Genomic DNA, 461373 nt, shown 5'->3' on the forward strand with positions numbered 1-461373 from the left:
CTTGACAGATTTCCAGCCAAATATCCATTTTTGTTAAAAGCTATTGAGTTTCATGAAAACAGTTCGAGGGATTTTGAAATAGTGTACGTACCGGAATTTGTCAATAAGGATAACAAGTTTGGTATCTTATTGGAAATCAACAAACCTGGAATTAAATTGAAAGTTTCTGGGGACGAGGAAATAGAACCTTTGACCACGGAAAAGCATTTCGAAGAGATGGGATTGCATACAATAACTTTCGCTGCTAAAAATCCTTCCATTAAACAAAAAATCGCGATTTCAGATGGGTCCAATGTAGTATTTGAAACTGTAGGGCAGATTATTAACAAGGAACCCGATAGTATCTACATTTCAACTGGGGATGATATTTATATTACTAGAACCAAGGAACAGTGGTCAAAATATCTCAAATGGCATATGCGTGAAGGCATTGGGAATATGTATTGTTGGAGGCCTTCACATCAATGGAGTGGGGCGATAGGTTGGGATCCCGAATTCTATAACTGGGCAGTAAACATATTACAAGATTTGCAAATGCCTTATGCTCTGATGACAGAAGGTAGAACTTTGCCAGGCAGGGACATAAATCCATCTACAGAGGTAATGGATAGCCCATTTTTTCTTGGAAGGCAGTCTCATGAAGATGATGGCAGTTTTTATTATTGGGATCAATTTGTTTGGGAAGGCCTATATTCTGATTTAGCTGCAAAGTTCAGACCTTATGGCGGGATTTTTGCCAAAACCAGGCCAATTAAGAATGATAACGGAATATTCATTTTCTATGATCCATATGGTGCGGATAACATGGCTAAGGGCGCTCAGCAATTTGTCAATAATTTAAGCAAATCAAGAGGAGAAAGTACAAGGCATACAGGTCCGTCCACGATGTTCCGTTACTTTTTCCAAGCTGGATACGAATGGGTAGGTGCAGAACAAATGTATGGTCCTGAAGAACTAATTATGTCATCAATGCGCGGAGCCAGTAAAGCATATGGCAAAAATAGTTTTGGAACTCATTTAGCAACACAATGGGGTACACAGCCTTTTAATGATACAGATCATGCCACAAGGTTTTTTCTCTCGCTGGCCATATCGTACATACATGGGGCAACAAACATAAATACAGAGGAAGGGGTTTGGAATATGGAAGAGGGGATTGATAGGTTTACAAAAGCTGGCAGAGCTCACATAAAAAGACAAAGAGACCTATTGCACTTCATAGAAACACATGAGCGTAGGGGCAAACCAGTGGCCCCCGTTGGAATAATCCAAGGGCGTAACGATGGGTGGAAGAGTTTTGATTTCAGAGTCAAGTCCAACACCTGGGGCCAACGCGGAGAGCAATGGAAATATGGTGCGCCGGAAGAAAGTTTTGAACTAATCAAAACCTTTTATCCAGAAAACGAACTAGGAGAAATCACGCTCCGAGCACATGAACCTAGATTGCCAAAAGGTTTTTATACTTCCACGCCATATGGATTGGTCGACCTATTCCCCATTGAGGCACCTCAGAATGTTATTGATGATTATCAATTTATTGCTTTTTTGGGATGGAATACATACCAGCAAGATGATTTTGAGAAATTGCTGTCTTTTGTTGTAGATGGAGGAACATTACTTATGTCCGCGGTACATGCCAACACCGAATTAAGACGAAATCAGTCTGTAACTTATCCAGCTAAAGATGATGTGTTGAAAGCTTTGTTGGGAGAAGATTATAAAGACAGAAATGAAAAATATGAACGAAAGGTTGGGAAAGGAAAAGTTATTTTTTACCCTCAAAAGTTATATCCATCCGAGCCGTTAATTAAAGAGGAGTACCAAGCTGATCTAAAAAAGCTCTTGGATGATTCCATACTTGACCAGATAGAGAACGGATGGATTGAGGGTGCTGATAACATAGAATTTGCCGCTTGGGATTGGGATGATAATAAAACAAGAACAATCTATTTGTTGAATATTGATTGGTGGAGTATAGACACTTCCCATGCAGCTCGATTACGGATAGGAGATTCTTCGTTTGACATCGAGGTGAGACGCGATGTTTTGGAAGCAATAACAGTCTCTGGGGATGTGGCTGTTAAGCCCTCAACCATGACCACCGATGTTTTGGATATTTCAAAGAACAACTCTGGATATCAAATTACTGTCCAAACCGCTTCGATGGATACACTTGATATTTACCACATTAATAAGGGAGTTGAAACCCACAAAATTATGGGTCCAGGTATACATACCATAACGATTAATGACATGTAAAAAATTTAAAATGAAACAGTTACAATTAATGGTTGTGCAGCTTGTAATTGCAATACATATGTTATCATGTAGTACTGATGATTTAGGTGGGGCTAATGAAGAACCTGTGGTATTGGCGGACGAAATTGAAATTTATGAGGAAAGTAAATTGGAAAACAATAGTCTCGTGCTAGCTATTGAAAATGCTGGTAAAGCGGCCTATTTACTAACTAAACAAGGACAAAGGGCCTATGAATGGGAATTTAATGCCAATCTTGGAAATGATTTGGAATTATTACCTAATGGTAAGCTTCTCGGTATGTTCAAAGTAGAGGACCCTCAATTTTCATTTGGAGGGTACGGTGGGATTATTAAAATAATGGACACTAACGCCGAAGAGGAGTGGGAATATAACTATAGCTCTGAAGATTTTTTGGCCCACCACGATGCTGAAATGCTTCCTAATGGAAACGTATTGTTCCTAGTTTGGGAACGAACATCGGTATCAGAGGCTCAGGCATTGGGTATCAATGCTCATTTTGACACTTTTACAGAAGCATTGATTGAAGTAAACCCAGTAAGCAATGAAATAGTTTGGGAATGGCATAGCTTGGATCATTTGGTTCAGGATGTAGATTCCAATCTCCCTAATTTTGGAATAATCAACGAAAATCCACAATTAATCGATCATAACTACAACATCTTGGTGGATGAATATGGAGGTGATATTATGCATGCCAATGGCATTGACTATGATGAGGACAATGATTTGATATTTGTAAGTGTAAATTTCTACGGAGAGGTTTGGGTAATCGATCATAGTACAACTTCAACGGAGGCGGGTACCCATACAGGTGGAAATTATGGAAAAGGAGGAGATTTGATTTATAGGTTTGGGAATCCAGAAGCCTATAATCATGATTATGGTACCCAACTTTTCCACAAAGTACATTTTCCAAATCTTTTGGAAAATAATGTGCCAGGCCAAGGTAATATGCTTGTTTTTGTGAATGGTTCGGAACAACAGTCCACAGTTTACGAATTAAGATTGCCAGAAACATACGAGCTAAAATTGGATCAGAGCAATGAACCAGAAGTAGTTTGGAGCTTTAGCCACCCCGATTTGTATGCGGCAATCATTTCTGGCGCGGTTAGACTTGAAAACGGAAACACCCTGATTTGCGAAGGGGATTTTGGCTTTTGGGAAGTCACCCAAGATAAGGAAGTTGTTTGGAAATACAACGGAGGAGGCGAACAGAGATATTGGAGAGCGTACAATTATAAGTTGGATGACCCAGCTCTAACCCAACTCGGACTATAATAGGGTAACAGATACCATTTTAAGTATCATTAGAAAGTAAATACAAAGCATGTTCAACCTTGACACATTATGCATATTACTATTATTTGTAATCGTTATTATTCCTGCAAAAGCTCAAGAATACCCCCTGTTATATGAAAATGATTTTGAAGCGGAGCAGGGGGCTCTTGATTTTGAATTCACAGATCCAGGTGTTTGGAAAATAAATGACAGTCTTGGTAATAAGTCATTGGACCTAATAGGACTCAGCAATTACAAATTACCAGTCAGTTCCCCATATAACATAGCTATTCTGAAGAAAGTCAAAGTTTCGAATTTTATACTTGAAGCAAGGATTAAACAGACCGGAAGGGAATATCCGCATCGTGACTTATGTATATTTTTTGCAATTAAAGACCCAAGCAATTATTACTATTTGCATATTGCATCCGAAGCAGATCCAAATTCACACAACATTTTTCTTGTCAATGATGAGCCTCAAAAAGCAATTGCCTCAAAAACTAACTCAGGCATTATCTGGGGAGATGACTGGCATCAAGTCCGAATTGAGCACCTAGTGAAAACAGGAAGCATAAAAGTATACTTTGATGACATGGAGAATCCGATTATGGAAGCAAAAGATGATCACTTCAGTTTTGGGTATGTAGGATTCGGTTCTTTTGATGATGTTGGGAAATTTGACAATATTAAGATATGGGGTGATTCTTTTAACGATTCTCCACACTTTTTCCGTTAATAATCTATTCGCCATGAAGCTTTACCCCGATACAATAAATACCATGCAATCCTCATTTAAAAAATTTAGCGGGTTGAGTACTAAATTAAAGGCATCCTAATGGACAAACAGGAATTTCTAAAATTGCCAAATACAATTAAGTCATTAATGAAATTCGTGTTAATAGCGGGATCACAAGTCATAATTGCTCAAGGAGAATCAAACATAAAGTGGTGGAATCCGATAGACAGTAATTACCGGGTTGTCTCAGGGCAAGGATGGCCAGGGGAGGTAGAATCAATTTATCATCGATTACCCAGTAGGGCTAAGTCCAAAGTCAGAAAAGAGGTTTGGAGTTTATCTAAACATTCTGCAGGACTGTCAATTAAGTTCAGGACCAATGCAGATACAATTAAAATCAGATATCACTTGAATGGTGAACTCAATTATGACTTAATTCCTAGTAGTGGAGTAAGCGGACTAGATTTATATACTAAAACTCCTAATGGTGAATGGGCGAGATGTTGGGGTGATTATATTATAGATTCTATTTCCACATTTAGTTTTGAAATCGATTCCCGTTCAATTAAAGAAAATGAACGCGGGCAAGAATATCAGCTGTTATTACCCACGTTCAACGAAATTGATTTACTAAAAATTGGTGTCAACCAAAAGTACTTTTTTCGACCACTCCCGTTGAGTTCTAAAAAACCAATTGTTACCTACGGAACTTCTATTTGCCAGGGGGCTAATGCTTCACGTCCAGGAATGACGTGGGCAAATATGCTTGAAAGACGTTTAGAAAGACCCCTTATCAACCTTGGATTTTCTGGAAATGGGAAATTGGAGCCTGAGCTTATAGAATTGTTGACCGAAATTGATGCTAAACTATATGTTCTTGACTGTCTTCCAAATTTAACACCGGATAAAGACAATGTACTTGGATTGATTACAAAATCAGTAAAAAAAATAAGATCCATAAGAAAAGATGTGCCTATTATTTTAACTGCACATCCAGGTTTTGCTAATGAGGAGACAAGCATTAAGAATAGAGTCCATTCCGCAAGACTTAATGAAGAACTGTATCTCGCTTATCAAACTTTAAAGCGTGAAGGGTATGTAAATCTATATCTCATAAAGAAAAAGAAACTAAAGTTCACTATTGATTCCTACGCGGATTATGGGCATCCCAATGACCATGGAATGGTTCAATACGCAACAGCTTACGAGAAGTTAATAAAGAAGGTATTGTCTAAATACAGCGAAAATTAGGATTCAAATTTCACGTCCAGTGATTGAATGGAACAGTAGAAATATCAAATACATTTCCGACTTATTTCCGACTATTGTTAACTTTTATGATTATAAGTATTTAAAAAACAGGTAGTTGTGTTTGGTATATTTCTGCCTTCTAAGCAGACGGTCGAAGGTTCGAATCCTTCCGCGATCACGAATAAATGAAAGAAGTTCCATGACAAACCAAGCTTGCTTGAATTTGTAAATGGGACTTTTTTATTTTCACCTAGGAGCGGTGAAGGAAGGGCATAGCCAATCCTTCCGCAATCACTTAGAAAATTCAAATAAAACCAAAGCCTTGCATATGTTATTGATTTTCAAGACTTTGATGTTTTTGGACCTTTATTTGAATTGGTTTGACTTGGTATGCTTTAGGACGTTTACAGCGCGAAACATGGTTTCGCTCGCTTTAACATCGCTAGTTAAAGTGCCTGTAAATTTTACAAAGGTGGCTTTATGCAGTATTTAAATAGTAGAATGAGTCTTCTTGATCAATTTTTGGCCAAGTAGAGATATCCTTGATATTCTTTGCCAAGATCGTGCATTGATACCAAATAAAAATAAACCCCCGAAGGTAAACCTTTGTCCCTATTGATTACCAAATCTCCTTCCGTTGCGTAACCATTAAATTCATCAACGTAATTGGCTCGTTTAAAAACAAGCACTCCGTAGCGGTCATAAATACGAACAAGGTTATTACGGGATTGTCCCAGTTCGGAAATTTCCAAAAAATCATTAATGCCATCATCATTGGGTGTTAGCAAATAATTGGGCAAATCCGCAATAAATTCCGGCTTATCGATAGCACCGAAAGTCAATATTTCATAGTCATCTGGGACAAAGCGATTTGAATTTACAAATCCCTGTGTTAAATCGCCAACGGCAGTACCTCCCAAACTATCCCATTGTTGGGTTGATTTGTTCCAGCCCACAAGAATGATATTTTCTGGATTGTTGGTGATGCGGTTCATAGAGCTCCTTGCATTCCAGGAAATCTGAACACTAGATGGAATGGCCCCTTGTAAATGCCAAAATTCAACAGTTGTGATATTTTGTATTTCAGATGCCTTGGAATTGGTATTGAAATTAGTTGCGAAAAACAGCGGATTGTTCGGGTCTCTAAAAAAATAGGCACATTTTGCCTCGGTATTTGCCCAATCAGAATGCAAAACCAAAGCACGTAGTTGTTCCGAATCACCCACAGGAAAGGCAAAGTCCTGTTGACCGTGAAGAGTTACGTATCCATCCACTTTTCTGATGTCCTCAGTTCCGGCGTAAAATGCAACGGATCGGAAAGTAAGTGCCGTGAAGGTATCCACTCTTGGAGTATTAATGTTTCCAAGGATGAAATTTTGATTGTTTTCAATAGAAATGGAAACTTCCAACAGAGGCTTTCTCTATGCGAATGGTAAGGTTAATGTGTTCAATATATACGTCATAAATCATAGCCCGTTAAAATTCAATGGAAAAGGGTAGCCAAAATTTGTAGTTCATCGGGTATAAGTACCACTTCATATAATTGCGTCAAACCTATATTCCAAATCGCTCAAAACCAAGTAGTTTTGCATCCGATTTTTAAAAAATAGTTTTGGGAAATACGGGAAATATGGCCCTGTTATCTTTATGCTTTGGCCTTTTGGTAACATCTTGCAGTACAACCGTTGAGGAAGAAGGATATCTGGGCATTCAAGCAAACACAAGTGAATTGGAACTGGAAGTATTTAATTTGGTAAACGAGCATAGAAGTTCTCTGGGTCTCAATACCCTAAAATTTAACTCCATCGCATACACCTACGCAACTACCCATACCAAATCAATGATCAATGACGGAACAATCAGCCACAAGGACTTTGATATCCGTTCCTCAAATTTAGCTGTGGAAACAAATGCCAATGATGTGTCAGAAAATGTGGGCAGCAATTTTAAATCAGCAGAGGGAATTGTACAGGCATGGATTAACAGTGAGACCCATAAAACAAATATGGAAGGGGATTATGAAGCTACAGCTGTCAGTGCAAAGGCAGATAAAAATGGGGTAATCTACTTTACGCAACTTTTTTTACGATGAATTTTCAACATTTTGGACAAATCGTAAGCTTTTAGTTCACTTTTTTATAAAAAAAAATCCCATTAAATTTAACGATGAGCACCAATTTTCGTGCCAACTCGTTGAAATGCTGTATTGACGCCACTTCCCAAAAATAGCAGCTAATGCATTAGCTGTCAATTAATTAATCAAATTTCTTTCTTTTGATGTAGTATTAATCTTACAATTTAAAATATTTAGCATATTGTTGAGTTTTATATAAGTAAACACGATTATTGATGAGAATAATTCAACAAATATGGAAAAATATTTACTATTTTCTATTTTCGTGATAGTATTCCAATCATCTATTATTGGACAAACATTCGCTACCACCGTCTCAAGTGAGGACGAAGTGGATTTTTCTTCAAATGCAGTTGACGGAAACTTGTCCACAAATGCAGACATAAGGGCAAGCACAGGAATTTTAGTTGGTGTAGGGGCGTATTCTGGCCATCTTGAACTTGAATTTCCCTCACTGTTGAATCAAAATACCACCTCTTATCTAAAGTTGAACACCGAAGATGATTTGCTGCCCTACCTTTTGGGTGGTAGTCTTGGAGAATTACTCTCTGACATTGCAGGGACTGTTCTTATAGGAAACCAGGAGTTTACCGTTACCGTAAAAAGTGATGACACTCCCGTTTTGGAGGAATCTTCAAACGATACCAACGCATTCAGTGATGATCTCTTAAGAGTGGTTACCGATGTCAACAATGATTATTTTCTGGCCATCGCTCCAGATTCACCCTATAATCGAGTACGGTTGACCAACCGGATAGGAGCACTTGTTGGCTTAAACAACGAAAGGGTTCTAGATGTTTATGGTGCCTTCCATAATCAAGGTCTCGCATCTTGTGGAACACCAACATACACCTCCTTTTCTGGATTGGGCCTTACCCTTGACCTTTTAGATATCGGAGGTGCCGGTGTCACCGATCCGCATTTGGCCATGGACAGTAACCAAACTAGCTTCTCCGAGGTTGGTCTTGGTATTTTGGGGGTTGCTGCCAGCATACAGCAAACCGTGTATTTTGATACGCCATCCGAGGCTGGGGATAATTATTACATCCGCTTGGCCATAGATCCATCCTTACTTCAAGCTGGAATTGCCAACAATGTTCAAATTTCGGCCCAAAGTGGATCCAACACACCAACATTCAGTGGAGACCTTTCCGGTCTTTTGAATCTGGATCTTTTGACCTTATTGCAAAGTGGACAGCCTGCGGTTATTGGTTTTGACCCCAGTGGTCCCGCAGATAGAATAACGGTTGAGCTATCATCCTTACTGAACGTTTCCTTAGATCAAAATTTACAGATTTTTGAAATATATCGCGCTCCTGCCGTTCCCTTAATCGATGCAGCATCACAGGATTTGAGTATCTGTTCAGGAAGTTCCGCCAATTTGGTGGCAACTACCACTGTAGGGAATGAGCTTAGATGGTACGATGCCGAAACCAATGGCACCTTACTGGACACGGTAAATTCAGGTGACCCCTATGCCACCCCGATCTTGACTTCGGACACCACATATTATGTGGCGGCAGTTGGGCCTGGTTGTCCCGAAGAATCCCCACGTGTGCCAGTGACCGTTACCGTAGTTGATATTCCAACCGCTTCAGACATTACTATTTCGGGGGATGAAAATCCAGTATGTTCCTCCAGCAATGTAACCTTGATTCCATCCAGTACCATTGTAGGAACCTATAGTTGGTTTTTTGATGCCGCCGCAACCAACGAGATTACAAATGGGCTTGTAGTGGGTTCTGTAACCTATTCCATTGCCACCAATGGAAACTTGACCATCAGTGGTTTAGACCAGGCTGGAAGTCCTTACACTTATTACGCTAGAATAACAGAGGAATCCGCGGGTTGCGAAAATGCAGCGGGCGATTTAGCTTCTGCCACGGTAACCGTTGTGGATTCTGGCAACAGTATTTCCATTACTTCCAACCCCATACTTACATTGGACAACCTTCTTGATTTTTTCACCGGTTCACCCAACTATATGGTCACAGGCTCTGTTACAGGTGACGCTAGCAGTGGAGATTCCGTGACCCTTGTCATTAATGGGCAGACGTATAATGGGGTACTGGATACCAATTTGGATTTTAGCATTGCAGTAGACGGAACAGATTTGGCACTTGATGTGGATGGTATTATCGATGCCTTTGTCAGTGGAACCATTTGTACGGTCACTGATGAAATCCTATTGGACCTTCCAGAGCTGATCATTGATGATTTGGTTCAGGTCTTCTGTGCCTCTGACAACCCAACCCTCCTGGATCTCGAAGTTACGGGTAGTAACATTTCATTCTTTGACAGTTTGGACGCTACCACTGCGTTGGACATCAATACCCCCTTGGTAGATGGCAATGTTTACTTTGCCGGTATCTTAGGAATCCCCACATCAGTGCTCCCCAGAGTTGGTATTACTGTAAATCTGACCCAATTGGCTACGCCAACCACAATTTCTGTGAGTCAAACTTTTTGCATTGATTTGGATGCCACCTTGGCCGATATTCTAATTAACGAAACCAATGTGGTTTTCTATGCGGAGTCATCAGGTGGGACCGAGCTGGATATTTCAACCCCGCTCGTTAATGGTGAAAGTTATTTTGTGGCGCTCCAAGATATTGATGGATGTGAGAGTACAGTCCGGTTGGAAATTACCATAAACATTGAAGGGGAAACACCAACCACCAACTCCAGTACGCAAACGTTTTGTGTGCTTAACGACCCAACTGTTGGCGACCTTCAAGTGAACGAATCCAATGTGGTGTTTTATGATAGTCCATCCAACGGACAGGAATTGGACCCCTCCACTCCTCTGGAAGATGAAAGCAATTATTACGCAGCGATAAGGGAAACCAGTGGATGTGAGAGTGCAAATCGTTTGCAGATCACTGCCATTGTGGAAGACGAAGACCCCATCACCTTGACAGGTCAAATAGAAGAGGCCTGTTGGAATGAGCAATACACCTACTCCACGGAAACTGGAAAACAGAATTACACATGGACCATAATGGGAGGAACCATAGTGAATGGCGGGACCACTACAGATGATTTTGTCACCATCACTTGGAACAATCTTCAAGACACTTCAGTAAGTGTATTGTACGAGGACAGTACAGGTTGTACCCCAAGCCAGGAAACCCAGATGGACGTGGAAGTGGTGGACTGTGGTAATATCATGGGAGAAGAGTTCTGTTTGGAAGTTTTCAACGAATTCACTCCAAACAACGACGGATTTAACGACTTTTTTGAGGTGCGATGTATAGAGGCCTATTCCAATACCATTGAAATCTTCAGTAGAAATGGGAATAAAGTGTATGAATCCATCAATTATCAAAACGATTGGGACGGCATTGCCAATGTTGGGGGTATCCTGAATAAGGGCGACCATCTCCCTTCAGGAACGTATTACTATGTCATAAACATCCCAGAATTGAACCGAAACCTTGTGGGTTGGCTTCAATTGGCCAGATAATCAAACCAAACCTAAGCATTCAAAACCAATTGCAATGATAAAACTTGAGCATAATCTAGGATTACTTGTGTGTCTCATCTTCATTATACAATTCACCGAAGTAAAAGCGCAACAAATGCCCCAATACACTCAATATATGTACAATACCACCATTCTAAATCCAGGATATACTGGAACCTCTGGGAATCTTGAGGCAAATGTCCTGTACCGCTCACAGTGGGTAGGATTGGATGGGGCACCAGAGACCCAATCCTTTACCTTGCAGGGTAGACTAGGTAATAAAATAGGACTGGGGTTAACAGCCCTTAATGATAACATAGGGGCCGCCAACAATGTAAAGGTCAATGGGCATTTTGCTTATGAAATCCCTACGGGATATAATACCAAACTATCACTGGGTCTTAACGCAGGATTGGATGTACTGAGCGTGGATTGGTCCAAGGGAACTTATTCCAATGCCCAAGACCCTGTCTTCAGTGACAATCTTAACAAGACCAGGCCAATTTTTGGTATTGGCGCATTTTGGTATAGTGAAAAATGGTATTTGGGTGTTTCCACGGACAACTTTCTAAACTCAAAAATATATAATGACGATGAGCAAACGGTCACTGACCGAAAAAGCCAATACTATTTTATGGGTGGTTACGTCATGGATGTTTCCAATTCCATAAAATTTAAGCCAGCAGTTTTGACAAAGCATGTGGCGGGTGCCCCTTTGACTTTGGATATTTCGGCAAATTTCCTATTGCAAGAAAAGGTTAGTCTGGGAATCGCCTATAGGTATGATGATGCCATTAGCGCATTGGCCGGATTCTACCTTGCAAAAAAGTTTTTCATCGGCTATGCCTATGACTATACCGTAACCGGACTTGATAATTACAACAACGGTTCCCATGAGATAATCCTCAAGTACGCCGTGCTTGATGCCAACAAAAGAGCCCTGTCACCAAGATTTTTCTAAAAAAGAAATAGTATGAAGAGACTAGTATTACTTATAGCACTTTGCACATTGGGCAAAGGAATTTCCCAAAGTAAGTTGGAACGGGCAGACCAGTTTTTTGAGGACTTTAAGTTTGATAGGGCTCTTGACCTCTACAAAGATTTGGCTTCCGAAAAAAAGAGGCCATCACTGCACGTCATCCAAAGGTTGGCAGATGCATATTTTAACAAGAGTGAATATCAACAGGCAAAGGATTGGTATGCAAAAATCTATGCAATTGAAGGCAAAAGAATGGGAGAAAACAACTTGATTAAATTGGTGCAGTGCCTTAAGGCCAGTATGAAACCCAAGGAAGCGGATAAATTGTTGCGGGATTTCTATTCAGACCAAAAAATCCGACTCGATATGATTTTGGCCCAAAAACGGTATTTGGACAGCATTTTGCCAACAGAGCCAATATATAATCTCCAAAGGTTGCCATTTAACAGTAAAAAGTCGGATTTTGCACCCAGCATTTATGGGGATAAGTTGGTCTTTGCCTCGGCAAGGGACACGCTCAAATCTAGTGGGGAACTCTACCCCTGGAACAATCAACCGTATTTGGATTTGTACATTACCAACCCAAATGAATCATGGTTTGTCCCTGAAAAGTTTTTGGAAAATTTAGAGACTTCCTATCATGATTCCAATATGGCCTTTGACTCTGGGTCAAATACGATTTACTTTACCCGAAATTATTTGAAAAAGAATAAGTTGAGTGCTAATGGTGATGGATTATCCAACATGCAAATTCTAAAAGGCACTATTTACAATAATGAGCTCATCAACGTAACTTCAATGGCATTCAATAACAAGGAGTATTCCTGTGGACACCCTGCTCTCAGCGATGATGGAAACTATTTGTATTTTACCTCGAATATGCCGGGTGGCCAAGGGGAGAGCGATATTTATGTTGTGGAATTGGGTATCGATGGGGATGCGCTGACACCTCCAATGAATTTGGGGCCTACCATTAATACAAGAGGTAGGGAGATGTTCCCTTTTATAGATGGCAATAATCTGTATTTTTCTTCTGATGGACACTATGGGCTAGGAGGGCTGGATGTTTTTACTTCTCAAATCAGATCAAAATCAAACTATAGCTTGCCGCAAAACATGGGGGCTCCAATAAATGGTAATATGGACGACTTTTCAATGGTTTGGAGTACAAATCATAATAACGGTTATTTCGCTTCAAACCGATTTGGAGGATTCGGTGATGATGACATTTATCTACTGACCAAGGCAAAACCCACCGATTGTCTGGAATATTCAGGATATGTTCTGAATGAAAAAACAGAAGAGCCAATTCCTTTGGCCAGTGTAGAATTATATGATGTTGAAACAGGGCTTTTGAATGCCATTAAAACAGACGAAACAGGCTATTTTAATTTTATCTTACCCTGTAACAAAGAAAACAAAATGGTGTTCTTTAAACCCCGGTTTTCAAAAAAGGATCTATTCATCACCACAGGCGAGAATCCAGAAAACCCTTCCACCAGCAACCTTGTTTACCTCACCCCATTTGAAAGTTTGGTCGTAAAAGAAGGAAATGTGGAAAAAATCAGGGTAAACCCCATCTATTTCGAATATGACAAATCTGATATTACACCGCGCGCTGAAATAGAATTGGAAAAAGTCCTTTTTGTAATGCGTGAGTTCCCTGAAGTAAAAATAAAGATAGAATCGCATACCGATTCGAGAGGAACGGACCAATACAACTTTAGGCTGTCTGATGACCGGGCAAAATCCACCAAACGATATTTAATTGCCCAAGGCATTGATTCCGATAGAATCGTAAGTGCAAACGGTTATGGGGAATATCAGCTTAAAAACCAATGTGGAAATGGAGTCAAATGCACCGAGCAAGAGCATTTGGTCAATAGGAGGTCGGATTTTATAATTGTGAAAGAGAAATCAGGTCTTGTTAATGGAATTATAGACCCATAAACCATTTGCAATTATATCTAAAACCTTAAACCACAGCAAAATAGCTATTCGTGTTTTAAGGAACTGGTTTAAACCAGTCTGCTAATCTTTGAAAGGACGAAAGACAACACAGTCACAAAAGTTCTCTAATCGTCAACATTTTAAAACTAAAAGGTAGAAATCCAATAAAACTGGCGACTATGAGAAATTGTTTGTTTTTTGGTATAACTCACGTTAAGAGCAACAAAGAAAATTTTATGTATATAATTGAAACAATAATTAGGAATAAAAACCTTATTTCCCCTTTTGTTTAGGGATATCACGAGAGATTTACCAGTTTTTCCCTCAATATTAAATTATCCTTATGAATCGGTTACAATAATTGTCATTTTTCAATGATATTGACATTTTTTATACATTTATTGCATGAAAATTTCATTTAATCAAGTATTAGATTGAAATGTCAGGCACTAAAAGGAAAACTAACAAACTACTCTTAGCGGAATTCAAAAAAGGAAACAAAAAAGCTTATCGCAAGCTATTTGAACTTTTTTGGGAACCCATGTTTGTTAGTGCCAAATCCATAGTGCAAAATGAAGATGCAGCCAAGGATATTGTCCAGGAAGTATGGATCAATTTGTGGCAAAAAAGAACAAATTTGGACATCGTTCATTTTGAGGCGTACATCTTCCGGTCGGTCAAATATGGCTGTTTTAAATATTTGAGGGATAACAAACTCAATGCAGTACATCTACAAGTACTGGAATCCTTGGAACTGAGTCGCCCGGCAAAAGTGGAAAACCAGCATAACCTGGAGCAGACCCAGTTCATCATAGAAAAATCGTTGACGGAATTGTCCCCAAGGTGCCAACAAATTTTCCGACTTAGTAGAATGGAGGCAGCCTCCAATGAAGAAATTGCTAAAAAATTGGGCATTTCAAAAAGGTCTGTGGAAAATCAAATGTCCATAGCGCTTAAATCCATTCGCCAGAATCTGAGACTGGCACAATCCTCCCTTACCGCACTTATCATCTTGATCACGAATCTTTGATTTTTTAAGCCTTGGGTAGTGCTGGTTATTGCTACTTCAATATGTTAAAGAAATGTTAAAACACGATTTGTAATGTGAGTTGCAAGCCCTTTCTGGTTCATCATAGTATAGCGCACGAATTATGCAAGAGAACGAATTCAGAAAATTATTGGATAAATATTTGGATGGCACTATTTCCGATCAAGAAACGGAATTGCTGGAAAAATTCAAGGATGAGGTCAATCTAGCCAATTTAGAACCCCACTTTACATCCGAAGCACACAAAAAAGCCATAAAGGACGCTCTGTGGACTTCAATCCATTTGCGAACTCAAGATAATTCCAAGAAAAAATCTTCAATTTGGAAAGTATCTGCCATAGCGGCCACTTTCTTGGCTCTGCTTGCTACGGCTTATCTCCTTCTGCAGAATACTACCAAAGGAACAGATGGTATAATACCTGAAAACGCAATTACGCTGCAACTTGAAAATGGGGAGATTAAGGTAATCAGTGAGGATGGCGAAGTGGAAGTTCTTGATAAGGAAGGCAACGTTATAGGTAAACAAGATGGTAAAAGCTTAAAGTATTCGGAAGTTGGTTCCAAGAGGGAATTAGCCTACAACACCTTGACGGTTCCCCATGGAAAAACCTTTCAACTTCAACTCTCCGATGGTACAATTGCCCACCTTAATGCTGGATCTTCCATAAAATATCCTGTTCAATTCATGGAAGGCTCGCAGCGACAGATTTTTGTGGAAGGGGAAGCTTTTTTGGATGTTGCCAAGGATCCCAATCATCCATTTGTAGTGAATACCAATGGCCTGAATGTTCGGGTTTTGGGAACACAATTCAATGTTTCTGCCTATCCGGAGGATGAAACCACAGAGGTAGTCCTTGTGGAAGGAGCAGTAAGTCTATATACAGAAGATGATGGATACGGTTCGGATAAAAATGTAAAACTGGAGCCTGGGTTTAAAGGGAGTTTTGATAAAACCAACAACCATATCGACACCTCCAAGGTCATTACCAGTCTGTATACCTCCTGGGTAAATGGCAAATTGGTGTTCCGAAATATGACCTTTAGCAACATCATGAAGAAGTTGGAAAGACATTATGACGTAACCATTGTAAACAACAACAAGGATTTGACCCATGATCTGTTCAACGCCAATTTTGGTAAGGAGCCCATAGAAAATGTGCTTATGGAACTAAAGGCCAATTATGGTATTGATTATCAAATCCTGGATGAAAAAATAATCATAGAATAACTAACAAACAGCTAAACTTAAAACACAAAACTGCCTATGGGATAAAATTCAAAAAAGATGTAACCAATTACAAATGATTACTTCTTGTTATGGTCAAAAAAGGCCATAAAAAAATCGGAAAATGCTAGGAACATCTTCCGATTGGTCGGAGTGATTAAACTTAAAAGATTAACCACAATTAACACTATAAAAGTATGAAAAAACTTCTTACACCTAAAAGAAGCCTATTTCCAGTATTTAAATATGACCTAAAAATGAAACTCAGTACGTTGTTCATCTTGGCTGCCTTGTTTTCCATGCAGGCCAATGACGCCTACGGGCAGCGCACAAAAGTGACACTGGATTTGGACAACGTTTCCGTTGGACAATTAATAGATGAAATTGAAAGTAAAACCGAGTTTGAGTTTGTTTACAAGATCAAAGACGTAAACATAGACCGGATTGTATCGATCAAAGTGGATCGAGAGCGAATAAGCAAAGTGCTTAACCAGATTTTTCAAAATACCAATACCACCTTCAACCTTAATGACCGGCGGATTTACTTGGTAAAACGTTCCGAACCGGAACCAACTTCCCAACAGCAAGAGTCCAATGTACAACCTAACCTGCAGTTTTCTGTGAGCGGAACGGTTACTGATGTTGACGGGCAACCCCTACCGGGAGCCAGTATCATAGAGCAAGGAACAACCAATGGGGTCAGTTCTGATTTTGATGGTAACTACACTATTGAAGTATCCACTTCAGATGCTGTTTTGGAGGTCTCCTATCTAGGATTTTCCACCCAACAAATTGCGGTTAGTGGACAATCCACGGTGAATGTGCAATTGCAACCCGATGCAGGGAAACTGGCGGAGGTGGTAATTATAGGTTATGGTTCCACTACCAAGGAGAAATTTAATGGAGCGGTCTCCAAAGTAGATAGCGAAGCGTTGAACAATTTCTCCACAGCCAATTTTGAGCAGGCTTTGGCAGGGAACGTTTCGGGGATACAAATTCTGGGAAATGGAAAAAACCCAGGGGAGAATTCCGTGGTTCAAATTAGGGGTCTCAACACCCTTACCGCTGGAACAAACCCCTTGATTGTGATAGATGGGAACCCATTGTCAGAAGGTTCTTCCTTTAGTTCCATCAATACCCAGGACATTGAATCCGTGAACATTCTGAAGGATGCAGCATCGGCCGCCATTTATGGATCTAGAGCGTCCAATGGCGTTATTTTGATTACCACCAAAAAAGGAAAAAAGGGAAGCTTAAAAGTTACTTATGACACCTACTATGGATTCCAAGACCGGATTGATAATTTTGAACTGGTAGATGCCTATGATGCGGCTCTGTTTGATTCAGATTCCAGAAATTTTGGATATGTTTCGGGAGGTCCAGGACGAAGTGTTTCTGATGATAATGCCACCCGTGATGCCAATGGAGGAGGAAAACGGAGTAGGATTCCGGGATATCTTCAGGGCTACCTGGATGGACAAGCTGGACTGACCAATACCAATTGGACGGATGCCGTTTTTCGTACGGCTTCCCAACAAAACCATTATCTAAATCTAAGTGGTGGTTCCGAAAAAACGGATTACTCCATATCCTTTGGCTACCTGGATCAGGAAAACATTATCATGGATTCTGATTACAAGCGCTACACGGCAAACGTGCAACTTAATTCACAGATTAGTGATCGCATTCGCTTTGGGGTTACATCCAATGTCTCTTTAGTGAATTCCAATCCTACGGGTGAGGCAGGTTGGTCAAACTATGGATTAGGGAATAGGGCACAACCAGACCCCAGTTTTTCCATCATTTTGATGCAGCCCTATTATCCCATCCGCAACCAAGATGGAACCTTTGCCATCGCAAACCAATTACATGACAACAATGACAATTGGGATGGGCCCATTTCGGAAAATACCGTGGCCCAAACTGCATTGACCGACTTTTTTGAAAGAAGGCTTCGGGTATTTGGAAACGCTTACCTTGAAGTGGAGCCCTTAGCAGGATTGAAGTTTAAAACTTCCTTGGGAGGTGACTACAATTCCATTTTTACCGAGTTTTTTGCCCCATCCAACATTGGGAATTACAGAACCCCGGTGGTCAACAACCGTACCCAGGCAATGGAGAACAATGCAAGAAGGGAAAACTTCATCACAGAGAACCTCCTGACGTACACCAAAACCTTGGATAAACACAATTTTGATGTTCTGTTGGGTTTCAGTTATCAAGAAGAGAATTTTTTCAACACCAGATTGGAGAGCAACAACTTTGCGGACGATAACCTTCGCAATATCTCGGGAGCAACCAATCCTTCAGCTGAGGTTGGAAGAAGCAAATGGGCACTTGAATCCTATTTTACCCGTTTGCAATACGATTATGACGGCAGGTATGCCCTCTCAGGTTCCTTCAGAAGAGACGGTTCATCCCGTTTTGGAGCCAATACCAAATACGGAAATTTTGCTTCTGTCTCCGCCGGATGGACACTGAGCAATGAAGCATTTTTCCCAGAAGATGCATTGGTGAGTTTTGCCAAATTACGGGCAAGTTGGGGGCAAACGGGAAATAACCAGATAGGGGATTTTGGTTCCATTGCCTTGATCGAACCGGATAATTATGTGGTTGATGGGCAGTTGGTTCCTGGATCGTATACCGCAACGTCGCCTAACCCAGATTTGTCCTGGGAAACCAACACTGCGCTGAACGTTGGATTGGACCTAGGTATCTTGGACAACAAACTGCTGTTTACAGCGGAATATTACAAATCCAATACCACGGATCTCTTATTGGAGGTACCTGTACCACAGCAATCAGGATTCTCTGAATCGTTACAAAATATTGGTGAATTGGAGAATAGGGGATTTGAATTCGAAATCCGCGGAAATAACTTTGAGATTGGCGAGTTGGGACTCTCGTTCAACGCCAATATTACCAGTAGTCAAAACGAAGTTTTGGCCTTGGGAGAAGGGCAGGAACAGATTATCCAGAGCAATGGAGGTATGGGCTTTCTTACCAAAGTGGGCGGAAGCATAGCAGAATTTTATGCGTACGATATCCAGGGCGTATTCAGGACCCAAGCGGAGATTGATGCTGCTACCATTACGCCATTGGCCGGTACCGAGGTTGGGGATTATATCGTGAGGGATGCCGATGGGGATGGGCAAATAACCCCAGATGATAGGGTGACCCTAGGGGATTACAATCCTGACTTCACTTATGGTTTTGGATTTAATCTGAATTATAAGAGCTTTGACTTTACCGCCCAGTTTGCAGGAGTTGAGGGAAGGAAGGTCTCCGACCGTATGGTCTATTATGCTGAAAGTGGGGAAGGTTTTTTTGTGCCGTCCCAATATTATTTTGATAACTACTATTCGGATCGAAATCCCAATGGTTTCTTTAGAAGACCGGATTTCTCCAGTTTTTCATCTGCAGGTAGGTTGACTCGGTCCTCCAGTCTTTCGGTATATGACGCGGATTACTTCCGTTTAAGAAGCATGCAACTGGGATACAACTTCCCAGAAAGTACCACAAAGTATTTGGGCATCGATTTCCTTCGACTTTACTTGACTGGAAACAACATTTTCAACAGTACCAAATTCAGGGGATATAACCCTGATGCCCTGGATACTAGGGACACCAATAACCAACAGACCTTGACCAGGGGCTGGATCCAGTCTGCAAGTCCGTTGACACGCTTTATAGCGCTTGGATTAAACGTTAAATTTTAAACCAAAAACTTAAGACAAATGAATTTCAATAAATATATATTTCTAATGGTCGGTGTCTTGGTAGGGTTGACATCCTGCGAAAAGGAATTGGACATCGTACCCATTACGGAAAAGGCTTCCAACAATTTTTACACCAACGAACAGGAGTTGGAAAGTGCTGTGGCGGGGGTTTATGCCCAGCTTCAGAACGGAGGGCTTTACGGACTTGATTTAATTGGTGTTGGCGAGATTTCTGGAGAAGACTCCTTTGAAGAAATTGCCGCCAACGATGGTGGTCGTTTTGGACAATTGGACGACTTTTCCACCAATGCAGGAAATGACTTGGTAGGGGATATTTGGAGAGAATCTTACCGAGGAATCCAACGGGCCAATACGGTTTTGAATCGAATCACGGATATCGAGTATGAATCCAGTGCCTTAAAAACCAACAGGATAGGGGAGATGAAGTTTGTTCGCGCCCTATTGTACTTCAACTTGGTGCGTTTGTATGGGGATGTTCCCTTGGTTCTGATAGAAACCGAAAGTCCTTTTGATTTCTTTGGCCAGGGCCGTACAGCCTCCTCCGAGGTATATGCCCAAATTCAGGCAGATCTCAACGATGCCATCCAAGATTTGCCTGTAGAGAAATCCTCTGGAAAACCAGCTAGGGGAGCGGCTCAAGCCCTTTTGGGCGATGTGCTTTTGACCCAAGGGAATTTCAGTGGGGCACTGACCAATTTTGAAGCCGTTGTTAACTCAGGGGTTTACGATTTGGCACCAACCACAGCCGATATTTTTGGAGTGGCTAACGAAGGGAATTCCGAAATTTTGTTTGAAGTACAGTTTGCAAGCGGATTTTTGGTAGATGGAGAATTCGAGGGTAGTCCCGCTGGATCCCAGTTTCGCCCATCTGGAACCACGGCAAACGCTAAAGGCCATAATTTGCCCACACAGGCTTTTATAGATTCCTTTGAGGCGGGGGACACCAGACTTAACGACTATGTGGCAGTTGACGCAGGTGCCAACCCCTTTTACTTTTCCACAAAGTACGAGGTATCTGATACTGGTGCTGACGATGGCGGCAGTGATCATCTCATTATTCGGTATGCCGACGTCATCCTTAAGTATGCGGAAGCTTTGAACGAAAACGGTCAAACCGCAGAAGCCATAGTGCAGTTGGATGCCATACGCGCCAGAGCTGGACTGGCTGGTACAACGGCAACCACACAAGCAGACGTTAGGAATGCCATTAAGCAAGAAAGGCGTTTCGAGTTTATCGGGGAAGGACATCGCTGGCTGGATCTTAAGCGGTACGGCAATGCGGTGGAGGTCATGAATGCTTTCTTTAGCAGTACGGGAGCCAATGTTACCATTGACGCCACTAAGTTAATCCTTCCCATACCGCAAAGTCAATTGGATACCGACGCATCCATTACACAAAACCCGGGATATTGATCTAAGGGCTAAACACACACAAGATGAATTCTTGTAACTAGTAGAGAGATAGTTAGTTTGAGTTAGTTTTTTTAATTCAATTGGGGGGACTATGTCCCCCCTTTACTTCTTTTTACTTTCTAAATAACGAAGCACACAGTATGAAACGATTATATTTTTTGACCGCTCTCCTCATATGGGTCGGTTGCAAGGAACAAAAGGATATCAAGGAGCACACAAGTGCTGAAGTAAGACCGAATGTAACCTCCATTGCCGATAAAATTGCCAATCTAAAGGATTCGAAAAACAAGGAAGTGATGGTAGTGGCCCATCGTGGCGATTGGCGAAATGCCCCGGAAAACTCCATACAAGCCATTCAAAATTGCATAGATATGGGGGTAGACATGGTTGAGATTGACATAAGGGAAACCAAGGATGGACATTTGGTGCTTATGCACGATGAAACCATCGATCGCACAACCACGGGAAAAGGTGCAGTGAAGGAATGGACTTTGGATTCCCTGAGAACCTTGAGGCTGAAAGACGGTTTGGGCGTTCCCACTCCCCATGGAATACCAACCTTGGAGGAAGCCCTTAGAACGACCAAGGACAAAATTTTGGTCAATTTGGATAAGAGCTACCCCATTTTTGATAAATGTTTTCAAATTGTAAAGATGACAGGAACCTTGGATCAGGTCATCATAAAGGGAACCAAGACCAGGGCCGAAGTGGAACAAGAATTTGGAGCGTATCTAGATCAAGTTTACTTCATGCCCGTAATTCGGTTAAAAAATGGGAGCGACCAAATTGTATCTGATTATATAAAGCATCGGAAACCTGTTGCATTTGAATTTATTGTTACCAAGGATACCCTTGGCTTGGATTCCTATTTCAACCAAATTCGGAAAGAAGGCTCTGGGGTTTGGGTCAATTCCCTATGGCCACGTTTAAGCGCGGGACATGATGATGAAAAAGCCGCAATGGATATCAATACCTATCAATGGTATATTGACAATAATATAGATATCATCCAAACAGATAGACCAAAGTTGCTGTTGGAATTTTTAAGAAATAAAAACCTTCATAATTGAGAGCGAGCAATGAATCTTAGAGTAAAAATAGCGTTCACGCTTATATCCTTTTTTTTTCAACTAGGTTGCTTTCCCATGGTCAAAAGTCAAAGTACGAAACAACCAAGGGAGCAATTGGACAGTTTGCAAGGAAAGTTAGCTTTATGGGAAGAAGGCTATTTGGACATCCATCATATTAATACAGGAAGCGGCAACACTACCTTTTTTGTGCTGCCTGACGGCACCACCATGCTATTTGATGCTGGAAGCATGGACAAGGAAGGGTTTGAGAAAAAGTACGCCCCTTTAAAGGCAACTTCGCCAGTACCTGATGATAGTAAACCCGCTTGGGAGTGGATTTCCAACTATATAAGGCAGGTTACCCCCATGGCACATCAAGATTCCATTGACTATGCACTGGTTTCCCATTTTCATTCCGACCACTATGGAAGTTTGGTGGAATTGGGCAAGGAAATTCCCTTTGGGAAAATTATAGATCGGGATTCCCCATCCCTAAGTTTTCCCGTTGATCTTGCAAGCTATCTGAAGGAGGATCAAATTTTTCAGGATTACTTGTCTTTTGTTTCCGAAGAAAACGTGCCGACGGAAGCCCTGAAAGTTGGTAGCGAATCCCAGATTCACTTAAGAAATAAGCGGGCTAAATATCCTGATTTTTCCATTAGAAACATCAAAAGCAATGCAACGCTTTGGACAGGAAATCAAGAAGAAACCCGCGAACTTTTTACTGCTGAGGACATGACTGCTTTTTACAACGGGGGGTATAATGAGAATCCACTGAGTCTGGCCATTAAAATATCCTACGGCCCCTTTGATTATTTCACCGGAGGTGACAATACAGGGCTTCGGGGGTATGGCCTACCACCATGGTTTGATGTGGAGACCCCTATGGCTGAAGTGGTGGGACCTATGGAAGTCACTACTCTTAACCATCATGGTAATCGGGATGCCACGAATGCATTTTTTGTGGAAACTCTTGATCCCCAAGTTGTGGTTCAGCAATTGTGGTGCTCAGACCATCCCGGACAGGAAGTTTACCAACGGCTTATTTACCATGATGACAAAACAAGTTCCAGACATATATTCTCCACCAATATGCACCCGGAGACCTTGGTTACTTATGGCCCATGGTTTAAGGACAATTACAAAAGCCTGCAAGGACACATTGTTGTTCGGGTAGCCCCCAATGGTTTAACCTATCAAGTCTATATTTTGGACGAATCCACGCTCAAGATTAAAGAAGAACATGGCCCTTATCAAAGCAAATAAAATGAAGATTGGAATTTACGTATTAATTATACTTTGTACACAATTGGCTCTAGCACAGCAGGAAGCCAAACCTAAACTGGTTGTTGGAATTGTGGTTGACCAAATGCGAGCCGAATATTTGTATCGCTTTCAGGAAAACTATGGGGAGGATGGTTTTAAAAGATTGACGCGGGAAGGCTTTAATGTCAAAAACATGCACTACAACTATGTGCCAACGGCCACAGGTCCTGGACATGCATCAATCTATACCGGCACTACGCCGGCAAACCACGGAATAGTTGCCAATGACTGGTACGACAAAACTGCGGAAAGAAATAGGTATTGTGCCCAGGATGAGCGTGTTTTTTTAACGGACGGAAACTCCAATGCAAAAAAGGAAATCAGCAGATACTCCCGGTCGCCAAAAAATCTCTTGGCCTCTACTATAACAGATGAATTGAAACTGTTTACCAATGGTCGTTCCAAAGTGATAGGGATATCCCTAAAAGACAGAGGAGCCATTTTTCCTGCAGGACATTTAGCCAATCATGCCTTTTGGTATCATGAGCAGACCGGCAAATTTATAACTAGCTCATACTATTCAGAGGAACTTCCCCATTGGTTGATGGAATTCAACAAACGGCAAATAGCGGATTCATTGCTCAATCTTACTTGGAATCTGTTGAAACCATCTGTGATGTATCAAAATAGTGGACCAGATGCTGCTTCCAAGGAAAAGGTGTTCAAAGGAAGGACGGATGCCACCTTTCCATATGGTTTAAAACGGCTTCATAAAGCCAACGGGAACTTTACCATGATGCCTTATGTTCCCTATGGGAATTCGCTATTGACAGCACTGGCTAAAACAGCTGTGAAAGGAGAAAGTCTAGGACAACGAAATGAAACCGATTTTTTAACCGTAAGTTATTCCAGTACCGATTATATAGGGCATAGTTATGGCATTAGATCCAAGGAATTGGAGGATACCTACATTCGAATGGATGGGGAAATAGCCAATCTGTTGTCCTTTTTGGATTCCAAGGTGGGAAAAGGCAATTATCTTGTGTTTCTTACCGCGGACCATGCCGCCAGCGATCATCCAGATTTTCTTAAAACCTCAAAGTTACCGGGAAACTACTTTGGAGTGGAATCCATCAAACAACAATTGAATGAGGAACTGTCCAAGCTTTTTGGAGAGGAAAATTATGTTGCGTATATGGACAAAACGCAGATTTATCTCAATCGGGTAAAAACACCAAAAAAAGAAATACTCAAAGCAGCCGTGGATTTTTTAAGCAAGATGAAAGGAATTAACGAACTGTATGTTCCTGAATTCCATTCCAACAGAAATCGGGACATGGATTCGGTTTTTAGAAAAAGTTTCCACTCGGATAATTCAGGCGACATTTTGTTGCATTTCAAATCCGGCTGGATGCCAAAACGGGTGGCGGGAACCACCCACGGTGCTTTCTACAATAATGACAAACACGTACCCTGTCTATGGTTTGGATGGAACATCCCAACAGGGGAGACGGTAAGCCCCAAAGGTATTGACCAAATTGCGCCAACCCTTTCCATGTTACTGAATATTCCCCTCCCTTCCCATGCTTCCAATAAGCCGATCGGGGAGTTGTTCCGTTAAAAGATAACTCTGGTGACATGCAAATCGATGCTTTGGCAAGCGAGTTTAACTTCCATTGCACAGGTTAAAGATTCCATCTTTGATTGCGAGTATTTTTGGGGACTTTGACTATCTTAGGGGTCATTTCTTGCAATTGTTTGTATAAGTTGTACTTCTGGAATCCATAAGACTGGGTTTCCATACCAAACCACCAGAACAAAATTTTAATGGGTTTAACGTAAAAAAGAATGCTCACTGCTTACCGAATCATTGTTGTCCTTTTCTTTTGCACGATTTCCATTCACTCGCAAAACTTACTGCCCCCTATTTATAACTATAAGCTGTCAGAGTATAAAGGGGCAAGTAAAAACTGGGGGGTAGCGGTCAACCCGGATGGTGAACTTTTTGCAGCCAACAACAAAGGATTGTTGCACTACAATGGGGAAAAATGGGTTTTGTACAAACTCCCAAACAACACCATTGTTCGGTCGGTTGCTGTTATCGGAGATAAAATTTTTACGGGATCCTATAAGGAGTTTGGGTACTGGTTAAAGGATGATTTAGGCTCGTTACAATATACCTCCCTTACCCATCTTATTAAAGACCATGTATTCACCAGCGAGGAGTTCTGGGAGATTCGATCCGTGAAGGACCAAGTGGTATTTAGGTCTTTTTCTGCCATATATACCTATAATGGTGATACAATTACGGTCTTGGATCCGACCCAGGTTATTTCAGATATTCTGGTGCATGATGGCAAACTGATTGTTGGCGGCAGCTCGGAAGGTCTATTTGAATTGGGACAAGATGAACTGGTTCCATTGGAAAATCAGGAAATTTTGTTGGGTAAGTCGGTAATAGATATGATTCCTTTTAAAGAGGGTATTTTAGTTGGAACCAAGTTGAATGGTTGCTACGTCTTGAATGAAAATGGGATAAAACCCTGGGAAGCGGCATTGAACCAGGAACTCAAGCAACACCAGCTGAACAAAATCCTCAAGTTTGATGGCGAACAGATTGCGTTTGGGACCATTAAAAATGGAATTTATCTGTACAATCAAAATACTGAAAAGTCCAAGGTGTTGAACCGGGAAACGGGTCTTCAAAACAATACAGTCTTGTCCATGGCCCAGTTTCGGGATCAATTATGGCTGGGGTTGGATAATGGAATTGCTAGAGCTGAACTTCACAACCCCATTACCTACTACACGGATTTTTCGGGAACCTTGGGAATGGTCTATGATATGGCCCTTCACAACAATACACTGTATTTGGGCAGTAATACCGGGGTGTTTTATTTTGATGAAAACGAACTTAAGTTCGTAGAGGGTTCACAGGGACATGTCTGGGATTTGGAAGTTGTGGAAGGGGATTTACTGTGCGGTCATAATACAGGTACCTATAAAGTGGGACCTGATAAATTTGAGCAAATTTCTTCTTTTTCTGGAGGTTATGGTCTAGTAAAAATACCGGAACGCCGTTCGGGTTATATACAAGGCTTCTATAATGGTTTGGTCAAATACGAAAAAGATGGGGCAGGAGACTGGGAGGTTTCCAAAATTCAGGGCATTAACGTACCCATTAAATACTTGTGTTTTGAAACACCCCAGGTGCTATGGGCGGCCCATTCTTATAAAGGGTTTTACAGAATCCAACTGGATGATACCTATTCAAAAGTGGTGGAGTTAAAAGAATACCTAGGGTCACAGACGCTCAGTACCTACAACATCAAAATCTATCAAATCAAAAACCAAATTGTCTTTCGGGGAGAGAAATCTTGGTACAAATACGACCCCATTCTCGACCGTATTAGTGTATTTGAGGAATTTCAAAAGTTCAATGATCAAGAATTGTTGTTCTATGACGAAGATCAATTTTGGTTTGTCAACAGGGATGGCAAAAAGGAAATAATACATACGGATTTAAAGCAGGACAGTCTGGCCATATCGGATTTCTCGCTGAATGAGCGTTTGGCGCCTGATTCCCAAAACTTGATCAAGGTTAACGATTCTACTTCTTACATCACCCTTAGCGATGGGTTTGCGATGATTCAAGAAAACACCTTAAAGGATTGGTTACATGGATTAAGTCTTCCCACTCCCCATATAAATCTTGTTCGGGATGAACGTTCCGCGTATTCCAGCACGCAAGCCCCTGTTCGTGTACCATATAAAAGCTCACAGATATTGACTTTTGAGGTTTCTTCGCCAGAACTCTTGCAGTCCAGATATCATTATGAACTTCTGGGGCCAAAAAGTTATGCTGAGTTTGTGCAAAGTGGAACCATTCAATTCCAAAATTTACCCCACGGAGAATACCTTTTCAAAGTTTCCAATGTGGGCCATGACAATAAAATTTCTGAGGCCCGAACCTTTGCTTTCGAAATAGCTCCGCCTTGGTTTTTGTCAGGAGTAAGTATGGCACTCTATGCACTATTGGGGATTGCTACGGTATTTGTAGTTCGCTATTATAACAGACGAAAGTTAAGGAGAAAGCAAAAGGAACTAGAGTTGCAAATGAAGAAGGAACAGGAAGAGCAGATGGCGGCCATGGAAAAGGAAAAGCTGGCCAGGGAGATTAAGCTCAAACAGAATGAATTGGCCAGTACAACGCTCAACATAGCCAAAAAGAACGAAATGATTCTTGAACTTAAGAACATGTTGTTGGTCAATAAAGACAAATTTTCCAATTCGCAACGCTACCGTTCATTTATTAAAAAGCTGAACAGTTCCATACAGGATACGGATGACTGGAAACGTTTTGAGGTCAATTTTAAGGAGCTTCATGAGGACTTTTTTGAGCGTTTGCTCAAAGCCTATCCCAAACTCACCCCAAAAGATCTTAAACTATGTGCCTATCTTAAAATGAATTTGTCCACCAAGGAAATTGCTCCTCTAATGGCCATTTCGGTAAGGGGTGTGGAAATACATCGGTACAGATTACGGAAAAAGTTGGAAATCGACAGCTCTAAAAGTTTATCTAACTTTTTAATAACCTTCTAAGAACCTTAGAAAACTGAAGTTTTCCTACAGTTCGCTATAAAATAGCAATACATCATTACTACATCATTATTAAAAAAGCCTTTCTCATTTGAACAAATTTACTACTGCAAAGCCTATGAAAATAGTGCTTTCCAGACGGTTCCAAAGTGATGTATTTTTTATGTACTCCTTTTAACTATGGAGGGTGGATTCCATTGTTAAATTAGCAAAAACATAACTCAACTATTAAATAATTATGAAATTTGGAAACGTATTATTGGTAATATCACTTTTGTGCTGCCAAATTGTTGCATTTGGGCAAAATGATATTACGGTTTCAGGAACCGTGAATGATGAGCTGGGAGAACCTTTGCCCGGAGCTTCAGTAATCTTACAAGGTACTACAATTGGGGTACAGACTGATTTTGATGGAAATTACTCCATTTCCAGCATTGACCCAAACGGCACCTTGGTGTTTAGCTATATTGGCTATAGTACCCAAAAAATAGCTGTAAATGGTCAAACCACTATAAATGTGACGCTACAGGAAGACACCCAATTCCTGGATGAGGTAGTCGTAGTAGGTTATGGTGAATTAAAGGTAAAGGATCTTACATCTGCCATAACCACGGTTGATTCGGAGGTTCTGGACTTAGCCCCAGTAGGTCAACCCATGCAGGCTTTACAAGGACGGGTGGCAGGACTCCAAATTGTAAACAACGGGGGTCCGGGACAATCTCCTACCGTAAGGGTTAGGGGTATAGGATCGTATGACACCGATGCTTCAGGTCCCTTGTTTGTGGTTGATGGTGCCTTCTTCAACGACATCGCTTTTTTAAACCCAACTGATATTGAATCGGTTTCTATATTAAAGGATGCCTCAGCTGCTGCCATTTATGGGGTTCGGGCCGCCAATGGTGTTGTTCTTATAGAAACCAAATCCGGGAAATTCAACCAAAAACCACAAATCACTTATAACGGTTATTCAGGTTACCAAGTACCACAGAATGTGCTCAAGATGGCCAATGCCGAACAGTTTACAAATTTGGCTTTGGAATCAGGCTCTGATCCTGATGCAGAATTTATTCTAAATGCCATGCAACGATATGGACGCAGCAGAATTAACCCCAACGTTCCTGATGTGAACACGGATTGGTACGATGAGGTGATGCGTTTGGCCTTGATTCAAAATCACAGTATTGGAATTTCTGGGGGTAATGAAGATGCCACTTATGCCATTGGAGCCAATTATTTTGAACAAGGAGGTATCCTTAAAATGAAGAACGAATATGAACGATTTAACCTAAGAAGTAAGATCGATTACAAGGCCAATGACTGGCTTAAGGTGGGCGGAAGTGTGGTTTTTAGTAATTCAACACGGTTTGATGCGGAAAATTCTGCCTGGAGAAGAGCTTATTTTGCAGTGCCCATTCTTCCTGTTTTTGATCCACTTTTGGCAGAGAATCCCAATGTTTTTCCAACCCCTTATGCCAACGCCCAGGATTTGGGTTACCGCGGTGGACAAAATCCATTTCCAATTATGGATTTCAGCGAGAACCGTTCCAAAATCAGAAACATTGTGGCCAACTTCTACGCAGAGGTTGACGTAGTTCCAGAGAAACTGAAGTTTAGAACAGCATATAACCACAACTTTGAGAGCGTAAACAGGCGTGAGGTAAGATTACCTTATTTTATTGGGGACAATTTCCAAAGGGCGGATGCATCTCTTTTAAAACGAACAGTAACCACTTCCAACCAAATTTGGGATAATACGCTGACCTTCACGGATAGTTTTGGAAAACACAATCTTACCGTCTTGGCAGGGACATCTTTCAGGGATGAGGCTTTGGATTTAATTCAAGCTAGAGGACTTAACTTTCCTTTATCCGGAGAAGAAGCTTACTTTATTGATCTTGCCCAAACCATTGTAGAAGAAGATACCTTTGATGGGGGTGCTAGGGAATTTGGATTTTCCTATTTCGGAAGGGTATCCTACAACTTTGACAACCGCTACCTGTTATACGGAACCTTCCGTGCGGATGGCACCAATAAGTACCAGGAAAAATGGGGTTATTTCCCCACTGTTGGTGCAGGTTGGGTAGTATCAGAAGAGAGCTTTTTCCCAGAAAACAATACACTTAATTACCTAAAGCTCAGAGGTAGCTGGGGAGAATTGGGGAACGACAGGGTCCCTTCCAGCGAGGGTTCCATTACTTCGGAAGTAGTGACTACCGCACTCGGCGACATTCTTTTTAGTGGGTTAAATACCAGTAGCGATTTCACTGCCCTTAAATGGGAAGTAACCGAGGAAATCAACGCTGGGCTTTCGGCAAGAATGTTCAACGACAATCTTTCCATTGAAGCCGACTATTATATCAGGGATACCAAGGATGCTGTTATTCCGGTGCTACGCCCCCTAATTCCTGGTTCCACTAGACAAAATGTAGGTGAAATCAGAAATAGTGGGCTGGAAATCGCCCTGAACTGGGACAAAAGAGTCTCTGATGACTTCAGCTATTCCATAGGAGCCAACTTTGCTTCCTTGGATAACGAGGTGCTGGGTCTAGGCGGAGCTGAATTTTTGGATGCTGGTACAGCGGAATTCCGTCAGCGGTCCATTGTAGGTGAATCCATATTTGCCTTCTATGGCAGGGAGATTGTCGGAGTGTATCAAAATGAAGCCCAAATACAAGCAGATCCGGTGGCGGTTGCCAATGATTTGGAACCTGGGGACTTTATTTACAGGGATATAAATGGCGACGGCGATATCAATGATGACGACCGGACCGTTTTAGGATCTTTTCTTCCGTCCTATACCTATGGATTTAACATTGGATTCAATTATAAAAATTGGGACTTCAGCACTAGCGCCATTGGTCAAGGAGGGAACTCCATTCTCAACCGAAAGCGTGGTGAGGTCATCTTTACAAACGATACCAACTGGGACCGTGACTTTGCTGTAAACAGATGGCATGGTGAAGGTACGTCGAACAGCTATCCCTCCTCGGCAGGAATTAGAAAGGGATGGAACCAAAGGCTGAACGACTTTTTTATTGAAGACGGCGATTTCTTTAGAATTCAAAACATAACCCTGGGATATACCATCAATAAAGATGGAAGTCAACAAGGAATACCACAGGTAAGAATCTACGCTACTGCCGAAAAACCATTGACCTTGTTCAATTACAACGGATTCAATCCTGAAGTGGCAAATGGTGTTGATAACGAAACCTATCCAATACCTGCAGTTTATACCATTGGAGTAAACGTAAAAATTTAAAAAAAAAGAAAATGAAGCTAATCAAGAAAATCAAGAACATAACCCTAACGGCACTCCTTCTTTTTGCCGCAGTAGGTTGCTCGGACAAACTGGATGAGCCACAGTTGAATAACAATTTTGCTGGGGGTACGGACTTTACAAATACCGATGACATGATACTCTCCATCATTGGGGTGTATGAAGCCTTTCAATCCCGAGGATGGGAACAACCACTACTTATAGCCGTACGCGGAGATGACGTAAATGCCGGTGGATTGGGGGATCAACAAGATTTTGCGGAAACAGACCTTTTCAACTATAACAAAGATTATTGGATGTATAATTCCCTATGGGAAAACATCTATGTGGATGTGATTACGGCCCACACAGGTATGGAGCAAATAGCCAGGTACCAAGAAGTGGCAGATGCCGCGGGGCAGGCTTTGGGAGATCAATACATTGCAGAGGCCAAAGTGTTGAGAGCCATAATGCTATTTCATATTTCACAAGTTTGGGGGGACGTATTTATTCCTACCTCTTCAGAAACATCTGAACTTTTCGATGTGGAGGCCGTGCCAACCCAAGCCGAGGTTATGCAGCACATTTCGGACCAAATGGATGAGGCCTTACCATTTTTGCCCGATGTGCGTCCCAACGAGAGACAGGACCTTCCAGGTGGGGTAACCGAATATACGGCCCTGGCCATTAAGGCGTTAGCCAACCAAGAATTGGGAAATTATCAAGTGGTAGCGGATGCTTGCTCGGAGATAATCAACTCCAACAAGTTTAGTTTGTTCCCAGATTTCTATGAGTTATTTAAAACCCCTGGAAAATTAAGTGATGAGAGTATTCTAGATATGCAATACTCTGATTTTGGACAAGGCGAAGGAGATCGCGAGGGGCACTTGTACGCACCTTACGGACCACAGGGATGGACACCAGCTGTGGATGGGGCTTCTAGCGGTTGGGGCTTTTTTGAGCCCAGTATGAAATTCATCAAGTTTATGTTGGATCGCGGAGAAACCGTTCGCTTGGAAACCAGTGTATTGTTTACGGATAGGGGGATTGCGGAACTCCAAACCGATCCCAATTATGCCACATTACCTGCTTTCGTAAGCAACACTACAAGAGATGGGGATGTTATTGAAGATTATGCACGGGCCCTGTTTGCAAGTGGAAAACACTATTTGCCTTCCAATCAACTGATATCTGGAAGAACAGCATATGGGAGCAATAAAAACTTTAACATTATAAGGTATGCTGAGATTTTGCTCATGTATGCGGAAGCTTTGGCCCAAGGTGCAACCGCTTCGGGAATGTCTGCGGACCAAGCCGTGAACTTGGTAAGGGCCAGAGCCAATATGCCCGCTGTTTCAGGTGCTACCTTAGATCAAATCCTGGATGAAAAGTTCGCCGAGTTGGGAATGGAATGGGGAAAGAGATATTACGACATGGTCCGACTCAATAGAACCAGTGAACTAAGTTATGACGGGAGAACCTTTAGTGCAGACAAGGCATTCTTGCCCTATCCACAGGCACAAGTAGATCAGTTTCCAATCCTGGACAACTAACAGAAATAACCGAAAAGAACTAAACGATGAAAAAAACATATAAAATACTCGCAGCCTTAATTGCAGTGGCATTTTTACCGCGTGTGATCAAGGTATAGACCCTATAACCGAAGTCGGTGCCGGGGCAGATGAATCTGCCCCACAGGTGACCATCAATTACCCTACTGAAGGAACAGAAATCAAGGTTTTTGAGGATGAGACCACTTTGGATATCGACATTAGGGTTACAGATGACATTGAGGTCAAGGATATCAAGGTACTTTTGGATGGAAACCAAATAGCGTCCTTCAATACCTTTAAGGACTACAGAATTGTTTTGGAAGAATTCACCTATGATGGACTGAAGGATGGTGACCACAAACTAACGGTCACGGCTTCGGACATAGAGGGAAAAACAACAACGGAAGAGGTGAATTTCGCCAAAGCCCCTCCCTATGTTTCCATGTTTGATGGGGAAGTGTTCTACATGCCATTTGATGGTGACTATAGGGATTTGATTGGATTTCAACAAGCAACGGAAGTTGGAGCACCGGGCTTTGCCGGCGGTGGCTTTGCTGGATCCGATGCCTACAGAGGCACCACAGATGCCTATCTGGAATTTCCGATGGACAACTTGAAGAGCAATGAATTTAGTGCGGCCTTTTGGTACAAAGTTAATTCCACCCCAGATCGCGCAGGTATTTTGGTGGTTGGCGATGATGCCGATGACCGCCATCAAGGATTTAGATTGTTTAGGGAAGGAAGTGCGGATGAACAACGGATTAAACTCAACGTGGGTACAGGAGATGGCGAAAGTTGGAACGATGGAGGCGTTATAGATGTTAATGCCGGAGAGTGGGTGCACATTGCCATTTCTATTTCAGGAACAAAAAGCACCATCTACTTCAACGGAATGGAAACGCTTTCAGCCGATTTGGCGGCACCCATTGATTGGACCAATTGTGAGGTGATGACCATTGGCGCAGGGGGTCCTACATTCGACTATTGGAATCACAAATCCGACTCCAGTGACATGGATGAGCTGCGCATTTTTAACAAGGCACTTTCACAAACTGATATCCAAATCATGTTGAATGCGGTGAATCCGTACATCCCTAAATTCCCTGGTGAGTCTTTGTACATGCCGTTTGAAGGGGATTACATTGATTTGGTGGGAAGCAAAGTGGCCCAACAAGTGGGGTCAACCGGATTTACCAACGATAGCAAAGAAGGGGACCAAGCCTTTATGGGTGCCACGGATTCCTACATCAACTACCCTGCAGATGGACTACTGACCAACGAGTTTAGTGGTGCATTTTGGTACAAGGTCAATGCAGATCCAGATCGAGCGGGAATCATTGTAATCGGAGACGATACGGATGACCGCTTCCAAGGGTTTAGGTTGTTCAGGGAAGGTAGTGCCGACGAGCAGCGTATCAAACTAAATGTAGGAACTGGTGCTGGCGAAAGTTGGAACGATGGTGACGTGATTGATGTAGCTGCAGGAGAATGGGTTCATATTACCTTTACCATAGCGAACGATAAGAACACCATCTATTTTAATGGGGTGGAAGCCCGCTCTTCGGATATGTCGGCACCTATTGATTGGACAGGTTGCGAGACCTTTAATATAGGTTCGGGAGGCCCTACCTTTGATTATTGGAACCATTTGTCCGACCTAAGTGCCATGGATGAGCTTCGTTTCTTCAACAAAGCATTGAGTTTTGAGGAAGTACAGGATGTTTATGGTGGAGGATACCAACCCTTGGACGGTGAAACTTTGTACTTACCGTTTAATGGTAACAATACCGATTTGGTGAGTGGTGCTGATGCCACTACGGTAGGAACACCTGGAACTGCTGGCGAAGGAGTCAGTGGCGATGAGGCCTATGCAGGCGCAACAGATTCCTATTTAACCTTCCCAACTACAAACCTAACAGGTGATGACTTTAGTGCTGCTATGTGGTACAAGATTAACGCTGACCCGGATAGGGCAGGAATCTTGGTCATGGGACCACCAGATACCGGAAATGCCGAATATCCCGATGTACAGAATTTGAGAACCAATGGTTTCCGTTTCTTTAGGGAAGCAGGGGGAGATGGACAGGTGTTCAAACTCAATGTGGGCAATGGTACGGCAGATAGCTGGTTTGATGGTGGAGCAACAGCATCCATACCTAGTGATACGACAGATTGGGTTCATTTGGCCTTCACCATTTCTGGAACGGAATGTACGGTTTATATAAATGGAGAAGTGGTGTCGCAAGGTGCATTTGATGGTGTTGATTGGTCAGGATGTGATGTATTGTCCATCGGGTCCGGAGCTCCAAGATTTACCCAATGGAACCACAAATCGGACCTGAGCTATATAGATGAGTTGAGATTGTTCAACAAGGCTCTGACCCAAACCGAGATTCAAGATATTATAAATTAATAGCAATTATTAGAGTTAGTTTCAATGAGGTTATTTTTAATTTCAGTTCTTTTGGTCGTTGCATCCGCAGTAACAGGATGCAATGGCCGAGGGACTAACCAAAAAGCTATAGCGCAAAATACATCGACCAAGACGTATTCGGATGAAGATTTGTTGAACTTGGTTCAAGAGCAAACCTTCAATTACTTTTGGGATGGGGCCGAACCAGTTTCTGGCCTTGCACGTGAGCGAATCCATTTGGACGATATTTACCCCACGCATGACAAGGATATAATCACTATTGGAGGTTCTGGCTTTGGACTAATGGCCATTCTGGTTGGTGTGGAGCGTGATTTTATCAACAGGCAACAAGCCCTGAAACGGTTTGAAAAAGCGGTATCGTTTTTGGAAAAGGCAGACCGTTTTCATGGAGCTTGGCCCCATTGGTTGCTCCCTAGTGGCAAGACCGCACCATTTAGTGCAAAGGATAATGGAGGAGATCTCGTTGAATCAGCTTTTCTCGTTCAAGGCCTACTCACCGTTAAGGAATATTTCAAAAACGGAAATGAGAGAGAACAGAAGCTATGCCAGCGTATTCAAAAACTTTGGGAAGGTGTTGAGTGGGATTGGTACACCAAAAATGGCGAGGATGTCCTTTACTGGCACTGGAGTCCAAATTACCAATGGGAAATGAACTTTCCGGTAGGCGGATATAATGAAGCTTTGATTATGTACATTTTGGCCGCCAGTTCCCCAACACACCCAATTGAAAAAAGTGTTTATGACAAAGGCTGGGCAAAAAGCGGCGGAATTACCAAAGACACTTTATACTATGGCTTGGAAACGGAACTGAATCACTATGAACACGATAGTTCCCCGGTGGGACCCTTATTTTGGGCACATTACTCCTATTTGGGTTTAAACCCCAAAGGGTTGAAGGATGCTTATGCCGATTATTGGAAATTGAATGTTAACCATGCCCTTATCCATTACAACCACAGCTTGGAAAACCCAAAAGGGTACAAAGGCTATGGGGAAAAATGTTGGGGTTTAACCTCAAGTTATTCTCCAAAAGGATATGCGGGTCATAGACCCGACCGGGACATTGGTGTTATTTCGCCCACGGCGGCACTTTCGTCCATGCCATACACCCCGAAAGAAAGTATGGATTTCCTCCGTTTTATGTATGTGGAACAAGATAGTTTGGTAGGCAAATATGGTCCGTATGATGCTTTTAGCTTGGACAAAAACTGGTATTTGCCTAGATATTTGGCCATTGATCAGGGCCCCATTCCGGTAATGATTGAAAATTACCGAAGCGGATTGTTTTGGAAACTGTTTATGTCCAACCAAGATGTGCAAAAAGGCCTTGGCAAATTAGGTTTTCAATATCCTAAAACCGAAGAGTAATGGGTAAAGTCCCTTGTTTTTTTCTCTGTTTATGCTGTCTTTTTTGCTCTTGTGGAGAAGATGATTATACCTATACCCCAATTGCATTTCCAGATGATGACGAACCGGTGGTCCCAGAACCCTCAATTAGTGATGAAGAACTTTTGGATTTGACCCAAAGAGAAACCTTCAAATATTTCTGGGACTTTGCCGAATCCAACTCGGGAGGGGCCAAAGAACGGTATCACCCCAACGATCCAGACAGGGACTCGCATGTGGTCACTTCTGGAGGGACTGGCTTTGGACTTATGGCCATTTTGGTGGGCATAGAAAGGGGGTATGTTACCAGGGAGCAAGGAGTTCAACGGCTTTCACAACTATTGGCCTTTTTGGAAGATGCAGATAGGTTCCATGGGGCTTGGTCCCATTGGATTAACGGAGGCACAGGAAATGTAATCCCATTCAGCCCTATGGACAATGGTGGGGATTTGGTGGAAACCGCATTTCTGGTCCAGGGATTGATTTGTGTAAAAGAGTATTTTAAGAATGGGACGGATACTGAAAAAGAGCTTGCTGGTACTGCAGACACCCTTTGGAAAGGGGTGGAATGGAATTGGTACACCCAGGAAGAAAACGTGCTCTATTGGCATTGGAGTCCCAATTTTGGGTTCGATATCAATTTGGAACTCAAAGGATACAATGAGGTTTTAATAACCTATGTTTTGGCAGCCGCATCCCCAGACCATGGTATTTCCAAGGAGATTTATGACAACGGCTGGGCATCCAATGGAGGGATAAAATCCTCCAACACCCAATACGGCATTCCTTTAATTGTGAGGCACCCAGGGGCCCAACAGTTTGGTGGACCCTTATTTTGGGCGCATTATTCCTACTTGGGATTGAACCCAAAAGGGCTTACGGATGAATTCGCAAACTATTGGAGCGTAAATCTTAACCATACCAACATCAACTACAACTATTGCGTTGAAAATCCCAAAAATTTTGAGGATTATGGACCCGATTGTTGGGGTCTTACTGCTAGTTATACCCGAAACAGTGATGGAAACCTGGGCTATAATGCCCATCATCCCGCCAACGATACAGGGGTGATTTCACCCACTGCTGCAATTTCTTCAATTCCCTATGCTCCTGAAAAATCGTTGGAGGCCATACATTATTTCTATAACAACAAGGATAAGTTGTTGGGCCCGGCTGGATTTTATGATGCCTTTAGCCCTGAAAATGATTTTTGGGTTGCAGAAGCTTATTTGGCCATTGACCAAGGACCACAAATTATCATGATAGAAAATTACAGGACGGGATTACTTTGGAATCTCTTTATGCAAAATGAAGACGTACAGACAGGGCTAGAAAAATTAGGATTTTCATATCAAACACCACAATAATGCCAATTTTATACAGCAATAATTCTACTAGTCTTGACCGACTAACCATTTTCTTTCTGATATCGTTATGTTTCGGTAGTGGGGTTGTTCTTAATGCACAGCAAACTACCTATTGTAACCCTGTTAACATAGATTATGGTTACACTCCCTTTGAAAGATTTTCGAAATCGGGAAAGCATCGTGCCACCGCAGATCCCGTTATTGTCAATTTTCAGGAAAAATACTTCCTTTTTTCTACCAATCAGGAAGGGTATTGGTGGAGTGATGATATGCTCAACTGGAAATTTGTTTACCGAAAGTTTCTACGTGATGACAAGTATAAACATGACTTGAACGCCCCTGCCGCATGGGCAATGAAGGACACCTTATATGTTTACGGCTCTACTTGGGATTCTGATTTTCCTATTTACAAAAGTACGAATCCAACAAAGGATGATTGGCAAATTGCGGTTGACACCCTAAAAGTTGGCGCATGGGACCCCGCCTTTCATTATGATGAGGATGATGACCGGCTTTTTCTATACTATGGTTCTAGCAACACACATCCAATGTTGGCTACGGAAATTAATACCAAGACCCTACAGTCTGAAGGCTATACCGTGGCACTACCAGGTCTGAATCCGGAAGACCACGGCTGGGAACGTTTTGGTGAATACAATGACAATGTATTTTTACAGCCATTCATTGAAGGGGCTTGGGTGACCAAGCACAATGATAAATATTATTTACAATATGCCGCTCCGGGCACTGAGTTCAGTGGATATGCAGATGGCGTATATGTCAGTGACCACCCCTTACGAGTCTTTAGATATCAAAAGCACAATCCGTTTTCATATAAACCTGGCGGTTTTGCAAGGGGTGCTGGTCATGGAGCTACTTTTCAAGATAATTATGGGAGTTACTGGCATGTATCCACCATTTTTATCTCAGTAAAAAATAATTTTGAACGGCGTATTGGCATCTGGCCTGCGGGTTTTGACCAAGATGGGGTTATGTTCAGTAATACGGCCTATGGAGACTACCCCACACTGTTGCCCGAGTTTGCAAAGGGAAAGGACTTTACCAAAGGGTTGTTCTCGGGTTGGATGTTGCTCAACTATAACAAACCAGTATTGGTTTCGTCAACCCTGGGAGGTTTACAGCCTAATTTTGCCGTAGATGAAGATATAAAGACCTTTTGGAGCGCTGAAACGGGTGAAAAAGGGGAATGGTTTCAGACAGATCTGGGACAACTATCCACCGTTAGGGCAGTACAGCTAAATTATGCGGATCAGGATGTAGAGTTCTTGGGCAAAACCCTAGGCAATTATCATCGATATAAAATTTATGCATCTGAGAATGGGAAGTCTTGGAAAACCATTGTAGATAAAAGCAAAAACACTACAGATGTTCCCCACGACTATATTGAGTTGCCCAGTCCTGTAAAAGCAAGATACCTTAAAATGGAAAACTTGCATATGCCCACCGGTAAGTTTGCTCTAAGTGGTTTTAGGGTTTTTGGTGAAGGGTCAGGACCAAAACCTGATACCGTCAAAAATTTTGTGGCTTTAAGGGCCAATGCAGAGAAGTACGGGGAACGGCGAAGCATTTGGTTCAAATGGCAATTGAATCCTTTGGCAGACGGATATGTAATTTATTGGGGCAAATCCCCAGATAAGCTATACGGCAGTATAATGGTTTACGGGGCCAATGAATACTACTTCACCGGAGCAGACCGTACAGATAGCTATTATTTTCAAATTGAGGCGTTTAACGCCAATGGAATATCAGAAAGAACCCCGATTGTTTCGGCCAAATAAATGAAGATTCATGAAGAAATTACTATTTAAAAGCACTTTTCTTTGCTGCCTATGGTTTTTTTTGCCACTAAGTGGACAAGAGCGTATTCCAGAGGTTGAAACACTTCTGGAAAAAATGTCGCTTGAAGAAAAAATTGGCCAACTAAACTTGGTTACACCAGGAGGCGGTGTGGCAACGGGCGCAGTGGTGAGCAAAAATGTAGAAGCGAAAATCAAAGCGGGTCAGGTTGGGGGACTTTTTGGGGTTTCCGGTCCGGACAAAGTCCGAATGGCGCAAGAAATGGCAATAAACCATACCCGACTTAAAATTCCATTGCTCATAGGAGCAGATGTCATTCACGGATACCAAACCACCTATCCCATTCCCCTGGGACTTTCGTGCAGTTGGGATATGACATTGCTGGAAGAGGCTGCGCAGATGGCTGCAAAAGAAGCCACAGCAGACGGTATTATGTGGAATTTTTCTCCTATGGTGGACATTGCCCGCGATCCCAGATGGGGACGAATAGCAGAAGGAGCAGGCGAGGATCCCTTTTTGGGCTCGGCCATTGCCAGGGCTATGGTCAAAGGATATCAGGGACAGGATTTAATGGCTTCAAACACGATGTTGGCCTGTGTAAAGCACCTGGCACTTTACGGAGCTTCAGAGGCTGGAAGGGACTATCATTCTGTGGATATGAGCAAGGTCAAGATGTTCAATCAGTACTTGCCTCCGTACAAAGCTGCTGTGGATGCGGGTGTTGCCAGCGTGATGAGTTCCTTTAATGACATAGATGGGATTCCTGCATCAGGCAATAAGTGGTTGCTGACAGAATTGTTGCGAGAACGTTGGGGGTTCAATGGATTTGCGGTTTCGGATTACACATCGGTCAATGAAATGGTGGCACATGGTCTAGGCGATTTGCAAGCCGTTAGCAGTTTGGCCTTAAAGGCCGGTTTGGACATGGATATGGTGGGAGAAGGATTTCTGACGACCTTGAAAAAATCTGTAGACGAAGGCAAAGTGACCGAAGCTGATATTACGCAAGCTTGCAGAAGAGTTTTGGAGGCTAAATACAAAGCAGGTCTGTTTGATGACCCCTTCAGGTATCTTGACCCAAATCGCCCCAAACAGGATATACTGACTGCTGAAAATAGGGCTTTGGCCAGAAAACTGGCAACCCGTTCTTTTGTTCTTCTCAAAAATCATGATCAAATCCTACCGCTGAATAAAAAAGCTAAAATTGCCTTGATCGGGCCATTAGCTGACAGCAGAAACAACATGTTGGGCACTTGGGCTCCCACGGGAAATCCAGATTTAGCGGTTACCATCTTGGAAGGGTTTAAACATGTAGCTCCAGGTGCAGATATCCAATATGCTAAAGGCGCCAATATTTCCAATGATAAGGATTTTGCCAAAAAAGTCAATGTATTTGGCCCTCGGATTCAAATTGATAAAAGGCCTGCAAACCTGTTGCTTACAGAAGCCATGGAAATTGCGAAAAAGGCGGATGTCGTGGTTGTAGTAGTAGGTGAAGCCACAGAAATGAGTGGGGAAGCCGCAAGTCGCACCGATATTTCAATCCCTAAAAACCAAAGGGAACTGATTCAGGCTTTGGTGGATACTGGGCAACCCGTGGCCGTGGTTTTAATGAGCGGAAGACCTTTGACCATTCCGGAAGAATTTGATTTGCCGATTGCCTTGTTGCAGGTTTGGCATCCTGGAGTTGAGGCAGGAAATGCCGTTGCGGATGTTGTCTTCGGGGATTACAATCCATCTGGTAAGCTCACTGCAACCTGGCCAAGAAATGTAGGACAGATTCCCATTTATCACAGTGTAAAAAATACGGGAAGACCGGCTCCGGACGAAAAATTTCAAAAGTTCACCTCCAACTATTTGGATGCTCCCAATACACCGCTGTTTCCTTTTGGCTATGGATTGAGTTATACCACTTTTGAATACTCTAACTTAAAATTGGACAAACAGGAAATTCATCAGAATAAATCATTGGAGATACAGGTAGATGTTGAGAATACTGGGAACTTTGATGGGGAAGAGGTGGTTCAGCTCTACCTACGCGATGTGGTCCGCTCCATTACCCCACCCAAGAGGGAACTAAAGGGGTTCAAAAAGGTCTTTATCAAAAAAGGTGAACGCAAAACGGTTCACCTGACATTGCAGCCTGATGATTTGAAATTTTACAATGGGAACTTGGAATTTCTTGCTGAACCTGGTGCCTTTGAAGTTTTTGTAGGGACGGATTCCAATGCCGCTCTGAGCACAACTTTTACCTTAAAATAGAACCCACATAAGAGACGGATATGCAAAAAATGATTATATACATAGGTGTTTTCCTGCTTTTGGCTTGTAAAGGTCAGAAGGAAGAGACCGAAGCTGCACCACCCAATATTGTTTTCATCATGGCTGATGACCATGCTTTTCAGGCAATTAGCGCGTATGGTCATGAGCTGTCCCAACTGGCACCTACACCCAACATTGACCGCATTGCCACAAATGGAGCAATTTTTCAGAACAGTTTTTGCACCAATTCCATTTGTGGCCCAAGCAGGGCTGTAATTCTTACGGGAAAACACAGTCATGTCAATGGTTTTAGGATGAATGGGGAACGGTTTAACAACCATCAAGCTACCTTGCCCAAATACCTTCAAAAAATGGACTATCAAACCGTAGTCATTGGAAAATGGCACCTTCATGGAGAACCAACAGGATTTGATCATTGGGAAATTTTGAATGATCAGGGGAACTACTATAATCCAGAGTTTATCCAAGGAAAGGATACTACCATTGTTGAGGGATATGCTACGGATATTGTTACCCATAAAAGCTTGGATTGGCTACAGAATAAAAGGGATGGTAAGAAACCTTTTTTTATGATGGTTCACCACAAAGCCCCCCATAGAAATTGGATGCCAGCTTTGAGGCATGCAAACAAGTACGATTCCGTTACTTTTCCGTTGCCTGATACTTATTTCAACAAGCATAAAGGCCAATTGGCAGCCCAACAGCAGCAGCAGACCATTTATACGGATATGTATGAAGGCCATGACTTAAAAATGACCACATCTCTTGGGGACGCTACATTGGCACATAATCCGTGGACCAAGGACTTTGATAGGATGACACCGGAACAGCGCCGCGAATGGGATGCCGCCTATAAGGCCAAAAATGATGCGTTCCACAAGGCAGAACTGTCTGGCAAGGAATTGGCCATTTGGAAAGGGCAGAGGTATTTACAGGAGTACTTGGCTACCGTTGCAGCTGTGGATGAAGGGGTAGGGGAAATTTTGGATTATCTGGAGGAAACAGGATTGAATGAAAACACTTTGGTGGTGTACACTTCGGACCAAGGATTTTATTTGGGAGAGAAAGGATGGTTTGACAAACGTTTTATGTACGAAGAATCCCTGAGAATGCCCTTGTTGATGCAACTTCCTGGGGTGATTGAGCCTGGTTCTTCTGTGGATGCGATGGTACAGAATCTGGATTTTGCGGCGACCTTTTTGGACTTGGCGGGCGGAAGCCAACATGCTTCAGAGATGCAGGGTGAATCTTTTAAAGAAGTTTTGGAGGGTTCCCAAGCGGATTTTAAAACGTCCATTTATTACCATTATTACGATTACCCGGCCTTCCATATGGTCAAAAAACAATATGGCATACGAACCAAACGGTACAAGCTCATTCATTTCTATGATGACATTGATACATGGGAGTTTTATGACCTGAAAGAAGATCCCAGTGAGCTACACAACGCAATCAATGACTCCCGATATGGCCAACAGATTGAAGAGATGCATAAAAAATTGGATAGCCTACAAACTTTTTATGGGGTAACCCAAAAGGAGTTCGAAAAGGCATCGCAACAGGATGTGGACAAAGCCTTCGCTCAATTTAAAAAACTGAGAGGCACCGATTAATCCGCAAGCATCCAATGATTTAGAGGTTACATCACAATGTCATTGATCCATTGATAAGGTTCCGGGATATCCGTATCATCAATAAGTTGGCGGATATCTATTTCTATGCCACGACTTAGATCCGTAATGGGAACGTCATTGGGTCCCCCTTCAAACGGATTTTCCGTGTTCTCCCCAATAGCTTCCATGGTATGGAATACCCAGGAGATAAGCGCACTGAATGGAATGGAAAACCAAACAAAGTGTTTTCCAATAAAAAGTTGAAGGTTTTGGGTGATTTCAAAGTAGGCTGGATTTTCATTAAGGTCACTGATAATTCTATCTCCTATAACCTCAAATCCCTCCATGATTCCAAAGGGCACCAATAAAATAAATACCCAAACAAAAACATAATTCAGGGTTGCAAATTGTCGGGGATAAGGGAAGTTTTTGATACGTTCGCTTTTGCCCTGAAGGGTATAAAGCTCAGTGAGCATTGCCATCATTTCCATATGGCGGAAATCCTCAATCAAGCCTTGATCCATAAGATCTCCCAACCTTTTGGATTGAATTCCCAACAGTTGGGACGCTTGATTTCCTTTTTTGAAAATGGTATCAAATTCCGCTTTGGAAATATAGGGAGCGATGACCTCTTCTATGGGAACGGTATCTTCCAATACGGTATAATGGGATTCGCGAAATTCCTTATTGGACTTCTGATTTTTAAGATGTGATTCCCAAGGCTTATCCTTCCTTAATTGATATCGCAGAGCAGTAAGCCAGGCAACATGTCGGTGTACCAATTCTCGTTTTATAGTTTTGAGTTCTTCATCAGCTATGGGATTGTTGGCGTGTTTGTTCGTAATAAAATCCTTGACCATGATGGTCCAGGATCTGGAGGTGTTGACGATTCCTCCCCAAATCTTTCGGGCTTCCCAGAGTCTATCGTAGGAGGCATTATTTTTAAAACTAACGATAAAGGCCACGGCCGTCCCCAGTACTCCAAGGGGCAACCACGGCACATGAAGCCATTTCCATCGTAAAACATCAAAAAGAAAAACAGGAATGGAGGCCAAAAGAAGGAAAAGAAAAATATGCCTTCTTGTCCACATGATAACGCCCTTTACGGGAAAAATTTTTCTGGTATACATGGGAGAAAGTAATCAATTGGTTGAACTACAAAATAGCCATTTTTTGCAATTCTAAAATTATTGGGAGCTGACCAAATCATGTAAACATGATAAATATCATGTGTCCAGCTAAGACACCTATCTATTTTTACACAATAAAGGATAAAATAGTCTTTTATTATCGAATACTAATCAATTTACCATGTTATCAAAAAAACAAGCACGTACTTTTTTTCTTGGAGGGACGGTGGTGACATTTCTTGTCTTTATCGGACTTACGATTTATTCCTTTAGCAAGGAACAGGATCAATCCAACTATGAGAACATTACCGAGCAGGTTGTTCGGGGAAAACAATTGTGGGAAGCCAACAATTGTATGGGGTGTCACACCATTCTAGGTGAAGGCGCCTATTATGCGCCAGAACTCACCAAGGTTATAGACCGAAGGGGGGAAGGATACATCAAGGCGGTACTTACCACTCCAAATGCCTGGGCCCCCAATGGAAGAAAAATGGTGGCCTATGGATTTTCGGACGAGGAGGCGGCAGATTTAATCGCCTTTTTTGATTGGATAGATGACATTGACCTCAATGGCTTTGATACCGTGGTATCTCCATTGGCCAAGGATAAAACCAACAACTAAACCCAACGTTATGAAATACAAATCACAAAAAGTAGCCTATTGGTTTTTTGCACTTTCCATGCTGCTATTAGTTTTACAACTGACCTACGGCTTTATCATGGGCTTTGCCCGTGTGGGGCTGGATGGACTCCATGATTTTATACCCTTTAATACAGCAAGGGCGGTACACACCAATTTGTTGGTGGTCTGGCTGCTTTCCGGTTTCATGGGCGCTGCCTATTATATTATCCCGGAGGAAGCGCAACGCGAACTGGTTAATGTAAAATTGGCCTATGTACAATTGATTTCACTTGCTTTGGTAGGTGTTGCAGCCATAGTGGGTTATCATTTTAACTGGTGGGAAGGACGAAAATTCCTGGAAATTCCAAGACAATTGGACTTTTTGGTAGTAGCTAATGTACTCTTGTTTTTAGGTTTGATTTTGGTCACCCTGTTCAAAGGAAAGCGAAGGACCACAACGGCCTTGGTACTGTCAATGGGACTTTTGTTTGCGGCACTCCTCTATTTACCGGGAATGTTGCCCTTTGACAGCCAGGTGATGGACTCTTTCTTCCGTTGGTGGGTAGTCCACCTATGGGTTGAAGGTGTTTGGGAACTGATTATGGGAGGTATCCTTTCCTTTTTGCTGATCAAACTTACGGGAGTGGATCGGGAAGTCATAGAAAAATGGCTTTACGTTATTGTAGGACTTACGTTTCTTTCAGGTGTATTGGGGACAGGCCACCATTACTATTATATAGGCGTGAACAAGATTTGGTTGGTTGTTGGAGGGATATTTTCCGCCTTGGAACCCTTGGCTTTCTTGGCCATGGCCTTGTTCGCGGTGAACATGTACCGCAAAGGAGAAAAAAGACACCCCAACAAGTTGGCATTGTTCTGGACCTTGGGTGCGGCCATCGTGTCATTTTTGGGAGCAGGATTACTGGGTTTTGCACATACGCTGCCACAAACCAATCTATATACTCACGGAACCTTGGTCACAGCCATGCATGGACATTTAGCGTTTTGGGGCGCATATGCGATGATTGTACTTGCAATCATAAGCTATAGTATGCCCAACATGACCGGAAGAAAACTGTATCTAAGTGCGAGGGGTAGAGCCGCATTTTGGCTTTCAAATATTGGTATGATTGGAATGACCGTGGCCTTTGGAGTTGCAGGTGTTGCCCAGGTGTACCTGGAACGAAAGTTTAAAATGGAGTTTATGGCCGTACAGAATGAAATTAGCATACACTTTTGGGTGCTACTGATCTGTGCAACCATATTAACCTTGGGAATTGCCTTGTACATTATCGATTTTGTCAAACACGGTAAACCAACTGATCAGGCTTTGGAACTACAAAGGTGAATCCAAGAGCGAACAGAATAACAAGGCTGAAAAGGGGATTTTCCATCGGTGATACCCATAATTCATGACGGATCAAGAAGATGGGAAATCCGAGGAAAAATCTTGGAACAGTCAATAAACAGGTCTATCAAGCAATCGTAGCCAGTGGTGAAGCATTCAATTTACTCATACCTAACTCTTCAAGGATTGCTTCAATCATGATTGCTTTTTAGACCTTAATTTATAAACAATGATCAATTCAGTGGAAACAAAAAGTACCCAAACGGAAATCAATTCCAAGTCCAGGCCTTATTACAAATCGGTAGGAAAGGAGGTAGACATTTTTAAGCATGCCTATAGTAGCAGGATTCCATTTTTATTAAAGGGTCCCACAGGTACTGGCAAGTCCCGATTTATCGAATACATGGCCCATGAATTGGACCAACATTTGATTACGGTAAGTTGTCATGAGGAAACTTCGTCCACGGATTTGATCGGACGATATATTATCAAAGGAACCGAAACGGTTTGGATGGATGGCCCCCTGACCATGGCGGTTAAAACCGGGGCCGTATTGTATCTGGATGAGATTGCCGAGGCTAGGCCAGATGTGATTGTGGCCATACATTCGCTGACCGATCACCGTAGGGAGTTGTTCATCGATAAATTGGGAACTACGGTAAAAGCGCATCCCAATTTTATGTTGGTTGCTTCCTTTAACCCTGGTTATCAAAGAGGATTTAAAGAATTAAAACCTTCAACCCGGCAACGTTTTGTCGCTATTTCCTTTAACTACCCGGAAGCCAAAGCTGAGGCGGAAATTTTGGTACAAGAAACCAACATTTTGGAGGCTGATGCCAAGAAACTGGTCAACATTGCAAATAAAATTAGAAATCTAACGGAGTTGGGACTTACGGAAACCGTCTCTACAAGATTATTGGTGGATGCCGCTAAATTGATTCGATCAGGTTTGCCCAAAAGATTGGCGGTACATGCCGCTGTGGTGGAACCACTCACAGATGATTTGGAGGTTATTAGCGCGCTGAACGATCTATGTGATTTAATGATCTGAAGACGAGTCTTGAGTCTTGGGTCTTGAATCTTGGGTCTTAAAACTTAAGAGTCTCACTACTAAAAGCTAAAAGCATGTTTGAGTTTGAGCCGGATGAATACATCTTTACCAAGTTTGCCCACTATTTCAAAAAACGAAAAAAGAATAGAGAGGCCAATTTGTCGCATGCGGTTCATCTTTCCGATATAAAACCCCGACTCACCATTTTTGCCCGTGCGGTTACGGGACTGCCTATCGAACTCTATGCAGCCGAAAGAGAAGGGGGCTATAAAAACGGCAATTTTTTTCTGCCTCCAAAATATGCCCAATTTGCTACTGTCAAGGAAAACCTCTCTTTTTATCTGTTCAGAATCCTATACTTATCCGTTCAAAAAAACTTGTGCCTAAACTGGAAGGAAGGTAACGCACATGAGTTGAAAGCTTCCCGGGAACAAGCCCAAAGAACATCGCCATTGGTGCTGGACCAATTGTTCAAAGAATTTCCTGTAACCCAAGAGTATTATCAAAGATTGATATCCCACTATTCCGTTCAGTCAAAACCAAAAGCAGACCCAGATTTCTCATTTATATATGGCAAATGGATGCGGGACACTGCTGAGGAAGAAACAGGGGACACTTTGGAAAATTTTTCGCAGAAAGTAAAAAAGACAAGCCCAAGCAAGCCCAAAACAACCTTAAAAGCCAATGCTGTAGAAGAAATTGTTTCCGTTCAAGTAGATGAAAAACAAGTAGAGGATGCGGTATTGCAACACCAGTTTGAAAAAGTGGAAACTGCCGATGAATTTGGAGGGAATTTCAGGAACATGGATGGAGAGGATGACTTGCAAGACCATGCCAATGCCTTGGAGGATCTGAACATGAAGTTTACCGTTAGGGTTGACGATACGGCGCATTCCGTTTACCAAGCAGATTTTGTGGAGAACACCACCATTGCAGAAAGTGAGGATAGGGACAGCAACGGCTATTTTGTCCGCTACGATGAATGGGACCAATCCAAGCGCAGCTACAAAGAAGATTTTTGCAAGGTGTACCCCAAAACCATTGAAAGGATCAATCCGGATTATTATAAGGAGGCAATTGCCAAAAACAGGTCTACGTTATTGGGACTGCGAAAAATGTTGACAACGGTAAACAATAAATATCAGCAGCAGCGAAGACAGACCCAAGGGGAGGAGTTTGATTTGGATGCCATAACAGACCTTTTTGTCAATGTAAACACGGGTCATACCCCTTCTGAAAAAGTATACTTGTCCAAACGCAAGAAGGAAAAGGATCTTTCCATCCTTTTACTGTTGGATAGCAGCTTGTCCAGCGATGGTTATGCTGCTGGGAACAGGGTGATAGATGTTGAAAAGCAAGTATCCATTCTTTTTGGTGAAATATTGGAGGAATTCAATATCGATTTCTCCATCAATAGTTTTTATTCGAAGACCAGGAATCACTCTTCCTATATCACCATGAAGGGCTTTGATGAGGATTGGAATCGGGCCAAATTTAAAATCGGGGCAATAGAACCCAGCGGTTATACGAGAATTGGCCCTGCTCTACGACATTCGGGAGCCTTGCTGGATAAGAGGGATAGCAAGAACAAATGGGTCATTCTTATTTCTGACGGTAAGCCCAACGACTATGATAGGTACGAAGGAAAATATGGAATAAATGATATCAAGCAAGCCTTACGGGAACTCAACGAACGCCAAATAAATTCCTATGCCTTGGCTATTGAGGCCCAAGCTAAATATTATCTGCCCCAAATGTTCGGACAAAACCACTATCAAATTTTGACCACGCCTGCGGAGTTATTGCAATCGCTGGTAAAACTTTATGAAAGAATTAAACATCAGTCCTAATTCTCTTGGACGGCTTCAAAGTCCTTTAATGATATAAACCTGCCCTTTTGTCTAATTTCAGTTACAAATTCCTTAATGGTTTTGTCTTTAAAATCGGCATAAATTTTTTTCCTGAATGGAACTACGGTATAATGAACAGGACACGGATTTTCATCACCACATGATGGCAAGCCCAAAAAACACTGCTCAAATTTAGAAGTACCATCAATACACTTGATGATATCCCAAATGGAGTTCTCTACATTATCCTTATTCAGATAAAAGCCCCCTGTGGGCCCTTTATGGGAAGAGACCAGCTTGTTTTTGGCTAGCTGTTGCAACAATTTGGCCAAAAAAGGTTGGGGAGTTTCTAAGGCTTCGGCAATTTTCTTAACCCCAACTTTTTCATCTTCCTTGACGTACATTGCCAAATAAAGAATGGATCGGATAGCATATTTGCATGCGTTGGATAACATAAACTTTTGCTTTGTTCAAATGTATAGAAAGATGATTTAGTCCAAAATAGGATCTTTGGAATTCTTATGGGAACTATTAAATAAGTGGAGGTTTTTGCTAGTGTTCAAAATGCGATAGCTCAAGCGTCTTTTCGCCTTAATTGAAGAACGAAAATATTACCGATGGAAAATACCAGAATACCAGTAGCCAATACCAAGAGCCATGGATAATACCTAATCACAGGTGCTTTAAACCAAACCATTGTGCCTTTGTAAAAGATAAGTCCTTCTGTAAGTATAAACCCTAGAAGGTATAATATTATGGACCTTGATGTAATCCGAATCAATTTGGAATGGGATAAAAAAGAAAGGACCGCCACGCTAACTAGGCCTAAAAAAATCCAATGCAAATACCCAATGACCAGATCAATGTTGCTAGAAATACTGGAAGCGAAATAGGGAATTGAACCCAATAGTTGTAATAGCAATTTGACCAAAAAGAAGATAGCTGCAATTTTTAGTGAAAGATAGAATAGCTTGGAATCCATCCGTTTGACCTCATTTTGGAAAGGCAATACATGTTTGATCAAAATAAAGAAAGCAAACAGCTGCAATACGGATCCTAATGCGGAAATGACATAGATGGAGTTGCTAGGATTCATCCACAACAAAGAGATGCAAAAGGTTGTCACGATCCCAAGATTCATGGTCCAAAAGAATTGCGCGAAAGCATCACGGGGCAATTCTATTTCTTTTTGTTCCAGAAAATACAGTAACAGCCCAAGGAGTGCCATTATAAACCATCCATTGTATTGAAAATGCAAATAGAAATAAATGGCATTCCGGTACAAATCTGAACCGCTTCCGGCAGTATTCATAATTGCTCCCAATGCCCATGGACCCAAACTGGATAGCACCATGTACCAGAGGGAGACATAAATGCATTTATAGGCCGGGGTCTTTTTTTGCTCCTTTGAAGTATGTTTCACAAAAAACCACATAAACACATAGGAGGCAAAAAGGAAAAGCGTTGAAAAAATGATTGAAAACAGCGCATATCCCGTAAAGGGAAAGGTCAACAACATTCCGATAATGGTTACTTGGGTACCCCAAAACAAGACGCTATACTTTCTTTCCATGGATGCTTTGCTCAAGAATGCCAAATAGATAAGGGTGGTCAATGCAGTGTAGGTCCAGCCCAACAAAGCCACATGGGAATGGGTGTGCACCATATAACGGTAGTTAAAGGAAAGCTCAACAACTGGGAATAACCGCAGTGCAAGACCTAAAAGAGCAATCAATAGAAAATACCCCAAGGCAAGAACGCTGTGTTTTTTGAGTGAGTGCACTAAACCAATTTACGTTCTAAAAGTACAGTTTAAAGTGATTTCTACCCTACAAGCAAAAGATATAAGATGAACTTCTGGGATGAATCCAAAACCTCATGGCCAAGCTAAATACCTAGCCCATTTGCTTCTCCAATGCAATGGCCTTTGGATGCAGGATGTTATTTTCCAAATGAATGTGAAGATGTAAATCCTGTGCAAATTCTTACAATGTTGAAGAAACTTGTTAAACTTTATAGAGCTTGAAAGCGTAGAAATAGTTTTAAGGTATATTATTTTTGCTATGTAGTCTTGATTGTAGCTATTTGGTTTGAAACGGAATTGATTAGGTTGAACTGGGGTTTGTATCATTACCTTTAATCTTTACCATCTTGGCTAAAACGGCAATCAAAATTGAAACAGGAAAACTTCGGTACAAAAAGAAAAGTTCCGAATAGGGATGAAAAAATAGTGTAAAATCTTTGAGTAAACCATGAAAATTAGAATTAAAGGCAATTCGGTTCGATATAGATTGACCAAGACAGAGGTAGAAACCTTTTGCAAGACGGGTTATTTTGAGGAAAGAACCGCATTCAATACCAAGACTTTGACCTATGCATTGAAAGTGGTGGATGCGGATAACTTGGGAGCCGAGTTTGAGGAGGACACCATAACCTTGTTGGTGCCCAAAAAATTCAGTGCAAACTGGTTTGAAAACGACAAGGTCGGCTTTGAAAACACGATGCTATTGGACAACAAAAGCGAGCTTTTCCTTCTATTGGAAAAGGATTTTGCCTGTTTGGACAATACCACCGAGGATCAATCCGATAATTACCCCAATCCTAAAGCCTGTTAACCCAAATAGGATTATAGCAGTTCAAACAACTTCGGCAGCCAAAGGCTTAATTGTGGGAAATAGGTAATCAGGAACAATGCAATAATCATGGCCACAAAGAGTGGGAGTAAGGGCTTTACAACCTTTTCTATGGTAGTTTTGGCAATACCCACACCAACAAACAGCACAGAACCCACTGGAGGGGTGCATAATCCAATACAAAGATTCAAAATCATGATAATTCCAAAATGAACCGGATCAATTCCAAGTTTGGTCACTATCGGAAGAAATATGGGAGTGAAAATCAGTACGGCTGGTGTCATATCCATGAAAATCCCAACGAACAGCAACAACAAATTAATGATGATCAAGACCATGATTTTATTGTCGCTTAAGGCCAACAAAGCGGTGCTTATGTCCTGTGGGATATTTTCATAGGACAAAGCCCATGACATACTCATGGATGCCCCGATAAGTAGCATCACTACGGCTGTGGTTGCAGAGGAATCCAACAGAATTCGCGGAAGTTTTTTAAGGCTGATTTCTTTATAGATGAACCCCAGAACAAGGCTGTAGAGGACCGCAATTGCTGATGCTTCAGTAGCGGTAAAGATTCCAGACACAATCCCTCCAATTACAACAATCAACATAAACAAGCTAGGTAGTGCAGTGAAAAAAGTTTTTACAACTTCCTTTAAGGAACTTCTATTTCCAAGTTTATAACCTTTTCTTTTGGCCCAGATGGATGCCACAATCATTAAGAAAGCACCAGTTAAAATTCCTGGAATATATCCAGCTAGGAACAAAGCCGCAATGGATGCACCACCACTGGCCAAGGAATACACAATGAGAATGTTGCTTGGAGGAATTAGCAGACCTGTAGTTGCTGAGGTGATGTTTACGGCCGCGCCAAATTCTTTGGAGTACCCATCTTTTTCCATTTCGGGCCCCAGAATGCTCCCCATAGCAGAGGCGGATGCCATGGCAGAACCGGCAATGGCTCCCATGAGCATGGCGGATACAATGTTGATCAAGGCCAAACCGCCTGGAAGTGCTCCCACCAATGTTTTGGCAAATGCTATCAACCGATGCGCAATACCTCCTTTGTTCATTAACTCACCCGATAAAACAAAGAATGGAATGGCCAAAAGCGCAAAGCTGTCAAGTCCTGCGCCAATGCGTTGTGATACTGCGGTAAAAGCTGGCAAAGCAGGAATACTCACTAACATGGTCAACAATGATGAAATGGCAATACTCCATGCTACTGGCGTACCCATGCCCAAAAGCACTATAAAACTCAATACCAAGGTTAGGATAGGAATGTAGTCCATGTTTATAATTTTTTAAGATCAAGGAGTTTGTAATAGATAATGAGGACACCGCTTATGGGCAAAATCAAATAAACTATTGCCAAAGGCAGCTGTAGGGCAGGGGAGTATTGTTCCAAAACATAGGTAATGTATACCAGTCTGGACCCCCCAATAACCAATGCCGCCAAACTGAACAGGATGATCAGGATGCCCACAACCCTCTTGAATTGCTTTTGTGCTTTGCCACTCAATTTGGATGGGACAAGATCAATGGCAACATGCCCATTCTTTCCAGAAACATAAGCAGCACCCAAAACACCAAGCCAAATCATTAGGTACCGTGCCAGTTCATCCGTAAAGGAACTGGGCGAGCTTAAGATGTATCGACTAAAAACTTGCCATAATACGTTGATGACCATGATTGCCATTATGACAATCAAAGCTTTACCTACTATTAGGTCTACTTTGGTGCGTAATTCCATAATTATTTGGTTTCCTGTATTGCTTTAATTAAATCGTAAAATGCTTTATCCTCTTTGTATTTATCCAAATTGGATTTGAGCTTCTCCGCAAAAAGTGTTTTATCCGGTCTAATGATTTCAACACCGGCTTCCTGAACTGCATCCAATGCCTCTTGTTCGGATATCGCCCAAAGCTTTCTCTGATGTACCACGGAAAGGTCCACAGCTTGTTTTAACCATTGTCGCTCCTGTTCGTTTAGTTTCTTCCAAGTATGTGTGCTGGAGAGAACCACATCGGGCAAAACCGTATGTTCATCCAGGGAATAATATTTGCAGACTTCATAGTGCCGGGATAGGTAAAAGCTCGGAGGGTTATTCTCTGCACCGTCCACCACTCCTTGTTGCAAGGAAGTATACAGTTCGCCCCAAGAAATGGGCGTAGCCGCGCCACCAAGTCCGTTCACCATATCCATGGCGGTAACACTCTCCATAACTCTGATTTTAAGGCCATCCAGATCTTCGGGTTTGTGAACAGGTCGGTCTTTGGTATAAAAGCTTCGAGATCCCGCATCATAGTATCCCAATCCTTTTAACCAGTATTTTTCTCCCTCATCCAATAGATGTTGACCAATAGGCCCATCCAGAACTTGGAAGGAATGTTCCCGGTCCCGGAAGACAAAGGGAAGACCCAAAACTTTCATTTTTGGAGCAAAGTTTTCCAATACACCAACAGATACTTTGGTCATATCCAGGGCACCTAGTTGCAAAAGCTCCAGGCATTGTCGTTCTGTACCCAATTGTTGGTTCGGATAAATTTCCAATTGCATTTGACCCTTGGAAATACTGTCCAAATCCTTACTCATTTGCACCATAGCTAAATGTACAGAGTGCTTTACATCCAGTCCATGGGCTAATTTTAAAGTTCGTATGCCACCCGTAGTATTACAACCTAGAAATACGATTATTACTAAGACCGGGAAGATATGCTGTGTGATATTTTTATGGAATCGAATGAACTGCGCCATGTGGTTAAAATTGTTGTTTGTACCGGGTCAAGGCCTCTATATAGTAATAATCTGCATAGTTTAAAGGCACATCTATTTCTGCCCCATGGGGAATACTGCCCACGGAATGGTCTAGAACAAATCCTTTGTTTTCTCCAACAGCAGCGGTGTAGGTTTCAGATGCTAGCGATGAGAGTATCTTATCAATGACGGGTCGATAGGAGGTGCTACTGAAACCATCCAATTCTATTAGGGCAGACACTACTATGGCGGCCGCAGAAACATCCCGAGGCTCTTCGGGGATGTTGGGAGCGTTAAAATCCCAATAGGGGATCAGGTCCGCAGGAAGGTTTTCATGCTGGAGATAAAAACTGGCTATATCCTCGGCAATCTTCAAATATTCTGGTTTTTGGGTGTAGCGGTAACAGAAGGTATATCCGTACAACCCCCATGCTTGTCCTCGGGCCCAAGAACTTTCATGGGCATACCCTTGGGCGGTTTCCTTGCTACGGACTTCTCCGGTTTCTGGATCGTAATCCACTACATGATAGGAACTATGGTCAGGTCGAAAATGATTTTGAAGCGTGGTATTGGCATGGGCAATGGCGATATTGGCATATTTTGGATTTTTGGTCAGTTTTGAAACCTCGAATAGCAGTTCCAAGTTCATCATATTGTCCACAATCACGGGGAATTTCCATCCCCTTTGCGCTTGCCATCCTTTATCCACATTCCAACTCTGTATACAGCCAACTGTGGGGTTGAATCGCGTGATCAGTGAATCCGCAGCTGTCACCATCACTTCTTTGAAGGCTGGGTTTTGGGTAATCCTGTACCCGTTTCCATAGGAACAGTTGAAGATGAAGCCTAAATCATGATTGTCAATGTTGTATTTGTGGGATTCATAAGGAGCTTGAAACTTTTCTGCGGCCTTTCTCCATTTTTCATCACCTGTATGTTCATATAGGTACCAGCAGCTTCCGGGAAAAAATCCTTCCGTCCAATCAAACCCCTTATTGATCCAATGGATTTCCCGTTCGGCGTTTAAAGTTCTGGGAATGTCGTTGGCTTTTTCGGCTTCCAGTAGTAAATTGTTCAATTGTGTTTCAGCCTTTCCCAATAATTGCTCGGCATTTGGGACTGTCTCTTTTTTGGTGCAAAAAAACAGCACCATGCATAACAGGGATAATGTAATAAGTTTGAAATACTTCATGTCTTTGGATGTTTGGTTGTTTTTTTTTGGGTGGAATCCCGTTGGATCAAAGTAGGTTCCAGGATTATGGTCTCAGGGTCAAGGAGGTTGGGTTTTGCATTGATTTGCCTGATCAGCAATTCCGTGGCCAATCTTCCCATTTTTTTACCGGATTGATCTACCGTTGTCAAAGACGGATCAATAACAGAGGAAGTAGGACCATTACTAAAACCTACAATGGCTATTTCTTCAGGGATTTTGATGTTCTTTCCCTTTAGGAACTGCATGGCGCCCACAGCAGCCACATCATTGGCAGAAAAAATGCCATCCACTTGTGGCATTGTCTCCCATATTTTTTGGGCTGCATTTGCCCCATCTTCTTCCATCAAATTGGAATCGATGACCAAATCGGGTTGAAATGGAAGGCCATTTTTTTCCAAAGCTTCCTTGTATCCATTGAACCGGTTTTGATAGAGTTTCAAGTCCCTGGGCCCGGCAAGATGTGCAATATTTCTGCATCCTTGTGAAACAAGATGGTCGGTGGCATCAAAACTGCCCTGGTAATCGTTTAATAACACATTGTTGTTTCCAGGGATATCGCAATGTCTATCAAAAAAGACCGTCGGAATGCCATTCTTTCGAGCCAATTCCATATGTTCATAGTCCAGCGTTTCCATGGAAATGGATACAATCATGCCATCTACTCTGTTGGCGACCAAGGTTTGTACCAGATTGGTTTCCCGTTCCAACTTTTCCAAGGATTGGCACATGATCACATTGTACCCATGTTCAAAAGCTGTTTCCTCAATACCTTCAATGGCAGAAGAGAAGAAAAACCTAGAAATCCTGGGAATGATTACTCCAATCGTATTGGTTTTGTTCTTGCGAAGATTGGAAGCCAAAACATTCCGTTGATAGCCCATTTCTTCCGCCTTGGCCCAGATACGTTGCTTAGTCTTTTGAGTGACCCTAGGACTGTTGTTCAGGGCACGGGATACTGTGGAACTATCAATCTTGAGCGCAGCAGCTATATCGTGTATGGTAACATTATTGGCATGCATAGGTGTAGTGTAATCAACACTGAGGTCTAAATATATGAAAATAATACAATCGATTGTATTTTATTTTTTTGTATAACTTTGTTGCATTGATTTCCACGAAATATAACAGTATGAATACCCAATATGAAAGCCGATACGCCTCCAATCCAGAGACTGTAAAGCAATATGATACCACCAAGCTCAGGGCGGAATTTCTCGTAGACAACCTGATGCAAAAAGATAAGATTGTCATGACCTATTCCCATTATGATCGCTACATTGTAGGTTCTGCAGTTCCGGGAAATGATCTTAGCTTGGAACCCATAGCACCGTTGAAGGCGGATTATTTTTTGGAACGCAGGGAATTGGGAATCATTAATGTTGGAGGGGCAGGAACGGTTGAGGTGGATGGTGCCCCTTACCAGTTGGCTCACAAGGACGCGCTTTACATAGGGCAGGGAAAGAAGCAAATTGTGTTTAAGAGCGATGCCCCTGGGCAACCAGCCATGTTTTATTTCAATTCGGCACCAGCACATACTTCATATCCAACTAAAAAAGTAAGCTTGCCAGAGGCCAATGCAATGGAGCTTGGAACTTTGGAAACGGCCAACCATAGAATAGTACATCAGATGATTATAGGAGGGGCAGTGGATACCTGTCAGTTGCAAATGGGGATGACCACCTTAAAATCTGGAAGCGTTTGGAATACGATGCCGGCCCATGTGCACGATAGGCGCATGGAAATCTATTTTTATCTGGATGTTCCCGAGGGTCAGGCCGTATGTCATTTTATGGGCCAACCACAAGAAACAAGACATATCTGGGTGCATAATCATCAAGCGGTAATATCTCCACCTTGGTCCATACATTGCGGCTCGGGCACTTCCAACTACTCTTTTATCTGGGGTATGGCCGGAGAAAATCTGAACTATTCCGATATGGATGTGGCTCCAATCACCGAACTTCGTTAAATCAATCTGTTGGCCATGAATAAAATTTTCATTTCCCTTTTAAGTGTAGCTTTTCTAAATGCTTGTGTTCCTGAAGATGCTGGTTTCACCTTTGTTGTGGTAAATGAGTTGGATGTGGATAGAGCCTTCGAAACTGTTGAACTTGCTGGCACCTTTTTAGGGGTTGACAACTTGAACAACTACGGCATCCAGGATTTTGAAACAAAAGAAGTTTTGGTTTCCCAGGGAGTTGATACGGATAAAGATCAGTATGCCGATATGCTTTTGTTCCAGCCCAATATGGAGGCAAATTCCAAGAGAAAATTTGAATTGATTGAAATCCATCATTCGGAAAGACCCAAGTCTAAATCGGTATGTTTTTCGCGTTTTGTTCCTGAACGGATGGACGATTATGCTTGGGAAAACGACAAGGTTGCCTTTCGAGTTTTTGGTCCGAAGGCCCAGAAAATGGCAGAAGAGGGTTTGGAAGGGGGAACGCTGTCCAGCGGAGTGGATGCATGGTTAAAAAGGGTGGAACGTCCCATCATCAACAAATGGTACCGAAAGGAATTGAACAGCGAAGGAAGCTATCATGAGGATGATGGGGAGGGATTGGATAATTTTCATGTAGGCCCAAGCAGAGGGGTAGGTGGACTCGCTATAAAAAGAGACAGCACATATCATTTTTCCAAGAATTTTAGCAACTGGAAACACATTGCATCCGGACCCATTAGAACCAGTTTTTATTTGGAGTACGAGGATTGGGATGCGGACGGTGTTTTAATCAAGGAATCCAAGATTATTAGCTTGGATAAGGGAAGCAATCTATCCAAATTTGAGGTCAGCCTTGAGGGAGCGGAATATATCGCTGCTGGGATTACCTTGCATGAAAAGGATGGGGTGGTCAACGGGAACAAAGCGCAAGGTTGGTTAAGTTATTGGCAACCTCATGGTGATTCTGAGTTGGGTACGGCGATTGTTGCACCTACTTCTGTTTTTAAGGATATGGAATCGTATGAAACAGACCAAATGGATTTGAGCAACGCCTATGCGCTTCTGCAAATGGAAAATGGCAAGGTAATTTACTATGCCGGTTTTGGGTGGAAAAAAAGTGGTCAGTTCCAATCCCAAAAAGAATGGGAGGACTATTTGTCCCAATTCGCCTTAAAACTTTCCAAGCCGTTGAAAGTTCAATAATCAATTGATGATGGGAGGCTTAAAATGTCCGAAAAGCTTTCAATGTATTTATAACAAATAAATGGCTCAAGGTTATTGATTCCTATGCCTATGATGAAGTATATTGTTTGCTCAAATTGAAAGAGAATTATTTCAGTTAAAAAAAGCAAATCCAGAAATCCAATTAAACAATCACCCATGAACTCTATTAAACCAATCTCATCATTTGCTTTATGCACCATACTACTCTTAGCTTTTGGTAGCTGCAAACAGCAAAAGCAAGCTCCGAAAGAACAAACTGGGCAGAAACCCAACATCATTGTTATTTACTTGGATGATTTGGGATATGGAGACGTGGGATTCAACGGGTCTACTGAATTGCAAACACCAAATATGGACAAGTTGGCTTCTGGAGGTTTGGTGTTTACCAATGGATATGCCTCCTCGGCGACTTGTACACCAAGTAGGTATGCGCTGCTAACCGGGGTCTACCCTTGGCGTGAGAAGAATGCAAAAATTTTACCCGGCACCGCTCCCTTGATTATAGGAACTGAGCAGATGACCTTGCCCAAAATGCTCAAGGGTGTTGGATATCGCACTGGAATTGTTGGAAAATGGCACTTAGGTTTGGGAAGTGGACAAGTAGATTGGAACACTACAGTGTCCCCTGGGCCCAATGAGGTCGGCTTTGATCACTCCTATATAATGGCAGCAACCCAAGACCGGGTTCCAACCGTTTATATTGAGAATGGTACCGTGGAAGGCCTTGATCCTGATGACCCCATCGAAATTAATTATGCGGAAAATTTTGAAGGGGAACCCACTGGATTGGACAATCCGGAAGAGCTAAAAATGAGATGGCATCACGGTCACAACAATAGCGTGGTCAACGGAATTCCTAGAATTGGGTTCATGAAAGGTGGTAAAAAGGCGCAGTGGCGCGATGAGGATATGGCCGATGTATTTTTAAAAGAAGCCCAAGATTACATCAAAGCACAGAAGGATGCTCCCTTTTTCCTGTACTATGCGCTACAGCAGCCCCACGTGCCCAGAACCCCTCATGAACGTTTTGTAGGGAAAACGGGATTGGGTCCTAGAGGTGATGTCATTTTTGAAGCCGATTGGTGTATTGGGGAGTTGGTGAAAACCCTGGAAGCAGAAGGGATTTTAGAAAACACCTTAATTGTTTTTACCAGTGACAATGGACCTGTACTTAACGACGGATACTATGATGATGCGGTAGAAAAAAATGGGGACCACACGCCATGGGGACCCTTTAGAGGAGGGAAGTACAGCTTGTTTGAGGCGGGTACGCACGTGCCATTTTTCACGTATTGGAAAGGAACCATTGAGCCAGGAACCTCAAGTGCGTTGGTCTGTCAAATGGATTTGCTCTCTTCGTTAGCCACACTTGTGGGTAGTGATGTTAAACTGGAAGATAGTGAGGATTTGTTGGCTGCATTTTTGGGAGAGAGCTCACAAGGTAGGGAGGAGCTAGTCATTGAAGCTTCAACAAGAACCGCCCTCCGTAAAGGAGATTGGGTCTTGATTCCACCCTATGGAGGACAAAAAGTGAGCCCCAATGTACAAATAGAATTGGGAAACTCGGATGAATTCCAATTGTACAACTTGAAGGAAGATATTGGGGAAACCCAAAATTTAGCGGAATCCAATCCTGAGAAACTTCAAGAATTGATTACGGTATTCGAAAGGATTAGAGGAGAAAACATAAACATTGAACCGCTAGAGCTCAAATAGGATTTGTTCTCAGAGCTCTTTAAAATCTTGCTCCCATCGGATTGAGAGTTATAGCTATTTTCCTGAAAATGAGGAATCCAATTCCGTTTTCTTTTGTGTTTCATGAAAATTTACGAAAAGGTTTTCGAAAAAGTTTCGTAAAAACCCCATAACCATAATTGATTCATAATCAATGATTTATTAGCATTATTTCATTTAGAATAAAGCTTGACTTGTATTCAAATGGAACCATTTTCCGCAAAAACACCTCCATTTACCCATGGCAATTTCTACATTTGGTTAAACCCAAGCCACTTGTTACATGTATTATTTAGGAATTGATTTAGGAAGTTCTTCCGTCAAGGTTGCCTTAGTGGATAGCTCCAAGGGAAGGAGCGTTGGCGTGGTTCAACAACCCGAAGAAGAGATGTCCATGCATGCTGCCCAAAAGGGATGGGCAGAACAGAAACCTGAGGACTGGTGGTTTCATGTGTGTGAGGGCATTCGTCGCATAAAGAAAAACCATAATGTTTCCAAAAAGGAGATAATAGGCATTGGTATATCGTATCAGATGCATGGCTTGGTAGTGTTGGATAAGGAAGGCGTGCCGCTGAGGAAGTCCATTATTTGGTGCGATAGTAGGGCTGTTGAAATTGGCAACCAAACCTATGAAGCCATTGGAAGGGAAAAGTGTGATACGCATCTGCTGAATTCCCCTGCAAATTTTACCGCTTCCAAATTGCGATGGGTTCAGGACAACGAGAAAGCAATCTATGATAACATCGACAAGTTCATGTTGCCAGGAGATTATTTGGCCTATCGGTTTTCCAACCAGATAAATACAACCATTTCCGGATTGTCCGAAGGTATTTTTTGGGATTTCAAACAAGATGAAATCTCGCACGACATTTTGAATTACCATAACTTTTCCCAAGCCCTTGTCCCAGAAATAGTGGAAACTTTTGGTGTTCAAAGCAAAGTATCTGCAACCGGGGCCGAGGAAAGCGGGCTATTGGAGGGAACTCCTATCATGTACAGAGCCGGTGATCAGCCCAACAATGCCCTGTCCTTAAATGTGTTTCACCCCGGAGAGGTGGCGGCCACAGGTGGCACTTCTGGTGTGGTGTATGCGGTAACGGACAATCTTTCCGTAAAAGAAAGCTCAAGAGTCAACAACTTTGCCCATGTGAATTACAAAAAAGGTGAAGTCCAAAATATAGGCAAACTACTTTGCATCAACGGAGCTGGAATCCAATACCGTTGGTTGCTCAACAACTTGGCGGTTTCATCCTATGAGGAAATGAACAATTTGGCAGCGGGGGTAGAAATAGGTTCAGATGGACTTTGTATTGTTCCTTTTGGCAATGGAGCCGAACGCATGCTGATGAACCAAGATGTGGGAACCCGTATCCTAAACTTAGATCTCAATCGGCACACCAAAGCACATATGTGTCGAGCGGCCTTGGAAGGAATAGCCTTTTCCTTTGTGTATGGAATGGAAATCATGAAATCCGATGGCATTGACCCCAAGGTTATCAAAGCAGGGAACGACAACCTTTTCCGATCGGATATCTTTTCCAATACCATTGCAACATTAATTCAACAAGAAATAGAAATATACAATACCACAGGAGCCATTGGGGCGGCCAGGGCCTGTGCGATTGCAGAACAAGGGTATGATGGTTTTTCGGCCTTTATGCGGAACGATCATGTAATGACCTATATGCCCTTCGAGGATACGGAATCGTATCAAACCGCATATCATAACTGGAAAAAAGAATTGGAACTAATCATTAAAAAATAAGATAAAATGGCACTAATAGGAGACAAAGAATATTTTAAGGGAATTGGAGAGATCAAGTATGAAGGAAAGGAATCGGACAACCCTTTGGCCTTCAAATTTTATAATCCGGAGCATGTAGTTGCAGGAAAAACCATGCGGGAACATTTTAAGTTCGCCATGGCGTATTGGCATACCCTCTGTGGAACGGGCGGCGACCCATTTGGTCCAGGTACCAAACAGTTTCCATGGGCCACAAGTTCAGATGCTGTGCAAGCTGCACAGGAAAAAGCTGATGCCGCATTTGAGTTTATAACCAAAATGGGCTTTGATTACTACTGCTTTCATGATTTTGATTTGGTGGATGAGGCTTCTACTTTGGCTGAATCAGAAAAGAGGATTCAAGCAATTGTGGAGTACTTAAAGCAAAAGCAGGATGCCTCGGGTGCCAAGCTCTTGTGGGGAACTTCTAACTGTTTTTCCAATCCAAGATATATGAACGGTGCAGCCTCCAATCCCAATTTTGATGTGGTGGCCAGGGCAGGTGCCCAAGTAAAGATTGCCTTGGATGCCACCATGGCGTTGGATGGTGAAAATTATGTGTTCTGGGGAGGCAGGGAAGGTTATATGTCCTTGTTGAATACCAATATGAAGTTGGAACAGGATAACATTGGGCGGTTCTTGAACATGGCCAAGGATTATGCACGAAGCCAAGGGTTCAAAGGAACCTTTTTCATTGAGCCTAAGCCTATGGAACCGACCAAACATCAATATGACTTTGACGCCGCAACCTCCATCAACACCATACGGGAATATGGGCTGGAGCACGATTTTAAATTGAACATTGAGGTGAACCACGCTACCTTGGCACAGCATACCTTTCAACACGAGTTGCAAGTGGCGGCCAATGCTGGAATGTTGGGAAGCATAGATGCCAATCGCGGTGATTATCAGAATGGATGGGATACCGACCAATTTCCTAACAACGTCCTGGAAACCACAGAGGCCATGCTGGTCTTCCTAAAATCTGGTGGACTGCAAGGAGGAGGAATTAACTTTGATGCCAAGACCCGAAGAAACTCCACGGATCTGGAAGACATCTTCCTGGCACATATTGGTGGTGCGGACACCTTTGCCAGAGCTTTGTTGTTGGCGGATGAAGTACTACAAAAATCTCCTTATGAATCCTTGTTGGATAAGCGATACAGCTCTTTCCAATCGGGCAAGGGTGCAGATTATGTGGCAGGAAAACTTTCCCTGACGGATCTATATGATTATGCCGGTACCATAGGCGAACCTGAGCAAATCAGCGGCAAGCAGGAATTATATGAAAACATTTTGAACCAATACAGCTAAAAAACCAACTATGGAATCAATATTGGAAACAGCGGACTGGTGGGTCCTTGGAGGATATTTGGCGGCCTTGATCGCAGTGGCCGTTTGGGTCGTACTTCAAAAGAACAAAAACACTGAGGATTACTTTCTGGCTGGTAGAAATGTGGGCTGGTTTGTGATTGGGGCCTCAATTTTTGCATCCAATATTGGTTCTGAACATGTTGTGGGTTTGGCGGGAACAGGAGCTGAATCCGGGATGCCCATGGCTCATTATGAGCTGCATGCATGGATTGTGTTGTTATTGGGTTGGCTTTTCCTTCCGTTCTATTTTAGAAGCCGGGCCTTTACCATGCCTGAGTTTCTCGAAAAGCGGTTTGATAGCCGCTCCCGCTGGTTTTTATCCGTTTTTTCCCTGGTGGGATACGTGATTACCAAGGTGTCGGTAACTATTTATGCCGGGGGAATAGTGGTTTCCGAATTATTGGGAATCCCATTTTGGTACGGAGCCATTGGCATTGTGATTTTTACGGGAGCTTATACCATTATTGGTGGAATGAAGGCCGTAATCTATACGGAAACCTTGCAAACGGTTATTTTGATTGCAGGTTCTTTGATCATCACTTATTTGGGACTTCAACAAGTTGGAGGATGGGAACAACTGCGCGAAGCAGCGGGTAGTCAACATTTTAATATGTGGCGACCAATTTCTGACCCCGATTTTCCCTGGACCGGAATGCTGATTGGGGGAACCATTGTTGGGGTATGGTATTGGTGTACGGATCAATACATTGTTCAACGTACCCTGGCGGCCAACAATATTAAAATTGGGCGACGGGGGGCCATCTTTGGAGCCTATTTGAAGCTACTTCCCATTTTCATTTTCTTGATTCCGGGCATTATAGCCTTTGCTTTGGCACAGCAGGGTGTATTGACCTATGAAAAAAGTGATGAGGTATTTCCGGTACTGGTCAAGACTTTATTACCCGTTGGCCTGAAAGGTTTGGTAGCGGGAGGCCTTATGGCGGCTTTGATGAGTTCACTGGCATCCGTTTTTAACTCTTGCTCTACCATATTCACTATAGATATCTATAAAAAACTAAAACCTCTGACCGAGGAGAAAAAGCTTCTTCGTATTGGGAAAATAGCAACATCCATTGTGGTGATCTTGGGGATTATTTGGATTCCCATTATGGACAAAATAGGAGGAGGTGTTTTATATCAGTATCTTCAAAGTGTACAGTCCTATATAGCGCCACCCATAACAGCGGTTTTCCTATTGGGGATTATTTGGAAAAGGGTGAATTCGCAAGCGGCCATTGTTACCCTGTTCAGTGGGTTGGTCATAGCGGCCTTGCGTATCATGGCAGAAATCTATCAAGCTGACTTATCTGGAGCTTTGCTCACCTTTGCCACCATAAACTTTGCCCACATGGCCATTTTTATGTTCATTTTTTCCGTGGTAGTCTGTATTGCTGTTAGCCTCGGGACCAATCCGCCCAATTATGCAACCATTAGTGGACTATCGTTGGGAACTTTAACAGAGGAGGACAGAAGACTGAACAAGGAAAGTATTTCTACTGTAGACATCGTACTTTCGGTACTTTTGCTCGTTGTGGTGATAAGCGTTTTGTCCTATTTTGTGGGTTAGATGATATAACCCTTGCTTGTTGGGGATTAATTCGATTTTTGAGGATACGGTTTATCATTTTGGAATGAGCCTATGAAAAAAATAACCTTAAAAGATATAGCAGCCCGTTTTGGGGTTTCCGTTTCCACGGTTTCCAAGGCTATTAATGACAGCCATGAAATAAGCAACGACCTTAAACAAAGAATCCAGGAATTTGCCAAGGAACACCATTACAGACCCAACCATGTAGCATTGAGCCTTTTGAAAAAGAGTACCAAGACCATCGGGGTCATTGTTCCCAATATTTTGAATTATTTTTTCACCCAGGTTTTTTACGGTATTGAACAAACGGCCAATGCCCGCGGGTATGGTATCATTAGTTGTATTTCAGATGAATCGTACTTAAAGGAATGTCAGACAGTGGATTTACTAAGTTCCGGAACCGCAGATGGTATCATTATGTCACTTTCTGAAGAAACGCAGGCAAAAGGCAATGTGGAACATCTTCAAGACCTCATTGAAAATCAAATACCCATGGTCATGTTCGATAGGGTTTCAGATGACCTGGATTGTGACAAGATCGTAGTTGACGATTTTGAAGCGGGGTACAAGACAACCCAACATTTACTGAGGACGGGGTGCCAAAAAATAGCCATTATCTCATCCATTTATAATTCCAGTGTTGGGAAGTTGCGGGTGGAAGGTTATAAAAAGGCGCTTCAGGAAAATGGAAAGGACTTCGATGAAAAACGTGTAGTAAAAGTGGGAAGGAACGATGATTTGGAGCTTCTCATTTCCCTGCTCATTGCGGATAAGGAAATTGATGGCATCATAGCCTTGGATGAAATGACCGCGGTGGACACCTTGAATATTCTTAAAATGAAAGGTGTGGATGTGCCCAATCAAATATCCATTGTTGGGTTTACCAATGGACGTTTGTCCAAATACGTTTCCCCTGCCCTTAGTATGGTGAGTCAACATGGTAAATACATAGGTGAATTGGCTGCCAACATCTTAATTGACAGAATTGAATATGAGGGGGAAATGCCATTTACTATAAAGCTTGTGAAGACTACCCTTATTGAGCGGGAGTCCACTAAAAAGCTGGGAGCCGAGTCTAGTACAGTTGGGATGGACCATCCCTGATCATAAAAGGTCTGATCAGGAACTTTGGGATGTGTTTGGGTTAAATAATCATTATAAAGCCCAAATCTATTTGTAAGCTGCCCATTTTTTATTTCCTTCGGGACTAATTTAATTGAGATGACGCTTTTTGTTGATATGGATGAGGTGTTGGCCGACACCTATTTGGCCCATTTGGAATTGTACGAACAGGATTATGGAATAAAACTAACCCCCGAAGATTATCAAGGTAAGGAGGCTTGGGAGAGTGTTCCAAAGGAACATGCCGCATACATGAAAGGCCATGCCTGGGAAAAGGGCTTTTTCAGGGATTTGAAGCTCATCACGGGAAGCCAGGAAGTCATGTCCGAACTGGATAAAAAATACGAGCTCTATATAGCTTCCGCAGCCATGCAATTTCCAGAATCCTTAAAAGAGAAGTCGGATTGGTTGGATGAGTTCTTCCCCTTTATCCCATGGCAACGTAGAATATTGTGCGGACACAAGTACATCCTAAAGGGAGACATACTCATTGATGACAGGGCCTATAATTTGGAAAACTTTGAAGGACGTTCCATAATGTTCAGCTCTCCCCATAATATAAATACCAATGGTTTTGAAAGAGCGAACAATTGGGAGGAAATCGCAGCCAAACTTTTGTAACTTGGGGCATGCAAATGCCTAGACTTTGGTGCAAGCTTCTTGCTATGTGCAGTTTCTTTCTGCTTCAAGCCTGTGCTGCGCAGACACAGATTATTGAGGATAAAGTGGAAACGGTTACTCGGGAAAACCTTAGATACTATCTGTACTATCCCCAAGATTATAAAACCGATGGTGATAAAAGCTTCGGTTTATTGCTGTTTTTACATGGGGGAGGGGAAGCAGGAGGCGATTTGGAGGAAATCAAGGAAAATGGTCCTCCCAAACTTTTGGTTGAGGGCAAACAATTTCCGTTTTTGGTCTTGGCTCCCCAAAATCCACATAAAAGGAAGTGGTGGAATGCTGAAGCTGTTAAACAACTTTTGGATTCCGTAGTGTCCACCAACAATGTGGATGTGAACAAAATCTACCTAACAGGTCTGAGTCGTGGTGGAAGCGCAGCATGGGAATTGGCAACCCAATACCCCAACACCTTTGCCGCCATGGCGGTGGTCTGTGGAATGACCCCATTGCCCTACGCGCATTGGATTGATAAAAACATGCCCATTTGGGTGTTTCATGGCGAAGATGACCAAGTAATTGCCGTGGAGGAATCCGATAAAATGGTGGAAAAGCTGCGCAAGATGAATTACAAGGTGAGATATACCCGATATGGGAACGTTGGACACAATTCCTGGGAACGGGCCTATACCACAGATTCCTTATATACTTGGTTTGCCAATCAAAAACGAATAAGATGAAAAAACTTTTGTTCATAACCCTGGTTTTGCTCACCGCCTGTAAAGAGGTCAAAGAAAAACCAGAAGAAGTTAACGTCACTCAGGAACAAACAGTACAACAGGAAGTAAAGGACACAATAGATCAGGCTCCAAAACGTGTTTTTAAATCTTTTGAGGGGTTGGCAGACACCACCTTTGTAAGATTGGCCGATTTTAGTGATGATTTCGCATATGACATGAGGTATGCCACCGAAAACAACTTTTTAAAGGCCAAAGTGTACGACTGTGCGGAATGCTATACCCGGGTTAAAACAGCAAAAGCCCTGATTGAAGTAAACAAGGAGTTTATTTCCAAAGGGTTTAGAATCAAGTTTTTTGATTGCTACCGTCCCAATAGTGTCCAGTATAAAATGTGGGAAATTGTGCCCAATCCGCAATATGTTGCCGATCCGGTGAAAGGATCTATTCATAATAAAGGAGGTGCGGTGGATATCACACTTGTGGATATGCAAGGCAAAGAACTGGATATGGGAACGGACTTCGATTTTTTTGGGAAACGCGCTTACCACGATAATATGGATTTGCCCCAAAACATCTTAGACAATAGGAAATTGTTAAAGGAAACCATGGAAGCCCATGGTTTTTGGTCCATCCGAACAGAGTGGTGGCACTACAACCTATCTGCGGGTTCAAACGATAAAGTAGCTAACTTTAAATGGGATTGTGATTAAAACCAAAATGAATATGAATAGATACTACCTCTTTCTTGTTTTCATGCTACTGTTCATGCATAGCCTATTTGGGCAAGATACCATTATGAACCTGTGGCCTAAAAGCGTACCCAATCAAATAGACATCGGAGAAAAGGAGGTGGATACTTTGGAAAATATTCGTTGGGTGCGCAATGTGCAACGGCCATCTATAGAAGTGTATCTCCCAAGTGTTCCAAACAATACTAGGAAAGCCATTTTGTTATTTCCCGGTGGAGGCTATCAAGGATTGGCGTACAATTGGGAAGGAGTGGATTTTGCCAAAGCTTTCAATGCGCAAGGAATAGCAGGAATTGTAGTCAAGTATCGTTTACCTAATTCTAAATCCATCGTAAAAAACCGGCACGAAGTGCCGTTACAGGATGCCCAACGGGCCATACGGTTGGTTCGGAGCAAAGCCAAAGAATGGAACATTGACCCAGAGAAAATTGGAATAATGGGTTTTTCGGCCGGAGGGCATTTGGCGTCAAGCTTGGGTGTTCATTATAATGATAAAGTCTATGACAAACAGGATGAGGCCGACGAGCTAGGGGCCAGACCTAATTTTATGGCATTGATTTACCCTGTGATCACAATGGACGATACGTTTACCCATCAGGGGTCTAGAGAAGCATTATTGGGCAATCAAAAATCAGATGCGCTTAAAAGGCGTTTTTCCAACGAGCTGCATGTAAATGCCGATACTCCGCCAACATTTTTATTGCATGCCACGGACGATGAAGCTGTAGTGGTTGAAAACAGTCTTAGGTTTTACAGCTCCCTCAAGAACCATAAGGTACAGGCAACAATGCATATTTATCCTTCAGGCGGACATGGTTTTGCACTGGGGTTGAACCATACTTTATTGAACGGTTGGCTCAATAGATTTTTTGATTGGTTGGCATTTATCGACCCGTAGTATAAGATAAATCCTACAAAAAATAGAAGTTACACAACTTCACAAATTAAGTTGCCAACAATATTTTCTAGGTTTTATAAAAAGAACTTTCATTTGATGTAAGAAAAAACTTATATCAAAACCAGTGAAAAAAAATCACCCTACCAAAAACCATGTGCTACGATGCTTTACGCTTCTATGCACAGCTCTCATCACGCTAAATTTAAGCGCACAAAACTCCGAAATCGTTATTATCGACGAAAACTTCCCGAACAAGAATGGACTTATAGCCTCCTTGCCGGTTGATGTTAAACTAATTGAAGCCAATTCCCAATCCTCTCTGCAGCAAACCCTGGAGACGGCTGTGAAGGCGGGAACGTCCATTCAAAACATTCATCTGTTTTGCAATACCGATAACAGCATAATTACTCTGGGGAATCAGCAGTATTCAACAGATAACATTGTTTCAAATTTGGATAAAATGGCATTTTCGGGACATACACCCAAAAACCTTTTGGTCTACTCCTGTACCCTTGCCAAACATGCCGAAGGGATAGCTCTTTTGGAAGCTATAGCAGATGAAACCAACCTTAATGTAGCTTCTTGTTTTAGTTGCGAAACCATAGATGAGGAACTTGAATTTAATTTTTCTACCTCTCCTACCTTAATCACAAGTTCCCTATTTAAATAAGACCAATCATGACCAATACTAAATTTTTATTGGTCAATCTCGCAGTTTTACTTTGCGGATTGACCTACCAGTCCTTGTTTGCCCAAACGGTAAATATGGAAGTACAACAAGGACCCAATATAGATGTGGTTTTGACGGTGGGAATCACCGGCCAAAACATAGATACTTTTGAAGAAGACCTTGGTGCTGCCTTGGAAAGCAAGGGTATCCCTGCGGACAAACTTTACGTCCAGGGTTTTGAACGCACCACCATTTCTTCCAACTCGGAAGATGCTGCGGACATTTTCAACAATTGGATCAGATGGGGTTATAATCCCGAAACTTGGGAATTTGTTGATGCCGATAAGGTAATCCGCCGGATCAATAACGATTATCTAGCGGGCTTTTATGATCCTGTTTTTGACTCATCCAATTATACCCTGGAAGCAGACATGACCACATCTGGTGGTGATAATGATGACATGGGGATTACCTTCGGAATGGGCAATGGTCCTGTGGGCTCCTATTTGTTTAATCTTTCCGGAGCGGTAAGAACGCTGTCCAATAGCGAATTCATGCCCGGTCATGGCTTTGCCTCCGGGCTTTATGAAATTACTCGGGATGACGGGAATGCCAATCCACGGCATTATCTGCAGGGACTGCAAGGGGCAGAAAGTACAATTTTTGACCCTACATCCAACACCACGTGGTATCATGTTAAGTTGGAAGTGAGTGGTAAGAATGTCAAGATTTGGATAGATGATGTGCAGGTAATCGATTATACCGCTACCGAAGATATTGGAGGGAGCTATGGCTTCTTTTCCAATAGCCAGCCTTATGCAACTTTTAAAAACATTGAGGTCACTAGCCTCACCCTGAAAAAATTCAAGGATGTACTTCGCGAACCCCAATGGAGGAACAGTGCCATGCGCTTCAACGTTAACTTGGATGATCAAGAGGTTGATGATTTTAACAACGATGACGATTTGGCCGAAATTTTAATGCGTACCATCAATGAAGATATCCATTACATCGGTTGGGGCTTGGATGCCAACAAAACCCAGTTTGAACGATTCGTGGAGCAAAACAACGACAAAGGAACTTTTGTGAATCGGGACACAGGGAGTTGGTCCAGTTGGATGGACGATATGGCCCAGTACATTTACGAGCAGTACCTGTTTGAAACGGTAACTGCAGGGGACTACTTCATAGCTGGCACTTCTGTTGAGATTGCCGTGGATCCCACAGAAATGAAAACCAATACGGCCAATGCCAGTTATCCCAGCGGTCGCTGGAAAATTACCCATGATGAAACTTTTTTCCCCAACAACGAGGGGAGAGTTTCTTGGAACGATTTGTATTTGGAAGATGTTCCAGAGTTTTATGAAAAACCAGGTAAATACTCTTTCACCTTTGAAGATTTACCTACTTCACCTACCACTTTGTTCTTCCATAGAAAACCGATAGCGAGCTTTACCTATAGTTCGGCCACCGGTGTTTTTAATGATACATCCTATGATCTGGATGGCGGTGCCAACAATGGTATAGCCCAGACCGAATGGAAATGGAAATCTGTAGATGCTGCAACGGCCAATGATTGGACCATTGGAGTATTTGACAAGAATTCAGTTCCGGATGGAGAGTATTTGGTAATGCTTTCGGTACAGGATCACCAAGGAGTTTGGAGTAGCCCTACAAGTGCCTACATTTTAGTGGACAGTAGCAGTTCTTCAGGCAGTGAAGATCTCCCGGTTGCGCAATTCAACATTCAACCGGATGAGCTTTTCACCTATTCAGGATCCATGACCATTGGTATTGAGAACAATTCCATTGATCCCTATGGAAGGAATTTATCAACTGAAGAATGGATTGTAACTCAGCGGGTTTATGACGAAGAGGGTAACCCAACAGATACAGAAATCCATAATACCACAACTGAAATGACGGACTTTTCCGCCTATAACAATTTAAGCGCAGAATACATTATCAGCTTAAGGGTACAAACAGATACTGGAGTATGGTCCGAGCCTTTTTACCGTACATTGACCATTACCCACGATACCACAAACCCCACTTTGGAGGCAAATCCCGAAAATGGAACAATGGATACTGGGGTGGATGTTTTGTTGACTTTTCAGGATGAGAATGCGGGAAGTGGTTTTGATGTGCAGCGCTATGTGTTGCTTCAGGATTCAAATCCTCCAGCGTCAGATGCTTCCAGTTGGTCATCTTGGAGCAACAGTCAATCCAAAAATGTTTCCTTCCAATCAGGAGGAAGCGGCTGGTATATCCATGCAGAAGCCAAAGATAATGCTGGCAATACTGGAACCGCTTCTTTTGGTCCCTATGACATTACCTTGGTGGTTGGAGCAGATGACGACCTTGCCGTGTTGGACGAAGATTCCGTATCGGATCCTATAGATGTATTATACAATGATGTTTACGATACCGGAAACACGCCTACTGTCACGATTACCGTACAAGGTTCCAAAGGAACCGCTACGGTCAATGGAAGTAATCAAGTGATTTACACACCGAACCCAAATGAGAACGGTAGCGACTCGGTCACTTATGAACTGGATGATGCAGGAACCAAGGTAACGGCAAAAATTACTTTGTCCATAGTTCCTGTGGATGATTTGCCGGTTTTCACCGCTCCAACTGCTGCTTACAATGTTTCTTCAGCAGTTTATTCCGGGAATTCTACCAACGTATCTTCCCAGCTCAGCAGTCCTTACGGTATTACCTTTAACAACGACGGGACCAAGATGTTTGTGAGCGGTATTTTTTCAAGTGAAATTGCCGAGTACACATTGTCTACCCCATATGATGTTTCTACAGCCAATTACGTTGATTCATTGACGGGAATGTCTGGAAGAACCACGGGAATTAATTTTAACAACGATGGTACTAAAATTTACTATGCGAGTGCCAATTCGGGCAACAACATAACGGAATATTCTCTTTCAACTCCTTATGATATATCCACCGCAACCTTTTCCCAAGCCTATAGTGTATCTGAGGGACCATCTTACGATGATGTCACCTTTAATGGGACTGGAAGCAAGATGTATTTATTGGCCTACAGTACCGATTACATCTATGAATATACCTTAAGTACACCATTTGATATATCAACCGCGGTCTATACCAACAATTCCTATGAGATTACAGAAGATGGCAGTCCTATGGAGCTTGATTTTAATGGAGATGGTAGTCGGTTGTTCGTTATTACCATTGGGGGAGAACTTTTGGCCTATGATTTGTCCGTCCCATATGACCTATCTAGCATAAGTTATTCAGGACTGGCCTTTGATACCGATGATCAGGAAGGGAATCCCTATGGTTTGGCCTTTAATTCAAACGGCTCAAAATTCTATACCGTCGGATTCACAAAAAGAGTTCATGAATATCATCTACTGCCCATTCTGGAGTTTGAAGAAAATGGTACAGGAACGGTTGCCAATGCCGATGCCAATGATGGAGATGGGGGTGCAAATGATGTTGGCATAAACTATGCCTTGGCTGTTGGTGGGGACAACGACCTGTTCGCAATCGATGGTTCAACAGGGGAGCTTACTTTTTTGACTCCACCAGATTTTGAAGACCCGGATGATGCCGATGGAGATAATGAATATCAAATCACGATCAGGGCTACAGATACAGGCGCCACAATTAACCAGGCCGTGACGGTAAAAGTCACGGATGTAGACGACGCGCCGCCGGCAGGGTATACCGTGTCAATAGATCAAAGTGATATTGATGCCACCAATGAAGATGCTATAAGTTTCACTTTTGCCAACGCTGAAATTGGAGCCACTTTTAATTATACTTTCAGTAGTGATGGAGGAGGTACCAATGTGACTGGTACTGGCACGATAGTTACCGCCACAGATCAGATTGCAGGAATCGATTTAAGTGGACTTGGAGATGGTACGATTACCCTATCCGTTACCCTAACGGATACGAACAGTAATGAAGGAGATCCAGCAACGGATACCAAAACCAAGGAGACTGATGTGGATAATGACGGAATAAAGGATACAGACGATAATTGTTTGAACACAGCCAATGCCGATCAATTGGATACGAACAACGATGGAGAAGGTGATGCTTGTGATGATGACGATGATGGAGATGGTACATTGGACGGCGACGATGCCTTCCCACTGGACCCGACCGAGGATACGGATTCTGATGGTGATGGTACAGGTGACAATGCCGATACCGATGACGATAATGACGGCACAGAGGATGGCGACGATGCCTTTCCTTTTGACCCGACAGAGGATACCGATACGGACGGTGATGGTACGGGTGACAATGCGGACACCGATGACGACAACGACGGTACATTGGACGGCGACGATGCCTTCCCACTGGACCCGACAGAGGATACGGATTCTGATGGTGATGGTACGGGCGACAATGCCGATACCGATGACGATAACGACGGCACAGAGGATGGTGATGACGCCTTTCCTTTTGACCCGACAGAGGATACCGACACTGACGGTGATGGTACGGGTGACAATGCGGACACCGATGACGACAACGACGGTACATTGGACGGCGACGATGCCTTCCCACTGGATCCTGCCGAGGATACGGATTCTGATGGTGATGGTACGGGTGACAATGCCGATACCGATGACGATAATGACGGCACAGAGGATGGCGACGATGCCTTTCCTTTTGATCCAACAGAGGATACCGACACGGACGGCGATGGTACGGGAGACAATGCCGACACTGATGACGACAACGATGGGGTTCCAGATACAGAGGACGATCAGCCATTGGATGGAACTGATACCGATGGAGATGGTATTCCCGACTCGATGGACCCAGACGATGACAATGATGGCACGGACGATATAGATGATGTATTTCCGTTGGACCCTGATGAGGATACCGACACCGATTGGGACGGAATTGGAAACAACGCTGACAATGACGACGACGACGATGGAACTCCAGATGTGAGCGATGCCTTTCCATTAGATCCCACAGAAGACTCGGATGCGGACAATGATGGCATTGGAGATAATACAGACGATGATGATGATAATGACGGGGTTCCAGATGGAGATGATGATTTTCCCAACAATTCCGAGCCTTTGATTACCCCAGCGCAGGCATTTACCCCAAACGGTGACGGAATGAACGAAGCTTGGGTTATACCCGGAATAGACAATTACCCAAATAACACCGTAAAAGTGTTTAACCGATGGGGACATGTGGTATTTGCCACAAAAAGTTATAAGAACAACTGGGAAGGTTTCTATAAAGACCATAGGGAAAAACTTCCTTCCGGTTCCTATATGTATGTGATTGACCTTGGAGATGGATCGGCACCCGTGCAAGGTTGGATTTATATCAACTATTAAAAAAAATAAAAACAATGAAGAATTTAATATTGGTTCTAACGCTGATCTTGGCCTTGTGCCCAATGTCAATCAATGCACAGCAAGATCCCCATTATACCTTTTATAGATACAATATGAACCTTATAAACCCTGCCTATGCGGGATCCTCAGAAGGTGCAGAATTGACCCTCGGACTAAGGAGTCAATGGGCCGGAGTGGAAGGTGCTCCTGAAAGTCAAAGTGCGCTTTTCTCCATGCCAGTTGGATCCAATGTGGGTCTTGGAGTGTCCATATTGAACGATCAAACCTTTATTGAAAACCAGACATGGGTTGGTGTTGATTTTTCATACGAGTTAAAGTTGAATAACAAATACACGCTCTTTTTCGGACTAAAGGCCAGTGGAAACTCCTATAGTGCCAACACCGCTGGTTTGATAACCTATAGCATGGGCCAGGATGGTACGCTCATGGATTTTGAGAACCGATTCACTCCCAATGTAGGTGCCGGGGTCTATCTAAAACATGAACGTTTCTTTATCTCGTTGTCAGCACCAAAACTCATGACTCCCGATCGTTTGGAGGAACGGGATGGAAGTGCCTATTTGAGCACGGACAAAAGACATGTATATCTGGCTGGAGGGTATGATTTTGCCCTAGGTAAAAACTTAAAGTTACAAACCAGCAGCATGCTTCGTTATGTAGAGGCTTCTCCCATATCTTGGGACCTTACGTCCATTTTGGATTTTGGCCAACGGTTCAAGTTTGGAACTTCATACCGATTGAACGAAGCCTTGAGCGGAATGTTCATGTTTGATGTAAGTTCTGGGTTTCACATAGGCTACGCCTATGAAGCAGCCTTGGAAAACGCTATCAACGATGTGGACAACAGCTCCCACGAACTTTTTATGCGATTGACTATGTAGATTCGTCTCGATTTTAGTTTTAGTACATAGGAAGTGCAGCTTTGATTTTCAGGATCAGCTGCACTTTTTTGCCACTATGACCCTAAGTTCGTCATTTATGTCAGTAGTGAAAAAAAGAAAAGTTTCCCCTCCATCTTTGATCTTATGTTTTTTGCGTATTTCGGCCACGGATAGGGGAAAGTTTCGGGTACTTACGTTGGCTTTGGAGTTTGACACAGATTTCATGCCTTTTTTGGAATATGGTAGCACTTCCTCTATTTTAAAAGTCCTGCCTGGAAAACTCAAAAGTTTTTCTGAAGTGTAAAGATGTGAATGCTGATGCAGTTTCAGAGCCCCAATGGATTTACCTATAGATTTGAATCCACCCGATTTTAATATGGCCACATTGGGTTCATAAAGATAGTTTGCGGGTTTCCCTAATTGGACGCTTGTCCTTTGCTCGTCATGAAGGTTGAAATTGAAACCTATTTGTTGGTCTTTAAACAGGTTGACCGTTTTTATCTCAACTTCTCCAGTATATCCGTGTTCCAAAACGTATAGCAGTTCCTTTACCTCATTTTGGACCGCAACCACGTGGATTTCTTTTACGAATTTAAGTTCTTGGATGCTCTGTTTTATATCCAGAAGGGGGGAGGTCTTGATTAAGATACGGGATGCTTTTTCAAAAACTGATGGAAGATGTTTTGGTAAGTTGGGCAAACAATCCTCAAGTAAAAACACCTTTCCTTTTTTATCATTCCTTCTTGAGGGATCTACAAAAATCCAATCAAATTTTTCATTGGTGCTTTTCAGAAATTCCAATCCATCACCTGGAATACAGATGACGTTTTTTCTATCCAAAACCTTAAAATTATGTGCCGCAATTTGGCTCAAATCTGAGTCCATTTCACAATGCAAAACAGATTCAAAATGGGATGAAAAAAAGTAGCTGTCCACACCAAACCCTCCAGTTAGATCTAACAACTTTTCTCCCTGGATCAAGCTTGCTTTGTAGCCTGCGGTTTGCTCCGAACTAGTTTGTTCAATATGTAGTTTGGGAGGGTAGAAAATGTTTGGTGTTTGGAACCAGGTTGGTAGTTTTTCCCTGCACTTTTTCTTGGCTTCCAGCTGAATTGCGAGCTCTTTTTGTGTAATGCCCTCAAAAAGCGGTTTCTGAAGCAAAACTGACAGGATGTCAGTACTCCAATTATTTTCTATAAAACTTTGAACACCAGTATTTAATATCAATTTATTCAAACTGACACTATAAGTCTTTTGTAAGCTTTTTCACCACCTCGTTTTCCGCTAAAAACTCCTTCAAAATCACCTTAATTGCCGTATATCCCGGTACGGCAACTACCATTCCAACCACTCCAAAAAGCAAGCCGGCAATGATGATCACCAAGAAGATTTCCAAGGGATGGGACTTCACGCTTGTGGAAAAAATAAAGGGTTGGGAAAAGAAATTATCGATCAATTGCCCGATCACCAAACCAATCAAAACGTACATAGCTTTGGGAAGAATTACAGTACTGAAATCTGCACCCAAAAAACTGGTCATGGTCAGGGTGAGCATGATGGCCCCACCAATGATTGGACCTATGTAAGGAATGATGTTAAAAAGGGCACATAGGAATGCAATCACGATGGCATTTTCCACACCCACAATTAAAAGGGCTATGGTATAAATTACAAAAAGTATGAACAATTGTAACAAGATTCCCGCGAAGTATCGGGACAACAAATTGTTGATTTTGTCAACAGACTTCACCAAGTTGTTTTCCTTGTCATCGGGAACAAAAGTGAGCATCCCATTTTGAAAAAGTTTGCTGTCCTTCAAAAAGAAGAAGGAGATGAAAAGCACTGAGAAAAGACCAATACTGAAATTGCTCAGGGCATTCATGAAGGAGTTAAGAAAGTTGGGAATAAATCCAAGATTCAATCCTTCCAGAACATTCTTCTCCAAATCGGAGTCTTCTATCAAATGGCTTACACTGTCGGTAGTTGCCCCGAAATATTCCAAAATCTGAAGGTATAGGGTATTGACGTCAGCTTTTAATGATTCTATATCTAAAAGGGAAAGGTTTCTACTTTGCTCGTTGATCAATGGGATGAACAAAGCCAGAATTCCCAAAAAAATGGCCAACATAAATATCATGGTTGCAATTACAGCCAGGGTATTCGGGAATTTTAGTTTTCTTCTGAGGAACAGAACAATGGGTCTTCCCAACAAGGCAATAACTGCGGCTATGGCCAAGTACGCCAGAACAGATTGGATCTTATACAGCAAATAGCCAATAAGCACTACACCTACGATGATGGCTACCGCCCTTAAAATTCCGTTGGCAATGGTTTTGGATCTCATGGTTTAACTTTTAAATGCGTATTCCACAATATTGGCTCCCATTTGCAGGGCTTTCAATCTAACTTCTTCTGGATCATTATGCACAGAGGGATCTTCCCATCCATCTCCTAAATCACTTTCAAAAGTAAATAGCAGGATCAATCGACCCTGGTCAAAGATTCCCAACGCCTGTGGTCTTTTGCCATCGTGCTCATGAATCTTGGGCAAGCCATTGGGAAATTTGTATTGTTGATTGAAAATGGGATGGTCCGCTCCCAATTCCTCCAATTGTTTTTCTGGAAAGACTTTTTCCAATTGACCTACCAAATAGGGTTCCATGCCATAATTGTCATCCACATGAAGGAAACCTCCCGAAAGCAGATAGGTTCTTAGGTTTAACGCTTCTTCCTCGGTAAAAAATACATTTCCGTGACCGGTCATGTGCAAATACGGGTATCTAAATATGGATATGCTACCCGCCTCAGCGGTCTGCGGTTTTGGATTGATTTTGGTTCCGATATTGGCATTGCAAAATGCGATAAGATTGGGAAGTGCGGTGGGGTTGGAGTACCAATCCCCTCCACCTCCATATTTGAGTACGGCTACGTCTTGCCCATGACCTATGGTCATCACAAAAAAAGTTAAAAAGAGCAAGTGCTTCGTAAGTAGTTTCATGAACCTCCGATTAACCAATGAATCAAATGTACAGTATTCATGATTAAAAAAATCATAATTTCTTCCATGGCCCTTTTTGGTATGTCCTTGGCCACCTTATACAAGGCAGGTAGCATAGAAGGTTTGTCCAGTCCACTGGTGGAGGTTGAAATCATGGCCAATGAGCCCATTGTGGTCTTGGAACTCTTTACCTCCCAAGGTTGTTCCAGTTGTCCTCCTGCTGATCGGCTTTTGGACAAGGTGAAAAACCAATTCCCTGATGAGGTTTTTGCGCTTTCGTATCATGTGGACTATTGGAATTACATTGGTTGGAAAGACCCTTTTAGTAAATCGGGATACAGCAAAAAACAGGGAGCATATAATGTAAAGTTCAAAAACCGCAGCAACTATACTCCACAGCTTGTGGTTAATGGAAAGGAGCACTTTGTGGGATCTAATTCCTCAAAATTATATGCCAGTATAAACACCTATAGTGCAGAAAAACCAAGAAATACAATTCAACTTAACAATATTCAGCATACGTCTTCCGAAGTAAAATTTGATTATACTTTATCTGGGAATTTGAAAGGGAGACAAATTAGAGTCGTTTTGGTCTTGGATGAGCGCATCACCCAAGTCAAAAGGGGAGAAAACCGAAACCGGTCACTCAAGAACAGTAATATTGTGGTTGCCGAAAAGTACATCATTTCACCTGAGAGAAATGGGCGCGCTTACCTACCCATCCCAAGTTTGGTTTCGCCAACCGATAAGATTACAGTGATGGCCTTGGTGGAAACTGATAATTTAGATATTGTTGGGGCGACCAAAAAGGCCTTGCACTAGCTGTTGATCATAACAACGGTGGTGCAGGCGACAATGGCCGCTGTCTCCGTTCGTAACCTATTGTTCCCCAGAGAAACTGGAACAAAACCTTTTTCCTTTGCCAATTGAATTTCGGATGTTGAAAAATCCCCTTCGGGACCAATTAGAATGGTCACATCTTTATCTGCAGCTGCCCTTCTCTTCAACTCCATTTTTTCACCATTCTCACAATGGGCAATAAATTTTAAACCCTCCACTTGTTGCTCCATAAACTGTTTGTATGAAGTAGCAGGGTTTAGTTTTGGTAAAAAAGTCTGCAAAGACTGTTTCATAGCCGATTGCAGCACCCGCTCCATCCGTTCTTGTTTAATGACCTTGCGCTCGGACCGTTCGCAAATGATTGGAGTAATCTCGTCCACCCCAATTTCTGTGGCTTTTTCCAAAAACCATTCATAGCGATCGTTCATTTTAGTTGGGGCCACGACCAAATGCAAATGATAGCGCTTGGGAATGCTCTTCTTTTCCGATACGATCTGCGCTTTGCACTTTCTGGGATCTGCAATCAAGATTTCAGCCTCGAACAAATAACCCATCCCATTGGTGATATAAAGAATATCTCCCTCTTTCTTCCGAAGTACTTTGGCGATGTGCTTGCTCTCTTCTGAGTTAAAAGAGAATTGTTTAAAACTATTGTCCAACGAAGGATTGTAGAAGAGCTGCATAAATTACAATTTACTTTTGGCGTGTTCCAATCCCAATTCGATCCAACCTTGAAGTTGTTCCTCTGTCCTGAACCCTTCTGGGGACACAAAGATAAATTCCTTCATGGGTTTACCCGTAAAGTCCATGGGTCTTACAAAATCTTGCTGCAATACCGCCTCCATTTTTTCGGAGATTACCCTGACCATCAAATCATCCTTAACAGGCCCAACGGTCATTTTTCCCTCATATAAAAATGCAATACCGCCAAACATTTTCTTTTCGGTAAAGGGTTCTGGAAACAATTTTACTGCTGCTCTGATCCGCTCAGCAAGTTCTTCATTATAAGCCATGGGTTAAAGTTACAAGTTGCGAATAGAAAGTTAAGGGTTAAAAGTTAAGCGTTAAAGGTTAATGGTTAAATGTTGAATTGTTTTCCCATTCCCATTAAAAATTTAAAATTGAACATTGTTCAATCCCAAGTTCAAGCTCAAACACAAAAATTCTGACTTCTCATTTCTGATATCCTGTTTTTAGAATCTGACATCTAGCATCCCGCATCTGGCATTCAACATTGTCCATTTCCAAACTCAAGTTCAAATCTCAACATCCAGCATCCAGCATCCAACATCCTAAATTGAACATTGATTATTGCCAATTGCCAATTGCCAATTGAAAATCAACTACCGATTGCGTAACGCGCCTTGGCTGCCACACTTTGGTCGGTAAAGTCATCTTCCAAGAATTTAAGATAGCCCACAATCCCGATCATGGCGGCATTGTCCGTACAGTAGGCAAATTTTGGGATGTAGGTTTTCCATCCCAGGGTTTCTTCAGCTTCCTTCAATCTAGTTCTAATACCAGAATTGGCCGCAACCCCACCTCCAATAGCAACCTGCTTTATCCCGGTTTGTTTTACAGCCAGTTTTAGTTTGTCCATCAATATTTCCAAGATGGTATGCTGAACGGATGCGCAAATGTCCTTTATGTTTTCCTGGACAAAGTCTGGATTTTTCTGTGTTTCCCGTTGCAAGAAGTAGAGAATACTCGTTTTTAATCCACTAAAGCTGAAATTGAGACCGTCCACCTTGGGTTTTGGGAAGGGATATGCCATAGGGTTTCCTTCCCGGGCATATTTATCCACTAATGGTCCACCGGGGTAGGGCAGTTCCATGAGCTTGGCACTTTTGTCAAAAGCCTCCCCTACGGCATCATCCAAGGTTTCGCCCAAAACTTTCATATTAAAATAATCGTTGACTTGTACAATTTGGGTATGTCCACCGCTAATGGTCATCCCCAAAAAAGGAAATTCTGGTCTCTGGGTGTCCTCATCGTCAATAAAATGGGCCAAAATATGGGCTTCCATGTGGTTGACTTCAATCAAAGGAATATCTAGTCCCAAAGCCAAGGATTTGGCAAAGGAAGTGCCCACCAGCAAGGATCCCATAAGTCCCGGTCCGCGGGTAAATGCTATGGCGGATAGTTGTTTTTTGTCGATATTTGCTTTGGCCAAGGCCTGATGGACCACGGGAACAATATTTTGCTGATGTGCCCTAGAAGCCAATTCTGGGACAACACCTCCGTATTGCCTGTGGATTTCCTGCGTTGCCACCACATTACTGAGCACTTTGGTGTTGCAGAGTACAGCGGCCGAAGTATCGTCACAAGAAGATTCAATGGCAAGGATGTAAATTTTTTCTGGAGCCATGGATTTTGGAACAAAAATTGGTCGAGCAAAGGTAAAACATAAAGCCCTATCAAAAAATTAAGGAAAATACTGTTGCGCTTGGTATTGGCAATTCTGCTGATCATGGTCTTGGGCTCCTTAATTTTGTCCATTCCCGCTGTCCAGACCCGCATGGCCAAATACGCTACAGAATCGCTCAACGCTGAGTTCGGTACCAATATCAGCATTGATAGGGTAAGCCTTTCACTTTTTAGTCTGAACACAGGTATTAAGGGAATCTATGTGGAAGATTACAAAAAGGACACTTTAGCCTATATTGAAAAGCTCACCACCTCCATTTTGAACCTGAAGAATATGGCAAATGGAAGAATGGAATTTGGTGACATAGCAATTGATGGACTGTTCTTCAATTTGAAGACTTACGAAGGAGAGCGGGATACCAATCTGGATGTTTTTGTGGCCAAATTGGATGATGGAAAACCTAGGGCACCAGGGACACCACCATTTTTCATGGCTTCGGATGAAATTGAAATTGCCGAGGGGAAATTCAGGTTGACCGATGAAAACGTGGAAAAACAGATAATCTTGGATTTTGTTGATTTAGAGGTCAAGGCCAAGGACTTTCAAATCCTAGGGCCGGATGTGACCTTGGATATTGAAGCGTTATCCTTACTTAGTAAAAGAGGGGTGCGCTTGGAAAATTTGGCAACCGAATTTACCTATACCAAGGAATATATGCGGTTTGAGTCGCTTAACATTAGTACCAAGGAGTCAGAATTGAAAGGGCAGTTGGTTTTTGAATACAACCGGGAAGATTTTAAGGAATTCTTGGACAAAGTCAACATAAAAGCTCAGTTTACAGAATCTACTGTATCGTTGAATGATGTCAATAGCTTTTACAACGAGTTTGGGAAAGATAGGTCTGTTACGTTTTCTGGCGATTTTGGCGGTGTGTTGAATGCCCTATCCGTGAGCAATCTCTTTCTGGAATCTGGTCGGACAGGAATCCGGGGTGATTTCCAATTCAACAATATGTTCAGCAAGGATGCGCCCTTTGTGATGCAGGCGGAGATGAAAAATTTGACCTCCAGTTACTATCAATTGAGGGCTATCTTACCCAATATTTTGGGAAAGACCATACCTCCACCCTTGCGAAAATTGGGTCAATTTACCATTCGGGGAGATGCTGAGGTCACCGAAACCTCCTTGGATGTTCAGGTGAATCTGAATACGGCCATAGGGAGCAGTTATGCCGACCTTCAAATGACCAACATACAGACCAATGAAAATGCATCCTATATTGGGTTTATTTCCTTGATTGATTTTGATCTGGGCAATTTTGTGGAAGAAGAGCAATTGGGCTTGACTTCCATGGACGTAAATGTGGAGGGTAAAGGCTTGATTTCCGAATACCTGAATACAGAAATTATTGGGCAGGTCTACAAGTTGGAATACAACGATTATATGTACACCAACATTAGGGTGTCCGGAATATTGAAGGAACAGCTTTTTGATGGATCACTGGTCAGCAATGACCAAAATGTAAAATTCACCTTTGAGGGATTGGCAGACTTTGCAGAAGATGAAAACCAGTTCAACTTCATAGCCTCAGTAGATCATGCAGACCTCAAGAAAATGAATTTTATTCAAGACAGCGTGTCTGTATTTAAGGGAGATCTTAACATGAACGTTGCCGGAAGTACATTGGACAATATTGTGGGGCAAGTGCGTTTCTCCAACACGGTATATCAGAATAAGAATGAAACCTACTATTTTGACGATTTTGCCGTCACCTCTTCTTTTGATGCAGATACCATACGCACGGTGGAAATTAATTCCCCAGACATCATTACAGGCTATGTGAAAGGGAAATTTAAGGTTGAGGAACTGGGTAGATTGGTGCAGAATTCCATTGGAAGCATTTATACCAACTATAAACCCTTTGAGATCTCAGAAGGACAACATCTCAGTTTTAATTTCAAGATCTATAATAAGATTGTGGATGTCTTTTTCCCTGAAGTGGCCTTTGACCCCAATACTTTTATACGTGGCAATATAGTTTCCGATGAAGGGGATTTCAAGCTCACATTTAAATCCCCCAGTATAAAAGCCTATGGTAACGAACTGGATAACATTGAACTGAAGATAGATAATAAGAACCCCTTGTTCAATACGTTTGTTTCTGTCGCTGACATGTCTACGATTTATTATGATGTCAAGGATTTTAACCTGATCAACACCACCCTGAAGGATACCTTATTCTTTAGAACCGAGTTCAAGGGGGGAAGGGGTTATGATGACAGTTACAAGCTCAACTTTTACCACACCTTTAATCAGCAGAACAAATCCGTTATCGGATTAAAGACATCGGATATCAACTTTAAGGGCAATACATGGGTGTTAAACAAGGACGGGGACAACAAGAATAAGGTCATCCTGAATAAAACCCTGGACAGTATTCGGATTGAGGATGTGGTGATGGACAATAACAACAGGGAACAGATCAGATTAAGGGGTGAGCTGGCAGATTCTACCTATAAAGACCTGGATCTTCAGTTTAAAATTGTTTCCCTGAACAAGATTACCCCGGATATTGATAGTTTAAAGTTGGATGGCTCCGTTGATGGATTCCTGAATATACTTCAGAAAGATGGGAACTATTTACCCACTTCCAGTCTTAATGTGAGAGATTTTAGCGTGAACAATATGAGGATGGGGGACTTGGAGATAGGCATTTTTGGCAATAATGACCTTACCCAGTTTGGGGTGAACTCCTGGCTGATTGATAAGGGCAAGGAAGTGATGAGCGTAAACGGTAAGGTGTTCAATCGTAACAACCAACAAGAGCTTAACTTATTTGCAAATTTCACAGGTTTTCAATTGGAACCCTTTAGTCCATTGGGAGATGGGGTTATTTCCAATATTCGGGGAAGATTGGATGGCAATACCAGAATTGTGGGTAATTTGGACAATCCATCCATTAATGGAATCCTTAGTTTGAATGATGCAGGCATGGGGATACCCTATCTGAACGTGGATTACAATTTTGCACCCTATTCACGGGTTCGCCTTTTTGACCAGACCTTTTATTTTGAACAAGTAGGGGTTTCAGACGTGGTGGAAGGCACCGAAGCTACTTTGGACGGCACTATAAACCATACTGCTTTTGGGGATTGGTCCTTGGATTTGGATGTGGATACCAACAATGATCGCTTTATGATCCTGAATACGGATTTTGATGAAGAGGCACTTTACTATGGTACCGGTTTTATAAACGGAACAGGAAGTATTTATGGTTCCACGGATGCGTTGACCATTGCGGTGGATGCTTCCACGGCAAAGGGAACTTCCCTAAAAATTCCCTTGAGTGATGTGACAACGGTAGGGGATTACTCCTTTATCAACTTTGTAGAAAAGGGTAGCGCAGAGGCTTTTAAGGAAGAAAGGATACTTGAAGACTATCAAGGCTTGGAAATGGCGTTTGACCTGGCTGTGACCCCGGATGCGGAGGTAGAGATTGTGGTGGACCAAAACACGGGTAGCTCGCTTAAAGGAACGGGGGAAGGAATTCTGTTGATTGAAATCAACACCAACGGTAAGTTCAATATGTATGGGGAATTTGTGGCGGTTACCGGAGAATACAACTTTAAGTACGGAGGGGTCATTGATAAAAAATTCCAGGTGAGACCGGGAGGAACCATTCTATGGGAGCGAGATCCCTTGGAAGCGCAACTGGATTTGGAAGCAGTTTACCGGCTCAATGCAAACCCTGCTCCCTTACTGGATGGACAGGCATACCAGTCTCGAATTCCCACTGAGGTGGTGGTACGGTTGGACGGGGAACTGGAGAGTCCGAACATCGCTTTTGACATTGATTTTCCAGGAACCAATTCTGTGGTGCAATCCGAGCTGGAATACAGACTCCAAGACCCTACGGTAAAAGAACGAAATGCATTTTTCCTTTTGGCCCAAGGAACCTTTGTTGATGAGGAAGCCGGAATCAGTCAGCAAGCGGTAACAGGAAACCTAATTCAGACGGCATCCGGATTACTCAATCAACTTCTTGGAGGGGAAAATGATAAGTTCAATTTAGGACTTTCCTATGAGCAAGGGCAGTTCAATACCGAAGCAGATATTCGGACAGAGAATAGAATTGGCGTTACCGTTTCTACCCAGATATCGGACCGAATCTTGGTCAATGGAAGGGTAGGGGTTCCTGTTGGCGGTGCTGGAGTATCGGAATCTGTTGTTGCAGGTGATGTGGAAGTACAAGTACTTTTGAATGAGGAGGGTACGCTGAGTGCCAAGATTTTCAATAGGGAAAATCAAATTAGGCAATGGGCCGAACGTCAAGGATATACACAAGGAGTGGGGCTATCTTATCAAGTGGATTTCAACAGTTTCAAAGAGCTGATGCAGCGAATTTTCAAGAAACAGGAAGAACAACCTGTCCCTACCACACAACCAGAGCAATCCACAGAAATTATGGGCAAGGATAGTTTGATTCGCTTTACCCCAAAAAACCGCGTTACCAAAAAGTCATTCAAATAGGGCTATTTTTTTTGATTATTCAATAAAATTTTCACGAAAACGTTTGAGAATTTTACTGAAATCAAATTAGTTAATATGTCATTCGTAAATTAAATAAAGTTTCCTAGTTTTGGCTTTTTAAATCATTTAATGGCTTCAGAAATTAAGAAAATAGGCGTATTCACGTCGGGAGGTGATTCTCCGGGAATGAATGCCGCCATTCGTTCCGTTGTGCGAACTTGTGCATATTTGGAAATTGAATGTGTGGCTATTTACCGAGGATATCAGGGAATGATTGAAGGTGATTTTAAAACTTTGGACGCCCGTAGTGTCAACAACATAATCAACAAAGGGGGAACCATTCTTAAATCTGCTCGTTGTGAGGAGTTCCGTACCCCAGAAGGACGTAAGAAGGCCCACGATCAATTGGTCAAGGAAGGCATTGACGCATTTGTGGTCATTGGAGGTAATGGAAGTTTTAGCGGAGCACTGATTTTCAACGAGGAGTTCAACTTTCCGGTAATGGGAATTCCAGGTACCATAGACAATGATATTTTAGGTTCTACATATACTATCGGCTTTGATACCGCTATCAATACGGTAGTGGAGGCCATAGATAAGATTCGAGATACGGCAAGTTCGCATAACCGCCTGTTTTTTGTGGAAGTAATGGGACGTGATGTGGGGCATATTGCCTTGAACGCGGGTGTTGGTGCTGGAGCCGAGGAAATTTTGATTCCGGAACAAAACTTGGGACTGGAACGCTTGGTGGAATCCCTGAAACGAAGTAAGAAATCAGGAAAATCTTCCAGTATTGTTATTGTCGCCGAAGGCGATAAAATTGGAAAGAACGTTTTCGAGCTTAAAGAATATGTGGAGGAACATCTTCCGATATACGATGTGCGGGTCTCCGTTTTGGGACATATGCAACGTGGCGGAAATCCCACTTGTTTTGATAGGGTACTGGCTAGTAGAATGGGAGTAAAGGCCGTGGAAAGCCTCTTGGAAGGTAAATCCAACTACATGGTGGGAATACGGGACAACAACCTGATTTTGACCCCGATTGCTGAAGCAATCAAAGCACATACGGACATTGATGAAGAACTCATCCGTGTCTCCGATATAATGACTACATAATTAAAACCAAATAAAGTAAAAATGTCAAATTTGAAAATAGGAATCAACGGATTCGGGAGAATTGGAAGATTGGTCTTTAGGGCTACTGTGAAAAGGGACAACGTTGATGTTGTGGCCATTAATGATTTGCTGGATGTAGAGCATCTTGCATATTTATTGGAGTACGATTCTGTACATGGTAGGTTCGATGGAACTGTGGAAGTAAAGGATGGAAACTTGGTTGTAAATGGAAAAACAATCAGGATTACTGCAGAAAGAGATCCAAAAAACTTGAAGTGGGATGAGGTTGGTGCCGACATCGTTGCTGAATGTACAGGTATCTTTACTACTTTGGAAACTGCCCAATACCATATTGATGGTGGTACCAAAAAAGTAGTTATTTCTGCTCCTTCAAAGGATGCGCCTATGTTTGTGATGGGAGTGAACCACCAAGATGTGAAGGCTTCCGACACCATTGTATCCAATGCTTCCTGTACTACCAACTGTTTGGCTCCTTTGGCCAAGGTATTGAACGACAAGTTTGGTATTGTTGAAGGTTTGATGACAACCGTTCATGCGACCACAGCTACCCAAATGACTGTTGATGGTCCTTCTAGAAAAGACTACAGAGGCGGAAGAAGTGCTTTATTGAACATTATTCCAGCATCTACAGGGGCAGCCAAAGCCGTAACCAAGGTTATTCCTGAACTTTTGGGGAAACTTACGGGAATGGCATTCCGTGTTCCCACTGCTGATGTTTCTGTAGTGGATTTGACCGTGAAGTTGGAGAAAGAGACTTCGTACGATGAGATTAAAAAGGCGTTCAAGGAAGCTTCGGAAGGCGACTTGGCCGGAATTTTAGGTTATACCGAGGAAGCTGTTGTATCCCAGGACTTTGTGGGAGATGTAAGAACAAGCATCTTTGATGCAGGTGCAGGAATTGAATTGAACTCTACCTTTTTCAAGGTAGTTTCCTGGTACGATAATGAAACTGGATATTCCAACAAATTGGTGGATTTGGCCGAGCACGTGGCAAGTCTATAATTTACTATCTTAATATAGAATTTCGGGAAGTGGTCACCTGCTTCCCGAAATCGAACTAAAAACCAACCTATGATATTGATTGTTGACAGTGGAGCGACCAAATCGGATTGGATTGCCTTGGATGAGAAAGGGGAGCAATTGTTTATGACCCAAACCTTGGGACTTAGTCCAGAGGTACTCACCCGTGAGGTAATCGAGGATCGATTGGCCAACAATTTTGAATTGTCCAAAAACAAGGATGTCGTAAGTCAGTTATACTTCTACGGTGCAGGTTGCGGAACCGATAGAATGAAGAATTTCCTCAAGGAGATCTTTAAGGATTTTTTCCCCAATGCCAAAGCAGAAGTGCGGGAAGATACCTTTGCAGCCATCTATTCCACAACCAAGATTGGGCATCAAGGAATAGTTTGTATTCTGGGCACTGGATCCAATTGTAGTTATTACGATGGTCACCAACTCTTTCAAAAAGTGACTTCCTTGGGATACATTCTTATGGATGATGGTAGCGGGAATTTTTTCGGTAGAAAGTTGCTTCGGGATTACTATTTCCATAAAATGCCGCAAGATTTGGGCATCAAGTTTAGCAAGGAATACAACTTGGAAGCCGATGCCATTAAGGAAAATCTCTATAAACAGCCCAATCCAAATACCTATTTGGCAACATTTGCCCGTTTTATCATTGAAAACAAGGAACACCCTTACTGCCGTGGTGTTATTGACAAAGGATTGCAGCAGTTTGTGAACAACTACATCATGCAGTTCGAATTGGCCACCAAGGTACCCATCAACTTTGTGGGCAGCATTGCGCATTTCCTCAAAGATGAATTGGCCACCGTATTGGAGCGCAACGATTTGATTTTAGGAGTAATTAGGCGTAGACCTATAGAAGGCCTTATGGAATTCCACAAGGAAACTATTTAACGGCAATCATAGAAATTTCCACATTCACAAACTTTGGAAGGTTGGCTACTTCTACAGTTTCTCTTGCCGGTGCGGTATCTGCATCAAAATAGGAACCATACACCTCATTGATTTGTGCAAATTGGTGCATATCCTTTATAAAGATGGAGGTTTTAATAACATGCTCAAAAGTCATTCCTGCTTCTTGTAGAATGGCCTTTAAATTCTCCATGGACTGTTTGGTCTCCTTTTGAATATCTCCTTCCACCAAATTGCCCGTTTTGGGATCAATGGGAATTTGCCCAGAAATATATAGGGTGTCTTTGATCAATACGGCCTGGTTATAGGGACCTATTGGGGCTGGGGCATGGGGAGTGTTGATTATTTTTTTCATGGGGATGTGATTTTAGTAGAGCTAATGCTAACAAGTTAGCGAATTTACCTTACGCTTCTAAAAGGTTGACTTCGGTTTTCCCATTTCAAGTCACTCAAAATATTGGCCTTTATACCAATGAAAAAGTACCAACGCTCAAAGCGCCCGAAAGGGGTCCAATCAAAGCTCAACCTAAAACTGTCCAAATCCCGTTTAAATGCAAATCGGGTATCGGCAAATCCTTTGTTCTTAATATCGTAACCAGAAGTGACACCAACCTCCCATTTTGGGGTTAGCTTCACATTTCCATTGAACATGATGGAATGGTTGGTAATTTCCTTTTGTCGGTTGCTGTTATTATAGGTAGCCACATAGGTAATCCGCATATCCCAGGGAATTTCATTGGCATACAATGGATTATTTACATCATCGTCGGTTTCCTGTTCATCCCGGTCAAACTGGAATTCCCCATCCCTGGCTCCCTTTAATTCAAATGGGTTAGCACTGTAATCAGGGTCTCTATCCTTGGAATCATCCTCACTTTTCTTTCCTCCTTTCTTGAACATTTCGCTGTCCAGCCTAAAACCGGTGTTCAATCTTGCCGAGGTTAATCTAAAGAGGCCACCCCCATTTTTAATATTAAAGGTGTTGATACGTCGCCCGTTATTATCGATTGCATAGGGATCCAAGGTAGCCGAGAAGTTGATAGGGACATTTTTGATAATTTGGGTGGCCCCACTAACGTTAACCGGACTTAACTTAAGCGAATCCGCTTCAAAATTATAATTGGTAGAGAAGCTTAGGTTGCTCAATATCTGCACCTTCCTAGGTTCCAGAACCGTGGAATCTTTATCCCGTACCTTGGCCTCCAAGGTATTCTGAATGGCAAAGCCAATGGAGTTCCCTCTACTTAGGGAAGGTCTACCATAAATACTCGTTTCAAAAGGAGTGTATTGCACTTCGTTATTATCGCCATCCGTATAAGTCTCATAGAATTTTTCAAAGGAGGGCGAGTAGTTATAGCTTATGGAAGGTCTGATGGTATGTCTTATGGCCTGGATTTTCTTGTCTTCCCCACGGTTAAAGGTTCCGTAGAGCACGGTTCCAATACTGGCCCCCATGCTATAGCGATTAAAGCGGTCAAAGCCTGCTATGGTATCGGTAACCACGGTTTGTTCTTCTGCATCAAACCTACGGTTAATGGTCTCCAATGTCCAGACATCCTCATAATTTCCATTCAAGCTAACACTAAGGTATTTGGCCACCTTAAAGTTGGTCCCGATAGGGATTCGGTGTCTGGCCCCAACACGGGCATCCTCAAACATCTTACTGGTAAAAAAGTCCTCCTCGGTAGTCGTTATGCTGTTTTGCGCATTAACGTCATACTGAAAGTTGATATTTTGAAGGATTCCTTTTTTAATTCCATCTCGTTTGGCCAAAGGAAAAATACGTTCCATACTGGCCTGAAATGTCGGTAAGGACATGCTTATGGCCTGGGTCCTGGAGTTTTGAGAGTGCGTCAAGGTCAAACTAGTGTTGACGGAAGGATAGGCCGGAAACGTCTTGGAATAACTAATGGACGATGCAAAAGTGTTGGTCTGTGTATTGGATCTATTGATCTGATTCAGCGAGTTGGTAAAGAACTGGCTACTACCCAAGTTCACCGATGCCGAGAATCGCGAGTACGGACTTGCCTTGGGATCCTGGGTATGCTGTATTCGGATGTTGTAGTTGCTGGTACGACTAAAGTCATCAAATCCTTTCTGGCTTCTGATCAGGTTTTCATAACTTATATTGATTCCCCCGTTGAACTTATACCTTTTACGATAACGGGTTGCCGAACGGAAACCGTAACTTCCGTTGGTGTAATAGTCCCCCGTAATAGCTATGTCTGCAACATCGCCAATAGGGATATAATACCCTCCGTTTTGAATAAAATATCCCCGCTGTGGGTCATTTCCAAATGTTGGAAAAATGAGCCCCCCTTCCCGTCCTTGGCTTAATGGGAAATACGCGAAGGGAAGTGCTATCGGGGTTGGGACATCAACAATATAAATATTACTGTACCCAGCTATGATCTTCTGTTTGGGAACAAACTTGGCTTTTCGAATTCTGATGTAGTAGTCAGGATCAACCGTATCCTTGGACGTTGTCAATTTTCCTTCACTTAAGAAGTAAACGGAATCGTTTTCCTTTTTGGTCACTTCCGCATAGACCTTCATGGCATCACTCCCCAGTTTTCCCAAACCAGCTTGCTGCTCCGAACGGGAATTCCAGATGAGCGCCTTTTGTGTATCAAAATTAAAGCGAATGGAATCCGGTCTTACTTCATTGGTTCCTTGTTTAAAAAAAGGCAGTTGGGAGTAGGTGCCAGTGGAGTCTTTTAAGCGTCCCGCATACACTTCGTTTTTAACGTAGTCCATTACGATGACCCCGGCCTTTAGTTCTGTGTCTTGATAATAAATTTCAGCCTCGTCGTATAAGTAAATTTTATTATCTTTCTGGCTCAACTTCACGTAGTCCTTGGCTTTATACTTGATTTTGTCCAAGAGCAAAGGTTTTTTGCCTCGAACACTATCAGTGGCCACGGAATCAACGGTAATGGAATCATTCAGTATGTTGGCGGGCATTAAAGGAGCCGTTATACTATCCTGCAATGGCTTAATGGGCAAAGGGATAATAGGATCTTCCTGAGCTCTTAGGATGAGTAAGTTACCGAGAAGAACAAATAGGAAAACTAGAAAATGTTTATTTGATTGCAACGCTATAAATCCTATTTTTGTGCTAGTTTGGCTCAGTTTTTGGGATCAAACTTACATATATTTTTTGTTCTGTTGATTGGGGATTACAATATTTTTAACCTTAGCGGAACACCTTTATTGTATAGTTCTTATGAATAATAGTTGGTTATTTTTTCTTATAGTCCTTTTAATTGTTCTCCCCCTGACTTCGTTCACCAATAATGATACCGAAGTACCTCCTAAAGATAAGTTTGTGGTTGTTTTGGATGCTGGTCACGGCGGACATGACCCTGGTAATTTGGGTAATGGGTACCTCGAAAAAAACATTGCATTGGGTATTGTGCTGAAAGCTGGAGCGGAGTTGGAAAAACACGCAGATATTAAGGTGGTGTATACCCGTAAGGATGACAGTTTCGTAGATCTTTTTGTTCGCGGGGAAGTAGCCAATCAGGCCAATGCCGATTTATTTGTGTCCGTGCATTGCGATTCCCATAATTCGGATGCTTATGGAGCAGGTACGTTCGTTCTTGGACTTCATGCCAATCGTCAAAATTTTGAAGTGGCCAAAAAGGAAAACTCCGTGATTTATTTAGAGGACAACTATGAGCAACGTTATGCCGAATATGATATCAATTCTCCGGAATCCGTGATAGGATTGACCATCATGCAGGAGGAGTTTTTGGAGCAAAGCATAATGTTGGGTAAGAAATTACAGGATAACTTCACCAAACGATTAAAGCGGAAAGATCGCAAGGTGAAGCAAGCTGGATTCATTGTATTACACCAAACCTTTATGCCCAGTGTATTGGTAGAGGCAGGATTCCTTACCAATAAGAGTGAAGGGGGGTATCTAAATTCGGCCAAAGGCCAAGCAGAAATGGGAAAGGCCATAGCTGATGCCATTTTGGGCTACAAGAACGACATATCAACCGTAACGAATACTTCTTCCGCCCCAGTGGTCATAGAAGATTCATCAGGGGCTGTGCATATGACCACACAAGACGAGGGACAGGCCAAGCAAGAGGTTGTTGGTACAAATACAAATACTTCGAAGGAAAAAGAAGCGGTCACGGTTAAAAAGGAGGAAATAAAGACAGTGCCTAAAAGTGATGTGGTTTTTAAAGTACAATTAATGGCCAGTGGTAAGAACATTCCCTTGAGAGGAGAGAACTTTAGGGGATTGGATATACTTTCCAAAGAACCTTTTAAGAACTTGTACCGATATATGTACGGGGAGGCTACAACATTTGATCAGGCCAAAAAACTCAAGTCCCAAGCGGACGCCAAAGGATATACCACATCCTACATTGTGGCCTACAAAAATGGGGTTAGGGTACCCATTAAGACAGTGTTATAAGAGGTGATTAAAACCGTGGTAGCTTTGTCAAAATTATTCCTAATTTTGTTTAGAACCGTAAACCGAACCTTGTGAAGCTATCCAGGGAAATTAAAACTGGGATTATTGTACTTACTGGAATCCTGGCATTCATTTTTGGCCTTAGTTATCTTAAATCCTCCTCCTTATTTGAAGACAGCAAAACCCTGTATGCCATCTACGACCATGTTGGAGGGTTACAGCCCGGCACCCAAGTAACCATTAATGGCTTGGCTGTAGGAAATGTGAACAGCATCAAATTCAAGGACGGATCGGGAAAATTATTGGTCACTTTTTCCATCAATAACGATTTTGAGTTTTCCAAAAACAGCAAAGCTGAGCTGTATGATACGGGAATTATTGGAGGGAAAGGCATTCAAATTAATCCAGTGTTTGATGGGGCACCCAGTGCCAAATCTGGAGATACCCTGATTACCAATACCAAACCGGGCTTGACCGAGTTGGTTCAGCAAAAATTGACCCCCTTACAAATGAAGGTCGAGGGTGCTGTGTCTCACGCGGACACCTTATTGATGAATGTAAATAAGGTGCTTGATGACCAAACCCGAATGGAATTAAGACAGAGCATTGCAGGCCTCAATGAGCTTATAGGCTCTTTTAAAGTAAGCGCAGACAAGTTTAGTGCTTTGCTGGAGAACAACAAGGAGCAACTGGACAATTCCTTGAAGAATGTGGATAAAATAACTACCAACTTCTCTAAACTATCAGATTCCTTGGCCAACGCAGGATTGGCAGGAACGGTATCGAATTTTAAGACCACTGTTGAAAAATTGAACGCCGTTCTGGAAAAGATAGAAAAAGGGGAGGGGTCATTGGGTAAATTGGCCCAAGACGACAAATTATATGACAACTTAGCGGCCGCTTCCAGGGAACTCGATTTATTGCTGCAGGATTTCCGATTGAATCCAAAGCGTTATGTCAATGTTTCCGTATTTGGTAAAAAACAGAAGGACTACGAACTTCCGGAAAACGATCCCGCAGCTCAAAAACAGGAATAATAGATGGAATACATACCCAATATTTTATTCACCTTAGCCCTGGTTTTTGGAATCGGATTTTTTATCAAAAATGTAAAAAAGCTTACCAGGAACATCAACTTGGGAAAGGATGTGGACGTAAGCGACCACAAGCCCCAACGTTGGAAAAACATGCTTCGTATTGCCTTGGGTCAAACCAAAATGGTGGTTAGGCCTATAGCTGGACTCTTACATATTATTGTGTATGCAGGTTTCTTGATCATCAATATTGAGGTGCTGGAAATTATCTTGGATGGCATCTTGGGAACCCATCGCATATTAGCGCCAATGGGAGCTGTTTATGACTTCCTGATTGGTTCTTTTGAGATTTTGGCCGTATTGGTCATTGTTTCGGTTGTAATTTTTTGGATCCGAAGAAACACCATTAAATTACAGCGCTTTATCAAGCCGGAAATGGAAGGTTGGCCCAAAAAGGATGGTAATATGATCCTTTATATAGAAATGGTACTCATGTGCCTGTTTCTTACCATGAATGCAGCTGATTTTCAATTACAGCAGCTGGATGCTCCACATTATGTTAAAGCTGGAGCTTTTCCGGTTAGCCAATACATAGCGGGCCTGTTCCAGGATGTTTCCATTTCCAATTTGATTTTGATTGAACGTAGTGCCTGGTGGATTCATATTTTGGGAATCCTTGCTTTTTTAAATTATCTCTATTACTCCAAGCATCTCCATATTATTTTGGCCTTTCCCAATACGTTCTATGGAAAGTTGAAGCCCCAAGGGCAATTCAATAATTTGGAAGCGGTGACCAATGAAGTTAAGTTGATGATGGATCCGTCAGCGGATCCGTATGCCGCTCCTGCGGATGATGCCCCCGAACCCGAGAAATTTGGAGCTTCGGATGTTATGGATTTGAGCTGGGTACAGTTGATGAATGCATACACCTGTACGGAATGTGGTAGATGTACTTCGGAATGTCCGGCCAACCAAACCGGAAAAAAGCTTTCACCCAGAAAGATTATGATGGATACCCGTGACCGATTGGAGGAAGTGGGCAAGATTATGGATGCCAATAAAGGGGAGTTTGTATCGGATGGAAAGCAACTGTTGGATGATTACATCAGTCGGGAGGAACTTTGGGCCTGTACCACATGCAATGCCTGTGTGGAGGCCTGTCCCGTTAGCATAGATCCACTTTCGATAATTGTAGAGATGAGAAGGTATTTGGTCATGGAGCAATCCGCCGCGCCAACCGAATTGAACAATATGATGTCCAACATTGAGAATAATGGGGCGCCTTGGCCTTACAATCAAATGGATCGTTTGAACTGGGTTAACGAATAAATGTAGTCCTATGAGTGAAGCACTTACGGTGAAGACCATGGAAGAGTTTATGACTGAGGGCAAACAGCCCGAAATATTGTTTTGGGTGGGTTCTGCCGGCAGTTATGATGATAGGGCCAAAAAGATTTCTAAGGCTTTTGTGAAAATATTGAACAAAGCCAATGTGGACTTTGCGGTTTTAGGGCCCGAGGAAAGTTGTACTGGAGATGTCGCCAAGCGTGCCGGTAACGAATTTCTGTTCCAAATGCAGGCCATGATGAACATTGAAATTTTAAATGGCTACGAAATAAAGCGAATTGTAACCTGTGACCCCCATTCCTTCAATACCCTTAAAAACGAATACCCTGGTCTGGGAGGGAACTACGAAGTAGTCCATCATACACAGTATATCAAGGAATTATTGGATGATGGACGCCTGTCTTTGGAAGGTCAAGTCTACAACGAAAAACGCATCACCTTTCACGACCCTTGCTATTTGGGAAGGGCCAACTCGGTCTATGAGGCGCCAAGGGAGGTACTCAAGAAAACCAATGCGGATATAGTGGAAATGAAGCGCCATAAGAAAACCGCACTGTGCTGCGGTGCAGGTGGGGCACAGATGTTCAAGGAGCCGGAAAAAGGAGATATGGATATTAATGTAATGCGAACCAAGGACGCCTTGGATACCAAGCCCCATATCATTGCCACAGGCTGCCCGTATTGCAATACCATGATGACTGACGGAATTAAGGCCCATGAAAAAGAAGACAGCGTTACTGTTTTGGATGTGGCCGAACTTATTGCAAATTCTATTTAACATGCTAATTGATTTTGAGTCCCTTGCGGATAATTCAAGAATATGGATTTATCAGTCCAACCGAAGCTTTACAGAGGAGGAACTAAAGGAAATTGAAGCTGGACTATCCAGTTTCTTACAGGAATGGACTGCTCATGGAAGCGATTTACAAGCGGGTTTTGAGATACGATATAAACGTTTTATCATTATTGGTTTGGATCAGTCCCAATCAAGTGCTTCAGGTTGTTCCATTGATGCCTCCGTCCATTTTATACAAAGTTTGGAGCAAAAATATGGTGTGGAACTTATGGACCGAATGAATGTCTCTTTCAAGCAAGGGGAGTTCATTGCATATAAGTCTCTGAAGGATTTCAAAAAAATGGCAAAAGCCAAGTCCATTTCCAAAAACACTACGGTTTTTAATAACCTTGTGGCCAATAAATTGGAGTATCTGGAACATTGGGAAGTTCCTGCCGGAGAAAGCTGGCATTCCCGTTTTTTATAGATGATATCTGTAAATTATCCCAATTTCAGTGCATTGTTCGATGAAATGCAATATTTTTATCAGCAATAAGTATATGCCCTAGAATGTTACTTATGCGGATAAATTTTTACTTTCCCCTCTTTTTATTTGTTCTAATTAGTATGCAGGCCCAACAAAATCCGTTGGTGGCCAACGATACTTTGGCGCAACAGAACTGGGTAGATGCCCATTACAATGCCATGACGTTGGAAGAGCGGATTGGGCAGTTGTTTATGGTCATGGCCACATCCAACCAGAATAGGGAAGCCAGCGACAAAATCAAGCAACTGATTACGGAACATCATATTGGCGGGGTGGTCTTTTCAAGGGGAGGTCCTGTTCGTCAGGCTAAACTAACCAATGAATTTCAGGAAGTTTCCAAAACACCTTTGTTGGTAGGCCTGGATGCCGAATGGGGACTTGCCATGCGTTTGGACTCCACCCATGCATTTCCTTGGAACATGACTCTGGGGGCCATCAAGGACAGCTGTATTATTGAAAAAATAGGGTTTCAAATTGGGAAACACGCCAAAAGACTAGGAGTTCACATCAATTTTGCGCCGGATATTGACGTAAACAACAACCCGCAGAATCCAATCATAGGGAATCGTTCCTTTGGGGAAGATCCCAAAAGTGTTGCCCAGAAAGGTATTGCCTTTATGGACGGTATGGAAAGAGCAGGGGTTTTATCCTGTGGGAAACACTTTCCCGGTCATGGCGATACGGCAACGGACTCCCACAAATCCCTTCCTATAATCGAGTCGACCAAGCAGCGGTTGGATACCGTGGAACTGCTCCCATTCAAATCATTGATCGATAATGGGCTTAGTTCTGTTATGGTGGCGCATTTGGAGGTGCCACAAGTGGAATTTTTGAGGGCTGGGCTACCTTCTTCACTTTCCGATCAGGTTATTACGGAGCTTTTACAAAATGAATTGGGATTTAAAGGTTTGATAATTACCGACGCCCTCAATATGAACGCAGTTTCTGAATTTGCGCCAGAGGGGGAAGTGGAACTCAATGCCTTTCTTGCTGGGAATGATATGCTCTTGATGCCCAAAGATGTGCTTCAGGCCAAGGATAAACTTGTGGAAGCCTACAATAAGGGGATTGTTACTGAATTGAGATTATCAACGTCCGTCAAAAAGATTTTGATGGCCAAGTACAAGGTCGGTCTTCATGCATACAGATCCATTAAACTGGATGGGCTTTACGAAGATTTAAATACTGTGGACAATGATGCCCTTCACGAAGAGGCCATGGAAAATGCGATAACGGTAGCTAAAAACAATTTTTCCTTGCTACCTATCAAAAAATTGGAGAACAAAAAAATCGCCTATGTCCATTTTGGTGATGATTCAGGTGAGACCTTTCTCCAAACCTTGAATCAATATGCAGAGGTAACAGAGATAAAGGCCAAGGATGCAGCGGGCTATCGAAATCAGTTGACCCCATTTAATTTGGTGATCATAGGTTTTCATAAAAACAATTCGAGCCCATGGAAATCCTATAAATTCACCAAAAACGAATTGTTCTGGCTTCAGGAAATTTCAAGATTGCGAACCAGCAATACCATTTTGGCACTTTTTGCAAAGCCGTACGCACTATTGGACGTAGCCAAATTTGATACCATCGATGCCTTGGTGGTAGGGTATCAAAATAGCAAGATTGCCCAGGAAAGTGTCGCGGAGGTCATCTTTGGGGCTATCGGAGCCAATGGAAGGCTACCGGTATCGGCACATCCAGATTTTCCGGTAAATACAGGGATTCAACTCAAACCGCTGCAACGATTGGGATACACCATCCCGGAAAGGGTAGGAATGAGTTCTGGAAAATTAGCCGCTGTGGACAGTTTGGTAAGGCAAGGACTGGATTCTTTGATGTACCCCGGCGCCCAGGTGTTGATCGCAAAAAAAGGAAAGGTAGTTTATCATAAGAACTTCGGAAAACCTACCTACAACTCGGAAGAGATTATCGAAGAATCCCATATCTATGATTTAGCTTCCTTAACAAAAATCCTATCCACTTTGCCCATGATCATGAAGATGGAGGAGGAAGGAAAAATAGCATTGAACAATACCTTTAAGGAATTGGTGCCAGAGTATGGGGAAACCGAATTAAAGGATGTAACCGTTCTAAAAGCCTTGTCGCATTACGGTCGACTACCGGCTTGGATTGCTTTTTATATCCAGACTTTGACCAAAAACAGGAGACCTTCCCCTGATTTTTACAGAAACACGCCTACGGAAGGATTTTCGTATAAAGTGGCTGACAACCTCTATTTAACCGATGCCTACAAGGATTCCATATATAACCGGATTGGGAGACAAGAACTAAAATCCAACAGATACCGCTACAGCGATGTTGCTTACTATGTGTTTAAAAAATACATCGAAGAAACCTATGGGGAATCCATAGATAAGTTGGTCAATGACTTTTTGTATGTTCCCATGGGATTGCAAAGAACTACGTTTAATCCTCTGGATAGGTTTTCCAAAGAGGAAATAGTTCCCTCAGAAGAGGACAACTACTACCGTCACCAGACCATTCAAGGTTATGTACATGATATGGGAGCGGCCATGCAAGGGGGTGTTGGGGGCCATGCAGGTTTGTTCAGCAATGCCAATGATGTGGCCAAGATCATGCAAATGTACCTTCAGGGCGGGGTCTATGGTGGGGTTCGTTTCTTGAATGAGCGTACCATTAAAAAATTCAACACCTGCTACTTCTGTCATAAGGATGTTAGAAGGGGGGTAGGTTTTGATAAACCCCAACTGAAAGAAAAAGGACCAACCTGTGGTTGTGTGTCCAGAAAAAGCTTCGGACATAGTGGATTCACGGGGACCTATACCTGGGCAGACCCGGATGAGGAGCTGGTTTATGTGTTTTTATCCAATAGAACATACCCTTCGGCATCCAACACCTTGTTGGTAAAATCTGGATTACGCACCCGAATTCAGCAAGCTATTTATGATTCCATTATACATTAGAATGTAAATATTGCTTTAGATTTGTTCCTATGAAAATTGCAATAGTTTGTTATCCCACTTTTGGAGGTAGTGGTGTTGTAGCTACCGAATTGGGAATTGCCCTGGCCGAACGCGGACACGAGATACATTTTATAACCTATAAACAGCCGGTTCGTCTGGAGTTGTTGGGTAACAACATCCATTTTCATGAAGTGCATGTGCCGGAATATCCCTTATTTCATTATCAACCCTATGAATTGGCTTTGTCCAGCAAGTTGGTGGATACAGTTAAATTCTACGGCATAGAACTTTTGCATGTGCATTACGCCATTCCGCATGCCTACGCTGGTTTTATGGCTAAAAAGATGCTGCAAGAGGAAGGGATTTTTATCCCTATGATCACTACTCTGCACGGTACAGATATTACCCTGGTGGGGAAACATCCTTTTTACAAACCGGCGGTTACCTTTAGCATTAACAAATCTGATGTTGTCACTTCCGTTTCCGAAGCATTGAAGCAGAATACTTTGGACACCTTTGCCATTGAAAAGGAAATAGAGGTCATCCCTAACTTTATAGACAGCTCCAAATACAGTCAGGATTACACAGATTGCCAACGGTCGCTAATGGCTAATGATGATGAGCGGATCATCACACACATCAGTAATTTTAGAAAGGTAAAACGCATCCCGGATGTCATCAACATCTTTTATAAGGTGCAAAAGGAAATTCCGGCCAAACTGATTATGGTTGGCGAAGGACCGGAAAAGGAATACGCTGAACAACAGTGCGACGATTTGGGAATCAAGGAAAAAGTGGTTTTCCTGGGGAATAGCACAGAAATTGATAGGATTCTCTGTTTTAGTGATTTGTTTTTATTGCCTTCGGAATCAGAAAGCTTTGGTTTGGCAGCCTTGGAAGCCATGATCAATAGGGTAGCGGTCGTATCCAGTAACACTGGAGGTATTCCAGAGGTGAACAAAGAAGGAATATCAGGTTATTTGGCAGATATTGGGGATGTGGACACCATGGCAGCAAAAGCATTGGAAATCCTTCGTGATGATGAAGTTTTGGACAAGTTCAAGGAAAATGCCTTCAAGGTGGCCTCCAAGTTCGATATTTTGAATATTTTGCCCTTGTATGAAGAGGTTTACGAAAAAGCCTATAAGTACAGATTCAAGAACACCTATTGATGTATGAAGTACGCGCTGTTGATCATACTGGTTTGCATGGCTTCCTGTAAGGCACAGAAAGAGGGTCGGTCCCAAGGCGACCCAGACATTGTACTGATAGCCCAGGATGGTTTTAGCGGCATACAGGAATATGAAGCAGATGCCATAAAGGATGCCAAGTCCCTTAACAAGTTCTACTCCCGAATCAACAGAACGAGAAAACCTGGTCTTCCCGTACCTGAGGTGGATTTTTCCCGGGAAATGGTTATTGTGGTTTGTTTGGGCGATTATCAAGGTCAACCAAAACCAGCAATTTCACGGGTTGCCGAAACGGATACGGACATGTCTTTGGCACTGAAATTGGGCAGTGCTTCCAAAGAAGAAATTCAAACCACCGTAATTTCAAATCCCTTCTACGTATTTAAGATGCCTCTGACTACCAAAAAGGTAGATATTCAGAAAGTTGCGAGGTAGCTTATCGATACTTTTTGCCTTTCATCTTATTATCGAAAAATTGAGGTACTTGAAAGTACAAAACTGGTAAATTGCCCCCTTTAATTTAGTTTTGTCATAGATAACCTCAAATCACAGCTATGAAAACTTTGACAACGCCGCTCGTTTTAGCTATGTGCTTGATTTCTCTTCATTTGAATGCACAGGAACGGCCAGAATTGACTGCAAAGGACAGTATCGTAAAAAGTTCTTGGATTTTTACCGTGGGAACCAATTTCGTTGACGATTCCGGTGACGAATTTGGAAGCCTGTTTGATATTGAGGACAGCTGGAATGCTGTTCCTTACCCATCTCGGATCAGCATAGGGAGGTATCTTAAAAACGGAATTGGTTTGGAAGCAATTGCCACTTATAACAAGTACAAAGAGGGCAAGGTGGTGGACAATCAAATCAACACAGAGGACATAGACTATCTTGGGCTGGATTTTAGAATCAGCTATGATTTAAATATGATCTTGGGGGAAACTGGTTTCTTTGACCCGTATGTGGGCGTTGGAGCGGGTTATACGGACGCCAATAATCAAGGCAGGGGAACATATAATGCCATTTTGGGCTTTAGAACCTGGTTTTCGGAGCATTGGGGACTGGATTTTAGCTCCACAGGTAAATGGACCATGAATACCGAAAACTCCTCCAATCACATTCAGCATGCTGTTGGGTTGGCTTATCGTTTTGTAACCGAAAAAGGACTTTCCAGAAAAGGTGAAGAAAAGAAGGCATTGTTGGACGAAATAGAAAAAGAGCAACAGCGCATCCAAGATTCCATAGCGGAACAGCAAAGAACAGAGGAAGAAGCGCGCCTGCTGGCAGAACGTTTGAAAAGAGAACAAGAGGCAGCTGACTTGGCAGCCGCTGAGAAAGCCAAAAAAGAAGCCCAAGAAGCCCGTCGAGCCAAGATAAGAAGTGATATTGAGAGCCTTGGTAATGTATTCTTTAGTTTGAACTCTTCCTATCTGACCCGAAAGGATAAGCAAGTACTGGACCAGCTTGCCCAGATTTTAACAGAAAATCCATCTTTGATAATTAAAATTGAAGGACATACGGATTCTAGGGGAAGCGACCAGTACAACCAATGGTTATCGGAACGAAGGGCCAAACGTACATGGGAGTATATAGTGAGCAAGGGAGTATCTGAAGACAAGGTACTGAATGAAGGGTTTGGAGAAAGCAAATTGATAAATGAATGTGATGACAATACACCTTGTTCAGAGGAAAAGCATTCTAAAAATAGAAGGTCAGAGTTTGTTATCCAAGCATTGGATTAATGGGAATCCTGATCGTGGTTTGAAGCAAAGGGATTTTGTTCAGACCTCCAAGATAAAAGCTAAAAGTTAAAGAAGATTGCAACTTAAAATATGTGAAGAATCTTTAAAAAAAAGAAGCTAAATTAGAAGGTTGCCGATGGAATGATTGCAATGGGTATTTTCACCCCATTTGGTTGGCCTACAAGAACACTAATTAAGACATGAAAAAGAAAGTATTTGGTAAATTTTTACTGCTACTTACCTTTATTATCTCATCATCGGTCTTTGGCCAATATGACAAGGTTGTTATCATTGGTGCCTCTATTGTTGAACAGACTTTTGGACGGGACCTAAACAATCCCAATGCTACCAGAACATCAGAATGGCAGGCCAATGGAGTGAATGTCGATGTATATGGCTACGGTTTTAGTGGTTATGAAATCAATGATATAATTACTGAGGTGCAAACGGCCATGAGCACGTACACGACCAATACCTTGTTCATGATTCATATTGGGGGCAACAATGTAAGTACTACAAGACCTTACAGTACGGCCACCCCTGCAGAGCTTCAAAGTATTAGCGATGATTACGATGCGCTGATTACCGCAATAGGGCAAACACGAAAAGAGGATGTAATCCTTATGCCCATTACTTTTAGGACTTATGATATTGAAGATGATATCCATACCAACGAGGAATTGGGAAGTTTACCTTACAACCAGGAAATTTTGATTCCAAAAATACTGGCCAATACCCCTTCACAGATTAATATTGATGGCAATCCCATTGTCGACCTATACAATTTCACCCATCAAAATTATACCACCTATTTTGATATAGGAGGACCTGGTTTTGATGGTATTCATCCTTCTGTGCCCGGACGCACACTTCTATCTGATTTTATGAGTGGAAGGGCATCATATTGGGTCAATGGTGGAGCAGTGCCAGACCCCTTAACTTCAAATATTGCGGTAACAGGGGTAAGTCTTTCTTCAAACGCAGAAAGCCTGACCACTGGAGAATCCGTAACCTTGGTTGCGACCGTAATTCCAAATAACGCTACCACTCAAACGGTAACATGGAGCAGTGATAATTTAGCCGTTGCAACGGTAACCAATGGGGAGGTAAACACCCAGTCGTCAGGTACAGCAACAATTACCGTAACTACGGATGATGGAGGCTACACCGATACTGCAATTATTACGGTGAACGATGATACAGACGGTGATGGCATAACGGACAATCTTGAGGCTAGTCCGGCAGAGGCGCTTGATCCTTGCCTCCCAGTTCAGGCAGCTGGATACACGGGATATAATGCATCCAATGGCACCTGGAGCGCAGCAGATTGCGATGGCGATGGGGTGAGCAATGGGAACGAGGATTCCAACGGTACCGACCCCTATCAGGTTTCGGGTGATACCGATGGCGACGGTGTTGATAATGATAACGAGACCAATGATGGAACGGATTTGAACAATCCCTGTGATCCCGTGCAGAGTGCCGGATACACAGGTTACAATGCTTCCAATGGTATTTGGAGTGCTGCGGACTGTGACGGTGATGGGGTGAGCAATGGGGACGAGGATTCCAACGGGACCGACCCCTATCAGGTTTCGGGTGATACCGATGGCGACGGTGTTGATGATGATAACGAGACCAATGATGGAACAGATTTGAACAATCCCTGTGATCCCGTGCAGAGTGCGGGATACACAGGTTACAATACTTCCAATGGTATCTGGAGTGCTGCGGACTGTGACGGTGATGGGGTGAGCAATGGGGACGAGGATTCCAACGGGACCGACCCCTATCAGATTTCGGGTGATACCGATGGCGATGGCATTGATGATGATAACGAGACCAACGATGGAACGGATTTGAACAATCCCTGTGATCCCGTGCAAAGTGCCGGATACATGGGTTACAATGCTTCAAACGGTATATGGAGTGCCGCGGACTGTGACGGAGACGGATCGAGCAACGGAGATGAAGTCACTAACGGAACTGATCCCTATGATTTTTCTTCGAATAATGATATGGACAATGATGGAATTGCCAATGAAGATGATAATTGCCCCGAAACTCCCAATCCAGGGCAAGAAGATTTTGATCAGGATGGAATAGGGGATAGTTGTGATGATGATATGGACAACGATGGGATACCAAATTTGGAAGATGACTGTGATGACACCGCCCCTGGTGCTGTAGTAGATGAAGATGGATGTACCATTCCCTTGGATGCCGATAATTTCGAGGTCATGGTAACTGGTGAGTCCTGTATAGGAAGCGGAAATGGGAGTATTTCGGTAAGTGCCAAAGCCATTTTAAATTATACTGCGGTACTAACAAATGATGCGGGAACGGAGCTTGAAAGCGAGCAGTTCACACAAAATTTGGAGTTTGGGAACCTCCCCTCGGGAACTTATGGATTGTGTATTACCATAGCAGGTGCTTTCAATTTTGAACAGTGTTATACCCTTCAAGTGCAAGGCATTGAACCATTAAGTGTGGATCTCAGTGCAGTCACGGCAGAGAATCAGGTGGAATTGAAACTTTCCGGATCGAACTTGTATACGGTGGAACTCAATGGTGAAATCTTTAAAACGTCCGAGAGTGATATCACATTGAACCTGAACAAGAATGAGAACGAAGTAAGAATAAGTACCGAGGAAGAGTGCCAAGGTACTTATGAAAAGTTGATCATTCTTGGATTAAAAGGTTATGTATATCCCAATCCCATAGATGAATCTGATTTGAATGTGTATGTGGGGATTGAAGGTTTTGAAAAAGTGCAATTAAGCATTTTTGACACCAACGGGGCTTTGGTTGCCGTTGACACACAGGAAACAGATGTAAACGGATTTGTTAAAACGAATATCTCGTCACTGTCCCAAGGAGTTTACTTTTTGACAGTGACCACCATAAATTCACTGACCCATTATAAGGTCATTAAAAAGTGAAAAGGACACACAATAAGAACTAACGAAAAAATGATAAATAAATAACCAGATGATTCATTCAATTTTAAAAGGGAAAGGGATTACTTTATTGACCTTTCTAATGTTTTTGATAAGCTCAGCTGCTTTAGCCCAAACGGCAGACAATGAGGATTTTGACGGGGATGGAGTCCTGAACGGTGCGGATTTTGATGATGACAATGACGGGATTCTGGATGTTGATGAGTACGATTGCCCTGTTGGGGGTTCGGCTTTGGTATGGGGCACTCCTCCTGTATGGACGGGTGGCGACCCCGAAGATGACTTTTCCTCCGTTGCCAGCACGACCATTGATGGCACCGTGGTCACAGCCGACAATTCGAATACAGATTTTGTCACAGTGGCAAACTACAATGCCAACACTCAGGCTTTCAATGGTACCGATGGTCTGTTACTCCAGTCTCAGATTGGACAGTTGGATGATAGTCCGATAGTTTATGAGATAAGGTTTGATCGTCCAGTCACGGGACTTTCCTTTAGTGCTGTGGACATCGACAAACGTACAACTTTAGAGGCCCCAGCCGGTAATCCATACACTGAACGACTGACTGTCAGTATTTTCAAGGAGGGGGCTGCCCTTGCATTGGATCCTACCGAGTATACATTTGGAAGTGCCGTAGACGACCTGGGTGGTGGGGTTTTTGAAGGTAACTCTCTAGTTGCTGGGAACACCGATATTGGTGATGTCAATTTCACATTGGGCAAGGCGGTCGACCGGGTGGTATTTACCTTTTTGACCACAGAAGTGAGCACCAGTGCCCAATTTATGGCATTCCTGATTTCAGACATGACCTGGGACTGTGCCTATAGGGATTTTGACAGTGATACGGTTGCGGATCATTTTGATACAGATAGTGATAACGATACTTGTGTGGATGCATTGGAAGGAGATGGTGGCTTTACTTTGGCTGATGTGGATGCAGACGATAGTTTAGGGGACACAGTGGATGCCAATGGTATTCCAACCATTGCGGGAGCTGGACAAGCGGATGTAAGCAGTACCAATGCCGCCGTTACTTCGGATGAATGTGATGACGATGGAGATGGAGTGAATAATGTCACGGATGGTGCAAACTCCCTAAACCCTTGCCTTCCTGTCCAGGCAGCTGGCTACACTGGTTATGATGCCACCAATGCCATATGGGCTGCGGGGGACTGTGATGGCGATACTATTTTGAATAGCGATGAGGACACCAATGGCACCGATCCCTATAATGTGGATACAGACGGTGACGGTACCACTGATGACACTGAGGCTTCTCCTGCTGAAGCAGTTGATCCTTGTCTTCCGGTCCAAGCGGCAGGTTATACGGGTTACGATGCTACCAATGCCATTTGGGCTGCTGGCGACTGTGATGGTGATACGGTTTTGAATGGGGATGAGGACACCAACGGTACCGACCCATATGATGCTGATACAGATGGAGATGGTACGGGAGATGGCGCTGAGGCTACACCAGCTGAAGCTCTGGACCCTTGTTTACCTGTCAGGGCAGCAGGCTACGCTGGTTACGATGCCGCCAATGCCATTTGGGCAGCGGCTGATTGTGATGGCGACACCATATTAAATGGAGACGAGGATACGAACGGTACTGATCCTTATAATACCGATACAGATGGTGATGGTACCACCGACGATGCCGAAGCTACTCCTGCTGAAGCAGTTGATCCTTGCCTTCCTGTCCAAGCAGCTGGCTATACCGGCTATGATGCCACCAATGCCTTATGGGCTGCCGGGGATTGTGATGGTGACACCGTGCTCAATGGTGATGAGGACACTAACGGAACTGATCCATACAACGCGGATACAGATGGTGACGGTATTGGAGATGGCACCGAGGCAACACCTGCTGAAGCCTTAGATCCTTGTTTACCAGTTCAAGCCGCAGGATATACAGGATATGATGCCTCCAACGCCATTTGGGCGGCCGCAGACTGTGACAGTGATGGCTTGGTGAACAGCTTGGAAGTTACCAACGGCACAGATCCCTATCAGATGATTGATACGGATGGTGACGGAATAGATGATGATAACGAAGTTAATGATGGAACGGATGCTGCAGATCCTTGCGATCCGGTTCAAGCTCCAGGTTATACAGGATATGATGCTGCTAACGCAACTTGGGCGGCCGCAGACTGCGATGGTGATGGCGTAACCAATGGGGACGAGGTGACCAACGGTACTGACCCCTATGAGGCATCCAACGATACCGATGGAGATGGAATTCTTGACGATACAGAGGTAAATGATGGCACTGATCCCAATGATCCTTGCGATCCAGCCCAAGCTCAAGGCTATACTGGATATGATTCCGCAAATGCTATTTGGGCTGCAGCTGATTGTGATGGTGATGGTCTAGCCAATAGTGAGGAACTTACCCTTGGAACCGAAGTTTACAATGCCGACACGGATGGTGATACCATCAATGACGGTCAAGAGGTTACTGATGGAACCAACCCTTTTGATGATTGTGACTCTATAGGAGGTACTCCACTACCGGATACCTTCTGTGATAGGGATAATGACGGACTAAGCGACGATGACGAAGTTACTTTGGGAACTGACCCTGATAATCCTGATACCGATGGCGATACCATTGAAGATGGTCAGGAAGTATCTGATGAGACCGATCCATTGGACCCATGTGATTCGGAAGGTGGGACACCACCCCAAGGAACTATCTGTGGTGTTGAAATCGGGAATTCCATTTTGACTCCCGATGGAGATGGTATCAACGATGTATTCAGAATTGAGAACATTGAATTGTATGCCAACAATAGTGTGGAAATCGTTAACCGATGGGGAGCCACGGTTTTCAGAACGGATAATTACGACAACAGTTCCAATGCTTTTGCAGGAATTGCGAATACTGGAGCTTCGCTTAACAAAGGAAATGTACTACCCGCCGGAGTGTACTTCTATATAATCAATTATGTAGATGAAGGACGATCTAGAAATGCCTCTGGGTACTTGTACATTAACCAATAAAAAACTTAAGAAAAACTTACAATGAAAAAGTCCATTATAATTACGTTAATCGCAGCTTTGGGAATTGTCAATATGGCCAATGCCCAGCAGGATCCCCAGTATACGCAATATATGCTGAACACCATTGTGGTTAATCCAGCCTTTGCGGGTGCAGGAAACGTCCTAAGTGTTACGGCATTGCACAGGTCACAGTGGATTGGCCTGGATGGAGCGCCAAAAACACAAACAGTGAGCATAGAAAGCCCTTTATCTGAAAGATTGGGTGGAGGACTGACCGTAATCAATGACAACATTGGGGATGGAACCGTGCAGCAGACCGATTTCAATTTCGCATTTTCCTATACCATTCCAGCTTCCCGAGAAGGTAGTTTGGCCTTTGGTCTGAATGTTGGTGGGGAACTGCTGAATGTGGATTTCACCCAACTTGTAAACTATGGTGTAGAACCCAATCTACCCAATATCGATAGCAAGTTCTCGCCAAACGTGGGATTAGGGGTGTATTACTATCAGGAAAAATTCTTTGCCGGTGTTTCTGTGCCAAGTTTGTTGGAAACGGAGCATTTTGATAATTCCTCCGATGGAACTTCCTTCCTGGCCAAGGATAGAATGACCTATTACTTGATTTCTGGATACAGATATGAAATTAATCCTAGCCTTGTGCTGCAACCGGGATTTTTGGTTAGAGCTGTAAGTGGAGGTCCTGTTCAGGTGGATTTGACCGCCAATATGACCTTTAACGACAAGTTCTCTGTAGGAGCGGCATATCGTTTGGATTCCGCAGTAAGCGCCCTTTTTGGTGTTAAGTTTGCCGAAAAGTTCCTAGTAGGGCTTGCCTATGACGTGGAAACATCTACTTTGGGAAGTACACAATTCAATGATGGGTCATTCGAAGTTTTTCTGAGATATGACTTTATCAATAGAATCAATAGAAGAAACGTAAGCGGCCGTTTTTATTAGAAACGGCCCCTTTTTGTTGGGGGAAAACAACTCCCAACAAGGCCCTTTCTTTTACCGCTTGATAATGAATTTGACCGTTGCGAATTAGAGATGACCTATATTGGAATCTAATACGCTTTGGTCTTTATTTATTGTGCAAACTTGATTAGATTCCTTTTTAATCCATTTTTATTACCAAAAGCTTAATGTACCTTTTGGAAGTTTGAAGGGAGCGTTTAAGGATTCCATCATACCGCTACTCGCAATCTTGGGCTCTGTCCAAGGTTTTAAAATATTCCGAAACAACCTTGGCGATCAAGTCCCTCCCGTGATTGTTCCAATGTCGATCATAAATCAGCGTAACCGGTTCTTCAGAAAGCTCAAAGGTAGGTGCAAAATCGATGTACTTAAAATTGTTTTCCTTGCAATACCTTAAAAACGAATCGCTGGTTTTTCTGGAGTCCAGCAAAAGGGTAGTCTTGCATTTATCATAACCATAAAGCGCTACGAGACTTTTAAAGTTGTCCAAAAACTCCTTTTGGGTTTCCGGGGTTTCTTGATGCTCCAGTTTCTCCAAGTGCTCCTGGAATCGTTGGTTGGGGTTGTCATCCAGAGATCTTCCGGTCAACAGGTTCTTAATGGGGTCAATGACTCCAATTTTGGAACTATAGGAAAGCAGCTTAATGTTGTCCCTTACCTTAAAAATGGTGGAGGACAACTTTTTGATTCGTCCCACATTGGGTTCATACGAACCACGGTATAGATCACTTTGATAGTTGAGATACAGGATAATTTCATCAGTCAGGTCAAACTGCGCTTTATAGGCATGGATGAGATGCATTTGGTTGGCCAGATCATAACCTGCATAGCCATATTGATAAACTTCGGTATCATCCAGTTGCGCTTCTATCTTAACGGCTATGGAGTTGTCAAAATCCTGGTGGAATCCTTCTATAAAGGAATCCCCAATCAATGCAATTTCATATTTATCCTTGGAGGGGGTAAATTCCCTGTGCGAGTTAAACCCAGCCTTGTTGATGTTGAACTCGGAAAAATTTTGATTGCGATTTCCGGTTACCGAATAGCCCCGATATCCAGGCACACGCTTTTCCACACCCAAATCATCTATAAATCGTGGGGGGTCTTCGGCATACAAATGAAAGGCTCTTACCATAATCTCCAATAACAGAAGAATCAGAAATATGTATAACAATAATTTTAACACTAACTTCTTCATACCGCTAGAATTGGAAATAGATAAATGAACGGTTCACTCCATCATCATAAAATAGGAGCATGGCCAGGACAATGATGGTGTACATTAAAAACCGCACCGTCCTGGATTTGAATTTGAACGGACTGCGTTCGTCTTTTCGAATCAGATATTCATAAATTACAAAAAATGCCAGCAACACATAGTAGTCCACCATCCTATACCCCATGGGATTAACGTAGGATTCATAGGTAAAGTTGTTGATGATTTGGTTTATGTATTGAAAGGAATCCGTCAAGGTGGGCGATCTAAAGAAAATTCGGGAAAAAGTGACCAATGCAAAGGTCAAAAGCACCTGAAAAATTTCAAATGGGGTAGGGAAGAGCCTATTTTCACCTACCACATTATGCGCATACATTCGGTTTCGGCCCATTAAGAAAACGGGAATGTAGAATACGGCATGCAGCGCTCCCCAAAAGATAAAGGTCCAGTTGGCTCCATGCCAAAAACCACTGATCACAAAAATGACGATGATGTTCCTTACGGACTTGAGCTTACTAACGCGTGACCCACCCATGGGTATATACAGATAATGCCTGAACCAAGTGGATAGCGAGACATGCCATCGTTGCCAATACTCTGCCACATTTCTGGAGAAATTGGGAAACTTAAAGTTGGACATGAGCTCAATCCCGAAGAGCTTGGCGGTTCCGATCGCGATATCTGAGTATCCGCTAAAATCCCCATAAACCTGAAAACTAAAAAAACAGACCCCCATAACCAGGGTGGAGGCAGGGTAAGTACTGTAATTGGCAAAAATATCATCCACAAGTGGGGCCAAAGAGTCGGCTATGACCATTTTCTTGAAAAGGCCCCATAAAATAAGCTTTAAACCACTACTGGCCTGGGCATAATTAAAAACCCGACTATTCGCTATTTGAGACAATAGATTGGAAGCCCTTTCAATTGGTCCGGCAACCAATTGCGGAAAGAAAGACACGAAGGCCGTAAACGCAATAAAGTTTTTGGTCGGGGTTAGTTTTTTATAGTAAATGTCAAAGGAGTAGGACATGGTTTGGAAGGTATAGAAGGAGATACCTACCGGTAGAATAACTTGGAGCGTCCATGTGCTCTTTATGTCATAACCCAAGGTGTGGAAGAGGTCAATAAAGGAATCCACAAAGAAGTTACTGTACTTAAAAAAACCTAGCATGCCAATGTTAAAGGCCATACTAACCCATAACCAATACCTGGCCTTCCTTTTAACATCGATATTCTGGTAAATCTTTTGTCCAACAAAAAAGTCCACAACCGTGCTGAGGAAAATCAACAACAGAAACCGCCAATCCCACCAACCATAAAAGAGGTAACTGGCACCAATGAGGAAAATATTCTGTACAACAACATTTTTTTTGAACACAAACCAATACAGGAAAAAAACTGCAGGGAGGAATAGCAGATACTCAATGGAATTAAATAACATGTATTAGTGGTTTGTTGGATTGAATAGGATTGATTTTGTTTTTGTTTGGCCTTTTAAAATATAGTGGTCCTTGTTAGCCGAATAATAGAGAGACACATGATCCGAATGTTCCTGGGTTGCAAAAAGAAAATCGTTAATCACTTTTTTGCTAAAAGGTAACTGTTCATGATGCATCTTTATTTCGTCCAATGCCCTTGTTTTAGAGGAATCCACATCCATAAACCTGTACTGCGGACCCAAATGGGGTTTCATAGGTTGTCCCTTCAATTTTCTCTTGATTTTGTTCACCTGGGTATTGACTCCCTTAGCTATTAGAAACGCCAAAATCCTAGATCTGTTGCCCTTGAATTGGGCATGTAAAAATCCCTTTATGGAGTACTTTGGGTAATAAAAATGATGATTAAAGCGGTAGCTGGTATTGCACCACCACTTTTTATAATCCAAATCGCCCCAGCCCATATCATATTGGATAAATTCATTATCCATGCACCATTCCAACAATTTATAGATTACGATTTGACCAAGACTAAACTTGCCGTAATCCAAATCATAGGAAGAAATGTACCCAAACAACAGCCGATCATAGATGTAATTAAAGGAAAAGGCTATGGGCAAATCCTTGTCATATACCACAAACAATGAGGCCTTTCCCTGATTTATAAGATCAAAGGAGGTGGCATATACTTTATCCCAGATGGCCAAGGTGCTACTTTTCTGTCCACGCTGCTCAAATCTTTGGACTATCATGGATCTCAAGCGCTCCATTAAAAATTCGTAATCCGTTTCCTCTATTTGGTGATGGAACAGCTTGTATTGTATATCAAAACAGCTTTCCAGTCTACGGCGCGCGCGGTTAATGTTTTCGCGTTGTTTTTTATTTTGATGGCGCAAATAAGCGTCAGCACTGGAATAACCTTCCAATCGGATTGCATGACCCTTCACCGTGGGGAACATTCTTTCCGTCATACCTTCTGAATCAAAAACCTTGATTTTAAGATGATCGGGTACATGCGAAAAGGAATAGATTTTTTTGTCTTTAACCGGGGTGTTTGAATGATGAATAAGGTTGTTGTCTTGCCTGTCCGAGAGCCCAATATGGGAATACACTTGGGAAATAGACCCTTGTTTTATATATAGGTCAGTAAATAGCGATACACTTTCTTTTTTCATAAAACAGTTGGTTACGCTTCTAGGGTTGACCTTTGGACTTTGATACCTTTATTTTTTCCCAACACAAGGTATGTATTTGGAAGATTGGCCAACTCCCTTACCCTGATGTCCGTGGAATGATCTCGATATTGATATTGAAAATTAAAAACCAGGGGCTTAAGCCAAAAATAAGTGGACGTATGAATGCTAACCTCTTTATAGGGTTCGCTCAGGGTTGTGTTATTTTTGTTCTGTAGGTCTATTTCCTGAATTTCAGGTCTTTCCGTAGGATTGGCTGTGTTGGCCGTTCGGTTTCGAGCTGCTTTTTTTTGCTTTTCAACCTTTTTAGCCTCCTTGTAATCCTTAAATCGATAGGTCAAAACCCTTATTGGAACAATCAACCGATGTATTATTGATTTGGGATTATAGTAAATATGATGACCCAAATAGGTTATGTTGTTGCACCAATCATATTTATAGGGCTGGTCTCCCCACATAAAATCAAGAATGCCATAGTTGTGTTCCAGACACCATTCCACATGCTTGGTGATGTCTATATGTCCCAGTCCAAATTTGGCGTAATCAATATCGTAGGATCTAATGGCACCATTTAGTATGTCCTGAAAATGAAAATTCAGGCAGATGTCAATGGGTCGGGAGTCCGCATAGATGACATGAAAAGAAGCTTTTTTATCCAAGATCAAGTCAAAACCTCTTTTTTTAAGGGCTTTTAATTTTCCAGCTTGATTGAATTCCCTACCTATCTGATCAAACCGACGCTTAATAAGTTCCTGCATGTGGTGGAACAACTCCTCATACCTGTCTTTTTCTATCTCTCCAAAGTATACCTCGTAGCGGATATCAAAGCAGGACTCAAGCCTTTTCATCCTACTTTTTAATCGACTTCGTTGCTTGGAGCCCATTTTGGAGTTCATATAGTCCGTTACGCATGAAAATCCAGTAAGATCAATATGAAAACCTTTTATTCTGCCGATTTTTAATTCTTTAAGGCGATTATCAAGGGTGTGTGGTACAGGTTTTAGATACTCGGGAATGCATCGTATTTCCGTAATTCTGGATAACCAAGCCTTTGAGGGGGTGGATTCGGGGTTTACATAATTTTTCCCCGTTCGGGTGTTGCGAATCTTTTGGTAAATAGGTGGAACATGCTGTTCTTTAAACAGGCAAAAGGTAAAATTGTAACTGGAGATTTTGACAATTCCCATACCTTTTTACTACACGTTTAGTTTTACACCCATTTTCTTGTCTTGGCCAACCAAAAGGAAGGACTCGTTCGTTTCATCCATCTTAAATACATTCAGATTTTCCAAATGTTCTTGATGGAGATATAGAAACTCATAGCAAATCCCTTTTAGCGAACTATGTTCCGATAAACTAAGATCCAAAGGTGCCAATTCTTTTTGGGTATGCCTATCGTCCACCTCCAAAAATTGGTAATCCAAACTTTCCTTTTTCTTGTTTTTCAAAGCATAGGTAAATCGGTGCAAGGTTTCATTGAGTTTTTTCTCCCTTAAGTATTGTTTCAAGGAAAACAAACTTTTAAGGGTATAGGCCAAAACTCGAGATTTAAAAGAGCTTTTATCGTATACAATGTGATAGTGGAAATGGAACTTTTTGTTGGACCAGCGTGTTTTATAATCGAAATAACCCTTGGAGAAATCAAGGATATCCCAACCATTTTTGGTGCACCAGTCTATTAAGTTCATGATTTTGATGCTTCCCAAATGAAACTTTGCATAATCTATGTCAAAAACCGTAATGGCATCAAATATTCTCTTGTCCGATAGGTAGCCCAAGGTTACGCTAATAGGCTCGTTGTTGTTGTATAGGACGAAGAGCACAGCCTTTTTCTCCAAAATCATGGGATAGGCCACGTCTTTGTAAAAGTTCCATTCTTCGGGATCTAGGTTATTGTTGGATATTTGTTTTTCTCCGAAGCGTTTCTCCAAAAGGTTTCGGAAACTATCAAAAATAGCATCATACTCCTCTTTTGACATTTCACCACAATGGGCTTTGAAAGAAATATGGAAAGACTCCTCAAGCCTTTTTTTGTACTTACGCAGCTTATAGCGGCTACTTTTTTTGAAGGTCTTGGACATATAGTCATCCAAGGAGCTGAAGTTACCCAGTTCTATCAGGAATCCGGGATATTGTTTCACCGAATATAGGCCCAAAGGACTATTTTTGATATTCTCCTTTGACGCGGCAAAATCAATTACATCGTAAATAAGAAAGGTTTTGCCCTTTTCTTCTTTTCCGCAATTCGGGTTGAATTCGTAGTGTACTCCCTTGGTCAAATTTTTACCAGCATTGATGTGCAGACCGGGAATCTTGGACTCGTAAAATGAAAGGTTTTTGGCAAAACTGAAAGTGTTGGCCTTCTTGTCCCCCAAGAAATGCTTGGACCAGAAAGACAGAAAAGTGGTTGAATTGAACGGGTTGGTATTGATCATTTTATAGTATTGCGCTGCACATCATTTTAGAAATAATGTGCGGTACACCTTTTTTGTTATTTCTTTTCTCCATTGATTGCACGTAACCCTAGGTTATTTAACCAGGTACCAAACATGGCAGTTGTACTTGTCTTTGGGGAAAATGACTTTATGTAACTAACAAAAGGTAACTACCAAAATCAATATATGGGGGCCATCCGCCACAACCACTGGATTACATCATCTATCCATGCAATTTTCCACTGGGAAAGGCTTTTTGGGCCAAGTGGATTTGCGACCTCTTCCTCATAGCTGAAACAGGATCACATTTTGCTTTCTATCAGCTCTTTTAACCCAGAAACAGTACCTGAGCCTTCAATTTCTTCGGCAGATAATGGCACACTATATTCTGAATCACAAAAGGCAATAATGGACAAAACGGTCAATGAGTCCCAAGCTTCAAAAGATTGAAGTTCATCGCTTAGACCTACAGCCTCTTCTTCCAGCAATTCAGCAATTGAAGTTTCAAAATTTTCCATTCGTTGTTATTTATAGTCAATCATTTCACAAAAATCGAGCTTTTCCAATTTCAATAGCAGGGAAGCCCAGCTCAAACCGGCACCAAATCCTGCGATGCAAACCAAAAACGACTCTGTCAATAGTTTATCGGCTAAATTGAAAGTAATGGCGGTAGGAACACTAACGCCGCTGGCATTTCCAAAGTTTTCAACCACGTTGTGCGGCATTTTATCATGTGGCACTCCCATTTTGTCGGCAAGCTTCTTTAGCATAAACTTATTGGGCTGATGGAATAGGTAATAGTCCACATCCTCTTTGTCGCAATTCGCTTTTGATAGTAAGTTATCGATCATGGGAGGAACTTGTTTTTGCACAAAATTAAAAACGTCATCGCCCTTCATGACCAAATGGTCCAAAGCTCTGGAATTTCCATTCTTATCCGTGTGTAGTTCAGCTGTCTCAGGTGTAGATGGCATTTTGAATCCACCTGCAGGTATGATCAACGACTCTGCACCTGTTCCATCCACGTTTATGGTACCGTAAATGGTACTGTCATTGGAATCTTTTTCTACGATGGTAATGGAAGCTGCATCGCCTGTCAACGGACGGCTACCCCTATCTTTGGCAGAAACCTTGCAACTCATCATATCGGCATTCAGGAGGACTACTTTGTTTACCTCTTCCTGGTCCAACAGCATAAAGGCCTGGTTAAGACCAACGGGATATCCAGAACACGCCTGGTTAATGTCCAACAACATCATATCCTGTTTTAAACCAAGCTTTCCTTGAATAATATGACTGGTAGCTGGAACAAAATGGTCCGGGGATTGGGTTACCAATACGATACCATCCACGTCTTCCTTCTTTAAAAGACCTTTGTCAAAAAGGTAATTCATGCCATAAATGCATAAATCGGATACTGCGGTACCCTCTTTTACGACCCTACGCTTTCCATAACCCATGATCAGTTTAAGCTTCATGGATTGCGCCCGCGAGAAGTCATAGTTGTCAATTTCATCATCAAAATTGACCTCATTCTCAGGCAAAACCGTAAGAATCCCAGTGATTTTCTTATTTCGAAATTTTAGGTTCATTCCGTAACTCCGTTTTTGTTAAGCAATTGAATAATACCTTCCACACTTGAAAAGTTTTCAGGTAAAATTTCAGTACCGTCAATGGATATTCCGAATTCCTCATCCAAGGAAGCAACCAAACTCACTATATCAAATGAGTCCAACATGCCTTCTTCAATGAAGTTACTGCTTTCAGAAAAATCAAATTCTGGTCTGATCTCCGTCAAGAATGTTAAAATTTTATCTTTCAAATTGAACCGTATTGTTAGTTATGGGCATCTTTTAGGATACCCTATATATTATTAATTTGTTTATTTAACAAGGCCCTGTCAATTTTTCCTGTGGTTGACTTGGGCAATACATCCATCTTAATGTACTTGGTAGGTATCATATGCTTGGACAATACCTCCCTTAGCTTTATCCTGAAATCCTTTACAGGTATTTCGGTTTCCGATTCGTATACCAACACGATCTCCTCATTCGCCTTATCAAAAAACACGCCGGCGTTGATGGTATCGAAAACACTTAAAATATAATGTTCTATTTCCCCTAGATCGATCCTATATCCGGAAAGCTTGATTTGAAAATCCTTTCTTCCGATATAGATATATTCTCCTTTTTCGTTTAAAAAGACAATATCACCAGTCCTGTAGATTCTTTCAGGTACTGACTTATTTAACGGATTTTGGACAAAAACCGTATTGGTTTTCTCAAAATTATTCCAATAGCCCAGGGCCAGGGACGATCCCCTAACACATAATTCCCCTTGTTCACCTACCTCGCAAAGCTCGTCCTTATCGTTCAATACAAGGATATCTGTATTTCTACAGGGTATGCCAATAGGCAAGGACTCGTCCTCATTAAAGGAATCATCTACAATATGATAGACACAGGTTCCCGTTATTTCCGTTGGGCCGTACATATTGCCATAAACAATTTCCCTTTCCAAGCTTTTGATCCAATAGTTCAAGTGCTTGGGAGGCATTACCTCCCCACCAAACAATACCTTTTGCACGGTAGGGATCTTGTTTGAATCCAGGAGTTTAAGATTGGCAATATTGACCAAGACCGCCGGCACCCAGAAGATGAAATTGATTTCATGTTCGTTGATGTAATCCAACAAGGTGGCGGGGAAAATAAATTTTTGTTCGGGAATGATATAAAGTGTTGCCCCTCTGAATATCATGAGATAAATATCCAAGGTGGACATATCAAAGATAAATGGGGTCTGATTCCCTATTTTTTCGTTTTCGGTTATGTCAAAAGTGTCAGCGACCCAGTTGATATAATCGATTATGGATAGATGTGAGATAACGACACCTTTAGGTACCCCTGTAGATCCCGAGGTATGTAGAATATAGGCAGGATCGGTATCCACACATTTTTTGTAATTGAAACTTTCGTCTACCTTCTCATTGCCATCGAGTTCATCCAAATTGATGATGTCAACGTCCAGATCACATTTCTGAAGGTTGGCCAAGAATTTGTTGTTTGTAATGATGCATGAGGGCTTTAAAGCTTTTAGTATGGCCTCAATTCTCGGAACTGGATTTTTTGTGTCCAACGGGGTATAGCAGTTACCACTGTACATGGTACCCAAAAATGAAGCGATGGCATCATTGGTTTTTGGCAAATAGATGGCAACAGGGCTGTTAATGGCATCACTTTTCTTAGCTATTTGGGTGGCTATAAGTTTTGCGCTTTGGGTTAACTCCTTGAAAGTTAATTGGGAAGTACCATCTACAACCGCTAATTTATCCGGGAATTGAGCAACGGTACTTTCGAAATATTCAATTAGGTTAATTTTTATCATAATGGTACGCTAAACACATAAAAAGGTTGAAATCTGTGGCGACAAGAAAACCATTCCATAGCTGAATACAATTGTTAGGGGGATGATCTTTGTGCTTGTTGCCGAACTCAGTTGAAATCCGATTGCTTACTTTTCTGCTGATTAACAAATTTGGGGGTGACAAAATGTATTTGGAAACTTGACCATTCAAAGACACCGAAGCGGTGCCTTTGAACAGCTAGTTAAAACAGTCAGTAATCGAGCTTTAGAACTTCAAGTACCTTTCTGGAATTGGGAATTCTGGAGTAGCTCTTTGCCAATACATACTTAGAATCCACCATCTTTCCTGATAGTAGGCCAACTGAATGCTGTGTACGTTTCTCACATAAGACTTACCGGCGGCCATGTCCTCTTTGCTGTGGAAAGACTCGCAAGTACTCACTACGTGCGCAATGTTACCGTAGGTTTCTTCTACCCGTCCAATTTCTCTTTCATAAAAACCGGTTTTTCTAGTGGTTTCCATCCACTTCCCAATTCTCTCAATATATTCATTACAAGACAAGAACTGAGGTCTCATATTACCGTTTGAATCGTTTTCATAACTGATCAATTTGCCCTCAGGATGGAATAGGAACCTATAGAAATCCCAATCTCTGGGCTCTCCTGGCTCCCCGCCTATGCATGCGTAGGAGGTTTTTATGATGTCATCCATCGTCTGTACACTTTTCAGATATTCTTCTTTCATAATAGAAATGTTGTTTTGGGTTATATAATATTTATTTTAAAAATTAAACAGCTAGAACGATTTGCCTACAACTATTATTGTTATTTCATTGTTCTTACAAACCAGTCATGTTTTTGTAAACCTTGATGGGTCTGCTTGTAGGAATTTATTCAGAGGACTTAAACAAACGATTTTCATTTTTTTGCTTTTGAAATCACATTTTAGGGTCCTTGATTTGGTTCCCAAACCATTACAAAAAAAATACATCTTCCTGACAACCGAATTTTTTTCAGTTGAAAGCCTTAAAAGTATCGACCATCCTCCCAAAATGGCAACAGCCCAAATTGTTTTTGAAATCCAACCGGAATGATGTGCATGTTTTGGAGTTGAAAAGAATCCCTTCATATTTGGGTTTTCAATAGGAATAACCTTTGTTTCATTGGATTACATCTGATAGAAATCGTATATGATCAATAGGTTTTTTGTTGAACCAAATCAACATCCAACTGAATTTAAGTAAAACCAACCCATGGAAATCCCGTTCCTGCATGTCAAGAAGCCAAGCTTAGTTCGGATAAATGAAACTAGACTCTGGTTTAAATCTAGCCCACCTTTGGTATGGCCATCACTTTTTCCTTAAAGCGATAGAAAACGGTGGTATCATCCTTTACATTTTTGTCCACGATCATACCCGCTTGGATCACATTGTTATTGCCCACCTCAATACCTGGAATAACCAAAGAGCGTAGTCCAAATTGATTGTTATTGCCCACTTTCACAGATCCGGCTACACCGGCAACTGAAAAGAAGTTATTGTCTCCCACCACACAATCATGGCTAATAAAACAATAGGAGGTAAGAAGATTGTAACTCCCTATGGTAGCATATTTTTCAAGGATACAGAACGGAAACACAATGTTTCCCTCTCCAATGGTCAATTCCTTTGCCATTACCACACTATGGTGGATAAAGCTTCCGATCTTGGCGTTCTTTTCTTTTAAAGCCTTGATCATTTTTTCCCTAAAGGGAATGCTCATCACGGCAATCAAAACTTCCTCATCTTCCTTGGGTTCATAGGAATCTATATCGCATAGGACCGGAGCGGAAAAGTTGTATTTTTCGTAATGGTCCTTTACGTGCTCCGCATAATCTATGTACCCCAGAATATTGATTTTTTCTTCTTCAGGGACTTTTGTATTGTGATCTTCTATGTAGAATGTGACTTCCGAGGCGCAACCCCCAGTTCCTAAAATGATAATGTTTCTCATTGTCTCCGTATTATTTGGTCAGACTAGACCTTTTGTATTTTTTTGATTTAAACGGGGGTGTTTTAATGCTCATAGCGAAATTATGTATTTTCTATGAATCAAATTTGCCCTATTTGTTTAATTTAATGTATTGATATAGTCATTTAAAAGATTCGCTTCGGCACTGTTTGTTCCCATTAAATCCTGCTTTTCAGTTTGAATTCCTTTTGATGCGGCGAAACTTTTACAGCAACATTATTTGTGCACTACGCTTGCCCTATATTGCGGGAAGAATCTCAGATCCAAATTATCGCAATACATAAGGCCGTTTTTTTGTTTTACCAATTCCTGATAGATTTCCTTGTTTACTGTATACTTCCAAACCCTAAAAGGGAACGTATCTTTTGAGAATCCCGATTTGAAATAGAACAAAGAATCTTCCTTACTGCCAACCCCGCCACCAAGATTAAAATAGCGATATTTTTCACGGGTTCCCCTGATTCTCATTTCGTCTATCAATAACTTCACAGGGTTGAGGTCAAGATATTGCTCACTGGTTCCTGAGAGATGGTACTGAATGTAGGCATCCTTCTTGGTGAAAAGTGCTCCACCAGCTATTTTGCCCGTTTTGTTCTGTATGGCCAATAGCAATTCCGTATCAAAGTGGGGGCTCTCCAATAGATCGAGAAAATATTTCTTGTCAAAAAGGTATTCTTTGTTGGCATTTACACGGACCATGTTTTCATGGTACAATGAGATAAAGGTGTCAATGTCCGAATCCGTTTCGGCATGCCTTATGGAATAAATAGACCTGGATTTGTTAATGTAGGTTCTTAATCTTTTAAAATAATTTCCCCACTGCTCTTCCAAGCTTTTGGTGAGATCAATGTAAACCACCCTTCCCAAAGTTTCCGTTTGTCCCAAATGGAACAAACAGTGTTCTTGATTAGGAATAAAGGAGTTTAGTCTGGAAAAAATGGAAACAATGTTTTGTTGTTCGAACAAATCCTGAATCTCTTTCCTAAAATTACTGAAATCACATTCCGAAGTTACATTTTTGGTGATCGGTCCAGGATACCCGTATACCGAGGTCGCATCTTTGAACAGGGAATATTCAATATCACGAAAGAGCAATGGCAAAAGAATGGTTCTGTCCTTATCATGATAATGAATCAAAACAGGTTCCTCTCCATTCACTTTGGATGCATGGTGGTAGTCATAGGTGTGATAAAAATCAGCGGAATCACATCCTTTTACAAGAGCATCCCATTTTTTCTTCTCCTTTACGATTTCAATCATCCTAAGAATTTGGTCTTTCGATTGGTATTAAGTTTGGTCCCTAATTAAGGTATTGGTTTGATATTCCATACAACCTTTGACAACAAAATTCATTAGTCCATGTTCCCATTTTATCAGCCGATTTTTTGAAGTCAAAGCCTAATTTCATGCATTCATATAGGGTATGTGGCAATTAACTTGCGTTTCCACCCCATGCGGCCCAAGCATCTTCTTGTTTTTCGGTATACACATCGTCAGATTGGAATACCTTCTGAACCGTTTTAAACAAAATTTTTACATCAGTGCCAAAACTAAGGTTGTCCACATACCACACATCATGCTCAAACTTTTCTTCCCATGACAACATGTTTCGGCCATTTACTTGTGCCCAACCTGTTATTCCAGGTTTTACCTGGTGTCTTCGTGCTTGTTCTTCATTATATAGGGGAAGATAAATGGTCAATAGGGGTCTTGGACCTACTATGGACATGTCTCCCTTCAATACGTTTACCAATTGCATCAATTCATCCAAAGAATGGTTTCGGACAAAAGCACCCACTTTCGTCACCCGATCTGCCTGATCTTCCAATTCGCTGTCCTTGTCCTTTGGGTCTCTTAACGTTTTGAACTTTATAATGGTAAATATTTTCTCGTCCTTGCCTGGTCTCTGCTGAAAGAAGAAAGGCTTGCCTTTATTTGCAAACATCAATAGAATAATTAAGATAATTATGACCGGCGAAAACACGATCAACGCCACAAGTGATATTGAAAAATCTAGTACTCTTTTAAAAAACTTCCTGTACATAATGAATGAATCTTTTTAGTAATATCTCTTTATAATACTTCCAAGATTTTGGATTTTTGGAATTTAAAGTCTTAAAAATTGGTTTTTTCAGGCACAAAGAAATAGTAAAAAAGTTGTTCCTGTACCAACCAAACCAAATATTAGCCAAAATGCTAAATCCTTTGGATGAACGAAGGCTTATTTCGAAAAATGACATTTTATTCGCTGTTGCCCATGGAATTTCTCCTAATCCCCTATTTATTTAACGCTGAAAATCTAATTTAGGTACAAATCCCATAGAATATTCATTTTCAGACACTTGTAAGCTAGAGCCAAATGCCTTCGGGAATAGGTTTCTCTTCAACCACCTCAATAAGCAATTGGTTTGGCCCCCGAACAAAGAAACTCTTAAGCCCGTGTACCTGATCGGTCTTAATTCCCTGTACTATTTCAACCTTGGAAGACTGCATTTGTTCAAAGACTGGTTCAATGTTTTCAAAAGAAAATGAAAGATGGTCAAGGGAGGTTCCATCTGTAAGCTTAAACTCTGACGGAAACCACGTTCTTTCCTCCACAGGCTTACCGTTCACGGTAATATTGATATTACCCACATACAGCCTATTCCATTGGAACAAACCGGTTGCCCAGGTTTGTGCACTTTCGTATTCCGGGGCCAGGCCCAAATGGGATTCAAACCAATGCATGGTTTCATCTACATCCGTAGCCAATAGATGAATATGTTCAAAAGTATGGTTTCTGTTGCCGGTAAACACCTCCACAACCTCCATGTCCGGACCAAAAAAGTACATCCAATGGCTATCGTTCAATGGATTTATGGGCGTATGCACTTCAATGCCCTCCTTGACGCGCCAATCAAACTCCGAAGGCCCGTCTACCCCAGACCACCCAATATGCCATAAACTGGATCCATCATGTGTTTCCGGGGCTTCATTGACTTCATCAAACAAGAGAAATGACTTTTCGGTAAACAAGGCATCCGATTTTCCTCTGTATCGAATCCTTTTGGCACCAAAATATTTCTCGTAGAATGCGATACTCTTATTTACATCCGTGACATTTAGATGGATATGGTGAAAATTTGCCTTATTCATGGTGGGTTCTATTAGAATTGGTTGGAAAAAGCCGTTTTCTGCTCATGGATGTCCATGGACATAGTAGTGGAACTTTTTAAGTTCATTTGGAATGCTTGGTCCGAATGTTTTCTGAAACTGAATTGACTACTTCGGCAAATTCTTTGCACAAAATAGATTTATCATATTTGGTTTCCGCCAAATTTCGGGCATTCAAACCCATGTTTTTGCAAACCTCTGGATTATCCTTTAAAAAGGTGATTTGGTTGGCCAAATCCTCTGGATTTTTTGGATCTACAAAAACCCCACACTCATATTTTTCCACCATGTCCTTGGTCCAACCGGGAGAGTTGACAATTATGGGCTTTCCAGCTGATAACGAATCAAAAAGTTTGTTTGGGGAATTGGTGGCCAAGATTGGAATATCTGCAAAGGTTACCATGGAAACATCACATAAATTCACAATTTCCGATAGTTCCTTTAAGCCAAATCCGCCAAGGAAATGTGCATTTCGGATTCCCAGTTTTTCACATTTTGCCTTGAGTATGGGTTCTGTAGCCCCTCCTCCCATAAAAACAAATTCTATCTCTGGATTGTCTTTTAAATGTTTGATTCCCTCAATAATAAAGTCCATGCCATTGGCCAATCCCATAGATCCGAAATAAACGGTTTTGAACGAATTTGGATTTAATCCCAGTTCTTTGCAAAAAGCATCGTTCTTTTCCCGATTCCAATAGACATCTATCTTGGACATATTGGGAATCATGGATACTTTTTCTGGAGCGATCCCTCTTTTTATAACTCCATCTTCCATGCCGGGAGAAAGGGCAACAACATGTTCTGCATTTACATAAATAGTCTTTTCGAACCACAATGCCAACTTGATCAGAAGTTTGTTGTTCAATCCACCCATTTGTATTGGAACTTCGGGCCACAAATCCCTTACCTCAAAAAGGAATGGGGTTTTTTTGAATTTTTTTACCACCAGTGCTGGAAAACCTATGGTTAGGGGAGTGGAGGTGGCAATGACCAAATCCACATTTTTTTCCTTCAGGGCCATTCTCGCCGATTTGAGCATAAAGCTCACAAAAGAGAGCAATCGTTTAAAAATGCTCATGTACTGGCTATAGGGTACCTTTAAATAGATGACATCTATTCCATCAATGTTGACCCTTTTGATTTTTGAATCTATTTTACTGGAGGTGGCCAACATGGTAACTTGGTGCCCCTCTTCTATAAGTTTACGACTTATCCAATATGAGCGGGTGCCTCCGGGTTCTTTTGGTGTTGCGAAGTATTGGTGTATGTAAAGTATTTTCATTAATGGTTATTCAATAATCGGATTGCACTTTTATGAGCATTTGGAAATTCTCTGGTTTAAAATAAAGACCAAATCTTTAACCTTAACGTTGCCAAGCATTACATATTACTTGCCGCAAGCTTAATTGCCACAAAAAAAATGAAGGCAAGCATGATATGGGTTGCTTGCTGGCCAGTACATTTATGTAAGACTTGGAGGAAAGCGCAAAAATAGGATTTTCAGGATAATCTGAGCGACCAATTACCGAGATTCAAAAATTTTGATCGCTCGACGGACAGTCTTAAAAATCCCCTTGTTTTTTTATTTGTTGGATGAATTCCAATGTGGTATTTGGAACATTGGATTCAATTATTCGATAAAACTAGTATTTTGACTAGTAAGTTGGTGCATCCACTCTTTTTTTAATTTAATTTGCCCTCAGATTTCAAAGTGTCTAAATGATAAGCTTATTAAATAGGATAAACGACTATTGTCTGTACCTTCTGGTGTTTTCCGTTACTTTTGAGAACTGGGATCCCTTTAATTTGGTAGGCTACTCGGTCACCTATTTTGCAACCATCATGTATTTGGGAACCTGGGTTCCGTTGATTGCCAGGAATTTTCAATTTACCCCCTTTAAAAAAATTGTGATACCCTTACTGCTCTTTATTGTAGTGGGGTTTATCTGTTCTGCCATACACTCGGAGTATGTACACGAATTGAAATTTGCATACCATTATAGAGCACTTCTTTTAATAGTGCTGATGACTTTTATCGCCTCCCATATATACTCCAAACCAAAAATGCTGCCCCTGGTTTTGAATTGCTATTTGGCCAGTGTGCTTTTGGCATTTTTGCTGATAACGGCAGGCAAAGGTGTTACTTATGAAAATGGCAGGCTATTGCTATTTGGGGAAAATCCGAATATTATAGGTGCCAAATCAGCCTTAGCTTTCTTAATTACCATTTCAAGGTTAATAAACAAGTTCACCATTAAAAGGGCTGTTGTTATCATTGCCATTTGTATCCCCTTTATAAGCATAATTGCAATGTCCGGTTCAAGGGGAGCCTTTGTGTCCATGTTTTTGGGGCTTACGGTACTGCTTCTGTATAGAAAGACGGATATTCTAAATAAAATGGCGCTCATCATTTTTGGAGTGCTAGCCTCCGCCATGCTGATTACCTATTTGTTGGAAACAAACCCTGTAATGGCAGAACGTTTTGCCGCCACTGTGGAAAGGGGGGATATTGGAAGAAATGTACTTTGGGCAGCTGCCATTGAAGTTATAAAGGACAATATTTTTATTGGTGCCGGTTTTGAAGGTGTAAAACCGCGCATGTACGAGCATTCGGGTGTTTTTATGAATCCCCACAACATTTTGCTCTATGTTTATATAGCCAGCGGCCTCCCTGGAATAATCTTGTTTGTTACTTTTTTGGTCCGCTTGGTTAAATTATTGTTTCTGCACTACAAAAGGTATGGAGATTCCTTGAACCTGGTTATGTTCGTGATCGTCGTGTTCAATATGTCCAAGCAAGGCGGTAGTATAGGAAAAACGCTGTTTTGGTTCTTTTTTGCGGTGTTGATGGGTTCCACTGCCCACGTCTTATCCAGGGTTAAACAAAAAAAGCTGGCTTAATGAAAATATTGGTAGTATCTAATAATTATCCATCGTTAGAATATCCAACAAGAGGTGTGTTCGTCTACAACCTGATACAGCAATTTTGCAAATTGGGACATGAGGTAACAGTAATTTCCCCAAAAAATATCTTGGCTTCACGCCGCAAAAAGGTTGAATCCTATGGGGAAGAGAACTGTACGGTTTACCGCCCTAAGTTTATCTCGGCGTCCGCTCGGAAAATTGGCCCGCTCTATACTTATATGATTACCAACTGGGGTCAGGTAAAAGCGGTTCAGAGGACAGTAAGAAAGCACAATTTGGAGTTTGATTTTGTTTACGCGCATTTTATGATGAATGGGATAATTGCCGTAAATGCGCTCAAAGAATACAATAAACCCGTATTCTGTGCCATAGGGGAAAGCAATCTCCTAGGTTTTACAAAATGGTACCCCAAGGATTATTTTAAAAAGAGCAGTCATGGAATTCAGGGTTATATAGCTGTTTCAAACAAATTAAAAGATCAGTTGGTGGATTTTGGGATTTCTCCCGATCGTATTTATATGAAACCCAATGCCGTGGACCTAACAAAATTCTATAAAAGGAACAAGGAAGAAATGCGGCAGAAATACAACCTGCCCACAGACCTTAAACTGGTAGCTTTTGTAGGCAGGTTTATGCACCATAAAGGACCATTACGGGTATTGGAAGCGGTTAAAAATTTAGCCAATGTTGGTGTGCTTTTCATGGGTAGTGGACCTCAAGAACCAGAAGGGGATTCCGTTGTCTTTAAAGGCAGTGTACCTTCCTATCAAATACCTGAGTTGCTTTCGGCCTCTGATCTCTTTGTACTGCCCACACAAAAAGAGGGATCGTGCAATGCTATTGCAGAAGCCCTCGCCTGTGGATTACCGGTTGTATCCTCAGATATTCCGGAAGTACGAGATCAATGCACCCCCTCTTTTTCCATTTTAGTGGATCCTTTGGATGTGGGAGGCCTGGAAAAAGGGATAGATGCTATTCTATCCAATGAAGAACGAAGGGTTGAAATGTCCAGGAACGCCTTGGAGTATGCCAAGAATTTTGAGATAGGGGAGAGGGCAAGTAGTATTTTGAATTTTATAAAGGGTAGGATAGAGGCATAGGATAAGTGGTCACTTCGCCAAGCAAAGTTTATGAAAGAAAAACAAACCATCATCTATATATTATCCAACCAACGATCGGGATCCACACTCATTGAGAACATTCTGTCGAAGTCTTCCCAAATGGTGTCCATTGGGGAGTCCTATCTTTTGGGCGGCCATATTCAGAAGACAGGCCCTGGCGGGGCTTGGGATTGGAATTGTTCCTGTGGTTCCAGTATGGAAACCTGCGAATTTTGGAACAAAGTATATCAAAAGCTTGGTGTTTCTGACCCCAAGCAAATAAAAAATACACAGATTGATGCTCCCAAGGGAAAGGAGGCGGCGCACCAAATAGAAATGAACGAGGAGGCGCGATCTTTGATGAATAAGGTGTACAAAGCTGTATTTGAGATTACCAATTGCGACGTGCTGGTGGATTCCTCGAAAGAGGCCTTTTATGGAACTTCCCTTTACCAAAAATCTCCTTTTAATTTTAAGTTTATCTATTTAAAAAGGGACTTACGTGCCGTATCCATTTCAAGGGATAAATGGCGAAAAAAATACAACAAAAAAGACATGAGTCTTCTCAAGTTGCTTGCATCCAACTACCTACACAGGTTAACGTGTAAATCCATGCTGAGGAACGTGAAGAAAGAAGATGTTTTTCATTTAAAATACGAGGAGTTTTTTAAAAACCCCCAGCAGACCTTGGACGAAATGTCGGATTTCTTCGGTTTCGATAGATACGAGGTCCCTGAATACATGGAACTTAATGATGATCATACCATTGCCGGTACCCCCAACCGTTTTAAAAAGACCAAAATTCAATATGATGACCGATGGCATAATGTAGCCAAAAGGCATCCACTTTTTAACGGGCTAGGGTATATACTTAATAAACTAGGATGAGCCTCACCAAAAAAATTAAGAAGGCTGGTAAATGGCAGTCATTGTCCGTTATCTCCTTGAACATTTTACAGTTGGCCTATATTGCCATAATGACCAGGCTACTGCTGAAAACAGATTATGGTTTAATGGCAGTGGTAAACGGAATTATAGGAATAGGCAACATTTTCATACAAGGAGGTATGGGTTCGGCCTTGATCCAGCGCCAGAACGTAAATAACAAACACATAAATGGAGCGCTGCAAACAAGCCTCCTAATAGGGTTTATCCTTTATGCCCTTTTCTATTTTACCGCCCCATTCATATCTTCGGTCTATAATGATGCCCGATTGGATGAACTGATCAAGGTAGCATCCTTAAACCTAATATTGCTTTCCCTGAGCAATATTTCAGGCAACCTATTATTAAAAAATTTCGATTTCAAGCATGTCTCCCTGGTCAACATAGTCTCCAACATCATTGGATATGGGCTAGGAGTCTATTTGGCATTTAATGGGTACGGTGTTTGGTCCCTTATCATTGCAACACTTCTTGCATCTTTCATTAGTACCATAGTGTTGTTTTACTTTGCCCCCATAAAAATCAGTTTTAAAATTCACTATAGGGAAGCCCGTGAATTGTTCGGCTTTGGCTCAGGGATGATGTTATTGTCCTTTAGTAACTTTTTGTCGAACAAGGGATTGAACCTGGTTTTTGGAAAGATTTTCACGCAAGATATTCTGGGTATTTATGAAAGGACCGCAAGGGTAAAGAATCTTCCAAGTCAATTTCTTGCCAATATTATCAATAAGGTAATGTTTCCGGTCATGTCGGAAATACAGGATGAAAATGAAAAACTGGTTAAAATTTACAAGTTTGGGCTGGGATTGAGTAATTCACTGATGATTCCTACCACCGTATTGTTGGTGTTTTTCTCTTCCGAAATTGTACAGATTCTCATGGGGTCCAATTGGACAGAGGCGGTACTGCCGTTACAAATTATGTTATTGGTCCTTACTTTTAGTAATTCTGGAAAAATGACTGATGCGGTCATTCGATCCAAAGGACTTATTTACAAAAATGTGACCCGTAAGTACATTTTTACGGCAATTATCATAGTCCTTTCCGGGACTTTGGGATATTTTTTTGGAATCAATGGTGCTGCCGTAGGAATTGTGATCAGCCATTTTATAAATTATTTAATGATGATCGTTCTCGTGAAAAACGTTTTCAAGGGAACATTTCGGGAGTACTTCTTTCAGCCCTTTATAGCAGGGTTGAGACTGGGACTGTACCTAGGAATGTTAATCGTTGGATATAAATTACTGTTCAATTTATGGGGAGAGACAGACGTTACCATGTTTATTGTATTTGTCGTGGGCTTACTGGCACTATCGGTAGGTATAGTAAGATTTAGACCCTCCCTGTTTGGATATTATCTAAAAGAAGCGATCAACAACACCATAAAAAGGATTTGAAAACGTTCATAGTGTTGAACGTGGCAAGCATATTTTGATTACTTAAAAAGATTATACATTTTAAATGTTACTTCAATTATGAAAAGTCAGGAACCAATCAACTTCTGGGGAATAGGGGCACAAAAAGCTGGGACCTCATGGTTATACTACAATCTATCCAAAACCCCTGGTTTTGCGATTCCTCCTGTAAAGGAATTCCACTATTTTGACCGGGATACCAAATATCCTTCGCCCAACTTCCTTTCCAAGACCAAGGTAAAGGATAGGATTGGGAGCGCCACGTATTTGAAAAAGGCTGCAAGGTCCATAGGCTCCTCACTCGTGAAAGGGAAAATGAAGCATGTGGCCTTCTCTTTCAAATGGTTCTTTTCGGATTACAGTGATGAGTGGTACAAGTCCATATTTGCTCCTTTTAAAGGACTAAAGGGCGAGATTACCCCCAGTTATTCCATGCTTGGCAAAGAGGATATTTCCAGAATGTATGCCATGGCCCCCAATGCTAAGTTGGTCCTGATGCTTAGAAACCCTATTGATCGGGCTTGGTCCCATTTTAGACATACCAAAAAACGTATTGAAGGTTTTACCCTTGACAATTTTGAGGAGAGCGAGATCTTGGCCTTTATGAAAAGTGAAGGACAGGTGCTACGATCCGATTATGTCCGTACCATCGAAAATTTTACCAGCATATTTCCGAAGGAACAACTGTTGATCGGATTCTTTGATGCCATTGTTGAAGCTCCCGAGCAATTACTGGAGGAGGTAATTCAATTTATCTCAACCAGCAATGATGCTGAGGAAGCCTTGAACAAATCGTGGAATGCAGACGAAGCCGCAACCAAAAAAGTGGTAAATAAATCCATAGAATTGGATTGCCCTCCAGCAGTTTTGGCTTTACTCAAGGATATGTACCACGACATGATTTTGGACCTGGCCAACCAATATGGAGGGTACTTCAATAAATGGTACTTGGAATCTTATGGTAAGCCTTCAGAAAACCAGGACGATAGATTGTTCTGTACTACCATGATAAAATAGAACCCTTTCAAAACCCATACCCATTGGTCAAAATTGAAACGGCAATGTGTATGGGAAGATGAGGTGGTTATTTGCTGATTTTCATCACGCAAAGGGCCCTTTTTCCAGTATGCACAGAATCAAAACAGATATACTCCCCGCTTGGATCCATTCTAGGGTGCAGGTCGCAGCACCAGTGCTTGAAGTTTTGGGATTGAAATCGCTTAAAAGAGTTCAATCGGGCCAAGAGCACAACTTCATTGGTGTTGCAGTCCACACGGTATAAATTGGCCATTCTGTATTTGTCAGGATAGGTATCCGTAACAAAGGAATCATCGGTAATAAAACTTTGATGCCCATCTGAATTCAATCTAGGGTAGGCCACCCTTTTGTGTTTTTGCAAAGTAGGCTCTTCAAAAAGTACATGGCTATCAATGTTTCCGGTTCTGCAATACGCGATAATTTGATTTTTATGGTTCCATACGTAATGCGAAACCATGTCATTGGTTGGCGCAACGTGACACTTTCTTGTTTCCAAATCAATGGTCAATAACCTGGAATGCCTTTTGTTGGTGTAGGACACATCGGCCCATCTATGCAAGAAGGAGATGTATCTGCCATCCGGAGAGAACAAGGTATGGGTTACAAAATGGTGGCAGTCCTCATATTCCGGGGTAAGCGTACCTATTTCCGTTAGTTCCTTTAGGCTAACCAGCATTTCCTTGGTATCCGTATTTACATCCCCAAGAAACAATCCCGTATTATCCGGGATTTTAACATCATTAAAACTGTCATCATCGTAAACAGCATAGCCGTAACCTGGCATTAATCGTTCCAACCTGCCATAACTGAAAGTAGCGGCATAGTTCCCACAAGCGGAAACCGAATCCATGGGAAAGGACAGGGATTTCTCGGTGTTGGTACTTAAATCATAAACTGTGGAGATGAGCTTGTCCCCACTTGCATTATTGTAAATGAGGCTGTTCTTCCCCAACCATTGCAAGCGACTTCCCTTATGGTAATTCCAAGCCTGGGTTTCACCAACTTTGACAAAATCCCCCATCTTGCCATCAAAGGTAAAATACCCAATTTCCAGTATATCACCACGTGTGGGCATATGCAAGGGAATCGTCAGTTTATTCGCCAACACTTTGGAACTATCATGGGAAAAAGGGGAAACATCGTGAAATCCAAAGAAATGACCTTCCTTGGCATCTATCTCATTAATAGAATAGTCTTTTTTATTGGGAAGGACATCAAAAAAAGATTGGTATAAGTTTCGGATGGCAATCTTGATTTTTGGATTGCTTTTTACGGTATCGTAAACTAGTTTTTCAATCTTGTTCATTGTGCTGGTACATTGTTTTGTAAAGATTTGCTATGCTGTTCCAATTAAAGGGTTTTACAATTTGGGTAAAATCCTTATAAGTTTCGTAGTTGCTAACTATCTGTGTTATTCCATTGCAGATTTCTTCCAGATTATCTGGATTTACCGATATGCCTACGTCTTTTCGTTCCAAGAACCCATCTATACCTTCGCCTTTGGCATATAGAACAGGTTTTCCTTGCGATAGGGCTTCTATATACACCAAGCCAAACAATTCTCCTTTGGCGGGCATGGCAAAAATGTCGGCATGTCGATAAGCTTGGAGAAGTTTTTCCTTGTCCTTGATTTTTCCTTTGTAATCAACCCAATCGTATGGTTTGATCTCGTTTAAAAAGCTGTTGTAAAATTCCTTTTCGTATTGGTTTTCTCCTCCAACAACGGTTAGGTGATACTCCTTGTCCGTGGTTTCATTTAATTTATGAAGGGCCTGAATCAAAGGGAGCACGTTTTTCCGTTGCATGATCTGTCCCACGTATAGTAAATGGACTCTTTTGTCCAATGATTTCCCAGATGGGTTTTGAAGATTTTCCAGCCAAAAATCATTGATTCCATTGGGCATGATTTTGACTTTGGGGGAAATCTTGGATATAAACGCTTCCGACATCATCTGGAAGAGTTTATCCCGATAGGTAGGTGAAATGAAAATAACCTGTTCCGCTTCTTCAAGCACTTTTTTTGCTTTGAACCTTCGGTGGTACATATATCTATATTGCAAGGCGATGTCCGTAGTGCGGACAGCCACAATATATTTTAGACCAAATTTCTTCTTTAGATTATAGGCCACCACACCATCCGTAAATAGATTATGTGCATGTATAAAGTCTACGTTCTGATGGGCTTTCTTTTGGATCAGCGCATTGGTGATCTCTTTTATCTTTCGGAAATAGTTGTACTTATGGTTGGGTTTTATGACCTTCTCAAAAATCAGCTCCCCATGATTTAAGTCCACTTCGTTTTCCGGTTTCCTGTCCGTCTTGATGGGAATATAGACCCGTTGTTCCAAATCAGCATCCAGAGTGGTATACAATTGGGAATAGAGGTGGTTATCTATATAATATGCATTGAGGTGGAGAATCTTCATGGAAAGATAGTCTTATGGAATGTGATTAATGTACAGGCTTGCATGAATTGAATAGTGAAGCGATCATTGATGTAGCTAAAATACAAGTTTAAGGATTAGCGAAGCCCATAGTCTAAAGATTTATTCTGAACGTTAAGAAGTAATAAATGTTGTTGTAACATAAAAGATTAAAATGAATAAATCCAGTTGTTGTTTTTGTATAAAATTTAGATGGCTAGGCAAACCGAAGCCCATATTTCGTTAGGGTAGTTCAGTGGTCATAAATTTCCTTCAAACGGTTGGGCCAATTTTGGAACAGCCTGAATTTCAACGATCCAAATCTTTATGAAATGTTAAATAAATATGTAGTTCATCGAATAAAAAATCGATGAACATCCAAACCCATGTAAAATCCCGTACTTTGAAAACGAATTGAAACCCAACATTGCATTTTAACCTAATTAATGGGCATTTCATCGAAAAAATTTAGCAGTAATCCATTTATAAACCCTGAATCGAATTACTCGACATTTACTTAACCTAATTATATTGCCATGCTGAACACTAATACCCCACTAAAAGTGTTTTCTCTACTAATTTACATTCTATTATTTAATCTCTCCTGCGCCAAGGACTCCGACTTGTTCTATGACGTTATCCAAGAGGAAACAGAAACGAACAAGGAAATTGAGGAAAGAAACAATGAAGATGAAGAAGCGTCTTCAGGTGAAGAGGATACTTCCGAAGAAGACAACACTTCCGAGGAAGATAATACAGATACCGGAGAAGACAATACCGATGACCAGTCCAAGGGACAGGGCTCCTTAATTTGGTATTCAGATTTTGAATCAGATCAATGGAATCTAAGTGGTTCCGGAGACAATACATGGGAGTACGAAGCAAGTAGGGGAGAACCACACACCACTTCGGACTCAAGAGCTGGTTCCAAGGCGGTCCATTTAGGTGATTACAATAATCACGTTACAAGAAATGAAATCCATAGGAATAGATTGTCCGATTGGGGCGAACATTGGATAGGCTTCTCAATGAAAGTAAAGCAAGCGGCCCAAAGCTCCAGGGTTTATGCCCAGTTTAGAAACATGAGGCCAGAAGGTGCTCCCGATCATGGAGGTATCAATCCGGTTACCTTAAGGCAAGGCTCCAATGGGAAAATGTTCTTCGCTACTTCAACGGACGAAAGAATGGTCAATATAATTCAAGACAGTGGTGCAAGTACAGGTACGGAAAACACACACTTCAACTATAATCTAGACGAATGGATTGATATTGTAATCCATTGGGAGCTTGATCCTGTTGATGGGTTTTTGGAAATATGGGTAAACGGCGACAAGATTGTTGACAAAAAAGGAACCACAACCTACCGACTCGCCAATGTAAGTGGAATTCCCTATACTGGTGAAATCAAACATACCATTGGAGTTTATTGGTCTTCAAAAAACTCCCCTCAAGGAGATGTCTACTTTGATGAATATAAGGTCTGGAAAGGCCCGGGGGCTTATGAAAATGTTAGTCCAGGAGGTCTTAGCCCCAACAATTAACCTCAATTTACGGCAGGTATACTTTTCTAATCTTAGACCCCATGGTCAAGTGGGTTAAGAGCGGGAATCCCTACAACCTTTACAGAAGCTGAGTATTGCTGTGAGCCGTCCTTTCTGTGACGGAGAAATAAGCACTTCTGCGACCTTTGGGAAAATTGGAATGTGATTTGGTAATTGAATTTAACCTACTTGTGGGCAGATCATATGAATCTGTAGCCGTAAATCAACATAAGAGGCCAACAGAAAATGCGGATAAGAACTTTGTAAAAAATGGGCATCGGGCGTTTCTTGCCTTTCTTGGTGCTGAAAACAAAGGTCTCGCTATTTCTTACGCCATTGCCCCCTATGGTATGACCAAAAGTTAAGGGGTGGCCATTGATCACGGCATCACGAACCTCACTAAGATCTATTTCCAAAAACTTGGAGAGCTTTTCGAAAATAACTTCTGGCTTTGCACCAAAATCTTCATATTTGACGAGCATCACCTTTTTTGGCCTTATTAATTTGATCAACCCTATCATGGTATTGCCTACCATCCAGGATATGGCTTCCACGGTCATGTACAAAGGGGCCAGTTTTGGATTGATATAGGTTTTTCGAAGAAACTTATAGCCTTTGCCCCTTCCAATAAACTTATATTTACTCGCTGCAACCCCATCTGGATGTTTGACCAAGTGTATGATTTTGGAGTCATCATAAAATTTGGCAAGCCATAAAGCCCGGTTTGGATTTTTTGAGGAATCAAGTATGGCTTTTTTTCCAGCGACCTCCAACAATCCTTGGGTAAATTGCTCTGTATCTTTCACCAATTCCCTATTGAATTTGGAATTGCCAAATAAGGTGTCCATAAATTCCTTGACATGTCCTGATTTCACCGTGTCTTTGGCAAACTTGTCCCAACTCTGCTCCGTCTTTGACTCGTAATTATGCCGAACACTGGTCCAATAGCCGCAATCATTCATTCCCTTTCCACAACTACACATAGCATTGAACCTTCCCAGTCCGGAAACCAATTCACCGACGCTTTCAATTGATTTGGAATTTCCAAGCATGGCATCAATTACGGTACTGCCACTGCGTCCTCGGCCTGTAATGTATATGTATTTCATCAAGAAATTAAAATTGGTTTTTCCGATTCAAAACTACTGAAAAAATAGTTGGATGATGTGCAAACACGTTTAAAGGAATAAATACTCGGGAAACTGAAAATGACTTAAAGTTTCCCATTTTTGGATGCCATTAAAACAGGTGAACTCTACAAGGTTTCCACGGTTGTTTTACCCCATTTCCAGTTATTTATTTATGCGGATTGAGCCCTTTATTTTTGCAAATGGTTGAGAACGTCTGAAATAATTGCCGCTTCAACAAATACTTTCCGGGTATTGGCGTTATGAGTTTTAAATTCAATAAATTGGCGTCTCAATTTTTGAACTAAACGGGAATAAAACATAGATATGATAGTAATTGCAAATGGTGCGTTCAAGTCAGGGTCTACCTGGCAGCGAAATTTGTTAAAAGGCCTGATGGATTTCCAGCCACTACCTGAAAATTTTCAAAGCAAGAAGCATGATAGCTTTGTTGGTATTGATCGTTTGGCAGATATTGTTAAATCCTCGGAGATTAAATCGAACAACTATTTGGCAAAAGGACATATCTACAAAAAAGACCATATAGAATTGCTGGCCAGCAATGAGGATGATGTAAAAATATTCATGATTCAGCGGGATATTCGGGACGCTATAGTTTCACATTATAACCACTTCATTAATGTGCGATCCTTTAAACCATCATTTAAGACCTATTATTGGTTGGTTGGACGCTACAAGGCCATACAGCTCGCAAAATACAATAAGAATTGGGAATCATTTCAAAACAATGTCTATCATTCAACCTTTGAATCCTTAAAAAAAGACACTCCCGGAGAATTGAAACGGTTTGCGGAATTTCTTGGCGTTACCCTAAACCAGAAGCAAATTGAGGACATTATTGAAGCCAACAGTATTAAGAAGGTACGGGAGAATTCTCCACGCAAATGGTTTTTTAGAAAAGGTGAAATTGGGGATTATAAGAATTACCTAACGGCTTCAATGGAAAAGGATTTGGAAAGAATCCAAAAAAAGAACAACCTGTTGGACAAACTAGGCTACTACCTCATTTTTGAACTAAGACGCAGTCTATCCTAACCGGTGGTAAGGGCGGTAAGAAAGCACCCATAAAAAATATAGAAAGATCGGTCTTTTCGGTTTAAGACTTGGATAAGACAAAAAAAGGGCTGGATTTAAAAAATCCAGCCCTTTTTACTTTCGATTTATACACTTATTTGAAGCGTGTCACTTTTTCCCAATTTGGAAATACTCAAAGCCAAGCTCTTCCAACGTTAGGTCATCGTACTGATTTCGTCCATCAAAAATAATGGGTTCGTTGAGCTGTTGTTTGAGTTCTTCAAAATCCGGTGCCCTAAACTCTTTCCATTCCGTAAGCAGAATCATGGCATCTGCCCCTTGTAAGGTTTCATATTTGGAATTACAATAGGAAACATTTGGAACGTCCTTGAGGTAAAACTCCTGCGCTTCACCCATTGCTTTTGGGTCATAAGCCTGGATACTGGCCCCTCTTTCAACCAAATCCTTGATAATATAGATTGCAGGTGCTTCCCGCATATCATCTGTTTGTGGCTTAAAGGCCAATCCCCAGACGGCAAAGGTTTTTCCTTTAAGGTCCTCTCCAAAACGGTTCACCACCTTTTTTGCTATTACAAACTTCTGGTCATCGTTAACATCTTCAACCGCACCAATAATTCTAGCGGAATACCCATGTTCCTGGGCTGTTTTTTTCAAGGCCTTGACATCTTTTGGAAAACAGGATCCCCCGTATCCACTTCCCGGGTAGATGAAACTATATCCAATTCTGCTATCCGAACCAATTCCTACGCGTACTTTGTTAACATCTGCACCTACCAATTCGCAAATGTTGGAGATTTCGTTCATAAACGAAATTTTGGTAGCCAACATGGCATTGGCCACGTATTTGGTCATTTCTGCAGAGCGAACGTCCATAGTGATCAAACGATTCGTACTACTTCTAAAAAACGGGCTGTACAGGTTGCGCATCTTTTTGGTGGATTCTTCATGATCGGAACCTACCACCACGCGATCAGGTTTCATGAAGTCATTGATGGCATCACCCTCCTTTAAAAACTCAGGGTTGGAAACCACGTGAAAGTCAATGTCCGCTTTTCTGGAATCCAGTTCCTTTTGAACCGTTTCCCTTACCTTATCTGCAGTACCTACGGGTACCGTTGATTTATCAACAATTACCAAGGAATGTTGCATGTGCTGTCCAATCTCTTTGGCCACTTGCAACACATACTTTAGATCGGCAGAACCGTCTTCACCCATAGGAGTACCTACGGCAATAAATGCGATATCGCATTTTTCAAGATTCTCAGCCAATTTGGTACTGAAATGTAGCGTTTTGTTTGCAATATTTCTTTCGACCATGGCCTCCAAGCCTGGCTCATATATTGGGATAATTCCGTTTTTAAGATTTGTGATTTTCTTTTCGTCCACATCAATACAGGTAACTCTGTTACCCATCTCAGCGAAACAAGTTCCACTCACAAGACCTACATATCCGGTACCAATTATTGTAAGATTCATTTTATGTTATTTTTTAAACAATGTAAATGTCATAATAATAATGACAGAACCATCAGATTATTATTTAATGAGAATAAATTTGTTTAGGGGATTTTGGTTTTTCATTTGAGCACATAACTAACACTACGTCTAGATGCTGACTTTTAATCTGCAGCGGACAATTTCCATCAAAATTAAATGGCGGTCATTGTCAAAAGCTGGCACATTTAAAAGCCAGGATTAAATAATCATACCCGCGGCAACTGTTTCGTTGGTGTTTTCGTCAATCAGAATTAAATTCCCTGTGCTTCTATTGTCCCTATAGGAATCTATCATTAAGGGTTTTGTTGAGCGAATACGTACTTTACATATATCATTCATACCGATTTCCTTGTCTTCCATATTTCGTCCAAGGGTCTCAATATCAATTTTGTACAGCACCTCTTTGATCATGGCCGTTTGCTCATTGCTTGTGTGCTTTAAGGTATATTTGGCCCTGGGCTTTGCAGGATCGTTATTCATCCAGCACAGCATCACCTCCAAATCCTGAGCAGGTTCCGGCTTGTTGTTGGATCTTACGATCATATCCCCACGCCCAATATCGATATCGTCCTCCAAAGTCATGGAAATTGACATGGGAGCGTAGGCCTCCTCAAGTTCACCATCTGGCCCTTCAATAGTTTTGATTTTTGAGGTAAAACCAGAAGGCATTACGGTAATTTCCTCACCTGGTCTGAAAATACCACTGGCTATTCTTCCGGCGTATCCACGATAGTCAATGAACCCTTCTCGTTGTGGACGCAATACGGTCTGTACTGGGAACCGTGCATCCACGCTGTTGAAATCACTACTGATATGAATGGTTTCAAGGGTGTGCAACAAGGGTGCGCCTTTGTACCAAGGCATATTTTCGGACCTGTTTACCACATTGTCACCCAACAGGGCACTAATTGGAATAAAGCGTACATCTTTCACCAATAATTTTGATGAAAAATCTTGAAACTGCTTTATAATGTCATTATATACTTCCTCCTTGAAATCCACAAGGTCCATTTTGTTGATACAAACCACCAAATGGGGAATTTGTAACAGGGAAGCAATAAAGGAGTGCCTCTTTGTTTGTTCAATAACACCATGTCTTGCATCAATCAGAATAATGGCAGCATTGGCGGTAGATGCACCTGTGACCATATTTCTGGTATACTGGATGTGTCCAGGAGTATCGGCTATAATGAATTTTCTCTTGGGAGTGGTGAAGTAACGGTAGGCCACGTCAATGGTAATACCTTGCTCACGCTCGTCTTTCAGACCATCGGTGAACAATGCCAAATCCAAGCCATCATGACCTTTTTTTAAGCTGGTATTTTCAATGGACTCCAATTGATCTTCAAAGATTGATTTAGAGTCATATAGAAGCCTTCCAATTAGTGTGCTTTTTCCGTCATCAACACTTCCGGCCGTAGTAAATCTTAATAGTTGACTATTGTTTAATTCCATATCCATTTTTCTAAAAATACCCTTGTCTTTTTCTGTCTTCCATTGCGCTTTCAGAGCGTTTGTCATCGGTTCTATTACCTCTTTCGGTCTGTCTCATACCAGAAACTTCCGCAGCAATTTTTTCCAATGTATCAGCATCTGATTCTATACCACCGGTGATGGTGATATCACCTAGTGTTCTAAACCGAACTTTCTTGGTTACGATTTCTTCTCCGTCCTCAAGCTTTAAGAACTCCGAATTGGGAATCCATGCATCACTTCTCCAAACTACTTCCCTTTCATGGGCATAGTACAGTGAAGGTATTTCGATTTGTTCGCGTTTGATGTAGTTCCAAACGTCCATTTCTGTCCAATTACTTATGGGGAACGCTCTAAAATGTTCTCCTTCAAAGTGTTTCCCGTTGAAAAGGTTCCATAACTCGGGACGCTGGTTTTTAGGGTCCCACTGACCAAAATCATCTCGGTGGGAAAAGAACCGTTCCTTTGCCCTTGCCTTTTCTTCATCTCGTCGTCCACCACCAATGGCACAGTCTACCTTGTGTTCCTCAATGGCGTCCAAAAGGGTGGTAATCTGCAGGGCATTACGGGTTGCACTTTTTCCTTTTTCTTCCGCAACTCTACCTTGGTCTATGGATTCCTGAACAGAACCTACAATAAGATTCACACCAAGCTGTTTTAGGATATTGTCCCTGAATTGGATGGTCTCCGGGAAATTATGACCCGTATCCACATGCATCAAGGAGAACGGAATTTTGGAAGGGAAGAATGCTTTTTTTGCCAAGTGGGTCACTACAATGGAATCCTTTCCTCCTGAAAAGAGGATAACAGGATTCTGAAATTGTGCCCAAACCTCCCGTAACACGAAGATGGCCTCGGACTCTAACTCGTCTAAATAGTTTAAATAGTACTTACTCATTTTTGAGTCTTATTTGGTTCTTTATCTTATTATATATAATGTCAACAGATTCATCTATGCCATATTCATTTGATACCTCCACATCCGGATTCTTAGGTGCTTCATATGGAGCTGAAATTCCGGTCATGTTTTTAATCTCGCCTTTACGTGCCTTTGCGTACAGCCCCTTAACATCCCTTTGCTCGCATACCTCCAAACTGGTGTTTACAAACACTTCAATATAGTTGTCGGGCCCTACGGTTTGCTTTATGAACTCCCTGTCTTTTTCATAGGGGGCAATAAAGGCTGCAAGGGTTACCACACCTGCATCAATAAAAAGTTTTGAGATTTCGGCAATACGCCTAAGGTTTTCCGATCGGTCCTCAGGTTTAAACGTGAGATTGCTGTTAATGCCCTTGCGAACATTATCACCATCCAGTACATATGTTTTAACGCCATTCTTATAGAATCGTTCTTCCAAGGCATTGGCCAAAGTAGATTTACCGGAACCGGAAAGCCCCGTGAAGAAAATAAGAAGTGAATTGTGTCCACTTTGTTTTCTCCTTTTTTCTACATCGATCTTATAGGAATGGGCAATTATATTCTTTTCCATGTTTTTGATCTAACTATTTTATCAAGTCCAAAGTTGATACGGTACCATGCCCTTTCATGGTAATAGTACAATATCATTTTGGTGATTACTTCCAGGGTTCCAATCTTCAATCCTGTAAGCGGGTTTCCAGAGATTATCCAAGAAATCACGATTGTATCAAGGGTGCCAATCACACGCCAAGAAACTGTTTTGAACAAATGTCGTTTTCTACTTTCGGGCATCTTGACTCTTACCCAAGCCCGTTCGTGGAGGTAATACAGAATCATTTTGGTAAAAACCTCCGAAAAACCGATTTTGAGTCCAGTGGCAGGGTTCCCTGTAATAATCCAGGACAACACCACGGTGTCCAGGGTTCCTACTAACCTCCAGGTGATGGTTTTGGCAATATGTCTCTTATGGGATATTTTACCCATAAATCCGGAGATCTTTCCCACAGCTTACTGACTTACTAAAAAATAGGGATTCAACAAATTTTCTTTATTATAGGGCAATTCCTCATTGGTCTGTTGGGAAATCACCTTTAGCCCAACGGCGTTGCAAATCGCATGGCCAGCCGCAGTATCCCACTCCATGGTAGGAGCAAATCTGGGATAAAAATCAGCCTTCCCTTCGGCGACCAGGCAGAATTTAAGCGAACTCCCTTTGGAAACAACTTCTATTTCATCAAAGTCATTTTCAATGGATGAGATAAAATCAAGTGTATCTTGGTTCATATGCGAGCGACTGCCTACAACGCGAGCCAACGCTTTACTTGTTTTACTCATAGAAATACGATCTTCTTCCGCAAATAGTTCATTTGTAAGATTGAGTTCTTCATCTAAGATGGTTTTATAGGCAATCTTTTTGGTAACATCTGCGTAATAAAGTTCGCGGCTAACAGGAACATAGATCACACCTAGAACAGGTCTTCCTTTCTCGCACAGTGCAATGTTCACAGTGAATTCACCATTTCGCTTGATAAATTCCTTGGTGCCATCCAGTGGATCTACAATCCAACATTTGTCCCAATGCTTTCTATCATCGTATTCCAGGTTTTTGTTCTCCTCGGAGATAATAGGAATGTCCGTTTCCACCAGATATTGATTGATAAGGGTGTTGGCCGCAGTATCCGCCTCAGTCAAAGGCGAACGGTCATCTTTTATTTCCAGTTCAAAATCGGGTTTTCCATAAATTTCCATAATAGCCGAACCACCAGAGATGGCAGCTTTGATGGCTATTTCAATAGGCTCGGTAAATGATTGTGTGTTGTTTTTCATATGATGACAAAATTCAAAAATACAGTCAGCAATAACAATTTTTGACCCGTTTTTACGGTGTACGTTTAAAAAAATCGATTATCATGAACAATTCTAAATTTTAAGGTTGCTTCAAGGGGGTGAGAGTGTCGGATGAAAGTAAAAAATCACAAATGAATGGCAATTTACGTCAGTAAAACTTTTAAACCTTATAATATTGTTTGTACCAGTTTATAAATTCTTGTACCCCATTTTCTATCTGAGTGTCAGGGTGGTAGTCATAATCTTTTATAAGCTCATCCACATTGGCCCAGGTTTTACTAACATCACCAGGTTGCATGGGCAGCATTTCTTTTTTGGCTTCAATCCCCAAGCTTTTTTCAATTGCTTTGATAAAAGCCATTAGCTTAACGGATTTGTTGTTGCCAATATTGTAAACCTTGTACAATTCCCCAGTGGACTTTCTTTCTGTGATATCCTTGGCCACAACACGCACTACACCTTCTACAATATCGTCTATATATGTGAAGTCCCTTTCCATTTCACCGCGGTTGAATACCTTTATAGGTTTGCCCTTTAACATGGCATCCGTAAACAGGAACATGGCCATGTCCGGTCGGCCCCATGGACCGTATACCGTAAAGAACCGAAGACCTGTTGTCAAGAAACCATATAAGTGGCTGTAGGTGTGTGCCATGAGCTCGTTGCTCTTTTTTGTGGCTGCATATAAACTGATAGGGTGGTCTACATTATCTGAAGTATTAAAAGGTATCTTTTTGTTTAAGCCGTACACACTTGAGCTACTGGCATACACAAGATGTTTTACCTTATTATGCCTACAGCCTTCCAATATGTTCAAGAAACCCACCACATTGCTATCCACATAAGCTTCGGGATTTTCAAGACTATAACGTACACCGGCTTGTGCGGCAAGATGGCATACCACATCAAATTTTTCGGTCTCGAACAATTTTGGCAATTCATTGCGATCTTCCAAATTCATTCTAACAAATTTGAACTGGGAAGAATGAATCGAGCTTTCTGAAACGGAATTGAATTTTTCAGCTTGGGAAGGGTCTATTCCCAGTTCTTTTAACCGAGCATATTTAAGACCAACATCGTAGTAACTATTAATGTTGTCAAGTCCTACTACTTGACAATTTTGCGCTATCAACTGGGCCACCGTATGAAATCCAATAAACCCAGCTGCCCCAGTTACCAATACCTTCATTCAATTCTGTTTTTTGAGGTTATACTATATAATGTATGGATGCGATTTTATTGAGCGGCCAAATTAAATAATTACGAGGAAAGTATACCTTATTTATAGTACGGTTAGTTGTAATACCCGATAAACGGATAAACGGTAATTCCCGGCCTTCTTTATTTGGAAATGATGTGGTCAACTAAATGGTAATGGCATTCAATCGATTTTTTTTACATGTTTGGCGAAATATCGCATGGTTTTGATCCTAACTCTATGTTAAGTTGGTAACTTTAGTTTTTAATGTGACTCTTGAGTTAATTTTCAACGAATTGCAGTCCCCTTAATTAAAAGTTTTTAGTACCTGATTTGATACAAATCTATTAGTTACAACTAAAGTAAAAACCACTGAACTTGGAAACCGAAATTCAATCTAAAATATGGCTGTCCTCGCCGCATATGGGAGGAACGGAACTTTCTTTTGTCCATGAGGCCTTTGATACCAATTGGGTAGCACCACTGGGGCCAAATGTTACTGGATTTGAGGAGGATATTGAAAACTATCTGGGACATGATGTACATGTTGCAGCTTTGAGTTCGGGAACCGGGGCCATACATTTAGGCCTTAAGTTGCTTGGTGTATCTGCTGGGGATGAGGTGCTTTGCCAAAGTTTTACGTTTTCGGCATCAGCAAACCCTATAACTTATCTTGGTGCCAGACCGGTCTTCATTGACAGTGAGGCTGAAACCTGGAACATGTCGCCCAAACTTCTTGAGGAAGCCATCATTCAAAGAATATCATCCGGAAATAAGCCGAAGGCTATTGTAACTGTGCATCTCTATGGGATGCCCTATAAGGTGGAAGAGATTCATGCCATAGCAAACGATTATGACATCCCTGTTTTGGAAGATAGCGCAGAAGCCCTGGGTAGCACTTATGGTTCAAGGCCGTGTGGTACTTTTGGCGATATAGCCATATTATCTTTCAACGGAAACAAGATTATAACAACTTCTGGGGGAGGTGCCTTGGTATCCAAAAGAAAAGAGTACAGGGACAAGGCAGTTTTTCTGGCAACCCAAGCTAGGGACAAAGCAGTTCACTATCAACATTCAGAGATTGGACATAACTATAGAATGAGTAATGTATTGGCCGGGATTGGAAGAGGTCAGATGCAAGTTTTGGATGATAGGATTGCGGCTAGAAGGAACAACCATAGGTTCTATACCGAACAACTTCATGAATTTGATGAAATAACCTTTCTGGAAGAGCCTTACGGGATGTTCAGTAATAGATGGTTGAGTTGTATTCTCACACCTTCCTATGAGGTAAGGGAAAAGATTCGTGTGGCCTTGGAGCATGAGAATATTGAATCCAGACCGCTCTGGAAGCCCATGCATATGCAACCCATTTATGAAAAAGAAATTAGCTTTTCCGATGGCACTTCGGAAGACCTCTTTAACAGAGGCCTGTGCTTACCAAGTGGTTCCAATCTATTGGAACAGGACTTGCAGCGCATTATTAAAACAATAAAAATTGCTCTTTCATGATACAGAACTACCTAACTAATACTGTAGAAAGATATGCCTCCAAATGGTTGGTGTTGGCAATTGACGTGGTCATTGTGGCATTTTCATTTGTACTGTCGTATTTTATACGTTTCAACCTGACATTCAATTTTGATGTAGATAAACTTTTCGTTCAACTGCCTTGGGTCTTGTTCATTGCCTTGATCTCCTTTTTAATGATAGGCTCTTACAAAGGCGTTGTGAGACATACAGGTATGCGGGATGTATACAACATCTTCAATGCTATTTGCTTGGCAAGTATCTTTACAATTTTCCTTGTACTTGCGAACAGAAAATTTGAATTAGCGGACAATTTTACCATTCCATTGTCCATCATTATCATAAACAGCCTCATTTCTTTTGTAACCCTGGTGGCGTCCAGGTACGTTTTTAAAACACTCTTTCATGGGTTTATAAAAGAGAATGGGTTCAACTCTGCCAAAAACGTGGTGATCTATGGTGCCGGTAATTCCGGGATTTTGACCCACGGAGCACTGACCAATCATTCCAAGAGCAATGTAAAGGTGGTGGGTTATGTTGATAAGGACAAGAAAAAGATTGGCAAGCTGATCAATGGTGTCAATGTTTATGGCCCAGAAATTCTGACCAAGGATTTCATTTCCAAAAAGAGAATTTCCGAGGTCATTTTTTGTATCCAGAACATCGATCATAAAAAACTCAACCAATTGGTTGAGGGCTTGGTTGATTTTCCCGTACAGGTTAAAATTATCCCTCCTGTTGAAGACTGGATCAATGGGGAATTGAAGGCATCACAAATTAAAACGGTTCAAATTGAGGATTTACTTAACCGCAAGCCTATTGCCATTACCAATTCCAGAATAAGTGAGGAAGTAAGGGATAAGGTGATCTTTGTTACTGGTGGTGCTGGATCAATCGGAAGTGAAATCGTACGACAAATATGCAGATACAATTTCCGTTCCCTTGTAATAATTGATCAGGCAGAATCGGCTTTGTACGATTTACAGCAGGAATTAAAGCAGAAGGGTTATCATAATTTTATTCCTAATAGTGGGAGACGTAAGGGATAAAAATAGGATGAATTATATCTTCCAGGAGCACAAACCGGATTTAGTTTTCCATGCAGCTGCTTACAAGCATGTACCCTTAATGGAGTATAATTCCTATGAAGCAATTAAAATAAATATTGCTGGTACAAAGACCATAGTAGATCTAGCCATACAGTACAATATCGACAAATTTGTTCTGGTATCCACAGACAAGGCGGTGAACCCGACCAACGTTATGGGGGCCAGTAAAAGAATTGCGGAAATCTATGTGAGTTGCAAACAGCAAGAAAGCAAGACCAAGTTTATCACTACCCGTTTTGGCAACGTATTGGGTTCCAATGGCTCTGTGATTCCCTTGTTCAGAAAGCAAATTGAACATGGAGGCCCTATTACTTTGACCCATAAAGAGATTACTCGTTACTTTATGACAATTCCCGAAGCTTCCCAATTGGTTTTGGAAGCCGGAGCCATGGGCAAAGGAGGGGAAATCTTTATTTTCGATATGGGTGAATCTGTGAAGATTTACGACTTGGCAAAGAACATGATCAAGCTGTCAGGCTTGAGTTACCCCGAGGACATTGATATTAAGGTAACCGGTTTAAGGCCGGGTGAAAAGTTGTATGAAGAACTGTTGGCAAATGGTGAAAATACACTACCAACCTACCACGAGAAAATAAAAATAAGTAAGACCAGAGACTTGGATTATGTAGACTTACGATCTAAAATTGATGAACTTTGCATTAGTAACTTGTTTTTCAGTGAAAACACCATTCAACTAATGAAAAGTATAGTTCCCGAATATATTTCGAAAAATTCAAAACTTTGCGAATTGGATAAAGATGAAAAGGTTAGTTTTGAAAAAAGTACCCTTGTAAAACCAACTAGTTCGTAATTTTTAAATTAAAATTAGATAATCAACATGTTTAGATTTAACAGCCGCCCGATCAAAAGTTATAGCTTTTGTTTATTGTTTCTAGTCCTCGCTTCATGTGCCTCAAGAAAAGATGTAGTCTACTTTCAGGATACAGGGGACTTCGAGACTTTGGTCAATAACAATACTTCCGTATCCAAATTTAAAGTGGATGACTTGGTTTCCATTCACGTATCTTCCTTAAACCCTGAAGCCAGTGCACCTTTCAATCTGTTCAGGGGAGCTTCGGAAAGTGGGTTTAGGCCGGAACAGGTAGACTATTTGGTGGATCAAGATGGAGAAATTGATTTTCCCGTTATAGGCAAGCTAAAAATCGAGGGCTTGTCCCCAGAAGAATTAAGGGCTGTTTTACGTGATCGATTATCAGATTATCTGAAAGACCCTATTATTAACATAAGACTCCGCAACTTTACCATTACGGTACTTGGAGCGGTAAACAGGCCGGGTACATACCCAGTAAATGGAGAGCAAATAACCATTTTGGAAGCACTTGGTCTTGCTGGAGATTTAACTATACGAGGTGTTAGGGAAAACGTTTTGGTGGTCAGGGATTTTAATGGGACAAAGGTATATACCCGTATAAATTTGACCTCTAAGGAAATGATAAAGTCCCCCGTTTATTATTTAACCCAAAATGATGTGGTATATGTGGAGCCCAACAAATCTGGTATTCAGGAAACTTCATTGGATGAAAGGGCATCTATCTATGTCTCTATTATCTCGTTGGTGATTACTTCCACAGTATTGATGATTACAAGAAGTTAAATTGGATTTTAATGAAAACTGAAAATTCGGAAGCTCTCCATAGTAACGAGACTACCAGCGACCTACTTAAGCCAATTTTAAAGAATTGGAAATGGTTTGTTGCATCCATTTTTGTAGCTATTCTACTTGCATTTTTATATATCCGCTATGCTGTGCCGGAATATGGCATACATGCAAAAATCAAGATTCTGGAGGATCAAAACTCGACTTCGGAGCTGGGAGCGTTCAGCGACCTTGGAGTTTTGGGTGGTGGTCGAAACAATGTACAGGACGAAATCGAATCCCTTAATTCCAGGATGAATTTGATGAAGGTGGTCGAGGAGTTGGGACTGAACACAAAGGTTATTGCTCTCGGTAGCATTAAAAACACCGTTTTGTATGACGACCAACCCTTTAACGTAAATTTCTTGGCCCCCGATTCCATAGTACAAAAAACGGAACACGAATTTTTTGTGACCTTGGACTCCCAAACCTCGTTTGATTTTGCCAACGAGGAGGATGCTCCTTTTACCAAAGAATCCTTTGGAACACCAATTGCCTCTTCTTTGGGAGATTTGATCATAACTCCAAAGAGTACTTTGGATATTGAGAAGCTAAAGGGGAAAAAATATAAGGTCAAAGTAAGTCCTATTGCAAATGTGGCGGAATATTATCAGAGGAATATTCTGATTACGGTTACCGACATGCTTTCCAATATTATTTCGATCAACCTGAATGATGCGGTACAAAAAAGAGGCAAGGATGTTATAAATACCCTGATTTCCATCTACAACCAAAATGCGGTTGATGACAAAAAGGCAATCGCTGATCGAACCTCTGATTTTATCAACGACCGAATAGCCGATATTTATGGGGATTTATCCAATGTGGACCAAAGTGCTGAGGATTTTAAATCCGGGAGGGGAATTACCGACATAGGTGCACAAACCAATGTAAACCTGAACATCGGTGCAACCAACCAACAAGAACTTCAAAACGCCTCCGTCCAATTGGATATAGCATCTAGTATGAAAGACCTCGTGGACGGACAGGATGGCTACGAGTTACTTCCTACCAACGTAGGACTTAACGACGAAACCATTGCGGGTACAACGGCTCGATATAATGAACTGGCTTTAGAGCGTAAACGACTCCTGGAAAGTTCCAATGAAAAAAACCCAATTATTGTAAACTTGGATAGGCAACTGGATGGTTTAAAGCGAAGCATGAAGTCCAGTTTAAATAGTGTGGAAAACAACCTGACACTTCAGGTAAATAGTCTTAGCAGTCAATTGTCAAGAATAAACTCACGTATCTATTCCGCGCCTAAAAATGAAAGGGCGCTCCGCGATATTACACGTCAACAACAAACCACGGAGTCTTTGTACCTGTATTTGTTGCAAAAACGGGAAGAATCTCAGATTACCTTTGCTTCTGCCTCCCCAAAATCGAAAATTATTGATTCCGCTTATCTGATGAGCAAAGACCCAGTTTCTCCAAAGAAACCGGTGATCTATTTGGCTTCATTCATTCTGGGTCTCTTGGTTCCTTTTGGTTTTTTCTATCTGAAGGATATGATGGACAATAAGGTGCACAATAAGATTGAGCTGGAAAAGGCAATTTTCAACAAGGCACCTGTTATTGCAGAATTACCTAAAATTGGCAAAAAGGCAAGCAAATTGATCAATGGAATGGATCGCTCCGTCTTGGGTGAATCCCTCCGTATATTGAGAACCAACCTGAACTATGTTCTTAAAAATAAGAATGGTCAGGAACGAGGCCACATGATTTTGGTTACCTCCAGTGTTCCAGGGGAGGGGAAAACTTTTATCTCTTCCAATTTGGCAATGGTATTTGCCAGCACAAAAAAGAGAGTGCTTTTGGTGGGAGCGGATATCAGAAACCCTAAACTGAAAAACTTCTATTCCGATTTAGGACTAAGGATGAACGGGGAATTGGGTGCCAATGGAAAATCCAAAAAGGGTTTAACAGAATTTCTGCACGATGACAATCTTCAGTTCAAGGATACAATTACCCCTGCTGTCATCAATGACAACAAGGTGGATATTGTGTTTTCCGGAAAGATTCCGCCAAATCCGGCTGAGTTGCTCATGAGTGGTAGACTAAAGGAATTTATGGATCAGGCCATTGAAAAATATGACTACGTGGTTGTGGATTCTGCCCCAATGCTTGTGGTTACGGACACCTTGTTGATCAGCGATTTTGCTCATCAGATTTTATATGTTACCAAAGCTGGTGTCACCGACCGTAAAGTATTGGAGTACCCTATTAAACTTGTGGATGAGAAAAAGGTCAAGAACCTGTCCTTTGTGGTAAATGGCGTTAAGGAAACCAATTTGGGGTATGGCCGAAACTATGGTTACGGTTATGGAAGAACCGTCAAGAAATGGTGGAACTTTAATTGATCAATAAAAAGTTTGAATCGTATTTTCGATAACAGGTAGGATTTTACCCAGCACTTTTTGGGATACATTGATTTCCTTTAAGGCAGTAATATGTCTTATATGATGGGCATCTGAAGCACAGTAGTCGTAAAGCTCGTCTTCCAACAGTTTAAGGGCTATCCTTTGTATTTCGGAACCGTAGTATCCAGAAACCGAGAGTAAGTTTAGCTGCAACTGAACCCCATTTGATTTAAGCTCCGAGTAAATTTGGGGTTGTTGATGGAAGTAGCTGTATCGCTCTGGATGCGCCAAAATGGGAAAGTATTTCTGCTCAAAGATTTTTTTGACAGCGTTGTCAAAGCCAAAGGCGGGCTGTAAATACGACATTTCTACTAGAAGATGCTCGGTTTTTAGTGGTACAACCCCATTGTTTTCCAACAAAGGCTCAAATTCGTCATCGATCATATGTTCCGCGGCATAATCAATTTTGACGTTTTGAAGGTCATGTTTCTCCAATTCACTTTGAAGTAGCTCAAACGAAGTTTTAATGGAGTCGGGAGTATTGGGATAGTAGTGATTCATGATATGCGGTGTAAACACAAAATTGGTCACTCCATAAGCCGCAAATGCGCTGATGAGTGATAAGGATTCATCCACCGTTTTTGCACCATCATCAATACCCGGTAGAATATGGTTGTGAATATCTACCAGCCCATGAAGATAATCAGCTAAAAAAACTTTTCTATTAAAAAAGTTGAACATGCATAAAATTTGGAATCCAAAGATAATGGATATCTGGACTACACAAAGATCTATTTTCCGATGCAGAAATTGGAAAAGATGTTACCCAAGAGATCATCGGTAGTGACGCTTCCTGTTATTTCGCCTAAATGATAGAGCGCTTGCCTAATGTCTATGGCCATGAGATCACTGGAGAGCCCCATGTCCATACCTTCTTTCACCTTTTGAATTTCCTCCAGGGCTTTTAGTAGGGCATCATAATGTCTGCTATTGGAAACAATAGTTGCATCCCCACTCAATGCCCCCGACACAACAAGTGACGACAGTTTTTGCTCCAACTCGGGAACCCCTGTCCTATCCTTGGCAGACAGGAACAACAAATCCGAAACGGAACGCTGTATTTGATCTTGTTCAGCTTGGGCCAATAAATCCACCTTATTGCATATGGGAAGTACCTCCTTATTGGGGTATTTGTTTTTAAGATCTTCCAACTCCTCTACGTCAAAATCCAGACCGTCGAAAAGGAACAAGATCAACTTGGCGTTTTCAATTTTGTCGAAAGTCTTTTCAATCCCAATCTTCTCTACCATATCCTGCGTTTCCCTGATTCCTGCAGTGTCAATAAACCGGAAATTGATTCCTCCCAGATTAATTTGGTCCTCAACTGTGTCACGGGTGGTTCCGGGAATATTGCTCACTATAGCTCTTTCCTCATTCAATAGGGCGTTGAGCAATGTAGATTTACCTACATTGGGTTTGCCAACAATGGCTATGGGAATCCCATTTTTAATGACGTTGCCAATGGCAAAGGAATCAATGAGTTTTTTTAGAACCTCACTTATTCGGTTGAGCAGCGCATTGAATTGGGTACGATCGGCAAACTCCACATCTTCTTGTGAAAAATCCAATTCCAGTTCAATCAAGGAGGCGAAGTTTAGAAGTTCCTCCCGTAATTTTTGAATTTCATTGCTGAACCCACCCCGCATTTGCTGGACAGCTATTTCATGCGAAGCCTCACTATCACTTGCAATCAAATCCGCAACTGCTTCGGCTTGGCTCAGGTCCATTTTACCATTTAAAAAGGCACGCAAGGTAAATTCGCCAGCAGTGGCCATGCGGCATCCCGTTCTCAGAAACAATTGAAGCAACTGTTGCTGAATATATGGAGATCCATGACAGGAAATTTCCACTACATTTTCACCCGTATAGGAATTTGGGCCCTTAAATATGGATATCAGTACTTTATCCAGTACTTTTTCCTGATGTACTATATGACCCAAATGGATCGTGTGACTCTTTTGCTTGGTGAGGTCTTTGGGTTTTATGGGTTCAAAATGTTCGGAAACCAAGGCAATGGCTTCAGGCCCGGAAATTCGGATAATAGCAATGGCTCCAGTACCTGGAGGCGTGGCCATGGCAACAATGTTATCGGAATATGACATGTGCGCAAAAGTACGAAATACCCAATAGGTGTAACATTTGGGCGCAAATCACCACTAATAAGGTACATCATTAAAATCAATCAAAAATGGAAGTCATTAATCAAAATGTATTAAGAAAGGACAACACGCTGTTGTCCGTAGCTCACCTAACCCAGTTGCTGCACTATGTTACCGGGTTTGGAGGATTTATTGTCCCTCTTGTTATTTGGCTGTCTTCAAGGAAGACCGTTGAGGGGATGAACGAACATGGAAAGGCCATCATTAACCTACAACTAAGTCTATTACTGTACATTATTGTCAGTATTCCGGCCATCCTTTTGGTAGGTTTGGGATTGGTAGGCCTTCTTGGTGTTGCCATACTGGGTTTTGTATTGCCCATAGTCAATGCAATAAAAGCGTCCAATGGGGAACCGCCATCTTACTTTTTAACAATTCCCTTTGTATAAAAAAGGCTGGAATTCAATTCCAGCCTTACTCTTCTATAAGTTGATTTCCTAGCTGTTGAGCATCACCGGCATCACCAGCATGGTGACGTGTTCTCCCTCATCCAATCCATCGATGGGAGTCAAGATACCCGCTCTGTTGGGCAAACTCATTTCCAAAGAAACATCTTCAGAGTTTAGATTGTTCAGCATTTCGAGCAAGAATCTGGAATTGAAACCAATTTGCATGTCATCCCCTTGATAGGAGCAGGATAAACGCTCTTCTGCCTTGTTGCTGTAGTCCACATCTTCTGCGGAAATATTTAATTCTGCACCTGCAATTTTCAAACGAATTTGATGTGTGGTCTTATTGGAGAAAATGGAAACCCTTCGAACCGAACTAAGAAACTGATTTCTTGAAATGGACAGTTTGTTGGGATTTTCCTTGGGAATTACCGCTTCATAATTGGGATACTTACCGTCAATGAGCCTACAAATCAATTCAGAGTTGTCAAATATGAACTTGGCATTACTGTCATTGTACTCTATGGTTACCTCGGATTCAGAGCCCGCCAAAATTCCTTTTAAAAGATTCAAAGGTTTTTTGGGCATGATGAACTCTGCAACTTGGGAAGCTGTTACATCCTGACGCTGGTACTTGACCAATTTATGAGCATCAGTAGCCACAAAAGTTAGATTTTCTGTGGAAAACTGAAAGAACACCCCGCTCATCACCGGTCTTAGGTCATCATTGCCTGCGGCAAAAATGGTTTTATTGATTGCGGTGGCCAGAATATCCCCCAAAAGTGTTGTGGTACTAGGGTTGGAAACTTCCACGGCTTTCGGAAACTCAGCTCCATCAGCATAGGCCAAGGCATACTTACCATGATTGGAACTGATTTCAACCGTATTGTTGTCCTCGACCACAAAGGTGAGGGGCTGCTCTGGAAAAGTCTTTAAGGTATCCAAAAGCAAACGTGCCGGAACCGCTATGGCTCCTTCTGCATCTGAATCCACTTCAAGTACAGAACTCATGGTGGTCTCCAAATCGGATGCCGATACGGTCAACTTGTTCTGTTTTAAGTCAAAAAGAAAGTTGTCCAAAATGGGCAAAGTGTTGCTGTTGTTGATGACACCACCCAAGACTTGCAATTGTTTTAATAAATATGTGCTGGATACAATAAACTTCATTCAAGAAATTCTTTAAACATGGTTTCCTGTTGGATTTGTTAAGTCAAACAGGCTTTTAAAATGGATAAAAACAAATATATCTTAAAAGGACATAGCAAAGAAACAAACTTATCAACAGCTAAACGGCAAATTTCCGCTTTCTGTAGAGTCCAAATAGGATTCCGAATACCAAGGTTAAAAGTACTGGGATTGCTATGTTTACGACCTGCCATTTGCTTTTTTGTGTTGCAATTTTCTCAACATCCAAAAGAGGAATGGAAACCCTTCTATTTCGAATGTTTATAAGTCCAGTATCGTCCAAAAGAAAATTAATGCAATTCACCAAAAATTCCTTGTTCCCATAGGAGCTATTGGTCCATTTATCATAACCCAATTCCAGCGGAACACCATTTCGAAGTTGGTTTTTGATGAGATCTCCATCAGAAATTACAATCATCTTGTTGGATGGCCCCTCTTCAATGGTGTTTTCCAATTCCACCGGCTTGATTCGGTTTTTGAACATGGAAACAAAGTCACCTTCAACAAGGACAGCCAAAGGTTGATTACCATTGGTGTATGACTCCCGATTAGGAGGTTGATTCAAAATGTCCAAACCAATGGGTTTAGGGGTTCCTTCTGTCTTGGACAAGGGAGAACTACGGAGCAATACGGCATGATCATAGTCGTTTTCCAATACTTCCATGGCGTTGGCAAATTGATAGCGGACAGCTTCGATATTGGTGTTGATAGGGTGGTTGTTCTGTGAAAATACCATAGGGTTGTAATACCAAGGTACAGGATTGTATTGGGAATCATTTCCATCTCCCGAAGCCAAAACAATCTGGGTGAAATACATATCGTTCACCAAAACGGGATTGATACGCACCCCAAATTTGAAGAAAAAGTCCTTCATGTTAAGCTCCCTGGGCAAGGCAATGGCATTACCACCTCCCGCAAAAATGCTGTCCAGTTCCATGGCCACTTGATCTATCAACCAGATAGATTTACCACCGTTCACCACAAACTGGTCCAGGACATATTTTTCTTCGTCCGTAAAAGCCTCCGTGGGTTTGGCTATTAAGGCCAGATCAAAACCCTTGAGTTGATCCAAAACCGATTGCGGGTTGGTAGCTACAGAATCCAGGGTAATTGCACCAATATTGTAGTAGTCCCGGATGGTAGTCAGGTAATCCGCAATATGGAGGTCGTCCAATTCCCCATTTCCTTTGATCACGGCCACTCGTTTTTTTTCAGATATACTCAGTTTGGTAAAGGCATCTGCAAAAGCATATTCCAACTGCTGAACAGAATTGTTGATGCGATCTTCCATGGTAGATCCCAATTTGTTCTTGAGCAAGGGTACTTTTACGGTCTGGTTTTGATAGTTGACCATGGCCCATGGAAAGACCAATTCCTGGGATACCTTTCCGTTTTCTTCCACGGTAACCCGGGCAGGTTCCAACCCGATACGTTGTAAATCGGAAATGGTCTGCTGGGTGTTGGTCTCGTCCTCTAAGGGATCTACCAGATTAAACTGTATGTTTTTGTTTTTAGAGGTGTAAGACTCCAACAACTGAATGGTCTCAACTTTTAATTTTGAAAATTCCGGAGGAATATTCCCATCCAAAAGAACATCCACCACTATTGGGGAATCAAATTTTTGGGCCACGGCAATAGCTGGTTTGGAAAGTGTGAACCGTTGGTCCTCAGTAAGATCAAAACGGACGTAAAAAAAACTTCCAATCAAATTAAGGATGACAACCACCGCCAAGGCCTTTCCCACTGAAATCAAAAACTTTCCACTCATTTGGCCAATTGTTTAAGACGTTGATGGGTTAGGAATAGAAATAGGAGGGTTATGGAAATAAAGTATACCAAATCCCTGGTATCCAATACCCCTTTGGAAATTCTGTTGAAATGAGCGTTGCCTCCAACACCTTGGACCCATTGTTGTGTTTCACCTGCGGAAAAAAGGGAGGACATCGCATCAAACCCATTAAAAAGGAAAAAGCACAGGACAATTCCCAGGATAAAAGCAATAATCTGACTCTCCGACAGGGTTGAGGTAAAAACGCCTATTGCGGTAAAAGCAGCAATCAAAAAGAGCAGTCCGAAGTAAGACCCCAAAACCACCCCAAAATCAAAATTACCTTCAATAATGCCCAGTTTAGAAATGGCGAAAACATAAACCAGTGTAGGTAAAATGGCTATAACGCAAAGGAAAAAAGCACCCCAAAACTTGCCCAGTACCAACTTCCAAATGGAAATAGGTTTGATAAGAAGAAGCTCCAACGTACCCGCCTTACGCTCTTCCGAGAAGCTCTTCATGGTTACGGCCGGAACCAAAAAAGTGAAAATCCAGGGTGCCAGCAGAAAGAAGTTGCCCAAATCGGCAAAACCATAATCAAAGATGTTGTACGCTCCTTTAAATACCCATAAGAAAAGCCCATTGAGCAATAAAAAGAGCCCAACGATCAAATAACCGATGGGGGAGGTAAAAAATGACTGGACTTCTCTTTTAAAAATGGCAAACATGCTGTTCAATTATCAATTAACAGTTGTCAATGTGCAATGGTTCTGCTACTGCAAGGTAATTTGACCTAGTTGGCTTTCTATTTCACTTTGCATTTTTCATTTTCCATTATCAATTTTTTCAACGCTCCACGCTTCCGGTTTGCTTGCAAACAGCAACTTTGTCTTTCCCCAAACCTCCTTGAAAAAATCCGATTCACGGTAATTTTCCAAATCAGACTCTTTGTTCCAATGACTGTAGGTGAAAAATACACATGGATTTTTGATGTCCTGATAGCCTTCAACCTTTAGACAACCTTCAAATTCCAGGATTTTGGATTGGGAGGCTTCAAAAATTCGCTCAAAACTAGGAATATTTTCGGGTTTAAAAGTGAGTTTTACAATGCGTACCAACATTTATAAAAAATTTATGGTTACGGTATCCCTATAGCCCAGACCAAGCAGACTAGAGGCACCACCAACCGTTTTCAAATCACTTTTATAAATGGCAAGCTCTACATACCCTGCTGAATTGAACAGGGCCAGCGCATCCCCCGGGCCCTTGCGCTGCCCACGATCCAACTGAAAATTGATAATACCGTTATAACTGTTGTGAATGGTCTTGATTTTATTTGTACGTGCAATCACTTCAAAATCGCGCCCATTCCTGTACGCCTCAAAGAGGCTTCGTTGGATATTGGTGATTACATTGCCGTAATTATCAATGTAAATAACATTGCCAACAATGCTTTTTCCTTCGTTGGTGATGCGGGGTTCAAACTCCCGTAGCTCCTTCAACGCCGAAAACGGCTTACCAATGACCTCCAATTTCCCACCCCTTGCAATATGACAGGCCACTTCCACAAAAACATTCAAGACCGGGAAGGAACTGGGGTTGAGATTCGGAATATCAATCTCCATGACCTTTTCAGGACTGGATTCTGACGTTATCAAGGAAATAACCCCGTTGTTGGCACTGATGATATATTGGTCCTCTACCTGAACCACTATGTGCTGGTTTTCCGGCGAAAGTTCGGAATCGACTCCCACAATATGAACCGTTCCCGGAGGGAAGGAACGATAGGCGTTTTTAAGGATATAGGCACATTCCTGGATATTGAACGGGCTTATGGCATGCGAAATATCAACAACATTAACATCCGGAAGGTTGTTGAGGATAGTCCCTTTTATGGCACCTACAAAGTGGTCTTTATATCCAAAATCTGTAGTTAAGGTTATGATTGCCATGCAATACTGTTGATATGTTTTTCGGTGCTCAAATTGATTTTTGGTTAAGTTTGTGGAGTAAAATTAACTAAAAAAGAAAGAATAAAATTTCTTCAAAAATAACCTTTAAACAGCCCACTTTTTTTGAACGAACTTATTATTGAACTGACGGAGATTAGCCCACAAGACTTTTTTGGGCAGAGGAATGAGAATATTGAACTGCTGAAGAAATATTTCCCAAAACTAAAGATTGTTGCGCGCGGAAGTAAAATAAAGGTATATGGCGATGAAGAACTCTTGGAAGAGTTTGACAAGCGCTTTGATATGCTGACCAACCACTTTGCCAAATACAACAAGCTGGATGAAAACATGATTGAGCGGGTGCTCACCAGTAATGGCCAAGAAGAACTTTCATCATCCAAAAGTAGTGGGGAAGTTTTGGTACATGGGGTAAGCGGTAGATTGATCAAGGCACAGACCGTGAACCAAAGAAAATTGGTGGATGCCTGTAAAAAGGATGACATGGTCTTTGCCATTGGTCCAGCTGGAACAGGTAAAACCTATACTGGGGTGGCATTGGCCGTAAAGGCCTTGAAGGAAAAACAAGTCCGAAGAATAATTCTCACCAGGCCTGCCGTGGAAGCAGGGGAGAACCTTGGATTTTTACCCGGCGACCTCAAAGAGAAGCTAGACCCCTACATGCAACCACTCTACGATGCACTTAGGGACATGATAGCCCCTGAAAAATTGGAAAAGTATATTGAGGACGGTACCATCCAAATAGCCCCTATGGCCTTTATGCGGGGGAGAACTTTGGACAATGCCTTTGTTATCTTGGATGAGGCCCAGAATACTACGCATGCCCAAATGAAAATGTTCCTGACCCGTATGGGTAAAAATGCCAAGTTCTTGTTGACTGGCGATCCTGGCCAGATAGACCTTCCACGAAGAGTGATATCAGGGCTCAAGGAAGCGCTCTTGATTCTTAAGAATGTGGAAGGAATCAGTATCATTTATCTGGACGATAAGGATGTTATCCGTCATAAACTGGTAAAAAAGGTCATTGACGCCTACAAGAATATTGAGCATCAAAATTAACCGCACATGTCCAATACCATAATGGAGACCAACTTCAGGTTTCCAAAACAAAAAAGCATTTACAAAGGAAAGGTTAGGGAAGTATACACTTTGGAAAACGATATTTTGGTGATGATTGCTACCGATCGCCTGTCCGCCTTTGATGTGGTAATGCCCAAAGGAATTCCCTACAAAGGTCAAATCCTGAACCAGATTGCCACCAAAATGATGAAAGCCACGGAGGATATTGTTCCCAATTGGCTAATGGCTACTCCAGACCCCAACGTGGCTGTGGGCAAGGCTTGCGAGCCTTTTAAGGTTGAAATGGTCATAAGGGGCTACCTGTCCGGCCATGCGGCCAGGGAATATAAGGCAGGTAAAAGGCTGTTGTGCGGGGTGCCTATGCCCGAGGGGATGAAGGAAAATGACAAATTTCCCGAACCCATAATCACTCCGGCTACCAAAGCGGAGCAAGGAGATCATGATGAGGATATTTCACGGAAGGAAATTTTGGAAAGAGGCATTGTTTCCCAAGAAGATTACGAGGTCTTGGAACAATATACCAAGGCTCTTTTCCAAAGAGGTACTGAGTTGGCTGCTGAGCGTGGACTGATTTTGGTGGATACCAAGTACGAATTCGGAAAAACCAAAGAAGGTCAAATTGTATTGATCGACGAGATCCATACCCCAGACTCTTCCCGCTATTTTTATGCGGAAGGGTATGAGGAACGCCAAGCCAAAGGAGAAGCACAAAAACAGTTATCCAAGGAATTTGTGCGCCAATGGCTGATCAGCAATGGTTTCCAAGGATTGGAAGGGCAAACCCTGCCAGAAATGAGTGATGCGTACATTGATTCTGTTTCGGAACGGTACATTGAACTGTATGAAAGCATTACCGGTGAAACTTTTGAAAGGGCGGATGTGACCAACATACAGGAGCGCATTGGTGGCAACGTATCAGACTTTTTGGGTCAGCATTCCTAGTTATCAAAATTTGATGGCTTTTTGTGAATATCTGTGAATAAAAGCAGGTAGTTTTTTGAGATTTCCTATATTTCAACAATAAACCAACCTGTTAATGGAAACATCACTTCGCAAAAAGTACTGGAAGGAAAATCTTCGGTACCTAACAATCCTTTTATTTATTTGGTTTCTGGTCTCCTACGGATTTGGGATTCTCCTAGTGGATGAATTGAACACAATTCGCCTGGGAGGATTCAAACTGGGATTCTGGTTTGCCCAGCAAGGTTCCATTTTCGTATTTGTGGTACTCATTTTTGTATATGTCCGCCTGATGAACAAGTTGGACAAAAAATATGGGGTAAACGAATAGGCTATGGGAATTCAGACTTGGACGTTTATCATCGTTGGACTCACTTTTGCACTTTATATCGGAATAGCCATTTGGTCACGGGCCGGTTCCACCAAGGAATTTTATGTGGCCGGAGGAGGTGTATCACCATTGGCCAATGGATTGGCCACGGCTGCAGATTGGATGTCCGCAGCATCCTTTTTGGGAATGGCAGGACTTATTGCTTTTTCAGGCTATGATGGTTCGGTGTATCTGATGGGTTGGACTGGCGGTTATGTTTTGTTGGCTCTTTTGTTGGCCCCTTATCTGAGAAAATTCGGCAAGTTTACCGTTCCAGATTTCATTGGAGATCGTTATTACAGCAACGTAGCAAGAACAGTAGCGGTCATAGCGGCTCTATTTGTATCCTTTACCTATGTGGCCGGACAAATGCGCGGGGTAGGTGTTGTATTTTCAAGATTTTTGGATGTTGAGGTGAATACAGGGGTCTATATTGGAATGACCGTTGTGTTGTTTTATGCCTTTTTAGGTGGGATGAAGGGGATTACCTATACCCAGGTGGCGCAATATTGTGTACTCATATTCGCCTTTATGGTTCCTGCTGTTTTTATTTCGATAATGGCTACGGGAAATCCAATTCCACAATTGGGATTGGGTTCTGCAGGGGAGGACGGGGTATATTTATTGGATAAATTGGATGGTTTAATGACCGATTTGGGTTTTACCGCCTATACGGACGGTACTAAATCCATGACGGATGTCTTTTTTATCACCGCGGCGTTGATGTTGGGAACTGCTGGACTACCGCACGTGATAATCCGATTTTTCACGGTTCCCAAGGTGAAGGACGCTAGAAAGTCGGCAGGATATGCCTTGTTATTCATTGCCATTTTATATACCACGGCACCAGCTATTGCAGTTTTTGCTAGAACCAATTTAATGGAAACAGTAGAGGATACACCTTATACGGAAATTCCGTCTTGGTTTACCAAATGGGAGGATACGGGACTGATTGCGTGGACCGATAAAAATGAAGACGGCAAGATTCAATATCTACCTGGAACGGCCATAGATGGCAAAAAACCACTATTTGTGGACGAAAGAGGCAATTCGGGTCAGCGTTTAATTTCCAATGCAAGCACATCACCCAACGAACTCTATGTAGATCGGGACATCACCGTACTGGCCAACCCTGAAATTGCGGGGCTTCCCAACTGGATCATTGCCCTTGTGGCTGCAGGAGGGTTGGCAGCTGCATTATCCACAGCTGCTGGATTGTTATTGGTAATATCCACTTCCATTTCCCATGATTTGATCAAAAAACAATTTGCAAAGGACATATCAGACAAAAAAGAGTTGCTCATCGCCCGACTTTCTGCCGTGTTGGCGGTTATTGTGGCAGGCTATTTCGGAATTAACCCACCCGGTTTTGTAGCTTCGGTGGTGGCGCTGGCCTTTGGGCTGGCGGCTTCTTCGTTTTTCCCAGCCATTGTCATGGGGATTTTTAGCAAAAGAATGAACCGTGAAGGAGCCATTGCAGGAATGGTGGCAGGATTGGGAATCACCACCTACTATATTGCTCGATTTAAATTGGGCTGGATTGGAAATCCGGAGACCAGCGGTGCGGATAATTGGTGGTTTGGGATTTCTCCCGAAGGATTCGGAACCATGGGTATGTTGGTCAATTTTGCCGTTGCCTTGTTGATTTCCAGATTTACAGCGGCACCGCCGGAAAATGTGCAGCAAATAGTGGAAGATATCAGAATACCAAGTGGAGCCGGAGAAGCTCTAGATCACTAGACTGGACAAAAGACTATTGAAATATTCAATCTATGAAATATGGTCAAAGTCGTTCGTCGAAGCTGAATGGTAACTGGAAGCGGTGTCCAACACCTACGTCGATTAATGCCAAATCTGAATTAAAAAGGTAGGTTTTTTACTAATTTTAAAGTTCACAAATTTTCAACTAACGCATGAGCAATTACCACATCAAACACCTAGAGGAGTATTTTCAGGTGTATCGAAAATCAGTCAGAAATCCTGAGGAATTTTGGGAAGAAGTAGCAGAGGAGCATTTTGTCTGGAGGAGGAAATGGGACTCCGTTTTGGATTGGGATTTCTCCAAGCCTGAGATTAAATGGTTTGATGGTGCGCAGCTCAATATCACAGAAAATTGTATTGACCGACACTTGCATATTAGGGGCAATAAAACAGCTATACTTTTTGAACCCAACGACCCTAAGGAGCCAGTAGAGCATATTACCTATAGGCAATTGCATGAACGCGTTTGCAAGTTTGCGAATGTGTTAAAGGACAATGGGGTTCAAAAAGGAGATCGTGTGGTCATCTATCTCCCCATGATTCCGGAATTGGCCATTTCCGTTCTGGCCTGTGCTCGAATTGGCGCTATTCACTCAGTAGTTTTTGCCGGTTTTTCCTCTACAGCTCTAGCTACGCGAATCAACGATTGCGAAGCCAAAATGGTTTTGACTTCTGATGGTTCTTATCGTGGTGCAAAGACCATTGATTTGAAAGGAATTGTGGATGAGGCTTTGGGGCAATGTCCAGGAGTAGAATCTGTATTGGTGGCCAAAAGAACTGGAGCCAAAATCCATATGAAAAAAGGTAGGGACCAGTGGCTGCAACCGTTGCTGGATAAAGCCTATTCGGATTACCCAGCGGAGATTATGGATGCTGAAGACCCCTTGTTCATTCTGTATACCTCGGGTTCTACGGGGAGACCTAAAGGAATGATGCACACCACCGCAGGTTATATGGTGTACACCGCATTTACTTTTAAGAATGTGTTCCAATACCGCGAGGAGGATGTGTACTGGTGTACCGCAGATGTTGGATGGATTACGGGGCATTCCTATATCGTTTATGGACCACTGGCCAATGGAGCAACCACGGTGATGTTCGAAGGGGTTCCTTCCTATCCGGATTTTGGTCGATTTTGGGAAATTGTACAAAAGCATAAAGTAACCCAATTCTATACGGCACCTACGGCAATTAGGGCTTTGGCCAAGGAGAATTTGGAATTTGTGGACAAATACGACCTATCAAGCCTTAAAGTACTGGGCACCGTTGGGGAGCCCATCAACGAAGAAGCTTGGCACTGGTACAATGATCATGTGGGGGAGAAAAAATGTCCCATCGTAGATACCTGGTGGCAGACCGAAACCGGGGGGATTCTGATTTCTCCTATTCCATTTTCCACACCGACCAAGCCCACTTACGCCACCTTGCCCATGCCTGGGGTGCAACCTGCACTAATGGATGAGAACGGAAAAGAAATTAAAGGAAACCAGGTAGACGGTCGACTTTGCATTAAGTTCCCGTGGCCATCCATTGCTCGAACCATCTGGGGTGATCACCAACGTTATAAGGACACCTATTTTTCCGCCTTCGAGGGTAAATATTTTACTGGAGATGGCGCTTTGCGCGATGAGGTTGGCTACTACCGGATTACAGGTAGGGTGGATGATGTGATCATTGTTTCGGGACATAATTTGGGTACAGCACCTATTGAAGATGCCATCAACGAACACCCAGCAGTGGCAGAGTCCGCTATTGTAGGCTTCCCACATGATATTAAAGGGAATGCGCTCTATGGGTATGTCATCCTAAAGGAAACAGGTGAATCTCGTGATCGTGATAACCTGAAAAAAGAAATCAACCAAATGATCACAGAACACATTGGGCCCATAGCCAAGCTGGATAAAATTCAGTTTGTACCAGGTTTGCCCAAAACCCGAAGTGGTAAGATCATGCGTAGGATATTGCGTAAAATTGCTTCAAAGGACACTAGTAATCTTGGCGATATTTCCACCTTATTGAACCCAGAAGTGGTTGAAAAAATCATAGAGGAAGCTTTGTAACCGATGTTGTTTTCCCACTTGTTGTTTCTTGAAAGTACTAAAGGAATCCTTTCTAAAGGCAAAATTTTGAGGACATTGGCACTTGCCGTTGTTTTTGTCCACAATGTTGGCCATATCCAAGCTCAAGAACCTATTTTTCAACTTGACTTTGACTCCCATGGATTTGAGGAGACCAGAATTTCCAAGGAAGATGCCGTTTATATGGTTGATCTATTGGAATCTGAGTTTGCTCAAGGAGTTTCAGGAAGAGCACTGGACCTTTCTGCCAATTCCGTTCTTAGAAGACCTGTTAAGTTGGAAAAAGAGACCTTTCCATATGCCCAGAAAAAATCATTTTCGGTCCAAGTTTGGGTAAAAACCCTACCCAATGCCATCATGGGTACCCCAATAATGGGAAATAAAAAGGCCAATGACCCAGATTCCAAGGGATGGCAGCTCTATACCCGGGAGAACGGCACATGGGCACTGACGTTGCACGATGGTAAAAATCGATTCGAATATAGGCCAACTGCCAAAAGGCAGCGAATCAATGATGGGGAATGGCATCAAATTACCTTTACGGTCAATCAGGACAAGGAAGAAGTTTGGATGTATCTGAATGGAAAAAATGTAGCCATCTACAACACTCCAGGTATTGGTGATTTTCAAACAGACCTGGCCACCGTTGTTGGGGGATCCGATGAAAAATGGGAATATGGATCCAATGCACAATGGAATTCCTTCAATGGTTTTGTGGATGAAGTAAAGATTTGGGACAGGGTGGTAAGTGCAGAAGAAATTCAGAAGCAGTATGTCAGATTTTATCCAAGCTCTGAGAAGGACATGAATCGGATTCAACCCCAACATCTCAAAGTTTTGGCCTGGAATATCTGGCATGGAGGCCACAGGTATGGTGAGGCTGTTGGTGTACAGCGGGTAATAGAAACCATAAAAGCAACGGATGCCGATATCATTGGTTTGATTGAGACCTATGGGTCGGGTGAAATAATAGCGGATGCCTTGGGATATCATTTTTATTTGATCAGTTCCAACCTGTCCATTATGAGCAGGTATCCAATAACCGAAACGATAACGGCATTTAAACCCTTTAACTTTGGTGGGGCAAAACTAAGTTTGGGAAAGGGCAAGGACCTCATATTTTTTGATACATGGCTGCATTACCTTCCAGACTATGGCCAAGGGGTGATCGAAGGAAAGAAATCGGCCAAGCAGTTGATTGAAGAGGAAGGGAAAACACGTCATGCAGAGGTGCAGGCTATACTTAAGGAAATAGCTCCTTATCTGAAAGAGTCCGAGGAAACGCCCATAATTATGTCTGGGGATTTTAACGTAGGCTCCCACCTGGATTGGATTGAGGAAACCAAGGAAATCCATCACAATAAAAAAATCAAATGGCCTGTAAGTTTGGAAATGGCCAATGTCGGATTTAAGGACAGCTATCGGGAACTACATATTGACCCATTGCTTGATCCTGGTTTTACATGGACTCCCAGAGCGGCAACTTCATCGAACAAATACGGATTGCGCGATAGAATCGACTATATCTTTTACCAAGGCAAAGATCTTAGTGCAATTGAATCCAAGGTAGTGGATTACCACCCCATCATGTTTCCTTCCGATCATGCTGGGGTATTGACCGTTTTCCGAATGGACTAAAATCTACAAGAGCAACTTAAATTTCAAAAGTTAACATATGGGTGTAAGGCAAGGCTATGGGATACAGACCAAGTATCACAAACCATCGCATCATGAAAAATATAATTTCCTGGATATTACGTTTAGCCGCAGCCCTAATTTTATTGCAAACCCTATTCTTTAAATTTACCGGTGCTCCCGAAAGCATCTATATTTTTGAGCAAGTGGGTATGGAGCCCTGGGGTCGGTATGGCAGTGGGGTAGTGGAGCTGATTGCCAGTGGCCTACTGCTTTGGCCAAGAACCGTAGGTTTGGGCGCCCTGATGGGGATTGGGGTGATTTCGGGCGCTATTTTCTTCCATTTGACCAGTTTGGGAATAGAAGTCCAGGGAGATGGTGGGATACTCTTCTATTTGGCGGTCATTGTTTTTCTGTGCTGTGCTATCCTGTTGAAAATGTACTGGGAGCAGTTAAAACGGATGCTTCCCTCGTTTCGGTAAATAGGTAGTTTTGAAAAAAAATATTGACCATCCTAAAACCTTAAAACGAGGTTAAATCCTTCATTTTCTTAAGCCAGCTTAATTAAAAATTCACCGCTGGGAAGTAATTTTGTTTTAGGTTTTATTAAAACAAGATTAGATTGACACATAAACATACGATTGTCATTGTTGGCGGGGGTTTTGCCGGTTTGGAATTCATCAAAAGCATGCAGGATTCGCCCGAGTTTAATATCATTTTGGTAGACGCAAACAATTACAATTTCTTTCCGCCCTTGATTTACCAGGTATCCACTGGATTTATGGAACCATCCGCCATAAGCTACCCTTTTAGAAAGATTTTGAGGCGAAGAAAAAACACACGATTTAGACTTGGGGAACTGAAAGAGGTGGTACCAGCGGAGAACAAGATTATCTTGGACAATGGGGAACTTTTTTACGACACCCTGATTATGGCTACGGGTACAGAAACCAATTTTTTCGGGAACAAAAACATTGAAAAGTACAGCCTTCCAATGAAGACGATAAGTGATGCCCTTTCGCTCCGAAATGTGATCTTCACGCGCTTGGATAAGGCCACCAGACTTACGGATGGTGCTGCACGCAAAAAGTTGCTCACTTTTGTGATTGCAGGGGCTGGTCCCACGGGAGTGGAACTTTCTGGGATTTTTGCTGAGATGCGGGATCACATATTGCAAAAGGACTATCCTGAATTGGACAAAAAAGATTTGGGAGATATCTATTTGCTGGACGGACAAGATGCGGTTTTGGCAGCCATGTCCGCCAAATCCCAGAGATATACCTACAAGAAATTAAAGGAACTGGGGGTGAAAATTATGCTCAATACCTTGGTTACCGATTTTGTGGAAGAAACTGTCCATTTGTCCAATGGAAATACCATTGATGCCAAAAATCTGATATGGGCAGCGGGCGTCTCAGCCCGAACCTTTAAAGGTTTTCAGGAATCCAGTTTTGGAAGGGGCAAAAGATTGAAGACCAATAGGCAGAATTTGGTGGAGGGTTTCGACAATATTTATGCCTTAGGTGACTGTGCTTTGATCTTGGGAGACAAAGAATATCCTGATGGGCATCCGCAGTTGGCGCAACCTGCGCTGCAGCAGGCTAAAAATTTGGCCACCAACCTTTTGGCCAAAAATGGCGAGTGGAAACCGTTTGCATATAAAAACAAAGGCTCTTTGGCCATCATTGGAAGAAATAAGGCTGTTTTGGACCCTCCAAAAGAACGCTTCTTTGTAAAGGGTTTTTTGGCCTGGCTCATCTGGATTTTTGTTCACATTATGGGCTTGGTAAACTTCAAGAACAAGGTACGCACCCTATATAACTGGATTGGTTATTATCTGTATAAGGACCAGTATTTTAGAATGATTATTAAACCTAGGGAGCGGGGATAGGGGCAATTACAAAGACATTTAAACTGTCAAAACGATATCCGTAATACCAAAGCACAAAAAAACCCCATTTCGTTAAAAATGGGGTTTAAAAGTAGCGAGAGGGGGACTTGAACCCCCGACCTCAGGGTTATGAATCCTGCGCTCTAACCACCTGAGCTACCTCGCCTTTTTGCGGTTTTGCGGGTGCAAATATAAAGTTTAATTTTCGCCGAATCAAAATTCATTTTAATTTATTATTTGATATTTATTTTTATATCTTCCCAGATTATACACTAATCTTGAAAAGGAAAAATAGAACACTAGAATGAGTGATAAGGTCAAATTTGAAATTGAGTTTGTAATACAGGCTTCACCGCAGTTGCTTTACCAATATATATCCACCCCTTCCGGGCTATCAGAATGGTATGCCGACAATGTTAATTCGCGGAGCGAATTGTTCACTTTTATATGGGATGGCGCTGAAGAAAATGCCAAAATGCTCAAAAGAAAAAGTGATGAGTTTGTGAAATTTGCCTGGGAAGAAAATGATGATGACAGCTATTTTGAAATGCGCATCATTGTAGATGAAATTACCAAAGATGTTTCTCTGTTCATTACAGATTTTGCAGAAGAAGATGAAGTGGACGAGGCCAGAATGCTATGGGAAAACCAAGTTTCGGATTTGAAACAAGTACTCGGTTCCAAGTAGAAGTATTCCTTGCTAAAACGTATCTTTGGTCCCGATTTTAATCGGGACTTTTTTTATGGTCAATTTCAACGGTGCTTTACTGTCCAAGGATTCTAATATTCTAACACATTCCAATCGCGGTCTTAAGTTTGGGGATGCCCTTTTTGAAACCGTCCGTTGTGTAAGCGGAACCATCTTTTTTTGGGAGGACCATTACTTCAGACTAATGTCTTCCATGCGAATACTTCGTATGGAAATTCCCATGGAGTTTACCTTGGAGTTTCTTGAGGGGGAGATTAAACGTACGGTGGAAAAAAATGGTTTGGAAGATAGCCCTGCCAGGGTGCGACTCACCGTTTTTAGAAATGACGGCGGATTGTACAGCCCTGAAACCCATGAAGTGTCCTATTTGATTGAAGTGTCACCCATGGAGTCTCCATTCTATTTGATTAACCATGGGCTCTATGAAGTTGAATTGTTCAAGGATTATTATGTGAACAAGGATATGCTTTCCAACCTAAAGACCACCAATAAAATATTGAATGTGGTGGCCAGCGTTTTTGCCCAGGAAAATGGATATGACAATTGTCTTCTGATCAATAGCGACAAACAGGTGGTTGAAGCCATCAATGGAAACCTATTTTTGGTAGTAGGTGACGCGATCAAAACTCCACCTTTGGCCGATGGCTGCCTGGATGGCATTATCCGAAAGAAACTCAATGAAATCATCACTGCAACGGAAGGAATGGAATTGATAGAGGATTCCATATCTCCCTTTGAACTTCAAAAAGCGGATGAATTGTTCCTGACCAATAGCATCCAAGGAATTGTATCCATAGGTAAGTACCGCAAAAAGGAATACGGAAATACTACCGCAAAATCGCTTTTGGGAAAATTAAATGCCAAGGCCAGGTTGGGATAATCTAATTTAAAGAGGGGTTTTCGGGAGAATTGGACCAGAGCAGATAATCACCGCCCAATTCCACCATCTTTTCCTTCCAAAAGGCATTGGAGGATTTCTCCAGGATGCTGCTTTCATATTCGTTTTGGACCACCACCCATGATTTGGAATCCAACTCATGATCCAATTGATGGGAACCCCAACCGGAATAACCCAGAAAGAACCGAATGTCTTGCTCCCCTATAGTTTCATTGTTGATGAGCTCTACGGTCTTTTCAAAGTTTCCTCCCCAGAAAATACCATCGGAGATTTCAATACTATCATCAATCAAATGGGGCACCTTGTGTATAAAATAGAGGTTGTCCTGTTCCACAGGTCCGCCATTGAATACCTTAAAGGGGATGGTGATTTCGGAAATAAGGTCACAGATACTGTAATCCAAGGGTTTGTTCAAGATAAAACCCACAGAACCTTCTTGATTGTGTTCCGCCAAAAGTACCACAGATCGGTTAAAGGAGACATCTCCTGTAAGAGCTGGTTCAGCAACCAGCAACCTTCCTTTTATGGGCTTTAGGCTTACCATTTTACTAGGTTCTCATAACTAAATGTAACATAATATCCGTTAAATACAAAAACCTTGGATAGGGACTTAAAACAAAAAAGCACTTCCGTGGGGAAGTGCTTCGTTATATTGTATAACCTATCTAATTAGTTTACAGAGCTGCTCAATTCTGCTCCAGCTTTGAACTTTACAACGTTCTTTGCTGCAATTTGGATAGTTTGTCCAGTTTGTGGATTTCTACCTTCTCTTGCATTTCTCTTGGATACAGACCAAGAACCGAAACCTACCAAAGAAACTCTGTTTCCTTTTTTAAGTGATCCCTCTACGTTCCCCAAGAAAGATTCCAATGCTTTTTTGGCTGCTGCCTTAGTGATGCCAGCATCGGCTGCCATAGCATCGATTAATTCTGTTTTGTTCATAATGGAATTAAATTAATTGTTGTTAAAATAATTTTAATGCTGAACAAATTTATATGGATTTGCCTCAAACGCAAGTAAAACCAAGGGAAAGTGGGCTTTTTGTTGATAACTTGAAACGTTTGTTGATAAAGTCGAATTAAAATTGGGACTTTTGTGAGCCTAGTGTTAATAAGGGTTTAGCGAAGGTGGGCATTTTCATCCAGATTTAGACCATTGAGCACTTCATCGATTTTCATCCGTCGTTTTCCAGGAAGTTGAACTTCCAAAAGATGAAGATAACCTCCTGATGCTGCCACTTTTAACGTTCTTTTTTCCAAAATCAACTTTCCGGTTGGATGGTCGTGGTTTACGACCTCCATATGGGTCTTGAAGATTTTGATGGGGTCTTCCTTGCCATGGTTCATCAAATAGCACCAAGCAGCGGGGTACGGACTAAGTCCTCGAATATGATTGTGAATATCCTGTAAGGAATGGTCCCAGTTGATTTGACAGGTATTCCGATGGATTTTATGTGCGGACTTGATATCCTTGGCATCTTTTTGGGGAATGCTGGTGACCGTTCCATCTTCAATTTGTTTACAGGTTTCCACAACCAAACCTGCGCCTAAATCCATTAATCGGTCGTGTAAAACCCCAGCATTATCTTCAGGATAAATCGGTGCTGTTTTTTGAAGGATGATACTTCCCGTGTCAATTTTATCATCAATAAAGAAGGTGGTCACCCCAGTTTCTGTTTCCCCATTGATGATGGCCCAATTGATGGGAGCTGCTCCACGATATTGGGGCAGGAGCGAAGCATGAAGGTTAAAGGTTCCATGTTCGGGCATGCGCCAAACAACTTCAGGCAACATTCGAAATGCAACCACAACCTGCAGGTTGGCTCGAAGCTCCTTGAGTTCTTGCAAGAACGTTTCACTTTTCAGGTTGGTCGGCTGTAGCACCTTAATATGGTGTGCTTTCGCAAATTGTTTCACAGTTGACTCCTGGATTTTCCTTCCCCTTCCTGCTGGCCTGTCCGGAGCGGTAATTGCTCCAACCACGTTAAAACCGGCATCCAATAAAGCTTTTAGGCTACCCACGGCAAAGTCAGGGGTGCCCATAAACACAATTCGCAATGAATTATTTTTCAATTTCGTACTCATTTCTTGCATTCAATCCAATCCGTTCGTCTTCCAGAAGCTCTTGTAAGGCTTTCAAAATCAGTTTTTCTTCAATGCCCAATACCTGTTCCAGTTGTCTGGATGTTTGTGGTGCGGTCATAAGGGTTTTAAGAATAGTTTTCTTTAATCCTTCGGATGGAACCGAATCTTTTTGGGTACAAATATCGCAAGTAGCACACTTTTCGCTAGTCTTTTCCCCAAAATAATTTAGGATGAAAACACTACGGCAAACCCTTGTATTTTGGATATAGTCCAGCATGGCGGCCATATTTTTCTGTTTAACTGCATTGAAATCCTTTATTTTTTTAGCGAAGGGGTTGATTGTTCTGTCATCTTCCCTGGGCACCAAAAACTGGATTTCCAAATCGCTGTTGGAGGTCTGGTATTCAGCAACACCATCGGCCTGTAGTTGCTTCAATACCTTTTTGATGGTTTTTTCACCTTCCCCTACTTTTTTTGAGAGCAAGTGAAGGTTTATCTTGGTTTCATGTTCTGTAATTCCCCCGTAGGTACGCAATACGGTTTGAATAATATGGGCAACCTTTGGATTGTCCTGTAGATATTGGAAAATCCCATTTCGGGAGGCCACAAATTTCAAAGTGGTCTTTTCCGTAAAATTCTCTGATAGGGAAATCACGGAATTTTGATCCAAAATACGCAGTGCATGATAAGCCATATTGGGTGGGAATGCATAACGCTTACAAAAGGTGTTGAATTTGAAGCTCAACGAATCCAACACCGATTCCCCATAGGAAATCTGAAAAAAATTGTTGAGTTGAACATAAAGTTGTTTTACAAAACCCACATCGGGCAAGGAGGACAAAAATTGTTGCTTTGCACGGTCAGCGTCCTCTTTAGAAGTCACTAGCAAAGCAAATGATGGTTTCCCATCCCGTCCAGCTCGTCCTGCTTCTTGAAAGTAGCTTTCCAAACTATCGGGGATTTGATAATGTATCACCCATCTCACGTCGGGTTTGTCCACGCCCATTCCAAAAGCATTGGTGGCCACGATACAGCTCACATTTCCGTTGAGCCATTGCTGCAATTTCCTTTCCTTGTCAACTTTGGAGATACCTCCATGAAAAAAGGTGGTTTCAACCCCATTTTTATTCAGGAATTCGGATAAGGAAACGGTCATTTTCCGCGAACGCACATACACAATGGAGCTTCCGCTAAATTGGGTCAGAATCTTTTTGAGTTGATAGTTCTTGTCTTCCGTATGCTTTACCCTAAAGCTGATATTGGAGCGGGAGAAAGAATCCTTGAATACCGTGGGCTTTTCCAATTGTAGATTCTCCAAGATATCCTGTACCACCTTTGGGGTTGCCGTTGCGGTCAAAGCAATGGTTGGTGCCTCCGGAGCCAATTCTTTCAATAGGGAACAGTCCAAATAGGCAGGCCTAAAATCGTTGCCCCATTGTGATATACAATGGGCTTCATCTATAGCGACAAGGTTCACGTTCATTTCCCGAATCCGCTCTTGAACCGTGGATTGCTGCAATCGCTCAGGGGAGAGATAAAGGAACTTGTAATTGCCATAAACACAATTGTCCAAAAGATCATTGAGTTCGGAAAAAGGGATTCCGCCTGTTAGCGCAATGGCTTTTATGCCTTTTTGCTTGAGTTGCCGGACTTGATCTTGGATTAGGGCCACCAAGGGCGATACCACTATGCAAATACCTTCCATGACCAATGCCGGTATTTGATAGCAAATGGACTTGCCACCTCCTGTAGGCATCAAGGCCAATACATCTTTTTTGGCCAGAATGCTCTCAATGATTTGGCTTTGGGAACCCCTAAAATCTTTGTGCCCCCAATATTCCCTTAAAACGGATTTCGCATCTTTTTGCACTAAGTGGATTTCAAGTTATCCAAGATAAAATCAACACGGGCATCAACGGGATCCTTTGGAACCAGAATGGGGTCATATCCAAATCTTGTATAGGTATCCATCAAGGCATCGTGGATTTTTTCAGCCTCCTCATAGGTTTCCAATCGCTCATTGTCCGAAACGTAAATTTCCTTCCATGGCGGAACTATAAAAATGGCATCGTAGAGGTGATTTTCGCAAGCATCTGTAAACTCTTTGTCATAGGACTGGTCAAAAAAGTCCATATAGGCCAGTACATCTGGAATCCCACGATCAAAAAAACTAATGGGGACTTTCAGGTCCAAAGAGTCAATATAGTGCTTGGTTCTTCCATAAAGTAAATCTTTGTTGAACTGCAGCGCATCGTCCACAAAAACCAAGGGGTTGGACACAAAGGAATCGGGTTCGCCTTCCATTTTGGCGCTGGAGGTCATGTCCCTGATGATTTCATGAAAACAGTGATGGCCTTGGTCTTCCAGGCCATTGATGATGGACGTTTTTCCAGTGCCGGGTGCTCCAGTAATAACAACTTTATGGTTCTTCAATCAGATAATTTTATCAACACAAAGTAATGAAATCGGACTAAGGAAAAAAAATTGCATACGAAGCCATATCTTTGTAAAAACTTGCAGCATGGAGAAGGAGAAATCCGAGGAGTTTTATTCACGTCTAAAGGAACAATTGTTGGAAAACAGCAGTTGGCCTTCCAAGTACCTCTATAAGTTTATTGTGCCAACGGACGAGGATAAAATAGAGCAGATCAATACCATATTTGATAATACAGGAGCGGTGATTGAATCCAAGAAATCCAAAAAAGGAACGTACACCAGTATCTCCGTTACGGTACAGTTGGAAAGTCCAGATGCCGTGATTGCCAAGTACAAGGAAGTTTCCCAAGTAGAGGGGGTAATATCGCTTTAAGCCACATTGCCATAATTTTTAGTATTTTGCGGACGTTATAGGATAGACTTCCCGTTAGTTAATTTCAATAAACCTATTAATTTGAATTCAGTAGACAACTTAGAATATAATACGGAGCGTCCAAAACTCCATATTCCCGAGTATGGCCGTCATTTTCAAAAAATGGTGGATCATGCCGTTTCCATTGAAGATCGCGAAGAGAGAAACAAAATTGCCAAAGCCATTATCAGTGTAATGGGCAATCTGCAACCCCATTTAAGGGATGTTCCCGATTTTCAACACAAACTTTGGGATCAGCTGTTTATCATGTCCGATTTTAAATTGGATGTGGACTCTCCGTTTCCGATTACCTCCAAGGAGACTTTGCAACAGCGACCAGAACCTCTGGAATACCCGCAGAACCATCCCAAGTATCGTTTTTACGGGAACAACATCAAACGTATGATTGATGTGGCCATCAAATGGGAAAAAGGAGATATGCGTTCAGGTTTGGAATATGCTATTGCCAACCACATGAAAAAATGTTACCTCAATTGGAACAAGGATACGGTGGAAGATCATGCCATCTTTGCACACTTAAAAGAATTGAGTGACGGCCAAATTGATTTGGCTCCACATGGTGAAAACCTTACCGATAGCGGTCAGTTCCTTAAAAATCGTTTGGCCAAGTCCAATAGGAATGGCGGTAGCAACAAAAAGGGACAAAGAAATAACAGAGGCAAAAAACGGTATTAATTCCTTAGGTATCCATGGGAACATTTCGAATAGAGGGTGGACACCAACTGCATGGTGAAATTACACCCCAAGGAGCAAAGAACGAAGCACTTCAGATTCTTTGTGCGGTCTTGCTTTCGCCAGAAAGAATTACTATCAATAACATTCCTGACATCGTAGATGTCAACAAGCTTATTGCCTTATTGGAAGACCTGGGTGTCAAAATCCAAAAAAAGGGCAAGGGTAGTTATACCTTTAAAGCAGACGATATCAATCTGGATTATCTACAAACGGACCAGTTTAAGCAAGATGGACGTGGACTCCGCGGCTCCATCATGTTGGTAGGGCCACTTTTGGCCCGTTTTGGAAAAGGGTATATCCCTAAGCCAGGCGGTGATAAGATAGGAAGAAGACGATTGGATACCCACTTTGAAGGTTTTATAAAGCTGGGGGCAAAGTTCCGATACAACCGCGAGGAGTATTTCTATGGGGTAGAGGCTGATAAGCTCCAAGGAACCTACATGCTCTTGGATGAAGCTTCCGTAACGGGAACCGCCAACATTGTTATGGCTGCAGTACTTGCAGAAGGAACAACCACCATATACAATGCCGCTTGTGAGCCGTATTTGCAGCAGTTGTGCAAGATGCTCAACCGTATGGGTGCCAAGATTTCTGGAATCGGCTCTAACCTTTTGACCATTAAAGGGGTTCAAGAATTGGGCGGAACCGAGCATACCATGCTTCCAGATATGATTGAGATCGGTAGCTGGATTGGTCTTGCTGCCATGACACGTAGCGAATTGACCATCAAGGATGTAAGTTGGGACGATTTAGGGCAGATTCCAAATGCTTTTCAAAAGTTGGGAATCCAGTTGGAGCGCAAAGGAGATGATATTTATATTCCCAAGCACGAAAACGGCTACCAAGTACAGAGTTATATTGATGGGTCAATTTTGACCATCGCGGATGCACCGTGGCCAGGATTGACACCTGACTTGTTAAGTATTTTATTGGTTGTGGCCATCCAAGCGAAAGGCGAAGTGGTCATCCATCAAAAAATGTTTGAAAGCCGTCTATTCTTCGTGGATAGGTTGTTGGATATGGGGGCCAAAATCATTCTTTGTGATCCGCATAGAGCTACAGTGATTGGGCATGACTTTAAATCTACCCTGAAGGCCACCAATATGGTTTCCCCTGATATTCGCGCAGGAGTTTCCCTCTTGATAGCCGCCTTGTCGGCCAAAGGCACATCTACCATCAACAATATTGAACAGATAGATCGCGGCTACGAAAACATCGACGAGCGATTGCGCGCCATAGGTGCCAAGATTGTCCGGGTTTAAGACTTTTCAATCTGCGCCCTGAATACCTTGGGCGACATTCCGGTGAACTTCTTAAAAGTGGTAGCAAAATATTGGGACGTGCTGAATCCCAAATTGTAGGCTACTTCTGTTATGGAATTGCTTTTTAGTAGTTCTTCTTTGGCCCGTTCAATTTTTAATCGGTTGATGTAGGCTTTGGGTGGAGCTCCAAAATGTTGTTTGAACCAGCTTTTAAAGTAGGCGGTGGAGAAATTTACCAATTCTGCCAACTCATCCACATAGATAATCCGATGCAAGTTTTTGGCTATAAAATCGTCAATAATCTTAATTCTTTCCGAAGGAACCACAATTTGTGCGGCCTGGGATAGTTCAAGAGTATCCAACAGCAATTGAACCAATAATTGGTTTGTGTTGAGTTCCGCCAATATGGTTTGTTCCGATTCCAGTTGGCCAACCAGTTTTTGCAATAGGGATTTAAGAACCAGCGCCCCTTTAAAAATGTACCCAGCCCGTTTTTGAAGTGCTGAAACAAGATATTCCGATTGCTCTTTGGGCAGATAGCAAAGTTGCCCTTTGGTATGATCTATATGGACCTGGAGCCAATACAACTCTCCAATATCTTCCGGATAAATCCCGGAACTATGGTTTTGATTGGGTGGCACAATAAGGATGTCATTACCTTGAAGTTTTAGTAAGTCCCCACCCAATTCATAGTACTGCTGCCCCCGAATGCAAAAACAAATTTCCATAACATCTTGGTGCTGGTGGGCCTCCAGTGTGGGTTCCACTTTACGATAGTGGTAATGTCCAAAATCCACAAACCTCGGATAGCCTAAGTTTGGCAGATGAAACACTTTACGCTGTTTTGTTTGATTTTGCATGTATTTGTACAAAAAAATAGGGTCATACGAATTTAGAAGACTTTTTTCAGAAATCCCATTTAATTTGAATCGTTAAGTATAAACCTAAATCCGATGAAGCAATTATTTTTAAAACGGGGCTATGCCAAACTGGATCGTTTGATTCCGAATTCAGAAGTGGAGAATCTTAGAGCTTTGTATGACCAATTACTACAGGATAAAGAGCGCACCATGGGATTGCGTAGCGATTTAGGAGGTGGTGAAGACGGTACAGTTGAAAAAATCACCCAGATTATGCGACCCAGTCTGGTCGAACCTAAATTGTCCGAGACGATTTCATATCAACTGGCTTTGGATCATGTTAAAGACATGTTGGGCGAGGATATGGAGCTCGATTTTGATATGCTCATCAACAAAGCCCCCCACACCAACACCCCAACACCGTGGCATCAGGACGCTGCTTATTGGATCAAACTGCCGGACAAACGATCGGCCAGTTGTTGGATAGCTTTGGATGAGGTCTACGAAGAAAATGGCTGTATGTGGTTCATTCCCAAAGATGGAGATACTATTTTACCCCATAAGCATTATACAGAAGGTGGTGCGCTGCATTGTGAGACAGATGCCCTAAATGCGGAATGTATTCCCTTAAAACCTGGGGGCTGTACCTTTCATGATGGCTTTACCCTCCATTTTAGCAAAGGCAACACCACAGATTCGCATAGGCGCGCATTAATTCTTAATTTCAGGCCCAAGGCGATGATTCAGTTGGAGCGGGAGCAAGGGGTGGATCATACCGGGGAACGTAAAGTGCGAAACAAATAACCTATGGAACTCAAATGGATATATCCAAGATGGGGAAGTGCCCACTTGGATTGGAAAGTGTTTTTGGGCAAAGTCAAGGAGCATGGCTATCACGGCGTGGAAATAGATTTGCCATTGGGTCAGGAAAAGAAAGAAATCGTAGCCATGTTAACCGATTTTGAGCTGGACTTTATAGGGCAGCATTGGCAGACCCAGGAAGTAGATCTTGAAAAACACAAAGAGGAGTACGAACGGCATTTGCGGAATTTGGCCGAGGAAAAGCCTTTGTTGATCAATTCCCATACCGGGCGGGATTTCTTTTCTTTTGAACAGAATTTGGAGCTGATCAAACTTGCACAAAGTATAGAGGACGAAACAGGCGTCCCTATCGCCCATGAAACGCATAGGTCTCGATTTCCCTTTGCAGCTCATGTTTGTAAACAATATTTACATGAAATTCCATCTTTAAAACTGACTTCAGACCTTTCGCACTGGTGCTGTGTGGCGGAAACCCTATTGGACAACCAGCAAGAAGCAGTGGATTTGGCCATAAAGCATACCTACCATATCCATGCTCGAGTGGGATCCTCCCAAAGTCCGCAGGTGATTGACCCAAGGGTTGATACCTATAAAGATGAATTGGCCCGATTCAAAAACTGGTGGAAGACCATGCTTGAAAATGCAAAATTGAAAGGCAGACCTTACATCACCATAACTCCTGAATATGGCCCGTTACCGTATGCCTTGCAGCATCCACAAACAGGTGAATTGTTGGGAGATCAATGGGAAATCAACCAGTTTATTCGAAAGGAAATCGAAAATTTATGGAATTAGGCGTGGCTCCAATTGTTGGGGTCATCGCTATCGTTGGGTGACAGTCCCAAGATATCCCCTTGGGTATCTACCCCCAAACCAACCACGCTTCGGTTAACGTAATTAAAATAGCTTACCACTTGATTGACTTCCAAGATCTCACCTTCGGTGAAGCCCACTTCTCGTAAGCCTTCAATATCTTCCTTGGTGATAGCTGTGTGGTTCAGGGTAAGCTTTTTGGCATACCTACTACCCACATAAAACTTGGTGGAAAAGAAGTCCGATAGCGTATTCCTTAGTACAGCTTCTTTAAAAGTGTCTGCTCTGGAATCATCTCCCAATAATCTTTTAAAACCTTCAAAATGGTGTTGAAAACAATAATCACACTGATTGAGATGGCTCACATAGGTACCTAAAGCTTCCAGATACCATTTGGGCAAGGTGTTGTTAGAATTATGGAGCACATTTTTATAAAGCGCCATGTGACCCACCAAAGTGTGCGGCCGTAAACTATGGATGAGCAATACGTTGTCCACATTGTTGTTAGGCCCTTTTACGCGATCATAAATTCGTTTGAGTTCCTTACTGGCCTCCTCGTAGCCTATAACTTTGATCCAGCTCATTAATACATGGTGTTGGGGTTGGCAGATTCTTTCGGGATTTGTTGGATGGCATCCCAGTGCTCACAGATTTTTCCATGTTCATCAAACCGAAAGAAGTCCATGGTCACGTACTGGTCATTGCCGGGCCAGGTTTGGTGAGTGTGCAAGGCCACCAAATTACCTTCGGCTATGCAGCGCACAAATTCAATGGATTTATCCGGATATTCGGTCTGCATTCGTTTAAAGTAGCTGATAAATCCCTGGGTACCATCGGCAACATCTGGATTGTGTTGGATGTATTCCTTTCCAACATATTGCTCAACCGCACCTTTTGGGTCGCCCATATAGGCGGTTTTGTAGAAAGCTATGGCGTTTTGTTTGTTTTGTTCCAGATTCATGTCTGTTATGTTTATTTCTAGTCAGTTTGAGTAACTATAGGTGAAATTCGTCAGTTCGAGTAGGTTTTCGATAGAAAACCATATCGAGAACTCATTTGGCCAAGCGCGTCAACCCGCCTGCCGGACGGGCAGGTTCGAGTTTTTCCAAAGGAAAAGTATCGAGAATGAGGGATTTGGCATATAAAATTCTTGTTTTCGATACAATTTTTTCAGCGATAGACTGAAAAAATCACTCAAACTGACGAATTTCAACAATTAAGCTGTCAAAGAGTATTTTTAATATCCGACCAATTGATCAATTGAATATCGTCCCTAGTGATTTGAGCCTTGGCAAAATCGCTGGTAAAGAAATCAAAATCTATCTGCCGCCATTCTGAACCAAAGTTGGGGTGGTTCACCGTAACCCCCTGCATTTCCTGTTCGTCAAAAGCTGGATGAATCAAGATGACATTGAAACCTTCCACCAATTCGTCAAATGTGCCAGCGTAATAGTCCCATAACCGACCTTTTTCAAAATACGAAATATCCCCAATATGGACTTTGTCCACCAGCAAATCATTAGCCTCAATCAAACTGTTACTTTCTAATCCCACCATATCCATCAATTGCGGACTTAGCTGCACGGGGAGCTTATAACGTTGTCCCAATTCCTTATAGACTTCAAACAAATCAGGGCGACTTCCCACACTGTACATGTGCGAATCCAAATGGGAAGGGGAGAGGCCGTAGGCGAGGAACTTTTCAATCTGGGCAGTGAGTTCCTTGCGGACATCTTCTACCGTGGCATGTTCCCGAACTTGTTCCCGTTTTTTATAGAAATGCCCATTGGCATCTACCAAAGAGGGAACTTCAGAAACGGGCAATACAGGGCCAAACTTATAGTTTTCCCATTCGCAAGTGAGGGTAAGGTGCACTCCACAATCATACTCTGGGTGTTGTTGGGTCCACTGCGCCATTTCGTAAAACCAAGGGCAGGGCACCATAATGCTATAAGAATTTACAATGCCATTTTGGAGCGATTGCATGGTGGCCATATTCTCCGAATGCGATAGTCCAGCATCATCCGCATGGACCATTAAAAGTTTGGTGTTGGCGGGGTAACCTAATTTTTGAGCTAGATTCATCTAGTTAATTATGAATGATGAATTTTGGATTTTGAATTATTTTTTGGACAACAATAACCAGAATGCAACATTTGGTTTTGTCCAATAAAAATACCAATTAAACCTCAGAGGGATCTAATTTTTATTTGGAGATTAAGATTTAGTTGAAACAAGTAGTTCCCGAATATCCACATCAAGGAATTTTGCAATCTGGTACAGATTTTCAACCGAAGGTTGTACATCATTGGTACACCAGCGAGATACGGTCTGCTCAGTTTTATCTAGGTGTTTCGCCAACGCTTTGGAAGTCACATCGTTCTCTGCAAGTACTGCTTTAATGCGATTGTAATTTATTTTATCCATAGAGGAAGTATACACTTGGGATTCTAAATATACATCCTCCTAAATTTTTGATTTTACAACATAATTAACATTTAGAATTCATAATTAAACATTAAAAGTTGTAAAATATGCATAAAAAGTTAATTAATTGCTATATTTAAAAAATATCTCAAATCAAATAACATGAGAAAAAGAATGACCAAGGCCGATTTGCAGGCCCTTGTTGAAGCACAACAGAAAAACCTAAGTATGCTACACGGGCTTTTTATGTCCCTAAGACATCAGAATGAAATTCTCTACCATACCAATGTAAAGTTACGGGAGGAGGTTTTGGAGTTGAAAGCAAAGCTAAAACTCTGAAATAGAACCCTAATTTTTGATAGTTAAAATAATTTAGTATTATTGTGATATCAAAATGATATCATATGAACACTGAGAAACAACTTAAGGCAACAAACGGATACCTCATGCTATTCGTTTTATTGGTGGTTATCGCTATTGTAATCGCCGGTGTGGCAGTTAAAAACCCATTATTTCTGATATTTCTACCCATTATGATACTATTGATAAGAGGTTTTTTTATAGTAAACCCCAATGGTTCCAAGGTAATGGTACTGTTCGGTGCTTATAAGGGTACGGTAAGGGAGAACGGATTCTTTTGGGCAAATCCATTTTTTACCAGACAAAAAATCTCGTTGAGGGCAAGGAATTTTGACAGTGAGCGGGTAAAGGTGAACGATAAGATTGGAAACCCGATCATGATCAACGTTATTTTGGTATGGCAGGTTGACAACACCTATAAAGCCGCCTTTGAGGTTGATAACTACGAAGAATTTGTACGAGTACAAACCGATGCGGCAGTACGAAAACTGGCGGGTTCTTATCCTTATGATAATTTTGATGACGAGGAGGCCGAGCTCACCTTGCGTTCTGGTATGGATGGGGTCAATGAGGCCTTGGAAAATGAAATCACCGAACGTTTGGCCATAGCTGGCATTAAGGTTATAGAGGCTAGAATTGGATACTTGGCCTATGCTCCTGAAATTGCCGGATCAATGCTTAAAAGACAGCAAGCGGTTGCCATTGTTGCCGCACGTAAAAAGATTGTTGAAGGTGCCGTGGGAATGGTGGAAGATGCCTTGCAAAAACTTTCGGAAGATGACATTATTGATTTTGATGACGATAAAAAAGCTTCAATGGTCAGTAATTTAATGGTAGTTTTATGTGGTGATAAGGAGGCGGTCCCGGTGTTAAACACGGGAACCTTAAATGCATAGTTTGTGAGCAAGAGAAAATCTTTCGTTCTTAGAATTGACCCAGAGACGTTTAAACAGATTGAAAAATGGGCTGAAGATGAATTTCGCAGCGTTAACGGGCAGATAGAATGGATGATTCACAAAGAGCTAAAGGATGCCAAACGACTACCCAAAAAACAATCACCTAAAAAAGAAGATTAAGAAGAAAGATTGAACAGAGAGTTTTGACTATTCTCTCTCCACCAAACTCCCATCTGGGTATTGCGCAAACCGCCCTTTATCCTGATCATGAACATTATCGGGGTAGGGCCAGGGCCAGCCACCAAACTGGGTTAGGCGGTATTCTTCCATAGCCTGTTGGATTTCCTCTTCGGTGTTCATCACAAAGGGGCCATACTTGGCCACGGGTTCATCTATAGGTTGCCCTTGCAGCATTAAGAAATGGGCTTTTTCGGAACCGATTTTAATGGTCACCTCTTGGAAAGGGTCTAATGCGATTCCAAAATTGGGATTCACCTTTCGGTCGCCAATATAAATTTCGGAACCTTCATAAAAATACAATGTCCGTGTGGCCAGGGAGCTTATTTTGGGCAAGGTATATTCGGTTTTAGCATCCACATGTATGTTCCAAATGGCCACTTCGTGATCGTTTTTGGCGGCCCATGAATTGGGCGCGGGGTCATTGGCTTGGGTGCCCTTGTAATTTCCCGCAATCACTTTTATCTGTGCATTGCCCTCGTCAATAACGGGAATATCCTCGTGCCAGAGCATTTTAAAATGAGGTTCCACAAACTTATCGGCCTTGGGCAGGTTCAACCAAATTTGGAACAGTTCCAAGGGATTGTCCTTATCGGTATTGAGCAAAGGGAACATTTCGGAATGTTGTACCCCACAACCTGCCGTCATCCACTGCACATCCCCTTGACCAAAGCGGCCTGCCGCACCCAGGGAGTCGGAATGATCACAGAAACCTTTGTTTACGATGGTGATGGTCTCGAAACCTCGGTGTGGGTGGTAGGGAAAACCTGGAATGGTCTGCCCGTGGTACATGCGCCATCCATCTTTAATGGTGAAATCGTTACCAATATTCCGACCTTCCAAGAGTTTGGAGTCCGGACCCAGTTCCCCGTTACCCTTTGGGTAATGGTCCAAGTGGTACACACAGAACAAAAACGGGTCTTGGGTCTGCCAAGGGAAGCCCAAGGGAAAGGTTTGTAATATAGGATCTGGCATAGCTTTTTTATTTGGTTCTCGCTGTCTTCTTGAGCGTTAGCGAAAGATTTCAGCGAGGATTAATCTTGTTTTGGTTCTGTGGCTTTTGCCGTTGTAAACTGGGTACTCAGGTATTTCTGTTTCCACTCGCCATTTTCGTAACTCCCCACAATAAAATTATAGGTGTGGTCGTCTATATATTCCCAATAATCGGTTACCAAAGATTCGCCATAAGCATAGGTATAAATGATGTCCTTGCCGTTGGCAATGACCGTTCCTTCGGTGACTCCGCCAAACACATCAAACTCCCAGAACTTAATCGTCTTTGAGGCTTCATCATATTGACGTATCCCATGGTTTCGAGGGCCATAGGTGGTCTGTTCCCTATTGGTATATCCGTTGGATTCTGCAATGACCAATTTTTTGTTCAGATCATAACGGAAGTTGATGTCTTGTTTAAATTTAGAACCATCGCCCCAATTGCCCTCGGCACTCCAGGTCTTGCCCATAAGGGGTTCAAAAACAGAAAGTGGTTCTTGGGCCTGAGCGTTGAGAAAGCCTGCGAGAAGCAGGCTCAGCACTAGTATTTTTTTCATTCGGATTTAGTTGTTTCCGATAGGGGGAGGGCCATCAATCATGGCCTCGTATTTTTCATCCCCTTTTCGGGTTTTGAATTCCTCTTTGACCTTGGTCACCAATTTTGGATTTTCGAACAAATCCGCCATGGTCATGGCCATGGCCTTGGTGGCATAGACCATTCCTTTATGTCCAATACTCATTCCACCACAGGCCACCACTGCCCAAGAATGCCAAGGCGTGTCTTTGGGAGCCACGGTAACACTTAGATTGATGTTGGGAACATTCCAGCTTACATCCCCCACATCGGTGGAACCACCGCCCGGAAACTCTTCTGTTTCCTTCAGGGGTTCAATTTTGCTGTCCATGCCCACTTCGGGTTTGCCCGTGGCCTTTTGGATTCCTTTGCCAAAGGCAATTTCTTCCTCGGTATAGGTGATAGGGCCCAGTAACTCCAAGTTTTTCTGCATGATTTCCCCTCCAGTGCGGTTCACAAGCATCTCGTAGATTCCCGAAACCAAGGAAATCTTGTAGTCTACATTGGCCATGATGGCAGCACCTTCGGCCATTTTTTTCACACGCTCATAGGTAGGGAGCATTACCTTTCTTTTGGGGTCGCGAACACGTACCCAAATCCTGGAATAATCAGGGACCACGTTTACTACCTGTCCACCATCCTGAATGTGGTAATGGATTCGGGATGTAGGTTTAATATGTTCCCTGTAGTAATTCATCCCTGTGGTGTAAAGCTCAAGCGCATCCGAGGCACTGCGTCCATTCCAAGGATCGGCCGAGGCGTGCGCTGCCTGCCCATAGAATTCCACAATAAAATCGATTAAGGATAGCCCACTTTGTACATCGGCTTCAATATTGGCCCCGGGGTGCCAGCTCACGTTTACGTCCACATCGTCCCAGAGTCCAGCTTCTACCATCCAAACCTTGGCAAAATATTTTTCTTCCGCAGGGGTACCCAAAAACTTAACGGTGCCTTGGAGTTTACCAGATTCAATTTGTTCTTTAATAGCGATGGCAGCACCCAAACTGGCCGCACCAAACATATTATGTCCACAGCCATGACCAGGAGCACCATCAATTCTTGGATCTTTGGTGGGAACCGTCTTTTGGGAAAGACCGGGTAGGGCATCAAACTCACCCAAAACACTAATGACAGGCCTACCTGAGCCATAGGTGGCCGTAAAGGCCGTTGGGATATCTGCCACTCCACGGGTGACTTTGAGTCCGTTTTTTTCGGCATAAGAGGCCAATACTTCAGCCGATTTGGATTCGTTAAATGCCGTTTCCGCATATTCCCAAATGGAATCACTAAGCTTGATAAGATTTTCCTTATGGTTTTCCACTGATGCGACAATTGCCTTCTTGGTGGAGTTCATTTTTTGGGCACCTAGGCTCATCGAAAATAAACCAAGGAGTAGGAGGGTTGAGAGTTGTTTCATTATCTAGATATTTGAATTAGTCTTTGACATGAGATTTCATCAACAGAAATAGTTTGGGACGAGGAAATGATTCTGCCAATAAAACGGAAACTAAAAATACTGAAAATGCGTCAACCCACCGCCGCTTTATACACTTTTAGACAACGCGCCCTCGCCATTTGATGATTCACCATTTCCGGGGGATAGCTAAGTTCCTGAAATTCAGGCACCCATTTGTTGATGTATTCCCCCTGGGCATCAAATTTTGCAAGCTGACTGGTAGGATTGAAAATGCGGAAGTAGGGAGCAGCATCAACCCCAGATCCGGCGGCCCATTGCCAATTGCCCACATTGCTGGCCAATTCATAATCCAATAGTTTGAGGGCAAAATAGGCCTCTCCCCAGCGCCAGTCAATCAAGAGATGCTTGCACAGAAAACTGGCCACCACCATCCGAACCCGATTGTGCATATATCCCGTGGCGTTTAGTTGTCGCATACCGGCATCAACCAGAACGAATCCCGTTTTTCCTGTTTTCCAAAGATTGAACTCGGCTTCGTTGTTTCGCCAGGAGATATTGTCATATTTGGGTTTAAAGGCTTGGGTGACAGTATGTGGAAAGTGCCATAAAATCTGCATAAAAAACTCACGCCAGATAAGTTCACTCAAAAAGGTCTTGTTTTCCGATTTTATGGCTTTTTGAACTACCTCTCGAATGGATATGGTTCCAAACCTAAGATGGGCCCCAAGTCTGGAAGTCCCTTTATCCAAGGCTGGAATGTTTCGGGTTTCTTCGTAGCGGTTAATTATACCTTCATCCAGATTAAAATCCGCTACTTGTATTTTGGAGCGTTCAAAACCAAGGGCGCCCAAATCAAGGAATGGAAGTCCTTCTGATTCATAAAACTTGTGGAAATTGCCCGAATCGTACTTTTTTAAATGTATGGATGGATTGAAAAGCGCCATCCAGCGTTTTTTATAAGGTGTATAAACTTTGTAGGGAAGTCCACCTCCATTAAGGATTTCATCCTTTTCAAAAATGACCTGGTCTTTGTAGGTTTTGAAGGTTACCTTATGCTGATCAAGTAAGTCCTTAATTTCTTGATCACGTTTCATGGCATATGGCTCGTAGTCGTGGTTGGTGAATACTGAGCGCACCGAATATTTTTTGAGTAGTTCGCTAAAAACTGCAATGGGTTTACCATGGTAAACTGCCATGGCACTGTTATGATGGTCATTCAACTCACTATTCAGTTGGCACAATTGGTCGTGTATGAAAGTCACCCGGGCGTCGGCCTTAGGCAGCATATCCAAGATTTCCGTATCAAAAATGAAAATGGGCAATACATGCAAACCGCTTTCAAGCGCATGACATAAGCCTGCGTTGTCTACAAGGCGTAAATCACGCCTAAACCAAAATACGGCAATGGATTCATTCATTTCTACGAATTAACAATTGGTTGGTTTAGCGATAAAACTTTCGGGCTAAAGTGCTAAACAGTTTTTAAAACCAAGAATTGGTCGTCGGTTTGGGGTTCACCGAATAATTTTTCCAGCTTTTGTTTACGATACTCAAAAATCTGGTTCAGTTGCCGTTTGATAAATAGGAAATGCAACAATTCACCAAAAGGCCCAAAAGGCAGGCCGTAATCCACAATATCTTCCATTAAAACACCATTCCCGTGCTCTTTGATAAAATGTTTGTGATGCCAAAATGCATAAGGCCCATGGCGTTGCTCATCCACAAAATAATGGCCCTGTTCCATATGGGTAATTTCAGTTATCCATTGCACTTTAAAAAAGGGAAAAGGCCTTACGGTATATGAAATAATTTGACCTGGAAACATGGGTCTGTCAGCACCTGAAAGAATCTTAAATTCCATATGTGCTGGGGTAATGGTACTAAGATTTTCAGGATTGGAAAGAAATTCCCAAGCTTCCATCAAGCTGATGGGTAGAAACTGTTTTGTGTGGAGTCTATGTAGTTGCATAATGTCAAAGATACTAAAAAATGTTTAATCATTATCAATAAATATTAAACAAAATTAATTGTATGACCATGAGAGAGCTAAATTTTGATTCTTCAGAACCCATTTTCTTTTATAGATTTCTTAACAAGTCCAACCTCCCTTAATATTTAGTTTTGTTATACTAACGAATCTAAAACACTATTTAAAAATGAAAAAATTAGCATTATTTGTATTTGTAGCACTCCTGACGGTTTCCATGGAAGCACAGATAGACACTCCTGCGCCAAGTCCAAGTTCTGTACTTGAGCAAAAAGTGGGTTTAACAGATGTTACTGTGGACTACTCCAGACCTTCCATGCGTGGCAGAACCGTTTTTGGTGATTTGGTGCCTTACAATAAATTGTGGAGAACAGGGGCCAACGCATATACCACGATCAGTTTTAGTACCGACGTAACCATTGCCGAGCAGGAAGTAAAGGCAGGGACCTATTCCATTTTCACAAAACCTCGTGCCGAAAACTGGGAGGTATTCTTTTATACTGATACCCAAGGGGGAGGTACTCCGCAAGATTGGGATGACAACAAGGTTGTGGCCAAAGCTACAGTTCCTGTTTATAAAATGCCCATGGCTGTTGAAACCTTTACCATCAGTATTGATGATCTAAAAACTACAAGTGCGAACCTTGGTTTTATTTGGGAAAACACGTATGTAGCGGTTCCTTTTGGAGTTCCTGCAGATGCCACCGTTATGAAGTCAATAGAGACAACTTTGGCCGGCCCAAGCGCTCGTGATTACTATATTTCTGCAGTGTACTACTATAGTGAGGGAAAAGATATCAACAAGGCCAAGGAGTGGATGGAAAAAGCTATATCCATGACCGACGAGCCAAGATTCTGGCAATTGCGTCAGCAGTCGTTGATTTATGCCAAGGCTGGGGATAAAAAAGCAGCTATTGAAACTGCCAAAAAATCATTGGCCAAGTCTGAAGAGGCAGGAAACGACGATTATATCAAAATGAACAAGGATTCCTTAAAGGAATGGGGAGCACTTTAGTAGTTTGCCCTTAAGATTTTGAACCCACGCTTGCGTGGGTTTTTTTATGTCCTGACTGGAGGTTTCCCCAATAAACCGTCAAAACTCTCTATGACCATGGCCAAGATAATGACCAGACCACAACCAAAGGCATTTAACCATAGGTAAGACATCCAGTCCATATACCAGCCGATAATTACAATGACTTGTGTTACAATAGCGGCAACAAAAACAGAATTACCCTTAACAAACTTTACAAAGAAGGCCAATAGGAATATGCCCAACACGTTCCCGTAGAAAATGGAACCGATAATATTTACCAATTGGATAAGATTATCAAAAAGGTTGGCCACACAGGCAATGATAATGGCCATTATCCCCCATAACAACGTGAATCCTTTGGTGGCCCAAACATAATGTTTGGCATCTTTTTCTTCCTTATTGTTCCGTTTATACAGGTCCAAAGCCGTGATGGTGCCCAATGCATTCAATTCGGAAGCAGTGGAGGACATAGCCGCTGAAAGAATTACTGCCAACAATAGCCCAATAAGCCCCGTGGGTAAATTATCCAGGATAAAATGGATAAAAACATAGTCCTTGTCGTTGGTTTCAACAGAATCATCGGCTTGCGCAATAAGGGTTTTGGCCGCATCGCGATTGGCTCGTTCCTGTTGGTTAATTTTTATAATATCCAACTCGGCCTGTTGAATGGCATTGTATTCCTTTAACGCCAGGGCCGAGGAGAAGCTTTCCTGGGCTCTTTTCTTTTCTTGTTCCAAGGCCAAATGTCCCTCTTCCAATAGCTCATAGTCAGCTGCATATTTTGATTCTTTCACCGCCTCTGTGGCCGCAGGATTGAAATTAAGAGGGGAAGCATTGTACTGATAAAAAACAAAAACCATGGCTCCTACGAGCAGGATAAAAAATTGCATTGGAATCTTGAAGATGCCGTTAAAAATCAATCCTAATTGGCTTTCCCGAACCGACTCTCCAGATAAGTAGCGCTGGACTTGGCTTTGATCCGTTCCAAAGTAAGCCAATGCCAGAAAGAATCCCCCGGTAATACCACTCCAGAAAGTGTATCTATTGTTGGTATCCAAACTAAAATCCAAGATTTGCAGCTTGTTATTGGCGCCAGCAATTTTCAAAGCCTCACCAAAGGACACTCCATTGGGGAGGGAACCTAAAATGAAAAAGAAAGCGAAAAACATGCCCACCATGATGATAAACATCTGTTGCTTCTGGGTAACGCTTACCGCTTTGGTTCCTCCCGTAACAGTATAGATAATTACCAGGATCCCAATAATGATGTTTAACGTCCTTAAGTCCCATCCCAAAACTGCGGACAAGATGATGGAAGGGGCAAAAATGGTAATTCCGGCTGCCAAACCTCTTTGCACCAAGAACAAAATGGCGGTCAAAGACCTGGTCTTTAAGTCAAATCGACCTTCCAGCATTTCGTAAGCGGTGTAGACCTTAAGTTTTCTATAGATGGGAATAAAGACCAAACAAATGACGATCATGGCCAAAGGCAATCCAAAATAGAACTGTACAAAGCCCATCCCGTCATGGAATGCTTGTCCCGGAGTGGATAAAAAGGTAATGGCACTGGCCTGGGTAGCCATAACGGACAGTCCTATGGTCCACCATTTGGCATCATTTCCGCCAAGAACATAGTCTTCCACATTTTTACTTCCACGGGTTTTCCATACACCGTAGACTACAATAAAAAGCAGCGTACTGCCCAGAACAATCCAATCTAATATCCCCATTAAGGTTTAGGTATTAAGGGTCATGATGAAGTAGAAAATCAAAATGTAAATGAAGTTGAGCAGCAATACAATGGAGTATTCCCGTTTCCAAACCCATTTGTTTTCCATGCTATCCTTTGACATTACTTTCTGTTTTGACTTCGCTCTTACCTATGGACAACATGTTGGCAAAAAGTTTGTAGGCACCAGAAACCCCTGCTGGGAGCTCCCGGAAAAAGCTCAAACCTGTGTATATGTAGTGGCCTTCTCCGTATGGTGCAACCAGGAGGCTTCCTTCTTTGGCCTCCTCGCCCTCGTCCGTCATGGAGAGCACGGGTGTAAACTCAGGACTCCACTCTTTTGGGAAGTAGAGACCTCTTTCCTGTACCCAGCCGTCAAAATCACTTTCCTTAATGGTATTTGGAAAATTGACCAAGGAATGATCATTGGCAATGATACTTACGGCGGCGTTTTCATCCGTAACCCGATCTCTCGAAAGGGTGAGGTCATAAGGGGCAATGTTTTCGAACTGCTTGCTCCATCTGCCTGCGGTGTTGTATTGAACAATCATGTTGCCGCCATTTTGGACATATTCAAACAAAACAGGCTGCTTAAATTTTAGGGATTCCACAACATTGTAGGCCCTAATCCCAACTACTATCGCATCGTATTTGTCCAACGACCCACTTTGAATGTCATTGGGGTTTATGGTATGGACTTGATAGCCAATTTGCTTTAAGCTTTCGGGTACCTTGTCACCAGCACCCATAATATATCCTATATGCTCCCCTGATTTCTGGATGTTCATACGGACCACTTTGGATTCTGCGGGAAGTAGGATGGATTGTTTAGGCACATGATCATAAGCGATTTCAACCAATTCTTTATCAAAGGTCTGCCCTTCAAGATGTGCCACTGCCTTGATCTTTCCTTCATGGTCATCAGCAGGTGGGGTAACTTTAAAAACAATGGCTTGTTCCTGTCCTTTTTGTTCTATGGAAAAGGAAGTATTTCTTGGAGAAACCACCCATCCATCAGGATGTTGAAGCTCCAAAGTTCCTGATACGTTGTTTTTTCCAGCCCGCACATGGACTAGGACATCTCTCGGTTGGGCGTCCGAGAAAATCAACACATCCTCCGAAATTTTGGAAGTTACTTGAGGAAGAACGGTAAAAGGTTCATACAATTCCCCTTTATCTGGTTTAGAATACCTATGGATAATCGGTTTTTTAAAATCGATGGTGGTTCCAGAGAAATCCAAGGCGAAGTTTGCCGTAAATGCACTTGGATTTTCAGCTTTACCAATCATATTTTGGTCAGAAACTTTGTACATGCCAAGGCTCCATGGAGTGGTTAACCAATAAGGGCTTGAATTTCCAAGATTGTTATCGACCAAAATATCCAAGCTCAAGGTTTCTTTTTTGTTGTTGGCCAAATCCAGATTGGGCTTCAATTTTTCCTTGGATTCCAAAACGGAAACTTCCTGAAGTTTGATTTGCTGGGTACTTCGGTTCACTATCTCTATGTTGAGCTTGGCTTGATCGCCGATGGTTGTTGAACCCGAATCAGCACTAACCTCCATGTATAATCCAGCACAGTCCAGGATGAGTTCCTGTAGTGCTTCGGATTTTAAGGTTTTCCAATGTTCATCTTCCACTGCTTGCAATAAGGTATAGGCTTGCACCAAGTCCGGAACATGAACCGAGGGATTGGAATAGTTGAAGTTTTCCTCCACCTTGTACAAAATATCCCCTATGGCCTTACCACCTTTAATCCTAGACCATGTGGTATTGATTCCGTCAAACAAATTGTTGGAAGCAGGAAGGTCGCCTTTCAACAGTTCCACGTATTCTTCTTGGGAACCCCTGGTGGTCAGCCTACCAAATCCCTGGCACAAATGCTGACTGCTAGCCATGGATGCTATTTCGTTGTTGGATAATCCCAACTCCGGATAGTATACCCCTATATCCAAGCTCAACATGTTGGACTTGTCTGCCTTTTCAAAACTTTCCCGACTCCCATAGAACCACCATGATGTATTGAAAAATACTCGTTTGGGCTGCCAAGCAGAAGTCAGTTTTAGCTGTTCAGGATACGCATTGGCATCATTGGCCAAATCAAAAGCCTCAACACTCAACATAGCTGAGGAGGTGTGGTGCCCGTGCGTGGTTCCTGGGGTTCTATGGTCAAATCGATTGATGATTACATCTGGCTTAATATTCCGAATGGCCCAGACCACATCACCCAACACTTTGTCTTTGTCCCAAATTCTATGGGTCTCTTTGGGGTGTTTGGAATATCCAAAATCATTGGCTCTGGTAAACCACTGTTCACCTCCATCAACCCGTCTGGCGGCCAACAATTCCTGGGTTCTAAGAACACCCAATAATTCACGAAGCTCGGAGCCAATAAGGTTTTGACCGCCATCGCCCCGAGTCAGGGACAAATAAACAGTGCGTGCCTTATCATGATTGGACAAATAGGAAATCAACCGTGTATTTTCATCATCAGGATGGGCCGCTACATAAAGGGCAGTTCCCAAAAAGTTCAGTTTCTGAAGTTTGTGATGAATTTCTGTTGAAGAAGGTTTGTCCGGAGCTTGGGAAAATAAAGCTGTGGAAAAGCAAATGAAGCTTAATAAGCCAACCCAATATTTTTGCATACCTGATTATTTTGGTGGTTGCGCCAAATATAGAAAGATTAGCCCCAGCCCAAATGCAATTTAGAACATCTTTAACAAGCAATAAACGGCATAAAAAGGGGAAATCTATAGCCCTAAACTATCCCTCAAGACCATGTCATCATTACTGTTTTGTCCCCAATAAGCTGTTTTGATGGATTTTAATTTGGTGGCCTTGGTGGTCATCTGCTTGGCCTTGGGACCAAAACCACTTTTAAAGGTTTCTGTCCAACTTTCAATGCTATGCGGAAACTCTGTGGTAAAGGTAATGGCCAAGCTACGTTCCAATTCCGGATAGTTAAGGGTATAGGTGCTCACGCCTTCACTATGTGTCATTTCCGCAGTGGCGTCATAGGCCTTTAAGGGTTTGTGACGCAGACGGGCAAATTCCAAGGAAGGGATGATTTTCAATTCACCAGTAGGTAAATCTTTGGGATTGATTCTGATCTTGTTCCAAATTTCGTTTTCCAAGATGTTTTTCTCCAAGTTGAGGTTTTGATCGGCCTCGGACTCAAAATAAGAGTGGGAGGTAAACTCAAAGTCATTCCTATTGTTGATTTGGGAATATACATGCCCACACCATTCCTGCATGGAAAGACTGGTCTTGATCGCATGCTGATTATCATGTACCGGATAAAAAGTGCTGCTCATCACCGAATAAGGATAGATTCCAGTGAGATAGTTTTTGGTGGCATTAAGCTTTAGAACAGATACATTACTTTGATTATTGCCATCTGCTTTAACTTGTTTTTCCGGTAAAAAGGGTTCGGTTACATAAATTAATACCGCTGTTCCGTCCCTAAGTTCCCCATAACGTGCCTGCTCTAGTTTGTACGAAGTTATTTCCGCAGTGCCAGCATACCAATAGGATTTAAAGTCTTCGGATAACTTCTTTTTAGGTTTTTTGGGGTTCACGATCGCTGTTTCCGCATTCACGGAACTTTCTTTATTGGACGCTTTGGTGGTGTCCACACAGGAATAGATGAATGTTGCACCCAAAATCCCCAAAACAACAAACTTGTACACGTTTTTCATGGCAGTAAATTTCTTTAAAGTTACGAATGTATGCTTAGGAAACCAGTTGCATTAACGTTTTGTAAACTAAATGGGTAGGTAGGCCCACAACATTGGTATAGGAACCCTTAATTTCCGAGATTCCAACCATCCCAATCCACTCCTGGATTCCATAAGCCCCGGCTTTGTCAAAGGGCTGGCATTGCTCTATGTAATATTGGAGCTCCTCATCGCTAAAATCCATGAACTTTACATGGGTGGTAGCACTAACCACTTTTTGTTGATTTGCCGTGGTAAAGCATACAGAAGTAATTACCTCATGCCAACCTCCAGACATGGTTTGCAACATGTGTAGGGCTTCTTCCTTGTTGGGTGCCTTGGCCAAGGACTTTTCCTTATGCCACACCACAGTGTCCGAAGTGATTACAATTTCATTGGGCTCCAAAGTCCCCTGAAAAGGCTCTGCTTTCAAAACGGCCAAAAATTCCGAAATCTGACGGCCTTGTAGTTCTTCTGGATAAATTTCCTCCACCGACTTGGGCCTTACCTCAAAGTCCAATCCCAAGTCTTCCAAGAATTTCCTGCGTCTTGGGGAACCTGAACCCAATATCAATCTATGACCTTTGAGTTTTTCTTTTAGCGGATTTTCAATCATTGCTAGCACTGTAATTGTCGTTCCAATCCCCACGAACTTTTAATACCTGTTCAATGATATCCCGAACACAGCCGTCGCCACCATTTTTATGGGACACATAATCGGATATGGCTTTGACCTCCACTACGGCATTTTGTGGGGAAGTAGCCAGGGCAACCATTTTCATGGGTGGGATATCCGGGAGATCGTCTCCCATATAAAGCACTGTATTTGGATCCATATCATAAATGTCCAGGAATTCTTCCAAAGGTTCTTGTTTGTGATGGGCTCCCATATAAATGTCGGTCACCCCCAAACCTTTGAGTCGTTCTTTAACGCCTGGATTGGTACCGCCAGAGATAACACATATCTTGTATCCCTTGGTCAATGCGGTCTTAAGGGCATAGCCATCCTTGACATTCATTTTTCTTAACATTTCTCCTTTGGAGGTCACGAGTACCGACCCATCCGTTAGAACTCCATCTACATCAAAAACAAAGGTGGAAATCTGATGGAGCAGTTCTTTATAGTTCTTTTTCATATGTGGTTTTTATGGCTTTGCTCAACAAGCGATAGATTTCTTGTTCTGTGCGGTCGCTCATCAAGCTTAAATGTTGGTTCATACTTTTTTCGTCCCCTCTACGCGCTGGGCCTGTTTGGGCTTCTTTGGGCGGCAGGGACATAATTTTATTTGACGTTTCCTGAATCAGTGGTTTTAGCAAATCAAAGGAGATCTTGTTCCTTTTACAAATAGCTTCTCCAATTCCATAGAGGTAATTGGTAAAATTATTGGTGAATACTGCGGCAAGATGAAGTTGCCTGCGTTGTTCCGTATTTATAAGATGGACTTTGGAAGATATGGCCTGAGCCAGGTCTTGTAAAACCCCCAAACTTTCTTCATTTTGAGCTTCCAGACAAATGGGAATGGAATCAAAATCCACAGTTTTATCTTTGGTAAAGGTTTGCAAGGGATAGAAAACACCACGATTTTCAGCAGATAATATGTTCATTGGGGTAGCTCCAGAAGTGTGGGCCACAATCCCTTTTTTATCCAGCAAGTGACCCGAAACTTCCTCAATGGCTTGATCGCTCACTGCAATGAGGTAAACATCTGCCTTCGCAATGTCTTTGGGTTCGGAACATAGTTCCGCATAGCTGAAAAACCACCGCAGATTACCTTGGTTCCTACCATAAACCTGAATTAATTGAATGGAATCGGTTTTGCTAAAAGTTTGGCACAAATGCTGGGCCATATTACCTGTTCCCAAAATCACAACGGAAATCATGGCACAAAAATAAGAATGTATTATATCGAAGCTGACAATAATCCAAATTTGTTAACATGTTCAGCGGATTTAGGGATTTCGATTTATGGGAATCTTGGGATATTTTGATTGGAAAATAGCTTAATTTTGCAAGCTAAAATCACGTCCTGTTAGATGATTGACCTCCTTAAAAAGACCCTCTTTTCCACTAAACTTATGGCTGTACTTTTTCTATTGTTTGCAGCAGCTATGGGCATTGGCACTTTTGTGGAAAGCTGGTACAGTACCGAAACCGCACGAATTTACATCTACAACGCCACCTGGTTTGAAGCCATTATGGTGTTCTTTATGATCAATTTTATTGGGAATATTTTTCGTTACCAACTCCTCCGATGGAAAAAATGGCCTGTCTTGATTTTGCACCTTTCGTGGATTCTAATCATTCTTGGGGCGTTCGTAACAAGATACATTAGTTATGAAGGGGTAATGCCCATACGGGAGGGAGCTACGGAAAATCGTTTTTTTTCGGACAAGACTTATCTGACTGCCTATGTAGATGGGGATATCAATGGGGAAACAAAGCGCAGGATTTTGGAAGATGACCTTTTGGTTACAGCAGAAGGTATGCGGTCAAGATTGCCGTGGAAATCAGATTTCAATGGGCAGCCATTTACCATTTCATATGTCGATTTCATTGATGGGGCCAAAGAAGGGCTGATTCCGGATGAGAATGGAAATCAATATTTGAAGCTTGTTGAGTCGGGAGATGGACAAAGGCATGAACACTATTTGGAAAGCGGTAAAGTGGCTAGTATACATAATGTGCTATTTGCTTTGAACAATCCAACAGATGGAGCTATTAACATTCATTCTGATGGGGAATCCTATCAGATAAAAGCTCCTTTTGAAGGTCGATTTATGCGCATGGCGGACCAATTCCAAGGCGAAGTAGCAAAGGATAGTTTGCAGCAATTGCAACTGCGGTCACTTTATACCATGGCAGGCATGCAATTTGTAATACCGGAACCTTTGGTCAGGGGAAGTTATGGTATTGTGGAGATGCCCAGGGAAGAGGTCACCAAGGAATCTTTGGATGCTTTGGTGGTTGCTATTACGGCCAATGGGGAAACGGTTGAAAAAACCCTATTGGGAGGCAAGGGGAGTTCCAATTTTTCAGATAAGATAAAAGTAGGGGGATTGGATTTTAGCCTTAGTTATGGATCCAAGGTCTATGAACTTCCATTTTCCATTAGGCTAAACGACTTTATTGCGGAAAAATATCCAGGAACCGAAACAGGATATGCCTCTTTTATGAGCAAGATTACCGTAAATGATCAGCGTTCCTTTGACTATGACGTGTATATGAATCACGTTCTGGATCATAAAGGATATCGTTTTTTCCAAGCCAGTTTCCATCCCGATGAGAAGGGAACCGTACTCTCGGTAAATCATGATTTTTGGGGTACTTGGATAACCTATATCGGGTACTTTCTTCTCTACGCAGGTCTAATGGGTATCATGTTCTTTGGTAAAACCCGATTTAGGGATTTAACGGCTTCTTTAAAAAAGGTATCGGAGAAAAAGAAATCACTAACTACCCTTGTTGCCATTCTTTGCACCCTCACTGCATTTTCCCAACAACATACCGCAAATGACGGCCATGATCATAGGACGATGCCTACACAAGCTCAGATCGATTCCATATTACAAAGTACTGTTGTTTCAGAGGAGCATGCAGAGGCTTTTGGAAAGTTGGTCATACAGGATGAGGGAGGACGGATGAAGCCTATCAATACGTTTTCTTCTGAGCTGCTAAGGAAATTGAGCCTAAAAGACAAGTTTGGAAATATGAATTCCGATCAGGTCTTTTTATCAATGATGCTCAATCCCCCTGCTTGGTACAATGCCGAGTTCATTGCAGTCGATAAAAAAGGAAAGAACGATAGTATCCGAAATGTACTGGGTATTCCCAAGGCTCAAAAATTTATCAAGGCAACCGACTTTTTTGATGACAGGGGTGTATACAAGTTAGGGCCGTTTTTGGATGAGGCAACCACGGCACTTAGTCCAAATAAATTTCAGCAGGATTTAAAAGACGCCAACATTCGCCTGAGTCTTTTGGATCAGGCGTTGAGTGGAAAAATCGTTAAGATATTTCCATTGTTGAATGATGAAAACAACAAATGGATCTCCGCGGTAGAGTATAGGGGAGGACAATATCATGTTTCGGATTCCTTGTATGCCAATTTCATTAAAAATTCAATGCCTTACTATTTGGGAACACTTAGAACGGCGATTGCCACGGGGGATTATTCCCAACCCGACAAACTATTGGAAGCCTTTAAACAAAATCAAAGAAATCATGGCTTAGAAGTGCTTCCGAGTGAAAAAAGGATAGAGACCGAAGTTGTCTACAACAAATTGGACATTTTTAATCGATTGTACAAGTATTATGGTATGATTGGACTGTTGCTGTTTGTTATTCTCATATGTCAAATTTTTAAGGATAGGGAGATTTGGAAGGCAACTGCTTATGCACTCAAGGGAGTCATAGTCATTTTATTTATTTGGCATACGGTGGGCTTGATTCTTAGGTGGTATATCTCGGGACATGCCCCATGGAGCGATGCCTATGAAAGCATGCTTTTTGTTGCCTGGGCTACCATGGGGATGGGAATGCTCTTCGTACGAAAAAGCATTTTAACCTTGTCCGCAGCAGCTTTTGTATGTGCAATGTTATTGTTTTTTGCGCATAGAAATTGGATAGACCCTACCATTGGTAATTTAGTTCCTGTTTTGGATAGTTATTGGTTAATGATTCATACCTCGGTAATTGTGGGTAGCTATGGTCCATTGACAGTAGGTATGATTTTAGGTGTTGTCTGTATGATATTGATTATTCTTACCACTAAAAAGAATAAACAGCGGATGGAGCTGAATTTGAAAGAACTGACGCTGATTAATGAAATTGTATTGACCGTAGGACTTGTAATGTTGACCATTGGAAACTTTTTGGGTGGTCAATGGGCCAACGAAAGTTGGGGACGCTATTGGGGCTGGGATCCCAAGGAGACCTGGGCCTTGGTTTCCATAATGGTCTATGCTTTTGTCCTCCATATGCGTTTGGTTCCTGGTTTAAGAGGCCGATGGACCTTTAATTTTGCAAGTATTGTTGCCTTTGCCAGTATTATGATGACCTATTTTGGAGTGAATTTTTATTTGGTGGGATTACATAGCTATGCCAGCGGAGAACAGGTTATTACCCCAAGTTTTATATGGTATACTGCACTTGGTGTGTTGATTTTGGGAGCTGTTAGCTTGTGGAGGTATAAAGTAAATTATGCCAAATAATTGGGGCATCCCTTTGTGCTTTCAAAAAAAATTGCATCTTTGCACCATCATGAAGTTATAAGAATTATGTACGCTATAGATGTCACAGAGGCCGCTAGGCCAAAAATGTAACCGAAAGTTTTCTTTCGGCTTAGTGACGTTTACCCTCTTTTTTTACTCATAATTCTTTTACAATGACTTATTCAAATAAATTATCACTTAAAAAATTTTTCAATTATTTCTGGATTGCAGTATCCGGAAAAGAAACTGAGTTTACTTCTGGAAGTATTCGCAAGGCCATCTTCATGCTTTCCATCCCTATGATTTTGGAAATGCTGATGGAGTCCATTTTTGCCATTGTGGATATCGCCTATGTGTCGCAGGTCAGCGTTAATGCAGTGGCTACCATTGGTTTAACGGAATCCGTAATTACCCTGATTTATGCCCTGGCCATTGGATTGAGCATGGCCGCAACAGCCGTGGTCGCCCGCAGGATTGGGGAAAAGGACGTTCAAGGCGCAAGGATTGCTGCTGTTCAGGCTATTGGTTTGGGTGTGCTGGTTTCCATTGTTTTGGGAATTGTGGGCATTTTATGGGCAGAGGAAATCCTACAGTTGATGGGAGGAGAGCCCGACCTTATTGCGGAAGGCAGCGGATACACCAGATTCTTGATAGGAGGGAACATCACCATCATGTTGTTGTTCTTGATCAATGCCATTTTTAGGGGAGCTGGGGATGCTTCCATTGCCATGTGGACACTGGTGTTGTCCAACGGACTCAACATTATCTTGGACCCCATTTTCATTTTTGGGATGGGACCAATTCCTGAATATGGAGTTATGGGAGCTGCGATTGCAACCAATATTGGAAGAGGTTCTGCCGTTTTGTTTCAACTGGGAATTCTGTTCTTCGGATGGGGCAAGATCAAATTGGCCATGAAAGATTTGGTGGTCAATATCCAAGTTATGATTAATCTGATCAAAGTATCACTGGGTGGGATTGCCCAATTCTTGATAGGGACATCCAGTTGGGTATTTCTCATGCGGATCATGTCCGAATTTGGAAGTGAAGTCTTGGCCGGATATACCATTGCCATCAGGGTCATCATGTTTACGTTGATGCCAGCTTGGGGTATGAGTAACGCAGCAGCCACTTTGGTTGGCCAGAATCTGGGAGCGCAACAACCAGATAGAGCGGAAGTTTCCGTTTGGAAAACAGGAAAGTACAATGCCTATTTCATGGGCTTGGTGTCCCTGGTGTACTTAATTTTTGCCAAGAACATTATTTCCCTGTTCAACGATACACCAAGTGTGGTGGAAAGCGGTGCCCTATGCCTACAGGTCATTGCCATTGGGTATGTGTTCTATGCCTATGGAATGGTGGTTACCCAAGCTTTTAATGGAGCAGGGGATACCAAGACACCTACAAAGATCAATTTCTTTTCCTTTTGGATGTTCCAATTGCCCATTGCCTACGTTACTGCCTTGGTATTGGACTGGGGCGCAGCTGGCGTTTTTGTGGCTATAACCGCGGCGGAAGTATTGCTGGCCGTAATGGCGGTAATCTGGTTCAAAAAAGGAAATTGGAAGAAGGTTCAAGTATGACCTGTTTCGTATCTTTAGCATAAACATTTGCAGATATGAATCCAGAAAAAAAGGGAATCAATACGATATGTACCCATGAGGGTGGCGTTGAGGATGTTTTGTTCAAAGGCGCCACCTCTCCAATTTACACAAGCACATCCTACGCCTTTGAGGATGTGGATGTAAAACGCTATCCGAGATATTTCAATACGCCAAATCAAGAAGCACTGGGCAAAAAACTGGCGGCCTTGGAACATGCGGAGCAAGCCATGATCTTTGGAAGCGGTATGGCAGCAATTAGCACTGCTTTATTGACATTTTTGCAAGCAGGGGATCATGTTGTTTTTCAGCAGACCTTGTATGGAGGAACCTATAATCTTGCCGTGACCCAGTTGGAAAGGTTCGGTATTTCCTACTCCTTTACAACAGGATGGCAAGTGGAAGACTTTGAACGGGAGCTTAGAGATAATACCAAGCTTATTTATATTGAGACCCCATCAAACCCTTTGTTGACCATCACGGATTTAGCTGGAGTGGCCAAGTTTGCCAAGTCCAAAGGTATCATGACCATGATTGACAATACCTTCGCAAGTCCCATCAACCAAAACCCTATTGATTTTGGTATTGATGTGGTGTGCCACAGTGCCACCAAATACATGGGTGGGCACTCAGATATCTGTGCGGGGGTTGTGGCCTCCTCCAAAGAAAAAATGGAAAAGGTATACCAAACCGCTATTTGTTTTGGAGGTAGTCTTAGCGACTATACCGTCTGGCTATTGGAGCGCAGTTTAAAGACCATGGGCCTAAGGGTAAAAGAGCAAAATGCCAATGCCGCTAAAATGGCCGCTTACCTTGTGGAAAATCCAGATATTGCACATGTGCATTATCCAGGGTTGGAGGATCATCCTGATCATTTGTTGGCAAAATCCCAGATGAAAGGTTTTGGGGGAATGCTCTCCTTTGAGTTAAGCGATGAGGTGGATGTTTCCCAATTCTTTAAGCAATTAAAACTGATCAAACCCTCCATGAGTCTGGCTGGATTGGAAAGTACGGTCTCGTCTCCAGTGACCACCTCCCACGCGCTCATGAGCCCGGAAGACCGACAAAAACAGGGAATTAAAGATTCTTTGGTTCGTTTTTCGTTAGGAATTGAGAATATTGAAGACCTAACTAGGGATATCGAACAAGCGATAAAGGAGGTAAAATCCATGCAGGTGCATGTATAGCAAACATTCATGAAATTAGATATTTTAGTTTTTGGCGCCCATCCTGATGATGCAGAGCTGGGGGCAGGAGGAACCATTGCCAAGGAAGTGGCAAGAGGTAAAAAAGTTGGAATCATTGACCTTACCCGAGGAGAACTTGGCACTAGGGGAACTGCTGAGATTAGGGATGAAGAGGCAGCCAAAGCTGCAGAGATTCTAGGAGTGGCCGTTAGGGAAAACATGCAATTTGCAGATGGTTTTTTTGTAAATGACAAGAATCATCAAATGGAAGTCATTAAAATGGTTCGCAAATATCGTCCAGATGTGGTGCTTTGCAATGCCGTTGATGACAGACATATTGATCATGCCAAGGGCAGCCAACTGGTAAGTGATGCCTGCTTTTTGAGCGGTTTGGTGAAAATAGACACCAAGATGGAAGGGGATGAGCAATGGCAGCAACCCTGGAGGCCAAGAGTGGTTTATCATTTTATCCAATGGAAAAACCTGGAACCTGATTTTGTAGTGGATGTATCGGGCTTTATTGAAAAAAAGAATGAAGCTATCTTAGCCTATAGCTCCCAATTTTTTGACCCCAAGAGCGACGAACCTGAAACACCAATCAGCAGTAAAAACTTCATTGATAGTGTAACTTACAGGGCAAGGGATATGGGACGCTTGGTGGGTGTTGAGTACGCCGAAGGATTTAATGTGGAACGCTTTGTTGCCGTGGACAATTTGGATGCGCTGCTCTAACTGGCTTTTTGATATTTATCCTGCGCTTTGGGAACTGTGAAGAAAAAAGTGGATCCTTTTCGCAGCACACTTTCCACCCATATTTCCCCCTTATTCTTTAAAATCATTTCCCTACAAAGCGATAGTCCTAGACCCGTTCCTTTTTCATTATTGGTACCGTAGGTGGTGATGTTGGTGGCATCCGTAAATATTTTTTTCTGGATTTCCTTGTTCATCCCGATACCGGTATCCCGGATCATAATCTGCCAATCATTTCTTTTTTCTTCGGCTTCAATGGTAATAAGCCCATTTTCAGGAGTAAATTTGATGGCATTGCTCAGCAAGTTTCGAATAACGATATCAATATGGTTTTGATCGGCCCAACCTACAGGATTTTCAGGTAATTGGTTAATGATTTTTATAGATTTACCCGAGGCAACTTCCGAGAGCAGCTGAATGTTGCTATTCACCAGTTTGTCCAAGGAAATCCTTTTGGGTTTGGTAGCCACTCCATTCAACTGGGTCTGTCCCCAAGACAGTAAATTGTTTAGGGTAAAGGAGATATTTTCAACATCGGATTTGAACTTGGGAATGAACGACATGAATTCATTCTTTCCTATTTCACCATCTGTAAATAGTTTCAACATTCCTTGAAGGGCTCCAATGGGTCCTCTTAAATCATGCCCAATAATGGAGAACAGTTTGGTCTTGGTCTTGTTGATTTCGTGAAGTTCAGCCTCCCGCTGGCTTACTACCTCCGATTTTTGTTGAAGTTCAACGTTTAACTTTTTCTGAATATGGGCGTTGCGCCTTACCATAAAGGTAACCACACTTAGAACCACGAGAATCATTATGGCAAAGTAGATATAACTCCTTTGCTTGGCCAAGGCCAATTTGTTCGATTTGATCAATTGTTCCTTTTCCTGTTCATACTGTAATTTGGTCTTTAACATGGAAAGGCTTTGTCTATTCTTGTCCCTAAATAGGGAATCGGAAAGTTGTTTAAAAGTCTCCAAATGTAGCAAAGCCGTCAGGGTGTTTTCTTTGTCCTTGTATAATTTGTACAGGGTTTCTGAGCAATCAATCTGACCTTGCAACGATTGTATTTTTTTGGAAAGAAATAGTCCTTCCTTGGCATAGATCATGGATAAACTGTCTTTCCCCAAACCATAATACACCTTTGCCATCCCATTTAACAACTGGATTTTTTCCCGGTCATCGTCCAACTCTTTGTGGAGTAAGCTACTTTGATCGTACCAGTACAGGGCCCATTGGTACTTTTTCTGCTCCAGATAAATACTTCCCTTAACCTGGTAGGCGTAAGCCAACCATTCGTAAACCCCATGTTCTTCAAAGCTGGCAATACTCTTGTTGATGTTAAACATGGCATGATCAAAGTTCTTAGCATCCTTGAAAAGTGAAGCCATATTGCTTTGGGTCTGCGCATGGAAAATTTCATCATCCAATTTTCGGTTTATGGCTTGCACCGTATCATAGTAGACAAGGGCGTTGGCAAAATCCTTTTGATCGGCATAAAGACTGGCAATATTTTCATTTAAAATGGACAACATCCTGTCACTTCCAACTTGTTTGGCCACATCAATCCCTTTCAAATAAAGATTAAGGGCCTCTGCTACGTTTCCTTCGTAATAGTATTCATTGGAAAGGGCATTGATGATGCTTAGCTCACACTCCTTGTCCCCTGTATTTTTTGATAATTGCCATGCTTTTTGAAGGATGGGCATGGACTTTTTTCGATTCCCCTGATCAGAGTAAAAACTCCCTAAATTCTCAAGTGCCCTAATTTCTCCATGGGTATACCCAATTGCCTTGCTATAATCCATGGCCCGGTTGTTAATAGAATAGAGGCTATCGTTATTGAAGAATCTATAGGAGTCTGCCAGATTAATAAGCAGTTTAATATGGGTGGTATCCTTTGGGTTAAACCTGTTTGTGATTTCCAAACGCTTTAATCGAAAAACTAGGCTATCCCGCTCACCACTTTGGGCGTAGGATGAAAATGCAATAATGGACATAAAGAGCCAAACGACTACTTTACCGGGTTTAAAAAGTTCCTGATAGCAATGCTTTTTTTGGGACATGGGGCCTTAAACTAAATGAGATTAAAAATACCCGCGCGAGGCCGCTTTCGAAACTAAATGTTGTGAACACGCAAAAATTGTGTGTTTTGTCTGACAAAATGCGCATTTCATCGATATTTTGATAGAATTAACTAGGCTGGGCAAGAGATTTTATCGGAGATGTAGTTGAGCTGAAATTGGCTTGTGGAGTTTTTACTTGGAACAAAAAGCTGGAAAAGAATACTGTTGAACAGCGCATTAAAAACTTTTTTGATTTTATTGGTTGTGAAAGATGAATTTCTTTTGATAGAAAAAATAAAAAGAAGTATTTTTGCCTCCGCTTTAAATGGTGGTTGTAGCTCAGCTGGTTAGAGCGCTGGATTGTGGTTCCAGAGGTCGCCGGTTCGAACCCGGTCTTCCACCCGAATGTCAAAGCCCTCCGCTAGGATGGGCTTTTTTTGTGCGGTACGATCAAGGAGGAACGGGCGAGAAGCCTGTCCTGAGCAATGCCGAAGGGAACCCGGTCTTCCACCCGAATGGCAAAGCCCTCCTCTAGGATGGGCTTTTTTTGTGCGGTCCGATCAAGGAGGAACGGATGAGAAGCCTGTCCTGAGCAATGCCGAAGGGAACCCGGTCTTCCACCCGAATGGCAAAGCCCTCCGTTAGGATGGGCTTTTTTGTGCGGTTGAGTTCTTACTTTGCCGACTTGTCCACAACTACCCTTTTTTCTCTATTCGCTACTTCCCAAGCGGTATAAAAAACAAGCCTGGTCCTATTCTCCAGAAGGTCATAGTTTATTTTGTCTGGAGTATCCCCGGGTCGGTGGTAATCTGCATGGGTGCCATTAAAATAGAAAATGATGGGGATATTATTCTTGGCAAAATTGTAGTGATCGCTGCGGTAATAAAACCGATTGGGATCATTCTCGTCATTGTATTTGTAATCAAACTCTATTTGAGTGTATTTGGCATTGATTTCTTCGGATAAATTGTGTAGTTCGGTACTTAACTTGTCCGAACCAATCAGATAGAGATAGTTTCTGTTCCCACCTCTTTTGGGATCTATCCGTCCTATCATATCAATGTTTAAATTGGCAACGGTTTGCTCCAAGGGAAAAATTGGGTCTACATCGGTATAATACTTGGAGCCCAACAGCCCTTTTTCTTCACCTGTTACATGAAGAAATACAATGGAACGTTTGGGACCTTCCCCTGCATCGGACGCTTTTTTGAATGCTTCTGCAATCTCCAACAAGGCCACACTGCCCGAACCATCATCATCGGCACCGTTATTGATTTGCCCATCCGCAGTAACACCAATATGATCTAAATGGGAGGAGATGATCAGATATTCATTGGGTTTTTCGGTTCCTTTAATAATAGCTGCCACGTTTTCAGAATCTACTTGTCCATTAGAGCTTTCTATGTTCAATTCAACAGTTGCAGTAAAGGCAGCAGGATTATGATCCGTTTCAATATCTGGCTTTAGTGCTTTTACCGACCCCTTGTTCAGAAGTATTAAGGCTTTGGCATCGGATTGATCCTTCAAGGTCATTTGACCACTCTTGTTATTTTTCATGAAGTCAAAATACCCTTTGAACCTGGGATAATTTGTGGTGTCATAATAAAGTACGGCTTTGGCTCCTTTTTCCATGGCCAGACCTGATTTTTTCCCCACACCTTCACTCATGTTGCTCCAAATGGATTTTTCCTTGGTTCCTGAAAGGGTATAAGTACCATCCTCATTTACAGGTTCCCCTGCTTTGATCAAGACCAGTTTTCCCGAAACATCCATATCTGAATAATCAGAATAGGAACCTTCCTCAATGCCATAACCAACGTACACCAGTTCTTCGTAACTTCCTTTCGCTTGCGAAAAACTAAGGATATCATCACCCAACTCAAAGGTGGAACCATTAAAGGAGGCCGTACCTTCAGGCACATGGGCAATTTCTAAAGGTACTTTTTGCAAATAATCACCATTGGCTTTGGCGGCAGGGATTCCCAAAGATTCATAATACGACTTAAGATATTCCACCGCTTTCTTTTGCCCGGGTTGTCCAGTTTCCCGACCCTCAAACTCATCCGAAGCATAGACATAAAGATGTTCCTTCAAATCTTCTTCCGTGATGGTCTGGGCATAGGTAACCGGATCTACTGTACTTGTGGATACGGCATTGGTGTCGACCGTTTTTTGTGAGGAATTGCAGGAAATTTGAAGACCGAGCAGTAAAAGAAGTATGAATCTCATTTTTAGGAATTTGTTCAATAATCTGCCAAAAGTAACAAACAATTTGTATCAAATCGTTAGTTTGCGCAATTAGCTTACTTCCTTCCTATATTTTGTGGGGTTGATTCCTTTAATATCCTTAAAAGTTTTGTTGAAATTGGATATGGAATTAAAGCCAGAGGCATGGGCAGCTTCCACCACGGACAGGTCTTTGTTTTGGTTTAATAATTGACAAACATGCTCAATGCGGATTTCACTCAAAAATTTGAAGAAGTTCTTATTGGTTCGCTGTTTAAAAAATCTACAAAAAGCATTTGGCGTCATGTGCGCCAGTCTTGCCACTGTTTCCAAATCCACTTTTTGATTAAAATTCCGCATCACAAAGTCAAAAACCACCCGTAATCTTTCTCCATGATTGTGTGAAATGTCTTTGGAGTGGACGAAGTTTGACAGCCGTTGCCCTTGGGAACTGCTTATCGTTTTTAGGAGTTCCAACAAGGTCAGGAATCGCGCAAAGTGGGCCTTGGTATGGATGCCCCTAATAGCTAGTGCTACTTTATCCTGTTGACTTTGTAATTTATATCCGGTTTCAGCATAGCTGAAAAAAGCTTGTAGTTCCTCCATTTCCCTTAGCTCGAAGAAAGAATCTCCAAAGGAATCCAGCGCAAAGAATATGGAAATCATCTGTACACGTTGGGTACTTTGATCACTTTTAAACAAATGGGGGATATGGCTACCGACAACAAAACAATCTCCGGAAGTAAAAGAGTGCACACTGTCACCCACAATTAACTTTCCGTTGCCTTGGACAATAAGGCTTATTTGTATTTCCTCGTGCTGATGAAGCTTGTCGTAGAACGCAGGGCCTTGATCCTTTTGAACAATGATGTTCTCGCCGGGCTTTTTGGGAATCTTAAAGGAATAAACCTTCATTCATTCAAAAATTACCTTAAAAAGAGTAAATATAATTAAATGAAGATAATATATCGTAATATTTGGCTAATTTTCAGGAATGGTATGCAAGGAACTCCCTTTACATTTGCGAAAACTAATCGAAAATGACAAACATAAGCTGGAAAGGGGTAATGCCTGCCGTTACCACCAAATTTACTCAAGATGACAAACTGGACCTTGAAATGTTCTCCGTGAACATTAATGCCCAATTGGAGGCCGGGGTCCATGGAATTATTTTAGGAGGAACACTGGGTGAGGCCAGTACCTTGGAAGATGAGGAAAAGAAGGTATTGGTGCAACACACTGTTGAATTGGTGGACGGCAAGGTTCCGGTTATTATGAACGTTGCGGAGCAATCTACGAGACAAGCCGTCAATGCTGCAGCTCTAGCCGAAGAGCAGGGGGCTTCGGGACTTATGATGTTGCCTCCCATGAGGTACAAATCTACCGATCACGAAACCGTGGAGTACTTTAAGGCCGTTGCTGAAAGTACTTCACTGCCCATAATGATCTACAACAATCCCGTGGATTACAAGATTGAGGTAACTTTGGACATGTTCGATGAACTTTTAAAGTACGATAATATCCAGGCTGTTAAAGAATCAACGAGAGATATTACCAATATTATCCGAATCCGAAACCGATTTGGAAAGAGATTGGGCATTTTATGCGGAGTGGATACCTTGGCCATGGAAAGCATGGTGATGGGAGCAGACGGTTGGGTGGCTGGTTTGGTCTGTGCCTTCCCAAAGGAAACGGTCGCTATTTATGAGTTGGTCAAAGCTGGGAGAATAGAGGAAGCTGCAAAGATTTATAGCTGGTTTATGCCCTTGTTGGAGTTGGATATCAGCCCGCAATTGGTACAGAACATTAAGCTGGCGGAAGTGGCCACTGGCATTGGGACCGAACAGGTTAGATTACCAAGGTTACCTTTGCATGGCGAAGAACGCCAGAGAGTTCTTGCCATTATAGAAGAAGGAGTAAAAACAAGACCCGAAATTCCAAATTTTTAATGCCGATACATACGTTTAAGTGCATTGATGCCCATACCTGCGGAAACCCTGTACGCCTTGTGGTAGAGGGAGGCCCCGAACTTCAGGGAAAGTCCATGGAGGAAAAGCGCCAACATTTCCTAAAAAATTACGATTGGATCAGAACAGGACTTATGTTCGAACCCAGAGGGCACGATATGATGAGTGGTAGCATTCTATATCCACCGCATGACCCCAAAAATGATGCGGCCATTCTCTTTATTGAGACCAGTGGTTGTTTGCCCATGTGTGGTCACGGAACCATTGGTTCTATGACCATTGCCTTGGAAGAAGGACTTATCCAACCCAAAGTTAAGGGAAAGGTGAACTTGGAAACGCCCGCGGGATTGGTTGAAATATCCTATTCACAACCTCAGGAGAAAGTGGAATGGGTAAGGATAACCAATGTGAAGAGTTATTTAGCTGTACAAAACTATACGGTTGAATCTTCCTTTCTCGGAGTATTGAAATTTGATGTTGCCTTTGGCGGGAATTTTTATGCGATTGTGGATCCGCAATCCAATTTTTCCGGGGTGCAGGATTTCTCTGCTGGGGAATTGATACAGTTTTCACAAGAACTTCGAAAACAAATCAACAAGAAACACCCCGATGCTTTTATCCATCCAGAGAACCCTGCCATCAATGGGGTTACCCATATATTGTGGACCGGGAACCCATTGAACGCAACTTCTTCCAGTAGAAATGCGGTGTTCTACGGGGATAAGGCTATTGATCGATCGCCCTGTGGTACAGGAACTTCTGCCCGTATGGCTCAATTGTTTACACAAGGAAAGTTAAAATTAGGGGAGGAATTCGTCCATGAAAGCTACATAGGTTCTACATTTGTAGGGAAAGTGGAGCGGGAAACTACCTTGGACAACAAAGTGGCCATAATCCCCAGTATTCAGGGATGGGCCAAGGTCTATGGCAGGAATACCATCACCATTGACACGGATGATGATCCCTATGCCCACGGATTTCAAGTAATTTGAAATGGGAAAAAATAAGAGTGTAATTGTAGTAGGTGGAGGTATCATTGGTCTTTCCACAGCCTATTTTTTACAGAAGGAAGGACATCAGGTAACGGTTTTGGATAAATCCAACATGGATTCCGGGGCGTCTTATGTCAACGCTGGTTATATCACCCCCAGCCATATTGTTCCCTTGGCTTCCCCGGGAATGATCTCCAAAGGAATCAAATACATGTTCAATTCCTCCAGTCCATTTTATATGAAACCCCGTTTAGATCCGGACTTTATTAAATGGGCCTGGTACTTCAAAAAATCTTCTACCACGGAGAAGGTCCAGAAGGCGATGCCCGTAATCATGGATATCAATCTTTTGAGCCGATCGCTATATGAGGAGATATGGAATTCTGGGGATTTGGGCGAGTTTCAATTAGAGCGCAAAGGGTTATTGATGATGTACCAGACCAAAAAGGAAAGGGATCATGAGCTTGAAGTTACCGAGCGTGCCAAGGAACTTGGTTTAACGGTTCACCATTTGGATTTGGACGGGTTACGAATACTGGAACCCCATGTAGAGCTGAATGCTAGGGGAGCTTTTCATTATGAATCGGATTGGCATACCACACCGCATCAGATTATGGAGCGCATGCTGGCCCACCTCCAAAAAAATGGCGTTGATATCAAGAAAAACGAGGAGGTTCAAGATGTGACCATAAGCTCAGACAAGGTTACAGGGGTTAAAACCAATCAGGCCAACTATCAGGCTGATGAGATTGTGTTTGCAGCTGGGTCATGGACTTACAAATTGTCAAAAAAATTAGGTATCAAATTACCCTTACAAGCAGGAAAGGGCTACAGAATCAATGTGGAAACCCCGACCAGCATTTCCATGCCGGCCATTTTGATGGAAGCTAAAATGGCTGTAACGCCGATGGATGGTTTTACCCGTTTTGCTGGAACCATGGAATTTTCCGGAATCAACAATAAGATTAGAAAAGAACGAGTGGAAGCCATTGCTAAGGGAGCAAGCCTATACTACAAAGGACTTCAAATACCGGAAGCGGACAAACAAAATGCCCAATGCGGCCTAAGACCGGTAACCCCTGACGGCTTACCTTATATTGGCACATCGAGTAAGCACAAAAACCTTCATTTGGCCACCGGTCATGCCATGATGGGGTGGAGCCTTGGACCGGCTACTGGAAAATTGATCACTGAATTGATTTCGGGGTCAAAACCTTCCATGGACATCAATCCATTTCAGCCTGAACGAAAGTTTTGATTTCCAGCTTTTAAGGATAATCGACAACTGGCATTCTTTTTGTTTCATAATTGTATCATTTCGAAGTAATTTTACAATATGATTAAAAAATACCTCATTGTTTTTATTCTTTTGACCGCACATTTTGGAATGTTTTCCCAAGACCTTCAAATGCTCAAGGTTCAGGACTTTGATTTAAGGGGGAAGGTTAAATCTTGTTTGGTAATTACAGATTATGGAGAGGAACTCTTTGAATTTAATGAAGATGGGTTCTTAATCCGAACGATTACCCAGTACAATGAAACGGATCAAGATATTACCCTGTACAAATATGAGGAAGGTCATTTAGTTGAAAAACGAATGGAGAGCTACAAAGACAATATATTGGATGCAGCTACCTCTATGGTCAATTTTTATACCAGGGATAGTTTGCAACCGGGAAAATTATTCGAGAGCATTGTTTCCTATGACAAGGAATTCTTGGAGCAGCAGGAGTATCTATTTGATGAGGAGGAACGACTTGTGAAGATCATTACTTCAAATGCCGAGGGCGTGGATGAATGCACTGTAGAATACATCCCTTATAAGAATGAACTTACTACGAGTTATTTTGGCAATGGGGTCTTGGAAAAATCAGTGAGAACATCAGAAAAGAAGTTAGGTAGTGGCACTCAAAAGATTGTACTGACCAAGGAGTTTATAGACGGAGAACCCAATAAGGCTACAGAAGAAGTTTTCAATGCTAACGGAAAGTTGGATTCCGAGGAGTTTTTTCAATTCAATGCTGTCCAAAAGAAATTTGAATCTGAAAGGAAACTTATCTACACATACGATGCGGAAGGTGTTTTGGAAAAGATAACTACACGTACCTCCAATTCAGAATCCGTAAAGGAATACATCCATCAATTTGACAGCAATCCGGATAAAAATTGGATCAAGCAGATTATTACCCCGGACAATACTTATTCTACTAGGAGGATAACCTATTTTTCCGCAGCGGAGGTTGGGGAAGAAGGGGAACCCAATTGATTATTTCAGTTCTAACAAATCCCACAGATTACCGTATAAGTCCTCAAAAACCACTACGGTTCCATAAGGCTCTTCCCGTGGTTCTTCTTTAAAAACCACTTCCTTGGATTGCATTTGTCTATAGGTGGCCCAAAAATCCGTGGTGTGGAGAAACATAAACACCCTACCACCGGTTTGGTTGCCAATGGCAGCTTCTTGTTCAGGTCCTACTGCTTTACCAAGCACCAATTGGCATTGTGAATTTTTGGGAGAGACCAAAACCCATCTTTTACCATCGCCCAAATCAATATCCTTGATCAAATCAAAATTCAGCTTGTCCGTGTAGTACAAAATGGCCTCGTCGTAATCCCGTACCACAAGGGTAACATGCGTCAAATGCTGTTTGGGGCTTGTCATAATTCTAAATCAATTGGTTCAGTAATTCCGGTTTTACCTCATGTCCTCCTTCAAAATGAATCACCTCTGCTTTTCCCAAAAAAAGCGTATTCATTTTTTCCTCTTCCTGCTTCCTACGTTCTGGAGTTAAATAATGGTCGTTACTGCCATATAACAGGGTGACTTTTGTGGACTTCCAATCCAAAAAATCAAAATCTGCAGGAACCAATTCTTTTGGAATACCGCCCGCATACATCACCAACGAATGGCATTGTATTTTTCTACGAACCATCCAACGCGTAACGATGGACACTCCTTGTGAAAAACCAAAAAGCACCAAGTTGAGGTGGGAGGGAACATGCTCTGCTTCAAAAACCGCATCAATATAGTTCAGCACATTTTCCGTTTCCAGTTGGGTATTCTCCTTGGTGAGCCAACTTGCACCTACATATTTGAACTCATCTTTGAGGTAGTATTTGGAAGGCGCTTGCGGGGCAATGATATAATTTTCCTCTGGATCCAACTTGGAAAAATATCGAATAAAAAATCGGCTTAAATAGCCCATACCGTGAAAGACCATCCAAACGTTTTTGGTCTTTTTGCCCATGGTGTTCAACGTCTCGTAACTATTTTGGGTTTGGTAAACCACCCTTTTTTCTGTCGGTTTCATAAACTGTCCAACTTAATATTTTAAAGCGATACCTTTGCGTAATTTTACAAAAATTAAGGGTATGGAAGAACACAAAGCCAAAATACTTGAGGTATGCAATAACATTTGCAAGAATACCTTAATGGAAACCTTGGACATTAGCTATGTGGATGTAGGTGAGAATTTTTTGATTGCCAAAATGCCCGTGTCCCCAAAGGTTCATCAACCCGATGGCGTTTTGCATGGAGGTGCCTCAGTGGCTTTAGCGGAAAGTGTGGGTAGTGCTGCATCCTACGTGTTCTTGGATGGGCAGGAGTTTTTTGTAAGGGGAATCGAGATTTCCGCGAATCATGTCAAATCCATAAAAGATGGTTTTGTTTATGCCAAAGCTTCCATCATCCATAAAGGACGCACCACCCAATTGTGGGAGATAAAGATTACCAATGAGGAGGGCGACCTAATTTCCAATTGTAAATTAACTACTATTGCCTTACCCAGAGAATAGAGATTTCCAGGAGTTGTTGGATGATTTGGCTTTTGCCCTTGCCAATAAACAGCCATTTGCGGTTTATCGCAAACCCAATGAAACTAGAGTAAAGGCGGTTTTTCAGGATAACAACGCATTCAACTTAGCCTTAGATTTTGACGAGAGGGGTTTTGTTTTTGCCCCTTTTGATTGGCAGGACAATGCGGTACTCATTCAGGCTGACAAAGTGGTGACATCTTCGTTTGAAGCAGCCAGTAGGCTTGTTAGGGAAGTTGATGAGCTTTCTGAAACAGGAAAACAACCCTTTTTGGAATTGGTTCAAAAAGGAGTGACCCAAATCAAGCAGGGAGATTTAAAGAAGGTGGTATTGTCCAGAAAGATTGACTTGGAATTCCATCAGTCCCCATTGGAGGTGTTTCACCGACTTCTTGAAAATTATGCCAAAGCTTTTTGTTATTTGTTTCATCATCCCAAGGTGGGAATTTGGTGTGGTGCCACTCCAGAAACATTGGTGCATATTGCCAAAGGGGAACTTAAGACCATGTCCTTGGCAGCAACCCTACCTTATTTGGAAGGTGCACAGCCCCAATGGGGTTCCAAGGAAATAGAGGAACAGGAAATGGTTTCGGGATACATATTAGAGCAGCTATCCGAAATTGCCAATGGTTTGGAGATGAAAGCTGTTAAGTCCTCCAAGGCGGGAAACCTTTGGCATTTGAAATCCGAGATCAGTGGCAAGCTACAGAGCAGTACTTCTATAAAAGATGTCGTCAAAGCCTTGCATCCAACCCCGGCGGTCTGTGGTATTCCCGCAAAAGAGGCGAAGGAGTTTATTCAACGCCATGAGGGCTATCCCCGTACTTTTTACACAGGATTTTTAGGGGAATTGAATCTGGAAGAAACCTTTTCCGCTTCGCTGTTCGTGAATCTGAGATGTATGGAAATCGAGGCTGGAAAAGCTTCCGTGTTTGTAGGCGGGGGAATCACCTCGGCATCTGATACTGAAAAGGAATGGACTGAGACCCAGAACAAAAGCAAAACCTTGCTCAACATCTTGCAATTTGTAAGCCATTAATTTTAGGCGGAGAACATTTTGGAGCTTATTTTTGTAATCCATGATGTATTCCAATATCCCCTCGGCCCAAACCTTGGTTCTTTATTTTCAATCTAGGGGAATCAAAAATATTGTGATTTCCCCGGGTTCCAGAAATGCTCCTTTGACCCTGAGTTTTACCAAGAATCCATTTTTTTCCTGTTTTAGCATTGTGGATGAGCGTTGCGCAGCTTTTTTTGCCTTGGGGATGGCCCAGCAGTTAAGGGAACCTGTGGGGGTTATATGTACGTCGGGGAGCGCAATGTTGAATTTCTATCCAGCAGTGGCTGAAGCCTTTTACAGCGATATCCCTTTGGTGGTTGTTTCGGCGGATAGACCCACGAATAAGATTGATATTGGGGATGGACAAACAATCCGACAAGAGGATATTTTTGAAAAACACATTGGGTATTCCGCTAACCTAAAGCAGGATAGTACCCATGGTTTTGAACAGGTCAAATCCAAAGACAAGCAGGAGACCATCCAGGCCTACAATGAATTGGAAATTGGCAAGGCGCTCGATATTGCATTTAAAACCTTTTCCCCGGTTCATATCAATATCCCCTTTGAAGAACCCTTGTATGATCTAATGGAAACTCCAATTGTTGAATTGTCAAAGGTTCAAACCATGGAAGATGCGGGCAAAGTGGAAACGGATTGGTCGCGTTTGTTCCCCATTTGGAATGCTAGTCCACGGAAAATGGTATTGATAGGGGTAAACCCTCCCGAGGACTTGGATGGAGCAATAGTGGAGTTATTGGCCAATGACGAGAGTGTATTCGTTTTTACCGAAACAACATCCAATGTACACCATCCCAATTTTTTCCCCAGCATTGACAGTATTATAGCGCCTATTGAAAAATCTTCAGATCGGGAAAGCCTCTTCCAGTCACTTCAACCGGATTTGTTGGTTACCCTTGGTGGGCTTATCGTATCAAAAAAGATAAAAGCCTTCCTGCGCAAGTACCAGCCAAAACATCATTGGCATATTGATTCGAAAAAGGCTTATGACACCTTTTATTGTTTGTCAGAACATATAACAACCCATCCCAACACCTTTTTTGGAAATGGATTGGGGAATTTTCAAAAAATTGAAAGCTCTTACAGAAATAGTTGGCTTCAAACCAAAAACAACTATGAACTGAAGAAACAGGCCTATCTGGAAAAAATTGGCTTTTCTGATTTCTCTGTCTTCCATCAAATCCAGGGCGAAATACCCAAGGATTATCAAGTACATTTGGCAAACAGCTCAACAGTAAGGTACAATCAACTGTTTCCTATGGATCCCTCATTGCATGTGTATTGTAATCGGGGAACCAGTGGGATTGACGGGAGTACGTCAACAGCAATTGGAGCGTCCGTTTTTTACGACAACCCCACCTTGCTGATCACAGGAGATTTGAGTTTTTTCTATGACAGCAACGGACTTTGGAACCAATACATACGACCGGATTTCAGAATTGTGTTGATCAATAATTCAGGAGGAGGAATCTTTAGGATTCTTCCGGGCTTTGAAGAAACGGAAGAGTTTTCCACTTTTTTTGAAACCAGTCATCAGCATAAGGCCGAACACTTGGCGCAAATGTTTCAATTTGAATATCTAAAAGCGGGGAACGAAAAAGAAGTTGGGCAGGCCCTGAAAAATTTCTATGAACCCTCTCAAAAGCCCAAGATTTTGGAAATCTTCACCCCCAGGGAAGCCAATAACAAAATTTTGCTCGACTACTTCGATTTCATATCTTAGAAGCTATTGATAATAACCATAAAAACCAATACTTTAACCATGAACAAAAGGGAGGAATTAATTGTGAAATACGTTGCCGATATCAAAGAAAAATTTGGTGAAAATCCAGATATGGATTTGCTGACCAAGGTAACGGTGGGCTTGGGGCCATCCATTTATAATTTGGATGCTTCCAGGGTTTCGGGGTCGGATGAAAAGGAACTGGACACTGTGAAAAACAATTACCTCATTAACAAACTTGGGCTAGCGGACAGTGACGAGCTTATGCAGGCTGTGAACGGTATCATTGATCAGTATGGTCGCGCGGACAAGAACAAGTATAGAGCCGTAATCTACTATATGCTCTGTAAGCACTTTGGAAAAGAGTCGGTTTATAACTAGACGCCAATAAAAAATATCATCTAGCTGGTTTCTTGGGAGGCCAGCTTTTTTATACCCGTAATTTCAATCTACCTTTGCCGTATGATAGCATTGGGAAATTATAACACGCTTAAAGTTTTACGTAGCACAAGAATAGGTCTTTTCTTGGGAGATGGGGAGGGGACGGAAGTTTTGTTGCCCAACAAATACGTTCCTGAAGATTTTGAGATTGACATGGAATTGAAGGTCTTCTGCTATCTGGACAGTTCGGAAAGGCCAATTGCCACCACTTTGGAACCTTACATTATCCGTGACAGATTTGCATATTTGAAAGTGGTCCAAGTGGGTTCATACGGAGCGTTTTTGGATTGGGGTCTGGAAAAACACCTACTCGTTCCATTTAGGGAACAGGTGGTTAGCATGGAGGAAGGGAAAAGCTATATCGTACATTGCTATTTGGATGAGGTTACCTTCCGTTTGACCGGCTCCAGCAGAATCAATAAATTTCTGTCCAATGAAGGTTTTGACCTCAAACCCAACACCGAAGTCAACCTGCTTGTGGGTAGAAAAACCCCTTTGGGCTGGGAGGTTGTTATTGAGGACAAATACAAAGGGCTTGTTTTTGAAAGTGATGTCTTTAAACCTATTGCCATTGGCGATAGGCTCAAGGGATATATCAAAACTATAAGGCCGGACAATAAGATAGATGTTTCCCTGCAACCACTGGGGGCCAGAATGTTGGAACCAACCGCCAACTTAATCCTGGATAAACTAAAGGAAAGCCAAGGATTTTTAGGGCTGCATGATAAGTCAAGCCCCGATGAGATCCAAACGCAATTGCACTTAAGTAAAAAGGCCTTTAAAAAGGCTATAGGCACCTTGTATAAGGAACGAAAGATTGCCATCAAGGACGATGGTATCTATTTACTGTAGGGCATATTCCTTGAAATAGTTTGGAAATTGTTAACGGATTTGATACCAATCCGTTTTTTTCTTTCCCCAAAAATTATACATTTGTATAAGTGTATATTAACTCCTTGACAGCTATCTGATTAGGGTACTGGCAGGAAAACTAGACTTACCTAATATGCCATTTATTGAAGAAAGTGATTTACTGGATCTGCATAAGGATATTGATAAAGCCCAGATTATCAACGAAAGACTTCTAGACCAAATAAAATATAAGAACAAAGATTTGCGCAAGATTAAACTGCAGCGCAATATACTTCTGGGATTCACTGCCCTTTTTATAGTGGGTACTTTGGCAATTACTTCTTTTACGGCTGGACTGAGCAGTAAAAATTCGTATGAGAATCAGAATAGCCTTTTAGTTTCCATAGATAGTTTGGATGTTATCAAGGCCCGAATTGACAACTTAAAACTTCAAAACGAAGAATTGAGTTTGGTGAGGGAGTTCTATTTGGCCAAGGCCTTTTTGGAAAAAGAGACCATCTATTCGGTGCAGGTGAAATCCTTTGTGGACAACAACGTAACTTTGGCGTCTGAAGCATTGACCAATACCCTATTCGTGAAGACCAATCCTTTCTATGCCTATTCCTTGGGTAACTTTGAAACTTTGGGCGAGGCACAATCCTTTAGGAAGCAGCTGGTCAATATGGGATTCAAGGATGCCTTTGTAGCTTCTTATCAAGACGGGAAGCGAGTTAAAATTGAAGATCCGTATTAATCTTGGGAAGTTTTAAGGCTTGGGTCCAAGCTGCTAGGTTACGTACATTGCCACTATCCTTATCAGGTATTATAGTTGGAACAGCATTGGCTGTATTCCAGGGACAATTCAATTCCACCATTTTTACGCTGGCCTTGCTAACTACCATAGGATTTCAAATCACGTCCAATTTTGCAAATGATTATGGGGATGGTGTTAAAGGCACCGATAATGAAGACCGCATTGGACCTGCGAGAGCACTACAGAGCGGAATCTTGTCGCGAAAGGCTTTGAAAAAAGGCATCATTATAGCGATTATCCTAAGTTTGCTATTGGCGCTGACCTTGGTCTACATTGCCTTTGGTAAAGAAAACCTCAAATATATCCTCATCTTTTCTGTATTGGGTATTTTAAGTATTTGGGCCGCAATCCGATATACCATGGGTGACAACCCTTATGGTTATATGGGCTTGGGAGATGTCTTTGTTTTCCTGTTCTTTGGCTTATTGGGTGTGTTGGGGAGCATGTTTTTGTATACCAAGTCTTTGGATTGGATTGCTATACTTCCTGCTATTTCCATTGGACTCTTATGTGTGGGAGTTCTTAATTTGAACAATTTAAGGGATATGGTTTCGGATAAAAAACACGGCAAAAACACCTTGGTGGTCAAAATGGGTTTTGAAAATGGCAAGCACTACCACATGTTCTTGATTGTGCTGTCCTTTTTCTGTTTTTTGACATATGCTATTTTAAGTATCCAGGAATTTCAATATTGGTTTTTCCTATTGGCCTTTATTCCCATTTTTGTTCACCTGGCCAAAGTGGTGCGTACCAAGGAGCCCGTATTGCTGGATGGAGAGCTCAAAAAACTGGCGCTAAGTACCTTTTTACTGTCTCTTTTGTTCTTCATGGCAGTTAAGTTTTTTTTGTAATTTTGATTAACAACCCACTAAACATTAGACAATTTGGAACACGCCATTAAAATATTGATTGTAGAGGACAACGTAATTATTGCAGATGATATGCAATCCATGCTGGAGGAAATCGGCTATGAGATTGTGGACAATGTAATAGTGTACGAACAGGCTGTGGAAGTGCTGAAGAACAACCATGTGGATTTGGTACTTATTGATATCATACTGGCTTCGGACAAAACAGGAATAGATCTTGGAAAACATATTAGGGATGTCTACAACATTCCTTTCATCTTTGTTACCTCCAACTCGGACAGGGCCACTGTTGAAAATGCAAAAACGGTTAAACCCGATGGCTACTTGGTAAAACCTTTTGAGCAGCAAGACCTGTATACTTCCATAGAAATTGCACTTTCCAATTTTGATTACGCAAGAAAGGAAAAGAGCAAGGAGATCGCTGGGAATGAAGGGGATACGTTTACTTCCAACTCTGTATTGAAGGATTCCATTTTTGTAAAAAAACAACACCTGTATTACAGAATTCAATTTAGCGATATCCAGTTCATCAAAGCTGACAATGTTTATTTGGAAGTAAATACGGTGGACAAGAAATTCTTGGTAAGATCACCCTTGAAGGATTATTTGGAAAAACTTCCAAAGAATAAATTCTATAGGGCACATAAATCCTACATAGTGAATGTGGATCATATAGACGCCATAAACTCCAAGGACATCATGATCAACAACAACCTCATTCCAATTTCAAAGGATTTCAAGGAGTTTATCATCTCTTCCATGAACAGTTAAGGAGATTGGTAGGATAAGAAAATTTAAGGGTGCCTTTGGGCACCTTTTTTTATATCACACACTCTAATGTAGGAATTACCACAAGATTTGGAAGGTTCACAACATTAGTTTCCCCATCTGACAGAACGCCCATACTTTAGCAGTGTTATTAATTCAGAAAAGTAATTTTTTCATTTTCATATAGTGTTCTCGTAAAAGGGTCTTGTCGTAATCGGCAGGACCTTTTTGGTTTTACAAAGGTTTTGGCGAGCTACAGTTCCATGAAATGCACAAAACACCGACAAAATACATTTTTGCATACAGCAGAGAGGGTTTCACAACAGAAATGGACACTTTCACAACAATACCCAATAAGTCTTTTCGAATGCATTTAATTTTGTTTCAAATCCTACGTTAAATTAAGGAGGACATCATTGAATTGGAAGCAGGAATGATGAGACACTGACCTAGGAAACAACAAAAAACAGAACGTACAAACTAAAATCTTCTTAAGCACTACCCGTAAGATTAATGATGCATAACCTCAAACCATTATTTTCAGTCCTATTTTTTGTACTGCTTTTGAATGCCTCTGCACAATCCGTTGAAAGTGAAGAAATCAGTGCTTTGACGGAATTCCAGAATACCAATGGTTCCCAGGACAGGTTTGATGTTTTTTTCAATGTCGTAAATCGATACAACGTTAATTCAGCCTATGATTGGTTGGATACCGTTAAGGTATATCTTTCCAATGCCCAAAAAATTAATGATAGTGTGGCCACGCAATTATATAAGGTAATGCAGGCGCAGTTGTACAATGATCTAGGGGAGTACGACAAGAGCGTAGCTCTGGCCATGGAACTATACGCCGCAAAAGATTCCATGGACGCGGGTTCCAGAAAGGTAGTACTGGATGTGCTGGACGACAACTATGCGAACCTTCAACTTTATGACAAGCAGATAGAAATCCGAAAGCAAAAACGGGAGTTTGGTTATACAGACAATGTAGCTTTCTATGATATCTACAGTAATCTTGGGCTACACCGAAAAGCTAGGAACCAATACATTATGGAGGTTAAGCCTACCATTGCCGATAATGATTCCTATGGGCTGGCCAAGTATCACAGCAAAGTGGGTAACTATCTCAGATTGGATAATTCGGCCCCAACGGCCCTCAGTGAGTTAAAAAAAGCAAAGGCCTATTTGGATGTATTCCTGAACGACATCTCCAAGGAAAAGACCGAGGAACAGCTTTTTGAAAGCGAATTGCTCAAGGCCGAAATTGAAGGTAATATAGGCAAATGCCATGTGCTCCTCAGTGAATACGAGGAAGCCATTCCGCTATTGGAAAACAGTATTGAGGTCTTAAACACTTCTTCTAGGAGCAATCATAAAAGCGAGGTAATAGAGAATACCCTGAACCTTGCCGATGCAAATTTACATTTGGATAGATACGTAGCCGCCAAGCGGAGTCTGGATATTCAATTTGAAAATATTAGCATACTACAAAGTGTTAAGCGTAACAGTTTGTTGGCCGCCTTTTATGACAAAGTGGAGAACTTCAGAAGCGCGGCTTTGTATTATAAACGCAACGAACGCATCAAGGATTCCCTGAACCAAAAACAATCGTCCATTATTAAACAACAATTGGTGACCATTGTGGCCAATGAGGATTTGGAAAACTCCCAACGCCTGATTGATGAGCAAAAGCGTATCAATGAATTGGCCCGAAGCGAAATGAAGGCCAAGGACGAGCGTATCAATTTGGTGTTTATCTCCTTGATTTTTACGCTGCTGGGTTTTGCTGGGTTGGTGTATGCTTACCTCAAAAGTATCAAGAATCAACGCCTGATTGCAGAACAAAAGCACATCATTGAAAATGCCTTGGTGGAGAAGGATTCCTTGTTGAAGGAAATTCACCATAGGGTAAAGAACAACCTTCAAATGGTTTCCAGCCTTTTAAGCCTTCAGACCAAAAACACCAGAAGCAAATCTGCTATTGAGGCCTTGGAAGAAGGTAAGAGTAGGGTAAAGGCCATGGCTCTGATCCATCAAAAACTCTATCAAAATGACGACCTTTCCGTCATTGAAATGCAGGGCTATATCGAAAGCTTGATCAATAGTGTACAGTCTGTTTATAAGAAAGGTGGTCATAACATTAGTATTACCATAGACGCGGAGGGCACCGAATTGGATATAGACAGGGCCATTCCATTTGGGTTAATCCTGAACGAGCTCGTTTCCAACTCCTTCAAATATGCCTTCCCAGAGAATGACGAAAACGGAAAAATCTACATCCATCTTCGAAAAAATGGAGACCAAGGCTATTTTGAATATACCGACAACGGAATAGGTCTACCAGAAGATGCGGATGAACGCGCCCATTCCTCCATGGGCATCCGTTTGATGAATAGATTGGTGAACCAACTCCAGTCCAAACTCAATATAGACAAGGCCACCGAGGGAGTCCGTTTTTGGTTCAACTTCAGCTAAACAATTTCCTTTCATTGCATCCTAAATTGGTTAAATTTGAAACCATCGGATGAAAGCGAGCTACTCAAAGTACATTCTACAATTTAAAACTCCCAGCGGAACATCCCGAGGGGTAATGACTGAAAAGGAAACCTGGTTTCTCTGTCTTCAGCAAGGAACTAAAAAGGGAATTGGGGAATGCGGAATCCTTAGAGGACTGAGTGTGGATGATGTGCCGCATTACGAGGAAAAATTGACTTGGGTATGTGCTAACATTCACCTGGGCAAGGAAACGTTGCTGGAAAAGTTGTTGGAATTCCCGTCCATCCAATTTGGATTGGAACAAGCCTATAAGTCATTGGAATCAAATCATCCAATGGAACTGTTTACCTCGGATTTTGTTCAGAAAGAATCTCCTATTCCCATCAATGGTTTAATTTGGATGGGCGATGAGAACTTCATGCTTTCCCAACTGGAGGAGAAATTGAGGTCTGGCTTTCATTGCATCAAAATGAAAATTGGAGCCATAGATTTTAAAAAGGAATTGACCATTTTAAAATCCATCAGAAAAGTTTTTGGCCCCGAAGAGATTGAACTTCGTGTAGATGCCAATGGCGCTTTTAAGGCGTCCGAAGCTTTGGAAAAACTAAAGCGTCTGTCTGAATATCAGCTACATTCCATTGAACAACCTATCAAGCCCAAGCATTGGGAAGCGATGGCGAAACTTTGTGAAACAACTCCAATATCCATTGCCTTGGATGAAGAACTGATAGGAGTTTTTGATGTAACGGAAAAGACAAAAATGCTACAAACAATTCAACCACAATACATAATTCTTAAACCCAGCTTAATGGGCGGTTTGGGAGGTGGGCAGGAATGGATAGATTTGGCGCAAAAACAAGAAATAGGTTGGTGGATTACCAGTGCCTTGGAAAGCAATATTGGACTAAATGCCATAGCGCAATGGACCTATACGCTGGGGACCAAAATGCCCCAAGGTTTGGGAACAGGTAGCTTGTTCACCAACAATATAGAGAGTCCACTGGAAGTTTCCGATGGAAAACTGTTTTACCGCTCGGACAAAAAATGGAATATGAACTTAATTGACAATTTATGTACATAGCACAAGGTTATAAAGGAGATATAGGACTTTGGAAGTACCTTTTTTTACCCCTAGGTTTTATTGGATTAATGGCAGTGAATTATGTGATGACCATTAATTCTCCCATCAGTGTGGAGGATGCCATGCAGCAAATGATTAACCAATGGGGCTCAAATTTGGTGTTGATCCTGGCCTTGGTTCCCTTGGCTGTGGGCTTTTTTGTAGTGTTGGGGTGGACCAAGTTGATACACCAGCAATCCATTACCTCCTTGACCACCTCTCGTAAAAAGATAGATTGGAAGCGTATCTTTTTTGCTTTCGGATTATGGGGTGGGGTAACAATCTTAATTACGGCCATTGACATTTATTTTTCTCCAGAGGATTATGTCCTGAATTTTGACATGGCAAAATTCCTCTCCCTGGCGGTAATTGCCATTTTACTGATTCCATTGCAGACGAGTTTTGAGGAGTTTTTATTCCGGGGACATATGATGCAGGGTTTGGGAATTGCAACGGGCAGACGTTGGATTCCTTTGTTGATTACCTCTGTGTTGTTTGGAGTGATGCATGCGGCCAATCCCGAAGTGGAAAAATTGGGAATGGGTATAATGGTGTATTACATTGGAACTGGGCTTTTCCTTGGTGTTTTAACCCTGATGGATGAAGGCTTGGAATTGGCCTTGGGGTTCCATGCCGCCAACAATTTGATTACCGCTCTTTTGGTAACTGCGGATTGGACGGCGTTCCAAACCAATTCCATATACAAAGATATTTCGGATCCCGTTATGGGATATGATGTGTTGGTTCCCATTTTTGTGGTCTTCCCATTACTGTTATGGTTCTTTGGCAAGAAATACAAATGGACCAATTGGAAGGATAAATTGTTTGGTCGTGTGTTGACCAAGGAAGAATTCGTAGCTTCGAATGATGCGGAATCCCTCATGGCATAAAATACATCCAAGTTTTAAGCTTAATGGCATTCATTATGCTTTTGATGAACTGCTGGAGGTAGGCTATAGTTTGATCAAGGAAGGTGCCCCATTTGAGAAATCAATAGGCGATTTTTTGGTGGAGTGGGCGATGGAAACCGCAACGGTGGTTGTTCAAACCTCTGGTTCCACAGGAATTCCCAAAGACATTGGATTGAAAAAGGAGCATATGGTCAACTCCGCTTTGGCTACGGGGTCGTATTTTAATCTTCTGCCTGGAAATACCGCTCTTTTATGTTTACCCTGTTCTAGTATTGCTGGCAAGATGATGTTGGTCAGGGCCATGGTGTTGGGGCTGGAACTGGATTATGTGGAACCCTCATCCACGCCTTTATCAGGAATCGGCAAGACCTATGATTTTTCGGCCATGGTGCCCTTACAGGTGGAAAAGTCCTTGGTTCACTTGAATCAAATCAAAACCTTAATCATTGGTGGTGCTCCTGTTTCCTTCGGATTAAAAGAGAAACTACAAACGGTTTCCACAATGTGCTATGAAACTTACGGGATGACGGAGACCATAACGCATGTTGCCGTGAGGGCAATTCAAAATGGAAAATGGAAAACGGAAAATTCCAAAGTGTCAGTTCGAGCGCAGTCGAGAACCAACCGCTCAGGTCAAAATCCAAATCTCAAAATCCAAGATTCCAACAATCCAACTGTCAGTTCGAGCGCAGTCGAGAACCAACAATCCAATTTCTCCGCCCTCCCCAACATCACCTTCTCCCAAGATAAACGCGGTTGTCTGGTTATTGATGCCCCCAAAATTTCCGATGAGCCGGTTGTTACCAATGACCTAGTGGAACTCATCAATGAAACCCAATTCTTATGGTTGGGACGATATGATTCCATCATCAACTCTGGAGGGGTAAAACTCATTCCTGAACAGATAGAGCAAAAATTGGCATCATTGATTGCCTCCCGTTTTTTTGTAGCTGGAATCCCTGATAAAACTTTGGGCCAGAAGCTCGTTTTGGTAATCGAAGGGGAAGAAACGGACAACTCCAAATTGCTTCAGGAAATCAAATCGTTAAAGGTTTTGGATAAATATGAGATACCTAAAGGCATCCACTATTTATCAAAGTTCATCGAAACGCCGAGTGGAAAGGTAGATAGACTCAAAACAAAAGGCGCTGTTTTCAGCTAGTCTAACCCAAATAAATGCTTCACTTATAATTTTGACCTACTGACTCATTCCCGATTTCCTTCTGTTGTAATTGACCCTAGGTTTGGTATAAATCCTAAAAACTGTGTCAATTATGAAAAATCAAATTACATTACTTTTAGTGGCCCTTGTAAGTAGCTGGGGAGTACAGTCCAAAACAATTACAGGAGTGGTTACAGATTCCCAAAAGCTGCCATTACCTGGTGCCATTGTGACCCTTGAGGGAACTTCTATAGGAACCCAAACCGATTTTGATGGAAATTATTCCATTGAAGCCCAGCAGGGTCAGACCTTGGTCTTTAGCTATATTGGTTTTGTAACCAAAAAAGTGAAAATTGATATAAGCAATCAGATTCATGTTAGTCTTGAGGAAGATGTAAGTAGACTGGAAGAAGTAATTGTTGTAGGGTATGGTTCACAAACTGTTCCTTACCGTCCACCTTCCCCAGCTCAAATTGTAAGGCAAAAAAGAAAAGACTATCACAGCTCCATTTCACAAGCTTTACAGGGAAAGACAGCTGGGGTACACGTGACCAAATCATCCGGAAAGTCCAAGAAAGAGCCAAAAATAGTTATAAGAGGAGTAAGTTCCCTGGGCAAAACCAAGAACCCGTTGTACATAGTTGACGGAGTTCCCATCAGAGAAGAGAATAATGCAGTTGTCTCCCAAATGAATCCAGCGGATATTGACAAGGTAAATGTGTACAATGGTGCCAAAGCAAGAAAACTCTTTGGTTCTTCAGCCAAAAATGGCTGTGTGGTCATCACTACCAAAAAAGGGAACTATCAAATTGAAAATGATGAAAAATATGCCCAGATCCATGAGAACCGATTTGAGCGGGTATCCTTAAGTCCTTTATCCACCTTCTCCATTGACGTGGATAAGGCTTCCTATAGTAATGTAAGACGGATGATCAACAATGGCCAACAAATTCCAGTGGATGCGGTCAAAGTAGAAGAAATGGTGAATTACTTCAATTATAGCTATCCCCAACCTAAAGAACACCCCTTTTCCATTACAACCGAGGTGGTAGGTACCCCTTGGAATCCTGATACCAAACTGGTTCGCATTGGGCTTCAAGGAAAGTCATATACGGATGAAGAATTGCCTCCGTCCAATCTTACCTTCTTGATTGATGTGTCAGGTTCCATGTCGAGCCAGAACAAATTACCCCTTCTAAAGTCCGCTTTCAAGCTGCTAGTGAATCAGCTAAGGGAAAAGGATAAGGTGTCCATCGTAGTCTATGCTGGTGCAGCTGGAGAAGTACTACCTCCAACAAGAGGTAGTCAAAAAGAAAAAATCGGAAACGCCATTGAGAACTTAGAAGCTGGAGGATCCACGGCTGGGGGAGCAGGAATTAAACTGGCCTACAAATTGGCCCAGAAAAATTTCATCAAGAATGGCAACAACCGAGTCATCTTGGCTACGGATGGAGATTTCAACGTAGGGCCTTCAAGCGACAAAGACATGGTGAAACTCATCGAAGAAAAGAGAAAAACAGGAGTGTTTTTGTCCGTATTGGGTTTTGGAATGGGCAATTACAAAGATTCTAAAATGGAAAAATTGGCCGACAAGGGGAACGGGAACCATGCTTATATTGATACCATGCAAGAAGCACAAAAAGTCTTTGGCAAAGAGTTTGGCGGAACTGTGTACACTATAGCGAAGGATGTAAAAATCCAGGTAGAATTTAATCCAGCACTTGTAAAAGCATATCGCCTCATTGGATACGAAAACAGATTGTTGGCGGATGAGGATTTCATTGACGATACCAAGGATGCCGGAGAGCTGGGAAGCGGGCATACGGTGACCGCTTTGTACGAAGTAATCCCGAGGGGTTCCAAAAGCAATTATCTAAAACCAGTGCATGACTTGAAGTATACCCAAAAGTCAGAGGTAACCGCTTCCAATGAACTGCTAACGGTCAAGTTCAGGTACAAAAAACCTGATGGCGATGTGAGTACCGAAATTACCCAAGTGTTGGAAAACAAGAACTCCGAAGTTTCTCCAGACTTTAATTTTGCCGCTTCCGTAGCCCTTTTTGGATTGCATTTGCGCAAATCGCAATTTACCAATGGCGCTTCCTTGGAAGATGTGGTCAGCTTGGCCAGAAAAGGAATGGTCAACGATTCGGAAGGGTATCGGGCTGAATTTATCCGATTGGTAAAATCGTATTCAGACAGTATGTAAGCAAAGTGCCTTCGGGTACTTTTTTTATGTTTTTGAAATGGTGTATTTTAAGGGAAATATTTCCAACATGCAAAAACTTGTCAGCCTTTTCTACCTTTTACCCCTTCTTCTTTTACCTTTCGCGCTAAATTCCCAACAAATCCTTCCTGAACAGGAAAGGGCGAGGGTAGTGGACGAAATTCTGGAAGAGCGTTTTAATACCTTGCTTCCCACCTTAATGGATCAAACAGGGCTGGATATGTGGATTCTCATTTCTCGCGAATACAATGAAGACCCTGTGCTCAAAACCATGCTGCCCGCCACTTGGCTCAATGCCAGAAGGAGAACCATCCTGCTATTTTATCGTGACAAGGCAAACGATACCATGGATAAACTTGCAGTGGCGCGGTACAATGTGGGTAAGAGCATCCAATCCGCTTGGGACAAGGAAAAGGAACCTAACCAGTGGAAGCGGTTGATTCAGCTCATTGAAGAACGCAATCCAAAAAGTATTGGGCTCAATTTTTCCAAGGATCACAATATAGCCGATGGATTGGACAAGACGGACTTTGATGAATTTATGGCCAATCTTCCCAAAAAGTATCATTCTCGGGTTAGATCCGCAGAACAGTTGGCGGTTCGTTGGATAGAGACACGAACTCCAAGGGAAATGGTCATCTACAACCAATTGGTGGATATTACGCACGATATTATTGCTGAGGCATTTTCCGAAAAAGTGATTACCCCCGGAATAACCACCACCACTGAGGTAGAGTGGTGGATGCGCCAAAAAGTGACTGATTTGGGCCTTGAAACTTGGTTTCATCCAACGGTGGATGTTCAGCGCACCAGCGAGGAATTGGTAAGCCACCTGTATTCCTTTTCGGGGCGACCTGACGATTTGGTCATCCAACCCGGGGATTTATTGCATTGCGATTTTGGGATTACCTATTTGCGCTTGAATACCGATTGCCAGGAACTGGCCTATGTACTCAAACCCAATGAGACTACGGCTCCTTCCTTCTTGGTGAATGCACTTTATGATGGAAACCGCGTACAAGATTTTCTCACGGAAAGCATGATCAAGGGTAGGACGGGCAACGAAATCTTGGCCAAAGCCTTAAGCGATGCCAAAGCTACAGGATTGCGCCCAGCAATTTATACCCATCCTCTTGGATCCTATGGACATTCTGCTGGGACCACTATTGGAATGTGGGATGCCCAAGGGGGGGTCATGAAGGATGATGGGGATAATTATCCCCTTAATCCCAATACGGTTTATGCCATTGAGTTAAATACCACCGTAAATATCCCCGAATGGAAAAGGGATATTCGGGTGATGCTGGAAGAAGCAGGGTTTTATGGAGAGGATGGATTCAGGTATGTAAATGGTAGGCAAACCGAGCTGCTCCTAATTCCCCGAGTAAAGGAACATCAGGGGAACTGAGTCGCAAATTAGCCGTTGGTGTAGGTCATTTATTGGTTCAACTGGCATCGAAGCAATAAAATTGCTAATTTGTATAGCGTCAATCATAAAGAACTGCAAAATGGTAAAATCAAAAATAGTTGTACTCGCAATTGGCCTGGTTTTCGCACAAGTATCCTTGGGGCAGGTAAAAAATGTTCAAGGCACCGTTACCGATGGTAAAGAACTTCTAGAAAATGTCACCGTAAGTGTTAAGGACACTGATATTGGTGTAAAAACGGATAGTCAGGGGAAATATCAGATTGAAGTGCAGGAAGGGGAAACCCTGACCTTTAGCTTTATGGGAAAGAAAACGGTTGAGATTGTTGTGGAAGATGTAACCGAGTTCTTGAATGTTTCACTTAAAAGTTGGGTTGAAGAACTTGACGAGGTGGTGGTGTCCAAGCGAAGAAAAAAATCGCAACAAGAACTTTTTCAGGAGTATAACACCAATAAGGATATTATAAAGACCTCTTTTGGGATATTGGACAAAGAGAGTTTGGGTCATTCCTTAAAAATTATTGATGGGGACGACCTTAGTCCTGCGGGTCAGGATTTTGTGGATGCCCTGGAATCTTGGATACCGGCTTCTGTAGTTTTTAGACCGAGTGCATTTCGTATTGCGGCCCAAGGATCTTTGACCCAATTACGAAAGCAGGGAAGGCCTACGGACCTTACAGCCCCGGTTTTGTATCTACCACGGGCGCTGAGGCATCCCAAACCCCTTCCTGCTCTATACGAAATAGATGGCGTGGTGACTACCGTTCCCCCTACTTTTTTGCATACTTCGGAAATAGAACGAATCGCAGTATTGGAATCCTTGACAGGTCTTGCAAAATATGGTACTATGGGAGCAGGAGGTGTGGTCATAATCAATACCAAAACGGGTAACTTTAGTCCTAACAGAACTCTTGAGAGAGAGCCTTTGAACCCAGCTTTACTTCGGGACAATTACTTTGAGGACAAGGATGTGGTGCTGGAATCCAGTCTGGAAACTCCTATTTATTTAGAGAAGATTGCCAAGGCCAAGAATCAAAAAGAGGCAAGGGACAGCTATGGGGACATGGAAAAAATGTATGCCAACTCTCCCTATTTTTATTTGGATTGTTTCACCTATTTTTCGGAGCAGATAGGTGATGAAAAGTTTGCACTTCGAATGGTAGAGACATTGGAGGAGCGTTTTGGTACAGACCCGACGGTGCTCAAGGCCCTGGCCTACAAGCTGGAAGCCCAGGGAATGCATCAAAAAGCCCATGAAATCTATATAAAGGTTTTTAAACTTCGACCGGGTTACGTGCAGTCTTATAAAAATTTGGCCTATAGCTTTAAAAGCATTGGCGAAGTGGAAAAATCGGCTGCATTATATGCTAGATACAACTACCTGATTGGAGAGGATATTTTGGGCGAATCCAAGGAATTTGAATCTGTCATGGACAAGGATTTCAGTAACCTTCTTGTTCTCAATGGATCAAAACTATCCAAGTTGGCCGGGAAGGGCATTGGAGACTCGGACGATTTTGATGGTACTCGATTGGTTTTTGAATGGAATGATGGGGAAGCGGAATTTGAAATTCAGTTTGTAGATCCCAACGGACAGTACTTTACCTGGGCCCATTCGCTGGATGCAGACCCAAATCGAATTACAAAGGAGAAACAAATAGGCTTTTCCAGTGAGGAATATCTCATTTACAAACCGCTTAACGGGACATGGAAAGTGAACATTAAATATTTGGGCAACAAACAACTTACCCCTGCGTATTTGAAAACTACTGTGTATCATAATTTCAATACGAAAAATCAAACCAAGGAAATCAAAGTTTTTAAGCTACGGGCAAGAGATGTTAATCAACAATTGTTTGCCCTTAATTAAATAAATGTGTTGATGAAAATATGCTTTATTGAACATTGTGTTTGTTGAAGGTAAGGTGTGGCTGGTCAAAAATATAGAGGAAATATCCAGTAATTTTTTCTGAAAATTAGTCGGCCTTTAGATTGATTAGGGAATAATTGATCAATTGAAAATAGTAATCCGTCAATCCAAAAGAGCCATTGATCAGATCAGATGACATTTAACTTGTCATAATGTTAACTTAGATACCATCAAATACTTCAGATAGAAATAGCATAACCCATGACACCAATTAAATTCAACCTCTCTATTATCATTTTAGTTTTTTATTCGGCGTTTACCGCAGCCCAAGAAGTTAAGAATGTGACCATCTGCTGGGATGTTTCGCATTCCATGCAGGACAGGGATTTGGAAAAAGAGTTCTACTTTTTGGATGCCTATTTCAAAACCGTTCAGGATGCAGCCGTTACCTTGTTACCTTTTAGCAATGAAATTGTTTCCAAAAATCAATATGCGGTCAAGAACGCAGACTGGTCGGCGGTAAAAGATAAGCTGCAAACTTTTCATTATGATGGAGCGACTTCATATGCCTCCTTGGGGGATTATGTGGGAAGTGGTGATGTCTTGTTATTTACAGATGGAAAGCAGAACCTAGATTCCTCTTCGCCCAGTTTTGAAGGGGAACTTTATATTATCAATAGCAAAAAGGATTTTGATAGGGCCAGTCTTAATCTGCTATCCATTGTAAACAATGGTAATCTGATCAATCTAACCGAAAAGAAGGCCAATACGGATACTGATGGGGATGAGGTAACTTATTCTGGAACCGTTTATGGTGGAACTGCAGGTTTGGCTGCTGTCGATGTGTACATTAAAGAAGAACCTGCTAATAAGGTTAGGACGGATGACCAAGGCTCATTTCAAATTAATGCACCAGAGGGAAGCACACTGGTCGTAGCTTATGGAAACCGAATCACCGAGCATGTTTTGGATGAAGTCAAAAACTTGAACTTTTCCATTAGCGATGGGGAAATTCAACTTCAGGAAGTGGTAGTGACCGAAGCGGCAGAGGAAGAACCGGAAGAGATAATCACAGCATATGGAAAAGAAAACAAAGATAAGGTAGGATATGCCGTTCAGACCATTGGCGAGGATAAAATTCCAGATGCCGCCACTACAGCCAATACCGCGGTACAGGGAAAATTCTCAGGAGTCAGTTTGGGTCAAAATGAAGATCTAAGTCAAACTAAAATGAGACCCAGTAATTCCATCTTGGGAAACAATTATAGCTTGATCGTTATTGACGGCGTGCCCATGGAACGATCCAATTCTTTTACTGGAGACATCGCCAGTACGGGCTTTATTGACCCACGGAATATTGCCAAGGTTACTGTTTTAAAGGGGTTGGCGGCAACCAATCGATATGGTAGTATGGGTGCCAACGGAGTACTCATGATCACTACCAAAACCGCAGTGGTGGATGGCCCAAGGGGGCAGAAAAAAGACTTGGCCCGATTGACCAACAACGTTTACGACGGAAAGTTAAAGGTGAACAAAAAAAGCTTGGTAACACCTTATCTTAAGGAATTAAAAAATGGCAAAAGCGTACAGGAAGCGTATGATTTATACCTAAATCAAAGAGCAAAATATTGGGACACCCCTGAATATCTTGTGGACGTGGCTTCCTTCTTTTATAGTTCGGACAAGGGCTTGGGTAACCGCATACTGTCCAACACTTTGGAAAAACAAACGTCCGGTTATGAGGAGTTAAGGGGCACCTATTTAAAATCCATGGAAATTGGCAACCATGAATTGGCCTTGGTGGCAGCCAACAAAATGATCACGGATTTCCCAAACAAGATTCAACCTTATCTGGATGTAGCCAAAGCGCAGGAAAAATTGGGGAACCATCAAATGGCCTCCAACCTTTACAATGCTATTTTGGATGGAAGTGCCAATCCCAAGGTAAACTTTTTAGGTTTGGAAAAACTGGTAGGTACAGATTTACGGAATTTGGTCAATCAGGAAGGCAAGCACCTGGACATATCCAAGGTATCCTCCTCATATCGAAACAATCTCACGTACAATGCCCGACTTGTACTGGAATGGAACAACACCGACGCTGAATTTGTGGTTCAATTTGTAAACCCACAAAAGCGCTTTTTTAACTGGGAACATACCGAGGCCGCAGATAAAAAACGAATCATGGATGAAATCCAACATGGTTTTAGTAGCGAACAATTTGAAATTGTAGGGCCCGAAACGGTGGGGGATTGGATTTTAAATGTCACCTACATGGGCAATAGAACTTCCAGCAACAAGATGCCAACCTTTTTAAAGTGTACCGTGCAATATAACTTTGGCAAGGCCAATCAGTATAGCGAGGAGTTCCTAGTACGACTTCAAGACAATGGCGATGAGCAGCAATTGGCCAAATTTGCTGTACAATAATTAGACCTGCAATACCCCCATATTAAATTTTTTATCCGAAGGGCTGTGATTGGCAGCCTCGATTCCCATTGAAATCCATTTTCTCGTGTCCAGGGGATCAATGATGGCGTCGGTCCACAACCTGGCCGCGGCATAGTAGGGTGATATTTGGTTGTCATAGCGTTTTTTAATGCTGTCGAACAACTCCTTTTCCTTTTTGGTATCCAAAGTTTCCCCACTTTTCTCCAAAGACGCCTTTTCTATCTGTAAAAGCACTTTGGCAGCAGAATTCCCGCTCATTACCGCCAGTTCTGCACTGGGCCATGCCACAATCAGTCTTGGGTCGTAGGCCTTGCCGCACATGGCATAATTTCCGGCTCCGTAGCTGTTGCCAATGACCACGGTAAATTTGGGAACCACCGAATTGCTAACCGCATTCACCATTTTTGCGCCATCCTTGATGATGCCGCCATGTTCACTTTTACTCCCTACCATAAATCCGGTGACATCTTGTAAAAAGACCAATGGGATTTTCTTTTGGTTGCAATTGGCAATGAATCGGGTGGCCTTATCAGCCGAATCTGAATAGATAACCCCACCAAATTGCATTTCGCCTTTTTTGGTCTTGACCACTTTCCGTTGGTTGGCCACAATGCCCACAGCCCAGCCATCTATGCGGGCATAGCCGGTTAGCAAGGTTTTACCATAGCCTTCCTTGTATTGCTCAAATTCTGAATTGTCCACCAAGCGCTTGATGATTTCCAGCATATCGTATTGATCACTTCGTGATTTGGGAAGGATGCCATAAATGTCCTCTTCTTTTTCTACGGGATTTTGAGCCTCAATCCGATTATAACCCGCTTTTTCAAACGCACCAATTTTGCCAACAATATTCCTGATCTTGTCCAGGGCATCCTTGTCATCCTTGGCTTTGTAATCCGTCACTCCACTGATTTCTGAATGGGTAGTGGCACCGCCTAAGGTCTCATTGTCGATACTTTCGCCAATTGCAGCCTTTACCAAATAGCTTCCAGCAAGGAAAATACTTCCTGTTTTGTCCACGATCATGGCTTCGTCGCTCATTATAGGCAAGTAGGCACCTCCCGCCACACAACTTCCCATAACGGCAGAGATTTGGGTAATTCCCATACTACTCATGACTGCGTTGTTTCTAAAAATCCGTCCAAAATGTTCCTTATCAGGGAATATCTCATCTTGCATGGGTAAATACACCCCGGCACTGTCCACCAAGTAAATGATAGGAAGTTTATTTTCAATGGAAATCTCTTGGGCCCTGAGATTTTTCTTTCCTGTTATAGGGAACCAAGCTCCCGCTTTTACCGTTGCATCGTTGGCCACCACCACGCATTGTTTTCCTTGGATATATCCAATCTTGACCACCACACCTGCACTGGGGCATCCACCGTGCTCCCTGTACATGCCTTCTCCTGCAAACGCTCCAATTTCCAACTGTTCGGAATTTACATCCAACAGATAATCAATGCGTTCCCGGGCTGTCATTTTTCCTTTGGCATGGTGCTTTTCAATTCTTTTTTTGCCACCACCAAGTTTTGTTTGGGCCAATTTGTTACGGAGTTCAGAAAGTTTAAGCTTATTGTGATCTTCGTTTTTATTGAAGTTTATATCCATAATTTCAATATGATTTCATCGTCCCGCTAAAGATAAGGAGTTATAATCATTACTTTTGATCTCTATGGATTCAAAGATAAAGTGGGGCATTATTGGCCCAGGGAACATTGCCAAAAAATTTGCATCGGATTTACTTTTGGTTGAAGATGCTGAGATAAGTGCGGTAGCATCGAGAAGGCGTGAAAAGGCAGAAAATTTTGCAAAAGAGTTTAATGTGGAACACGTCTTTGATAGTTACGAAGCACTATTTGCCTCCAAAACTGTGGACATTGTTTATATAGCCACGCCCCATAACTTCCACAAAGATTTGTCTATTCAAGCCATGCGTCATGGCTTGGCTGTGCTCTGCGAAAAGCCAGCTGGAATCAATCAAGGAGAGGTTCAGGAAATGATACAGGTGGCACAGGAGAACCAGGTATTTTTTATGGAAGGATTGTGGTCACGTTTTAACCCCTCCATCCAAAAGGTAAAACAACTGGTGGATGAGGGTAGTATTGGGGAACTGGGCTATCTGCATGCAGATTTTGCCTTTTACGGTTTGGATCGCGATGCTGATTCTAGGGTATTGAACCCAAACTTGGCATCCGGTTCCTTACTGGATATTGGAATTTATCCCATTTTTTTAGCCTATCTCCTCATGGGCAAACCTAATGAAATTCATGCTGTTTCCAATTTTCATCCGAATGGAACTGAAGTGCAGACCTCTATGATTTTTCAATATCCCAAAAGCCAAGCTGTGTTGTATAGTGGAATTAGTAGTAATTCCAAAATGGAGGCGGAGATATCGGGAAGTGAAGGAACCTTGTTTCTTAAGCCTAGGTGGCATGAGGCCTCTGCTTACACTATCGATAAAAAAGGAGTGCAGGAGACCGTAGAACTTCCTATCCAGGGCATCGGATTTGTTTATGAAATTGAGCACGTACATCATTGCTTGCGTAAACAGTTATTGGAGAGTCCTTTATGGTCTCACCAGCATAGTATGGACTTGGTGAAGCTTATGGATACCATCAGACAAAAAGCAGGGATCAAGTTTCCTTTTGAAGCTTAAACTTGACCCTTGTCATTTTGGGTTCTTACATTTTTTACGATATTTGATTTTCTACTGAACTAATGATATGGGAATGAACAAAAATACGGTGCTGGCCTGGGCCACATGGATTATGATCTTGGTAGGTTTGGGTATGATCGCACTTGGGGCTTTTAAATATGATGAGGTAGCAGGTTACGGATTTGCTTCCGTTGGTATAGGATTCTTTGCTATTGCATGGGTCTTTAACGCGCTCAAAGGCCGAGTTTAATTTCCTTTTTTACATAATTCTAATAACAACCTAATGTCAGACGATAAGAAGGTCATTTTTTCAATGTCCGGGGTGACCAAGACTTTTAAAACGGCCAATACCCCAGTTTTAAAGAATATATATCTCAGTTTTTTTTACGGCGCCAAGATTGGAATCTTAGGACTTAACGGTTCGGGAAAATCCACCTTGCTGAAAATCATAGCTGGGGTGGACAAGAACTACCAAGGCGATGTGGTTTTCTCTCCGGGTTATACAGTAGGGTACTTGGAACAAGAACCGCAACTGGATGAGGAAAAGACCGTTCTTGAAGTCGTGAAAGAGGGAGTGGCCGAAACGGTTGCCATATTGGACGAGTACAACAAGATCAACGATATGTTTGCGTTACCGGAAGTCTACGAAGATGCGGACAAGATGCAAAAGTTGATGGACAAACAGGCTGCCCTCCAAGATAAAATTGATGCTTCCAACGCTTGGGAACTGGACACCAAATTGGAAATAGCCATGGACGCCTTACGTACTCCGGAATCGGATAAAAAGATTGGGGTACTTTCTGGTGGGGAGCGCAGAAGGGTTGCCCTTTGCCGATTGTTGTTGCAAGAACCGGATGTATTGCTTTTGGATGAGCCTACCAACCACTTGGATGCTGAATCAGTCCATTGGTTGGAACACCATTTGGCCCAATACAAGGGAACCGTTATAGCGGTGACCCACGACCGTTATTTCTTGGACAATGTAGCAGGTTGGATTTTGGAATTGGATAGGGGAGAAGGCATCCCATGGAAAGGAAATTATTCCGGTTGGTTGGATCAAAAGGCCAAGCGTCTGGCCCAAGAGAGCAAGCAGGCATCCAAACGACAAAAAACCTTGGAGCGCGAGCTGGAGTGGGTGCGTCAAGGGGCCAAAGGAAGACAGACCAAACAAAAGGCCCGTCTAAAGAATTACGACAAGCTTTTAAGCCAAGATCAAAAACAACTGGAAGAAAAGTTAGAGATCTATATCCCCAATGGCCCCAGGTTGGGTACCAATGTAATTGAAGCAAAAGGGGTAAGCAAAGCTTACGGCGAGAAACTGCTATACGAAGATTTGAATTTCAATTTGCCCCAAGCTGGAATTGTAGGCATCATTGGCCCCAATGGGGCTGGTAAGACCACTATTTTTAGGATGATCATGGGCGAAGAAAATCCGGATAAGGGCGAATTTTCGGTGGGTGATACGGCCAAACTGGCCTATGTGGATCAAAGCCATTCCAATATTGATCCCGACAAAACCATTTGGGAAAATTTCAGTGATGGTCAAGAACTGGTGATGATGGGAGGAAAGCAGGTAAATTCTAGAGCCTATTTAAGCCGATTTAATTTTTCAGGTAGCGAACAGAACAAAAAAGTCAACATGCTTTCGGGTGGGGAGCGCAATAGACTTCATTTGGCAATGACCCTCAAGGAAGAAGGAAACGTATTGTTATTGGATGAGCCTACCAACGATTTGGACGTTAACACATTAAGGGCTTTGGAAGAAGGATTGGAAAATTTTGCTGGCTGTGCCGTGATTATTTCCCACGATAGATGGTTCCTGGATAGAATTTGTACGCATATCCTTGCTTTTGAAGGAGATTCCCAAGTGTATTTCTTTGAAGGTTCCTTCTCTGATTACGAGGAGAACAAAAAGAAACGCTTGGGCGCGGATATCATGCCCAAGCGTATCAAATACAAAAAGTTGATTCGATAGAATCAACCAACGGATTTACTGTTCTGATTCCAAGCTTTTAAGTGCCCGCTGGAGTAGATTTTTGACATCTTCCAAATAGGCTTTTTGATGGTGATCCAGACTATTGGGGTTGTTTTCCTTTTCAGGCGAACTTTGTTGGAAGCCATTGGTGAATTGAACCAAATCTGAAATTGCTTTTTCCGCTCTGGTCAATTTATCATTGGCATGTTTATCAAAAACCTTGAGCATTTCCTGCTCCATGGAATCCTTATCTTCTCCAGAATCGGCATAAGCTTCATGCTCCAAGGTGGTATCGGCACTATCCTCAACCACAGTATCGGGCACAACGCCCAGCGTGCATTCATCCAGAATGGTGATCAGCTCATTGATCAATCCCATGGATTTCTTGGAAAAAAAGCGTCCAGCATCCCAATCCACAGGTTCTATGGCCTTGTTGAGTGCTTCAATGGCATCCAATCTTTTATCCTCGGATTTAGCACAAGCGCATTCTGCCATAAAACTCTCAGATTTTTCCAAGGCAATCAAAGCTCTTTCGGCATAATACATTTGATGTTCAAAATTGGTTGCGCCCATGGCCTTTTTGGTATGGCTTAGTCCATAGGTGATTTTGGCATAAAAATTATCACACTGATTGGAAAAGGAAAAATGCACCATTAAAAGGCACACTAGGGCAAACAACGAGGAGTGTTTGTTGATCATGGTTAAGTACTGATTTGGGTTGGTACTCTAACCTTAACGAAATTTGGGCTTCAATATTTTATGGAATTAAAATTCATCATTGGGGTACCAGTCCAATTGCACTACCTCAATGTTTGGATTTCCGTTGTTGACAATGGTCTTAAACATTTTCACGTCGCTTACGTTGGGTCTGCCCCTGTAGTGATATGGATAGATCTCTTTAGGCTGAAACTCTAAAACAGCATCTGCCGCGCTGTAAACGTTCATGGTATATGGAAGGTTCATGCATACAAAGGCCTTATCAATATTTTTTAAAGCCCTCATTTCAGGGATATCTTCGGTATCCCCAGAAAAATAGAGCCGTTGCCCTTCCATGTCAAGCACATAGCCGTTGCCTCTACCTTTCGTATGAAATTTAAGGGCTTCTTGGCGAAGATTATACATGGGTATGGCCTCCACGGTAATTCCGTACCGTTCTTTGGAATCCCCATTGTGCAATACATCGATTTGGGGGGTAAATTCTTGGGGCATCTTATCAGCTACGGCTTGCGGTACCATAATCTTGGCTTTGTGCGTATCCAGTTCTTGTATGGTCTCCAAACTAAAATGGTCTCCATGGATATCTGTAATAAGAATGAGATCAGGGAGTTTTTGGCCTTCAAACGCTTTTTTGCCACCCACCGGATCAATATAAATTGTGATTTCGTTCCATTCCAAGACTGCCGTTGCATGTTCGATAGGAATTATTTTGACGTCCTCTGTTTTCGGTTTTTCCACAATCATAACACTTTGCCCAAATGATTCAGCGTCAATCAGGCTTAAAAAAAGGAAAAGTACGAAGGGTGTTAATAAATTTTTCATGAGACAAAATTTTAGAAAGCCCTTTAAAATTAGTACATCCAGACTATATGTCCATATTTTTTTAACATTGTTTAGATACAAATGATCCAAATCAAAAACTATAGCGTATATAACTCAGAACGCAATTGATCAAAACACTTAATAGCAAGAATCAATTAATTTAAAAGTTATGACTGAAACAAAAAGTAACAACGGATTAAAGGTAATCGCAGGTTTGTTGGCTGTGGTTCTTTTGGGAACCATTATCTATACGGTTAGCCTTTACCAGGATAAGAAAAAAACCACTACTGCTTTAACGCAGGAGAAGGAGTTGGTTGTAGAGGATTTGAACAACCTAAAATCTGAGTACGACAAAGCAATTTTGGAAAGCAACGCTACCAATGAGGAATTGGTTGCCGCTCGTGACAACATTGCTAAATACATTGATTCTGTACAAGGAATGAAAGCTGATATTGCTTCGCTTTCAAGATACAGAAGACAAGTAAGTGTACTTAAGGCTGAAAGAGAAAAATTATTGAAGCAAGTAGATTCTTTGACTACTTCCAACACCTTGTTGGCCATGCAAAGAGACAGCACTTTTGTAGAGTTGGAAAAGCAAACCGTATTTAACGATTCTTTGGTAGTACAGAACACTCAATTGGCCGATGCCGTTGAAAGAGGTTCTGCACTTAGCCTTTCTACTTTTACGGTTGACGCCGTAAGGGAAAGAAACAGCGGTAAATTGGTTTCTACTTCTAGAGCAAAGGCTACAGACAAGTTTAAAGTTTGTTTTACTGTTGCCGATAACGTAATTGCCGAAGCGGGTGACCGTGAGTTCTTTATTGAGGTATTGGATCCCCAAGGAAACGTATTGGGAGATAGCTTCTCCAAATCCAGCGAAGAAGGTGCTTCCATCACCTATAGCAAAGGAACCAACTTTTACTATGAGAACAGCTCTTTGGATGTATGCGATTACATCAATAAGCCAGCTTCCGATTTCCAAAAAGGAAACTACATGGTAAATGTATATGATAACAAGCTGAAGCTTTTGGGAACTTCCAAATTTGCTTTAAAATAGTATACACTATCCACATTTCACAAAAAAGCCCGATCTGTAATGGATCGGGCTTTTTTATTGGGTTGGCATAAGATTATTTCAAACTGCCAACCATATCTTCCGGTTTTACCCAAGCATCATATTCTTCTGGTGTAACGTATCCAAGGTTAATGGCTTCCTCCCTTAAAGTGGTGCCATTTTTATGAGCGGTGTTAGCAATTTCTGCCGCTTTATAATATCCAATTTTGGTGTTTAGTGCGGTAACCAACATCAATGAGTTGTTCAATAAAGTCTTAATGACTTCATGATTCGGCTCAATTCCAACTGCACAGTTCACGTCAAAACTTACACAGCCATCTCCAATGAGTTGGGCAGATTGCAAAATGTTTGCCGCCATCATGGGTTTAAAGACGTTCAGTTCATAATGCCCTTGCGTACCACCCACGGACACCGCAACATCATTACCCATTACTTGAGCGCAAACCATGGTCAGTGCCTCACATTGGGTAGGGTTAACCTTTCCGGGCATAATGGAGCTTCCCGGTTCATTGGCAGGAATAATAATTTCTCCAATACCCGATCTAGGTCCGGAAGCCATCATTCGGATATCATTGGCAATTTTGTTCAGGGAAACAGCCAACTGTTTCAAAGCGCCATGGCTCTCAACGATGGCATCGTGTGCAGCCAGGGCCTCAAACTTATTCTCGGCCGTTTTAAAAGGTTGTCCGGTAAATTCTGCTATGTATTTGGCTACCAAAACATCATACCCTTTGGGCGTATTCAATCCGGTTCCAACAGCGGTTCCTCCCAAAGCAAGCTCACTTAAATGTTCCAGTGTATTCTTTAAGGCCTTCAGCCCGTGGTCCAATTGCGAAACATAACCGGAAAATTCCTGTCCCAAGGTTAGGGGAGTGGCATCCATCAAGTGTGTACGTCCAATTTTGACCACATCCTTGAACTCCTTGGATTTTTTATCCAAAGTATTCCTTAATTGTTCTACCCCGGGGATGGTTACCTCTACGATTTTTTTATAAGCCGCAATATGCATTCCTGTAGGGAAGGTATCGTTGGAGGATTGACTTTTGTTGACATCATCATTGGGTTGAATGGTTTTTTCTCCTTCACCAATTTTCTTACCAGCAATCTCATGCGCCCTGTTCGCAATCACCTCGTTCACATTCATATTGCTTTGGGTTCCAGAACCGGTCTGCCAAATGACCAAGGGAAATTGCCCATCGTGTTGCCCAGCCAGGATTTCATCACAAACTTGGCCAATCAAATCCCTTTTGGATTCAGCGAGAACTCCCAATTCATGATTGGCATAGGCAGCGGCTTTTTTCAAATAGGCAAAGCCGTATACCACTTCCAAGGGCATGGAGGCAGGGGCACCAATTTTAAAATTATTACGGGAACGTTCCGTTTGGGCTCCCCAATATTTGTCAGACGGGACCTTGACTTCGCCCATCGTATCTTTTTCAATTCTGAAACTCATTTTTGCTTTTTTAAGGATATGCAAATTTAGGGGTTCAGTCATTTATTTTATATGACTTATGCCCAAATCAACATTTTTTGAATGCAGATTTGTTTTTTTTGACGAAATGAAGGTATCTTTGCCAAACAAAAGCAAACCACATGTTCGAATTTGACCAATATTTAGGATTTCTGGCATTTTTAACCATTTTGACCATCGGGTTTTGGTTAATGATTTTCTTGTTGACTTTTGTGGTGCCTTACTGGTTAATTGGCAATCTTAAGGAAATGTACCAGGAAAGGCGCGAGGCCAAAAAGGCCAAAGCCGATAAATAAGGTTCTCCCAGAAACGCCGTTGTCGTTTAGCCAAATTTTTTTAGAATTCGCCCTCATCCTCACCGTTGCTCCTTTGGTTGTTGCCCTGCCTTCGTTCTTTAGGTTGGTTAAAACGATAAATCAAGGAAAGATACAATTGACGTTTTCTCCATTGAAATTCGCTGTCCGAAGTAAAGAATGCAGTTTCGGTAAATGATTTTCTCCTTCTTGAATTGAACACATCACTGACATTGGCCGATATGGTGGCGTTGTCCTTAAAAAGATCTTTGCTCATGGCCAGGTTCATGGAATAAATACCCTTGGATTCTGTCTGGGCATTTTTTCGTGGTCCCATGTAAAATGAATTGACCTGTAGGTCTATTTTGGGAGGCAAAGTGAATTTTGAACTGAAACGGGCAAACCAGCTTGTGTTCTGTGCGCCATAGTCCACATTGTTAAAACGTCCTTCGGAATTGAACCTGAAAAAATTAAAACTGCTGTTCAACCGTAACCATTTGGCAGGATTGTAAATCGTTCCCGCCTCGGCACCCATCCGCTCATTGGTTGAAAGGTTTATCGGAATCGAACGAATAATCCGTATGCCGTCCGAGGTCACCTCCCCAGTTTCCTCTTGGACCCGATCAAAAGAATTGGTCTCCCTCTGGTAATAAATGGAAGATGTGAAAGTTAGCTTGCCCCAGCGTTTCAAGTAGCCAAGATCAAATGCATTGGAAAACGCAGGATCCAAATCAGGATTTCCCTGAAAGACGTTGGTTCGGCTGGAGCGTGAAGGAAATGGGTTGATGAACCAACCCCTGGGTCTGTTAATTCGTCGATTATATCCCAACGAAACATTCTCTGCCTCCGAAATTTCCAAAATCAGGTTGAGGGTTGGGAACAGTCCCAAATAATTCTTATCAAAATTAAGGTCCACATCCACACCGAGCATTTGCTCAAGGGCCTGGCTATCAATATCCGAATCCACCGATCCTTTCATTTGTGTATTCTCCAGCCGAAGTCCTAACAAAAAGGAGAACTTGCCAAATTTGTTGCCATATTGTGTGTAGAGGGCATTCACATTTTCATGATAGGTAAATGTGTTGGTCAGGTCGCGGTTGATTTCAAAGTTCCCTGTGTTTTGGTTGAGGGTGTCCAGTTGATAATCATTGGTTTCTTTTTCAAAATTTCCACGGTAGCCCGCTTCAAATTGGGCCTCGCCCATGGGGAGCACATAGTCTATCTGGGCCAGAACATCATCTTGGGTCTCTGATTCAATGATGTCTTCACGAGCCAGCAAGGCACTGGTGGGAACCACCCTGTCCTCGTTGATCTCGGTCAAAATGGATTCATCATCATAGGAGTACTGAAAATCCGCAGTTAATTTGTGTCCGTTCTTGTTTATGTTGTTGGTGTAGTTAAAAGAGACCTGGAAACTGTTGTCATCTTCTCCTTGATTTTCACTTCTAAAGGTTTGGCTTTCCATGTTGGAACCTGTAAAGCGTTGGTTATTGTTCTCTGTGAGGTCGTTTTCATCAGAAATACGATAGAAAAAACTGCCGGTCACTGAAGACTTTTGGTTAAGGAAATATTCCATTCCCAGATTGAGGTTAAAGCCATCGTCATTTCTGCTGATATCCCGATTTTCAATGATTCTATCATAAAGTCCTTCGGAATAGGTGTTGTCAAACAATCCGCCACCAGGAGATTCCCTATGGAAATAACCCAAGGTATTGAATATGTTGAACTTATCGGTTCTAAGATTGAAGTTGGTGGTTGCCCTGGCGTTGAACGGGTAACCTATGGTACCGTTGATTGATCCGTTCATCCCAAGTGTCTTCTCTTTTTTGAGGACAATGTTGAGTATTCCGGCAGTACCCTCAGCATCATAACGGGCCGAAGGACTTGTAATCACCTCTACTTTTTCAATAGCGTCTGCAGGAAGTTGCCTTAGCGCATCTGTAGAGCCAAACCCTGCTAGGGCAGAAGGTTTTCCGTTAATCAGGATCCTTACGTTATCGTTTCCCCTAAGACTAATGGCACCCTCTACATCCACAGCCACAGAGGGAATGTTATTGAGGGCATCACTTACATTTCCCCCACTTGTTGTAATATCTTTTCCAATGTTATAAACCTTCTTGTCCAGCCTGATCTCCACTGTGGTTTTTTCGCCAATAACTTCCACGTTTTCCAGTTGTGCAACGTCTGGTTCCAGGGCAATGGAACCCAAATCGGTGGGCGCATAATAACTTTGATTGTTTAAGGAGTAGGTGTTGAAGGAAATGAACTCGACCCGCACATTATATTTCCCAGGCATTACTTTGAGTTGAAAAGTGCCGTGATCGTCTGTAATTCCTCCGGTAACCTTACTGGGATCATCAACTTCTTGCATCACAAAGGTGGCATATTCCAGTGGCTGTCCGGAATCTTTGTCGATTACCTTTCCGGTAATTGCTATTAAAGCTTTCTCTTGTTTGGTTTGGGCCTTGATCGAAAAAATGGCCAACAAAAATAGTGGGAGGATAACCCTGTGCATTGCTAAATTTTAATGCAGCAAACTTGTTGGGAAAATATGGAAGAACAAAAATAAAATCTCCCAACAGCTCAAAAGGCCCCACCAATGACCTTAAAAATTTGTTAACTTTTTTTCTTTTTCCGTTTTGGTTTTTTCTTCTTTTTGGCCTTGAATTTATTTTTCTGCAGTTCTATATAGGCCAAGTACTTATCTTCCGGGAGGCCCGCCTTCATCTCCGAATCTTGGCGTTCCTTTATTTTTTCCACTTCTTCCCTCATTTTTTCAGGCTCCAGCTCTAAGATTTGAAGCTCAATTCGTTGCTGAACAGATTTGACCAATGTGGTTCTCACTACGGCAACTTCAAAAGGGTCCAATCCAAGTTCTTCGGTAATCTTGGGCATTTCAAGGTCCACAATTTCTTCTGCGGTAAGCGGGTCAGCCTTTTTGGGCGGTTCGGCCGCCTGCGGAATCGTACTGCGCTGTCTACCGTATCTACTACCGTAGCCATAGCCATAAGGACTTCCGTAGCCATATTGCGCTACCAAATCATTTACGCAGAACAAGCCCAATAACGTTGCCAATACATATAAGGTTCGTGTTTTTTTCATAATCAAAAACAGAATTGTTTATCGTTGTTTTTCAATGGATTACCCTAGCCCAACAAGATACTAATTTTATCTGCAGGTCTTCCTATGACCGCCTTGTTATCTTTTACAATAATAGGTCGCTCAATCAATTTTGGATATTGTACCATAGCATCAATGATTTCAGAATCCGTGAGATTTTTACCCTTGAATTGTTCTTTCCACACTGCTTCGTTTTTTCGGACCAATGCCTCTGGCGAAATACCCAAATAACCAATGAGGGTTTCCAATTCTTCTCTCGAGGGAACTTCTTCCAAATACCGTACCACTTCAAAGGATTCGCCGCTGTTTTCCAAAAACTCCAATCCTTCACGCGACTTTCTGCATCTAGGGTTGTGATATATTTTTATCATCTCTTTTTGCAATTAACAATTAACAATGTACAATTAGCAATTTGGTTTCTATGTTTCTAACATCTAACACTACTCCTCTTTCTGCCCCATCATCATTAAAAAGGCCTTCAAAAAAGGATTGATTTCCCCATCCATTACCGCATCTACATTTCCTGTTTCTTCGGAAGTACGTACATCCTTGACCAATTTATAGGGGTGCATCACATAATTTCGGATTTGTGATCCCCATTCAATCTTCATTTTGGATGATTCAATCTCCGCTCGGGCCTCCTGTTTTTTTCGAAGCTCAATTTCGTATAATTGGGATTTCAACATTTTCATGGCTGTGGCGCGGTTATCGTGTTGCGATCTGGAATCAGAACAGGAAATTTGAATTCCGGTTGGTTTGTGAACCAGTTGTACCTTGGTTTCCACCTTGTTCACATTTTGTCCACCAGCGCCGCTAGATCGTGCTGTTGTGATTTCAATATCTGCAGGGTTTACCTCAATTTCAATAGTGTCGTCCACAAGGGGGTACACATATACAGATGCGAAAGATGTATGTCTTTTGGCATTGCTATCGAATGGGGATATACGCACCAAACGATGCACCCCATTTTCGCCCTTCAACCATCCAAAAGCAAACTCCCCCTCAATTTGGAGTGTTACCGTTTTGATTCCGGCCACATCCCCTTCCTGATAGTTAAGTTCCTTGACCTTGTATCCATTTTTCTCACTCCACATTAAGTACATGCGCATCAGCATGGATGCCCAATCACAACTTTCTGTGCCGCCTGCGCCTGCCGTGATCTGAAGTACTGCGGTAAGCTCATCTCCTTCTTCGGAAAGCATGTTCTTGAACTCGAGGTTTTCTATGGATAACAGGGCTTGATTGTATTGTGAATTGACCTCCTCTTCTTCAACTTCCCCAGCTTGAAGAAACTCCATCAAAACTTCCAAATCACCCACCAAAGATGTAGCGGAATTGTAATCCTCCACCCATTTTTTCTTGGATTTCAAGGCTTGCATTTGTTGCTGTGCTTCTTGGGGATTGTCCCAGAATCCGGGAGCTGCGGTTTTCTCCTCTTCGTTTTCTATTTCGATGAGTTTGGCATCAATGTCAAAGATACCTCCTTAACGCGCCAAGGCGTTCAATAAGATCTTTTTGCTGATCTGTGGTAATCATAGAATTTATTTCAGGCAAAAATAAGGTTTCAATGCAGTCAGGCAACGAAATTTATATAATTTTAGCTAGAACTAACTCAGATATGAAAAATTACATTTTTGCTCTCCTCGCGATTGCCGTTTACTCCCAATTTTCAGTTGCCCAAAATTTTGAAAAAACCAGGGATTACCAAAAGTTCAATGGGTATTTCAATTTTTATTACGATGATGCTTCCGACAAGATTTTTCTTCAAGTGGACGAGCTTGAAAAGGAATTTCTGTATGTGTATTCCTTGAGCAGCGGAATAGGAAGTAATGATATAGGCCTGGACAGGGGACAACTGGGAAATGAACAAGTGGTCCTTTTCAAAAAAGCAGGAAACAAACTTTTGCTGATCCAACCCAATTTGACTTTTAGGGCCATTACAGAGAATGAACTGGAGCGCAAGTCCGTGGAACAGGCTTTTGCCAAATCCGTGCTGCATGGATTTAAAATAGAGGAAGAATCAAAAGGGAGTTATTTAATAGATATGACCGATTTTTTGATGCGAGATGCCCATGGGGTTTCTGGAAGATTGAAAAATACCAAACAAGGTTCTTATAGTTTGGATAAATCCAAAAGTGCCTTGGCCTTTGAGCGCACAAAGGCCTTTCCAAAAAATGTGGAATTCGATGTAACCCTAACATTTAAGGGAAATGCAGAAGGAGATTGGATTCGTTCAGTTGCCCCAAACCCTTCCCTGGTCACAGTGGCACAGCACCATTCCTTGATCGAATTGCCGGATGACAACTATCAGCAAAGGGTATTTGATCCCAGAAGTGGTTCTTATCCGTTTTCCTATTATGATTATGCCACTCCCGTGCAGGAGCCTATCTTAAAAAGGTTTGTGACCCGTCATCGATTAAAAAAGAAAAACCCCAATGCGGAGGTGAGCGAAGCCGTTGAACCCATTGTATATTATTTGGATAATGGTACCCCAGAACCGGTACGTTCTGCACTTTTGGATGGGGGTCGTTGGTGGAACCAAGCCTTTGAGGCCATAGGGTATAAGGATGCTTTTCAACTTAAAATTTTACCCGATGATGCGGACCCCATGGACGTAAGATATAATGTGATCCAGTGGGTACACCGATCCACACGGGGTTGGAGCTATGGTAGCAGTATTACCGACCCAAGGACGGGAGAGATCATTAAGGGGCATGTAAGCCTTGGCAGTTTACGGATTCGCCAAGACTTCTTAATAGCCCAAGCCCTGATGAACAAACCCTTTTCCGAAAGGGACGATAACTATCAGCCCATGCTGGAAATGGCGCTTGCAAGAATTCGTCAGTTATCTGCACATGAGATTGGACATACCTTGGGATTTGCGCATAATTTTGCCGCCAGTACCAACAACAGGGCGTCGGTAATGGACTACCCCCATCCCCAATTTGAGCTGAAGGATGGAACTATCGACTTTTCCAACGCCTACGATACTGGCATAGGAGAGTGGGACAAGGTAACCGTTGCCTACTCCTATACTGATTTCCCAAGTGGTACAGATGAACGCGAAGGACTTAATGCCATTTTGAAAAAGGCCCAAGATGATGGCCTACGGTATATATCCGATCAAGATGCCAGACCCAGGGGTGGATCACACGCCCTTGGACATCTTTGGGACAATGGCAAAAATGCCGCCCAAGAATTGGAGAAGGTAATGGAAATCAGGAAAACAGCGATTTCCAATTTTTCCATGGATAACATTCGAACCGGGGAACCCAATTCGGTTTTAGAGGACGTCTTTGCCCCCTTATATTTCTTTCATAGGTATCAAACGGAAGCTGTTTCCAAGCTGATTGGCGGGTTGGATTACAATTATGCCACCAAAGGAGACGGGCAACATACTGTTCGCACTATCAGCGCTGCCAGACAAGAGAATGCTTTGGAAACCATCCTTACTACCTTGAATGCCAAAAACATAGCCTTACCAAAAGATAAACTGGAATTATTTCCTCCCAGGGCCATTGGATATGGAAAGACCAGGGAGTCCTTTAAGGGTAGAAGTGGAGTTGCCTTTGATGCGCTATCCGCCGCCGAAACTGCTGCAGATATGACTTTGGGATTGCTCTTGCATCCTGAAAGGGCTTCGCGCCTCATCCAACAAAAAAGTCTTGATAAAGACCAATTAGGTTTGAATACTGTTTTGGAAAATACCATTCAAAAGACCTTTGATGAATCGCATCGTGACCCCTATTTGCATGAGGTACAGCAAACCATCAACTTTAGGGTATTATATCATATCATGAATTTGGCCGCCAGCAAGGAGGTGCATCCACAAGTAAATGCCATCGCCAATGAAGCGCTAAAGAGTTTAAGGTCCTCCCTGTTAAGCAAAGGAAAAGGCACTATTGCGGCTGAGACAGTGAGGCGTATTGATGCCTTTATGAACGCTCCGTCCAAGTTTAAACTGATTGCAGTACCCAAAATTCCTGATGGTTCTCCTATTGGAATGGATTGTTTTCATTAAATGGTTAAGAGTGAAAAGTTAAGAGTTAAGAGTTATGTAGATTGGATAGCTGATAGTGACACATAGAAAAATTACCTTTTAACCATTAACCATTAACCATTAACCATTAACCATTAACCATTAACACAAACCACTAGCAGTGAACAAATAATCATGCAAATAAATCTAATAAGTGACACCGTGACCAAACCCACTCCTGGGATGTTGGAGGCCATGATGACAGCCAAAGTAGGGGATGATGTGTTTAAAAATGACCCTAATGTGAACGCTTTGGAAGAAAAAGTCGCTGAGTATTTTGGAATGGAGGCTTCCCTTTTTTTTCCCAGCGGTTCCATGGCCAATCAAACAGCTATTAAATTGCATACCCATCCTGGGGAACAGCTCATATGTGACAAGTACGCCCATGTGTTTAATTATGAAGGCGGCGGGGCCAGTTTTAATAGTGGGGTGTCCTGCAGATTGGTAGATGGAAATCGGGGAATGATGACCGCCGGGCAGGTGGAAGAATCCATAAATCCACCAGATTTTTACCACAGTCCCTTATCCACCTTGGTATGTATTGAAAATACGACCAACAAAGGCGGTGGAGCCTGTTGGAATTTTGAAGAATTAAAGAAAATAAAGAAGGTTTGCGATCAAAACCAGTTGCATTACCATTTGGATGGGGCTCGACTTTGGAACGCCCTGGTGGCCAAAAATGAGAATCCCCAGGATTATGGCAACCTTTTCGAAACCATAAGCGTATGTTTTAGCAAGGGATTAGGATGCCCAGTGGGCTCAGTCTTGGTGGGTTCAAGGGAAGCTATGGACAAGGCCCTTCGCATCCGCAAGATTCTTGGAGGTGGAATGCGGCAATCGGGATTTTTGGCTGCTGCCGCCATTTATGCCATGGATCACCATATTGATCGCTTGTCCCAGGATCATGCAAAGGCCAAGGAAATTGGGGAGCTGCTCCAAAGCTTGGATTTTGTCCAGAAGGTAGAACCCATTGAAACCAACATAATTATTTTTGAATTGGATGAATCCAAAATGACCTCAGATACCTTTTTGGGAAAACTGACCGAAAACCAGATTTCCATCATAGGAATGGGGCAAGGAAAATTGCGGATAGTCACACATCTGGATTACACCCAGACAATGCACGATCATTTTTTAAAAATCCTAAAAACAATAGGTTGATTTCCTATTTAAAAAGGGAATCCATTCCAGGTATATTGGGCATACCCTCTTTGGCCACAGCGGCCAATTCCGTCTCATTGACCTTGGTGGCCTGTTCTATGGCTTTATTCAGTGTTAGTACCAAATAATCTTCCAGTTGCTCTTTATCTTTAAGTAGACTATCATCAATGGCAATTGATTTAAGTTCCCTATTGGCGGTGATGGTGATCTTTAGCAATCCGTCTGAGGATTCCTCGTCAATCAATACAGTATTCAAACGTTCTTTGGTTTGCTTAACCTTTTCTTGGGTCTCCTTGAGTTTACCCATCATTCCCATAAAATCTCCAAACATGATATAGTATAGTGTAAATTAAGGTCAAAAGTAATAATTTGGGCAAAATCTGTCGCGATGAAAGGATCACTTTATACTTACTTAGGTTGTTTGATATGCCTTATTTTTGCAGCCGCTTGTAAAAATAAAACTGAAGACCGCATGAGCATTACTCCGCCAATAGCTAAAAAACACCCCAAGAAGCTTGAAAAACACGGGGACCTTAGAATTGATGATTACTATTGGATGAATGATAGGGAAGATCAAGAGGTTTTGGATTATCTCAATGCTGAGAATGCCTACTATGCCGAAATGAGCAAGCATACCAAGGATTTTCAAGAGGAACTGTTCCATGAGATGAAATCCCGCATCAAGGAGGATGACAATTCGGTTCCCTATAAGTACAACGGCTATTGGTATATAACCCGTTATGAAAAGGGAGGGGAATATCCCATGTATTTTAGGAAGAAAGAGGAAATGGAAGCCCCAGATGAGCTCTTGTTCAATTGTAACGAAATGGCCAAAGAACACGAATTCTTCAATCTAAGAGGGATTTCCGTGAGTCCTGATAATACCTTGGCCTCATTTGCCACAGATACCGTTTCACGAAGACAATATACTATCCAAATCAAGGATTTAGAATCAGGACAAATTCTTGATGACAAGATTGAAAACACGACTGGAAGTTCTGTTTGGGCCAATGACGGAAAAACCTTGTTTTATACCAAAAAGGATCCGGTAACCCTTCGCGCCGACAAAATCTACAGACATGTTTTGGGCACATCAGTTTCAGAGGATGTGTTGGTCCACCACGAAAAGGATTCCACGTACAACACTTTTGTGTATAAGACCAAGTCCAGGAAATATTTGGTCATTGGGTCGGTAAGTACACTGACTTCGGAATATCAAATTTTGGATGCCAATGACCCAGCGGGAGAATTTGCCATATTTTCTCCTAGGGAACGGGGAGTGGAATACGGCATTTCGCATTACAACGGCAACTTTTTTATCTTGACCAATAAGGATGGAGCCACTAATTTTAAGCTGATGAAGACCATGGAAGCCAAAACTTCCTCAGAACACTGGCAGGAGTTCATTCCGCACAGAGAAGAGGTCTTGTTGGAAGATGTGGAGATATTCAAGGATTATTATGTGCTTTCGGAAAGGGAAAATGGTCTTAACCAGTTAAAGATTAACCGATGGGATGGTTCAGCATCCTACTATTTACCCTTTGATAGCGAGACTTATGTGGCGGGAGCTTCCATCAATGTAGAATTCGATTCCAAAATGTTCCGTTATTATTACAACGAAATGGGTTCACCCTATGCCATTATCGATTTTGATATGGAGACCCAATCCAAAACAGTTTTAAAGGAACAAGAGGTGTTGGGCGGCAAGTTTGACAAAGCCAACTATAGAACCAAACGGGTTTGGGCCACAGCTAGGGATGGAGTCCAAATCCCAATTTCCATGGTCTATCATAAAGATGTCGAATTTGACGGCAGTAGCCCACTGTTGCAATATGCCTACGGTTCCTACGGAAGTACTATAGACCCCTATTTTTCTTCCATTCGGTTAAGTTTATTGGACCGAGGGGTGGTCTATGCCATTGCCCACGTGAGGGGAGGCGAGTATTTGGGTCGAGGATGGTATGACAATGGAAAATTACTCCACAAGAAGAACACCTTTACCGATTTTATGGATTGTTCCAAATATTTGATTGCAAAAAATTATACCAGCCCTGAACATTTATATGCTAGCGGCGGCTCTGCAGGTGGACTTTTAATGGGAGCAGTTATCAATATGGCGCCGGAGTTGTATAATGGTGTTATAGCGGCGGTACCCTTCGTAGATGTGGTAACCACCATGCTGGATGATTCCATTCCATTGACCACTGGGGAATATGATGAATGGGGCAATCCCAATGAAAAGGAATACTATGACTATATGAAATCCTACTCTCCCTATGATAATGTAGAAGCCAAAAAGTACCCCAATCTCTATGTTTCTACGGGATTGCACGATTCTCAGGTTCAATATTGGGAACCGGCCAAATGGGTGGCCAAATTGCGGGAGTTGAAAACTGATGATAATCTTTTGTTCCTGGATACCAATATGGATGCAGGTCATGGTGGTGCTTCCGGTAGGTTTGAATCCTTAAAGGAAACCGCAAAGGAATACGCGTTTATCCTGGATTTGGAAGGAAAAACTGAATAGCCAACTTGCCCTAGCAGCGATTTGACAAAAGTGGTTTTGGATGATGGAATCCATCGTTGATTGCGTAATTTAGGGGCTACTTAATTGTAGCATATCTAAAACCAAAACCTCAAAATGAAAAACAATTTCATGGCGGTCTTGTGTCTTCTCGCAACCTGGACCGCACTCTCACAATCTCCCAACGATTGGGAAAATCCGTTGGTGACCAGTATTAACAAACTTCCTGCGCGCGCCACTTCCATTTCGTTTCCCGATGAAACCATGGCCCTGAAGGGAGACAGAAAAGCCAGCCCCCGTTATCAGAGCCTTAACGGTACTTGGAAGTTCAATTTTGCCCCGACAGTGGAGCAAGGAAAGGCCCATCAGGACTTCTACCAGCCAACATTTGATATATCTGCATGGAATGGTATTGCTGTTCCCGCCAATTGGGAACTTCACGGCTATGGAAGGGCCATTTACACCAATGTAACCTATCCGTTTGTGCCTGTGGATCCACCCTATGTCCCAAAAGATGATAGTCCCGTTGGATTCTATAGAACCAATTTTACAATTCCCGCTAATTGGGATAACAACATAGTAATTATCCATTTTGGAGGTGTCACTTCTGCATTTTATCTGTGGATCAATGGAAAAAAAGTAGGCTATAGCCAAGGGAGTCGATTGCCTGCGGAATTTGACATCACTGATTACTTGCAAGAAGGGGAGAACGTTCTGGCAGCCCAAGTTTTTAGATGGAGTGATGGCTCGTATTTGGAAGACCAAGACCATTGGCGTTTGAGTGGCATTCATAGGGACGTTTATCTGGAAGCTTTACCCAAGACGCATATCTATGATTTCTTTGTACGCGCCTCATTGGATGATACTTTTGAACACGGCAAACTCAGCGTTCGACCCAAGCTCCAACTGGAAAAGGGGGTAGATGTTTCCAATTGGGAACTATCCATGCAGTTATTTGATTCCAACAATGCTCCTGTTCTGGACAAGGCAGTGGTAAGACCTGTTTCCGAATTGCTGAAAGAAAGGTATCCGCAAAGAGGTACCGTTAATTTTGCATTTCTGGAATCAGAGATTGATAATCCCCTTAAATGGAGCGCCGAACATCCAAATTTGTACACCTTGGTTCTGTATTTAAAAGATGCTGAGGGAGCCATTGTAGAAGCAAGGAGCAGCAAGGTTGGGTTTAGGTCTATTGAAATCAGGGATGGGGAGTTTTTCGTGAATGGCCAACCTGTTCTCTTATACGGTGTTAACAGGCATGATCACAGTCAGCATACTGGTAAAGTGGTATCTGAAGAGATAATGAGGAAGGACGCGCTGCTCATGAAGCAGTTCAATTTTAATGCGGTAAGGACTTCGCACTATCCCAACAATCCATTTTGGTATGAACTATGTGACGAATATGGATTGTATGTTATAGATGAAACCAACCTTGAAACCCACGGAATAACAGGCATCTTGACCAACAACCCGGATTGGGCCCATGCCCATGTAGATCGAGCGAAACGGATGGTGGAAAGGGATAAAAACCACCCCTCCATCATTTTTTGGTCTTTGGGAAATGAGAGTGGAATGGGACCAAATCATGCCGCTATGTCGGGTTGGATCAAGGATTACGACCCTACCCGTTTTATTCATTACGAGGGAGCCCAATACCGAAGTTGGGATAGCGGGTTGACCGATCCAGCTTATGTGGATATCCGTAGTAGAATGTATAATTCCGTAGAGTACATGGTAGATCTTGCCAATGCCCCAAAAGACCCCCGTGCCGTAATATATTGTGAATACGCCCATGCTATGGGAAATTCCTTGGGGAATTTTACCAAATTCTGGGATGCCATCAAGGCCAATAAGAGGTTTATCGGTGCTTTTATCTGGGATTGGACGGATGGTTCGCTCATCAAAAAACTGGATAATGGTAAAGAGATGTGGGCTTATGGAGGCGACTATGGAGAAACCATTCACAGTGGAAATTTCAACAACAATGGGGTTATTAGTCCGGACCAAACCCCAAAACCGGCTACTTGGGAAGCCAAAAAGGTGCAACAACCTGTTGAAATCACTTCGGATGATTTGGTCAATGGTATATTCAAACTCAAAAACAGACATCATTTTACCTCATTGTCCCAATACGATGGTTTCTGGAAATTGGAAGCGGACGGGCAAACTGTACAAGAAGGCACATTTGAGGTACCTGATGTGGAAGCCCAAGCCATGGGAACGATTCAGATCAATTACAAACAACCCAAGGTGAAACCAGGAGTTGGCTATTATATTACCTTGAGCCTTAGACTGAACAGGGATTACAATTGGGCAAAGGCAGGTCATGAAACCTCCTGGCAACAGTTTGAATTGCCATTTTTTGAGGTGGCACCGGAACAAAAGTTAAAGGACGCACGGGATTTGTCGACCCAAGAAACAGAGGAGGCTGTGACTGTTGTTACCAAAACAGCCAAAATTCGATTCGACAGAAAGACTGGTGCACTCACTTCCATAGATTTACAGGGAACAGAATTGTTAAATGGAGCCATACAGCCCAACTTCTGGAGACCTCCAACTGACAATGATGTTGGATCTAACATGCCAGAGCGGCAAAAGTATTGGAAAAATGCAGCAAAAGACAGAACATTGCGTTCTTTTGAAGTTGTCCACCAAGGACCCAAAAGTATGATTTTGCAGGCGACTTATGATCTACCCAAGGTATCTTCCGAAGATGGTGGACAACATCCAACTTTGGTAGTCAGATATACCGTGTTTGGAGATGGTGAAATTGCTGTGGAAAGCAGTTTTGTTCCCGTTGAGGATCTTCCTAACCTACCTCGATTAGGTATGCAATTGACTTTGCATGACGATTTTGATGCCATGGAGTGGCTTGGGAAGGGCCCTCACGAAAATTATGTGGATAGAGCTACCTCTTCCGCTTATGGTCTGTATAACAAATCGGTTAAAAAAGACTTTTTCCATTATGTGCGGCCACAGGAAAGCAATAATTATACTGGGGTTGATTGGGCAAGGCTTACTAATAATTCAGGCAAAGGGCTTGAAATTTTGGGCAGTGTCCCGTTAAGTGTAAGTGCTTGGCCGTATACCATGGAGGATCTTTCGGACCCCAAGGGACATATTGTGGAATTACCGGAAAGGGATATTATAACCCTTAACGTGGATTACCGACAAATGGGCGTGGGAGGAGATGACAGCTGGACCATCAATGCTAGGCCACATGAAGAGTTTCGTTTACCGTCCAAAGAATACAATTATGGTTTTGTTATACGACCCATATTGTCAAAATCCAAAAGGATTGACCATAGTATGCCACCGATCAAGGAATCCAAGGAAAAACTGGATAAGACGTTACCATTGGACTAATTTGGAAAAATCGGCTGCAAGGGGCTAATTCTTGGATAAAATGCCGCTTAAAATAAAAAATACTATTTTTGTCCCGGATTAATTGTTGGCATGTTCGGCAATTGCCCCTTACCTAAACCCAGTTATGAAAAAACAGATAAGTGCGTGTAGCAGTATTCTTGATTTAATTGGAAATACCCCTCTTGTTAAGCTAAACAAAATCGCAGAACCCCTTACCGGTAGTTTTTATGCTAAGGTGGAGGCCTTTAATCCAGGCCATTCCTCCAAAGATAGAATTGCCGCCTATATTATTGAGGAGGCGGAGCGTAAAGGAATTTTAAAACCAGGAAGCACCATTATTGAAACTACCTCTGGTAATACGGGGTTTAGTTTGGCCATGGTGAGCATTGTTAAAGGCTATAAATGTGTATTGGCGGTTAGTTCCAAATCATCGCCTGATAAGATAGACATGTTGAGGTCCATGGGAGCTAAGGTATATGTGTGCCCTGCCCACGTTAGCGCGGATGACCCAAGATCATATTATGAGGTGGCCAAAAGATTGCACAGCGAGACCAAGAACTCCATTTATATCAACCAATATTTCAACGAACTGAACATAGAGGCCCATTACAATACCACTGGTCCCGAAATTTGGAACCAGACCAACGGTACAATCACCCATTTGGTGGCCTGTAGTGGAACTGGAGGCACTATTTCCGGAATTGCCAGGTATTTAAAAGAGCAGAATCCTGAGGTAAAGGTACTGGGAGTTGATGCTTATGGTTCGGTATTGAAAAAGTTTCACGAAACTGGGGAATTTGACCATAACGAGGTGTACCCATATCGCATAGAGGGGTTGGGTAAAAATTTGATTCCTGCAGCAACAGATTTCAATTATATTGACCGATACATCAAGGTAACTGATGGTGAAAGTGCCCATATGGCCCGAAAAATTGCTCATTCCGAAGGAATGTTTGTTGGCTATACCAGTGGAGCGGCCATGCAGGCCTTGTATCAGTTGAACACTGAAGGTGAGTTTTCAGAAGATAGCAATGTGGTGGTAATATTCCCAGACCATGGCTCAAGGTATATGAGCAAGGTGTACAGTAATGAATGGATGGAAAACCAAGGGTTCTTCGACATCCAGAACTCGGAAACACCTGAAAAAGTAGAGTATATCAAGTAATAAGAGAGACTTCTAAAAATATGGAACGGCAATGGTTTTCATTGCCGTTTTTTTATGTTCCCATTTCATTGTGAGGGCTTACCAAAAATATATATTTTTGCATTTGAATTAATTTTAGGGTAGATGAGAGATTTATTTGACAGGATAATTGAAAATAAAGGGCCTTTGGGAAAATGGGCATCGCAGGCAGAAGGATATTTTGTATTCCCAAAATTGGAAGGACCTATCTCTAACCGGATGAAATTCCAAGGAAAAGATGTTATTACCTGGAGTATTAATGACTATTTGGGATTGGCCAACCTACCTGAAATTAAAAAAGTAGACGGAGATGCTGCTTATGAGCACGGCTCTGCCTATCCCATGGGTGCCCGTATGATGAGCGGACACACCGATTATCACGAACAATTGGAGCAGGAATTGGCCGCTTTTGTTCATAAAGAAGCTTCTTATCTATTAAATTTTGGCTATCAAGGATTCATGTCTGTGATAGATGCCTTGGTTGCCAAGGACGATATTATTGTCTATGATGTGGACTGCCATGCCTGTATTATTGATGGGGTAAGATTGCATATGGGCAAGCGTTTCACTTTCAAACACAATGATGCAGAGAGTTTGGAGAAAAACTTGGAGCGTGCAACCAAACTGGCCTCAGAAACTGGTGGTGGTATTTTAGTGATTTCCGAAGGTGTATTTGGTATGCGCGGAGAGCAGGGAATCCTAAAAGAGATTGTTGACCTCAAAAAGAAATATAAGTTCAGATTGTTGGTTGATGACGCCCACGGTTTCGGAACGCTTGGTAAAACAGGAGCCGGAGCAGGAGAGGAGCAAGGTGTTCAGGATGAAATAGATGTGTATTTGGCCACATTTGCCAAATCTATGGCGGGGATTGGGGCTTTTGTAGCTGCTGACAAGGAAATTATAGAATACCTAAAATATAACCTTCGTTCCCAAATGTTCGCCAAATCCCTTCCCATGGTCTATGTTAAGGGAGCCTTAAAGCGTCTGGATATGTTGCGCACAAGACCGGAGCTAAAGGCCAAACTTTGGGAAAATGTAAATGCCCTTCAAAATGGCCTAAAGGAACGAGGATTTGATATTGGAACCACATCCAGCTGCGTAACCCCGGTATATCTGAACGGAAGTATTCCAGAAGCCATGGCTTTGGTAAAAGACCTTAGGGAAAACTATGGAATTTTTTGCTCCATTGTGGTTTATCCTGTGATACCGAAAGGACTGATCTTATTGAGATTGATTCCGACCGCAACCCATACCTTGGAAGATATCAAGGAGACTCTGGATGCCTTTTCCGGTATTCGGGAGCGATTGCAAAATGGAACCTATAAAAGGCTTTCTGCTGCCGTAGCTGCTGCCATGGGCGAGTAGTAAGTTCTAACCCACATTGCCCAAGAGCACATAAATACCAAGCGTAAGTATAACCAATAAAATGCTAAATGACTTGGCATAGCGCCACTGGTTTAGTTCCACGGCTCCAACATCCGTAATTCTAAATGTATTGATTCTTGGAAATTGCCAAGAAACCAAGAGCATTACAAGAATGTTGAGCACAAATTCAACGCCCCAGAGGTGCACGTAGTGCACATCTACTTGCAAAATGAAGTTTGTGGTAATATAGAAGATCAAACCAAAAAACAATCCCACCTTGGCTCCTGTTGCCGATACCTTGGGAAGGAAAAACCCAGCGAGGATCACAGTGGCCATCGGAATAAAGAATATACCGTTGAGTTGCTGAAGCAATTGATACAAGCCTTGTGGAGCTTGGGCAACAAAGGGTGCAATCCCAATAGCAAAAAAGGCCAAAAGTGCCGAGGTACTTTTCCCAACCCGAACCAATAGTTTTTCCCTAGCTTTCTTGTTAAGGTACCTTTTGTAAATGCCCAAACTAAATATGGTGGCAGCACTATTCAATGCGCTATTGAATGTACTGAGAATAGCACCCATTAAGACCGCCACAAAAAAACCCGTCATCCAAAACGGAAGTACTTTTTTTACCAAACTGGGGTATACCAGCTCTTTTTTGTCAAAAAAATCCTCATTAAAGTAATAGAACGCAATAATTCCTGGGAGCACTATGATTAGGGGAATCAGGATTTTTAAAAGACCGGTAAACAATAGCCCTTTCTGCGCCTCTTTTAGGTTTATAGCTCCCAAGGCCCTTTGAATAATGGATTGGTGCATGGTCCAAAAATACAGTTGGTTAATGATCAAACCGGTGAACAGGACCCCAAAAGGCATAATGGCGTCTCTTGCACCAGGCCCTATAGAGTTCTCGTCACTAATAACATTGAACTTTTCGGGTACTTTATCATAGACCATCTGAAGGCCATTCCAGATATGGCCGTCGCCAATTTCCCATAGAGCCAAGAACGGGATGGATATGCCCGCCAACAGCAAACCAAATCCATTGATGGTGTCAGTATATACTACCATTTTTAGCCCCCCAAAAATGGCATAAACTGCTCCTATGGTACCCACTACAACCACGGTAAGCCATAAACCTTGATTTTCCTGAATGCCAAGTAACTTGGAAATATCGAAAATCTGCTCAATGCTTACAGCGCCGGAATACAGCACAATGGGTAGCAATGTGGAAACAAAGGAAACAATCAATAGAAACGCAATAATGGTTCGGGTCAGTCCATCAAAACGCTTTTCAAGAAATTCTGGAATGGTGGTCAATCCCATTTTTAAATATCGTGGAGCAAAATAGAGGGCCGCGGCAACAAGGGCAAGGGCAGAGGTTACCTCCCAGGCGACAATTATGGCACCATGCTTATAGGAATCTCCATTCATTCCTACCAAATGTTCGGTAGAAATGTTTGTAAGTAAAAGGGAGCCTGCAATAACAATTCCGGTGAGGCTGCGTCCACCCAAAAAATAGCCATCCTGTGTGGAAAGCCTATCCTTTCTAAGTTTCCAAGTGGAAAATGCCGCTACAAAAGCCGTAAAAACAAAAAAACTAATGAACTGAACCATCCGTTAGAACCGAATAGTATCAGGTAAATATTTTGAGGCCAAATCCTCATAAAATGGCTTTAATTCGGCTACATTGGGCCGCACAGGTGCCTTGGTATACAAATCATAGGGATTGAATCTGTCCACCCATTTGAACATGGCATGGTCATGTTTGTCCATCAAATGATCGTAAGCATGTTCCCTGTGTTGTGCATAAAAGCTGTGGTAGCGGATAATATACAGGCCTTCCTCGGGTAAATAGTCCTTCATTACATGATACAAATATTCGTCATGTCCCCAGGACATATGTACGTTGCGAAGGCCACAATTTTCAGAATAGACCCCTAGTTTGGTGTTGTAACGTTCATCCGTACTGTCCGGGTTGGCCTCAAAAAAATCTGGATAAACAATTTTGTCGGAAAATTGGCAGCCCACAGGGAAGGTGTCACCCACAACAGCCCACTGGGGTTCTCCAAACAAGCAGAGCACTTTGCCCAAATCATGCAAAAAACCTGTTAGCACAAACCAATCAGGATGTCCGTCGGCACGAATGGCCTCGGAAGTCTGCAGCAAATGCTGGGTCTGATCCAAATCAATATCCGGGTCTGAATCGTCTACTAGGGTATTTAAAAACTCAACCGCATCCCAAAGCCCCATGGCCTTACGGTTTAAATTCAAGAATTCCTTTTCCTTTTTAAGCACAAAATCATATGTCTGAAATTTGTGGTTTTGCCGATAAAATTCCTTTACCGTATCCCTGGCAGGGTTTTCATAATTTCTAAACTCCTTCTTGGTTTTTTTACCATTTTCGGGGTATCTGTCCAACAAATCATCCTCCCATAATTCCATTAAATCGTGGGCTTTTTTCTTTTGATTTGCGCTTAATTTCATGCTATTTGTAATTATGGGTCACTAGTAAAGATATAAAATTCTAGGGCAAGCAGCTTTCAGGAATTTCCACTCAGCTGGACAGTGTCCATAATGAACTGGACCGTATTAATGGCAAATAGGAAAGAACAGTTGATCAATATTTGGAAGGAGAGTGGAATCTCGTTCGATTAATATCCTTTCTCTTCCAGTCTTTTTATCATTTTTTCACTAATCTTCAATCCCCATTGTTGCCCAACAGTCATGGATTCTGCTGTGATTTGGGGTGTATTTTTAGCAAATTTTTTCCCAACAGGGGTTGAATAGAAGGCAACGAGCTGCGATAAATCTTCTTCTGTCAGGTATTTTTGATAAACAGGTGTCAGCAATTGAACCAATTCATGAACCGAGGTTTTTTTGAATTCTGCCTGTAGTTCATCCCAAGTACCAGTGTCCACCGAGGTATAGTTTTGTTTGATCATACCAAACATTTGATCTATGACCGTTACAAAAGTTTCATGGGATCCATTAACAGCGAATAGCTCCCCTAGTGCCTTTTCATAATTGGAGGTCTCATTTTGGGCATTGGCTGATAAACCAATCAAACAAATACAGAGGATTACATACTTTTTGGTGGGAAGTAAAAATTTCATGCTGAGGTTTTAAGGTTGTTTATTAGTCTACAAAACGGCTAAAGCCAGCTAAAATTGTCATTGTCAAATTCCGAAGCGCCAAACTCTGAATCCTATCAAGTCAACCTACTAGCTTAACGATTTTTTATATGTTCTTCTACGTTTATGGGTTACCGGGTCAAAATGCTTCCACATTTGCCGGATAGCTACGTTTTCTTCCAATTCCGGGGTTCGGATGCAGTTGACCACCCCGCGTTTTTTGAAAGTTTTGTAGTATTCGTTGAAAATAATTGCGGTAACGCCTTTATTCTGGTAATCCGGACGGATTCCAATCAAGTAAAAGATGACATCCTTGCTGTGTTTCTTGGCCTTCAACAAATGAAACACTCCCGTTGGGAAAAGTCTACCATTGGCCTTTTGCAAGGCTTGGGAGAAAGACGGCATTACAATGGCAAAGGCCACCAATTGATCATCGGAATCAACAATAAACTTGATGTATTCAGGATTTATAAAGCTGATGTACTTCTTTTTAAAATACTCTTTCTGTACATCGGTAATCTTTACAAAAGAGGCCAAACTGGAATAGCTGTTATTGAACAAATCGAACATTTTATCCACCCAGGGCATGATTTCCTTGCTATTGCTAAAATTAAGCTCACGCAGTGAATATCGCTTTTTAATTAGGAGATTGGCTTTTTCAAAAACCTTTGGATCGGCATTGGCAAACAAAAACTTGTTTTCCAGATATTCCTTTTCCTTCACAAAACCGTGATGTTCGTAGTGTTTTTGATAGTATGGGTGGTTATACCAGGTGATCATGGTTCCTATATGGTCAAAACCATCAATGAGCACTCCTACCTTGTCCAGATTGGAAAAGCCAACCGGACCTTCCATATAATCCAGTTGATGTTCCCGTCCAATTTCAGCCACCTTTTCCAACAATGCGGCAGAAACCTCCAAATCATCTATAAAATCAAACCACCCAAAGCGCATCTTCTTCAGATTTTGCCCTTTGACTTCCAGCCAATTGATGATGGCAGCCACCCTTCCTACAATCTTCCCATCCTTATAGGCCAGAAAGAAGGAGGCCTCGGCATTTTGAAATACAGGGTTTTTATCCGCATTGAAAGTTTCCATTTCATCGTTAATGATGGGCGGAACCCAATAGGGAGAATCTTTATAAATGGAAAAGGGGAATTTTACAAATTTCTTTAAATCAGACTTGGATTGTACCTGTTTTACTTGAACCATACAACGTAGTTTGTAGGGTCAATATTAGGAATAATCTCCCAGAAGAAAAATGATATCCGGAAATCTTAGAAATCCAATTTATCTTTCTTCTTCTTTTTACTTTTTTTACGCTTTTTCTTGGCGGCGTTCTTCTTGATTTTCCCACTTCCACTGCCTTTTTGGTTAACAGAAACCAATTTGTCCTTGTGGTAGTCCAATCTATAGGAGAAGCCCAAAACTGTGAATATGCGGGATGGATCGTTCTTAAAACCCGAACCTAGATGAAAATCTGCCTGGAAATTTGGATTGATCAGATAGGCCACCCCGGTTCGTAACAGAATATCCGAATATCGGTCGCTGCTGAACCCCTGACCTTCCAAAAACACACTCCATTTGGGATCTCTAAACGAATGTGAAACGGACATCGCATAACTCCACTCAGGAAAGTCCGTTCCTATGCGGTCGTAGGCCACATTGGAAATAAGAACAAATCTAGGGGATAACCTACTTTGGGTATTGATCCCTACCCGGGGTGTTGCCACATCGTCTCCTGGATAAAATGGATTGTCTCCAAGGGTGAAAGTAGCTCCTCCATAGATGGAAACTGCAGGAATCAGGTTCTTCCATTGAAAAACATTGTTGGCCCTCCAACTGTAAAGATTGGGTTTATTGTTTTCCGGGTTCTTGAATGGATCATAAATCAAAAACTTGAGACCCAATCTATTTCTAGAGAAATCTGTAAGTCTTTCCTTAGTTCCCAAATCGGTAAAGGTGATGTTCTGCGAAATAAAGGATCCTTCATAAACCAGTTCCAAAGTTTCAAACAGCAGCCCGTATCTAAGGGCAAGGTCGGTTCCAAAAATATTCGAATCCGTGTTTAAGGAGGCGTCGTCCCTTTGCTCGTAAACCAATCCCATTTCCAACTGTACCACATTTCTTCCAACGGCATAGGCGCTGACGGCTCTACCAGGTCTGTTGGAATTGATGACATCGGTGTACTGGGCCACGGAAATAAAGGGAACCAAAAAGAAAAGTAAGAAGATCTTTCTCAAACTAGGGGAATCCATATAACTGATTTTAATACTATTTTATGAAACTTTAAGTGTGTTTACGGTACTAACAATGTAATTTTGATGCAATAGCTATTGTTATATGGTTTTATTACAAACGATTTTACTGGTTGTATTAGTATATTACGCGGTCAAATTGCTGCTAAAATGGCTGGCACCTCGATTGCTGAATTATGCGGTACGCAAAACTGAAGAACGATTTGGGCAACAATTTGGTTCGTATCAGGATTACAGTGAACCCAAGGAAAAAGAAGGAGAAACAAGTATTTATAAGCAACCCAACCCAAAATCCAATCCCTCAAAAAAAGTTGGAGAATACATAGATTTTGAAGAAATTGACTAATATTTGTCTTTTCAAAATCAATCCATGAACCTTTCCGTAAAAGCGCTAAGCACCCATATTTGTGTCATAGCATTCTTTATCCTTGCATCCCTGGTCTATTTTTACCCAGTGCTTCAGGGTAAGGCTATTTTCCAGTCAGATATTGCCCAATACAATGGCATGGCCAAGGAACGCAATGATTACAAAGCATTGACGGGGGAGGAGTCGTACTGGACGAATAGTGCATTTGGAGGTATGCCAACCTATCAACTTGGGGCAAACTATCCACACGATTACATTAAAAAGTTGGATCGACTGATTCGTTTTCTCCCGAGACCTGCGGATTATCTATTTCTGTACCTTATCGGATTCTATATTTTGATGCTTTGCCTTAAAGTTGAGTATCGATTGGCCATATTGGGGGCACTGGCCTTTGGTTTTTCTACCTATTTGATAATTATTCTGGGGGTTGGGCATAATGCCAAGGCCCATGCGCTGGGGTATATCCCCATGGTTTTGGGCGGGATTGTCCTGGTCTTTCGAAAGAAGTACCTATTGGGTTTTATTTTAACGGCACTGGCCATGGCCTTGGAAATCAATGCCAATCACTACCAAATGACCTATTACTTTATGTTATTGGTATTGATTTTGGGCTTGGTACAGTTGGTTTATGCCATTAAGGATAAAAAACTAAAACATTTCCTTGCTTCCGTCGGGATTTTGATTGGCGCTGTTGCGCTGTCCATTGCTACCAATGTCACAGGACTTTTAGCCACAAAGGAATATGCAGATTGGAGTACCAGAGGCACATCAGAATTGACTATTAACCCGGATGGCAGCCCAAAGGTGGCCACCTCTGGATTGGATTACGACTACATAACCCAATACAGTTACGGTATTGCCGAATCGCTAAATCTGTTTTCTCCACGATTGTTCGGAGGTTCAGGAAACGAGGATTTGGGTTCCAAGTCCAAAGCCTACGAATATTTGACCGACCAAGGTCTTTCCCCAACCAAGGCATTGGAGTTTTCCAGTGGCATGCCTTTGTATTGGGGTGACCAACCCATTGTGGCTGCGCCGGCCTATGTAGGTGCCATAATTTTCTTTCTCTTTGTATTGGGCTTGATTGTGGTTAAAGGCAAGAAGAAATGGTGGTTACTGTCCGGAGTTGTTTTGTCCTTGCTGCTTTCATGGGGCAAGAACTTTCCGGCTTTAACGCAGTTTATGGTCGATTACTTTCCATTGTACAACAAATTTAGGGCGGTTTCTTCCATTCAGGTGGTTTTGGAACTGTGCATGCCTGTGCTGGGGATACTGGGTATTAGGGAGTTGTTCAGAAATTCAATGAAATCCAAGGAGAAGGTTCGTTCGCTAAAATGGGCCTTCTTTATTAGCTTAGGACTTACGGTCTTCATTTTCTTGTTGAAGGGCTTCTTTGATTTTGAAGGGTTACGGGACGAGACGTATCGCGGGTATTTTGGAGATGAATTGATGACCATGATACAACGTGACCGTGAAGCCGTTTACATCAGTGATACCATCCGCTCCTTGATTTATGTGTTGTTGGCGGCTAGCGTGTTATGGTTCTTTATCAAAGATAAAATAGGAAAGAATTTGATGACAATAGCCTTGGGTATCTTGGTTTTGTTTGATTTGGTAGGGGTGGACCTGAGGTATGTCAATGAGGGAGATTTTGTACGCCAGCGTCGAGTGGCAACCCCGTTCCAAGCCAGCCAGATAGATGAAATGATCCAACAAGATGATTCCGTCTATCGGGTGTTTGATCCGCAAGAAGGACTGAATGGGGCCAGAACATCCTATTTCCATAAATCCATTGGAGGGTACCACGCTGCCAAACCCAGACAATTACAAGACTTGTTTGAGCACCATTTGTACCAAAACAATCTGCAGGTGCTGAACATGCTTAATGTAAAGTATATCATCCAGCAAGATGAGGAAGGGGGTAGTTTTCCTGCCATAAACGATGATGCGAATGGAAATGCCTGGTTTGTTAGAAAAGTAAAACCGGTTGGTTCCGCCAATGAAGAGATTCAAGGTCTGACAGATTTTAATTCCAAGGAAGAGGCTATCGTAAATACCAACGCCTATCCCACAGTTACCAAGCTGAATTTTGAATTGGATTCATTGGCCTCAATAACCCTTGTGGACCATCGCCCTAATGTAATCAAATATCAAACAACTAATGCAAATGATGGATTTGCCGTTTTTTCGGAAATGCACTATCCAAAAGGTTGGAACGCTTTTGTTGATGGAAAGTTGGAACCTCATTATAAAGTAAATTATGCCCTAAGGGGGATGAAGGTTCCAGCTGGGGAGCACACCATAGAATTTAAGTTTGAGCCCGAAGTCGTTCAGATGGGAAGTCAAGTTGCATTGGTAAGCAACCTCTTGCTGGGCTTGATCATTATTGGTGGACTTGGGTTTTCACTTCGACCAAAAAAATCCAAAAAGGAATAATGCGTAAAGTCTTGGTCATAGTGTATTATTGGCCTCCTGCAGGTGGACCAGGGGTACAGCGTTGGCTGAAATTTGTGAAATACCTCCGAGACTTTAATATTGAACCCGTAGTCTATGTTCCGGAAAACCCGCATTATCCTTTGGTGGATGAAAATTTACTTTCGGAGGTACCTAACGATGTGCGGGTACTAAAACACCCCATCAAAGAACCCTATGCTTGGGCATCCCTGTTGTCCAAAAAGAAAACCAAAACCATTAGTTCTGGAATCATCCCAGAGAAAAAGCCGTCGTCTCTCGAAAAAATCTTGCTTTGGATTCGAGGTAACCTATTTATTCCTGATGCACGAAAGTACTGGGTAAAACCCTCGGTCAAATTTCTCTTGGGGATTATCGAAAAAGAAGGAATTGAAACCATAATCACCACAGGTCCCCCACATAGCCTTCATCTGATTGGATTGGAACTGAAAAAGAAGATGAACATTCAATGGATATCGGATTTCCGTGATCCCTGGACCTCCATTGGATATCACAACAAGCTTCGTTTGACCAAAAAATCCCAGAAGAAACACAAAGACCTGGAAAAGAAAGTTTTGACAAACTCGGACAAGATTGTGGTCACCAGCAGGACTACCCAAATGGAGTTTGAAGCTTTAACCAACCGGCCCGTCAAGGTTATCACCAATGGGTTTGATGAAGTGCTTAGCCCTTTGCAATTGGACTCCAAGTTCACCATCTCACATTTAGGCTCCCTACTAACAGGGAGAAACCCCATTACACTCTGGAAAGTGCTCCAAGAGCTGGTCAACGAACGACCAGAATTTGCAAAACAATTGAGCATACAGTTGGCGGGGGTAGTAGGGGAGGAGGTTTGGGAATCCATTGGCCAACACGGCTTGCAGTCCTATACCAATCAATTGGGATATCTACCCCATGAACAAGTAGTGGAAGTTCAGCAAAAGTCGCAGATACTGTTATTGCTGGAAATAGCTTCTGAAGAAACCAAAGGAATTATTCCAGGAAAATTATTTGAATACCTGAACGCAAAACGACCTATTTTGGCCTTGGGACCAACAGAATGGGAAGCGGGGAGGATAGTACAGGAAACAAAAGCGGGAATTTCATTATCCACTACAGATGCTCCAGCGTTAAAAAATGTACTTTTGGATTGGTTTGAACAATTTAAAAAAGGCGGATTCAGTGCCAATTCCATAGGAATTGAAAAATTTCACCGCCGGGAATTGACCAAGGAGCTGGTAAACTTTATTGTATGGGAATCGTCTTAAAACAGACAGTAACAAATACCATCACAACCTTTATTGGGTTTGGGTTTGGGGCCCTAAATACCCTTTTTCTCTACACCAATATTCTTGAACCTTCCTATTACGGGTTGGTTACCTTTATTTTGGCCTCCGGTGCTATCCTAATGCCCATAATGTCTGCAGGGGCACATAATTCCATGGTCAAATTTTATAGTGCCCAGGATAACAAAGACAAAAATGGGTTTCTGACGCTAATTCTTTTAGCGCCCTTAATGATCATTTTGCCTTTGACCTTATTGGTCTGGTTATTTTATGACAATATTGGGGACTTTCTTTCCATACAGAATTCTTTGGTTAAGGATTATATCTGGTATCTGTTTTTGGTAGGATTGTCGCTGGCCTATTTTGAGGTGTTTTATGCTTGGGGCAAGGTTCATTTAAAGTCGGTTTTTGGAAATTTCTTAAAGGAAGTGTTTGCCAGGGTTTGCGCCACTGTATTGTTGGTATTGCTGTATCTGGAAATTATCACACTAGACTTTTTTTACCAAGCTCTAGTTGGGGTCTACTTGCTTCGTACCCTTTTGATGAAACTGTATGCATATTCCCTGCAACGCCCAGTTCTTAATTTCAGTTTTCCGAAGGAAACCAAACAAATTCTAGGCTATGGACTTTTAATGGTTCTAGGCGGGTCTGTAGCTTTAATTCTGCTCGAGATTGATAAAGTCATGATCAATCAGTTTAGAACATTGGACCAAGTGGCGTATTATGGGGTTGCCATTTACATTGCCACTAGTATTATAGTTCCCACTAGGGCCATGCATCAAATAACCTACCCAATGACCGCCAGTTATTTGAATAATGGGAATACCTTTGAGCTGGAAAATCTTTATAAAAAGACTTCCCTGACTTCCTTTATTGCTTCTGGAATCCTCTTTGTTTTGATCGTACTCAACCTAAACGATTTGTACCTGATGATTCCAGAGGAATACCGGGATGGATTTTTCATTGTGTTTCTTATTGGTCTGGCCAAGGTTTTTGATTCTTTATTGGGAAATATCACTGCCATACTCTACTATTCAGAATACTATAAATGGGTATTGGCCATGGGGATTTGCTTTGCATTGGCGACCATCCTGCTCAATTTATGGTTGATTCCCATTTACGGAATTGAAGGTGCGGCCATGGCGAGTTTCATCGCCATTTTCCTTTTTAATCTCTCCAAGTTGATTTTTGTAAAACTCAAATTTGGAATGCTACCGATGACGGCTGCCACCTTTAAGGTGTTTGCCACACTTATGTTGATTGGAGCTTTGTTTGGAATGCTTCAGTTCCCATTTCATCCCTTGGTCAATATTGGGTTGAAGTCGGCTTTGGTTATTGCCATGTATTTGGGAATTCTTTTTCGTTTCCACATTTCTGAGGATGTATCTGGGGTTTTGGCTAAATGGTTGAAACGAAAAACCCCGTAGCGGATAAATCCAACTACGGGGTAACAACTAACCAACCTAAAAACTATCTTTATTGCACTCTTCTGGAGCTTCTTGTCCTAGTGCCTGTATTGTTACTTCTTCTTGAAGTGGTATTCCCTGAACTTTTGCGTACCGTCGTTTTTGTACTTCTGCTTACGGTTCTTTTGGGAGCACTGCTTCTGCTTGTTACTGACCTGCTAGTACTTTTTCTAGCCTGAGGCTTTCTATAGCTATTATTTGTGCTACGTGAAACCGTTCTCTTTTGCACATTGTTCCTACTGGTTACAGACCTATTGTTATTTCTGGTCTGTGGCTTCCTGTAGGTAGTGCTTGTACTACGTGTAACCGTTCTACTTTTTGGTGTAGAAGTGACCTCTCTCTTGGTGACTGTGCGACTATTGGGCCTTTTGGTCACCTGTCTTTGGGTTACAGTTCTTCCCTCATTGTTTCTCCTAACACTATTACTGTTTCTATAATTGCCCTGCTTTATGGAACGATCAACACCTGTACCTCTTTTAACGCTTCTATTGGAACGACTTACCGTATTGTTTTTTCTGTAATCGTTGTTTCTATAATCGTTTCTACCAGTATATCGGTTGCTTCTACCATAGTCGGCTCCATCTCTTCGTACATGGTTACGTCTGGTAACCCGCTTGTCATTTCTATAGATATTACCTCGTTTATAGTTTCTGTCATTGTATCGATCATGTCTAAAAACCTTCCCTCTATGGGCATAACTTCTTCTATAGTTGTGTCTGTAAGGTCTATAGTAGGTATACCTAATAGGTCTATAATACCTTCTATAAGGTCTTGTGTATACATTACAGAATCCAACAGAGGGTCTGATAAAATACCTATGGAAAGGTCTATACACGTAATGTCTGTTATAGACATTGATAAATCCTGTATAATGACTAAACACGCCGCCGTTATAAAAGATGTTCAATCCACCGACTCTGCGGACACGTCCATTTCTATACCATACGTCCACACCACCTATTTGTGATACACGACCATAATAGTCGTAATAAATAGGTATGTTCTCAACCTGAATTACGGCACCATAATCGTCATACTGTACAAAAGGATTGTAGTTATATCCGGAATTGAAGGTTACACCTACATTTCCAATTCGGGCACCGATGCCCACATTTACTTGATTGTCGATATAGAAATCGAACTCGCCATCTGGGTAAACTGAAAAAGTCACCCCATTTTCGACAAAGATGAATGAGTTCCCGTAACGATACGCACTTGTAACAAAGGCTGTATCCTCTTTGGCTGCCTGGATGTTTGGTACACCCAAAAGCACTGCTGCTATAATGAGTACTAACTTTTTCATACTATAGGGTTTTAAATTCTGAATGCAACTATTTACATTCTGAATAGCATGAACCAAACAGTGTGCCAAAAATCACACGACAATCGTAAGATACTGATTAACAGTGTATAAAAATTATTATTCCAGAATTATGAAAACCGACCTTCTATTCAGTTGGTGGTCGGATTCTGGGCATTCCACTCCATTGGAACAATGATTAAGCAGTTGGGTTTCACCATACCCCTTGGCAGATAGGCGGTTGGCATCTACACCATTACGAACCAACCATTGCAATGTTGAATTAGCTCTTCGCTCACTCAATCCCATATTAAAGGAATCACTAGACCTTGAATCTGTGTGGGATTCTATGTGGATGCGTAAATTGGGATATGACTTGAGCGCATGAAGAATCTTGGCCAATTCCACTTCTGCATCTTTTCTTATAGCATGGGCACCGTAGTCAAAATAAATGGGTTGGAGGTTTAGCCTACATCCTAAGTCATTCACCGCACAATCTGGAAGCAAAAGTTGTATGTCCACCTGTAAATTTCCAGAGCCTCGCGGAACGGTTATTACTTTTTCAGTGGGTTTATAATCCAAATTTTCGTGCTCTACCCGTACGGTATATTGTTTGCCGCAATCCAGTAGATGCTCAAAAATATATGTACCGTTGGAATTGGTTTGGGTTTGTTCTTTTGGCTGATTGCTCTCATCCATCAAGGTAACCACCGCTCCGTAAACAGGTTTTTTCGTTGTGGTATCGCTAACCGAACCTTGTACAGTAATTTCACCACAGGACTCCCAAACCCGATAAATATCATCGGAAGCACTACCTGGTTTTCCATCCCGATTTGAAGACAAATACCCTATTTGTTTTGCTTCGTCAATAATAAATCCAAAATCATCCATTGCAGTATTTATGGGCCGTTTTAGATTGATTACTTTTGCGTCGGAATCTGGGTTCAAGGAGATTGTAAAAACATCCAGGCCGCCTAGTCCTAGGTGGCCATCACTGGAGAAATATAGATTGTTGTGTGCGCTGACGAAGGGAAAGGTTTCTCTTGCCTCAGTATTAATGGCCGGACCCAAGTTCACTGGTTGGCCATAGGAGAAATCCCCAAGGATATCCACATACCATAAATCAGACATTCCCAGCGTACCTTCCATATCCGAGGAAAAATACAATCGCTTTTCATCTGGGCTAAGAGCCGGGTGGGCCACGGAATGGGAATCACTGTTGAACGGTAGTTCCTTAACATTCTCCCAGCTTCCATCCTCTTGTTTATTGGCTTTATAGATTTTTAGGCTTACCAACCTTTCTTTGTTATGTCTTTTTTTACCGTTGATGTAGTTGTTCCTGGTGAAATAAACTGTGTTGCCGTCTTTGGTAAATACAGCTGTTGATTCGTGGTACGGTGAGTTTATCTCACCTTTAAGGGGTTGTGGATTAACCAATTTCCATTCATCATCCAACTCCGCTTCGTATAGATCCAGATATGGGAGACCGGATCATTTATGAATTTTGTTGCCCTCAGTCTTGGAAGATGAGGAGGCATACACCAATTTATCTTGATAAAAAGCCGGGCCAAAATCTGAACTGGTCATGGATTTGGTGATGTTTAAAACCTCATATTCTTTTGATAGGAATTTGGCCAGACTGTCCAATGAGGGGTAGTTATCCATAAAAATAGAGGCCAATCTTGAGGATGCTGATAAACCAGCATAGGTTCCCATTATTGTTTTTGAGCCGTAATAGTCGCCTGTACTTTTTAGGCTTTGTGCCGCCCTGTGGTAGTAAATGGGTTCCATATCCTGGGGATATTTGTTCAACAATTGCTGGTACCATTTAACGGCTTCGGTATATTCACTGTTGAAATAATAAGTATCTCCCAATTTCTTTAGTATTTGGGCCGATTCATAGCCATTGGCCACTACTTTGAGATAGATTTCCCTGGCGTCAATATAATCGTAGGTGTCAAATTCTTCATCTGCCTTTTTAATGACGCTCTTCTGGCCATGTATATGACCTACTATAATGGAAACAGCAAGAAATAGTATCAGTTTTGGGGTTTGCATAAGGCTTGGGGTTAAAAAAATCGAGGTGCAACAATTCGCTCGGCGCGATTAAAAATGTCAAAACGAACAAAAGCTTCGTAAGAACCATTGCTGTAATCTTCCAAATCTGTGGATTGATAATCATAACCTACTCCTGCAAAAACAGTATCCGAAATTTGGAACCCCAAAAGTCCACTTAAGGAGGCGTTCCAACGATAGGAAGCACCAAGAACAAACTTGTTGTTGAGCATAAAATTGGCGGACATATCCCATTGTAGGGGTGAACCACTTACCAGTTTTAGTAGGGTAGCGGGTTTAAATTTAAGGTTGGGATTTAGGTCGAAAACGTAACCGGAAATTAGAAAATAATGCAGACGTTCAACCGCAACGCCTTCCAAATTTGGATTTTCGAGTGAGTTTTTGTCAAAATGTTCGGTGTTTAAGAAATTGGGAACCGAAAGCCCAGCATAAAATCGGTCCGAGTTGAAATATATACCTGCGCCAACCTGTGGTTGTAGCTTTCCGTCAATACTGGTTTGAAAATAGGGGTCATTAGGTTCTTGGATATTGAGTTTTTCATAGTTAACATCCAGATAATCCATGCCAGCTTTGATACCAAAGGATAACTTGCTAAGCACATTTCTGGATAGGTACAGGGCATAAGCCAGGTCCAACACTATATTGGATTCTGTAGCGGGGCCAATCTGATCATGTACCAAAGACATGCCAATCCCCATATTGTCGTATAAACCCACTGGTAGATTCACGGTAAGGGTCCCTGTTCTTGGAGCACCTTCCAAACTAACCCATTGTGATCGGCCCAATATACCAATACTCAGTGTTTCGCTAGAGCCTGCGTAGGCAGGATTAACTACTTGGGTGTTGTACATATATTGGGTGTATTGTGCGTCTTGTTGTCCATTCCCAACATAAAACAAGCCTAGGTTCACATACATAATGGTTATGAGAATTTTGAATTGTATATGCGTATGTAGGTACATTTTGATGCGGTTCATTATCAATTTTAATCTCTATTGATATATAGGTAACCAGAATACGTTTTCTGACCTGGATTGAGATTCTCAAATTCCAGAGTATAGAAATAAGTACCACTGGGAAGTGTTTCCTGCTGTGAAATGGTCGCTCTACCTTCAGAAACACCCGAGAACAATTTATTACCAAGACCGTAACCTTCGGCTTCATATACCAAAACGCCCCATCTGTTGAAGATTTTTAGAACATTATCGGGATAATGCTCTATACCATTTATTCTGAAAAAATCGTTGATACCATCCCCATTGGGTGTAATTCCGGTGTAGATTTCGAAGTTCTCATTGATAGGGTTGGAGTCAGGTCCCTCAGGATCGCAAGCATCAATGACTTCCGTACTAGTTGGGTCATTTTCTTCATAAGAGTTGTTATCGGATATGTCCATTACCGTTTGCTGGGTAATGGAGGATAGGGCAGTAACTTCAGCTTGATTTTCCACTTTTCCGGCTTCAATATCCGTCTTGGTCAAGGTGTAGGATGTGGTGTAAATCCACTCTTCCCCAAGATCTAAGGTGTTATTGCCATTGTCATCTCCAGACTCCATGGTAAAGGTTGACCCAGTTCCCAAGAAGGTGTCCGATATGGTCACATTGGCCAACGGTTCCCCTCCTCTGTTGGATACTTTGAAGGTATAATCGATTGCTTCCGGACATTCATCCCCGTCCGAATCACTCAAATATCCGAGTTTGATGAGACCGATTCCAGGCGGGGAGATTTCGCAAGCCCCGTCAACGGTAATTAGGGTTGCATCATTTTCGTCATAGCTATTGTCATCGGAATCATCGGTGACTTGAACATTATCTTGGGTCCATCCTGTTATGTTGGCCTGGTTGATGACATCCCCATTGGCCAAATCCTGTGCCGTGATGCCGTAATAGGCTTCATAGATCCAAGTTTCGTTGGGAGATAATACACCGTCATTATCATCATCGCTGCCATTTACTGGTCCTGAAACCACTCCATTGAACAAAAGTTCATCTTCCAACACCAGATTGTTTAGGGAAATGTTTCCGGTATTGGTCACCGTAAATCTGTAGAATATACTTTCATTGCAACCATCCTGGTCCAAGTCAGCAAGAGAGGCTTCTTTAATCAATCCCATTTTTGGATTTTGGCATGCAGTAAGGAGCACATTAGTTGCCCCATCTTGAGTTGTTTCTGTTGGATGGGAAAGGTCCATCACTACAAGATTCGGAAGTCCAACCACATGGGCATCCACCTGTGCAATATTGGATACAAATCCGGCATCGATGTCGGTCTGCTGTATGCTATATGAAGTTGTGTAGCCCCATGTCTCGCCAATACTTAGTATTCCGTCGCCGCCTAGATCACCAATGGGCCCTGCAATGGCGAGTTCGGGATGACTATTGTCCTTGACCTCGTCCACGGTGAGATCTTGGTTGCCTTGGTTTTCCACGATAAAAGTGTAGTCGACGGTCATGCAGTCGCCACTTAGCACTCCTGTCTTAATTATGGAAATATTTGGAACACAGGAGGCAAGTGTTGTAATTGTAGGATCATCAAGGGTAACATCACTCGGGTGTGAAAGATCAAAAACGGCCAATCCAAGGAAGTCCACCACGTTGGCATCCACCCGGGCCGAATTGGATACCCAGCCGAGGTCAAAATCGGTTTGTTGCATGTTGTAAGCCGCTGTATAGGTCCAAATTTCCCCTACATCCAATTCTCCATCCAAGTCATCGTCACCGCTCGGACCTGCCAGATTCAATCCTAGGCTTAAGTCGGTTGGGTTAACATCTTTTAGGTCATAGGGTCCTTGATTGGTCACTTCAAAGTTATATTCAATGTTGGAGCAGGTTTCATCCAGCGTACCAGTTTTTACTATTGCTATGGCAGGTTTACAGGAAGAAACATCTGTATCTGTATCTCCATCCAATGTAGTATCAGTAGGATGAGAGAGATCCGTGACGGTAAGTGCAGGTAGCCCATCAACTTCAGCATCCACCTGGGCGATATTTGATACGTTTTCGTTGATGATATCATCTTGAGTTATAGGATAGGAAGCTGAAAATATCCAGATTTCGTTTGGATCCAATAGACCGTTGGTATTATTATCCCCTGAATCGGGCAATAAAGGAACCGGTACCTTGGCATCCGTTACCACTACATTGGTCAAAGGAGAGCTTCCTTCGTTGGCTACACTAAAAGTGTAATCAATATTTAAACAGTTGGTATCTACGGTTCCTGTCTTTATTATTGAAATTCCCGGTTGGCATGGCGAGACATCCGTAGAGGTGATTCCATCCGAATTTAGTTCCGTAGGATGGGAATCATCTGAAGCTATTAGGCCAGGAAAACCCGTTACGTCTGCTGTTACGGTGGCCATATTGTCCACATGCCCCAGATTAATGTCTGCCGCGGTTAAGTCATAGGATGCCTTGTAGATCCAGGTCTCATTTGTGTCCAGAAGCCCATCATTATTGGCATCGCCAGTAGGACCGTCCATGACAAGACTACCATCTGTTATGTCCACATTTTGGAAGGTTTGGCCATTGCCACTTAAATTGAGTACTGCGAATTCATAATCAACGGAACCGCAATCATTGGCCAACTGACCGGTTTTTAACAGGGCTATTTGGGGTTGGCAAAAAGATACGTCGGTAACTGTAGGGCGATTTTCGGTATAGTTTTCAAAGTCGGATATGTCGCTTGCAGTTTTGAAATCTCCTGTTAGCTCGGAAGTTACAAACCCATTACGTATGACTTGACCAGCCATTATATCCGCAGCTGTGATTGGGTAGGTTGTGGTATAGACCCATTCTTCTCCTGATTCCAGCACATTTTGGGAACCTCCGTCACCGCTATCTGGACCTGGAATAGAATCTCCATTTTCCATAAAGACTTCTACGGTGTGAAAGGACTGAACAGCCGAACCTTGATGAGCAACTGTAAAAGTATATTCTATCGTAGAGCAACCGCCTATTTCTCCAAGCGGACCTTTCGTTTCCGTTGTCATTGTTATAGCCACACCAGAAACACAATCCAATGTAGTTACTGTAGGTTGATCTTCCTTGTACTCGTTGTCATCAGAAAGGTCACTAACGGATATTCCTGGTTGACCCACTACGTCTGCGGTTACTCTTGCTTGATTGGACGCCTGTCCGGCATCAAAGTCGTCTTGATTAAGAGAAATGGTGGTGCTAAATAACCATGTTTCATCTGGATCTAGCACTCCATTGTTATTATCGTCCCCCCCTTTAAAACCTAAATCATTTCCAAATTCTGGATCCGAATCATCTACGATTTGGATATTAGTGAGTGACTCACCATTGGTACTGTTGTTGACAACGTATATTAGGTATTCCACATATTCACAACCATCAGGATCACCCAAAAAATCTCGGGCTGTTCCCGACATGATTACGGCTATGCTAGGGGCAAAGGCATCTTCCATTTCTGGTTGTAAAACCTTATTTGTGCCAAAACCTACAAGGCTCAGAGCCACTAAACCTATGCAGGCTAAAAGAATTCTGTTGTTTGGTGTAGATTGGGACATGGTAATGAACTTTAATGGTTGAGGGGTTATGGAGTTTTCGTCCTTCCGAGTTTTCCACTGCTGGAAAACCCACCTTCCAAGCTCCTTTGCATACGCTCGGGGTTACAGGAAGGAGCTGTTATTAGGTGCTATCTTATGACCAGTTTTTTAATGGTGCCATAGATGGAGTCTTTGTGGTAAATGATCATGACGTACATTCCAGCAGCAACGTCGCTTACATCATACCCAGATTCATTGGGTCTAAAAGATTTGATCAGATTACCTGATAGGTCGTAGATCTCAATTTTATCAAATGCTATTTCCGAATCTATCTGCACAATGTCTTCTGCTGGGTTGGGGTGGACAGAGACTTGAACAGGTTCTTCCTCTTCACCTTCTCCTTCTACTCGAGGATTATCTTGAGAATCTTCCACGTCCTCCGGATCTTCAAAGTCATCTCCTTGTTCTCGTTCTTGTTCTTCAAGTTGTTCTTCTTGCCGTTCTTCCTCCTCCTCAGGATGTTCATCTTCTTCCTCAAGATGTTCTTCCGGCTGCTCCTCCTCATCCTCGGGTTCTTCTTCTATATTTGTACAGTAATTTCCATTATCTATGGCTTCATTATTATTAGAAATGAGAAAATATGGATCTTGGTAACCATAAGGCAATACCTCATTGAAATTGCAAAGATTCAGTACTTCAAGAAAAGGATGGCCATAAATGTGCAGTTTACCATGAGCAAATATTAAACTAGAGGCGTTTATCTCCTTAAGATTTTGATTTTCGTGAAAGTAAAATGGAGCAGCTGTTTCCGCCAGTATTGGCACATTCACCTCATACAAATTCATGTTTTGATAAAAATGCAGGATACCACACGATATCAATTTAGGAAGGGAAACTAACTTTAATTTAGGGTTCCAGCGGAATCCAAGACCTGTTTCTGCATGTTCTAATTCTGGTAACTTTATGGAGGTTAAATCCGTATTATGACCTAGGTAGAAATCACCTTCAATTCTTTCCAGTTTTGGAAATTCAATCGAGACTAAATTTGTAGTCTCATTAAAGAAGATATCACTACTGATTAAAACTAGATTTGGGAAAACTATCTTGGTTGGAACTTGATAGTTCAATTTTGAATAGTAAATGCCGGTTTCCAGTGTTTCATCAAGTATCTCAACAACTTCTATATCATTTTCAAAATCATCAATATTCCCATGGGCGAATGAAAATGTGCAAGCAAGTAATAGCGTTAAAAAAGTAATTTTTCTCATAAGCATATTTTAAGTGTTTCATCAATGGATTTGGGATATTTTAACCCGCAACTTAAAAGTAGAATGGGCTTTGTTTAAAAATGGGGTTGAATTGACGGATGCCCCTTTTGAATTGACGGATGGGGGTTTTGGGGGAATGGATTGGGTTGTCAGATGTGAGACAATAGACTTGAGATAATAGACGTGAGACAATAGATGTTAGAGGTCAGTTGTCAGTTATCAGTGAACAGTTATCAATGAACAATATTCAAATTTGGATTTTGAGTTTTTAATGCTGAATTGGGGGTGAATACAGAATTTAAAATTTAGCATTCAACATTTAGAACCAAGAACTTTTTAGTCTTGAGTCATGTGTCTTGTGTCTTGTGTCTTTGGTCTTGGGTCTTGGGTCTTTGCTCTTGGCTCTCTGGTCTTTGGTCAGTTATCCGTTAACAATAAGCAATTAACAATGAACAATGTTCAAATTTGGATTTTGAGTTTTTAATGCTGAATTGGGGGTGAATACAGAATTTAAATGTTAGCATTCAATTTTTAGAACCAAGAACTTCTTAGTCTTGAGTCATGTGTCTTGTGTCTTGTGTCTTGGGTCTTGGGTCTTGGGTCTTGCGTCTTGCGTCTTTGCTCTTTGGTCTTGGGTCAGTTATCCGTTAACAATAAGCAATTAACAATGAACAATGTTCAAATTTGGATTTTGAGTTTTTAATGCTGAATTGGGGGTGAATACAGAATTTAAAACTTAGCATTCAACATTTAGAACCAAGAACTTTTTAGTCTTTAGTCTTTAGTCTTTAGTCTTTAGTCTTTTGTCTTGGGTCTTGAGTCTTGTTTCTTGAGTTTGAGTTTTGAGCTTATATCAAACCTTTTCCCTCAAATATTTCGCAGTAACAGAATCCTGATTTTGTGCCAATTCCTCTGGAGTACCCTCGGCAACCAAGTTACCGCCATTTTCCCCGCCTTCTGGGCCAAGGTCAATAATGTAGTCCGCACATTTGATTAATTCTATGTTATGCTCAATAACCAATACGGAGTGACCTTTGCGAATAAGCTCATCAAAAGATTTTAAGAGCTTTTTGATATCGTGGAAATGCAATCCGGTTGTAGGCTCATCAAAGATGAACAGTGCTTTTTCCTTGGTGTTTCCCTTTACTAGAAAGGATGCCAGTTTAATGCGTTGTGCTTCGCCCCCGGATAGGGTAGAAGAGGATTGACCCAAAGTCACATATCCCAATCCCACATCCTGCAATGGCTGAAGTTTGTTTACAATTTTATCTTGTTTGAATGCCTTAAAATGGTCAATGGCCTCATCAATGGTAAGGCTCAGGATATCATGAATGCTCTTACCCTCAAACTGGACTTCCAGAATCTCTTTTTTAAATCGTTTGCCACCACATACATCACACTCCAAATGCACATCGGCCATGAATTGCATCTCTACAGCGATTTCACCTTCGCCCTTACATTTTTCACAGCGGCCCCCATCCACATTAAAAGAAAAATGTTTGGCCTGATATCCTCTCAGCTTGCTCAGCTTTTGCGAAGCAAAGAGACTTCGGATGTCGTCATAGGCTTTTATGTAGGTTACCGGATTGGAGCGGGAGGAACGCCCAATGGGGTTTTGATCTACAAATTCCACATGTTTGATATGTGAATATTTTCCTTCAATTTTGGTGAACTGCCCGGCCTTTTCACCATAACCACCTACTTCCTTTAATATAGATGGATACAAAATCTTCTTTACCAAGGTACTCTTTCCGCTTCCAGAAACGCCAGTGACCACAGTAAGCATATTTAAAGGAAAGGTAACATCTATGTTTTTTAGATTGTTTTCCCTTGCTCCAACAATTTGGATGTAATTTTTGGAATTCCTGCGGTCAGTTGGCACTTCAATTTCTTTGGTGCCATTTAAATAATCAGCGGTGAGGGAATTGGCCTTTAGAATATGATCCAAACTTCCGGTAGCCACCACTTCACCTCCCAAGGTTCCTGCTTCTGGGCCAATATCGATAACCTCGTCAGCAGCCTTCATAATGTCCTCATCATGTTCCACCACGATCACGGTATTCCCTAAATCCCGAAGGGATAGCAAGACCTCTATCAAATTTTCGGTGTCTTTGGGATGCAGGCCAATACTGGGCTCGTCCAAAATATACATGGAACCCACCAAACTACTGCCCAGGGAGGTTGCCAAATTAATGCGCTGACTTTCTCCTCCGGACAAACTATTGGATTTACGATTCAAAGTAAGGTAGCTTAAGCCCACTTTACTTAAGAAATCCAGACGCGTGGTGATTTCCTTTAGTAAACGCTGGGCAATTTTGTTGTCGTGCTCGGATAATTGCAGCTGTTCAAAAAAGGGAGCCAGTTTTTTTATGGGCAGTTCTATTAAATCTGAAATGGAATGCCCTCCCACTTTAACGTAATCTGCCTCTTTGCGCAGTCTTTTACCTTTGCAAACGTTACATTTGGTTTTACCACGATAACGGGACAGCATTACCCTGTTCTGGATTTTATAGCTTTTCTCCTCCAACATTTGGAAAAAACCATGCAATCCGGTAAAGTGTTCGTTCCCGTCCCACACTAGTTGTTTTTGTTCCTCGGAAAGTTCAAACCAAGGCTTGTGAATGGGAAAATCAAATTTGTATGCGGAATTGACCAACTGATCTCTGTACCAGGACATGCTTTCGCCACGCCATGGAAAAATGGCATTTTCGTAAACGGATAGGGCGGTATTTGGAACTACCAAATCAGCATCAATACCAATAACGTCCCCATAGCCTTCACATTTGGGACAAGCCCCGTAGGGGTTGTTGAAACTGAACAAATGTACATTGGGTTCCAGAAATTTCATCCCGTCCAGCTCAAATTGATTGCTGAACGTTTTGGTTTCCCCGCTTTCCAAATTTTCAATGGCGCATTGTCCCTTGCCTTCAAAATAGGCATTGTCCACAGCGTTGGCCAAACGGTTGTAAAAATCCTCATCGTCATTAACAATGACACGATCTACGACCAAATCAAATTCCCGACCGATGTTTTTAGGCACTTGGTCAATCCGAAGTACTTGTCCTTTATATTTAATACGGGCATAACCCTGTTTGGAAAAAAGCTCGAGGGATTTTAGCGGCTCCCTATCTTCCTTAATTAGTATAGGTGCCAATAGCAAAAGCTTGGTCCCTTCCGCTAAGGGCTTTATATAATCAATGACGTCTGTTACCGTATTTTTCTTGACCTCTTTACCGGAAATAGGGGACATGGTCTTACCGATACGGGCAAACAATAGTTTTAGGTAGTCATAGATTTCGGTAGTAGTACCTACGGTGGATCTTGGGTTGGTGGAATTCACTTTTTGCTCAATGGCAATGGCTGGGGCTATACCTTTTATATAGTCCACTTTCGGTTTGTCCAATTTGCCCAAAAATTGTCGAGCGTAGGATGAAAGGCTTTCAACATACCTTCTTTGTCCCTCAGCATAAAGCGTATCAAAGGCCAGACTGGATTTTCCAGAACCCGATAGTCCTGTGATCACTACCAGTTTGTTTCTGGGAATAACAACATCTATATTCTTAAGGTTGTGGAGTTTGGCACCTTTTATGATGATGTTTTTCTTGGGATCTATATGGTCAACCGCTGTCATATGTTAAAATTTGAGACCCAAAGATACGGTACCCGACACTTAATACGTATATTGCATGAGTTAACATCGGAAAAAGCCCAAATCACAACATTGTTTTTTCGCGGGCATACTGTTTTTCTATATTTGGTATGTAATTAAAACGCTGATAGGCCTATACAGAAATAATTACTTTTTTAAAATTAAGCTAATAACTCTCAGCCCTTCTTAGGAAAAGGAAGGCTGGCGATTATAACCAAAAAAGTAATTTGTATGGAACTACAGATTGATGACTCAATATTAGTCGAGGACTATATTGCTGGAAACGAAAAGGCCCTTGAGGCCTTGATCAACAGGCACAACCAAAGAATCTCCAGTTTTATTTATTCTAAAGTATTGGATAGGGATGTTGCAGAGGACATCTTCCAAGATACGTTCATTAAAGTAATCAAGACCCTTAAAAGAGGTTCCTATAGTGAGGAAGGTAAGTTTTTACCATGGGTTATGCGAATTGCCCATAACCTGATCATAGACCACTTTAGAAAGAACAAAAGGATGCCCAAGTTCGAGGGGAGCGATGATTTCAACATCTTTTCTGTCATCAAGGATGAGAAGCTCAACGCTGAAAAACAAATTATCAAGGATCAGATAGATAGCGATCTTACCCTTTTGATCGAGGAATTGCCAGAAGATCAAAAAGAGGTTTTGATGATGCGTATCTATAAGGATATGAGTTTTAAGGAAATCTCTGAAAACACTGGCGTAAGCATCAATACTGCCCTTGGTAGGATGCGATACGCACTGATTAACCTAAGAAAAATTGTAGAACGAAACAATATCGTTTTAACGAATTAATCTGCATTCCATCGAAGACGACAATATTTCAATTCTAGTGGCGTTATCTAATTGTAACATTAATGCTAGAATATGGAAAACGTTTACTCTGAAGAACAAGAAACCGTAAAATCGGTAAAAGCTAGACGAGAAACCATTGATTTCTTATTGAGCTATTCAAAATCAATTAAAGTAGTTGATTACAAAAAACACAAGTTTGAAGTTACTTTGAACTAAGTGATTGAAAGACAACGCAAAAAGAGCCGCTATTAGCGGCTCTTTTTGGTTTTGTGGTATTCGTCCAAAACGGATTTTCTTCCTATTGTTTTGGTAATTATATCTTTTTCCAAGTCCCAACCCCGTGCAGGGGAGTACTCCCTTCCGTACCAAATGATCTGCAGGTGCAACCGATTCCAGATTTCCTCGGGAAAAAGTCGTTTGGCATCCCGTTCCGTTTGCACCACATTTTTACCATTGCTAAACCCCCATCGGTACATTAATCTATGAATATGGGTATCCACTGGAAACGCAGGAATCCCAAAAGCCTGGGAAACCACAACGCTTGCCGTTTTGTGTCCCACAGCAGGCAATTCCTCCAATAGCGCAATGTCCCTAGGTACTTTTCCATTGTACTTTTCAATCAGGATTTGGGACAATCCATGAATACCTTTGGACTTCATAGGGGAAAGTCCCACAGGTTTAATTATTTCCCTAATTTCATCCACAGACATTTTAACCATGTCATAGGGATTGTCTGCCTTGGCAAACAGCAGCGGTGTAATTTGATTGACTCTTACGTCCGTACTTTGTGCAGACATCAGCACAGCAATAAGAAGGGTATAAGGATCTTTGTGGTCTAACGGAATAGGAATAGTTGGATAAAGCTCATCCAGGGTGCGGATGGCAAAATTGACTTTTTCTAGTTTAGTCATTTTTGTTTAACTTTGAATAAAATAAATTAAACAATTGATTTAAAGGCAAATACATATGAATACTTTAAAAGTAGGAGATAAAGTACCAGAATTTTCAGCAAAAGACCAAGATGGCAACACAATTAAATTGAGTGATTACAAAGGTAAAAAATTGGCCGTCTTTTTTTATCCCAGGGCCAATACGCCAACTTGTACTGTTGAGGCCTGCAATTTGCGCGACCATTATGCCGAGCTTCAGGATAATGGGTATGAAATTTTGGGGGTAAGCGAGGATTCTGAAAGGAAGCAAACCAATTTTAGAAACAAGTTTAATTTTCCCTATCCCTTACTTGCAGATACGGACCATGAGGTTATTGATACCTTTGGAGTTTGGGGTCCAAAGAAGTTCATGGGTCGCGTTTTTGATGGCATCCATCGCATCACTTTTGTCCTGGATAAAGATGGAATTATTACCAAGGTTATTGACAAAGTAAAGGCCAAAAATCATGCTGCGCAGATTCTAGAGTGAGTTTTGTAATTTTAAGACAATTCCAGAATTTTGTGATTTCTTCAAAAAAAAAGGCCATTCTTTTGATTATTTAAATAATTGAGGTAATATTACTATTGATTTCCAATTATTGTTGATTGGAATCGACTCAACTAACTCTAATAATGGCCTCTGAAAATTTGTTCATACAGACTCCTGTAGCTGTCTCTCATGATAGTAATGAGAGTTTTGAGGTCATCCATGATTTATATTTCAACAAGCTTTTCCTAATAGCCCGAGGGTACATTTCATCCAAACAGGATGCAGAGGAAATTGTACAGGATGTTTTTGTGAAATTATGGAAAAAGCAGGAGGAAAACCATAGCATTGATAACCTAACCGGGTACCTGTTTCGAATGACCCGCAATGCTTGCCTGGACTTTCTGAGAAGTAAAAAAAATGTACTGGCCATAGAGACCAATCTTGAACAGCGTCAGAATCTTTTGAATTTCCATGCACTTTCCAACGAAAGTGCTTCGTCCATAATCGAGGATGAATTGCACAAGCAAGTTGATAAAGCCATTGACCAGCTACCAAAAAAATGCAGACAAGTATTTGTCAAAAGCAGAAAAGAAGGCTTAAAACACAAAGAAATTGCCAAGGACCTAAACATTTCCACTAAAACTGTTGAGAACCATATCTCCAAGGCAGTCAGGCTTTTAAAGACCCAATTAAGGGAACACTTCACTTTCGAATAAAAAAAATTGAACCTCAAGTAGGGGATAGGTGGTCTTTTATACGTCATTAATATAAAAGGCACACGCTGCAATGAGGAATAAGCACATTTACGATCTTATTGAAGAACGACTTGGTTTTCACAAAAAGAAGCAAGTAATATAATGGCTACTTAAAAACAAGAGAGCTCAAAAAAAATACCATCAGGCCAAGGCAGAACAAGTCGCCCTGTCCTTACGGGAAGACACTGGGGAAGTTAAACCTGTACATCCAAGAAAAACTAGGGCACTGCTGAAATATGCTGCTGTGCTTGTTGTACTTTTTGGTCTTGCCTTCTATTTTAACTATTCTGCCGAGAGCACAGCCGTGGAAACCGAAAACGCGATGGTCATGATTGCCACCTCCATTGGGGAAAAAGAAGAAGTTGTGCTATCCGATGGAACCAAAGTAACGGTAAATGCCAATAGTGTATTATCCTATCCTGCAAATTTTACTGGAAACACCAGAGAGGTTCTGTTAAAGGGCGAAGCTTTTTTTGAGGTAACTGAAAACAAGGAAAAACCATTTATTGTCAATACCAATGAAGGTATGGATATCAAGGTTCTGGGAACCGTTTTCAATGTAAAGTCCTATCCGGAAGATAAAAAAGTAGAGACCACATTGGTAAGTGGGAAGGTTCAGGTTGTGGAGCGAAAGGATAACAAGACGGTATTGCTGTACCCATCGCAACGGGCAACCTATAATAAATCTGATGATCGTTTGATTATTGACAAGGTTCAAACCGAACCCCTGATTTCTTGGAAGGATGGCAAGTTGATCTATGATGAGGCTCCTCTAAGAGAGGTGATCAAGGATTTGGAGCGGGAGTACCATGTATCCTTTTTGGTCAATTCCGAAGAACTGCTTGAATATAAATTTAAAGGGGTGTTTGACAATCTCAGTATAGATCAGGTATTGAGCCTGTTTGAATTATCATCGCCCATAAAGTGTACCTTAAAACAAAACTATGTAATACTGGAAAAACAAAAATAAAACTGAAAGAATAAAAACAAAAAGAGGGCGTCTCGCAAACACCCCCTTTGACTAATTACCCAATTGTAGCTAATTAAGTAACTAAAACCATTCAAAATTATGAAAAAAAAGAGACTTTTTTTTTCGTCAATCCCCTTTATTCGGATTATGAAGATTTACTTTCTGTTGGTATGTTTTAGTATGGTAAAAGTCTTGGCATCAGACCTTTACGCTCAAAACATTACCTTGAACATGAAAAATGCCAAACTCAAAACGATTCTTAAAGAAATTGAGAAAAAGAGCGACTACAGCTTTTTTTACAACAGTAGCATCGTCAACGTTGATAAAAAACGGTCATTAAGTGTCAACAATACCGTTATTGATGATGCGTTGAGCGTGCTGTTTATGGAAACTGAGATTGATTACAGTTATGTAAGAAACCAAATCATCCTTTTTCCCAAAAATCAGCCGGAGATCAAAGAAAAAATCGAGAACCTTTTACGTGAGAACGAGCAAAAGGTTAGCGCAAGCATCAGTCCGGAAAAAATCAACGAGGTCTTGATTGACCACCTTCAGAACACCATTACTGGAACCGTTGTGGATGCAGCAACAAACATTGCCGTGCCAGGAGCTTCGGTTGTAGTAAAGAACACCAACAATGGTACAGCCACCGATTTTGATGGGCTGTTTACCTTGGAAGCCGCACCAGATGCCATATTGGTGGTGAGCTATTTGGGGTATAGAACCATGGAGGTGCCTGTTAATGGCCAGACCAACCTCACAATTCAGATGCAGGAAGATGCTTCCCAATTGGATGAAGTTGTGGTGGTGGGATATGGTACACAAAAGAAAGCCACGGTAACGGGAGCCGTTACAGCAGTAAAGGGTGCTGTATTGGAATCCTCCCCGGCCATTAGTGTTTCCAACTCCCTCGCTGGGCGTTTGCCCGGGGTGGTAATTATCCAAACCAGCGGTGAGCCTGGTAACGATGAATCAAACATCACCATTAGAGGTACAAATACTTTGGGTAACAATCAGCCTTTGGTGGTTATTGATGGAATTCCAGATAGAGATGGTGGAATTGGACGTCTAAACCCCAATGACATTGAAAACATTTCGGTACTAAAAGATGCTTCTGCAGCCATTTATGGTGCAAGAGCGGCAAATGGTGCGATTATCGTAACTACCAAGCAAGGACAACAAGGTAAGCCTACGATTACCTATACAGCCGATTTTGGATTGAGCCAACCCACCTTCGTACCTGAAATGTCAAATGCCGTTGAGTATGCGGATATAAGAAATGAGCTGCCCATTTATAATTTGCCAGCCAGTGAATGGTCTGCCGCCTCACAAGCTATCCGTACCAACGGAAGCTATACCCCGCAGGATCCTGGAGCAGGGGTTATTAATGCGGTCTTTAGTCCTGCTGATGTGCAGGGTTATCTAAACCAATCGGATCCTTACCTCTACCCAGACAGTGATTGGTTTGATGCCACCTTCCAGGATTGGACAAGTCAAAGCAGACATAATCTTTCCATCTCGGGAGGTTCGGAAAAGATGAAATATTTCTCTTCTTTGGGGTATTCCGATCAAGATGGTATCTATGAAAATTCAAGCACAAGATATCAACAATATAATTTTAGACTGAACACCACGGCAACCATCAATGATTATGTAGAAGCCAAGTTGGGCATGGGTTACCGAAAAGAGGATAGATCTCTTCCTACTGAAAGTTCAGGAGCCATTTTTAGAATGTTGATGCGAGGTAAACCTACCGATGTAGCCGTTTGGCCTGGAGGATTACCTGGACCAGATATTGAAAATGGACAGCAGCCTGTGGTGATTTCCACCAACGAAACAGGTTATGATAGAGAAAAACGCGACTATTTACAGTTCACGGGATCTTTGGATATCACCAATCCATGGGTTGATGGTTTAAAACTGACCCTTCTGGCCGGTGTTGACCAAAGATTTGACCAACGAAAATTATGGGAAACCCCATGGGATCTTTACTTTTTGGATCGAGACACTTATACCAATACAGGTGAGGTTATTTTAAATGGAGCACAACGTTCTTCATTCACAGATCCCAGATTGCAGCAGTGGTCCAGAAACCAATTGAACGTAAACCTGACCGCACTTTTAAATTATGAAAAGACCTTTGGTGATCATACTGTAAGTGCCTTGGCAGGTGTTACACGTGAGACCATTAATATTGAAGAACTATTCGGTAGCCGATTAAATTTCCTTTCTGATGCCATAGACCAGCTTACCGTAGGTGGCGAAGATGGGCAAGTTGCAGATGGTGTAGCCTTCAATAGAAATAGATTGGGTTATTACGGAAGGGTGCAATACAATTTCAAGGAAAAATACTTGGCAGAATTTATCTGGAGATATGATGGATCCTACATTTTCCCTGAAAATGATAGATTTGGATTCTTCCCAGGATTCTTGGTAGGTTGGAACATTTCCAATGAGGAATTCTTCAATGTGGATTTTGTCAACAACTTGAAAATCAGGGCTTCCTATGGACAAATGGGTAATGACCAAGTTGCCTTTGATGACAATGGGGATGGGCAAATTTCAAACGACGAGCTTAGGGAATATGCTTACCTATCCATATACGACTTTAATAGATATCCGATTAACGGAGCTGTTCAGACCACCATATTGGAGCCACTGTTGGCCAACAATAACTTTACTTGGGAGCGTGCCAACAACTTCAACATTGGTTTGGATGGTAGGCTTATGGACAACAAGATTGCCTTTGTGTTGGAGTATTTCTTGAACAAAAGGGATCAAATCCTGATTCAGCAAACCGGTTCCACACCGGGCTCCTCGGGTATTGCCGATAGATTGCCTCCGGTAAATGCGGGTGAAGTGACCAATAAAGGATTTGAATTTGCAGTAAACTATTTTGGCGGAGATCCTGATGGATTCAGCTGGGATGCTGGTATCAATGGTGGTCTTGCAAAGAATACGGTGGATTTCATGGACGAGATTCCTGGGGCACCTTCCTATCAAAGACAGGAAGGCAAACCCATTAGAAGCCATTTTGTGTATCTGTCAGATGGTGCATTCTTGGATGAGGCCGATATAGCTGCCAACACCTTGGATTATAGCGGTGTTACTTCTCAACTAAGACCTGGGGACATGAAATTTAAGGATGTCAACAACGATGGTATCATCGATGGGGACGATCAAGTGCGCTTGGACGAAAATGACACCCCAACCTTTAACTTTGGTGCAACTTTCAATGCCCAGTACAAGAATTTTGATCTTTCAGTGTTGTTACAGGGGGCAACAGGCGCTTCCCTGCGTATCTTCACTGAATCCGGTGACATAGGTAACTATTTAAAGTATAGCTATGACAACCGATGGAGTATAGACAATCCTAGTAGCGTACATCCAAGATTGGCCAGTAGGGGAGACACCTATTATACCGGTGGGTCCTTTGGCCAGAACTCCTATTTGTTGTTCAACAAGGATTACCTTAGAATTAAGAACGTTAGCTTGGGCTATAATTTCCCAACAGACGTAATCGCACCATTTGGGCTATCAGCTGCCAGGGTGTACTTAAGTGGTCTTAACTTGGTAACCTTCGCCGAAAACAAGATTTTCGACCCAGAATCTGTTGCTGGTAATGGGGTGGCTTATCCACAATCTAGGGTAATTAACGCAGGATTTAGTTTAACTTTTTAATAAAATTGGTTATGAAAAATATGAAAAAATGGGTTGCATTTGTTTTGATGGCCTCCGTGCTGTTTATTTCATGCAACGATGACTTTTTGAACACACAGCCCAAGGATAGTGTGTCTTCTGATGCGACTTGGGGAGATGGCGCTTTATCGCAAGCTTTTGTTTTTGGAATTTACTCCGCATTGGGGAACGCTGGCTTTGAAGAAGAAGGACTTTCCTCTTTGACCGATGAGGCTATGTTTACCCACTCCGGTAGGGGTATAGATGTATTGATGGAGGGAACCTCCACACCTTCTAACCTGGGGAACACAAGTATTCTTCCAACATGGGAAGAATTGTACGGCGCCATTCGTAACGCAAATATTGCCTTGCAGGAATTACCTGAAGCTACCTTTGACGACGCAGACCTTAAGGAAAGATTGATGGGTGAAAGCCATTTCCTTAGAGCATACTACTACCATCAGTTATTAAGACACTTTGGTGGTGTACCGCTTATTGACAGACCATATGAACTTGGTGAGGATTTTAGCATAGCCCGGAATACATATGCCGAAACAGTGGATTTTATTATCAGTGATTTGGACGCTGCAGCTGGAATGTTGGCAGGTAAGGAAATCACAAAAGGAAGGGCAAGTCAATTGGCTGCCCTGGCCTTAAAGGCCCGTGTATTGTTGTACGCGGCCAGTGATTTGCACCATGGCCCAACAGCTTCCGCGAATTCCGGAACCCTAAGTTCCTTTTCCAATCTGGCGTTGGTAGCCTATACGGGTGGTGATCAAGCTTCTCGTTGGCAAGCGGCGAAAACTGCGGCAAAAGCTGTTTTGGATATGTCATCGGGCTATAAACTGGATTTGAATGCACCTGTATCAGCTGAAGAAGGTGAAGCCAACTATGTTTCCCTCTCCATGGGAGGTGGAAGTAGTGTGGGCGATGCCGCCGCGGCTGTAGAATTAATTTGGGAGCGAACACATACAGGACTCTATACCGAAGAAAACGAATGGCCTTTGGGTGGTATCAATGTTGGGGTAAACAACGGTCCCAATGGCTATCACAACTGGGCAGGAAATACGCCTATTCAGCAGTTGGTGGACGACTATGAATTGATGGACGGTTCTCAATTTGATTGGAACAACCCCGCCCATGCAGCAGACCCATTTGCCAATAGAGATCCACGTTTTTACGCAACGGTACTTTACGATGGTGCCGATTGGAAACCCCGCCCTTCCGATGTAGTAAGTATAGATCCAGTGGATCAAATCCAGACAGGTTCCTATGATGATGGCGCAGGTGGAACTATTCCTGGAGTGGATACCAGACAGTCCCCAATTGAGGATTGGAATGGAAGTAGAACGGGATATTATGTAAGAAAGTTTATTGACCCGGATCCAGGATTGGTGGATAACCGTTCCAATGCACAGGTGGTTCCATGGCCGTTTATTAGATATACGGAAGTGGCCTTGAATTATGTGGAAGCCTGTATTGAAACAGGAGACGAAGCTGAAGCCATTGCTTGGCTGAACAGAATCCGATATAGAGTGGGAATGCCTGCCATTGCCGATACTGGAGATGCACTAAGGGATCGCTATAGAAATGAAAGACGGGTTGAGCTGGCCTATGAGGAGCACAGGTATTTTGATGCAAGACGCTGGATGATCCCTGCAGAAACCATTGGTAGGGGAATTAAGGTAATGCAGACAACAGCAACCGTTAAAGGTGGTCAGACAGCGCACATACCGTACAGACATGACAAGGATGTATACGATTACCTATACGTACCCATTGATAATACAGACAATGAAACCCGTATTTGGGATGACAAAATGTATTACAGGGTTATCAGTAGAGATGAAATCAATCGTAACGAATTATTGGAACAAAACCCCGGATACTAATTTGAATATTAAGTTTAGGTTTATTAGTTAATTTCGTTTGAGTTAGTGGAAAATCCGTCCTTTCATTAGGATGGATTTTTTTTCCATTCCAGATATGATACATAACTTCAGAAATATCACTTCTTGGGCGCTGTTCCTGCTGTTACTTTTTGGATGCAAAGAAGAATCCAATGAATCTGCAAATTCCAAAGAGCACCACGCTGAAGAAAGGTTGTTTACCTTGCTGTCTCCTGAGCAGACCAATATCCATTTTCAAAATCGGCTGGAAGAGAATCTGAACATCAATGTTTTGATGTATGAATATCTCTATAACGGTGGAGGGGTTGCGGTAGGCGATTACAATGGGGATGGGAATATCGACATCTATTTTTCAGCCAATTTGGGCGACAACCATTTGTACCTAAATAGAGGGGACATGCAGTTTGAAGATGTTACCCTGGCTTCCGGGACTTCTGGAAGAAAAGGACCTTGGAAAACTGGGGTAAGCTCCGTGGATATCAATAGTGATGGCAAGTTGGATATTTACCTTTGCTACTCGGGTGCCTTGCCTGATGAGAAAAGAAGAAATCAATTGTTCATCAATAAAGGGAACAATGAAAATGGAATTCCCATTTTTGAAGAAAGTGCCAAGCAATTCGGATTGGATACTCCTGGATTTAGCAATCAAGCCCATTTTTTTGACTATGACCATGATGGGGATTTGGACGTCTTGATGCTCAACCATAACCCAAAATCCCTACCTGTATTGAATGAGACCAGTACCAAGAACCAATTAAAAATTGATGATCCGCATCGCGGCCTCCGTCTGTTCAAACAAACTAATGGCTTTTTTCAAGACGTAACCCCGAATTCTGGGATAAGCGGTTCGGCCTTGAGCTACGGGTTGGGATTATGTATTAGTGATGTCAACAATGATGGTTGGGAAGATTTTTATGTCTCCAATGATTATACCATCCCGGATTATCTTTATATAAATAATGGCGATGGCACTTTTATAGACCAGCTGAAAACCAGCATGGGCCATACCAGCCATTTTTCCATGGGAAATAATATTGCGGATATTGACAACGATGGGTGGATGGATATCTATACCTTGGATATGCTACCTGAGGATAACCGCAGACAGAAACTGTTACTTTCCCCGGACAATTATGAAAAATTTGATTTAAACCTACGCAGCGGTTTCCACTATCAATACATGCGTAATATGTTACAACGCAACAATGGAAATGGCACTTACAGTGAGATAGGACAGTTGGCGGGAGTTTCCAATACCGACTGGAGCTGGGCCGCCCTTTTGGCCGATTTTGATAATGACGGTTGGAAAGACCTGTACGTAACCAACGGTTATTTTAGGGACTATACCAACTTGGATTTCATTAATTATATGGAAGACTATGTCCAGTCCAAAGGTAGATTGGTTAGGGAAGATGTCTTGGAGATTATCAAGCAAATGCCCTCAACCGATTTGCTGAACTATATGTTCATCAATAAAGGCGGATTGGAATTTGAGAACAAAACCCAAACGCTGGGATTGGGCCAAGTGTCCAACAGTAATGGTGCCGCTTATGCCGATTTGGATAATGATGGTGATTTGGATTTGATTGTGAACAACATCAACAAACCTGCGTTTATTTATCAAAATGAGTCCAATGAAAAGCATAATTACCTTCAAGTAAAACTGAAAGGAAAGCAGGGAAATCTTCGGGGCTTGGGCGCAAAAGTAAGCTTGTATACCCGGGATGGAATCCAAATCCAGGAACAAATGACCACTAGGGGCTATCTATCGTCCGTTTCAGATGTGATGCATTTTGGTTTAGGTGACTTGTCCTCCGTGGATTCTCTAAAAATAAGATGGAGCAGTGGTAAAGTACAGACGTTGACCCAGGTTTCGTCCAATCAAGTGCTAGAACTCGAAGAGTTTAATGCGGTTTCTTCGACAGATAAAACTGGCCAAAATTCAGGGCGGTTCTTTAAGGAAATTACTTCGCCAATTGATTATGCCCACCAACAAGCGCAGATCAATGATTTTAAACGACAATCACTTCTACTCGAAGAGTTTTCCCATGACGGCCCATGCCTAAGCAAAGGGGATGTGAACAATGATGGTAGGGTAGATGTATTTATTGGCGGAGCCCAAAACCAATCAGGTGCACTATTTCTGCAAGATACCAATGGTCGTTTTCAAAAACTGAATATTCCAGATTTTAATGTGGACAAGAAATTTCACGATTCGGCAGCATCTTTTTTGGATGTTAATACCGATGGCAACCTTGACCTTTATGTAGCCAGCGGAGGTTATCACCATTTGGATTCAGGGGACGAACTTTTGCAAGATCGCCTGTATTTAGGTGATGGAAAAGGTAATTTCTCAAGAAGCGAAGATGCACTTCCTGCAATGCATGTTAGCACGGGTTGCATTGCGTCCCATGATGTTAACGGAGACGGATACCCCGATTTATTTATAGGAGGTAGGGTGGTTCCCGGTCGGTATCCTGAAACCCCTAAAAGTTTTATTCTGATGAATGACGGGAATGGCAGTTTTAAAGATCAGACCGCGCAACTGGCATCCGAGGTTTCCGAATTGGGAATGGTTACAGATGCTGCGTGGGCAGATTTGAATGACAACGGAAAACAAGAGTTGGTTGTAGTTGGTGAATGGATGCCCATAACTGTCTTTTCTATAGAAAAGGGTAAACTGGTTGAGTCAACAACCCAATTTTTTGAAAGTCCCTATCAAGGATGGTGGAACACGGTGCATATTGAGGATTTGGACAAAGATGGGAAGCCGGACATTATTGCGGGCAACATGGGGACAAATACCCAGTTTCAAGCCTCCCCGGAGGAACCTTTGGAACTCTATTATGACGATTTTGACGAAAATGGTGCGGTAGACCCCATATTCTGTTTTTACATTCAAGGAAAAAGCTATCCCTATGTAACCAGGGATGAACTGTTGGGGCAATTGGCTTATTTAAGACCCAAATTCAATAGCTATAGCAGTTATGCCGATGCCGACTTATCTGAAATTTTTGACGGGGAAACTCCTTCCAAAGTTGAACGACTCTCTGTGAATCACATGAAAACAACGCTGTTTGTGGGAACAGTAAATGGAACCTTTAAGGAAATGAAACTTCCTGCACAGGCTCAATTTTCTCCTGTGAATGAGATTGTATCCCATGATTTTAACCAGGATGGTCATTTAGACCTCCTGTTACTTGGTAACAATCATCGTTATAAATTACGATTGGGAAAATTTGATGCCAACTACGGAACGCTATTCTTGGGTGATGGAAACGGGAACTTTTCATATACCGAACAGACCACGTCCGGATTGCGTATAGATGGCGTTGTGGAAAGTGCTGTGATTTTGAATGACCTATTACTTTTGGGTATTCAGGGTCAATCCCTGGAGGCCTATCAATTTGGGGCTAATTAAATGTGTGCATGAAAAAAGTGATTAGAAAATCATACTGGATTATTGCCGTTGCAGTCTTCATAAATTCTTGCAGCGAACGTAAAGAGTACTCAGAACAGGACGTAGTCCTGGAATGGGCTAAAATGGCAACGTATATTACCCAGTTTACCCCGGCAAATTCTCCAACTTTTGCTTCCCGTGGGTTTGGTTACATTGGACTGACCATGTATGAATCTGTGGTACACGGTTTTGAAAACAATAATTCGTTGCAAGGCCAACTCAATGGTTTAGATCAACTTCCACAACCCGAAAATGATAAAGCCTACAGCTGGGAATTGTCCCTCAATGCGGGACAGGCCCAAATTTTAAGACAGATATATCTGCAAACTTCAGATGAGAACAAGGCCCGCATAGATTCGTTGGAACAGGATATATACCAGAGTTATTCGGATAAGATCAACGATTTGGAAATTGTGGAACGATCCGTTTCTTACGGAAAGGAAGTAGCAAATGCCATTTTTGAATGGTCAAAATCTGATGGCGGGCACAGAGGGTATCTTTACAATTTTGATAAGGAAATGGTTCACCCAGAGCGACCAGGTTCTTGGAAACCTCCGTTGTTTGCACAGTCGTTCAGTCATTATCCCTTGCATCCGCATTGGGGTGAAAACCGAAGGTTTTTAAAGGAAAATTCAGGATTGGAGCTGCCTTATATGATTCCTTATGACACCATTCCTGGTTCTCCTTATTATGAGGAATTTATGGAAGTCTATAAGAAGGATTTGGCACTCACCCAAGAGGAAAAAGAAGCGGCCATTTGGTGGGGAGATGACCCCGATGTATCATTTACTCCCCCGGGCCATTCTTACTACTATGTAACCTTGGCCGTAGAGAAGAAACTTCCCAGTATGATTAAGGCAACGGAGGCTTATGCCAAAACAAGCATTGCGGTGGCAGATGCCTTTATCAACTGTTGGGAATGGAAATATCACTTTTTCTCTGAACGGCCCAATACCTTTATTCCTAAATTTATTGACCAAGAATGGGAGTCCTTTTGGCCCGATCCTCCTTTTCCAGCTTTTCCATCGGGTCATGCCATTAATGCTGGTGCAATGGCCACAGTCTTGGAACACGAGTTTGGAAAGGAAGTCCAGATTACGGATAGGGCCCATGAAGGAAGGGAACGGGACGAAGTTAGGGATACGGATTTTGTGGTGCGAACTTTCAACTCCTTTTGGGAAGCGGCCCAAGAAACTGCGGCTTCGAGGTTTTATGGGGGAATTCACACCCCCCAGGACAATAATGTGGGCTTGGAAGAAGGAATGAAAATTGCTAAAAATGTAATCAACTTAAACTGGAGGAAATCAGACTGATCATGCACAAACTTTCCCTAGCTGTCCACTTGATCCTTTTATGTCCTTTTTTGCTACAAGCGCAGAGAATGTTCACTGATGTTACGGAGGATGCGGGAATTGACCATCAGTTTCTGGTCTACGAGGGAACCTTTGGAGGTGGCGCAGTGGCTTTCGATATAAATAACGATGGACTGGAAGATCTTTACATTACAGGAGGTACAGCGTCGGACATATTATATCTGAACCAAGGTGAGGGGAAGTTCAAAAACGTATTTGAGGGGTCTGGTTTGGAGGTAACTACGGATTATGTTACCCAAGGAGTGGCCAGTGCCGATGTAAACAAAGATGGATGGCGGGACCTGTTCATTACCACCATAAATTCCAAGGATAACACTACCGTAATTCCAAGGGCAAAAAATCTACTTTTCATCAATAATGGGGATGGTACCTTCATGGATGCTACTACTGCCTATGGTTTAGAGGAGTTTAACTCCTTTAGTACGGGCGCTTCATTTGGGGATGTAAATGCGGATGGCTATCCAGATTTGTATGTGGGAAACTATTTTGTGGAGTTCACGGGAAAACTGGGAATACTGAAAGATGCCACTATCGCCAGTGCCCATCAGACTTCTAAGGACTATCTATTCATCAATAAGGAAGGAAAGCATTTCGAAAACCAGTATGAGGAATACAATCTGGGCCATAAAGGTTTTGGTTTTGGAAGTATTTTCACGGATTATGACAATGATGGGGACCAGGACATCTTTGTCCACAACGATTTTGGATATAAGGCTGTCCCCAACTTTCTATATAAAAATAGATTACCCTGGAAAGGTTTCAAGGATGTCAGCGAAGACAAAGAAATGGATCTTAAGATCAATGCTATGGGAGCAGCTGTAGGCGATTATAATGAGGATGGCCTGCTGGATTATTTTGTGACCAACATCAAGTTCAACTATTTGATGCAAAACCAAGGCGGCAACAAACCCTTTGTGAATGTGGCCAAAGAAACGGGCGCCTACAGTTTTGCCATTAGCTGGGGAGCGAATTTTGCCGATTTTGACCATGACACGGACTTGGATATCTACGTTTCCAATGGGGACTTAAACCCCAATTGTAATCCCATGGCCAATTTTTATTACGACAACCAGGATGGAAGTTTTGTTGAAAATGCGAGTTTAAAAGGAATCAATGACCCAGGGGTGGGCAGAGGTTCTGTGGTATTTGATATGGACAATGATGGGGATTTGGATATTTTGGTGGTCAACCAAAAGCCTATCCATGATAACTACCGGGTACCTTCCGTTACCAAGTTATTCCGAAACGATGGTGCCAAAGGGAACTGGTTCAAGGTTGCCCTTAAGGGCACGGTATCTGAAGCCAATGGCATTGGGGCTAGGGTAGAGGTGTTCTCAGATGGGAAGCACATGATTCGGGAAATTGATGGAGGTAATTCCAGTCACATGTCCCAAAATTCCGCAATAGCCCATTTTGGTCTGGGAACGGCCAATACGGTAGAAAGGATTGTGGTGACCTGGGCAGGGGGTAAAAAACAGGAGCTTACCAATCAAAAAGCGAACACCTCCATTTTAATCATGGAAAACCCCGAAAACAAAACTTCTTTTTGGATTTATGCCGCTATAGCATTGGCAGTCATTCTAGCTACCTGGCTATTTCTAAAATATAAAAAGTGATGAACAACCTTACAGCTTAAGAGCTTTCGTCCTCAGCAATAAGTTTTCTGGTAAAAAGTTGTTTTTCCTTGATTACCTCTGCAATACCTTCAGGAAGCATTTCCTCCCAGCCATCCTCTCCACTGGTAATGCGACGCAGAACTTCGCGGGAGAAGATATGCATGATATCTGGATCATAGTCAATAATATCCATCACCTTACCATTGTACTTGAAGAATTTGTAAAGTTCTTTCATACGAGGGTGCACCTTCACGTTGTTGCTGGTCATGATCTGCCCTGTTTCGGGATCCTTCATTGGATATAGATACACCTTTAAATCCTTGAAGAACAGTTTCCCAAAGGCTTCCAAGATACCACCACTTAGATGACGGTAGTATTTTTCGTCAAATACATCCACTAAGTTATTGACACCCATGGTAATACCAATTTTGGCCTTGGTATAGTTGTTAAAGTATTCAACCAATTTATAATATTCCTTAAAGTTGGAAATCAATACAGTATGACCAAGGGAACAAAGCAATTCTGCCCGATCCATAAAATCCTGTTCATCAATTTCACCCGATGCTTTCAGGTTGGAAAGGGTAATCTCGAAGACCACTATGGTATTTTCGTATTCAACCGTTTGTTCACGAATGAAAATATCATAGGATTTTTGGAACATGTCCATGTTTACCTTGGTCACCGGCCTAAAGCTCCCTCTAAGGGCCAAGATATTCTTTTTGTACAGCACAGCTGCCGGTAGCAAGTTGTTGCCATCGGGACCAAACATGACCGCATCGGTCATATCATTTCGGATAAGCTGAAGACTCATCAAACGGTTATCCACATCCTTAAAGTGTGGTCCCATGAAGTTGACCATGTCAATTTCTATGGTATCACGGTCTATATGATCATAGAGGTATTTGAGTAGCTTTTTGGGCTTGTGGTATTTGAAAAATGCCCCATAAATGAGGTTAACCCCTAGAATTCCCAAGGTTTCCTGCTGCAATCTGGCTTCATTTTGCTTAAAACGGATGTGTAGCACAATCTCATCATATTCCTTTTGCTTTGGGTCCAATTGAAATCGGATACCTACCCATCCGTGTCCCTTGTAGCGTTTGGAAAAATCGATTGTAGCCACTGTGTTTGCAAAGGAAAAGAACAAATAATCAGGATTGCTCTCACGACTGATCCGTTCTTCCACCAATCGCATTTCGTGTTCCAACATCCTTTTTAAACGGGATTGGGTAACGTACCGCCCATCTTTTTCTACACCGTAAATAGCATCACTAAACGATTTGTCGTAAGCACTCATGGCCTTTGCTATGGTTCCAGACGCACCTCCAGCTCTGAAAAACTGCCGCGCCGTTTCCTGACCTGCACCAATTTCAGCAAAAGTTCCATAAATGTTGGGATTCAAATTTATTCGCAGTGTTTTCGCCTTGATTGAAGGGATGTTTTCAAAGGCGTTTGTAGAATTCTTGACAGTGGACATAACCAATGGTTTATGGAAAACAAAGTTACACTCTTCCCCAAATCTATTAAATAAATAAGTTATAATTTTGGATTTAATGGATGATGCGATGACCATTACTTTTTTGGGCACGGGAACCTCCCAGGGTATTCCGGTTATTGGTAGCAATCATCCAGTATGCCTAAGTCCAAATCCGAAGGACAAGCGATTGAGGGTTTCAGTATTGGTTTCTTGGAACAATTTCAATTATGTAGTGGATTGTGGCCCAGATTTTAGACAGCAAATGCTCACACATTCCGTCACCAAACTGGATGGTATCCTTTTTACCCATGAGCATGCCGACCATACCGCTGGAATTGATGATATTCGCCCGTTTTTCTTTAGACAAGGTGATATTCCTATTTACGCGCACAAAAGGGTAGTGGAATCCTTAAAAACTAGGTTCGATTACATATTTGCAGATGAAAATAGATACCCAGGCGCTCCGGCAGTAAGCGTGACCGAGGTTGAATGTAACAAGCCGATACCTCTGGGTGGAATTGAGGTACTTCCCATTCAAGCCTTTCACAACAGACTGGAGGTTTTTGGCTATCGCTTCGGGGATTTTGTGTATTTAACGGATGTTAAGCGTGTGGAACCAACCGAAGTGGACAAAATGAAAGGGGCCAAGGTTTTAGTGGTCAATGCCTTACGGGAGGAGGCCCACCATTCCCATTTTAATCTGGAGGAAGCCTTGGCATTTGCCGAAGAAGTAGGGGCGGAAGAAACCTATTTTACCCATATAAGCCATATGTTGGGCTTTCATGATGAAGTGGAAAAAAAATTGCCAAAGCATGTACATTTGGCCTACGATAATTTAAAATTGAAGATTTAAACACTATGAAGAGTAAAATTTTCCTATACCTATTTGTTTTTGCCGCCTTGATTGTTCTTTATCAATTTGTAAGTGCCAACAATTACCAAAAGGCTATGAATTCCGATATGGATGGGTTGCAAAGCGAAATTTCAGAATTGAAGGATTCCCTGCAAAAATCCCAACTCAAGATTTTGGATATTCAGTATTTTTCCCTGGAAAACAATGATGATGCATTGGCCTATTATGAACACCTTGATTTAAAAGATCCAGTAAGGTATATAGAGGATAAACTTTTGGAGACCAATGAAAGGAAAGGGAATAACCCCTTAGTGCCCTATGACGGTATGGAAAGCGATTTCAAAATCAATAAAATAAAGGTACTTAACCATAAATGGTTATTGGCTGATTTTTCTGATGGTAAATATTGGGGAGATTTGGTGATCAAATATGAACTTAAGGATGACTTGTCCGTCGATTTCACGCTATTGGACCACCTGCTCTATACGCGTAGCCACTAAAGATGCTTGGTCAACCAATCCCGAAAGGAATAGAAATTCTGTTGACTTACACCATGCCCCACGGGAAACTCCTCATAAACATGGGCAATGCCCATTTGGGTTAGAAATTCTGGGGTTTTTTGGGCCCATTCTAACGGTATAACCTGGTCTACCTGACCATGGGATGCATAAATGTTCAATTGACTGTGGTCTTTGTCGGCATAACCGTCCAACAAGATTTTTTCGTTGATATAACCGCTAAGGGCCACCACATTTTTGATTTTCTCGGGATAAGACAAAGCCACGGAATAACTGAGAATAGTGCCCTGACTGAATCCTAAAAGTGTAATGTTTTCTGTATCCAAGTTATAAGCTTCGCAGGCTTCATCAATAAAGGCCACAATTTTATCCCGACTGGATTTTGCCTGTTCATCATCGCTCCACTTTCCGTATTCGGCATCAAAATTTATAGCGTACCAAGCATGACCAAAGGGTTCCAGCGAATAGGGTGCCTGTACCGAAATTACCATGGGTTCCTCTGGTAGTTCCGTGGCAAAGGAGAAAAGGTCTTCTTCATTGCTACCGTAACCGTGAAACATAAAAATTGCGGGAATTTTGCCAGAGGTAAGGCTGGATGGTCTCAGCAGGTATTCAAGGGATAGAGTGGTGGGGGACATGAAATTAGTTTAAGGAATAAAGGTAAACCATTTTTGAAACTTTGCGCCCAGCCCTGGTAGTAAACCTTCATGGTTGTTGATAGCTCCAACAACGCCATATAAAATAGCACCAAGATAGACTACCCAAAGAACACCCCAAACCATGACATTGTCCACGTTTGTTAAATTCAGATAAGTCGCTAAGGAATGGTATATCAGATGTATTCCAAAAGCTTGTCTGGCATGAAACCTGGCAAAAGCGTACTTGGGTTCCATGTTCATGGTGATGGCAATCAAGCAGCCTAGAATGGTAATATAGCTTGCGATGGCAGTAAATCTGCCTGGCTTGGAACTACTCAAAATATTAAACAGTGAATTTGTTGTTGTTGATGATTCCCAAAGCCTTACCCTTCACTCGTGTACCTAAAAACATGCTGTTTTTAGAGGTGGACTGGCTTAGATCTTCTTTAAATTCCCATTCCATGGTGGGATCAAACAGTGTCAAGCATGCGTTTTCTCCCTCTTTCAGTTTCGGGTTTTGAAGTCCAAAACGTTCGCGTCCTTGGGTTAAAAAGGAGATTGTCTCTTCCAATTCAAACATAGGGTTCAGTGTGCCAAAAGCCGTCTCCATTCCTATGGTTCCATTGGCTGCATTATCAAACTCCACTCTTTTCTCCTCTATATCCAAAGGCAGATGATCCGAAGTCACAAAATCGATAACCCCGTCTTTGAGTCCTTTGATTAAGGCTTTACAATCCGATTTTTCGCGCAGGGGAGGTGAAACTTTAAAGTTGGTATCAAACTCAGTTAACGAATCATCTGTAAAGGTCAGATTATGCACCGCAACGCTACAGCTTACGTCCAAACCTTTACGCTTGGCATTGGCGATAAGCTTAACGGAATTGGCCGTGGAAATGGTGGGAATATGCAATTTGCCCCCTGTGTATTCCAGAATAAACAGGTCTCTTGAAATCTGTAGTTCTTCTGCTAAGGCTGGAATTCCCTTGAGCCCTAGAGTGGTAGAGATTTCGCCTTCGTGCACTATGCCTTTCCCTTTAATTTGTCCATCCTGGGGAAAGGACATGACCAATCCGTCAAAATTTTGGGCGTAGAGTAGGGCTATTTTCAAAAGATTGGGATTGGATAGTTGCTTTTTAAAATCATAAAAAGCTATCGCTCCCGCATTTTTCATGTCAAATAGTTCCGCTAAATCTCTGCCTTCAGCATTCGCTGTTAAACTTCCAACAGGATAGAGATTGGTGGCGGAGCCATTACCTCGTTCTTTCAGGAAAACCATGTCTGAGCTGGTATCCGGTACTGGTTTGGTGTTGGGGTTCAACAAAATATCTGTAAATCCGCTGGCGGCTGCCACCTTCAATCCATTGGATATGGTTTCGCGTTCTTCATAACCGGGTTCACCAAAGCTTACGCTGCTATCAAACCAGCCTAAGGACACATGAAGATTTTTTGCGGTAAATTCCTTGATGTTTGTAGCCGAAGGAATGGAAGCCGCGATTTTTTCGATTACTCCTTTCTTAATGAGAATATCCCGCTTTTTTAAATGAAGTGCCTTGTTTTGTGGGCATACAATCTTTGCGGACTTCAGCAGAATGTTCATCTAATAAATTTTTGAATGAGGACTTCCAACAGGGCCAAAAACAGTGCTAAAATAACAAACCATTTCCAATAAGCAGTAATGGTATTTGATGCTTTCAGATGTTCAAAAAGTCCAGCTACGGAATCTTGGACGCTAACATGCTCTGTTCCTTCCACTTCCATATATCGTAACAAACTTTCCGCTCTGGGATAGTTAAAACTGATCCGTTTGATTATTTCTTCGGATTTCTGAATCTTATAAATACCAGCCTCTGACGGGTTTTCATCGAAATCCAAACGTACCCTGTTGGTAAATGATTGCTGCCTTGGAATGAATTCATAATCCATTTGGGCAACCTTCAATATGTTATCGTTTCCTAGTTCAGTGGCAATATCTATCCGTGTGGGTTGCCCCAGCATGTGCTGTATGGCAGGCGCCTTTAAGCTGAAAGCTGCCATATTATAAAAGGTAGGTACAATTAGTGGGGAGTTCTTAAAATTGGAATTTTCCAAATTTAGGGCTGCCGTAAAGAAATAGAACCCATTTATTCCAGATAAAAAAGGCTCCCCTCCCTCAAAAGTTAGCAAGCTTGGAGCCTGGGTTACCAGTTTGTAGGACTGGTTTACCTTGGGATATTGAAAGTTCTGTACTCGTTTATTAAAAACGTTTTGGTACACGGGATGGTCAAAAGAAATTCCTGTGATGTTTTTTTCCAAAACCTGCGTTTCCTGAAATTTGGTGGCAAAGAAATTGGACAACAATGGATTGTAGGTGCTCAAATCGCAATCTACAGAAGGTACCAGAATCACTGTTCCGCCATTTTCCTTGAAACTTCTAAGCACTTGCTGCAACCCATTGGGGATGGATTTCAATTCGTTGAGCACAACCACATGCTGATCTCCCAGGGCACTGTAATCCAACTGGTTTAGCCCAAATAGCTGAAGTTGAAATTCTTCCTTCGGAAATAGACGTTGCAGATAGTTGTTGTCCGATTCACTGATTGCAAGCACCTTTATTTTCTCCTTTTCATCAATATTGAAGTAAAACTGATTGTCAAAAGAAAGTGCATTGTCCTGAATACTGATTGTTCCAAGAATTTCGGTATCTGCAGGAATGGAAAGTTCCACTTTTGCATTTCCATTTGAAGTGAAATTTGCAGAAGTTTTGGCGATCAACCGTTCTCCATTATACAATGATATCGGTAGGCTTTCCGCACTGATACCGCCTGAAAGCCTCACCGTAAGTTTTGACTGATCGGCAGGATGTCCTTCCAAACTTATGGAATCTATAGAAACATTTCTATCAAGCGAAGAACGTACAGGAACCAAATAGGTGAGTAGGGTAGTGTCCTGTGTTCCAACGAATTGTCCCATGTTTTGTTGAAAATCCGAAATCAACACCAATTGTTTTATAGCGTCTTCCGAATTTGAGAACAGGCTGTTGGCACGCAAAGAAATGGCATCCACGTCCAGTTGCTTATGGGTATACGGCAAGGATAGCAGTTCGTTTTTTATTTCATTTACGGTGACCTTTCTGAACGTATTTTCATTGGTGAACAGGGTGAACACATTATCCTCTCCAACATTTTTGATCAAATCCTGCACGGCCTGTTCCAAAATGGAAAGTCCATTGTCTTTGGCCTGCATGCTGAAGGAATTATCCAAGTAAATGACTGTCTCCTTTGTTGTGGTTGCGGTTTGGGAGGCGCTAAAGGGTTGGGCAAAGGCGACCACCAAGGCAGCAATCAACAACAATCTTGTGATGAGGAGCAACCATTTTTTGAGCTGGTTACTTTTTCTGGATTCCGAAACTACCTTTTGCAGCATGGCTACATTGGTAAAGGGTGTTCTTTTAAACCTTCGTAACTGAAAAAGATGAATGAAAATGGGAATCAGGAGAAGTAATAGGGCCCAAAGGATTTCCGGATGTTTAAACTGCATTCCCAACTTTGATTAAGCAAATATAGGTGATACTTAGCTAATGGCGGTGTTAAGGGTTTGTTAGATTCAATTTCCAATTAACAATTCACAATAACCAATGAACAATGAGTAACGTTGGACCCTGTTAATTGATAATTGTTTATTGTACAATGCAAAAGCTAGCAGAAGAAAAAGTAGTCTTTCATAGCCTGTTGTCCCAGAGTGGAGAAGAATTCACGGATTTCCTTCTGGGCAGTCTCATTGGCCACTGTTACCAAGCTCTGGGGGTTTTTCAGTTGTCTCAGCATTTCAAAATGCACCAATTCCTGTCCGTATATTTTTTTTCCAATTTTTGCGGGATTGTCGCATAACCACACAAAGTCCAATTCTTGATTTACTAAACTTTTTGCGATGGATTTACCTTTAAAACCTGCGCCCCATACTACTAAGGGTCGCATTGGGTCGCGGTCTAGTTTTAAAAAGTAATGAAGCTTGATGTCCAAAAAATAATTCTGCGCATAATGTTCATGGGTTCTGGATGTTCGGGTATCATAATCCCTCCATAAATGAAGCACTTCATTACAGGGTATGATCTTCAATTGATTTTCGTAAAATCGAAAGGTGAGATCGTAGTCCTCAGGATACCGATTGGGGCGGAAAGCATCGCTCAGTTCAAAATCATCCCTGTACACCATCCAGCAAGGGGAAGGGATTACGCATTCCTTATAAATTTCATTATAGTTGTTCCCGTTTGCGGTTAGTGCATTCAACCATGTTTCATACCGTGCATACCCATCGCTGATACCTCGATGGGAAAAATACTGTACTTGCCCCACGGCCACATGACCTCTTCCATGACTACCCAACGATTCTGCCATGACTTCCAGGCGATTGGGTTTCATGATGTCGTCAGAATCCATACGGGAAACCAAATCTCCAGAACTATGGGCATAGGCTGTTTGTAAAGCCGGAATAATTCCATTTCCAGAATTGGGATAAACTTTTATTCGGTTATCTTTCTTGGCGTAAGCTTCCAGAACTTTCCTGCTTTTGTCTTCCGAATAATCATCCACGGCCAACACCTCCCAATAAGGATAGGTCTGAGCTAGAATGGAATCCAAACATGCGGGAAGGTATTCCTGGGTATTTTTAAATGGGATAAAAAGGCTGACGGTAGGATTTTGCATGAAATTGCCAAGAATTCCTGATTCATTTCAGTGATAAGATGTCAAACTGGGCTTTGTACAATCGGCTACCCCCATTTTGATAGCTTTTCAGATAATCCAAGAGATCATCCATGGAAACCATGTTGGAGCCAGGTTCTTGACTTCTACGGCTGGTGAAGTACAAAACATTGTTTGTTGGGTCCACAAATGGGCAGTAGTCCATGTATTTCGAATTAATGGGAACGGGTAAGGGTATGGCTTTAGTCCAATTCCCGGAATCGTCTTTGAAACTGACATAGAGATCACCACTCCCTTGACCGTCCTCGCGATTGTATCCTCCAAAAATCAAGTAAGAATCATCAGGGGAAATGTAACTATTGTATTCAAAGCCTTCCGTGTTAATGTTCCCGCTCAAGGAAATGGGTTCGGCGTAACTCCCATCATCATACGAACTGAAAAAGATATCATCCCTTCCAAGTGCACCAGGGCAATCACAGGTGTAATACAAATTCCCGTTTTGCGCAACAGCAGGGTAAAATTCATTGTGTTCGGTATTGATTGGAGCACCTATATTAATGGGAGTAGACCATTCCGAAGTCGAATTAGCCCTTTCCACGTACCAAATATCAAAATCCTTTGGAGTTGTTGATGCCTGGTCCACGGGCCTATTGGATACGAAATATAGGCGCAACCCATCTGGGGACAGAAATGGTTCCAAGTCTTTATATTTTCCCGAAAAAGAGGTAATTGCTGGCATGTCCCAGCCATTATTCCCATTAACGGATTTCACGATTACGGACACCTCTTCATTGGGAGATTGAATAGTGAAGTAGGATTCTTTCCCTTTGGCATCCATGGTAAAATCCCTGATTTTATCAAACATGGGCAAATGTTCCAGAACAGGCTGGACTTGACTGTTGTTTTGCCCATTCACAGACCATCCGAAAAATAGCACCAAAAGCGGAATGTAAAATTTCATATCTAACTCTTAATAGCCATTTGAATGGTTTTATTGGCAAGCTCGGCCATGATTTCATAGCCTGCGGTAGTTGGGTGAACCCCGTCATCCGCTAGTTCCTTGGGAAGCCCATTCCTGTTATCCGACATAGCGGAAAAATAGTCCAGATAAAATATATTCTTATCCCTGGCCAGACGCTGCAGCATATTGTTCAATTGTGGGATTTTTATGTTCGGAGCCATTTTGGGTTTCCATGGGTAGTCAAAAGCAGGGAGTACTGAACAGATTACGGGTGTAATATTGTTGGCTTGCGCTAATTCCACCATGGATTGAATGTTATCTCTTATTTGTTCTAAGGTCATGGGTCCGGTATTTCCAGCAATATCATTGGTGCCGGCCAAAATAAGAACCACCTTGGGTTTTAGATCGACAACATCCTGCCTAAATCGCAATAGCATTTGAGGGGTGGTCTGACCACTAATCCCCCGATTTACATAAGATGGATTTTCAAAGAAAGAAGGCATGCCATTGGTCCACCCCTCGGTAATGGAATTACCCATAAAAACTACTCGATTTTCATCTATTGGAGCGGTTAATAACTTTTGGTTCGCCTCTTGGTATTTAGCTAGATTGGGCCAATCCTGGGCTTGGGTATTTTTAAAAAATGAAAGGAAGGATAGCAAGGTAATAACTAGGATTCTGTGTTTTGACATGATTGAAGGTGTTTGCTAAAATTAGGAAATAAAGCCTTAAAAGGCTATCTGTAGATTAAATAATACGTACAGATTTGTCGGTTCATGGTTGGTAGATTATTCCAATGCCAATTTCGGATTATTCAGCAATTCCTGAACATTTTCAAAATACCGCCCCATATGTCTGCCATCCACCAAAGCATGGTGGGCTTGAACGGACAATGGCATTAAATGGGTGTTGTTTTGGCGGAAGAATTTCCCCCAGCTTATTCTGGGTACCGAATCATGCGGGTGATAATGCATGGCATGCTGAATACTGGTGAAACTTACCCAAGGGATTGCCGACATAAACAAGTAATCGTCCCTTCCAGGTTCATCTTCAATGGAAGGGTTTGTTTTCATGGCTTCATTGATCCGTTTGGCATCAGCTATAAAATCTTGGGCACTTGTTTGAAATGGAACCGTACAAAAACTAAAAACGTCCGTTTCGTTGGTGGGAACTGTAAAAGAGGGATGCACACTCTCATGCTCAACCACTTCATTTTCTCGAATTCTCCATCGAAACTCAATAATATCATTGGCCGCTTTGGATAACAAATAGACCAGACTATAGGTCAACGGCATTTCCATTGACTTTACGTAAGGTAGGAATGAGCCAAGGTCTACATTGGCCGTAATGTTGAAATGAGGATGGTTCATGTGATTGAAAAATGCGAAATGCTTTTTCCTATGGGGATTGTCAAAGACAATTTTCTTCATTGAACCTTTCTAATTCTTCGGAGGTGTTATCATAATGTGGGCCCTATGGGTTCCTGGGTTCATGATCCATGCATGCCCAGGAGGAGTAGGGGTGGTGGGTAATCCTGTGGATTCCCCTGTGGCAAAGGGAATGTAAAATACGTAGCGCACATAGGGATTTTCAATTTCCTGGGTTTCCGCGTTTACGTTTCCCGTAAAGACACATAAGGTGGTCTTGTCCGGCATTTTCAACTTTCCTACCTTAACTTCCTCCTCCCGAATATCAAAGATTTCCTTTCCATCTTTTCCTTGGGCTTTCAACTCCCTTCCACGCGCCATAAAGGGTTCCAGTTCCTTATGATAGGCAGCGGTAGAAAACTTTTCCTTTTTGGGGTCATCTGCCAATGCGATGTAGTCATTGCTTCCTTCACGCAGCGTTACAAAATTCCCCGAAGCATCATAGCCATATACTTTGGCTCCGTCTTTATAATCCGCTGGTACGGCCATTAAGGCAGTTTTGATTTGCCATTCTTTTGGAGGTATGGCTTGGGCGAGGATGCATTGGGAGGTAAGTCCCAATACCAGGGATAAGATTGCTATTTTATTCATGATATTAATATTTGGCACTTTTTCCATTGGCCGTTGTTCGTACAATAAAGTTTCTGAGGTCGTCATTGGCTTTTTTCAAATCTTCCCTTCTTAGATACATCATATGCCCTGATCGATACCCTTTAAATTCAAATCGATCTTTCATCCGCCCGCTTGGGTCAACCTGCCACATGGTGTACTTGGCATTGAAATAGGTAGTGGCACCGTCATAGTACCCAGATTGAACCAAAACGTTCAAATATGGATTCTGTGCCATGGCCTGTCTCAGATTATCCCTTGTATTGTCATCTTCATTGTTCCAGGGATGTACAGGACCAAACATATTATACTTGATATCCGTTTTGAACTTAAGTTCTTCCTGTAGATAATAGTTGATTGCGGGGGTAAAGCTATGGAGCCAAGAGGTAAGCTCAGCAGAATAATCAGGTCCTTCTCCGAACAGTTGTCGGTCAATTCCTAAATAGCGGCTGTCCAACCTTCCAACGTTATAACCACCGTTCTCCTTCAAAAGATTTTTCCAAAAGAATTGCGTAGGCACATCCAAATTGTGATCTAGGATATCCTTTTCTTTTAAGCCTGAATAAAAGGCCATTTTTTTGGCAACCGAATTTCGTTCCGAGTCTGAAATAAATCCACCTTTGGCGATGGCTGGGATCAAAGTATTGATCGTATAGTTTTCAGCCTCTGGCAAAACCTCCAACAAATCCTTATTTTGAAGTTCTGATGGCAACGCCTTATGATGCCATGCTGCAGCCGTATAATAGGGGAGGTTCAGGGCACTTGAAACTGGCCCACCAACCCTGATGACTTTATAATCCGCAGGGGAAACCATAATTACCCCGTTGAGATACATCCATTGCTGATTCTGCAAGGCCAGGGACAATCCCATAACACGGGTTCCCCCATAACTTTCACCAATGATATATTTTGGGGAACGCCATCTGTTATTTCGGGTTACAAAGGTGTTCAACCATTCTGCCAAATAGGCAACGTCCGCGTTGATGCCAAAAAACTTGTCCCTATCCACCTTTTCACCTGTTTCGGGAATGGTTCTGGAATATCCAGTATTGGCTGGATTTACATAAACAATATCGGTAACATCCAAAACCGAAAAGGGATTTTGCTTAACCCCATAAGGCTGTACAGGATATCCCTCATCATCAATCTTGAGTACCCTTGGCCCAGTGTACGCCAGGTGCATCCAAACAGATCCGGAACCTGGTCCTCCATTGAAGGAAATCAACAAGGGGCGCTCTGCCCGGTTCCGTACATTGTTCCTCGTATAATATGTATAATGAAGGGAGGCAATCGGCTCTCCCATATCATCCCATACAGGTTGTGTGCCCGTAGTGGCTGTATAACTAATATTGGCCCCATTGATGGTAACACTATGTTGCGTGGTGATGGTAGTGTCAATGGGTAATTTCCGATTTTGGGCAAAGGTCAAGGCAGTGCACAGAATTGTGCAAAGAACTAGGAAGTTTTGTTTCATTTTGTGTTTTAATTAGTCCAGTTCTAAAAGTAGGAATTTTGAGTGGATTTAAAAGAATTAAGTTGGTATAGATTAATACAAACCAGCCCTTTTCTTCTTGTTTATTTCTAACTTTAAAGAACTCGAAATAAGGAAGTATGAAAACCATTTCCAGAAGAACATTTAATTCCACTTTGGGCAAAGGTATTGGAGCTACTGCACTATTGGGCTCATCAGCTTTTATCGTTGCCAATACTTCATCTCAAAACAAGAAAAAATTGGGGATTGCTTTGGTAGGATTGGGAAGTTATAGCACTTACCAATTGGCACCTGCGCTATTGGACACTGAACATTGTTATCTGACTGGAATTGTTACCGGAACTCCTGAAAAAGAGGGAGTATGGGCGTCCAAATATGGCATCCCAAAAGAGAATATATACAATTATCAAAATTTTGACACCATCAAAAACAATCCTGACATAGATGTGGTTTATGTGGTCCTGCCCAATAGCATGCATGCCGACTTTTGTATCAGGGCAGCAAAGGCTGGAAAACATGTAATCTGCGAAAAACCCATGGCAGTATCTGTTGCAGAGTGTGATGCTATAATAACCGCGTGCAAGGATGCTGGTGTTAAACTGGGTATGGGTTATCGGCTGCATTCAGAACCCTATACCCAAGAAATCAAAAAATATGTTCGGGAGAAAACCTTTGGAAATGTCCATTATATAACAGCAGATGCGGGATATCGATCTAGGTCCAACCCAGAACAATGGCGATTGAACAAAGCCTTATCTGGTGGAGGAGCATTGATGAATATGGGGGTGTATGCCATTCAAAGTGTGATCTATGGAACAGGTGAGAATCCCTTATCTGTTTCCGCCCAAGAGTTCAGTACACGCCCCGACTATTTCAAGGATACGGATGAAACCATAACCGCCCAATTTGAGTTTGAAAGTGGAGCGGTCGGAAATATCATGACCTCTCACAACATCAGAGCCAATCGCTTGTTTGCCTCCTGTGATCAAGGTTGGTATGAATTAGATCCTGCCAGTACTTACATTCCTTTGGCTGGACGCACTTCCCGCGGAGATTTGGACTTTCCACAGGAAAGTCAGCAAAAATTGCAAATGGATGACTTCGCCAAGCATATACTGTTTGGCGAACCCAATGTGGCTCCGGGTGAAATGGGACGCCGTGACATGATTATTGTGGAGGCCATTTACAAATCCATTGCCCGGGGTGGCCAGAAAATCCAGCTTGATATTCCGAAAGGCTACGGTCTTTGATAGGCGTCGGCCGTTTATGCTTTTAATATGGTTTCAATTTGTTGTAATTCATCAGAACTGAAATCCACATTGTTCAAGGCCTGGATATTATCCAATAATTGACTTGTCCTGCTAACTCCAACCAGCACCGTTGTAATTTTCTCATCACGTAACACCCAGGCCAAAGCCATTTGGGCCAAACTTTGGTTTCTGCCTTCGGCAATGGCATTAAGCTTTGCGACTTTGTCCAAAACTTCCGGTGTAATCTGATCGGATTTCAAATAGCGTGCATCCTTGACCGCTCTGGAATCCTCAGGAAGTCCTTTCAGATATTTGTTGGTCAGTATACCCTGTTCCAACGGGGAAAAAGCAATGGAACCAATTCCCTTTTGACCCAAGACATCCAAAAGCCCATCCTCTATCCAGCGATCAAACATATTGTATCTCGGCTGATGGATTAGTAAGGGAGTTCCAAGCTCTCTAAGTATATTGTATGCTCTAGCCGTGTCCTCCGCATTATATTGGGAAATTCCAACGTAAAGTGCTTTACCTTGTTGGACTATTTGATGCAGGGCGCCCATAGTTTCTTCCAATGGGGTATCCGGATCAGGTCTGTGGTGGTAAAATATGTCAACATAATCCAGACCCATACGCTGCAAGCTTTGATCTAAACTTGCAATCAGATATTTTCTGGACCCAAAATTTCCATACGGTCCCGGCCACATATCCCATCCGGCTTTGGAAGATATGATCAACTCATCCCGATAGGTTTTGAAATCTTTTTGGAATATACGTCCAAAGTTGTCTTCGGCCGCCCCGTAGGGTGGGCCATAGTTATTGGCCAAATCAAAATGGGTGATTCCATGATCAAAGGCTGTCCGCAAAATCTGTCGTGCTTTGTTAAAATCGTCCGTATGTCCAAAGTTGTGCCATAGCCCAAGGGAAATCATGGGCAAAAGGAGCCCGCTATTTCCGCATCTACGGTATTTCATTTTCTCGTACCGATCTTCGGAAGCGACATAGGTGGGTATGCCAAAGCTGTCATTTATGCTCATTGGTTGTTTGGATTTTGGTATTATACGTTGAACCCAAAAATAACATAGAATACCCTAACAAAATAGTGCTAAAATTTTTCAAAAACACCTAAACCAAAAAGCGCAAAATCGTATTTAACAGGATCAGATGCATCTAAACTTCTCAGGTTGTTATCCAGTTCGGCAAGAGCCGTCGCATCATTTTGCTTCCGTTTCAGTAGTTTTAGCTTTCTGGCCACATTCCCCGAGTGTACATCCAAAGGGCAGGAAAGCTGTGATGGGTTTAGGTGCTTCCAGAGTCCAAAATCCACCCCAGTGTCGTTGTCTCTAACCATCCAGCGTAAAAACATATTGATTCGTTTGGCCGCCGAACCCTTTGCCGGATCGGAAACATGTTTGGTGGTACGTTGTTGATGAGGCAATTCAAAAAACACTTTTTTGAATTCAGAAATGGCGGGCTGTAGGGTTTCCTTTTGTTGAAATTGGGTAAACACAGCTTCCAATCCCCCGTGTTTGGTGTAGATATTTTGAAGACTTTTGACAAAATATGTCAAATCCAGGGCGTTAAAGGTGCGGTGTACAAATGAGCCAAGCTTTTCCAATTCCGCCTCGGAATGGTTATAAACAAAATCATAGGGAGATTGATCCATTAGCGCCATAAGGGAAGAAGCATTTTTAATGATGCTCTTCCGATTACCCCATGCAATGGTCGCAGTTAAGAATCCACTGATTTCAATATCTTCTTTCTTGGAGAAGTGATGGGGAATTTGAAGAGGGTCATCTTCCAAAAAACTGGGATGATTGTACTGCTCCACTTTGGCATCCAAGAATTCCTTAAGCTCGGCCTTTGTCATCCTATCTTGAAACGATCACACCATCCACCATGGTGAGTTTTCTATCTGCCATATTGGCCAATTCGGTGTTGTGGGTTACCAAAATGAAGGTCTGACCAAATTCATCACGTAGCTTAAAAAACAGCTGATGCAGGTTGTCAGCACTTTCCGAATCCAGGTTTCCACTGGGCTCATCGGCAAGGATTACAGACGGATTATTGATAAGTGAACGCGCTACGGCAACCCTTTGCTGTTCACCCCCTGAAAGCGCATTGGGTTTATGGTCGTAACGATCAGAAAGCCCTAGGAAATCCAACAACTCCTTGGCCCTCTTTTCTGCCTCGACCCTGGGTGTTTTTTTGATAAAAGCGGGGATGCATACGTTTTCCAATGCCGTAAACTCGGGCAAAAGTTGATGAAATTGAAATATGAACCCAATATGCTCATTCCGAAACCGTGCCAGCCCTTTATCGTTCAATTGATTCACCGGGGTGTCATTGATCAGCAAAGTACTATCGGTTTTGTTTGAAGGTTCATCCAGGGTCCCCAATATTTGCAAAAGGGTAGTTTTACCAGCCCCGGAAGCGCCCACAACAGAAACAACTTCACCTTTGTTGATAGTCAGGTCAACACCTTTTAAAACCTCCAAGTGCCCAAAAGATTTTTTAATGTTTGTGGCTATGATCATAAAATCCTCGCTTCGGGGAGTGAAAGTAACAATTACTGCTGAGCGAACAAAAATTGGAGTTTTAAATAAAGTTTTTCTTAAGATTTACGACAATAAAATGCGAATCTCTTTGGGCATGAATGCTGGAATGGATAAGTTTATTTTAAGGTTTGATAAATATGGACATACAAGAAAACAAAAATTTGGAATTGGCAATTTTTGCCGGAGGCTGTTTTTGGTGTACGGAAGCAGTTTTTCAAAGATTGAATGGAGTAGTTGAGGTAATCTCGGGCTACACCGGTGGTGCAATCAAGAATCCAGCCTATCGGGAAATTTGTACGGGTAGAACAGGGCATGCAGAGGCCATTCAAATTAAGTATGACCCGACCAAAGTCTCCTTTGTGGAGTTATTGGAGGTGTTCTTTGCCACCCATGATCCCACAACATTAAATAGGCAGGGGAATGATGTGGGCAGCCAATACCGGAGTGAGATCTTTTATACTTCTCCTAATCAAAAGAAGGAAGCGGAGGAGTTTATTGCCTTGCTGGAAAAAGAAAAAGTGTTCACAAATCCTATTGTAACAGCCGTTTCAGAAGCAAAACCTTTTTATATTGCGGAACAGGAGCATCAGAATTATTACAATGATCACTCCAATCAACCGTATTGTCAGTTTATCATTGATCCAAAGATCAAGAAATTGAACAAGCATTTTTCTAACAAGCTAAATACCGCAACATAGCCTATGGCGCCCTATCAGAATCTGGAAGAATATAATATCGAAATTACCAACGAGGTCAAGGATCGTTTTGCCAAAATCATTGACGAGATTGGGGAGGATGTGCAACGGGACGGCCTCCAAAAAACTCCTGAACGAGCGGCCAAGGCCATGTTGTTTTTGACCCAGGGATATGGCCAGGATGCAGCGGAAATTTTGCGTAGCGCCATGTTTGAGGAGGATTATGACGATATGGTGATCATCAAGGATATTGAAGTGTATTCCCTCTGTGAGCATCACATGCTTCCTTTCTTTGGAAAAGCCCATGTGGCCTACATCCCCAACGGGCATATAGTGGGATTGAGTAAAATACCCAGGGTAGTGGATGTCTTTGCCCGAAGACTGCAAGTACAGGAGCGGTTGACCCATGATATATTGGAGTGCCTGAACAACACTTTAAAACCAAAAGGTGTGGCCGTGGTGATAGAAGCAGCGCATATGTGCATGATGATGCGAGGGGTCCAAAAACAGAATTCCGTAACCACAACTTCAGGGTTCCGGGGACAATTTGAAAAGATTGAGACCCGCAATGAGTTCTTGAAACTCATCAGCTCGGATTTGTCATAGGGATTTCCCCATCTCATTTGGAATTGCTATTTTTCCGCAATGGCAAAGGTGGAAGACCAAAAATATCAGCATTTACTTTTGGGATTATTGTTTGACGGTATTGGAATGCTGTCCTTCGCCATTCCGGGCATCGGGGAATTTTCAGATGTCATTTGGGCCCCAGTGGCAGGTTGGCTCATGACCCGGATGTACAAAGGAAAAATTGGTCAAGTGGCCGGGGTGGTAACCTTTGTGGAAGAACTTATACCAGGCTTGGATATTGTCCCTTCCTTTACCTTGATGTGGCTTTATACCTATGTTTTTGCCAGGCTTAAAAAGTAACCACAGATTGATCTGGGGTTCAGTATCATTTGGTGGTATTGGAGTTCAAAAACCCATCCAATAGTTGATTGAATTTTTCCGGGTTTTCCCAAAACATAGCATGACTGGTAATGGGAACGGTTTTAGCATTTGGGGCATGGGTGTGTAACCAATGGGAAGCATCATTGTACCAGTTATCCCTTACCATGTAGAGGGCTGGGATTTTACCATCAATGCTTTTAACGATTTCATTGTAATCACTAATAAGTCCGTCAATGTAAAGGCTTAATGCCGCATATTTGGGAGTTTGAAGGGTTTCGGCGATCATCCAATCTTCCACGGTTTTGGAAATTTCAGTTTCCAACATCCAATCCACAACAGCTTTGGCATAGCCTTCGGGGTCATTCAATAGATTTTTGAGACTTCCCCTGTAACCATCAAAAGTTCCATAGACCCATTCTGTTTCAGAATCGCCTATCCACTTTGGAGGCTCGTCAATAAAAACCAGTTGATCAAGACTCTTTGTACCATATTGCTGAACATACTCAAAAATAGTAGCGCATCCACTAGACCAACCAACCAATATGGCATTTTCAAGTTTCAATTCCGTAATCAAATGGTGTAAATCCTGGGCATGGACTTCATACGTATTCCCATTTTCAGTTTTGGTGGACTTGCCCTGACTCCTTGGATCATAGGAAACATATCGAAATTCTTTAGCGTAATGATCCTTCTGGTGCTTAAAAAATTCCGTGGTCATGGTCCAACCCGGTATAAAAATGACGGGCTGTCCATTTCCAACGTCTTCCACGAATAAATTCAAATCCTCATTTGGCAGCTTAATAAAACTCTCTTGTGCAAAAAGCCAAGAAGAACCCAAGCTAAAGAGGATAATAACCAGATGTTTACAGGAATTCATCATGAACGAATTTAGGAATGGATTCTTTATACTGAATTTGAAGATAGTTGTGACCACCTGCTAATTTACCAAATCCCTCTGGTGTTATTTCAGGCTGGTCTGGCCCAATTAGCGTAGCTATATCTCCTACATCAACAGTTTTTTCTGGGCCAATGGCCAGATTGCAATGGCTGGCATTCACGTTGACCACGTTGTAAAGTGTATCGTTGATCAGTACTTTGGCACCGTTTTCGGCTCCGCTGTAGTATCCGTCGGCCCATCCAATGGGCAAGGTAGCAGTCCACTCATCAGCCTCTACTTTATAAAATCGGGAAAAACCAATGGTATCTCCTTTGCGCAGTTTTTCCATTCGAATCACCGGAGCTTTCAATCGATAGGCAAGTTGCAACGGCACATTTTTGGCTTGATCCATTTTGGAAAGGGGATAAGTACCGTGCAATAATATGCCTGGCCTAACCGTATTAAAATGGGATTCTGGCAGATCCAAAAGTGATAGGGAAGGGGCCATATGTAATCTTGATGGTATGATCCCATTGTCCTTCAATTGACCAATAATATTGGAGAAGCGTTGAATTTGAGTCTGAGCAAAGTCCACTGGAGTGGTCAAGGTGCTAAATAGGCCAGTAATTTTGATGTTGGGTGTAGATGCCAATTCTTTGATCCAACCCACTCCTTTGGAGTATGGCATTCCCATCCTGCCTAAGCCGGTATCTATATATAATTCTACAAGAACCTCTTTATTACCTTGGGATGCGAGCTTTTTGATTTTGTTGCTGGATGCCAGGGAAAATGCGCTTAAGGTAATGGCATTATTAACCAAATCCATTCCTAAATCCTCATTAAAATCCCCCATTAACAGTATAGGTTTGCTAACCCCATTTCCGCGCAGCGCAAGACAGCGTTCATCCTTTACCAGTGCAAAACCTGCAATGTGTGTACTTTGATCTAAAATTTGAGCCACCTGAACATCACCCAAACCATAGGCATTGTTTTTTAAGACAGCCATAATAGGCTTGTTTTGTGCCATTTGGGAAATCAATTGTACGTTTTTCAAATAGGCATTCGAGGAGAGCTCAATCCAAGGATTGGTGGTTTGGCTTACCAAATTGCTCTCGCTAGGATGTAAAGTTTGCGCAAGTGAAAGATGATGCGAAAGGCCAATACCTACAGTAGCGAAGGCAGTATTTTTTAAAAATTTCCGTCGGGTTTTCATTCTATTGAGTTTTATTGAGGGCATTAGAATCCTCCTACAACTACTTAAAATTGCTTTAGGAGGGTAATCTTGCCAATGAATTGTCTAGTACTTTGCATCGGATCAAAAATGTCCGTTTGGGTATCGTTGAACACGAGATACACAAAAGAAAGCGGCATATATTCCCAGCTCAAACGCGCATTCCACCTTCCCTGCTCATTAAAACTATTATACTGGTAAAAAGTGGAGAGTTGTACCCTGGGGTTCAAAGCCAACCGTAAATTAGCGGAATACAGATTTGTGGTTAGATTGGAGTCACCAATCCCCACATCTTTGATCGTATTATGCTCGTATTCCAATGCCAGTGCGGCATGGGGAATGGGGGCAAAGCGGGCAGCAGCATTTACGGTATTCCGGGTTCCGTTGTAAAAACTTCCAAAATTATATCCTAGGTCACCCGACCATTTTTTGGATTGGTCGGTGTTGTATTGCACCAAATAACGGGTGTAATAATAGTTGTCCTGAGCAATTTGGAGACCCAATGGAGCAAAATCAAAGTTGATATTTTGCCAGGTTGGCGTTGCTGAAACCTCAAAAAAACTATTGTCCTTGAACCAAGTAAAGATCGGAAATATGTACAAACTAGCCTGTTGAAACTGCGTAGGGTCTGTTGCATCATGCAAATAATTGACAAACATCCCGGGGTCCCACCGCCTGATCCAATCCATTTTTTTGGGTCTGACCACGAAATACCCGCCAGGATTATGTCTGATCACATTGGTTTGACGAACAAAACCCATTCTTGGATTGTAATTGGCATCTGTATATTCTGTTACCCATCCATAGTAGAATTTATTGGAGTCATTGCCTGCAAAAAACCGCCCTGCGAAGCCGGTTTCCCCGGTTTCCTCGTCTATGGATGTGGATAGGATATACTGAATATCCCATTGACTTGTGGGGCGTATTTGTCCGTCTACAGTGAGGGTGGTATTGTTATTACTTTCCAAATTCAGGTCATCATGTTCGTTATCCAAGCGATGTGTGACCATAACCCCAACATTGTTTTCCCTACCGTAATTCCTGAGATAACGGAATACTCCAAAATTTGCTCCCGCGGAACCATCCGTTTCCCTTTGACGTACGAACAATCCGGCCAAGGCATTTTTTTCGGTACGCTGGGTAAAACGTGCGCCAACATCAATGGGTGCCGGGGTGGCATTAAAGTTCCCCTGAAGTCCAATACGTCGGCTAAAAAATGGCCTTATGGATTGTTGCAATCCACCAGCCCAGATTCCCGAATTTTCCAAAAAGAACTGTCGCCGTTCTGGAAAAAAGATATTGAAACGTTCCAAGTTGTTTACCGCTCTGTCCACATCTGCTTGGGCAAAATCGGTATTTACCGTTAAATCCAATACGGTTTTGGGATTCATGGCCCATTTGACATCAAAACCCAACTTGGGATCACTGGCTTTGGACGTTAGAACATCTCCTTCCTTGTTTTCATCATACTGGTACAAGGTATAGGGCTCCACCCTAATATTGGCAGAGGGAGGTGGAACTTCAATATCCGTCAATTTAGCGGCATAGGTCATTCTATAGGGGGTGAATGACTGTGGGATAGCTGGAAAAGTGGATACTTCCACTTCCCTACGGGCATAACGAACCATGGTCATTCCCAACTCGATGGTATTCCCATTTTCCGGGAGGTTGTATCGAAGTGATTTAAACGGAATTGCCATTTCCACCGTAAATCCTTGATCTGTACGTTGCGTTCGAACCCTCCAAAGGGTATTCCAGCCTGTATCAAAATTGTTCCCATTAAAATTTTGGAAATCCCTTTGGTTCCCATAAGGTGTGGTCTGAAATCCTTGGGCATATTGTTTCAGGTTTTGGGGATCCAAGGCAACTCCAAAGATATCGTTCTCCCCCCAACTAAAATCCCGACGCAAATCCTGAATCCGAATTCCTGGAATTCCCAGGGAATCCTTACAAAATGCGGATACATATAGATTTTTGTCATCATAAAGGAATTTCACCAAGGTTTTATAGGTGACCTTGCCTCCCTGTCTGGGTTCAATGCGAAAAAAATCATCCGCCAGTTCAACCTTATCCCATGCGGGTTCATCCAAACGACCATCAATCTGGATAGGGGACGCAGCCCTAGAAACTGAAATTTCCATGGGTACTTCCGGTGGGGGAAAATTCTCTGCATTCTCTTCCTGGGCTTGGATGCCATGTACGCATAGGAGCCAAGAAAAAATCAAAATATAATATGCTCTCATGCTATGGTGTAATGATGTTTTTACTGGATTGATACCCCATTCCTTTTGCAAACCCCAGCGCTACCAATCCCAATGCAATCACTACAAGTACCAATATGCTTTTTGTGGTGCTATCGGATTCCAATGATACATATTCAAAGACGGGTAGATTTTTGTAATCTTCACTGGAAAAGGGTTGATTGTTATAGAGGAAAGGCAATAAATGCTGCCGCCAAGTTTCTGCAAAGGCCGTTACTTGCTTTCTATAATTTTCATAATCCCTTGTAGAAGTTCCTGCCAATGCGTTGAGTTCCTGCTGCACAATAATGGCAGGGGATACCCATTTGAGTTGGGAAATCCATTGTTGCTGATTCTGTAATTGACCTTCAAACTTTTGAATTACGGGTTGCAACTCTTCCCGTACCAATTGTTGGGATGCCATATACCGATGATAAAAACTTCGGCCCTGGTTGGGGTCGTTGATGGCATATTCTGGATGATCCCTTAAAAAGTTATCCAGGATTTCATCTTGTTTCTTTGTAGCATCCTCCTTGGCATTTCTCAATTGATTAATCATCAGGGTACGGGAGGGCATAGGGTAAAGTGTACTGCCCATCTGATTCAATGTGGATGGGATCAGCAAAACAAATAGCAGCCATAAGCCTATAAGAGCTATAGCGTTTTTCGCTGAACTTCCTACCCAAAGGTTGACTACGAACGCCACAGCAAACCAAAACAGAACGTATCCCACGGTCACACCCAACACGGGTAAAAGATCAGCTAAGTTGCTATCATTGCCATTGATATAGAATACAATTGTGAGTATAACACCAATCATTACAATGATCCAAAACAGACGTATGACCATTTTTTGCAGTACCCATGACGCCAACGAAATGGGCTGGGAAGCCAAAAGCCTCAACGTTCCACTTTCCCGTTCTGAAGAAAGGACATTATAGGTAAATGCAATGATGATCAAGGGCAACAAGAAAATAATGACAAAGGCAGGATCAAAACTGCCAAACAACTGCTGAACGGGATTAGTGATTTCCGTGAAATTAAGGGCTAGATCATCACCAGAGGTCTTTGGTTTTACGTAGTGCGTAAATAAATCACTTTGTCCCGTGGAGATATAAGCTAAATTGGAAGGATCCATAGCAGCAACACGTGGATGATAATTACCAACCGCCATAGGTTTGGATGGAATGGTCCAAGGCGAAGCAGAGACCTCCATACCACGTTCTATGGAGTCCAATAATATTAGCATTTCCTGATCGGTTTCCTTTACCTCCTGATGGGCCGCCAGAATATCCAATTTTCTCTTGTCCACTTTTTCGTGGCCGTTGTAAAAGGCAAAAAAGAACAACGCAAAAAGGAGGAGGCTCAGCAATTGGATCCAACCATTTCGAAGAAGCCCTTTTAGCTCATATATAAAATTAAACTTGTACATCGCTATAATTTTTTAGTGGTGAGAAACAGAAGGGAAAATGAACCCAATATCCAGACAGATAAAATGGCCGAGTTGGAAGAATTCCTTGAAAGGGTTTCGGAAAGCTCAGGAGGATCATAGTCAAATACAGGCATTTCTTTCCAGGTGGATTCATCTGCCCTGTAGCTCCATTCTCCATAAGAGGAATTTTCGGCAAAATTACCATTGAGGAAGGCCTGCAGGTCTACCCGATATGTTTCTGCCGCATCAGCAAAGTCCCAGTGGGTGGCATAATCTGTATTTGCAACGGCCATACTCATAAATCGTGCAGGTAAAAAAGGCGATAACACGGCCAGGTTGCGGTACAATTTGGACTGTTGCTCAAATTGTGTTTTTAAATGCTTATAATGCTTAAAATAGATTTCAGCGGTATGTTCCTCCCCTTTCTGCATCCGATAGGCGTCAAAATTGAATGGAAGTTGTTCCAAACTATCCACATTATGCTGCTTTAAGACTTCATCTTCCAGCATTTTAGCCTGTTTGTTCCATGGATCATGACCGTCAATTCCACTTTTTTGATCCTTGGTTATGCTCGCAGCGAATTCTTGTCTAGTAGGGTAGGGATATTGGGATTCTGCCATATTGCTAGCGGCCTTCGGAACTGCCAAACAAGCTAATATCCAGACCCCTAGAGATAATACAAGAGAGATTCCCGATTTCTTCATTTTAGAGGAAATGAACAGGACCAAATTGATGAATATCATATAATAGACCATATACACTAGCAACATAACCCCCAAAGATTCCCAGCTAAACACACCAAAATCCTTAAGATTGGACAGGACAATTCCAGCTACCATAAAAAGTAGTGCTACAACGAGGAAAATAGGAGTGAAAATAGCCAACCACTTTCCAAAAATCAGTTTCCAGACTGGAGTTCCCTGACTTTTCAAAAGCACCAAGGTTCCCATTTCCTTTTCTTTGGTGAAGGCGTTGTATCCAAGAAATACGATCAACAAAGGAAGAATAAACAAGAGCACAAAATCGGGCGTTAAGTCGCCAAATCGGGCCAATCCAGTTTGATCTGCGGCTTGGCTAAATTGGGCTTCGTTACGTTTATGTGCCTCCAAGAAAATGGAGGTTCCAGTAAATTTATCAACCCCATGATCCACAAGGGAAAGCGGATATTTGGGTTTAAAGGCATAAGTGCCATAGTGGGCGGCGGAATGTGGGTTTTTTTCTCCTTGACCTTCCCAAATGTGACGCTCAGCGGTTTCGGCTTCCTTATATTGTTCGTTGATTGTTGTGTACTGGCTCTTACTGATCCAAGTGGCTACCGCCATCAATAGCACTACAATTAGAAAACTAATTCTGACTCTTCCGTCCCGAGACAACTCCTTAAGTTCTTTTAGAAATGTACTGCGTATCATACTACTGCCTCTTTGTAGTCCATGGTTTCCAAGTATGCATGTTCCAAATCACTTAGGGATATCTCATCGGCCACAAATTCCTGCTTCAATTGGCCATTTTTCATAATACCAATGTGCGTGGCAATTTCTTTTGCCCTAAATAGATCATGGGTGGCCATGAGAATGGCTACGCCCTTGCTTCGTAACTTTTGGAGCAGCAAACCAAATTCGTTGCTTGCTTTGGGGTCTAAGCCCGAGGTAGGCTCATCAAGTAACAACACGCTGGCATTTTTGGCCAGAGCCAGGGCTATGCCCACTTTTTGTCGCATTCCTTTGGAAAAGGTTGAAATTCGTTGGTGGAAGGCACTGGTTTGAAGTCCAGCCTCTTCCAAAAAAGCCTCCAATTTGGCTTTATTCAATTGGTTTCCGCCAATACCGGAGAAGTAATCCAAGTTCTCAACTGCGGTCAGGTTGGGATATAGCATAAGATTTTCAGGGATGTAGGCAAGATGCTTTTTAGTCTTTTTTGGGTTTTCGGAAACAGCAAGACCATTGATAAAGCAGCTACCGGATGTGGGCTTGATAAAACCCAGTAACAGGTTGATAGTGGTAGTTTTACCGGCACCATTGGCTCCTAACAAACAGTATAGGTCACCGGCTTTGATGTTTAGATTGAGATTGTCCAGTACAGTAGCATCACCATAAACCTTGGAGAGATTGTTGGTCGTAATCATTTTGAGTTGTTTTTTGATTTGAAGTGTATATGCAATCGCACCCTCAAAATCGTTTTTGACTTCGAAGTGTAAAGAACCAGGGCCAAATCCTGATGGAAAGGCCTATTTAGATAAGGGAGATACGGGGAGAGGGAGGACCCCGTCTATAGTTGGTATAATGCCCAACAATTGAAGAGAGTTGGCTTTTGGATTCTGGAACCCGAAAGCACAGGGAACCGTGGTCTGGGGAATAGGTTTCTGCGGTGTGAACCGCCGGAGTGGGGTTCAATTTTGCGCAGATGTCACATGCATCTTCGCTACTGCTAACCCATTCATCGCTATTGGCTTGGTCCTGTTCAAAATCATTTGCATGAAAAATAAACATATGGTAAGCACCAAACAGCTGCTGTATGGCTAATACAGCAACCATTAAAGTGCTTAAGACCGTATGTCTAAATTCTTTATTCATGAAATAATTATGCTATTTACAGCACCTTGATTTTGAAATCAGGTGTTACTCTATAGTTAGGTTAAAGGTTTGTGTGATATCGGTTTCACCACCAGCATCAGCCAAAGTCCCATCATTGGGTTTTTTAGGCTCATGTCGCAAGGTTACCGTAAGAGTTCCGGAGCTTGCATCTGTCGTGGTAAGTGTAAAAGTTATGCCCACAGGATTATTGGTGGTGAAATTGGTGCCCGTCTCGGCAGAAACGTAGTCAGATTCTTCATCACTATACTCCGTTGTGGCATTTAACCCACCTTCAACAACATAGAAGAACTGATGCTCTGCAGCTTCACCTTCTATTTCCTCATTGACTTCTTCTGCAGGAGTTTCAGTTTCATTGAGGAGCACAACAGATCCGTTATAGGTTGTGTTTTCCGCCAAATTTCCCGAAACCGTGATTACAGGAGCATTTGGACCATCGCCATCCAAATCCCTGGATTGTAGCTCGATGGCAGTTCCGCCACCGTCTGGGGTAAGGGTAACCGTCATGGTAGTGATGGTTTCCTCTTCATTGATTTCCTCCGGGGAGTTATCATCATTGGAGCATGATGCCAAAAAACTTCCCGCTAGGATTGCCATTGATAAAAATTTGATCGTTTTCATGTAATAAAGGATTTAATAATTAAGTTTTAATTGAATCAAAATGTTTCTCCCTAAATCATCGGCGAAAAACCTTTGGCGATTTAGATAGTCCCTATAATTGGTGTTCAAAAGGTTATTGACCACCAATGAGGTCGTTATTTTTTTATTTCCTCCCCATGGAAATTCCATTTGAGAACGTAAGCCCAACAGGTGATAGGCATCTGGTGCTGTATTTATTTCGAGCAGAACTTCCTGTTGCTGCTCAGGAGAAAAGACCACGATGTTGTCCGGTGTCTCATTTTGTCTAAACACATATTGACTTTCCAAGGAAACACTGAAATTTTTCCATTGGGGAATGCTATACGTGATTTGATTGCCCAAATTAGCTGCCGGAATATTGATCAAAGCTGTATTGTTGTCCATTTCCTGTCCTTTGACCAATGAAAAGCGATGGTCCGTTTTCCATGAGTTCGTCCAATGGGCGTAGGCCGAGAAATCCAGTCCAAGAAGTCTGGCATCGGTCTGACGGTATTCCCAGACCGGAAAAGCACCTCTAATGGTGAACTCCACACCTGAGGGCTCCAGGAGTAAAAAGTTTTGTACCCAGTTGGCAAAAGGTTCCACGGAATATCCCCAAGAATCAAAATCCTGTTCAAAGGAAGCCGTGAACTTGTGTGAGGTCTCGTTATCCACCCTTAAATCCCCCAATTCAATTCGGGCCGCGGAATGATGCAAGCCGTCGCTAAACAATTCAGAAGGGTTTGGCGCTCTCTGGGCCAAGGCGTAGTTTAATTTTAAGGTCTCTCCCGTGTCCCATTGATATTTCCCACCTACTGTGGCCGAAATGTTATGGTAGTCAAATACAGGATTGACCAACAAAGAAGTTCCTAAATCTTCCACAATTAAATCTTGGAACTCGCTGTTGTATCCACGTTCATTCCATCTGGAAGTTTGATAAAATTTTTGGGCATCTATTCTGGTGAAATCGTAGCGGATACCCCCTTCCAGTAAGAATTGATCCGAGATTTGGATTTCACCCAATGCAAATGCTCCCAGGTCGAACTTCTCATAATCCGGGATCAACCTACGAACTCCAGTTGCGGGATTGGGGAAATTTTCCTGATAGCGACCCAAAAGCCCCACATGCATTTGATAATCTTCCTTGGAATCCCATTTAAAATCAGTAGATAGGGTATGGGTGGTCAATTCCAAATCTATGGAGGCCCGGCCATCCAGTTCTCCTCGTCGAACATCAAATTCGAACCGTCGATTGCTTTGAAAATCATATTGGAAATTCCATTTGCCAAGTCCTTCAAATCTTTTATAAAAATGGAGCTTGGCCAAATGATGTTTTACTTCTTGTTTTGGGTTTTGCAGATCATAGGTGAAATCACGGATAACCTCGGGTTGTCCATTGTTAATGCTTCTGATCAAGTCATCCACATTACCAATATGGGAAGCCCGTAAAACAGCAATTTCAGAAGAAAAATAGGCATACCGAATGTCCCAACCCCAAGTGAACAAACGCTTTCCGAACCTTAAGGAGGTGCCAAATTCCTGTATTCCGGTATTGGAAAGGACATAATCTGGAGCCTCCAAATCCCCAAGTCGTTTGTAGGAGCCTTGAACCTTGGCAAACCAGCCTGATCCAAAGGCTTTGGTCAACTCGGAGGTTATTGCGCCTCCTCTACCATTGGTATTGCCACTGATCAGTGTTTTGCCAAAAATGGTATCCTTAACAGGAATTTTGGCCTGTTCCAGAACTATGGTTCCCCCAATGGCATCACCGCCATACTGTAGCGCCGATGCCCCCTTTATTACGGAAACAGCTCCTGCTGTATTTATATCGATATTAGGGGCGTGTTCATCTCCCCATTCCATATCTTGCATCCGCACGCCATCGTTTAGAATCAAAACACGGCTGCCATTTAAACCGTGAATAGTTGGCTTTACGATGTTGGCACCGGTATTCAGAGAAGAAACGCCCCCCAATTCCCGCAAAGCATCACCCAGAGTTCCCGAACTATAAAGTTCCAAGGTCGGAAGCTTCAATTTTTCCTCGGATGCTGTATTGGTCTTGTCGTTAATGGCTTCTCCAACTACATCCACTTCATCCAATTCCTCCAAATGGTGTTCCAACTTGATGTCAATTTTGGTATCCTCTTGGATCGCTATATTCATTAAAATGGTGTTGCATTCGGGATGCGACACTTCCAATTCATAATTCCCAGCGCAAACTGCGGACATTAGAAAATTTCCATCGGCATCGGTTTCTACCGAGTGGGCAGTTCCTACAATCAAGAGGGTTGCATTTTCCAAGGGTGATTTGCTATGGTAATCTGTTACTTTACCGGTAATGGTATGGGTGCAATTCTGCGATAGGCCCCAAAAAGGGGTTGCTATCACTAGTGTGATGAAAAGCAATGCTTTCATACTTAAATCAATAAAATATTAGTGTTCATTTAGGACTCCTATACAAGTCCAGTTGCGGGATTCAAGCCATTAGGCCTGAGCTGAGGGTGGAGGCCTCGAAAAAAAGAAATGGGAGCTGGGAATTGGAACATTTATCTGATACTGGAATTCCACCTCTTCGGTAATGAAGAAAGTGTTGACTTCCGGTATCATGACCTTTCCAGTAATTTCAAAATTGGATTGCTGTGATTCCAGTGCAATTTCGCAGATAGCACAGTTTTCAATTTCATGTGTTTCCCCATCTTGATGGGAGTAAACATGCAAAGCAGAAACCTTCACCAACATGAGGGTGGCGAACAAAAGAAATACGAAAATCTTCTTTAAATCCTGCATTAGATGGCAAATCTAACCAAATTAATGGTAGGAATTATGTTAACAAAACCTTAAACTAGGGGATTAGGAACCCCAGTCCCATGCGCTTGAGCATCTTCTTTTCAAAGTCCCAAAAGAACTTAAACTGGCCAAAAAGCCATCCGAAGCAAATCAACAGTACCTGATATATGGGAAAAATAAGCAGGATTCTAGCGGTCCAATACAGCCAGCCGCTTACCAAATCCCGTTTTAGTCCAATGATTTCGGTCAATGGTCCGGCCAATTTACCGGAGAGACTACCCGTGACGGCAAAAACGATAAATATGGCTATCATTTCCCAACGTTGTTCCACAATCCATTTATTGGATAATTTCTTGAAGCACCATAAAAAAAAGCGGAGCATCACATAATATAAAAGGACTGAACTCCCAAGCGTAAAAGGCCATTCCCAAATGCTGTTGTTTAATTCGAAGAGATGCAGAAACCTCCTGGCAATCATATAGGCGGTAAGAAAAAGCAATGCTACACCCAGGAAAGGAAAAAGGTATTGCCAGTTTTGGGTAATGTCCCAGCGTGCTTTTATTTTTTTCATCGAATAAATTTCGACGGCAAAAATAACATTTTATATCCTTGGAAGGAAGGGACCCAATCGCTGATTGTATTTGCGTTGGAAATAAATAAAATAGTTGTAGAGCTTGTAGTTTACATCGTACCCATAATCTATATTCGGGTCATAATCAATCTGGAGTTGATAAAGATTGGGATTGAATCTTTGGGGCTGAAGTACCCTTTGATTCCAATTGATGACCAACAATTGATTTCGGTTTTCCAGAAAGTGTTGGGAATAATAACCTTCTGGTCTGGCTATGCTTTGCAGCCATTGATAAAAACCGGGTTCAATGATGATGATTTCGTACTCTGTTTCTTCATCCTTAATTTCAACCTGTGCATCATCTTCCGAGGTAAAAACCGCTTTTTCCTCTTCAGATATGGCCACCGTTTCTTTTTGGGCCGTACAGGAAAGAATCAATCCCAGAATCATTACAGCCCCAAATAGCTTTTGTAAAATGTTCTTTTTCATAATATTAAGGTACGAAAAAGCCATTTGAAATTTCAAATGGCCTTGTTAAATAACGTTAATTCTTGGATTATTTCCTGAAGAGGCCTCCCAAGAGCCCTCCAAGTCCACTTTTCTTTTGATTGCCGCCGCTAAGTACCATTCCGGCTAAATCGTCAATAACGCTGCCGTCTCCATCGGAATCCAAGAAGGTCTCAATAAGGGATTGTTGCCTGGTAGCAGAGCTTCCTCCTCCCATAAGTCCTCCTAAAAGGCCACTAAGGGCATCAGGTTTGCTTACGTTTTGCTGACGGGTCTGTTTGCCCAAGTACCCTAAAAGAATGGGTGCAGCTATTTTCAAAATTTGTGCTATAGATCCAGTATCCATGCCCGACTTGCTGCTCAAGGCACTTTCCACCTGTGGTTGTTTTGCTCCGAAGATATGTCCCAATATCCCTGCTCCATCATTCATTACACTTTGATCTACACCACCGCCGAAAAGTCCACCAAGATCATCCAAAATACTTCCGTCGTGTTTTGAAGAAAGCGCGTTCATCAATCCTTCTGCACCGCTTTGGGTAGAGACATTTCTTTTCATGGCACCCATAAGCAAGGGCATGGCCATACTGAGCACATCTGCGGTCTTGTTTTCTGGCTGCCCTGTTTGACCGGCAACTCCGCTAATTAATTGTTTGCCCATTGGGCTGTTTAATAAATCTAATAATCCTGACATTCCTTTAGTGTTTAGTTAAGACCCCCAATGTACAAAATTGAAGGTATCGATTCTGGGTTTGGTCAAAAAAACTTAGCTCAGTAAGCTAACCACCTGATTGGCCAATTCCAGACCTATCCGGTCTTGGGCGGCCTTGGTGGATGCCCCAATATGGGGTGTCAAGGAAATTTTGGGATGCATTAGGATTTTGATTTCGGGAGTGGGTTCGGATTCGAAGACGTCCAAACCAGCAAATGACAGTTTTTCTTTTTCCAGGGCATCAATCAGTGCAACTTCATCCAAAACGCCCCCACGAGCCGCATTGACGATTCCGGCACCTGTCTTCATCATTTCAAATTCTTTTTTTCCCAGGATATATCCATTTTGCGCTGGGACATGAATTGTAATGAAATCGGATGCTTGCAAAACTTCTTCAAAAGTGTTGGCTTTCATTGAAAAGGTTACCGACTGTCCATCAAAAAAAGATACGCTTAAGGTGCAGTCTTCTACATTATGGTCTGCATAGAGCACCTTCATGCCCATGGCAAGCCCAATCCGGGCCGTAGCTTGTCCAATTCTTCCAAAACCGATGATACCCAAGGTCTTTCCCCTAAGTTCCATTCCATTGGTGTAGCTTTTTTTCAATTGCTTGAATTTGCTATCCCCTTCCAAAGGCATATTTCTATTGGAATCGTGTAAAAATCTGGCCCCACTGAACAAATGGGCAAAAACAAGTTCGGCCACAGAGGCTGAGGACGCGGCTGGTGTATTGATTACATGGATTCCCTTCGATTTGGCATAAGGAATATCGATATTGTCCATGCCAACACCTCCACGGCCCACCAGTTCCAAATTGGGACAGGCATCAATCAATGATTTATCCACTTGGGTAGCACTTCGTACCAATAGTGCCAGTACTTGGTTGTCATTGATAAAATTGGATAATTGTTCCTGTGCCACTTTGGTTGTCAAGACTTTAAAGCCTTCTTTTTCCAAGAGTTCTATGCCGGACTGTGCGAGTCCATCGTTTGCCAGTATCACCTTCATAAATTAAAAGTGTTGAATTTTAAATGCTACGTTTTGAATTGCTGTTGACTTGTTTATCCCCTTTTCTCCAAATCGCTCATAATATCTACCAAAACACCAACACTTTCCAAGGACATGGCGTTGTACATGGAAGCACGGTACCCGCCTACAGAACGGTGGCCGTTTATTCCGCTTATTCCTGCTTCCAGGCATTTTTGATCAAAGATTTCCTTTAGGGTCTCATCGGTGATATTGAAGGTGGCGTTCATGATGGAACGATCCTCCTTGGCCGCAAATCCTGAGAAAACAGGATTCAATTCTATTTCCGAATAGATTAGATTGGCCTTGCGCTCATTGATTTCCTCAATGGCAGCAATTCCTCCCAAATCCTTTAGCCATTGCAGGGTGAGCATGGAAACATAAACCGCAAAAACTGGAGGTGTGTTAAACATACTATCCTTGCTGGCATGCACCGAATAGTCCAACATCGAAGGGATTTTTCGGGATACCTTGCCCAAAATATCTTCCTTAATAACGACCAAGGTAGTACCGGCGGGCCCCATGTTCTTTTGAGCGCCGGCATAGATCAAATCAAATTTGGAGAAATCCAGTTGACGGGAGAATATATCCGAACTCATATCACAAACCAAGGGGACATCTGTTTTGGGAAACTCCTTGATCTGGGTACCGAAAATGGTATTGTTTGAAGTCAAATGCAAATAATCCAGGTCTTTTGGAACGTTGTAACCCTTTGGGATGTAATTGAAGTTTTGATCTTGTGAAGAGGCAACTTCCACAATTTCGCCCATTAAACGAGCTTCCTTGATGGCTTTTAGACTCCAAGTACCGGTATTGACATATCCCGCTTTTTTATCCAGAAGATTATAAGCGGTCATTAAAAATTGGGTGCTGGCCCCGCCTTGCAAAAAAAGTGCTTGATAACCTTTGCCTTCCAACCCCAACAACTCCAAAGCCAAGGAGCGGGCCTTTTCCATAATGGCCACAAATTCTTTACTCCTATGGGAAATTTCGATAAGGGACAACCCAATGCCATCCAATTCCACAACGGCTTCTGCCGCTTTCTGCATTACTTCCTGTGGCAAAATACATGGGCCTGCGCTAAAATTGTGCTTTTTCATTTGATAGAGGTTAGTTGCAATCCGATTAATTAAGCGTCAAAGGTCTTAAAAAAACTTGGATCTAAAAATCGGATGGTCTTATCTAAAGCTGCTGTAAAAAATCCAAGGTATCAATCCCGTCCGCATAATCGTGAAGGCTGGGTTTTTGGGTTTCTCCAAAAGCTATTTCGGAAGCTAGCAACCCTTTGGACACCACACATTGGATATCCTCCTTCCGATCTTCAAGAAGATTTTTGATTGTATCCAAAGAATCATAATGCGCATAAAATAAAGAAGCTATGGGAGAAGCAAAACCCTCATCTTCCTTCAGAACCAAGAACCCATTGTCCAGTATTTTGAACTCACTCATCAAATACACCGCTTTATTGTAGTCGTAATTGTTGGCATATTTATGTTGATGGATGATGTCCTTGTATTCAAACAAGGCATTAAAAAGGGGTTCAAAATTGTAATCCTTTGGCACGTAGATTTTGGAGACATTACGGCAACCTAAACCGTAGTATCTAAAAATATCTTCACCCAGTGCTATCAGTTCTTCTTTGGTTTCCTTTCCCGTAAGAACGGCAACAGCATTCCGATTTTTTCGTATGATGTTGGGCTTTTTCCCAAAGTAGTATTCAAAATAGCGACTTGTATTATTGCTACCCGTAGCGATTACAGCATCAAAATGGTCAAACTTTCCATCAACAAATTGAATGGAGTCCTTAAGAGAGGCTTCATACCCAATCAACTGTTCCGCAAGATAGGGTAGGAGCACGGTATCATTGGAAGATAGTTTGGCCTGAACCTTATTTCCCGAGAGCAGCACGCAAATGAAATCGTGAAAACCCACTAAGGGAATGTTTCCGGCCATGACAATCCCAACAACTTTGACATTTTTTCCTTTTTCAAATGCATATTGGGACAACCAAGTGACCATATTTTCCTCCGTCAACAGATGGGCCCAGTGTCCAAGGCTATATAGCATGTTTTCTTGGGTAAACCAACCATTTTGTTGTTCGGACCGGGCCAATACTTCTTTAAAATCAGCGTTAGCATTATTGGCTCCTGAATTGCGGGATTCACAAAAATCCTGGATAAAACCTCCAAGTTTAACAAAAGCTTGCACTATTGGGTTATGGGCCGTCATTATATTTGTACACTAAATTGGTAGGGTTTATTTTTGCGCAAAAGTACGCATGCTGAAATAAACTCAGCATATAGGAAAAAGAAAATTATGGCGATTATTATAACAGACGAATGTATCAACTGCGGGGCTTGTGAGCCGGAATGCCCAAACACCGCAATTTATGAGGGTGCTGATGAATGGCGCTATAGTGACGGTACTTCCTTGGTTGGTGATGTAGTATTGCCAGACGGAAAGGCAGTAAATGCTGATGAAGTACAAGAACCTATCAGCGACGAAATTTACTATATAGCTCCGGATAAATGTACCGAGTGCATGGGCTTTCATGAGGAACCCCAATGTGCCGCTGTATGTCCAGTGGACTGTTGTGTTCCAGATGAAGACCGGGTAGAGTCCGAAGATGTTCTTTTGGGCAAGCAGAAATTTATGCACCCGGACGGGTAGGCTACATCATTTTAGCCACAATTTCCCTAAAAAGTTTGCCACAGACCATGACGGTCATATCATTGATATCCCTGGTAGGATTGTATTCCACAATATCCGCACCCACCAAGGGCACTCGGATATCCTGAATCAATTCTATGGTTTGACGTGTGCTTAGTCCGCCTGGTTCATGGTGCGAAACCCCAGGGGCAAATGCAGGGTCCAAGGCGTCCATATCCAAGGAAAGGTAAAGTGGATTTGTAAATTGGGGCATGCTAAAGGATGCAAAATCCTTCATTTCATTGATTTTGACACCAAACCGCTGGGCATGCTGCCGTTGTTCCTCATTTAAGGTCCGAATCCCTACCTGCACCAAATTTTCTGCCAACTCATTTTCCATGATATTGTAGAACGGACAAGCATGGGAGTGCTTATCCCCTTCAAAACTGGAATACAAATCGCCATGCGCATCAATATGCAGTATGTCTAACTTTCCGTAAACGGAATAAAATGCTTTAATTAACGGAAAAGTAACGGAATGATCTCCGCCAAAGGTGAGCAAGGGTGTTCCCTTTTTTAGATTTTTGGAGGTTGTCTTTTCAATATCGAAATAGTTTTCAATTTCAAAATCGCCTTTGTCATCAAACATTTCAGGAGTGATTTTTTTGCCATCTTCAGCATAGTAATTGGCGGAATGGCTGTGGTATGCCTTACGGATCAACGGCGGGGCCAAGGCGGGGCCCCTTAGAAAAGAGGACTTTGCATCAAACAAAATTCCTTGCAGTGTAATCTGAGCCATGGACTAAAGGTAGTAACATTGAATGGCTTTTATCAAAAGCATTTCTTGCTATTTTTGCAGGACTAAAACAGAAGCAAGCATGCAGCAAAAGGAAAAGGATTATAATGGTTTTTGGAAACAATTGGGTTGTATTCTTTCTGTAATTGTCATTCTTGGAATACTTACCGTAATGGGGCTTGGTATCTATCTTTTCGTAAAAGGCTTCTAATCCAAGCAGGGATTGCTTTCTTTCCAAAACTTCAGACTATATTTGCACGCTTAAATCAATTGACAATTAGCAATGAACAATTGACAATTGTCTAACATCTCAAGTCTAACGTCTAAGATCTATCACATGAAAGCCGGAATTGTAGGATTGCCCAATGTAGGAAAGTCAACTTTGTTCAATTGTTTGTCCAATGCCAAGGCCCAGAGTGCCAATTTCCCTTTTTGTACCATTGAACCCAATATAGGAGTAGTCAATGTACCTGATCCAAGATTGGAAAAGCTTGAGGAAATGGTAAATCCCGAAAAAGTGATTCCGGCCACAGTGGAGATTGTGGATATAGCCGGTTTGGTAAAAGGAGCCAGTAAAGGGGAAGGTCTGGGTAACCAATTCTTGGGCAATATCAGGGAAACCGATGCCATCCTACATGTGCTTAGATGTTTTGACAACGATAACATTGTCCACGTGGATGGTTCCGTGGATCCTATCCGGGACAAGGAGACCATTGATATGGAACTGCAACTTCGGGATTTGGAAAGTGTGGAAAAGAAATTGGATAAGGTAAAGCGTGCTTCCAAAACCGGAAACAAAGATGCCCAGAAAGAAGCAGAGGTGTTAAACAAGATAAAAGAAGCTTTGGAAGCCGGTATCTCGGTAAGGGCCATTTCCATTTCCGAAGATGATCATTGGGATTATGTAAAACCTCTGCAACTGATTACGGACAAACCCGTAATGTATGTGTGCAATGTGGACGAAGGTGCAGCAGTGGAAGGGAATGACTATGTAAAAAAAGTAAAGGAAGCTGTGGCCAACGAAAATGCCGAAGTAATTTTCCTGGCCGTTGGCACCGAAGCTGATATTACCGAACTGGAAACCTATGAGGAGCGCCAAATGTTCTTGGAAGATTTGGGACTCTCAGAACCTGGTTCCGCAAAACTCATACGAGGGGCCTACCGATTGCTTGATCTAGAAACATACTTCACCGCAGGACAAAAAGAGGTACGCGCTTGGACTATCCCAGTCGGTGCTACCGCACCGCAAGCCGCTGGGGTAATCCATACCGATTTTGAAAAGGGCTTTATCCGTGCGGAGGTCATTTCCTATGCCGATTACGTACAACACGGTAGCGAAGCTAAAGTGAAAGAAGCGGGTCGTATGCGTGTAGAAGGCAAGGAGTATGTGGTACAGGATGGGGATGTGATGCATTTTAGATTCAATGTTTAGAGGCTAAACTCAAGACAAAAGACATAATACATAAGATGGGGTCATCTCTAACTCTATTTACACGCTAATTTGCGAAACCTCCCTGCCGGTAGACAGGTTCGTGTCAAACCATCAGAGCAAATGCCGTCCGGTCATCTCAAAACACCATATACACTACTTATTGGTGAGAATTAGTGGAATCGGTGTCAAGCTAAAGGGTAGTCTGTAACATACCTTGATGTAATTTGTAGAAATTCCCAAAACAACAATCCGTCAATCAAGACCTTGGATTCGTCAACTCAGAAGGCCAATCCATCCATTGGCCCATAATTGCTAGCTGCAGAATCCCCAATTTAGTATAACAGCTAAAAGTGAATTAAATGAGGGGGTTTTTCAATAATTTGTTCAGGGGAAAACAGAGCGTATCTTTAGAGGAGGCCTGCCAAAAAAATCAGGAAAACCTTTCAAGGGCTAAAGCTACGGATGAGGAAGAAATTTTGGTGTGGCAAGCTTCCAATGCCTTAACAAGCGGAGAATTTGAAGAAGCCGTGCAACGCTATTTGGAATTGGCCATCAAATATCCATGGAACAAAGGACTTTACCTGAGCCAAGTAGGGGCTGGGTACTATTTTCTAACGGAATTTGATAAAGCTATAGCCTATTATCTGGAAGCCAAACAAGTTGGGATGGACGCAGCCATGATGGACGATAGTGTTTGGGAAACCTGTGAAACCCAGTACAACAACACCCATAACAAAACCGATATCAAAAAATACCTGGAATATTTCCCTGAAGGCAGTCACATCAAAAAAGCCCAAAAGTTGTTGAATGGATAAAACTACCGGTTAAGAATGGAGTCTTGGTGCAAAATTGTGAAACCTGCCTGCCGGCAGGCAGGTCCGCATTGGAATACCAACAATACCTCAGACTCAAAGGTGTTTGTGAAAATTAGTGCGATTCGTGTCCAACTGTTGTGGCCAATTCATCTAACCTGCCTCCAGTACAGGTTTATTCAAAACCCTAAGCTTCAACTACTCCTAGATCAACCCAAACCCCTCATTCATCAATCCAAAAGGCCCATCCGTAAAATGGGAGGTAGTTTGCTCCTTTAAAAATCTGACTTTAGGACTTTCTAATTAAAAAACAAAATCTATGAAAATCCTGAAATCTTATTCCTTTAAGAAATGGCTGGTCTTTGGCTTGCCAACTCTAGCCATGTGTGTGATCATTGCTTGTAGCGATGATGATGGTAAAACTGATGATGGTACAGGAGGTACGGATGACGATCCAACACCTGAAACAATGACCTTTACCTCATTTGATCCAATGGAAGGTGAACGGGGCAGTACCGTTGAGTTGACCGGAACCAGCTTTAGCACAACCACAACTGGGAACACGGTAAAATTTGGAACTGTGGATGCAGAGGTTACTGGCGCCACGCCAACTATGTTAACGGTAACTGTACCAGATAATGCCACCTCGGGAACTATAAGCGTTTCAACAGGAACTACAACGGTAACAAGTACTGGTGAGTTTAACGTAATTACTGGAAAATGGAGGCAAGTGGCAGATTTTGGTGGTGGTCCTCGAGCTGATTTTATGGTTACTGCTTCCGAAACAAAAGGGTATGCAGGTTTTGGTATCGGGGAAACAATTGAAATTGATAAAAAGGATATTTGGATTTTTGACCCCAATCTCGAGGAAAATGGCACTTGGAGCTTAATGGAAGATGAGTTTCCAGGTAGTGAAAGATGGATTCCAAATGGTATTACTATTGATGAGACCTTATATATTCTTGGTGGTTATGGATACGTTGATCAGGAAGCTGATGAATTACAAGATTTTTATTCTTATACATCTGAAAATGGCTGGCACCAAGAGGTTGATTTACCAGGCGAATTAAGGAGAAATGCTGTGGTCTTTTCTGCTAATAGTAAAATTTACTATGGACTTGGGGGGTATGGAGACACCTTTTACACTGATTTATGGGCTTTTGATCCAGATTTGGAAGAATGGGGCAAAGTCTCAAGTTTTACTGGAACCCCACGAGAGGATTATACTTATTTTGTTATAGATGGCGCACTTTATTTTGGGTTGGGCGATAAGGAAGGCCCGGGAGGAATGATGGACTTTTGGAAATACGATTCTTCAAGTGATGTTTGGACAGAACTTTCAACATTTCCGGGTGGTTCATATGGATATCATGGGGCATTTAGTTTAAATGGAAAAGGATATATAACCACAGGTTATAATGGAGATGAGTTTGTTTCAACAACGTGGGAGTATACTCCTGAAAATGATTCGTGGACTAAGAAGAGTTCTTTTAAGGGAGAAGCAACTCACATTCAAGGGTTTTCAATTGGTAATAGAGGTTATGTTATTGGAGGTTATCTTCCTGAGAACAATATTTCGGATGAACTTTGGGAATTCAACCCAGAAAACTAAAACAACAAAGCTTTTTTTTGACCACCAATTGTATGGGATAAGAAGCACCGGCCAAAGGCCGGTGTTTTTTGTTGGGTTGCTTAAAATAATTAGTGCCACCTGCCTGCCTGTTTACATGCCTTTGGCATGCAGGCAGGTTCGTGTCAAGCCGTTTTAGCCACTTAGTGCAACCCATTTTCTGATATGTAGATTCTTATCCACCAAAAGCAAAGCTTGAACGTTTGTATTTGTGGTAATTGGTGCCATTCGTGTCAAACCATTTTAGCCAATTAATGAAACCTGTCTGCGGATAGACGGGTTCGTGTCCAGTCTTTATAAGCTATTCATGAAATCTAAGCCAAACCCCGATAAAATCCCCTATCAACACCCCTTGTTGATTACTTTCTAGCTGCTGCGCTAGTATTTTTGTGCCTAAATTTTATATTAGCAAGGATTAACCCCTAACACATGGCACAGACCCAGTATACAGAGGATAACATTCGTTCACTGGATTGGAAGGAGCATATCCGTATGCGTCCCGGAATGTATATTGGTAAACTTGGTGACGGCTCCTCCGCTGATGATGGTATCTACATTCTTCTAAAGGAAGTGATAGACAACTGTATTGACGAATTTGTCATGGGGGCAGGTAAGACCATTGAAATCAACATCAAGGAAAACACCGTTCATGTTCGGGACTACGGTCGTGGAATTCCCTTGGGCAAGGTGGTGGATGTGGTTTCCAAAATGAACACAGGGGGAAAGTACGATACCCGTGCCTTTAAAAAATCAGTGGGATTGAACGGTGTAGGGACCAAGGCAGTAAATGCATTGTCCACTTCCTTCAAGGTGGAATCCACCAGGGACGGAAAATCCAAGACAGCCGAATTTGAGACCGGAAACCTCATTAATGAGGAAATGCTGGAGGAAACCTCTAGAAGAAGGGGAACCAAGGTAAGTTTTGTCCCGGACGAGTCCATTTTCAAGAATTATAAATACCGCAATGAGTATGTAGAACGCATGCTCAAGAACTACGTTTATCTAAATCCTGGCCTCACCATTGTCTTTAACGGGGAAAAATTCCATTCGGAAAATGGATTAAAAGACCTTTTGGAGGACAATAACAATCAAGAAGACTTTTTATACCCCATCATTCATCTTAAGGGGAATGACATTGAAGTGGCCATTACCCACAGCAAAACACAATACAGTGAGGAGTATCACTCCTTTGTTAACGGGCAGCACACCACACAGGGAGGTACCCATCAGGCGGCATTTAGGGAAGCCATTGTAAAGACTGTCAGGGATTACTACGGCAAAAATTATGATGCTTCGGACATCCGTAAGTCCATTATCTCGGCAGTGTCCATAAAGGTCATGGAGCCGGTTTTCGAAAGTCAGACCAAGACCAAGCTGGGTTCTACCGATATGGGTGGAAACCTACCGACAGTGCGTACCTATGTGAACGACTTTATAGGGAAGTACCTGGACAACTACCTGCACAAAAATCAGGAAACGGCTGATGCCCTGCAGCGAAAAATTGTGCAGGCCGAAAAGGAACGCAAGGAACTTTCAGGTATTCGTAAACTGGCCAGGGAACGAGCCAAAAAGGCTAGTCTTCACAACAAAAAACTACGCGATTGCCGTGTGCATCTTCAGGATATGAAAAAGGATCGTAGGTTGGAGACCACCCTCTTTATCACAGAAGGGGATTCGGCCTCGGGTTCCATCACCAAATCCCGTGATGTAAATACCCAAGCGGTTTTTAGTCTTCGGGGAAAGCCATTGAATTCCTATGGCATGTCCAAAAAGATTGTGTATGAGAATGAGGAATTCAACCTGTTACAGGCAGCGTTGAATATTGAGGAGTCCATGGAGGGCTTGAGATACAATAATATTGTAATCGCCACGGATGCCGATGTGGATGGAATGCACATTCGATTGCTCTTGATCACCTTCTTTCTGCAATTTTTCCCAGAACTGATCAAAGAAGGGCATCTATACATTTTACAAACTCCCTTGTTCCGGGTTCGAAATAAAAAGGAAACCATCTATTGCTATAGCGAGGAAGAAAAACGAAATGCCATTGAAAAGTTGACCGGCAAACCTGAAATTACGCGCTTTAAGGGGTTGGGTGAGATTTCTCCAGATGAGTTCCAACATTTTATAGGGGATGATATTAGATTGGAACCTGTAATGCTGGACAAGGCCATGAGCATAGATACGTTGCTGAAATTCTATATGGGAAAGAATACGCCCGATCGTCAGGAATTTATCATCAATAATCTTAAAGTAGAACTTGACTTAGTAGAAGAAAACTAACTATAAACTAATAAAATGACCTCCTTCTAAATGGAAGAGAATGAAGCACTGAACGATGAAGGTTTAGAAAGCCAGGAAAAATCCCAAGACAGTCTTACCCGCGTAACCGGCATGTACAAGGACTGGTTCTTGGATTATGCCTCCTATGTAATCTTGGAACGTGCGGTTCCCGCCATTGAGGATGGCTTTAAGCCCGTGCAGCGTAGGATCATGCACTCCCTTAAAGAATTGGACGATGGTCGCTATAACAAAGTGGCCAATGTGGTGGGACACACTATGCAATACCACCCCCATGGAGATGCCAGTATTGCGGATGCTATGGTTCAGATTGGTCAAAAAGACCTACTTATTGATACCCAAGGAAACTGGGGAAACATTCTTACGGGAGATAGTGCGGCCGCATCGAGATATATTGAAGCCCGGCTTTCCAAATTTGCGTTGGACGTTGTATATAGCCCAAAAATTACGGAATGGCAGTTGTCCTACGATGGACGAAAAAAGGAACCTGTCAACTTACCCGTCAAATTTCCTTTGCTATTGGCCCAAGGAGCGGAAGGGATTGCTGTTGGCTTATCAACCAAGATCCTGCCACATAATTTTAATGAACTTATTGATGCGTCCATCAAACATTTGAAGGGACAGCGTTTTAAACTTTATCCTGATTTTCCCACAGCTGGAATCATCGATGTGACCAACTACAATGAGGGAATGCGTGGTGGAAAGGTAAGAGTACGGGCCAAGATTTCAACCTTGGATAAGAACACCCTAGTGATCAACGAAATACCCTATGGCACCAACACATCTTCTTTAATAGATTCCATCCTTAAAGCCAACGATAAGGGGAAAATCAAGATTAAAAAGATTGAGGATAATACTGCTGCCGAGGTAGAGATTTTGGTGCATCTGCCTAGTGGCCTTTCTCCGGATAAGACCATTGATGCACTCTACGCCTTCACGGCCTGTGAATCATCCATTTCGCCCTTGGGATGCATCATTGAGGACAACAAACCCTTGTTCATTGGTGTTAAGGAAATGCTGGAGCGCTCTACCGATTATACGGTTGAGCTGCTTAAAGCAGAACTTGAAATCCAATTGGGTGAGTTGGAGGAACAGTGGCACTTTGCTTCCTTGGAGCGGATTTTTATCGAAAACAGAATCTACCGAGATATTGAGGAAGAGGAAACGTGGGAAGGTGTTATTGCAGCCATTGACAAAGGGCTAAAGCCCCATACCAAAAATCTGAAAAGGGCTGTAACCGAAGAGGATATTGTACGCTTGACCGAAATCAGAATTAAGCGAATATCCAAGTTTGATTTGGAGAAAGCACAACAGCTTATTGAGAGTTTGGATGAACGTATTGCCCAGACAAAGCACCATTTGGCACATCTGGTGGATTACGCCATTGATTACTTCAAAGAACTAAAGAAAAAATATGGCAAAGGCCGTGAGCGCAAATCGGAAATCAAGATTTTTGATGACATTGAGGCGGCTAAGGTGGTCATTAGAAACACCAAGTTATATGTGAATAGGGAAGAAGGTTTTATTGGCACCTCTCTTAGAAAGGATGAATATGTAACCGACTGTAGCGATATTGATGACGTCATTGTTTTTACCAAAAAAGGGGAAATGATGGTCACCAAGGTGGATTCCAAGACCTTTGTTGACAAAGGAATTATCCATGTTGCGGTATTCAAGAAAAAGGATAAGCGCACCACCTACAACATGATCTATAAGGATGGTAGGGGTGGACCCAGCTACATCAAAAGATTTAACGTTACAGGGGTTACCCGGGACAAAATGTATCAACTGGCTGGGGACAAAGCTTCGGCTGAGGTATTGTATTTCTCTGCAAATCCCAACGGTGAGGCTGAAATCATTACGGTGTTGCTGCGCCAATCAGGCAGTATCAAGAAGCTGAAATGGGATTTGGATTTTGCCGATTTGTTGATAAAAGGAAGGGCGTCCAAGGGAAATTTGGTTACTAAATATCCTGTGAAGCGCATTGAACTCAAAGAAAAAGGTGTATCCACCTTAAAACCCAGAAAGATTTGGTTCGACGACATTGTGAACCGTCTTAATGTAGACGGACGAGGAGAACTTTTAGGGGAATTTAAAGGAGATGACTTGCTCTTGATCATTGACCAAAAGGGAAAAGTAAAGACCATTCCGCCCGATTTGCTAACCCGCTTCAACGATGACATGATCGTACTGGAAAAATGGAATCCCACCAAGCCCATTTCCGTAGTACATTATGAAGGAGAAAAGGAACGCTATTACATCAAGAGGTTCCTTATAGAAAATTCGTCCAGGGAAGAGCTGGTCATTTCAGAACATCCCAAATCTGTTTTGGAATTGGTATCTACAGATTGGAGGCCAGTAATTGAGATTGAGTTTGTAAAACCAAGGGGCAAGGAGGCCAAACCCAACCAACAGGTGGATATCGAAAGTTTCATTTCCGTCAAGGGAATAAAAGCCATTGGCAACCAATTGACCACGGAAAAAGTGAAAAACATCAACGCTTTGGAGCCGCTTCCATTTGAAGAGCCCAAGGATCCAACTCCAGAGGAAATGGAGGTGGTGGATGAAGAGTCAATCGGTTTTTCAAATGATGAGAAAAAGAACAATGATGAAAGTTCTGAGCAAACTACTTTGTTTTAATGCGTTATTCTGCCTATTTTGTGACCTTGGATACGCAGCTAACCCCACAGTTTAATACCCCCTTATGGATTTCACCAACCCTTTAGTATACGGAGTACCCGTATTTATTGTTTTCATTTTGGCAGAGCTGGCGTACAGCAAGGCACATGGTGACCATGAGCTATATAATTGGAAGGATTTGGCTGCCAGTGGGTTCATGGGCGTTGGGTCTGCTATTTTGGGTCCACTGTTCAAGGTGGCGTTTGCCATTGTTCTTTTTGAAGGTGTTTACGAACTCTGCAATCCCGAGGTAAATGGTGTTCGACAGAACTTTTTAGGATACCAATCTTTTGGCTATGCCTGGTATGTTTGGTTGCTTTGTCAACTAGCGGATGATTTTACCTACTATTGGTTTCATAGGGCCAACCATGAAATTCGCTTCCTTTGGGCTGCCCATATAGTCCACCATTCTTCGGATAACTATAATTTGGGCACTGCAGTTCGCAATGGATGGTTTACCATCGTGTACAAACCTCTGTTTTATATGTGGATGCCGGCCATTGGATTTCCTCCGGAAATGGTAGTGGTCTGTTTGGGCATAGAAGCGCTATGGCAATTTCAATTGCATTCCGTTTATGTTCCCAAACTTGGATTTTTGGAAAAAATCTTCAATACGCATACCATGCATCAGGTGCATCATGCACAAAACGTGGAATATCTGGATAAAAACCATGGGGGATTCCTGAATATATTTGACAAGCTATTTGGAACATGGAAAGCCCTGGACGATGACATTGATGTTAAATATGGTGTGATTCATTCACCGGATTCCTATAACCCCGTAGTGATTTTGACACATGAGTATAGGGATATTTGGAATGATGTAAAGAAATCCAAAAAATTATCCCACAAGTTGATGTACATCTTTGGCCCTCCCGGATGGAGCCATGACGGCAGTACGCTTACCGTGAAACAGCAACAGGCGAAGTTCAAGGAGTACAAGAAACTCAATCCCAAGTTGGCGTACCACAGGCCCAACTAAAGCACCTTATTGTTCTACCGTCTCCTTTTTGTTTTTAGATTTATTTTTCTTCATCCGAAGATCAAAGAACTCTACCATTAGTGAAAATGCGATGGCGAAGTACAGATAACCTTTTGGAATTGCACCAACCTCATTGTCAAAAACAATCAAATGGGAAAGGTGGGCAGCTTCAGCAATTAACATAAACCCGATCAAGATAAGAAAGGACAATCCCAGTACCTGAACGGAAGGGTGCCTATTTACGAACTCACCGACAGGATTGGCGAACAACATCATAATCAAGACCGAAACCACTACCGCAGTAACCATTAAAACCAAGGCATCGTTTGGGTTGGGGGAAATACCGTTGGTCATGCCAATGGCCGTAAGAATGGAATCAAATGAAAAAACGATATTGATTACAGTGATTTGAACGATAGCATTGGTCAGGGATGAGGAACGCGATTTTTTCACTTCCCTTTCATCATGTCCACGGTCCTCAATTTTCTCGTGGATTTCCTTTGTACTTTTATAGAGCAAGAAGAGTCCTCCAAAAAATAAGATCAGCGCCTGCCAACTTATTCCACCTGTTATCCATGATTCGTCCAAAACCAAAAATGGTTTTTTCATCTTGGTCAACCAGGTAATTCCAAACAACAATAGAATTCGCATTCCCATGGCCAGGACGAGTCCAATATTAGTGGCTTTGCGACGATCTTTTTTATCCAATTTGCCAGCCGCAATGGAAATGAAGATGATGTTGTCAATCCCCAGGATTATTTCCAAAAAAGTCAAGGTAAGCAATGCCATCCAGGCATCCGGACTCGTAAAAATTTCAAACATGGTTAGTGTATTTTATGGGCGGTGCCCTTAAATTTTCGTTTATCGCCAATGGCGTTGTATTCAAATGTATAAGAAGAATCGGAAGTTGTCAATATTTTTATGTGAATAGATTTTTCCTCTGCCTTGTTTTTCGGGTTCAAGTTTCTAAGGACATATTCGCAATCATTGATCCATCTTACAGATGAAGAATCTTGTTTTCCTTCAAAATAATCCACCTCCAAATCATCCTTTCTAAGGAAGGTGGTGGTTTTATTTTCACCATTGATTTCCGTGGTGAATGAAAACCGACCATTCTTAAAGTTGGTGCAATTACGCTCAGGCGGCTGCTGGCATGAAAGTAACAGGGAAAGTACGAGTAGGGGCAACAGTTTTTGTAACATGCATGCAAAGTAAATGCAAAGAACTGAATGTGCCTGAACCTATCCGTTTTTTTTTGCGTCAAAAGACTCAAAGGTGCCATCGGCGTAAAAAACCACCATACGCACAGGATCGGAATTTGAGTTCCCCGAGGTTTTTGTGGGTGCCTCATCACCGATCTTGGATGAAATCTCGGTAGGGGAGGTTTCCTTTTCTGACTGGGCCGGGAATTTCCCCTTTCCAATCAGGAGCCAATACAAGTTGACTTCCGGATAAATCTTTACCACCTTCAGCACAAAATCCAGACTGGGTTTATTTCTTCCGCTCAGGATGTGGGAAATACTGGAGCGCTGCACTCCAATGGAATCTGCAAAGGAAGAAACCGTGAGTCCAAAATGGTCAATTACCGATTTAATTCGGATGGCAATCTCGTTGTTCACAAAAATAAATTTCTAAGGCTAAATTAGTAATACGAATGGCCAAAGTCAACATAAAACAGGAAGAAGGGCGACTAGATATGTAAATTTAAAGTTTATGTAATCGAATATAAATATCTGTTAATAAAGAATATATAGGTATTAATAAATAAAGTTGATTTTTGTGATTACAATTGTGTGTTTCCGAGGAACCAACTGATTACAAAGGTGAACGTTTGCTTACAAGTTCGTATACAATTGTAAATTATGTTTGGATTACTTTTGTAAACTTAATTAAGGATTGCCATACATGATTCACTTTGAAAGTTATAAGGAAAGGTCTGTAGAGGGACGTTATGTAACTGTTGATTCCCTGCAAAAAACATGGCTCAACACCCTGGATTCTTCCTTAGTTGAAACCATTGGCGGCTCGGTTCTAGGGAATACTATTTTTTCCATAACTCTGGGGAGTGGTCCAAAGAAAGTGCTCATGTGGTCCCAGATGCATGGGAACGAATCTACCACAACAAAAGCGGTATTGGATTTGGTCAATTGCCTAATTGCCGAGGAAGATTTTAGTCAATCAATTTTGGAAAATTGCACCCTTTGCATAGTACCTATCCTTAATCCGGATGGCGCAATCGCCTACACCCGGGTAAATGCCAATGAAGTGGATCTTAATCGTGATGCCAAAAATAGAACGCAGCCTGAGAGTGTTGTCCTGCGAGAACTATTTGAACGGTTTCACCCCAATTACTGTTTTAACCTACACGACCAACGTACCCTGTTTAGTGCAGGTAACACGGATAAGCCCGCAACGGTCTCGTTCCTGTCTCCATCCAACAATCCAGAAAGAACAGTGGATCAAACCAGGACTATAGGGATGCAGCTTATTGTTGCCATGAATCGGATGTTGCAGAATCAAATTCCAGGGCAGGTGGGAAGGTATGATGATGGGTTTAATGAGAACTGTATAGGGGATACTTTTCAGATGTTGGGTGTACCCACTATCTTGTTCGAGGCCGGTCATTTTAAAGAAGACTACCAGCGAGAGGAGACCAGAAAATATATTTTTATGGCTCTGATGGAAGTTCTAGGGGTTATTTCAAAAAATCGGATAGCTGAGTTTCCGCATCAGGAATATTTTGATATTCCTGAAAATGAAAAACTCTTTTTTGATATCCTTATTAAGAATGCCCATTTGGTCAATGAGTCCTTGGCGGTAAATCAGCAAGTGGGTATCCGATTTGTGGAGACTTTGAAAAACGGGGCCATTGACTTTGTTCCTGAAGTAGCAGAGGTAGGGGAGTTGGACACAAGCTTTGGCCACTTCAATTTAGATTGTTCCATTTCCGACCACATAGAGCAGATGGAGCGTAAGAATCTTCTTCCGTTAATACGGAATATCAAGAGTTAATCTTGGTATTATCAGGTATTTGTTACATTTTGTTTAAAAAAAAGGCATTTTTTTTAAATATAATTTCTTAATTAACTAATTTTGATCAAAATATTCACACTATGAGCAAAGTTAAGTTAGACGAAATCGACCACCAGATACTGGACATGTTAATTGACAATACCCGTACACCTTTTACGGATATTGCCAAAAAGCTGCTGATCTCTGCTGGTACTGTTCATGTCAGGGTTAAAAAAATGGAAGAATCCGGAATCATCAAAGGATCTTCATTGACCTTGGATTACGTCAAGTTGGGATATTCCTTTATAGCATACGTCGGAATTTTTCTGGAGAAAACGCACCAAACAAAATTTGTCCTGGAACGTTTGAACCAAATCCCGTACGTGACTGTTGCTCATATTACCACAGGAAAATTCAATATTTTCTGTAAGATCAGGGCCAAGGATACCACTCATGCCAAGAATATTATCTTCAAGATTGATGATATTGACGGTATCAGTCGAACGGAAACCATGATTTCCCTGGAAGAGAGCATCAATGACAAAAAGCGCTTGATGCATACCATCTTTAACGAGCTTTAAGCTTAAATACTTTTCGGATATGCTAAGTTCAGAACTTTCCCCGTCTGAATACAACCCTTTTTATCATACCTATATAAAGGCATTGGGCGGAGAGGTAAAACTATTGGATCAGTTGGTGGACGGAAGGGATGTGTTCCTTTCTTTTCTCAAGGATATTCCTGCCGCCAAACTTTTGTTTGCCTATGGTCCAGATAAATGGGCTTTGGCAGAAGTGCTAATGCATATTATTGATGCCGAACGGGTCTTTCAATATCGTGCTCTGAGGTTTGCACGGAACGATTCCACTCCATTGTCCGGGTTTGATCAGGATATTTATGTCCCTGAATCCAATGCAGCAAAGAAGACCAAGGAAGAAATTATGATCGAATACAAAACCGTTCGGGATTCGACCATAGCACTTTTCCGTTCCTTTGATGACGAGGCGTTGACACGTATGGGTATGGCAAGCGGTTCAGCTATGAGCACAAGGGCCATGGGTTTTATCATTTGTGGGCATCAAGCCCACCACATGTCCGTGATACGTGAACGGTATTTAAACTAGTTGAAAAAGTAGTTTTTAGTATAGGCCTTCGTTTTCTTGTTCTTGATCGGGATCCAGATCCGGGTTCAAAGATTCTTCACTCTCACCCAATACCGCTTCGGGCTTTTCTGCATTGCCCAGCTCTTTTTCCATGTTCTCCTCAAAATTGGAAATGAAGTTGGACAGACTTTTACTGATTTTCACCAAATAAATGGTATCCTCCGTTTTTACTTCTACGGTTTCAATTATTTCCCCGTTGGGTTTTTTCAGGGTGATGATATCTTCATCCCCATAACCGTAAGGATAAGAATCGATTAAAACCGCCGCCACTTTGCGATCTAGTTTTTTGTAATCTATTAGTACACGTTTCATTATGGATAGGTTTATGGTTTCCTATCCTAAACTATAAATTTTTGAAACTGACCAGGCTAAAGAGTTGTAAATGGCAATTTTTAGTATATGTATCTAAGATTCTTTGTAGTAAGCAAAGGATTCTGCAAATAAATTTTCTGGAACCTTGATGTCCGTCACAGCTTTTCCAATACTTTGGAGCAACACAAAGTTGATATCACCATGCGAGTTTTTCTTGTCGTATTTTAAAAGCTCCACAATAGCCGTTATGTCCTCTGGTTCAAATTCCACCTTCTCAAAATGTTTCAGAAAAGTTTCCTTGATTTCTTGAAGTGATAATGCCGAAAGCCCCTTTAATTTATGGGATAGGTAGCCCTCCAAAATCATTCCCACCGCAATGGCTTCCCCGTGCAACAAACTCTTTTTGTTTGGATTTTCCAGAAAGTAGGATTCTATGGCATGCCCCAAGGTGTGTCCAAAATTCAGGATTTTCCTAATGTTCTGTTCCGTTGGGTCCTCTGTGACCACCTCGTTTTTTATGCTGATTGATTTTTGAATGGTGGCCGCATTGCCATAGTCATTGGTTTCCCTAAGCGATTTCCAATAGGTTTCATCTTTGATCAAGCCATGTTTGAGCATTTCAGCAAATCCACTGGTCCGTTGTCTCTGATCAAGCGTATGGAGAAATTCAGGAATGACAAGAACCATTTGCGGTTGGTTTATGACCCCAATTTGATTTTTAAGAACTCCCAAGTCCACTCCGGTTTTACCTCCCACCGAAGCATCGACCATGGACAATAGGGTAGTGGGGATGTTTATAAAATGGATTCCCCGTTTAAAAGTGGAAGCCACAAACCCACCTAGATCGGTGAGGACACCTCCCCCAAGATTGATCAATAGACTTTTTCGGTCAGCACCTTGGTCCGATAACCATTCCCATACCAACATGCAGGTCTGGATGTGTTTGTTTTCCTCTCCGGATTCAATTTCAAAAATACCATCCACAGGAACCTCACCTCTCATTTTCTCCTGAAGTAGGGGAAGACAATATTTTTTGGTGTTTTCATCCACCAAAACAAAGATTTTTGAGTAGTTGCTTTTAGCAACATGTTGTCTCAGAGAGGCTTCCGCCAACTCTTCCAGATATACCTCGTAAGCGTGAGATTTAATGGAATCCATAAATTGTAATTGCACCGCTAAATAAAGATTATTTTTATAGATAATGATCCAATATGGCGACTTATATTTGAATCTTTAATAAATTCACAACAATGCAGCCAGATTTTGAGAATACTGCAATAGCGTTCCAAATGAAAACCGACTCCGAATTGGAACGTGCATATTTCCTTTTTAAACTTATTGCGAACGAGCCCTTGGTAAAAATTGGAACTGCGGTCACCAATTTTGCGATAAAAGCGCATTTGCCCATAGAAGGGTTGATACGTGCCACGGTATTTGACCATTTCTGTGGTGGGGTCAACGAAGAAGATTGCCTCCCCATAATTGATAAAATGTTTGCCAATGGAGTAAGTTCCATTTTGGACTATTCTGTGGAAGGCAAGGAGGTTGAAGATCAATTCAATTTTGCGCTTCAAAAGACATTGGAAGTATTGGACTTTGTGAAAGAAAAAGAAGCCATTCCATTTGCCGTTTTTAAACCCACAGGATTTGGGAAATTTGAGTTGTATGAAAAAATGAGCGCTGGAATTAAATTGGAGCAAAAGGAAACCGAGGCTTGGGAAAGATTATTGGATCGCTATGAACAGGTGTGCAAAAAAGCGTACGATTTGGACGTTAAGTTATTGATTGATGCCGAAGAGAGCTGGATGCAACAAGCTGCGGATGACATGGCACTGGACATGATGCGGAAGTACAACAAGGAAAAGGCGGTTGTTTTTAATACGTTGCAGATGTATCGGTGGGATCGAATGGACTATTTGGAGCAATTGAACCAATTGGCAGAAGAGGAAGGATTCAAAATTGGATTGAAGGTTGTGCGTGGAGCGTATATGGAAAAAGAAAATGACCGGGCCAAGGAGTTGGGTTATAAAAGCCCCATTTGCGTATCCAAAAAAGCCACGGATGAAAACTTTGATTGTGCTGTTTCCTTTATCATGAATAATTTGGATACCATTTCCATTTTTGCGGGCACCCATAATGAATCAAGTTCCTTAAAACTCCTGGAACAAATGGAGCAAAAAGGCCTTGAAAAAAACAATTCCAATGTTTGGTTTGGACAATTATATGGGATGAGCGATCATATCTCATTCAACCTATCGGAAGCAGGCTACAATGTGGCCAAATATGTGCCCTATGGTCCCGTGAAAGATGTAATGCCTTATTTGATCCGAAGGGCAGAGGAGAATACTTCGGTGGCAGGGCAGACCACCCGGGAATTGGCTCTATTACAAAAAGAAAAGAAGCGTAGGAAGTTGGATTTGTGATAGCACCTATTGAATTCTCTCGATAATAAGTCCATCTGGACAATTTTTGGCCACCATTTCTTTCTGTTGATTGCCATCAGAAAGCAATACTTTGTAGGTTTTACAGGGTTCGGATTTGGTATCGCTGTTCCCAAAATCGATATCCCCATCTTGTAAAAAGGATTGTATCAAGAGTGTGTCCTGGTATTGGATTGGGACTTGTTCACCAAAAGACAATGGCTTGGAGCGCATGTCCTTGAGTACCCTACAGTTGGGGAAATAGCAGAAATCAATCCCATTCTCCCCAGATTTTTTCTTGAGAAAGAAAACAAGAAATACAATCCCTATGGACAGTCCTACCAGATACCATCCCAAGCGCCTTAAAAATGCCATTCCGTATTAAAAAATTAGAAAATTAATATCATTATAGGTGAGCCCAAACCAGTCTCCCACAGACTTGTTGGTTAGGATACCATGGTACATGTACAGTCCATTTCGTAGACCTTTGTCAAAACGTAACGAGTGTTCCAAACCTCCATCTTCACCAATTTTCAGTAAATAGGGCGTAAAGATATTACTTATGGAAATACTTGAGGTTCTTGGGTAACGGGACGGGATATTGGGAACCCCATAATGGGTTACGTCAAACTTTTCTATGGTGGGTTTGTCATGGCTTGTCACTTCGGAGGTTTCAAAACAGCCGCCCATATCAATGCTAACATCGATAATCACAGCTCCTTTTTTCATGTTCTCTACCATGGAACTAGAAACTACAATAGGGGAACGATCCTTCCCCCTGGCTGCTCCGATGGCCACATCACAACGCTTTAATGCCTTTAATAAATTCTTGGGTTGGATGGTAGAGGTATAAACCGTTTGATTAAGATTGGTCTGTATGTTTCTTAGTTTGGTGATGGAATTGTCAAAAACCTTGATGTTGGCGCCTAGGCCCAAGGCCGACCGTGCCGCAAATTCACCCACTGTTCCAGCTCCAATAATGACCACTTCCACGGGTGGTACACCACTAATATTTCCAAACATGAGTCCATTGCCTTTGTTGGTGGTGGCCATTAACTCGGATGCTATAAGGATAGAGGAGATGCCCGCAATCTCACTAAGTGATCTAACAGCTGGGTACTTCCCGTCCTCATCCCGGATGTATTCAAAAGCAATAGCTGTTAATCGTTTCTTGGCCAAGGTTTCAAAATACTCCTTGGACTGTGTCTTGATTTGTAAGGCAGAAATGACAATGGTCTGCGGATTGATCAAATCAATTTCCGAAAGGGTAGGGGGTTCCACTTTTAGAATAATGGGACAGGAAAAAACCTTTTTGGTGTCCCTGCTAATTTCGGCTCCAGCTTCTGTATAATCTGCATCTGTAAAGCTGGCACCTTCACCTGCTCCGGATTCAATAAGTACCCGGTGTCCATGCGCAGTAATGGCATTGACCGCATCTGGCGTAAGGCAAATACGTTTTTCCTGATATTGGTTTTCCTTGGGAATGCCAATAAAGAGTTCGCCTTTTTTTTTGAGAATCTCTAGGGTTTCTTCCTGGGGTAACAGTTGTTGTTTACTAAAAGGGGAGGAAGGTTGGTCCATACAATGCAAATCTGAAAGAACCGCAACGGGTTTAAAACAAATTTACATTTTTTTTGAAAGGGTGTGCTGCCGCTGTTCCAGTTTCTCACGTTCCTTTCGCAACTCCTCTTTCTCTTTCAAGATTTGAAGTTCGGTGTCCATGGCATCCAAATCAATACCGTGAACATGTTTGTCTATCAATTTAACCCTTATGAAATACACTACTGGAACTACTACCATAGTAACTGCTATTACATAAAAGATCTCATTTTCATCAACTTGCTTTGAATTGTTCGTAATCACACTATATAGCTGGAAGCTGTACATGGAAATTGGAATAAGAATGGCATGATACCACCATTGTTTGTTAGTGACAAACCATGTTATCAATAAAACAAGCGGAATAATCTTTAGCAAGTAAAACCAAACTGCGGTTCTAGCATCCGCAAATCCATTGGATGTTACTTCAAACAACCAAAAATCCAACGATTCAGTATCATTGGGCATGTACTTATAAGAGTAAAACATTACAGGCGATAAGGCTATGACCAGCGTAATAATCCCCTCAATAATAAGCCGCTTTCGTACTTTCTTTTCACCGCGCATACACATATAACTGTGGATGCCCATTTTTATTGTATAAAAAAACCCCTCAAAACAAGAGGGGTTTCAAAGAAATGATCTTTAGGATACTTCTTATTGCTTGCCTATCTTTTTCTTATCTACATTAACCGTCTGGTCTTGATCAACGTCAATAACGTTGGTAGAAACAGCAGTCATAGCAAGAAAAGCAACAGCCAGCAATCCAAAAAATAATCTTTTAGTGTTCATCGTAAAAGAGTTTTTGGTTAATAAATGAATTCATTTCAATAACAAATGTAGGAAAAATTACTTACCTACAATGCATTTCATCGATAAAAATTGCATTTAATCCAAAAAAGGGAACTTTTTACCGAATTCGATACCGTTAATCGAAATGTTCAAATAAGGTAGATGAATTAATTTTTACTCTGGACTAAACTCGATTGAACGGGTGTTTTCATCGATAAAGTGTAAGTAAATGGATACAGTTTGGGTAGGCAACAAAGAGCTTACCTTCTCTGGCCATTCCATAAAGAGCCAAGTTTCTGGGGACAGGTAGTCTTCCAGCCCCAGGTCCAAAGCCTCGGCTTCATTTTCAATTCGATAAAAATCAAAATGGTATCCCAATAGTTGATCCTGCTGATCATGATATTCGTTTACAAAACCAAAAGTTGGGCTATTGGCCTCATCAACCCCACCCAAATTTTTGACCAAGGCTCTGATCAATGTCGTTTTACCCGCTCCCATTTCACCATAAAAAAGAAGTGTCTTATGTGGAACCGTGTCCAAAATGGTTTGGGCCACTTCATCAATTTCCGATAATTGAAAGGTACGTTTCAAACTGCGTTATTTTGGATCCAAAACTACAAAAGGAACGATCATTTCCTCCAATGAAACTCCGCCATGTTGATAGGTGTTTCGATAATAGCTTACATAATGGTTGTAGTTATTGGGATATGCAAAGAACATATCGTTTTTGGCAAAAATGAAACAGCTGCTCAAGTTTATATTGGGAAGATGAATGTCTTGTGGATTTCTTGAAGCCAATACTTCCTTATTATTATAGGTAAGACTTCTACCTGTTTTATACCTCAGGTTTAGGCTGGTGGCTTTGTCCCCAATAACTTTGGAAGGTTGTTTTACATTAATGGTTCCGTGATCGGTGGTCAGGATTAACTTCATGCCAAGAGATTGGGCTTGTTGCACAATTTCCAACAAGGGCGAGTTTTTGAACCAACTCAAGGTCAATGAGCGGTAGGCCTTGTCGTTGGCAGCTAGCTCCTTAATCACCTCCATTTCTGTTTTGGAATGGGAGAGCATGTCCACAAAATTGTAAACCACTACAGTAAGGTCATTATCCTTTTGGGATTTAAAATTCTGTGCCAACTGCTTCCCTTGTCTCAGGTTGCTGATTTTATGGTACTCCCATTTAATATCCATGCCGAGCCTTTTAAGTTGGGCGCCCAAAAATTCGGCTTCAAACAAATTTTTGCCTCCTTCATCCGTATCGTTTTTCCACCAATCTGGATGTCGCTTTTCCATATCTAAGGGCATCAAGCCCGAAAAGATGGCGTTTCTGGCATATTGTGTGGCAGTGGGCAGGATACTGTAATAGGAACTCTCCTGCTTTTTCTTATAGTGAACAGCCAAGGTTTCCTCAAAGGCCAACCACTGGTCGTATCTGAGGTTGTCAATAACAACCAATAAGGTTTTCTGATTTTCAATCTCAGGTTGAATTTTTTTTCGGAACAGGGTGTGCGACATGGTTGGGCCATCTCCATCCTTAAACCAATCCTGGTAGTTTTTATCCACAAACTTACTGAACTGGGCATTGGCCTCCACCTTCTGCGATTCCAAAATTTCAAACATTCCAGAGTCTTCAATTTCCTCTAACTGAAGCTCCCAGTAGATAAGCTTTTTGTAGAGCTCTACCCATTCGTCATAGCTGTTCACCATGGACAAGTCCATGGCAATTTTCCGAAATTCTTGTTGGTAATTTGCTGTGGTCTTTTCAGAAACCAATCGGGAGTTGTCCAAGCTCTTTTTAAGAGAAAGTAAAATTTGATTGGGATTAACAGGCTTGATTAAATAATCCGCAATTTTGGACCCAATAGCCTCGTCCATAATATATTCCTCCTCACTCTTGGTAATCATGACCACAGGGATGGAGGCGTCATACTTTTTTATTTCGTTCAGGGTTTCCAAACCAGAGATGCCCGGCATGTTCTCGTCCAGAAAAACAATGTCAAAAAAGGTATTTCGTATCTCTTCCAGCGCGTCTTGTCCGCTTTGGCTGGTCACTACTTTATAACCTTTGTTTTCAAGAAAAAGGATATGGGGCTTTAATAGGTCAATTTCATCATCGACCCACAGAATTGTGATCTTGTTCATATAGTGGTTATCTTTGCGGAATTAAACACAAAGCCCTTGGCACAGACCAATAAGCTCAAAGTATTTAACGATCCAATTTACGGTTTTATTGGAACTCCCAATGAACTAATTTTTAAGCTGATCGCCCACCCATATTTTCAACGATTGCGTAGAATTTCCCAAATGGGAATGTCCTATCTGGTTTATCCTGGTGCGCACCATACCCGATTTCACCACGCTTTGGGGAGTATGCATTTGATGACCAAGGCCATCCAGACCTTGCGTTGGAAAAATATTGAAATCAGTGAGGAAGAGGAAACCGGTTTGCTCTGCGCTATTTTGCTGCATGATATAGGACATGGCCCTTTTTCGCATGCTTTGGAAGGTTTTGTGGTTCCCGGCTTCCATCATGAACAACTGTCCTTGGAATTCATGACTGCTCTGAACAAGGAATTTGAGGGGCAATTGGATATGGGCATCTCTATATTTAGAGGAGAATATTCCAGGCCATTTTTGAATCAGTTGGTGTCCAGTCAATTGGATATGGATCGTTTGGATTATTTGAAACGTGACAGTTTCTATTCCGGGGTTACCGAAGGTAACATCAATTCCGAGCGGTTAATCTCCATGTTGAATGTGGTGGATGGGCATTTAGTGGTTGAAGAAAAGGGAATCTACGCGGTGGAGAAGTTCCTTATGGCCCGAAGATTCATGTATTGGCAGGTGTACCTGCATAAAACAGGACTTTGTGCGGAACAGATGCTGATTCGGATCATGCAACGGGCCAGGAAGTTGGTCAACGAAGGCAATGCCTTGGAGGGAAGCAAAGCTTTTCTATTTTTCTTAAAAGGCATATCGGGAAAGTCAATTCCAGCTTCCACCTTAGACCTGTTTGCCCAGCTGGATGATGTAGATGTGCTATCGGCCATAAAATCGTGGCAACAGCATTCCGATGTTGTGCTGTCCAAACTTTGCCAAATGGTATTGAATAGAAACCTGTTGCATGTGAAAATCAAGAACCGACCCATTGCTTTGGAGAAGATGGAAGATAAATTGGAACAGATACAAACTGAGTTGGGTTTATCAACATCCGATGCTTCCTGTTTTGTGTTCACAGGTGAGATATCAAACAAAGCATATAGTGGGAATCACCAAGCCATTAGTATCTTAAAGAAGAACGGTAAGGTTACCGATGTATTAAAGGAATCTGACCAACTTAGCTTAAAGGCCCTGTCCAAGACAGTGACCAAATATTACTGCTGCTATCCCAAACAAGCCGTTTAACAAATTTTGTTACTTTTGCAGAAATGAAATTTACAGCCACCCAAATTGCCGGAATTTTAGAGGGAGAAGTTGAGGGCAATCCTCAAATTGCTGTCCACAAATTATCCAAAATAGAAGAGGGGGAAAAGGGTTCTTTGACCTTCTTGGCCAATCCAAAGTACACCTCTTATATATACTCTACCAAAGCTTCCATAACTATTGTAAACAAGGATTTTATTCCTGAACAGGATTTGTCCACCACCTTGATCAAGGTGGATGATGCCTATAAATCTTTTTCGAAGCTGTTGGAATACTATAATCAGGTAAAGAACAATAAGGTAGGGATTGAAAATCCCTGTTTTATTTCAGAATCAGCTTCGTATGGGGAAGGTTTTTACTTAGGGGCCTTTTCCTATTTGGGCAACAACGTGAACATTGGAGATGATGTAAAAATATATCCCAATGTATACATTGGCGACAATGTTACCATGGGAGACAACGTATTTGTTTTTGCTGGGGCCAAGATATATTCAGAGTCCATTATCGGAAACAATTGTGTAATTCACAGTGGAGCCATTATAGGTGCCGATGGGTTTGGGTTTACACCTAACTCCAATGGCGAATATAGCAAGGTTCCCCAGACCGGAAACGTTGTTTTGGAAGACAACGTGGATGTGGGTGCTGGAACCACGATAGATCGAGCCACTTTGGGTTCAACCATACTTCGGAAAGGAGTAAAACTGGATAATCAAATACAAATAGCGCACAATGTTGAAATTGGTGAGAATACTGCAATTGCTGCCCAAACGGGCGTTGCCGGTTCCACCAAAATTGGAAAGAACTGCCTCATTGGAGGGCAGGTGGGAATTGTGGGCCATATCACCATAGGTGATCGTGTAAAAATTCAAGCACAGTCCGGGATTGGGCGCAACGTAAAGGATGACGAGGTTCTACAAGGATCCCCTGCCTTGAATTATGGCGATTACAATAAATCTTATGTACACTTTAAGAATTTACCAAAACTGGTAAATCAAATCTCCAACTTAGAAAAAAGAATTGACAGTGAGCAAGACTAGCGTAAAGCAGCGCACTATAAAAGACAAGGTTACCCTAAAAGGTGTAGGCTTGCATACCGGGGAGGATGTCACGATGACCTTCGTTCCCGCCAAGGAAAACCATGGATTTGCCTTTAAGCGTGTTGACCTGGAGGGCGAGCCTATCATTGAGGCCGATGCCAACTATGTGGTAAACACCCAAAGAGGTACCAACTTGGAAAAAAACGGAGTCAAAATCCAAACCTCTGAACATGTGCTTGCCGCCTTGGTTGGTTTGGACATTGACAATGTCCTCATAGAACTGGATGCACCGGAACCCCCAATCATGGATGGTTCTTCCAAGTTCTTTGTTGAAGCTTTGGAAGAAGCTGGGATTGTTGAGCAGGAGCAAAATCGTGAGGAGTACATTGTAAAAGATGTCATCTCCTATAAAGACGAGGCCACTGGAAGCGAGATTACAGTGATTCCGGCTGAGGAATATAAAATTACGACCATGGTGGACTTTGGCACCAAAGTATTGGGAACCCAAAATGCCACCTTGCAGCACATTTGCGATTTTAAGGAAGAAATTGCAGATGCCCGTACCTTTAGTTTTCTTCATGAACTGGAAATGCTCTTGGAGCATGGTTTGATCAAAGGCGGAGATTTGAACAACGCCATTGTCTATGTGGATAAAGAGATTTCTGAATCCACCATGAAAAAACTGGAAAAGGCCTTCAAAAAGGAAAAGCTATCGGTTAAACCCAACGGAATACTGGATAATTTAACCCTACACCATCCAAACGAAGCGGCAAGGCATAAACTGTTGGACGTTGTTGGGGATTTGGCTTTGGCCGGAACCCGAATTAGGGGGAAGGTCATTGCAAACAAACCAGGTCATTTTGTAAATACCCAGTTTGCCAAAAAACTTCAGAAAATAATTAAACAGGAACGCCGTAACTATGTTCCGGATGTCGATTTGAATGCTCCACCTGTCAAGGATGTGAACCAGATAATGGATATGCTTCCACACAGGCCTCCTTTTTTACTGGTCGACAAGATTTTGGAATTATCTGAGGAACATGTGATTGGGCTAAAGAACGTTACCATGAACGAGCCCTTTTTTGTGGGGCACTTTCCAGGAGCACCTGTAATGCCAGGAGTTTTACAGATTGAGGCCATGGCCCAAACAGGGGGTATTTTGGTGTTGAGTACCGTACCTGATCCAGAAAATTATCTTACTTATCTCTTGAAAATCGATAACGTTCGATACAAACATCAAGTAGTGCCAGGGGATACCCTTATTTTTAAGTTGGACCTTTTGTCTCCAATCCGAAGAGGTATCTGTCAGATGGTAGGTAGGGCTTACGCCAACGGAAGATTGGTTTCCGAAGCTGAAATCATGGCTCAAATCACTAAAGTAAAGGGAGAATAATATGAATCAACCGCTGGCTTACGTCCACCCAGGGGCAAAAATTGCCAAGAATGTGGTAATTGAACCCTTCACCACCATTCATAACAACGTTACTATTGGCGAAGGAACGTGGATCGGTTCCAACGTGACCATCATGGAGGGTGCCCGAATTGGAAAGAACTGCAATATATTTCCCGGCGCTGTTATCTCAGCTACCCCCCAGGATTTAAAATATCAAGGCGAGGAAACGACTGTCCATATTGGCGATAACACAACCATTAGGGAATGCGCTACCATTAATAAAGGTACTGCGGACCGAATGAAAACGGTCATTGGTAACAATTGCCTGATCATGGCATATTGTCATATCGCCCATGATTGCTTTATTGGCGACAACTGCATTTTTAGCAACAATTCCACTTTGGCGGGTCATGTGACCATAGGCACCAATGTGGTTTTGGCGGGAATGGTGGCCGTACATCAATTTGTTTCCATAGGAAATCACGCCTTTGTAACTGGAGGTTCCTTGGTTAGAAAAGACGTTCCACCCTACGTGAAAGCGGCAAGAGAGCCCCTGTCTTATGTAGGAATAAATTCAATTGGGCTGCGTAGACGTGGATTTACATCGGATAAGATCCGGGAAATCCAGAATGTATATAGGATTCTATATCAAAAAAATTACAACAACACCCAAGCCGCTTCAATTATAGAAGCTGAGATGGAAGCTACCCCAGAGCGGGACGAAATACTTCAATTTATAAGAGATTCCCAGCGAGGAATTATGAAAGGATACTTTAGTTCAAATTAAGATTATGGCAAATACATCCGATATACGAAAAGGACTGTGCATCAAATACAATCATGATATCTATAAGATTGTGGAGTTTCTTCATGTAAAACCTGGAAAGGGGCCCGCTTTTGTGAGAACAAAACTCAAAAGTGTAACCACAGGTAAGGTGATTGACAACACTTTTTCTGCAGGGCATAAGATTGATGATGTACGAGTGGAAACCCGTTCGTACCAATACCTTTATGCGGAAGGAGATACTTTTCATTTTATGAATACGGATGATTACAACCAGATTTCATTGGAGAAAAGTTCCCTGGATGCGCCAGATTTGTTGAAAGAAGGTGAAGTGGTGACCATTTTGTTCAACACGGAGGACAGTATGCCACTTTCAGTGGAAATGCCCGCCAGTGTTATTTTGGAAGTGACCCATACGGAACCAGGAGTAAAAGGTAATACCGCCACAAACGCCACCAAACCGGCCACTGTTGAAACCGGAGCACGTATCAATGTTCCCCTGTTCATCAACGAAGGGGATAAAATAAAGGTGGATACAGAGAAAGGCAACTACCAAGAGCGGGTAAAAGAGTAATACGGAATGAAATTTCCTAGAACCTATAGCCTAAAGGAAATATCAGAATTAATTGATGCCAAATTTATGGGAAGTGAAGACTTTCCAGTTTTGGGCATGAATGAAATTCACGTAGTGGAGGAAGGTGACATTGTGTTTGTGGATCATCCCAAATATTATGACAAGGCACTGGCCTGCAAGGCGTCAGTGGTCTTGATCAATAAGGAGGTGGAATGCCCGGAAGGCAAAGCCCTTTTAATTTCGGATAACCCGTTCAGCGATTTTAATAAGCTTACCCAGCACTTTTCACCTTTTAAGAGCGCACGTTCTGCCATAGCTGATTCTGCCGAAATAGGAGAAGGCACCGTAATCCAACCCAACGTATTTATAGGGAACCATGTAAAAATTGGTAAAAATTGTTTGATACATGCCAATGTTTCCATCTATGATAATTGCCTTATTGGTGATAATGTAATCATCCACAGTGGTTCGGTTTTGGGTTCAGATGCTTTCTACTATAAGAAAAGGGAAGAAGGATTTGAGCGATTGTTATCTAGTGGCAGGGTAGTGGTGGAAGATAATGTGGATATTGGTGCTTCTTGTACTATTGACAGGGGAGTGACCGGGGATACCACCATTAAGGAATGGGCCAAGTTGGACAATCAAATTCAAATAGGGCATGATACCGTAATAGGTAGAAAGTGTCAAATTGCTTCGCATACGGGAATAGCCGGTTGTGTGGTGATAGAGGATGAAGTTGTTCTTTGGGGACAGGTAGGTGTTATCAGTGCCATTACCATTGGAAAAGGGGCCGTGGTCTATGCGCAATCCGGAGTGGCCAAAAGTTTGGAAGGTGGAAAGGCATATTTTGGCAGCCCTGCCGAAGAAGCCCGTACAAAAATGAGGGAAATCAACACCTTAAAAAACCTTCCATCACTGCTAAAAAAGATAACGGGAAATAGCTGATAAAATACTTTAACTTTTAGCGTCAATGATATACTTTTGTCGAGGCTAACAAATACGAAATATGAGTGTCCTAGTAAATAAAGATTCAAAAATTATAGTCCAAGGCTTCACGGGAAGTGAAGGAACTTTCCATGCAGGTCAGATGATTGAGTATGGAACCAATGTAGTGGGAGGGGTTACCCCAGGAAAAGGTGGTCAGGAACATTTGGGCAAGCCTGTTTTTAATACCGTGGAAGATGCGGTGACCAAAGTGGGCGCGGACACAAGCATCATATTTGTACCGCCAGCCTTTGCTGCCGATGCAATTATGGAAGCGGCTAGTGCTGGAATAAAGGTGATTATTACCATCACGGAAGGAATTCCGGTTGCGGATATGGTAAAAGCCAATGATTATATCAAAGATTTGGATTGCACTTTAGTGGGGCCCAATTGCCCGGGAGTTATTACCCCTGATGAAGCCAAAGTTGGTATCATGCCTGGATTTGTGTTCAAAAAAGGAAACGTTGGAATTGTTTCCAAATCCGGTACGTTGACCTATGAGGCTGCTGATCAGGTGGTGCGTCAGGGATTGGGTATTACGACGGCCATTGGTATTGGTGGTGACCCCATTATTGGGACAACAACCAAGGAAGCTGTTGAGCTTTTGATCAATGATCCTGAAACAGAATGTGTAGTGATGATTGGGGAGATTGGTGGTCAGCTGGAAGCTGATGCTGCCCAGTGGTATAAGGAAAGCGGAAGCTCAAAGCCCATAGTTGGTTTCATCGCAGGTGAAACTGCTCCTGCCGGTAGAACCATGGGGCATGCTGGAGCCATAGTTGGTGGTAGTGATGATACTGCGCAAGCCAAGAAAAGAATAATGCGGGAATGTGGTATTCACGTTGTGGATTCTCCTGCAGAAATTGGCGTAAAGGTCAAGGAAGTAGTTGGATAATCCAACCGTTAAAACTATTGTAAATCCCGTTTCTAGCGGGATTTTTTTTCGCTAAAACCTAAAACAAAAACTATATTTGAATATCAACCATTCAAACTAACTTGGAATATTATGAAACTATTGGAAGGCAAAAATGTCATCATTACCGGAGCAAGTAGAGGAATAGGTAAGGGAATAGCAGAGGTATTTGGTAAAGCTGGTGCCAATGTGGCTTTTACATATAGCTCCAGTGAAGCTCCCGCATTGGAATTGGAAAAGGAATTATCTGCATTGGGTGTAAAGGCCAAGGCCTATAAAAGTAATGCAGCAAGTTTTGAGGAGTCCCAAGAATTGGTAACCAAGGTCTTGGAAGATTTTGGTGGAATTGATGTGCTTATCAATAATGCAGGGATTACCAGGGACAAACTTTTGATGCGCATGGGTGAGGAAGATTTTGATACGGTGATTGAAATTAATTTGAAATCAGTTTACAATATGACCAAAGCGGTGCAACGCACAATGCTCAAGCAGCGCCAAGGCTCCATAATCAACATGAGTAGTGTTGTTGGGGTGAAAGGTAACGCGGGCCAGGCCAATTATGCCGCTTCAAAAGCAGGAATGATAGGTTTCACTAAATCCGTTGCCTTGGAGCTTGGATCTAGAAATATCCGCTGCAATGCTATTGCTCCAGGTTTTATTGAAACCGAAATGACGGACAAGTTGGATGATAAAATGGTGCAGGAGTGGAGAGATGCCATCCCACTAAAACGCGGTGGTAATCCAGAGGATGTTGCCAACGCTTGCTTGTTTTTGGCTTCGGATTTATCAGCTTATGTTACAGGGCAAGTACTCAATGTGGATGGGGGCATGCTAACCTAAATTGAATGGAAATACAAACGGTACTACTTATACTCTTAGCGGCCATTGTCGCGCTTACCGTTGTATTTTATCAATACTTCCATAAAAATCCCAGGAAAGGAACCCAAAGAATTATTTTGGCCTCCTTGCGATTTTTGACTCTTTTCTGTGCCCTATTATTATTGATTAACCCACAATTTGTTAAGCGCGATTATTTTGTAGAAAAAACCAAACTGGTGTTGTTGGTGGATGAATCATTGTCCATGGATACACACACAGATGAAGTTGGTATTCGGGAACATTTGAAAGCCTGGACCGATAATGAAGCGGTGCAGACAAGATTTGAGATTCACAAATATGGTTTTGGGAATGGGGTAAATCCATTGGACTCCGTACAGTTTACTCGGAACAACACGGATATATACAAGGCTCTTACCGATGTAAATGAAATTTTTGGGAACCATCCCAAGTCCATCCTGTTATTTACAGATGGCAATCAAACTTTGGGTAGGGACTATGAGTACCTAAATTTAAACAACAACAGTACGGTTCACCCTGTGGTAATTGGAGATACAACCCAGTACGAGGATTTGTCCGTTAGGTTGATCAATACCAATACCTATGCTTTTTTGAAAAACAAGTTTCCTTTGGAAGCACAGTTGGTATACAGAGGAAACAGGGAAGTAGCCAAATCTGTTTCCGTTTTAATGGATGGGAAAATAGTTCATCGGGAGAATATGCAATTTTCGAGCTCAAAACGAAGTCAAACCCTCAATACCTTGATTGAGGCACAAAGCGTAGGAGTGAAGCCGTTGCAAGTACGTTTAGAATCCCTTCAAAACGAGCGGAACCCCTTCAATAATATGCGGGAAACCGCCATTGAAGTTATTGATGAAAAAACCAAAATTGCCATTGTTTCCGAGGTACTGCATCCAGATATAGGTGCACTTAAAAAGTCAATTGAAACCAACGAACAGCGAACGGTGGTGTTGTTGAAACCTACTGATAAAGCTGAAAAATATGATGATGTGGGACTTTTTATTTTATATCAACCCACACGAAGGTTCAAAAACGTTTACGAGCGTATAGATCAACTTGGAGCCAACAAATTTACCATTGCCGGAACCAAAACGGATTGGCCTTTTTTAAATCAAATCCAAAATAGTTTTTTTAAGGAACGGCTGAATCAAACCGAAGAGATAATCCCGGTATTGAACAATGGCTTTGGCGTATTTGGATTGGCCGATTTTTCCGTACAAGGATACCCTCCATTGGAGGGGCAGTTAGGGGATATAGAGCTCAAAAAAGAATCCGAGACCCTTTTGTTTCAACGCATTCGCGGAGTCGATTTGGATATTCCCTTATTTTCAATTCTTACCGAAGGGAATCAACGGGAAGCTATTTTGTTTGGGGAAAACCTCTGGAGATGGAGGGCACAAAACTATCGGAACAACCAAAATTTTGAGGATTTCGATGCTTTGATAAGTAAGCTCATGGTGTATTTATCCAGTAACAGTGGAAGAAACAGGTTGGAGTTGGATTATGACAGGGTTTTTGATGATGCAAGTCTGGCCAAGGTTAGGGCTTCCTACTATGATGAGAGCTATGCGTTTGATGCTGCGGCAAGTTTGAAAATCAGCATACAATCCAAGGAAAATGATTTTTCCCGCGAAGCACCGTTATTGCTTAAAGGCTCGTATTACGAAACGGACCTAAGTGACCTTCAAGCGGGCGAATATAATTTTACGATAACCGTGGAAAGTGAAAACCTCAAAAGGTCAGGAAGTTTCAAAATCTTGGATTTCAACCCTGAAAAACAAACCTATTCTTCTAATTTCAACAAGCTTCAACGCTTGGCTGAAAATAATAATGGAAAGGCTTATCTGCCTGGTCAAATGGATGAATTGACCGAAGAACTTTCCAATTCCCAACGATACACACCAGTCCAAAAGAGCACTCAAAATGTCGTATCTTTAATAGATTTTAAAGTGCTTTTGGGCATCATGGCCATGACACTGGCTTTGGAATGGTTCATCAGAAAATACAACGGATTAATTTAAATACATACTAGAAATGGAAAGATTACCAAAGATTGCCCTGCCAGCTGTTGCAGTCATCATTTTTGTCATCATTGTGATATCCAAGTCGGCCGTGACCATTGGTTCCGGCGAGGCAGGCGTATTGTACAAAACCTTTGGTGATGGTGTGGTAACGGACAAACCGCCTCTGGGTGAAGGGTTTCACCTTGTGGCGCCTTGGAACAAAGTTTATATCTATGAAGTACGAAGACAAGAAATCTTCGAGAAAATGAAAGTGCTGTCCTCCAATGGTTTGGATATTCAATTGGATGCCTCCGCTTGGTACCAGCCCAACTACAACGAATTGGGAAAATTGCACCAAGAGATTGGCGAAAATTACCTGCAACGGATCATCTTGCCAACCATTAGGTCTGCGGCCCGTAGTGTAGTGGGTAGATATACCCCAGAACAGTTATATTCCAGCAAAAGGGATGCTATCCAACAAGAGATATTTGAGGAAACCAAAAAGATTGTGGATAATCAGTACATTGTCTTGGATGAAATTTTGGTTCGCGATGTTACTTTGCCACCCACCATTAAGGAGGCTATTGAACGAAAACTGAAACAAGAACAAGAATCCTTGGAATACGAGTTTAGGCTGGTCACCGCACAGAAGGAAGCGGAGCGTCAACGTATTGAGGCCCAAGGTAAGGCAGATGCCAATAAGATTTTAAGTGCTTCTCTTACGGACAAGATTCTGCAGGACAAAGGAATTGAGGCAACTCTGAAACTGTCAGAATCCCCAAACTCTAAAGTGGTAGTAGTTGGATCTAGTGGTGATGGTTTGCCTTTGATTTTGGGAAATAACTAAATCATCCTTTTTTGATAAAAAAATATATACTACTTTTGAACGCATAATGAGAAACAGAAACACACATCATCATTTTTATACTTGCCCTCAAGCGAGATAGAGATGTATTGTTGTTTTTAAAATATATTCTAACCCGTTTGAGAAATCAAACGGGTTTTGTTTTTAAGCCTGTTTGGTTCCAAACAAAATGAAAGCAAGAATGACAAAGATTCGAATTGCAGTACAAAAGAGCGGAAGGTTGAATGACGATTCCCTCAAGATTTTAAAGGATTGCGGAATTGCCATTGACAATGGCAAAGACCAACTTAAAGCTACCGCCAGGAATTTCCCTTTGGAAGTGTTTTACCTCCGCAATGGGGATATACCCCAATATCTTAGGGATGGGGTGGTTGACATTGCCATCATTGGGGAAAATGTACTGATAGAGAAAGGGGAGGACATTACAGTGGTGGAAAAACTGAATTTTTCCAAATGTAGGGTGTCCTTGGCAGTTCCCAAACGGATGGAGTATAATACGGTAAAGGATTTTGAAGGAAAACGTATTGCTACTTCCTATCCAAACACGGTCAAAAAATACCTGGCATCCAAAGGGGTGTCCGCTGATTTGCACATCATTAATGGTTCTGTGGAAATTGCCCCCAATATTGGATTGGCTGATGGCATTTGCGATATTGTTTCCAGTGGTAGCACGCTGTTCAAAAATAACCTCAAAGAGGTGGAAATTATATTGAAAAGTGAAGCGGTTCTTGCGGTTTCACCGGAGATTTCAGAACAGCGGAAAGAGATACTGGAAAGGCTTCAATTTCGGATTAAATCCGTATTACAGGCCCGTCAGAACAAATATGTTCTGCTAAATGCCCCCAATGAGAAATTGGATGAGATCATTTCCATTTTACCAGGGATGCGAAGCCCCACGGTTTTGCCCTTGGCGGAAGAAGGTTGGAGTTCGGTACACACGGTAATCAACAGGGACACTTTCTGGGAAGTTATTGATGAGCTAAAACTGGCTGGAGCGGAAGGAATTTTGGTTTGCCCAATTGAAAAAATGGTAATCTAATGGAACGTATTGATTATCCCGCCAAGGAAAGTTGGAAGGCCATATTAGAACGACCAACCCAGTCCGTGAACGACATTGAGACTGTGGTGGATACCATTTTTACTGAAGTCAAAGAAAAAGGAGATGAGGCTATTATCGCCTACACCAAAAAATTTGACCAAGTGGAATTGGAATCGTTCTTTGTATCCCAGGATGAAATCCAGAATGCCATAAAAGAAGTTCCGAAACAGTTACAAGATGCCATTTCCTTGGCCAAAAACAATATTGAAAGATTTCATGCTGCCCAAAAAACGGAAAAGGTTAAGCTAGAAACCGTGCCGGGAGTGCAGTGTTGGCAAGAAAAAAGGCCAATTCAAAAAGTTGGGCTTTACATTCCCGGGGGAACTGCTCCGCTTTTCTCTACCATATTGATGTTGGCCGTTCCGGCGCAACTAGCAGGTTGCAGCGAAATTGTTCTATGTACTCCGCCCAATAAGGAAGGAAAAATAAACCCTGCCATTCTCTATTCAGCCCAATTATGTGGGGTCACCAAGATTTTCAAGGTTGGGGGTATCCAAGCCATTGCCGGAATGACCTTCGGAACAGCATCTATCCCCAAAGTCTATAAAATATTTGGGCCTGGAAATCAGTATGTGACCGTGGCCAAGCAATTGGCCACCAAATTTGGTGTGGCCATTGATATGCCTGCTGGTCCCAGTGAACTTTTAGTAGTTGCCGATGATTCGGCAAATGCGGCTTTTGTGGCGTCTGATTTGTTGAGTCAGGCAGAACATGGTGTGGATAGCCAAGTAATTTTGGTGTCCACTTCGGAAAAACTCGTGACTGATGTTGCCGCAGAAATCAAGGAACAATTGCAAGCATTGCCAAGAAAAGACATTGCTGAGAAATCAATCGCCAATAGTAAACTGATTTTGTTGAAGAATGATGACGAGGCCTTGGAACTTATTGATGAATATGGCCCTGAGCATTTAATTGTTTGTACGGAAAAGGAGGAGTTTTACACTCAAAATGTATCCAATGCCGGCTCCGTTTTTATCGGAAATTACACCCCGGAAAGTGCTGGTGATTATGCTTCAGGCACGAATCACACACTGCCTACCAACGGCTACGCCAAGCAGTATAGCGGAGTAAATTTGGATAGTTTTATGAAGAGTATGACGTTTCAAAAAATCTCAGCTGAGGGAATCCAACGGATTGGTGGCGCCATTGAACTAATGGCAGAAGCGGAAGGGCTTCAGGCACACAAAAATGCAGTAACGCTTAGGCTGAGTAGTTTAAAGAAAATCTAATGTCAGGTCGAGCGCAGTCGAGACCTAAATTAATATGCTTAAAACGTTTAACATAGAAAACTTGGTAAGGGAATCCGTAAAAGGACTGAAACCGTATTCTTCCGCTCGGGATGAATATGTATCTGACGGTAGTGCCATGGTGTTTCTGGATGCCAATGAAAATCCGTTCGAGAATGGGGTCAACAGATATCCAGATCCACACCAAAGAAGTCTAAAAGCCTTGTTGTCTGATCAAAAAGGAGTTTCAGAACAAGGTATCTTATTGGGGAATGGTAGTGACGAAGTCCTGGATTTAATTTTTAGGGCGTTTTGTGAGCCCAACCAAGATAACATCATAACCCTACCGCCTACCTATGGAATGTATAAGGTCTTGGCCGGAATCAACGCTGTGGAAAATAGGGAAATACTCCTGACCGCTGATTTTCAACCTGCAGTTGACCAAATATTGGGAATAGTGGACGATAGCACCAAGCTGATATTTATTTGTTCTCCCAACAATCCAACGGGAAATGCATTTGATTCGGTAGCAATATGGGAACTGCTTGACAATTTTAAGGGAATTGTGGTTATTGATGAAGCCTATATCGACTTTTCAAAAACCAAAAGTTGGTTGGGGCAACTTCAACAATATCCCAATTTAATCGTGACCCAGACCTTGTCCAAGGCGTATGGTATGGCGGGTATTAGACTTGGGGTCTGCTACGCTTCGGAAGAAATTATTGCGATTCTGAACAAAATCAAACCTCCCTACAATGTCAATCAATTGACCCAGGAAAAGGCCTTTGCTAGGGTTTCGGATACATCCCTTGTTGCGAAGGAGGTACATCAGATTCTTACGGAACGGAATGCGCTCGAAAAGGCACTGGAAGAATTGGACTTTGTACAAAAGGTATACCCATCGGACGCTAATTTTTTGTTGGTAAAAGTGGATGATGCCAATAAAAGATATGATGAACTTATTCAAAATAGGGTAGTGGTGCGGAACAGGAGTAATCAACCCTTGTGCAATAATACACTTCGGTTGACCGTGGGTACCCCGGAGGAAAATAAAAAGTTGATAGCCACCTTAAAACAATTACAATAATGGGAAAGAAAGTGCTATTTATAGATCGGGACGGAACCATCATCAAAGAGACTGTGGATGAACAGATTGATGCCTTTGAGAAAATGATATTCTATCCCAAGGCATTTACTTTTTTGGGTAAAATTGCCAAGGAACTGGACTATGAACTCGTGATGATCACCAATCAAGATGGGTTGGGGACAGAAGTGTTTCCAGAGGAAACCTTTTGGCCAGTACATAATTTTATCCTGAAATCTTTTGAAAATGAGGGAGTGGTCTTTGATGAAATCTTTATCGATCGCACGTTTCCCCAAGATAATGCCGATACCAGAAAGCCTGGAACGGCCATGTTGACCCAGTATTTTACTGAAGATTATGACTTGGAAAACTCCTTTGTAATCGGGGATCGGCTGACTGATGTGGAGCTGGCCAAAAATCTGGGAGCCAGAGGAATTTTCATCAATGACAATACCCAGTTGGGCACTTCGGAAATTACGGTAAAGCAGGAAGAACTTGAGGATTTTATCGCTTTGGAAACCAATGATTGGGAGAAGATTTATGAGTTCTTGAAGCTGCGTAATCGAATAGCTGAAATATCCCGAAAGACGAATGAAACGGACATTAAGATAAAACTAAACTTGGACGGGACCGGGAAAAGTAACATCAGTACAGGACTTTCCTTTTTTGACCATATGTTGGATCAATTGGCACGTCATGGTCAAATGGATTTGGATATCAAAGTGGATGGTGATCTGCACGTGGACGAGCACCATACCATAGAAGATACTGGGATTGCACTAGGAGAAGTCTTTTATGATGTCTTGGGCAACAAACTGGGCATAGAACGCTACGGTTTTTGTCTGCCCATGGATGATTGTCTTGCCCAAGTTGCGATTGACTTTGGAGGACGCAATTGGTTGATATGGGAAGCGGAGTTTAAACGCGAAATGGTAGGGGATATGCCTACAGAAATGTTCCATCACTTTTTTAAATCGTTTACGGACGGAGCCAAGGCCAATCTGAATGTTAAGGCGGAAGGTACCAACGAACACCACAAGATTGAGGCTATTTATAAAGCATTTGCCAAGGCAATAAAGATGGCAGTGAAAAGAGATGTCGAAAAAATGGTGCTCCCGTCAACCAAGGGAATGCTTTAGAACTGATTCTCGTTGGGGTTGAGTGGATAATCCGCGCGACCCATTCGAGAAATTAGTGTCAAACCATTAAGAAGTTGAGAGAGAAAAAATGAAACTGGTTATACTTGATTACGGAGCAGGAAATATCCAAAGCATAAAATTTGCTATAAGACGCCTTGGCTATGAAGCCATTTTAACGGACGAGGTAGATGAAATTCTAGCTGCGGACAAGGTCATTTTCCCTGGGGTGGGAGAAGCCAGTTCGGCTATGGAAAAATTGCGTTCCAGTGGATTGGATAAAATCATTCCAAAGTTGAAACAACCCGTTTTGGGAATTTGTCTGGGCATGCAATTGATGTGTAATTCTTCCGAGGAAGGCAACACCGATGGATTGGGTATTTTTGATTTGGATGTGGTCCGATTCCCAAACTCGGTTAAGGTTCCACAGATAGGATGGAACCAGATTGAAGGTCTGCGGTCTGATCTATTTAAGGGAATCCCTGAAAAGTCGCACATTTATTTGGTGCATAGTTTTTATGCTCCGCTGGGAGCTGATACCATCGCCAAAAGCGAATATGCTTTGAACTATAGTGCCGCATTGCAAAAGGATAATTTTTATGGCGTGCAATTTCACCCTGAGAAGAGTAGTGATGTTGGGAGTTTGATTTTGGAAAATTTTTTAGAAACCATCTGATATGACCTATTATATATCATCAGATAAGCAGCAACTGGACATTGACAAGGTACACCAAGCCATTAAGGCCTCTTATTGGGGAGGTTATAGGTCCCTGGAAATGACCAAGACTACCATAGAACAGTCCATGTGTTTTGGAGTGTATTCGGAAACAGAAGGCCAGCTTGGTTTTGCCAGGGTACTCACAGATAAGGTAGTTTTTGCTTACATCATGGATGTGATCATATTTGAGCCTTATCAAGGTAGGGGATTGGGCAAAAAATTGATTCGGTATATTCTAGATCAACCAGAAATCAACAAGGTCCATACAGTAGCATTAAAGACAAAGGATGCCCATAAGCTCTATGATGCCTTTGGATTCCAGAAAGTTGGGAATTCGGATATGTGGATGGCCATGGACAAGGCAAAATACAATTGAAAATGAGACTTATTCCTGCTATAGATATCATTGACGGAAAGTGTGTTAGACTCTCCAAAGGTGATTACGACACTAAAAAAGTGTATAACGAGCATCCCCTGGAGGTTGCCAAGGCTTTTGAAGATCACGGCATTCAATTTTTGCATTTGGTGGACTTGGACGGTGCCAAATCCAAACACATTGTCAATCACAAGGTTTTAGAAAGCATAGCATCAAAAACCAGCTTAAAGATTGATTTTGGAGGTGGGCTAAAGTCGGATGAGGATTTACATATTGCCTTTGAATCTGGGGCAAACCAGATAACAGGAGGGAGCATAGCGGTCAAAGACAAAGAAGTCTTTACAGCTTGGTTGCAGCAATACGGCTCGGCCAAAATTATTTTGGGTGCCGATGCCAAGGATGAGAAGGTGGCCGTATCCGGTTGGCAGGAAGAATCCGACCAATCCTTGATACCCTTTATTCAATCCTATCAGAAAAAGGGAATTGCATACGTCATCTGTACCGATATTAGCAAGGATGGCATGCTGGAAGGCCCCGCTTTTGATTTGTACCGAAAGATTTTGGACAAAACCAAAAAGGTGGAGACCAAAATCAGTGGTAGTGGGGTAGAGGATATTGAGGTTCCTGGAATTCATCTGATTGCGAGCGGGGGTATTTCGGCCTATGAAGAGCTTCCAAGATTGGCGGCCCTAGGCTGTGAGGGAACCATTATAGGCAAGGCTATTTATGAAAATAAAATCAGTTTAAAACAACTGGAAAAATACATTTTGGAACATGGAGTCAATTAATCAATTGCAAAATGAAGTGATTCAAAATGCGATGTATCGTATAGATGAAAGCTTGCGTATGGTCAAAATATGTCTGGACAAACTTTCAGAAGAGGTGATTTGGAAAAAGCCCAATGCATCAACCAATAGCATTGGTAATTTGATCCTGCATTTATGCGGAAACATCACGCAATACGGTATAGCGTCCTTGAAAGGTTTGGACGACAATAGAGATAGGGATGCTGAATTCGCTGCTTTTGAGGGATACAATAAAACCGAATTGTACCATAAGCTTTTGGATACCGTTGAGCAGGCTAAAAAAGCCTTTCAAGAAGTGCCATTGGGTGAGTTGATACGGAAACGTTCGGTTCAAGGATTTGAATTCTCAGGAGTTGGTAACATCATTCATGTGGTGGAACACTTTTCATACCATACCGGACAGATTGCATTATGGACCAAAATCCTGAACAATGCAGATTTGGGGTTCTATGATGGGGTGGATTTGAATGTGAAGAATGAGGACAGCTAATTGGATAAAATAAAAATGTACGTCACCCTGAACTTGTTTCAGGGTCGCATAAAATGGAGAACAGTTATGTGTATATCATGACAAATAAGTACAGAACCACATTTTATATCGGTGTCACCTCTAATTTGTCCAAAAGAGTAGTGGAGCACCAGATGGGGAATGGTTCAAAATTCACCAAAAAATATAACCTGGTTGAACTTATTTATTATGAAACTTACTCAGACATTGAACAAGCGATAGCACGTGAGAAGCAATTGAAAAATTGGCGTCATGAATGGAAGATTAACCTGATTAAAAAAACAAATCCGAAGCTAAAGACTTTGGATTACTAAAGTGAGACCCTGAAACAAGTTCAGGGTGACGAAAAAATATGCTTACAAAACGAATCATTCCCTGCCTGGACATCAAAGACGGACGTACCGTAAAAGGTGTGAACTTTGTGGATCTTAGAGACGCTGGAGACCCTGTTGAATTGGCCGCCATATATGCCCAAGAAGGCGCTGACGAGCTGGTTTTTTTGGACATTTCAGCAACAGAGGAGAAAAGAAAGACGCTAGCCGAATTGGTATATCATGTGGGTGAAAAAGTAAATATTCCGTTCACCGTAGGTGGTGGAATTTCCTCTGTAGAAGATGTGGATACACTGCTTAAAAATGGAGCGGACAAGGTTTCCATAAATTCTTCCGCGGTTAAAAGGCCTGAGTTGATCAATGAATTGGTAAGCAAATTTGGATCCCAATGTATAGTGGTGGCCATAGATGCAAAACAGGTTGATGGTCAATGGAAAGTCCACTTGGTTGGGGGTAAGGTACCCACGGAAATAGACCTGTTCCAATGGGCCAAAGAAGTGGAGCAGCGCGGCGCAGGGGAAATCCTGTTCACTTCTATGGATCATGACGGCACCAAGAATGGTTTTGCCAATGAAGCCTTGGCGCAACTGTCAACATTGGTTAACCTCCCAGTTATAGCCTCGGGAGGTGCAGGTAGTATTTCCCATTTTACGGACACGTTTACAGAAGGAAAAGCGGATGCAGCCTTGGCCGCCAGTATCTTTCACTTTAAGGAAATAAGTATTAAAGAATTAAAATCCAAGCTTAGGGAAGAAGGTATTCCCGTTCGATTATAACCCTATAAATTGCTTACAAATGAAAATAGACTTCAATAAAAACCCAGATGGATTAATTCCAGCCATCATCCAGGATGAGAAGACCAAAAACGTGCTGATGTTGGGATATATGAATCAAGAGGCTCTAGAGAAAACCCAAAGGACAAATAAAGTCGCTTTTTTTAGTCGTACCAAACAAAGGCTTTGGACTAAAGGGGAAGAAAGCGGGAATTTCTTGGAACTGGCAAGCGTTAAACTGGATTGTGATCGTGATACTTTATTGGTGCAGGTTAACCCTGTTGGCCCCACCTGCCACAAGGGAACAGACACTTGCTGGGGAGAAGCGAATGAGCAGCGTTTTGGTTTTCTTTCTCAATTGGAAGAAATCATTGCATCCAGAAGAGATAACAAGGAAAATCCGGATAGCTATGTGGCCTCTTTGTTCCGAAAAGGAATCAATAAAATTGCGCAAAAGGTGGGTGAGGAAGCGGTGGAAACCGTTATTGAGGCAAAAGACAATGATGACGATTTATTCTTGAACGAAAGTGCAGACCTTCTATTCCATTATCTCATACTCCTACAAGCCAAAGGCTATCAGTTAAATGACATTGTACACACCCTCCAGAAACGCCATAAGTAGGGGTAAACAAATGCGTTAAGGTTTCTCTAAAGCCATAGGGATTACATGGAAATACCGTATTTTTATGTAATGGCTATGAATACTAGAAAGGGATTTCGGTTTACTACCTACGAAGCACCCCATCAAACTCCATTTGAAAAACTTTTTGAGATTTTTCAAGAACTCATCACGCATACTTCCGGTGATGTGGAGGAAGCTTTGGATTGGCTTCGGGAATTGGACAAGGAATACGAGCTTACCGATGATGATTATACCATAGACAACTTTATTGAAGACCTGAAAGCCAAGGGTTTTATCCGAGAGGAATTCGAAGATAATGGCGAACAGGGCGAGGGCGAAGAAGGAGATGGTGGGGGAAGCCTCTCCATTACCGCCAAGTTGGAGCGCATGCTTCGACAGAGAGCCTTAGATCAAATTTTTGGTAAGCTGAAACGCAGTGGAAGCGGGAATCATAAAACAGGGAAATCAGGCAGGGGAGATGAGCATACAGGGGAATTTAGGGAATATCGTTTTGGGGATGCCTTGGAACATATTTCCATGACCGAGAGCCTAAAAAATGCCCAAATTAACCACGGATTGGACAACTTTTTGTTGAACGAGGAAGATTTGGTGGTGGAGGATACCCAGTACAAAGCCCAGATGAGTACGGTGTTGATGATTGATATCTCCCACAGCATGATTTTATACGGAGAGGACCGCATTACCCCGGCCAAAAAGGTGGCCATGGCATTGGCGGAGTTGATTACCACCAGATACCCCAAGGACACCTTGGACATTCTTGTTTTTGGAAATGATGCCTGGCCCATTGCCATAAAAGAACTCCCGTACCTGAAAGTTGGTCCTTACCACACAAACACCGTGGCTGGTTTGCAGTTGGCCATGGATATGCTCCGCAGAAAGCGGAATACCAATAAGCAAATCTTTATGATCACAGATGGTAAACCATCTTGTTTAAGACTGCCCAATGGGGATTACTATAAAAACAGTGTGGGACTTGATGATTATATTGTTGAGAAATGCTACAATATGGCCCAACAGGCACGTAAGCTCCATATTCCCATTACCACTTTCATGATTGCCGAGGATCCCTATTTAATGCAATTTGTTAGGGAGTTTACCAAGGCGAACAAGGGTAAAGCCTTCTATACAGGCTTAAAAGGGTTGGGTGAAATGATTTTTGAGGATTACGAACAAAATAGAAGAAAAAGAATAAAAGGATAGCAAGATACCATGTCAAAATTCAAACATGAGAACATCAGAACCCTTGGTGAACTAAAGGCCGCAGGGTACACATATAAGAGCATCAAAGATGAATTACGGGATAATCTCCTAGATAAGATAAGTAATGGCGAAGAAACCTTCCATGGGGTTTGGGGTTATGAAAATTCGGTGATTCCCGAGCTGGAACGTGCCATTTTATCCCGGCATAACATCAATTTATTGGGACTTAGGGGGCAAGCCAAAACCCGTTTGGCCCGTTTGATGGTTCAATTGTTGGACGAGTGGATTCCAGTAGTGGAAGGTTCCGAAATCAATGATGATCCCTTTGAGCCCATCTCACGATACGCTTTGGAGTTGATCAAGGAAAAAGGGGATAAAACCCCTATTGCCTGGATTCATCGAGAGGAACGGTTTTATGAAAAACTGGCCACGCCAGATGTTACTGTAGCCGATTTAATTGGGGATATTGACCCTATTAAGGCTGCCAATCTCAAACTGTCCTATGCCGATGATCGGGTGATTCATTTTGGGATGATACCCCGTGCCAATCGAAGTATTTTTGTCATTAACGAATTGCCCGATCTACAAGCTAGAATTCAGGTAGCATTGTTCAACATTTTGCAAGAAGGCGATATTCAAATTCGAGGATTTAAACTTCGTTTATCATTGGATCTTCAATTTGTTTTTACCGCTAACCCAGAAGACTATACCAATAGGGGTAGCATTGTCACCCCCCTGAAGGACAGAATCGGGTCGCAAATTCTAACACACTATCCGGAAAACTTGGAAATTGCCAAGAAAATTACCCTACAGGAAGCCCAATTGGATCAGCGACAAAAGGAGGTTATCCATGTTCCTGAATTGGCTTTGGATGTGCTGGAACAAATCAGTTTTGAAGCACGGAAAAGTGAATATGTGGATACCAAAAGTGGAGTAAGTGCACGAATGAGCATCACAGCTTTTGAGAATTTGTTGAGTGCTGCTGAACGTAGAATCGCCCGATCTAAAGAAGAAAAAACAACGGTGAGGCTTATGGATTTTATGGGGATAATCCCGTCCATAACTGGAAAGATTGAATTGGTTTACGAAGGAGAGCAGGAGGGAGCAGGTTCTGTCGCGGAGACACTTATTGAAGATGCCATCAAATCCCTATTTCCTTCGTATTTCCCTAAAATTGCCAAGTTGGAACGCAAGGATACGGAAACGGTCTATGATGAGCTGATTCATTGGTTCTTTGAAGGGGAAGGGTTTGATTTGCTGGATGAGGACAACGACCAGGAATATCGAAATAAATTGGACTCAATTTCTCCTCTAAATGCACTTCTGGAGGAATATCACCCCTCCATGGCCGAGGAAGATTCTTATTTTATGAAGGAATTGTTGCTATGGGGATTGGTAGCTCACAAAAAGCTGAGCAAACATCGTTTTACCCAAGGTTATCAATTTAAGGACTTGTACGGAAGTTATATCCGCGGATTGTAACGGACTACATCCAGATGTTCAAATTGTCGTTATAATTTTCAAAATTATAACTGCCAACATGCCTTTTTCGTTGCCAGAAAGAAAACAAGGTTAGCAAAGGTAATATGCAATACAAAACCAAGGTGGTGATGCCTATTGGCTTAAAGGTGGATGGCACTACATAACTCTGCAATTCTGAATAGGAAGTGAGGATATCCGCAGTATCATAAATCTTGAATGCATATACAATCATGATGGCATAAAGTATATATTCCAGATTTCTCATTTTTGGATCGGGCAATTCATCTTCGGTAATCTTAAACCAAAGCACATAGAGGTATAAAAAGTGTACTATGGAAAGCAATGGAAAAATATAATTGTCCAGCTTAAAAAAGTAGAACTTATTGGTATACAGTCCATAAAAATTGGACACTGCAAGAATTACCAAAACAATGAAAATCAGAATGTTGGTTCTGCGCCACGTAAGGATGTTATCTAGTAGATTCATACTGTTTTGAGATTTGGGATCCTCTTTCTTTACTCAAAGAACGGGATAACGAATCGTTTTATTTCCAACAAATCGATGAACCGCCAGCAATGTTGGGTAAGTCGGTAAATATGTTGTGAACAAATCTTGCAAGCTACTTTTTTATTGGGAAAAACTTGAAGAAAGTGGCACTTCTCCAAAGCCATTCCAAGGGCCCGTATTTGAACCTGGAGAGCCACCATTTGCTCAACACCATTTGAAGTGCAATGACCAAGAGGGCAATTCCGAAGGTATAGAGATTCCTCAGCTCTCCAATATAGCCTAACCCCCAACCAAACAGTAGAAATGTCCCAATAACACTTTGCCCACAGTAATTGGTCAAGGCCATTTTTCCGTAGGGAATGAATTTTTCCAAGAACTTTTGGGGCTTCGTTCTTTTATAAAGAATAACAAAAACACTGATGAGTATAAAAGTAACGGCTACATTGTTCAGGTCCATTGCGGTTAAGCCCAACATGGCTGTCCAATTGTCAAAGGTTACATTTGCTCCCATACTGCCAAAAGTCACTGCCATGAGTCCTCCAGACACTAAAAAAAGTACCAATGACCAAATCCAGGTTCGCTGCACCAACTTTTTCTGTTCCTTATATTTTTTGAAGAAACCTGTCCTACCGATGTACAGTCCCAAAAGAAAATAGCCAAAAGTGGCATAACCGCGACCAAAAATGCCAAATTGGAAGTCCATTTTGTTTAAATGGCTATTGAATGCGTTTGCTGAAAAAACATCGCTTAAACTTCCGTCCTTCAAAATGGTATAGTAATCAAGTACCGAGGCACTTTCCGGTGACATTTCCATAACTCCAAACATATTTTGCCCTTGGGTATAGAAAAACACGATATATCTGCCCAATCCAAGAAAAAGAAGGGCCACGAAGCCCAGAATCCAATTATTCTTGATTTTATAGAAAGGAATCAGAAAGATTCCCAGTAAGGCATAGATGGTAAGGATATCCCCCGCATAAAACAAGCTATGGACATAGCCAATGCCTAATAGTAGCAGCAATCGCCAGAGAAATCGCCCAGCAAAGTTCTCGCCTTTTTGATGTGCTTTATCCATTTGGATAAAAAAGCTAAGGCCGAAGAGAAAGGAGAACAGTGCAAAGAATTTTCCGCGCAGCAATAGCCCAATAAATCCGTCAACTACATAGTCCATGGGGCCTTGGTGCACCGCCTCGTTAAAACTGGTCGGGGAAGGTGCGCCAATATAGTTTTCTACCATATGGACGATTACTATGCCTGCAAGGGCAAATCCCCTAAGGGCATCCACAATATGAATGCGTTCTTGTGGAAGGCTATTGGAGTTGGTTTTCATGAGGTTTGGATGATTGATGATGTTGATTGGACTGCAAATTTCCCGAAATGTTACACTTGAAGTTAAATATTTGATTTATAAATTGCTAGGGTAGTGCCAAAGCTATTTTTTGTATTTTGGGTCAAAGGCTTTGATTCATGCAAAACTGGGTTTTAATTTTATGTATGGTCCTTGGGGTATACGCACTGATCAGCGTGTTGCTCTATTTTTTACAGGATTATTTTCTATTTAAGCCTGAAAAACTACCCGAGGATTTTCAATTTTACTACAACAACCAAGAAACGGACGAGTATAATATTGAAACTAGGGATGGTGCTGTCATCAATGGTCTTCGTTTTAAGACCGAGAACCCCAAGGGGGTTGTTTTTTACCTTAAAGGCAACTCTAAAAGTATCAAGGGATGGGGCAAGTTTGCGGTGGATTTTACACGCCATGGTTATGATGTGATCATGGTGGATTACAGAGGATTTGGGAAAAGTACGGGCAGAAGGACCCAAAAAGCCGTAAAAAGGGACATGCAGGTGATCTACAATAAAATCAAGGATAAGGTGCCGGAAAAGTACATAATCCTTTATGGGCGTTCCATGGGCTCTGGTTTTGCAGCCAAATTGGCTTCCATGAACAATCCAAGAATGCTGATTTTGGATGCACCCTATTACAGTCTGAGCAAGGTGGCCAAAAAGTACATTCCGTTTATGCCCCTCTCCATTTTGATCAAGTTTCCCATGCCCACATATAAATGGTTACGGTATGTTAATTGCCCTATTCATATCATTCACGGAACGGATGATAAGCTTATTCCCTATAAAACTGGGGTCAAACTATCCAAAATAAAACCAGGGTTGACCAAACTTCATACGGTGATAGGGGGAGGGCATAAAAATTTGAACAATTTTGAGTCTTACCATAAGATGCTTACCGAGATTTTAACCCAAAAACCCAAAAAAGTGGACTTGGAGGGTTCCAGTTTTCATGTCAAACATGCGTCAAAAAAAGCCAATGCAAAAGCTTAAGCGTGTTCTTCTCGTTCTTTTATCCCTACTTATTTTAATCACGATTATGTTCTATACATTTCAGGAAAAGCTGATTTTTTTACCTACCCAATTGCCCAATGATTATGAATATTCCTTTGATCAGCCTTTTGAGGAACTTTTTTTGGACACACCGGACGGTGCCCAATTGAATGCCCTTCATTTTATGGTGGACAACCCCAAAGGACTTGTGCTATATTTTCATGGAAATGCAGGTGATTTATCCAGATGGGGAAATATTGGGACTGCCTTTACAGCATTAGGATATGAAATAGTGGTAATGGATTACCGAGGTTACGGCAAAAGTTCTGGGGAACGCAGTGAAGAATTGCTGTATGCGGATGCCCAACTGTTTTACGACCATGTAAGAGGAATTTATGATGAAAGCCAAATCATATTGTATGGAAGATCGCTTGGGACTGGTATTGCATCCCACCTTGCGTCCAACAATAGCCCGAAAAAGTTGATTTTGGAAACTCCATATTACAGCTTAGTAGATGTGGCCAAAGGTAGGTTTCCCATATTACCTGTTGGTCAAATAATGCGGTATAAACTGCCTTCTTTTGAATTTTTAAAGTCGGTTGAAGCTCCCATCCGTATTTTCCATGGTACTGAGGATAGGGTAGTGCCTTATGAATCGGGAAAGAAGTTGTTTAATTCTATTTCAAACCCGGATAAGAAAATGTACACTATTCCAGGAGGGCGGCACAACGACTTGGATGGATTTGAAATCTATAAAAATGGATTAAAATTGGAATTGAAGGACTAATCAAACAGTTCTGAGGACAGATATCTATCTCCTCTGTCGCAAACAATGGACACAATGGTGCCAGTTTCCAGGGTATTGGCCAGACGAAGTGCCACTGCCGCCGCACCGCCACTACTGACACCAGCAAATATCCCCTCTTCCTTGGCCAATAATTTGGCCATGGACTCAGCTTCTTCTTGACTGACCTCCATTATCGTATCCACTTTTTGGGGATTGAAGATTTTAGGAAGGTATTCCTCCGGCCATTTTCGGATACCCGGAATTCTTGATTCATCCGTAGGTTGGACGCCCACAATATGGATTTCAGGATTCTGCTCCTTAAGAAAAGTGGAAGTTCCCATGATGGTTCCAGTGGTTCCCATACTGGATACAAAATGTGTTATCCCTTCTTGGGTGTCCCTCCAAATTTCTGGCCCTGTGGTTTTATAATGAGCCATCCAGTTGTCGTTGTTGGCAAATTGGTTGAGCATTTTATAACCATCATTGTGCACCTTCGCTTCCGCATAATCCCTTGCGCCTTCAATACCAATGTCAGAGGGTGTCAAAGTTACCTTGGCTCCGTAAGCTCTCATGGTTTGCACCCGTTCTTTAGTGGAATTTTCGGGCATTACCAATTCAATATCCAAGCCAAATATTCCGGCAATCATGGCAAGTGCAATACCTGTGTTACCACTGGTGGCCTCAATGAGTTTGGTCGAATGGGTAATCTCACCCCGCTCCATACCGCTCCTGATCATATTAAGGGCTGGTCTGTCTTTTACGCTTCCGCCCGGATTTTGACCTTCCAATTTAAAAAGGAGCTTAATATTGGGATTGGTGTTCAACACCTTGGACTCAACAAGAGGGGTATTCCCAATCAGGTCTAAAATGTGATTAGACATCTGTAACCGTCTTTATTTTAACTTCCGAAGTATGGAAAACTGTGGAGTTTGGAGGTACAGAAGCTGTTAACCACGCATTTCCGCCGATAACGGAGTTTTCACCAATCACCGTGTTGCCGCCTAGGATAGTGGCATTGGCATATATGGTCACGTTGGACATGATCGTGGGATGTCTTTTTGTTTTCTGAAGATTTTTGGCCACATAAAGCGCTCCCAGTGTCACTCCCTGATAGATTTTTACATTGTCGTGAATTATGGCAGTTTCACCGATAACCACACCAGTGGCATGATCGATAAAGAACGATTTGCCAATTTGGGCTCCCGGGTTGATGTCAACACCAGTCTGTCTATGTGCATATTCTGTCATCAATCTGGGAACCAAGGGAAACCCCTGCTGATAGAGTTCATGTGCCAAACGATAAATAGCTATAGCATAAAATCCGGGATAGGCCATATACACTTCTTGAAGCGAAAGGGAAGCGGGATCTCCGTTCACAATGGCCTCGGCATCCAAATTCAGTTTCTCCAAAATACTGGGCAAGGTTTGCACATAGTTGTCCCAGACTTTTACGCATGGTCGCTCCAAGTCCCAGCACGCTAAATCCACAAGTCTGCCGAATTGTTTTTCGAGCACCTCTAAATTTTCTGCAACGGGGGTGTTTACATCGAATAGCGTATGAAAAAGAAGGTTGGTAAAACTCTCAGTTTCTTCTTTAAGTCTATAGTCTAAATAGGGTAATTTTTTATGCCTATTCAATTCTTCAATGATTTTTTGCTTGTCCATGCTTTTAAATAAAGTTTAAAAATAGCCAAATGATCACCACGTGTAACAGAAATGGCTAACTTTAGCTTAAAAATAACATCTGATACCACTACTGTGAATAATTCCTTAATTACCAAAGAAGCATTTGATTTTCTAGAGGACCTGGCTCAAAACAATAATAAAGAGTGGTTTGCGGAGCACAAATCAACCTTTAAGAAACATGAGGCTGATGTAAAATCGTTTTATCAGCACCTTCAAGAATTGTTGGACACCCATGATGAAATAGAAAAGATGAAAATGTTCCGGATTTATCGAGATGTTCGCTTTTCCAAGGATAAAACGCCATACAAAACCCACTTTGCGGGTTCTTTTTCCCGTTTGGGAGCAAGGTTGAGAGGGGGATATTACCTACATATCAAACCTGGAGGGAGCTTTGTAGCCACTGGTTTTTGGGCTCCAAATAAGGAAGACCTTTTCAGGATTCGAAAGGAACTGGAAATGGATGCCTCGGATTTCCGAAAAGTAATCAATGGGAAAAACTTTAAATCGGTTTGGGGTGAACTACAGGGAGAAGGGGTTAAAACTGCGCCGAAAGGGTTTGACAAAGAGCATCCAAATATTGACCTGATTAAGAAGAAACAGTTCATTTTTGTGCGGAATTTTTCGGATACAGAAGTACTGTCCCAAAATTTCATCAACGAGGTAAATAAATCCTTTAAGGCGATTAGACCTTATTTTGATTTAATGAGCGATATTCTTACCACCAACCTTAACGGGGAATCCCTGCTAGACTAAGACCTGGTTTTCCAACAATTGCACTTGGTCTTTCAATCTGTTGATGACCATATTCATCATGCGCTTGTTCAGGGCAGAGGAGTTTAGAATGTAGTGCTGGTATTCATCAACCGTGAAGTGACCAATGATCATGCCCTTCAACGAGTTGCGGAATTTGATATCCTTCTGGATGGAATTTTCAATAAATTCCATTCTTTTTTCCAGCGTTAACTCGTAAAAAGCACCTTTGTGCTTTCTAATATAGTTCTTAAAAACTTCGATGATCAAGCGGTTTTGAAGCTTGATAATTGGGCGCAAAGTTTGGTTTTGAAAACGTTCATCGGAACCCATATCATTGTGGAAGGTACCTTGCCCAATCTCTGGACGCATGTCCAGAAGTTGTTCGGATCTTGAATCCATGGTTGAAAGTTTCATTAAAATTACATAATCGGGAACCTCGCATTTTTAGTGGCCTCAATAGTTTTTAACGATGTTATGAACAGGATTTTTTTATTCATAACTTCGTTCCACCGTAATCCATATAAGAATGAAATTTGGTAAAGTAGACCATCCAGAACTAGTTGATTTCACTATCCCTGAAGACCATCCCGACACAGAAGTTGTGCTGTCCAACGGCACAAACAAAGATGCTCCTAAAATTTATGTGGGCTGTGCCAAATGGAATAGGCAAGACCTAAAGAATTTCTATCCCAGAGGAACCAAGGATGAATTGGTTTATTATGCTTCCCAATTCAATAGCATAGAGCTGAATGCAACTTTCTATAGAATTTTTCCGGAAGAGCAATATCAAAAATGGTATGACAAAACCCCGGAAGGGTTCAAATTCTTTCCTAAAATGACCAATGAAGTTAGCCATTTAAGAAGGCTCAATGATAAGGTATATGAGATTGCTGATAGGTATTTGGCGGTCACTTCCCAGTTGAAGGAAAAACTGGGAACTATTTTTCTGCAGATGCACAACAATTTTGGCCCCAAAAATTGGGATAGGGTACAGCAATTTGTGGAATATTGGCCCAAAGAGTTTCCTCTGGCCATGGAATTTAGACACACCGATTGGTTTACGGATGAAAAGGTAGCACAGGAGCTTTACCATCTACTAAAAGAGAACAATATTACCAATGTTTTGGTGGATACGGCTGGCCGTAGGGACATGATGCATATGCGCTTGAGCAACAATGAAGCGTTTATACGATATGTTGGGGCCAATCATGAATCGGATTATTTGAGGCTTGAGGATTGGGTACAGCGATTGGGGCAATGGAAGAACAAAGGTTTGACCAACATCCATTTTTTCGTACATCAAAATTTGGAACGGGAATCTCCCTTGTTGTCCGCGCATTTTATTGAAAAACTCAATGCCCACCTGAATTCCAATTTGACCATTCCACAGACTTTGATTAGTAGGGACAAAGGTCTATTCGGTTAGTTTCAAGACTAAAAAGTTTGTTTTTATTTGGCAATTATTGAAAGTTAAAATTGCCAATTCCTAAATCTACTCCCCTCAGATATTCTGATTTCGTAATTCGATAGGCATTAGGAATTTTTTGGGATTGCGCACCTCTTTTTTGACCTAATTTTGTTATAAAACAAGTCAAATAAATCCCTTTTAGTATGAGATTTCACACCAGAAAATGGGTAAAACCTGAAGATCTTAATGCAAATGGAACACTGTTCGGAGGTAAAGTACTTGCATGGATAGATGAGGAAGCGGCACTATATAGCATTATACAACTTGAAAGTAAAAAGGTGGTGACCAAATATATATCCGAAATTAATTTTATGAGTACGGCCGTTGAAGGCGATATTGTTGAAATAGGAATGGAAGTCACTAAATTTGGCCATACTTCAATTTCATTGAACTGTGAGGTACGGAACAAAATGACCCATGAAAGCATTGTTACCGTAGATAACATAATCATGGTAAACCTTGATACTAATGGAAATCCTACTCCTCACGGTAAAACCAAGATTGAGTACGTTAAGGACAGGTTGGCCAAAAAAGACAAAGAAGCTTTGGAAAACGCTTAAGATTGCTTGGCCTCAGCTATACTTTGAACTTCATCCAAAACCCGAAGCAAATTTTCGCCCCATAACTTGGCAATATCCTCTTCGGAATATCCTCGTTTGACCAGTTCCAATGTTACGTTAAAAGTTTCGGAAGCATCAGACCATCCAGCAATTCCACCGCCACCGTCAAAATCGGAGCTGATTCCCACGTGATCTATCCCTATAAGTTTTACCATATAGTCTATATGATTCACTAAATCGGTAACGCCTACTGCTTCTGGTGCGTTGGGATCCTTGGCAGCTTCCTCATTCCCAAGTTTTGACACTCTGGGATAATTCTCCATGAACTCATTTTGCTGTTCCTTGGTCAAAGAAGAAAACATAGATCTATCGTACCAACTTATTCCAAGAGAATCTGCAATCTTTTGGTTCACTTCCTTCATATAGGCCGCTCGAGCTTCATGCTTTTCTGTGTTTAAGTAGGAGCTAAAGGCAACCGTCTGGACCACCCCGCCATTTTCCTTGAGAAGCAGCAATTGTTCGTCACTCAAATTCCTACTGTGATTGCATAACGCCCTTGCAGAGGAATGGGAAGCTATAATGGGTGCTTCTGAAAGTTGGACCATCTGTTTCATCGATTCGGCGGAGGGATGAGAGATATCAATCATGATTCCCAATCTATTCATCTCTTTTACAGCTTGTTTACCCAAATCGCTTAAACCATTATGTAGCCATTCATTATCCGCTTCACCCGTATTGGAATCACAGAACTGGCTATGTCCATTATGGGATAAGGAAATGTATCTTGCACCACGGTTATGATAGTCCTCAAACTTGGAAAGATCCTCGCCAATGGGATATGCATTTTCCACTCCAATCATAGCCACTTTTTTCTTCGTAGCCGTAATTCGTCTAACATCCGCAGAGGAAAGCGCCAATTCTATTTTGTCTGGTGCATATACCTCACAAAGCCTATGGATAGCTTCAAATTTGGAAATGGCATTGTCAGAGGCCGCTGCATAACCTTCGGCATTCAAAGAATCCTGTCCCGTATATACGATCAACCAAGCAACATCCAGTCCGCCTTCCTCCATTTTGGGGAGGTTTATTTGGGTTTCCAGGCGTTGTGTGTAGTTGATGCTGTCCGTGAAATTCTTCACATTGATGTCATCATGGGTATCTATGGTAATGACTTTTTGATGGATTCTTTGGGCTTTTTCTTCCAAGCTTTCTGGTTTTTCGGATTTCTTTTCCGCGCATGAAAATAATAAAGGAAAACAGAACAAAATTTGAAAATATCTCATGGTCTAAAATTTACACCTACAAATAACGCATTTTGACAACAAAATGGAAGCGGTATGGAACATTTAGTTGTTGCCCTTGCAAAGAATACACATATTCAGCCTAATAAGAACCATTAATTGACATAGTTTGGGAACTAGGGAGTTATTAACGTATTTGGAAAAACTGGAAATTGGATTAAGTAGCTTCTCTTATGAGGAACTGGGAACAGAAGAAGCAGGGAAGCTTAAACGTTCTTTCGATGTTTTTAGAACTGGACTGGAAGACAAAGTCTTTGGGGTTCCAGAAATGAAACAGTTGGATGTGATCTACGAGCAAGTAGGGATCCAACCTTCGGCTTCTTCGCTTAATGACGAGAGTTTTATCAAAGCCAATTCGGTAACACAGTTGTTCACCTTGATAGCCCTGTTGGACAAGACCAACTTGGACCAACGGCAAAGAGAGATTGTAAGGGCATTGCATAAAGTCGGGGAACGCTTAAAAACTGATGACCTAAATCAATCCAATACCTCAGTGCAGGATAATCAACAACTGATTGAGAAAAACCTCGAATCCTTTATGACCACATCAAAGGTCAATTTAAAACCGGTCTTAGAGGAATGCATGGGTCAATTGGAGCTTCTGGAGGAGCTTGTTCGGATTTACAAGCAGAACGTTCTGGAGTTTATTGGGAAGATCAAAGTGCATCTTCAAACAGAAAATTTCCGAGGTGTGGATTTTGCCTGTCAAAAGATCCAGGCCTGTCTTAAAATGATGAAAACTGTTAGTTTACTGGAGATTACCGAACAAATGAGTACGGTCTGCAAGACAGATAATGACATAAAATACTTAAATTTCCTATACCAACAGTTCTTGGTAGAATACCCAAAAGTTGAAGAGTTGGTCGATTTTGAAATAGATGTGCTCAGAAATATGTAAACACCAACATGGTCAAAAACCTTCCGGAATATCACCAAAGTGTCTTCTATCCTTTATTGGAGCATGCCACGGATGTGGACTGTAAGCTGATGCTCATTGACCAAATGTTGGAGATTGGGGACAAAAAAGATTTGGCCTTACTGGAAGAACTGGAAACCCACGATAATCATAAAATCAGCAGCAAAGCTTTTGAAATTAGGTGTGCGCTCTTGGAAAAATTGGGCATTGCCGATCCATCAGAAAAAGCGCGGTTGCCCATGGACCTGTGCTTTATCTATGATGAATTCAATATAGAGCCCTCTGATGTGGACCCCGACCTTGATATGGACTTTGGTGTTCCTTTGGATATCCTGGATTCCGAGTAGTTTGGAACTTGGATTACGCTAGTTAAGTCCCATTATTTTTGTTTTCCCACTGATTTCCCTTCCTTTGAGGTCCAATAATCCAATAATCCAGAAAACCTGTTAACAGGCTTCACAACTAAATTCACTTGTTTTACCACAAATTATTGCCCTTTCATAATCTTTGTCTTAAGTTCACGTTATAAGTATAACCCCAAACAAAAAACCACTTAATAATTATGTTATACGATACCTACGGTGAAGAATATTTGGCATTTCTTCAAGAATTAAATGAAATACTGAGCTTAAACGAACTCGCAGAGTTGGATTATTTATAGAACAAACACCCCAAAACCTTAGTTCATGAAAAATCAAAACCAGGAAAACACCGCTTATTTGAGTTTTATCCAAGATTTAAACCAAATGCTGACAGATTTTAACATCAGTCAATTGAGCCGTCCATAAGTTGGACCTGGGTATAAAGCATGAAAAAAGGGCTGCCATACGGCAGCCCTTTTTCGTTTTAGGTCTAGCATTGGTTCTCAACCAAGATAAGACTTCAAAATCTTGCTCTTGGAAGTATGTCTTAATTTCCGAATGGCCTTTTCCCTGATTTGACGCACGCGCTCCCTCGTCAAGTCAAACGTGCTCCCTATTTCCTCCAAGGTCATGGACTGCTGATCTCCAATACCGTAGTACAGCCGAACAACATCTGCTTCACGAGGGGATAAAGTCTCAAGTGCCCTATTGATTTCAGTATAGAGGGACTGGTGCATTAAATCCTTGTCCGGTTTTGGAGATTCAGATGAATTTAGAACGTCGTAAAGGCTTGAAGTTTCCCCTTCTTTCAACGGCGCATCCATGGACACATGCCTTCCGGTATTCTTTAAGGATTGCTTCACCTCGGAAACGGTCATATCCAGTTCCTTGGCAATTTCTTCGGCAGAAGGCGGCCTTTCATGTGCCTGTTCCAGATAGGAAAAAGTCTTTTTGATCTTGTTGATAGATCCAATCTTGTTCAATGGAAGTCGTACCACACGGGACTGCTCGGCCAGTGCCTGAAGAATGGACTGCCGAATCCACCACACGGCATAGGAGATAAACTTGAATCCACGGGTCTCATCAAACCGTTGTGCTGCTTTTACCAATCCCAAATTCCCTTCATTGATCAAATCGGGTAGGGTCAACCCCTGATTTTGATATTGTTTGGCAACAGAAACCACAAACCGAAGATTGGCATTGGTCAACTTCTCCAAAGCAGCTTGATCACCCTCACGAATCCTTTGCGCCAACTCCACTTCTTCTTGAGCAGTAATCAGCTCAATCTTACTGATGTCCTGTAGATATTTGTCAAGGGATTTTGATTCACGATTGGTTACTTGTTTTATGATTTTTAACTGCCTCATGGGTGTGTTTAGGATTGAAGTGAATTTAAGCATTCATAATACACTTTATAACACAATTTTGCAAGTGCCAAATGTTATTGTTATTAAAATGTTATTAGCAAACGGTAAAGTGATTCATTATCAGTGGTATAGATAATTGTTGATAGTATTTTAAAAGAAATGCGACCACATTGTCCAACCCAAGTGTAAAAAACTCCTAATTTTGTAAGGTTTGATATTTTGGAACCTTTAATCCATATTTTCCGTTGGAGATAGAAAAAGCCGTTAGCAAAAAAAACTTATACGATTACCAACAAGAAGATCTAAAAAAGATTTTCAAACACATCAATGAGCTGCCTCAAGGCACTAATATCCTGTACCAATTACCTACGGGAGGAGGGAAGACCGTGGTCTTTTCCGAAATTACCCGAAAATACACCCAGGAAACGGGTAAAAAGGTCATTGTACTCACGCATAGAATCGAGTTGAGCGGACAAACTTCCAAAATGTTGCACGGCTTTGGTGTGGCCAATAAAATTATCAACAGCGAAGTAAAGGAGCTCTATGATCAAGATGAGTATATGTGCTTTGTGGCCATGGTGGAGACCCTAAATAATCGACTTCAAGAAGAGAAGGTAAAGCTGAACAACATTGGATTGGTGATTATAGATGAGGCGCACTACAACTCCTTCAGAAAACTCTTTAAATATTTTGAGGAATCTACCATTCTGGGGGTAACGGCTACGCCTTTAAGTTCCAATATCAAACTTCCCATGAAGGACAATTACAAGCATCTGATCATTGGGGAGTCCATAAAATCCTTGATTGAAAAAAGGTTTTTGGCCAAGGCCAATCTCTATAATTATGATGTAAGTCTCCGTACCTTAAAGCTTGGTATAAACGGGGACTATACCGTAAAATCGTCCGATGAGTTTTACGGCAACCATAGCATGCTTGGCAAGTTGCTGACAGCTTACGAGGATGTGGCCAAGGGAACCAAGACGCTGATTTTCAATAACGGTATCAGCACTTCCCTTTATGTGTATGAAACCTTTAAAAAGGCGGGGTACAACATCCGACATCTGGATAACAAGAATACGGCCAACGAAAGGCGTGAAATCCTGGATTGGTTTGCCAACACCCCAGAAGCGATTTTAACCTCGGTAAGTATCTTGACCACAGGTTTCGATGAACCTTCGGTGCAATCCATCATCCTGAACAGGGCAACCCGATCACTAACCTTGTATTTCCAAATGATCGGTAGGGGGTCTCGAATCCTGGAAAATAAGGATGAGTTTTCTGTAATTGACTTGGGGAACAATATTGCCCGTTTTGGGCCATGGGATGCCCCTGTGGATTGGCAGGAAATTTTCCACTTTCCTGATTTCTATCTGGAGAACATCAAGAATGACGAGGACATTGAACGGGAATTTGTGTATGAAATGCCCGAGGAGCTAAAGGCCAAATTCAGTAAATCGGAAATTATCACTTTCGACATCAAAGAAGAGTACAAAAAGGTCTTTGCCCAAGGAAAAAAATCCAAGGAAGTATTGGAAATGAGCATTGAGCAGCATGCCAATATCTGTGTGGAAAACAGTGAAGATGTCTTTGATGCCCGAATTTTGGCCAAGGAACTCAAGGAGGAAATTGCGTATAGGGTAAGACAATATTCCTACTGCATCATGAACAATACCAAGAACTACAAGGAGTGGCTGGAAGAAGATTACGAGCGAAAACTCCGCTCCAGCATTTCCAAGAAATTTGCGGCACTTATGTAGATATCAGATGTTAGACTTGAGACAATAGATATTAGATTTGAGATAGCAGATATTAGATTTGAGATAGTAGATATTAGATGTTAGACTTGAGAATATGGATATTAGATTTTTTCCCATAGTAAACATCCAACAGCCTACCCTTTACTATTAACCGAATAACCGTTAACCTTTAACTCTTATCACATTAATAGTCCACTTGAGGGTGCAATTTACCAGCCCGTTATTGTACATTGCCAATTGTTAATTGATCATTGTTACTGAACAAAGTGAACAAAATCCTCATTATAGGACACGTATGGCCTGAGCCCACGACCACGGCAGCAGGGAAGCGGATGTTGCAATTGATCAACGCGTTTTTGGAGTTTGGATATGATGTGACTTTTGGTTGTGTGGCGGCTAGGACAGCATTTAGCTTGGATTTGGAGACAATTGGAGTTAGGCAGGTTGCATTTCAACTGAACCATGCCAGTTTTGATGATTTTATCCAGGAACTAAGGCCGAGCGTAGTGGTTTTTGACCGCTTCATGACGGAGGAACAATTTGGATGGCGGGTAGCTGAGTTTGCGCCTGAAGCGGTAAGGGTACTCAACACCGAAGACCTTCATTCATTGCGAAAGTTCCGGGAAGAATGTTTTAAAAAAGGGGAGGAATTCAAGGAGGGGTATTGGAAAAATCATCCCATGACCTTGCGGGAGATGGCCAGTATTTACCGCTCAGATTTAACGCTTATGATTTCCGCCTTTGAAATGCAACTATTGACTCACGAGGCCAATGTTCCTGAAAATCTCTTAAAATATCTCCCTTTTATGCTGAATGCGCCCAGGGAGGAGGAACTGGCATCTTGGCCGAATTTTGACCAGCGAAGGGATTTTGTATGTGTGGGCAACGGAAAACACCCTCCCAATGTGGAAGCCATAAAAACTTTGAAAAAAACCATTTGGCCCATTGTCCATCAGAGCTTGCCTGAAGCGAAACTTTGTATTTATGGAGCCTATTTGCCACAGCAGGTATTGGAAATGCACAATCCCAAAGAAGGTTTTGTTGTTAAGCGCTGGGTAGAAGATTTGGATGCAGCACTCCAGAGTTCTAGAGTGCTCTTGGCACCCATACAATTTGGAGCAGGCACCAAAGGAAAATTGGTAGATGCCATGTTGAATGGCACGCCTTCCGTGACCACACCCATAGGAGCGGAGGGTATACATGGCGATCTTGCCTGGTCCGGGGCCATATGCACAGATTGGCAAAGTTTTTCCCAATCGGCCATAGAGCTATATACAGACACATCTAAATGGCAAGATGCCCAAAATCAAGGATTGGAAATACTCACAAATCAATTTCCAAAATCCAAAATCCAAAGTTCGCTAAAAAAGGATTTAGAAGAAGTACAGAAGCATTTGGAACAGCATCGTAGCGACAACCTCATAGGGAGAATGCTACAACAACAAGGTTTGGCCGCTGCCAAGTATATGGGGAAGTGGATAGAGGAGAAAAACAAGAAATAGGGATGAAGCCCTACCTTAACCACGTGTTGGAATTTTTCCGCGTATTGTAATTGACCAGGTTTGATGGATAGTTGATCCAATCCACCTGTTTTATGATTTTACCGGACTCGTTTAAGGTAAGCAGCGTGGTAAAATGCATGGCTTCAAATTCTGTATCGCCCCATTTGAATGGGGTAAAGTAACCACTAACAACAACTCTATTGTCATCAACCGTTATCTCCTTAACCACCAAACTACTTTCTTCAACAAGTTCAAAGTCTGGATTGGACCAATCAAAAAAACTCCTTAGTGCCTGTTTGCCCTCAATTCGGTCTCCATTAATGATATCTTCCAAAACCGCAGTATCATTATAAAAGTCCAAAAAGCGCTCAAAATCTTGGCGTTTGTTGAACACTTTGAAAAATTCCGCAACTATTTCTTTGTTGGGATTCGGTTCCTCAGTTTGGCATGAACTCAATGGAATATTCAATACCATTATAAGCCAAAAGAAAAGATGCATGCTATTCTTCATAATCAGGATTTAAGGTTGATGGAATGGGCGCATCGGTGCTTTCCCACCATAGTTTAAGTTGCTCCAGTAGTTCTTCGGCTTTTTCAGGATACTCCAATACAAGATTACGTTGCTCTCCAATATCTTCTTTTAGGTTGTAGAGCTCCATTCCCTGGTCTTCAAAGTAGTAGTGCAGTTTCCAATCCCCGTCCCGAATCACCGAACCTGGACGTGTTCGAAATAGAGGATCCCGATTCTCATTATTGTCAACATCATACGCCTGTAAATAAATGGGGAAGTGCCAGTACAACTCCCTTTCCAGTTGCCCCTCGGAACCGTATAAAATGGGCAATACATTGGTTCCGTCAAGAGATTGCTCCTGGTAATCGATACCTGCAGCCTCCAGAAGAGTAGGGAACAGGTCCAGATTAGTGATGGGCACATCATTTTTAGTGTTAGGCTGAATCCTATCCTTCCAAATAAAAAAGAAAGGTTCCCGGATACCTCCTTCGTAGTAACTGCCTTTGCCCGCTCGTAAGGGTTTTTGTTGGGTAATTCCATACAATCCCCCATTATCTGAGGTAAAAACTATAAGCGTATGCTTAAAATGATCTTTTTCCTTGAGTTTTGATAGGAGCAAACCTATGTTCCTATCCAAGTTTTCCACCATGGTGGCATAAGCCGGATTGTATTGCCCATGGGTTGCTGATTTGTTTTCATATTTACCTAGTAAGGCCGTTATTGGTTGGATGGGTGTATGAACGGCATAAGGGGAATAGTATAAAAAGAAAGGTCCACTTACTGAATCCACAAAAGCTACCGTTTGTTCCATGACCAAGTCCGTTAGATGCTCACTTTTCCCAGTCTCAATTTTTACATTTTTGTAGGGCGGATAGTAACTGCTGGGATGCCCATTGTGCCCACCACCAATATTTTTATCGAAACCAAAATCCAAAGGGTTATCACTTAAGTGCCATTTGCCGGCATGGCATGTAGTATACCCGTTTTGTTGTAAAATCTGTGGAAAAACAGTATGCTCATTAGCTAGGGTAGTTGTGTTTTTAGTCGGGATAAGTTTTCGATGTTTGGGGTTTCCCCTTTCTGAACTGGCTACGGTATAAATACCATGCCTAGTAGTCCATTGCCCCGTCATTAAACAGGCGCGGCTAGGAGCGCAGTTGGCCGCGGATGCATAGCCATTGGTAAAAACCATGCCCTGTTGGGCCAAAGCATCCAGATTGGGAGTCTCGTAATATTCCGAGCCCATAAAACCCACATCCTTCCATCCCATATCGTCAATATTGATCAATACGATGTTTGGCTGGATTGGGGCATTTTCTTTTTGGGAACAAGAGCAAATGAACCCTGCCAAAAATACCAAGAGAAGTGACTTCATTTTCATGGACGTGATATTAGTCCATATTTTGAAGAAAGCAAAACCTACAACCAGAATAATTCTTGCTTGCCTTGTGCTAAGAATTCATTCACTTAATGGAAAAAGTTCGCAACAAGCCCTTGGAAGTGGGGTTGGGAACTTCGGAGATGAGTACATAGCTTCCGGGGTCCAACTGGACGGTAAAATATCCTGTACGACCTGCAGGCATATCATTTACCCCGCCCAAAAAGGTGAGCCCTTTGGGTGCTGGCTCTATGAGCCCGGTAGGACTGGCCCAGTTCATCCAGTTTTCCAATTCTTCCATATTGGCATCTTTTCCAAGCTTAACCAGATTAATGTCATGACCCACAAAATTTTCATGTACCATCTGATCCACAAAATGTACCGAAAAGGTTTGGAGTCCGCCCACAATGGAATCCTTTGTAAAAATACCTGTGGTACTGGAGATGCTCAAGTTGATATTGGCCTTTAGTTCCTGGTTTCCCGATTTTTGTTCCGAGACCACCAAATCCTTCGTCATACCCATAGAGGTATGGAAAATGCCGTTGCCCATTTTTACATAGCACTCCAAAATGTAATTGCCTGGCTCTAGATATAGTGTGGTCTCTGCAGTTTTACCAGGTGACAGTAATCCCGTACCCCCAAGAAATTCCACCTCACTGAACCACTCTGGTAATTGGCCAAAGGTCTCCATGGCCTCATCTGTTTTACCCTCAGTGATGAGCTTCATCCCAGCATCAAATATGGGGCCTATCACTTTTTCTGCATCCTCGGCAGTTTTACCTGGAGGGTATTTATCCACAAGGATAAAATGGGTCTGTGGGGATAAATTTTTGTACCGAAAAGTATTCCACCCCGAGTTTATGGTGTCTGCCATTTGAAAGTCCATGTTCTCCGTAATGACCTCCACTACCTTTTCCATCTCTGAAGGATCGGCAGATGTTTTCTTCTCTGGTTTACAGGACAGACAAAAGAGGGCTAGGGACACCAACAATAATGAAAGTACCCTATGGGTTCCCATGCCATTTAATAACGTTTTCATGACATCCTTTTTAGTGGTCTGAAGTAGCGACAAGCCTGGTTTTCGGACCAAACATTTAAAAACTAGGGGAACTGTAAGGGATTGCTTACTAAGATACTAAATTTAGCAGACAAAACACTAATATTTAGCAAGTTAAGTTGGGTGATTAAAGGCCAAGCGTTGGTAAATGCTTTACTTTATGATAGTTAAGTGTAGCCTGTATACATGCCTTTAATTCTTCTGTAGGTAGCGCGGCATCAATAGGCAACAAAATAGCCCGATTTCCCTCAAATGCGAAGTCATTGGCAAAAACCAATCTGAAGGTATGCACCAATTTACTGGTGCATTGAAAGTAAAGTGCGTATTGATTTGGGGTCTTGGGTTTCCAATCCATCCGAAGGGTGCTTCCCTGTTTGGTCACAAAACTGGGTTCGCCCCATTTAAGGGTTTCCCCCAATCTAGTAATGGTCTCAGATGCTCTCGCGGTTTCCAGCACCAACGTCCTTAATGCCTGCATCTTGGGCTTAACCACTTCAGGATATGATTCCATTTTAGCTTCAAATTCCGGATGGGTTGACACTAGTAATTTGGCCATGGTTTTGACTTTTGATCCTACCACTAATTTCGGTGATTTTATCGAAATCCGGGCAATTCAAAAAAAAATGACCAAAGTAGGCTACAACAGGGTTGCCTAAAAAGTTCGTCCCGTGCTATTATTTGATAGGCTTTATATAGTGTACCAACACCTCTTCTTTACTATACCCCATTTTTTCATGGAATTGTTGGGCATTGGTATTCCAAAGCCAAGTATCCGAGCCTATTTCGGTGCAACCTTTAGTTCTGGCCCAAGCTTCCGCCTGTTCAAAGAGTTGTCTGGCCAAACCATGTTTTCTATACGACTCCTTTACATAAACCATGTCCACATAGCCCACAGGAGAAGTTGTAGATCCTTCAACGTAATCAACCCGCAGGGAGGTGCTCACAAAACCTACGGCAAGGTCAGAATCCTTGGCCATAAAAGTCTGCTGATTTGATTTTTTAAGAATGGATTTCAAACCTCTTTCAATCCTTTCGACAGGATAATCCTTAAACAGTTTTAAGGTCATATCTTTCCAATCCTGATAATCCTGTTCTTGGTAGGTGGTAATGGTAAAAGCACTCATTTGATTATAAAGATGAACAATCCAATATCATGGTCGGAAACCATTTAGAATGATTACAATTTTTCCTTTGTGTTTTCCTTCACCAAAATATTGGACCAGCCTTGGAATGTCCTCAAGGGAATAAGGGCCATCAATGGTAGGTTTTAGTTTGTTTTGAACATATAGTTCTCCAATCCGTTCCAATCCCAAATTGGCTTTAAGCGCCAATATCTGATATTTTTTTTTGCTTAGTTTGGATAAAATCCCACCCAAAATTAACAGGAGAACGAGACGGCCCAACTTGCCACCAATGGAAATGTATTTTCCGTTGGGTTTTAACGCCCTTCTATAGGCGAATGCAGACTGGCGGGTTTTACAGTCCAGAATAACATCGTAGCGGCTTCCGGTTTTGGTAAAGTTTTCTTTTTGGTAATCCAGGACATGATCAAACCCTAGTTGTAGCATGGCTTCCAATTTATCACCAGAATCTACGCCCGTAACTTCGCAGTTTTTAAGTTTGGCCAGCTGAAGTCCAAGAGTACCAACCCCACCGCCACCTCCGTTGATCAAGACTTTCTGCCCTTCTTTTAAGTTTACCTTATCAAAGGCCTGTAAGGCCAACAAGGAGGCATGGGGGAGGGCAGAAGCTTGCCCAAAACCCATTTTGGGCGGTATTTTCCTGATTGCATCGGGAGAAAGGCAGATGTATTCTGCAAAACTCCCAAAATTATGTTCGGAAATATCCCCAAAGACCCTGTCTCCAATGTTAAAGTCTTTTACCTGCTCCCCAACTTTGGAAATCACACCCGCCAATTCCATTCCCGGAACATTCTTTTTGGGTTTGAGGAGGCCAAACATTAAACGATACAAATAGGGCTTACCTGTGGCCACGGCCCAATCGTAATCATTGATGGTGGTGGCTTTTATATTGATTTGAACTTCATTTGCTTTGGGCAGCGGAGTCTGCACCTCCTGAAGTTGGAGTACTCTTTCGGGGTGACCATAGGAAGTTTGAACAATAGCTTTCATGGTATACGAAGATGAGAAATTTTACACCAATCCAAAAACCATTGACAAACAACAAAATTGGGAAGCGTATATTTTAAGGAAAGATGGTATGTCAGTGAGATGTCACGTTCAATGACAATTTTTTTAATCTATTTATCTTTGGGCAAATCTTTATTGAATGACGAATACACCGAACTGGCAGACTGCCATCGAATTTGAAGATATAACCTATAAAAAGTGCGATGGCGTCGCCCGTATCGCCTTTAACCGCCCCAATGTTAGGAATGCCTTTAGGCCCAAGACTACAAGTGAGCTGTACCAAGCATTTTATGATGCCCAAGAAGATACCTCCATTGGGGTTGTGTTACTTTCTGCAGAAGGTCCATCAACCAAGGATGGAAAATGGGCATTTTGCAGCGGTGGTGATCAAAAAGCCAGGGGACACCAAGGATATGTGGGAGAAGATGGATATCACAGACTGAACATTTTGGAAGTACAGCGGCTTATTCGTTTTATGCCCAAGGTGGTGATTGCCGTGGTGCCTGGTTGGGCCGTTGGTGGGGGACATAGTCTTCACGTAGTCTGCGATATGAGCTTGGCCAGTAAGGAACATGCCATTTTTAAACAAACCGATGCTGATGTGACCAGTTTTGACGGAGGCTACGGTTCGGCATATTTGGCCAAAATGGTAGGTCAGAAAAAGGCCCGTGAGATTTTCTTTTTGGGTAGAAATTACTCTGCACAGGAAGCTTATGAAATGGGAATGGTTAATGCAGTTGTTCCGCATGACGAATTGGAATCCACCGCCTATGAGTGGGCCCAGGAGGTTTTGGCCAAGTCCCCAACGTCCATTAAAATGCTCAAATTTGCCATGAACCTGACAGATGATGGCATGGTTGGGCAGCAAGTATTTGCCGGGGAAGCCACTCGTTTAGCCTATATGACGGAAGAGGCCAAAGAGGGCAGAAACGCGTTTTTGGAAAAACGAAAGCCCAATTTTGGTAAGAATAATTGGATTCCTTAGACCTACTACCCAAAAATCTTTATGAAGAAAAAGACAGCGGTTTTAATTCCGGATGCCGGAGCAGGGGTCTTTGACAGAATCCTGTATTGCCTAGCTCAATCCAAGGGTATTGAAATCCATGTTATAGTAAATCAAAAAAAACAGTTTTATAAGCATTCCCGTTTCATCAAGAGCGTCACCATATGTCCATCAGAAACAACGAATGAAGAACTTGGGCAAAAAATAAACGATCTTTGCGCAAAGCTGGGAATTGACATCGTTCTTCCCATACAGGAAGGTTTAATTCACTTTTTATCTTCGAATAAACAGCGTTTACCCAAGAATGTAAAACTCGTTGATTTACCTCCGGCAAACTCCTTAAGTATAGTTACCAATAAAATTGCCTTTGCCAAGCATCTGGAGCACAATAACATACCGGCACCTCTTTCCTATGCAATCTCAGATTGCAAATTGCCGGATTATGAAAATTTTCGTTTTCCGCTCTTGTTTAAGCCACACGTGGTAACAGAAACCGGGATGGGGAAGGGGATAGTGCTTTTAAAGGAAAAGGGAGCACTGCAAAAGCTATGTAAAGAAGAAACCAATGATAGTGGGGAGTTTTTGTTTCAGGAGTACATAGCTGGATATGATATTGGCTGTGGGGTGCTATGCAAGGAAGGCGAGATAATTGCGCATACCATTCAAAAAGATATTCTGGGGGACAAACGCAATTTCGCACCGCCCAATGGGATACAAATAATGCATGACCCAGAAGTTTTATCCGTGGTTTCAGGCTTAATGAAATCATTGCATTGGAATGGGGTTGCCCAAATAGACTTGAGATATGACACTGTAAATGACAGAATTTTGGTCATAGAAGTCAATGGGCGCTATTGGTCAACCTTACTGGCGTCTTTGCGTGCTGGTGTCAATTTTCCTTATCTGGCAATTCAATCGGTATTGGGCAATGACCTGGGAGAAAGGCAATACAGCGAAATGAATTACTATAATCTTCGGGGATTTAAGTTCAAAATGCGGAAAAAGCCTTTGACCGTTTTGGCATTTAAACACATCTGGAATCATACGCCCATTCGGTATTTTCTTAAAGATCCAATGGTTTTGCTTGCAAAACTTATGAGCAAGGCAAATTCTGCTGTGTAGGGAGGTAGTGTATCAAACTAAAAAGAGCCTTGCCACTTGGGTCAAGACTCTTTTACGAGAACACTATATGAAAATGAAAAAATTTACTTACGTAATTATTACATGGTAAATGTACCACCAGTGTTCCCGGAAAGGAAATTATTGTTGTGAAGTGCCCTTTTGTTGTGGTTAGCCCTTCTTTTTAGCACATTTCCTCGATTTACTGCACGCTTTTTACGACAGCGGAAAGAAAACCATTAACATCAAACTCTGGTTCTTCTGCCAATCCTGTACGAACAACAACCAAGTCTTTGGATGGAATCATAAAAACATATTGTCCTTGATATCCATTGCAAGAAAACAAGTCCCTGGGTACATCGGGATACTTCCCTCCAGCATTCAACCAAAAATGCGCTCCGTACTGATCTTCGGAATGTATAGTGGGTTTGGTGATGTAATCCACCCAACCTTCATCAAAAATCTGCTCACCATTCCAATGCCCCTTGTCCAAATACAACTGACCAAACCGGCCCCAGTCCCTGGTATTGGCCCAGGAATAGGAAGAACCAACGTAATTCCCGGCAATATCCGCTTCCAAGACCATGGAATGCATCCCAATTTTGTCTATAAAAGCTTTATAGGGAAAGTCCAGGTATTCCTGATGGCTTCTAAATTGTTGCCGCAAAATCCCGGAGAGCAGGTTGGAAGTCCCCGAAGAGTAATTCCAAACCTCCGTAGGTGGAGCAACCAAGGGTTTTTCTCGTTGGGACAAGGTCATGTCACTTTCCAAGAACAACATTTTGGTTACATCCGAAATTTTGGAGTAGTCCTCATCCCATTCCAATCCACTTTGCATGCGCATCAGATGGTTCAAGGTAATTTCTTTGCGGTCGTCCTTTTCCCATTCGGTTATGGGAGCAGGCCAACTCATTTCCAATTTCCCCTGATGCTCTAAAACTCCATAGCAAGTGGCCAGCACGCTCTTGGTCATGGACCATCCCAAAATTGGGGTGTCCTTTGTAAAACCTTCTACATACTTTTCGGCTATCAAATGCCCTTTGTAGAGAATCAGCAGCGTTCTTGTTTTTTGAACCTCGGGATCACCAAAGGCCATGGCTATTGCTTGGTTGAGCTGGTCTTGGTCAATTTCAGAAAAAATTGAATCCAAGGGTGCTGCCTGCCCATAAGGATAAGGAGTGGTATCCTGATGTTGTATTCTGTTAGGTTTGAAGTTGGAGGCGTTTGGGTCAAAATCATCATTTACCAAGACTGTGCCCAAGCCTTCCCTATACACTGCTTTGCGCTCCATTAGCCCATATACCGAGGAACTGGCTGATTTTTCCTGCGTGTCCACCTCCGTATTGGCCAGTTTGATCAGGGGTACATTGTTGTCGTTTTGGGTAATGGAGGCTGCAGACCTTTCGGCCACAAACACACTAGATGCCATATTCTTGGATGCATAACCAGAGATAATGGTCAATTTGGGATAATTCAGGTACACAACTACACCAATCACTAGGAGTAGCAGTATCAAAATGCGCTTAAGTAGTTTCATGATTAAGATTTATCGTAAATTTCTGGAACTAAATATAAACATTTACTATATGTCCAACATAGGGATGATCATTGAAGAACGAAGTCGGGATATTGGGGACTTTTTGGTGGGGAGATTAATACCTTTCCGCAAGAAAAGAATGATTGGCCCCTTTATTTTTATTGATCATATGGGGCCTACAACGCTTGGGCCAACCAAATATATGGATGTGGACCAGCATCCTCATATAGGGCTTTCCACCTTGACCTATCTTTTTGATGGGGAAGTCATGCATCGGGATAGTATAGGCACGGAACAGCTGATCCAACCGGGTTCGGTAAATTGGATGACTGCAGGAAGTGGGGTGTCGCACACCGAACGTACTCCTTCGCATCTTAGAAATGGAAACACCTTTTTGGCCCAGGGATATCAGATTTGGGTAGCTTTGCCCCAACATTTGGAGGATATGGATCCCGTTTTTCACCATATTCCAAATAAGGAACTTCCCAAATGGACAGAGGGCTCGGCGGAATTTACTTTGGTTGCTGGAGAGGGCTATAATAAAAAGTCGCCAGTGCCCACCTATTCCCCCTTGTTTATGGTGGAAATAAAGACCAGTGAAACATTTGAGTTGAATGTAAATGGCAAGCTTAAGGGAGAAATCGGAATTTGCATTGATAAGGGTAGCATCGAAGCCTGCGGAGAACAAGTGGGGAAAGGCAACATTTTGGTGAGCAAGGTGGAAGACACCTGTAACATTGTGGTGGCCCCAGATTCTCATTTGTTGTTGTTTGGTGGGCAAGCCTTTCCTGAGGAAAGACATATCTATTGGAATTTTGTTTCCTCAAGCAAGGAGAAAATCAATGCTGCAAGAACAGCTTGGGCCAATAGAACCTTTCCCATGATGCCCAATGATAATACCTATGTACCCTTGCCCAAGCACGGGTTCTAAATTGCAAATCAAGCATAGTAAATGACCAGCATTCGAAAAGCGCTCCAGTTCACACCAATTTTGTTTTCAGCTTGTTTTATTTTTCATTCCTGCACCCCTGAAAAACCCAATAGGGAGGTGGTATTGTACCAACAGTACTGCGCCAGTTGCCATATGTTGCCCAAAATTGAACATTTACCCAAGGATATATGGAAAAATGGCGTGCTCCCCGATATGCTTTCGAGAATGGAAATTGAAGAAATGCATCGAGACCCATTCCAAGTGCAGTCAGGATTTCGCCCAAAAATTAAACTGGCGGATTGGATTTTGTTGGAAAACTATATTGTGGAAATGGCACCCGAAGAGCTGGAGCCCAATAAAATTACACCTTCTGAATTTCTGGATTCATTCGAACCAACAACCATTGCCTTGGATAATCAAAATGGGGCATTAATTTCCTATTTGGAGGCTTCAGAGAATGGAAATCAGATTTTCTATGGGGATATCCAGGGGCAGTTAAATGCCTATGACTTTAAAAGTCAAATTATTGACACCTTGTTTAATGGAAGTACACCCATAACCTGGTATAACCAGAGCGATTCCCTGGAAATCATTACTGAAGTGGGGATACTTGACCCCTCCGAGCAGGAACATGGCAAGCTCATTTCCAAAACAAATGGAGAGGTACATCCCATCAATCATGTGTTGCATAGACCTGTGCATACCCTAATGGAAGATTTAGACGGTGATGGCAAAGTTGAGATGGTGGTCAGCGAATTCGGTGACGAAACGGGAAAGTTATCCATCTTGATTCAAGAGCAATCGGGCAAATACCAAAAACAGACCTTGCTCAACCAGTCAGGTTGTATCCGTACCCTCTGCAAGGATATGGACAAGGACGGAAAGTTGGACCTAATTACCCTTACTTCCCAGGGAAACGAAAGTATTATGATACTGTATCAAACGGAAAATCTAAAGTTTAGGGCAGAAAAGGTGTTGGAGTTCAGCCCGGTATACGGAAGCAGTTGGTTTGAGCTGGTGGATTACAATAAGGACGGCTATGACGATATTATCACCGTTAATGGAGACAATGCGGACAAGTCCTATGTTCACAAGCCCTATCACGGTATGCGAATCCACCTAAATGATGGTACAAACTCATTTTCCGAAGCTTATTTTTATCCTTTGTATGGCGCTACCAGAGTGCTGGCCAGGGACTTTGATCACGATGGGGATTTGGATTTTGGGTTGATCAGTAGCTTTCCGGATTATGCAAATGCGCCGGAACTGTCTTTTGTTTATTTGGATAACCTGGATGCAGCTAATTTTGATTTTTCCACTAAAATTCTTGAAAAACCAAACGTAGGCCGCTGGTTCTTGATGGATACCTTGGATACGGATCAAGATGGAGATGAGGATATTGTTTTGAGTAGCTTTACCTATGTTTTCACCCCGGTTCCGGAAACATTGTCCAAACAATGGGAGGAAGACAACGTGGACCTGCTTATTCTAGAAAACAAACTGATTGAATAAATTCCGATACATATTAGGTATTTTAGGGGTCGTTGGATGTTATGGAGGTGGCCAAACCTTAAAGAAGGAAGCGGTCGTCGATAATTATCAATGGTATGGTCATGAAGTGGTTGTTTCCGCCTACAATTCTGTATCCTGGCAAACCGAAGGCAATCCCAATATTGCAGCTTGGGGCGACACCTTAAAACCGGGAATGAAATGCGTTGCGGTTTCAAGGGATTTGCTTAAAATTGGATTAAAACGCAACACCATGGTGTTGATAGATACTTTTCCAGATACATTTTATGTAAAAGATAAAATGCACAGAAGGTGGAAGAACAGGATTGATATTTACATGGGAAACGACATTGGAAAAGCAAGGGAATGGGGAAAACAACGCTTGAACATATGCTATGCCATAAGTGCAGATTCATCCAATCAAAATTAAAATTGAACCAAATGGGTAATAAAATTGGACTATTGATTTTAGCAGTGATACTCAATGCTTGCTCTGCTACAAAGGAAATTAAGGATAAACCGATTGTTTTTAATGAGGAGCGGATAGCCCTCACCAAAGAATATTTGAAACAGCGGTATAATTTGGAGCAAGACATCCCGGAAATTGTCCCAAAAATGATTGTGCTCCACTGGACGGCCATCCCAACGTTACAGGGCTCTTTTGAGGCATTTGAAAATCCGACCTTGCCCAATTGGCGACCCGATATTAAAGGCGTAAGCGGGTTGAATGTCTCCACGCAGTTTTTGATTGATAGGGATGGAACCATTTACAGGTTGATGGATGAAACCACCATGGCCAGACATGTCATTGGCCTTAACCATTGTGCTATTGGAGTGGAAAATGTAGGGGGCACGGCAGAAACTCCTTTGACCAAGGCACAGTTGAAGTCCAATATTTATTTGGTTGAGTATTTGGCAGGCAAATACAACATCGATTACCTCATCGGTCACTATGAATACACCCATTTTGAAAATCACCCTTTATGGTTGGAAGTAGATGATGGTTATCGTACAGAAAAAACCGACCCCGGGACTGGTTTTATGGAAAAGGTACGTAAGGCCACAAAAAGATTTAATTTTAAACCGATACCCACAAAACAATAATATGCTTAGAATCATTGCTGTTGTCTTTATTTGGTTTCTAGTCGTCAATTGCCAAGCCCAAGAAACTATCACCTCCAAACTTTATGAAACCTACGAAACCTACAAAGAGCCCACGCTTAACAAGAGGCGAATTAAGTATGATCAGTTACAGCCACTGATTCAAAGGTTTGATGCCAATCCAAAATTTGAGGTTCAAAAAGTAGGGGAGTCCATTGAAGGGCGGGATTTGAAGCTAATTAGTATCGGAAGCGGCGATCAAAACATTTTTTTATGGTCCCAAATGCACGGCGATGAGCCCACGGCTACCCAGTCCATTTTTGATATCTTGAATTTTCTGGACGCCCCTGATTTTAAAGATGAAAAACAGGAGATTTTATCGAAATTGAAACTTCACTTTCTGCCCATGCTTAATCCAGATGGAGCAGAGGTGTACCAAAGACGCAATGCGTTAGGAATCGATATCAATAGGGATGCCTTGCGTTTACAATCTCCAGAAGGACGAACCTTAAAACGGATCAGGGATAGCTTGGATGCCAAATTTGGCTTCAACCTACACGATCAAAGTACCTATTATAATGCAGAGCTTACGGACAAGCCTGCTACCATTTCCTATTTGGCAACGGCCTATAATTATGAAAAAGACATCAATGAAGTTCGTTCCAACGCCATGAAAGTCATTGTTTATATGAATAGCATCATCCAAAACTACGCCCCAGGGCAAGTAGGGCGCTATAGTGATGACTTTGAGCCACGGGCATTTGGAGACAATATTGCAAAATGGGGCACCAGCTTAATTTTGATTGAATCTGGAGGTTACCGGAATGATGTGGAAAAACAGGAAATCCGAAAACTAAACTACGTTTCCATTTTGTCGGCCTTGTACACCATAGCCAAAGAAAGCTATTTGGACATCCCCATTGAAGATTACGAAAAGATTCCAAGAAATGACCGTAAACTGTTTGACCTAAAACTGGAAAACGTAACCTACAAGCTCTTGGGCAACGATTATATTTTGGATCTTGGTATTCATCGACGGGAAGTGGATTTGGAGGGACATCAGGACTTCTACTACAAAAGCATCATTGTAGATCAAGGGGATCTCTCTACCTATTATGGGTATGAAACTTTTGATGCATCAGGATATACCATAGTGCCACCCAATGTTTTTCAGGGTGAACCCAAAAATCTTGGGGGCATCTTGGGTACTTTAAAGCAGGGGATTGGATATCTGTCATCCAAAAAAATAAGTTCCAATGAGTTTACAAGCGACCCCATCAACCAAATCCAATTGGGTTTTCAATTACCCGGTTTTAAATTGGCGGTGGGACAAAACCCTACGTTCTTCTTGGAAAAGGAAGGTGTCATCACACATGCCGTAATCAATGGATTTCTACTGGATTTGTCTCAAGATTTGGAACATCAGAATTTTGGGAACGGTTTAATGTATCGCTAGTATCCAAACTGGATATTGGTTTCCGATCCGTATCGCAATAGCAGCACAAGCATAATGAACAGGGTACAAACAATGGAAGCGAACAAGGAGAGCACCATTCCCTGAAATCTTTTGGAAAATGGGCCAATTGCGCTGTTTCTGATTATTTCTTTTACTACATCCATGACATTTTGTTTGAGTTAAACTTCTTCTTAGTTATTGGGATGCAATTAGTTGTTGTCTGTATAATTAGAACAACTGTTGGTCTAAAAACCCTACCGTCAAAAGCGCTTTGCATGCCTAAATTCCTACCTTCAAGCCTTCAATGTTAAAAACTGAATTCAAAATCATGAGAAATTACACTTTGTTATTTGCCCTATTGTTTGCCTGCTTTATTGGAAATTCCCAGCAGCAAACCATTGACCTTTTCAATGGGGAAAACCTGGATGGCTGGATCAATCATGGATCCGAAAAATGGTACGTGGAAAACGGATTGTTGGTATGCGAGAGTGGGCCAAAAGCTGAATACGGGTATTTGAGTACGGAGAAAAACTATAAGAATTTTGAGCTTACCCTTGAGTTCAAGCAAGAAAGTGATGGTAATAGCGGTGTTTTTATTCGCTCTACGTTTGAAGGAACCAAGGTATCAGGTTGGCAGGTAGAAGTAGCTCCCCCCAACAGACACACCGGAGGTATTTATGAATCCTATGGTCGCGGCTGGCTGATCAAGCCGGATGCAGAAAAGGAAAAGGCCTTGAAAATGGGGGAATGGAATACCTTAAAAATAGTTGCCAACGGCCCAAGCGTTACTTCCTGGCTCAACGGAGTTGAAATGGTTCATATTTCCGACAAAAAAATTGGACAAGGCGAAGGAGCGATAGCCCTTCAAATCCATGACGGAGGAGGCATTAAAGTAAAATGGAGAAATATTAAGTTGAAGCCTCTTCAATAAGTGCCTTATTTAGATTGGGGTGGTTTCACTGTGGTTATCTTAAGACTTCGGAATTCAACCGGGCCATGATCTCCCTGGATCATGATTGGCCCGGGTTCCCATTCCCTGCTATCCAAGGCTCCACCGGTGATACCGGGAATGGTTTGGTCACTTATGATAGTCTTGCCATTCGCCACAATGGTCACCCGTCTACCAATTAAGGTGATATCGTAGGTCTGCCATTCATTGGCAGGTTTGGCCGCATTTTCATTGGGCTCCAAAAATCCATAGATTCCGCCAAAATAGATATCGGAGGGCTCCAGTCCAGCGTTGTCGGCAATCTGTACTTCGTATCTACCACGAAGATAGATGCCACTGTTGCTCCCTTCAGGGAAACGGAATTCAGCATGTAACTTAAAATCCAGAAATTTCTCATTGGTAATTAAGTTGGAGCCAGGTTTGGAGTTAGTAAGCAAGCCATCCTTGACCGACCATTCGCCTTTTCTTATGTCACTATTATGCCATCCATAAAGATTCTTACCATTAAACAAATCTCTAGTTTCACCCCAATCTGGATTTTCGTTATAAGGTATTTTTGGAGATTTTACTCCCTCCCAAGAATGCACAGATCCATCAGTATAGGTCATTGTTCCACTTAAAGCGTCTCCATCCAATTTCCCTTCAATCTTCATGTCTTGCCCCTCAGGTTCCCATTGACGGGGAATCACGAATGAAAATCCGTTGTCCTTGGTAACTACTTCTGCTATGGGTCGAGCACTTCCATTGTAGGATACATACCTACCTATCAAAGTAGCCACCCCAGATTTTCTAATCTCCAACCAAGAAGGAACGGTTTTGCCGTTGAACTCCACTTCCAAATCCCATCTTCCTTCCAAGGGGTTTGCTTTTTGGGCGAATGTTAGTGATGAGAGCAGTAGGGCAATACCGAGGACAGCCCATCTTTTAGAGGTAGAAATCATGATATTAAATTTTAGTGATGCGAAAGATACAGATAAATCAGAATCTGTAAGTGCGAAGTCTTTCAAAAAACTATTCACATCCTCCAGTAAACCCAGTGGCGCTGAACTTGGTTTGCACGGCACCTTGAAGCCCGGAATGTGTCAATTGAATCACTAAGTTGTTATCTCCACTTCCATCTCGTTTAGGGGTGCAATATTCAAAAAGATAAAAACTATTGGCTTGTTCCGATACGCGCTGCGAAATCTGGGTAAAGGTAGCTTCCAGTTCTTCCTTGTTTCCTGCAAAAACACTAGCTGTGCGTCCAATATCAGTTAAAACTTCCGTGTCAATTTCGGCTCCAAGGCCAATGGTAAAGAAAGAAATATTCCGATCTGCATCAGTTACAGCCTTCAAGGCGGATTCTTCCGTATAGCGAGACGCCTGATCCGTTCCATCCGTAAATAGGACAACAGACGCAGCTCCAATTACACTTTGCTGATTGTTGGCTTGAATCAATTCCTCCGCTTTGTCGGTAGCTTTTATGACCGCTCCATATAAATCTGTTGAAGGATCGTTGCTGATATCCGCGGTAATGCCCGAAATGGCATTGACCAATTCTGCGGATGAAGAGGTGAGATCGTTGAGCAAATGCAGTTCATCCTCCCCGTCAAACCAATAGATTCCCATTTTAAAAGATTCCGTTTCGGGACTTGGCATTACATTGTTTATAAAACTCGTTGATGCCGTTTTAAGCTCATCAAGACTGTTTTCAAGAACACTGTTGCTCAAATCCAAAATCAACAAGGTGTTGTTGCTGAATACTTGGGAATTAGGAGAAATACGCGCCAAGGACTCCGAAGATGAAATCGTATTGAAACAATCATCGTTCCGCCCTTGTTCATAGATGGTAAACTGGTTGGCTTCCAATCCCGAAATGGGATTTCCAAGCACATCGGATACCCTAAATAATATGGAGACCTTACCCGGTAGGGTGGTAAATTGATCCTGGATGGACAGCAATAGTTCATTGTCTTCAAAACCGAGGCAATTGTCCGGCTCCGCCCCAAGCCCCAATTCTTGATGGTTGATATCAAAACTGACATCGTCATCGGCATTTCCGCAAGATGCGATCAACAAAACAAAAAGGTAAACAGGAAAAATCTTGAAAGGAATTTTCATTTTCAAAAGTTTGAGGTTCTGATTGGTTAACGCACAAATCCCTTGAAAATTATTTTCAAATTGCTCATAACCATTAAAGAAAAGTTAAAAAAAGTGCGCTCCTGTTAAAAAAAAACCAGTCCAGTCAATTTTTGGTAACTTCAACAGAATCTTTCTAATATCAATCAATTCAATTCAACTATGCCAACGTATCAAATCAAAGTAAACGGGGAGTCCAAAACAGTGGATGTGGCCGAGGACACTCCAGTATTGTGGGTGCTCAGGGATCATCTCGATCTAGTGGGCACAAAATATGGTTGTGGAATAGGGCAGTGCGGTGCATGTACAGTTCATGTAGATGGAACCGCAATGCGAAGCTGTTCCCTGACCCTTGCCCAGGTGGATGGAAAGTCCATTACCACCATTGAAGGACTATCCGAAGATGGATCGCATCCCGTACAGCAAGCTTGGAAAGAAGTGGATGTACCGCAATGTGGCTATTGTCAAGCCGGTCAGATTATGACTGCGACCGCGTTTTTGGAAAGCAACCCGAATCCGACGGAGGAGGAAGTGAAAAATGCCATGCACGGAAACATTTGCAGATGTGCTTCTTACACCCGAATCAAGAAAGCAGTTTTGACGGCTGCTGAGAATATGGGCTGATTCCAACACAACGTTTACCATCTCTAAAAACATTAAAATGTCATCAAACTCAACAATAACATTTAGTAGAAGGGCCTTTATGCGTACTTCCTCCTTGGCTGGAGGCGGAATGCTCATTGGCTTTAATCTTTTTCAGGCGTGTAAACCCAAGGCCGAACCGCCTGTGGATCTTTCACTTCTGAACTACAACGACTTTAACGCCTTTATCAAAATTGCGGATAATGGCGCGGTAACCATATATTCTCCGAACCCTGAAATTGGACAAGGTGTAAAGACCTCCATGCCCATGATCATAGCTGAAGAGCTGGATGTGGCCTGGAAGGACGTCTATGTGGAACAGGGCATATTGGATACAGAAAATTACCAGCGACAAGTGGCGGGTGGTAGCCAATCCATTCGTTTTGGTTGGGATGCACTTAGGCAAACCGGGGCAACCGCAAAACAAATGTTGGTCAATGCCGCAGCCGCTCGATGGGGTGTGGATGCCACCGAGTGTACTGTAAGCGAAGGTGTTATTACCAACGCGGCCGGAGAAACTTTGGGATACGGGGATGTGGTCAATGAGGCTGCCGTACTGGAAGTTCCTGAAGAAGTGGCCCTAAAAGACCCTAAGGATTATAAAATCATGGGGAAAAGTGCCACCAATGTGGATATAGATAAGATCACCACCGGCAAACCGCTCTTCGGATTGGACTATAAAGCTGAGGGTATGGTATATGCCGCTTTGGTTAGACCTCCAGCTTTTGGAAAGAAGTTGGTTTCCTATGACGATAGCAAGGCTAAAAGCATGCCTGGAGTGATTGATGTGGTCAAAATTGGTGAAAAAGTGAGAAGTCTGTTGGCCGAAGATCCCAGTTTTGGAAGCAAGATTTCCTCAAGTGATAAAATAGCGGTGATAGCGGAGACAACCTGGCAGGCCTTTAAGGCCAAAGATGCTATTGAAGCGGTTTGGGAGGATGATACTACGGTTGAAAGTACCGAGGATCACGATAAAAAACTTACTGCCCTCCTCGATGGAAACGAGTTCAACACCATGCGTTCCGATGGGGATGTGAAAAAGGCTTTTGCGGAAGCGGATGAGATTCTGGAACGCACCTACGAATCACCTTTCTTACCTCACAACTGTCTGGAACCCATGAATTTCTTTGCAGATGTGACAGATGAAAAAGTGCATTTGGTGGGCCCTATTCAAACCCCAGCTTGGAAGGCTGGTTTAGTTGCCAAAATGTTGGGAAGGGAAGAAAAAGACGTCCTACTGGAAATGACTCGCATGGGTGGAGGATTTGGCAGACGTTTGTTCGGGGATTTCGTTATTGAGGCTGCTGAAGTATCCGATGCCATAAGAAAACCGGTAAAAGTGGTTTTTACCAGAGAGGATGATATGGGAATTGGAGTATATAGACCTGCGATCAAATACCGAATCAAGGCTGGAATCAAAGATGGAAAAATCACAGCCTATCACTTAAAAGAAGCTGCCATCAATGATGGCATGTACGGATTGATTCCAAATTTCTTTCCGGCTGGCGCCATTGAAAATTACCAAGTGGATTCTGCGGCTTATGACAGTAACATTACCACTGGAGCTTGGAGAGCACCTTATACCAATTTCTTGGCATCGGCAGAGCAAAGCTTCTTTGATGAGCTTGCAGAACTAATGGAAGTGGACAAGATACAGATGCGCTTGGATTTGTTGGACAAAGTAGATGCTGAGGCGGATGAACGCATCGAATACTCTCCAGAACGTATGAAAGAGGTGATCAAGGTTGCCGTTGAAAAATCTGGATGGGGTACCAAACCCAGCCATGTTTACCAAGGATTTGTCAATTACTACTGCCATAACTCCCATGTAGCAGAAGTGGCAGATGTGGAAATAGAGAATGGTGAACCCGTGGTCAAGAAAATAACTTGTGTTGTTGACTGTGGAATCGTGGTGAACCCGACCGGAGCGGCCAACCAGGCAGAAGGTGGCGTAATTGATGGGGTAGGGCATTCCATGTATGGTGATTTTACGTTTGATGGTGGTAAGGGGCATGCCCAGAATTTTGATAAATACAGGCTCATCCGAATGCGGGAGGTTCCCGAAGTGGAAACCCATTTCATCAAGAATGAGCTTTCTCCAACAGGTTTGGGTGAACCAACTTTGCCACCAGCTGGTGGGGCTATTGCCAACGCGTTCAAGGCAGCTACGGGCAATAGGCTATATCAACAACCATTCACCAAAAATCCAGAACTTTTAAAAGTACCTGAAAAGGAAGTAATAGGTTGATTTTATGACAATACTGTTGTTCGGGATAACCAAAGACATAGTGGGCAGCTCCACATTGTCCGTTCCCACAGCTAGCGCTACAGGCAGAAAAATTCCAAAAACAGTCAAAGAGCTTAAAGAGTTCCTGGGGGAAACCTATCCGGAACTCAATAAGCTTTCTTCCTTGGCTGTTGCTGTAAACAATGCATACGCGCAAGATGAAACATCCATAGACGCCTATGACGAAATTGCACTTATCCCGCCCGTAAGCGGAGGTTAACTGTGGACAAAGTAGTATCTTGCACTTAGGAAGAGAAGCTGAATTATGCTGATAGACAATCATAACAGACAAATCAATTATTTAAGACTTGCGGTTACGGATCGGTGCAATCTCCGATGCAACTATTGTATGCCGTCAGAAGGAATTGATTTTGCAGAAAACAAGAAGCTCCTCACAATTGATGAGCTCATCCAAGTGAGCGAGGTTCTTGTAGGACAGGGGATAGATAAAATTCGGATTACAGGCGGTGAACCTTTTGTGCGCAAGGATTTGATGCACTTGTTAAGGGCTTTAACCAAAATGTCCGGACTGAATGATATTTCAGTAACAACCAATGCTACGGTAATAGGCCCCCATATTGATGAGTTAAAGGAACTCGGGATTAAAAATATCAACGTAAGCCTGGATTCCATCAACAGAGAAACTTTTGAACGGATTACCCGTAGGAACCAGTTTGATACGGTGCACAACAATTTAATACGTTTGATTACCGAAGGATTCAATGTGAGAATCAATTTTATTGTGTTGGAGGGGCAGAACGAACAAGATGTTATCCCTATACTGGAGGTTATGAAACATCACAAGGTTTCGGTTAGATTTTTGGAAGAAATGCCTTTTAATGGTGGCTCTAAAAACTTTGATGGTATTAAATGGGATCATAAAGCCATTTTGGAACATGTGGCCCATACCTATCCAAATTTTGAGAAGTTGGAATCCCCCAAAACATCTACTTCTGTGAATTACAAAATCCCAGGGCATGCTGGAACTTTTGGAATCATCCCTTCTTTTAGTCGTACATTCTGCGGGAGCTGTAATCGATTGAGGATTACGGCCACGGGTGATGTGATTACTTGCCTCTATGGGAAACCTAAAGCGAATATCAGGGATATTATCCGAGGGGAAGCGGCTAAGGAAGGTATTGAAAATGCCATCCTAAAAGCTGTTGGGTCACGAGCCAAAACAGGATTTGAGGCTCAAAAAGAGCATTCCCAAACCGTATTTGATAATTCCATGACCTCCATCGGCGGTTAATTCAAAAATCCAATTCAATCTATGTTAAAGGAAATTCCACAATTAAATGGTTTGGTGCTTGCCGGAGGCAAGAGTACGCGTATGGGCTCTGATAAAGGCCTTATAAGTTACCATGGTCGTCCACAGCAGGAATATCTATACCATCTTTTGGAACAAGTTTGTGCTGAAGTTTATTTGAGTATGAGGGATGAGCAACAAGCGTCCGTCTCAAATGAGTTTAATGTTATAGTGGATCAAAACGAATATCGTGGACCATTTAATGGAATTTTAAGTGCCCATAAAGCGCATCCCAATGTGGCTTGGATGGTTTTGGCATGCGATCTTCCTCTTTTGGATTTAGAGTCCATAAAAGATTTGGCCGCGAAGCGAAATCCAGACATGTTGGCCACCTCATATGCTACGCATGAAAGTGGTCTTCCAGAACCCTTGGCAACCATTTGGGAGCCTGCCGCGCTTAAAAAATCCATTGCACATTTGGAAAGTACGGATAGCAGCTGTCCTCGGAAATTTTTGATCAATTCAGACATCCAGTTGGTTCATCCCAATCAGGATGAAGTATTGTACAATGCCAATTCGTTATCAGATTACGAATTTGCCAAATCCAAATTGGGATAGCATGGACTTTAGGTACGACAGACAGACCCGGTTAAAAGGTTTTGGCCCTGATGGCCAGGACAAGCTTGCCAAGGCCAAAGTTTTGGTTGTTGGTTTGGGTGGACTGGGGCTACCTGTGGTACAATATCTAAATGCAATGGGAGTGGGAACCCTAGGTCTAATGGATCAAGACGTTGTGGAACTGCATAATCTGCAGCGCCAGGTATTATATACAGAAAAGAATTTGGGACAATCCAAATTAGAGGTGGCCCACGAGAAACTGCAAGCACAGAATTCGCAAACCATTTTCGAGCTTTACGATACGTTTTTGACGAAGAAAAATGCACTTGAGGTTATATCGGAATACGATGTGGTAATAGACGCTACGGATAACTTCCCAACCCGTTACCTTATCAATGATGCCTGTGTTATTTTGAACAAGCCTTTTGTTTATGGGGCTTTACATGGTTTTGAAGGACATGTGAGCGTATTCAATCATCAAGGAGGTCCCACGTACCGCTGCTTATACCCTAATATGCCAACCGCCGAAGAAGTACCTGATTGTAATGACAATGGGGTTTTAGGGGTAATTCCAGGGGTAATAGGAACGCTCCAGGCCTTGGAAGCAGTTAAGCTAGTTGCTGGTATAGGAGAAGTATTGTCAGGAAAATTGCTGATATATGATGGTTTAAGCCAGCAAATGAGCAAATTCAACTTTAAAACAAATCCCGTCCACAAAGAAATCAAAGAGCTCCAAGAGTTTTATGAAACGCCTGATTGTGAAGTAATTACCGAAATCTCAGCGGAGGCCTATCAGCAGTTCCGAGGGCTGAAAACAGAACATGTACTGCTTGATGTTAGAACGGTTGCCGAATTTGAAGCCAACCACTTGTCCAAAGCCATAAATATTCCATTGAACCAACTGGATTCAAAGCACTTTGATTTCATTGATAATGATATAATCTATGTCATTTGTCAGTCTGGAAAACGAAGCGCCCAAGCCGTAAAACAACTACAATCCAATTATCCCAAGATCCATTTTTATTCTGTTTTGGGCGGGATGAACCAAATGATGGCACTAAGCCACAATCCATAATGATTTCACACGACAACGCGTTACAAGAGGTATTGAACCTTTCCTCTAATTTTGGTGCCGAGGAGGTTGGTCTTTCAGATTCCCTAGGAAGAATTTTGGCAGAGCCAATCCATGCAGACAGGGATTTCCCTCCGTTTGATAGGGCAACCAAGGACGGCATTGCCATAAACTTTGCAGGGATTCAATCAGCCGACCAGAACTTTCCTGTTTCCGGAATGGCCCAGGCTGGTAGTCCCCAACAACAACTTTTGGACGCTACACATTGTATTGAGGTGATGACTGGTGCCATGGTTCCTAAAAATGCGGATACCGTAATCATGTACGAACACCTTGAAGAGGAGGATAACGGTTTTTCACTTCGTGAATCGGTCAAAAAAGGACAGAACATTCATTATAAGGCAAGCGATGTAGCCCAAGGTGAGGTATTACTTCCAGAAGGAATCCTGATAAACGAAGCAGAGATAGGTGTTTTGGCTTCCGTTGGAAGGTCCAAAATTAAGGTTAAAAAATTACCCAAAGTTGCCGTGATTTCTACGGGAAATGAGTTGGTCGATGTGGAGGACAAGCCTGAACCGCATCAAATCCGAAAGTCAAACGTGCATACCCTTCAAGCTTTGCTTAAAAGGCTGCAAATTCCGTCAGATTGTTTCCATTTTATTGATAATCCATCCATCCTGAAAGATAAATTGGGCGAAATCTTAAAAAATTATGACGTGATGTTGTTGAGTGGGGGAGTGTCCAAGGGCAAATTTGATTTCTTGCCCCAAACTTTTGATGCTTTGGGAGTGGAAAAAGTATTTCACAAGGTTCGTCAACGCCCAGGTAAACCTTTTTGGTTTGGACAACATAAAAAGTCCAACACGACCATTTTCTCCTTTCCGGGAAACCCTGTTTCCACCTTTGTAAGCTATCATGTGTATTTTAAACCTTGGCTTAACAAAACTTTGGGAATGGCTTCCCCGCAATTTGATGTATTTTTAAAAGAACCAACGGAAAACACCACGGATCTTACCCTTTTTATTGGAGTTAGGGTAGATTGGGTCAACGGAAAACTGATGGCCACAAGAATCTCCACCACAGGTTCTGGAGATTTGATGGCGCTTTCAAAAGCTGACGGATTTATTCGGCTTAAACCCGGCAAGAAGATGGAAGAAGAGCAATTGGTTCCGTTTATTCCAGCAAGAAATAGGGTTTCATGACGCACGAACTAAAGCACATCATACAAGAATTCGAAGAAAAAAGGAAACTGGGAAGAAAATCGGTTTTGGCCACGGTTGTGGCATTGGACGGTTCATCGTACCGCAGACCAGGGGTTAGAATGCTGATTTTTGACAATGGAGATATGGTAGGAGCCGTAAGTGGCGGATGTGTGGAAAAAGAAGTTTTGAGACAGGCGGAATCTGTATTTGCCACCGCCCTTAGCAAAGTAATGGTTTACGATGGAAGATATAGGTTGGGTTGCGAAGGCATTCTTTATATCCTATTGGAAGAATTTAACCCTGACGCTGCGTTCCTTGACCAGTTTTGGGACACCATCAAAACACGCCAAAGCTTTTCCATCAGTTCGTATTTTGAAAAAGAGCCTAGTGAAAATCCAAATTACGGTACGTTGTTTCACTTTCCGAATGGTACAAATCCAATTAATAATTCGGAAGTTTTAAAAAGTAAAGGTCTAGCGCAATTTGAACAGGAGATGCATCCGTGTTTTCAGCTTGTGATTATTGGAGCCGAACATGATGCCGTGCAATTGTGTAAATATGCCACCGCCACAGGCTGGGAGGTTACGGTTGTGGCTAATCCTAGGGAAGAAAAATCAGAAGGGGATTTTCCAGGCATTCAACAATTGATAAGCGTGGAACCAGAACTCTACCAACCCGCTTTGGATAATCAAACGGCAGTGGTCGTTATGACCCACAGCTATGCAAAGGATTTACAGTTCTTGATGGCGCTTAGGGAGCAAAGGGGAATATACATTGGTCTTTTGGGCCCATTCAGAAGAAGGGAAAAACTCTTTGATGAGCTTATGGAGCGTTGTCCAGATGTTTCTGAGGAATTTTTGGAAAGCGTCCATGGCCCGGCAGGAATAGATATTGGTGCAGAAACCCCACAGGAAATTGCCATTTCTGTGGTCTCGGAGATTCTCACAGTGGTAAGGAGAAAGGAACCCGCACTGTTGAAAAACAAAATGGGTCGGATTCACACTTAGCCAATGACCAAACAAATTTCAACGATTATTTTGGCGGCTGGGGCATCCACGCGTATGCAAGGAACTGTTAAACAGCTCTTAGCTTGGGGAAAGACCACCTTGTTGGGGAATGCCATTGAACAGGCCAAGCCAGTTTCTTCACAGGTTTATGTGGTTTTAGGGGCAAACGCCCAGCATATATCAGAATCTATTGAGATAAAGGCAAATGTTGTCCATAACCCTGATTGGAAAACAGGAATGGGAAGCTCCATTGCTTTTGGTATAAAGGAGGTAATGAGATCTGATGAAATTCCACAGGGAGTTTTGATTATGCTTGCGGACCAACCATTGATAGATTCTTCTTTTTTGACTGAGCTAAAAACAAATTTTTTTGATGGTACTGGTAAAATTGTTGCTACGGAATATGAAAATAGACCTGGGGTTCCTGCAATTTTTCATCATTCCCTGTATGAAGAGTTGTCTGGATTAGATCAAAAATTTGGAGCTAGGAAGATGATTGCCAAATATAAAAATGACTGTGTCTCCATTCCGTCTATGGATAAATCCCTTGATGTTGACACAATTGAAGATTATGCTTATATAATTGAAAAACAAAAGATTAATAATGAAAATATATAGTTTTGCTTTAATCTTTTTTGTCTTATTCGGAACTGTTGCAGGTCAAGAAATGGGTTTTGAGGAGTACAACCCAAAATCAACCTTGGTTGTACCGGAGAATCCTGTGAAGAGGGCAAAATTCACTTTTATTGATGTGCATAGCCATCAATTTAATATGGAATCCCAGGATTTGTCCGAGTTGATCAGCGATATGGATCAGATGAACATGGGGGTGATGGTCAACCTGAGTGGGGGCTAAGGTGCTGGACTAAGGGCGAAGCTTAAAAATGTGAATGAAAATTATCCCAACCGATTTGTTGTTTTTGCAAACGTAGACTTTAGTGGCGTAGGTACGGCTAACTGGGGCGAATTGGCGGCAGCCCAATTGGAATTGGACGTTAAAAGTGGTGCCAAAGGCCTTAAAATCTATAAAAGTCTAGGATTGAGATACAAGGATAACGAGGGCAATCGGGTGGCCATAGATGACCCAAGATTAGATCCCGTCTGGGAAAAGTGTGCCGAATTGGGCATCCCTGTTTTGATTCATGCGGCAGACCCAAAATCTTTTTGGGACCCTATGGATAGCAGTAACGAGAGGTGGTTGGAACTGAAAACACGGCCGAGAAGAAAGCGTTCCGCAACCAATCCCGCACCTTGGCAACAAATTATTGATGAGCAGCATAGGATGTTTAAAAAACACCCCAAAACACAATTCATCAATGCGCACATGGGATGGTATGCCAATAATTTGGGAAGGTTAGGGGAGTTGTTGGATGAAATGCCCAATATGTACGTGGGTATTGGTGCTATCATAGCCGAACTAGGACGTCAACCCAGGCAAGCAAAACGGTTTTTTATTAAATACCAGGACAGAATCTTATTTGGAAAGGATAGCTGGAAACCGGAGGAGTTCTCCACATACTTTAGAGTTTTGGAAACGGCGGATGAGTACTTTCCCTACTATAAAAAATACCATGCATTCTGGGCTATGTATGGCTTGGACTTACCAGACGAAGTCTTAAAAAAGGTGTACTATAAAAATGCGTTGAAGTTGATTCCCGGGGTGGATACTTCCTTGTTCAAGGATTAAATCTACTTGGATTTCTGGGTTTGCTCGCTTTCCAATTCTTGTTTTCCCAAATCCTGGAAAATGCCACAAGAAATCTGCTTTTTGATCAATGAATTGGCCGTCTTACGTTTGACCAGGGATTCAATTTCCTTATTTAAGAATTGCATAGGTGAGACTTTTTATGGATTAACGCTGTCTCATTGCTTTTAGTATTTAAAAGTCACGCAGTCAACTGTTTCTCCACATATTCCAGCACCACCATCCAATTCATTTTAAGAATCAAAGCTGCTGTTGGGACGTTATTTTCTGCAATTGCATGAATTATTGCTTCATTTTGATTGTCCACATTTTCATAAAAACTGGCATCATTACCATATCCTTGCTCGTAAAATAGCAAGCGCGTTTTCAAATCCTCAAGAATTTGAAGTAATACGGTGTTCGCGCAGTTTCTAACCAAAATATGATGGAAATCAAACCTGGCCTCCAACCTTTTGAACGGGGTATGGGACTGCTGTAGCCTGATTTGCTGCCTTCTCAATGCCTCAATATCCGAATCGGTATATTGTGACCCCTCCACAGCCATGATTTCCAATTGTGCAACTGTCTCATAAATATTCTTTGCCTCCTTCTTACTGAGTTGGGTCACTACAAAACCTCTGTTGGGAACAGCACAAATAACCCTGGACTGCTCCAGCTGGCTTAGTGCTTCACGAATCGGAGTTACGCTCACTCCTAGTTGACGCGATAATAAGGCAAGATTGATGGTTCTACCAACTTGGAGTTTTCCTTTTTGGATTTGATTGAGCAAATGGGATTTTACCTGGTTTCTAAGTATCAAAGTTTGCATATCGCTAAATATACAGAATCGTATACGATTCATACATAAACATCGGTCAACAGCTTTAAAAATGCTACATTCGGTAAAGATGAAAACGATTGGTCATGAAAAATGCAATCAAACACCAGCTCTTTTTAATGCTGTTTGGAGCGATGCTTCTGATGGCCTGCAGTAGTAGTAAATCGGATGATTACGAACCTCCCAGGGATGAGGAGGAAGCAAGGACACAGATGGTCGCGGACGGTTTGAGCGCGGTTCAAAATTCTAGTGGGGTCAAAAACTGATTCAGTAACTACCACACCCACATTTCAATGTCTCTCTCCTCGGAACTGTAGTTGTCTTGAATGAAGAATCACACCACGGGGTTCAGAAAATGGGATTAATTCCCTAATTTTCTGAACCTTTTTGTTTTTCGATACAATTCCCTGTCCAATGAAACTACGATTTTTCCCATTTGCGCTTCTTTGCTTGCTTATCATTTCCTGTAAGCAGCGAGATACCGTTAAACCCGAAAGTTTGTATGAAACAGAACTGTTCAAGGATGTTCAGCTTTCCGGATTGTTCAAGGACTCCAAAACCTTTGTGGATCTTGTCCCGCAAAAGCACTTTTTAGAACTGGAAACGGAGTACCTTACCGCTAAACAGGAGGAGGGCTTTAATCTGTCGGCTTTTATTGAAGATCACTTTGAGGACCAATCCATGAAAGCTTTGGAATTTGAAACAGACACCACCAAAACCATGTATGAACACATTGCATTGATGTGGGATAAACTGACGCGAGGACCGGATGCTGTTGTGCCCCATAGTTCACGGATATCACTACCCTATAAGTATGTTGTACCGGGAGGGAGATTTCAGGAAATCTACTATTGGGACAGTTATTTTACGTTGGAAGGGCTTTTAGTGGCTGGCAGGGATGATTTGGCCACCAATATGGTGGACAACTTTAGTTTTTTGATTGATTCCATTGGTTTTATACCAAACGGTACGCGCAATTATTATAGAACAAGGTCCCAGCCTCCATTCTATGCGCTAATGGTGGGGGCTATTGCTCGAAAAGATCAGGAGTTAACAGTGAAATACTTGCCACAGCTAATCAAAGAATATGACTTTTGGATGCATGGATCGGCTGATGGTATAAGTGATGGCCCTATAGAACATGTGGTTCCCATGGGGCAATCCAATATTTTGAATCGCTACTGGGATAGGGGCACAAGCCCTAGGCCGGAAGCCTACAAGGAGGACCTGCATTTGGCCAGCGAACTGCCAACTGATTCATCCAAACAAGCCTTATACAAGAACTTAAGATCGGCGGCGGCTTCTGGATGGGACTTTAGTTCCCGATGGTACGGTGAAAAAGGGAAATTTGAAACAACCGAAACCACCGCCATCTTACCCATTGACCTGAATTGCCTTTTGTACTATTTGGAGCAACTTATTGCAACCGGAGCAAATCTGGCTGGCAAGCCCGAACTTGCAGAAAAATACACTCAGCTAGCCAAAAAAAGAAGCGCATTGATTCAAGAATATCTATGGAATCCGGAAGAAGGATTCTATCTGGACTATAATTTTGAAAAGGAACGTAGTACACCCAACCCTACTTTGGCGGCCATGTTTCCGCTTTATTTTGAAATAGCCACCCAAGAACAGGCTTACTTGGTAAAGGAAGTTATCGTGACCCAATTTTTGAAGGACGGTGGTTTGCTAACTACCTTGGAGCATTCGGGACAACAATGGGACGCCCCTAACGGCTGGGCACCGCTTCAGTGGATTGCGGTTAAAGGCCTTTTAAATTATGGTTTTAAAGAAGAAGCTATCGAAATCATGCATAGATGGTTGGCCCTCAATGAAAAGGTGTATAAGAATACCGGTAAAATGATGGAGAAGTATAATGTGGAGGATTTAAGTCTGTTGTCAGGGGGTGGGGAGTATGAGACTCAAGATGGCTTTGGCTGGACCAATGGGGTGGCGCTTGGCTTCAAACAACTATTGACCGAGTTGGAGGAGTAAACCATTTGACGTAAGTTTCTTTTTCCAGACTGGACTATTCAGTGTAACATTCAATCAAAAACATGTCCAAATCCCTTTTGTTCATTCCTGATATTTCTGGATATACCAAGTTCATTCAAACAACGGAAATAGAACATAGCCAACATGTAATATCAGAATTATTGGAAGTGCTGGTGAATGCCAATACCCAAGATTTAAAACTGGCGGAAATTGAGGGGGATGCCCTTTTCTTTTATAAGGAGAATGAAGTGCCTTCCCAAGAAAATCTGCTGGCTCAAATCGAATCTATGTTCACGGCTTTTTATAGCCACCTAAAGATGTTGGAGAAAAATAGGGTTTGCCCTTGCAATGCTTGCGCCACAGCTCCCAACCTACAGCTTAAAATCATTGCCCACAGTGGACATCTACAGCATATTGAAGTGCAGGGCACCCGAAAACCCTTTGGTGAACAAGTGATAGAAGCCCATAGATTACTGAAGAATTCCGTGGACAGTGATAACTACACCTTGATAAGCCGAAAATTGGCACTGGACATTATGCTATCCCCATATTATTCCAGCAAGATGTTCAGGTTTAGGCAAGGCTCGGACATCTATGATGAGAAAGAAGTGGAATACATCTATTCCTTGATCGATCCCAAGGAGTTAAAACTCCGAAGTTTTGTACAACCCAAAATGCTAAGATTTGATGAACCTCCCCAAGTTATAGTGGAACAGGATTTCCCGGTGCCGGCAGAAGAGGTCATGGAAAACATTACGAATTATGCGCTTAGACACAATTGGCAACAAGGAGTGGATAAATTGGAATACAATGAACATGAGGTTACCAGACTGGGGAGTGAACATACCTGTGTGATCAATGGTAAACATCTGGATTTTATAACCATTTCCAAGGAGACCGATCCCGGAAATCTGATTTATGGCGAATTGACCCATAACCATCCTTTATTTGATGACTTTTATCAATTCTATATTTTTTCACCAAAACCAGACGGATCCAGCCACTTAAAAGTTGAATTCTATTGGGAATCAAAGTCCTTGATAAAAAGAACTTTAGGATTCTTTCTAGGCAAAAAAGCTGTTGAAAAAAGTGCTAGGGGAGCAATTAACAATCTATTTCTGTTTATGAAGACGAAGGATTGACCACTTTGTCTTAACTTGGTACAAAACGAACATTTTGAAAACAACTTCAGGCTATTCAGGAACCCCTTTGGCCAAGAAATTGGGGATAAAGGAAGGATTCAGTATCCTGTTGGTCAATGAACCTGAGCACTATCTGAATTTGTTTTCTGATCTACCTTCTGGAATTTCGTTTAAAGAACAAGCTTCTTCAGAATCTGTTGATTTCATTCATATATTCTGTACTACCAGATCAGAGCTTGAAGAAGCTGTTAAAATCTACAAACCTGCCTTAAAGAAAACTGGCTTGTTATGGGTAAGTTGGCCCAAAGGAAGTTCTAAAATTGTAACAGATCTAAAACGAGACCCGATAAGGGAACATCTATTGGCTATAGGTTTGGTGGACACCAAAGTAGCCGCTGTGGACGAGGATTGGAGCGGCCTAAAATTTGTTTATCGGATAAAGGATAGATAAACTCTTTTTTTCACATTTTTTTTAGATTTAAGGCTGATGTATTTACTTATCTTTCAGCGACTAATTCAATCTAATTTTTTAAAATGAAACACCGCTTGAGAATTTATTCAGCAATCCTATCTCTTTTTGTTTTTTCCCTTCACTTAACCGCCCAAAAACCAGATTCAACAACCTTTAAAGGACTCGAGTTTAGAAGTCTGGGGCCAGCCCTTACTTCTGGTCGAATTGCAGACATTGCCATCCATCCAAAAAATGAAAGTGTTTGGTATGTGGCCGTTGGTTCCGGTGGAGTCTGGAAAACCATCAATAATGGAACTACCTGGAAACCAATTTTTGACAAACAGGCCAGCTATTCCATTGGCTGTGTTACCATTGATCCGAATAACCCAAGTACCATTTGGGTAGGTACAGGAGAAAATGTTGGGGGTAGACACGTTGGTTTTGGAGATGGTATTTATGTGAGTCATGACGAAGGAAAGACATGGAAAAACATGGGGCTGAAATCTTCCGAGCACCTTTCAAAAATCATTGTCCATCCAGAAAACTCGAACGTTATTATGGTTGCATCCCAGGGGCCACTTTGGAGTAAAGGCGGACAACGGGGATTCTATAAGTCCACGGATGGCGGAAAGACCTGGCGCAAAACATTGGGGAACAATGAATGGACCGGTGTTACGGATATTGCCATGGACCCTACCAATCCGGATGTAATCTATGCGGCCACTTGGGACAGACACAGAACGGTTGCTGCGCTTATGGGCGGTGGACCTGGTTCCGGGCTTCATAAAAGTACGGATGGGGGTGAGACCTGGACCAAATTGAGCAACGGACTTCCCAAATCCAATATGGGTAAAATTGGTCTTGCGCTATCACCCTTCAATAATGAAACCCTATATGCCGCCATTGAGTTGGATAGAAGAAAAGGTGGCGTTTACATTTCCAAAAATGGGGGAGCTTCTTGGACAAAGCAATCGGATGCGGTATCTGGAGCCACAGGGCCGCACTACTACCAAGAATTGTATGCGTCACCCCATCATTAGGGGAAGTTGTTTCTTATGAACAACGTGGTGCAAGTATCGGATGATCATGGAAAGACATTTACATCCATGAACGAGGAGAAAAAGCACGTGGACAGTCATGCCATGGCCTTTAAGAAATCCAACCCGAACTATGTTCTCTTTGGAACAGATGGTGGATTATATGAATCCTACGACTTGACAAAAACCTGGAGGTATTTTGGAAATCTGCCCTTGACTCAATATTATAAAGTTGCGGTGGATGATTCTGCTCCTTTCTACAATATTTATGGCGGAACACAGGATAATGGCTCCCATGGAGGACCATCCAGAACCGCAAGCAGCGAAGGAATCTTAAATTCCGACTGGTGGATTACGTTAGGTGCTGACGGACACCAGTCTGCTACCGAACCTGGAAATCCAGATATCACTTACGGTGAATTCCAGCAGGGTTGGCTGTGGCGAATAGATCAAACCACGGGAGAAACGGTATTCATTCAACCGCAACCTGCAGCTGGGGAACCACATGAAAGATTTAATTGGGATGCGCCCATTTTGGTTAGTCCACACAAACCAACTCGCTTGTATTTTGCGTCCTACCGCGTTTGGAAATCCGAGAATAGGGGAGATGAATGGACTGCCATTTCTGGTGATTTAACAAGAAATGAGGAACGCTTGAACTTACCCATCATGGGACGTCAGCAAAGCTGGGACAACTCATGGGATGTATTGGCCATGTCCAATTACAATACGATAACTTCCCTTGCCGAGTCACCTGTTCAAGAAGGATTGATCTACGCAGGTACGGATGACGGAATACTTCAGGTTACAGAGAATGGAGGTACTAGCTGGAGAAGAATTAACCTAGGAACCATTAAAGGAGTGCCTTCCAGAGCCTTTGTAAACGATGTTAGAGCTGATCTTTATGATGCCAGTACGGTGTATTTGGTATTGGACAATCACAAGGAAGGAGATTTCAAACCTTACATCCTTAAAAGTACGGATAAAGGAAACAGCTGGACCTTCATCAATGGAAACCTTCCAAAGCGATTGATTACTTGGAGGATTGTGCAGGACCATAAGAAAAAAGATCTCTTGTTTGCTGCAACTGAGTTCGGAATTTATTTCACCAATAACGGTGGTTCCAGTTGGATGCAGTTGGACGGTGGATTACCCACCATTTCCTTTAGGGACTTAACCATTCAAAGAAGGGAAGATGACTTGGTCTGCGCATCGTTTGGACGCGGATTCTATGTGTTGGATGATATCTCTGCTCTAAGGGATTTTGACGCTTCCAAAATGGGAGAGGCTACCCTATATAAAGTAAAGCCAGCGTATTGGTACATCGAAAAAGATGGGGTTTACGGTCAAGGCAATACGCAATATGTGGCAAAAAATCCACCCTATGGAGCAGTCTTTACCTATTTCCTTCCAGAAAAACTGAAAACTCTGAAGGAGGCAAGAGCCAATCGGGAGAAAACATTGAACAAGCAAAATTCCAGTATTGCTTTCCCAGGTTGGGAGGCCTTGGATAAAGAAAACAGTCAGGAAAAACCTGAGTTGGTACTTTTGGTAAGGGATGCTGCAGGAAATGTGGTCAATTCCGTAAAGGGAACCAATAAAAAAGGATTCAACAGAGTATCCTGGGATTTAAAGTATGCGGACAGAACCGGTATCAAACTTGAAAAACCCAAAGGCGGTGATGACGACTTTTTAGGTTCGCCGTATACGGCAACCCCTGGGAATTATTCGGTTACGCTATACCAGCGGGTCAATGGTGAGTTAAAAGAACTTTCCGCGCCTCAAAATTTTGAGGTGAAACCGCTGAGAAAGGGTGCGTTACCTGCGAAACCTACCAGCGAGATCGATGCCTTTAGGGAGCAGTTCCAAGATTTTCAGCAGAATATGACAGCGACCAACATCAATTTGGATAGAAGCATTGCAAAGGTAGATGCTATGAAGCGTGCCTTTGATCAAGCTTCAAACCCAACCGCGGCATTGTCCTCAAAAATCTATGATGTTAGATCCCAATTGCAGGCCATCAAAAAGACAATGGCTGGAAGCCCATCTAGAAATGAGGTAGGAGAGAAGAACCCGCCTTCACCGGCAGATGGAGCATTTATTGGGCAGGTGGCCTTGGGTAATACCTACGGTCCAACAGCTAACCACAAAGCAGCCTTACAAAGGGCCAGCAAACAATTGAGCGATGTTAAAAAGGAGCTTAATGCCCTTATAAAGAGTGCCATTCCGTCCATTGAGGCAGAGCTGAAAGCTGCTGGCGCCCCATGGATTGAAGGGCAAGGCCTAATTGAGGATTGATTCCAAAAATGATAAAATACCATTCCACGCTTTGGCTTTTCTTTCTGGGTATAGTTGTCTGTGAGGCACAGTACACCGAGGAAGATTGGCCAGAGCGTGATTTATGGATGAAGACGGAGTATCTTCTACAACTTTCTGGGATTGAAACCGGTGATAAGGTAGCGGATATAGGATGCCACGAAGGATATTTGTCCATTCGGTTGGCGCGTCTGGTTAAGGATGAGGGTAGGGTATATGCGGTAGACGTACGTTCGGACCGACTGGAAACCTTGAGGGAAAATGCGGCCGACCGTAACCTTAAAAACATTATTACTATTCGAGGGGATTATGACGACCCAAAACTTCCGGAAGACGAACTCGATGCTATATTCATTATTGACACCTACCATGAAATGGAGTCCCATGAGAAAATCCTAAGACACGTCAAGGATGCATTAAAAGTGGGGGGGAAGGTGATGTTAATGGAAAAATTAAAGGATAGGGTGAGGGGGAAATCCAGAAGGGAACAGGTCAATGCCCATTCCTTGGGAGCAAAATATGTGCGTAGGGAATTACGTCAAGCTGGCTTTACAGTGATTACTGAAATCGATGATCATGGTGATTGGGAACGTGATGAAAGTAAACAAATGTGGGTCATTATAGCCCAAAAACAGTCTTAATCCTTTTCTACTTCCTCTATCATTTGGTCAAAAGAAGTAATCCAACTGTACAATCTTCCATCCAAACTTATAATGGGATTGGATAATGAATCCATTTCCTCGGTGGATTTTGCCAAGAACTTGCCCAGTTGTTCTTTTACCTCAGGTTTTTCATCCAACGAGACACTTCTGAAAATGTAATTCTTGGAACTAAGTTGACTGACAATACTATCACAGCTTGCGCAGCCGGAAGAGGTGTAAATAGTTATTTGCTTTTTAGGTTTGATTTTTGGTGGCGGAATGTCCAACACCTCAAATTCCTTTTTCAACGCCCTCTTGGAAAGACTATCGTTTGTCTTTAAAGTTTTGGTGTAAACCGGTTGCTTGTCCCGCAACAGAATAATGGTCTTCAAATGAACCCTGGAAGCCGCAGGAACCCTTACCCATCTTGGCTTTGCGGCACTCTGTCTAAAATTGGAACCCTTTACCTCAAATAGCACATCATAGTCCGTAAATGTTCTGTTCTCAGCAAAAAAGGCAATTCGGTTCTTGCTTTTGGTTTCTGTAACCTTTACCGGTCCTACTTGGGCAGATAGGTGACTTAGCGCAAAGCAAAACACAATAGTCAAAGCCTTTTTCAAAGTTTGAGAAGCAACAAATTTGTTGTAAACGGATAATAGCATACTGTAAAATAAGACAAATCCTTGGATTTTTACTGATATTGGGAATGAAGCGCGCATTTTATCGATTTGTTCCTTTATACAACACTAAAGCCCATTCTTGTTACGTTAGTGCAACAACCATAAACTATCGTAACATGAACAGACTTAATAACATTTGGAAAGCTTTAGCCTTATTTTCATTGATTATTACTGGTTTCCAATCTTGTAGTGAGGATGCGGTTGCCACTGGCGACCAAACACTGACGGAAGCTAACCTTCAAACTATTTTGAGCACAGATGATATCGCTGGTACAGCAGATAACGCGCTTGCCGAACTGTTTGCCAACAGTGCTTCCGCAAAGTCGGCAAAGGGAAGTAATGACTGTTATTCTGCCGAATATACAGATACGGGATTCGTGGCCACCTTTAATAACTGTGTCCTGAACGGTACAGATAATGTCAACGGTACCTTGACGGTTACCTATGAGGTAGGAAATGAAACTGCTGCCTTTACTGCGGTATATGAAGATTTTTATGTGGGTGATATCAAAATCAATGGTACTAGGAACTATGCCCTTTCTGCCAACTCGGAGCAGAATACCATATCATTTACAGTAGAGAGTGACATGACCATTGAGATGGAGGATGGAAGCATTATTTCTGAAAACGGTACCAAAACTTTTAGTTTCACCTTTGGCGATTCCTTGGAAAACAGCACATTTAGTTTATCGGGAACTTGGCAGGTTCAGGCCGAGGGCGACACCTATTCGGTGACCACGATAAATGACCTTCAAGGTACCTTAAGTTGTGAATACTTGACCAGCGGTAGCATGAACGTTGCCAAAAATGGATTGACCATCTTGGTAGACTTTGGGGAAGGGGAGTGCGATGATGTTGCCACTCTTACCTATCCAGATGGAACCAAACAGGAGATTGGCCTATAAAAAATGGTTTCCAACGAATTGAAAAGCACTAGAATATTCTGGTGCTTTTTTTGTTGATGCGTTTAAAATAGCTGAATTTCAATCAAATAATACCAAGTTTAAGTTTTCAATCCGCTCAATTGGGCAACGATATGGTGTATCTTTGAGAGAACCACAACCCAACAATTATGGAAAGAAGATCATTTATAGGCAAAAGTGTTGCTATAGGACTCCTACCTTCCTTCCCCAAATCTTTTGAGTACAGCCAAAAACTAAACAATACCGAGAAGATAATTGTAGAAAAGCATATGTCTGGTCAACCCCATAAGGGCAAAGTTTTGGCAGCAATCCAGCCCCATAATGATGATATTGCCCTTTTTGCGGGAGGAACTGTGGCCAAACTCATCGGGGAGGGCTATACAGGGTATCTGATCCGCACCAGTAACGATGACCACGCGGGTAGGGGAGCTACCATGGGAGAAGTGATTTATAACAATGAAAAGGACAACGAAAGGGTGGCCAAAGCCCTTGGACTGTCCAAAGTCTATGATTTGGGCTACCGGAACCATAGAATGGACAATATAAGCATCCAAGAGCTAAGGGGAAGACTCATTTTTCTGTTCCGATTATTGAAAGTGGATACCATTATCACTTATGACCCATGGGGGCATTATGAAGAGAATCCCGATCATTATGTTACGGCTTCGGCGGTAGAATCGGCACGGTGGATGTCCGGTGGTAGGCTGGATTATCCGGAGCATTTTGAAGCGGGCCTGACTCCACATGCGGTTACCGAACGCTATTACTTTGCGCGTGGGCCGCAGTTGGTAAATAGGATTGTAGAGACTACCCAGACCATTGATAAAAAAGTCTATGCCAATGCGGTGATAACCACTCAAGGACCAGGAGGTGAAGCTGGGTCAAGGCTTAGGAAAAGCTTGTCCGAAAAAGGAAAATATCTGCCCATTTTAGGCGATGACGACAAAACAGCCAACGAGAATTACATCAAGCATTTTGTGATGGATATAGATTCACAACGAATGCGGGGAGTTCCTTCAGATAGGAAAATTGGGAAGCCTTTCGGATTGGAATGGGCGGAGCGGTTTCATTACATAGGTCCTGAACCCTCAATGCTGCATACGTACATTGAGGAAAATGCTATAGGCAAAAAACGGTGAAAGGCGTTGGTGACTGGGATCAAAAGATTTTATTTGACATAATGTCAATTATAGTACAAATGTCGTTGTCGTGTAATTTATTGGTTTCGCCATCCGTAAGCTATAATTTTCCATTATGTAAAATATCCCTCATGTAAATGACAATTTAAAAAGTACAATCTGGCATTTTAAAATGTACAATTAACATCAATCTGTAGTCTGTATTCTCCAAACTTGACAAAAAAACTATCAAGTGTTGTTTCCAAGTAACATAAATATGGTTTTTAGCCTGTAAATCTTTTAAATAGAAACAAGCCGCTCCTAAAGAATGAATTGTAATCAATTATTGTTCAGCGGTTTGGGTATTAGTCCCTTTTCAATCATCCATTGATGGGCTTTAGAAACATCATTAGGGGTAAATTTTTTCTTTTTTTCTTCAGACCAATTCATAACTTTCTGTATTAAAGAATCCGAGCTAAATTCTTCTCTTTTTAAAGTATACTCTTCCAGGCATGAATATATAGTGGCCACTAGCTCTACTTTTTTGGTTTGGGGTTTTCCAAAAGTATCAATCAACCATTTTATATGACTTTTACTTTCACTATAATAATTGTCAAAGTATTTTTTGTAGGATTCAATTTTTACTCCTGGTGAGTATTCGTAGTTATTGTACTTATCCCCACTTGTAACCTCGACATTAAACCACTTTTGCCTTTCAAATTCTTTATCCACCGAATGCATAAACTTTGCATCATATGGCCCGGCAGCTTGTTTTGTATATCTGGTTGACAGCTCCATACTAGAGACTTGTTCACATAAATACATAAGTTTCTGTAGCTTAACATGGCCAAAGGTTATCTCATCGTATAAATTATTTACAATCTCCGCTCCTAGTACTACTCTTTTAAAAAAGAGAGCCTTACTTTTCTCATCTTGCTTCTTTCTCAAAGCATTCGCAATTTGCTTTAAGCCTTTACCAATAAACCTTTCGACATCAACCCCATTTTCCTCCAAATACTTTTTGGAAACCTCTTCGTTAAAACTTACAGATTCGGCAAAATCATGATGAAAATGATTCCATTTATCTTTTTCGTTAATTCCGCTCATTGTTTGGTTTTTGATATTAGTTTCTCCTCAGTATCAAGTAGTCTTTTAAGCCTGCGTAACCGGTTGTCAAACTCGTTAAGGGCAATTTCTAGTTCTTGACAAATTTCGGATCTCTTTAATCCCCTGTAATATAATAAAGTAAAAATCTCCTGCAGTTCTGGCTTCTTTTCAAGTTTCTTATTGATTCTTTCCAGAAGTATATTTAGGTCAACATGGTTGGCTATTAAATTATCTTTACTAACCAGTTCATCCAAGGAATAATCATAAGTTTCATTTTCGGGACCTTTAACAGCGTTTAAGGTAATTCTCTTTCTAACCCCAGCGGAGCCTTTGAAGTTTGAAATCAATTGTCGTAAAACGTAGAATTTCAAGTAGTTTATTAAGTCTGGATTTTTTGTGGGATCAAACTTTTCTCTGTTTTCCAAATATTTAGTAATCGCTTCCAAAGCAAAATCGTAAGCAAGTTGATCTCTTCTGTTCGTAAAATGATTGCTACCCAAGAGACTATATGCATAAGCCATTAGGACTGGAATAACTTTATCCCATGGCACTTCATCATAATTATCAGTTATCTCAAGTTTACCAATTTGAACGGCCTTCATTTAATAATGCTAAATAAAAAATAAAAATTACCATTTGAACGGTAATTAATCGATTGAGAACAGCATATATATGTAGTAAGATGTTACAAGGTAGCTAATTAAATTAACAAAAAAAATATGGCAAAAAATAAGCCTTTTGGAGACAATTCAAGAAAAGGAGCTGTAAGAAAGCGTTCTCAAGTTCTTAATCCTAAAACTAAGCTTTACGTTAAAAGAGATTCTGATACAGGAAAGTTCATGGATGTAAAAACAACTGGGGGCAAATTCAAAGGGGTTCGTAAAGAGAAATAATCAATGGAAAAAGAAAAACGAATTAGCGAAAAGGATAGGTTGCTTTATTCCATTAATAGGTTCGATCACTATTTTGAAAGTGTAAACAATAAGACCGCCGTTTACTTGGCAATGAACACTTTTTTATTGGGAGGTATAATTACCGGCTATATTTCGGTACAAGAACATGTCTGCCAGTTCCGCACTTTTTTCAATATCCTGTTGACCATTGAAATGGTATTGGGCATTGCTGGATTACTTGTTTTAACAGTAGCAAGCATTCCATATTTTTCCAAGGATTCGGACTCTCTATATTATTTTGGCGGTATTGGGTCAATGACCAAACAGGAATTCTTTGAGCAATCAAAGAATTTAAGTAAAAAAGAAGAGATGGATGACCTCCGAAATCAAGTACATCTACTATCCCAGGGTCTAAATACCAAATTTACTCGTCTGAAAACTTCTGGATGGTTGATTTTTTTCCAATTCGTAGTTCTTGCCCTGGTAATATCAATTTTAGTAATTAACAAATTTTAGAAAATGAATATATATCAAGATTACATGAAACTCATAAAAGATGCTGTGGATTCCGATGCATCAAGTTATGTTACCAAAGGTCTGGGCGCTCCAGCCAGTGCTATAGTGAGATCCGATGAGCAGTTTAAGGCTTTGTACTCTCGCATCAAACAGAATGAAGTTGCCCCCAGTATGGTGAACTTATCTGAAAGTGTTAGGAGAAAAATTGACTACGAACAACAACTTGGATCACATCCGGATTTTAAGCATCTAAAAGGAACCGAAGAAATTGAAGAACATTATATAGTATCCGCATTTATTGACATAAAAGGCAGTACCAATCTTTTCAAAAGATTTGATAAACAAACTGTATTTCTGATTACCAACACTATTTTGAAAGCCGGTATTCATACTATGTTGGTTTTTGGCGGGTATGTTCACCGCTTACAAGGAGATGGCATATTCGTCTACTTTGGGGACAAAAATATGAGCGAGAAAGAAGCAGTTAAAATGGCTCTTTCAGCAGTCAGTGTCTTTACACATTTCGTGAAAACTGATTTGAAAGAATATCTTGAATCTGTTGGTATTGAATATATTGGAATAAGAACAGGAGTCGATCTCGGTTACCAGGAGCATGTGATATGGGGGAATTCCGGAATAGGCGAAATAAGCGAGGTTACGACATGCAGCCTTCACACAAGTCTAGCGAGCAAAATGCAATCATCAGCGGATAAAAACGGCGTTGTTGTTGGAGCCCATATAAGGAATGAAATCGAAAATGGAGAAGATTATTTCACTCCGGTGGCAGCAAGAAAGGGGGAAAAAGACCGCTATATTTATATTGATAGTGATAAAAAATTCTATTACACCCAATACGACTTCCTCTGGGCGAAATTTTTAAAGACACTCGATTTTATTGCTTTAAATCAATATGGTAAACCAGTATTTAAAATTAAGGATATTGCTCGTCCAATATCAGATTCTAGTCTGCGACCAATAGCAATTAAAAGCACACCTTATTTTGGCAAAAAGCTGTGAAGAAAGTCTCATCAGTAACAAATCGATCTCTTGAAAAGGACATAAAGTCTTTCATGGAAATCTATCCTAGCTTTTCCTATTATAAAAGAGACGGTAAAAAATACTCTAAGTTATCAGGTGATATAGACATATGCGATACAACTGGTATTTATCTTGACTCCTTTAATATTGAAATTTGGCTAAATAAGGAAAGATATCCTTATTCAACACCATTGGTAAAAGAACATTCGACTAAAATTCAACGCCATGAAGATTGGCACATTGATGAAGACGGCTATGTATGTCTAGATATTGAACATGAACTAGAGTATAAGGCGAAAAAAGGTATTCAATTGGTTGGTTTTTATCAAGATCACATCTATCCATTTTTTGCAAATACATTGTATAAGATGAGTTTTGGAAAATATGCCAATGGTGAATATGGCCATTTCTTTGAAGGAGTCGTTCAGTTTTACAAGGAAAAACTTCAGCTAGCAGATGGTCCTATAATAATCACGATTCTAAATGCAATTTTGGACAATACAGTTCCAGGAAGAAACGCTAGACCATGCATTTGTGGTGAGGATAAAAAGTTTAAAAGATGTCATTTACAGAGTGTTGAATTTCTCCAAAGTCTGTCCAGAGAAAGATTGCTCAAAGACTTGGCTGGTTTCGAAGAAATTTCAGGTATCGTCAAAACAAAATCAAAAGACTTAGCTCGATCAATATTCCCATAATTTTTCAAAGCGCCGACTCGCCACGCGAGTGTAATGCGCAGTATGTTTAGGATCGCGATGTCCTAGATAATCTTGAATCAAACGAAGATCATACCCCCTATTGGCCAGGTAAAACCCACAGGAATGTCTTAATGTATGGGGGTGTACATTTGAAAGATTGGCTTTCTCCCCTACTCTATTTGTTATGTAGTTCACAGCTTGCCTTGTCAAAGGAAGTCCTCTTTCATTAACGAATAACCACGGAAGGTTGTCGTCCCTGGAACTTAGATACCTTTTGATTGCCCGCAGTTCGTCACCAGCAATCGGTTGCTCCACAGAAAGACCGCTTTTAAGCCGCTTTACCCAAAGCCTGGACTGTTTCAGGTTGACATCTGATTTCTTTAGGGAAATGGCTTCGCTCACCCTTAATCCATGCCTATACATCATGAGTAAAAGAAGATAGTTGCGTTTCGGGTACCTAGTCTTTTTGGAGGCCTCAAGGAGTGCTTTTATCTCATCCGGACTCAAGTAGTCCCTACCCCTTTCATGGGCGTCTGTGGTCCTTTTTTTATCACTCTTTACATTTTGCCTGTTGGGCATGATTTCGTCTTTGTTAATGAGGTCTCTGAAAGGTACATCAAAAAATGAATACTCTTTACAAAATCCGCCTTCTGTAAAGAGTTATTTATTCCCGTGGAATGACCGATTCATGCCCACATTCTTTTGACAAGCTCCTTTTCATCTAGTTGCAAACAAGTAACATAAATGGCAGTGGTGCTAATGTGCGAATGACCCATCCATTTTTTTAGAAATGGTAACGGGACACTACATAAAACTGCGTTCACCCCATATGCATGCCTAATTCCCTTTGGATTTCTATGTCCCCCAGCGGGAACACCAGAACGAATCATTAATTCCTGAATAAGTTCATAGGCATGTTGCCTGGTCCATTTCCATAAAGGCTTCTTAACCTCATAATTATTGTCATTACCTCCTAAAATACTATGTACCGCTACAAGAGTATCAATGTAGTTATGCGGAACGGGGACATCTCTAAAAACTGGACCGCTTCGATTTTGACTTTTCAAAGTGATTTTCTGTTGATGATAATGTATGTCTTTTCTCGTCATGTTAAGGGCCTCTGAAATCCTGCACCCTGTATAAATCAAAGTTTCCACAAAAGTTCTTAATAGAAGATGGACGTCTTCCGCAATCAGAAGCATCTCTTGGATTTCATCTTGGTAAAGAAATAAACGCTTCCCCTTTAGGTCATAAATCCTCATCTTGTTCGCACGAACATCCAAGTTTAAATTCATATCTCCCCTAAATCTTTACCATACTTTAAGTAGTTTTTTATTGCTCTTGTAAGCAATCCGATGTTGTCATGTTTTATAAATTTTTGCAGAATGATTTTCCGTTCTGTGATACCATATTCCTTACAGACGGCAATTATCTCCTTTTTTTCCAAGGGCCTCATTCTTTTGAACAGTTGAACTCTCCTCTTGAACTCCGCAACCCCCATAATTTCTTTTTCATCCCATTTAATAAGTTTTCTGACAAAATCGTGAGGACCCGAAATCACTATACCGAGCTTGCTTTGAGTAATATCTCTTATCTCTTGAATGAAAGTTAATTGATGTGGTCGGAATCTAGCTGCCTCATCCAATAAGAGCAATTCTTGTTGTTCCACAGAATTACAATACTCCTTTAGGTAATTTGAAATAATGAATTTACTTTTTTTTGACCCTCTATAACCGAAAAGAGCACCAAGTTCAAGAAAAAAGTCGGTCATTCCCATAGTTGGTTTGACCCTTATCAATTTTACGACATCATGATTTTGATTTTTAAAATGTTCCAGAGCAACTGATTTGCCACTACCAGTATCTCCTATCACCCCAAAAAACTCAGAATCTCTTAGTGCAATCTCGCAAACTTTTTGTACCATTAAGAAGTTCGATAAATTTAGCAAGTGTTCTTTCATGTTTTCCTCAATTGATCGATTTATATTCTCTATCCTTCTTGACCTTATAATCCTGATATTCCTCTGAGTTATTGGCCAAAGCTCTCCTTATTGATTTGCCAAAGGGTTTGGAATTTGCAAATTCTTTCATCATTAGATTAAAATCTTCCATCTTCAAATCCTCCAATTCGCTATAGACAGGGTTTTCAAGGATATCAATAGGAGTCTCTAACCTGAACTGCCCTTCACCTTGCTCTATTTCCTCCAGCAATTCAACGACATTATCTGTTACATCCTTGATATTCTTTAAATAAAAATATTGATATGCCTCGATATCTTCATCCGTACTTGGTACAGGACTAATCTTGGAATCAAGTTTTAAGTTTGTTACATGATTATTCTTTGTATCGAAAACATAGATTTGGTAAGGGTAATGAGGATAAAAGGACACTCTAACTTTAGTTCTATTAAGCCTATTGACCAAAGATCTATCCTCTATCCTGTAGCTATACTCTTCTCCATTTTCGGTTATCAATATCATACCGTTGCGAACGGTAACTTCTTTTAACTTTCCAAACAGATATGCGATATCATGTTTACCAAAAACTGGCTTCTCAGGATCTATCCCATGCTTAAACTGGAGTTCAGGGGATGTCCCCATAGTCTTCTTATAATCAGAATTGTACTTCGCTATTTTTTGATTTACCTCACTTTTGGCTGTTTCGAACGTTTTGAGCTCGCTATCAGACAAATATACCCGCTCTAAATCCTTGTTTGCCCTAGCCCCTGGAGATTTGGCAGTTATTCCAGACCCAAGAAACCCTTTTAGAAATACCATATAATTTGAACTAAATGTGCTAAACAATTTTTCCAAATTTCCTTTGGCTTTTGGGTTATTGGCTCGACATTCTTTTAGACGGCAGCCATAATCCAAAAGCCTTTTTTTGAGTTGGCGGTATTCTTCTGTTCTTGTGAGTACATTCTTGTCGTAGAAGATAAATTCCGGAATCACTTTATTTTTTTCAAAGGCCATTTTTAAAGCACTGAACACGGTAAATGCGTTTTCCGTTATATCCAGATGATGACCAACAATCTTTCCACTGTAAACATCTACAATCGCGGTTAAGATTAAATTTTTCACTTCTCCATTCCATAGACATTTTAATCTTAAATCTTTACCATCTATTTGGTAAAGTATACCCCTTCTTTCCAGTTTTTTTCTTTTGAGATATGGAAGCAATTTTTCTTCAGCATATTTGCTGCCATATCGTATAAAATCGGCTTTGTTCCTAAACTCTGGGGTATTACATACCTTGGATACTGCCGATCTTGAAATGGTAGTTTTACCTGCACCTACAAGTTCAAGATTGGTCAAATTATGGATCATGGAAATGCTATATCTTTTTTTTGATATGTAGTATCTTTTAATAATTGCTTCAATGGCGGATGTAATCTTGTATGGCTCCCTACCCTTGTATTTGAATTTATGCATTAAGACCTCATGGATACTACCTTTTTCAAATGCTCTTATTTTTTTATAGAAATATTGCAAACTTCCGGCCTTATAAAAAACATGTGGCATCTTCATATATGAATGATATATGGTCTTTATAGGGTATATTTTTTCACGCTTTATTCTTAATATCTCATTGATTATCGCATGCGTCTTGGCAAGTCTAATACAATTTTTATGTTCTAGATAATACGGTTTATAATAGGGCAAAAAAGATTCCCAGTTCCCCTTTCCCTCCCAGATAATATTGAATAGAAAAAAAAGATGTTTATCAAAGGAGTCAGATGATTTAGCAACAGCGTCACATAGTAGCGAAACCAGTTTTTCAACTTTTTTTGGAAGTCCATATTCTTGTAAATCCTGTTTGGGTATAGTTTGATAGTTTATCCAAGTTTGACCCGTACCACTGTCCAAAAAATGAACGTATTTGGAACTTCCTTCTTTGACGCCGCCTTCCAAACGGTAATGAAGTGTTGACGGAGAAACAAAGTTGTTGGCCAAAAAACTTTTAGCAATGAACACTTCTTCGCCATTAATTTTTAAATATCCCAGGGTCATGGTATGGTAGTCTGTGATTGGATTATGAATATAAATCCTACCTGTATTTAGTATCTTGCAATTAAACGTGAATCAAACAATGCAACTAATGCTTGCATTGTTTGCAATATATTATGTATATTATATATGTTATATAAAACTTTTTAAAACCCTTTTTGATATTAAATATAACTGATTAAAACTTTTTTAGCAAATAAATATGCTTGGTGAGAGATTAAAAAGATTGAGATTGCAGAGAGGATATACTTTGGTACGTTTAGAGGAAGTTTCTGGTGTATCATATGTTCAGATTGGGAGATATGAAAAAGATAAAGTAATTCCCAACAGTGCCACTTTAAAAAAACTAGCAGATGCTCTTGAAGTAAGCATTGAATCTATATTGGAAGATTCTTCATCCATCGAGACTGTTAAGGATGAAGATTTGAATGAAAGATTTGAAAAATTTAAAGAAGTGGTAGGTGAAAACGATTCCAATCGCAGAACATTGTTGGAAATCATCGATTTAATGATGTTCCAGGGGAGTGTAAACGGAATGCTTACCAAAAAATCATCATAGAAACTCCTTGGTCTATCCCTGAAAATACCAAGGGAAAACTACCAATCTAAGAATCGCTTTTTTTCCTTTTTTCCCAGTTCTCGATTAGCTCCCTTGCCCCATTCATAACCCGCTCATGTGGCACAATTCGCCCTTGTTCGATATCCTTGACACCTCTTGCAATGCCCTCCCTAATCAACCTGTCTTTCTCAGCCGAGCTAATATTGTCTTCAAGGGAATACTCCTTCTCTTTCATAGAGTAAAGATATGAAATACTAGTGCTCCATATAGGTGTGTTACAAAAACATCAGTAAAGAATAAAGTTGGGGTGTTTTCGTTCTATTTGTAATGAGTTTATTAATCAAATCTTTATAATTATGAAACTTACTAAGTCTTTCTTGATGGTTTTATACCTTGTTGTCACCACTTCTTTTGTGGGCTGCAGCAGTGACGATGATGCCATGGTTCAAGTAAGGGTAAATGGTGTGATATTTGACAATGGCGATGATTTCAACGGGGATGTTGATGGTGATTTCACTGGTAATGGCGGAAGTGCAGACAGAACCTTCGTTTGGTTGAACAATTTGACCACCGCTGACTACAATGCAGATATTACAGCTACCGCGGAAGGAACTTTTAATATGGTCGTAAGGGATGCCGACAGTAATACCGTTTTGGACAGAACGTTAAATGGTGCCTCGGAACCTGATTCTTTTTCTGGAGTAACCGAAACTGGAACTTCCGGTATATGGTCAGTTACAATAACCCTTGGATCTTTTAATGGTGACGGTAGCTTCTCTTTAAGTGAAGGGAACTAAAATCTAACAGCTTTATAATTTATAAAGGCTCAATTGAACGAAGTTCTTTGAGCCTTTTTGTTTATTCTATACTGTTCCAAATGTGGTTCAATAAATTTAGTTTAAAGTCTCAATGATACTCCCACATTTCAGCATGGCATCACCATAGTAAGGATTTCGAATTTCGTTTTCTGTACTTAACCAAACAGCACCTTGGTTGTTGTTCGCCATTGGGCATTTTTGAACATAGAGCGTATCGTCCAGTGAATCTAGGTTACTGGCAATGGCGACCATATTTTCGTTCAGGATTACAAAATGGGCCCGTTGGTTTTCCAAATCTTCTTTTTTGGCAATCGCTTCCAACATTTCAATGCTCTTATTTAAATGCGCTTTTTCCATAGCCCCTGTATCAGACAAATCGAGCTTTTTCAAAATTTCCAAAGTTGCATTGGCGTCTATAGACGTTTTGGGTGCATCACTGGCTACCAACGCATCCTTTAACTTCAAATAGGCCGGCAATACTTCCGCAAAATCTTTCTTAAAACCATCCGAAAATTCCATTTTCATCATTTCTCCTGAGCTGTCTGAGCCCATATCTTCTTGCATCCCCATATGGCCTTCATGGCCCGTCATCGTCTTGCCGCCAGTTTTGTTCATCATACTTTTTTTGCCCTGTAATTGCGCCGCAGCATCTACTGTGAAGGTTCCGTTGGTCACAATTTCCTCACCAGAATCAAGTCCATGGGTGACCTCAATATTTTCTCCATTTCTGGCACCCAACATTACCTCACGCATTTCAAAAATGGGTTCATTCCTGTTTACCTTTACATACACCAAAGAGCGCTCCCCTGTCCACATTACAGCACTTGAGGGTACAAACAATGTTGTTTCGGTGCTGGCGCTACCACTCTCAATTTTGCCAGTAACGAACATGCCAGGCTTGAACATGTCTTTTTGATTCCTGAGCGTAGCGCGCACAGTAACCGTTCTGGTGGTATTATCAAGAACAGGATCAATAAAGGTTATTTGGCCATCAAAAATTTCATTGGGGTAAGCGTTTGCCGCTATACTGACTTTCTGTCCTTTTTTAAATTGGGACAATTGGCTCTCATAAGCGTCAAACTCTGCCCAAACCGTATTCAAATTACTGACCTTGGCAATGGGTTGACCCCTTTTTAAATAGTCCCCTTCTGAGCTTATTACTTCTGAGACAGTTCCTGAAACTGTTGCATGCACTGGGAAGTTCTCCTTTACCTTACCTGAAGCTTCGATGCTGTTGATCTGATTATCCGATAATTTCCAAAGTTTCAACTTATTGCGGACGGCATTGTACAATTCTGGTTGGGATTCCTTGAGCGAACTTGCTGTCAACAATTCTTGTTGTGCAGCCACCAGTTCAGGCGAATAGATAGTTGCCAATAGTTGCCCCTTTTGTATCTCCTGCCCCTCATAATTTACATTCAGCCTTTCAATCCTTCCATCAAAATAACTGGCCTGCACGGCCATTGCCTCCTCGTTGACGGCAATCTTACCTGATAAGGCAATCACGTTATCAGAATTACCTTCAGCATTTCCCACCACTGTGGTCCGGATGTTCGCCAAAGCCATTGCATTTGACGTCATTTTGAACTGCTCAGGGGACAATCCATCCGTTCCTGCCTCAGCTGGAATCAAATCCATACCGCAAATTGGACAATCCCCAGCTTCTGGCTGCATAATTTGAGGGTGCATGGAACAGGTCCACATTTGGCCCGCTTCCGAACTATGGTCATGTTCCGTCATTTGCATAGTATCCGTACCCGAATTTCCAAATAGAAGGTATCCTACTCCCAAGCCAACAATGGCTGCTATTCCGATATAAATGATACTTCTTTTCATCTCTCTCTTTTTAAACGTTTTTTAATTTTTATAACTGAAGGCGAACTGATATACCAAAGCATAAATCCACTAAGGACCGTTATCAGACCCAACACTGAAAAAGCTCTAAGCACGGTGGTATTGAAGTTGTCCCTGCCCTCGTAATCCATCGTATGGGTCATCCACAGAAAATCAAAAATGCGCCAATTTCTATGGCGAACGGTCTGGAACTTCCCATCTATGGCGGACACATAGGCCTTTAGGTTTTCATCGGTTTTATAGGTAATCACATAGGCGGGCAAAAGCTTTTCTCGGTATTCATGATGTTTCCCTGTTGTTTCTATCAGGGAAACATTGGAAATCTCCAATCCTTCCTTCATATAGTTGCCGGCAACGTATAGGGCCTCTTCCTCACTTATTGATGGTTTGCCCGTTCCGTCCACAGCATTGACCAATTGTTTTTTGTTGATCCAATAGTAGGGTTCGCCATTGATATCCCTGATTTCAATCGACCTGATTCCTTCTTTGACAATTAACTCAGATGGAGCTATTAAATCTGAAAACGCTTTGGGCTGGTATTCCATGTTCTTAAAATGGTCACCGTGGATCTCATCAATATTCGTCCAACTAAAGTAAAGACCACTGATAGTCCAGAACAAAAACTGAATGCCCAAAAAGATACCTAGGTATCTATGCGATTTTCGAATCCATTTGGCCGTGTGCCTATTTATCATATTCAATTAGATTTTTATTTGTTTTAAACGCAATGCATTTGCTATTACAGATACCGAACTAAAACTCATTGCGAGAGCCGCAATCATGGGAGAAAGCAATATTCCGAAGGCGGGATATAAAACACCTGCTGCAACTGGCACTCCCAAGGTGTTGTATATCAAAGCAAAAAATAGATTTTGCCTGATATTCTTCATTACCGCATCACTAAGATTTCTGGCTTTGACAATACCATGAAGGTCGCCTTTTACCAAGGTAATTGCCGCACTCTCAATAGCCACATCCGTACCTGTGCCCATTGCAATGCCCACATCGCTTTTTGCCAGCGCAGGTGCATCATTGATGCCATCGCCAGCCATTGCCACCACTTTGCCATCAGATTGCAGTCGTTCTACCTCTCTTAGCTTATCTTCGGGCAACATACTTGCTTTGAAGTCGGCCAGATTGAGTTCATTTGCCACAGCTTTAGCCGTTTCATGGTTATCCCCCGTGAGCATAATCACGGCCACTCCTTTATTTTGCAACTCCTTTATAGCCTTCGCGCTGGTCTTTTTGATCTTATCACCGATGACCACATAACCCACAACCTTCCCATCAGCTGATAAGTATGAAACCGTTTTTCCTTGCTGCTGATATTCCTTAGCCTCCATTTTCATACTATCGGAAACAACTGCATTGGCATATTCCATCAGTTTAGGATTACCAAGTGCCAACAACTTTCCATTCACTGTTCCCTCAACACCTTTTCCGGTCACCGCTATGAATTGTTCGGCTTTTTTTGCTTTCGCTCCTTTTTCTTTACCATAAACCACGGTCGCCTCGGCCAATGGATGCTCACTGTTACTATTTAGGGCAACAATCATTTCAAGAATATCGTTCTCATTGAGGTCTTGGCTGAATGAGCCCACTTTTTCAACGGTTGGCTTTCCTTCGGTGATGGTTCCTGTCTTGTCAACAATCAACGTGTCCACCTTATCCATTTTTTCCAATGCTTCTGCATTTTTTATGAGCACTCCATTTTGGGCACCTTTTCCTACACCTACCATAACAGACATGGGCGTGGCCAATCCCAACGCACAGGGGCAAGCAATGATCAGGACAGCAATGGCATTCACCAAAGCATAGACGTAAGCGGGCTCTGGTCCCCAAATAGCCCAAACGACAAAGGTCACTACAGCAATTAGAACAACTATGGGTACGAAATAAGCCGAAACGGTATCCGCCAGTTTTTGAATGGGTGCCCGACTACGGCTTGCATCGTTTACCATGGTGATGATTTGGGAAAGTAGTGTGTCACTCCCTACTTTCTCGGCTTGCATCAAAAAAGACTGGTTCCCATTGATAGTCCCACTACTAACTTTGTCCCCTTCGGTTTTATTTACCGGGATAGGTTCCCCTGTGATCATCGACTCGTCTATGGTACCGTATCCTTCAGTGATAGCACCATCCACAGGAATTTTATCCCCTGGCTTTACTTTTAGTATATCGCCTATTTCTATGGCATCGATACTCACTTCAAACTCATCACCATCTACTACCTTAACCGCTTTGTTCGGGGCCAGTTTCAAAAGTTCCTTTACCGCAGAGTTGGTTTTGCTATGCGCCCTAGCTTCCAACAATTGCCCCAACAATACCAGGGTCAAAATTACTGTTGCCGCTTCAAAGTAGACGTGGACGGTTCCATGTTCCGTTTTGAATTGCTCCGGAAACACATCGGGCAAGAACATCCCGACTATGCTAAAAATCCACGCAACTCCTGCCCCAATACCAATGAGCGTAAACATATTCAAGTTCCAGGTCTTGATACTCCGATAAGCACGCTCAAAAAACATCCAAGTGGCATAGAACACTACTGGAATTGAAAGTATGAATTGCGCCCAGTTCCAATATTTCTGTCCGAAAAGCTTGTACAACGGATTGTTAGGAACCATCTCACTCATTGCGATGAGAAAAATGGGCAGGGTAAAGGCCACCGCAATCCAAAACTTTTTGAGCAATTTACGATAGGTCTTTTCCTCGGCAGAGAGATCTGGTTCCATGGGCACCAAATCCATTCCACATATAGGGCAGCTGCCGGGTTCGTCCTTAACAACTTCTGGATGCATCGGACAGGTCCATTTGCCGCCCACTGAGCTTGTTTTCAAACTTTGTTCCTCGACCAAATCCATACCACAAACAGGGCAGTCACCGGCTTTATCATGGGTCTTATCCCCTTCACAGTGCATTGGGCAATAAAACGTTCCTGTACCTTTGCCCTTTGGTTTCATTTTATCATCCTTTTTAGAGTGGTGAAGGTGTTCTCCTGGTAGATGGATACTATAGTTGCCCCTCTCCTTCTCCAATGCCCGCTGAAACGTATTTATCTCGATATGGCGATTCATTTCGATAGTCGCTTCCATTTTTTCCAAATCGACCGCTGCACTGGTCACGCCATCAACTGTTTTGAGTGTTTTCTCAACGTGATTACGGCAACCATTGCAGGTCATTCCATGTATGTGATAGGTGTGCTTCATAATATTGAATTAACCATCAAAACTACCTATTGCCATTTCCAAAGTTTTGCACAATTATGGGTTTCATTTATACAATTTGGTCCAACGGTTTTCTGTTCCATTCCCGTGCTTTTTGGTATGTCCCCATTGACATTCCCGTTGCTGATTTAAACTGCCTTGCCAAATGGCTGCTACTTGTATAGCCCAATTGATAAGCTATTTCGGAAAATGTTCTGTCCCCCATTTGAACGAGCTCCTTCGCTTTTTCGATTTTAAGACCGATGAAGTACTTCTCAATGGTAATCCCTTTATGGGCACTGAACAATTTACTCAACACAGAATAATCCTTGTTCATCCTGTCGACAAGATATTCCGAGAGATTTTGGTTCAAATCTTGATCTTGCAATCCAACGATTAAGTGGTTTTTGATTTCAGAAATCAATTGTTCTTTCTCATCCATCACCAGTTCAAAACCGTTGCCGGTCAAAATCTCTCGAATCTTGTTCATTTCAATATCCGAACCCTCCTCAAATTGCACTTCTCCCAATTCAATATGGGACACATGAAATCCGTTCTTTTCCAACTCAGATTTTAAAACCGATTTGCACCGATCGCATACCATATTTTTTACCTTAACCGAAGTCATTGTGGGTCAGATTTACTTTTTAATGGGCATGCCCATCCTTTTGATGTTCTTCATTGGCCACATAGTCCATACCACACTTAGGGCAAGTGCCTTCGGTATCACTTCCACTGCCCTCACAGTGCATTGGGCACACATAGGCCGATGTATATTCTTTGCCCTGCTTTTCATTTGTTTCGATTTGCTCGGTACTGACCTCGGTGTTTTGCTCTGTTTTGCCCTTACACGATACAGAAAGTAATAGTGTTGCAACAAAAGTGATGGCTAAAAATGTTTTGATTCTCGTGTTCATTGTTATTAGGTTTACTTGTTTATTAAATAATTGATGAGCGCAGATTGTATGTAGTACAGCTGCACCGATCGGATTTGATTGAGTTGAAATTTTAATTGCAGTTCTTGAATATCCAGCACATCATTGAAATCAATGGTACCGGTCTCATAATTCTTTATCAGGATTTGCTCCGCATCCTCGGCCTGTCTTAAATTTTTGGCCTGGGTGTTAAAGGCAATACGGGCTTCATTACGGATTGATACCGCTTTGGCCAAAGTAGATTCCAGGACATTCAACCTTTCCTGCTTTTGGAATTCAATTTCTTGTTTGCGGAGTTCGTTCTGTTTGGTTCTGGAATCGTACCGTTTGTTGAAAATTGGAATGGAAAGTGATACCATAGGCATCACGATATCCTTTCCGTTATCACTGAAGGTCATATCGGGCCGCTCCTGTACAGGTACATAATCAAGCCCAAACCCCAGCATAGGTGAACCCTCTTTTTGATTGAGCAATTCTGCCTGGGTCACCGATTCATACATTTTGTCAAAACGAAGGAGTTCAGGGTTTAACTGTAAACTATCAACAATCACAGGGTCATTCTCTGGAATATTTACTGCCTCGGCCACTTCAACGGCCAAACCGGTATCCCGGTTCAACAACCCATTGAAGCTGGCTTTTTCCGCAACAAACTGCTCCTGCAAGATTTCCTTTTGCTGTTGCAGTTCGTTCTGGCGAATTTGCAATCGCAACACATCCACTGCACTTGCCTTTCCCACTTCCACTGAGGTCAATGCCAAGGTTTCATAGGTTTTGAGCAATTGGATGTTCTTGTCCAACACACCTTGCTTGGCCTTTAGGCTGTAGAGCTTGTAATAGGACTGTGTCACGGACAAGGCCAACTTTCGTTTGGCAACAACGTAATCCACATAGTCCGTTTCAGCCATGGCCATGGCATACTTTTGACGTGTGGAAACCGTACCAAACCAGGGCAGCATTTGTTTGGCCGAAAATCGGGCTACTTGAGCCCCTGTTCTTGTCTCGGGTTCACTTACAAAATACCCAGCTCCAAATTCGGTATTGGGAAGCCAATTGGCCTCGTTCACCTTCTCTTGGGCAATGTTATATCGAACTTCATAGGCTTGAATATTTTGATTGTTTGCCTGGGCCTCGTTGATATAGGACTGCAGCCCTTGTGCATTTCCCAAAGCGGAAACAAACAAAATGCCGATTATGATTTTTACTCTTTTCATTTGCTTGCTTTTTTGAGTTGAACTTCTTTCCGCCAACCAAACAATACCGGAACAACAAAAAGGGTGATAAGTGCAATGAGCATTCCTCCAAAACTTGGAATGGCCATGGGTATCATAATATCGCTCCCTCGTCCTGTGGAAGTCAGAATGGGCAGTAGGGCCAATATGGTTGTTGCTGTAGTCATCAAACAAGGGCGAATACGTTTCTCACCTGCTTCGATTACAGCAAGGTGGACACCTTTCAAGTCCATGGGTTTGTTCCTGTCAAAGGTTTGGGTAAGATAAGTGGCCATGACCACGCCGTCATCCGTGGCAATTCCGAATAGTGCAATGAAGCCAACCCAAACGGCAACACTCAGATTGATAGAATGCATCTGAAAGAGTGCGCGCCAGTTTTCACCAAAAAGATTGAAATTGAAAAACCAATCCTGTCCATAGAGCCATATCATGATGAATCCACCCGCAAAGGCAACCGCAATCCCTGAAAATACCATTAGCGAAGTGGCCACACTTTTAAACTGGAAATACAGGATCAAAAAGATGATCACGAGGGCCAATGGCACAACAACGGACAAAGTCTTTTCAGCCCGTAATTGATTTTCATAGGTTCCCGTAAAAGCATAGTTGATTCCCTTGGGTACCGTAAGTTCCCCACTGTCAATCTTGGCTTGAATAGCGGCTTGGGCGTTCTCCACCACATTCACTTCGGCAAAACCATCCAATTTGTCGAACAATACATAGCCCACCAAAAATGTGTCCTCACTTTTAATGACCTGGGGACCTTGCTCGTATCGAATGTTCACGAGTTCACTGAGTGGTACTGGACTTCCCTTGGATACGGGTACATAGATATTTTTCAAATCATCGGGATTGTTCCGTAGTTCCCTGGGATAGCGCACACGAACCGCATAGCGTTCTCGTCCTTCCACCGTTTGTGTCAATGGCATTCCACCAACGGCGATGGAAATAACCCTTTGCACTGCTTCGACCGTGACCCCGTAGCGTGCCAATTTTTCTCTGTCTATATCGATTAGCAAATAAGGTTTGCCCACGATACGGTCAGCAAAGACAGCCTGTTCCTTAACACCTTCAGCTGTTTTTATAATGTCTTCCAATTGCAGACCAAACGCTTCGATTTCCTTCAAATCCTGACCTTTCACCTTGATGCCCATTGGTGCTCGCATTCCGGTTTGTAACATGACCAAACGGGTCTCGATGGGTTGCAATTTGGGTGCCGATGTCACCCCGGGAAGCTTTGTCACTCTTACGATCTCATTCCAAATATCATCCGGGGACTTAATTTCTGGTCGCCAGTTTCGGTAGTATTCACCAGTTTCATCCTCAATCAATAGGTTTCTGTTGATGCCAAAACCATCGTTCTCGACTGCGCCCGAACTGACAGGCAAATTCGGATTGACCACCGTTTTTCCGTTTTTCAATATGAAATAACCATCTTCATTGACCTTGAAACGCTGTGGTTCGCCATCAGCGTTCAATTCGTATTCCGCACGATATTGTATCATGTTTTCATACATGGAAAGTGGCGCAGGGTCCAGGGCAGATTCCGTCCTACCCGATTTCCCAACCACCGTTTCGATTTCAGGGATGCTGGCAACCGCCATGTCCAACTGCTGCAGTACCCGTTTGTTCTCTTCTACCCCTGAATGCGGTAAGGAGGTGGGCATTAAAAGAAATGAACCTTCATTCAGCGCAGGCATAAACTCCTTGCCCGTATTCCGCATTATCAACACACCTAGAACCAGTATAACGGCAGGTATTGACAGAAACATTATTTTATTCTGCAATGCCCATTGAAGAATCCTCGTATAGTACTTCCGGAATGCCCAAAAAGTGCCCAGCAGTCCAAAACAAATGACGCCTACAAAAAGTAGGTTCATTATAATGCTTCGGTCAAAACCTAGCGGTCTCCAATAGGTGGCCAACAAGAATACTATGGCCGTAACGGAGATAATAATGTTCAAAAGGGTAACCTGTTTTACTGAAAGTGTATATCCGTTGAACAGGCGTGATGCCAATTCTGGATTTTTTAAAGGTCTTAGGGTTCCAAAAGCCATCAATACCAATCCAATCCAATATCCATAGACTACGGCCACAAGACCCGCTATAATCAGTGCAGCGCTAAAAACATAACCTACAATACTTTTACTTCTTTTCCTTCGGAAGAAAAAGGCAGCAAATGGCGGTATCAAAAAGAGTGCGACAATTATTGAGGCCGTCAGGGCCATGGTCTTGGTAAATGCCAAGGGCCGGAACAGCTTTCCCTCTGCCCCTATCATGGTAAATACTGGAATAAAACTGATGATGGTGGTCAAAACCGCTGTCAGGATCGCTCCCGAAACTTCGGCCGTTGCATTATATACCACATTATTGATGGTAAGTTGTGTACTTCCGTTCCGCTCTTCATTTTCATCAAGATGTCTAATGATATTTTCTGATAATATCACACCAACATCCACCATGGTACCGATTGCAATGGCAATCCCAGAAAGGGCAACAATATTGGCATCAACCCCAAAAAGTTTCATTGAGATAAACACCATCAACACTGCGACCGGCAAAAGACCTGAAATCAGAATGGAAGCACGAAGGTTGAACACCATTACGATGATCACCAAGACCGTAATCAGAATTTCGAGGGTCAAAGCTTCATTGAGTGTTCCCAATGTCTCTTGGATCAATTCGGTGCGGTCATAAAAGGGAACAATGGTTACTTGGGAGGTACGTCCATCTACCAATTCTTTTGTGGGAAGTCCGGATGAAAGTTCAGCTATCTTTTCCTTTACATTGTTAATCACATCCAATGGATTTGCACCATATCGGGCAACCACGACGCCACCTACTACTTCAGCACCCTCTTTGTCCAACATTCCGCGTCGTGTTGCTGGACCCAAATGCACACGGGCCACCTCCTTGATACGAATTGAGGTATAGTTTTCAGCATCTACAACGGCATTCTCAATGTCCGCTATGGATTTTACATAACCCAATCCACGTACCAGGTACTCAGCCTGATTGATCTCCAAGGTCTGGGCCCCGATATCTTGATTGGACTGCTTAACGGCCTTCACCACATCACCTAACTGGATATTGTACTGACGCATCAGTTCAGGATCCACATCAATTTGATATTCCTGGACATAACCCCCAATTGAGGCTACCTCTGAAACACCACTTGCCGAGGACAGTGCATACTTCACATAGTAGTCTTGAATGCTACGCAGTTCGTGCAAGTCCCATCCCCCTGTTACATTGCCATCTCCGTCACGCCCCTCTAAGGTGTACCAAAAAATCTGTCCCAACCCTGTGGCATCGGGTCCTAAGGACGGATTCACACCATTGGGCAACAACCCAGCAGGTAGGGAGTTCAATTTTTCCAGAATCCGGCTTCTTGACCAGTAGAATTCCACATCCTCCTCAAAAATGATATAGATGCTTGAGAACCCGAACATCGAGGAACTTCGGATGGTTTTGACCCCAGGAATTCCAAGAAGGGAGGTGGTCAAAGGATAGGTAATCTGATCTTCAATATCCTGTGGTGAGCGACCGTCCCATTTGGTAAAGACAATCTGTTGGTTCTCCCCTATATCCGGAATGGCATCGACTGCCACTGGATCACTTGGTAAAAAGCCGATGTCCCATTTAAAGGGCGCATGAACAATACCCCACCCTACAAATAGGGCCAGTAACAGAACCGCTACCAGTTTATTTTCGATTAAGAATTTTATCGCTTTATTCAGCATTGTTTTAATGTATTAGATATTTACAGTAGATGTGCCGATAGGTTTAAATAGCACATTGAACCCAAGACAGGAATCTGTATGGGATTACTTCGAATATCTAGTACATCAAATCAAAAAAGTCTCGTAAAGAACTTGATAGTCCTTATCGAGCAAGGGGGGCGGGTGCCCAATAAAAGAAGTTGTAACCGTTTCTACATCTTGGAACAAGTTGATGTAGGAATAGGTAAAGCTAATTAAGAACACCTGTTGCTTAAGGTCCAGGTCGAAAAAAGAGGTTTTTAAATCTTCCTGACCTTGCATGGTAAATGAAACTTCATCGCAGCAAGACTTTTCAAATTCTGTTTCCATGCCATCGGAATCAATCTCCATACCGCATGTTTTTGCATTCGCGAAGAATGCGACATCAACCACTTTACCCATACATAGGTGCTTATCCACAGTCCATGAAACCGTTGACAACAAGACCAATAGGGCCAATGATGATGACAGAATTTGACGTAAAATGTCCTTCATTTCACTACAAAACTACAAAATGTTAACAATTATTGCTTTGTTTAACAGAAGTTTAAAACCATTTCATGAGAAAGTTTGGGTAGATCGGATTGTTGAGAAGAAATTGTACTTTTTAATTTATCATCCCTTTTTTGAGTTGTTTTGTGTACATTTTAAATAATCACAGATTTTAATTCAGCGAAATGAATTTCAGGAAGTTATGCGGATTTTCGATTTTTGGGTACTGTACAATTTAATTTACCACTTACACTCATGTGAGTGTTATTTATTGAAATTTGCAACGGGGTCATGAATATTTTTAATTGGTGTGCTGCGCACCGTTAGTTTTCATTTGTACCATAATTTGTCGTTATATTTAATTGCCGCGCGCAAACGCTCGATTGTTTTACAAAAGCAAAATGCTACGAGCATTTTCTTTTCCACACAATTTGCCCACGCTTGCCACGGCCAAAAGCAAAAATTTCCTGCCCGAATTGAACTATATTCGTAGTTGGATAATTGGAAAAGAAAAGTTCAGAATATTCTCGACAACTTGTCGCAAAAGCTTAAAATTTAGCAGAGCATAAATTTCCATGCACTTGCTTTACTTCCGTATCAATGTTTACAAGGAAAATTTATTTTCTTCGATTTCATGGTCTATTTTACGAATTATTAGAGTTTTAATCTTATTAAATCTCTTTTCATCTTCATCATAGTAATCAACCCAGCTAGAATTGTTTTTTAGTACATCTTCCCAAGTAATGGTCCTAATTGGAATTTTATTAATTGATGTATATTCATATAACAATTCAGCCAAAAGACTAGTTGCAGACTTAGAAATTTCATCCTTTTCCTCAATGATTCTTCTAGCGTCCTTTACACACAGTCTGAATACATGTTTATCATAAGTGCTATCCATCTCATATTTTATATTACGTTCATATCTTTTTTCTTGATAAAAAAGAAACAAAAAATCAAGAAGAAAATATGCTTCCACGCGCTCTTTGTGTCTTATAGCTTCGCTATTTGGGCATAAACGCCCACACACAAAGCCCAGGGCAATGGCTCTTTGTGCCAATCCACAAATTCACCCCAACGCCGGCCCGCATTTTCTTCACGCATTGAACTTAAAACTTCATAAATTGCAAATAACCTTAGTGTTGTCAATTATCACAGATATAAATTCAGGATTAAATTCATTGGCTTCGTCTATGTTAATCAAGAATGTAGAATTAGCACCTGAATTAATTATCCTACGTTCCCCTACTTCAAAAATTGCATGGGAATTGTTTTCTAATACAATTTGATTAGCATTAACAATAATTGACTGATTTCTTTTATTTGTAATTGATATAATAATTTCATTATCTCCATTTTTCATGAAGCAAACCTCAATGTTATGGACTTCAAAGACTGAATCATAATCCCACCAAACAATTACTTCATTTATTTGAAGTAACCTCTTAACAAGGCTATCAACATTAGTATATGGACCAAGCCAATATTTTTCCTCATCGTTACCTGCGTGCGACTTTTGAAATTCTCTTTTTAGCCAGGAGGCATTATATAAAGCTATAGGTAATAATTTTTCTAGATGAGGGAATAAAGATTCTTTTGATTTTGAGCTCACCTGCAGATAGTTATTTTTCCTTAAATACCCGCCAACACATTTAACTCCAAAACAATCGCTCCCATGAATACCTGAATTACAAGTTAATATTGTATTTCCTTCTCTGCATTCAGATTTTTCAAAGTTGTAATTTATTTTTTCAAAATGCAGCAAAACCCAATATTCGAATGAGATATTACTGAATGCAATATTTACATATTTCCCATTCACCTCCACTTTTGACAATTCGAAAGCAGCTTCAGTATACTGGCGATTATCAAAATCAAAAACAACCCAAACCTCATTAAAATTACCTTCCTCTAATTCTAATTGTCCCTCCCTAACAAATCTAACTGGCTCTTGCCTATATTCATCCTCTATTTCCTTTCTGTCTATGGGTGCGACGGGTTGAAGCAAGGCTCTTTTTGTTCTTCTTGTTTTATGTGGGGATTCTTGGGGAACTTCAATTATATCTAATTTTGGTGTAGGTTTAATAACAATATTTACCCCCTCGGTCCATATTGATTTATTTTCAATTACAATATCTCTAATAGACCCAAAATAGGATGGTTCAGTATTCTCACCTTCACAAATTAATAATATGTTATATTCAGTATTTTTACTCAAAATCAAAAAAAGACTCTACTGACTTAATATTTGGTAAAGCACCAAACTTTCCTGCCAAATACCATTTGTCAAAAGGAGTATCCTCTCTCACACCTTCAAAATCTTGCATAGAGAATAAATCCGTATGTCCAAAATCATTTTTTTGTGTAAACCAAATTTGATCTTTTCTTAACAGCTCTCTTTCTAATAAAGTTACATCATGAGTTGTAAATACTAATTGGGTATTTTTCGGATTTAATTTTTCTGATTGTATCATCATAACAATCATTTTTGTCAAATATGGATGTAAACTAGTATCTAGTTCATCAACGAACAAAACTCCACCAGAACTTAACTTCTCAAGTATTTTCCCCCCAATACAAAAAAGTGTATAAGTTCCATGCGATTCTTCTTGTAAAGGTAAATTTTCGTCCTCTTCCATTAATTCAGCTCCGTCATAAGTTGAGTGAACCCCAAATGCTCTATGGGAATCATTTTGTTGCTCCTTTACATCAATAGATTTAATTTTGGTGTCGGCAGCTCTAATTAAAGAATCGAGCCTTTTTTTAAAAGACGGATTTTTTAAAATTACTTTGTTTAATCTTTGCTCAAGACTACCGTAACCAGCAATATTTATGGCATTAATTACTTCAAAGTTTTTAAAATAAACGTAAAGATTACTTAAGAATTCATGAGGTTCTTCTTCCCCGAATTTTGACAACATCAATCTATTATGAAAAACTGTTATCTCTTTATTTCCAAAAGAATCGCCAAGTTTTCCCTTATGGATTAATCTATCTCCACTAATGTCAATAGGTCTTTTAAAGATATTTGTTATTCTCCCATTCGGATAATAATTTAATTCTTCGTCTATCACTTCATGAACATTGTATGATACTCTATATTGATATTTTATATCATCCGGACCAATAAATGTCATATCAAACTCATTTGGCAATTTTTTTGATTTAACATCAAATAAATATGGGTCATACCAAGTAATATCTTGCCCTGCTTTACTTTTGTTTTTGTGAATAAACTGCAATAGGTTAAACATTCCTCTTAGCATTGATGATTTACCAGATGCGTTTGGTCCAAATATTGCAGCAGTCTTTAAAAGTTTGACCGACTCATCATTTGCTAAAGATCTTTCAAAACAATTATTAGGTTTTGATTTTGATGATTCAGCCACTAAGGAAAATACCATCTCGTCTTTAATCGAACGGAAATTTTTCAATTTAAATTCTAAAAGCATAAATTATAAATATTGCGCAATTTATTCAAAAAACTAATATAAAACCTTATATATTTTGGTTTTAACGTGAAATTAAGGGAAATATTATCAATATTCACTCTTTTCGTTTAAAAACTAAAGCCCTTATTTTAAGATAATTCTATTTAATTACTTTTTTGTAGGCACCAAAAGGTCACGAATATCCACATCAAGAATTTCAGCAATCTTCTTTAAATCTTTTAAATGTGGTTGGGATTTATTGTTGCAAATAGCTGTTATTGAAGTTGTACTTTTCCCAAGTTCCTCTGCAAGCCAAACCTGAGATTTTCCTTGAATTACCAATACTTCTTTTATCCTGTTAATTCTATCAGTCATAATACTATTTAGATAATACAAGATATAATCCAAACTTGTTAAAATATAACTTGAACTTTTATTTATATAATACAGACTTGATTCTTTAATTAATTTTATATAAGTTTATCTTAACTTTGTTTAAGTTTTATTTATATATCTAAAAGACAAAGTTTAACCTTAATTGTTGATAACTTTATATAGTAGCTTAATGACTCCCAACGAAATTAACCTAAATCCCCTACTCTCCTACTTTGAAAAATGCCATGAGGGAGATTTACTTTCCTTTACGCAATGGTTGGACAAGGCCATTTATATGTTCCATTACCTTCCCACGGATTCTTTTTCAGAAACGGAGCGCCAAAATGTTTGTCATGTGCTTATGGAATTAAAGGAAACTGTTTTAAAAATCCATGTTGAGCAAAATAATTGTGCCTAAAACCCATTTCATACACTTTTACCTCCCCCACTCCCTTCGACTTCGCTCAGGACAGGCCGCGGGTTCGGC

General features: G+C 42.0%; 404 protein-coding genes, 2 tRNA genes and 2 pseudogenes (1 of these 408 only partly in view). 227 read left to right on the forward strand and 181 right to left on the reverse strand.

Annotated features, from left to right (window positions below; translation table 11 throughout):
• From ACO6S0_RS06330 to ACO6S0_RS06345, 4 genes are all read left to right on the forward strand, one after another.
• Positions 1 to 2259: the 3' portion of a hypothetical protein gene (locus tag ACO6S0_RS06330; protein ID WP_422351156.1), read on the forward strand. Its footprint begins 951 nt before the window's first position; 2259 of the gene's 3210 nt are visible here — the last part of the coding sequence; its start codon lies off the left edge, out of view; the stop codon is at positions 2257 to 2259.
• A gap of 10 nt (positions 2260 to 2269) precedes the next feature.
• Entirely contained in the window at positions 2270 to 3559 is a 1290-nt protein-coding gene (locus ACO6S0_RS06335; RefSeq protein WP_422351157.1) for an aryl-sulfate sulfotransferase, read from the forward strand.
• 49 nt (positions 3560 to 3608) lie between these two features.
• Positions 3609 to 4295 carry a hypothetical protein gene (locus tag ACO6S0_RS06340; RefSeq protein ID WP_422351158.1) on the forward strand — a complete coding sequence of 229 codons (687 nt, stop codon included), beginning with the start codon at positions 3609 to 3611 and terminating at the stop codon, positions 4293 to 4295.
• Between the two features lie 99 nt (positions 4296 to 4394).
• Positions 4395 to 5546, forward strand: coding sequence for an SGNH/GDSL hydrolase family protein (locus tag ACO6S0_RS06345; RefSeq protein WP_422351159.1), 1152 nt, complete (start codon positions 4395 to 4397; stop codon positions 5544 to 5546).
• Between the two features lie 515 nt (positions 5547 to 6061).
• On the opposite strand, the gene ACO6S0_RS06350 is transcribed toward ACO6S0_RS06345, so the two are convergent.
• The gene (locus ACO6S0_RS06350) at positions 6062 to 6955 is read right to left on the reverse strand and encodes a gliding motility-associated C-terminal domain-containing protein (protein ID WP_422351160.1); all 894 of its coding nucleotides are present in this window, start codon (positions 6953 to 6955) and stop codon (positions 6062 to 6064) included.
• A 203-nt stretch (positions 6956 to 7158) separates the two neighbouring features.
• Between ACO6S0_RS06350 and ACO6S0_RS06355 the strand changes: the two genes are divergently transcribed.
• The 20 genes from ACO6S0_RS06355 to ACO6S0_RS06450 all read left to right on the forward strand — a co-directional run bounded on the left by ACO6S0_RS06355 (position 7159) and on the right by ACO6S0_RS06450 (position 44149).
• On the forward strand, positions 7159 to 7638 hold the full coding sequence (locus ACO6S0_RS06355; RefSeq protein ID WP_422351161.1) for a CAP domain-containing protein: 480 nt from the start codon (positions 7159 to 7161) through the stop codon (positions 7636 to 7638).
• 277 nt (positions 7639 to 7915) lie between these two features.
• The gene (locus ACO6S0_RS06360; RefSeq protein WP_422351162.1) at positions 7916 to 11146 is read left to right on the forward strand and encodes a gliding motility-associated C-terminal domain-containing protein; all 3231 of its coding nucleotides are present in this window, start codon (positions 7916 to 7918) and stop codon (positions 11144 to 11146) included.
• A gap of 34 nt (positions 11147 to 11180) precedes the next feature.
• Positions 11181 to 12107 (forward strand): type IX secretion system membrane protein PorP/SprF, encoded by a 927-nt coding sequence (locus ACO6S0_RS06365; RefSeq protein WP_422351163.1) that lies wholly within the window; start codon positions 11181 to 11183, stop codon positions 12105 to 12107.
• Positions 12108 to 12119: 12 nt separating this feature from the next.
• Positions 12120 to 14075, forward strand: coding sequence for an OmpA family protein (locus tag ACO6S0_RS06370; protein ID WP_422351164.1), 1956 nt, complete (start codon positions 12120 to 12122; stop codon positions 14073 to 14075).
• A 439-nt stretch (positions 14076 to 14514) separates the two neighbouring features.
• Positions 14515 to 15105 carry a sigma-70 family RNA polymerase sigma factor gene (locus tag ACO6S0_RS06375; RefSeq protein ID WP_422351165.1) on the forward strand — a complete coding sequence of 197 codons (591 nt, stop codon included), beginning with the start codon at positions 14515 to 14517 and terminating at the stop codon, positions 15103 to 15105.
• 121 nt (positions 15106 to 15226) lie between these two features.
• Positions 15227 to 16351, forward strand: a complete 1125-nt coding sequence (locus ACO6S0_RS06380) for a FecR family protein (RefSeq protein WP_422351166.1) — start codon at positions 15227 to 15229, stop codon at positions 16349 to 16351.
• Between the two features lie 194 nt (positions 16352 to 16545).
• On the forward strand, positions 16546 to 20067 hold the full coding sequence (locus ACO6S0_RS06385; protein WP_422351167.1) for a TonB-dependent receptor: 3522 nt from the start codon (positions 16546 to 16548) through the stop codon (positions 20065 to 20067).
• 18 nt (positions 20068 to 20085) lie between these two features.
• The gene (locus ACO6S0_RS06390) at positions 20086 to 21501 is read left to right on the forward strand and encodes a RagB/SusD family nutrient uptake outer membrane protein (RefSeq protein WP_422351168.1); all 1416 of its coding nucleotides are present in this window, start codon (positions 20086 to 20088) and stop codon (positions 21499 to 21501) included.
• Positions 21502 to 21641: 140 nt separating this feature from the next.
• Positions 21642 to 22571 carry a glycerophosphodiester phosphodiesterase family protein gene (locus tag ACO6S0_RS06395; RefSeq protein WP_422351169.1) on the forward strand — a complete coding sequence of 310 codons (930 nt, stop codon included), beginning with the start codon at positions 21642 to 21644 and terminating at the stop codon, positions 22569 to 22571.
• Positions 22572 to 22646: 75 nt separating this feature from the next.
• Positions 22647 to 23837 carry a ComEC/Rec2 family competence protein gene (locus ACO6S0_RS06400; RefSeq protein WP_422351170.1) on the forward strand — a complete coding sequence of 397 codons (1191 nt, stop codon included), beginning with the start codon at positions 22647 to 22649 and terminating at the stop codon, positions 23835 to 23837.
• A 1-nt stretch (position 23838) separates the two neighbouring features.
• Complete coding sequence (gene pafA, locus ACO6S0_RS06405) at positions 23839 to 25458, forward strand: alkaline phosphatase PafA (protein ID WP_422351171.1); 1620 nt, start codon at positions 23839 to 23841, stop codon at positions 25456 to 25458.
• Between the two features lie 227 nt (positions 25459 to 25685).
• Positions 25686 to 28439 carry a LuxR C-terminal-related transcriptional regulator gene (locus ACO6S0_RS06410; protein ID WP_422351172.1) on the forward strand — a complete coding sequence of 918 codons (2754 nt, stop codon included), beginning with the start codon at positions 25686 to 25688 and terminating at the stop codon, positions 28437 to 28439.
• Between the two features lie 235 nt (positions 28440 to 28674).
• The gene (locus ACO6S0_RS06415; protein WP_422351173.1) at positions 28675 to 31698 is read left to right on the forward strand and encodes a SusC/RagA family TonB-linked outer membrane protein; all 3024 of its coding nucleotides are present in this window, start codon (positions 28675 to 28677) and stop codon (positions 31696 to 31698) included.
• An 11-nt stretch (positions 31699 to 31709) separates the two neighbouring features.
• Entirely contained in the window at positions 31710 to 33248 is a 1539-nt protein-coding gene (locus ACO6S0_RS06420) for a RagB/SusD family nutrient uptake outer membrane protein (protein WP_422351174.1), read from the forward strand.
• Between the two features lie 145 nt (positions 33249 to 33393).
• Positions 33394 to 35661, forward strand: a complete 2268-nt coding sequence (locus ACO6S0_RS06425; RefSeq protein ID WP_422351175.1) for a LamG-like jellyroll fold domain-containing protein — start codon at positions 33394 to 33396, stop codon at positions 35659 to 35661.
• Between the two features lie 24 nt (positions 35662 to 35685).
• Positions 35686 to 37050 carry a glucoamylase family protein gene (locus ACO6S0_RS06430; RefSeq protein ID WP_422351176.1) on the forward strand — a complete coding sequence of 455 codons (1365 nt, stop codon included), beginning with the start codon at positions 35686 to 35688 and terminating at the stop codon, positions 37048 to 37050.
• Positions 37050 to 38435, forward strand: coding sequence for a glucoamylase family protein (locus ACO6S0_RS06435; protein WP_422351177.1), 1386 nt, complete (start codon positions 37050 to 37052; stop codon positions 38433 to 38435). Before ACO6S0_RS06430 ends, ACO6S0_RS06435 begins: the two co-directional genes overlap by 1 nt.
• The gene (locus ACO6S0_RS06440; protein ID WP_422351178.1) at positions 38435 to 40234 is read left to right on the forward strand and encodes a discoidin domain-containing protein; all 1800 of its coding nucleotides are present in this window, start codon (positions 38435 to 38437) and stop codon (positions 40232 to 40234) included. Before ACO6S0_RS06435 ends, ACO6S0_RS06440 begins: the two co-directional genes overlap by 1 nt.
• A gap of 10 nt (positions 40235 to 40244) precedes the next feature.
• Entirely contained in the window at positions 40245 to 42515 is a 2271-nt protein-coding gene (gene bglX / locus ACO6S0_RS06445) for a beta-glucosidase BglX (RefSeq protein ID WP_422351179.1), read from the forward strand.
• A 20-nt stretch (positions 42516 to 42535) separates the two neighbouring features.
• On the forward strand, positions 42536 to 44149 hold the full coding sequence (locus tag ACO6S0_RS06450) for a sulfatase (RefSeq protein ID WP_422351180.1): 1614 nt from the start codon (positions 42536 to 42538) through the stop codon (positions 44147 to 44149).
• Between the two features lie 26 nt (positions 44150 to 44175).
• On the opposite strand, the gene ACO6S0_RS06455 is transcribed toward ACO6S0_RS06450, so the two are convergent.
• Entirely contained in the window at positions 44176 to 45279 is a 1104-nt protein-coding gene (locus ACO6S0_RS06455) for a bestrophin family protein (protein WP_422351181.1), read from the reverse strand.
• Between the two features lie 181 nt (positions 45280 to 45460).
• Here ACO6S0_RS06455 and ACO6S0_RS06460 point away from each other — a divergent pair, with 181 nt between their 5' ends.
• The 4 genes from ACO6S0_RS06460 to ACO6S0_RS06475 all read left to right on the forward strand — a co-directional run bounded on the left by ACO6S0_RS06460 (position 45461) and on the right by ACO6S0_RS06475 (position 50150).
• Positions 45461 to 45901, forward strand: coding sequence for a c-type cytochrome (locus ACO6S0_RS06460; protein WP_420399266.1), 441 nt, complete (start codon positions 45461 to 45463; stop codon positions 45899 to 45901).
• Between the two features lie 10 nt (positions 45902 to 45911).
• Positions 45912 to 47249 (forward strand): cbb3-type cytochrome c oxidase subunit I, encoded by a 1338-nt coding sequence (locus tag ACO6S0_RS06465; RefSeq protein WP_422351182.1) that lies wholly within the window; start codon positions 45912 to 45914, stop codon positions 47247 to 47249.
• Positions 47250 to 47478: 229 nt separating this feature from the next.
• Positions 47479 to 48300: a CbbQ/NirQ/NorQ/GpvN family protein gene (locus tag ACO6S0_RS06470; RefSeq protein WP_422351183.1), complete on the forward strand. Its 822-nt coding sequence runs from the start codon at positions 47479 to 47481 to the stop codon at positions 48298 to 48300.
• A 74-nt stretch (positions 48301 to 48374) separates the two neighbouring features.
• Positions 48375 to 50150: a nitric oxide reductase activation protein NorD gene (locus ACO6S0_RS06475; RefSeq protein ID WP_422351184.1), complete on the forward strand. Its 1776-nt coding sequence runs from the start codon at positions 48375 to 48377 to the stop codon at positions 50148 to 50150.
• Here ACO6S0_RS06475 and ACO6S0_RS06480 read toward each other — a convergent pair.
• The 3 genes and pseudogenes from ACO6S0_RS06480 to ACO6S0_RS06490 form a co-directional block, all read right to left on the reverse strand.
• Positions 50147 to 50605: an RrF2 family transcriptional regulator gene (locus tag ACO6S0_RS06480; RefSeq protein WP_422351185.1), complete on the reverse strand. Its 459-nt coding sequence runs from the start codon at positions 50603 to 50605 to the stop codon at positions 50147 to 50149. The two genes, ACO6S0_RS06475 and ACO6S0_RS06480, sit on opposite strands and share 4 nt — an antisense overlap.
• 119 nt (positions 50606 to 50724) lie before the next feature.
• Complete coding sequence (locus ACO6S0_RS06485) at positions 50725 to 51933, reverse strand: hypothetical protein (protein ID WP_422351186.1); 1209 nt, start codon at positions 51931 to 51933, stop codon at positions 50725 to 50727.
• A gap of 112 nt (positions 51934 to 52045) precedes the next feature.
• A pseudogene (locus ACO6S0_RS06490) lies at positions 52046 to 52135 on the reverse strand (iron-sulfur cluster repair di-iron protein); the annotation flags it as partial.
• Positions 52136 to 52402: 267 nt separating this feature from the next.
• Between ACO6S0_RS06490 and ACO6S0_RS06495 the strand changes: the two are divergent.
• Positions 52403 to 52765, forward strand: a complete 363-nt coding sequence (locus ACO6S0_RS06495; RefSeq protein ID WP_422351187.1) for a DUF7009 family protein — start codon at positions 52403 to 52405, stop codon at positions 52763 to 52765.
• Positions 52766 to 52776: 11 nt separating this feature from the next.
• On the opposite strand, the gene ACO6S0_RS06500 is transcribed toward ACO6S0_RS06495, so the two are convergent.
• The 5 genes from ACO6S0_RS06500 to ACO6S0_RS06520 are packed head-to-tail and all read right to left on the reverse strand — an operon-like array spanning position 52777 to position 57772.
• The gene (locus tag ACO6S0_RS06500) at positions 52777 to 54075 is read right to left on the reverse strand and encodes a TRAP transporter large permease (RefSeq protein WP_422351188.1); all 1299 of its coding nucleotides are present in this window, start codon (positions 54073 to 54075) and stop codon (positions 52777 to 52779) included.
• A gap of 2 nt (positions 54076 to 54077) precedes the next feature.
• Complete coding sequence (locus ACO6S0_RS06505; protein ID WP_422351189.1) at positions 54078 to 54536, reverse strand: TRAP transporter small permease; 459 nt, start codon at positions 54534 to 54536, stop codon at positions 54078 to 54080.
• Positions 54537 to 54538: 2 nt separating this feature from the next.
• Positions 54539 to 55540 carry a TRAP transporter substrate-binding protein gene (locus ACO6S0_RS06510; RefSeq protein WP_422351190.1) on the reverse strand — a complete coding sequence of 334 codons (1002 nt, stop codon included), beginning with the start codon at positions 55538 to 55540 and terminating at the stop codon, positions 54539 to 54541.
• 4 nt (positions 55541 to 55544) lie between these two features.
• Entirely contained in the window at positions 55545 to 56732 is a 1188-nt protein-coding gene (locus ACO6S0_RS06515) for a glycoside hydrolase family 88 protein (protein ID WP_422351191.1), read from the reverse strand.
• Positions 56729 to 57772, reverse strand: coding sequence for a LacI family DNA-binding transcriptional regulator (locus ACO6S0_RS06520; RefSeq protein WP_422351192.1), 1044 nt, complete (start codon positions 57770 to 57772; stop codon positions 56729 to 56731). The genes ACO6S0_RS06515 and ACO6S0_RS06520 overlap by 4 nt, the downstream gene beginning before the upstream one ends.
• Positions 57773 to 57882: 110 nt before the next feature.
• Here ACO6S0_RS06520 and kduI point away from each other — a divergent pair, with 110 nt between their 5' ends.
• From kduI to ACO6S0_RS06590, 14 genes are all read left to right on the forward strand, one after another.
• Positions 57883 to 58722, forward strand: coding sequence for a 5-dehydro-4-deoxy-D-glucuronate isomerase (gene kduI, locus ACO6S0_RS06525; RefSeq protein WP_422351193.1), 840 nt, complete (start codon positions 57883 to 57885; stop codon positions 58720 to 58722).
• Positions 58723 to 58737: 15 nt separating this feature from the next.
• Positions 58738 to 59898 carry a DUF4861 family protein gene (locus tag ACO6S0_RS06530; protein WP_422351194.1) on the forward strand — a complete coding sequence of 387 codons (1161 nt, stop codon included), beginning with the start codon at positions 58738 to 58740 and terminating at the stop codon, positions 59896 to 59898.
• A gap of 177 nt (positions 59899 to 60075) precedes the next feature.
• The gene (locus ACO6S0_RS06535; RefSeq protein WP_422351195.1) at positions 60076 to 61635 is read left to right on the forward strand and encodes a sulfatase family protein; all 1560 of its coding nucleotides are present in this window, start codon (positions 60076 to 60078) and stop codon (positions 61633 to 61635) included.
• A gap of 301 nt (positions 61636 to 61936) precedes the next feature.
• Positions 61937 to 63418 carry a xylulokinase gene (locus tag ACO6S0_RS06540; RefSeq protein WP_422351196.1) on the forward strand — a complete coding sequence of 494 codons (1482 nt, stop codon included), beginning with the start codon at positions 61937 to 61939 and terminating at the stop codon, positions 63416 to 63418.
• A 6-nt stretch (positions 63419 to 63424) separates the two neighbouring features.
• Positions 63425 to 64750 carry a xylose isomerase gene (gene xylA / locus ACO6S0_RS06545; RefSeq protein ID WP_422351197.1) on the forward strand — a complete coding sequence of 442 codons (1326 nt, stop codon included), beginning with the start codon at positions 63425 to 63427 and terminating at the stop codon, positions 64748 to 64750.
• Between the two features lie 10 nt (positions 64751 to 64760).
• Positions 64761 to 66377, forward strand: coding sequence for a sodium:solute symporter (locus ACO6S0_RS06550; protein ID WP_422351198.1), 1617 nt, complete (start codon positions 64761 to 64763; stop codon positions 66375 to 66377).
• A 72-nt stretch (positions 66378 to 66449) separates the two neighbouring features.
• On the forward strand, positions 66450 to 67502 hold the full coding sequence (locus tag ACO6S0_RS06555; RefSeq protein ID WP_422351199.1) for a LacI family DNA-binding transcriptional regulator: 1053 nt from the start codon (positions 66450 to 66452) through the stop codon (positions 67500 to 67502).
• A 117-nt stretch (positions 67503 to 67619) separates the two neighbouring features.
• Positions 67620 to 68141 (forward strand): 5' nucleotidase, NT5C type, encoded by a 522-nt coding sequence (locus ACO6S0_RS06560; RefSeq protein ID WP_422351200.1) that lies wholly within the window; start codon positions 67620 to 67622, stop codon positions 68139 to 68141.
• 44 nt (positions 68142 to 68185) lie between these two features.
• Positions 68186 to 68878: a dienelactone hydrolase family protein gene (locus tag ACO6S0_RS06565; RefSeq protein WP_422351201.1), complete on the forward strand. Its 693-nt coding sequence runs from the start codon at positions 68186 to 68188 to the stop codon at positions 68876 to 68878.
• Positions 68875 to 69588, forward strand: coding sequence for a M15 family metallopeptidase (locus tag ACO6S0_RS06570; RefSeq protein ID WP_422351202.1), 714 nt, complete (start codon positions 68875 to 68877; stop codon positions 69586 to 69588). Before ACO6S0_RS06565 ends, ACO6S0_RS06570 begins: the two co-directional genes overlap by 4 nt.
• A gap of 13 nt (positions 69589 to 69601) precedes the next feature.
• Positions 69602 to 70525, forward strand: coding sequence for an alpha/beta hydrolase (locus tag ACO6S0_RS06575; protein ID WP_422351203.1), 924 nt, complete (start codon positions 69602 to 69604; stop codon positions 70523 to 70525).
• 124 nt (positions 70526 to 70649) lie between these two features.
• Positions 70650 to 71195 carry a DUF4347 domain-containing protein gene (locus tag ACO6S0_RS06580; RefSeq protein ID WP_422351204.1) on the forward strand — a complete coding sequence of 182 codons (546 nt, stop codon included), beginning with the start codon at positions 70650 to 70652 and terminating at the stop codon, positions 71193 to 71195.
• 8 nt (positions 71196 to 71203) lie between these two features.
• Positions 71204 to 76564: a gliding motility-associated C-terminal domain-containing protein gene (locus tag ACO6S0_RS06585; protein ID WP_422351205.1), complete on the forward strand. Its 5361-nt coding sequence runs from the start codon at positions 71204 to 71206 to the stop codon at positions 76562 to 76564.
• 14 nt (positions 76565 to 76578) lie between these two features.
• Entirely contained in the window at positions 76579 to 77466 is an 888-nt protein-coding gene (locus ACO6S0_RS06590; protein ID WP_422351206.1) for a type IX secretion system membrane protein PorP/SprF, read from the forward strand.
• A gap of 54 nt (positions 77467 to 77520) precedes the next feature.
• Here ACO6S0_RS06590 and ACO6S0_RS06595 read toward each other — a convergent pair whose 3' ends face one another.
• The 3 genes from ACO6S0_RS06595 to ACO6S0_RS06605 all read right to left on the reverse strand — a co-directional run bounded on the left by ACO6S0_RS06595 (position 77521) and on the right by ACO6S0_RS06605 (position 80464).
• Positions 77521 to 78627, reverse strand: a complete 1107-nt coding sequence (locus tag ACO6S0_RS06595) for a class I SAM-dependent methyltransferase (RefSeq protein ID WP_422351207.1) — start codon at positions 78625 to 78627, stop codon at positions 77521 to 77523.
• An 82-nt stretch (positions 78628 to 78709) separates the two neighbouring features.
• Positions 78710 to 79810, reverse strand: coding sequence for an AI-2E family transporter (locus ACO6S0_RS06600; RefSeq protein ID WP_422351208.1), 1101 nt, complete (start codon positions 79808 to 79810; stop codon positions 78710 to 78712).
• Between the two features lie 3 nt (positions 79811 to 79813).
• The gene (locus ACO6S0_RS06605; protein ID WP_422351209.1) at positions 79814 to 80464 is read right to left on the reverse strand and encodes a DUF4159 domain-containing protein; all 651 of its coding nucleotides are present in this window, start codon (positions 80462 to 80464) and stop codon (positions 79814 to 79816) included.
• A gap of 39 nt (positions 80465 to 80503) precedes the next feature.
• Here ACO6S0_RS06605 and ACO6S0_RS06610 point away from each other — a divergent pair, with 39 nt between their 5' ends.
• Positions 80504 to 81286, forward strand: coding sequence for a DUF1223 domain-containing protein (locus ACO6S0_RS06610; protein ID WP_422351210.1), 783 nt, complete (start codon positions 80504 to 80506; stop codon positions 81284 to 81286).
• Here the strand turns inward: ACO6S0_RS06610 and ACO6S0_RS06615 are convergent.
• The 3 genes from ACO6S0_RS06615 to tsaD form a co-directional block, all read right to left on the reverse strand.
• A complete protein-coding gene (locus tag ACO6S0_RS06615; RefSeq protein ID WP_422351211.1) occupies positions 81283 to 81987 on the reverse strand; it encodes a 16S rRNA (uracil(1498)-N(3))-methyltransferase in 705 nt (234 codons plus the stop codon). The genes ACO6S0_RS06610 and ACO6S0_RS06615 overlap by 4 nt on opposite strands.
• A gap of 3 nt (positions 81988 to 81990) precedes the next feature.
• The gene (locus ACO6S0_RS06620) at positions 81991 to 82317 is read right to left on the reverse strand and encodes a TfoX/Sxy family protein (protein WP_422351212.1); all 327 of its coding nucleotides are present in this window, start codon (positions 82315 to 82317) and stop codon (positions 81991 to 81993) included.
• 326 nt (positions 82318 to 82643) lie between these two features.
• Entirely contained in the window at positions 82644 to 83672 is a 1029-nt protein-coding gene (gene tsaD, locus ACO6S0_RS06625) for a tRNA (adenosine(37)-N6)-threonylcarbamoyltransferase complex transferase subunit TsaD (protein WP_422351213.1), read from the reverse strand.
• A gap of 102 nt (positions 83673 to 83774) precedes the next feature.
• Here tsaD and ACO6S0_RS06630 point away from each other — a divergent pair, with 102 nt between their 5' ends.
• The 4 genes from ACO6S0_RS06630 (at position 83775) to ACO6S0_RS06645 (ending at position 91262) form a co-directional block, all read left to right on the forward strand.
• Positions 83775 to 88202 carry a translocation/assembly module TamB domain-containing protein gene (locus ACO6S0_RS06630; protein ID WP_422351807.1) on the forward strand — a complete coding sequence of 1476 codons (4428 nt, stop codon included), beginning with the start codon at positions 83775 to 83777 and terminating at the stop codon, positions 88200 to 88202.
• A 129-nt stretch (positions 88203 to 88331) separates the two neighbouring features.
• Positions 88332 to 89318 carry a 6-phosphofructokinase gene (pfkA, locus tag ACO6S0_RS06635; RefSeq protein ID WP_422351214.1) on the forward strand — a complete coding sequence of 329 codons (987 nt, stop codon included), beginning with the start codon at positions 88332 to 88334 and terminating at the stop codon, positions 89316 to 89318.
• Positions 89319 to 89339: 21 nt separating this feature from the next.
• Entirely contained in the window at positions 89340 to 90341 is a 1002-nt protein-coding gene (gap, locus tag ACO6S0_RS06640; RefSeq protein ID WP_422351215.1) for a type I glyceraldehyde-3-phosphate dehydrogenase, read from the forward strand.
• A 69-nt stretch (positions 90342 to 90410) separates the two neighbouring features.
• Positions 90411 to 91262, forward strand: a complete 852-nt coding sequence (locus tag ACO6S0_RS06645; protein WP_420399309.1) for an N-acetylglucosamine kinase — start codon at positions 90411 to 90413, stop codon at positions 91260 to 91262.
• Here ACO6S0_RS06645 and ACO6S0_RS06650 read toward each other — a convergent pair.
• Both ACO6S0_RS06650 and ACO6S0_RS06655 read right to left on the reverse strand, forming a co-directional pair.
• Positions 91255 to 91635 carry a RidA family protein gene (locus ACO6S0_RS06650; RefSeq protein WP_422351216.1) on the reverse strand — a complete coding sequence of 127 codons (381 nt, stop codon included), beginning with the start codon at positions 91633 to 91635 and terminating at the stop codon, positions 91255 to 91257. The genes ACO6S0_RS06645 and ACO6S0_RS06650 overlap by 8 nt on opposite strands.
• 44 nt (positions 91636 to 91679) lie before the next feature.
• The gene (locus ACO6S0_RS06655) at positions 91680 to 94244 is read right to left on the reverse strand and encodes a putative LPS assembly protein LptD (RefSeq protein WP_422351217.1); all 2565 of its coding nucleotides are present in this window, start codon (positions 94242 to 94244) and stop codon (positions 91680 to 91682) included.
• A 262-nt stretch (positions 94245 to 94506) separates the two neighbouring features.
• On the opposite strand from ACO6S0_RS06655, the gene ACO6S0_RS06660 reads away from it, so the two are divergent.
• The 12 genes from ACO6S0_RS06660 (at position 94507) to ACO6S0_RS06715 (ending at position 112216) form a co-directional block, all read left to right on the forward strand.
• Entirely contained in the window at positions 94507 to 95712 is a 1206-nt protein-coding gene (locus ACO6S0_RS06660; protein WP_422351218.1) for an N-acetylmuramoyl-L-alanine amidase family protein, read from the forward strand.
• A 71-nt stretch (positions 95713 to 95783) separates the two neighbouring features.
• Entirely contained in the window at positions 95784 to 96749 is a 966-nt protein-coding gene (locus tag ACO6S0_RS06665; protein WP_422351219.1) for an MlaD family protein, read from the forward strand.
• Positions 96750 to 96752: 3 nt separating this feature from the next.
• Positions 96753 to 98075: a 4Fe-4S dicluster domain-containing protein gene (locus ACO6S0_RS06670; RefSeq protein WP_422351220.1), complete on the forward strand. Its 1323-nt coding sequence runs from the start codon at positions 96753 to 96755 to the stop codon at positions 98073 to 98075.
• A gap of 10 nt (positions 98076 to 98085) precedes the next feature.
• The gene (locus tag ACO6S0_RS06675; RefSeq protein ID WP_422351221.1) at positions 98086 to 98871 is read left to right on the forward strand and encodes a (Fe-S)-binding protein; all 786 of its coding nucleotides are present in this window, start codon (positions 98086 to 98088) and stop codon (positions 98869 to 98871) included.
• A gap of 1 nt (position 98872) precedes the next feature.
• Positions 98873 to 99355 carry an ABC transporter ATPase gene (locus tag ACO6S0_RS06680; protein ID WP_422351222.1) on the forward strand — a complete coding sequence of 161 codons (483 nt, stop codon included), beginning with the start codon at positions 98873 to 98875 and terminating at the stop codon, positions 99353 to 99355.
• A 92-nt stretch (positions 99356 to 99447) separates the two neighbouring features.
• On the forward strand, positions 99448 to 102363 hold the full coding sequence (locus ACO6S0_RS06685) for a glycoside hydrolase family 3 N-terminal domain-containing protein (protein ID WP_422351223.1): 2916 nt from the start codon (positions 99448 to 99450) through the stop codon (positions 102361 to 102363).
• A gap of 29 nt (positions 102364 to 102392) precedes the next feature.
• On the forward strand, positions 102393 to 103535 hold the full coding sequence (bshA, locus tag ACO6S0_RS06690) for an N-acetyl-alpha-D-glucosaminyl L-malate synthase BshA (RefSeq protein WP_422351224.1): 1143 nt from the start codon (positions 102393 to 102395) through the stop codon (positions 103533 to 103535).
• Positions 103536 to 103538: 3 nt separating this feature from the next.
• The gene (locus ACO6S0_RS06695; RefSeq protein ID WP_422351225.1) at positions 103539 to 103988 is read left to right on the forward strand and encodes a hypothetical protein; all 450 of its coding nucleotides are present in this window, start codon (positions 103539 to 103541) and stop codon (positions 103986 to 103988) included.
• 119 nt (positions 103989 to 104107) lie between these two features.
• Positions 104108 to 105292, forward strand: a complete 1185-nt coding sequence (locus tag ACO6S0_RS06700) for an OmpA family protein (RefSeq protein ID WP_422351226.1) — start codon at positions 104108 to 104110, stop codon at positions 105290 to 105292.
• A gap of 200 nt (positions 105293 to 105492) precedes the next feature.
• Positions 105493 to 108234, forward strand: coding sequence for an Ig-like domain-containing protein (locus ACO6S0_RS06705; RefSeq protein WP_422351227.1), 2742 nt, complete (start codon positions 105493 to 105495; stop codon positions 108232 to 108234).
• Positions 108235 to 108283: 49 nt separating this feature from the next.
• Positions 108284 to 111259 carry a gliding motility-associated C-terminal domain-containing protein gene (locus ACO6S0_RS06710; protein ID WP_422351228.1) on the forward strand — a complete coding sequence of 992 codons (2976 nt, stop codon included), beginning with the start codon at positions 108284 to 108286 and terminating at the stop codon, positions 111257 to 111259.
• A 21-nt stretch (positions 111260 to 111280) separates the two neighbouring features.
• Complete coding sequence (locus tag ACO6S0_RS06715; RefSeq protein WP_422351229.1) at positions 111281 to 112216, forward strand: type IX secretion system membrane protein PorP/SprF; 936 nt, start codon at positions 111281 to 111283, stop codon at positions 112214 to 112216.
• A gap of 235 nt (positions 112217 to 112451) precedes the next feature.
• On the opposite strand, the gene ACO6S0_RS06720 is transcribed toward ACO6S0_RS06715, so the two are convergent.
• From ACO6S0_RS06720 to ACO6S0_RS06795, 16 genes are all read right to left on the reverse strand, one after another.
• Entirely contained in the window at positions 112452 to 113432 is a 981-nt protein-coding gene (locus tag ACO6S0_RS06720; protein ID WP_422351230.1) for a hypothetical protein, read from the reverse strand.
• A gap of 4 nt (positions 113433 to 113436) precedes the next feature.
• On the reverse strand, positions 113437 to 114891 hold the full coding sequence (locus ACO6S0_RS06725) for an MBOAT family O-acyltransferase (RefSeq protein ID WP_422351231.1): 1455 nt from the start codon (positions 114889 to 114891) through the stop codon (positions 113437 to 113439).
• A 3-nt stretch (positions 114892 to 114894) separates the two neighbouring features.
• Positions 114895 to 116061 carry a GNAT family N-acetyltransferase gene (locus tag ACO6S0_RS06730; protein ID WP_422351232.1) on the reverse strand — a complete coding sequence of 389 codons (1167 nt, stop codon included), beginning with the start codon at positions 116059 to 116061 and terminating at the stop codon, positions 114895 to 114897.
• A gap of 11 nt (positions 116062 to 116072) precedes the next feature.
• Positions 116073 to 117266 carry a GNAT family N-acetyltransferase gene (locus tag ACO6S0_RS06735; RefSeq protein WP_422351233.1) on the reverse strand — a complete coding sequence of 398 codons (1194 nt, stop codon included), beginning with the start codon at positions 117264 to 117266 and terminating at the stop codon, positions 116073 to 116075.
• 9 nt (positions 117267 to 117275) lie between these two features.
• On the reverse strand, positions 117276 to 118514 hold the full coding sequence (locus ACO6S0_RS06740; RefSeq protein WP_422351234.1) for a GNAT family N-acetyltransferase: 1239 nt from the start codon (positions 118512 to 118514) through the stop codon (positions 117276 to 117278).
• Between the two features lie 302 nt (positions 118515 to 118816).
• Positions 118817 to 119032 carry an acyl carrier protein gene (locus tag ACO6S0_RS06745; protein WP_422351235.1) on the reverse strand — a complete coding sequence of 72 codons (216 nt, stop codon included), beginning with the start codon at positions 119030 to 119032 and terminating at the stop codon, positions 118817 to 118819.
• Positions 119033 to 119038: 6 nt separating this feature from the next.
• Entirely contained in the window at positions 119039 to 120106 is a 1068-nt protein-coding gene (locus tag ACO6S0_RS06750; protein WP_422351236.1) for a 3-oxoacyl-ACP synthase III family protein, read from the reverse strand.
• Positions 120103 to 120312, reverse strand: coding sequence for an acyl carrier protein (locus ACO6S0_RS06755; protein ID WP_420399331.1), 210 nt, complete (start codon positions 120310 to 120312; stop codon positions 120103 to 120105). Before ACO6S0_RS06755 ends, ACO6S0_RS06750 begins: the two co-directional genes overlap by 4 nt.
• A gap of 65 nt (positions 120313 to 120377) precedes the next feature.
• Positions 120378 to 121898 (reverse strand): amino acid adenylation domain-containing protein, encoded by a 1521-nt coding sequence (locus ACO6S0_RS06760; protein WP_422351237.1) that lies wholly within the window; start codon positions 121896 to 121898, stop codon positions 120378 to 120380.
• Positions 121899 to 122142: 244 nt separating this feature from the next.
• The gene (locus ACO6S0_RS06765) at positions 122143 to 122622 is read right to left on the reverse strand and encodes a hypothetical protein (RefSeq protein WP_420399333.1); all 480 of its coding nucleotides are present in this window, start codon (positions 122620 to 122622) and stop codon (positions 122143 to 122145) included.
• A 105-nt stretch (positions 122623 to 122727) separates the two neighbouring features.
• A complete protein-coding gene (locus ACO6S0_RS06770) occupies positions 122728 to 123006 on the reverse strand; it encodes a hypothetical protein (RefSeq protein ID WP_422351238.1) in 279 nt (92 codons plus the stop codon).
• Positions 123007 to 123203: 197 nt separating this feature from the next.
• A complete protein-coding gene (locus tag ACO6S0_RS06775; RefSeq protein ID WP_420399334.1) occupies positions 123204 to 123869 on the reverse strand; it encodes a hypothetical protein in 666 nt (221 codons plus the stop codon).
• Positions 123870 to 124103: 234 nt separating this feature from the next.
• Positions 124104 to 125147: a GNAT family N-acetyltransferase gene (locus ACO6S0_RS06780; protein WP_422351239.1), complete on the reverse strand. Its 1044-nt coding sequence runs from the start codon at positions 125145 to 125147 to the stop codon at positions 124104 to 124106.
• 172 nt (positions 125148 to 125319) lie between these two features.
• The gene (locus tag ACO6S0_RS06785) at positions 125320 to 125931 is read right to left on the reverse strand and encodes a sugar transferase (protein ID WP_420399336.1); all 612 of its coding nucleotides are present in this window, start codon (positions 125929 to 125931) and stop codon (positions 125320 to 125322) included.
• A gap of 305 nt (positions 125932 to 126236) precedes the next feature.
• Positions 126237 to 127022 (reverse strand): VOC family protein, encoded by a 786-nt coding sequence (locus ACO6S0_RS06790; protein WP_422351240.1) that lies wholly within the window; start codon positions 127020 to 127022, stop codon positions 126237 to 126239.
• Between the two features lie 82 nt (positions 127023 to 127104).
• Positions 127105 to 128322, reverse strand: coding sequence for a glycosyltransferase family 4 protein (locus ACO6S0_RS06795; RefSeq protein ID WP_422351241.1), 1218 nt, complete (start codon positions 128320 to 128322; stop codon positions 127105 to 127107).
• Between the two features lie 437 nt (positions 128323 to 128759).
• Between ACO6S0_RS06795 and ACO6S0_RS06800 the strand changes: the two genes are divergently transcribed.
• From ACO6S0_RS06800 to ACO6S0_RS06820, 5 genes are all read left to right on the forward strand, one after another.
• A complete protein-coding gene (locus ACO6S0_RS06800; protein WP_422351242.1) occupies positions 128760 to 129941 on the forward strand; it encodes an O-antigen ligase family protein in 1182 nt (393 codons plus the stop codon).
• Positions 129941 to 131065 carry a glycosyltransferase family 4 protein gene (locus ACO6S0_RS06805; protein ID WP_422351243.1) on the forward strand — a complete coding sequence of 375 codons (1125 nt, stop codon included), beginning with the start codon at positions 129941 to 129943 and terminating at the stop codon, positions 131063 to 131065. Before ACO6S0_RS06800 ends, ACO6S0_RS06805 begins: the two co-directional genes overlap by 1 nt.
• A gap of 30 nt (positions 131066 to 131095) precedes the next feature.
• Entirely contained in the window at positions 131096 to 131953 is an 858-nt protein-coding gene (locus ACO6S0_RS06810) for a sulfotransferase (RefSeq protein ID WP_422351244.1), read from the forward strand.
• Complete coding sequence (locus ACO6S0_RS06815) at positions 131950 to 133407, forward strand: lipopolysaccharide biosynthesis protein (RefSeq protein WP_422351245.1); 1458 nt, start codon at positions 131950 to 131952, stop codon at positions 133405 to 133407. The genes ACO6S0_RS06810 and ACO6S0_RS06815 overlap by 4 nt, the downstream gene beginning before the upstream one ends.
• Before the next feature lie 78 nt (positions 133408 to 133485).
• The gene (locus tag ACO6S0_RS06820) at positions 133486 to 134442 is read left to right on the forward strand and encodes a sulfotransferase domain-containing protein (RefSeq protein ID WP_422351246.1); all 957 of its coding nucleotides are present in this window, start codon (positions 133486 to 133488) and stop codon (positions 134440 to 134442) included.
• Between the two features lie 67 nt (positions 134443 to 134509).
• On the opposite strand, the gene ACO6S0_RS06825 is transcribed toward ACO6S0_RS06820, so the two are convergent.
• Together ACO6S0_RS06825 and ACO6S0_RS06830 are read right to left on the reverse strand one after the other, a co-directional pair.
• Complete coding sequence (locus ACO6S0_RS06825) at positions 134510 to 135769, reverse strand: hypothetical protein (protein WP_422351247.1); 1260 nt, start codon at positions 135767 to 135769, stop codon at positions 134510 to 134512.
• Positions 135756 to 136889 carry a glycosyltransferase family 4 protein gene (locus ACO6S0_RS06830; protein WP_422351248.1) on the reverse strand — a complete coding sequence of 378 codons (1134 nt, stop codon included), beginning with the start codon at positions 136887 to 136889 and terminating at the stop codon, positions 135756 to 135758. The genes ACO6S0_RS06825 and ACO6S0_RS06830 overlap by 14 nt, the downstream gene beginning before the upstream one ends.
• A gap of 533 nt (positions 136890 to 137422) precedes the next feature.
• Here ACO6S0_RS06830 and ACO6S0_RS06835 point away from each other — a divergent pair.
• Positions 137423 to 138427, forward strand: a complete 1005-nt coding sequence (locus ACO6S0_RS06835; protein ID WP_422351249.1) for a heparin lyase I family protein — start codon at positions 137423 to 137425, stop codon at positions 138425 to 138427.
• A gap of 200 nt (positions 138428 to 138627) precedes the next feature.
• Here the strand turns inward: ACO6S0_RS06835 and ACO6S0_RS06840 are convergent, their stop codons facing one another.
• Positions 138628 to 139536, reverse strand: coding sequence for a sulfotransferase (locus tag ACO6S0_RS06840; protein ID WP_422351250.1), 909 nt, complete (start codon positions 139534 to 139536; stop codon positions 138628 to 138630).
• Between the two features lie 345 nt (positions 139537 to 139881).
• Here ACO6S0_RS06840 and ACO6S0_RS06845 point away from each other — a divergent pair, with 345 nt between their 5' ends.
• The gene (locus tag ACO6S0_RS06845; RefSeq protein ID WP_422351251.1) at positions 139882 to 140610 is read left to right on the forward strand and encodes a sulfotransferase domain-containing protein; all 729 of its coding nucleotides are present in this window, start codon (positions 139882 to 139884) and stop codon (positions 140608 to 140610) included.
• 147 nt (positions 140611 to 140757) lie between these two features.
• Here the strand turns inward: ACO6S0_RS06845 and ACO6S0_RS06850 are convergent, their stop codons facing one another.
• The 7 genes from ACO6S0_RS06850 to ACO6S0_RS06880 form a co-directional block, all read right to left on the reverse strand.
• A complete protein-coding gene (locus ACO6S0_RS06850) occupies positions 140758 to 142086 on the reverse strand; it encodes a UDP-glucose dehydrogenase family protein (RefSeq protein ID WP_422351252.1) in 1329 nt (442 codons plus the stop codon).
• A 219-nt stretch (positions 142087 to 142305) separates the two neighbouring features.
• A complete protein-coding gene (locus ACO6S0_RS06855) occupies positions 142306 to 143562 on the reverse strand; it encodes a sulfate adenylyltransferase subunit 1 (protein ID WP_420399350.1) in 1257 nt (418 codons plus the stop codon).
• A gap of 10 nt (positions 143563 to 143572) precedes the next feature.
• Complete coding sequence (gene cysD, locus ACO6S0_RS06860) at positions 143573 to 144478, reverse strand: sulfate adenylyltransferase subunit CysD (protein ID WP_422351253.1); 906 nt, start codon at positions 144476 to 144478, stop codon at positions 143573 to 143575.
• Entirely contained in the window at positions 144471 to 145070 is a 600-nt protein-coding gene (cysC, locus tag ACO6S0_RS06865) for an adenylyl-sulfate kinase (RefSeq protein ID WP_422351254.1), read from the reverse strand. Before cysC ends, cysD begins: the two co-directional genes overlap by 8 nt.
• Positions 145055 to 145483 carry a DUF2061 domain-containing protein gene (locus tag ACO6S0_RS06870; protein WP_422351808.1) on the reverse strand — a complete coding sequence of 143 codons (429 nt, stop codon included), beginning with the start codon at positions 145481 to 145483 and terminating at the stop codon, positions 145055 to 145057. Before ACO6S0_RS06870 ends, cysC begins: the two co-directional genes overlap by 16 nt.
• Positions 145484 to 145507: 24 nt before the next feature.
• Positions 145508 to 146326, reverse strand: coding sequence for a 3'(2'),5'-bisphosphate nucleotidase CysQ (cysQ, locus tag ACO6S0_RS06875; protein WP_422351255.1), 819 nt, complete (start codon positions 146324 to 146326; stop codon positions 145508 to 145510).
• A gap of 181 nt (positions 146327 to 146507) precedes the next feature.
• Positions 146508 to 147536, reverse strand: coding sequence for an NAD-dependent epimerase (locus tag ACO6S0_RS06880; protein ID WP_422351256.1), 1029 nt, complete (start codon positions 147534 to 147536; stop codon positions 146508 to 146510).
• Between the two features lie 432 nt (positions 147537 to 147968).
• On the opposite strand from ACO6S0_RS06880, the gene ACO6S0_RS06885 reads away from it, so the two are divergent.
• From ACO6S0_RS06885 to ACO6S0_RS06900, 4 genes and pseudogenes are all read left to right on the forward strand, one after another.
• Positions 147969 to 149057 (forward strand): DegT/DnrJ/EryC1/StrS family aminotransferase, encoded by a 1089-nt coding sequence (locus tag ACO6S0_RS06885; RefSeq protein WP_422351809.1) that lies wholly within the window; start codon positions 147969 to 147971, stop codon positions 149055 to 149057.
• Positions 149054 to 150995, forward strand: a pseudogene (locus tag ACO6S0_RS06890) (polysaccharide biosynthesis protein). Before ACO6S0_RS06885 ends, ACO6S0_RS06890 begins: the two are co-directional and overlap by 4 nt.
• A gap of 27 nt (positions 150996 to 151022) precedes the next feature.
• Positions 151023 to 151799, forward strand: coding sequence for a polysaccharide biosynthesis/export family protein (locus tag ACO6S0_RS06895; protein ID WP_422351257.1), 777 nt, complete (start codon positions 151023 to 151025; stop codon positions 151797 to 151799).
• Positions 151800 to 151810: 11 nt separating this feature from the next.
• Positions 151811 to 154204, forward strand: a complete 2394-nt coding sequence (locus ACO6S0_RS06900) for a GumC family protein (RefSeq protein WP_422351258.1) — start codon at positions 151811 to 151813, stop codon at positions 154202 to 154204.
• Here ACO6S0_RS06900 and ACO6S0_RS06905 read toward each other — a convergent pair whose 3' ends face one another.
• Positions 154205 to 154945 (reverse strand): tyrosine-protein phosphatase, encoded by a 741-nt coding sequence (locus ACO6S0_RS06905; RefSeq protein ID WP_422351259.1) that lies wholly within the window; start codon positions 154943 to 154945, stop codon positions 154205 to 154207.
• Positions 154946 to 154995: 50 nt separating this feature from the next.
• Complete coding sequence (gene mnmE / locus ACO6S0_RS06910) at positions 154996 to 156366, reverse strand: tRNA uridine-5-carboxymethylaminomethyl(34) synthesis GTPase MnmE (RefSeq protein ID WP_422351260.1); 1371 nt, start codon at positions 156364 to 156366, stop codon at positions 154996 to 154998.
• An 86-nt stretch (positions 156367 to 156452) separates the two neighbouring features.
• On the opposite strand from mnmE, the gene ACO6S0_RS06915 reads away from it, so the two are divergent.
• The gene (locus tag ACO6S0_RS06915; RefSeq protein WP_420399361.1) at positions 156453 to 156812 is read left to right on the forward strand and encodes a DUF4870 domain-containing protein; all 360 of its coding nucleotides are present in this window, start codon (positions 156453 to 156455) and stop codon (positions 156810 to 156812) included.
• 48 nt (positions 156813 to 156860) lie between these two features.
• On the opposite strand, the gene dnaN is transcribed toward ACO6S0_RS06915, so the two are convergent.
• The 5 genes from dnaN to ACO6S0_RS06940 form a co-directional block, all read right to left on the reverse strand.
• Positions 156861 to 157979, reverse strand: coding sequence for a DNA polymerase III subunit beta (dnaN, locus tag ACO6S0_RS06920; RefSeq protein WP_420399362.1), 1119 nt, complete (start codon positions 157977 to 157979; stop codon positions 156861 to 156863).
• A 118-nt stretch (positions 157980 to 158097) separates the two neighbouring features.
• Positions 158098 to 159765, reverse strand: a complete 1668-nt coding sequence (gldG, locus tag ACO6S0_RS06925; protein WP_422351261.1) for a gliding motility-associated ABC transporter substrate-binding protein GldG — start codon at positions 159763 to 159765, stop codon at positions 158098 to 158100.
• Positions 159762 to 160493 (reverse strand): gliding motility-associated ABC transporter permease subunit GldF, encoded by a 732-nt coding sequence (gene gldF / locus ACO6S0_RS06930; RefSeq protein WP_422351262.1) that lies wholly within the window; start codon positions 160491 to 160493, stop codon positions 159762 to 159764. Before gldF ends, gldG begins: the two co-directional genes overlap by 4 nt.
• A gap of 96 nt (positions 160494 to 160589) precedes the next feature.
• Positions 160590 to 160886, reverse strand: coding sequence for a putative quinol monooxygenase (locus tag ACO6S0_RS06935; RefSeq protein ID WP_422351263.1), 297 nt, complete (start codon positions 160884 to 160886; stop codon positions 160590 to 160592).
• Positions 160887 to 161717, reverse strand: a complete 831-nt coding sequence (locus tag ACO6S0_RS06940) for an SAM hydrolase/SAM-dependent halogenase family protein (RefSeq protein ID WP_422351264.1) — start codon at positions 161715 to 161717, stop codon at positions 160887 to 160889.
• Between the two features lie 123 nt (positions 161718 to 161840).
• Here ACO6S0_RS06940 and ACO6S0_RS06945 point away from each other — a divergent pair, with 123 nt between their 5' ends.
• The 8 genes from ACO6S0_RS06945 (at position 161841) to ACO6S0_RS06980 (ending at position 171510) form a co-directional block, all read left to right on the forward strand.
• On the forward strand, positions 161841 to 162794 hold the full coding sequence (locus ACO6S0_RS06945; RefSeq protein ID WP_420399367.1) for a PhoH family protein: 954 nt from the start codon (positions 161841 to 161843) through the stop codon (positions 162792 to 162794).
• 6 nt (positions 162795 to 162800) lie between these two features.
• Complete coding sequence (locus ACO6S0_RS06950) at positions 162801 to 163757, forward strand: phosphoribosylaminoimidazolesuccinocarboxamide synthase (protein ID WP_422351265.1); 957 nt, start codon at positions 162801 to 162803, stop codon at positions 163755 to 163757.
• A gap of 94 nt (positions 163758 to 163851) precedes the next feature.
• The gene (locus ACO6S0_RS06955) at positions 163852 to 164106 is read left to right on the forward strand and encodes a DUF4212 domain-containing protein (RefSeq protein WP_422351266.1); all 255 of its coding nucleotides are present in this window, start codon (positions 163852 to 163854) and stop codon (positions 164104 to 164106) included.
• Positions 164107 to 164109: 3 nt separating this feature from the next.
• Complete coding sequence (locus ACO6S0_RS06960) at positions 164110 to 165885, forward strand: sodium:solute symporter family protein (RefSeq protein ID WP_422351267.1); 1776 nt, start codon at positions 164110 to 164112, stop codon at positions 165883 to 165885.
• A gap of 173 nt (positions 165886 to 166058) precedes the next feature.
• The gene (acs, locus tag ACO6S0_RS06965) at positions 166059 to 167966 is read left to right on the forward strand and encodes an acetate--CoA ligase (RefSeq protein WP_422351268.1); all 1908 of its coding nucleotides are present in this window, start codon (positions 166059 to 166061) and stop codon (positions 167964 to 167966) included.
• Positions 167967 to 168032: 66 nt separating this feature from the next.
• Positions 168033 to 169622 carry a LamG-like jellyroll fold domain-containing protein gene (locus ACO6S0_RS06970; protein ID WP_422351269.1) on the forward strand — a complete coding sequence of 530 codons (1590 nt, stop codon included), beginning with the start codon at positions 168033 to 168035 and terminating at the stop codon, positions 169620 to 169622.
• Between the two features lie 92 nt (positions 169623 to 169714).
• Complete coding sequence (locus ACO6S0_RS06975) at positions 169715 to 170101, forward strand: DoxX family protein (RefSeq protein ID WP_422351270.1); 387 nt, start codon at positions 169715 to 169717, stop codon at positions 170099 to 170101.
• 140 nt (positions 170102 to 170241) lie between these two features.
• Positions 170242 to 171510 (forward strand): NAD(P)/FAD-dependent oxidoreductase, encoded by a 1269-nt coding sequence (locus ACO6S0_RS06980; RefSeq protein WP_422351271.1) that lies wholly within the window; start codon positions 170242 to 170244, stop codon positions 171508 to 171510.
• A 92-nt stretch (positions 171511 to 171602) separates the two neighbouring features.
• Here the strand turns inward: ACO6S0_RS06980 and ACO6S0_RS06985 are convergent.
• A tRNA-Met gene (locus ACO6S0_RS06985) sits at positions 171603 to 171676 on the reverse strand.
• Between the two features lie 138 nt (positions 171677 to 171814).
• On the opposite strand from ACO6S0_RS06985, the gene ACO6S0_RS06990 reads away from it, so the two are divergent.
• The gene (locus tag ACO6S0_RS06990; RefSeq protein ID WP_422351272.1) at positions 171815 to 172198 is read left to right on the forward strand and encodes an START-like domain-containing protein; all 384 of its coding nucleotides are present in this window, start codon (positions 171815 to 171817) and stop codon (positions 172196 to 172198) included.
• A gap of 55 nt (positions 172199 to 172253) precedes the next feature.
• A complete protein-coding gene (locus ACO6S0_RS06995; protein WP_422351273.1) occupies positions 172254 to 173099 on the forward strand; it encodes an aminotransferase class IV in 846 nt (281 codons plus the stop codon).
• 1 nt (position 173100) lies between these two features.
• Here the strand turns inward: ACO6S0_RS06995 and ACO6S0_RS07000 are convergent, their stop codons facing one another.
• The 5 genes from ACO6S0_RS07000 to ACO6S0_RS07020 all read right to left on the reverse strand — a co-directional run bounded on the left by ACO6S0_RS07000 (position 173101) and on the right by ACO6S0_RS07020 (position 177634).
• The gene (locus ACO6S0_RS07000; protein WP_422351274.1) at positions 173101 to 173661 is read right to left on the reverse strand and encodes a YqgE/AlgH family protein; all 561 of its coding nucleotides are present in this window, start codon (positions 173659 to 173661) and stop codon (positions 173101 to 173103) included.
• Positions 173662 to 173786: 125 nt separating this feature from the next.
• On the reverse strand, positions 173787 to 174059 hold the full coding sequence (locus ACO6S0_RS07005; RefSeq protein ID WP_299381736.1) for an HU family DNA-binding protein: 273 nt from the start codon (positions 174057 to 174059) through the stop codon (positions 173787 to 173789).
• Between the two features lie 176 nt (positions 174060 to 174235).
• Entirely contained in the window at positions 174236 to 175201 is a 966-nt protein-coding gene (gene fmt, locus ACO6S0_RS07010) for a methionyl-tRNA formyltransferase (RefSeq protein ID WP_422351275.1), read from the reverse strand.
• Complete coding sequence (locus ACO6S0_RS07015) at positions 175179 to 177071, reverse strand: RecQ family ATP-dependent DNA helicase (RefSeq protein ID WP_422351276.1); 1893 nt, start codon at positions 177069 to 177071, stop codon at positions 175179 to 175181. The genes fmt and ACO6S0_RS07015 overlap by 23 nt, the downstream gene beginning before the upstream one ends.
• Positions 177071 to 177634 (reverse strand): AAA family ATPase, encoded by a 564-nt coding sequence (locus ACO6S0_RS07020; RefSeq protein ID WP_422351277.1) that lies wholly within the window; start codon positions 177632 to 177634, stop codon positions 177071 to 177073. The genes ACO6S0_RS07015 and ACO6S0_RS07020 overlap by 1 nt, the downstream gene beginning before the upstream one ends.
• An 88-nt stretch (positions 177635 to 177722) precedes the next feature.
• Between ACO6S0_RS07020 and ACO6S0_RS07025 the strand changes: the two genes are divergently transcribed.
• From ACO6S0_RS07025 to murA, 3 genes are all read left to right on the forward strand, one after another.
• A complete protein-coding gene (locus ACO6S0_RS07025; protein ID WP_422351278.1) occupies positions 177723 to 178010 on the forward strand; it encodes a DUF493 family protein in 288 nt (95 codons plus the stop codon).
• Between the two features lie 81 nt (positions 178011 to 178091).
• Positions 178092 to 178745 (forward strand): DUF4290 domain-containing protein, encoded by a 654-nt coding sequence (locus ACO6S0_RS07030; protein WP_422351279.1) that lies wholly within the window; start codon positions 178092 to 178094, stop codon positions 178743 to 178745.
• A 14-nt stretch (positions 178746 to 178759) separates the two neighbouring features.
• The gene (gene murA, locus ACO6S0_RS07035) at positions 178760 to 180067 is read left to right on the forward strand and encodes a UDP-N-acetylglucosamine 1-carboxyvinyltransferase (protein ID WP_422351280.1); all 1308 of its coding nucleotides are present in this window, start codon (positions 178760 to 178762) and stop codon (positions 180065 to 180067) included.
• Here murA and ACO6S0_RS07040 read toward each other — a convergent pair.
• Positions 180064 to 180900: a helix-turn-helix domain-containing protein gene (locus tag ACO6S0_RS07040; RefSeq protein WP_422351281.1), complete on the reverse strand. Its 837-nt coding sequence runs from the start codon at positions 180898 to 180900 to the stop codon at positions 180064 to 180066. The genes murA and ACO6S0_RS07040 overlap by 4 nt on opposite strands.
• A gap of 120 nt (positions 180901 to 181020) precedes the next feature.
• Here ACO6S0_RS07040 and ACO6S0_RS07045 point away from each other — a divergent pair, with 120 nt between their 5' ends.
• Together ACO6S0_RS07045 and ACO6S0_RS07050 are read left to right on the forward strand one after the other, a co-directional pair.
• On the forward strand, positions 181021 to 181731 hold the full coding sequence (locus ACO6S0_RS07045) for a phytanoyl-CoA dioxygenase family protein (protein WP_422351282.1): 711 nt from the start codon (positions 181021 to 181023) through the stop codon (positions 181729 to 181731).
• Positions 181732 to 181734: 3 nt separating this feature from the next.
• Positions 181735 to 182544: a sugar phosphate isomerase/epimerase family protein gene (locus ACO6S0_RS07050; RefSeq protein ID WP_422351283.1), complete on the forward strand. Its 810-nt coding sequence runs from the start codon at positions 181735 to 181737 to the stop codon at positions 182542 to 182544.
• Here ACO6S0_RS07050 and ACO6S0_RS07055 read toward each other — a convergent pair.
• The 4 genes from ACO6S0_RS07055 to ACO6S0_RS07070 all read right to left on the reverse strand — a co-directional run bounded on the left by ACO6S0_RS07055 (position 182541) and on the right by ACO6S0_RS07070 (position 184989).
• The gene (locus ACO6S0_RS07055; RefSeq protein ID WP_422351284.1) at positions 182541 to 183146 is read right to left on the reverse strand and encodes a carboxymuconolactone decarboxylase family protein; all 606 of its coding nucleotides are present in this window, start codon (positions 183144 to 183146) and stop codon (positions 182541 to 182543) included. The genes ACO6S0_RS07050 and ACO6S0_RS07055 overlap by 4 nt on opposite strands.
• Positions 183146 to 183523 (reverse strand): ester cyclase, encoded by a 378-nt coding sequence (locus ACO6S0_RS07060; protein ID WP_422351285.1) that lies wholly within the window; start codon positions 183521 to 183523, stop codon positions 183146 to 183148. The genes ACO6S0_RS07055 and ACO6S0_RS07060 overlap by 1 nt, the downstream gene beginning before the upstream one ends.
• A gap of 263 nt (positions 183524 to 183786) precedes the next feature.
• Positions 183787 to 184647 (reverse strand): polysaccharide deacetylase family protein, encoded by an 861-nt coding sequence (locus ACO6S0_RS07065; protein WP_422351286.1) that lies wholly within the window; start codon positions 184645 to 184647, stop codon positions 183787 to 183789.
• Between the two features lie 132 nt (positions 184648 to 184779).
• Positions 184780 to 184989 carry a helix-turn-helix transcriptional regulator gene (locus tag ACO6S0_RS07070; protein ID WP_422351287.1) on the reverse strand — a complete coding sequence of 70 codons (210 nt, stop codon included), beginning with the start codon at positions 184987 to 184989 and terminating at the stop codon, positions 184780 to 184782.
• A gap of 162 nt (positions 184990 to 185151) precedes the next feature.
• Between ACO6S0_RS07070 and ACO6S0_RS07075 the strand changes: the two genes are divergently transcribed.
• The 3 genes from ACO6S0_RS07075 (at position 185152) to ACO6S0_RS07085 (ending at position 186425) form a co-directional block, all read left to right on the forward strand.
• Positions 185152 to 185328, forward strand: a complete 177-nt coding sequence (locus ACO6S0_RS07075) for a hypothetical protein (protein WP_422351288.1) — start codon at positions 185152 to 185154, stop codon at positions 185326 to 185328.
• Between the two features lie 65 nt (positions 185329 to 185393).
• Positions 185394 to 186245 carry an SPFH domain-containing protein gene (locus tag ACO6S0_RS07080; RefSeq protein ID WP_422351289.1) on the forward strand — a complete coding sequence of 284 codons (852 nt, stop codon included), beginning with the start codon at positions 185394 to 185396 and terminating at the stop codon, positions 186243 to 186245.
• Positions 186246 to 186248: 3 nt separating this feature from the next.
• A complete protein-coding gene (locus ACO6S0_RS07085; protein WP_422351290.1) occupies positions 186249 to 186425 on the forward strand; it encodes an Arc family DNA binding domain-containing protein in 177 nt (58 codons plus the stop codon).
• Positions 186426 to 186452: 27 nt separating this feature from the next.
• Here the strand turns inward: ACO6S0_RS07085 and ACO6S0_RS07090 are convergent, their stop codons facing one another.
• The 5 genes from ACO6S0_RS07090 to ACO6S0_RS07110 all read right to left on the reverse strand — a co-directional run bounded on the left by ACO6S0_RS07090 (position 186453) and on the right by ACO6S0_RS07110 (position 191435).
• Entirely contained in the window at positions 186453 to 187457 is a 1005-nt protein-coding gene (locus ACO6S0_RS07090) for a pirin family protein (RefSeq protein WP_422351291.1), read from the reverse strand.
• Positions 187458 to 187516: 59 nt separating this feature from the next.
• On the reverse strand, positions 187517 to 188032 hold the full coding sequence (locus tag ACO6S0_RS07095; RefSeq protein WP_422351292.1) for a hypothetical protein: 516 nt from the start codon (positions 188030 to 188032) through the stop codon (positions 187517 to 187519).
• 6 nt (positions 188033 to 188038) lie between these two features.
• Positions 188039 to 189466 (reverse strand): amidohydrolase, encoded by a 1428-nt coding sequence (locus tag ACO6S0_RS07100; RefSeq protein WP_422351293.1) that lies wholly within the window; start codon positions 189464 to 189466, stop codon positions 188039 to 188041.
• Between the two features lie 110 nt (positions 189467 to 189576).
• Positions 189577 to 190884 carry a cryptochrome/photolyase family protein gene (locus ACO6S0_RS07105; protein ID WP_422351294.1) on the reverse strand — a complete coding sequence of 436 codons (1308 nt, stop codon included), beginning with the start codon at positions 190882 to 190884 and terminating at the stop codon, positions 189577 to 189579.
• Positions 190885 to 190937: 53 nt separating this feature from the next.
• Positions 190938 to 191435 carry an SRPBCC family protein gene (locus tag ACO6S0_RS07110; protein WP_422351295.1) on the reverse strand — a complete coding sequence of 166 codons (498 nt, stop codon included), beginning with the start codon at positions 191433 to 191435 and terminating at the stop codon, positions 190938 to 190940.
• A 187-nt stretch (positions 191436 to 191622) separates the two neighbouring features.
• On the opposite strand from ACO6S0_RS07110, the gene ACO6S0_RS07115 reads away from it, so the two are divergent.
• A complete protein-coding gene (locus tag ACO6S0_RS07115) occupies positions 191623 to 192468 on the forward strand; it encodes a DUF2911 domain-containing protein (protein WP_422351296.1) in 846 nt (281 codons plus the stop codon).
• Positions 192469 to 192512: 44 nt separating this feature from the next.
• Here the strand turns inward: ACO6S0_RS07115 and ACO6S0_RS07120 are convergent, their stop codons facing one another.
• From ACO6S0_RS07120 to ACO6S0_RS07145, 6 genes are all read right to left on the reverse strand, one after another.
• The gene (locus ACO6S0_RS07120) at positions 192513 to 194219 is read right to left on the reverse strand and encodes a sodium:solute symporter (RefSeq protein ID WP_422351297.1); all 1707 of its coding nucleotides are present in this window, start codon (positions 194217 to 194219) and stop codon (positions 192513 to 192515) included.
• 109 nt (positions 194220 to 194328) lie between these two features.
• The gene (locus tag ACO6S0_RS07125; protein ID WP_422351298.1) at positions 194329 to 196860 is read right to left on the reverse strand and encodes a PIG-L family deacetylase; all 2532 of its coding nucleotides are present in this window, start codon (positions 196858 to 196860) and stop codon (positions 194329 to 194331) included.
• Between the two features lie 105 nt (positions 196861 to 196965).
• Positions 196966 to 197913, reverse strand: a complete 948-nt coding sequence (locus ACO6S0_RS07130; protein ID WP_422351299.1) for a septum formation inhibitor Maf — start codon at positions 197911 to 197913, stop codon at positions 196966 to 196968.
• Positions 197914 to 197947: 34 nt separating this feature from the next.
• A complete protein-coding gene (locus ACO6S0_RS07135) occupies positions 197948 to 198547 on the reverse strand; it encodes a Maf family nucleotide pyrophosphatase (RefSeq protein ID WP_422351300.1) in 600 nt (199 codons plus the stop codon).
• Positions 198540 to 199067: a KdsC family phosphatase gene (locus tag ACO6S0_RS07140; RefSeq protein ID WP_422351301.1), complete on the reverse strand. Its 528-nt coding sequence runs from the start codon at positions 199065 to 199067 to the stop codon at positions 198540 to 198542. Before ACO6S0_RS07140 ends, ACO6S0_RS07135 begins: the two co-directional genes overlap by 8 nt.
• Positions 199051 to 199812, reverse strand: a complete 762-nt coding sequence (locus ACO6S0_RS07145) for a Rossmann-like and DUF2520 domain-containing protein (RefSeq protein ID WP_422351302.1) — start codon at positions 199810 to 199812, stop codon at positions 199051 to 199053. The genes ACO6S0_RS07140 and ACO6S0_RS07145 overlap by 17 nt, the downstream gene beginning before the upstream one ends.
• Before the next feature lie 153 nt (positions 199813 to 199965).
• Here ACO6S0_RS07145 and ccsA point away from each other — a divergent pair, with 153 nt between their 5' ends.
• The 4 genes from ccsA (at position 199966) to bshB1 (ending at position 206662) form a co-directional block, all read left to right on the forward strand.
• On the forward strand, positions 199966 to 203142 hold the full coding sequence (gene ccsA, locus ACO6S0_RS07150; RefSeq protein WP_422351303.1) for a cytochrome c biogenesis protein CcsA: 3177 nt from the start codon (positions 199966 to 199968) through the stop codon (positions 203140 to 203142).
• Positions 203143 to 203315: 173 nt separating this feature from the next.
• Positions 203316 to 204725, forward strand: a complete 1410-nt coding sequence (locus ACO6S0_RS07155; RefSeq protein ID WP_422351304.1) for an MATE family efflux transporter — start codon at positions 203316 to 203318, stop codon at positions 204723 to 204725.
• Positions 204726 to 204760: 35 nt separating this feature from the next.
• The gene (locus ACO6S0_RS07160) at positions 204761 to 205930 is read left to right on the forward strand and encodes a trans-sulfuration enzyme family protein (protein ID WP_422351305.1); all 1170 of its coding nucleotides are present in this window, start codon (positions 204761 to 204763) and stop codon (positions 205928 to 205930) included.
• 9 nt (positions 205931 to 205939) lie between these two features.
• Positions 205940 to 206662, forward strand: a complete 723-nt coding sequence (bshB1, locus tag ACO6S0_RS07165) for a bacillithiol biosynthesis deacetylase BshB1 (protein ID WP_422351306.1) — start codon at positions 205940 to 205942, stop codon at positions 206660 to 206662.
• Here bshB1 and ACO6S0_RS07170 read toward each other — a convergent pair.
• Entirely contained in the window at positions 206659 to 208743 is a 2085-nt protein-coding gene (locus tag ACO6S0_RS07170; RefSeq protein ID WP_422351307.1) for a tetratricopeptide repeat-containing sensor histidine kinase, read from the reverse strand. The genes bshB1 and ACO6S0_RS07170 overlap by 4 nt on opposite strands.
• A gap of 183 nt (positions 208744 to 208926) precedes the next feature.
• On the opposite strand from ACO6S0_RS07170, the gene ACO6S0_RS07175 reads away from it, so the two are divergent.
• From ACO6S0_RS07175 to ACO6S0_RS07185, 3 genes are all read left to right on the forward strand, one after another.
• Complete coding sequence (locus ACO6S0_RS07175) at positions 208927 to 209094, forward strand: hypothetical protein (RefSeq protein ID WP_422351308.1); 168 nt, start codon at positions 208927 to 208929, stop codon at positions 209092 to 209094.
• Positions 209071 to 209146, forward strand: a tRNA-His gene (locus ACO6S0_RS07180). Before ACO6S0_RS07175 ends, ACO6S0_RS07180 begins: the two co-directional genes overlap by 24 nt.
• A gap of 23 nt (positions 209147 to 209169) precedes the next feature.
• On the forward strand, positions 209170 to 209388 hold the full coding sequence (locus tag ACO6S0_RS07185; RefSeq protein ID WP_422351309.1) for a hypothetical protein: 219 nt from the start codon (positions 209170 to 209172) through the stop codon (positions 209386 to 209388).
• A gap of 27 nt (positions 209389 to 209415) precedes the next feature.
• On the opposite strand, the gene ACO6S0_RS07190 is transcribed toward ACO6S0_RS07185, so the two are convergent.
• Both ACO6S0_RS07190 and ACO6S0_RS07195 read right to left on the reverse strand, forming a co-directional pair.
• Positions 209416 to 210972: a M28 family peptidase gene (locus ACO6S0_RS07190; RefSeq protein ID WP_422351310.1), complete on the reverse strand. Its 1557-nt coding sequence runs from the start codon at positions 210970 to 210972 to the stop codon at positions 209416 to 209418.
• Between the two features lie 69 nt (positions 210973 to 211041).
• Positions 211042 to 211884: an AraC family transcriptional regulator gene (locus ACO6S0_RS07195; protein ID WP_422351311.1), complete on the reverse strand. Its 843-nt coding sequence runs from the start codon at positions 211882 to 211884 to the stop codon at positions 211042 to 211044.
• A gap of 125 nt (positions 211885 to 212009) precedes the next feature.
• On the opposite strand from ACO6S0_RS07195, the gene ACO6S0_RS07200 reads away from it, so the two are divergent.
• From ACO6S0_RS07200 to ACO6S0_RS07215, 4 genes are all read left to right on the forward strand, one after another.
• Entirely contained in the window at positions 212010 to 212918 is a 909-nt protein-coding gene (locus ACO6S0_RS07200) for a dihydrodipicolinate synthase family protein (RefSeq protein ID WP_422351312.1), read from the forward strand.
• Positions 212918 to 213928 carry a 4-hydroxyproline epimerase gene (locus ACO6S0_RS07205; protein WP_422351313.1) on the forward strand — a complete coding sequence of 337 codons (1011 nt, stop codon included), beginning with the start codon at positions 212918 to 212920 and terminating at the stop codon, positions 213926 to 213928. The genes ACO6S0_RS07200 and ACO6S0_RS07205 overlap by 1 nt, the downstream gene beginning before the upstream one ends.
• Before the next feature lies 1 nt (position 213929).
• Positions 213930 to 215186, forward strand: a complete 1257-nt coding sequence (locus ACO6S0_RS07210) for an NAD(P)/FAD-dependent oxidoreductase (RefSeq protein WP_422351314.1) — start codon at positions 213930 to 213932, stop codon at positions 215184 to 215186.
• Between the two features lie 78 nt (positions 215187 to 215264).
• The gene (locus ACO6S0_RS07215; protein ID WP_422351315.1) at positions 215265 to 216194 is read left to right on the forward strand and encodes a hypothetical protein; all 930 of its coding nucleotides are present in this window, start codon (positions 215265 to 215267) and stop codon (positions 216192 to 216194) included.
• Here the strand turns inward: ACO6S0_RS07215 and ACO6S0_RS07220 are convergent, their stop codons facing one another.
• Both ACO6S0_RS07220 and ACO6S0_RS07225 read right to left on the reverse strand, forming a co-directional pair.
• A complete protein-coding gene (locus ACO6S0_RS07220; RefSeq protein ID WP_422351316.1) occupies positions 216195 to 216590 on the reverse strand; it encodes a VOC family protein in 396 nt (131 codons plus the stop codon).
• Between the two features lie 4 nt (positions 216591 to 216594).
• Entirely contained in the window at positions 216595 to 217239 is a 645-nt protein-coding gene (locus ACO6S0_RS07225) for an alpha/beta hydrolase (protein ID WP_422351317.1), read from the reverse strand.
• A gap of 61 nt (positions 217240 to 217300) precedes the next feature.
• Between ACO6S0_RS07225 and ACO6S0_RS07230 the strand changes: the two genes are divergently transcribed.
• The 16 genes from ACO6S0_RS07230 to ACO6S0_RS07305 all read left to right on the forward strand — a co-directional run bounded on the left by ACO6S0_RS07230 (position 217301) and on the right by ACO6S0_RS07305 (position 237928).
• Positions 217301 to 217723 (forward strand): PaaI family thioesterase, encoded by a 423-nt coding sequence (locus ACO6S0_RS07230; RefSeq protein WP_422351318.1) that lies wholly within the window; start codon positions 217301 to 217303, stop codon positions 217721 to 217723.
• Positions 217704 to 218780: a chorismate-binding protein gene (locus ACO6S0_RS07235; protein ID WP_422351319.1), complete on the forward strand. Its 1077-nt coding sequence runs from the start codon at positions 217704 to 217706 to the stop codon at positions 218778 to 218780. The genes ACO6S0_RS07230 and ACO6S0_RS07235 overlap by 20 nt, the downstream gene beginning before the upstream one ends.
• Before the next feature lie 40 nt (positions 218781 to 218820).
• Complete coding sequence (gene menD, locus ACO6S0_RS07240) at positions 218821 to 220542, forward strand: 2-succinyl-5-enolpyruvyl-6-hydroxy-3-cyclohexene-1-carboxylic-acid synthase (protein ID WP_422351320.1); 1722 nt, start codon at positions 218821 to 218823, stop codon at positions 220540 to 220542.
• Positions 220543 to 220581: 39 nt separating this feature from the next.
• On the forward strand, positions 220582 to 220923 hold the full coding sequence (locus ACO6S0_RS07245; RefSeq protein ID WP_422351321.1) for a DUF2853 family protein: 342 nt from the start codon (positions 220582 to 220584) through the stop codon (positions 220921 to 220923).
• Between the two features lie 81 nt (positions 220924 to 221004).
• The gene (locus ACO6S0_RS07250; protein ID WP_422351322.1) at positions 221005 to 221835 is read left to right on the forward strand and encodes a S1 RNA-binding domain-containing protein; all 831 of its coding nucleotides are present in this window, start codon (positions 221005 to 221007) and stop codon (positions 221833 to 221835) included.
• Between the two features lie 154 nt (positions 221836 to 221989).
• Complete coding sequence (locus ACO6S0_RS07255) at positions 221990 to 222589, forward strand: SPOR domain-containing protein (protein WP_420399425.1); 600 nt, start codon at positions 221990 to 221992, stop codon at positions 222587 to 222589.
• Positions 222590 to 222636: 47 nt separating this feature from the next.
• Complete coding sequence (gene menA, locus ACO6S0_RS07260) at positions 222637 to 223500, forward strand: 1,4-dihydroxy-2-naphthoate octaprenyltransferase (RefSeq protein ID WP_422351323.1); 864 nt, start codon at positions 222637 to 222639, stop codon at positions 223498 to 223500.
• A 33-nt stretch (positions 223501 to 223533) separates the two neighbouring features.
• A complete protein-coding gene (locus tag ACO6S0_RS07265; protein WP_138832588.1) occupies positions 223534 to 224289 on the forward strand; it encodes a LytR/AlgR family response regulator transcription factor in 756 nt (251 codons plus the stop codon).
• A 510-nt stretch (positions 224290 to 224799) separates the two neighbouring features.
• Positions 224800 to 226761 carry a sensor histidine kinase gene (locus ACO6S0_RS07270; RefSeq protein ID WP_422351324.1) on the forward strand — a complete coding sequence of 654 codons (1962 nt, stop codon included), beginning with the start codon at positions 224800 to 224802 and terminating at the stop codon, positions 226759 to 226761.
• Between the two features lie 49 nt (positions 226762 to 226810).
• Positions 226811 to 227863 (forward strand): o-succinylbenzoate synthase, encoded by a 1053-nt coding sequence (locus tag ACO6S0_RS07275; RefSeq protein WP_422351325.1) that lies wholly within the window; start codon positions 226811 to 226813, stop codon positions 227861 to 227863.
• A complete protein-coding gene (locus ACO6S0_RS07280) occupies positions 227854 to 228792 on the forward strand; it encodes a CPBP family intramembrane glutamic endopeptidase (RefSeq protein ID WP_422351326.1) in 939 nt (312 codons plus the stop codon). Before ACO6S0_RS07275 ends, ACO6S0_RS07280 begins: the two co-directional genes overlap by 10 nt.
• On the forward strand, positions 228767 to 229975 hold the full coding sequence (locus tag ACO6S0_RS07285) for an AMP-binding protein (RefSeq protein WP_422351327.1): 1209 nt from the start codon (positions 228767 to 228769) through the stop codon (positions 229973 to 229975). The genes ACO6S0_RS07280 and ACO6S0_RS07285 overlap by 26 nt, the downstream gene beginning before the upstream one ends.
• Before the next feature lie 112 nt (positions 229976 to 230087).
• A complete protein-coding gene (locus tag ACO6S0_RS07290; RefSeq protein WP_422351328.1) occupies positions 230088 to 232184 on the forward strand; it encodes a YfbK domain-containing protein in 2097 nt (698 codons plus the stop codon).
• Between the two features lie 67 nt (positions 232185 to 232251).
• Positions 232252 to 233610, forward strand: a complete 1359-nt coding sequence (locus ACO6S0_RS07295; RefSeq protein WP_422351329.1) for a M24 family metallopeptidase — start codon at positions 232252 to 232254, stop codon at positions 233608 to 233610.
• 100 nt (positions 233611 to 233710) lie between these two features.
• Positions 233711 to 235498, forward strand: coding sequence for a carboxypeptidase-like regulatory domain-containing protein (locus tag ACO6S0_RS07300; RefSeq protein ID WP_422351330.1), 1788 nt, complete (start codon positions 233711 to 233713; stop codon positions 235496 to 235498).
• Positions 235499 to 235759: 261 nt separating this feature from the next.
• Entirely contained in the window at positions 235760 to 237928 is a 2169-nt protein-coding gene (locus tag ACO6S0_RS07305; RefSeq protein ID WP_422351331.1) for a TonB-dependent receptor plug domain-containing protein, read from the forward strand.
• Here the strand turns inward: ACO6S0_RS07305 and ACO6S0_RS07310 are convergent, their stop codons facing one another.
• Positions 237929 to 239557: an acyl-CoA carboxylase subunit beta gene (locus ACO6S0_RS07310; protein WP_422351332.1), complete on the reverse strand. Its 1629-nt coding sequence runs from the start codon at positions 239555 to 239557 to the stop codon at positions 237929 to 237931.
• A gap of 64 nt (positions 239558 to 239621) precedes the next feature.
• Between ACO6S0_RS07310 and ACO6S0_RS07315 the strand changes: the two genes are divergently transcribed.
• From ACO6S0_RS07315 to ettA, 3 genes are all read left to right on the forward strand, one after another.
• Positions 239622 to 240605 carry a Gfo/Idh/MocA family protein gene (locus tag ACO6S0_RS07315; RefSeq protein WP_422351333.1) on the forward strand — a complete coding sequence of 328 codons (984 nt, stop codon included), beginning with the start codon at positions 239622 to 239624 and terminating at the stop codon, positions 240603 to 240605.
• Between the two features lie 73 nt (positions 240606 to 240678).
• On the forward strand, positions 240679 to 240855 hold the full coding sequence (locus ACO6S0_RS07320; protein ID WP_202619517.1) for a CAL67264 family membrane protein: 177 nt from the start codon (positions 240679 to 240681) through the stop codon (positions 240853 to 240855).
• A gap of 33 nt (positions 240856 to 240888) precedes the next feature.
• A complete protein-coding gene (gene ettA, locus ACO6S0_RS07325) occupies positions 240889 to 242580 on the forward strand; it encodes an energy-dependent translational throttle protein EttA (protein WP_422351334.1) in 1692 nt (563 codons plus the stop codon).
• Between the two features lie 15 nt (positions 242581 to 242595).
• Here ettA and ACO6S0_RS07330 read toward each other — a convergent pair whose 3' ends face one another.
• Entirely contained in the window at positions 242596 to 243279 is a 684-nt protein-coding gene (locus ACO6S0_RS07330) for a hypothetical protein (RefSeq protein WP_422351335.1), read from the reverse strand.
• A 66-nt stretch (positions 243280 to 243345) separates the two neighbouring features.
• A complete protein-coding gene (locus tag ACO6S0_RS07335) occupies positions 243346 to 244119 on the reverse strand; it encodes an MBL fold metallo-hydrolase (RefSeq protein ID WP_422351336.1) in 774 nt (257 codons plus the stop codon).
• A gap of 169 nt (positions 244120 to 244288) precedes the next feature.
• Here ACO6S0_RS07335 and ACO6S0_RS07340 point away from each other — a divergent pair, with 169 nt between their 5' ends.
• The gene (locus ACO6S0_RS07340) at positions 244289 to 245176 is read left to right on the forward strand and encodes a hypothetical protein (RefSeq protein ID WP_420399440.1); all 888 of its coding nucleotides are present in this window, start codon (positions 244289 to 244291) and stop codon (positions 245174 to 245176) included.
• A 73-nt stretch (positions 245177 to 245249) separates the two neighbouring features.
• On the opposite strand, the gene fumC is transcribed toward ACO6S0_RS07340, so the two are convergent.
• Positions 245250 to 246647: a class II fumarate hydratase gene (gene fumC / locus ACO6S0_RS07345; protein ID WP_422351337.1), complete on the reverse strand. Its 1398-nt coding sequence runs from the start codon at positions 246645 to 246647 to the stop codon at positions 245250 to 245252.
• A 140-nt stretch (positions 246648 to 246787) separates the two neighbouring features.
• On the opposite strand from fumC, the gene ACO6S0_RS07350 reads away from it, so the two are divergent.
• Positions 246788 to 246961 (forward strand): hypothetical protein, encoded by a 174-nt coding sequence (locus ACO6S0_RS07350; protein ID WP_422351338.1) that lies wholly within the window; start codon positions 246788 to 246790, stop codon positions 246959 to 246961.
• A 40-nt stretch (positions 246962 to 247001) separates the two neighbouring features.
• Here ACO6S0_RS07350 and ACO6S0_RS07355 read toward each other — a convergent pair whose 3' ends face one another.
• The 4 genes from ACO6S0_RS07355 to prfB form a co-directional block, all read right to left on the reverse strand.
• Entirely contained in the window at positions 247002 to 249473 is a 2472-nt protein-coding gene (locus tag ACO6S0_RS07355; RefSeq protein ID WP_422351339.1) for a TonB-dependent receptor domain-containing protein, read from the reverse strand.
• 101 nt (positions 249474 to 249574) lie between these two features.
• Positions 249575 to 250060: a hypothetical protein gene (locus ACO6S0_RS07360; RefSeq protein WP_422351340.1), complete on the reverse strand. Its 486-nt coding sequence runs from the start codon at positions 250058 to 250060 to the stop codon at positions 249575 to 249577.
• Positions 250061 to 250104: 44 nt separating this feature from the next.
• Entirely contained in the window at positions 250105 to 250449 is a 345-nt protein-coding gene (gene arsC, locus ACO6S0_RS07365) for an arsenate reductase (glutaredoxin) (protein WP_422351341.1), read from the reverse strand.
• 69 nt (positions 250450 to 250518) lie between these two features.
• Positions 250519 to 251614, reverse strand: a protein-coding gene (prfB, locus tag ACO6S0_RS07370) for a peptide chain release factor 2 (RefSeq protein ID WP_422351342.1) whose coding sequence is annotated in 2 segments (ribosomal slippage) — positions 250519 to 251550 and positions 251552 to 251614 — 1095 coding nt in all. Because the reading frame shifts where the segments join, the coding sequence is not laid out codon by codon here.
• Between the two features lie 82 nt (positions 251615 to 251696).
• On the opposite strand from prfB, the gene ACO6S0_RS07375 reads away from it, so the two are divergent.
• Positions 251697 to 254099, forward strand: coding sequence for a zinc-dependent metalloprotease (locus ACO6S0_RS07375; protein WP_422351343.1), 2403 nt, complete (start codon positions 251697 to 251699; stop codon positions 254097 to 254099).
• A gap of 153 nt (positions 254100 to 254252) precedes the next feature.
• Complete coding sequence (locus ACO6S0_RS07380) at positions 254253 to 255278, forward strand: threonine aldolase family protein (protein WP_422351344.1); 1026 nt, start codon at positions 254253 to 254255, stop codon at positions 255276 to 255278.
• Between the two features lie 4 nt (positions 255279 to 255282).
• Here ACO6S0_RS07380 and ACO6S0_RS07385 read toward each other — a convergent pair whose 3' ends face one another.
• Positions 255283 to 255609 (reverse strand): YbaB/EbfC family nucleoid-associated protein, encoded by a 327-nt coding sequence (locus ACO6S0_RS07385; protein WP_422351345.1) that lies wholly within the window; start codon positions 255607 to 255609, stop codon positions 255283 to 255285.
• A gap of 141 nt (positions 255610 to 255750) precedes the next feature.
• Between ACO6S0_RS07385 and ACO6S0_RS07390 the strand changes: the two genes are divergently transcribed.
• From ACO6S0_RS07390 to ACO6S0_RS07405, 4 genes are all read left to right on the forward strand, one after another.
• Positions 255751 to 257805, forward strand: a complete 2055-nt coding sequence (locus ACO6S0_RS07390; protein WP_422351346.1) for a S9 family peptidase — start codon at positions 255751 to 255753, stop codon at positions 257803 to 257805.
• 114 nt (positions 257806 to 257919) lie between these two features.
• Positions 257920 to 261168, forward strand: a complete 3249-nt coding sequence (locus ACO6S0_RS07395) for a glycoside hydrolase family 2 TIM barrel-domain containing protein (RefSeq protein WP_422351347.1) — start codon at positions 257920 to 257922, stop codon at positions 261166 to 261168.
• Positions 261169 to 261292: 124 nt separating this feature from the next.
• Positions 261293 to 262333, forward strand: coding sequence for a PLP-dependent cysteine synthase family protein (locus ACO6S0_RS07400; protein WP_422351348.1), 1041 nt, complete (start codon positions 261293 to 261295; stop codon positions 262331 to 262333).
• 123 nt (positions 262334 to 262456) lie between these two features.
• On the forward strand, positions 262457 to 263716 hold the full coding sequence (locus tag ACO6S0_RS07405; protein ID WP_422351349.1) for an aminotransferase class I/II-fold pyridoxal phosphate-dependent enzyme: 1260 nt from the start codon (positions 262457 to 262459) through the stop codon (positions 263714 to 263716).
• 6 nt (positions 263717 to 263722) lie between these two features.
• Here ACO6S0_RS07405 and ACO6S0_RS07410 read toward each other — a convergent pair whose 3' ends face one another.
• From ACO6S0_RS07410 to ACO6S0_RS07430, 5 genes are all read right to left on the reverse strand, one after another.
• Positions 263723 to 265327, reverse strand: a complete 1605-nt coding sequence (locus ACO6S0_RS07410) for a solute:sodium symporter family transporter (RefSeq protein WP_422351350.1) — start codon at positions 265325 to 265327, stop codon at positions 263723 to 263725.
• A gap of 3 nt (positions 265328 to 265330) precedes the next feature.
• Positions 265331 to 266197, reverse strand: a complete 867-nt coding sequence (locus ACO6S0_RS07415; protein ID WP_422351351.1) for an inositol oxygenase family protein — start codon at positions 266195 to 266197, stop codon at positions 265331 to 265333.
• Between the two features lie 167 nt (positions 266198 to 266364).
• Positions 266365 to 266826, reverse strand: coding sequence for a DUF2059 domain-containing protein (locus ACO6S0_RS07420; protein WP_422351352.1), 462 nt, complete (start codon positions 266824 to 266826; stop codon positions 266365 to 266367).
• A gap of 108 nt (positions 266827 to 266934) precedes the next feature.
• Positions 266935 to 268056, reverse strand: a complete 1122-nt coding sequence (locus ACO6S0_RS07425) for a GTP cyclohydrolase (RefSeq protein WP_422351353.1) — start codon at positions 268054 to 268056, stop codon at positions 266935 to 266937.
• A 65-nt stretch (positions 268057 to 268121) separates the two neighbouring features.
• The gene (locus ACO6S0_RS07430; RefSeq protein ID WP_422351354.1) at positions 268122 to 269102 is read right to left on the reverse strand and encodes a transporter; all 981 of its coding nucleotides are present in this window, start codon (positions 269100 to 269102) and stop codon (positions 268122 to 268124) included.
• A gap of 85 nt (positions 269103 to 269187) precedes the next feature.
• Between ACO6S0_RS07430 and ACO6S0_RS07435 the strand changes: the two genes are divergently transcribed.
• Genes ACO6S0_RS07435 through ACO6S0_RS07450 form a run of 4 tightly spaced genes read left to right on the forward strand, consistent with a single transcriptional unit; the run spans position 269188 to position 274633 of the window.
• A complete protein-coding gene (locus ACO6S0_RS07435) occupies positions 269188 to 269448 on the forward strand; it encodes a DUF4834 family protein (RefSeq protein WP_420399456.1) in 261 nt (86 codons plus the stop codon).
• Between the two features lie 24 nt (positions 269449 to 269472).
• Positions 269473 to 271905: a YfhO family protein gene (locus ACO6S0_RS07440; RefSeq protein ID WP_422351355.1), complete on the forward strand. Its 2433-nt coding sequence runs from the start codon at positions 269473 to 269475 to the stop codon at positions 271903 to 271905.
• Positions 271905 to 273188 (forward strand): glycosyl transferase family 1, encoded by a 1284-nt coding sequence (locus ACO6S0_RS07445; RefSeq protein ID WP_422351356.1) that lies wholly within the window; start codon positions 271905 to 271907, stop codon positions 273186 to 273188. Before ACO6S0_RS07440 ends, ACO6S0_RS07445 begins: the two co-directional genes overlap by 1 nt.
• The gene (locus ACO6S0_RS07450; RefSeq protein WP_422351357.1) at positions 273173 to 274633 is read left to right on the forward strand and encodes a lipopolysaccharide biosynthesis protein; all 1461 of its coding nucleotides are present in this window, start codon (positions 273173 to 273175) and stop codon (positions 274631 to 274633) included. Before ACO6S0_RS07445 ends, ACO6S0_RS07450 begins: the two co-directional genes overlap by 16 nt.
• A 49-nt stretch (positions 274634 to 274682) precedes the next feature.
• Here the strand turns inward: ACO6S0_RS07450 and ACO6S0_RS07455 are convergent, their stop codons facing one another.
• The 7 genes from ACO6S0_RS07455 to uvrA all read right to left on the reverse strand — a co-directional run bounded on the left by ACO6S0_RS07455 (position 274683) and on the right by uvrA (position 287454).
• A complete protein-coding gene (locus tag ACO6S0_RS07455) occupies positions 274683 to 275975 on the reverse strand; it encodes a hypothetical protein (protein ID WP_422351358.1) in 1293 nt (430 codons plus the stop codon).
• Positions 275976 to 276092: 117 nt separating this feature from the next.
• On the reverse strand, positions 276093 to 277427 hold the full coding sequence (locus tag ACO6S0_RS07460) for an OmpA family protein (protein WP_422351359.1): 1335 nt from the start codon (positions 277425 to 277427) through the stop codon (positions 276093 to 276095).
• 36 nt (positions 277428 to 277463) lie between these two features.
• The gene (locus ACO6S0_RS07465) at positions 277464 to 278030 is read right to left on the reverse strand and encodes a tetratricopeptide repeat protein (RefSeq protein ID WP_422351360.1); all 567 of its coding nucleotides are present in this window, start codon (positions 278028 to 278030) and stop codon (positions 277464 to 277466) included.
• Between the two features lie 11 nt (positions 278031 to 278041).
• Positions 278042 to 279025, reverse strand: coding sequence for a type IX secretion system membrane protein PorP/SprF (locus tag ACO6S0_RS07470; RefSeq protein ID WP_422351361.1), 984 nt, complete (start codon positions 279023 to 279025; stop codon positions 278042 to 278044).
• 8 nt (positions 279026 to 279033) lie between these two features.
• Positions 279034 to 282576: a gliding motility-associated C-terminal domain-containing protein gene (locus ACO6S0_RS07475; RefSeq protein WP_422351362.1), complete on the reverse strand. Its 3543-nt coding sequence runs from the start codon at positions 282574 to 282576 to the stop codon at positions 279034 to 279036.
• Positions 282577 to 282704: 128 nt separating this feature from the next.
• The gene (locus tag ACO6S0_RS07480) at positions 282705 to 283823 is read right to left on the reverse strand and encodes a T9SS type A sorting domain-containing protein (protein ID WP_422351363.1); all 1119 of its coding nucleotides are present in this window, start codon (positions 283821 to 283823) and stop codon (positions 282705 to 282707) included.
• 853 nt (positions 283824 to 284676) lie between these two features.
• On the reverse strand, positions 284677 to 287454 hold the full coding sequence (gene uvrA / locus ACO6S0_RS07485; protein WP_422351364.1) for an excinuclease ABC subunit UvrA: 2778 nt from the start codon (positions 287452 to 287454) through the stop codon (positions 284677 to 284679).
• A 249-nt stretch (positions 287455 to 287703) separates the two neighbouring features.
• On the opposite strand from uvrA, the gene ACO6S0_RS07490 reads away from it, so the two are divergent.
• Positions 287704 to 288285, forward strand: a complete 582-nt coding sequence (locus ACO6S0_RS07490) for an RNA polymerase sigma factor (RefSeq protein ID WP_422351365.1) — start codon at positions 287704 to 287706, stop codon at positions 288283 to 288285.
• Positions 288286 to 288533: 248 nt separating this feature from the next.
• On the opposite strand, the gene ACO6S0_RS07495 is transcribed toward ACO6S0_RS07490, so the two are convergent.
• A complete protein-coding gene (locus tag ACO6S0_RS07495; protein WP_422351366.1) occupies positions 288534 to 289196 on the reverse strand; it encodes an endonuclease III domain-containing protein in 663 nt (220 codons plus the stop codon).
• 55 nt (positions 289197 to 289251) lie between these two features.
• On the opposite strand from ACO6S0_RS07495, the gene bcp reads away from it, so the two are divergent.
• From bcp to ACO6S0_RS07535, 8 genes are all read left to right on the forward strand, one after another.
• Positions 289252 to 289704: a thioredoxin-dependent thiol peroxidase gene (gene bcp, locus ACO6S0_RS07500; RefSeq protein ID WP_422351367.1), complete on the forward strand. Its 453-nt coding sequence runs from the start codon at positions 289252 to 289254 to the stop codon at positions 289702 to 289704.
• Between the two features lie 143 nt (positions 289705 to 289847).
• A complete protein-coding gene (locus ACO6S0_RS07505) occupies positions 289848 to 290420 on the forward strand; it encodes an RNA polymerase sigma-70 factor (RefSeq protein WP_422351368.1) in 573 nt (190 codons plus the stop codon).
• A 283-nt stretch (positions 290421 to 290703) separates the two neighbouring features.
• On the forward strand, positions 290704 to 291429 hold the full coding sequence (locus ACO6S0_RS07510) for a FecR family protein (RefSeq protein ID WP_422351369.1): 726 nt from the start codon (positions 290704 to 290706) through the stop codon (positions 291427 to 291429).
• Between the two features lie 99 nt (positions 291430 to 291528).
• Positions 291529 to 295110, forward strand: a complete 3582-nt coding sequence (locus ACO6S0_RS07515) for a TonB-dependent receptor (protein ID WP_422351370.1) — start codon at positions 291529 to 291531, stop codon at positions 295108 to 295110.
• Positions 295111 to 295130: 20 nt separating this feature from the next.
• Positions 295131 to 296999 (forward strand): RagB/SusD family nutrient uptake outer membrane protein, encoded by a 1869-nt coding sequence (locus tag ACO6S0_RS07520; RefSeq protein ID WP_422351371.1) that lies wholly within the window; start codon positions 295131 to 295133, stop codon positions 296997 to 296999.
• 94 nt (positions 297000 to 297093) lie between these two features.
• Complete coding sequence (locus ACO6S0_RS07525; protein WP_422351372.1) at positions 297094 to 300438, forward strand: VCBS repeat-containing protein; 3345 nt, start codon at positions 297094 to 297096, stop codon at positions 300436 to 300438.
• An 8-nt stretch (positions 300439 to 300446) separates the two neighbouring features.
• Complete coding sequence (locus ACO6S0_RS07530; RefSeq protein ID WP_422351373.1) at positions 300447 to 301790, forward strand: vanadium-dependent haloperoxidase; 1344 nt, start codon at positions 300447 to 300449, stop codon at positions 301788 to 301790.
• 2 nt (positions 301791 to 301792) lie between these two features.
• The gene (locus tag ACO6S0_RS07535; protein ID WP_422351374.1) at positions 301793 to 303466 is read left to right on the forward strand and encodes a CRTAC1 family protein; all 1674 of its coding nucleotides are present in this window, start codon (positions 301793 to 301795) and stop codon (positions 303464 to 303466) included.
• 16 nt (positions 303467 to 303482) lie between these two features.
• Here ACO6S0_RS07535 and ACO6S0_RS07540 read toward each other — a convergent pair whose 3' ends face one another.
• Positions 303483 to 304940, reverse strand: a complete 1458-nt coding sequence (locus ACO6S0_RS07540) for a TonB-dependent receptor (RefSeq protein WP_422351375.1) — start codon at positions 304938 to 304940, stop codon at positions 303483 to 303485.
• 88 nt (positions 304941 to 305028) lie between these two features.
• On the opposite strand from ACO6S0_RS07540, the gene ACO6S0_RS07545 reads away from it, so the two are divergent.
• Both ACO6S0_RS07545 and ACO6S0_RS07550 read left to right on the forward strand, forming a co-directional pair.
• Complete coding sequence (locus tag ACO6S0_RS07545) at positions 305029 to 305793, forward strand: MBL fold metallo-hydrolase (protein WP_422351810.1); 765 nt, start codon at positions 305029 to 305031, stop codon at positions 305791 to 305793.
• A 5-nt stretch (positions 305794 to 305798) separates the two neighbouring features.
• Positions 305799 to 306293 carry a hydrolase gene (locus tag ACO6S0_RS07550; RefSeq protein WP_422351376.1) on the forward strand — a complete coding sequence of 165 codons (495 nt, stop codon included), beginning with the start codon at positions 305799 to 305801 and terminating at the stop codon, positions 306291 to 306293.
• On the opposite strand, the gene ACO6S0_RS07555 is transcribed toward ACO6S0_RS07550, so the two are convergent.
• From ACO6S0_RS07555 to ACO6S0_RS07600, 10 genes are all read right to left on the reverse strand, one after another.
• On the reverse strand, positions 306290 to 306949 hold the full coding sequence (locus ACO6S0_RS07555; RefSeq protein ID WP_422351377.1) for an alpha/beta hydrolase: 660 nt from the start codon (positions 306947 to 306949) through the stop codon (positions 306290 to 306292). The two genes, ACO6S0_RS07550 and ACO6S0_RS07555, sit on opposite strands and share 4 nt — an antisense overlap.
• Before the next feature lie 9 nt (positions 306950 to 306958).
• Complete coding sequence (locus ACO6S0_RS07560) at positions 306959 to 307288, reverse strand: hypothetical protein (protein WP_422351378.1); 330 nt, start codon at positions 307286 to 307288, stop codon at positions 306959 to 306961.
• 4 nt (positions 307289 to 307292) lie between these two features.
• Positions 307293 to 308546, reverse strand: coding sequence for a dihydroorotase (locus ACO6S0_RS07565; RefSeq protein ID WP_422351379.1), 1254 nt, complete (start codon positions 308544 to 308546; stop codon positions 307293 to 307295).
• Positions 308543 to 310465, reverse strand: coding sequence for a BatA domain-containing protein (locus ACO6S0_RS07570; protein WP_422351380.1), 1923 nt, complete (start codon positions 310463 to 310465; stop codon positions 308543 to 308545). The genes ACO6S0_RS07565 and ACO6S0_RS07570 overlap by 4 nt, the downstream gene beginning before the upstream one ends.
• 158 nt (positions 310466 to 310623) lie before the next feature.
• Entirely contained in the window at positions 310624 to 311631 is a 1008-nt protein-coding gene (locus ACO6S0_RS07575; RefSeq protein ID WP_422351381.1) for a glycosyltransferase family 2 protein, read from the reverse strand.
• Positions 311632 to 311653: 22 nt separating this feature from the next.
• Positions 311654 to 312589 (reverse strand): hypothetical protein, encoded by a 936-nt coding sequence (locus ACO6S0_RS07580; protein ID WP_422351382.1) that lies wholly within the window; start codon positions 312587 to 312589, stop codon positions 311654 to 311656.
• A 2-nt stretch (positions 312590 to 312591) separates the two neighbouring features.
• A complete protein-coding gene (locus ACO6S0_RS07585; protein ID WP_422351383.1) occupies positions 312592 to 313281 on the reverse strand; it encodes an SGNH/GDSL hydrolase family protein in 690 nt (229 codons plus the stop codon).
• A 96-nt stretch (positions 313282 to 313377) separates the two neighbouring features.
• The gene (locus tag ACO6S0_RS07590; RefSeq protein WP_422351384.1) at positions 313378 to 314019 is read right to left on the reverse strand and encodes a CatA-like O-acetyltransferase; all 642 of its coding nucleotides are present in this window, start codon (positions 314017 to 314019) and stop codon (positions 313378 to 313380) included.
• Positions 314020 to 314028: 9 nt separating this feature from the next.
• The gene (locus ACO6S0_RS07595) at positions 314029 to 314607 is read right to left on the reverse strand and encodes a hypothetical protein (protein WP_422351385.1); all 579 of its coding nucleotides are present in this window, start codon (positions 314605 to 314607) and stop codon (positions 314029 to 314031) included.
• A 4-nt stretch (positions 314608 to 314611) separates the two neighbouring features.
• Entirely contained in the window at positions 314612 to 316099 is a 1488-nt protein-coding gene (locus ACO6S0_RS07600) for a S10 family peptidase (protein ID WP_422351386.1), read from the reverse strand.
• Between the two features lie 137 nt (positions 316100 to 316236).
• Here ACO6S0_RS07600 and ACO6S0_RS07605 point away from each other — a divergent pair, with 137 nt between their 5' ends.
• Positions 316237 to 317367, forward strand: a complete 1131-nt coding sequence (locus ACO6S0_RS07605) for a Gfo/Idh/MocA family protein (protein WP_422351387.1) — start codon at positions 316237 to 316239, stop codon at positions 317365 to 317367.
• A 14-nt stretch (positions 317368 to 317381) separates the two neighbouring features.
• On the opposite strand, the gene mgrA is transcribed toward ACO6S0_RS07605, so the two are convergent.
• The 3 genes from mgrA to ACO6S0_RS07620 form a co-directional block, all read right to left on the reverse strand.
• Complete coding sequence (gene mgrA, locus ACO6S0_RS07610) at positions 317382 to 318401, reverse strand: L-glyceraldehyde 3-phosphate reductase (RefSeq protein ID WP_422351388.1); 1020 nt, start codon at positions 318399 to 318401, stop codon at positions 317382 to 317384.
• Positions 318402 to 318469: 68 nt separating this feature from the next.
• Positions 318470 to 319234: a TIGR02757 family protein gene (locus ACO6S0_RS07615; RefSeq protein ID WP_422351389.1), complete on the reverse strand. Its 765-nt coding sequence runs from the start codon at positions 319232 to 319234 to the stop codon at positions 318470 to 318472.
• A 1-nt stretch (position 319235) separates the two neighbouring features.
• A complete protein-coding gene (locus ACO6S0_RS07620; protein WP_422351390.1) occupies positions 319236 to 319901 on the reverse strand; it encodes an ABC transporter ATP-binding protein in 666 nt (221 codons plus the stop codon).
• Positions 319902 to 320059: 158 nt separating this feature from the next.
• Here ACO6S0_RS07620 and msrA point away from each other — a divergent pair, with 158 nt between their 5' ends.
• From msrA to ACO6S0_RS07635, 3 genes are read left to right on the forward strand one after another with little or no spacing between them, the layout of a single operon-like run.
• On the forward strand, positions 320060 to 320620 hold the full coding sequence (gene msrA / locus ACO6S0_RS07625; protein WP_422351391.1) for a peptide-methionine (S)-S-oxide reductase MsrA: 561 nt from the start codon (positions 320060 to 320062) through the stop codon (positions 320618 to 320620).
• A 3-nt stretch (positions 320621 to 320623) separates the two neighbouring features.
• Positions 320624 to 321223: a GTP cyclohydrolase I FolE gene (gene folE / locus ACO6S0_RS07630; protein ID WP_420399491.1), complete on the forward strand. Its 600-nt coding sequence runs from the start codon at positions 320624 to 320626 to the stop codon at positions 321221 to 321223.
• A gap of 39 nt (positions 321224 to 321262) precedes the next feature.
• A complete protein-coding gene (locus ACO6S0_RS07635; protein WP_420399492.1) occupies positions 321263 to 321544 on the forward strand; it encodes a hypothetical protein in 282 nt (93 codons plus the stop codon).
• A 25-nt stretch (positions 321545 to 321569) separates the two neighbouring features.
• On the opposite strand, the gene ACO6S0_RS07640 is transcribed toward ACO6S0_RS07635, so the two are convergent.
• The 16 genes from ACO6S0_RS07640 to ACO6S0_RS07715 form a co-directional block, all read right to left on the reverse strand.
• A complete protein-coding gene (locus ACO6S0_RS07640) occupies positions 321570 to 322445 on the reverse strand; it encodes an alpha/beta fold hydrolase (protein WP_422351392.1) in 876 nt (291 codons plus the stop codon).
• On the reverse strand, positions 322429 to 323655 hold the full coding sequence (gene alr / locus ACO6S0_RS07645; protein ID WP_422351393.1) for an alanine racemase: 1227 nt from the start codon (positions 323653 to 323655) through the stop codon (positions 322429 to 322431). Before alr ends, ACO6S0_RS07640 begins: the two co-directional genes overlap by 17 nt.
• A 44-nt stretch (positions 323656 to 323699) precedes the next feature.
• Positions 323700 to 325916, reverse strand: coding sequence for a DUF5916 domain-containing protein (locus ACO6S0_RS07650; protein ID WP_422351394.1), 2217 nt, complete (start codon positions 325914 to 325916; stop codon positions 323700 to 323702).
• 1 nt (position 325917) lies between these two features.
• Entirely contained in the window at positions 325918 to 327345 is a 1428-nt protein-coding gene (locus tag ACO6S0_RS07655) for an ABC transporter permease (protein ID WP_422351395.1), read from the reverse strand.
• Positions 327346 to 327347: 2 nt separating this feature from the next.
• Complete coding sequence (locus ACO6S0_RS07660; protein ID WP_422351396.1) at positions 327348 to 328754, reverse strand: ABC transporter permease; 1407 nt, start codon at positions 328752 to 328754, stop codon at positions 327348 to 327350.
• Complete coding sequence (locus tag ACO6S0_RS07665; protein ID WP_422351397.1) at positions 328751 to 329467, reverse strand: ABC transporter ATP-binding protein; 717 nt, start codon at positions 329465 to 329467, stop codon at positions 328751 to 328753. Before ACO6S0_RS07665 ends, ACO6S0_RS07660 begins: the two co-directional genes overlap by 4 nt.
• 106 nt (positions 329468 to 329573) lie before the next feature.
• A complete protein-coding gene (locus ACO6S0_RS07670) occupies positions 329574 to 329915 on the reverse strand; it encodes a hypothetical protein (RefSeq protein ID WP_422351398.1) in 342 nt (113 codons plus the stop codon).
• 45 nt (positions 329916 to 329960) lie between these two features.
• Positions 329961 to 330554 (reverse strand): type 1 periplasmic binding fold superfamily protein, encoded by a 594-nt coding sequence (locus tag ACO6S0_RS07675; RefSeq protein ID WP_422351399.1) that lies wholly within the window; start codon positions 330552 to 330554, stop codon positions 329961 to 329963.
• A 12-nt stretch (positions 330555 to 330566) separates the two neighbouring features.
• Positions 330567 to 332966, reverse strand: a complete 2400-nt coding sequence (locus ACO6S0_RS07680) for a TonB-dependent receptor (protein ID WP_422351400.1) — start codon at positions 332964 to 332966, stop codon at positions 330567 to 330569.
• Between the two features lie 69 nt (positions 332967 to 333035).
• Positions 333036 to 333338, reverse strand: coding sequence for a hypothetical protein (locus ACO6S0_RS07685; protein ID WP_422351401.1), 303 nt, complete (start codon positions 333336 to 333338; stop codon positions 333036 to 333038).
• A gap of 55 nt (positions 333339 to 333393) precedes the next feature.
• The gene (locus tag ACO6S0_RS07690) at positions 333394 to 333909 is read right to left on the reverse strand and encodes a DUF6787 family protein (protein WP_422351402.1); all 516 of its coding nucleotides are present in this window, start codon (positions 333907 to 333909) and stop codon (positions 333394 to 333396) included.
• 30 nt (positions 333910 to 333939) lie between these two features.
• Positions 333940 to 334398, reverse strand: coding sequence for a DUF6146 family protein (locus tag ACO6S0_RS07695; RefSeq protein WP_422351403.1), 459 nt, complete (start codon positions 334396 to 334398; stop codon positions 333940 to 333942).
• 67 nt (positions 334399 to 334465) lie between these two features.
• Positions 334466 to 335107 (reverse strand): DUF937 domain-containing protein, encoded by a 642-nt coding sequence (locus tag ACO6S0_RS07700; RefSeq protein WP_422351404.1) that lies wholly within the window; start codon positions 335105 to 335107, stop codon positions 334466 to 334468.
• A 72-nt stretch (positions 335108 to 335179) separates the two neighbouring features.
• Complete coding sequence (locus ACO6S0_RS07705) at positions 335180 to 336133, reverse strand: D-2-hydroxyacid dehydrogenase (protein ID WP_422351405.1); 954 nt, start codon at positions 336131 to 336133, stop codon at positions 335180 to 335182.
• A 53-nt stretch (positions 336134 to 336186) separates the two neighbouring features.
• The gene (gene serC, locus ACO6S0_RS07710; RefSeq protein WP_422351406.1) at positions 336187 to 337251 is read right to left on the reverse strand and encodes a 3-phosphoserine/phosphohydroxythreonine transaminase; all 1065 of its coding nucleotides are present in this window, start codon (positions 337249 to 337251) and stop codon (positions 336187 to 336189) included.
• Between the two features lie 82 nt (positions 337252 to 337333).
• Entirely contained in the window at positions 337334 to 338380 is a 1047-nt protein-coding gene (locus ACO6S0_RS07715) for an acyl-CoA reductase (protein ID WP_422351407.1), read from the reverse strand.
• An 87-nt stretch (positions 338381 to 338467) separates the two neighbouring features.
• Between ACO6S0_RS07715 and ACO6S0_RS07720 the strand changes: the two genes are divergently transcribed.
• Entirely contained in the window at positions 338468 to 338821 is a 354-nt protein-coding gene (locus ACO6S0_RS07720; RefSeq protein WP_422351408.1) for a 4Fe-4S dicluster domain-containing protein, read from the forward strand.
• Between the two features lies 1 nt (position 338822).
• Here the strand turns inward: ACO6S0_RS07720 and speB are convergent, their stop codons facing one another.
• Complete coding sequence (gene speB / locus ACO6S0_RS07725) at positions 338823 to 339599, reverse strand: agmatinase (RefSeq protein WP_422351409.1); 777 nt, start codon at positions 339597 to 339599, stop codon at positions 338823 to 338825.
• A gap of 79 nt (positions 339600 to 339678) precedes the next feature.
• Here speB and ACO6S0_RS07730 point away from each other — a divergent pair, with 79 nt between their 5' ends.
• The 7 genes from ACO6S0_RS07730 to ACO6S0_RS07760 all read left to right on the forward strand — a co-directional run bounded on the left by ACO6S0_RS07730 (position 339679) and on the right by ACO6S0_RS07760 (position 349432).
• Positions 339679 to 339807: a hypothetical protein gene (locus ACO6S0_RS07730; protein WP_422351410.1), complete on the forward strand. Its 129-nt coding sequence runs from the start codon at positions 339679 to 339681 to the stop codon at positions 339805 to 339807.
• Between the two features lie 126 nt (positions 339808 to 339933).
• Complete coding sequence (ychF, locus tag ACO6S0_RS07735; protein WP_422351411.1) at positions 339934 to 341028, forward strand: redox-regulated ATPase YchF; 1095 nt, start codon at positions 339934 to 339936, stop codon at positions 341026 to 341028.
• A 359-nt stretch (positions 341029 to 341387) separates the two neighbouring features.
• Entirely contained in the window at positions 341388 to 341843 is a 456-nt protein-coding gene (locus ACO6S0_RS07740) for a tetratricopeptide repeat protein (protein ID WP_422351412.1), read from the forward strand.
• 316 nt (positions 341844 to 342159) lie between these two features.
• The gene (locus tag ACO6S0_RS07745; protein ID WP_422351413.1) at positions 342160 to 343452 is read left to right on the forward strand and encodes a Kelch repeat-containing protein; all 1293 of its coding nucleotides are present in this window, start codon (positions 342160 to 342162) and stop codon (positions 343450 to 343452) included.
• Positions 343453 to 343899: 447 nt separating this feature from the next.
• Complete coding sequence (locus tag ACO6S0_RS07750; protein WP_422351414.1) at positions 343900 to 345753, forward strand: DNA topoisomerase IV subunit B; 1854 nt, start codon at positions 343900 to 343902, stop codon at positions 345751 to 345753.
• A gap of 30 nt (positions 345754 to 345783) precedes the next feature.
• The gene (locus tag ACO6S0_RS07755; RefSeq protein ID WP_422351415.1) at positions 345784 to 348411 is read left to right on the forward strand and encodes a DNA gyrase/topoisomerase IV subunit A; all 2628 of its coding nucleotides are present in this window, start codon (positions 345784 to 345786) and stop codon (positions 348409 to 348411) included.
• A gap of 64 nt (positions 348412 to 348475) precedes the next feature.
• On the forward strand, positions 348476 to 349432 hold the full coding sequence (locus tag ACO6S0_RS07760) for a sterol desaturase family protein (protein WP_422351416.1): 957 nt from the start codon (positions 348476 to 348478) through the stop codon (positions 349430 to 349432).
• Between the two features lie 6 nt (positions 349433 to 349438).
• Here ACO6S0_RS07760 and ACO6S0_RS07765 read toward each other — a convergent pair whose 3' ends face one another.
• Genes ACO6S0_RS07765 through ACO6S0_RS07775 form a run of 3 tightly spaced genes read right to left on the reverse strand, consistent with a single transcriptional unit; the run spans position 349439 to position 351057 of the window.
• Positions 349439 to 350254 (reverse strand): TerC family protein, encoded by an 816-nt coding sequence (locus ACO6S0_RS07765; protein WP_422351417.1) that lies wholly within the window; start codon positions 350252 to 350254, stop codon positions 349439 to 349441.
• Between the two features lie 2 nt (positions 350255 to 350256).
• Positions 350257 to 350634: a DNA topoisomerase IV gene (locus ACO6S0_RS07770; RefSeq protein WP_422351418.1), complete on the reverse strand. Its 378-nt coding sequence runs from the start codon at positions 350632 to 350634 to the stop codon at positions 350257 to 350259.
• 39 nt (positions 350635 to 350673) lie between these two features.
• Positions 350674 to 351057, reverse strand: a complete 384-nt coding sequence (locus ACO6S0_RS07775) for a helix-turn-helix domain-containing protein (protein WP_422351811.1) — start codon at positions 351055 to 351057, stop codon at positions 350674 to 350676.
• 280 nt (positions 351058 to 351337) lie between these two features.
• Between ACO6S0_RS07775 and ACO6S0_RS07780 the strand changes: the two genes are divergently transcribed.
• The 3 genes from ACO6S0_RS07780 to ACO6S0_RS07790 all read left to right on the forward strand — a co-directional run bounded on the left by ACO6S0_RS07780 (position 351338) and on the right by ACO6S0_RS07790 (position 353566).
• Positions 351338 to 352444, forward strand: a complete 1107-nt coding sequence (locus tag ACO6S0_RS07780; RefSeq protein WP_422351419.1) for a M14 family metallopeptidase — start codon at positions 351338 to 351340, stop codon at positions 352442 to 352444.
• Between the two features lie 101 nt (positions 352445 to 352545).
• Positions 352546 to 353025: an Lrp/AsnC family transcriptional regulator gene (locus tag ACO6S0_RS07785; protein ID WP_055392737.1), complete on the forward strand. Its 480-nt coding sequence runs from the start codon at positions 352546 to 352548 to the stop codon at positions 353023 to 353025.
• 19 nt (positions 353026 to 353044) lie between these two features.
• Complete coding sequence (locus ACO6S0_RS07790) at positions 353045 to 353566, forward strand: DinB family protein (RefSeq protein ID WP_422351420.1); 522 nt, start codon at positions 353045 to 353047, stop codon at positions 353564 to 353566.
• A 15-nt stretch (positions 353567 to 353581) separates the two neighbouring features.
• Here ACO6S0_RS07790 and ACO6S0_RS07795 read toward each other — a convergent pair whose 3' ends face one another.
• Both ACO6S0_RS07795 and aroB read right to left on the reverse strand, forming a co-directional pair.
• Entirely contained in the window at positions 353582 to 353917 is a 336-nt protein-coding gene (locus ACO6S0_RS07795; RefSeq protein WP_422351421.1) for a hypothetical protein, read from the reverse strand.
• Positions 353918 to 354010: 93 nt separating this feature from the next.
• Positions 354011 to 355075, reverse strand: coding sequence for a 3-dehydroquinate synthase (gene aroB, locus ACO6S0_RS07800; RefSeq protein ID WP_422351422.1), 1065 nt, complete (start codon positions 355073 to 355075; stop codon positions 354011 to 354013).
• Positions 355076 to 355167: 92 nt separating this feature from the next.
• On the opposite strand from aroB, the gene ACO6S0_RS07805 reads away from it, so the two are divergent.
• Positions 355168 to 356340: a proline dehydrogenase family protein gene (locus ACO6S0_RS07805; RefSeq protein ID WP_422351423.1), complete on the forward strand. Its 1173-nt coding sequence runs from the start codon at positions 355168 to 355170 to the stop codon at positions 356338 to 356340.
• Between the two features lie 6 nt (positions 356341 to 356346).
• Here the strand turns inward: ACO6S0_RS07805 and ACO6S0_RS07810 are convergent, their stop codons facing one another.
• The 6 genes from ACO6S0_RS07810 to ACO6S0_RS07835 all read right to left on the reverse strand — a co-directional run bounded on the left by ACO6S0_RS07810 (position 356347) and on the right by ACO6S0_RS07835 (position 360870).
• The gene (locus ACO6S0_RS07810) at positions 356347 to 356712 is read right to left on the reverse strand and encodes a DUF4258 domain-containing protein (protein ID WP_422351424.1); all 366 of its coding nucleotides are present in this window, start codon (positions 356710 to 356712) and stop codon (positions 356347 to 356349) included.
• 6 nt (positions 356713 to 356718) lie between these two features.
• The gene (locus ACO6S0_RS07815) at positions 356719 to 357918 is read right to left on the reverse strand and encodes an alanine dehydrogenase (protein WP_422351425.1); all 1200 of its coding nucleotides are present in this window, start codon (positions 357916 to 357918) and stop codon (positions 356719 to 356721) included.
• Positions 357919 to 357960: 42 nt separating this feature from the next.
• Positions 357961 to 358527, reverse strand: coding sequence for a hypothetical protein (locus ACO6S0_RS07820; protein ID WP_422351426.1), 567 nt, complete (start codon positions 358525 to 358527; stop codon positions 357961 to 357963).
• Between the two features lie 66 nt (positions 358528 to 358593).
• Entirely contained in the window at positions 358594 to 358728 is a 135-nt protein-coding gene (locus ACO6S0_RS07825; protein ID WP_422351427.1) for a hypothetical protein, read from the reverse strand.
• A 174-nt stretch (positions 358729 to 358902) separates the two neighbouring features.
• The gene (tsaE, locus tag ACO6S0_RS07830; protein WP_422351428.1) at positions 358903 to 359319 is read right to left on the reverse strand and encodes a tRNA (adenosine(37)-N6)-threonylcarbamoyltransferase complex ATPase subunit type 1 TsaE; all 417 of its coding nucleotides are present in this window, start codon (positions 359317 to 359319) and stop codon (positions 358903 to 358905) included.
• A 6-nt stretch (positions 359320 to 359325) separates the two neighbouring features.
• On the reverse strand, positions 359326 to 360870 hold the full coding sequence (locus tag ACO6S0_RS07835) for a PglZ domain-containing protein (protein ID WP_422351429.1): 1545 nt from the start codon (positions 360868 to 360870) through the stop codon (positions 359326 to 359328).
• A 36-nt stretch (positions 360871 to 360906) separates the two neighbouring features.
• Between ACO6S0_RS07835 and ACO6S0_RS07840 the strand changes: the two genes are divergently transcribed.
• The 23 genes from ACO6S0_RS07840 to ACO6S0_RS07950 all read left to right on the forward strand — a co-directional run bounded on the left by ACO6S0_RS07840 (position 360907) and on the right by ACO6S0_RS07950 (position 382945).
• A complete protein-coding gene (locus ACO6S0_RS07840; protein ID WP_422351430.1) occupies positions 360907 to 362133 on the forward strand; it encodes an HD domain-containing protein in 1227 nt (408 codons plus the stop codon).
• Between the two features lie 23 nt (positions 362134 to 362156).
• Positions 362157 to 363188, forward strand: a complete 1032-nt coding sequence (gene lpxD / locus ACO6S0_RS07845) for a UDP-3-O-(3-hydroxymyristoyl)glucosamine N-acyltransferase (RefSeq protein ID WP_422351431.1) — start codon at positions 362157 to 362159, stop codon at positions 363186 to 363188.
• Positions 363175 to 364581 carry a bifunctional UDP-3-O-[3-hydroxymyristoyl] N-acetylglucosamine deacetylase/3-hydroxyacyl-ACP dehydratase gene (locus tag ACO6S0_RS07850; RefSeq protein WP_422351432.1) on the forward strand — a complete coding sequence of 469 codons (1407 nt, stop codon included), beginning with the start codon at positions 363175 to 363177 and terminating at the stop codon, positions 364579 to 364581. The genes lpxD and ACO6S0_RS07850 overlap by 14 nt, the downstream gene beginning before the upstream one ends.
• A gap of 1 nt (position 364582) precedes the next feature.
• Positions 364583 to 365368 (forward strand): acyl-ACP--UDP-N-acetylglucosamine O-acyltransferase, encoded by a 786-nt coding sequence (lpxA, locus tag ACO6S0_RS07855; RefSeq protein WP_422351433.1) that lies wholly within the window; start codon positions 364583 to 364585, stop codon positions 365366 to 365368.
• A gap of 4 nt (positions 365369 to 365372) precedes the next feature.
• Positions 365373 to 365939, forward strand: a complete 567-nt coding sequence (gene efp, locus ACO6S0_RS07860) for an elongation factor P (protein ID WP_422351434.1) — start codon at positions 365373 to 365375, stop codon at positions 365937 to 365939.
• 6 nt (positions 365940 to 365945) lie between these two features.
• Positions 365946 to 366884 (forward strand): UDP-3-O-(3-hydroxymyristoyl)glucosamine N-acyltransferase, encoded by a 939-nt coding sequence (locus tag ACO6S0_RS07865; protein WP_422351435.1) that lies wholly within the window; start codon positions 365946 to 365948, stop codon positions 366882 to 366884.
• A gap of 61 nt (positions 366885 to 366945) precedes the next feature.
• Positions 366946 to 367818, forward strand: a complete 873-nt coding sequence (gene sucD / locus ACO6S0_RS07870; RefSeq protein ID WP_422351436.1) for a succinate--CoA ligase subunit alpha — start codon at positions 366946 to 366948, stop codon at positions 367816 to 367818.
• Positions 367819 to 367929: 111 nt separating this feature from the next.
• Positions 367930 to 368676 carry a 3-oxoacyl-[acyl-carrier-protein] reductase gene (gene fabG, locus ACO6S0_RS07875; RefSeq protein ID WP_422351437.1) on the forward strand — a complete coding sequence of 249 codons (747 nt, stop codon included), beginning with the start codon at positions 367930 to 367932 and terminating at the stop codon, positions 368674 to 368676.
• A 5-nt stretch (positions 368677 to 368681) separates the two neighbouring features.
• On the forward strand, positions 368682 to 370715 hold the full coding sequence (locus tag ACO6S0_RS07880; RefSeq protein WP_422351438.1) for a VWA domain-containing protein: 2034 nt from the start codon (positions 368682 to 368684) through the stop codon (positions 370713 to 370715).
• Positions 370716 to 370728: 13 nt separating this feature from the next.
• On the forward strand, positions 370729 to 371544 hold the full coding sequence (locus ACO6S0_RS07885; RefSeq protein WP_422351439.1) for a prohibitin family protein: 816 nt from the start codon (positions 370729 to 370731) through the stop codon (positions 371542 to 371544).
• Positions 371545 to 371743: 199 nt separating this feature from the next.
• On the forward strand, positions 371744 to 372601 hold the full coding sequence (gene hisG / locus ACO6S0_RS07890) for an ATP phosphoribosyltransferase (protein ID WP_422351440.1): 858 nt from the start codon (positions 371744 to 371746) through the stop codon (positions 372599 to 372601).
• Entirely contained in the window at positions 372601 to 373890 is a 1290-nt protein-coding gene (hisD, locus tag ACO6S0_RS07895; RefSeq protein ID WP_422351441.1) for a histidinol dehydrogenase, read from the forward strand. Before hisG ends, hisD begins: the two co-directional genes overlap by 1 nt.
• Before the next feature lie 34 nt (positions 373891 to 373924).
• Positions 373925 to 374974 carry a histidinol-phosphate transaminase gene (gene hisC / locus ACO6S0_RS07900; protein ID WP_422351442.1) on the forward strand — a complete coding sequence of 350 codons (1050 nt, stop codon included), beginning with the start codon at positions 373925 to 373927 and terminating at the stop codon, positions 374972 to 374974.
• Complete coding sequence (hisB, locus tag ACO6S0_RS07905) at positions 374974 to 376110, forward strand: bifunctional histidinol-phosphatase/imidazoleglycerol-phosphate dehydratase HisB (protein ID WP_422351443.1); 1137 nt, start codon at positions 374974 to 374976, stop codon at positions 376108 to 376110. Before hisC ends, hisB begins: the two co-directional genes overlap by 1 nt.
• Before the next feature lie 88 nt (positions 376111 to 376198).
• Entirely contained in the window at positions 376199 to 376783 is a 585-nt protein-coding gene (gene hisH, locus ACO6S0_RS07910; protein WP_422351444.1) for an imidazole glycerol phosphate synthase subunit HisH, read from the forward strand.
• Position 376784: 1 nt separating this feature from the next.
• Positions 376785 to 377201 carry a GNAT family N-acetyltransferase gene (locus ACO6S0_RS07915; RefSeq protein ID WP_422351445.1) on the forward strand — a complete coding sequence of 139 codons (417 nt, stop codon included), beginning with the start codon at positions 376785 to 376787 and terminating at the stop codon, positions 377199 to 377201.
• A 2-nt stretch (positions 377202 to 377203) separates the two neighbouring features.
• On the forward strand, positions 377204 to 377989 hold the full coding sequence (locus tag ACO6S0_RS07920) for a HisA/HisF-related TIM barrel protein (RefSeq protein WP_422351446.1): 786 nt from the start codon (positions 377204 to 377206) through the stop codon (positions 377987 to 377989).
• Positions 377976 to 378497, forward strand: a complete 522-nt coding sequence (locus tag ACO6S0_RS07925) for a DinB family protein (protein WP_422351447.1) — start codon at positions 377976 to 377978, stop codon at positions 378495 to 378497. The genes ACO6S0_RS07920 and ACO6S0_RS07925 overlap by 14 nt, the downstream gene beginning before the upstream one ends.
• A gap of 53 nt (positions 378498 to 378550) precedes the next feature.
• Positions 378551 to 378829: a GIY-YIG nuclease family protein gene (locus tag ACO6S0_RS07930; RefSeq protein ID WP_422351448.1), complete on the forward strand. Its 279-nt coding sequence runs from the start codon at positions 378551 to 378553 to the stop codon at positions 378827 to 378829.
• 38 nt (positions 378830 to 378867) lie between these two features.
• On the forward strand, positions 378868 to 379623 hold the full coding sequence (gene hisF / locus ACO6S0_RS07935; protein WP_422351449.1) for an imidazole glycerol phosphate synthase subunit HisF: 756 nt from the start codon (positions 378868 to 378870) through the stop codon (positions 379621 to 379623).
• Positions 379624 to 379642: 19 nt separating this feature from the next.
• Positions 379643 to 380242, forward strand: a complete 600-nt coding sequence (gene hisIE, locus ACO6S0_RS07940) for a bifunctional phosphoribosyl-AMP cyclohydrolase/phosphoribosyl-ATP diphosphatase HisIE (RefSeq protein ID WP_422351450.1) — start codon at positions 379643 to 379645, stop codon at positions 380240 to 380242.
• A 69-nt stretch (positions 380243 to 380311) separates the two neighbouring features.
• Positions 380312 to 381463 (forward strand): vWA domain-containing protein, encoded by a 1152-nt coding sequence (locus ACO6S0_RS07945; protein ID WP_422351812.1) that lies wholly within the window; start codon positions 380312 to 380314, stop codon positions 381461 to 381463.
• Between the two features lie 9 nt (positions 381464 to 381472).
• Positions 381473 to 382945: a magnesium chelatase gene (locus tag ACO6S0_RS07950; RefSeq protein WP_422351451.1), complete on the forward strand. Its 1473-nt coding sequence runs from the start codon at positions 381473 to 381475 to the stop codon at positions 382943 to 382945.
• A gap of 4 nt (positions 382946 to 382949) precedes the next feature.
• On the opposite strand, the gene ACO6S0_RS07955 is transcribed toward ACO6S0_RS07950, so the two are convergent.
• Positions 382950 to 383432, reverse strand: a complete 483-nt coding sequence (locus ACO6S0_RS07955) for a hypothetical protein (RefSeq protein WP_420399555.1) — start codon at positions 383430 to 383432, stop codon at positions 382950 to 382952.
• Between the two features lie 133 nt (positions 383433 to 383565).
• Positions 383566 to 384783, reverse strand: a complete 1218-nt coding sequence (locus ACO6S0_RS07960; protein WP_422351452.1) for a DUF418 domain-containing protein — start codon at positions 384781 to 384783, stop codon at positions 383566 to 383568.
• A gap of 164 nt (positions 384784 to 384947) precedes the next feature.
• On the opposite strand from ACO6S0_RS07960, the gene ACO6S0_RS07965 reads away from it, so the two are divergent.
• Both ACO6S0_RS07965 and ACO6S0_RS07970 read left to right on the forward strand, forming a co-directional pair.
• Positions 384948 to 385796: an alpha/beta hydrolase gene (locus ACO6S0_RS07965; protein ID WP_422351453.1), complete on the forward strand. Its 849-nt coding sequence runs from the start codon at positions 384948 to 384950 to the stop codon at positions 385794 to 385796.
• 46 nt (positions 385797 to 385842) lie between these two features.
• Positions 385843 to 386583 carry an alpha/beta hydrolase gene (locus ACO6S0_RS07970; protein ID WP_422351454.1) on the forward strand — a complete coding sequence of 247 codons (741 nt, stop codon included), beginning with the start codon at positions 385843 to 385845 and terminating at the stop codon, positions 386581 to 386583.
• Here the strand turns inward: ACO6S0_RS07970 and cysM are convergent.
• Positions 386580 to 387464, reverse strand: coding sequence for a cysteine synthase CysM (gene cysM, locus ACO6S0_RS07975; protein ID WP_422351455.1), 885 nt, complete (start codon positions 387462 to 387464; stop codon positions 386580 to 386582). The genes ACO6S0_RS07970 and cysM overlap by 4 nt on opposite strands.
• A complete protein-coding gene (epsC, locus tag ACO6S0_RS07980; protein ID WP_422351456.1) occupies positions 387457 to 388248 on the reverse strand; it encodes a serine O-acetyltransferase EpsC in 792 nt (263 codons plus the stop codon). The genes cysM and epsC overlap by 8 nt, the downstream gene beginning before the upstream one ends.
• A gap of 93 nt (positions 388249 to 388341) precedes the next feature.
• Between epsC and ACO6S0_RS07985 the strand changes: the two genes are divergently transcribed.
• Positions 388342 to 389022 carry a DUF2461 domain-containing protein gene (locus tag ACO6S0_RS07985; RefSeq protein WP_422351457.1) on the forward strand — a complete coding sequence of 227 codons (681 nt, stop codon included), beginning with the start codon at positions 388342 to 388344 and terminating at the stop codon, positions 389020 to 389022.
• Here the strand turns inward: ACO6S0_RS07985 and ACO6S0_RS07990 are convergent.
• On the reverse strand, positions 389014 to 389421 hold the full coding sequence (locus tag ACO6S0_RS07990; protein WP_422351458.1) for a glyoxalase: 408 nt from the start codon (positions 389419 to 389421) through the stop codon (positions 389014 to 389016). The two genes, ACO6S0_RS07985 and ACO6S0_RS07990, sit on opposite strands and share 9 nt — an antisense overlap.
• 127 nt (positions 389422 to 389548) lie before the next feature.
• Here ACO6S0_RS07990 and ACO6S0_RS07995 point away from each other — a divergent pair, with 127 nt between their 5' ends.
• Both ACO6S0_RS07995 and ACO6S0_RS08000 read left to right on the forward strand, forming a co-directional pair.
• On the forward strand, positions 389549 to 390448 hold the full coding sequence (locus ACO6S0_RS07995) for a DUF72 domain-containing protein (RefSeq protein WP_422351459.1): 900 nt from the start codon (positions 389549 to 389551) through the stop codon (positions 390446 to 390448).
• A 185-nt stretch (positions 390449 to 390633) separates the two neighbouring features.
• Positions 390634 to 391050 carry an acyl-CoA thioesterase gene (locus ACO6S0_RS08000; RefSeq protein WP_420399564.1) on the forward strand — a complete coding sequence of 139 codons (417 nt, stop codon included), beginning with the start codon at positions 390634 to 390636 and terminating at the stop codon, positions 391048 to 391050.
• Here ACO6S0_RS08000 and ACO6S0_RS08005 read toward each other — a convergent pair.
• The gene (locus tag ACO6S0_RS08005) at positions 391047 to 392333 is read right to left on the reverse strand and encodes a dipeptidase (RefSeq protein ID WP_422351460.1); all 1287 of its coding nucleotides are present in this window, start codon (positions 392331 to 392333) and stop codon (positions 391047 to 391049) included. The two genes, ACO6S0_RS08000 and ACO6S0_RS08005, sit on opposite strands and share 4 nt — an antisense overlap.
• Positions 392334 to 392460: 127 nt before the next feature.
• Here ACO6S0_RS08005 and ACO6S0_RS08010 point away from each other — a divergent pair, with 127 nt between their 5' ends.
• Together ACO6S0_RS08010 and ACO6S0_RS08015 are read left to right on the forward strand one after the other, a co-directional pair.
• Positions 392461 to 393249 (forward strand): hypothetical protein, encoded by a 789-nt coding sequence (locus ACO6S0_RS08010; RefSeq protein ID WP_422351461.1) that lies wholly within the window; start codon positions 392461 to 392463, stop codon positions 393247 to 393249.
• Positions 393250 to 393257: 8 nt separating this feature from the next.
• Positions 393258 to 393614, forward strand: a complete 357-nt coding sequence (locus ACO6S0_RS08015; protein WP_422351462.1) for a hypothetical protein — start codon at positions 393258 to 393260, stop codon at positions 393612 to 393614.
• Between the two features lie 518 nt (positions 393615 to 394132).
• Here ACO6S0_RS08015 and ACO6S0_RS08020 read toward each other — a convergent pair.
• On the reverse strand, positions 394133 to 394996 hold the full coding sequence (locus ACO6S0_RS08020; protein WP_138832867.1) for a sigma-70 family RNA polymerase sigma factor: 864 nt from the start codon (positions 394994 to 394996) through the stop codon (positions 394133 to 394135).
• A 245-nt stretch (positions 394997 to 395241) separates the two neighbouring features.
• Between ACO6S0_RS08020 and ACO6S0_RS08025 the strand changes: the two genes are divergently transcribed.
• Both ACO6S0_RS08025 and ACO6S0_RS08030 read left to right on the forward strand, forming a co-directional pair.
• Positions 395242 to 396753: a DEAD/DEAH box helicase gene (locus tag ACO6S0_RS08025; RefSeq protein ID WP_422351463.1), complete on the forward strand. Its 1512-nt coding sequence runs from the start codon at positions 395242 to 395244 to the stop codon at positions 396751 to 396753.
• Positions 396754 to 397019: 266 nt separating this feature from the next.
• On the forward strand, positions 397020 to 398255 hold the full coding sequence (locus tag ACO6S0_RS08030; protein ID WP_422351464.1) for a glycosyltransferase: 1236 nt from the start codon (positions 397020 to 397022) through the stop codon (positions 398253 to 398255).
• 10 nt (positions 398256 to 398265) lie between these two features.
• Here the strand turns inward: ACO6S0_RS08030 and ACO6S0_RS08035 are convergent, their stop codons facing one another.
• The 6 genes from ACO6S0_RS08035 to ACO6S0_RS08060 form a co-directional block, all read right to left on the reverse strand.
• Complete coding sequence (locus tag ACO6S0_RS08035; protein WP_422351465.1) at positions 398266 to 398766, reverse strand: nuclear transport factor 2 family protein; 501 nt, start codon at positions 398764 to 398766, stop codon at positions 398266 to 398268.
• Positions 398756 to 400141 (reverse strand): sulfatase, encoded by a 1386-nt coding sequence (locus ACO6S0_RS08040; protein WP_422351466.1) that lies wholly within the window; start codon positions 400139 to 400141, stop codon positions 398756 to 398758. The genes ACO6S0_RS08035 and ACO6S0_RS08040 overlap by 11 nt, the downstream gene beginning before the upstream one ends.
• A gap of 88 nt (positions 400142 to 400229) precedes the next feature.
• Positions 400230 to 401183: a hypothetical protein gene (locus ACO6S0_RS08045; protein ID WP_422351467.1), complete on the reverse strand. Its 954-nt coding sequence runs from the start codon at positions 401181 to 401183 to the stop codon at positions 400230 to 400232.
• Between the two features lie 145 nt (positions 401184 to 401328).
• Positions 401329 to 401757 (reverse strand): DUF1801 domain-containing protein, encoded by a 429-nt coding sequence (locus ACO6S0_RS08050; RefSeq protein ID WP_422351468.1) that lies wholly within the window; start codon positions 401755 to 401757, stop codon positions 401329 to 401331.
• Between the two features lie 118 nt (positions 401758 to 401875).
• The gene (gene aac(6'), locus ACO6S0_RS08055; protein WP_422351469.1) at positions 401876 to 402325 is read right to left on the reverse strand and encodes an aminoglycoside 6'-N-acetyltransferase; all 450 of its coding nucleotides are present in this window, start codon (positions 402323 to 402325) and stop codon (positions 401876 to 401878) included.
• Positions 402326 to 402352: 27 nt separating this feature from the next.
• Positions 402353 to 403333, reverse strand: coding sequence for an NAD(P)-dependent alcohol dehydrogenase (locus tag ACO6S0_RS08060; RefSeq protein WP_422351470.1), 981 nt, complete (start codon positions 403331 to 403333; stop codon positions 402353 to 402355).
• 157 nt (positions 403334 to 403490) lie between these two features.
• On the opposite strand from ACO6S0_RS08060, the gene ACO6S0_RS08065 reads away from it, so the two are divergent.
• Positions 403491 to 404336: a 1,4-dihydroxy-2-naphthoyl-CoA synthase gene (locus ACO6S0_RS08065; RefSeq protein WP_422351471.1), complete on the forward strand. Its 846-nt coding sequence runs from the start codon at positions 403491 to 403493 to the stop codon at positions 404334 to 404336.
• Between the two features lie 21 nt (positions 404337 to 404357).
• Positions 404358 to 405476 carry an ATP-grasp domain-containing protein gene (locus ACO6S0_RS08070; protein WP_422351472.1) on the forward strand — a complete coding sequence of 373 codons (1119 nt, stop codon included), beginning with the start codon at positions 404358 to 404360 and terminating at the stop codon, positions 405474 to 405476.
• Positions 405477 to 405675: 199 nt separating this feature from the next.
• Here the strand turns inward: ACO6S0_RS08070 and ACO6S0_RS08075 are convergent, their stop codons facing one another.
• Positions 405676 to 407010 carry a serine hydrolase domain-containing protein gene (locus ACO6S0_RS08075; protein WP_422351473.1) on the reverse strand — a complete coding sequence of 445 codons (1335 nt, stop codon included), beginning with the start codon at positions 407008 to 407010 and terminating at the stop codon, positions 405676 to 405678.
• Between the two features lie 49 nt (positions 407011 to 407059).
• On the opposite strand from ACO6S0_RS08075, the gene ACO6S0_RS08080 reads away from it, so the two are divergent.
• From ACO6S0_RS08080 to ACO6S0_RS08100, 5 genes are read left to right on the forward strand one after another with little or no spacing between them, the layout of a single operon-like run.
• Positions 407060 to 407941 carry a pirin family protein gene (locus ACO6S0_RS08080; protein WP_422351474.1) on the forward strand — a complete coding sequence of 294 codons (882 nt, stop codon included), beginning with the start codon at positions 407060 to 407062 and terminating at the stop codon, positions 407939 to 407941.
• A gap of 21 nt (positions 407942 to 407962) precedes the next feature.
• Positions 407963 to 409453 (forward strand): FG-GAP repeat domain-containing protein, encoded by a 1491-nt coding sequence (locus ACO6S0_RS08085; RefSeq protein WP_422351475.1) that lies wholly within the window; start codon positions 407963 to 407965, stop codon positions 409451 to 409453.
• Positions 409446 to 409880, forward strand: coding sequence for a 3D domain-containing protein (locus tag ACO6S0_RS08090; protein WP_422351476.1), 435 nt, complete (start codon positions 409446 to 409448; stop codon positions 409878 to 409880). The genes ACO6S0_RS08085 and ACO6S0_RS08090 overlap by 8 nt, the downstream gene beginning before the upstream one ends.
• 11 nt (positions 409881 to 409891) lie before the next feature.
• A complete protein-coding gene (locus tag ACO6S0_RS08095) occupies positions 409892 to 410554 on the forward strand; it encodes a peptidoglycan recognition family protein (protein ID WP_422351477.1) in 663 nt (220 codons plus the stop codon).
• 1 nt (position 410555) lies between these two features.
• Positions 410556 to 412007: a M14 family zinc carboxypeptidase gene (locus tag ACO6S0_RS08100; RefSeq protein ID WP_422351478.1), complete on the forward strand. Its 1452-nt coding sequence runs from the start codon at positions 410556 to 410558 to the stop codon at positions 412005 to 412007.
• On the opposite strand, the gene ACO6S0_RS08105 is transcribed toward ACO6S0_RS08100, so the two are convergent.
• Positions 412004 to 412171: a hypothetical protein gene (locus ACO6S0_RS08105; protein ID WP_161991901.1), complete on the reverse strand. Its 168-nt coding sequence runs from the start codon at positions 412169 to 412171 to the stop codon at positions 412004 to 412006. The two genes, ACO6S0_RS08100 and ACO6S0_RS08105, sit on opposite strands and share 4 nt — an antisense overlap.
• Before the next feature lie 164 nt (positions 412172 to 412335).
• Here ACO6S0_RS08105 and ACO6S0_RS08110 point away from each other — a divergent pair, with 164 nt between their 5' ends.
• Complete coding sequence (locus ACO6S0_RS08110; RefSeq protein WP_422351479.1) at positions 412336 to 412938, forward strand: 3-keto-disaccharide hydrolase; 603 nt, start codon at positions 412336 to 412338, stop codon at positions 412936 to 412938.
• A 5-nt stretch (positions 412939 to 412943) separates the two neighbouring features.
• Here the strand turns inward: ACO6S0_RS08110 and ACO6S0_RS08115 are convergent, their stop codons facing one another.
• Positions 412944 to 413897 carry a 3-keto-disaccharide hydrolase gene (locus ACO6S0_RS08115; RefSeq protein ID WP_422351480.1) on the reverse strand — a complete coding sequence of 318 codons (954 nt, stop codon included), beginning with the start codon at positions 413895 to 413897 and terminating at the stop codon, positions 412944 to 412946.
• Between the two features lie 70 nt (positions 413898 to 413967).
• On the reverse strand, positions 413968 to 415056 hold the full coding sequence (locus ACO6S0_RS08120) for a vWA domain-containing protein (RefSeq protein WP_422351481.1): 1089 nt from the start codon (positions 415054 to 415056) through the stop codon (positions 413968 to 413970).
• 180 nt (positions 415057 to 415236) lie between these two features.
• Here ACO6S0_RS08120 and ACO6S0_RS08125 point away from each other — a divergent pair, with 180 nt between their 5' ends.
• Genes ACO6S0_RS08125 through ACO6S0_RS08175 form a run of 11 tightly spaced genes read left to right on the forward strand, consistent with a single transcriptional unit; the run spans position 415237 to position 424838 of the window.
• The gene (locus ACO6S0_RS08125; protein WP_422351482.1) at positions 415237 to 415698 is read left to right on the forward strand and encodes a (2Fe-2S)-binding protein; all 462 of its coding nucleotides are present in this window, start codon (positions 415237 to 415239) and stop codon (positions 415696 to 415698) included.
• 37 nt (positions 415699 to 415735) lie between these two features.
• Positions 415736 to 417964: a molybdopterin cofactor-binding domain-containing protein gene (locus ACO6S0_RS08130; RefSeq protein WP_422351483.1), complete on the forward strand. Its 2229-nt coding sequence runs from the start codon at positions 415736 to 415738 to the stop codon at positions 417962 to 417964.
• Between the two features lie 4 nt (positions 417965 to 417968).
• Positions 417969 to 418223, forward strand: coding sequence for a MoaD/ThiS family protein (locus tag ACO6S0_RS08135; protein ID WP_138832906.1), 255 nt, complete (start codon positions 417969 to 417971; stop codon positions 418221 to 418223).
• A 45-nt stretch (positions 418224 to 418268) separates the two neighbouring features.
• Positions 418269 to 419255: a GTP 3',8-cyclase MoaA gene (moaA, locus tag ACO6S0_RS08140; RefSeq protein WP_422351484.1), complete on the forward strand. Its 987-nt coding sequence runs from the start codon at positions 418269 to 418271 to the stop codon at positions 419253 to 419255.
• A 21-nt stretch (positions 419256 to 419276) separates the two neighbouring features.
• Positions 419277 to 419870 (forward strand): NTP transferase domain-containing protein, encoded by a 594-nt coding sequence (locus tag ACO6S0_RS08145; protein WP_422351485.1) that lies wholly within the window; start codon positions 419277 to 419279, stop codon positions 419868 to 419870.
• A 1-nt stretch (position 419871) separates the two neighbouring features.
• Positions 419872 to 420945: a ThiF family adenylyltransferase gene (locus tag ACO6S0_RS08150; protein WP_422351486.1), complete on the forward strand. Its 1074-nt coding sequence runs from the start codon at positions 419872 to 419874 to the stop codon at positions 420943 to 420945.
• A complete protein-coding gene (locus ACO6S0_RS08155) occupies positions 420945 to 422144 on the forward strand; it encodes a molybdopterin molybdotransferase MoeA (RefSeq protein WP_422351487.1) in 1200 nt (399 codons plus the stop codon). The genes ACO6S0_RS08150 and ACO6S0_RS08155 overlap by 1 nt, the downstream gene beginning before the upstream one ends.
• Complete coding sequence (locus ACO6S0_RS08160; protein WP_422351488.1) at positions 422141 to 423151, forward strand: XdhC family protein; 1011 nt, start codon at positions 422141 to 422143, stop codon at positions 423149 to 423151. Before ACO6S0_RS08155 ends, ACO6S0_RS08160 begins: the two co-directional genes overlap by 4 nt.
• Before the next feature lie 3 nt (positions 423152 to 423154).
• The gene (locus tag ACO6S0_RS08165) at positions 423155 to 423769 is read left to right on the forward strand and encodes a nucleotidyltransferase family protein (RefSeq protein WP_422351489.1); all 615 of its coding nucleotides are present in this window, start codon (positions 423155 to 423157) and stop codon (positions 423767 to 423769) included.
• Complete coding sequence (locus ACO6S0_RS08170) at positions 423756 to 424007, forward strand: hypothetical protein (RefSeq protein ID WP_422351490.1); 252 nt, start codon at positions 423756 to 423758, stop codon at positions 424005 to 424007. Before ACO6S0_RS08165 ends, ACO6S0_RS08170 begins: the two co-directional genes overlap by 14 nt.
• A 30-nt stretch (positions 424008 to 424037) precedes the next feature.
• On the forward strand, positions 424038 to 424838 hold the full coding sequence (locus tag ACO6S0_RS08175) for an amidohydrolase family protein (protein WP_422351491.1): 801 nt from the start codon (positions 424038 to 424040) through the stop codon (positions 424836 to 424838).
• A gap of 2 nt (positions 424839 to 424840) precedes the next feature.
• On the opposite strand, the gene ACO6S0_RS08180 is transcribed toward ACO6S0_RS08175, so the two are convergent.
• Together ACO6S0_RS08180 and ACO6S0_RS08185 are read right to left on the reverse strand one after the other, a co-directional pair.
• Positions 424841 to 424984 (reverse strand): hypothetical protein, encoded by a 144-nt coding sequence (locus tag ACO6S0_RS08180; RefSeq protein WP_420399597.1) that lies wholly within the window; start codon positions 424982 to 424984, stop codon positions 424841 to 424843.
• 53 nt (positions 424985 to 425037) lie between these two features.
• Entirely contained in the window at positions 425038 to 425664 is a 627-nt protein-coding gene (locus ACO6S0_RS08185) for a GntR family transcriptional regulator (protein WP_422351492.1), read from the reverse strand.
• A gap of 95 nt (positions 425665 to 425759) precedes the next feature.
• Between ACO6S0_RS08185 and ACO6S0_RS08190 the strand changes: the two genes are divergently transcribed.
• From ACO6S0_RS08190 to ACO6S0_RS08220, 7 genes are all read left to right on the forward strand, one after another.
• The gene (locus tag ACO6S0_RS08190; protein ID WP_422351493.1) at positions 425760 to 425939 is read left to right on the forward strand and encodes a hypothetical protein; all 180 of its coding nucleotides are present in this window, start codon (positions 425760 to 425762) and stop codon (positions 425937 to 425939) included.
• A 148-nt stretch (positions 425940 to 426087) separates the two neighbouring features.
• Positions 426088 to 427665 (forward strand): alpha,alpha-trehalase TreF, encoded by a 1578-nt coding sequence (gene treF, locus ACO6S0_RS08195; RefSeq protein WP_422351494.1) that lies wholly within the window; start codon positions 426088 to 426090, stop codon positions 427663 to 427665.
• A 62-nt stretch (positions 427666 to 427727) separates the two neighbouring features.
• The gene (locus tag ACO6S0_RS08200) at positions 427728 to 428807 is read left to right on the forward strand and encodes a DUF2652 domain-containing protein (RefSeq protein WP_422351495.1); all 1080 of its coding nucleotides are present in this window, start codon (positions 427728 to 427730) and stop codon (positions 428805 to 428807) included.
• A 34-nt stretch (positions 428808 to 428841) separates the two neighbouring features.
• Positions 428842 to 429258 (forward strand): DUF3052 domain-containing protein, encoded by a 417-nt coding sequence (locus ACO6S0_RS08205; RefSeq protein WP_422351496.1) that lies wholly within the window; start codon positions 428842 to 428844, stop codon positions 429256 to 429258.
• An 83-nt stretch (positions 429259 to 429341) separates the two neighbouring features.
• Positions 429342 to 430298 carry a WD40/YVTN/BNR-like repeat-containing protein gene (locus ACO6S0_RS08210; RefSeq protein WP_422351497.1) on the forward strand — a complete coding sequence of 319 codons (957 nt, stop codon included), beginning with the start codon at positions 429342 to 429344 and terminating at the stop codon, positions 430296 to 430298.
• 15 nt (positions 430299 to 430313) lie between these two features.
• Positions 430314 to 432593 (forward strand): hypothetical protein, encoded by a 2280-nt coding sequence (locus ACO6S0_RS08215; RefSeq protein WP_422351498.1) that lies wholly within the window; start codon positions 430314 to 430316, stop codon positions 432591 to 432593.
• 8 nt (positions 432594 to 432601) lie between these two features.
• Positions 432602 to 433252, forward strand: coding sequence for a class I SAM-dependent methyltransferase (locus ACO6S0_RS08220; RefSeq protein WP_422351499.1), 651 nt, complete (start codon positions 432602 to 432604; stop codon positions 433250 to 433252).
• On the opposite strand, the gene ACO6S0_RS08225 is transcribed toward ACO6S0_RS08220, so the two are convergent.
• The gene (locus tag ACO6S0_RS08225; RefSeq protein WP_422351500.1) at positions 433249 to 433872 is read right to left on the reverse strand and encodes a glutaredoxin domain-containing protein; all 624 of its coding nucleotides are present in this window, start codon (positions 433870 to 433872) and stop codon (positions 433249 to 433251) included. The two genes, ACO6S0_RS08220 and ACO6S0_RS08225, sit on opposite strands and share 4 nt — an antisense overlap.
• Positions 433873 to 434048: 176 nt before the next feature.
• Between ACO6S0_RS08225 and ACO6S0_RS08230 the strand changes: the two genes are divergently transcribed.
• Together ACO6S0_RS08230 and ACO6S0_RS08235 are read left to right on the forward strand one after the other, a co-directional pair.
• Positions 434049 to 434837 carry a hypothetical protein gene (locus tag ACO6S0_RS08230; RefSeq protein WP_422351501.1) on the forward strand — a complete coding sequence of 263 codons (789 nt, stop codon included), beginning with the start codon at positions 434049 to 434051 and terminating at the stop codon, positions 434835 to 434837.
• 167 nt (positions 434838 to 435004) lie between these two features.
• On the forward strand, positions 435005 to 435994 hold the full coding sequence (locus ACO6S0_RS08235; RefSeq protein ID WP_422351502.1) for a PIG-L deacetylase family protein: 990 nt from the start codon (positions 435005 to 435007) through the stop codon (positions 435992 to 435994).
• A gap of 318 nt (positions 435995 to 436312) precedes the next feature.
• Here ACO6S0_RS08235 and ACO6S0_RS08240 read toward each other — a convergent pair whose 3' ends face one another.
• Positions 436313 to 437080 carry a hypothetical protein gene (locus ACO6S0_RS08240; RefSeq protein ID WP_422351503.1) on the reverse strand — a complete coding sequence of 256 codons (768 nt, stop codon included), beginning with the start codon at positions 437078 to 437080 and terminating at the stop codon, positions 436313 to 436315.
• A complete protein-coding gene (locus ACO6S0_RS08245; protein WP_422351504.1) occupies positions 437077 to 437682 on the reverse strand; it encodes an RNA polymerase sigma factor in 606 nt (201 codons plus the stop codon). Before ACO6S0_RS08245 ends, ACO6S0_RS08240 begins: the two co-directional genes overlap by 4 nt.
• Positions 437683 to 437799: 117 nt before the next feature.
• Between ACO6S0_RS08245 and ACO6S0_RS08250 the strand changes: the two genes are divergently transcribed.
• Genes ACO6S0_RS08250 through ACO6S0_RS08265 form a run of 4 tightly spaced genes read left to right on the forward strand, consistent with a single transcriptional unit; the run spans position 437800 to position 440222 of the window.
• Positions 437800 to 437973, forward strand: a complete 174-nt coding sequence (locus ACO6S0_RS08250; protein ID WP_422351505.1) for a hypothetical protein — start codon at positions 437800 to 437802, stop codon at positions 437971 to 437973.
• Positions 437974 to 437976: 3 nt separating this feature from the next.
• The gene (locus ACO6S0_RS08255) at positions 437977 to 438489 is read left to right on the forward strand and encodes a Pycsar system effector family protein (protein ID WP_422351506.1); all 513 of its coding nucleotides are present in this window, start codon (positions 437977 to 437979) and stop codon (positions 438487 to 438489) included.
• 24 nt (positions 438490 to 438513) lie between these two features.
• Entirely contained in the window at positions 438514 to 439506 is a 993-nt protein-coding gene (locus ACO6S0_RS08260) for an adenylate/guanylate cyclase domain-containing protein (protein ID WP_422351507.1), read from the forward strand.
• Between the two features lie 53 nt (positions 439507 to 439559).
• Positions 439560 to 440222: a hypothetical protein gene (locus ACO6S0_RS08265; protein ID WP_422351508.1), complete on the forward strand. Its 663-nt coding sequence runs from the start codon at positions 439560 to 439562 to the stop codon at positions 440220 to 440222.
• Here the strand turns inward: ACO6S0_RS08265 and ACO6S0_RS08270 are convergent.
• The 4 genes from ACO6S0_RS08270 to ACO6S0_RS08285 form a co-directional block, all read right to left on the reverse strand.
• Positions 440208 to 440801, reverse strand: a complete 594-nt coding sequence (locus tag ACO6S0_RS08270) for a tyrosine-type recombinase/integrase (RefSeq protein ID WP_422351509.1) — start codon at positions 440799 to 440801, stop codon at positions 440208 to 440210. The genes ACO6S0_RS08265 and ACO6S0_RS08270 overlap by 15 nt on opposite strands.
• Positions 440802 to 440908: 107 nt before the next feature.
• On the reverse strand, positions 440909 to 441517 hold the full coding sequence (locus ACO6S0_RS08275) for a tyrosine-type recombinase/integrase (protein ID WP_422351510.1): 609 nt from the start codon (positions 441515 to 441517) through the stop codon (positions 440909 to 440911).
• A complete protein-coding gene (locus tag ACO6S0_RS08280) occupies positions 441514 to 442182 on the reverse strand; it encodes an ATP-binding protein (RefSeq protein WP_422351511.1) in 669 nt (222 codons plus the stop codon). Before ACO6S0_RS08280 ends, ACO6S0_RS08275 begins: the two co-directional genes overlap by 4 nt.
• A gap of 7 nt (positions 442183 to 442189) precedes the next feature.
• Entirely contained in the window at positions 442190 to 444088 is a 1899-nt protein-coding gene (locus ACO6S0_RS08285) for a hypothetical protein (RefSeq protein ID WP_422351512.1), read from the reverse strand.
• A 343-nt stretch (positions 444089 to 444431) separates the two neighbouring features.
• On the opposite strand from ACO6S0_RS08285, the gene ACO6S0_RS08290 reads away from it, so the two are divergent.
• Entirely contained in the window at positions 444432 to 444788 is a 357-nt protein-coding gene (locus ACO6S0_RS08290) for a helix-turn-helix domain-containing protein (RefSeq protein ID WP_422351513.1), read from the forward strand.
• A 46-nt stretch (positions 444789 to 444834) separates the two neighbouring features.
• On the opposite strand, the gene ACO6S0_RS08295 is transcribed toward ACO6S0_RS08290, so the two are convergent.
• On the reverse strand, positions 444835 to 445023 hold the full coding sequence (locus ACO6S0_RS08295; RefSeq protein WP_422351514.1) for a hypothetical protein: 189 nt from the start codon (positions 445021 to 445023) through the stop codon (positions 444835 to 444837).
• Positions 445024 to 445144: 121 nt separating this feature from the next.
• Between ACO6S0_RS08295 and ACO6S0_RS08300 the strand changes: the two genes are divergently transcribed.
• Complete coding sequence (locus tag ACO6S0_RS08300) at positions 445145 to 445585, forward strand: hypothetical protein (protein ID WP_422351515.1); 441 nt, start codon at positions 445145 to 445147, stop codon at positions 445583 to 445585.
• Between the two features lie 96 nt (positions 445586 to 445681).
• Here the strand turns inward: ACO6S0_RS08300 and ACO6S0_RS08305 are convergent, their stop codons facing one another.
• From ACO6S0_RS08305 to ACO6S0_RS08360, 12 genes are all read right to left on the reverse strand, one after another.
• A complete protein-coding gene (locus ACO6S0_RS08305) occupies positions 445682 to 447442 on the reverse strand; it encodes an efflux RND transporter periplasmic adaptor subunit (RefSeq protein ID WP_422351516.1) in 1761 nt (586 codons plus the stop codon).
• Positions 447439 to 448155 carry a PepSY domain-containing protein gene (locus tag ACO6S0_RS08310; RefSeq protein ID WP_422351517.1) on the reverse strand — a complete coding sequence of 239 codons (717 nt, stop codon included), beginning with the start codon at positions 448153 to 448155 and terminating at the stop codon, positions 447439 to 447441. The genes ACO6S0_RS08305 and ACO6S0_RS08310 overlap by 4 nt, the downstream gene beginning before the upstream one ends.
• A 6-nt stretch (positions 448156 to 448161) precedes the next feature.
• Positions 448162 to 450666: a heavy metal translocating P-type ATPase gene (locus tag ACO6S0_RS08315; protein WP_422351518.1), complete on the reverse strand. Its 2505-nt coding sequence runs from the start codon at positions 450664 to 450666 to the stop codon at positions 448162 to 448164.
• Positions 450667 to 450733: 67 nt separating this feature from the next.
• Positions 450734 to 451291, reverse strand: a complete 558-nt coding sequence (locus ACO6S0_RS08320) for a helix-turn-helix domain-containing protein (RefSeq protein ID WP_422351519.1) — start codon at positions 451289 to 451291, stop codon at positions 450734 to 450736.
• Between the two features lie 19 nt (positions 451292 to 451310).
• A complete protein-coding gene (locus ACO6S0_RS08325; protein ID WP_422351520.1) occupies positions 451311 to 451580 on the reverse strand; it encodes a heavy metal-binding domain-containing protein in 270 nt (89 codons plus the stop codon).
• A gap of 11 nt (positions 451581 to 451591) precedes the next feature.
• A complete protein-coding gene (locus ACO6S0_RS08330) occupies positions 451592 to 452809 on the reverse strand; it encodes a TolC family protein (RefSeq protein ID WP_422351521.1) in 1218 nt (405 codons plus the stop codon).
• Positions 452806 to 456570: an efflux RND transporter permease subunit gene (locus ACO6S0_RS08335; RefSeq protein WP_422351522.1), complete on the reverse strand. Its 3765-nt coding sequence runs from the start codon at positions 456568 to 456570 to the stop codon at positions 452806 to 452808. The genes ACO6S0_RS08330 and ACO6S0_RS08335 overlap by 4 nt, the downstream gene beginning before the upstream one ends.
• 105 nt (positions 456571 to 456675) lie before the next feature.
• Positions 456676 to 457083, reverse strand: a complete 408-nt coding sequence (locus ACO6S0_RS08340; RefSeq protein ID WP_422351523.1) for an HYC_CC_PP family protein — start codon at positions 457081 to 457083, stop codon at positions 456676 to 456678.
• Positions 457084 to 457684: 601 nt separating this feature from the next.
• Positions 457685 to 458140, reverse strand: a complete 456-nt coding sequence (locus ACO6S0_RS08345; RefSeq protein ID WP_422351524.1) for a hypothetical protein — start codon at positions 458138 to 458140, stop codon at positions 457685 to 457687.
• A gap of 57 nt (positions 458141 to 458197) precedes the next feature.
• On the reverse strand, positions 458198 to 459298 hold the full coding sequence (locus ACO6S0_RS08350; protein ID WP_422351525.1) for an RloB family protein: 1101 nt from the start codon (positions 459296 to 459298) through the stop codon (positions 458198 to 458200).
• A complete protein-coding gene (locus ACO6S0_RS08355; RefSeq protein ID WP_422351526.1) occupies positions 459291 to 460532 on the reverse strand; it encodes an AAA family ATPase in 1242 nt (413 codons plus the stop codon). Before ACO6S0_RS08355 ends, ACO6S0_RS08350 begins: the two co-directional genes overlap by 8 nt.
• A gap of 147 nt (positions 460533 to 460679) precedes the next feature.
• Positions 460680 to 460886, reverse strand: coding sequence for a helix-turn-helix transcriptional regulator (locus tag ACO6S0_RS08360; RefSeq protein ID WP_422351527.1), 207 nt, complete (start codon positions 460884 to 460886; stop codon positions 460680 to 460682).
• 190 nt (positions 460887 to 461076) lie between these two features.
• Here ACO6S0_RS08360 and ACO6S0_RS08365 point away from each other — a divergent pair, with 190 nt between their 5' ends.
• On the forward strand, positions 461077 to 461304 hold the full coding sequence (locus ACO6S0_RS08365; protein WP_422351528.1) for a hypothetical protein: 228 nt from the start codon (positions 461077 to 461079) through the stop codon (positions 461302 to 461304).
• Positions 461305 to 461373: the final 69 nt, after the last annotated feature.

It is taken from the genome of Flagellimonas sp. (genome assembly GCF_965233845.1).
Lineage (GTDB): Bacteria > Bacteroidota > Bacteroidia > Flavobacteriales > Flavobacteriaceae > Flagellimonas.

Coding starts and splice junctions, on each gene's coding strand:
- ACO6S0_RS06335 (WP_422351157.1), top strand. CDS start 2,270: ATGAAACAGTTACAATTAATGGTTGTGCAGCTTGTAATTGCAATACAT.
- ACO6S0_RS06340 (WP_422351158.1), top strand. CDS start 3,609: ATGTTCAACCTTGACACATTATGCATATTACTATTATTTGTAATCGTT.
- ACO6S0_RS06345 (WP_422351159.1), top strand. CDS start 4,395: ATGGACAAACAGGAATTTCTAAAATTGCCAAATACAATTAAGTCATTA.
- ACO6S0_RS06360 (WP_422351162.1), top strand. CDS start 7,916: ATGGAAAAATATTTACTATTTTCTATTTTCGTGATAGTATTCCAATCA.
- ACO6S0_RS06365 (WP_422351163.1), top strand. CDS start 11,181: ATGATAAAACTTGAGCATAATCTAGGATTACTTGTGTGTCTCATCTTC.
- ACO6S0_RS06370 (WP_422351164.1), top strand. CDS start 12,120: ATGAAGAGACTAGTATTACTTATAGCACTTTGCACATTGGGCAAAGGA.
- ACO6S0_RS06375 (WP_422351165.1), top strand. CDS start 14,515: ATGTCAGGCACTAAAAGGAAAACTAACAAACTACTCTTAGCGGAATTC.
- ACO6S0_RS06380 (WP_422351166.1), top strand. CDS start 15,227: ATGCAAGAGAACGAATTCAGAAAATTATTGGATAAATATTTGGATGGC.
- ACO6S0_RS06385 (WP_422351167.1), top strand. CDS start 16,546: ATGAAAAAACTTCTTACACCTAAAAGAAGCCTATTTCCAGTATTTAAA.
- ACO6S0_RS06390 (WP_422351168.1), top strand. CDS start 20,086: ATGAATTTCAATAAATATATATTTCTAATGGTCGGTGTCTTGGTAGGG.
- ACO6S0_RS06395 (WP_422351169.1), top strand. CDS start 21,642: ATGAAACGATTATATTTTTTGACCGCTCTCCTCATATGGGTCGGTTGC.
- ACO6S0_RS06400 (WP_422351170.1), top strand. CDS start 22,647: ATGGTCAAAAGTCAAAGTACGAAACAACCAAGGGAGCAATTGGACAGT.
- pafA (WP_422351171.1), top strand. CDS start 23,839: ATGAAGATTGGAATTTACGTATTAATTATACTTTGTACACAATTGGCT.
- ACO6S0_RS06410 (WP_422351172.1), top strand. CDS start 25,686: ATGCTCACTGCTTACCGAATCATTGTTGTCCTTTTCTTTTGCACGATT.
- ACO6S0_RS06415 (WP_422351173.1), top strand. CDS start 28,675: ATGAAATTTGGAAACGTATTATTGGTAATATCACTTTTGTGCTGCCAA.
- ACO6S0_RS06420 (WP_422351174.1), top strand. CDS start 31,710: ATGAAGCTAATCAAGAAAATCAAGAACATAACCCTAACGGCACTCCTT.
- ACO6S0_RS06430 (WP_422351176.1), top strand. CDS start 35,686: ATGAGGTTATTTTTAATTTCAGTTCTTTTGGTCGTTGCATCCGCAGTA.
- ACO6S0_RS06435 (WP_422351177.1), top strand. CDS start 37,050: ATGGGTAAAGTCCCTTGTTTTTTTCTCTGTTTATGCTGTCTTTTTTGC.
- ACO6S0_RS06440 (WP_422351178.1), top strand. CDS start 38,435: ATGCCAATTTTATACAGCAATAATTCTACTAGTCTTGACCGACTAACC.
- bglX (WP_422351179.1), top strand. CDS start 40,245: ATGAAGAAATTACTATTTAAAAGCACTTTTCTTTGCTGCCTATGGTTT.
- ACO6S0_RS06450 (WP_422351180.1), top strand. CDS start 42,536: ATGCAAAAAATGATTATATACATAGGTGTTTTCCTGCTTTTGGCTTGT.
- ACO6S0_RS06455 (WP_422351181.1), bottom strand. CDS start 45,279: ATGTATACCAGAAAAATTTTTCCCGTAAAGGGCGTTATCATGTGGACA.
- ACO6S0_RS06460 (WP_420399266.1), top strand. CDS start 45,461: ATGTTATCAAAAAAACAAGCACGTACTTTTTTTCTTGGAGGGACGGTG.
- ACO6S0_RS06465 (WP_422351182.1), top strand. CDS start 45,912: ATGAAATACAAATCACAAAAAGTAGCCTATTGGTTTTTTGCACTTTCC.
- ACO6S0_RS06470 (WP_422351183.1), top strand. CDS start 47,479: ATGATCAATTCAGTGGAAACAAAAAGTACCCAAACGGAAATCAATTCC.
- ACO6S0_RS06475 (WP_422351184.1), top strand. CDS start 48,375: ATGTTTGAGTTTGAGCCGGATGAATACATCTTTACCAAGTTTGCCCAC.
- ACO6S0_RS06480 (WP_422351185.1), bottom strand. CDS start 50,605: ATGTTATCCAACGCATGCAAATATGCTATCCGATCCATTCTTTATTTG.
- ACO6S0_RS06495 (WP_422351187.1), top strand. CDS start 52,403: ATGAAAATTAGAATTAAAGGCAATTCGGTTCGATATAGATTGACCAAG.
- ACO6S0_RS06500 (WP_422351188.1), bottom strand. CDS start 54,075: ATGGACTACATTCCTATCCTAACCTTGGTATTGAGTTTTATAGTGCTT.
- ACO6S0_RS06505 (WP_422351189.1), bottom strand. CDS start 54,536: ATGGAATTACGCACCAAAGTAGACCTAATAGTAGGTAAAGCTTTGATT.
- ACO6S0_RS06510 (WP_422351190.1), bottom strand. CDS start 55,540: ATGGCGCAGTTCATTCGATTCCATAAAAATATCACACAGCATATCTTC.
- ACO6S0_RS06515 (WP_422351191.1), bottom strand. CDS start 56,732: ATGAAGTATTTCAAACTTATTACATTATCCCTGTTATGCATGGTGCTG.
- ACO6S0_RS06520 (WP_422351192.1), bottom strand. CDS start 57,772: ATGCATGCCAATAATGTTACCATACACGATATAGCTGCTGCGCTCAAG.
- kduI (WP_422351193.1), top strand. CDS start 57,883: ATGAATACCCAATATGAAAGCCGATACGCCTCCAATCCAGAGACTGTA.
- ACO6S0_RS06530 (WP_422351194.1), top strand. CDS start 58,738: ATGAATAAAATTTTCATTTCCCTTTTAAGTGTAGCTTTTCTAAATGCT.
- ACO6S0_RS06535 (WP_422351195.1), top strand. CDS start 60,076: ATGAACTCTATTAAACCAATCTCATCATTTGCTTTATGCACCATACTA.
- ACO6S0_RS06540 (WP_422351196.1), top strand. CDS start 61,937: ATGTATTATTTAGGAATTGATTTAGGAAGTTCTTCCGTCAAGGTTGCC.
- xylA (WP_422351197.1), top strand. CDS start 63,425: ATGGCACTAATAGGAGACAAAGAATATTTTAAGGGAATTGGAGAGATC.
- ACO6S0_RS06550 (WP_422351198.1), top strand. CDS start 64,761: ATGGAATCAATATTGGAAACAGCGGACTGGTGGGTCCTTGGAGGATAT.
- ACO6S0_RS06555 (WP_422351199.1), top strand. CDS start 66,450: ATGAAAAAAATAACCTTAAAAGATATAGCAGCCCGTTTTGGGGTTTCC.
- ACO6S0_RS06560 (WP_422351200.1), top strand. CDS start 67,620: ATGACGCTTTTTGTTGATATGGATGAGGTGTTGGCCGACACCTATTTG.
- ACO6S0_RS06565 (WP_422351201.1), top strand. CDS start 68,186: ATGTGCAGTTTCTTTCTGCTTCAAGCCTGTGCTGCGCAGACACAGATT.
- ACO6S0_RS06570 (WP_422351202.1), top strand. CDS start 68,875: ATGAAAAAACTTTTGTTCATAACCCTGGTTTTGCTCACCGCCTGTAAA.
- ACO6S0_RS06575 (WP_422351203.1), top strand. CDS start 69,602: ATGAATAGATACTACCTCTTTCTTGTTTTCATGCTACTGTTCATGCAT.
- ACO6S0_RS06585 (WP_422351205.1), top strand. CDS start 71,204: ATGACCAATACTAAATTTTTATTGGTCAATCTCGCAGTTTTACTTTGC.
- ACO6S0_RS06590 (WP_422351206.1), top strand. CDS start 76,579: ATGAAGAATTTAATATTGGTTCTAACGCTGATCTTGGCCTTGTGCCCA.
- ACO6S0_RS06600 (WP_422351208.1), bottom strand. CDS start 79,810: ATGAGATCCAAAACCATTGCCAACGGAATTTTAAGGGCGGTAGCCATC.
- ACO6S0_RS06605 (WP_422351209.1), bottom strand. CDS start 80,464: ATGAAACTACTTACGAAGCACTTGCTCTTTTTAACTTTTTTTGTGATG.
- ACO6S0_RS06610 (WP_422351210.1), top strand. CDS start 80,504: ATGATTAAAAAAATCATAATTTCTTCCATGGCCCTTTTTGGTATGTCC.
- ACO6S0_RS06615 (WP_422351211.1), bottom strand. CDS start 81,987: ATGCAGCTCTTCTACAATCCTTCGTTGGACAATAGTTTTAAACAATTC.
- ACO6S0_RS06620 (WP_422351212.1), bottom strand. CDS start 82,317: ATGGCTTATAATGAAGAACTTGCTGAGCGGATCAGAGCAGCAGTAAAA.
- tsaD (WP_422351213.1), bottom strand. CDS start 83,672: ATGGCTCCAGAAAAAATTTACATCCTTGCCATTGAATCTTCTTGTGAC.
- ACO6S0_RS06630 (WP_422351807.1), top strand. CDS start 83,775: ATGGTCTTGGGCTCCTTAATTTTGTCCATTCCCGCTGTCCAGACCCGC.
- pfkA (WP_422351214.1), top strand. CDS start 88,332: ATGGCTTCAGAAATTAAGAAAATAGGCGTATTCACGTCGGGAGGTGAT.
- gap (WP_422351215.1), top strand. CDS start 89,340: ATGTCAAATTTGAAAATAGGAATCAACGGATTCGGGAGAATTGGAAGA.
- ACO6S0_RS06645 (WP_420399309.1), top strand. CDS start 90,411: ATGATATTGATTGTTGACAGTGGAGCGACCAAATCGGATTGGATTGCC.
- ACO6S0_RS06650 (WP_422351216.1), bottom strand. CDS start 91,635: ATGAAAAAAATAATCAACACTCCCCATGCCCCAGCCCCAATAGGTCCC.
- ACO6S0_RS06655 (WP_422351217.1), bottom strand. CDS start 94,244: ATGCCCGCCAACATACTGAATGATTCCATTACCGTTGATTCCGTGGCC.
- ACO6S0_RS06660 (WP_422351218.1), top strand. CDS start 94,507: ATGAATAATAGTTGGTTATTTTTTCTTATAGTCCTTTTAATTGTTCTC.
- ACO6S0_RS06670 (WP_422351220.1), top strand. CDS start 96,753: ATGGAATACATACCCAATATTTTATTCACCTTAGCCCTGGTTTTTGGA.
- ACO6S0_RS06675 (WP_422351221.1), top strand. CDS start 98,086: ATGAGTGAAGCACTTACGGTGAAGACCATGGAAGAGTTTATGACTGAG.
- ACO6S0_RS06680 (WP_422351222.1), top strand. CDS start 98,873: ATGCTAATTGATTTTGAGTCCCTTGCGGATAATTCAAGAATATGGATT.
- ACO6S0_RS06685 (WP_422351223.1), top strand. CDS start 99,448: ATGCGGATAAATTTTTACTTTCCCCTCTTTTTATTTGTTCTAATTAGT.
- bshA (WP_422351224.1), top strand. CDS start 102,393: ATGAAAATTGCAATAGTTTGTTATCCCACTTTTGGAGGTAGTGGTGTT.
- ACO6S0_RS06695 (WP_422351225.1), top strand. CDS start 103,539: ATGAAGTACGCGCTGTTGATCATACTGGTTTGCATGGCTTCCTGTAAG.
- ACO6S0_RS06700 (WP_422351226.1), top strand. CDS start 104,108: ATGAAAACTTTGACAACGCCGCTCGTTTTAGCTATGTGCTTGATTTCT.
- ACO6S0_RS06705 (WP_422351227.1), top strand. CDS start 105,493: ATGAAAAAGAAAGTATTTGGTAAATTTTTACTGCTACTTACCTTTATT.
- ACO6S0_RS06710 (WP_422351228.1), top strand. CDS start 108,284: ATGATTCATTCAATTTTAAAAGGGAAAGGGATTACTTTATTGACCTTT.
- ACO6S0_RS06715 (WP_422351229.1), top strand. CDS start 111,281: ATGAAAAAGTCCATTATAATTACGTTAATCGCAGCTTTGGGAATTGTC.
- ACO6S0_RS06720 (WP_422351230.1), bottom strand. CDS start 113,432: ATGAAGAAGTTAGTGTTAAAATTATTGTTATACATATTTCTGATTCTT.
- ACO6S0_RS06725 (WP_422351231.1), bottom strand. CDS start 114,891: ATGTTATTTAATTCCATTGAGTATCTGCTATTCCTCCCTGCAGTTTTT.
- ACO6S0_RS06730 (WP_422351232.1), bottom strand. CDS start 116,061: ATGAAAAAAGAAAGTGTATCGCTATTTACTGACCTATATATAAAACAA.
- ACO6S0_RS06735 (WP_422351233.1), bottom strand. CDS start 117,266: ATGGGAATTGTCAAAATCTCCAGTTACAATTTTACCTTTTGCCTGTTT.
- ACO6S0_RS06740 (WP_422351234.1), bottom strand. CDS start 118,514: ATGATCAATACCAACCCGTTCAATTCAACCACTTTTCTGTCTTTCTGG.
- ACO6S0_RS06745 (WP_422351235.1), bottom strand. CDS start 119,032: ATGGAAAATTTTGAAACTTCAATTGCTGAATTGCTGGAAGAAGAGGCT.
- ACO6S0_RS06750 (WP_422351236.1), bottom strand. CDS start 120,106: ATGAACCTAAAATTTCGAAATAAGAAAATCACTGGGATTCTTACGGTT.
- ACO6S0_RS06760 (WP_422351237.1), bottom strand. CDS start 121,898: ATGATAAAAATTAACCTAATTGAATATTTCGAAAGTACCGTTGCTCAA.
- ACO6S0_RS06765 (WP_420399333.1), bottom strand. CDS start 122,622: ATGAAAGAAGAATATCTGAAAAGTGTACAGACGATGGATGACATCATA.
- ACO6S0_RS06770 (WP_422351238.1), bottom strand. CDS start 123,006: ATGAAGGGATTCTTTTCAACTCCAAAACATGCACATCATTCCGGTTGG.
- ACO6S0_RS06775 (WP_420399334.1), bottom strand. CDS start 123,869: ATGAGAAACATTATCATTTTAGGAACTGGGGGTTGCGCCTCGGAAGTC.
- ACO6S0_RS06780 (WP_422351239.1), bottom strand. CDS start 125,147: ATGATTGAAATCGTAAAGGAGAAGAAAAAATGGGATGCTCTTGTAAAA.
- ACO6S0_RS06785 (WP_420399336.1), bottom strand. CDS start 125,931: ATGTACAGGAAGTTTTTTAAAAGAGTACTAGATTTTTCAATATCACTT.
- ACO6S0_RS06790 (WP_422351240.1), bottom strand. CDS start 127,022: ATGAATAAGGCAAATTTTCACCATATCCATCTAAATGTCACGGATGTA.
- ACO6S0_RS06795 (WP_422351241.1), bottom strand. CDS start 128,322: ATGAAAATACTTTACATACACCAATACTTCGCAACACCAAAAGAACCC.
- ACO6S0_RS06800 (WP_422351242.1), top strand. CDS start 128,760: ATGATAAGCTTATTAAATAGGATAAACGACTATTGTCTGTACCTTCTG.
- ACO6S0_RS06805 (WP_422351243.1), top strand. CDS start 129,941: ATGAAAATATTGGTAGTATCTAATAATTATCCATCGTTAGAATATCCA.
- ACO6S0_RS06810 (WP_422351244.1), top strand. CDS start 131,096: ATGAAAGAAAAACAAACCATCATCTATATATTATCCAACCAACGATCG.
- ACO6S0_RS06815 (WP_422351245.1), top strand. CDS start 131,950: ATGAGCCTCACCAAAAAAATTAAGAAGGCTGGTAAATGGCAGTCATTG.
- ACO6S0_RS06820 (WP_422351246.1), top strand. CDS start 133,486: ATGAAAAGTCAGGAACCAATCAACTTCTGGGGAATAGGGGCACAAAAA.
- ACO6S0_RS06825 (WP_422351247.1), bottom strand. CDS start 135,769: ATGAACAAGATTGAAAAACTAGTTTACGATACCGTAAAAAGCAATCCA.
- ACO6S0_RS06830 (WP_422351248.1), bottom strand. CDS start 136,889: ATGAAGATTCTCCACCTCAATGCATATTATATAGATAACCACCTCTAT.
- ACO6S0_RS06835 (WP_422351249.1), top strand. CDS start 137,423: ATGCTGAACACTAATACCCCACTAAAAGTGTTTTCTCTACTAATTTAC.
- ACO6S0_RS06840 (WP_422351250.1), bottom strand. CDS start 139,536: ATGAAATACATATACATTACAGGCCGAGGACGCAGTGGCAGTACCGTA.
- ACO6S0_RS06845 (WP_422351251.1), top strand. CDS start 139,882: ATGATAGTAATTGCAAATGGTGCGTTCAAGTCAGGGTCTACCTGGCAG.
- ACO6S0_RS06850 (WP_422351252.1), bottom strand. CDS start 142,086: ATGAATCTTACAATAATTGGTACCGGATATGTAGGTCTTGTGAGTGGA.
- ACO6S0_RS06855 (WP_420399350.1), bottom strand. CDS start 143,562: ATGGAATTAAACAATAGTCAACTATTAAGATTTACTACGGCCGGAAGT.
- cysD (WP_422351253.1), bottom strand. CDS start 144,478: ATGAGTAAGTACTATTTAAACTATTTAGACGAGTTAGAGTCCGAGGCC.
- cysC (WP_422351254.1), bottom strand. CDS start 145,070: ATGGAAAAGAATATAATTGCCCATTCCTATAAGATCGATGTAGAAAAA.
- ACO6S0_RS06870 (WP_422351808.1), bottom strand. CDS start 145,483: ATGGGTAAAATATCCCATAAGAGACATATTGCCAAAACCATCACCTGG.
- cysQ (WP_422351255.1), bottom strand. CDS start 146,326: ATGAAAAACAACACACAATCATTTACCGAGCCTATTGAAATAGCCATC.
- ACO6S0_RS06880 (WP_422351256.1), bottom strand. CDS start 147,536: ATGAAGGTATTGGTAACTGGGGCAGCTGGGTTTATTGGATTTCATACG.
- ACO6S0_RS06885 (WP_422351809.1), top strand. CDS start 147,969: ATGGGAGGAACGGAACTTTCTTTTGTCCATGAGGCCTTTGATACCAAT.
- ACO6S0_RS06895 (WP_422351257.1), top strand. CDS start 151,023: ATGTTTAGATTTAACAGCCGCCCGATCAAAAGTTATAGCTTTTGTTTA.
- ACO6S0_RS06900 (WP_422351258.1), top strand. CDS start 151,811: ATGAAAACTGAAAATTCGGAAGCTCTCCATAGTAACGAGACTACCAGC.
- ACO6S0_RS06905 (WP_422351259.1), bottom strand. CDS start 154,945: ATGTTCAACTTTTTTAATAGAAAAGTTTTTTTAGCTGATTATCTTCAT.
- mnmE (WP_422351260.1), bottom strand. CDS start 156,366: ATGTCATATTCCGATAACATTGTTGCCATGGCCACGCCTCCAGGTACT.
- ACO6S0_RS06915 (WP_420399361.1), top strand. CDS start 156,453: ATGGAAGTCATTAATCAAAATGTATTAAGAAAGGACAACACGCTGTTG.
- dnaN (WP_420399362.1), bottom strand. CDS start 157,979: ATGAAGTTTATTGTATCCAGCACATATTTATTAAAACAATTGCAAGTC.
- gldG (WP_422351261.1), bottom strand. CDS start 159,765: ATGAGTGGAAAGTTTTTGATTTCAGTGGGAAAGGCCTTGGCGGTGGTT.
- gldF (WP_422351262.1), bottom strand. CDS start 160,493: ATGTTTGCCATTTTTAAAAGAGAAGTCCAGTCATTTTTTACCTCCCCC.
- ACO6S0_RS06935 (WP_422351263.1), bottom strand. CDS start 160,886: ATGTTGGTACGCATTGTAAAACTCACTTTTAAACCCGAAAATATTCCT.
- ACO6S0_RS06940 (WP_422351264.1), bottom strand. CDS start 161,717: ATGGCAATCATAACCTTAACTACAGATTTTGGATATAAAGACCACTTT.
- ACO6S0_RS06950 (WP_422351265.1), top strand. CDS start 162,801: ATGTCCAATACCATAATGGAGACCAACTTCAGGTTTCCAAAACAAAAA.
- ACO6S0_RS06955 (WP_422351266.1), top strand. CDS start 163,852: ATGGAAACATCACTTCGCAAAAAGTACTGGAAGGAAAATCTTCGGTAC.
- ACO6S0_RS06960 (WP_422351267.1), top strand. CDS start 164,110: ATGGGAATTCAGACTTGGACGTTTATCATCGTTGGACTCACTTTTGCA.
- acs (WP_422351268.1), top strand. CDS start 166,059: ATGAGCAATTACCACATCAAACACCTAGAGGAGTATTTTCAGGTGTAT.
- ACO6S0_RS06975 (WP_422351270.1), top strand. CDS start 169,715: ATGAAAAATATAATTTCCTGGATATTACGTTTAGCCGCAGCCCTAATT.
- ACO6S0_RS06990 (WP_422351272.1), top strand. CDS start 171,815: ATGAGTGATAAGGTCAAATTTGAAATTGAGTTTGTAATACAGGCTTCA.
- ACO6S0_RS06995 (WP_422351273.1), top strand. CDS start 172,254: ATGGTCAATTTCAACGGTGCTTTACTGTCCAAGGATTCTAATATTCTA.
- ACO6S0_RS07000 (WP_422351274.1), bottom strand. CDS start 173,661: ATGGTAAGCCTAAAGCCCATAAAAGGAAGGTTGCTGGTTGCTGAACCA.
- ACO6S0_RS07005 (WP_299381736.1), bottom strand. CDS start 174,059: ATGAACAAAACAGAATTAATCGATGCTATGGCAGCCGATGCTGGCATC.
- fmt (WP_422351275.1), bottom strand. CDS start 175,201: ATGAGTACGAAATTGAAAAATAATTCATTGCGAATTGTGTTTATGGGC.
- ACO6S0_RS07025 (WP_422351278.1), top strand. CDS start 177,723: ATGGAGAAGGAGAAATCCGAGGAGTTTTATTCACGTCTAAAGGAACAA.
- murA (WP_422351280.1), top strand. CDS start 178,760: ATGGGAACATTTCGAATAGAGGGTGGACACCAACTGCATGGTGAAATT.
- ACO6S0_RS07045 (WP_422351282.1), top strand. CDS start 181,021: ATGAAGCAATTATTTTTAAAACGGGGCTATGCCAAACTGGATCGTTTG.
- ACO6S0_RS07050 (WP_422351283.1), top strand. CDS start 181,735: ATGGAACTCAAATGGATATATCCAAGATGGGGAAGTGCCCACTTGGAT.
- ACO6S0_RS07055 (WP_422351284.1), bottom strand. CDS start 183,146: ATGAGCTGGATCAAAGTTATAGGCTACGAGGAGGCCAGTAAGGAACTC.
- ACO6S0_RS07060 (WP_422351285.1), bottom strand. CDS start 183,523: ATGAATCTGGAACAAAACAAACAAAACGCCATAGCTTTCTACAAAACC.
- ACO6S0_RS07065 (WP_422351286.1), bottom strand. CDS start 184,647: ATGAATCTAGCTCAAAAATTAGGTTACCCCGCCAACACCAAACTTTTA.
- ACO6S0_RS07070 (WP_422351287.1), bottom strand. CDS start 184,989: ATGGATAAAATAAATTACAATCGCATTAAAGCAGTACTTGCAGAGAAC.
- ACO6S0_RS07075 (WP_422351288.1), top strand. CDS start 185,152: ATGAGAAAAAGAATGACCAAGGCCGATTTGCAGGCCCTTGTTGAAGCA.
- ACO6S0_RS07080 (WP_422351289.1), top strand. CDS start 185,394: ATGAACACTGAGAAACAACTTAAGGCAACAAACGGATACCTCATGCTA.
- ACO6S0_RS07090 (WP_422351291.1), bottom strand. CDS start 187,457: ATGCCAGATCCTATATTACAAACCTTTCCCTTGGGCTTCCCTTGGCAG.
- ACO6S0_RS07095 (WP_422351292.1), bottom strand. CDS start 188,032: ATGAAAAAAATACTAGTGCTGAGCCTGCTTCTCGCAGGCTTTCTCAAC.
- ACO6S0_RS07100 (WP_422351293.1), bottom strand. CDS start 189,466: ATGAAACAACTCTCAACCCTCCTACTCCTTGGTTTATTTTCGATGAGC.
- ACO6S0_RS07105 (WP_422351294.1), bottom strand. CDS start 190,884: ATGAATGAATCCATTGCCGTATTTTGGTTTAGGCGTGATTTACGCCTT.
- ACO6S0_RS07110 (WP_422351295.1), bottom strand. CDS start 191,435: ATGCAACTACATAGACTCCACACAAAACAGTTTCTACCCATCAGCTTG.
- ACO6S0_RS07115 (WP_422351296.1), top strand. CDS start 191,623: ATGAAAAAATTAGCATTATTTGTATTTGTAGCACTCCTGACGGTTTCC.
- ACO6S0_RS07120 (WP_422351297.1), bottom strand. CDS start 194,219: ATGGGGATATTAGATTGGATTGTTCTGGGCAGTACGCTGCTTTTTATT.
- ACO6S0_RS07125 (WP_422351298.1), bottom strand. CDS start 196,860: ATGCAAAAATATTGGGTTGGCTTATTAAGCTTCATTTGCTTTTCCACA.
- ACO6S0_RS07130 (WP_422351299.1), bottom strand. CDS start 197,913: ATGAAAAACGTGTACAAGTTTGTTGTTTTGGGGATTTTGGGTGCAACA.
- ACO6S0_RS07135 (WP_422351300.1), bottom strand. CDS start 198,547: ATGATTGAAAATCCGCTAAAAGAAAAACTCAAAGGTCATAGATTGATA.
- ACO6S0_RS07140 (WP_422351301.1), bottom strand. CDS start 199,067: ATGAAAAAGAACTATAAAGAACTGCTCCATCAGATTTCCACCTTTGTT.
- ACO6S0_RS07145 (WP_422351302.1), bottom strand. CDS start 199,812: ATGATTTCCGTTGTGATTTTGGGAACAGGTAATATGGCCCAGCATTTG.
- ccsA (WP_422351303.1), top strand. CDS start 199,966: ATGATTGACCTCCTTAAAAAGACCCTCTTTTCCACTAAACTTATGGCT.
- ACO6S0_RS07155 (WP_422351304.1), top strand. CDS start 203,316: ATGACTTATTCAAATAAATTATCACTTAAAAAATTTTTCAATTATTTC.
- ACO6S0_RS07160 (WP_422351305.1), top strand. CDS start 204,761: ATGAATCCAGAAAAAAAGGGAATCAATACGATATGTACCCATGAGGGT.
- bshB1 (WP_422351306.1), top strand. CDS start 205,940: ATGAAATTAGATATTTTAGTTTTTGGCGCCCATCCTGATGATGCAGAG.
- ACO6S0_RS07170 (WP_422351307.1), bottom strand. CDS start 208,743: ATGTCCCAAAAAAAGCATTGCTATCAGGAACTTTTTAAACCCGGTAAA.
- ACO6S0_RS07185 (WP_422351309.1), top strand. CDS start 209,170: ATGGGCTTTTTTTGTGCGGTACGATCAAGGAGGAACGGGCGAGAAGCC.
- ACO6S0_RS07190 (WP_422351310.1), bottom strand. CDS start 210,972: ATGAGATTCATACTTCTTTTACTGCTCGGTCTTCAAATTTCCTGCAAT.
- ACO6S0_RS07195 (WP_422351311.1), bottom strand. CDS start 211,884: ATGAAGGTTTATTCCTTTAAGATTCCCAAAAAGCCCGGCGAGAACATC.
- ACO6S0_RS07200 (WP_422351312.1), top strand. CDS start 212,010: ATGACAAACATAAGCTGGAAAGGGGTAATGCCTGCCGTTACCACCAAA.
- ACO6S0_RS07205 (WP_422351313.1), top strand. CDS start 212,918: ATGCCGATACATACGTTTAAGTGCATTGATGCCCATACCTGCGGAAAC.
- ACO6S0_RS07210 (WP_422351314.1), top strand. CDS start 213,930: ATGGGAAAAAATAAGAGTGTAATTGTAGTAGGTGGAGGTATCATTGGT.
- ACO6S0_RS07215 (WP_422351315.1), top strand. CDS start 215,265: ATGATTAAAAAATACCTCATTGTTTTTATTCTTTTGACCGCACATTTT.
- ACO6S0_RS07220 (WP_422351316.1), bottom strand. CDS start 216,590: ATGACAAGCCCCAAACAGCATTTGACGCATGTTACCCTTGTGGTACGG.
- ACO6S0_RS07225 (WP_422351317.1), bottom strand. CDS start 217,239: ATGAAACCGACAGAAAAAAGGGTGGTTTACCAAACCCAAAATAGTTAC.
- ACO6S0_RS07230 (WP_422351318.1), top strand. CDS start 217,301: ATGGAAGAACACAAAGCCAAAATACTTGAGGTATGCAATAACATTTGC.
- menD (WP_422351320.1), top strand. CDS start 218,821: ATGATGTATTCCAATATCCCCTCGGCCCAAACCTTGGTTCTTTATTTT.
- ACO6S0_RS07245 (WP_422351321.1), top strand. CDS start 220,582: ATGAACAAAAGGGAGGAATTAATTGTGAAATACGTTGCCGATATCAAA.
- ACO6S0_RS07250 (WP_422351322.1), top strand. CDS start 221,005: ATGATAGCATTGGGAAATTATAACACGCTTAAAGTTTTACGTAGCACA.
- ACO6S0_RS07255 (WP_420399425.1), top strand. CDS start 221,990: ATGCCATTTATTGAAGAAAGTGATTTACTGGATCTGCATAAGGATATT.
- ACO6S0_RS07270 (WP_422351324.1), top strand. CDS start 224,800: ATGATGCATAACCTCAAACCATTATTTTCAGTCCTATTTTTTGTACTG.
- ACO6S0_RS07275 (WP_422351325.1), top strand. CDS start 226,811: ATGAAAGCGAGCTACTCAAAGTACATTCTACAATTTAAAACTCCCAGC.
- ACO6S0_RS07280 (WP_422351326.1), top strand. CDS start 227,854: ATGTACATAGCACAAGGTTATAAAGGAGATATAGGACTTTGGAAGTAC.
- ACO6S0_RS07285 (WP_422351327.1), top strand. CDS start 228,767: ATGATGCGGAATCCCTCATGGCATAAAATACATCCAAGTTTTAAGCTT.
- ACO6S0_RS07290 (WP_422351328.1), top strand. CDS start 230,088: ATGAAAAATCAAATTACATTACTTTTAGTGGCCCTTGTAAGTAGCTGG.
- ACO6S0_RS07295 (WP_422351329.1), top strand. CDS start 232,252: ATGCAAAAACTTGTCAGCCTTTTCTACCTTTTACCCCTTCTTCTTTTA.
- ACO6S0_RS07300 (WP_422351330.1), top strand. CDS start 233,711: ATGGTAAAATCAAAAATAGTTGTACTCGCAATTGGCCTGGTTTTCGCA.
- ACO6S0_RS07305 (WP_422351331.1), top strand. CDS start 235,760: ATGACACCAATTAAATTCAACCTCTCTATTATCATTTTAGTTTTTTAT.
- ACO6S0_RS07310 (WP_422351332.1), bottom strand. CDS start 239,557: ATGGATATAAACTTCAATAAAAACGAAGATCACAATAAGCTTAAACTT.
- ACO6S0_RS07315 (WP_422351333.1), top strand. CDS start 239,622: ATGGATTCAAAGATAAAGTGGGGCATTATTGGCCCAGGGAACATTGCC.
- ACO6S0_RS07320 (WP_202619517.1), top strand. CDS start 240,679: ATGAACAAAAATACGGTGCTGGCCTGGGCCACATGGATTATGATCTTG.
- ettA (WP_422351334.1), top strand. CDS start 240,889: ATGTCAGACGATAAGAAGGTCATTTTTTCAATGTCCGGGGTGACCAAG.
- ACO6S0_RS07330 (WP_422351335.1), bottom strand. CDS start 243,279: ATGATCAACAAACACTCCTCGTTGTTTGCCCTAGTGTGCCTTTTAATG.
- ACO6S0_RS07335 (WP_422351336.1), bottom strand. CDS start 244,119: ATGAAAAATTTATTAACACCCTTCGTACTTTTCCTTTTTTTAAGCCTG.
- ACO6S0_RS07340 (WP_420399440.1), top strand. CDS start 244,289: ATGACTGAAACAAAAAGTAACAACGGATTAAAGGTAATCGCAGGTTTG.
- fumC (WP_422351337.1), bottom strand. CDS start 246,647: ATGAGTTTCAGAATTGAAAAAGATACGATGGGCGAAGTCAAGGTCCCG.
- ACO6S0_RS07350 (WP_422351338.1), top strand. CDS start 246,788: ATGTTCGAATTTGACCAATATTTAGGATTTCTGGCATTTTTAACCATT.
- ACO6S0_RS07355 (WP_422351339.1), bottom strand. CDS start 249,473: ATGCACAGGGTTATCCTCCCACTATTTTTGTTGGCCATTTTTTCGATC.
- ACO6S0_RS07360 (WP_422351340.1), bottom strand. CDS start 250,060: ATGAAAAAAACACGAACCTTATATGTATTGGCAACGTTATTGGGCTTG.
- arsC (WP_422351341.1), bottom strand. CDS start 250,449: ATGATAAAAATATATCACAACCCTAGATGCAGAAAGTCGCGTGAAGGA.
- ACO6S0_RS07375 (WP_422351343.1), top strand. CDS start 251,697: ATGAAAAATTACATTTTTGCTCTCCTCGCGATTGCCGTTTACTCCCAA.
- ACO6S0_RS07380 (WP_422351344.1), top strand. CDS start 254,253: ATGCAAATAAATCTAATAAGTGACACCGTGACCAAACCCACTCCTGGG.
- ACO6S0_RS07385 (WP_422351345.1), bottom strand. CDS start 255,609: ATGTTTGGAGATTTTATGGGAATGATGGGTAAACTCAAGGAGACCCAA.
- ACO6S0_RS07390 (WP_422351346.1), top strand. CDS start 255,751: ATGAGCATTACTCCGCCAATAGCTAAAAAACACCCCAAGAAGCTTGAA.
- ACO6S0_RS07395 (WP_422351347.1), top strand. CDS start 257,920: ATGAAAAACAATTTCATGGCGGTCTTGTGTCTTCTCGCAACCTGGACC.
- ACO6S0_RS07400 (WP_422351348.1), top strand. CDS start 261,293: ATGAAAAAACAGATAAGTGCGTGTAGCAGTATTCTTGATTTAATTGGA.
- ACO6S0_RS07405 (WP_422351349.1), top strand. CDS start 262,457: ATGAGAGATTTATTTGACAGGATAATTGAAAATAAAGGGCCTTTGGGA.
- ACO6S0_RS07410 (WP_422351350.1), bottom strand. CDS start 265,327: ATGGTTCAGTTCATTAGTTTTTTTGTTTTTACGGCTTTTGTAGCGGCA.
- ACO6S0_RS07415 (WP_422351351.1), bottom strand. CDS start 266,197: ATGAAATTAAGCGCAAATCAAAAGAAAAAAGCCCACGATTTAATGGAA.
- ACO6S0_RS07420 (WP_422351352.1), bottom strand. CDS start 266,826: ATGAAATTTTTACTTCCCACCAAAAAGTATGTAATCCTCTGTATTTGT.
- ACO6S0_RS07425 (WP_422351353.1), bottom strand. CDS start 268,056: ATGGTTCAAGTAAAACAGGTACAATCCAAGTCTGATTTAAAGAAATTT.
- ACO6S0_RS07430 (WP_422351354.1), bottom strand. CDS start 269,102: ATGGATTCCCCTAGTTTGAGAAAGATCTTCTTACTTTTCTTTTTGGTT.
- ACO6S0_RS07435 (WP_420399456.1), top strand. CDS start 269,188: ATGGTTTTATTACAAACGATTTTACTGGTTGTATTAGTATATTACGCG.
- ACO6S0_RS07440 (WP_422351355.1), top strand. CDS start 269,473: ATGAACCTTTCCGTAAAAGCGCTAAGCACCCATATTTGTGTCATAGCA.
- ACO6S0_RS07445 (WP_422351356.1), top strand. CDS start 271,905: ATGCGTAAAGTCTTGGTCATAGTGTATTATTGGCCTCCTGCAGGTGGA.
- ACO6S0_RS07450 (WP_422351357.1), top strand. CDS start 273,173: ATGGGAATCGTCTTAAAACAGACAGTAACAAATACCATCACAACCTTT.
- ACO6S0_RS07455 (WP_422351358.1), bottom strand. CDS start 275,975: ATGAAAAAGTTAGTACTCATTATAGCAGCAGTGCTTTTGGGTGTACCA.
- ACO6S0_RS07465 (WP_422351360.1), bottom strand. CDS start 278,030: ATGCAAACCCCAAAACTGATACTATTTCTTGCTGTTTCCATTATAGTA.
- ACO6S0_RS07470 (WP_422351361.1), bottom strand. CDS start 279,025: ATGAACCGCATCAAAATGTACCTACATACGCATATACAATTCAAAATT.
- ACO6S0_RS07475 (WP_422351362.1), bottom strand. CDS start 282,576: ATGTCCCAATCTACACCAAACAACAGAATTCTTTTAGCCTGCATAGGT.
- ACO6S0_RS07480 (WP_422351363.1), bottom strand. CDS start 283,823: ATGAGAAAAATTACTTTTTTAACGCTATTACTTGCTTGCACATTTTCA.
- uvrA (WP_422351364.1), bottom strand. CDS start 287,454: ATGACAGCGGTTGACCATATAGATCCCAAGAAAAACATCATCATAAAA.
- ACO6S0_RS07490 (WP_422351365.1), top strand. CDS start 287,704: ATGGAACTACAGATTGATGACTCAATATTAGTCGAGGACTATATTGCT.
- ACO6S0_RS07495 (WP_422351366.1), bottom strand. CDS start 289,196: ATGACTAAACTAGAAAAAGTCAATTTTGCCATCCGCACCCTGGATGAG.
- bcp (WP_422351367.1), top strand. CDS start 289,252: ATGAATACTTTAAAAGTAGGAGATAAAGTACCAGAATTTTCAGCAAAA.
- ACO6S0_RS07505 (WP_422351368.1), top strand. CDS start 289,848: ATGGCCTCTGAAAATTTGTTCATACAGACTCCTGTAGCTGTCTCTCAT.
- ACO6S0_RS07515 (WP_422351370.1), top strand. CDS start 291,529: ATGAAAAAAAAGAGACTTTTTTTTTCGTCAATCCCCTTTATTCGGATT.
- ACO6S0_RS07520 (WP_422351371.1), top strand. CDS start 295,131: ATGAAAAAATGGGTTGCATTTGTTTTGATGGCCTCCGTGCTGTTTATT.
- ACO6S0_RS07525 (WP_422351372.1), top strand. CDS start 297,094: ATGATACATAACTTCAGAAATATCACTTCTTGGGCGCTGTTCCTGCTG.
- ACO6S0_RS07530 (WP_422351373.1), top strand. CDS start 300,447: ATGAAAAAAGTGATTAGAAAATCATACTGGATTATTGCCGTTGCAGTC.
- ACO6S0_RS07535 (WP_422351374.1), top strand. CDS start 301,793: ATGCACAAACTTTCCCTAGCTGTCCACTTGATCCTTTTATGTCCTTTT.
- ACO6S0_RS07540 (WP_422351375.1), bottom strand. CDS start 304,940: ATGTCCACTGTCAAGAATTCTACAAACGCCTTTGAAAACATCCCTTCA.
- ACO6S0_RS07545 (WP_422351810.1), top strand. CDS start 305,029: ATGACCATTACTTTTTTGGGCACGGGAACCTCCCAGGGTATTCCGGTT.
- ACO6S0_RS07550 (WP_422351376.1), top strand. CDS start 305,799: ATGAAGAGTAAAATTTTCCTATACCTATTTGTTTTTGCCGCCTTGATT.
- ACO6S0_RS07555 (WP_422351377.1), bottom strand. CDS start 306,949: ATGTCCCCCACCACTCTATCCCTTGAATACCTGCTGAGACCATCCAGC.
- ACO6S0_RS07565 (WP_422351379.1), bottom strand. CDS start 308,546: ATGAACATTCTGCTGAAGTCCGCAAAGATTGTATGCCCACAAAACAAG.
- ACO6S0_RS07570 (WP_422351380.1), bottom strand. CDS start 310,465: ATGCAGTTTAAACATCCGGAAATCCTTTGGGCCCTATTACTTCTCCTG.
- ACO6S0_RS07575 (WP_422351381.1), bottom strand. CDS start 311,631: ATGCAAAATCCTACCGTCAGCCTTTTTATCCCATTTAAAAATACCCAG.
- ACO6S0_RS07580 (WP_422351382.1), bottom strand. CDS start 312,589: ATGAAATTTTACATTCCGCTTTTGGTGCTATTTTTCGGATGGTCTGTG.
- ACO6S0_RS07585 (WP_422351383.1), bottom strand. CDS start 313,281: ATGTCAAAACACAGAATCCTAGTTATTACCTTGCTATCCTTCCTTTCA.
- ACO6S0_RS07590 (WP_422351384.1), bottom strand. CDS start 314,019: ATGAAGAAAATTGTCTTTGACAATCCCCATAGGAAAAAGCATTTCGCA.
- ACO6S0_RS07595 (WP_422351385.1), bottom strand. CDS start 314,607: ATGAATAAAATAGCAATCTTATCCCTGGTATTGGGACTTACCTCCCAA.
- ACO6S0_RS07600 (WP_422351386.1), bottom strand. CDS start 316,099: ATGAAACAAAACTTCCTAGTTCTTTGCACAATTCTGTGCACTGCCTTG.
- ACO6S0_RS07605 (WP_422351387.1), top strand. CDS start 316,237: ATGAAAACCATTTCCAGAAGAACATTTAATTCCACTTTGGGCAAAGGT.
- mgrA (WP_422351388.1), bottom strand. CDS start 318,401: ATGAGCATAAATGACAGCTTTGGCATACCCACCTATGTCGCTTCCGAA.
- ACO6S0_RS07615 (WP_422351389.1), bottom strand. CDS start 319,234: ATGACAAAGGCCGAGCTTAAGGAATTCTTGGATGCCAAAGTGGAGCAG.
- ACO6S0_RS07620 (WP_422351390.1), bottom strand. CDS start 319,901: ATGATCATAGCCACAAACATTAAAAAATCTTTTGGGCACTTGGAGGTT.
- msrA (WP_422351391.1), top strand. CDS start 320,060: ATGGACATACAAGAAAACAAAAATTTGGAATTGGCAATTTTTGCCGGA.
- folE (WP_420399491.1), top strand. CDS start 320,624: ATGGCGCCCTATCAGAATCTGGAAGAATATAATATCGAAATTACCAAC.
- ACO6S0_RS07635 (WP_420399492.1), top strand. CDS start 321,263: ATGGCAAAGGTGGAAGACCAAAAATATCAGCATTTACTTTTGGGATTA.
- ACO6S0_RS07640 (WP_422351392.1), bottom strand. CDS start 322,445: ATGATGAATTCCTGTAAACATCTGGTTATTATCCTCTTTAGCTTGGGT.
- alr (WP_422351393.1), bottom strand. CDS start 323,655: ATGAAAACCCGACGGAAATTTTTAAAAAATACTGCCTTCGCTACTGTA.
- ACO6S0_RS07650 (WP_422351394.1), bottom strand. CDS start 325,916: ATGAGAGCATATTATATTTTGATTTTTTCTTGGCTCCTATGCGTACAT.
- ACO6S0_RS07655 (WP_422351395.1), bottom strand. CDS start 327,345: ATGTACAAGTTTAATTTTATATATGAGCTAAAAGGGCTTCTTCGAAAT.
- ACO6S0_RS07660 (WP_422351396.1), bottom strand. CDS start 328,754: ATGATACGCAGTACATTTCTAAAAGAACTTAAGGAGTTGTCTCGGGAC.
- ACO6S0_RS07665 (WP_422351397.1), bottom strand. CDS start 329,467: ATGATTACGACCAACAATCTCTCCAAGGTTTATGGTGATGCTACTGTA.
- ACO6S0_RS07670 (WP_422351398.1), bottom strand. CDS start 329,915: ATGAATAAAGAATTTAGACATACGGTCTTAAGCACTTTAATGGTTGCT.
- ACO6S0_RS07675 (WP_422351399.1), bottom strand. CDS start 330,554: ATGAAAACGATCAAATTTTTATCAATGGCAATCCTAGCGGGAAGTTTT.
- ACO6S0_RS07680 (WP_422351400.1), bottom strand. CDS start 332,966: ATGAAAGCATTGCTTTTCATCACACTAGTGATAGCAACCCCTTTTTGG.
- ACO6S0_RS07685 (WP_422351401.1), bottom strand. CDS start 333,338: ATGCAGGATTTAAAGAAGATTTTCGTATTTCTTTTGTTCGCCACCCTC.
- ACO6S0_RS07690 (WP_422351402.1), bottom strand. CDS start 333,909: ATGAAAAAAATAAAAGCACGCTGGGACATTACCCAAAACTGGCAATAC.
- ACO6S0_RS07695 (WP_422351403.1), bottom strand. CDS start 334,398: ATGAAAAAGAACATTTTACAAAAGCTATTTGGGGCTGTAATGATTCTG.
- ACO6S0_RS07700 (WP_422351404.1), bottom strand. CDS start 335,107: ATGTCAGGATTATTAGATTTATTAAACAGCCCAATGGGCAAACAATTA.
- ACO6S0_RS07705 (WP_422351405.1), bottom strand. CDS start 336,133: ATGAAGGTGATACTGGCAAACGATGGACTCGCACAGTCCGGCATAGAA.
- serC (WP_422351406.1), bottom strand. CDS start 337,251: ATGAAAAAGCACAATTTTAGCGCAGGCCCATGTATTTTGCCACAGGAA.
- ACO6S0_RS07715 (WP_422351407.1), bottom strand. CDS start 338,380: ATGACGGCCCATAACCCAATAGTGCAAGCTTTTGTTAAACTTGGAGGT.
- ACO6S0_RS07720 (WP_422351408.1), top strand. CDS start 338,468: ATGGCGATTATTATAACAGACGAATGTATCAACTGCGGGGCTTGTGAG.
- speB (WP_422351409.1), bottom strand. CDS start 339,599: ATGGCTCAGATTACACTGCAAGGAATTTTGTTTGATGCAAAGTCCTCT.
- ACO6S0_RS07730 (WP_422351410.1), top strand. CDS start 339,679: ATGCAGCAAAAGGAAAAGGATTATAATGGTTTTTGGAAACAATTGGGT.
- ychF (WP_422351411.1), top strand. CDS start 339,934: ATGAAAGCCGGAATTGTAGGATTGCCCAATGTAGGAAAGTCAACTTTG.
- ACO6S0_RS07740 (WP_422351412.1), top strand. CDS start 341,388: ATGAGGGGGTTTTTCAATAATTTGTTCAGGGGAAAACAGAGCGTATCT.
- ACO6S0_RS07745 (WP_422351413.1), top strand. CDS start 342,160: ATGAAAATCCTGAAATCTTATTCCTTTAAGAAATGGCTGGTCTTTGGC.
- ACO6S0_RS07750 (WP_422351414.1), top strand. CDS start 343,900: ATGGCACAGACCCAGTATACAGAGGATAACATTCGTTCACTGGATTGG.
- ACO6S0_RS07755 (WP_422351415.1), top strand. CDS start 345,784: ATGGAAGAGAATGAAGCACTGAACGATGAAGGTTTAGAAAGCCAGGAA.
- ACO6S0_RS07760 (WP_422351416.1), top strand. CDS start 348,476: ATGGATTTCACCAACCCTTTAGTATACGGAGTACCCGTATTTATTGTT.
- ACO6S0_RS07765 (WP_422351417.1), bottom strand. CDS start 350,254: ATGTTTGAAATTTTTACGAGTCCGGATGCCTGGATGGCATTGCTTACC.
- ACO6S0_RS07770 (WP_422351418.1), bottom strand. CDS start 350,634: ATGTTACAAAAACTGTTGCCCCTACTCGTACTTTCCCTGTTACTTTCA.
- ACO6S0_RS07780 (WP_422351419.1), top strand. CDS start 351,338: ATGATTCACTTTGAAAGTTATAAGGAAAGGTCTGTAGAGGGACGTTAT.
- ACO6S0_RS07785 (WP_055392737.1), top strand. CDS start 352,546: ATGAGCAAAGTTAAGTTAGACGAAATCGACCACCAGATACTGGACATG.
- ACO6S0_RS07790 (WP_422351420.1), top strand. CDS start 353,045: ATGCTAAGTTCAGAACTTTCCCCGTCTGAATACAACCCTTTTTATCAT.
- ACO6S0_RS07795 (WP_422351421.1), bottom strand. CDS start 353,917: ATGAAACGTGTACTAATAGATTACAAAAAACTAGATCGCAAAGTGGCG.
- aroB (WP_422351422.1), bottom strand. CDS start 355,075: ATGGATTCCATTAAATCTCACGCTTACGAGGTATATCTGGAAGAGTTG.
- ACO6S0_RS07805 (WP_422351423.1), top strand. CDS start 355,168: ATGCAGCCAGATTTTGAGAATACTGCAATAGCGTTCCAAATGAAAACC.
- ACO6S0_RS07810 (WP_422351424.1), bottom strand. CDS start 356,712: ATGGCATTTTTAAGGCGCTTGGGATGGTATCTGGTAGGACTGTCCATA.
- ACO6S0_RS07815 (WP_422351425.1), bottom strand. CDS start 357,918: ATGGACCAACCTTCCTCCCCTTTTAGTAAACAACAACTGTTACCCCAG.
- ACO6S0_RS07820 (WP_422351426.1), bottom strand. CDS start 358,527: ATGGGCATCCACAGTTATATGTGTATGCGCGGTGAAAAGAAAGTACGA.
- ACO6S0_RS07825 (WP_422351427.1), bottom strand. CDS start 358,728: ATGAACACTAAAAGATTATTTTTTGGATTGCTGGCTGTTGCTTTTCTT.
- ACO6S0_RS07835 (WP_422351429.1), bottom strand. CDS start 360,870: ATGAACAAGATCACAATTCTGTGGGTCGATGATGAAATTGACCTATTA.
- lpxD (WP_422351431.1), top strand. CDS start 362,157: ATGAAATTTACAGCCACCCAAATTGCCGGAATTTTAGAGGGAGAAGTT.
- lpxA (WP_422351433.1), top strand. CDS start 364,583: ATGAATCAACCGCTGGCTTACGTCCACCCAGGGGCAAAAATTGCCAAG.
- efp (WP_422351434.1), top strand. CDS start 365,373: ATGGCAAATACATCCGATATACGAAAAGGACTGTGCATCAAATACAAT.
- ACO6S0_RS07865 (WP_422351435.1), top strand. CDS start 365,946: ATGAAATTTCCTAGAACCTATAGCCTAAAGGAAATATCAGAATTAATT.
- sucD (WP_422351436.1), top strand. CDS start 366,946: ATGAGTGTCCTAGTAAATAAAGATTCAAAAATTATAGTCCAAGGCTTC.
- fabG (WP_422351437.1), top strand. CDS start 367,930: ATGAAACTATTGGAAGGCAAAAATGTCATCATTACCGGAGCAAGTAGA.
- ACO6S0_RS07880 (WP_422351438.1), top strand. CDS start 368,682: ATGGAAATACAAACGGTACTACTTATACTCTTAGCGGCCATTGTCGCG.
- ACO6S0_RS07885 (WP_422351439.1), top strand. CDS start 370,729: ATGGAAAGATTACCAAAGATTGCCCTGCCAGCTGTTGCAGTCATCATT.
- hisG (WP_422351440.1), top strand. CDS start 371,744: ATGACAAAGATTCGAATTGCAGTACAAAAGAGCGGAAGGTTGAATGAC.
- hisD (WP_422351441.1), top strand. CDS start 372,601: ATGGAACGTATTGATTATCCCGCCAAGGAAAGTTGGAAGGCCATATTA.
- hisC (WP_422351442.1), top strand. CDS start 373,925: ATGCTTAAAACGTTTAACATAGAAAACTTGGTAAGGGAATCCGTAAAA.
- hisB (WP_422351443.1), top strand. CDS start 374,974: ATGGGAAAGAAAGTGCTATTTATAGATCGGGACGGAACCATCATCAAA.
- hisH (WP_422351444.1), top strand. CDS start 376,199: ATGAAACTGGTTATACTTGATTACGGAGCAGGAAATATCCAAAGCATA.
- ACO6S0_RS07915 (WP_422351445.1), top strand. CDS start 376,785: ATGACCTATTATATATCATCAGATAAGCAGCAACTGGACATTGACAAG.
- ACO6S0_RS07920 (WP_422351446.1), top strand. CDS start 377,204: ATGAGACTTATTCCTGCTATAGATATCATTGACGGAAAGTGTGTTAGA.
- ACO6S0_RS07925 (WP_422351447.1), top strand. CDS start 377,976: ATGGAGTCAATTAATCAATTGCAAAATGAAGTGATTCAAAATGCGATG.
- ACO6S0_RS07930 (WP_422351448.1), top strand. CDS start 378,551: ATGGAGAACAGTTATGTGTATATCATGACAAATAAGTACAGAACCACA.
- hisF (WP_422351449.1), top strand. CDS start 378,868: ATGCTTACAAAACGAATCATTCCCTGCCTGGACATCAAAGACGGACGT.
- hisIE (WP_422351450.1), top strand. CDS start 379,643: ATGAAAATAGACTTCAATAAAAACCCAGATGGATTAATTCCAGCCATC.
- ACO6S0_RS07945 (WP_422351812.1), top strand. CDS start 380,312: ATGGCTATGAATACTAGAAAGGGATTTCGGTTTACTACCTACGAAGCA.
- ACO6S0_RS07950 (WP_422351451.1), top strand. CDS start 381,473: ATGTCAAAATTCAAACATGAGAACATCAGAACCCTTGGTGAACTAAAG.
- ACO6S0_RS07955 (WP_420399555.1), bottom strand. CDS start 383,432: ATGAATCTACTAGATAACATCCTTACGTGGCGCAGAACCAACATTCTG.
- ACO6S0_RS07960 (WP_422351452.1), bottom strand. CDS start 384,783: ATGAAAACCAACTCCAATAGCCTTCCACAAGAACGCATTCATATTGTG.
- ACO6S0_RS07965 (WP_422351453.1), top strand. CDS start 384,948: ATGGTCCTTGGGGTATACGCACTGATCAGCGTGTTGCTCTATTTTTTA.
- ACO6S0_RS07970 (WP_422351454.1), top strand. CDS start 385,843: ATGTTCTATACATTTCAGGAAAAGCTGATTTTTTTACCTACCCAATTG.
- cysM (WP_422351455.1), bottom strand. CDS start 387,464: ATGTCTAATCACATTTTAGACCTGATTGGGAATACCCCTCTTGTTGAG.
- epsC (WP_422351456.1), bottom strand. CDS start 388,248: ATGGACAAGCAAAAAATCATTGAAGAATTGAATAGGCATAAAAAATTA.
- ACO6S0_RS07990 (WP_422351458.1), bottom strand. CDS start 389,421: ATGGATTCAAGATCCGAACAACTTCTGGACATGCGTCCAGAGATTGGG.
- ACO6S0_RS07995 (WP_422351459.1), top strand. CDS start 389,549: ATGAAATTTGGTAAAGTAGACCATCCAGAACTAGTTGATTTCACTATC.
- ACO6S0_RS08000 (WP_420399564.1), top strand. CDS start 390,634: ATGAGATTTCACACCAGAAAATGGGTAAAACCTGAAGATCTTAATGCA.
- ACO6S0_RS08005 (WP_422351460.1), bottom strand. CDS start 392,333: ATGAGATATTTTCAAATTTTGTTCTGTTTTCCTTTATTATTTTCATGC.
- ACO6S0_RS08015 (WP_422351462.1), top strand. CDS start 393,258: ATGGTCAAAAACCTTCCGGAATATCACCAAAGTGTCTTCTATCCTTTA.
- ACO6S0_RS08020 (WP_138832867.1), bottom strand. CDS start 394,996: ATGAGGCAGTTAAAAATCATAAAACAAGTAACCAATCGTGAATCAAAA.
- ACO6S0_RS08035 (WP_422351465.1), bottom strand. CDS start 398,766: ATGAAGAATAGCATGCATCTTTTCTTTTGGCTTATAATGGTATTGAAT.
- ACO6S0_RS08040 (WP_422351466.1), bottom strand. CDS start 400,141: ATGAAGTCACTTCTCTTGGTATTTTTGGCAGGGTTCATTTGCTCTTGT.
- ACO6S0_RS08045 (WP_422351467.1), bottom strand. CDS start 401,183: ATGAAAACGTTATTAAATGGCATGGGAACCCATAGGGTACTTTCATTA.
- ACO6S0_RS08050 (WP_422351468.1), bottom strand. CDS start 401,757: ATGGCCAAATTACTAGTGTCAACCCATCCGGAATTTGAAGCTAAAATG.
- ACO6S0_RS08060 (WP_422351470.1), bottom strand. CDS start 403,333: ATGAAAGCTATTGTTCAAACTTCCTATGGTCACCCCGAAAGAGTACTC.
- ACO6S0_RS08065 (WP_422351471.1), top strand. CDS start 403,491: ATGACGAATACACCGAACTGGCAGACTGCCATCGAATTTGAAGATATA.
- ACO6S0_RS08070 (WP_422351472.1), top strand. CDS start 404,358: ATGAAGAAAAAGACAGCGGTTTTAATTCCGGATGCCGGAGCAGGGGTC.
- ACO6S0_RS08075 (WP_422351473.1), bottom strand. CDS start 407,010: ATGAAACTACTTAAGCGCATTTTGATACTGCTACTCCTAGTGATTGGT.
- ACO6S0_RS08080 (WP_422351474.1), top strand. CDS start 407,060: ATGTCCAACATAGGGATGATCATTGAAGAACGAAGTCGGGATATTGGG.
- ACO6S0_RS08085 (WP_422351475.1), top strand. CDS start 407,963: ATGACCAGCATTCGAAAAGCGCTCCAGTTCACACCAATTTTGTTTTCA.
- ACO6S0_RS08095 (WP_422351477.1), top strand. CDS start 409,892: ATGGGTAATAAAATTGGACTATTGATTTTAGCAGTGATACTCAATGCT.
- ACO6S0_RS08100 (WP_422351478.1), top strand. CDS start 410,556: ATGCTTAGAATCATTGCTGTTGTCTTTATTTGGTTTCTAGTCGTCAAT.
- ACO6S0_RS08105 (WP_161991901.1), bottom strand. CDS start 412,171: ATGGATGTAGTAAAAGAAATAATCAGAAACAGCGCAATTGGCCCATTT.
- ACO6S0_RS08110 (WP_422351479.1), top strand. CDS start 412,336: ATGAGAAATTACACTTTGTTATTTGCCCTATTGTTTGCCTGCTTTATT.
- ACO6S0_RS08115 (WP_422351480.1), bottom strand. CDS start 413,897: ATGATTTCTACCTCTAAAAGATGGGCTGTCCTCGGTATTGCCCTACTG.
- ACO6S0_RS08120 (WP_422351481.1), bottom strand. CDS start 415,056: ATGAAAATTCCTTTCAAGATTTTTCCTGTTTACCTTTTTGTTTTGTTG.
- ACO6S0_RS08125 (WP_422351482.1), top strand. CDS start 415,237: ATGCCAACGTATCAAATCAAAGTAAACGGGGAGTCCAAAACAGTGGAT.
- ACO6S0_RS08130 (WP_422351483.1), top strand. CDS start 415,736: ATGTCATCAAACTCAACAATAACATTTAGTAGAAGGGCCTTTATGCGT.
- ACO6S0_RS08135 (WP_138832906.1), top strand. CDS start 417,969: ATGACAATACTGTTGTTCGGGATAACCAAAGACATAGTGGGCAGCTCC.
- moaA (WP_422351484.1), top strand. CDS start 418,269: ATGCTGATAGACAATCATAACAGACAAATCAATTATTTAAGACTTGCG.
- ACO6S0_RS08145 (WP_422351485.1), top strand. CDS start 419,277: ATGTTAAAGGAAATTCCACAATTAAATGGTTTGGTGCTTGCCGGAGGC.
- ACO6S0_RS08150 (WP_422351486.1), top strand. CDS start 419,872: ATGGACTTTAGGTACGACAGACAGACCCGGTTAAAAGGTTTTGGCCCT.
- ACO6S0_RS08155 (WP_422351487.1), top strand. CDS start 420,945: ATGATTTCACACGACAACGCGTTACAAGAGGTATTGAACCTTTCCTCT.
- ACO6S0_RS08160 (WP_422351488.1), top strand. CDS start 422,141: ATGACGCACGAACTAAAGCACATCATACAAGAATTCGAAGAAAAAAGG.
- ACO6S0_RS08165 (WP_422351489.1), top strand. CDS start 423,155: ATGACCAAACAAATTTCAACGATTATTTTGGCGGCTGGGGCATCCACG.
- ACO6S0_RS08170 (WP_422351490.1), top strand. CDS start 423,756: ATGAAAATATATAGTTTTGCTTTAATCTTTTTTGTCTTATTCGGAACT.
- ACO6S0_RS08180 (WP_420399597.1), bottom strand. CDS start 424,984: ATGCAATTCTTAAATAAGGAAATTGAATCCCTGGTCAAACGTAAGACG.
- ACO6S0_RS08185 (WP_422351492.1), bottom strand. CDS start 425,664: ATGCAAACTTTGATACTTAGAAACCAGGTAAAATCCCATTTGCTCAAT.
- ACO6S0_RS08190 (WP_422351493.1), top strand. CDS start 425,760: ATGAAAAATGCAATCAAACACCAGCTCTTTTTAATGCTGTTTGGAGCG.
- treF (WP_422351494.1), top strand. CDS start 426,088: ATGAAACTACGATTTTTCCCATTTGCGCTTCTTTGCTTGCTTATCATT.
- ACO6S0_RS08200 (WP_422351495.1), top strand. CDS start 427,728: ATGTCCAAATCCCTTTTGTTCATTCCTGATATTTCTGGATATACCAAG.
- ACO6S0_RS08210 (WP_422351497.1), top strand. CDS start 429,342: ATGAAACACCGCTTGAGAATTTATTCAGCAATCCTATCTCTTTTTGTT.
- ACO6S0_RS08215 (WP_422351498.1), top strand. CDS start 430,314: ATGAACAACGTGGTGCAAGTATCGGATGATCATGGAAAGACATTTACA.
- ACO6S0_RS08220 (WP_422351499.1), top strand. CDS start 432,602: ATGATAAAATACCATTCCACGCTTTGGCTTTTCTTTCTGGGTATAGTT.
- ACO6S0_RS08230 (WP_422351501.1), top strand. CDS start 434,049: ATGAACAGACTTAATAACATTTGGAAAGCTTTAGCCTTATTTTCATTG.
- ACO6S0_RS08235 (WP_422351502.1), top strand. CDS start 435,005: ATGGAAAGAAGATCATTTATAGGCAAAAGTGTTGCTATAGGACTCCTA.
- ACO6S0_RS08240 (WP_422351503.1), bottom strand. CDS start 437,080: ATGAGCGGAATTAACGAAAAAGATAAATGGAATCATTTTCATCATGAT.
- ACO6S0_RS08245 (WP_422351504.1), bottom strand. CDS start 437,682: ATGAAGGCCGTTCAAATTGGTAAACTTGAGATAACTGATAATTATGAT.
- ACO6S0_RS08250 (WP_422351505.1), top strand. CDS start 437,800: ATGGCAAAAAATAAGCCTTTTGGAGACAATTCAAGAAAAGGAGCTGTA.
- ACO6S0_RS08255 (WP_422351506.1), top strand. CDS start 437,977: ATGGAAAAAGAAAAACGAATTAGCGAAAAGGATAGGTTGCTTTATTCC.
- ACO6S0_RS08260 (WP_422351507.1), top strand. CDS start 438,514: ATGAAACTCATAAAAGATGCTGTGGATTCCGATGCATCAAGTTATGTT.
- ACO6S0_RS08265 (WP_422351508.1), top strand. CDS start 439,560: ATGGAAATCTATCCTAGCTTTTCCTATTATAAAAGAGACGGTAAAAAA.
- ACO6S0_RS08270 (WP_422351509.1), bottom strand. CDS start 440,801: ATGCCCAACAGGCAAAATGTAAAGAGTGATAAAAAAAGGACCACAGAC.
- ACO6S0_RS08275 (WP_422351510.1), bottom strand. CDS start 441,517: ATGAATTTAAACTTGGATGTTCGTGCGAACAAGATGAGGATTTATGAC.
- ACO6S0_RS08280 (WP_422351511.1), bottom strand. CDS start 442,182: ATGAAAGAACACTTGCTAAATTTATCGAACTTCTTAATGGTACAAAAA.
- ACO6S0_RS08290 (WP_422351513.1), top strand. CDS start 444,432: ATGCTTGGTGAGAGATTAAAAAGATTGAGATTGCAGAGAGGATATACT.
- ACO6S0_RS08295 (WP_422351514.1), bottom strand. CDS start 445,023: ATGAAAGAGAAGGAGTATTCCCTTGAAGACAATATTAGCTCGGCTGAG.
- ACO6S0_RS08300 (WP_422351515.1), top strand. CDS start 445,145: ATGAAACTTACTAAGTCTTTCTTGATGGTTTTATACCTTGTTGTCACC.
- ACO6S0_RS08305 (WP_422351516.1), bottom strand. CDS start 447,442: ATGAAAAGAAGTATCATTTATATCGGAATAGCAGCCATTGTTGGCTTG.
- ACO6S0_RS08310 (WP_422351517.1), bottom strand. CDS start 448,155: ATGATAAATAGGCACACGGCCAAATGGATTCGAAAATCGCATAGATAC.
- ACO6S0_RS08315 (WP_422351518.1), bottom strand. CDS start 450,666: ATGAAGCACACCTATCACATACATGGAATGACCTGCAATGGTTGCCGT.
- ACO6S0_RS08320 (WP_422351519.1), bottom strand. CDS start 451,291: ATGACTTCGGTTAAGGTAAAAAATATGGTATGCGATCGGTGCAAATCG.
- ACO6S0_RS08325 (WP_422351520.1), bottom strand. CDS start 451,580: ATGAACACGAGAATCAAAACATTTTTAGCCATCACTTTTGTTGCAACA.
- ACO6S0_RS08330 (WP_422351521.1), bottom strand. CDS start 452,809: ATGAAAAGAGTAAAAATCATAATCGGCATTTTGTTTGTTTCCGCTTTG.
- ACO6S0_RS08335 (WP_422351522.1), bottom strand. CDS start 456,570: ATGCTGAATAAAGCGATAAAATTCTTAATCGAAAATAAACTGGTAGCG.
- ACO6S0_RS08340 (WP_422351523.1), bottom strand. CDS start 457,083: ATGAAGGACATTTTACGTCAAATTCTGTCATCATCATTGGCCCTATTG.
- ACO6S0_RS08355 (WP_422351526.1), bottom strand. CDS start 460,532: ATGCTTTTAGAATTTAAATTGAAAAATTTCCGTTCGATTAAAGACGAG.
- ACO6S0_RS08360 (WP_422351527.1), bottom strand. CDS start 460,886: ATGACTGATAGAATTAACAGGATAAAAGAAGTATTGGTAATTCAAGGA.
- ACO6S0_RS08365 (WP_422351528.1), top strand. CDS start 461,077: ATGACTCCCAACGAAATTAACCTAAATCCCCTACTCTCCTACTTTGAA.